The following is a 446577-nucleotide window of genomic DNA, read 5'->3' as shown; positions in this document are numbered from 1 at the left end:
TCGTGCGCACGCCGGGCGCCTCGACGGAGAGGCGCCGCAGGACCGGGGGCAGGACGATCTCGGACACGTAGTCGGCTCCGCACAGATGGAAGGTCCGCTCCAGCCGGGCGGGGTCGAGCAGCTCGGTCCCCGCCAGCACCCGCTCCGCCGCCTCCAGCGCCGCGCGGACCTGCGGGGCGAGGGCGCGGGCGACTTCCGTGGGCTGCAGCCTCTGGCCGGCGCGAACGAAGAGCGGGTCGGCCAGGGCATGGCGCAGCCGCCCCAGGGCGGCGGATACCGCCGGCTGCGACAGGCCCACCCGCTGGCCGGCGCGGACCGTCGATCCCTCGCGCAGGAGCGCGTCGAGCACCTTGAGGAGGTTGAGATCGAATCCGGCCAAATTCATGGGATCGATAGATACCATACAATCAATCGATTTGGTCCGGGGGGCACGTTGCCTTTATATGCCGGCAGCCGCGATCATCGCATCCCGGCATGATTTGAAAAAACGGTTTCAGCAGCATCGCGCGGGGGTGGACGAAAGGTCCGGCCTGCGGCCGCCCCCGCCTTGCCGCTGTCGCATTGGAGACGACCTACATGCTCGACACATTTTCCACCGATCTCGGTCCCGGCACGCTCGACTGGAACGGCACGCTCTACAAGGTGGTGCTCGCCCCCGAGGAATCGGGGGGCGCCATGTCCATCGTGGACAGCGTCTCGCCCGCCCGTTCGGGACCGCCGCGCCATGTCCACCATGCCGAGGACGAATGCTTCGTCGTGCTCTCGGGTCAGGTCGAGTTCTGGCTCGAGGGAGAGAGCTTCGTCCGCGGGCCCGGCGAGACCGCCTTCATTCCCCGCGGGCGGGAACACACCTACCGTGTGGTGAGCGACATCCCCTCGCGGCACCTCGTCATCCTGACGCCCGGCGGGTTCGAGGGCTTCTTCCGCGACATGGCCGAGGGACGGTACCGCATCCCCGAGGACATGGAGGCGGTGATAGAGAGCGCGAAGCGGCACAACCTGGATTTCACCGGGCCGCCGCTCGGCGCGGAATGATGCAGGTCGGGACGGGCGGGCGAGACCCACCCCGCCCGCCCGTCCGCCCCGGGGCGGCCCCGCCGGCCGCGACAGACGAGGGAAGAACCAGATGAAGGACATCGCATTCCGCTTCTTCGCCGCGGGCGCCATATGCGTCACGATCGGCATGGCCTGGGGCATCCAGATGGCCGCCAGCCAGAACCACATGATGGTCGGCGCGCATGCGCATCTCAATCTCGTGGGCTGGGTGACGCTCGGCCTGTTCGGGCTCTACTATCGCACGACGCCCGCGGCGAACGCCTCGCGCCTGGCCGGCATCCATTTCGTCGTCGCCGTGGCGGGCGTCGTCCTCTTGGTGCCCGGCATCGCGCTCGCCACTTCCGGCGGGTCCGAGATCCTGGCCATCGTGGGCAGCTTCGTCACGATCGCCTCCATGCTCACCTTCCTGGTCGTCCTGTTCCGCTACGGGTTCGGCGCGGAGGGCACGGTCCGGCCGCACCGCCACGCGGTCCGGCCCGCGGAGTAGCGCCAAAGGCCCCCGAGGCCGCTTGTCACGGCCCCGGGGGAGCGCTTATGCAGCCTCTCGCCCCAGTTCCGCGAGTGTGACCATGCGCCTGACCCGCTACTTCCTGCCGACCCTGAAGGAGACCCCGCGCGAGGCGCAGATCGTCAGCCACCGGCTCATGCTTCAGGGGGGGATGATCAAGCAGCAGCAGGCGGGAATCTATTCCTGGCTGCCGCTCGGCTGGCGGGTGCTGAAGAACATCGAGCGCATCGTCCACGAGGAGCAGGAGCGCGCGGGCCACATTCCCCTGCTGATGCCGACGCTGCAGCCGGCCGAGCTCTGGCGCGAGAGCGGGCGCTACGACGCCTACGGGCCCGAGATGCTGCGGATCACCGACCGGCAGAACCGGGAGATGCTCTACGGGCCGACCAACGAGGAGATGATCACCGACATCTTCCGGTCCCACGTCAGCAGCTACAGGGACCTGCCGCTGACGCTCTACCACATCCAGTGGAAGTTCCGGGACGAGATGCGCCCCCGCTTCGGCGTGATGCGCGGCCGCGAGTTCCTGATGAAGGACGGCTACAATTTCGACCTCGACAAGGAGGCCGCGCTCCACGCCTACAACCGGCACATGGTCAGCTACCTGCGCACCTACGAGCGGATGGGCCTGACGGCGATCCCGATGCGCGCCGATAGCGGGCCGATCGGCGGCGAGGACACGCACGAATTCCTCGTCCTGGCCGAGACGGGCGAGAGCGAGGTCTTCTACGACGACCGGGTCACCGGGCTGAAGCTGGGCGCGCGCGAGGTCGATTACGACGACCGGGCCGAGATCGCCGCGATCTGCGAGGAGTTCACGACGCTCTACGCGCGCACCGACGAGACGCATGACGCCGCCGTCTACGAGGCCGAGGTGCCGGAGGCGCATCGCCGGGTCGGGCGCGGGATCGAGGTCGGGCAGATCTTCTACTTCGGGACCAAGTATTCCGAACCGATGGGCGCCGTGGTGCAGGGGCCGGACGGCAGGCAGGTGCCGGTCCACATGGGCTCGCACGGGATCGGGGTGTCGCGCCTGCTCGGCGCGATCATCGAGGCCAGCCACGACGACAAGGGCATCGTCTGGCCCGAAGGCGTCACGCCGTTCCACGCGGGGGTGGTGAACCTGCGCGCGGGAGACGGCGATTGCGATGCCGCTTGCGCGGCGATCGAGGCGGGTCTGGCCGCGCGCGGGCTCGAGGCGCTGGTCGACGACCGCGATGCGCGGGCGGGCGAGAAGTTCGGGACGATGGACCTGATCGGCCTGCCCTGGCGCGTCACGGTCGGCCCGCGGGGCCTGAAGGACGGCAAGGTCGAGCTGACCTCCCGCCGCACGGGCGAGGCCGAGGAGATGTCGGTCGAGGCCGTGATCGACCGGATCGCCACGATCTACGGCCGCTGATCCGGCGGAGCGGGACGTTCGGCCCGCACGCTGTCTTTCGGAGCGGGCGGCGGTGCGAGCCCCCTGTCCCGGCGGTGGCGCCGGTGGCGGGTGCGGACGGTATTTGCGACCCTGCGAAGACAGGGGGCGGGCCAGGGCCGGGAGCCGCGGTTCCGGGGGCCCCGCGTCGGCCGCGGAGCCCCTGTTCCCGCGGTGCCTGCGGCGGTGGCCGCAGAAGGTGCTTCCCCCCTGCGAAGGCAGGTGGCGGGGCGAAGCGCCGCGGTCCGACGAGCGCCGCGGGGCCGGTGGGGCCGGAGGCGGGTGCGGACGGGACGTGTCTTTCCGCGAATCCTGTGGCCGGCGGGGGGCAGGGAGCGTCGGCGCTTCCGGGATCGGGCGACGGCGGAGACGGCTCCCGGCGGCCCGGGCCGGGGGCGGCGCGCCCCCCCGGGGGACGGGCGCGCGACGCGGCCTTGCATGTCCACCGTCCCCGGCGCAGGGTCCGCGCCGATCAAGTGGAGGACGAGACGATGGCCAAGGCACTCATCACCTGGGGCGGCTGGGAGGGGCACGAGCCCGAGCAGGTGGCGGGGATCTTCGCCCGCATGCTGGACGGCGAGGGGATGGAGGTGCATCTCACCGACAGCCTCGCCCCGTTCGACGACGGCGAGGCGCTGCGCGGCTACGCGCTGATCGTGCCGGTCTGGACCATGTCCGAGCTGTCGAAGGAGGCCGCGCGCAACGTGAGCGAGGCGGTGGCACGGGGAACCGGCCTCGCCGGGTGCCATGGCGGCATGTGCGACGCCTTCCGGTCGAACGTGCTGTGGCAGTTCGTGACCGGGGCGAACTGGGTCGCGCATCCGGGCGGCGACGGCGTGGATTATACCGTCGACATCGTCTCGGACGATCCGCTGGTCGCGGGGATCGAGTCCTTCCCGGTCTCGTCCGAGCAGTACTACCTGCATGTCGACCCGGCGAACGAGGTGCTGGCCACGACGCGCTTTCCGACGGTCGAATGGTATCACGCCGCGAACGGGCCGGTGGACGTGCCGGTCGCCTGGAAGCGGGTCTGGGGGAACGGCCGGGTCTATTACAACGCGCTGGGCCACAAGGCCTCCGTCATCGCGCAGGGCCCGGCCCACGAGATGCTGCGCCGCGGCCTCGTCTGGGCGGCCGAGGGCAAGGCGGCGGCCGGCGCCGGGGACGTCTCGCGCTGGGCGGCCGAGGGCAACCACTACTGAAGGGGCTGCCTCCGGCCCCGGCGGGGGGGCGGAGCCGCGCGGCGCGGGGTCGAAGCCTCGGGGCCGGGCGAAGGACGGGCAGGGTACGGGCGGCGTCACTTCGCCCCGTCCGGTCTCCCGCCCGGCCCGTCCGGCCCCTCCTCTGCGCCCGGGCCCCGGCAACGGGCCCGTGACTTGACGGCGGGGCCGCGCCGGGCGAAGCCGCGGCCTGCCTCTCCCGGCGCCCGGAGGATCCCATGGCCCGACGCACCGCCCCCTTCGCCCCGTTCGAATGGATGATCGCCTGGCGCTACCTGCGCGCGCGGCGGGCCACCGGCGGTGTCAGCGTCATGACCTGGATCAGCCTCGTCGGGGTGACGCTCGCCGTCTTCGCGCTGATCGCGACGCTGGCCGTGCGGGCGGGGTTCCGGGCGGAATTCGTCGACACGATCGTCGGCGCGAACGCCCATGTCACCGTCTACCCGGTTCCGGAGGTCGTGCCCGGGACCGAGGTGATCGTCCGCCGCCTGACCGATTACGCCCCGCTGGCCGAGGCGCTTGCCGCCGCGCCGGGCGTGGTCCGTGCGGCCCCGATGGTGCGCGGGCAGGTCATGGCGAACAACGGCCAGGCCAATGCCGGGGTCGAGGTCTACGGCATGGCGCTCGAGGACGTGGCGCGGATCCCGCGCATCGCCGATCCCGAGACCGGGATCGGGGATCTCTCGCGCCTGGACGAGGGGATCGCCATCGGCTCGGGCGTCGCGCGCGAGCTGAACCTCGGCGTGGGCGACATGATCCGCATCATCTCGCCCAACGGCGCGCGCACGCCGATGGGCACGAGCCCCCGGGTGAGCGCCTACGAGGTGGTCTACGTCTTCTCGGCCGGACGCTACGACATCGACCGGACGCGGGTCTACCTGCCGCTGGCCGAGGCGCAGAGCTTCTTCAACAAGGACGGCGTCGCCGACGAGATCGAGGTGATGGTCGAGGATCCCGACGAGGTGGAGCGCTACCTGCCCGCCCTCGCGGCGGCCGCAGGGGAGACGGGGGTGCAGCTCTGGACCTGGCGGGACAGCGCGGGCGGCTTCCTGCGGGCGCTGACGGTCGAGGACAACGTGATGTTCGTCATCCTGTCGATCCTCGTCCTCATCGCGAGCCTCAACATCATCTCGGGCCTCATCATGCTGGTGAAGAACAAGGGCCGCGACATCGGGATCCTGCGCACGATGGGCCTGACCGAGGGATCGGTGCTGCGCATCTTCTTCCTCTGCGGGGCGAGCATCGGGACGATCGGCACGATCCTCGGCGTCGCGCTCGGAATCGCCTTCGCCACCTGGATCGACCCCATCTTCAGCCTGGTGAACTACGTCTCGGGCGGCGGCGTCTGGGACCCGTCGATCCGCGGCATCTACGCCCTGCCGGCGGAGCTGCGCGGCGCCGACATCCTCAAGGCGGTATCGCTTTCCCTGCTGCTGTCCTGGGTCGTGACCATCCTTCCCGCGCGCCGCGCCGCGCGAATGAACCCCGTGGAGGCGCTGCGCTATGAATGACCGGACCGCGCCGGCCCTGTCCCTCGCCGGGGTGGGCAAGACCTACAATCCCGGCCGCCCGAACGCGGTGGAGGTGCTGCGCGGCGTCGATCTGGACGTGGCTCCGGGCGAGGTGGTCGCGCTCGTCGCGCCGTCGGGCGCCGGCAAGTCGACCCTGCTGCACATCGCCGGCCTGCTCGACACGGCCGATATTGGCCGGGTCTCGCTGGGCGGGCGCGACATGACGCGGCTCGGCGATCGGCCGCGCACCGCGGCGCGGCGGGACCAGGTGGGCTTCATCTACCAGTTCCATCACCTGCTGCCCGAGTTCAGCGCGATCGAGAACATCGTCCTGCCGCAGCTGGCCAACGGCACCTCCCGGGCGGAGGCGCGCAGCCGGGCCGCCGGTCTGCTGGCGCAGGTGGGGCTGGAGAACCGGGGCAAGCACCGCCCCGCCGCCCTGTCGGGCGGCGAGCAGCAGCGCGTCGCCTTCTGCCGGGCCCTCGCCAACGCGCCCCGCCTGCTGCTGGCGGACGAGCCGACGGGCAATCTCGACCCGGCCACGTCGGACCGGGTCTTCGGCGCGCTGATGGACCTCGTCCGGGGGACGGGCCTCGCAGCGCTGATCGCGACGCACAATCTCGACCTCGCCGCCCGGATGGACCGGCAGGTCCGGCTGGAGGCGGGCCGGATCGTGGCCGCCTGACCATGGCTGACCCGGGGCCCGACCGGCCGGCCCTGACGGTGCCGGCGGGCCGCACCCTACGGAGGCGTGAGTTGCCGTCCCGGCGGGCCGCCCCATCTGGCCCATCCGACCCGAGGAGGAGACGGACGATGCGGCGCATCCTGGCGGCGGCCTTCGCGATACTGGCGCCTTCCGGCCCGGCCCTGGCCGAAGCCGTGCCCTATGACGGGGCCTGGGCGGAGCAGCCGATGCGGCTCTTCTCCTCGAACGAGTTCGAGGTCGAGGGGGACGGGACGCTTTCCGTCGTCTCGGACGCGACGATCTCGATCTACTGGACCCGGCTCGCCGAGGGCTTCGCCGACGCGACGACGGCGGGCTGGTCCTGGGCGGTGACCGAGAGCGTGCCGCCCACCGACCTGGCCGAACGCGGCGCCGACGACAGGAACCTGTCGGTCTACTTCCTCTGGGTGCCGGAGGGGCGGGCCGGGGATTATGCCGAGGCGAGCATCCGCGACCTGACCACCGACGAGGACGTGCGGATCCTGCAATATGTCTGGGGCGGGCTGGACGGGGCCGAGCGGATCGTCGCGAACCCCTATTTCGACGGGCGCGGCTGGACGGTGCAGCTGCAACCCGCCGGGACCGGCATGGCGGAGGAGAGCGTCGATCTTGCTTCCGATTTCCGCGCGGCCTCCGGCGAGGCGCCGGGCGCGCTCATCGGCATGGCGATCTCGGCCGATGCCGACACGACGGGCACCCGGTCCGCCGGCACCATCTCGCCGGTCGACCTGATGTAGCGCGGACCGGGCACTGGCCCCGGGATCACGGCGGCGTTATCACCGGGGGGCACGTCGAAGGAGGCCCCCCATGCGCATCGCCCTCGCTCTCGCCCTCGTCCCGATCGCCCTCGCGGGCTGCATGCCGCAGGAGACGCCGAGCGGCGCCCTCCTCTTTGCCGAGAGCTGCGCCGCCTGTCACGGCCCCGCCGGGCAGGGGGACGGGCCCGCGGCGTCGGGACTCGACCCCGCGCCGGCCGATCTGACGGGGCTGTCGGACCGCAACGGCGGCACTTTCCCGATGGAATATGTCCTCTCCACCATCGACGGCTACGGCCGAACGGTTCCTGCCCATAGCGGGATGCCCGCCTTCGGCGAGGGCGATCTGGGCCCCACCGTGGTCGTGGAATTCGAGGACGGGGTCGGCACCCCGGTCCCGGCGCAGCTGCTCGCGCTGGCCGAGTACCTCCGCTCCCTCCAGGACTGATCGGGACCGGGCGCGGGCGCCTGCGCGCGGCCGCCCGGGCACGCAGGGGCCGTCCGATCCGGGCGGCCTTCGATGATCGGGCCCCCCGCCCCCCGCGCGGTCGCCCCTGCACGCGGGAGCCTTCCGAGCCGGGCGGTCCGCGATGACCGGGCCCATGCCGGATCGGCCGAGCCTTCCGCGATCCATCCTGGGCGCCGGCCCGTCCCGTCCCGCGGACCCCGCGGGGGGGCGGGCCCTGCCTCCGTCGCCTCCGCCGGGGGGGCGACCGGTCTGCCGGGACGGTCCGGTCCCCTTTGCCGGGACCGGGCCGGTTCCCCGCCGGGAGGGAGAGGGCGGGGGCCCCGCCATCGGGGGCGGGCCAGTTCAGGTCTCGGCCGCTTCCGGCAGGGTCAGCCCGCCGATCCGGCGGATGTCGGCGACGATCCCGGCCACCCCGTCCCGCGACTTCAGCCGCGCGAAATGGACCGGCCGCCCGCCCCGCATCCGGGCCGCGTCGCGGCGCATCACCTCGAGGTCGGCGCCGACATGGGGCGCGAGATCGGTCTTGTTCACGACCAGGATGTCCGAGCGCGTCAGCGCCGGCCCGCCCTTGCGGGGGATGTCCTCACCGCTGGCCGTGTCGATGACGTAGATCGTCAGGTCCGCGAGTTCGGGCGAGAAGGTGGCCGACAGGTTGTCTCCGCCGCTCTCGACCATTACCACCTCCAGCCCCGGATGGCGCGCCATCAGCCCGTCGATCGCGGCAAGGTTGATCGAGGCGTCCTCGCGAATCGCCGTATGCGGACAGCCCCCCGTCTCGACGCCGACGATCCGGTCCGAGGGCAGGACCTGCATCCGCACCAGCGCCTCGGCATCCTCCTGCGTGTAGATGTCGTTGGTGACCACGGCGAGCGAATGATGCGGGGCCAGCGCCTCGCACAGGGCCGCCGTCAGCGTCGTCTTGCCGGCGCCGACGGGGCCGCCGATGCCGATGCGGAGCGGGCCGTGGGGGGAGGGGGTCATGTCGCGAAGATCCTCGGCTGGAGCGTCTCGTGCCGCATGGCGGCGATGTCGGACAGGAAGGCGCAGCTGGACAGGGCGGACAACGCGCCGTCCCCGGTCGCCGCGGCGATGCCCGGCAGGCGGGGGGCGAGAGCGGCGACGATGCGCTGCGCCCCGGTCTGGCCCAACGGCATCAGCCGCTGCGCGGCGGCGGCGAGATTGGCCAGCCAGGCCTGCAGGTGCAGCATCTGGACCGGTGCCAGCGGCAGCCCGCGCAGCGCTGCGGCGCGGCCGAGGGCGACGGGGTAGGCGAGGGGGGGCAGGTCCAGATCCCAGACCGCCCCCGTGATCCGGGCGAAGGCCGCGCCCTGCCGCTCGGTCTCGATAAGGCGCTCCCGGCTTCCGGCGAGGGCGCGGGCGGTGGCGTCGATGACGGGGATGACGCCGGGATCGGCATGCCAGGCGGCGGCGATCAGGCGGGCCTCCACCTGGCCGGCGCCGAATTCCAGCAGGTCGGCGAGCCAGTCCTGCAGGCTGTCCGGAGTCACGATCCCCTCCGCCGCCGCGTCCTCGAGCCCGTGGGAATAGGCGAAGGCGCCGACCGGGTAGGCCGGCGAGATCCACTGCGCGAGGGTCAGCAGGTCGAGATCAGTCATCGGCGCGGTGGACGGGCGGGGAGCCGTGGGCATGGCCGTGGACATCCGGATGGCCGTGGGAAAAACCGTGGCTCTGCCCGTGGTCGTGGGGCTGCGCGTGCGCCGTTCCGTGATCGTGCCCGTGCCGGTGATCGCGCCCGTGATCGTGCCCATGTCCATGTCCATGTCCATGCCCCGACCCGTATCCGAACCCGTGATCGTGCCCGTGCGTCCGGCCCATCCCGTAGGCGCCGCCCTCGGGGAGGAAGGGCTCGGACACGGCCGACAGCTCCGCCCCCAGCCGGACCAGCATGTCGCGCATCACCGCATCCTCGCGGATCAGGACGCGGTCCGCCGCGATCTGCGCGGGCGTGTGGCGGTTTCCGATGTGCCAGGCGAGGCGCGGCAGGTCCCCCCGGATCTCCAGCAGTGTCTCGGGCGCGGCGACGATCTCGACGAGCTGCCCGTCCAGGGTCTCGAGCGCGTCGCCCTCGGCGAGGTCCGTCGTGCGGGGCAGGTCGACGAGGATGTCGAGGCCGCCCTCGCTGCGCAGGACGCGCCGCCGCAGGAAGCGGTCCTCGTAGCACAGCACGAGCCGGTCGGCGGCGCCGGACCAGAAGCCCGCGCGGTGATGGAGACGGGCGGGGAGGGACGTCATCGGATCGGTTCCTTCATGCGTCGGCGGGGACCGCGGCCTGCGGGACCGGGGCCCGCGGGACCGGGGCCTGCGGGACTGGCAGGGATGGACCGGGGCGCATCAGAACAGGAAATAGCGCTGCGCCATAGGCAGCACCTCGGCCGGCTCGCAGGTCAGCAGCTCGCCGTCGGCGCGGACCTCGTAGGTCTCGGGGTTCACCTCGACCGTGGGCAGCGCGTCGTTCAGCTTCAGGTCCCGCTTGCCGATGCCGCGGGTGTTGCGCACCGCCACCAGCTCCTTCCCGAGGCCGAGCCGCCCGGCCAGGTCCGAGCCCATCGCCGCCTCGGAGGTGAAGATCACCGAGGAGGCGCGGCGCGCGCCGCCATAGGCGCCGAACATGGGCCGCGAATGGACCGGCTGCGGCGTGGGGATCGAGGCGTTGGGATCGCCCATCTGCGCCATGGCGATGGTGCCGCCCAGCAGCACCATCTCGGGCTTCACGCCGAAGAAGGCGGGGTGCCAGAGCACGAGGTCGGCGCGCTTGCCGACCTCGATCGACCCGATCTCGTGCGCGATCCCGTGGGCGATCGCCGGGTTGATCGTGTATTTCGCGATGTAGCGGCGGACGCGGAAATTGTCGTTCTCGCCGTTCTCCTCGGCCAGTCGCCCCCGCTGGCGCTTCATCTTGTCGGCGGTCTGCCAGGTGCGGATCAGCACCTCGCCCACGCGGCCCATCGCCTGGCTGTCGGAGGCGATGATGCTGAACGCGCCCATGTCGTGCAGGATGTCCTCGGCCGCGATGGTCTCGCGCCGGATGCGGCTCTCGGCGAAGGCCACGTCCTCGGGCACGCGCTTGTCGAGGTGGTGGCAGACCATGAGCATGTCGAGATGCTCGTCGATCGTGTTCACGGTGAAGGGGCGCGTCGGATTGGTGGAGGAGGGGAGCACGAACTCCTCGCCGCAGATCCGGATGATGTCGGGGGCGTGTCCGCCGCCCGCGCCCTCGGTATGGAAGGCGTGGATGGTGCGGCCCTTCATCGCCGCGACGGTCGTCTCGACAAAGCCGCTCTCGTTCAGCGTGTCGGTGTGGATCATCACCTGCACGTCCATCTCGTCGGCAACGCCGAGGCAGCAATCGATGGCGGCGGGGGTGGTGCCCCAATCCTCGTGCAGCTTGAGCGCGCAGGCCCCGGCCGCGATCTGCTCGCGCAGCGCCTCGGGGCGCGAGGCATTGCCCTTGCCCGCGAAGGCGAGGTTCATCGGGAAGGCCTCGGCCGCCTGCATCATCCGCGCGATGTGCCAGGGGCCCGGCGTGCAGGTCGTCGCCAGCGTGCCGTGGGCGGGGCCGGTGCCGCCGCCGAGCATCGTCGTCAGCCCCGAATGGAGCGCGTCGTCGATCTGCTGCGGGCAGATGTAATGGATATGGCTGTCGAAGCCGCCCGCGGTCAGGATCCGCCCCTCGCCGGCGATCGCCTCGGTCCCCGGGCCGATCACGATGTCGACGCCGGGCTGGGTGTCGGGATTGCCGGCCTTGCCGATGGCGGCGATGCGTCCGTCCCGCAGGCCCACATCGGCCTTGTAGATGCCCGTCCAGTCCACGATCAGCGCGTTGGTGATGACGGTATCGACCGCGCCCTCGGCCCGGCTGCGCTGGGACTGGCCCATCCCGTCGCGGATCACCTTGCCGCCGCCGAACTTCACCTCCTCGCCGTAGAGCGCAGGCGCGCCGCCCATCGCCGCCCCGGCGGCGAGCGCGGTCAGGTCACGCTCCACCTCGATCACCAGCTCGGTATCTGCGAGACGGAGCCGGTCGCCCGTGGTGGGGCCGAACATGGCGGCATAATCGCCGCGCGAGATCATGCGGGGCATGGCGCCCTCCCTGTCGTCTGCATCGTCACGCCCGGAACACCTCGTCGGGCGGGATGCCGAGCGCCGTCACCAGTCCGTTGGTCTGCATCGCCATGCCGATGACGGCCATGAGCTCGCCGTGCTGGGCGTCGGTCATGCCCTTGCCGCGCGCGGCGGCGGTGTGGGAATGGACGCAGTAGCTGCAGCCGTTCGCCACGGACACCGCGAGATAGACCATCTCCTTGGTGAGCGGGTCGATCCCGCCCGGTCCCATCACCGATTTCAGCCGCTCCCACGTGGCGCGCAGCAGCGCCGGATCGTGGGCCAGGGCGCGCCAGAAGTCGTTGACGTAGTCGGTCCCGCGGGCGGTGCGGATGTCGTCGAAGACGGCCCGCGCCTCGGGCGCGGCCTCGTCGTCGGCGAGGGGCCGGACGGTCGCCATCAGAGGACCGCCAGGACGCGGGCCGGCCCGCCCGTGCCGCCGCCATGCTTGGGCGCCCCGACGAAGAGGGTCGCGCCGGTCGCGGGCAGCTGGGCGAGGTTGGCGAGGTTCTCGATCCCGTAACGGCCCGCGGGGAGCCAGCCGTAATGCACCGCGAAATCGGCGGAATTGCCGGGATCGAGCGAGAGCGTGTCCACCCCGATCGCCGCGACCCCCATCCCGTCCAGCATGTCGGTCGCCTGGACCGAGAAACCCGGGAAGGCGAAATTGCCGTCGGCATCGGTGCGGAACGCCTCCGTGCCGACCTTGTCGGCCCATCCCGACAGCATGGCGACGCAGGCGCCGGCCGGGATGTCCCCGTTGGCGGAGATCCACGCCTCGATGTCGGCGGGTTCGACCATCGCGTTCGGATCCTCGGCCGCCTTCGCGCTGATATCGACGATGCAGAGCGGGCAGACCAGCGTCGCGGGATCGAGCTCGTCAACGCTGGTCCCGTCCTCGCTGAAATGGAGGGGCGCGTCGATATGGGTGCCCGAATGCTCCTCGAATGTGACGCGGTAGAGCTGGTAGCCGCTCTCCTCGAAATTCACGCTTTCCACCATCTCGATGCCGGGGCGGCCGTCGAATGTCGGGAAGTCGGGCGTCAGCGTGTGGGTGAGGTCGATCACCCGGCCGCCGGACTGGGCGAGAGCGGGGCGCGCGGCAATCAGCCCCGTGGCGGCGGTCGCAAGTCCGGTCGCCGCGACCCCCCGGAACAGGGCGCGCCGCGAGAGCATCCGTTCCTTCACGCTGTCCATCACGCAGGCATGACACATGGCGTCGTCTCCTCGTCTGGGGGCCGGCGGGGCCCCGTGGGTTACATCATCCGCCGGAGATCGTCGTTCCGGCGCAGCGTCGTCTGTTCCATGCAGGTCCAGTAGACGAGCGGGGCCATCGACCCGCCCGCATACCGGTCCCGCTCGCCCTCGCACTGCGCGTCGCGGGCGCGTAGCCAGGTGCGCTGCTCCTCCAGCAGCCGCTGGCCCCACCCCCCGGCATCGGCGCGCGGCTTGAGGATGGCCCAGAGGCGGTTGAGCTCGTCATCGGCGGCCTGCCAGTCTCGCTGGGCGCAGATGTTCAGCGCCATCTGGGTCTGGTCGCGGGCGCAATCGACATCCTGAGCGGCGGCCGGCGCGGCGAAGGGCAGGGCGGCGAGGGCGATGGACAGGGAGAACGCGCGCATTCAGAGATCCCCCATCACGGCGCCGGTGAAGCCCCAGACGGCGCGGCCCCCGGCATAGTCGATCAGCTGCACCTCGCGCCGCTGCCCCGGCTCGAACCGGACGGCGGTGCCGGCGGCGATGTCCAGCCGCTTGCCCCGCGCCGCGGCGCGGTCGAAGTCGAGCGCGGCATTGGCTTCGGCGAAATGGTAATGGCTGCCGACCTGCACCGGGCGGTCGCCGGTATTGGCCACCATCAGCGTGACGGCCTCGCGGCCGGCATTCAGCTCGATCTGGCCGTCGGCGGGGAAGAGCTCTCCGGGGATCATCGGGTCACCTCAGCGGATCGGGGAATGGACGGTGACGAGCTTCGTCCCGTCGGGAAAGGTCGCCTCGACCTGCACCTCGGGGATCATCTCGGGCACCCCGTCCATGCATTGCGCGCGGGTGACGACGTGGCCGCCCGCCTCCATGAGGTCGGCGACGGACCGGCCGTCGCGGGCGCCCTCGACCACCGCCTCGGTGATCAGGGCGATGGCCTCGGGGTGGTTCAGCTTCACCCCCCGGGCGAGGCGCTTGCGCGCCACCTCGGCGGCCATGGCGACGAGGAGCTTGTCCTTCTCGCGCGGGGTCAGGTTCATGTCACAGCCTCCAGGATCTCGGCAGCGTATCACGGGTCAGCCGGTCGAGCACGGGCAGCAATGCCCGGCGCAGCGCGAACCCGTCCTCGGCGAGCAGGCGCAGGACGAGCGTGTCCGCCGCGATCAGGCTCGCCCCCCCGATGGCCGGGCCGGCCTCGGGCAGGCCATCGCGGATCGGCGCCAGCTGCGCCTCGGCATCCGGCGCGACGTAGATGAGCGCGGCATAGGCGCGCAGCCCGGCCAGCGCGGCGGGCCGGTCCAGCGCGGCGGCCGTGAGATCCGTCGCGTCGATCCAGAGCGGCGCGCCGCCGCGCCGCACCGTCACCCGGTCGGATAGGGCGAAGCCACGGAGCACCTCGCCCATGGCGGCCCGGCCGAGGATGACCGGCTCGACCGCGAGCAGCCGCGCGCCGGGGGCGAGGTCGATCTCCAGCCTCCGGTCGAGCCGGGCGCCGTCGTAGAGGATCAGCTCCTGCGGCAGCCAGTCCAGCCGGGACCCCGCGGCGGCGGACAGGGCCGTGCGGACCCGGGCCGGGCCGTCCGGGGCCCGGTAGGCCCGCTCCGCCGCCTGGGTCGTCAGGGTCAGCGCGGCGCCGGGGCCGGCCCCGGCCGTCACGAAGAGGCGGTCGCCCGAGGTGAGACCCCCGGCGGTGTTCACGAGGATCGCCTCCAGAGCCGCCTCGTCGGGCCGGGCGGGGAACAGCGCACGCATCGCGCCCTCGGCCCGGAACCGGGCGACGCGCGAGCGCGCCCCTTCTCCTCGCACGTCGAGACGCACCGCCCCGGCCGCCCGCGGCTGGCGCGGGACCGGCCGAACGGCCGGCTCCGGGCCCGGCGGCGCGGCGGGGGCGAGGGTGAGGGGCAAGGGCGGCTCCTGTTGCGATCCGGCGCCCATCTCGGCCGTCCGCCCGGCCGAGTTCCATCCGCGGCGGGACCGTATCGGGCGCAAGGCCGCGGGCCGGTGCGCCGTATGCCGCCACAAGCGGCGACATGCCTCGGGATTGGGCAGGCCGGAAAGTCGCGGGCGCGGTCCGGCCGCCACCGGATGGCCCGCGGGCCCCCGTGGCGGGGCGGGGCCTGACGCCGGGCGAAGCCTTGGCATCCGGGCGTTCCGTCCATAAGACTTGCACATGCCGTTTCTCGACGACACGCCAGACATCTCGGAAGGCGTCCGGACCTTCTTCGACAAGAGCACCGTGGCGCTGGTGCTGGCCGACGACCGGCGGGAGGATTGCCCGCTGGTCGGCGTCAACGACGGTTTCCTCGGCCTCAGCGGATACGACGCGGACGAGGTGCTGGGCCGGAACTGCCGCTTCATGCAGCCCGAGGGCGGCGCGGGGCCGGTACGCGACCGGATGCGCGCCTTCATCGCGGAGCCGGACCGAATCAACGACAAGTTCGTCGTGCCCAATGTCCGCCGGTCGGGCGAGAGGTTCCTCAGCCTCGTCTACATGACGAAGCTCAGCCGCGACGGGCGCAAATCGCTGATCCTCGGCTCGCAGTTCGACATCACGCGCAGCAATCCGACCGCCGCCCGGGCCTATGACGACGCGCTCTCGCGCGACCTGCGGCGCCTGTCGGAGCTGTTCGGAGAGACCAACTTCGTCCTTCTCGGGACCTACGAATCCCTCGCCTCGAGCCAGTCCCTGATCGTGCAGGCCCGCCTCGATGGCTGACGACGGCGCGCCGACCGAAGGGGGCGCCGAGGACGCGGCGCTCCCCGTCCCCGGGGCGGCCGGGGAGTCCGGGGCCGTCGCCGGGGTGCCCGTCGTCGGGATCGGCGCCTCGGCCGGCGGGCTGGAGGCCCTGCGCGAGTTCTTCGCCGGTCATCCCGAACGGACCGGCATGGCCTTCGTCGTGATCCAGCATCTCGACCCGACGCACGAATCCCTGATGGCGCAGCTGATCGAACGCTATACCCGCATGGGCGTGCGCCAGGCCGAGGGCGGCGAGGCGCTGCAGGCCGACGAGGTCTACGTGATCCCGCCGGGGCACGGCCTTGCCGTGAAGGACCGGGTGCTACACCTCACCGAATTCACCGATCCGCGCGGCATGCGCCGCCCGATCGACGATTTCTTCCACTCGCTGGCCGAGGATTGCGGCGACCGCGCCGCATGCGTGATCCTGTCGGGCACCGGCGCCGACGGCAGCAACGGGCTGCGCGCGATCAAGGAGCATGGCGGGATCTGCGTCGCGCAGGATCCCGAAAGCGCCCGCTACGACGGGATGCCCTATTCGGCCATCGGCACCGGTCTCGTCGACGTCGTCGCCCGCCCGGGCGAGGTCATCGCCTCGCTCGCCCAGTTCTTCGGCCGGGGCAGCGTGCCCGGCGACATCGAGATCGCGGCGGCCGACGGCGACCATATCGACGAGATCTGCGGCATCCTGACCGCCACGCTCGGCCACGACTTCTCGCGCTACAAGCGATCGACCCTCACCCGGCGTATCGCCCGGCGGATGCAGGTGCTGGGGATCGAGGAGACGGGCGAGTACATCGCCCATCTCGGCGACGAGCCGGGCGAGTGCGACGCGCTGTTCCGCGACCTGCTGATCAACGTCACGCGCTTCTTCCGCGACCCCGACGAGTTCCGCACCCTCCGCAGCGAGGTGATCGATCCGCTCGTCCGCGCGGCACGGAACGGGCAGGAGATCCGCGTCTGGGTGCCGGGCTGCTCCAGCGGCGAAGAGGCCTATACCCTCGCCATGCTGTTCCACGCCGCGGCGCGAGAGCAGGACAAGCGGCCCTACATCCAGATCTTCGCGACCGATATCGACGACAAGATGCTGTCGATCGCGCGCGCGGCGAGCTACCCGCTCTCAGCCCAGGCGGACATCCCGACCGAGTATCGCGACGCCTACACGATCGCCGGCACCGACAGCTTCACCCTGTCGCCCAAGATCCGCGACATGGTGCGCTTCTCGCTGCACTCGCTGATCAAGGACCCCCCCTTCAGCCGGGTCGACCTGCTGTCCTGCCGCAACCTCCTGATCTATTTCGACGAGGCACTGCAGAAGCAGGTCGTGCCGCTGTTCCATTTCGCGCTGCGAGAAGGCGGGGCGCTGTTCCTCGGCTCGTCGGAATCGGTCGGCCGGTTCGAGGATCTGTTCGCCGCGACCGACCAGACGGCCAAGATCTTCCGGCGGCGCGACGTCAAGAGCCGCTACCTGCCGCGGCTCGGCCCGCGCACCGCGCCCGGGGCCGCGCGCAGCGTCGCCGCGCCGCGCAGAGCCGCCGACCCGCGCGAGTCCGGGCCCGAGCAGGCCGCGCTGCGACGCATCGCCGAAGGCTATGCGCCCGTCTCGATGCTGGTCGACGGCGAGGGCACCCTCCTCGACCGCTGGGGCCGGGTCGGGCGCTATCTCGACTTTCCCGACCGCGGCGACCGGCAGGTCCTCGTCCCCGTCCTCGCGCGGCCCGGCCTGCGCGGGGCGGTCGCGAGCGTGCTGCACAAGGCGCGCGGTGACCGGCGCCGCGCCGCCAGCCGCGGGGTCGAGGTGCGGACCGATTTCGGCACGCTGGTCTGCGACGTGTTCTGCGAGCCGGTGGATGCCGGCACCTTCCTCCTCGTCATCCGCGAGACCGGCCAGCTCGAACCCTTCGCCGCCGACGAGCTGGACGAGATCGAGGACGACGAGGGCCAGATGCGCTTTCTCGAGGAGGAGCTGCTCTCCACCCGGCAGAAGCTGCGTTCCACCGTCGAGGAGCTGGAGACGACGAACGAGGAGCTCAAATCCTCGAACGAAGAGATGATGTCGATGAACGAGGAGCTCCAGTCGACGAACGAGGAGCTGACCACCGTCAACGACGAGCTGAAATCGAAGGTCGATCAGCTGCTCGTCGCCAATGCCGACCTCGAGAACTTCCTCGCTTCGACGGACATCGCGGTGATCGTCGTCGACCGCGACCTGCGGGTGCGGAACTACACCCGGGCCGTGCAATCCGTCTTTCCCCTGGGCGGGATAGAGCGCGGCCGCGCGCTCTCCAGCCTGGAGAGCCGGTTCGACGGGACGGAACACCTGCGCGCCGTGGCGGATGCGGCCGGCGAGGGGACCGGTTCGGAATGGCGGGCGACGGCGGCGGACGGGCAGCTGCAGCTGATCGTCCGCGCCGTGCCCTATCGCCGCTCCGACGGCGAGGTCGACGGCGCGTCGCTGGTCTTCACCGACGTGACGCACGCCCTGTCGCTGGAACGCGACCTCGACGAGCAGCGCGAGCGGCTGCGCCTCGCCCTCGAAGTGGCGCAGATCGGCGTCTGGGAATACGATCCCGCAACCGACGTCACAACGCTCGACGCGACCGAACGCCGGCTCCTCGACATGGGCGAGGGCGAGAGCGGCGACCGGCTGGATCCGATCCTCTCCCGGCTGGAGCAGGAGGACCGCGACCGCGTCAACGGCGCGCTGCGCCGCGCGATGGACGGCGAGACCGACTTCGACGAGGTGTTCCGTCTCACCCTGCATAGCGGCCGGACCCGCTGGCTGCACGGCCTCGGCAAGCGGATCCGCACCGGCCGCGCGCGCAAGTTCGTGGGCGTGACCTACGACGTCACCGCCGAGCAGGAACAGCTCTCGCAGCGCGAGCTGATGATCCGGGAGATGAATCACCGGATCAAGAACCTCTTCGCGATCATCGCGGCCATGGTCTCGATCTGCCGGCGCGACGCCGAAGGGCTGGACGATTTCGCCGAGACGCTGCGGACCCGGATCCACGCCCTCGGCCGGGCCCATTCGCTGACCAATGACGGTCATCCCTCGGGGCAGATCACGATGCGCGACCTCGTCGCCGCGGTGATCGAGCCGATGAGCGACGGCCAGGACGTCAATCTCGGCGGGACCGACTTGCAGATCGACACGGCCCGGCTGACGCCGCTCGCGCTGATCTTCTACGAATGGGCGACGAACGCCGCGAAGTACGGCGCGCTCTCGACCAGCGGCGGACGGCTGTCGATCGACTGGCAGACCGCACCGGACGGCGCCATGACGATCACCTGGGACGAGGAGGGCGGCCAGGGCGCCGTGACGGACGGAGCGGGCGACGAGGGCGGGAGCGGTTTCGGCACGACGCTCATCGCCGCCACGTCCCGCCAGCTCGGCGCCGAGGTGGAGGGATCCCCGACCGGGACCGGCTACCGCCGGAGCCTGGTCATTCCGGCGCGCTAGCGGCGGTCATGGCCCATGCCCCGGCCAGGGCCGCGTCGATATCGGCGGGGGTGGCCGGCTTGTCGATGAAGGGGCAGCCCCCGAATTCCCCCGACAGCTCGGGATGGGCCGAATTGGCGCTGATGAAGACCGGCACCGCGCCCATATCGACCAGCCGCCGGGCCAGCGGCCAGACCAGCCGGCCGCCGACATCGATGTCCAGCAGCGCGACATCCGGCACCTCCGTCTCGAGAAGCGAGAAACCGGCATCAAGCGAGAAGGCCGGCCCCAGGACGGAATGTCCCGCCATCTCCACGATCCCGACCATGTCCAGCGCGATCAGCGCCTCGTCGTCCACCACGAGTACCTTCATCATCCGTCCGTTTCCTGCCCCGGTCCCGCGCAGATAACCCGCGGCGGGCACGGGGCCAGTCTGCCGGTGCCGCAAGCCGTCATTCCCGCCGGCCCGTATCGATGCCGGGGCGAAAGCCCGAGACGCCGCCCGGAAAGTTTACTAAAAATGAGGCAACCGACGAGTCGGGAGGAGACATCATGACCACGACCCGCTGGGGCATCATCGGCCCCGGATCCATCGCCGCGAATTTCGCCACCGGGCTGGGCGAGGCCGAGAGCGGCACGCTCGCCGCCATCGCGAGCCGTTCGGCCGAGCGCCGCGCCGCCTTCGGCGAGCGCTTCGGCGTCCCGCAGGAGGGACGCCTCGACGATTACGCGGCGCTCGCCGCCTCGGACGCGGTCGACGCGATCCACATCGCCACGCCGCACCCCTTCCATGCCGAGCAGGCCCTGATGGCGATCCGCGCCGGCAAGCCGGTCTCGGTCGAGAAGCCCGCCGGCCTGAACGAGGCCGAGGTGACGGCCCTGGTCGAGGCGGCCCGGCAGGAGGGCGTCCTCTTCGCCGAGGCCTACATGTATCTGCACCACCCGCAGATCGCGAAGATGCTCGAGATCCTGCGGTCCGGCCGGCTGGGCAAGGTGCGCCATGTCCGCGCCGTCTTCGGTTTCGCCGCGCCGGTCAATCCCGAGGGCCGGCTCTATGCGCGCGATCTCGCGGGGGGCGGCATCCTCGACGTGGGCGGCTATCCCGTCAGCGCCGCGCGGCTGATCGCCGGTGCCGCCGAGGGCGCCTGGGCCGACCCGGTCGAGGTGAAGGGCGTGGGCCGGATCGGCACGACCGGCGTGGACGAGAGCGCCCGGGCGGTGCTGCGCTTCGCCGACGGCGTGACCGCCGACGTCGCCTGCGCCGTGGCCGAGGACATGGGCCAGCGCATCGACGTGATGTGCGAGGGCGGCACGCTCACCCTGCCCAATCCCTGGATCCCCGGCCGGGCCGAAGGCCCCTCCGACACGGTGATCCTGGTCGAGCAGGACGGCACGGTCGAGGAGATCCCCGTGCAGGACCCCCGCATGCTCTTCACCTTCGAGGCCGAGGCCCTGTCCCGCGCCGTGGCCGAGGGCCGCACGTCGATGGACTGGCCCGCGATGACGCCCGAGGGCTCGATCGGCAATGCCCGCGTGCTCGACGCCTGGCGCGCGCAGGTCGGTTATCGGACCTTCGCCGAGGAGCCCGGCCTGGTCCGCACCCTGCCGGGCGTCCTCCCCGCCGGCCTGCCGCGCGTCCCGACGACGGATGTCGGGGGCGTGACGCTGAACAAGCTCGTCCTCGGCTGCGACAACCGCGAGACGCCGGCCGAGGGCGCGATCATGTGGGACGCCTGGTGGGAGCTGGGCGGCACCAGCTTCGATACCGGCTTCGTCTACGGCGCCGGCCGGCACGAGGCGGTGCTGGGCCAGTGGCTCAGGTCCCGCGGCGTGGCGCAGGAGGCCACGGTGATCGTGAAGGGGGCCCATTCGCCCTATTGCGTGCCGGACGCGATCGGCGTGCAGCTGGCCATGTCGCTGGACCGGCTCGGGCTCGAGCGCGCGCCGATCTACATCATGCACCGCGACAATCCCGACGTCCCGGTCGGCGAATTCGTCGAGGCGATCGCCGCACTGCAGGGACAGGGCCGGATCGGCAGGGTCTGGGGCGGCTCCAACTGGACCCCCGCCCGCTTCGCCGAGGCGATGGACTACGCGCAGGCGCATGGCCATACGCCGCCGAGCATCCTCAACAACAACCTCTCGCTCGCAGTGATGGAAAAGCCGGTCTGGCCGGGCTGCGTCACCTCGAACACGCCCGAGATGCTGTCCTTCCTGCGGGGGCGCGGCATCGCCCATGTCAGCTGGTCGAGCCAGGCGCGGGGCTACTTCCTCCCCGCCGAGCTGCGCGACCGCCTGCCCGAGGATACGCGGCCCGAGACCTGCTTCGGCTCTACGGCGAATGCCGAGCGCCGCCGCAGGGCAGAGGAGCTGGCGCAGAGAAAGGGCGTCAGCGCCCACAACATCGCCACCGCCTGGGTGCTCGGCCAGAGCTTCCCCTCGGTCGCGCTGATCGGCCCCCGCTCCCCCGGCGAGATCGTCTCGACCCTGCCGGGCCTCTCGGTCGAGCTGACCCCGGACGAGGTGCTCTGGCTCAACCTCGAAGACTGACGCGGCTCCCCCCGGGGCGCGCCGCGCGCCGCCCCGGGGGATGCGCCGCTTCGGGCCGGAAGCAACCCCAGCCGGCCCCGCGCCGCCCCCGCGCCGCCATCACGGGGCCGCGACGCGCTCGGGGGGGCGCCCGACCTCGGAAATGGTCCAGCCTCTATCTTCGCAGGGGAGGAAATACCGCGGGGGTCCGGGGGCAGCGCCCCCGGCCCCCGCCGGCCGCAGGCCGCCCGCCTCAGCGGATCCGCAGGCCCTCGCGATTGAACAGCAGCGCGTCGGAGGGATCGAACCTGGCGGTCATCCGGTCGCCCTGGCGCAGCCCCCGGGCGCCGCCCGTGGCGATGGTCAGCACGTCCGATCCGGCCTGCCGGGCATAGACATAGGTCTCGCCGCCCAGGTTCTCGACGATCTCCACGTCCACTTCCAGCGCGGCCGATCCCTCCTTGCGGAAATGCTCGGGCCGGATGCCCAGCGTCACGCGCTCGCCCTCCTGCGGGGCGCGGCCCAGGGGCGGCAGGGGAACCGTCTGGCCGCCATGCTCTACCAGCGTCAGCGCGCCGCCCGACAGCTCGGCGGGGAGGAAGTTCATCTTGGGCGAGCCGATGAATCCGGCGACGAAGAGGTTGTCGGGATCGTCGTAGAGATCCAGCGGCGTGCCCACCTGCTCGATCCGCCCGTCCCGCAGCACGACGATCTTGTCGGCGAGCGTCATCGCCTCGACCTGGTCGTGGGTGACGTAGACGATGGTCGATTTCAGCTCGGAATGGAGGCGCGCGATCTCGATCCGCATCTGCACGCGCAGCTCGGCATCGAGGTTCGACAGCGGCTCGTCGAAGAGGAACACCTCGGGATGCCGCACGATGGCGCGGCCGATGGCGACGCGCTGGCGCTGGCCGCCGGACAGGTCCTTGGGCCGGCGGTCCATCAGCTGATCGAGGCCGAGGATCCGCGCCGCCTCGTCGACCTGGGCCTTGATCTCGGGCTTCTTCACGCCCGCGTATTTCAGCGCGAAGCCCATGTTCTCGCGCACCGTCATGTGGGGGTAGAGCGCGTAGGACTGGAACACCATCGCGATGCCCCGGCGCGAGGCGTCGGTGTCGTTCATCCGGCGCTCGCCGATATAGAGATCGCCGCCCGTGATCTCCTCCAGCCCCGCGATCATCCGCAGCAGGGTGGACTTGCCGCAGCCCGAGGGGCCGACGAAGACGACGAATTCCTGCGGCTCGATGTCGAGATCGACGCCGCGGATCACCTCCACCGCGCCGTAGGATTTCCGCAAGCCTTCGAGACGGACGCCCGCGCTCATGCCTCTGCCCTCACCCTGATGGTCTCGCCTCCGAAGCGGGGATGGCTCACCCGCAGCGTGATCTCCCCCGGTCCCGTCGCCCGCAGCCACAGGCCCGCGACGCCGCCCCGCAGCGGCAGCGTGGCGGGGCCGATCAGCCGGGCCGGGCCGTCCAGCTCGACCGTCGCGCTCTCCGCGAGGAAGGGCAGCCGGTTGCCCGCCTGGTCGAGCGCGCGGATCATCACCCGCACCTCGTCGTGGACCCGCACCGTCCCGCTGTCCGGCGCCACCTCCAGCGTGGTCGGCAGCGGATCGGCGACGTAGCGGCGCCGCGCCACCTCCTGTCCGCCGGAATAGCCGATCACCTCGGCGCTTTCCCATGTCATGCCCCAGCGGCCCAGCTCCTCGGCCGTGAAGTGCCGGTGATCCACGATCACCGGCGGATGGGGCAGGTGGGGGAAGCGCGCATGGTCGGGGCCGACGCGCTTGGGCGGGTTGTTCCCGTAGCGCAGCTCCACCTCGTCGCAATTCGTCAGGATAACCAGCGGCAGGACGCCCCCGATATTGCGCTCGCCCCGCGCCCAGAAGGTGACGGGCTCCAGCACCGCGCCGCCCGCGATGTCCCCCTGGCTGGCATAGGCATGGGCGGCGAACTTGGGCTCGCGGAACATGTCCATGACGCCGTGATGGCAGATCCGGTCGCCGGAGCCGAAATCCTTGTGCGTGTTGTAGTCGAAGGCGCACCAGCCGATGCAGCCCGAGACGGCATCGTCGCCATGGGCTGCGTCCATCACCTCGAGGTGCCGCAGGACGTGCTCGGCCTGCCGCTGCTCCTGGTCGAAGCTCTTGGTGGGGTACATGTGGCCGTTGTACTCGGTCACGAGGTAGGGGACCTTGCGGTCCAGCCCCGTCACCTCCTGCTGGTCGCGCAGGCCCATGCGGGGGCGGTTGCTGCCCGGGTTCTCGAACTCGCCCAGGACGAAGTCGTTCATCGTGTAGACGTCCTCGAGCATCTCGCTCTCGGTGATGTAGCGCACGCCCCCCGTCTGCCGGGTCGGGTCCAGCTCGCGCGCCACCCGGTTCGTCTCGGCGTAGAAGTCGTGATCGTCCCGGCTCTCATTGATGCGCACGCCCCAGATGACGATGGAGGGGTGGTTCCAGTCGCGCCGGATCATCCGGCGGACGTTCTCGACGCTCTCGGCCTTCCAGCCCTCGCCACCGATATGCTGCCAGCCCGGGATCTCCTCGAAGACAAGCAGCCCGATCTCGTCGCAGCGGTCGAGGAAGGCGGGGTGCTGCGGGTAGTGCGACGTCCGGACGAGGTTGAGGCGCAGCACGTCCTTGAGGATGTCGGCGTCCCGCCGCTGCTGGGCGGCGCCCATCGCGTAGCCCGCATGGGGCCAGGATTGATGCCGGTTGAGGCCGCGGATCTTCAGCGGGCGGCCGTTCAGGCGAAAGCCCTCGGGCGTGAATTCGGCGGTGCGGAAGCCGAACCGCGTCTCCCACACATCGTCGCCCAGAGTCAGGCGCAGGGTGTAGAGGAACGGCGAGTCCGGCTCCCACAGGGAGAGGCCGCGAAGGTCCGCGAAGGCCAGGTCGACGCGGTCCGCAGCGGGTGCCTCGACCGCCGCGATCTCGGCCCCGTCCGCGTCCAGCAGCGTGGCCGTCAGGATGCCCTCGATCCCGGCCCCGGACGGATCCGCGATCTCGGCCCGGACCGTCACGCGCTTCGCCTCCGCCAGCGCGTCCGGGGTCTCGACCTTGGCGTTCGCGACATGGACCTTCGGCGCGACGATCAGCTCGGCCTCGCGGTAGAGGCCGGCATAGGTCAGGTAGTCGATCTGGCCGCCGAAGGGGGGAATCTCTGGGTTCTCGGACCCGTCGATCTCGACCGTCAGGACGTTCTCGCCATCCTTCAGATGCTCCGTCATCCGGGCGAGGATCGGGGTATAGCCGTCGCGGTGCCGCGCGATCTCGCTCCCGTTCAGCGAGACCTTCGCATCCGCCATCGCGGCGCCGAGGCGCAGCGTCACCTCGCGCCCGGCCCAGGCGGGATCGGCGTCGAACCGCTTCTCGTAGGTGAAGGCCCGCTGGTAGGCCGTCTCGTCGAAATAGTTGAACGGCAGCTCGACGGCGGTATGGGGCAGGCGGACCGTCTCGCCCTCGAACGACCAGCCGTCGCAGAAGTCGAGGATCGCGCGGCCCGCCCGGCTTGCGGCGTCTTTCATTGGAAGAAGTCCTATTTGACGGAGCCCAGCATGCCCTGAACGAACAGGCGCTGGAGCAGGAAGAAGATGATGAGCGTCGGCAGCGTCGTGATGACGGTCGCCACCATGATGACGCCGAAATCGGGCGTGTAGGCCGAGTTCAGCGACGAGATCGTCAGGACCATCGTCTTCATGTCGTTGGTCTGCAGGACGATCAGCGGCCAGAGGTAGTTGTTCCAGGTCAGCGTGAAGACGATGATCGTCGCCGCCGCGTAGGTCGACCGCATCACCGGCATGTAGACGCGCAGGAAGATCTGCCATTCCTTCAGCCCGTCGATCTTGGCCGCGTCCCGCAGCTCGTGCGGAAAGGCCTTCGTCGCCTGGCGGAAGTAGAAGATGATGAAGATGTTCGCGATCGTCGGCAGGATGATCGCGCTGTAGGTGTTGATGAGGCCCGCACTCGCCATCATCACGAAGAGCGGCACCATCAGCGCGGCGAATGGGATCGACAGCATCAGCAGCAGCGCCGCGAAGATCCGCTCGCGCCACTTGTGGCGGAAGATCTCGAAGGCGTAGCCGGCGAGCGAGCTGACCAGCAGCGTCGCCACGGTCGAGATGATGGCGATGTAGAACGAGTTGAACAGGACCCGCGGCAGGTCGACCTGCTCGATCAGGTTGCCGAGGTTCACCAAGAGCTGGTCGCCGAACCACGCCTTGCCCCGCACGATGTCGTAGGAGCTGTTCGTGGTGCCGACCAGCATCCAGAAGAAGGGGAAAACCGACACGAAGGCGGCGAGACTCAGGACGATGTATTTCACCGCCGGCCCGATCATGTCGCGGCCGGGGCCGTCCGGCCCCCGCAGCGCGGCGCGGGCCGAGGGTTCGGCCGCCTCGGGGTCGAGGCGATGGGCGGCGACGTCGCTCATTTGCGGTCCCTCGCGATCCAGAACTGGATGACCGACAGCACCGCCACCAGCACGACGATGACGTAGCTGACCGTGGCCGCGTAGCCGTAGCTCGGCATGAAGCGGAAGGTCAGGTTGAAGATGTATTGCGACAGGGTCAGCGTGGCGTTGGACGGCCCGCCCTGCGTGATGTTCTGCACCTCGTCGAAGAGCTGCAGCGTCCCGATGGTCGAGATGATCGTGGTGAACAGGATCACGGGCTTCAGCATCGGGATGGTGATGCGGAAGAACTGCGCCCGGGCGGGAACGCCGTCGATCCGCGCCGCCTCGTAGATCGAGCGGTCGATGTTCTGCAGCGCGGCCAGGTAGAAGATCATGTTGTAGCCGGTCCAGCGCCAGGTGATGGCGAGGATGATCACGACCTTGGCCCAGAAGGGCTCGCCCAGCCACGAGATCTCGGGCCCGCCGAAGAAGGTCACGATGGTCGTCGCGAGCCCGTCATTGGAGAAGATCGACTTGAAGAGGATCGAGTAGGCGACGAGCGAGGTCACCGCCGGCAGGAAGATCGCGGTGCGGAAGAGGCCGCGGAACTTCGTCTTGGGGTCGTTCAGCATCACCGCGAAGACCAGGGCCAGCATGATCATGATCGGCACCTGGATCGCCAGGAAGATCATGGTGTTGCTGAGCGCGGTGAGGAAGATCGGGTCCGCGAAGAGCCGCTGGATGTTGGCCAGCCCCCCGAACGAGGTCGTCATGCCGCGCCCGGTCTGCAGGCTCATCCACAGCGACCAGAGGATCGGGTAGATCATGAAGATGCCGACCAGCACCAGCGCGGGCATGACGAATGCCCAGCCGGCGCGATTCTCGGCCCGTCCCAGTCTCGTCTGCGCCACGGCTCTCCTCCCAGCTCACCGCGGTGGAGGGAAGGGACCTTGCGGCCCCTTCCCGGTAGGCGTCACTGCGTGAGCACTGCCGCTTCGGCCGCGATGGAGGAGATCGCCTCGTCGAGATCGGCCCCGTCCGCGATGGCGGGGATGTTCGACGCGATGGCCGAGCGCACCTCGTAGGTGAAGATGCCGTAATCGACCGCCGGCACCTGGCCGAGCCAGCTGGAGAAGTCCTGCCAGACTTCCTGCCCGCCGAAATACGCGTCGGCCTCCTGATAGGCATCGCCCTCGCGCGAGGCGAGGAGGGAGCCGACGGCGCCCTGGTCGACGAGGATCTGGTTGTAGAACTCCACGTCGCTGCCCCAGACCGAGGTCAGGAAGTCGAAGGCCAGCTCCTTGTCGTCGGAGGAGGCGAGCACGTACCAGCTCGACCCGCCGAGGTTCGAGTAGTTGGTGCCGTTCTCGGCCTCGGCCACGCGCGGGATCGGCGCGACGGCCCATTGCCCGGACATGTCGGCGGCCTTGATCGTGCCGGTGATCCAGACGCCCGACACGGTCGAGGCGACATCGCCCGCGAGGCTGGCCTGATAATCGGCCCAGGAATTGACCTGCGTCCACATGTCGGACTGCAGGATTTCCTGATAGTCGGCCATCGCCGCGCGGAAGTCGGGGTTGCCCTCGATGTTGAGGCTGCCGTCCTCGTTGAAGAACCAGCTGCCCGTCGATTGCAGCATGACGACGAAGAGGCCGGGATCGTTGATGTCGAGCGAGATCATGGGCGTGCCGGTCGCTTCGGTCACGGCCTCGCCGATCTCGATGAACTCGTCCCAGGTGAGATCCTGCATGTCCTCGGCGGTGTAGCCCGCCTCCTCGATCAGGTCGGACCGGTAGAAGAGGCCGGTGACGCCGCTGTCGAAGGGCATCGCGTAGGTCTCGCCGTCGACCGAGGCGAGCGCGACCTTGTAGTCGGCGAAGCCGCTGTAATCGATCACGTCGGTGAGCGGCTCGAAGGCGCCCGGGAAGGACAGCAGGAACTTCTGCGCCGAGTAATCCTCGATCAGGACGATGTCGGGCAGGCCGTCCATCGTGCCGGCGGCGAGCTGGGTCTGCAGCTTCTGCTCGATCTCCTCGCGGGCGAATTCCTGGTAGTCGAGCGTGAAGTCGGGGTTGCCCATCTCCTGGTAGGCGGCGGCCGCCGCTTCCATCGCGGCGCCGTTGAAGTTGGGGTCCCATGCCCAGACGGTCAGCTCCTGCGCCGCTGCGGCCCCGGCGACGAGGCCGAGCGCGGTGGACGCGATGAGGGTACGCCGGAATGCGGTCGTCATGGTGATATCTCCTCCCATTGGACGGGGGTCCGTCTCCCGGTGGGCCCCCTGTCGAATCGGAGCCTAGCGCCGAGGGGGCGAGTCGATCAACGATTTAGTAAAGTTTACCCCGCGCGCCGCGGATGTTTACTCGGCGGCCTGGCCGGCGGCCGGACCGGTAGCGCGGCCCGCCGCCGGTCCGTCGGTCCGGTCGCGCGGCGCCCTTGCCGGGGCGGCCGACCGCGTGCTGGACCGCCACGCGATCTTGGTCTCGATCTTGACCTGGCGGGCCAGGTCGCGCCCGGACATCCGTTCGGCCAGCAGATCCACGGCCTGGACCCCGATCGCCTCGGCCGGCAGGCGGACCGTCGTCAGCGGCGGCGACAGGAAGCGCGCGGCCGAGATGTCGTTGAAGCTGGCCAGCGCGACATCGCCGGGGATCTTCAGCCCGCGCTCCTGAATCGCGCGGTAGGCGCCCATCGCCATCGTGTCGTTGCTGACCACGATCGCGTCGGGCGGGCGGGGCAGGGACAGGAACGCGCCCGTCACGTCGTGCCCGCTCTGCTCGCTGTTGACGCCGATGCGCAGCAGGTCCGGGTCGAAGGCGCCGCGCCCCTCGGCCCAGGCCCGGTAGGCGCGGGCCCGCGCCTCGGGCGTGGTCGCATCGGTGTCCTCGGCCCAGCCGGCAAAGGCGATGCGTCGGTAGCCGAGCCCTTCGAGCCCGGTCAGCAGCTTGGTCGCGGCGAGCTCCAGATCGGAGGCGACGCAGTCGACATCGTCGCCGGGCGGCGCCCAGTCGACGAAGACGAGGTTGGGGTGCCGCGCGCGCAGGACCGCGATCTCCTCGTCCGGGTGCCGGCCGATCACGATCACGCCCTTGGCCTCGCGCGGGATCCGGGCGGGGCTGTCGTCCTCGCCGCGGTAGATCTTGGTCACTTCCAGCTGCAGCGCGGCGCAGCGCGTCTCGATGCCGAGGCGCATGGCGACGAAATAGGGATCGGCGAGTTCCGAGCGCGGGCCCCGGAAATGCAGCAGCGCGATCCGCTTCAGGCCCGTGGGGGCGACGGCGCGCGGCCGCCGCCGGCGCGGCTCGTAGTTCATCGCCTCGGCCGTCTCGATCACGGACTGGCGCGTCGCCTCGCTGACCGAGAGGGCCGGGTCGAAGTTCAGGACACGGCTGACGGTGGCGACGGATACGCCGACCCGGTCCGCGATATTGCGGAGCGTCACCGGGCCGCGTCGGCCCTCCGTATCCTTGCGCGGCGGCATGGGGGACTCTGTGGCATGCGGGGCGCGGACAGCGCAACGCCCATGGGCGCTCAGCCCGGCGCGGCGTGGCCGAGATGCGCGCCGAGGAAGGCGATGGCCCGGTCCATGATCCCGCCGTCCCGGTCGGCCGGAGCCGCCCCCCAGAAGCAGTGATCGGCCCCGGGAACGAGGTCCAGGATCGTGTCGTGCCCGGCTTCCTTCAGCGCCGCGTGCAGCGCCTCCGCCTGGGAATGGGGCACGATGCGGTCGGCATCCCCGTGCTGGTGGAGGAAGGGCGGGGCCGCCGCGCCGACGGTGCGGACCGGCGAGGCGGCCTCCAACGCTGTCCGATTGGCGGCGCGGGGGCCGCCGATCAGCGCCTCCTCCATCCGCGGCGCGCCGTCCGGCGGCGGCTCGCGTCGCTCGCCGATCGACCACAGATCGGTGACGCCGTACCAGTTCACCGCTGCCGCGACGCGGGTCGAGCCGCCGGTCTCGCCCACCGCGCCCTCCATCTCCGGGTCGTCGCCGGTCAGCGCGACCATCGCGGCGAGGTGGCCGCCGGCGCTCTCGCCCATCACCGCCACCCGCCGGGGATCGACGCCGAACGTGTCGGCCCGCGCCCGCAGCCAGCGGATCGCCGCCTTGCAATCGTGGAGGGGGACGGGCCAGGTCGCCTCGCCCGACAGCCGGTACGAGATCCGGGCCACGGCGAAGCCCGCCGCGTGAAGCCGTCCCGGCGCGTCGATGCGGCGGAGCGTCGGGTTGTCGTATTTCGGCGTGCCGATCCGCCAGCCGCCCCCGTGGATGTAGACGACGAGCGGGCGGGCCGCCGCCCCCTCCGGCACCCGCAGATCCAGCATCAGCGGCCGCGCCCCGTCCGGCCGCGCGTAGACGAGATGCGGCCAGTAGGTCCCGCCCCGCGGGTCGGGAAAGCGCTCGTCGATCAGGCGCTCGGGTTCCTGGGCGAGGTCGGTCTCGAACGTGTCCATCGCGGCATCCTCCTGCGCAAACAGGCTGCCCGGAGGGGACGCGGGGGACAAGGGGGGGAGGAAGGGGGGGCAGGCCATCCGGGGCCCGCCGGAGCGGGGGGGCAGGGGGCGGAAAAGCCGCCCCCTTGCCGCGACCGCCGGGACGGGACCGCCCCGGCGGATCCGTCCCGGCCCGCCTCTACTCGGCCGCTTCGCGACGCGGCAGCACCCAGTCGGGGCGGGGGAAGTGGCAGGTATACCCGTTGGGGATCCGCTCGAGGTAATCCTGGTGCTCGGGCTCGGCCTCCCAGAAATCGCCGACAGGCTCCACCTCGGTCACGACCTTGCCCGGCCAGAGGCCCGAGGCGTTCACGTCGGCGATCGTCTCTTCGGCGACGCGCTTCTGTTCGTCGCCCACGTAGTAGATGGCCGAACGGTAGGACATACCCCGGTCGTTGCCCTGCCGGTTCGGCGTGGTCGGGTCATGGATCTGGAAGAAGAATTCCAGCAACCGGCGATAGCTGATCCGCTCGGGATCGTAGAGGATCTCGATCCCCTCGGCATGGGTGCCGTGGTTCCGGTAGGTCGCGTTCGGAACGTCGCCCCCCGTATAGCCGACGCGGGTCCTCTCGACCCCCGGCAGCTTGCGGATCAGGTCCTGCATTCCCCAGAAGCAGCCCCCGGCGAGAACGGCGCGGTCTGTCATGTCTCGTACTCCCTGTAGCAGGCGGGCCGCGTCGCGACCCTTCTCCCCGGATGTAGGGAGAAACGACCCGGGTTTCAAAACCGGCGCGCCTGTCCTCGGGGCATCCGGCGGAGCCAAACCTTCCCGCTGCGCGTTCGGTTTTCCGACTGGGAGCACGGATCCGTTCCGAAGGAATGACATCGATGATGAAGACGCTGATGAAATCGACCGCGGCCCTCGCGTTGGCGGTCACGACACCCATACCGGCCTTCGCGCAGGAAAGCGCCCCTTCCGGCGACGCACCCGTCTGTTCGCTGGAGGTGTTCGAACTGCCCTGCGCGCTTCCGCAGGGCGATGTCCTCGAGGATCTGGACGATGTGCGCGCCCTGCTCCAGGAGGAGGGGATCGCGTCCCCCGACGACGTGATCGCCACGATCGTCGCCAACGAGGGCACCGTCCCGGAGGACATGCGGGACATGCTCGCCGGCATTCTCTCGACAGACGGCGAACCCGGAACCACCGACGAGGTCCCGGCCGATACCGCCGGGACTCCTGCCGAGGACGAGGCGCCGGAACAGACGGCCGATGCGCCGGATGATACGGCCGATGCCCCGGTCGAGGATGTCGCGCCCGCCCCGGAAGAGACGGCCGATGCCCCGGTCGAGGATGTCGCCCCCGCCCCGGAAGAGACGGCTGACGCCCCGGTCGAGGATCCCGCGCCCGCCTCGGAAGAGACGGCTGACGCCCCGGTCGAGGATGTCGCGCCCGCCCCGGAAGAGACGGCCGATGCCCCGGTCGAGGATCCCGCGCCTGCTCCGGAAGAGACGGCCGATGCCCCGGTCGAGGATCCCGCGCCTGCTCCGGAAGAAGCGGCTGACGCTCCGGTCGAGGATGTCGCGCCCGCCCCGGAAGAGACGGCCCAAGCGCCCGCCGAGAACGGCGAGCTGACGGAGGAGGATATCCAGCAGGCTCTCGAGGATCAGGCCGCGGCAGACGATGGGACGACGGCCCCCGAAACGGAAACCCCCGAGGGTGAGACCGCTTCGGCCGAAGATGCGGTGACGGATATCGAAGAGGATACCACGGCCGAGACATCGACCCCGCCGGAAGGGACGGATGTCGCGGAACCCGGAGAAGGCGAACCGGCCGCGGACCTTCCGACCTGCTCGATCGACTCGCCGACGGTGCCTTGTGTGCTCGCCGACGGAACCGTGGTCGAGGACTACCCCGCCTTCCGCGACTTCGCGCGTGCCGAGACCGACGGGCAGGCCGCGGAGGTGCTCGAACAGCTGCGCGAGGAGCTGGGGCTGCCGGCCGAGACCGATACCCCGTCCGCCGCCGCGGCCGCAGGCGCGGCGGATGCCCCGGCCGAGGCCGAGGTCGAGACCGAGACGGTCGAAGCCGAGGACGTGCGCACCGCCGAAGAGGATTTCGACACCGCCGCGAACGAGGACGTCACGGACGACGCAGAGGCCGGAGACGATGACGACGGCGGAATGTCGAACTTCCAGCGCGCGCTGCTGGTCGGCCTCGGCGCGGTCGCCGTCGGCGCGGTACTGAACAACGGCAACCGCGTCGTCTCGAACACCGGCGACCGGGTCGTGCTCGACACCGATCGGGGCCTCCGCGTGCTCAAGAACGACGACGTGCTGCTGCGGCAGGCGGGATCGGACGTGCGGACCGAGACCTTCGACGACGGGTCCACCCGGAGTTTCATCACGCGCGAGGATGGCAGCCAGGTCGTGACGATCCGCGCGGCCGACGGCACGGTGCTGCGCCGGACGCTGATCGCGGTGGACGGGACCGAGTACCAGCTCTTCGACGACACGGTCGAGGTGCAGCCGGTCGAGGTTTCCGCCCTACCCGCCGCGCCCCAGCAGGAGGCGCAGGCCCAGCTGTCCACGTCGGACGAGCAGGCGATCCGCAACGCGCTGCTCGCCCGTCTGGCGGTACAGCCCGACCGGACCTTCAGCCTCGCCCAGATCCGCGAATACAAGCAGGTCCGCGCACTGGCGCCCGACGTCGCGCTCGACAACCTGACCTTCGCGACCGGCTCGGCCGCGATCGATCCGGCGCAGGCCGACGCGCTGGTCGGCCTCGGCCAGGCCATCGCCTCGATCATCGACCAGGATCCGACCCAGGTCTTCCTCGTCGAGGGGCATACCGACACGGTGGGCGACGCGGCCTACAACCTGAACCTGTCCGACCGCCGGGCCGAGACCGTGGCCCTCGCCCTGACCCAGTTCTTCGGCATCCCGCCCGAGAACCTGATCACGCAGGGCTACGGCGAGAGCGATCTGCTCGTTCCGCAAGAGGGCGACATCCGCGAGAACCGGCGCGCTTCGGTCCGCAACATCACCGAGCTCCTGCGCGGCGCCTGACGCTCGGCACGGGCCCGGAATGGAAGGGGGCGGCCCGTCCGCCCCCTTTTGTCTTGCCGGGGGGGGGGACTGGGAGGGACGCAGCCCCGGGCCCGTTCCCCTGGCCGCCGACAGTGGGGAAGCCGGGTCTGCGAGGGACCCCGACGGCGCGCCGGCCATCGGATCCGGCCGGTGCCGTCGGTCGGCATCCCTCGGTGCGAAATGCGGCGCTGCGCGTTGATCATCTCTCGCCCGCGGGCCCGGCCCATCGCGGTGGGGTCGCAGGCGGACCGGTCGATGCCGAGACTCCCGGCGGCAGGTCGGCGAAGCGATGACGGGCCCCGGCATGGGGCGTGATCCTGGATGTATCCGAAGCGCCGCCCTTCCCGGATCCGCATCCGTCCCACGGATCCCGGGACGCCACGACGCAGGGCAGGCGGCGCCAGCGTCGGAGGGGGGCGGATCGACCGCCGCCACACTCCCGGGATCCGCGGACCGGCCCGACCCCTTGAGAACGAAACAGGCCGCCTCGAAGGGCGGCCCGCGGGTCGTGGGGGTGATGGACGCGCGTTACTTCTGCGGGCCGATCATCATCACCATCTGACGCCCTTCCATCTTGGGCATGTTCTCGACCTTGCCGAGCTCGCTCACATCCTCGGCCACGCGCTCCAGCAGGTTGCGGCCCAGATCCTGGTGCGCCATCTCGCGGCCCCGGAAGCGGAGCGTCACCTTCACCTTGTCGCCATTCTCGAGGAACTTGTACACGTTCTTCATCTTGACGTCGTAGTCATGGGTATCGGTGTTCGGCCGGAACTTGACCTCCTTGATCTCCATGACCTTCTGGTTCTTGCGTGCCTCGGCCTCCTTCTTCTGGGTCTCGTACTTGTACTTGCCGTAATCCATGATCTTGCACACGGGCGGCTTCGCGTTGGGCGAGATCTCCACGAGGTCGAGGCCGAGCTGCTCGGCGGCCGCCAGCGCCTTGTCCGGCGACACGACGCCGACATTCTGTCCGTCGGGGCCGATCAGGCGGATTTCGGTGGCGCGAACGCGGTCGTTGACCCGGGGGCCGGTGTCGCGCACCGGCGGGGCGTTGTGAGGTCTGCGGGCTATGGCGTGAATCCTTTCGTGCCATGGATGGTCAGGCGTGAAAAATAGGCGCGATCGGGCTTTTCTTCAAGCGGGATACGACGCATCAGGCGCTGGAAAAGGGGCGCGGGCGGCCGGATCCGGGCCGCACCCTCCCCGGACCGATACCCGGGCCCGCGCCATGCCGGCCCTCCAAGGCAAAGGACATTCCCATGCGTTCCGTCATCCTCGCCCTCGTCGCCGTCCTGATCGCCCTCGCCGGGTGGTGGGTCTGGGCCTCCGGCTCGGCGGATGTCGAACAGGCCGGCACCCAGGCCGCCGAGGATGTCGCCACGGCGGCGGAGGTGGTCGGCGACACCGCCGAAACGACGGGCGAGGCGGTGCTGGACGCAGCAGGGGACGAGGCGGCCGGAGCGGCGGCGGCGGACGGATCCGCCGGGGAGGAAGGACCAGTCGCGGCGAACGTGACCGCCCCCGACGCCCCCTCCGACGTCGACAGCGCGGCGACCGAGGAAGTGGGCGCTGCGCCCGACGCGGCCGAGGTGGGCCCCATCGCCCGCATGACCCCGCAGGAGGCGGTCCGTCCGGGCAATTTCGACGCGGCCGAGCTGATCGCGCTGGTGCGCGAGAGCGATCTCGATGCCGAAGCGCAGGCCGACCTGATCGGCCGCATCGAGGGGGCGGAGCAGAATGCCGCCCTCCAGGAGGCGGTCCAGCAGGATATCCGCGCCGCGCTGGAGATCTGAGTCCACCGGGCGGAGGGACGGGGCGGGGCCGGGGCCCCGCCGCCGGACCGGATCAGACGCCTTCGCCGACGAAGGCCTTCTCGATGACGAATTCCGCCGGCTCGGAATTGGCGCCCTCGCGCAGGCCGGCCCCTTCGAGCAGCGCCTTGATGTCGAGGTTGAAGGCGAGGCTGCCGCAGACCATTCCCCGGTCGACCGCCGGGTCGAGCGGCGGCACGCCGAGATCGGAGAAGACCTCGCCGCTCTCGATCAGATGGGTGATCCGGCCCATCTTCGGGCTCTGCTCGCGGGTGGTGGTCGGGTAGTAGCGCAGCTTGGCGAGGTTGTCCGCGCCCAGCAGCTCGCCCAGCATCTCGTCCGATTTCACCGCCTCGACGATCTCGCGGGAATAGGTCAGCTCGGCCACGTCGCGGCAGGTATGCGTCACGATGATCTCGTCGAACTTCTCGAAGGTCTCGGGATCGCGGATCAGCGAGGCGAAGGGCGCGAACCCCGTCCCGGTCGAGAACAGCCACAGCCGCCTGCCCGGCAGCAGCGCGTCATGGACCAGCGTGCCCACGGGCTTGGGCCGCAGGATGATCTGGTCCCCCGGCTGGACGTGCTGCAGCCGCGAGGTGAGCGGGCCGTCCGGCACCTTGATCGAGTAGAATTCGAGCTCGTCGTCCCAGGAGGGGGACGCGATGGAATAGGCCCGCAGCAGGGGCCGGCCGTTGTCGCCCATCAGCCCGATCATCACGAACTCGCCCGAGCGGAAGCGCAGCGAGGGCGGGCGCGTGCAGCGGAAGGCGAAGAGGCGGTCGGTATAGTGGCGCACCTCGGTGACGGTCTGCGCGTCGGGCAGGATCACCTTCTGGGCGGAAGTCTCGGTCACGGGGCGTTGCTCTGTCATGTCTGGTTGCGCGGCCCCGGCGGGGCCGGCCCTTCTCTAGTCGGTCGGGGGATCGGGCGAAAGGTCGGGCGACTCCGCCCCCGGGGGGCGGAGTGTCGTGCCGGACCGGGCGGGGTCAGGCCGAGGCGCGCAGCCGCGACTGGTAGTCGTGGGCCTGCCAGTCGGCGCGGGCGCGCCATTGCGCCTCGGGCTGGCGGGCGGCGAGGTCGTCCGGGATCTCCACCTCGTCGAAGCCCGACCGCCGCGCCATCGCGTACTGGTCGGCGATGACATGGCCATGGGCGCGCAGCCGTCCGGCGAAGCCGGCGAGCCGCAGGAGGCGGGCCAGGGTGAAGCCGCGCCCGTCGGAGAAGCTCGGAAAGTCGATCCGGACCGCGCCGGCCTCGGTCAGCTCCGCCAGCCGGGCCGGCGGCGTATCGGAGGCGAGGTCGATCCCCATCGCGGCGGGGTCGCCCTCGATCTCGTCCAGCGGGACGAAGCCCGCCTCCCATGTGTCGGGGCCGAAGCCCGCGTCGGTGACGATCACGCTCATCTCGGTCTCCTCGGGGGGGCGGCTTTCGCCCCTTCGCAGGGATTGGGTATATCCGGATCCGGCCGGCTGGGCCGGGACCGGCGGTCGGGTCAGCCGCGCACCATCCGGCCGTTCTCGAAATGGATGCCGCATTCCTGCTTCTCCTCGCCGCGCCAGCGGCCGGCGCGGGCATCCTCGCCGGGCTTCACGCGGCTGGTGCAGGGGGCGCAGCCGATCGAGGGATAGCCCTGCGCGACCAGCGGGTGCCGGGGCAAGCGGTTCTCGGCGATGTAGTCGGCCACGTCGCCGGTCGACCAGTGGGCGAGGGGGTTCACCTTGATCCGCCCGTCCGCCGCCTCGAAGAATTCCAGCGCCGTCCGCTGGCCCCCCTGGTAGCGCTTGCGCCCCGTGATCCATGCGTCGAAGCCGGACAGCGCGCCCGCCAGCGGCTCGACCTTGCGCAGCGTGCAGCAGGCATCCTTGTCGTGCTGGTGCAGCAGGTTCTCGTTGTCGCGCGCGAACAGCGCCTCGCGGCCCGGGCGGATGATCCGCAGGTCGCTCAGGTTGAGGCGCTCGGCGAGCTCCTGCTGGTAGACCAGCGTCTCGGCGAAGAGCATCCGCGTGTCGATGAAGATCACCGGCACCGAACGATCGACCATCGCCACGAGATGCAGCAGCGCGACCGATTCCGCCCCAAAGGACGAGACCAGCGCGATCTGCCCCACATCGGCGTCGCGCAGCGCGTGCTCCAGCACCGCGGTCGCGCCGTGATGCCGGTAGCGCGCGTTCAGCGCGGCGGCCCGGGTCTCGGCCGTTGTGGCGTCAAGCGGCATCGGCCCGGTCCTTCTTGGCGTCCTCGTCGGCCGCGTAGAGCGCGGCCTTGAACGGTGCCGCCCCGACCCGGCGATAGGCGTCGAGGAACGTCTCCTCGCGGCCCTGCCGCAGGTCGAGATAGGCGAAGACGATGCGCTCGATGGCGCCCGTGATCTCTTCCGCGCCGAAACCCCGGCCGGTCTTCTCGCCGATCGTCGCATCCTCGGCCCCCGACCCGCCGAGCGTGATCTGGTAGGTCTCCACCCCGCCGCGGTCGAGGCCGAGGATGCCGATATGGCCGACATGGTGGTGGCCGCAGGCATTGATGCAGCCCGAGATCTTGATCTTGAGCGGGCCCACCTCGTGCTCGATCTTCAGCGCCTCGAACCGCTCGGCGATCTCCTGCGCGATGGGGATCGACCGCGCCGTGGCGAGGGCGCAGTAATCCATGCCCGGGCAGGCGATGATGTCCGAGACGAGGCCGATATTCGCGGTGGCGAGATCGGCCGCCTTCAGCGCGGCATGGACCTGCGGCAGGTCGTCCAGCGCGACATGCGGAAGGATGACGTTCTGCTCGTGGCTGATGCGGATCTCGTCATGGCCGTAGCGCTCGGCCAGCTCCGCGATGACCCGCATCTGCTCGGCGCTGGCATCCCCGGGCGTCGCGCCGTGCTTCTTGAGGCTGATCGACACGATGGCGTGGCCGGCCGCCCGGTGCGGCGTCAGGTTCGTGTCGGCCCAGGCGCGGAAGACCGGGTCGGCGTCCCGCGCCGCGTCGTAGGCGCCGGTGCCGCGGGGGGGCAGGGCGGGGGGCGCGAACTGGGCGCGGATCCCCTCCAGCAGGTCCATCGCGGTGCCGTCGAAGGCGGCCTTCACCGTCTCGAACCGCTCCTCCACGAGGCGCGAGATCTCGTCGACGCCGTGCTCGTGCACGGTGATCTTGATCCGCGCCTTGTACTTGTTGTCGCGCCGGCCGAGCAGGTTCCAGACCGAGACGATGGCCTCGCAATAGGGCAGCAGATCCTCGACGGGGAGGAAGTCCCGCAGCACCTTGCCGATCATCGGTGTCCGGCCGAGGCCGCCGCCCACGATCACCTCGAAGCCCGTCTCGCCCCCGCGCCGCACCATCCGCAGCCCGATATCGTGGGCGCGGGTCACGGCGCGGTCATGCTCGGCACCGGTCACGGCGATCTTGAACTTGCGGGGCAGGAACTGGAACTCGGGATGGTCGGTCGACCATTGCCGCAGCAGCTCGGCATAGGGGCGCGGATCGTCGATCTCGTCCGCCGCGGCGCCGGCGAAATGGTCCGCCGTCACGTTGCGGATCGTGTTCCCGCTGGTCTGGATCGCATGCATCTCGACATCCGCAAGCGCGTCGAGGATGTCGGGGACATGCCGAAGCTCGGGCCAGTTGTACTGGATGTTCTGGCGCGTGGTGAAATGGCCGTAGCCCTTGTCCCAGCGCTCGGCGATCATGGCGAGCTGCCGCATCTGGCGCGCGTTCAGCGTGCCGTAGGGAATGGCGACCCGCAGCATGTAGGCGTGCAGCTGCAGGTAGAGGCCGTTCATCAGCCGCAGCGGCTTGAACTCGTCCTCGGTCAGCGAGCCGTCGATCCGCCGCTCCACCTGGCCGCGGAACTGCGCGACGCGGGTGCGGACGAAGGCCTCGTCGAAGTCGGAATACTGGTACATGGCGTCTCGTGCCTTTCTCTCGCGGGTCGCTCCCGGTGCGCCCCGCCCCGGACCTGATCCGGGGCCCTGCGGCGGCCGTGGCGCGTCGTTCGTCGGGGCCCCGGCGCGGGGCCGGGGCTTGTGTCACTCAGGCGCGTTCGACCTGCTTGCCATGGGCATAGTTGGACGGGCCGCGAGTGCGGAATTCCTCGCGGAAATGGACCGGCTCGGGGCCGTTCTCGCCCTCTCTCGCATCGGCGAGATAGGGGCCGACCACCTCGCCGGCGCGGGCCTGCGCGTCGAGAAGACGGATCTGGGCGTGGGCCTCGTCCTCGATCAGCTCGGCCTCGGCCATGACCTTGGTCCAGCGGTCGTCCTCGGTCAGCCAGACGGCGTCGCCTTCCAGCAGGGAATTGGCGGTGACGACCTTGGGGGTGAAGGCGCGGCTCATCTGGCGATCCTTTCGAGGGGGTGGTCGGCGGCGAGGGCGAGGGCCGCCCGCGGGGCGAGGCCGAGGAGGATGAGGGCGGGGCCGGTCAGGCCCGCCTCGGTCAGGTCCGGCTCCAGCCGGGAGAGCGTGGTCGACAGGATCCGCTGATCGGGGCGCGAGGCGTTCTCGATCACGCTGACCGGGGTCGCGGGATCGGCCCCGTGCATCATCAGCCGGCCCTGGACGTAGCGGGCGGCGCGCTTGCCCATGTAGATGGCCGCGACCTCGCCCGGCCGGGCGAGCGCCTGCCAGTCGTGCTCGGCGAAGCCCTGCACGTCGTGGCCGGTCAGGAAGCGCACGCCCGCGTTCCGGCCGCGCCGGGTAAGGCTCTGCCCGATGCCGGCGACGGCGGCGGAGGCGGCGGTGATGCCGGGGACGATGGTGAAGTCGACGCCGGCCGCCTCGCAGGCCGCGATCTCCTCGTCGAGACGGCCGAAGATCGTGGGATCGCCCGATTTCAGGCGCACGACCTGCCGGCCCTTCCTCGCGTGATCCGCGATCGTGGCGTCGATCTCGGCCTGCGGGACCGAGGGGCCGAATCCCTCCTTCCCGGCATCGATCATCACCGCCTCGCGCCGGGCGAGTTCCAGGATCGGCGGGGCGACCAGCCGGTCGAAGATGACGACATCGGCCTCGTCCAGCGCGCGGCGCGCCTTCATCGTCAGCAGGTCGGGATCGCCCGGACCGGCGCCGACGAACCAGACATGGCCCGGCGCGCGGCCGCCCATCACCACCGCGTCGAGCGTGTCGGACAGCGCGCGCTCCACCGCCGCCTCGCCGCCCCGCGCCAGAGCCTCGGGGCCTGCGCGGTCGTAGTAGCGCGCCCAGAAGTCGCGGCGCTGCGCGCCGTGCGGCAGGGCCTCGGCCGCCTTGCGGAAGGCGCGGCCCATCCGGGCCAGCAGGCCGAGCGACGCGGGCAGGCGGCTTTCGAGATCGGCCTTGATCCGGCGGGCGAGGACCGGGGCCGCGCCCTCGGTCCCGATGGCGACGACGACGGGGTCGCGGTCGACGATGGCCGGGGTGATGAACTGGCTCGCCTCGAGATTGTCGACCACGTTGACCAGCGCCCCCGCGTGCCGTCCGATCCGGGCCGTGCGCGCATCGGCTTCGTCGTCGTCCGCGGCCGCGTAGACCAGCGCGGCGCAGACCGCGTCTCCCTCGTCGATGTCGCGCCGGACGAGGGTCAGTTTCCCCTCGTCCGCGAGTCGCTCCAGCGCAGGGGCGGGATCGGCGGCGAAGACGGTGACGCGGGCCTCGGTCTTGAGGATCAGGCGCAGCTTGGCCAGCGCGGTCTCGCCGCCACCGGCGAGCACCACGCGGCGCCCGCGCAGGTCGAGGAAGAGGGGAAAGTGGCGCATGTCACGGCTCCGCGTCGGTTGGGGCAGATATAGAACGGACGTCCCTTGCCAGTCACCGGGGGGCGGGAGATAAGGAACATGTGTTCGCGCTCGTCGAAACGGCGGGCCGCATGTTCCGGAAAACGGGGAAACGTGGAATGGCCGACCGTATCGACGCGCTGGACCGGAAGATCCTCGTCGAACTGCAGACCGACGCCTCGCGCTCGCTGGACGAGATCGCCAAGGCGGTGGGCTCGTCCAAGACGCCGGTCTGGACCCGGATCCGCAAGATGCGCGAGGCGGGGATCATCGGCCGGCAGATCGTCGAACTCGACGCCGAGAAGCTGGGATTCGAGGCGACCTTCTTCGTCCTGATCCGCACGTCCGAGCACGAGGCCGCCTGGCAGGCCCGCTTCCTCTCGGCGCTGAAATCCCGCCCCGAGGTGCAGGAGGCGCACCGGCTGGCGGGCGACATCGACTACATCCTGAAGGTCCGGGTGGCGAATGCGCGCGCCTACGACGTGTTCTACCAGGCGCTCATCTCGGAGGTGCGGGTGCAGAGCGTGACCGCGCTGCTCTCGATGGAGGAGATCAAGTCGACCGCGGCGCTGCCGCTCTGACCCTCATTCCTCGGCGCAGAGATAGAGCGCCCCGCCCGTGGCCACGACGGTCGTGGCGGCGGCGCCCAGCGCGATCGGGTTGGACATGACCAGCGAGCCCAGCGTGCTGCCCCCCTGGTTGAGGATCGCGCCCAGCAGCCCCGTCTGACCGGAGAGGAGGAGCGCGCCCGACAGCCGGTCCTCGCCCGTCACGCCCTCGACCGGGTCGCCCGCGACGACGGAGCGGGCTGCATCGGTCAGGGCCAGCACGTCCTCGGCGGCGAGGTTGATCCGCTCGCAGACCGTGCGGCGGCAGGTCCCGTCGGAGGACCGCTCGCCCGGGACCAGCTGGTAGCCCTCTCCCCCCGCCGCGTCCGGCGCGAGGCAGAGCGTGGCGGCCTGGTCAGCGCCCAGCCCCTCGACGGCGGCCATGAAGGCGATGGTCGTCTCGCCGTCGCAGGGCGGGGCGCGGCGGTTCAGCGGATCGCGGACGAATTCCCGCGTCGCCGCGCCGAACCGGCCGAGCAGCGAGCTTTCCGGCCGGTCCACCACGTCCTCGGCGATCAGCACCTCGGCGCCGTTGATCATCGCGCGGCAGTCCTGCGCCGCCACGGGGGCGGCGAGCAGGGTGAGGAGGATTGCCGCGCCGATCCGCCTCATTCCGAGCGGCGCTCGGCGAAGCTCTGCGCGATGAAGGCGGGCACGTCGTCGCCCATGCCGACGACCTGCGGCTCGTTCCGGCCCTGCCGGTCGCCGCGGCCCCCGCGATCCCCGCGCGAGCGATCGCCCCGGGCTCCTTCGGTCCGGTCCTTCGCCGGCTGGTCGCGGCCTGCCTGATCGCGGTCTTCCTGATCCCGGGGCGTCCGATCCCGGTTGGCCTGTTCGCGACCGGGCCGGTCGCCGCGTCGATTGCGGCGGGGCCGATCCTCGCGCGGGGCGTCCTGCAGCGCCTCGTCCCGGCGGTCCCGGATGTCGTCGCCCAGATCGTCCTGCGCGTTTTCCTCTTCGGCCGCCACCTGCTGCGGGGTGTCCTCGTCCATGCGGGACCGGCTGCGGCGCGAGCGGGTGCGGCGCGGCCGGTCGCCCTGGCTGTCGTCCCGGCCCGTCTCGGCCGCCTCGGATTCGCCGGACGGCGCAGCTCCGGCATTAGGCAGCTCGATCCGCGGGATCTGCTTCTCGAGCAGCGCCTCGACCTGGTCGAGATACTTCTCGTCGCGCGGCTGGCAGATGGTGAAGGCCTTGCCCGACCGCCCGGCCCGGCCGGTGCGGCCGATCCGGTGGACGTAATCCTCGGCATGGCTCGGCACGTCGAAGTTGATGACGTGGCTCACCGCGGGGATGTCGAGCCCGCGCGCCGCCACGTCCGAGGCGATGAGCAGCCGGATCGTTCCCTCGCGGAACCCGTCGAGCGTGCGCGTCCGCTGCGACTGGTCGAGATCGCCGTGGATCGGGGCCGCGTTGTAGCCGTTCTTCGTCAGGCTCTTGGCGACGATGTCGACCTCGGACTTGCGGTTGCAGAAGATGATGGCGTTGGTCAGCGCCTCGCCCTCGCGGTCGATCAGGGCCCGCAGGAGCGCGCGCTTCTCGCTCGCCTCGCGGTCCTTGCGGCTGCCCTTGAAGATGACCACGCCCTGCGCGATCGTCTCGGACGCGGTGGCCTGCCGGGCCACCTCGATCCGGGCGGGATCCTTGAGGAAGGTGCGGGTGATGCGCTCGATCTCGGGGGCCATCGTGGCCGAGAAGAACAGCGTCTGATAGCTCTTGGTCAGCAGGCCGAAGATGCGCTCGATATCGGGGATGAACCCCATGTCGAGCATCCGGTCGGCCTCGTCCACGACCATGATCTCGATGCCGGTCAGCAGCAGCTTGCCCCGCTCGAAATGGTCGAGCAGGCGGCCCGGCGTCGCGATCAGCACGTCGACGCCCTTGTCGATCAGAGTGTCCTGCTCCTTGAAGCTGACGCCGCCGATCAGCAGCGCCTTCGTCAGCTTCACGTTCTTGGAATAGGTGTCGAAGTTCTCGGCCACCTGCGCGGCCAGTTCGCGCGTGGGGCACAGCACCAGGCTGCGGGGCATCCGGGCCCGGGCGCGGCCGCGCGCGAGCTTGTGGATCATCGGCAGCGTGAAGGACGCGGTCTTGCCGGTGCCGGTCTGGGCGATGCCCAGCACGTCGCGCCCGGCCAGCGCCTCGGGGATCGCGCCCGCCTGGATCGGGGTCGGCGTCTCGTAGCCGGCTTCGGTGACGGCGCGCAGCACCTTGGGGTCGAGGTTCAGGTCGGTAAATTGGGTCATCGGGCCTCTTTCGGCGTCGGATGGGGGATGCGGCATTGCTCTTGGCCGCTTTCACCTTGACGCGGCCCGAGGCGCGCCGGCCGGATTGCGGGCGCACCATCTGGCGTCGCCCTCTATGCCCTTTCTGCCCTTTCGTCAACAAACGGGGACGTCATCGCAGGCGCGGAACCCGCCGCGTGACAGGGGCGTAGTTCCGGCAATGGGGGCCCGGCAGGCCGGCGCCTCCGTCCCGCCTTCCCGGACGATCGGTTTGACCCCCGCGCCTTCGGATGACAGGCGGGCCCGATACGAACGCCTCTATCAAGCAAAGGAGGGCACATCATGGCTATCGAGAAATTCGGCTCGGCGCACTGGTCCGGCGGCATCAAGACGGGCGGCGGCCACGTCACCACCCAGACCAAGTCGATCCTGCAGCACCCCTACGGCTTCAACGCCCGGTTCGAGGGCGGCCCCGGCACCAACCCCGAAGAGCTGGTCGGAACCGCGCATGCCGCCTGCTTCGCGATGGCGCTGTCCGGCAATCTCGAGGGCGAGGACCTGAAGGCGGACAGCATCGACGCCAAGTCCACCATCACGCTCGAGAAGGACGGTGACGGCTTCACCGTCACCAAGGCGCATGTCGAGGTGGAGGCCAAGGTGCCCGGCGCGAGCGAGGAGCAGTTCCAGAAGATCGCGAAGACCACCGAAGAGACCTGCCCGATCTCCAAGCTCCTGAACTGCGAGATCACGATGGACGCCAAGCTGGTCGGCTGACCGGCGCAGGCGATCTGCAAGGAGGGGCGCGTGCCGGGGACGGCCGCGCCCCTTCTGCCGTCCGGGGGCCTGCCCGGACCCATCGCCCGTCGCCGCGCCCTACCGGATCACCTGCGGGACATAGCCCGCGCGCAGGACCCGCACCGCGGGCTCGGGCGTCAGGACCGTGACGCGGCCGGTGGGCCGGGGTTGCGGCGCGGCGTAGCCGCCGGGGGCGAAGGGCAGGGCCGCGCCCTCCCACAGCAGCGCGGGGCCGCCGGGCAGCGACAGGAAGGTCCCGTCCGGCAGATCGGCCGTCTCCGCCTCCCACCGCCGCATGCGGCGGGCGCCGGGATGGGCCCGGGCCGCGTGCAGGATCGCGTCCATGTCGGGCGCGGTGGGCGCGGTGCCAAAGGCATCGGCCCAGGCCGCGCGCCAGGCCAGATGATCCGCGCGCCGGCATTCGGCGCAGGGCCGGTGCCCCGCGGCGAGCGCGACCGCCTCGTCGTGGAAGAAGAGCTCGGTATAGGCCCCCGGCGCCATCAGCCTTCGCCGGCGCCCCCCGAAATCCAGCCGGCAGGCGATCCAGGCCCGGTGCCGCCAGAGCGCTGGCCCCATCCGCCCCTCCGCATCGTGGAGGATGCCGCGATTGCCCATGAGCCCGCCGCGCGCGGGATGCGCGACGATCTCGCCCGTGGGCAGGACGCGGTTGCGGCGGGGCGTGACCCGGCCCTCAGGAGCCCGAGAGGCGCGCGCCTTCCAGCACGGCCGCCTGCCAGGTCTCGGGGTCGGTGACGGCGCGCAGGTCGCCCGTCACGGTGATCCGCGCGCCCTCCTCGATGCCGGTCGCCGCGTCGGCGAGCAGCACCTGCAGGGCGCCGGGATGGTCCGGGCTGCCGCAGAACGGGCAGAGCCCCATGTCCGAGACCAGCATCAGCTCGCGCACCGTGCCGTCCATGTCCGTGTAGGGCATCGCGTAGCCGGTGATCGAGACGTTCTCGACCCCGCCGAGCAGCGCGTCGGGAAAGGTCTTGCGGACCTCGTAGCTCGTGTCGGTGACGATCTCGTCGACGGTCACCCCCTCGATCAGCGCCCAGAGGTCGGTCTCGGCGACGGCCGGCATCGCGGCGGGAACGAGGGCGGAGGCGAGGGCGAGGCGGCTGACGGACGGCATGGGGCGATCTCCGGATGTCGTGGCGTGGCCCCCGTCTTCTGCGGGGGAAACGGGGGGCGCGCAACGCGAAGGACCGCGCCCCGGCGAAGCCCCGCCGATCCGGGGCCCGTCCGGGCAAGCGGCGCGGCCGGGGAAGGGGCCGGCAGCCCCCGCCCGGGCCGGCGGGCCCGCCCTATTCCCAGCAGCTCACCGAGACCGCGAATTCCGCCGCCCGGCGCGTCAGCTGCTCGTGCGTCGCGGTCGCGCCGCCCGTCGCGGTGGCGAGGCTGACGCCCGTGCCCTCCAGGTCGGCGAGGATCGCGTCGGTTTCGTAGACGAAATGCACGCCCTCGGGCATCTGGCGGCCCCCTGCGTCGCTGTCCGCCAGCAGCAGGCCGAGCAGCGCGCCGGTCGGGTCGATCACTGCACCCCCGGCATCGCCCTCGCTGATCGTCGCCTCGATCCGCTTGATGTCCTCCTCGCCCTCGAGGCCGCGGATATCCTCGAGCGTGCCGAAGGTCAGGGCGGGCGCGGCGATCACGCCGCCGAAGGGGAACCCGGCGATCGCCACTTCCGAGCCGATGCGCGGCACGCCGGTCTGGAACGTCGCCGTCCCGCCGGGCGCCATCGAGATCCCGGGCTCCAGCAGGGCGAGCCGGTCGGTCTGCCGGCTGACGCGGGCGGGGATGTCGCCGTCGATCGTGACCGACCCGCAGCCCGCCACCGCCTCGGCGATGGTCAGCACGCGGCCCGCCGCGTCGACGAAGACGCCCGAGCGGGTCCGCAGCGGCTGGCGGATCTCCAGCCCCGACACGAGGTCGATCGCCTGGTCCTCGCCCGCCGACGCGGCCGAGGGGTCGAGCCGGCCGGGCAGGATCTCGAAGCTGGGAATCATGTTCTGAAGGATCCGCGTGCGCCGCTCCTCGTCGCCGGCGGGCCAGACGAGCATCCAGCCCTTGATCGTGTCGCCGTCGAGGACGACTTCGGTCCGGCTGACGATGTCGCGGTTCTGCCCGGTGATGGTGAAGCCGTCGGCGCGGCGCTCGCGCTCGCCCTCCTCGGGCACGATCTCGAGCGATTGCAGGATCTCGTAGAGACCGTAGAGCGTGTCCTGGTTCCCGGGCTGGCTGATCAGCAGCACCATCGCGCCCGGCACGTCGCCCGTGCCGTCGTAGCGGGCGAAGGGAGGGGAGAGCTCGGTATACTCGACCGCGCCCGTCGGCATGGCCAGGGCGATGCCGGCCTGCCGGTTCACCACGCGGGCGATGTCCATGCCGTCGAGCACGGAATTGTAGTCCTCGATCAGCTCGGCCCGCTGGGCCGTCGTGAGCACGCCCGTCGTCTCGTAGCCCCTGGCCTGCTGCCAGGCGGCCATCGAGCCGCGGGTGCCGCGGCCGAAGAGGCCGTCGATCGTGCCCTCGTAGACGCCGGCCCATTGCAGCGCGATCTGCAGGAACTGCTTCTCCTCGCGCGACAGGGCCGCCTCGGCGGCCTGCGCCTCGGCCAGGGTCTCCTGCGGCTCGGGCTCGGGCTCGGGCTCGACCGGGGACTCGGCGGCCGGGGCGGGGGCCGCTGCCGCGGGGGCGGCGGGCTGGGCCGAAGGCACGCCGCCGGCCGGCCAGAACCGGTCGCCATAGGCAGAGGATTCGACGATGAAGGCGTCGCGCGGGATCGCGCCGGACGAGAGCAGCCGGGCCCGCACGCTGCCCGCCTCGGCCTGTTCGAAGGGCCCCAGCGCGACCGCGTACCAGCCGGAGGACAGGGTGAAGCCCGCCACCTCGGGCAGCCGCGCGGCATAGGCGCGGGCGCGGTCCTGCGCCTCGGACAGGGTCGGCTGCGCCTCGACCTGCACCCAGTAATCCTGCGCCCAGGCACCCCCGGCGGCGGCGAGCCAGCCGGTCAGGGCCAGGCCTGTCAATGTCGTCTTCATCTGTCGCCTCTATCCGTCACCGTCGCGCTTCGCGCGACCCCATCCGTTGCTGTCGCCCCCGCGCGGCGCCGCCCCTTGCGCGGCACGGGATCCCGTCGGGGATCGACCTTAGCGACCGGGCCGCCGGGCGCATCCCGAATCGCCGCGCCCCCCGGCGCGTTTCATGCAAAGCGTTGCATGGCTCCGACAGGATGGACGGCCCCGGCCCGCGGGCGGGGCAGGGAGACGGGCCGGAGCATCGGCAGGGGCCGAGGCACCCGGCCTCCCTCCACGCGCGGCAAAGGGCGGTGAGCCGGCCCCGACCGAGCCACACGGGGGACGGGGCCGGGCGCGAGGGGCGGCCCCGGGGTCCTGTGCGCCCACCCCCCGGCAGGGTGGTCCGCGCGGCGGGCGCTGTCGGCCGCCTCCGACCCCGCCCGCGGGCGGGGCAAGGCGCCGCGTTGACCGCCCGGGGGGCGGGGGCTATCGACGCGGCGATGCCGGCAGACCCGCCTGCGCCGACCCGGAGACACGCCATGGCCGACACGCCCCGTTCCTTCCAGGAGATCATCCTGCGGCTGCAGGCCTACTGGGCCGGCCAGGGCTGCGCCGTGCTGCAGCCCTACGACATGGAGGTCGGGGCCGGCACCTTCCATCCGGCGACCACGCTGCGCTCGCTCGGCGCGCGGCCCTGGGCGGCGGCCTATGTCCAGCCCTCGCGCCGCCCCACGGACGGGCGCTACGGCGAGAACCCCAACCGGCTGCAGCATTACTACCAGTACCAGGTCATCATCAAACCGAGCCCGCCGGACCTGCAGGAGCTCTATCTCGGCAGCCTCGCGGCGATCGGCATCGACGCCGCCCTGCACGACATCCGCTTCGTCGAGGACGACTGGGAAAGCCCCACGCTCGGCGCCTGGGGCCTGGGATGGGAGGTCTGGTGCGACGGGATGGAGGTGAGCCAGTTCACCTATTTCCAGCAGGTCGGCGGCCATGACTGCGCCCCGGTCTCGGGTGAGCTCACCTACGGGCTGGAGCGGCTGGCGATGTACGTCCTCGGCGTCGATCACGTCATGGACATGCCGTTCAACGATCCGGATGCGCCGATCCCGCTGACCTATGGCGACGTCTTCCGCCAGACGGAGGAGGAATATTCCCGCCACAACTTCGACGCGGCCAGCACCGACGCGCTGCTGCGCCATTTCGAGGATGCCGAGGCCGAATGCGCGCGCCTCCTGGCCGTTCCGGCGACAGACCCCCGGACGGGCAAGCGCATCGTCATGGCCCATCCCGCCTACGACCAGTGCATCAAGGCCAGTCACCTCTTCAACCTGCTCGACGCGCGCGGCGTGATCTCGGTCACCGAGCGGCAGGCCTATATCGGCCGGGTCCGCGCGCTGGCGAAGATGTGCGCCGACGCCTTCGTGACCACCGCCGCCGCCGGGGCGACGGAGGCGGCATGACCGCCCGCCTCGCCGTCATCATGATCGTCGTCGCCTCGCTCCTCGTCGGGGGCGGGCTCTACTACGCTCAGGTCTACGCCTATTACGACGAGGTGAGCCTCGCGGAGGCGGGCGGCGTGACCGCCCTCGACCGCGTGACGGGCGAGCCGCGCGAGATCGCGGTCTCCGGCTTCCAGGGCATCGACAGCGACAGCTCGCCGATCCGGTTCCGCGCCTGCTTCGACACCGGCATCCGCGCGGACGACCTCGCCTGGGCGGTGCCGGCGGAGGATGCGGTGCCCCTGATCGCGCCGGGCTGGTTCGACTGCTTCGACGCCGAGGAGATCGGCCCCGCGCTCGAGGCAGGGCAGGCCCAGGCCTGGATCGCGCGGCGCAACGCCCCCTACGGGATCGACCGGATCCTGGCCCTGGCGCCGGACGGGCGGGGCTGGATGTGGACCCAGATCAACGAATGCGGCACCGCCGTCTTCGACGGCGAGCTGCCCCCCGAAGGCTGCCCCGAGGCGCCCGAGGAATTCCGCTAGCGGAACGGGGCGCGCCCGCGTCGCGTTGGGCCGGCGAAACCCTCACGACGGAGTGATCGCCGCGATGTCCGATACCCAAGCGCCCGGCTGGGTCGTCCCCATGATGCGGGCGGGCTACAGCGCCCGCGCGGTCGTCTATCTCATCGTCGGCGGCCTCGCCCTGTCGGCCGCCTTCTCGGGGGGCCAGGCCGAGGGGCAGTCCGGCGCGCTGGAGCAGTTGCGCGCCATGCCCTTCGGGATCTTCCTGCTCTGGATCGTCGGGATCGGCCTGTGGATGTACGCCGTCTGGCGCTTCTTCTGCGCGGGCATGGATCTCGAGGACCGGGGCCATGACGGCGAGGGCACGATCGCGCGGATCGGCCAGGTCGTGACCGGCGCCATCCACTTCGCGCTCGGCCTTTCGGCGATCCGGATGGCCCTCGGCGGCTCGGGCGGATCGGGCGGCGACGCGCAGGCCGAGCACTGGACGTCGCGACTGATGTCGCTGCCCTTCGGGGTGTGGCTGGTCGGCGCGGTCGGGCTGATCGTGATCGGCGCGGGACTCTTCTACATCCACAAGGGCTGGAAGGAGAAGTTCCGCAAGTACATGCGCGCGACCCCCCGGATGGAGAAGCTGACCCCGCTGGCCAAGGCCGGGCTGATCTCCTTCGGCGGAGTGCTGGCGCTGGTCGGCCTCTTCGTCCTCTTCGCCGCGATCAACCACGATCCCGAGCAGGCGGGCGGCTTCGGCGAGGCCTTCGCCACGATCCGCTCGCAGCCCTACGGGCAGGTCCTGCTCGGAATCGTCGCGCTCGGCATGGTCTGCTACGCGGTCTACAACATGCTCGAGGCCGCCTACCGGGTGGTGCCGCGGGCCGCCGGCGACGACGTGATGACGATGGCGCAGAAGGCCAAGGCCAAGGCCAAGGCGGAAGGCGCGCTCTGACGGGCTGTCCGCCGAGGCAGTCCCATCCCGGACAGGAGGGAGGGGGGCTCTGCCCCCCGCTGCCTCCGGCAGCTCCCCCCGGAGTACTTGCGGCAAGATAAGGGGGCAGGGCGGTTCGGCTCCCCCGGCCTTGTCGCCCCTCCCGCACTCCACTATCGGTCCCGGCACCTCAAGTCTGACATCCCGGGGGCAGCCATGCCGGACCTTCTGATCGAGCTCTTCTCCGAGGAAATCCCGGCCCGGATGCAGGCGCGGGCGGCCGCCGACCTGAAGAAGATGATAACGGACGGGCTCGTCGAGGCGGGGCTGACCTATGCCTCGGCCGCCGCCTTCGCCACGCCCCGCCGGCTGGCCCTCTCCGTCGAGGGACTGAGCGCGCGGAGCCAGGCCACGCGGGAGGAGCGCAAGGGCCCCGCGACCACGGCCCCGGACAAGGCGGTGGAGGGCTTCCTGCGGTCCACCGGCCTGACGCGGGACCGGCTGGAGATCCGCGCGGCGGGCAAGGGCGAGGCCTATTTCGCGGTGATCGAGACGCCCGGCCGCGACGCCGCCGGGATCGTGGCCGAGGTGCTGGAGGGGACGATCCGCCGCTTCCCCTGGCCGAAATCCATGCGCTGGGGCACCTCGTCGCTGCGCTGGGTGCGGCCGCTGCACTCCATCCTCTGCCTGCTGGTCGGGGACGACGGCGCGGAAATCGTGCCGGTGGAGGTCGAGGGCCTGCGCGCGGGCAACGCCACGCGCGGCCACCGGTTCATGGCGCCGGAGCCGTTTTCCGTCACCTCCTTCGACGATTACGAGGCGAAGCTGAAGCGCGCGAAGGTCATGCTGCGCCCGGGCGAGCGGGAAGAGGCGATCTGGCACGACGCGACCAACATGGCCTTCGCCCGGGGGCTGGAGGTGGTCGAGGACCGGGGCCTCCTGGCCGAGGTGGCGGGGCTGGTCGAATGGCCCGTCGTCCTGATGGGCCCGATCGGCGAGGATTTCCTCTCGCTGCCGCCCGAGGTGCTGCGGACCTCGATGAAGGAGCACCAGAAGTTCTTCTCGGTGCGCAATCCGGGCACCGGGCGGATCGAGGGCTTCGTCACCGTCGCCAATATCGAGACCGCCGACGACGGCGCGACGATCCTCGCCGGGAACGGCAAGGTGCTGGCGGCGCGGCTGTCGGACGCGCGCTTCTTCTGGGAGCGCGATCTGGCGGAGGCGAAGGCCGGCATGGGCGCCTGGGCCGCCGCGAACCGGGACGTCACCTTTCACAACCGGCTGGGCAGCCAGGCGGACAAGGTCGCGCGCGTCGCCGCGCTGGCCGAGACGATCGCGCCGATGGTGGGGGCGGATCCGGGCCTCGCCCGGCAGGCGGCGGAGGTGGCGAAGCTCGACCTGCGCTCCGAGATGGTGGGCGAGTTTCCCGAACTCCAGGGCCTGATGGGCCGCTACTATGCCGGGGCGGCGGGCCTGCCGGCCGAGGTCGCGGCGGCGGCGGAGGAGCATTACGCCCCGCTCGGCCCCTCGGACGAGGTGCCCACCGCCCCGGTCAGCGTCGCCGTGGCGCTGGCGGACAAGATCGACACGCTGGCGGGCTTCTGGGCGGTGGACGAGAAGCCGACCGGGTCGAAGGACCCCTTCGCCCTGCGCCGCGCCGCGCTCGGGGCGATCCGGCTGTTGCTGTCGAACGGGCTGCGGCTGTCGCTGGGCGGGATCTTCACGCTGGCGAACGGCGAGGCGGACGCGGCGGACCTCCTCTCCTTCTTCCACGACCGGCTCAAGGTGCACCTGCGCGAGCGGGGCATCCGGCACGACGTGATCGACGCCTGCCTCGCCATGCCGGGCGCGGACGACCTGACCCTGCTGGTCCGGCGGGCCGAGTCGCTTCAGGCCGTGATGGGGACCGAGGACGGCACGAACCTCGTCCAGGGGTTCAAGCGGGCGAACAACATCCTCGCCCAGGCCGAGGAGAAGGACGGCGTCGAATACAGCTTCGGCCCCGACCTCAAGTTCGCCGAGAGCGACGAGGAGAAGGCCCTTTTCGCCGCGCTCGACGCGGCCGAGGCGCGGATCGCCCCGGCGATGGAGCGCGAGGATTTCGCCGCCGCGATGGAGGCCATGGCCGGGCTGCGCGGGCCGATCGACGCCTTCTTCGAGGCGGTGCAGGTCAATGCCGAGAACGACATCCTGCGCCGCAACCGGCTCAACCTGCTGAACCGGATCCGCATCATCGTCGGCCGGGTCGCGGATCTGACCCGGATCGAGGGCTAGCGCGCGACGACCAGCGCGTTGGCCGCGCCCTCGACCCGGACCTGCCGGATCCCGGCGAGATCGGTCGCGCTCAGCGTCTCGGCCACGCTCAGCCGCTGGGCGGCCCCGCCGACCGGTGCCGGCGGGGGCGCGGCCACCAGATCGAAGACGAGCACGCCGCCTGCCGCGCCGCGCCGGCGCAGTTCGGCATTGTAATACCCGCCCCCCGCGGCCAGACCCTCGGCCCGCAGGATCGCGCCGTCCGGCACGGGCTCAAGCGCCAGCCCGGTCACCTGCGCGACAGGCTGGCGCGGATCGGGGATCGCGGCGCGCCCCTGCGGCAGCAGCGGACGGCGCGGGCCGGTCGGGGCCGCCTCGCTCGCCGCGCCGAACCAGCCGACCGGGTTGAGGAAGGACAGGCGGCCGCAGCCCGCCAGCGCGAGGCCCGCCGCCAGGGCCAGGATCATCGGTTTCACTGCGCTTCCTCCGTCCGTCCGCATCGTCCGCCCATGGCTAGCCCAGCCGGGGGCGCGAGGAAAGCCGGGCTGGACCTCGGCGGGGCCGCTGCCTACATCGCGGACGCACCGACAACGGGGAGACGCGCCATGGCGACCGAGGCCTTCGAGGAGATCGTCGAGACCTTCGACTTCCTGGACGACTGGGAGGACCGCTACCGCCACGTGATCGAGCTAGGCCGCGACTTCCCCGATCTCGACGACGCGCTGAAGGTGCCGGCGACGAAGGTGAACGGCTGCGCGAGCCAGGTCTGGCTGGTGCCCGAGGTGGCGGAGGGGCGGTTCGACTTCGCCGGCACGTCCGACGCGATGATCGTGCGCGGGCTGATCGCCATCCTCCACGCGCTCTATGCCGGTGTGCCGGTCGACCAGGTCCCCGGGATCGACGCGCGGGCCGAACTCGCACGGCTCGGCCTCGACGCGCATCTCTCGGCGCAGCGGTCGAACGGGGTGCGGGCGATGGTCGAGCGGCTGCGCGGCGTGGCCGAGGCCGCCGCCTGACGCTTGCGCGCGCCCCCGCTTTGCGGCAGATCGGGGGAGGCGTGCCCCTATAGCTCAGCTGGTAGAGCACCTGATTTGTAATCAGGGGGTCGGGAGTTCGAGTCTCTCTGGGGGCACCATCTCGGGGTCGGCCTACCGCCCCTCGGGCTGCTTGAGGCCGGTTCCTGTTGGCCTACCGCCCTTCGGGCTGCTTGAGGCCGGTTCCTGTCGAGCTGCCGCCCCTCGGGCTGCTCGAGGCCGGGATGTGATTGTAGCCGCCTCTCGAGGACGCGCGGGATTGGCGGTCCCGACCGGCCGCCTTTCGGCGTTTTCCACTCTGTCGCAATACAGCTCGCAAATCCGAGCCCGCCAGTTCCTGGCGCCAAGTGGAGCGGGCGGGGTTGGCGCGTCCCGCCGCCAGCCGTTGGCGGCGTTCGTGCCACGCGCCTTCATCAGAAGGCCGGTGGGGCGCCCCGAGAAAAAGGAAGTGGCGGGCCCCGCCGCGACCGTGGGGTTGAATTCCCGAGGACCTGTTTGCACAGGTGGGCGCCAGGTTACGAAACCAGGGTCTCGCAAGAGCCGGCTCCCTCGGAGTTGATTAAGGCCACCGGAATTGACCCGTTTCACGCGAAGAGCAGCAGCCCGCCACTGCGCAAGTTAGGGGCGGCACCCCGGGCCGGCAAGGGCCGGAAGGGACGGATCGACGATCACCGGCGCGCGAGGGCGGGCTTGACGCTTGTTCACCTTACGTTCAACCTTGAGCCATGCCCGACGATCGCCACGATCCCTTTGCCCATGACGGCCCGGACGACCGCGCTCCGGCTCCGTCGGATGCCCTGGCCGAGGCCCTCCTCTGCCTCGCCGCCGATCAGCCAGAGCCGCGGCCGGGACAGGTCCTCGCGCGGGGGGTCTGCCGGCACCTGCTGTCGCACGGCTTCGTCACGGTCGAGGAGCTGACGCCCGTGCAGGGCCTGCGGGTCGATGTGATGGCCCTGGGTCCGAAGGGGGAGGTCTGGGTCATCGAGTGCAAGTCGAGCCGCGCCGATTATACCTCGGATCGCAAGTGGCAGGGCTATCTCGAATGGTGCGACCGCTTCTTCTGGGCGGTCGACGAGGCCTTTCCGTCGGAGCTGCTGCCGGCCGAGACGGGGCTGATCGTCGCGGACGGATACGACGCCGAGATCCTGCGCCTGGGTCCGGAGACGAAGCTGGCCGGTGCGCGGCGCAAGACGGTGACGCAGAAATTCGCCCGGCATGCCGCGCTCCGGGCGCAGGCGCTGCGCGATCCGGGGGCGCGGCTGGGCTGGTAGGGCCCTAGCGGCGGCGCTTGCCGCCCTTGCCGCCTTTTCCGCCGGAGGCCATGTCGGCCGCCGCCTCGGCCGCGGCGCGGATCTCCTCGGCGATCTCCAGCGCCTCGTCGGGCTCGAAATCCATCGGGATCTCGATGCCGCTGCCCTCGATGAACAGGCGCACCATGCCCTGATCGGTCGGGCCGATCTGCAGGTTCGCCTCGATGTCGCGCTCGGTGTTGATGCCCATGGCCTCGCCTCTCGTCCGGCCCTCGCGGCCTCGACCGGCGATCTAGCGGCCCGCCGGCGGCGCGTCCAGCATGGCGGCGAAGTCGAGCCGGACGAGGTCGCGGCCGAAGGCCCTCTCCGGCGTCCGGGCCGTGACCGCCATGCCCCGCCGCGCATAGAGCGCGCAGGCCGCCGCGTGGGCGCTGTAGGTCGACACGGCGAGCCGGGCGAAGCCGGCCCCCGCCGCGAACCGCTCCGCCGCATCGAGCAAGTCGCCGGCCAGTCCGGTCCCCCGCGCGGCGGGCGCCACGTAGAAGAGGCGCAGCCGCGCCGTGTCCGGTCCGGCCTCGGTGCAGAACAGGCAGCCGAGCCGCGCGGTGCCTTCCACCGCCAGCCAGGCCGCCTGTCGCGCCGCCTGCGGCGCGGCGCGGAAGTCGGCGAGGGCGGAGGCGACGGCGGCGCCGAATCCCGCGTCGAACCCCTCCACCTCGGCATAGTGGCGGCGATGCTCGGACAGGATCCAGTCGTCGTCCTCGGGGCGGGCGGGGCGCAGGCGCGGGCTCATGCGGCAGGCAGGGCAGGGGGGCGGTCTGACGTCAAGCGCTTTTCCCGCCGCCCGGGTCTTGATCCGTCCCCGGGGAGACGGTAGGAGGCGCGCCAGTGCCGCCTTAGCTCAGTTGGTTAGAGCGCTGGATTGTGGATCCAGAGGTCCCCCGTTCAAGCCGGGGAGGCGGTACCACTTCCCCGAAATGCGTGTGACCCCGAATTGCGCGCGACAGGTCTACCGCTCGAGCGTCACCGTCTGGCGCAGCGCGCCCGTGTCGCGGTCGTAGATCAGGATCTCGTCCCCATCGGTCACCACCGCGACCCAGCCGTCACCTTCCGTATACGCGATCGCCCGCGCACCCTCCGGCAGTGCCAGCGTCTCGGGCGCGAGAGGGGGCGGATCCTCGTTCAGGCGGATGACAAGCGCCGCGATCAGGACTACGAAGCCCGCGATCATCACCAATGTCAGGGTCTGGACGAGGCGCTTCAGCCAGCGCAGCTCGGGCGGGACCCTCAGCTCCTCGGGATCGTCCGTCATGGCACGCGTCACCTATCGCATCGGGGCCGAGCCGCCCGCCCGGCTCGATAAGGCACTCGCCCGCGATGTGCCAGAGGAGGCCGCGCTCTCGCGTTCGCGCCTCGCCCGGCTGCTGGCGGAGGGGGCGGTTCGTGTGGACGGCGTCATCGTCACCGAGGCGAAGGCGCCGGTGGCCGAGGGGGCCGAGATCGCCATCGACGTGCCCGAAGCCGCCGAGAGCCACATGGTGGGCGAGGCGATTCCCCTCTCCGTGATCTGGGAGGATGACGAGCTGATCGTCGTCGACAAGCCGGCCGGGATGGTCGTGCATCCCGCGCCCGGCTCGCCGGACGGCACGCTGGTCAACGCGCTGATCCACCATTGCGGCGACACGCTCTCGGGCGTGGGCGGAGAGCGGCGGCCGGGCATCGTCCACCGGATCGACAAGGACACCTCGGGTCTGCTGGTCGCCGCCAAGACGGATCGCGCCCATGCCAGCCTCGCCGCGCAGTTCAAGGATCACAGCGTCGAACGGCATTACCGCGCGATCTGCCACGGCGTGCCGGATGCGGGCGATCCGCGCCTGCGCGGCGTGCGGGGCGTCGGGTTCGAGGCGGGGGGCGTGATGAAGGTGCAGTCGCTGCTCGGTCGCCACCGGACCGACCGCCAGAGACAGGCGGTCAGCTTCGACGAGGGGCGGCACGCGGTGACGCGGGCACAGGTGGTCGAGGGATACGCGGGCGCCGCCTTGCTGGATTGCTGGCTCGAGACCGGGCGGACGCACCAGATCCGGGTGCACCTCGCCCATGCGGGCCACGCGCTGATCGGCGATCCGGTCTATGGCGGCCGGCGGCGGATGCCGTCGGGGGCGCCGGGGGCCGAAGCGGCCGCCGCCTTTCCCCGGCAGGCCCTGCACGCGGCGACGCTGGGATTCGTCCATCCCGCGACGGGCGAGGCGATGCGCTTCGAGGCGCCGCTGCCGGGGGACCTTTCGGCGTTGCTTGCGGCTCTGCGGGGCGACATCACGCAGTCTTGAATCCGGGCGACGGCGCCTCCATATCGCTCGCAGGGCCCGGCTCCGTTGAGCCACGGGGCGCGGTCCGCCCTGCGCCCGCGCCATGCGCGCCCGCACAGGCAGCGTGCGACGGAACGCGGCTGCACACACGTTCATTTCCTGTCAGAGAAACGTCAACGCGGCGCTGTTATCCAAGCGACGCATCAGCCGACCTTGATGGGCCGTCCGGTCCGTCCCATATGATATGTAACGCCGATTAACATCGGCAACCCGCAAGGAGGGCATCGAATGGCGAGTTACGCGAACCTTCCGGCCCCGTCCCCGGAACAGGGGCTGAACCGCTACATGCAGGAGATCCGCAAGTTCCCCCTGCTGGAGCCGGAAGAGGAATACATGCTGGCCAAGCGCTGGGTCGAGGACGAGGACCGCGAGGCCGCGCACAAGATGGTCACGTCCCACCTGCGCCTCGCGGCCAAGATCGCGATGGGCTATCGCGGCTACGGCCTGCCGCAGGCGGAGGTCATCTCCGAGGCGAATGTCGGCCTGATGCAGGCGGTCAAGCGCTTCGATCCCGAGAAGGGCTTTCGCCTCGCCACCTACGCGATGTGGTGGATCCGCGCCTCGATCCAGGAATACATCCTGCGCTCGTGGAGCCTGGTGAAGCTCGGTACCACCTCGGCGCAGAAGAAGCTCTTCTTCAACCTGCGCAAGGCCAAGGCCCGGATCGGCGCCCTCGAGGAGGGTGACCTGCGCCCCGAGAACGTCGCGCAGATCGCGAACGACCTCGGCGTGACCGAGGACGAGGTGATCTCGATGAACCGCCGTCTCTCGGGCGGCGACGCCTCGCTGAACGCGATGATCGGCGGCGGGGGCGAGGGCGACAGCACGACCCAGTGGCAGGACTGGCTCGAGGACGACAGCGCCAATCAGGCCGAGGATTATGCCGAGCGCGACGAACTCGAGAACCGGCGCGAGATGCTGGCCGAGGCGATGGAGGTCCTGAACGAGCGCGAGAAGGACATCCTCATGCGTCGCCGCCTCTCGGACGAGACGGTGACCCTGGAGGATCTGTCCTCGGTCTACGACGTCAGCCGCGAACGGATCCGCCAGATCGAGGTGCGCGCCTTCGAGAAGCTGCAGAAGCGGATGCAGGATCTCGCGCGCGAGCGGGGCATGACCGAACCCGCCTGAGACCGCGCCGGCCCCGGCAGGGGTCGGCCGCGGCCCGGTGTTCAGCTACTCCCGCACCTCGTATGGCAGCGGCACGCCGAACTTGTAGTCGTTGAAGGCCATGAGGGCGGACATGCAGCCGGTTTCGGCCGGCTGTCCGGTGGCCGGATCCTGCGGGGCCGCGATGCCTTGACCGGCACGGGCGTTCTGCGGGTCCAGATCCGCGCCGCAGGCCTGCGCGACGGCGGCCGCGAGGCGGCGTTCCTCCACGTCCGTGGCGAGTCTCGTAAAGATGTAGGCGCCGGTCACACCCGCGGCGCAGAACAGCGCGATCGCGGATGTCACGCCGGCCATGAAGCCGAAACTGGTCTTCACGTCCGGATTCATAATCATACGTTTACCTCTTAACCCAACCCACGCCCTTTGCTTGCCGGACTTTGTGGCCGAAATGCGGCGGCGTGGGGACGAAAGGCGAGAAACCCGGGCATCGCTGCCCGGGCGCCGATCAGACCCAGCCGTCGGGATCGTAGAGCCGCCCGTTATCGGCGGGGGTGGCCTGCGTCAGGATCTGCAATGTCCGTTCCGCGATCTCTCGCGGTTGCCGGACGCGGCCGTCCCTCAGCATGTCGCCCACTTCCGGGATCCAGCGATGGCCGGACCCGCTGTCGCGCTGCAGGCGGGTCATGTCGGTCTCGTTGAGGCCGGGATTGGCGCAGAGCACCCGCACGCCCTCGACCTTCTCGAACCGCAATTCCTCGGCCAGCGTCTCGGTCAGCTGCACGATCCCGGCCTTCGACGCGGCATAGGCCGAGCCGCCGCGCGGGCGGCCGCCATTCATCGTCACGATGGTGCCGGAGCGGCGGTCGATCATGCCCGGCAGCACGGCCCTGACGATCTGCATCGTGCCGAGCAGGTTGACGGTCACGTCCCGCCACCATTCGCCCGGATCGGCCTCGCGAAGGCCGGCCAGGCTCTCGAACCTGCCGGCATTGGCGAAGAGCAGGTCGATCCGGCCATGTCGCTCCTCGATCCCGGCGACCGCGCCCCGCACCGCATCCCAGTCCGTCAGGTCCGCCGCGACCCAGCTCGCCCGTCGCCCATCCGGGCCCGCCACGTCCGACAGGGCCGACTTCAGGTCCGCCTCGCTGCGCGACAGGCCCACGACCTGCGCCCCGGCGCCCGCGAAGGCCTCGGCCAGGGCGACCCCGATCCCGCGCGAGGCGCCCGTCACCAGCGCGATCTGTCCGTCCAGCTGTCCCATCATTCCTCCTCCGACAGGGTGGGCCGCCGGGCGCAGAGCCGTTCGATCGCCGCGGCGAGGTGTTTCGGCTCGATATGGTCGTCGCCTGCCGCCACCCGAACCTTGTGCGCGACGTGCAGCACGTCGGCATGGCTGTGACCCGCCGGCGGCTCGAACCGGTAGCTCGCCAGTTCGATCAGCATGCCGAGCGGGTCCTTGAAGTAGATCGAATCCATGAAGCCCCGATCCTTCGGCCCCGAATGGCGGATCCCCCTGGCATCCAGCCGTTCCGCCACCTGGCGGAAGGTCACGTTCGACACCGTGAAGGCAAGGTGATGCAGGCAGCCGGGATCGGTGGGGGCGCGGCGGCCCTGCGGCACCGTCTCCTCGTGGCAGAAGACGGTGATCAGCCGGCCGTCGCCGGGATCGAAATAGAGGTGACTCTGATCCGGGGCGTCGAGATTGGGCTGCTCTAAGACGAAGGGCATGCCGAGCGTGCCTTCCCAGAAATCGATGCTCGTCTGCCGGTCGGCGCCGACGATGGTGATGTGGTGCACGCCCTGCACCTGCAGCTTGCTCATGGGGCTCCTCCTGCGCGTGGCCTGCCAGCTAGGGCAGGGCGGCGCCGGACCAAGGCGCGGTTGACCGCGCGCCCGCGCCTTGGTCTGTGGGGGGGCCGGACCATGAGGGGGCGACACGATGACGGATTCCGTCCGCTGGGGCATCCTCGGCGCCAGCGATTTCGCCCGCGGCGCCATGGGCCCCGCCATCCACGGGGCGCGGGGGGCCGAGCTGGTCGCCATCGCCTCCTCCTCCGCCGAAAAGGCCGCGGGCTTCGCCGCCTTCGCCCCCGGCATCGCGCATTTGCCAAGCTACGAGGCGCTGCTTGCCTCGGACGCGGTCGAGGCGGTCTACATCCCCTTGCCGAACCACCTGCATGTCGAATGGGCTGAGCGGGCGCTGCGCGCGGGCAAGCATGTCCTCGTCGAGAAGCCGCTCGCCCAGCGGGCGGAGGAGATCGACCGCCTGATCGGCCTGCGCGACGAGACCGGCCTCTTCGCCGCCGAAGGCTTCATGGTCGTGCACCATCCGCAATGGACAAAGGCGCGGGAGATCGTGGCCGGCGGAATGCTGGGTGAGCTGCGCCAGATCACGGCCGCCTTCTCGTTCAACAATCCCGACCCCGCCAATATCCGCAACCGGGCGGACGCGGCGGGCGGGGCGATGGGGGATATCGGCGTCTACGTCGTCGGGGGCCTGCGCTTCGCCACCGGGGCAGAGCCGGACCGCATCCTTCATGCCGAGGTGCGGCGCGAGGGCGGGATCGACGCGACGGTGCATTTCGCCGCCGCCTTCCCGGGTTTCAGGGCCGATGCCTACGTCTCGATGCGAATGGCCATGCGGCAGGAAATGGTGTTCCACGGGGCCGAAGGCACGCTGCGGCTGACCGCGCCCTTCAATGCCGGTAGCTACGGCGAGGCGCAGCTTCACATGGAGATCGGGCAGGAGGTCACGACCTGGCGCTGGCCGGGCGTGAACCAGTACGTGCTGCAGGTCGAAGCCGCCTGCAAGGCGATCCGCGAGGGGGCGTCCTATGTTTGTCCGCTGGAGTTCAGCCGGGGCTCGCAGGCGATGATCGACGCGGTCTTCGCGGCCGCCGAGGGCAAATAGGCGACAGGCTGCCGCAGCCGGGAACGATGGGGCACCAGCGGCGTTCGCGCATCATGACACAGACAGCCCCCATCGCCCCGCCCGCCCGCATCGTCGTCTTCGGCGCCACAGGAACCACCGGGAAGGAGGTCCTGAAGCAGGGCGTCGCCCGCGGTTACGAGATGGTCGGCGTCGATCTGGGGGGCGACGATGCCCTGCCGGAGGGGGCCGTCCAGGTGGACGCCAACGTGCTTGAGGACGACCTGACCAGAGTCATGTACGGCGCGTCGGCCGTGATCTCGTGTCTGGGGGTCGGCAACGCGATCGCCACCCTCATCGACCCGCCGCCGCTCTACTCGACGGGGACCGAGCGGATCGTTCAGGCGATGCAGGGGGCGGGCGTGTCGCGCATCGTCGTCATCTCGGCGACCTTCGTCGCCGCCAACGACCGCGGCCCGCTGCTCTTCCGCCTCGGCACGGCCCCGGCCCTGCACAACGTCCTCGAGCAGATGGAGGAGATGGAGCGCATGCTGGCCGCCTCTCCGCTCGATTGGACCGCGGTCCGCCCGGGCTGGCTGATGGCGGGCGAGAAGACCGGCGGCCTCGTCGTGCAGGAGGGGGAGATCGCCGAAGGGCTGATCCGCACCCGCCACGCCGACCTTGCCGGCTTCATGCTCGACTGCGTGGAGCAGGGCATCTGGTCCCGCGCCTATCCCGCCCCCGCCCGCAAGGAAGACGAGGAGGCCGAGAGCAATGCCGAGGTGCTGAAGGCGATGATGGCCTAGGCCGACCCGAGCTCCCGCCGGAAGACGTGCTCGGGACCGTCCGTTCCGGCGAAATCCGGCAGGTGCCGCACCCAGCCCGTCCGCTCGTAGAGGCGGCGCGCGCCCGGATTGTCGTGATCCACCGTCAGCCAGACCAGGCGGAGCCCGGGATGGCAGGCGCGCAGATGCGCCGGCAGGCCTTCCATGACGGCCGTTCCGATCCCGGTTCCCTGGCTGGCTGCGTCGATCAGCAGCCCGCGCACCCCGTGCGCCCCCGCCGGCAGTCCCGGCACCCGCGCATCGAAGGCGGGGTCGATCCGGAACAGCCCGACGATACGCCCCTGCCTCTCGATCACGTGCAGGTAGCGGGGGTCGCGGGCCGCCTCTGGCCAGTCGGCGAAGCGGCCCGCGAACCGCTCCTGTCCCGGACCGGACCGGAGCGTCAGCAGCGCCGGGTGATCGGCCTCCGATCCCCGGCGCAGCCGGATCATCCCTCCATCGCCTCGAGCTCGTCGATGAAGCCCTCGATCATGCCGAGGCCCTTCTCCCAGAAGGCGGGATCGGAGGCGTCGAGGCCGAAGGGGGCGAGCAGCTCCTTGTGGTGCTTGGACCCGCCGGCGCGCAGCATCGCGAAGTACTTGTCCTGGAAGTCCCCCGCGCCGGCTTCGCCCGATTCCTCGTAGGCGGCGTAGAGCGCGTTCACGAGGCCGTCGCCGAAGGCATAGGCATAGACGTAGAAGGGCGAGTGGACGAAATGCGGGATATAGGCCCAGAAGGTCTCGTACCCCTCCGCGAAGTCGAAGACGGGACCGAGGCTCTCGCCCTGCACGGACATCCACAGCGCGTTGATGTCCTCGGGCGTGAGCTCGCCGGAGCGGCGCGCATCGTGCAGCTTGCACTCGAAATCGTAGAAGGCGATCTGCCGGACCACCGTGTTGATCATGTCCTCGACCTTGCCGGCCAGCAGCACCTTGCGCTCCCTGGGGTCCGTGGTCTTCGCCAGCAGCGCCTTGAAGGTCAGCATCTCGCCGAAGACGCTCGCCGTCTCGGCCAGCGTCAGCGGGGTCGAGGACAGCAGCTCTCCCTGATCCGCGGCGAGGCGCTGGTGCACCCCGTGGCCCAGCTCGTGGGCCAGCGTCATCACGTCCCGCGGCTTGCCGAGGTAGTTCAGCAGGACGTAGGGATGCACCTCGCTCACCGTGGGATGGGCGAAGGCGCCGGGCGCCTTGCCCGGCTTCACGGCCGCGTCGATCCAGCCGCGATCGAAGAACGGCTCCGCCAGATCCGCCATCTTCGGCGAGAAGCCGGCATAGGCGTCCAGCACCGTGGCCCGCGCCTCGTCCCAGCCGACGATGCGCTTCGTCTCCATCGGCAGGGGAGCGTTGCGGTCCCAGACCTGCATCCGGTCCAGCCCCATCCACTTCGCCTTCAGCGCGTAGTAGCGGTGCGAGAGGCGCGGATAGGCGTTCACCACCGCGTCGCGCAAAGCCTCGACCACCTCGGGCTCGACATGATTGGCGAGGTGCCGTCCGGTCTGCGGGGTGGGCATGCCGCGCCAGCGGTCCTCGATCTCCTTCTCCTTGGCCAGCGTGTTGTGCACGCGGGCGAAGGTGCGGATGTTCTCGCCGAAGACCTTGGACAAGGCATGCACCGCCGCCTCGCGCCGCTCGCGCTCGGGCTCGGTCAGCAGGTCGAGCACGCTCTCGATTCCCAGATCGTCGCCCTCTCCCTCCACCTCGAAGGTGAGGCCCGCGATCGTCTCGTCGAACAGCTTGTTCCAGGCGGTCGCACCGACCGTGGACTGGTCGTGCAGGAACCGCTCCAACTCGTCCGACAGCTGGTAGGGCTTCATCGCGCGCATCCGGTCGAAGACCGGCTTGTAGCGCATCAATTCCTGGCTCTGGTGCAGCAGCCGGTCGAGGTGCTCGTCCTCCAGCCGGTTGAATTCCAGGCTCCAGAAGACGAGGGGCGTGGTGAAGTTGGTGATCCGGTCCTGGCAATCGGACAGGAACTTGGCGCGCGCGGCGTCGGTCGTCGCCTGGTAGTAGCGCAGGCCCGCATAGGACATGATCCGCCCCGCGACCACGTCGATCTTCTCGTAGCGGTGGACGGCGTCGAGCAGCCCCTCGGCGTGGAGCCCGGCCAGCTTGCCCTCGAAGGCCTCGGCGAATTCGCGGCAGGCCTCTTCCAGCCAGTCGAGATCGCGCTTCAGCTCGGCGGCGTCGGGCGAGTCGTAGAGATCCGTCAGGTCCCATTCGGGCAGGTCGCCCAGATCCTTGCCGCCGCCGGTCGCGGCATCGTGGAGCGGGCGGTGGCGGGTGGCGAGGGTCATCTGGCGCTCCTGTCTGCGGTGCCGGCAGACATAGGTCCGCCGGCCGCCCGGCTCAACCGCCGGCGCGCCTCACTCGTCCGCCATCGGTCCGCGTACCGCGTCGTCGGGCATCGGCCGGGCCGCTGCGATCGAGGTTCGCGCCTCCTCGATGTCGTCCTCGCGCGGGGGGACCAGCCGCAGCCCGGTGCCGCCGCCGACGCAGAGATCGGCACGGACCGGGTAGTGATCCGCGCCGATCCCGGGCAGCACCTGGAAGGTGGCGAGGGACAGCCCCTCCTGCCAGAGGATCTGGTCGAGCGGCCACTTGATCCACCAGGAATTGGCGTCGAAGGACAGGAGCGGCCCGCGCCCGACGCGCGGATCCGCCAGCCGGCCGAGGCGCATCGCGCGCTGCGCCGTCCGCTCCCACGGGGTGGCGTTCCAGTCGCCGGCGAGGATGGCGGGCCGGGGATCGTCCGCCGCCTCGATCGCCGCCTCCAGCAGGGTCGCGTCGCGCATCGTCGTCCCCTGGTCGAAGCTCTGCGGGGGGCGGGGATGGATGCCGAAGAGGCGGATGTCCCCCGCCGGGTGCCGCAGCGTGCCGGCGAAGAGCGGCGTGTCGGTGTTGAAGGGGATCCGCATCTCGGCCTCGCTCAACTCGAATCGCGAGAAGACGTGCATCCCGAAATATTCCGCCTGCTCCGGCATCGCCTGCACATGGTGCGCATAGCGGTCGTCGAGCGGGGCGAGGGCCCCGTTCCACCATTCCGACGTCTCGAGCAGGACCAGCACGTCGGAATCCTGCGCGGCCGCCATCTGCAGCACCGCCTCGGCATGCCGGTTCGATTTCTGCACGTTCGCGACCAGCACCGACAGGCGCGCGTCCGGTCCGCAGGCCGCGCCGCCCGGGTCCATCTTGGCCGCGAGCGGGGTGTAGGGCGACAGCACCCGTCCCTGATAGATCACCGCCGCCAGCACCAGCAGGAACAGCCCGAACCCGGCCCGGCGGAACCCGCCGAGCGCGGCGAAGACGATCCCCAGCGCCACCAGCAGGCCGAGCACCTGCATCCGGGGGAAATCGAGCATCCGCGCCCACCAGGCATTGGTCTCGAGCAGCGGCACGAGCGAGGCGATCGACAGGCCCGCCAGCGCGAGGCCGACGATCCAGCGCAGGGCGGTCTTCATGTCTTTCCTTCACGGGTTCGTGATTCTGCCCTGCGACCTAGTCCCCCGGCCGCCGGCGGCCAGCCTCGGCCACAGGCGGGCGGCCTCAGCCATAGGCGGGCAGCCTCAGCCATAGGCGGCCAGCATCTCCTTCAGCTCGTCCATCGTCGCGATCTCGGCCACCGGCTTGTCCTTGCGCCAGCGCAGCATCCGGGGAAAGCGCAGCGCGACGCCCGACTTGTGCCGGGGCGAGGCCTGGATCCCCTCGAACGCGATCTCGAAGACCTGCTGCGCCGGGACGGACCGGACGGGGCCGAAGCGCTGCAGCGTGTTGCGCCGGACCCAGGCGGTGATCTGGCGGAACTCGGCATCAGTAAGGCCGCTATAGGCCTTGGTGAAGGGGACGAACTCCTCGCCGTCCCGCACGGCGAAGGTGAAGTCGGTATAGAGGTTCGCCCGCCGACCCGAGCCGGCCTGCGCGTAGATCATCACCGCGTCGATCGTCAGGGGATCGACCTTCCACTTCCACCAGTCGCCCCGCTTGCGCCCCGCGAGGTAGGGCGAGACCCGCCGCTTCAGCATCAGCCCCTCGGCGCCGAGATCGCGGCTCGCGGCCCGCTCCTCGGCGAGGTGGTCCAGGTCGCGGATCGGCACCTCGGGCGACAGGCGCATCGGGGCCTCGGGGGGCAGGGCCCCCACCAGGGCGGCCAGCCGGGCGCGCCGCTCTGCGAAGGGCAGGTCGCGGATGTCCTGCCCCCCGTCCTCCAGCAGGTCGTAGGCCATCAGGATCACCGGCGCTTCCGCCAGAAGCTTCTTCGGAACCGTCTTGCGCCCGATCCGGGGCTGCAGCCGGGCGAAGGGCAGGGGGGCGTCCGAAGCGAAGGCCAGCACCTCGCCGTCGATCACCGTGCCGGCGGGCAGGTAGTCGCGCAGCCGGGCGAATTCGGGGAAGCGGTCGGTCATCAGCTCCTCTCCCCGCGACCAGAGCCAGTGCTCGCCGTCCCGCAGCACGATCTGGCCGCGGATCCCGTCCCACTTGCGCTCGGCGAACCAGTCCGCCGTGGCGCCGAGGTCGCCGGGCTCGTCGAGTTGGTAGGCGAGGTAGAAGGGGTAGGGGCGCGAGGCGTCGGCGGTCGGGTCGTGCTCCTCGATCAGGCTCTCCCAGGTCACGCTCCCGGGCGTCCACGCCCCCATCAGGCGGTGCTGCAGTTCGGGCTCGGGCGTGCCCGTCGCCTGCGCCAGCGCCCGCGTCACCAGCTTGGCCGAGACGCCGACCCGGAAGCCGCCCGTCAGAAGCTTGGTGAATAGGAGCCGCCCTGTCGGCCCCAGCCGGTCCCAGGCGGCGAGGATGCCGGCCTTGCGCGCCTCCTCGTCCAGCGCCGACAGGCGGCGGATCTCGCCGATCCACCAGGACAGGCTCTCGTCGCTGTCCTCCGCCGCGGGGGGCAGGATGAGGGCGATGGTCTCGGCCAGATCGCCGACGACGGCATAGCTGTCCTCGAACAGCCACAGCGGCAGCCCCGCCCGCTCGGCCGCCCAGTCCCGCAGGCGGGAGGCGGTGATGGTGCGGCGGGGGCGGCGGCCGGTGAACAGCGCCACGGTCCACAGCTTGTCCTCGGGCGGGGCGGCGCGGAAATACTCGGCCAGCGCCGCGACCTTGACGTTGGTCTTCGTCGTCTGGTCCACGGCGGTGAAGAGGGCCTCGAAGCGCTTCATCGCGCCGGCCCCCCGGCGGCCGGCGCGGTCCCGGCCTGCGGGAGCCCCCGGCGGGAGTATGTCCGTCCCATGCGAGTGGCCGCGGCAATCCTCCGGGCGCCGTGGGCGATCCGGGCGCGGTGCGGGCGGCGGGGCCGGTGCCGGGCTGGTGCCACGATCCGCCCGTTCTCCGCCGGCCGAGGCGCGCCGAGACCCCCCGCAGCCGCGCCGGGGGCGCAGGCCGTCGCGGGGCGATCCTGCCCGCCGGTCACGCCGCCTCCTCCTCGCCGCCGCCTTCCAGCCCTTCGCCCTCGTATTCGGTGGCGACGATCTGCGCGTCGTAACCCTCGCCCTCGAGCCAGCGGCGGAACTGGCTCGTGTAGCCGTGGGTGACGAAGATGCGCTCGGCCCCGGTTTCGCGGATCGCGGCGTTGAGGCCGGGCCAGTCGGCGTGGTCCGAGACGATGAAGCCCCGATCCGCCGCCCGCCGCCGCCGCACCCCGCGCAGCGCCATCCAGCCGCTGGCGAAGGCGGTCGAGGCCGCGCCGAAGCGCCGCGCCCAGGGCGTGCCGAGCGCGCTCGGCGTGGCGAGGACGAGCGCGCCGGGATGGGCCTTGGGATCCATGTCGGGCGTGACGCGAATCGTGTCCGGCAGGGCGATGCCCTGTCCGCGCAGTACCTCGTTCACGTTCTCGACCGCGCCGTGGGTCAGGATCGGGCCGATCGGGTCCACCGCCGTAAGCAGCCGCTGCGCCTTGCCCAGCGCATAGGCGCCGAGGATGGAGGCGCGGCCCGCCGCGCGGTTCCCCTCCCACCAGGTCATCATCTGCGCCTTGAGCGTGGCCGGGTCGGTCCAGCGGAAGACCGGAAGCCCGAAGGTGCATTCGGTGATGAAGGCGTGGCAGCGGACAGGTTCGAAAGGCTCGCTCAGACCGTCGGGCACGGTCTTGTAATCGCCCGAGACGACCCAGACCTCGCCGTCCTGCTCGATCCGGATCTGGGCCGAGCCGGGGACATGGCCGGCCGGGTGGAAGCTGACGGTGACGCCGCCGATGCGTCGCCGCTCGCCATAGCGGATCGTGTCGAGCCGGATGTCCTCTCCCAGCCGCTGGCGGATCACCGGGGCGGCGATGTCGGTGGAGAGATAGGCCCCCATCCCGTCCCGCGCATGGTCGGAATGGCCGTGTGTGATGAGGGCGCGGTCGACGGGGCGCCAGGGATCGACGAAGAAGCCCCCGGCCTCGCAGTGGATCCCCCGGTCGGTGAAGGTCAGCACGGGCATGGCGCAAGGATAGGACGGCCGTGGGTCGCGGCGAGGGCCTGCCTGCCGGGCCGGCATCCCGCCTGCGGACCGGTCGCCGCGGTATTTGAGACCCTGCGAAGGAGGGAGTGGGGCGCGCCGTTACGGGCGGGACGCGGCGTGATCCCGGGGGAGTGCCGTGGCGGAGGGTTTCCGGGCGGCCGGTCGCCGCCGTGCACGCGACCCTGCGGGGGCGGGGGCGCGGCGTTCCCGGGGGGGGGGGCAGGAAGGGAAGGCGGCTCGCGGCGGTGGCGGCCGAAGGCGGGCCGGGGGAAACGGCGGGCGGTACGCCCCGGCCCCCCACGATCATCGAGAGCAGCCCGAACGGCGCCCCCGCGCGGTCCTTTCGCCGCGCCGGAAGACGGGGTGCCGGTCCCCCTCGTGCACGGCGACCTTCCCGCCGGGACCCGGCGGGAGGAGACGATGAGGCACCTGCCGCCGGGACCGGGGCCGCGCCGCCGCCCTGCGGGGACGCCCGGGGGCCGCATGACCCCCGTGGTCCCGGACCGGATCGGTCATTCGCTCTTTCCCGAGGCGCCCGGGGCCCTCGATCGCGCGTTTCGCGGGCAGCCTGCGGCTGCCTGCCCGGGGCGCGCGCGCCGCAGGGCGGGTGTGCGGGGGGCGGGCTTTTCGCCGCGGCGGCGGGGGATTATGCTCGTCTCCGGTCCCCCTGCGAGAGGAGCACGCGGCGCATGGCCCGGCCCGTCATCGGCATCATCGGCAATTTCCACCTGATCAACGACCAGTACGAGGCGCAGGCCGCGGGGGCGATGAACTCCGTCGCCGTGGCCGAGGTATCGGGCGGGCTGCCGCTGATCGTGCCGGCCGACCCGGTCTCGGTCCCGCTCGCCGACCTGCTCGATGCCTGCGACGGCTTCCTGCTGCCGGGGGGGCGTCCGAACGTGCATCCCGGCGAATACGGCGAGGAGGAGACGCCGGCCCATGGCACGTTCGACCGGGGGCGCGACGGGCTGGCCCTGCCGCTGATCCGCGCCTGCGTCGAGCGGGGGCAGCCGATCTTCGGGATCTGCCGCGGCTTCCAGGAGGTGGCGGTGGCGATGGGCTCGACCCTCCATCCCGAGATCCGCGACCTGCCGGGGCGGGACAATCACCGCATGCCGCCCGACGGCACGATCGACGAGAAGTTCGCCCTGCGCCATGTCGTGACCTTCGCCGAGGGCGGGCCGTTCCACCGGCTGATGGGGGCGCGCGAGGTGATGACCAACACGCTGCACGGGCAGGGGATCAAGGTGGCGGGGCCGCGGCTGGTGATCGACGGCCACGCGCCCGACGGCACGCCCGAGGCGAGCTATGTCCGCGGCGCGCCGGGCTTCACCCTCTCGGTGCAGTGGCACCCCGAATACAATGCCGGGATGGACCCGGTCAGCCGCGTGCTCTTCGGCGCCTTCGGACGGGCCTGCGCGGCCTGGGCCGAGGGGCGGCGCCCGGTGCCGGTGGCCGAGGTCGCCTGACGCGCCGGCCGGCGGCCCCCGCCGGCGCGCGGGGGGGGGGCGGCCCGGGAGACGGCGGGCGCCGCGGGTCCGGGGCGGGGCCGAGGACCGCGAAGCCCGCCGGGCATTCCGCGCGTGACGCGCCCTTCCTCCGGAACCGGCCGCCGGATCGCCCCGGGGCCGGCGACCCGGCCGCCCGTCAGGCCGTCACCAGCCGGGCCTCGTGCCGCTTGAGCGTGCGCCGCGCGGTATCGCCATAGGCGGCGGGCAGGGCGCGCAGCTCGGGGAAGAGGGCGAAGAGCTCCTCCCGCGCGGCCGGGGCCAGCGAGGCCAGGCCGACATCGCCGGGATGGAAGCTCTCGGTCGCCGCGCCCTCGGCATAGACGATCTCGTGCGCGTCGAAGAGGATGTGGACATAATCCACCTCGCCCCCCGCGACCTGTCGGATGCCGCGCCCGTCGACGAGATGCGTCGCCGCCGCCAGCACCTCGCGCTCGCCGAAGAGCAGCTCGGCCCGGGGGCCGTTGATCAGCATCCGGTGCTGCGGCGAGACCCGGATCCGCCGCTCCAGCCCGGTCAGGCTGCGGGGCGCGAACTCGATCGGGGCGAAGCGACCGGCACCGGAGACGCGGCGGCGCCCGATCCAGCGCACGGGCTGCAGCCCGTGGTCACGGGTGACCACCATGTCGCCGGGGGCGAGATCGGCCACGTCGCGCAGGCCCCGCGCGGTGGCCAGCCGCGTGCCGGGGGTGAAGCAGATGACGGTCTCGATCCCGTCGAAGTCGAGGCGCGTGCCGTCGTCGAGGAAGACGTGGCCCGCAAGGCCCCCGCCCACGTCCGGATCGGCATTGGTGTAGACCAGCGTGCGCAGGTCCGCGAGCGTGCCGAGATCGAGCGTGTCGCCCCCGGTCTCTCCGCCCTCGCCGCCAAAGACGTGGATCGTCCCGCCCGGCGCCTCGCCGAGATCGGCGAGACGGATATGGTCGTCGCCGTCGCCGCCATAGACGGTGTCGCCGGAAGCGACGGTGATGTCGTCGTTGCCGGCCCCGCCGCTCAGCGTGTCGGCGCCCAGCCCGCCCTCCAGCGTATCGTCGCCCAGCCCGCCCTCCAGCCGGTCGGCCCCGGCCCCGCCCTGCATCCGGTCGTTCCCGGCCCCGCCCGCCATGCTGTCGTCGCCCGCCCCGCCCGAGAGCGTGTCGTCGCCGTCCCCGCCGCTCAGCGTGTCGGCACCCGCACCGCCGGCCAGCGCGTCGTCGCCCGCGCCGGCATCGGCGGTGACAGAAGCGGTCGCGGCCGAGGCGTCGAGCGTGTCGTGCTGCGCCGTCAGGATCAGCGCCTCGATCTGGCTGAAGCTGGTCGCCCCGCCGCCGAGCCCGGTCAGGATCCCCGCCTCGTCCCCGGTGAAGACGACCGTGGTGCCCGAGGTCAGGGCGGAGGCGTCGATCGTGTCGACATCGACGCCGAGCTCGCCGCCCTGGATGATGTCGGTGCCGAACCCGTCCGTCAGGGCGAAGGTATCGGAATCGGCCCCGCCGTAGAGCGTGTCGGTCCCGGCCCCGCCGATCAGCGTGTCGGCGCCCGCACCGCCGGTGAGCGTGTCGTTGCCGTCGCCGCCGTCCAGCAGGTCGTCCCCGGACCCGCCGTCGACGCTGTCGTTGCCCCCGCCGCCGAAGACCACATCGGCCCCGGCCCCGGTCTCGATCCGGTCGCCTCCGGACGAGCCCGTCACGGTATCGCCCCCCGAGCCGGTGACGAGCCGCTCCATCGAGGCGAAGGTCAGAAGGTCGCCGCCGCCCGCCAGCGTGCCCGCCCCGGCGGCGGAATAGACCACCGTGAGGGTCCCGGTGACGGACCCGCCGTCGAGCGTGTCGGTGCCCGCGCCCCCGTCGAGGCTGTCGTCGCCGAACCCGTCGCGCAGGACGATCCGGTCGTCGCCCGCCCCGCCGGTGAGCGTGTCGTCGCCGCCGCCCCCGATCAGCGTGTCGTTGCCCGCCCCGGCATCGACCGAGGTGCCGATCGTCGTGACCGAGAAGTCGGCGCTGTCGTTGCCGCCGGTCAGGGTGAAGCGCTCGATCTCGGAATAGCGGCCGCCGTCATAGCCCATGACGCCGCCGGTCCCGGCCTCGTTCCCGGTGGCGACCAGCGTCACCCCGATGCCGGGGCCGTAGGTGGACAGGTCGATTGCGGTCAGGTCGAGATGGTCGTCATCGATCCCGCCCTCGCCGCCGACGACGACGTCGTAGCCGCCGCCCATGTCGATGGCGAAGGTGTCCGCATCGTCGCCGCCGTAGAGCGTATCGCTGCCGGGCCCGCCCGAGAGGGTGTCGTTGCCGGCCCCGCCGAAGAGCACGTCGTCGCCGTCGCCGCCCGTCAGCAGGTCGGCGCCGGCATCGCCCAGCATCCGGTCGGCGCCGGCCCCGCCGAACAGCGTGTCGTCGCCCTCGCCGCCGAAGAGCTCGTCGGCCCCGTCGCCGCCGTAGAGCGTGTCGTCGCCCCCCTCGCCGGAGAGCTGGTCGGCACCCGCCTCTCCGTGCAGGGTGTCGCCGCCGTCGCCCGTCCGGACCCGGTCGTCGCCGCTGCCGGCATGGACGAGGTCGTTGCCGCTCGACCCTGTACCCGCCGCGTCGTCGATGACGTCGTTGCCCGCCCCGCCATAGACGATGTCCGCGCCCGCGCCGGATTCGATCCGGTCGTCGCCGTCGCCGCCATGGATCGTGTCGTTGCCGTCGCCGCCGAAGATCCCGTCTGTCCCGGCCCCCCCGTAGATGAGGTCGTTGCCCGCCCCGCCGTCGATCGAATCGTCCGAGGCGGTCGGCACCATCGAGCTGTAGTGCAGGTCGCTGATCAACAGCGCCTGCTCGCCGCCGCCGCCGTTCGAATAGCTGATCCGCAGGTGGTGGACCGCGCCGGAGACGCTGACGAGGACCGACCCGCCGAGCTCTGCCGCGGTGTTGGCCCCGCCGCCCGCCGTGACCGTCTGGCCCGCGACCGTGTCGTTGACCGGATCCCCGGGCGAGAGGGTCACGGTCAGCGGATTGCCGAACTCGTCCCAGGCCTCGACCGTGACGATGTCCTGCCACGCGTCCACGTCGACGTCGTTCAGGCGGAAGGTCAGACCCGATACGGCGTCGCGCAGGCCCGAGGTCTCGGTCGCCTCGAAGTAGAGGTCGGCGCGCATGTCCGGGCCGGCACCGCCCTGCAACAGCAGCGAGGAGGTCGTGGCAAAGGGCTCGCCCGCGCCGACATATTGCGTGTTGTCCGAGATCGAGACCCCGGTATTGCCGCCCATATCGGTGAAGACGGCATGCATGTAGAGGCCGTCCGCCTCGATCGTGCCGCCCGCGGCGAGGTCGGTTCCGGCCGGCCCGAAATCCAGCCACGACATGTGCGAGGGGCCCGCGGTGGCCCCGGCGGCCGCGTCGCCGTGGATCACGTCGTCGCCATCGCCGCCGAGGATGGTGTCGGCGCCCCCGCCGCCCTCGATCGTGTCGGCGCCGGACCCGCCCTCCAGCCGGTCGGACCCGCCGCCGCCGTAGATCGTGTCGTGATCGGCGCCGCCCTGGATCGTGTCGGATCCGGCGCCGCCGCTGAGCAGGTCGTTGCCCGCCGCGCCGTCGATCGTGTCGTCGCCGCCCATCCCGCCGAGGGAGTTGGAGATCGTGCCCCCGTCATGGGTGCCGTCATAGCCGGTCAGCATGTCGCCGGACTGCGACCCCTGCAGGCTGTCGATGCCGCTGATCGTGTCGCCTTCCGCATCGCCGCCACCGCCCGTCGTGGGGCCGCCATCGCTGAGGCGGACATTCACCCCGGCCTCGGAACTGGCATAGGACAGGGTGTCGCTGCCGAGGCCGCCGTCGATCACGTCCGCGCCGGTCCCGCCCTGCAGCGTGTCGCGCCCGCCCTCGCCGAAGAGGGCATCGTTCCCGGCCCCGCCGTAGAGCGTGTCGTCGTCGTCCCCCGCATGCAGCCGGTCGGCCCCGTCGCCGCCGCTCAGCGTGTCCGCCCCGGTGCCGCCGAAGACCGTGTCGTCCGCGCCCCCGCCATAGAGCCGGTCGTCGTCCGCACCGCCCCAGAGCGTGTCGTTATCGGTGCCGCCATTGAGAGTGTCGGCGCCCGGGCCGGCGGTCAGGCGGTCGGTTCCCGAACCGCCCTGCAGCACGTCGTCCCCGCCGCCCCCATCGAGGCTGTCCGCGCCCGGCCCGCCGAGCAGGACATCGTTGCCGTCGCCGCCGTAGATCGTGTCGTCGTCGCCGCTGCCATCCAGCGTGTCGTTGCCCGCATTGCCCGAGATCGTGTCCCGCCCGGTCGTGCCGACAAGCGTGTCGTTGCTGCTGCCCCCGAAATATTCGGCCATCGGTCCGCCCTGAGGTAATCGGCCGCGCGACCCGGGCCCGGCGGATCCGGCCCTCGGTCGGGCGACCTCGGTCTTCTAGGGCTCATACCCTGACGAAATCCTAAGACGGCCACCGGGCCGAGTTGTGGAGCGGGCGTGGACGATTGCGGCCGTCCCGCCGTGTCGTCGCCGCAATGCGGCGCGCTGGTGGCGAGGCCGGGCAACGGGCGGGACCGGCGGGGCATCGGTGCCGCGCTTGTGCGCCGCCGGGCCCCCCGCTACTCCTCTGCCGCGACATCATGCGAGGGGGGAGGATCGCCCGTGAGGATCGGAGCACCGAAGGAGATCGCGCCGGGCGAGGCGCGGGTCGCGATGACCCCCGCCTCGGTCCGCGACCTGGCCAGGCTGGGCCATCAGAGCCTAATCGAGGCCGGGGCGGGGCGGGCCGCGGGCTTTGCCGACGATGCCTACCGCGAGGCGGGGGCCGAGGTGGTGCCGGACGCCGCCGCGCTGTGGTCGCAGGCCGACATCGTGGTCAAGGTGCGCCCGCCGCAGGACGAGGAGGTCGACCGGCTCGACGCCGACAAGACGCTGATCTCCCTCTTCCATCCGGGCCAGAACGCCGATCTGCTGGACCGGGTGAACGGCACCGGCGCCACGCTCGTGGCGATGGACATGGTCCCCAGGATCAGCCGGGCGCAGAAGATGGACGCCCTCTCGTCCATGGCCAACATCGCCGGCTACCGCGCGGTGATCGAGGCGGGCAGCCATTTCGGCCGCTTCTTCACCGGGCAGGTGACGGCGGCCGGCAAGGTGCCCCCGGCGAAGGTCCTGGTCGTCGGGGCCGGCGTCGCCGGCCTCGCCGCGATCGGCACCGCCACCTCGCTCGGCGCGATCACCTACGCCTTCGACGTGCGCCCCGAAGTGGCCGAGCAGATCGAGAGCATGGGCGCCGAGTTCGTCTATCTCGACTTCGAGGAGGGCGGGCAGGACAGTTCCGCGACGGGCGGCTACGCCGCGCCCTCCAGCCCCGAATTCCGCGAGAAGCAGCTCGAGAAGTTCCGCGCCCTCGCGCCCGAGATGGACATCGTCATCACCACCGCGCTGATCCCGGGCCGGGACGCGCCGGTCCTGTGGACCGCCGACATGGTGGCGGCGATGAAGCCCGGTTCGGTGATCGTGGACCTTGCGGCCGAGCGGGGCGGGAACTGCGAGCTGACGGTCCCGGACGAGAGGATCGTCACCGAGGGCGGCGTGACCATCGTCGGCTACACCGACTTTCCCTCCCGCATGGCGCAGCAGAGCTCGACCCTCTACGCGACCAACATCCGGCACATGATCGCCGACCTCACCCCGGGCAAGGACGGGGTGATCGTCCACGACATGGAGGACGACGTGATCCGCGGCGCCACCGCCGCCAAGGGGCACGAGATCACCTATCCGCCGCCCCGGCCCAGGACCGCCGCCATCGCCGCCGCGCCGAAGCGCGAGAAGCCGAAAGTGCCGACGGCGCAGGAGAAGCGGGCGGCCGAGGCCGCCGCGTTCCGGCGCGAGACGCGTGTGCAGGTCGGCTTGATCGCGGGCGGGGCGGTGCTGCTGCTGCTCGTCGGGCTCGTCGCGCCGCCCAGCTTCATGCAGCACTTCATCGTCTTCGTGCTCAGCTGTTTCGTCGGCTTCCAGGTGATCTGGGGGGTCGCGCACAGCCTGCACACGCCGCTCATGGCGATCACCAACGCGATCTCCTCGATCATCATCCTCGGCGCGCTGCTGCAGATCGGATCGGGGTCGTTCCTCGTGATCCTGCTGGGCGCGCTGGCCGTCTTCATGGCCGGGATCAACATCGTCGGCGGCTTCATGGTGACTCGCCGGATGCTCGCCATGTTCCAGAAGTCGTAAGGGGGCCGCGGGAATGGAAAACGGGTTCACCGTGGCCGCCTATGTCGTGGCGGCCGTCCTCTTCATCCTCTCGCTCGGCGGGCTGTCGGGACAGGAGAGCGCCAAGCGCGCGGTCTGGTACGGCATCGCCGGCATGGCCCTCGCCGTCTTCGCCACGCTGATCGGGCCGGGCTCGGGGCTGTGGCTGCTGTCGCTGCTGCTGATCGCGGGCGGCGGGGCAATCGGCTGGCAGGTCGCGAACCGGGTCCGGATGACGGGCATGCCCGAACTGGTGGCCGCGATGCATTCGCTCGTCGGCCTCGCCGCCGTCTTCGTCGGCTACAACGCCTTCATCGAGCTCGGCCGCGTGGCCGAGGCGCATGCCGCGATGGGCGTGCCGTTCCCGCTGCCGGACGCGCTGAGCGCCGAGGCGCTGGTGGTCGCGGCGACCCTGACCGAGCGGTTCCGCGGCTTTGCCGCCGTCGTCGCGCACAAGAGCGCGGTGGAGGTGTCGATCCTGCGGGTCGAGCTGTTCCTCGGGATCTTCATCGGCGCCGTGACCTTCACCGGATCGGTCGTCGCCTTCCTCAAGCTGTCGGGGCGTGTGACCTCCCGGGCCGAGAAGCTGCCGGGCGGGCACCTGCTGAACGCCGGCGCGGCGATCCTGTCGGTGGTCTTCCTCTTCATGTTCGTCGGCTACGAGGGCGGCGCGGGCGGCTGGCCGCTGGCGCTGATGACGCTGCTCGCGCTGTTCATCGGCTATCACCTGATCATGGGGATCGGCGGCGCCGACATGCCCGTCGTCGTCTCGATGCTGAACTCCTATTCGGGCTGGGCGGCAGCGGCGATCGGCTTCTCGCTGTCGAACGATCTGCTGATCGTGACCGGCGCGCTGGTCGGCTCGTCCGGCGCGATCCTGAGCTACATCATGTGCCGCGCGATGAACCGCAGCTTCGTCTCGGTGATCCTCGGGGGCTTCGGCGGCACGTCCGGCCCCGCGATGGAAGTGTCGGGCGAGCAGGTGGCCATCGACGCCGACGGCGTCGCCGCCCTGCTGGAAGAGGCGGACAGCGTCGTCATCGTGCCGGGCTACGGCATGGCCGTGGCGCAGGCGCAGGGCTCGGTGGCCGAGCTCGTGCGGCGGCTGCGGGGCAGCGGCAAGCAGGTGCGCTTCGGCATCCATCCCGTCGCCGGCCGCCTGCCGGGGCACATGAACGTGCTTCTCGCCGAGGCGAAGGTGCCCTACGACATCGTGCTCGAGATGGACGAGATCAACGACGACTTCCCCGCCACGGACGTGGTCATCGTGATCGGCTCGAACGACATCGTGAACCCAGCCGCGCAGGACGATCCGAACTCCCCCATCGCCGGCATGCCGGTACTGGAGGTCTGGAAGGCCAAGCATGTCATCGTCTCGAAGCGGGGGCAGGGCACCGGCTATTCGGGGATCGAGAACCCGCTCTTCTTCAAGGAGAACACGCGGATGTTCTACGGCGACGCGAAGGCCTCGCTCGACGCGCTCCTGCCCAAGATCGGCTGAGGGGGCCGCCACCCGCTCGCCCCGCCGGGCCCGCAGGGGCGTCGCCCCGAGCGGGGCGCGCCCGCCGGGCCGCAACGGGCCGGGAGACCGAACGGCACGCGCGGTCGCGTCGCCCACGCGCGGTCGCGTCGCCCCGGGGGGACATCGGATCCCGGCGCGGGCCGGGCGGCCGCGCCCCTTCAACCCGGACGAGGCGCCGGTCGGAGGCGACCGCCATGCCGGGGCCCGGCCGCGCGGGCGCGGGCGGGTCCGGACCCGTGTTCGGACCCGGACGGTGACCCGGCCCGCGGCCTCCGCCTCCGCCACCGCCGGGCGGCCGCCTCCTTCGCCCTGGCAGGGAAGCCGCCGCTCAGTCCGGGCGGCGCAGGATCAGGACCTCGGACGTGTCCTCGCCATGCCCCTCGGGGGCCTTCGCGGGATCGGCGTAGTTGCGCTCCACCTCGCGGTGGGGGGGCCCGATCAGGCCGGCCGCGCGCAGGCGGTCCAGCTCCAGGTCGAACGCCCCCTCAAAGACCTCGCTGTTCACCGCGATCACCGCGATCCCGCCCGGCACCAGAAGCCGCAGCAGCGGCCCGAGCGCGCCCGGGCCGACATGGCCGTGGGTGAACATCCCCGAGCTGACGAGGCCGCGATAGCTGCCCTCCGGCAGGTCCGGGCCCGCGCCGAGGTCGCGCTCGTGCAGGGCGCGGTAGATCCCCTTGGCCCGCGCCCGGTCCAGCATCTCGGGCGAGAGGTCCAGCCCGTCGACCACGGCGCCGTCCGGCAGCGCCGCGCCGACCGCGCCGGTGCCGCAGCCGACATCGAGGCAGGGCCACGCCCCGCCGGACCGCATGTAATGCCCCGCGACCGCGAGCGGCAGGCGGTAGCCGTGGCGGTCGGTGAAGTCGCTGTCGTAGGTCGCCGCCCAGTCCCGGTAGAGGCGGCGGTTGTCGTCCGCGCCGCTCAGCCGGTAGGCGCGCTCGAGATCGGGTCCGTCTGTCATGGACCCCAGTCTAGCCGGCCGGGCCCGGCCGGGCAAACGCGGCTTGCCGGCGGGGCGGTGCGGGATAGCTGATCGCTGCAAGAACAAGGAGCCGCCCCATGTCCGCGCCGCGATCCGCCATCGACACCCTCGCCCCCGCGCAGCGCGCGGCGCTTGCCGCGCTGGGCGTGACCACCGACGAGGGCCTCGCCGCGACGCCGGTCGACACGCTCCTGGCCGTGCCGGGCATGGACCGGAGCGCGGCGCGGGCGCTGGTCTCCCGGGCCCGGGGGGAAGTGGAGCCCGAGGACGAGACCTCGCGCGGGACGCTTCCACCGGACCGGCCGGCGGACTGAATCCACCGCCCGGCGGAGCGGTGGAGTGATGGCGGTACGGCCTGCAGGCGCGGACCCCTGGAACGCCGCCGGCGCGACATTGCCCGCTGACGCAGGGGAAAGACCGCTTTCCGGGCAGGGCACGAAAATGAATTCTTGATCGGGGACGGATTCTGCCCCATGTCGGCGCGCACAGACGCCAACGCACGCGCCTCTGGCCACGCCCGGGAGGATCCCCCGACAGGATCCACTGGACCGGCACGCGCACACGCAGCGACGGTAACGTCTCCCCAAGCACTGGTCGGGTCCCGCGGGGCCCGGGTTCTTCAGGAGATGAGATGACCCAGCAGATTCAGCCCACGCCCGAAACGCGCCTGCCCGTGCAGAACCGGCTGGAGGCCTATGCCGCCACCGCGACCTTCGACCGGCCGACGCTGGTCCTCGACGTCGACCGGATGGAGGAGCAGTACCACGCGCTGAAGCGCGGCCTCGGCCGGGCCGATATCCACTACGCCGTGAAGGCCAATCCCCACCGCGCGATCCTCGAGCGGCTGATCGCGCTGGGATCCCATTTCGACGCCGCCTCGCGCGGCGAGATCGAGCTCTGCCTGTCGCTCGGCGCGCGGGCGGAACACGTCTCGTTCGGCAACACGATCAAGCGGGCGGCGGACATCGCCTGGGCCCATTCCGCCGGGATCACCGTCTTCGCCGCCGATTGCACGCAGGAGCTGGACAAGATCGCCGCGAACGCCCCGGGCGCGCAGGTCTATATCCGCCTCATCGTCGAGACATCGAACGCGGACTGGCCGCTGACGCGCAAGTTCGGCTGCGACCGCGCGATGGCGCTGGAGCTTCTGGATTACGCCAGGGAGCTGGGGCTGACGCCGCTCGGCTTCTCGTTCCATGTCGGCAGCCAGACCCGGCGCGCCGAGTTCTGGGAGCCGACGCTGGCCGAGATGGCCGAGGTCTGGGCCGACGCGAAGGCGGCCGGCCATGCGCTGCGGCTGATCAATATCGGCGGCGGCTTCCCCGCCTTCTACGGCGAGGCGATCGAGGCCCCGACCGATTACGCCGCCCATGTCATGCGGCTGGTCGAGGAGGCCTTTCCCGGCGCCGAGAGGATCATGGCCGAGCCGGGCCGCGGCCTCGTCGCGGAAGCCGGCGTGATCGCCTGCGAGGTGATGCTCGCCTCGCGCAAGTCCGAGCGCGACATGCACCGCTGGGTCTACCTGTCGATCGGCCGGTTCTCGGGCCTCGCCGAGACGGAAGGCGAGGCGATCCGCTACGAGTTCGTCACCGAGAAGGATGGCGGCCCGACGGGTCCCTGCATCCTCGCCGGGCCGTCCTGCGACAGCGCCGACGTGCTCTACGAGAAGCGCCCGATGCACCTTCCCCTCGCGCTCGAGGCCGGGGACAGGGTGCTGATCCGCAATACCGGAGCCTATACCTCGACCTATTCCTCGGTCTGCTTCAACGGCTTTCCGCCGCTCGACGTGATCGCGATCTGAGCGGGCCCGCCGTCGGCTGCCGCCGGCGGGGGCCAGGGGGCGCTGCCCCCGCTGCCTTCGGCAGCCCCCCCGGAGTATTTCCGGCAAGATAAGGGGGCAGGCGGTCCCGGCCTTCCGCCGGCCGGCCTGCCCGCGTCATTCGGCGGGCTCGATCGCGTGGCGGAGGCGGTCCGGCGCGGGGGCGGCCTCGGGCCAGAGCCGGGTGCGCCCGAGCGCGGCGAGGGCGAGGATCCCGCCGACGACATTCGCGACGACGGCCGCGCCGACGATGCCGGCGAAGCCGAAGACCGTCACTCCGGCCCAGGCCAGCGGCAGGTAGAGCGCGAGGATCCGCGTCAGGCTGAGCGCCATCGACCAGACCGCCCTGTCCCGGGCGTTCATCGCGGCATTGGCGACGATGACGAAGCCGTAGCCGGCCAGGCTCCATCCCACGACGCGCAGATAGGTGGCGGCGACCTCGCGTTCCGCCTCGGACGGGGCGAGCAGCCCGGCCACGGGACCGGCGGCGAAGGCCAGCAGCAGCCCCGCCGCGAGGCCGTAGACGAGGCAGGTGCCGAGCGCGATCATCGTGCCGCGGCCGGCCCGCTCGCGCTGTCCGGCGCCCCAGGCCTGCCCGACCACCGGGCCGATGCCGGAGGACAGGGCCAGCAGCGGCACGATGGCGAGCGACTGCACCCGCGTCGCGGCGCCGAAGCCGGCGACGGCCTCGGTTCCCAGCGTCGCGACTGCCGCCGTCACCGCCGCCATTCCGGCGGGATTGATGGCGTTGGAGAAGGCGGCGGGCGCGCCGATGCGGAAGAGCTCGTGCATCGAGCGGGCGATATGCCGGAGCGGCGCGCCGCAGGGGGCGAGCAGCCCCTCGCGCCAGGCCCAGGCGGCGATGCCGAGCGCGGCGAGGGTGCGGGCGACGAAGGTGGCCATCGCCGCGCCCCCGGTTCCGAGGCCGGGGATCGGGCCCCAGCCGAAGATCAGGACCGGGTCGAGCGCGATGTTCACGATCGCGGCCCCGACCATCGTCGTCATGGCGACGCCGGCCCGGCCATGCGCCCGGAACACCGCGTTCAGCTGCATCATCAGGACGAGGAAGGGAAAGGAGAGCGCCCACCACGGGACGTAGGCCGCGATCTCCGCCATCGGGCCGTCGCCCGCCCCGATCAGACGGAAGAGCGGGCCGGAGAAGAGCCAGAAGAGCGTCGCCACGATCCCGGCCAGCGCCATGCCGGTGCCGACCGCGTGCAGGCCCCGACGCACGACGTCCTCCCCGTCCTCGCCGCGGCCGATCGCCTGCGAGACCATCGCGTTGGCGGCCGCCGACAGCCCGATGGACAGCGAGGTGATCGCCGTCGTGACGGGATAGATGTAGCCGACCGCGGCGAGCGGCGCGCCGCCCAGCTGGCCGAGGAAGAACGCGTCGGCGAGGCCGACCGACAGCACGCCCGCGATGCCCAGCATCATCGGCCCCGACACGCTGGCGAGCGCGCGCCACACCGGGCCTTCGTTCAGATCGCGACTTCGCCCCGCCATGCGGCCGTTCCCTTCGTCGTCCGGAGGCGAACGGCGGGGCGGGGGACGGGTTCCCCGGTCAGGCGGCGCGGGCCCGCGACACGTCGTCCATCGCCTCGGCGGCGAGGGCGAAGCTGCGGCGCCGCGCCTCGGGATCGTGGATCATGCCGGTCAGCATGATCTCGTCCGGGCGGTAGGCGTCGAGCAGGTCCGCGAGCTGCCGTCGCACCGTCGCGGGCGCGCCGACCGCCGAGACGCTCAGCGCCTCCGCCGCGCCGGCCAGGACCTGCGGCGGCACCTCGGACGCGATGTCGCGGACCGGCGCGGGCAGGCGTCCGGGCTTGCCGGTGCGCAGCCGCGCGAAGGCCAGCATCTGCGACGAACGCAGATACTCCGCCTCGGCGTCGGTGTCGGCGACCACTGCGCCTGCGGCCATCATGACATGCGGCTCGGCCAACCGTTTCGACGGGCGGAAGCCGGCGCGATAGGTCGCGATGGCGTCCCCGAGCATCGCGGGGGCGAAATGCGAGGCGAAGGCGTAGGGCAGGCCCAGATAGGCCGCGAGCTGCGCGCCGAAGAGCGAGGAGCCGAGGATCCAGACCGGCAGGCCGGGGGCGGGGATCGCGGTCACCGGGGCCTCTCCGGCCGCATCGTCGAGATAGCCGATCAGCTCCACCACGTCGTCGGGGAACCTGTCGGCGCTCTGCCCGTAGCGGCGCAGCGCCCGCATCGTCAGCTGGTCGGTGCCGGGCGCGCGGCCGAGGCCGAGCTCGATCCGCCCCGGATGCAGCGCGTTCAGCGTGCCGAACTGCTCGGCCACGACGAGCGGCGGGTGGTTCGGCAGCATGATGCCGCCCGCCCCGACCCTGATCGAATTTGTGGCCTGCGCGACGGCGCCGATCACCACGGCGGTCGCGGCCGAGGCGATGCCGGGCATGTTGTGATGCTCGGCCAGCCAGAAGCGGGCATAGCCGTGCTCCTCGGCCGAGCGGGCGAGGGCGATCGTCGCCTCCAGCGCCTCGGCGGGGGTCTGGGCATCGGTGACGGGGGCGAGGTCGAGGAGGGAATACCGGGTCATGCGGGCGATCTAGGCATCGCGGCCGCCGGGGGGAAGGGGGTCATCCCGGTCCGCCGCGCTCTGCGAGGTCCTTCGGGTCGGGCCAGGCGAGGGAGGGGCCGGGGGGTGCGGCCCGGGGATCGGCGCGTCCGGCCGGCCGCGGAGCCTCGCCCCGGACCGGCGGGGTGCCGTCGGGGCCCGGCGTAGCGGTCCCGGACGCGACGGGCCTAGAGGAGTCGGGCCTGGAGGGGTCGGGCCTGGAGGTCTTGGGCGGGGACGCGTCTCGGGCGGAGGGGGCGGCCATCGCCGGCGTGCCGCGGGACGAAGGGGCGGCGGGCGGGGCCCCGACCGCCGCATCCGGGCCGGGCCGGCCGGACTCCCCGGGGGCGGTGTCCACGGAGGGCGTGGGGGCGGCGGCGGAGGGTCCGGCATCCGGTTCCGCCGGAGCGGAGCGGGTGGTGGCGGAGCGGGTGGTGGCGGTGCGCGGAACCTTCGGACCGTCCGGCTCCGAGGGTGGGCGGGTCTGAAGCGGGGCGGCCGACCGGCCCGGTTCCGTGCGCCCTTCCGGTACGTTCGGCCGCTTGGCGGCGGCGGCGGTGGCCGCTGCGACCGGATCGGCGTCGGCGGCCTGCGCCCCGGGCCCGGTCGGTGGCCCGTCCCCGCTCTCCAGCGGGGGCGCCGCCGGGCCGACAGCGCGGGCGGGCGCCCGGTCCGCAGCGCGGGTGGCCCAGTGCGGCGGCGGGGCGGCGGCCGAGGCGCCGTGGATCTCGACCATGCCGGGATCGGCGAGGAAGCAGGCGGAGAGATGGGCGTCGCCGACCGGATAGGCCTGCGGCGGCATCTCGGCGCAGATCGCCATCCGGTAGCGGCAATCGGGGGCGTGCGGGCAGCCGGGGGCGGGTCGAAGCCGCGGCGCCTCTGCCGGTACGGTGCCGGCGCTCAGGGCACGGGTGAAGGGGTGCGCGGCAGCGCCGGGCAGGGCGGCTGGCGGCGCCTCCTCCATCGCGCGGCCGGCATGCAGCACGACGATCCCGTCCGCGCCCGACAGGTCCTCGAGCCGGTCCGACACGACCAGCGCCCCCGGCCCGCCCGGTCCGAGCAGCCGGCGCAGGTCGCCCGGCAGGCATGTCCCGATCCGCGGCGCCTGCACGACGACGAGATCGGGCGCGCCGGCGACCGCGAGGGCCAGCGCGGCCCGGGCACGGTCCCCGGGCTCCAGCGCGGCCGGCCGTCGGGTCAGCGCCGCGCCCGGCTCTGCGATCCCCGCGCGGCGCAGCAGGTCCAGCGCCGCCGCCTCCCGCGCGCGACGGGGCAGACCGCGCAGGGCCCGCCGCAGCTGCGCGCCGAGCGTGCGGCGTCTCGCGGACGGCTCCGCGCCAGCCAGCGCGATGCGGCCGCGCACGCGCCCCTGCCACCGCGCGGGCTCCTGTCCGACCAGCTCCTCGCCGGCCAGCCGGACCGATCCCGAGATCACGGTCGTGCCGGTCCGGCGCGCCCGGCCGAACAGCGCGAGCACCGCGTCCTCGGCCCCCGCTTCCGGACGGGCGAGGAGTCCGATCACCCTCCCGCGCGGCACGGCCAGGTCGAGCCCGTCCACCAGGTGCCGGACCCGCCGCCAGCGGCGATGCACGACCCGGAGGCCCCGCAGGACCAGCGCCGCTTCCTCTTCGTCCATCCGCTGCCCCTTCCTCAAGGCGCGCCAGCAAGCGGCCCGCCCGGTCAGGCTAGCCCGGCCGGGGGGCGGCGCGCCAGCCGCCCGGGGCCGGTCCGCGGCCGATGGTCTCGCCGGATTCCCCGGGCCCCGGCGAAGCCGGTCGCGGTCTCCGGCCCGGACCGGCGCGCCCGGTCCCCGGACCCCGATCCGTCCCGAGCCGGGCGGCGCGATCTGCCCGCTTGACCCTGCCGGGCGGTCGCCGCAGCCTCGCCCCGCCGGGGCCGGTCGTTCCGGCACCATGCCACGGCCCGGCCGCCCGCCGCGCCGGACCCCATGCCCAGCTTGACGGACGGACCCGCATGAATCTTCCCGGCATTCCCATCACCGGGGCGACGCCCATCGCCCATCCCGGCCCGCCCCCGCGCGAGGCGGATGTCGTCGTCGTCGGCGGCGGGATCGTCGGGGTGATGACCGGCTGGTTCCTGGCCAAGGCGGGGCTGCGGGCGGTCGTGCTCGAGAAGGGCCGCGTCGCGGGGGAGCAGTCGGGCCGCAACTGGGGCTGGGTGCGCCAGCAGGGCCGCGACGCGGCCGAGCTGCCCATCATGATGGAGGCGCACCGCTTCTGGCAGGGCTTGCCGGACGCGGCGAAGGATGCGGTCGGGCTCGGCCAGCCGGGCGTGCTCTACCTCGCCGAGGACGATGCCGCGCTCGCCCGGTACGACAGCTGGCTCGACACGGCGCGGCAGCACCAGCTCGATACCCGCCTCCTCTCGGGGGACGAGGTGGCGCGGCTTCTGCCCGGTGCCTCGCGCCGCTATGCCGGCGGCCTGCACACCCCCTCCGACCTCAAGGCCGAGCCATGGATCGCGCTGCCCGTCCTGGCGCGGATGGCGGCGGAGGAGGGGCTGACCCTCGTCGAGGGCTGCGCCGTGCGGGGGCTGCTGCGCGAGGGCGGCCGGGTCGCGGGCGTGGCGACCGAGGCGGGCGAGATCCGCGCCCCGGAGGTGGTCGTCGCGGGCGGTGCCTGGTCGCGGCTGCTTCTGGGCGCCGAGGGGGTGGCCATTCCCCAGCTCTCGGTCCGCGCCACGGTCGTGGCGACCGCGCCGGGGCCCGAGGTCGCCGGGGTGAGCGGGGTCGAGAGCGGCCTCGCCTTTCGCCGCCGCTCGGATGGCGGCTATACGCTTGCGGGGGGCGGCTTCCACGAGCTCTTCATCGGGCGCGACGCCTTCGCCTCGCTGCGCGCCTTCCTCCCCCAGATCCGGAACGATCCGTTCGGGCATCGCTTCCTGCCGATGGCGCCGAAGGGCTACCCCGACGCCTGGGGCACGCCCCGCCGTTGGTCGCTCGACGCGCCCTCGCCCTTCGAGGCGGTGCGGGTGCTCGACCCGCGGCCGAACGCGGCCAAGGTGCGCCAGCTTCCGGCGGCCTTCGCCAGGCTGTTTCCGCAGGCGGGCGAGGTGCGCGCCCGGGCGGCCTGGGCGGGGATGATCGACACGATGCCGGACGAGGTGCCGGTCGTGGACCGCGTGGCGGCGATCCCCGGCCTGACCGTCGCCACCGGGATGAGCGGGCACGGCTTCGGCATCGGGCCCGGCATGGGCCGCGTCGTCGCGGACCTCGTGCGGGGCCGCGCGCCGGGACACGATCTGCACCGTTTCCGGCTGTCGCGCTTCAACGACGGCTCGCCCCTGGTCATGGGACCGACCTTCTGAGGGCGGGAGGGGGGCGCCCTCTCTGCACTCTTCCCGCCCGAGCGGTTCGGGCGAGATGGGGGGCGGACGGGGCGCCGCGCCCCCGGGACGCGGCGCAGGCGACGGGGCTGCCGCCGGGACGGGGTTGTGACCGGGGCGGGCGCGCCCCATTCTGGGTCCCAAGTCCCGCCAGAAGGAGCCGCCGATGCCCGTCCGCAACCGTTTCGCCGAGATGCTGCCCCAGATCACGGAGTGGCGGCGCGACCTGCACGCCCATCCCGAGATCCTGTTCGACACGCACCGCACCTCCTCCCTCGTGGCGGAGAGGCTCCGCGAGTTCGGATGCGACGAGGTGGAGACCGGGATCGGCCGGACCGGCGTCGTCGGCGTGATCCGCGGACGCGCCGACACGTCCGGTCGGGTCGTCGGCCTGCGCGCCGACATGGACGCGCTGCCGATTACCGAGGCGACGGGTCTGCCCCATGCCAGCACCCACGAGGGCGCGATGCATGCCTGCGGCCATGACGGGCACACCGCCATGCTGCTGGGCGCGGCGCAGTACCTGGCCGAGACGCGCAATTTCGACGGCACGGTCGTCGTGATCTTCCAGCCCGCAGAAGAGGGCGGCGGCGGCGGTCGCGAGATGTGCGCCGACGGAATGATGGACCGCTTCGGCGTGCAGGAGGTCTACGGCATGCACAACTGGCCCGGCATTCCGACCGGGCAGTTCGCGATCCGCCCCGGCCCGTTCTTCGCCGCGACGGACCAGTTCGAGATCGCGATCCACGGGCGCGGCGGCCACGCCGCCAAGCCGCACGAGGCGGTGGACAGCACGCTCACCGCTGCCCACGTCGTGCTGGCCCTGCAGAGCATCGCCGCGCGCAACGTAGATCCGGTCGAGCAGGTCGTGGTCTCGGTCACGTCCTTCGAGACCTCGTCGAAGGCGTTCAACGTCCTGCCCGCGCGGGTCCACATCAAGGGCACGATCCGGACCCTGTCGAACGAGGTGCGCGCCCAGGCCCGGGATCGGCTGCGGGCGATCGCCGAGGGCACCGCCGCCGCCTACGGGGCACGGGCGGAGGTGACGCTGCACGACGGCTATCCGGTGATGGCGAATCACGAGACCGAGACCGGCTACGCCGCCGAGGTGGCGCGGGCCGTGTCCGGCGATTGCGCCGATGCCGCCCTGATCATGGGGGGCGAGGATTTCGCCTACATGCTCGAGGAACGGCCCGGGGCCTACATCCTCGTCGGCAACGGCGACAGCGCGCCGGTCCACCATCCCGAATACGACTTCAACGACGAGGCGATCCCCGCCGGCTGTTCCTGGTGGGCGGGCATCGTCGAGAGCCGGATGCCGCTGGCGGGATAGCCGGGCGGGACCGTCCTGGTCCCGTCACCGGGGGCGGGGCGGCGCCTTCCGGGCCGCGGGTCCGTGGCTCGGTCTCTCGCCCCGGGAAGAGGGCTCACCACCGATAGCCCGGACCCCTTGGGCGCGCGTCGCCGCCAGCCGGCCCGGGGCCCGGACCGGCCCCCATCTTCGCGGGGATCGGGAATACCCGGTCCGCCCGTCGGCGCCCGCGCCCGGCGCGGGCAGGGCCGGGCTCAGGGCAGGTAATCGGTCGGGTCGAGCACTTCCTGCCCGCGATAGACGCGGAAATGCAGGAAGGACGGATCGCCCGCCCGCACCGCGCCGATCTGCTGGCCGCGGCTCACCGTGTCGCCGGTCTCGATGCTCAGCTGGTCGAGATGGGTGTAGATCGTCAGCAGCTCGTTCGCGTGCCGGATCACCACGATCTGGATGCCGTTCGCATCGGTGGTGATCGCGCGCACCGTGCCGGCATCTGCGGCGCGGACCGGGCTGCCCGCGCCCGCGCCGATATCGATCCCCTCGGTCCGTCCGGGGGCGAAGTCGCGGATGATCGACCCCTCGACGGGGCGGGCGAAGGCGGCCGAGGGCGCCTCGCTGGGGGCGAGCTCGGGCGAGGCGACGGGCGGCTCCTCCGCCTCGGCGCTCTCGGACGGGCTCGGCAGGTCCTCTTCCGGCAGCGGCTGTGCGGCGGAGGGCGGGGTCGGCGCGACCGAGCCCTCGCCCGGGCGCGGCTCGGGCGTGGCGGCGGGGGCGGCCGCCGGCGCCGGGGCGGCCGCGGGGGTCGCCGACGGGGCGGTCGAGCGCGGGATCATCAGCTGCTGGCCCTCGCGCACGGCGAGGTCGGGGCCGAGGCCGTTCCATTCGGCGATGGTCCGCACCGGCACGTCGTAGGTCCGGGCGATCGAATAGGCGGTCTCGCCGCGCTGGACCGGGTGGCGGATCGGCTCGGCCCCCGCGGGGATCGCGGGCGCGGGCGCCGGGGTCGAGAGGGGGGCCGGCGCGGCGGCCGGGAGGGGCGCGGGCGCCGCGCCGGCATCGGCCCGGTCGATCGCCGCCGAGGCGAGGTCGGTCACGCTGACGGTGCCGCTGCCGGCGAGCGGGGCCGGGCTGGCGGCGGCGACCGGTGCGCCGGTGGCGGCGCTCGGCTCGGCGACGCGGCCGGGCAGGGCCAGCACCTCGTCCCGCCGAAGGGGCGTGCCCGGCTCGAGCCCGTTGTAGCTGGCGAGCGTCGCGGAGGAGAGGCCGAGCCGCCCGGCGATCGAGTCGACGGTGTCGCCCGGCTGGGCCACGACGACCTGGTAATTGGGGTAGGAGATGACGCCGCGCGCATCGGGCCGCGGCCGGTCGGCGAAGCTCGCCGCCGCCTCGGCGGTCGAGAAACCGTCGCCCCGCCGTCGGAGGTCGGCATCCGGCATCGCGCTGCACCCGGTGAGGATCACCGCCATCAGGACCGGTCCCGCCCCGTTCAGCACCCGTCCCGGGCGCCCGTTGCCGTCGCGTCGCGTCATGTCCCGTATCTCCTGCTCGCTGCCCGGAGGGCCGGTCTTGCCGCCGGTTCCCCGTCTGCCGTGTCCTTGCGGCCCCGGTCCGTCGGCGGGCGGGGGATGCCCTGCCTCGGGCGCGGGGTCAATCCTGCCCCAGCCCCTCGACGAGCGGAACGAAGCGCACCTCGCGCAGCTCCTCGTAGTGGTAGCCGGTCTCGTGCCGGGTGACGCGGATCAGGCTCTGCACGTGGTCCGACTGCCCCACCGGCAGGACCATGATACCGCCCACGCGCAGCTGCGCCAAGAGCGGGGGCGGCGGATCCTCGGCCGCCGCGGTGACAAGGATGCGGTCGAAGGGCGATTGTTCGGGCAGGCCGAAGGATCCGTCGGAGGTGGCTGCGACGATGTTCACGAGGCCCATCGCCTCGAAGGTGGCGCGCGCCTCGGCCACCAGCCGGCGGTAGCGATCCACGGTGTAGACGCGGCGCGCCAGCAGGCTGAGGATCGCGGCCTGGTAACCCGAGCCGGTGCCCACCTCGAGCACCTTGTCCCGCGGCTGCACGTCGAGCGCCTGCGTCATCAGCCCCACGACCGAAGGCTGCGAGATCGTCTGCCCGCAGGCGATCGGCAGCGGCATGTCCTCCCAGGCGCGGTCGGCGAAGAGGCCGCGCACGAAGGCCGAGCGGTCGATCCGTTCCATCGCCTCGAGCGTGCGCCTGTCCGTCACCCCGCGCGAGCGCAGGGTGAAGAGGAACTGCATCAGTTCCTCGGCGCTCGCGCTCACGCCAGCGCCCCGGCCACCGCGTCGAGGGCGGCGTGGTCGGTGAAATCGGCCCGCATCGGCACGACCGAGATCCAGCCGTCGAGATTGGCGGCGGCGTCGGTCCCCGCGGGAGACGCGACCTGCTGGTCGCCGCTGCGGATCCACAGGAACCTGCGGCCGGAGGGCGAATCCTGGGCCGCGATCTCCATCGCGATGCCGGGCCGGCGGCCCTGCGGGGTCGCCATCGCACCCCGCACCTCGGCCGCCGGGACCGGCGGGAAGTTGACGTTGTGGAAGAGACCGTAGCCGGTCCTGTCCGCCGTCATCGTCGGGATCAGTCGGCGGACCAGGTCGGCGCCATGCGCCCGCGCCGCCTCGAACGGGTCGGCGAGGTCGCGGTTGCCGGGACCGTAGAACTGCGACAGCGCGATCGCCGGCACCCCCTGCAGCGCCGCCTCGAGCGCCGCCCCCAGAGTGCCGGAATAGAGCGCGCTCTCGGCGGCGTTGTTGCCGCGGTTGACGCCCGACAGGACGAGATCCGGCGGCGAGCCCGCCATCACCTCGAAGAGGGCCGCCAGCACGCAATCGGCCGGGCTGCCCTCGGCCGCCCAGCGGCGGGGGGCGAGTTCGGCGACGTGGAAGGGGCGCGAATAGCTGATGCAATGGGCGACGCCCGATTGCTCGAAGGCGGGGGCGACGGTCCAGACCTCGCCGCCGTCGCCCGCGACCTGCGCCGCGATCTCCTCCAGCGCGGCAAGGCCCGGCGCGTTGATCCCGTCGTCGTTCGTGATGAGTATCCGCATGGCGCCTTTCTAGGGGCGCCCCCGCGCGGACGGAACCGGGGCGGGGCGCGGCGGCGGGGATGGGGCGCGGGTTGCGCCCGCGCGGCCACAGGGGCGCGGTCCTTCCGCCCCGGGCCGCCCCGGGCCGCCCCGGGGCCGCCACGCGCCGCCACGCGCCGCCACGCGCCGCCGCGGGCCGCCGCGGGCGCGTCCCGGGGCGCGCCGCCCGGGACGCGCCGTCCCCGGCCGGGCGGGGCCCGCGGATCGGCGCCGCCGGCGCGGCGATCGGGGCTCGACACGGGCGCCGCGTCGTCTAGGGTGCGCCCCGCGCGAGGAGGGCCAGCCATGTATATCGGGATCGACCTGGGAACGTCGGGGCTCAAGGCCCTGCTCATCGACGAGCGGCAGAGGGCAGTCGCGGAAGAGACGATCCCCCTGACCGTCCAGCGCCCGCGGGACGGCTGGTCCGAGCAGGACCCCGCCTCGTGGATCGCCGCCTGCGGCGAGGCGATGCGCGCCCTCGCGGCGAAGGCCGATCTCGGCGCCGTCCGCGGCATCGGCCTCAGCGGGCACATGCACGGCGCGACGCTGCTCGGCGCCGACGACCATCCGCTGCGGCCCTGCATCCTGTGGAACGACACCCGCGCCCACGAGGAGGCGGCGGCGCTCGATTCCGATCCGCAGTTCCGGCAGATCACCGGCAACATCGTCTTTCCCGGCTTCACCGCGCCCAAGCTGCTCTGGGTGGCGAAGCACGAGCCGGACATCTTCGCCGCGACCCGCAAGGTGCTGCTGCCCAAGGATTACCTGCGGCTCTGGCTCACCGGCCGCCACGTGGCCGAGATGTCCGACGCCGCCGGCACGGCCTGGTTCGATACCGGCCGCCGCTGCTGGTCCGAGGCGCTGCTCGAGGCCACCACGATGGACCTGTCCTACATGCCCGACCTCGTCGAGGGGTCCGAGGTGTCGGGCACGCTGCGCCCCGACCTGGCGAAGGGCTGGGGCCTGCCCGAGGGCGTGGTGATCGCGGGCGGGGGCGGCGACAACGCGGCCTCCGGCGTGGGCGTGGGCGTGGTCAAGGCCGGGCAGGCCTTCGTCTCTCTCGGCACGTCGGGGGTGCTCTTCGCCGCCTCGGACGCCTACCAGCCCGACTCGGCGAGCGCGGTCCACACCTTCTGCCACGCCCTGCCGGACACCTGGCACCAGATGGGCGTGATCCTCGCCGCCGCGGATGCGCTGAACTGGTGGGGCCGCGTCGCGGGCGCGGACGCCTCCGCGCTGACCGGCGCGCTCGGCCCGGTCCGGGCCCCGGGGCGCGCCGTCTTCCTGCCCTATCTGGGGGGCGAGCGGACGCCGCATAACGACGCCGCGGTGCGCGGCAGCTTCCACGGGCTCGACCACGTCACCGACCGCGACGCGATGACCCGCGCCGTGCTCGAGGGCGTGACCTTCGCGATCCGCGACAGCTACGACGCGCTGACCTCCACCGGCACCCGGATCGACCGGCTGATCGCGGTCGGGGGCGGGTCGAAATCCGACTACTGGGTCGGCGCCATCGCGACGGCCCTGAACATTCCCGTCGAGATCCCGCAGGCCGGCGATTTCGGCGGTGCCTTCGGCGCGGCGCGCCTCGCCATGATGGCCGCGACCGGCGCCGGGGCGGAGATCGCGACCCCGCCCGACATCGCCCGCACCGTCGAGCCGGCCGGCGATCTGACCGAGGCCTTCGCCGAAGGCCACGCGCGGTACCGCGCAGCCTATACCAAACCCCGAAACTGAGGTTCCCGATGACCGATTTCTTCAAGGGCATGTCGCCCGTCAAGTACGAAGGCCCCGAGTCCGAAAACGATTACGCCTTCCGGCACTACAACCCGGACGAGATCGTCATGGGCAAGCGCCTGGAGGATCACCTCCGCTTCTCGGTGGCCTACTGGCATTCCTTCGCCTGGCAGGGCGGCGATCCCTTCGGCGGCCAGACCTTCGAGCGGCCCTGGTTCGGCGACTCGCTCGACCTGGCGAAGATGAAGGCCGACGTCGCCTTCGAGATGTTCGACATCCTGGACGTGCCGTTCTTCTGCTTCCACGACGCGGACATCCGCCCCGAGGGCAAGGACTTCAGGGAGAACACCGACAACCTCAAGGCCGTCGTCGACTACATCGAGGGCAAGATGGAGGGCTCGAAGGCGAAGCTTCTCTGGGGCACGGCCAACCTCTTCACGCATCGCCGCTACATGTCGGGCGCCGCGACCAATCCCGATCCGGAGGTCTTCGCCTTCGCCGCCGCGACGGTGAAGACCTGCATCGACGCGACGAAGCAGCTGAACGGCCAGAACTACGTCCTCTGGGGCGGGCGCGAGGGCTACGAGACGCTGCTGAACACCGACCTCAAGAAGGAGCGCCAGCAGGCCGGCCGCTTCCTGACGATGGTCGTGGACTACGCGAAGAAGATCGGCTTCGACGGCACGATCCTGATCGAGCCCAAGCCGCAGGAGCCGTCCAAGCACCAGTACGATTACGACGTCGCCACGGTCTACGGCTTCCTCAAGGAGTTCGGGCTGGAGAACGACGTGAAGCTGAACCTCGAGCAGGGCCACGCGATCCTCGCCGGGCACAGCTTCGAGCACGAGCTGGCGCTGGCCGGGTCGATGGGGCTGCTCGGCTCGATCGACATGAACCGGAACGACTACCAGTCCGGCTGGGATACCGACCAGTTCCCGAACAACGTCCCCGAGGTCGCGCTGGCCTATTACGAGGTGCTGAAGGCGGGCGGCTTCTCGACCGGCGGCACCAATTTCGACGCCAAGCTGCGGCGCCAGTCGCTCGACCCCGAGGACCTGATCCTCGGCCATGTCGGCGCGATGGATGTCTGCGCGGCGGGCCTCAAGGCGGCGGCCAGGATGCTGGAGGACGGCAAGCTCGAGGCGGCGCGCGATGCCCGCTATGCCGGCTGGGAGGGATCGGACCTGCTGTCCAGCGATCTCGGCGCCATCGCCGACAGGGTACTGGCCGAGGGGATCAATCCCGCGCCCAGATCCGGCCGGCAGGAGCGGCTCGAGAACCTGGTCAACCGCTACCTCTGAGGCGGGGGCCGCGCTTGCCCGGGCGGCGCGCCCGTGGCAGGCCGGTCGCCGGAGTATTTTCGGCAAGATAAGGGGGGCAGGGCACGCCTTGCCCCCCCTTCGTCACGGAGGCGGCGATGAGCGTCTGGGATTTCTGGATCGACCGGGGCGGCACCTTCACCGACGTGGTGGGCCGCGATCCGGACGGCGGGCTCCATCCGCTAAAGCTGCTGAGCGAGAATCCGGGCGTCTACGAGGACGCCGCGATCGAGGGGATCCGCCGGCTGCTGGGCGGGGCCATCGAGCCCGGCCGGATCGGCACCGTGAAGATGGGCACGACCGTCGCCACCAATGCGCTGCTGGAGCGCAAGGGCGACCGGGTGCTGCTGCTGATCACGAAGGGGTTCCGCGACGCGCTGCGGCTCGCCTACCAGGCGCGGCCCGACATCTTCGCCAAGGAGATCTTGCTGCCGGACATGCTCTACGAGCGGGTCGTCGAGGTGGACGAGCGCGTACGCGCGGACGGCACGGTGGAGCGCGCGCTCGACCCCGCCGCCGCGCGCGCGGCGCTGGCGGAGGCGAAGGCGGACGGGATCGACGCGGTGGCCATCGTCCTGATGCATGCCTGGGCCCATCCCGCGCACGAGGCCGCGCTGGCGGCCGCCGCGCGCGAGGCGGGGTTCGGGCAGGTCAGCGTCAGCCACGAGGTCTCGCCGCTGGTCAAGCTGGTGGGCCGCGGCGACACGACGGTGGTCGACGCCTATCTCACGCCGATCCTGTCGCGCTACGTCGCCCGCGTCGCGGAGGCGCTGGGGGCGACCCCGGCGGGCGCGCCGGGGCCGGTACTGCAGTTCATGATGTCCTCGGGCGGGATGACGGCGGCCGAGGCGTTCCAGGGCAAGGACGCGATCCTCTCGGGCCCCGCCGGCGGCGTCGTCGGTATGGTCGAGACGGCCCGCGCGGCGGGCTGGGACCGGGTGATCGGCTTCGACATGGGCGGCACCTCGACCGATGTCGCCCATAGCGCGGGCGAGTACGAGCGGGCCTTCGACACCGAGGTGGCGGGGGTGCGGATCCGGGCGCCGATGATGCGCATCCATACCGTCGCGGCGGGGGGCGGCTCGATCCTGCATGCCGAGCCGGGGCGGTTCCGGGTGGGGCCGGATTCCGCCGGCGCCGATCCCGGGCCCGCCGCCTACCGGCGGGGCGGGCCGCTGACCGTGACGGATGCAAACGTCATGCTCGGCAAGCTGCAGCCCGACCTCTTCCCCTCCATCTTCGGCCCCGGCCAGGACCAGCCGCTGGACCGGGACGCCGTCGCTTCCCGCTTCGCCGGGATCGCGGAGCGCGAGGGGAAATCTGCCGAGGAGGTGGCCGAGGGCTTCGTGCGGATCGCGGTGCAGAACATGGCGAACGCGATCAAGAAGATCAGCGTCCAGCGCGGCTACGACGTGACGCGCTACCTTCTGAATTCCTTCGGCGGGGCGGGCGGGCAGCATGCCTGCCTGGTCGCCGACGCGCTGGGGATGGAGGCGGTGCTGGTGCATCCTCTCTCGGGTCTGCTCAGCGCCTACGGGATCGGGCTGGCGCGGGTCTCGGCCTCGCGCCAGCAGGGGCTGGTGCGCGACCTCTCCTCGGACAGCCGGGACGCGCTGGGCGCCACGATCGACGAGCTGTCGCGCGCCGTCGCCGCCGATCTCGCGGCGCAGGGGGTCACCCGGCACGACCGGGCCGTGCGCCTGCATCTGCGCTACGAGGGGACGGATACCGCGCTGCCGGTCGCCTATGCTGGCGAGATGGACGGGGCGGGGGCGGCCTTCGAGGCAGCCCACCGCGCGCAGTTCGGCTTCCTCTCGCCCGGCCGGGCCATCGTGATCGAGGCGGTCGAGGTCGAGGGGACGGAAACGCGGCCGGACGCGAGCGCCCCGGACGTCGCGCGCGCCGAACCGCGCGACGCCGCCGGGGCCGGGACGCGGCGCCTGTTCTCCAGCGGGGAATGGCACGACGCGCAGATCCATCGCCGCGAGGCGATGGCGCCCGGGATGCGCGCGCGGGGCCCGGCGCTGATCATCGAGGCGAACCAGACCATCGTGGTCGAGCCGGGCTGGACGGCCGAGCTCACCGCCGCCGACCACATCCTGCTGAGCCGGCACGAGGCCGCGCCGCGCCAGCTGGCGGCCGGGACCGAGGCCGACCCGATCCTGCTGGAGGTGTTCAACAACCTCTTCATGAACATCGCCGAGCAGATGGGCGTGGCCCTGCAGAACACGGCGCAGTCGGTCAACATCAAGGAACGGCTCGATTTCTCCTGCGCGGTGTTCGACGCCTCGGGCGCGCTGGTGGCGAACGCGCCGCACATGCCGGTGCATCTGGGCAGCATGGACCGCTCGGTCGAGGCGATCATCCGCCAGAACGAGACGATCCGGCCGGGCGACGTCTTCGCGCTCAACGCGCCCTACAATGGCGGCACGCACCTGCCGGACATCACCGTGGTCTCGCCGGTCTTCGACGAATGCGGGACCGAGATCCTGTTCTGGGTGGCGAGCCGGGGCCATTTCGCCGATGTCGGCGGCACCGCGCCGGGGTCGATGACGCCGCTCGCCACATCCGTCGACGAGGAGGGGGTGCTCATCGACAACTTCCTGCTCTGCGAGGAGGGCGTGTTCCGCGAGGAGGCGACGCTGCATCTGCTGACGGACCATCCCTATCCGTGCCGCAATCCGGCTATGAACATCGCCGACCTCAAGGCACATGTCGCCGCCAACGAGCGCGGCGCGGCCGAGCTGCGGCGCATGGTGGGCGAGTTCGGGCTGGACGTCGTGCAGGCCTATATGGGCCACGTGCAGGACAACGCGGCCGAGGAGGTCGCGCGGCTGATCGGGCGGCTCTCGGATTGCGAGGCGTCCTACGAGACCGATACCGGGCAGACGATCCGGGTGCGGATCACGGTGGACCGCGAGGCGCGCCGCGCGACGGTCGACTTCACCGGCACGTCGGCGGCGATGGAGAACAACTTCAACGCTCCCGAGCCGGTGGCGCGGGCCGCCGTGCTCTACGTCTTCCGGGTGATGGTCGAGAGCCCGATCCCGATGAACGCGGGCTGCCTGCGGCACGTGGACATCGTGATCCCCGACGGGTCCATGCTGCGGCCCGCCTATCCGCGCGCCGTGGTGGCGGGCAATGTCGAGACCTCGCAGCACGTCACGAACACGCTCTTCATGGCGCTGGGGAGCCTCGCCAACGCGCAGGGCACGATGAACAACCTGACCTTCGGCAACGACGCCTACCAGTATTACGAGACGATCTGTTCCGGCTCTCCCGCCGGGGTGATGAACGACGGGCGGGGCTTTGCTGGGACGGCGGGGGTGCATACCCACATGACCAATTCGCGCCTGACCGATCCCGAGGTGCTCGAGATGCGGTTCCCGGTGCTGCTCGAGGAATTCGCGCTGCGGGACGGGTCGGGTGGCGCGGGGGCGTGCCCCGGCGGGGACGGCACGCGCCGGACCATCCGCTTCCTGGCAGAGATGGACTGCGCGATCCTGTCCTCGCACCGTGCCCGCCCGCCGGAGGGGATCGCGGGCGGGGGCCCCGGCGAGGTCGGACGGACCGAGATCCGCCGGGCGGACGGGTCGGTCGAGCGGCTGCCCGCCTGCGCGCAGACAAGGCTGGCCCCGGGCGAGGCGGTCACGGTGGTGACGCCGACACCGGGGGGCTACGGCGCGGCCCAGGGATCGGCGCGCTGACCGGACACGGGGGCGGGGGCGCTGCCCCCGTCGCCTGACGGCGACTCCCCCGGAGTATTTGCGGCAAGATAAGAGCGATGACGCGCGAGGCGCGACTCCGCAAGGCCCGGGGACCGGTATGCTGACGGGATTCGGGGGAGGGGGCGCTGCCCCCGTCGCCTGGCGGCGACTCCCCCGGAGTATTTCGGGCAAGATAAGGGGGCGGGGGCGCGCGGGGGGAGACGGCTCAGAGCCGCGCGAGACGCTCCGTCAGCAGGGCGTAGAAGCCCTCCGCGTCCACGTCCCCGATGAAGGTCGCGTTCGGCGCCCTGTCCGTCACCCGCCACCAATCGGCGACGGTCATTCCGAGGGTGAGATCCGAGCCGGTCTCGATTTCGACATTGATGTGGCGACCGGAGAAGAGGTCGGGCTTCAGCAGCCAGGCGATGACGAGGGGGTCGTGCAGCGGCGCGCCCTCCGAGCCGTATTTCTCCTTGTCGAAGCGCTCGAAGAAATCCGTCCAGGCGGCGACCATGTCGCCGACCCTGGTGCCCATCGCGCGGAAGGCGTCGACGCGGGCCTTCGTGGCCAGCGCCTTGTGCGTGACGTCGAGTGGCAGGACGGTGATCGGCCGGCCGCAGCGGAACACCGCCGCCGCCGCATCGGGATCGACATAGATGTTGAACTCGGCCGCGGGCGTGATGTTGCCCACCTCGAAATAGGCGCCGCCCATCAGGACGATGGCCTGGACCCGCTCCACCACGTCGAGGGCGCGGGCGAAGGCGGTGGCGATGTTCGTCAGCGGCCCGAGCGGGCAGAGGATCACGCTGCCGGCGGGCTCGCGCCGCAGGGTCTCGACGATCCAGTCGACGGCATGGCCCTCCGCCAGGGGCATCGTCGGCTCGGGCAGCTCCGGCCCGTCGAGCCCGGTCTTGCCGTGGACATGCTCGGCCGTGACGAGGGGGCGCGACATCGGCGCGTCGCAGCCGGCGCGGACCCCGATGTCGGGGCGGCCGGCCAGTTCGCAGACGATCCGCGCATTGCGCTCGGTTAGGGCCAGGGGCACGTTGCCGGCCACCGCGGTGATGCCCAGCACGTCCAGCTCGGGCGAGGCGAGGGCGAGCAGGATCGCGACGGCGTCGTCCTGGCCGGGATCGGTGTCGATGATGATCTTCTGAGGCATCGGGCGCGTCTCCGGTCAGGGGCCCCTTCGGGGCGTCGTCTCCCCTTTCAACCAGACGGGGGAGCGGGGCGCCAGAGCGCGACATGATGACGCTCGGCGTCGCCTGGCGCAGGGCAGGGGCGCGGCCCGGCCATCCATGGCCGATGCCGGCGGGGCAGGGAGGACGCCCCCTCGCGGTAAGGGGGCGAGCCGTGGCACGATGATCGCCTGGACGGTCCCCGCAGCCCGGGGGCCAAGGACTCCGGCCCCGCGCCCCTGTCCGGCAGCATTCCTCCCCAGGGGCGCCGGCGAAAGGGGAGCGGGTCCGGTCCTCGGCCGGCCAGTCCTCGGCCGGCCGGTCCGCACGGACGGGGGCGGCGTCGTTCGATACGGGGGCTGCCGGGGCCGGGGAAACTGGAGCCGGTCAGAAGGTCCGCCGGCCCCGCCCCGCGGCGCGCCGACCCGGCACGCCTCGCCCCCGACGACCGGGGCGACGGAAATGCGGGCGGAGTCAGCCGTGGCCGCGCGACAGGGCGGCGACGCCGGTCCGCGCCACCTCCATCAGGCCGAGCGGGCGCATCAGGTCGGCGAAGGCGTCGACCTTCTCGGGCGTGCCCGTCACCTCGAAGACGAAGCTCTCGAGCGTCGAATCCACGACCGAGGCCCGGAAGATGTCGGCGAGGCGCAGCGCCTCGACCCGCTTGTCGCCCGTGCCCTTCACCTTGAAGAGCGCCAGTTCGCGCTCGACGCTGGCCCCCTCGACCGTCAGGTCGTGCACGTCGTGCACGACCACGATCCGGCCGAGCTGCGCCTTGATCTGCTCGATCACCTGCGGCGTGCCGGAGGTGACGATCGTGATCCGGGACCGGTGTCCCTCGTGGTCGATCTCGGCCACGGTCAGGCTCTCGATGTTGTAGCCGCGCCCGGAGAACAGGCCGATCACCCGGGCCAGCACGCCGGGTTCGTTCTCGACCACGACGGCGAGGGTGTGCCGCTCGACCGTCTCGGACCAGTCGGGGCGCAGGTTGTAGGCCGAATGGCTGGTCGAGCCCTTCTCGATGTTGAGGGACATGGGATTTCCTTGCTCGTCAGGCGCCGCAATCGAAGCGCGCATCGTAGGTGTTGACGCCCATCCGCTGGGTCATCTCGGTCACGTCGCAGCCGGTGGCCATCACCACCGCCGCCTCGGCGTTGCGGAAGAGGCGCGCCTGGTTGGCGATCCCGGTCGAGTAGTTGCGCACCATCGCGCGCCGCCCCTCGACCGCGACGTCGAAGACATCGCCGCCGATCTCGATCCGCTCGCCGCGACCGGCGAGGTCGACGACCCCGTCGCCGGAACAGGCGGCGAGCAGCAGCGGCAGGGCGAGGGGGAGGGCGCGCCGCATCAGACCAGCGCGGCCCCCGCCGAATCGATCACGCCCTGCGTGCTCGCCTCGCCCAGCAGCATCTCGTTATGGGCCTTGCCCGAGGGGATCATCGGGAAGCAGTTCTCGTGCTTCTCGACGAGGCAATCGAGGATGACCGGCCCGTCATGGTCCAGCATCTCCCGGATCGCGTCGTCGAGGTCCGCCGGGTCGCTCACCTGGATGCCCTTGGCCCCGAAGGCCTCGGCCAGCTTGACGAAATCCGGCAGCGCCTCGGACCAGCTCGACGAATAGCGCTCGCCGTGCAGCAGCTCCTGCCACTGGCGGACCATGCCGAGCCGTTCGTTGTTGAGGATGAACTGCTTGACCGGCAGGCGGTACTGCATCGCCGTGCCCATCTCCTGCATGTTCATCAGCCAGGACGCCTCGCCCGCGACGTTGATGACCAGCGCGTCCGGATGCGCGAGCTGCACGCCGATCGAGGCGGGGAAGCCGTAGCCCATCGTGCCGAGCCCGCCGGAGGTCATCCAGCGGTTCGGTGCCTCGAAGCCCATGTACTGCGCCGCCCACATCTGGTGCTGGCCGACCTCGGTCGTGATGTAGCGGTCGCGCCCCTTGGTCAGCGCCTCGAGCCGCTGGACGGCATGCTGCGGCTTGATCGTGCGCTCCGACGGCTTGAAGGCGAGGCAGTCGACCGCGCGCCATTCGTCGATCTGCGTCCACCAGCCCTGCAGCGCCTCGCGCTCCAGCCTCCGGCCGCGCGATTTCCAGACGTTCAGGATATCCTCGAGCGCGTGGGCCACGTCGCCGAGGATCGGGATGTCAACATGGATGACCTTGTTGATGGACGAGGCGTCGATGTCGATATGCGCCTTGATCGATTGCGGCGAGAAGCTGTCGGTGCGGCCGGTGATGCGGTCGTCGAACCGGGCGCCGACGCAGATCATCAGGTCGCAGCCATGCATCGTCATGTTGGCCTCGTAGGTGCCGTGCATGCCGAGCATCCCCAGCCAGGCGGGGCCGGAGGCGGGGTAGGCGCCGAGGCCCATCAGCGTCGAGGTGATCGGGATGTTCGTCGCCCCGACCAGTTCGCGCAGCAGCTGGCTGGCGGCGGGGCCCGAATTGATGACGCCGCCCCCGGTATAGAGGACCGGGCGCTCGGCCCGCTCCATCGCCTCGACCAGCGCCTCGATCGGGGCGGGGTCGGCCTTCACCTTCGGCTGGTAATGGGACTTCACCGCCTGCTTCTGCGTGTACTCGGCCGAGGCGAACTGCACGTCCTTGGGGATGTCGACCAGGACCGGGCCGGGCCGGCCGGAGGTGGCGACGTGGAACGCCTCGTGGATCGTGCCGGACAGCTTCGCCGGATCCTTCACCAGCCAGTTGTGCTTGGTGCAGGGGCGGGTGATCCCGACCGTGTCCGCCTCCTGGAACCCGTCCGAACCGATGAGGAAGGTCGGGACCTGGCCCGTCAGCACGACGAGCGGGATGGAATCGAGCAGCGCGTCGGTCAGCCCGGTCACGGCGTTCGTCGCGCCGGGGCCGGAGGTCACGAGCGCGACGCCGGGCTTGCCGGTCGAGCGGGCATAGCCCTCGGCCGCATGGATCGCGCCCTGTTCGTGCCGGACGAGGATGTGGCGGATGTCGTTCTGCTGGAAGATCTCGTCGTAGATCGGCAGCACGGCGCCGCCCGGATAGCCGAACACGACCTCCACGCCCTGATCCTTCAGCGCCTGGACCACCATCTTCGCGCCCGTCATTCCGGGCCGGTTCGCTTGCGCTGGCATCTCTCGCTCCTCGCGTCTCGCCACTCGGGTCTTGCCGACAAAAAAGCCCCCGGAAATCCGAGGGCGCATGGGTCTGGATATGGATCCTGCCGTCACCGGCCCATGCGCATGATCTTCCCTACGATTACAAGGACGGTGCTCATCCCGGCTCTCCTGTCGTGCGGGGCGGACTTATGCATGCGCGGCAGGACGCGTCAACCGGGCGGCGCGGATAAAATGTCGCGCCGGCGCGATCCGGCGCAACAAGATTTCACGATCAGGCCGCCCCGAGGACCCAGATCGCTTCCCAGGGCTCCAGCACGAGGCGTCCCGCCTCGATCCGGTCGCGGGGCTCCACGCTGCCGGCGAGGCCCGCGCCGGTCACGGCGAGCTCGGGGTCGATCTCGGCCTCCGCCCGCTCGGAGGAGAGGTTGGCAACGACCGCCAGGCGCAGCCCCTCATGGGTGCGCGTATAGGCCCAGACCTGCGGATGCTCGGGCAGGAACAGGCGCGTCCGGCCATGGACCAGCACCGGCTGCTCCTTGCGCAGCGCGACGAGGCGGCGGTAGAGCGCGAAGACCCCCTCGGGATCGGCGCGGTCGGCGGCGATGTTCACCTCCTCGGCATTCGACGGAAAGCCGATCCAGGGCGCGCCGGTCGTGAAGCCGTGGCCCGGCCCCGCCTCCCACGCGACGGGGGCGCGGGCATTGTCGCGGCTGTTGCGGCCCGCGCCGCGCAGGAAGTCGGGCTCGTCCATCCCGGCCTCCAGGCTTTCGCGGTGCATGTTGAGCGTCTCGACATCGCGGTATTCGTCGATCGAGGTGAAGCCGGCATTGGTGAAGCCCGCCTCCTCGCCCTGGTAGATGTAGGGCGTGCCCTGAAGCCCGTGCAGCGCCAGCGCCAGCGCCCGGGCCGAGCGGACGCGCCATTCCCCCGCATCGCCGAAGGACGAGACCGCGCGCGGCAGGTCGTGGTTCGACCAGAACAGCGCGCCGGGCCCGAACGGGGCCAGCACGTCCTGCCAGTCCTGGAAGACGCGTTTCAGTGTCGGCAGCTGGAAATCGAGCGGCTTCCACTTGCCGTGCGCTTCGTCCCAATGGGCGCTTATATGGGCGAACTGGAAGAGGGTGTGCAGCTCGTCCCGGTCCGGATCGACATAGAGCGGCGCCGTCTCCGGCGTGACCGACCACGTCTCGCCCACGGTCAGCAGGTCGGACCCGGCCAGCACCTCGCGGTGCATTTCCTGCAGGCGCTCGTGAAGGGTGGGGCCGTCGGTCAGGATGCCCGCGTCGATGTCCTTGCCGATATGGTCGATCACGTCCATGCGGAAGCCGGCGATGCCCCGGTCCCGCCACCAGCGCATCATGTCCCAGATCTCGGCCCGCATCGCGGGATTGTCCCAGTTGAGGTCCGGCTGGCCCGGATCGAAGAGGGCGAGGTAGTACTGCCCAGTCGCCTCGTGCAGGTGCCAGGCGGGGCCGCCGAAATAGGACCGCAGGTCGCTGGGCGGCCCGCCGCCCGGGGCCGGGTCGCGCCAGACGTAGAAGTCGCGGAACTCGGCGCCGCGCCCGGTCAGCGCATTCCGGAACCAGGCGTGCTGGTCGCTCGAATGGTTCACCACGAGGTCCATGACGATGCCGATGCCGCGCGCCTTCGCCTCGGCAATCAGCCTGTCCATGTCCGCCATCGTGCCGAAGCGCGGCTCGATGGCGCGGTAATCGCTGATGTCGTAGCCGTTGTCGGCCAGCGGCGAGGCATAGACGGGCGACAGCCAGATGAACCCGATCCCGAGATCGGACAGGTGGTCGAGACGGGACGTGATGCCGGGAATGTCCCCGATCCCGTCGCCGTTCGAATCCTGGAAGCTCAGCGGATAGACCTGATAGCCGACCTTGTCGGCCCACCAGCGCTCGGACATTGATCTGCCTCCCTCAGGGCTTGAGCCGGCCGGTCCCGGCGGGGTCGTGCTTGGCCTGGCGCTCGATCTCGCTGTCGATCTCGGCGCCCAGCAGGACGATGTAGGCGGAGAGCCAGAGCCAGGTCAGCAGGATGATCACGCCGCCGAGCGTCCCGAACGTCTCGTTGTACGAGCCGAAATTCGACGCGTAGAAGGTGAAGGCCACGGTGCCGATCACCCACAGAAGCGTCGCGAAGGCCGCGCCGGGCGTGATCCAGCGCCACCGCACCGTCCGGTTCGGCCCGAAGCGGTAGAGGATCGACAGCCCGCCCACGACCACGGCCAGCATCAGCGGCCAGCGCAGGATCTGCGCGGCCAGTTCGGCCTGTGCGCCGAAGCGCACCCAGGCCAGCAGGGTCGGCAGCGCCGCGCCGAGGACCGCGATCAGGAGGAAGCCGACGATCACCCCCAGCGTGAGGACGAAGTTCGTCGCGTAGACTGCCACGAATCCACGCGATTCCTTCACGTCGAACGCGACGTTCAGCCCCTCGACGATCGACTGGATCGCCTTGGAGGCGGAGTAGAACGCGACGAGCAGACCGAAGAGCGCGGCGAGCGTCAGCCCCCCCGTCTCGGACCCGGCGACCGCGGTCGCCTGGTCGATGATGATGTCGGCGGCCCCCTCGGGCAGCATGTTCGCCAGCGACGAGAGCTGGTCGACCAGGATCTGCGGGCTGGTCAGCAACCCCGCCAGCGCCAGCGCCGCGACGATGCCGGGAAACAGCGCGAGCAACCCGTAGAAGGCGCAGCCCGCGGCGATCAGGCTGACATGGTCCTCGACCGATTCGGCGTAGGTGCGCTTGAGCACCGCCCACCAGCCCTGCCCTGCGATGTCGGTCGGCTGGGCGGAGGGATCGGACGGGGGCGGGCGGCTGCCGATGTCCTCGGCGTCGGTCTGGGCTTCGGCCTCGCCCCGGGGCAGTGACCGGGGCCGGGGGGCGGGATGGTCCGCGCGGACGACGCGGTCGCCCTCGCGGCGGTAGAATGGTGGGGCCGTGCGCTCCGCCATGGTCGCTCCTCGCAGTGATCCTGCCTCGCCAACGCGACCTTGCCCGCCCTGTTCCCCCCGGTGGGGAAATCGGTTGGAGCGGCGCGGCCGCCGCGCCAGACTGGCCCCGCCCCGCCCCGCCCCGACCCGAGCCGCCCATGCCCGCCCGTCCGATCCCCGCCCGTCCCATCCCCGTCCTTGCCCTGGCCCTGGCCCTGGTTTGCCAGCCGGCGCTCGTCGCCGCGGGCCCGGGCGAGCGCGACGTGACCCTTGGGGGCGGCGCGCTCGCGGGGACGCTCGCGCAGCCGGACAGACCCGCGCGGGGCGCGGTGCTGCTGCTCCACGGGTTCACCGGCACGCGGGACGAGGCGGCGAGCGCCCCGGTCCCGCGCGGCCTGCTGGGTCACACGGCGGACCGGCTGGCGGAGGCGGGCTGGACGAGCCTCCGGATCGACTTCCGGGGGTCCGGCGAGTCCCTCCGCGACCTGACCTTCGCCGAGACCACGATCGAGGGGCAGGTGGGCGACGCCCTTGCCGCATCGGCCTGGCTGGCGGAGCGGACCGACGGTCCGCTCGTCCTGCTCGGCTTCAGCCAGGGGGGGATGGTCGCGGCGCTCGCGGCGGGCCGGTCCGAGGGGATCGACGCCGTGGTCCTGTGGAACGCGGTCGCGGATCCGCAGGCGACCTACGGCGCGCTGTTTCCCCCCGGCACGCTGGCGCGGATGGCGGCGGCGCCGGGTGGCGCAGTCGCTCCGGTGCCCGGAACGGACCTGTCCCTCGGGCGCGACTTCTTCGCCGGTCTCGCCGCCCTCGACCCGCCGGGGGCGCTGGCCGCGTTCGACGGGCCGCTCCTCGTCGCGCAGGGGCAGTCGGATGGCGTGGTCGCGCCCGCCTCGGCGCAGGCCTTCCTCGCGGCGCATGAGGGGCGCGAACTCTTCGTCCCGGTGGAGGCGGGGCACGCGCTGGGGATCGGGGCCGGGGCCGGGGCGCTGGACGCGCTGATCGATGCCACGCTCGCCTTTCTCCCGGCCGGGATCCCGTAGCGCAGCGCGCTTTCCAGATGCAGGAGGTCCGCCGCGCCGGACCAGGCGGCCAGCCGGTTGACGGCCCAGGGGGCGAGCAGGCGCAGCGGGGCGGGGTCGAGCCGTACGATCCGCCGCGTGCCCTCCCGCGCCCGCGCGACCAGACCCGCCCCCTCCAGCACCGTAAGATGGCCCGAGACCGTCGACTGGGCCAGGCCGAGCCACGCGGTCAGCGCGCCCACGTCCCGCGCCCCGAAGGAGAGCCGGTCCAGGATGCGCCGCCGCACCGGATGGGCGAGGGCGGCGAGCAGGGTGTCGAGATCGGGCGCCACCGCAGCACATTCGCACAGGGGATGTGAACGGGGCCTGAACGCGGGCCCTCGCGCTCGCCCGGGGCGGCGCCCGGCCTAGATCGGCCCTGACCCGAGAAGGAACTGACGGAACGATGCTCGACCTCTGGTACAAGAACGCGGTGGTCTATTGTCTCGATGTCGAGACGTTCATGGACAGCAACGGCGACGGGGTGGGCGATTTCCGCGGCCTCACCGACCGGCTCGACTACCTCGAGGGGCTGGGCGTCACCTGCCTCTGGCTCAATCCCTTCTACCCCACGCCGAACAGGGACAACGGCTACGACATCACCGATTTCTACGGCGTCGATCCGCGGCTCGGCACGCTGGGCGACTTCGTCGAGTTCAGCCGCGCGGCACGCGAGCGGGGGATGATGATCCTCGTCGACCTCGTCGTGAACCACACCTCGATCGACCACCCCTGGTTCGAGGAGGCGCGCGACCCGGACAGCCCGCGCCACGACTGGTACGTCTGGTCCGACAAGAAGCCGGACGACCTCAAGAAGGGCATCGTCTTCCCCGGCGTGCAGGAGGCGGTCTGGACCTACTGCAAGAAGGCCCGGAAGTGGTACATGCACCGCTTCTACGAGTTCCAGCCCGACCTCAACATCGCCAATCCCCGTGTCCGCGAGGAGATCATGCGGATCATGGGCTTCTGGCTCGAGATCGGGGTCAGCGGGTTCCGCGTCGACGCGGTGCCCTATCTCGTCGAGTACAAGGGGCTGAAGGAGGAACCCGACCGCGACCCGATGCTCCTCCTGTCCGAGATGCGCGACTTCCTCTCCTGGCGCCGCGCGGGGACGATCCTGCTGGCCGAGACCAACGTCACCCACGACAAGATCCCGGAATATTTCGGCGGCCACGAATTCGGCACCGACGAGCGGATGCACATGTGCTTCGACTTCCCGCTCAACCAGGCGGTCGCGCTGGCGCTGGTGCGCGGCGATGCCGCGCCGATCCGCGAGGCGATCCTCTCGCGCCCCGTGCCGCCGCCGCTGCAGGCGCAATGGGCCAACTTCCTGCGCAACCACGACGAGCTGTCGCTCGACAAGCTGACCGAGGAAGAGCGGCAGGAGGTGTTCGACGCCTGGGCGCCCGAGGACGGGATGCAGATCTACGGGCGCGGCATCCGCCGCCGGCTCGCCCCGATGCTGGGGGGCGATCCGGCGCGGCTGGCGCTGGCCCATTCGCTGCTCTTCGCGCTGCCGGGCACGCCGGTGATGTGGTACGGCGACGAGATCGGCATGGGCGAGAACCTCGACCTCGACGAGCGCAATTCCGTCCGCACGCCGATGGCGTGGAACGCCGGGGACATGGCGGGCTTCTCCTGCACCGAGGGGGAGCTGGTCCGCCCGCTGGCGAGCGAGGGTCCCTACGATCATCGGAGCGTCAACGTCGCGGCGCAGATCGACAAGGAACATTCCCTCATGGCCGAGCTGCGCCGCCTGATCCGCGCCCGCCGCGCCGCACCCGAGATCGGCTGGGGCGCGTGCTCGGTGATCGAGGACCTGCCGGACGGGGTACTCGGCCTGCGCCACGACTGGCGCGGCAACGCGGTCGTCACCTACCACAATCTCGCCGATTGCGCGGTGGAGGTGAAGCCCGACGTGGGCGACGAAGATCTGAAGGGCCTCCTGCGCTGCGACGAGGACGTCCCTGCCGGAAGCGGCTTCACCCTGCGCCCACACGACTGGAAATGGTACCGGGTGGGCGGCGAGCGGCGCTGAACGGGCGCCCGCCACGGCCCCGGGGCCGGGACGCCGCAGGACGACGCCTCCGGCCTGGCGGGATCGCACCGTTCCCCGGGGGTGGCGGGGCTGCGTCCGGAACGGGACGGCTCCCGGTCGTGCGCTTCGAGGAGATCCGACCGGGATCCCGCGCGACAGCGCGCCCCGAGGCGCCGCGTTCCCTTCAGACTCCGGTGCCCTGCAGCACCCCGTTCTCCAGCGCGTAGCGCGTGAGGCCGGCGGTGGACGAGATGCCGAGCTTGCGCTTGATGTTCTTGCGGTGGGTCTCGACCGTGCGGACCGAGATGTCGAGCTCCCACGCCACTTCCTTGTTCGCCTTGCCCTGGGCAAGGCGCAGCAGGATCTCCTGCTCGCGGCTCGTCAGCGCCTCGCGCCCGTCGGTGGTGCGCGGCGCCATCGAGGACCGGGTGCCCGGGCAGAGATAGCGCTCGCCCGCCATCACGGTGTCGATCGCGACCTTGATCTCGTCGGTCGGCACGTCCTTGAGCACGTAGCCCCGCGCCCCGTGGGCGAGGGCGGCGCCGATATATTCGGGGCTGTCATGCATCGACAGGATCAGCACGCGCGTGCCGGGCCGCCGCTCGAGGATCATCTCGGTCGCGCTGAGCCCGCCCAGCACGGGCATGTTGAGGTCGAGCAGGATCACGTCGGGGGCCAGCGCCTCGACCTGCTCCACCGCCTCGCGGCCGTTGGTGAGGGCGCCGGCCACCTCGATGTCGTCGTAGGTCTCGAGGATCGACTGGATCCCCTCGGCCACCATCGGGTGATCGTCGACGATCAGGACGCGGGTCGGGGTCATGCGGGTTCCTTCCGGGTATCGGCCGGGGGCGGCGGTCCTTCGCCGGGCGCGGGCCTGGCCCCCGGACCTGCGCCGTGCCGGACCGGAACGGGCGCCTCCGCCGGCGGGGCGGCGGGGGGACCCGGCAGTCGGGCGAGGGTCGGGCGGATCCCGGCCCCGGCCGCCTCTCCCGGGCGGGTCTCGCCGGTGCGGCTGCCCGGGGGGAGCATGTGGCTCAGCGGCACCTGCGCCTCGATCACCGTGCCGCGCGCGGTCGAGATCAGGCGCAGCGAGCCGCCGAGCTGCTCCATCCGCTCCTGCATGTTCCGCAGGCCGAGGCCGCCGGATCGCCGGTCCTCGCGCGTCAGGCCCCGCCCGTCGTCGCTGATCCGCAGCAGGGCGCCGCGGCGATGGCCGCGCAGGTGGATGGCGACGGCGGTCGCCCCGGCATGGCGCTCCACGTTGGTCAGCGCCTCCTGCGCGACGCGGTAGAAGGCGATCCGGGCATCGGCGCTGATCCGGTTGCGGAAGACCACCGTCTCGAGATCGGTCTCGATCCCGGTCCGGGCCGAGAAATCCTCGGCCAGCTGCTTCAGCGCCGGCCCGAGGCCGAGATCGTCGAGCAGCCCGGGGCGCAGGTCGCGGCTGATCCGCCGCACCTCCTGCGTGGCCTGTCCGATCCCGGCGATGCCCTTCTCCAGGCTCTCGGCCGCGCGGGCATCGCCCCCGGCCAGCCGCCGCCGCGCCAGTTCCAGCGCGTAGCGCGTCCCGACGAGGATCTGGCTGATCGAATCGTGTAGCTCGCGCGCGACGCGGCCGCGCTCCTCCTCCTGGGTGTCGATCACGCGCTCGGTCAGGGCGCGCAGCTTGGCGTCGGCCAGCCGGCGCTCGCGCAGGTTCAGCACCATGCCGGTGGCGAAGACGCCGATCAGCGCGACGAGGGCGATGGCGACGATCTGCGCCGAGGTCCGGGCGATCCGCGCCTCCACCTCGGCCCGGGCCGCGGCGACCGAGGCCAGTGCGTCGTCGATGAAGACGCCCGTGCCGACGACCCAGCGCCAGTCCTGCAGGCCGTTGACATAGGCGATCATGCGCCCCGTCTCGCCGGTCGAGGGGCGCGGCCAGTCGAATTCGAGAAACCCGCCCCCGGCGCGGGCGATGGCGATCAGCTCGTCCACCACGGCGACGCCGTTCGGATCGGTCAGCCCCGACCAGTCGCGCTCGATCAGCCATGTCTGGCGCGGCGCGACGAGGTTCACCCCGTCATAGTCGAAGACGAAGAAGTAGCCGTCCTGACCGTAGATCATCGAGGCGAGGATCTGCGTCGTCTCCAGCTTCGCCGCCGCATCGTCCGGCGCGGCCCGGCCGTAGACGTTGAGGAAGGCGGTCCGGGCAATGGCGACGTAGTTGCGCAGCTCCTCGCGCGTCGCCTCCAGCATCTGCGCCTCCAGCGCCGCGATCTCGCGGTCGGCGAGCTGCCGGGTCTGGCGGGCATTGACCGCGACGATGAGGGCCGAGGCGAGGACGAGCGGGACCGCCGCCAGAAGGAACACCTTCTGGCCGGTGGACAGCGCCGGAAGCGACCGGCGAGGCAGGGCGGAACGCCACGTCATCGGGCGACATTCATAGCCGCTCGGACGTACCAAGGGAACGGTTCCCTCCCCGCACCGGGTCGTGGCGTTGCGTCGCGGCGGGCGGGGAGGGACCAAGCCGGGAGGGGGCGGCCTGCGCCGGCCCTGGCCCTCCACCCGTCGGGGTCCCGGGGCAGGCAAGGGACAGGGTCGGCGTCACCCTTCCATGCCCGGGGGCGGGTCAGGCCCGGGACGGGTCCGGTTACGCCCTGCGACCGTCAGACCACCCGCGCCGGGCCGTGCCCCCGGGCCTCGCCGGCGGGATCGGACCGGCACGACCCGGCGCGGCGCCGCGCGAGGATCGCAGCGATCCCGCCCTGCCGTCCCCCGCCCCTGGCGCAAGAAACCTGTCCGGGCGGGCCGTCCTACGCACTATCCGGTATTTGCGTTCCGGTAATCCGTACCTAAGGTGCCCGGATCGATAACAGGGACCTGCGGCGCCGGCGAGGAGACGGCGGCGCGCGTGTCGTACAGGGTCCGATCTTGGGAGGAACATCATGGATCGTCGTTCATTCATCCGCGCGACCACCGTCGGCGCGACCGCCGCGGCGGCGTCCGGCCTCGCCGCTCCGGCGATCGCGCAGGGCAACCGCACGCTGACGCTCGTCACCACCTGGGGCCGCGGCCTCGCGGGCGTGCATGACAGCGCCCAGTACTGCGCCGACATGATTACAGCGATGACCGACGGCCAGCTGACGGTCGACCTGCGCGCCGCGGGCGAGCTCGTCGGCGCCTTCGAGGTGTTCGACGCGGTCTCGTCCGGCCAGGCCGACATGTATCACGGGGTCGACTACTACTTCCTCGGCCAGCACCCGGCCCTGTCGTTCTTCAGCCAGATCCCGTTCGGCATGACCTTCATGGAGTACAACAACTGGTGGTACCACGAGGGCGGGATGGAGCTGGGCGACGAGCTCTACTCGATCTTCGGCCTCAAGGCCTTTGCCGCGGGCAATACCGGGCCCCAGTCCGGCGGCTGGTTCGCCTCCGAGATCAACGGCCCCGAGGACTTCCAGGGCCTGCGCTTCCGGATGCCGGGGCAGGGCGGCCAGGTGCTCAGCGCGCTCGGCGCGTCGGTGCAGAACCTGCCCGGCGCCGAGGTCTATCAGGCGCTCGCCTCGAACTCGATCGACGGGACCGAGTGGATCGGCCCCTGGGCGGACGAGAAGGCCGGCTTCCAGGAACTGACGAACTTCTACTACACCGCCGGTTTCCACGAGCCGGGCCCGAACCTGAACCTGACGCTGAACCTCGACGTCTACGAGAGCCTGACGCCCACGCAGCAGCAGATCATCGCCCAGGCCACGACCGCCAGCAACCTGTGGACCATGTCGCTGTTCATGGCGAACAACTCGGCCGCGCTGCAGCGTCTGCAGCAGGGCGGCGTGCAGCTGCTCGAGTTCAACGACGCCGTCTGGGACGCCTTCGGCACCGCCGCGCAGGACGTCATCCAGGAGCCGATGGGCGACGAGCTCTATGCCCGCGTCTACGACAGCTACATGGCCTCGATGCAGAGCTCGGCGCAGTGGATCTCGCGCTCCGAGGGCACGTTCACGCGGCAGCGCGACCGCATCATGGGCTTCTGAACGCCCGGGCGGGGCGGGCCATCCCGGCCCGCCCCCGACCGCCGCGCGCCCGGTCCCGCCCCGCGGGGGCGGGCCGCGTCGCCTGACAGGGACCGGCCGGAGGGCCGGCCCGCCATTCCCGAGGGACAGCACCGATGGAAGACGAGGTCGCGGCGGCCGGCTTCTGGCCGACATACGAGAACGCCTTCACGCGCTTCACCGACCGGCTGATGGGCGCCACGGCGGAGTCCGTGGACGGTAGCGTCGAGGTGACGGGCGGCGCGCTCGTGGCGATCTGGAACGCGATCCTCTACGTGATCGGCGGCCTGATCGAGGTGCCCTACAACGTCGCCTACGCGATCTTCCATCCCGGCGACTGGCTCGCCTGGGTGCCGAATGTCACCTTCTCGGGTTCGATGCCCGACCAGGCCATCGCTGAATCGCTCATGCGCTTCGTCTACTTCGCGGCCTCGAAGGAGCTGTTCTTCTTCCTGCTCTTCGTCTTCCTCGTCATCACGATCGTCGGCTACGTCCGCACCGGTTTCCTCTGGGGGATGGTGCGCGGGCTCGAGGGCTTCGGCAACGCGATCGGGCGGGTCGCGGCCTGGGCGGGCCTGCTCATGGTGCTGCAGCAGATCGTCGTGATCTTCATGCAGCGCGTCTTCGCGGTGTCCGAGATCTCGCTCGGCTTCGGCAGCGTCTTCACCAAGGACGTGAGCTGGTGGTCGGAGGAGCTCAAGCTCTACAATGCCGCCGTCGTCGCGCTCTGCGTGGCCTACACCTTCGTCCAGGGCGGCCATGTGCGGGTCGACCTCGTCTATTCGCCGATCAGCTTCCGCGCCAAGAAGGTGGTGGACATGGTCGGCTCGCTTCTCTTCATGGTTCCGGCCGCGATGCTGATCTGGCTCTACGCCTGGTTCTTCCTCTGGCGGCATCTCGTCGTGCCGAACCCCTCGGCTTCCGAATCGCTCGACCGCCTGCTGAACAAGGCCCGCGCCCTGCGCTGGAACATCGAGACGATCAGCTTCAGCCCCAACGGCTTCAACGGCTACTTCCTGTTCAAGGTCCTGCTCTGCCTCTTCGTCGTGCTGGTCTTCCTGCAGGCCTGCGCCTTCTTCTGGCGGTCCTGGCTGGAATACCGCGAGGGCGAGACGAGCGCCGACCGCTACCGCGACTTCGACCGCGAGCCCGAGCATTCCGCCGACCTTGCCGCGCCGCAGCGCACCCACTGATCAGCACGACCGGGATTCCATACCATGCTCTTCGGACTCGACGGCATCGAGATCGGCCTACTGATCGTCTTCCTGGTGCTCTTCGGGGCGATCCTGTCGGGCTTTCCGGTGGCCTTCGCCATCGCGGGGGCCGGGGTCATCTCCTTCGCGATCATCGCCGCGCTCGACAGCGCGGGGCTGCTGGTCCACCAGGCGATCGACACCTCCTCGCAGGCCTATCGAGACCTGACCGCCAGCGGGGTCCGGCCCGACGCCATATCCGTCTTCCGCTATCCCGAACTGCCACGCGTGGGCGAGCACCTCTTCGCCGGCGGCTGGGAACTCGCGCTCGACCGGAACCTCGGCTTCATCGTCAACCGCATCAATGAGCGCGTGCTGGCGGGGGCCAGCATCGAGACGCTGCTCGCCGTCCTGATGTTCGTGATGATGGGCATCGTGCTGGAACGCAGCCGCATCGCGGACGACCTGCTGACCACGATGGCGCGCGTCTTCGGCCCGCTGCCGGGCGGCCTCGCCGTGTCGATCGTCGTCGTCGGCGCCTTCCTCGCCGCCTCGACCGGGATCGTCGGCGCGACGGTCGTGACGATGGGCCTGCTCGCCCTGCCGACGATGCTCAAGAACGGCTATTCGCCCGAGCTCGCGACCGGCGTCATCGCCGCCTCCGGCACGCTGGGGCAGATCATCCCGCCCTCGATCGTGATCGTTCTGCTCGGCACGCTGGCGGGGGACATCTATTCGACCGCGCAGGAGACGCGCGCCCAGCTCGCCGGTTGCACCGACGCGCTGACCTATCTGGGCGAGCCCGCGGTCGTCTCGGTCGGAACGCTGTTCCAGGCGGCGCTGCTGCCGGGGATCCTGCTCGCGGTGCTCTACGGGGCCTATGCCTTCGGCTACGCGATGCTGAACCCGTCCAAGGCGCCGGCCATGCCCTCGACCGGCACGATGGGACAGCCCGCGCCCCGGTCCGAGAAGCTGGCCTTCTATCTCGGCGTGCCGCTGCTGCTGATCGCGCTCTTCGTCGGGCTGCAATCGGTGAACGTCGTCGGCAGCCAGTCGGTCGTCGTCGACAGCTATTCCCAGGCCGGAACGGGCGCCGCACTGCGCACCAACGTCTCGCCCGATTGCCAGGAGGCGATGATCGAGCTGCACGGCCAGCGCGCCTGGGACGCGGCCGTCGCCCAGCAGGCGGAGATCGACGCCGGCGGCGGCGTGGCGCAGGCCACGCTGCGCACCGAGGAGGAGCGGGCCCAATTGCGGCAGGCGCTCATCGCCTCCGCCGCGCCGATCGGCATAGGCATGGCCATGATCGCGGTCCTCTTCGGGATCCTCTTCTCGCTCGCCCGGGCGGTGGCGCCGCTCGACAGCCCGCGGCCGCTCGTGATCGGCAGCGCCGGGATCGGCCTGCTGCTGCTTGCCGACATCCTGTTCATCGGGCCAACGACCTCGCCGGGGCTGACCGTCGCGTTCATGCTGATCCCGCTCGCGGTGATCCTGTGGGGCGCGCGCGGCGCCGTCGCGATGCTGGCCGAGAACGAGCTTCTGCGCGTCGTCTTCCCGCCGCTGGTGCTGATCGTGGCCGTGCTCGGCTCGATCCTCGGCGGGGTGACCAACCCGACGCCGGCCGCCGCGCTCGGCGCGGGCGGCGCGCTGCTTCTGGCCGCCTACCGCAAGCGGCGCGAGCAGGGCAAAGGGGCGGCGCTGATCCTCTGGGGCTCGGCCGCGATCGTCGTGATGCTGCTGATCGGCTTCAACTTCGACCTGCGGCTGGGCGCCGAGACGGCGACCGGCTGGACGATCATCGCCTATCTCGCGGCCTTCGCCGCCTTCCTCACGGCGATGGCGGGTCTGCTCTATGCCTGCTGGGTGCTCTTCGCGGGAGGGGTGCTGACGCCCGTCGTGCGCGAGACGGCCAAGGTCACGAGCATGGTCTTCACCATCCTCATCGGCTCGCAGCTGCTGAACCTCGTCGTCATCTCCTTCGGGGGAGAGCACTACATCCAGCAGTTCCTGCGCAGCTTCGACAGCGAGTGGACGGTGTTCCTGCTGGTGATGCTGGTGCTGTTCATCCTCGGCTTCGTGCTCGACTTCCTCGAGATCATCTACATCGTCGTGCCCATCGTCGGCCCGGTGATCTACGGGGGCACGCTGGACCCGTCCTGGGTGACGATCATGATCGCGGTGAACCTGCAGACCAGCTTCCTGACCCCGCCCTTCGGCTTCGCGCTGTTCTACCTGCGCGGCGTCGCCCCGCCCTCGGTCACGACGGGACACATTTACCGCGGCGTGATCCCCTTCGTCCTGATCCAGATCGGCGCGCTGCTGATGCTGGCGCTGGTGCCGGGGGTGGTGACCATCGTGCCGAACCTGCTGGGCGGCTAGGGTCTCGGTACCGAGGTACGGGGGGCAAGCGCGCCTGCCGGATGACCCCGTCCGGAATGCGGGGGGCAGCTCGAGCACCGACGACTTCGGGGCGCGGCGGGAGCGGCCGGGGCACCTGGACGCCCTCGCCCGGACCCTTGCCCCTCGCCCCGCTGGACCGCCGGGGTGTCCCGCCTCGCCTGTCCTACCCTCCGGCCTTCCGGGCGCTCGGGGCCATCGGCCTCGGACCGGGGACATTTCTCGCCCGCCCCGGCGCTCGTCGTCTTCGCCGGGGCCTTTCGTCATCGCGACCATGGGGGGCACGGCACTGGTCCGCCTCCGGGCAGGTTTCGTCCCGTTCCACGTGCGGGGAATGGCGGACCCGCGGGTCCTTGCCGCGATCACCTTCGGCATGGCGGTCTGCTTCACGCTTCACTACCGGGTGTCGGCGGCACGGCTGAACCTGCCCCGCCGGCGCGACCCCTGAGGCCGTCTCAGCGTCCGACCGGCCTCACGCCCGGGAGGGTGATCCGCCCCACCTGCTCGGCGATCGGATCGACCGAGAGCGGATGGGTGTCGGCCGAGTAGGCGAAGGGGTCGGTCACGGTCTGCCACTGTCCGCCGCGATAGACCTGCAGCCCCGAGAAATTCGCCTTGTAGCCCATCTTGGGCGATCCCGGCACCCAGTAGCCGAGATAGACGTAAGGCAGCCCCTGTTCGCGGGCGAGGGCGATGTGGTCGAGGATCATGTAGGTTCCCGGCGATTGCGGCTGCAGCGCGGGATCGAAGAACGAGTAGACCATGCTCAGCCCGTCATCGAGCACGTCCGTCAGGCTCGCGGCTGCCAGAGGCGCCTCTCGGCCCGGGGCGGGGGCCTCTCCGGTGCGGTACTCGATCACGCGGGTGCGGATCGGCGTCTCCTCGACCATGGCGGCGAACTCGAACATGTCCATGTCCGCCATCCCCCCGTCGCCATGCCGGCCGTCGAGATAGGTGCGGAAGAGATCGTACTGCTCGTCCGAGGCCCAGGGGCTGGTCGCGGTGCGGGAGAGGGCGGCGTTGCGCCGCATCACCCGCCGCTGCGACTTCGTCGGACGAAAGGCGGCGACGTCGATCCGGGCCGACAGGCACGCCGCGCAATCGGCGCAGGACGGACGGTAGAGCACGTTCTGCGAGCGGCGGAATCCCTGCTTGCTGAGCGCGTCGTTCAACTCGCCCGCCTGCTCGCCCTGCAGCGCGGTGAACAGCTTCCGCTCCATCCGGCCCGCGAGGTAGGGGCAGGGCTGGGGGGCCGTCACGTAGAATTGCGGGGCGAGGGGAAGCGAGTGGCGCATGCGGTCCCTGTCGGCGGAGCGAGGGCAAGGGTAGCGTCCCGCCCCGCCCTCGCCAACCCGGCGATTGCGGTGTCGGCCCTATCGTGAATGGGGCCGGTTGATGGCCGCGGTGCCGAGGACGTGGTCCGTCAGCCCCTGCCCGCGCGGAGTGGCCGCCATCAGCGCCATCGAGACGAGCTGGGCCGGGAAGACCGCCACCGAGAGGGCGTAGCCGCCGGTATGGGCCAGCGCCTCGCCGCCCGACAGGCGCCCGCCGTCATGGCCGCGCAGCTCGATCCCGGTCAGCCGCATGCCCCAGGTGGCCGAGCCGGAGGCGATGGTCCCCCAGCGATAGAGAAAGCCCACGACCGGCACGATGACCGGCAGCAGGAACAGCCCCAGGAACAGAGTGAAGGGCATCAGCGCCAGCGTCGCCAGCCAGATGAGGGCCACGTCGATCACCCAGGCGACCGCGCGCTTGCCCTGCGTGCCGCGATAGAATTCGGGGCGCCCGGCGGGATCGGGCAGGCCGCTGGCGGCGGGGGCGAAGGGGGCGGCGAAGGACATCCTGGTTCTCTCGGTCTGCATGGGGGGTGAGATGGGGGCCGGAACGCGGCCGGTGAAGGGGGAGAGTGGGCGCGGGGGGCGGGGCCTGCGCCCCTCCGTCCGCGCGCCGGGGCCGGACGGGCCGTCCCCCCGATAGGGAACGGCCCTTGCCCGTCAGGCCGCGTCGCGCTCGGGATCGTCGCCGCCGGTGGGGCGGCCCGCCCGCTTGGCACGCTCGTCCATGAACTCGTCGAACTCCGCCTTGTCGCGGGCCTCGCGCAGCCGGGCGAGGAAGGCCTCGAACTCGGCCTGCTCGTCCTCGAGACGGCGCAGGGTGTCGCTGCGGTAGGCGTCGAACGCGGCGTTGCCGGTGCCGCGGAAGCTGCGGGCGGATCGCCGGGACCGGCGGGACGAACAATTCGAGGAGAACATGCGCTTGCTCCAGATCATGTAGGCGAGAAGGGCGAGGCCGATCGGCCAGAAGGCGATGAAGCCGAGGACCATGGCGGCGATCCACGCGCCCTTGCCGCGGTCGTCGAGCCAGGCTTCGGTCTTGCCCAGCCAGGTCTTCGCCTGCACCGTCAGGTCGTCCGCGCGGTGCCGCGGGGGGTGGGTATCGTAGGAACTCATCGTCGTCTGACCTCCCGGTCTGTCGTGGCCCGCTCGGATGTGAACGGCCTTCACATGACGGGATATCGGCAGGGCGGCCGGCGCCTTCAAGAGTGGATGTGAAGGTTTTTCACATGCCCGGTCGGCCTTGGTTTCCAACCGCCTGATGACGCTGGGGAAGTTTTCGCGCTATTCGGTGAAGTCGCCGGGCGCCGCGCCGGTGATCCGCTGCAGATCGGCGGGAGAGATCGGGAAGACGTGGCGCGGCGTGCCCGCCGCCGCCCAGACGATGTCGAACCCCGTCAGGCGCGGGTCGAGCAGGATCGTCATCGGCCCCGTCGCGCCCACCGGCGAGACGCCCCCGATCGCGAAACCCGTCCTCTCGCGCACCTCGGCCCCGTTCGCGGCGGCCAGCGGCTCGCCTACCAGATCGGCCGCCTTCTCGGGCGAGACGCGATTCCCCCCGGCGGTGAGGAAGAGGTAGGTCCTCCGGCTGCGCGCGCCGACGAAGACGATGGACTTGGCGATCTGGTCGAGCTCGCAGCCCACGGCCCGGGCGGCCTGCAGCGCCATCCGGCTTTCGCCGACCTCGCGCGGGCCCTCGGTCAGCCCCGCCTCCTGCAGGGCGGCGGCCACGCGGGCGAGGCTTTTGCTCATGGTCGTCCCTCTCGGCTCTGTGCTGGTCCCGGGATTGACCATACCGCGGGGCCGGGCGCCAGTGTGGCCCGTCCTGCGGGCCGCCGGGGGAAGGCCGCGACCGCCTCGACGGCCCGGGGCCCCGCGACGGCCGCCCCGCCGCGGTTGCCCGCCCCGGCCGCGGGCCCTAGCCTGCCCCCGACCCGCCCCGAGAGGTGCCATGCCCCCCCCGATCCGCAGCCTCGCCGCCCGGCAGACCCGCGCGCCGCGCCCCTTCGATGCCGACAGGGGGCGCGAGGCGCTGGACTGCTTCGATCCCGGCGGGGAGGGGCTGCGCGACCTGATCGCCGGCACCGCCGGGTGCAGCCCCTATCTCGCCGGGCTGATCGCGCGCGAGGCGGAATGGCTGGGCCCCGCCCTCGACGACCCCGAGGGGGCGGTGGACGGCGTGCTGGCCGGGATCGAGGCGCTCGACCTCGGCGAGCTCGACGCCGGGCTGCGGCAGGCGAAGCGGCGGGTCGCGCTGATCGCCGCTCTCGCCGACCTCTCCGGCGCCTGGCCGCTGGAGGAGGTGACGGGCGCGCTGACCCGCCTCGCCGACACGGCCCTTCACCGGGCCGCGACGCTGCTGGTCGGGCAGCGCATCGCGCGCGGCCGGATGCCGGGGCTGGGAGAGGAGGACGTGGCCGATGCCGGGGGCCTCGCCATCTTCGCCATGGGCAAGATGGGCGCCTTCGAGCTGAACTATTCCTCGGACATCGACCTGATCTGCCTCTTCGACGAGAGCCGCATCAGCCGCGAGGACTATCCCGAGACGCGGGCGGGCTTCGTCGCCGTGGTCCGCAAGCTGGCCCAGACGATGAGCGATGTCACGGCCGAGGGCTACGTCTTCCGCACCGACCTGCGGCTGCGCCCCGATGCCAGCGTCACGCCCGTCGCCATGGCGATGGCGGGGGCCGAGACCTATTACGAAAGCGTCGGCCGCACGTGGGAGAGGGCGGCGTGGATCAAGGCGCGGTCCGCGGCCGGCGCGGTCGCGGCGGGGGAGCGGTTCCAGGACACGCTGACCCCCTTCGTCTGGCGGCGGCATCTCGACTTCGCCGCGATCCAGGACGCGCACGACATGCGGCTGCGGATCCGCGATCACAAGGGCCTCGGCGGGCCGCTCTCCCTGCCCGGCCACGACATGAAGCTGGGGCGCGGCGGCATCCGCGAGATCGAGTTCTTCGCCCAGACGCGGCAGCTGATCGCGGGCGGGCGCGACCGCTCCCTGCGGGTGCGCGGCACGGTCCCGGCGCTCGACCGGCTGGCCGCGGCGGGGTGGATCCCCGCGGACGTGGCCGGAGCCCTGACCGGGCATTACCGCTTTCACCGCGAGATCGAGCATCGCCTGCAGATGATCGCCGACACCCAGACGCAGGAGCTGCCCGAGACGGCCGAGGGGTGGGACCGGCTTGCTGCCTTCTGCGGGCAGGAGCGCGCCGCGCTCGAGGCCGCGCTGAAGGACAGGCTCGAGGCGGTCCACGCCACGACCGAGGAGTTCTTCGCCCCGAACGGCGGTGACGGCGCGGCGCCGCGTCCCGCCTTCGGGACCGAGATCGTCGCGCGCTGGCCGTCCTATCCCGCCCTCCGCTCGCCCCGTGCGGGCGAGATCTTCCGCCGAGTGGAGCCCGAGATCCTCGCCCGGCTGGAACAGGCCGCCCGCCCGGAAGAGGCGCTGGCCGCCTTCGACGCCTTCCTCGCCGGGCTGCCGGCGGGCGTGCAGCTCTTCTCGCTGTTCGAGGCGAACCCGAACCTGATCGCCCTCCTGGCCGAGATCTGCGCCACCGCCCCCGCGCTGGCCCGCTACCTGTCGTCGAACGCGCGGGTGCTGGACGCGGTGATCGCGGGCCATTTCTTCGCCCCCTGGCCGGGGGCCGCGGCCCTGACCGAGGAACTGGCACGCACGCTCGCCCTCGTGCCGGACTACGAGGCCCGCCTCGACCGCGCGCGGGCCTGGATGAAGGAATGGCATTTCCGCACCGGCGTGCACCAGGTGCGCGGCCTGATCCCGGCCACCGAGGCGGGCGCGCAATATGCCGACCTCGCCGAGGCGGTGATCGCCGCGCTCTGGCCGGTCGTCGGCGCCGAGTTCGCCCGCCGGCACGGCCCCGCGCCGGGCCGCGGCGCGATGGTCCTCGGCATGGGCTCTCTCGGCGCGGGGCGGCTCAATGCGGCCAGCGATCTCGATCTCATCGTGATCTACGACGCGGCCGGGCAGGAGGCGTCCGAGGGCCGCCGCCCGCTCCCCGCCCGCACCTATTTCGCGCGGCTCACCCAGTCGCTCGTCACCGCGCTTTCCGCCCCGATGGCCGAGGGGCGGCTCTACGAGGTCGACATGCGCCTGCGTCCGTCGGGCCGGCAGGGGCCCGTCGCCACCTCGCTCGCGGGGTTCGAGAGCTACCAGCGCGGCGAGGCCTGGACCTGGGAGCATCTCGCCCTGACCCGCGCGCGCGGCATCGCCGGCGATCCCGGCCTCTGCGCCGAGGTCGAGGAGATCCGCCGTGCCGTGCTGATCGAGAAGGCGAAGGGGGCGAGCCTGCGCGAGGACGTGGCCGCGATGCGCGCGCGGCTGAGGGAGGCCAAGCCGCCGCAAGGCCGATGGGACGCCAAGTTCGGCCCCGGCCGCCTGATGGAGGTGGAGCTCGCCGCCCAGACCGTCGCGCTGCTGGCCGGCGCGCCGGTGCGGGACGTGCCGGGCCAGATCGCCGTTGGCCGGACCGATCCGGGCTCGGCCAGGAAGGGGCAGGGCGGGACGGGGCAGGGCGGGGCGGAACAGGGCGGGATGGCGCAGGGGCTCGCGGCGGCGGACCGGGCTGCCCTGTCGCGCGCGGACGATCTCTTCTGGTCGCTGCAATCGGCGGCGCGGCTCCTGACCGGCGGCGCGCTCCACCCCGAGGAGCTGGGAACGGGCGGTTGCCGGTTCGTCCTGCGCAGCACGGGTCTCGACAGCACCGAGGCGCTGGGGCTAGCGATGGAGGAGGCGGGCGCCGCGGCCTCCGCCGCGTTCGACCGGCTGCTGGAGAGCCCGCCATGAAGGATCCCCTCGACCCGCGCGACCTGATCGCCGAATCCTACCGGATCGAGGGCATCACCGCCCCCGAATGCCGGTCGATCTTCCTCGACTGGGCGATGGGGCTGCCCGACGGGCAGGACGCGCCCCGCGCCATCGCCGAGATGCTGGCCCGTCACCGGGGCGCCCATCCCGCCCACCCGATGACCGAGGTGCTGTCCCGCGGCCTCGACGAGGCGGCGCCGCCCCGCCGCCGCGGCGGGCGGGCCGGGCGCACGGGCTGAGGGGGGCGGCACCCGCGCGCAGCGGGACGCGCCGCGCCGGGCCCGCGGGGGCGACCGGCCCCGAACCCGGCCTTGCCCCGATCCCGGCCGGGCCCTAAAGCCCGCCCCCATGAGCACCGACGCCCCCCGGGCCCCGACCCGCCCCGCCTTCGTCCTGATCCGCCCGCAGATGGCCGAGAACATCGGCGCGGCGGCGCGGGGGATGTGGAATTTCGGTCTCGACCGGATGCGCCTCGTCGCGCCGCGCGACGGCTGGCCCAATCCCGCCTCGGTCGCGATGGCCAGCGGGGCGGGGCGGGTGCTGGACGATGCGCAGCTCTTCGACGGGACGGACGGCGCGGTCGCCGACTGCGCCTTCGTCTACGCCACGACCGCCCGGCCGCGCGGCCTCACCAAGACTGTGATGACGCCTGAGGCCGCGATGCGCGACGCCGCCGCCCGCACGGCCCGGGGCGAGAGGGTCGCCATCCTCTTCGGTCCCGAGCGCGCGGGGATGGAGAACGACGACATCGCCCGTGCCAACGTGATCGTCAGCGTGCCCGTGAATCCCGAATTCCCCTCGCTCAACCTGGCGCAATGCGTCCTGCTGATGGCCTACGAGTGGCGCCGCGCCAGCGCCGAGGTGCCGCAGATCCGCGAGGAGATGGCCGGGACCGAGCGCGCGACCCAGACCGAGATCGCCGCCCTCGCCAACCATTACGAGGACACGCTGGACCGCGCCGGCTTCTTCTTTCCCGAGGCCAAGGCCCCGTCGATGAAGATGGCGCTCCGCAACCTGTGGAGCCGGATGCCGCTGACCCGCGCGGACGCCCAGATCCTCCACGGCGTGCTGCGCCAGATGGTCCGCTGGAAGGAGAAGGGCTGACGCCCGCGGCCCTCCCCCGGCAGGGGCGGGGCCGCCACCCCCGAGGATCCGGGTTCCCGTTCCGCGCCGCCCCCGCGCCCGATCGTCCCGCGGGCGCGGCAGGCGCGCCGCTCCGCCACGGAAACGCCCCGGGGTGGAACGCATCGCCGTGCCCGAGGTTGTGCCTCGCGTAGCGGCCCTGTCGCCCGGCAGCCGCGGTCCAACAATCCGGAGACACCCATGCAGACCAGCCTGACGGTCAACGGGCAGACGCGCGAGGTCGACCACGACGCGCGCCAGACCCTTCTCGACACCCTGCGCGACGGCCTCGGCCTGACCGGCACCAAGAAGGGCTGCGATCACGGTCAGTGCGGCGCCTGCACGGTCCTGCTGAACGGCGAGCGTGTCAATTCCTGCCTCTGCCTCACCGCGATGCATGACGGCGACGAGGTCACCACGATCGAGGGGATCGGCACGCCCGAGACCTTGAACGCCCTGCAGAAGGCCTTCGTCGAAAGCGACGGCTACCAGTGCGGCTACTGCACGCCGGGCCAGATCATGTCGGCCACCGCCCTCTTCGAGGAAGTGAAGAAGGGCGCGCCTTCCTACGTCTCGGCCGATCTCGAGGCCCCGACCTTCGACGATGCCGAGATCGCCGAGCGAATGAGCGGCAATCTCTGCCGCTGCTCGGCCTACCCGATGATCCGCGAGGCGATCGCCATGTCGCGGGAGGTGAAGTGATGCGCAGCTTCGACTTCCATCAATCCGGCGAGATCGGCGATGCCGCTGGCGCGCTTGGGCGCGAGGCGGCGATCATCGCGGGCGGCACCAACCTGCTCGACCTGATGAAGATCCAGGTGATGACGCCCGAGCGCCTCGTCGACATCACCCGGCTGGACGGGCTGTCCGCCATCGAGGCCGACGGCGAAAATCTGCGGATCGGCGCGCTGGTGACGAACACGCATCTTGCGGGCGATTCCCGCATCCGCGCCGGCTGGCCGCTGCTGAGCCGGGCGATCCTCGCCGGCGCCTCTGCCCAGATCCGCAACAAGGCGACCACGGGCGGCAACCTGCTGCAGCGCACGCGCTGCCCCTATTTCTACGACACCTCGCAGGCCTGCAACAAGCGCGCGCCCGGCACCGGCTGCGCCGCGCAGGGCGGGGCGGGGCGGATGCTCGCGCTCTTCGGCACGTCGCCGGACTGCCTCGCCGCGCATCCCTCGGACATGGCGACGGCGCTGACGGCGCTGCAGGCCTCGGTCGAGATCCGCGCCGCCTCGGGCGAGATCCGGACGGTTCCGATGCACGAATTCTACCGGGGCCCCGGCGACAGCCCCGACATCGAGACGGTGCTGGCCCCCGACGACATCGTCACCGCTGTCCTTCTGCCCGCGCCCCGGGCCGGGACGAAGCAGACCTACCGCAAGGTGCGCGACCGCGCCTCCTACGCCTTCGCGCTCGTCTCCGTCGCGGCCATCGTCAAGGTCGAGGACGGCCGGATCGCGGAAGCGAGCCTCGCCTACGGCAGTATCGCACCGCATCCCTGGATGAACCACGCGGTCGAGGAGATGCTGGTCGGCCAGGCGCCGTCGGACGATCTCTTCGCCCGGGCGGGCGAGGCGCTGACCGCCGCGCCGGCCCCCCATCCCGATACCGAGTACAAGCGCCCGCTGCTGCGGCGCACCCTGATCGCCGCGCTGCGCGAGGCCACGGGCCTCAGCGAGAGCGCCCACGGCGTCGACACCGCGAGGATTCCGGCATGAAGGACTTTACCATGGACGAGGCGCAGCCGCGCCTCCTCGACCAGACCGGCATGGGCATCATCGGCAAGCCGCTTCCCCGGCGGGACGGCAAGCTGAAGGTTTCGGGCACCGCGCCCTATGCCGCCGACACGCCGCATCCCGCCCGGATGGCGCATGGCGTGCTCGTCCGGGCCACGATCCCGCGCGGCCGGGTCGCCGGCTTCGACCGCGCCGGCATCGCGGACATCGACGGCGTGATCGAGATCGTCACCGATGCGCGCCTCAGCCGCAATCCGACGCAGGGCATGGCCGGCGAGGCGACGGTCCAGCCGGGCGACGAGGTCCATTACCACGGCCAGCCCATCGCGCTCGTCGTGGCCGAGACCTTCGAGGCCGCGCGCGACGCCGCGCAGCGGCTGACGGTGCGCTACGAGACGACGGATCCGGGCGGCGTGTCTCCGGACAAGCCGAAGGACACCGAGATCGCCGATCCCGAGACGGCGGGCGATTTCGACGCCGCCTGGGGCGCGGCCGAGGTGAAGGTGGATCTCGAGTTCACCACGCCCTCCCACGTCTCTGCCGCGATGGAGCCTCATGCCGCCCTCGCCGAATGGGACGGGGACCGCGTCACGCTCAAGGGCTCGCAGCAGATGCTGCGCTTCAACAGGAACGAGCTGGCCGACAGCCTGGGGATCGACCCCTCGAAGGTCCGGATCCTGTCGCCCTATATCGGCGGCGGCTTCGGCTCGAAGCTGGGCATCGGCCCCGAGGCGGTCGCCGCCTGCGTCGCGGCAGAGAAGCTGGGCCGCCCGGTGCGCGTGGTCATGCCGCGCCAGACCGTCTTCGACAGCGTGCTGCGGCGGTCCGAGACCAGGCAGCGCGTCCGGTTCGGCGCGACGCGGGACGGTCGCATCACCGCGATCAGCCATGACGACACCGTCTCCAATCTCGACGGCGAGAGCTTCGCCGAGCCGACCACGCAGGCCTCGCAGTTCCTCTACGGGGCGGACGGCCTCAGCTTCACCCAGACGGTCGCGCGGATCAGCGCCACGCCTGCAGGTTCGGTCCGGGCCCCCGGCGAGGCTGTGGGCATGCTCGCCTTCGAGGCGGCGCTCGACGAGCTGGCGGACAAGCTGGGCATGGACCCGGTCGACTTGCGGCTGAAGAACCTGCCCGAGAAGAATCCGATGACGGGTCAGCCCTATTCGGCCCGCCGGCTCGCCGATTGCCTGACCGAGGGCGCGGCCGCCTTCGGCTGGGCGGATCGCGGCGCGCCGGGCTCGCGGCGCGAGGGCGACTGGCTGATCGGGATGGGCGTCGCTTCGGCCGCGCGGTCGAACATGCTGGTGAAGTCCGCCTCCCGCGTGCGGCTGCACGGCGCCCACGCCGTGGTCGAGACCGACATGACGGATATCGGCACCGGCTCCTACACGATCCTCGGCCAGATCGCGGCCGAGATGCTGGGCCTGCCCGTCGACGCGGTCGAGGTGCGCCTCGGCGATACCGACCTGCCCGGCGCCTCCGGCTCGGGCGGGTCGTTCGGCGCCTCGTCCGCGGGATCGTCGACCTTCCTCGCCGCCAAGGAGATCCGCGAGCGGATCGCCGAGAAGCTGGGCTGCGCGGCGGACGACCTGACGCTGAATGACGGGATCGCGCGCGGCGGCAACATCGAGAAGCCGCTGGCCGAACTCGTGGACACCGAGATCGTGGCCGAGGCCAGCATCGAGGGCGGCAAGACGGCGGAGAGCCATTTCTCCGCCGGGTTCGGCGCGCATTTCGCGGAGGTCGCGGTCAACGAATGGACCGGCGAGGTCCGGGTGCGCCGGATGCTGGGGGTGATGGCGATGGGCCGGATCCTCAACGAGAAGACGGCCCGCTCCCAGGCGATCGGCGGCATGGTCTGGGGGCTCGGCTCGGCCCTGACCGAGGACATGCAGATGGACCGCCGCGACGGCCATGTCGTCACGCGCGATCTCGCCAACTACCACGTGGCGAGCCATCTCGACGTGCCCTCGGACATGGTCGTCACCTTCCTCGAGGAACGTGACGACATGGCGAACCCGATCCAGTCCAAGGGGATCGGCGAGCTCGGGATCTCGGGGGCGGGAGCGGCGATCTTCAACGCGATCGCCCACGCGACCGGGGCGAGACTGCACGACTACCCGGCCACGCCGGACAAGGTGATCGCCGCGCTCGAGGCCAGGGGCTGAGCGAGTCCCCCTCGGTCCGGTGCATCCGGTCGACGGGCCCGGGGGCGTTCCCCCGGGCCCTTCGCGCATCCGACCCCGGGGGGCGGGTGCGACCTTCCGCGAGCCGATCCGGCCCCGGCCGGCCCCGGTGGCGCCGGGACACCGACGGGCTTCGATCGCAGAAGGGCCCTTCAGAACAGCGACAGCTGGTCGCCCGGCCGGGGCGGCGGGGCGAAGAGATCGCAGCGCAGCGGCGGCAGGTCCTTCCTGAGGCCGAGCCGCTTGCGGGCGAGGTCGAAGCGCTGCCCGAAGAGCCGCGCCCATTCGCCCGACCCGGTCATCCGCTTGCCCCATTCGGGATCGTAGTCCCGGCCGCCATGCAGCTCGCGCACGCGGTTCATCACCCGCCGCGCCCGGTCCGGATACCGCTCCTCCAGCCAGTCGCGGAACAGGCCCGACACTTCCTGCGGCAGGCGCAGGACGATGCAGGAGGCGGCGACGGCGCCCGCCGCCTTCGCCTGCGCCAGGATCGCCTCCGCCTCGTGGTCGGTCAGGGCGGGCACGACGGGCGAGACCATGACCCGCACCTCGATCCCCGCCTCGGACAGGCGCCGGATCGCGGCGAGGCGCCGTGCCGGGGAAGGCACGCGCGGCTCCATCGCGCGCGAGGTGGCGGGATCGAGCGTCGTGACCGAGATGCCCACCCGCGCCAGCCCCTTCGCCGCCATCGGCGCGAGGATGTCGATGTCGCGTTCGACCAGCGTGCCCTTCGTCACGATCGAGACGGGGTGGTCGTAGGCGGCCAGAACCTCGAGCAGGCCGCGCATGATCCGCCGCTCCTTCTCGATCGGCTGGTAGGGATCGGTATTCGTGCCGATCGCGATGACCTGCGGGACATAGGCCTTGGCCCGCAGCTCCTTCTCCAGGAGGGCGGGCGCGTCCGGGCGTGCGATCAGCTTCGTCTCGAAATCGAGGCCGGGCGACAGGCCGAGAAAGGCGTGAGACGGCCGGGCGAAGCAGTAGATGCAGCCATGCTCGCAGCCCCGGTAGGGATTGATCGACCGATCGAACGAGATGTCGGGCGAGGTGTTGCGGCTGATCACCCGGCGCGGCCGTTCGTCGCTGACCTCGGTGCGCAGCGGCGGCAGGTCCTCGTCCGGGCCCCATCCGTCGTCGATCCGCTCGCGCGTCAGCGACTCGTAGCGGATGGCCGGGTTGTCGGTGGCCGCGCGGCCCGGCCGGCGCGCGCGCGAGAAGGGAATCGGGGCCTCGTCCATGGCTCAAGACTAGAACAAATGCGGAACATATGAAAGCGGCGCAGCATCATCCTCCGCATTTCTCATTTGCCAGCGCGTCGCCGCCGGTGCAGGTGTTGTCGCAATCCGCTCAGACGGTTGCGGCCTATCCGCGCACAGGCTGGGGACAGTTCAACTTCCGGGGTCCGCCATGGCCGACGACGACGACGAGATCATCCTGTCCGAACTCGACGACGAGGAACTCGTCGCGCAGATGTTCGACGACCTCTACGACGGGATGAAGGAAGAGATCGAGGAAGGCACGCGCATCCTCCTCGATCGCGGCTGGCAGCCCTACGACGTGCTGACCCAGGCGCTGGTGGGCGGCATGACCGTGGTCGGCCGCGACTTCCGCGACGGGATCCTCTTCGTGCCCGAGGTGCTGCTCGCCGCGAACGCGATGAAGGGCGGGATGGCGATCCTCAAGCCCCTGCTGGCCGAGACCGGCGCGCCCCGCATGGGCAAGATGGTGATCGGGACGGTCAAGGGCGACATCCACGACATCGGCAAGAACCTCGTCTCGATGATGATGGAGGGCGCCGGCTTCGAGGTGGTCGATCTCGGGATCAACAACGCGGTCGAGAAGTATCTCGAGGCGCTGGAGACCGAGAAGCCGGACATCCTCGGCATGTCGGCGCTGCTGACCACGACCATGCCCTACATGAAGGTCGTGATCGACACGATGAAGGAGCAGGGCATCCGCGACGACTACATCGTCCTCGTCGGCGGGGCCCCCCTCAACGAGGAATTCGGCAAGGCGATCGGCGCCGACGCCTATTGCCGCGACGCGGCCGTGGCGGTCGAGACGGCGAAACAGTTCGTGGCCCGCCGCCACAACCAGCCGAACGCCTGATCCGGGCGGGCCCGGCCCCTTTCGCGGGGGCCGGGCGATCCCCACCTCTGCCGGCGGGGCGCCCCGCCCCCCGGAGACCGCGTCATGCCCTCCCACCCGATCAAGCGCGTCCTCGCCCTTCTCCTCGGGGGGCTCGCGGCGACGCTGATCGCGATGGCCCTGGCCGAGCCGCTGCTGGGCGGCCCGCCGCCGACCTTCGCGATGCCGGCGGCGCTGGCGCTCGCCCTCGTCGCGCGGGTCCTGTGGGAGCGGGCCTCGCGCTGAGGGGGTTCCGGCCCGGCCGCTGCGGGCCCATATTGACCGCAGGAGGTACCGCCGATGCCGCTCGAGAAACTGATGCTGATCCTCGTCGCCGCGATGGTGGCGGCCGGCCTGACGATCTGGGCCGCCGCGACCCTCGTCGCCGCCTTCGCCTGGCCGATGGAGGCCGCGCTTCTCTCCGGCATTCCGCTGGCGCTGGTCCTCTACGTGCTCTGGCGCCTCGTGGCCGAGCGGCGGTCCGATCCCGAGGACGACCGGTACGACGGGATGAGGCACTGATGATCATCGTCACGACCGAAGGCGTGCCGGGCCGCGAGATCGTCGAGGTGATGGGCCTCGTCCGGGGCGCCACGGTCCGGGCCAAGCATGTCGGGACCGACATCGTGGCGGGGCTCAGGGGTCTGGTCGGAGGCGAGGTCAGATCCTATTCCTCGCTCCTCGCCGGGGCGCGCGAGCAGGCGATCGACCGCATGAGCCAGGAGGCGAGCCGCCTCGGCGCGAACGCGGTCGTGGCCGTGCGGCTCGAGACGTCGAGCGTGATGAGCGGCGCCTCCGAGATCGTCGCCTACGGCACCGCGGTGCGGCTGGCGTGAGACGGGGCAGGACGCCTTCGGCGGGGGCCGGCCGGCTGGTAAGGCCCGTGTCCGGACCGGCCGAGGACGGCGCGCCGGGGCCGCAGCGGCAGGCGGCCGACGAGCCCCGCGCCCGCGGGGGAGGGGCGCCCTCCGATCGCGCCCTGACCCGCGAGGGGCTGGAGGCGAGGGGGACCGGCCGGATCCTGATCCTCGCCTGCGGGGCGCTGGCGCGCGAGATCCTCGCGATCCGCGACGCGTCCGGCCTGGCCCATATCGACCTGCACTGCCTTCCCGCCATCCTGCACAACCGGCCCGAACGCATCGCCCCGGCGGTCGAGGCGGCGGTGCGGGCGCGCCGGGCCGATTACGACCGCGTCTTCGTCGCCTATGCCGATTGCGGCACCGGCGGCGCGCTGGCCCGCACCTGCGAGGGCCTTGGGGTGGAGATGATCGCCGGCCCCCATTGCTACGCCTTCTACGAGGGGCTGGAGACCTTTGCCGCGCGGGACGAGATCGACGCCTTCTACCTGACCGACTTCCTCTGCAGGCAGTTCGACGCCTTCGTCTGGGAGCCGCTCGGCCTCGACCGCCATCCCGAGCTGCGGGACATGTATTTCGGCCAGTACCGGACGCTGGTCTACCAGGCGCAGGCCGACGATCCGGACCTGACCGCCCGGGCCGAGGACTGCGCGCGGCGGATGGGCCTCGCCTTCGAGCGGCGTTTCACCGGGTTCGGGGCGCTGGAGGGGGCGGTCCGGGGGGCGTGATCCGGGGCCGGCCGCGCGCGGGCGGGGAGGCCGGGGGCGCTGCCCCCGGACCCCCGGAGTACTTTGAGCAAGATAAGAGCGGGGCGGGGCGGGCTTTGTGGTCCGGGCCCGGCCGTGCGCGGACGGGGAGGCCGGGGGCGCTGCCCCCGGACCCCCGGAGTACTTGGAGCAAGATAAGAGGGGGGCGTGACGGGCGTCCGGGGCCGGGCTCGGGCCCGGGTTTGGGTACAGGTCCGGGTAGGTGTCCTGGGTGCGGCGGCTGACGTGAGGCAGCGTGACGCCGGGGGGGCGGCGGCGCGCGGCCCGGGACAGCGTGGGGCGCTGGTCCGGCCCCCCTGAGGGTCCGGTGCACGACAAGGGCGGGGCGGGGCGGCGGGGCCCCCGCGCCGGGGGCGTCAGAGGCCGCCGTGGACGCCGAGCGCCTCCTGCAGTTCGGTCTCTTCGTAGCCGAAATGCGAGCGGACCACCTCGGTCAGGCGGGCATAGGTGGCGCGGACGGCCTGCATCGCCGTCTCGGTCGGGGCCTCGGCCAGCGTCGCGGCCTCGCCCTGCAGGCGCAGGAGAAGGGCGTGGACGACCTCGTGCTCGTCCTTGAGGCGCTGCACGACGGCGCTGATCCCCGGATCCCCGACGCGGTCGAGATGGGGGAACATGCTCGTCTCCTCGATGTCGTGATGCATCGTCAGCACCGCGCATTCCCGGCCGCAGAGCGTGCCGGTCAGGGCCATGTTCTCGGTCAGCTCCATGTCCTGCAGCGCCTTCGGCAGATGCTGCGCGCCCGCCTCGCCCGCCGCGACCAGCTCGACCAGCTGGCCGATGCCGAGAAGGTCGCGAAGATGGTGGGCGTGGATCATGGCCAGGTGCCGCCCGGCCCGGCGCTGCCCCTCGGTCGCGCCGGGGATCGGCGGCGCCTTCGGCCGGGTCGGCTCGTCGAGGACGAGGCTGTCGAGCGGGGCGTCGGGGGCAAGGGGCATGGGCGTCTCCGGTCGGTCGGGGGCACGAGGTAGGCGCCCGGCGCGGGCCGGGCAAGCCGCGCCTCTCAGCGATTGGCGCGCGCCAGCAGTGCGACGGCGCAGAGGCCCACCGCGGTGATCGTCAGCGCGGCGGGCGCGGCCTCGGCGATCTTCTCCAGGCTCGCCTTGGCATGGGTACGCGTGGCGAGCGTGTCGTAGTTGAACGGGCGCAGCAGCAGCGTGGCGGGCAGCTCCTTCACGCAATCGACGAAGACCAGCAGCAGCGCCGAGAGCGCGCTGCCCCGGATCAGCGGCAGGTGCACCGCGCGCAGCGTGCCCCCGGCCGAGCGGCCGAGCGAGCGGGCCGCCATCGGCAGCGAGGGCGAGATCCGCCCCAGCGCCGCATCCGCCGTGCCCTGCCCGATGGCGAAGAACCGCACGACATAGGCCAGCGTGAGCGCCGCCGCGCTGCCGGTCAGGATCAGGCCCGGATCGGTCCCGGTCAGCGCCGTCCAGGCATCGGCCACCCGGTTGTCGAGCGCGGCCAGCGGAAAGAGCAGCCCGACCCCCAGGACCGCGCCGGGCACCGCGTAGCCGATCGCGCTGACCGGCAGCAGCAGCACCGGCAGGCGCGACCGCGAGAGCCGCGCGCCGTAGACCATGAAGAGCCCGAGCGCGACCGTGATCACCGCCGCGGCGCCCCCCGTCGCCAGCGTGTGGACCAGCGCGCGCAGGAGGCCCGGCTCCTGCCATTCGGCGGCGTCGAAGGCGTGGCTGGTCAGCACCGCGACCGGCAGCACGAATCCGGCGAGGACCGGCAGCGCGCAGGCGGTGGTGGCGAGCGCGCCGGGCCAGCCGGCCAGCGGCTGCGCGGTGGCGGGGCGGGCGCCCCGCGCCGGGGCGTGGGTCCGCGCGCGCCGTCGCGACAGCTTCTCGACCGTGACGAGCGCCACGATCAGCGCCAGCGACAGCGTCGCCAGCTGCGCCGCGCCGCCGAGATTGCCGGCCTGCAGCCAGATTGTGAAGATGCCCGTGGTCAGGGTCTGGACGGCGAAGAAGTCCACGGTCCCGAAATCGTTCACCGTCTCCATCATCACGACCGCCGTGCCGGCGGCGATGGCGGGGCGCGCCATCGGCAGCCCGACCCGCCAGAACCGCCCGAACGGGCCGACGCCGAGCGCGCGCGCGACCTCGTAGCCGGCGCCCGATTGCTCGCGGAACGCCGCCCGGGCGAGGAGGTAGACGTAAGGGTAGAGGGCGGCGCCGAGGACGAGGATCGCCGCGCCCCGCGTCCGGATCGCGGGGAACCAGTAATCCGAGGCGGTCTGCCAGCCGAAGGCCGCGCGCAGGGCCCGCTGCACGGGGCCGGCATATTCGAGGAAGTCCACCAGCGCGTAGGCCCCGACATAGGCCGGCACGGCGAGCGGGGCGAGCAGCGCCCATTGCAGCCAGGCGCGGCCCGGGAACCGGTACATCGTCACCAGCCAGGCCGCGCCGGTCCCCACCGAGGCGGCGAGCAGCCCGACCCCGGCCATCAGGAGCGCGGTGTTGCCGAGATAGCGGGGCAGGGTCGTCGAGAGGAGATGCGGCCAGATGTTCTCGGCCGGATTGAGCGCGAACCAGATCACCCCGGCCACGGGTCCGAGCATCGCCGCCGCGATCAGCGCCGCGCCGATCGCCCAGCCGCTCGGCCCGCGGCGCCGCCCGCGCGCCGCACCCCCTGCCGTGCGGGGCGCGGCGGCGGGTCCGGGGGGCGGGGCGCCCGGTCTCTGAGTCAATGGCTCGGACATCGGCCGCCGCCTAGCCGAAAGCGGTTTCTCTGTCCAGATTTGGGCCCTATGGTGCGCGCCGGCGGGGCAGGGCGACAGCGGCGGCCCGGTCCGGGACAAGGGGCCGCGTTCCGGTCCGCGCCGGAGAGACGAGCGAGGCGGCAATGCAGGTGGCACTCCATATCGGCGCGCATGCGACCGAGGGCGAGCGGCTCCTCCGCTCGGTCCAGAAGAACGCCGAGGCGCTGGCCGCCGCGGGCATCCTCGTGCCGCCCCATGTCCAGTATCGCCGGACGCTGCGCGAACTGATGCAGGCCTATGCCGGCGGCACGCTCGACCCCTCCACCGCGCGGGAGGGGGCGCTGGACGCGATCCTCGGTGCCGCGCGGCCCGACCGTCTGGTGATGGCGAACCCGGCCTTCCTCTGCACGCCCAACCGGGTCTTCGAGGGGCGCGAGCTCTACCCGATGCTGGGGCTCAAGCTCCGCGCGCTGAGCGCGGTCTTCGCCCCCGACCGGCTGGAGCTGTTCCTGGCGCTGCGCAACCCGGCGACCTTCGTCCCCGCCGTCCTCTCCCGGGCCAAGGCCACGAGCGAGACGGCGCTGCTCGACGGTCTGGCCCCCGCCGCGATCCGCTGGAGCGGCGCGATCGCGCGGGCCCGCGAGGCGGCGCCGGGCGCACGGCTGGTCGTCTGGGCCCACGAGGACGCCCCGCTGATCTGGGGCCGGCTCGTGCGGCGCCTCGCGGGCCGCGCCGGGGCGGCCGGGGCCGCCGAGGGAGGACCGGCGGGCAGCGGCGCGCTGCTGGGCGAGCACGACCTGCTGGCGCAGATCATGACCGAGGAGGGGCTGCGCCGCTACGTCGCCTACCTGCGGACCCATCCGCCGCAATCGGCCGCCCAGTCGGCGCGGATCATCGCCGCCTTCCTCGACAAGTACGTCCGCCCCGAGGAGATCGAGGAGGAGGATCTGCCGGACTGGCCCGAGGCGGTGATCGCCGAGGTGACGGCCGGCTACGAGGCCGACCTCGACGCGATCGCCGCGATGGACGGGGTGGAGATGATCCGCCCCTGACCGTGTGCCCCGTCCCGGCCCTCGCGCGGGGGCCGACAGGCAGAGGGCATGCGCGTCCCTGCGAAGGAGGGGGCCGCGCGCCGGAGAAGGCCGCGAGTCGGGGTCCGCTCCGGGAGACGTGTCTCGGGACATGGCCCCGGGCGTCGGGGAACGGGCGGCGGGGGACCGGGCGCGCCTCGATCGGCCCGCCCGACGCGGCCCCCGGCCGGCGGGGCGGGGACGGCGGCGAAGGGCGACGTACCCCCCGGGAGCCGCCGACCGGCGCCGTGCCCGGTGGCGCCGACCGCGCCGTGCCCGGTGGCGCCGACCGCGCCGTGCCCGGTGGCGCCGACCGCGCCGTGCCCGGTGGCGCTCAGTTCATGCCGAGTGCCTGCATGTACATTTCCATGATCGCCTCTTCCTCGGCGATGTCGTCGCGGTCGCGCTTGCGCAGGGCGATGACCTTGCGCATCACCTTGGTGTCGTAGCCGCGCCCCTTCGCCTCGGCCATCACCTCCTTCTGCGCGTCGGCGATGTCCTTCTTCTCGGCCTCGAGCCGCTCGTACCGCTCGATGAACTGGCGCAGCTCCTCGCCGGCGACGGAGGAGGGGGTGTCGGTGATGCTCATCGGGCGCTCCTTGGGGCGGCTGTGGCGGAAGGGCCCCCGGTTAGCCGCTGCCCGCCCCCCTCGCAAGGCTTGCGGGGCGGCCGCCCCGGCGCTAGGGCGGCGGGGTCACGCCGAGGGGGACCGCACGGGATGGAAGCGCTCGTCTGGATCGGGGCCGCGATCACCGTCGCGGGATTTGCCGGGATCGTCTGGACCATCATCGCCGTCTCGCGCGCGCGCCGCGCGGGGCTGGACGACGCCGCGCTGCGGGCGCGGCTGCAGCGGATCATGCCGATGAACGTGGGCGCGCTGTTCCTGTCCTTCCTGGGGCTGATGCTGGTGGTTGTCGGGATCATCCTCGCCTGACCGTCGCCGCAGGTCGCGGCCTCCCTCTTATCTTGCTGCAAATACTCCGGGGGAGCTGCCGCAGGCAGCGGGGGCGGAGCCCCCGTGCCGCCGTCTCGCCATCAGCGATACCACAGCGCGATCTCCGGGAACGTGATCACGAGGGCGAGGGCCAGGATCTGCAATCCGATGAACGGCAGCAGCGAGGCGAAGATCGTTCCGAGGGAGATGTCCGGCGGGGCCACGCTCTTCAGATAGAAGGCGGCGGGACCGAAGGGCGGCGACAGGAACGAGATCTGCATGTTCAGCGAGAAGAGCACGCCGAACCAGATCGGATCGTAGCCGAGCTCGATGACGATGGGCGTGAAGATCGGCACCGTCAGCAGCGCGATCCCGACCCAGTCGAGGAACATGCCGAGGACGACGAGGATCAGCATCATCACCAGCAGGACCACCATGGGGTTCTCGGACACGCCGAGGAGGAGCTGCTCGATGAAGTCGATCCCGCCCATCAGGTTGTAGACCCCGATGAGGGCCGTCGCGCCTACGCCGATCCAGACGATCATCCCGCAGGTCCGCAGCGTCTGCAGCGCGGCGTCGGACATCATCCGCAGGGTGAATTCCCCCCGCAGGACGGTCGAGAGGATCACCCCGACCACACCGATCGCCGAGGCCTCGGTCACCGAGGCGATCCCGCCGTAGATCGAGCCGAGCACGAAGACCACGACCAGCAGCGGCAGGACGAGGCCGCGCAGCAGCTTCAGCCGCTCGGCGAGGGGCCGGGTATCCAGCTCGGTCGGGACGGGGGCCTTGTGCGGCTGGAGCCAGCCGATCAGCAGGACATAGCCGGCATAGAAGCCCGCGAGCATGACGCCCGGCACGAACGAGGCGGTGAAGAGCTCGCCGATGGAGACGTTGGCCGACAGGCCGAAGATGATGAGCACGATGGAGGGCGGGATCATCGTGCCGAGCGCGCCGCCCGCGCAGACGATGCCGATGGCGAGCTTCCGGTCGTAGCCGAGCCGCAGCATCTGCGGCAGGGCGAGGAGGCCGAGGAGCACGATCTCGCCGCCGATGATGCCGGACATGGCGGCCAGGACGACGGCGACCAGCAGCGTCTGCACGCCGACGCCGCCGCGGATCCGCCCGGCGACGAGACGCATCGCGTCGAAGAGGTCCCGCGCGATCCCCGACCGGTCCAGGATCGACGCCATCAGCACGAACATCGGGACCGAGACGAAGACGTACTGCATGATGAAGGAGTAGATGCGCGTCGTCACGATCGGCACCGCCATCGGGCCGAACCAGCCGAGCGCGAAGATCAGGGCCACCAGGATGGTGACGAAGGCGAGCGGCATGCCGGTCACGAGCAGGACCAGCAGCATGCCGAACATCATCAGGCTGCCGCCGCCGATTCCCAGCGCGGAGAGATCAAACATCTTCGACGTTTCCTGCGCTCGCGACGGGGCGCGGCGGTTCCGCATGGGGATCGCGCCGCAGATGGCGGATCGCCTGGAGGGTGAACTGGGCGCACATCACCACGAGGGTCACGAAGAGCACGGCCTTCACGATGGCCGGAGTCGGCGGGTTCCAGGCGCTGCCGCTGGTCTCCAGCCGGAACTGGCCGCCGGCGGAGACGAAGCCCCTGTAGGCGAGGCTCCAGGCGGCCCAGGCCATCAGCGCGCAGGCCATCGCCCCGACGATCGAGATGGCCACGTCGAACCACCTGCGCATCGCGGGCGAGAGGGCGTCGTAGATCAGGACGACGCGGATGTGCCGGTCGAGCGCGAGGCAGTAGGCCCCCCCGAACGCGAAACAGATGGCGGTCAGCGCGATCGTCGTCTCGTGGACCCATTGCGTCGGCGAGTTGAAGCCGTAGCGCAGCACCACCTCGAGGAAGGTGATGGCGGTGATGAACAGGAAGGCGAGGCTGACGACCCGGCCCAGGGGGACGAGCCACGCGGACAACGCGTCCTGGGGCACGAGGACCGGATCGCGGGCATTGTGTTCTTCGGGATCCAAGGCGGCCTCCGGAATGGGCCGGGCGGAGGATCCGCCCGGCCGGTCGACGGGAGCGGTCGGCTCCCGACCGTGCGATCAGAGCAGGCCCTGGTCCGTGAGGTAGGTGGTGAGCGCCTCGTAGACGCGCTGCGCGTTCTCGGACCGCTCGGCGAAGGGGGCCCACTGTTCCTGCGCGATCTGCCGGAACTCGCGCTTGGCCTCTTCCGACCAGGTGTGGATGGTGACGCCTTCGGTGGCGCGCAGCTCCTCGGCGACCTCCTCGTCACGCTGCCCGATCCGCTCGGCCAGGGTCTCGGCATACCAGGCGACCGACTCGGTCAGCATCTGCTGATCCTCCTCGGACATCGAGTCCCAGGTGGCCGCGTTGATCGAGACCTCGTTCAGCGGCAGCGAATGGAAGCCCGGCCAGATCGGATGCAGGGCCACGTCGTGCAGGCCCATCGAATGGTTCGTCGCCAGGGTGGTCGCGTCGGCGGCCGAGATCACGCCCTTGTCGAGCGAGGTGAACACCTCGGACTGGGGCAGGTTCACCGGTGCGGCGCCGGCGGCGGCGAAGACCGACTGCACCATGCCCTCGGGGGCGCGCATCTTCACGCCCTGCAGGTCCGCGACGGAGTCGATCGGGATCGTGGAGGGGATCGCCTCGGCGGGCTGGGCGGCCGGGCCGATGAAATGGACGCCGTAGGGCTCCAGGATCTCGTTGTAGAGCTCCGTGCCGCCGCCGTCGTTGAAGAAGCCGCGCAACTCCTCGGGCGACGAATAGGCGCCGACCGGGTTGCCGATCAGCGCGAAGGCGGCGTCCTTGCCGGTGAAGTAGGAGCTGTCGGTGATATGGCCGTCGAGGATGCCGGCACCGACGGCATCGAGCGTCTCGTTGTATTCGACGATCGAGCCCACGGGCAGCATCTCGACGGTGATCCGGCCCTCGGACATCTCGCCGACGCGCGCGGCCCATTCCTGCTGGATCTCGAAGGCGGCGGTGCCCGAATTGTCGCTGCTCTGGAACTGCAGCTCCATGCTGTCCTGTGCGGCCGCCGCCGAGACGAGGGCCATGGCTGCGACCGAAGTCGCAAGGATTCGCTTCATCATGTATCTTCCTCCCTTGGGCGTTTCCGGCTCCGCGGAACGACGGCGAAGCGCGTCGTATCGGCCCGCGTCCAGTCTGCGGAAAGCGCCATAGCGATGCAAGGGGGCCGCCCGGGACGACCGCGTCCTGCAGGATCGCCCCGGGGCGCCGCCGGGGACAAGGCGCGCGCGGGGCTGGCGCCTTCGAAGGGGGGTCAGGCGCCGCCGGGGGCCCCGCCCCGCCGGCTGGCAGGCCCCGCCGGGCGAGGATCGGCGGCCTCCGTCTGCGCCGAGAGGCCGTCGAGGATCGGGCAATCGGGGCGGTCGTCGCCGGCGCAGGAGGCGACGAGATGCTCCAGCGTCCTCCGCATCTCGGCCAGTTCCTCGATCTTCGCCTGCAGCTCGTCGATATGGCCCCTGGCGATCGCCTTCACCTCGGCGCTCGACCGGCGCTTGTCGCGCCAGAGCGCCATCAGCGCCTGGATCCGCTCGATCGGGAAGCCGAGGCGGCGGGCGCGGCGGATGAAGGCGAGCGTGTGGACGTCGCTTTCGGTATAGGTGCGGTAGCCGTTGGCGCTGCGCGCCACGTACCCGATCAGGCCGATGCTCTCGTAGTAGCGGATCATCTTCTGGTTCACCCCGGAAGCCTTGGCCGCGTCTCCGATGTTCATCGGGTCCTCCCTTCCCGGGCGGCGGTGTGGACCGCCCTGTATCCGTCGGTCGTGGCGGCGCGGGGCGGGGCGAACCGCCTGAGGCGCAGCGCATTGGCGAGCACGCTGACGCTGGACAGCGCCATGGCGAGCGCGGCGAAGACCGGCGAGAGCAGGATGCCGAAGGCCGGCCACAGCGCGCCCGCGGCGACCGGGATCAGCGCGGCGTTGTAGACGAAGGCCCAGCCGAGGTTCTGCGTGATGTTCGCCATCGTCGCCCGGCTGAGCGCGAGCGCGTCGACCACCCCGCGCAGGTCGCCGGACATCAGCACGACCTCCGCCGCCTCGATGGCGATGTCGGTGCCGGTCCCGATCGCGATACCGATATCGGCCTGCGCGAGGGCGGGCGCGTCGTTGATGCCGTCGCCGACGAAGGCGACGCGGGTGCCGCCCTGCTGCAGCGCCCTGATCGCGTCGACCTTGCCGCCGGGCAGAACCTCGGCCACGATCTCGTCGATGCCGAGCCGGGCGGCGATGGCGCGTGCGGTGCGGGCATTGTCGCCGGTGATCATCGCGACCTTCAGGCCCTGCGCGTGCAGGGCGCGGATCGCCTGCGGCGTCGTCTCCTTGACCGGGTCCGCGACGGCGAGGATCGCGGCCAGCCGCCCGTCGATGGCGGCATAGAGCGGGGTCTTGCCGTCGTCGCCAAGCCGCTCGGCCACCGCCGAGAAGGCTGCGACGTCGAGCCCCATCTCCCGCATGAGCCGGTCGGCGCCCGCGGCGACGCTCTTGCCCTCCACCGTGGCGGTCACGCCGAAGCCGGGCCGCGCCTCGAAGCCCTGCGCCTGCGGCAGGGCACCGGCGGCGCGGGCGGCGGCGACGATCGCCTCGGCGATCGGGTGCTCGGAGGCGGCTTCCACGGCGCCGACGAGCCGGAGCACCGCGTCGCGGTCGAAACCGTCCGCTACCTCGAGGTCCGTCAGCTCCGGCCGGCCGCGGGTCAGGGTGCCGGTCTTGTCGAGCGCGATCACCTCGGCGCCCCGCAGCGTCTGCAAGGCCTCGCCGCGGCGGAACAGGATGCCGAGCTCGGCCGCCTTGCCGGTGCCCACCATGATCGAGGTCGGCGTGGCGAGGCCCATCGCGCAGGGGCAGGCGATGATGAGGACCGCGACCGCGTTGACGAGGGCGAAGGTCAGCGCCGGATCGGGCCCGAAGACCAGCCAGACGAGACAGGTCAGCGCCGCCGCCGCCATGACGGCCGGCACGAACCACAGCGTCACCTTGTCGACCAGCGCCTGGATCGGCAGCTTGTCGCCCTGCGCCTCCTCGACCATGCGGACGATCCGGGCGAGCAGCGTGTCGGCGCCGACCCTTGTGGCGCGGAACGTGAAGGTACCGGTGCGGTTGATCGTGCCGCCGATCACCTCGTCGCCCTCGCCCTTCTGCACCGGCACCGGCTCGCCGCTGATCATCGCCTCGTCGACGAAGCTCGACCCGTCCAGCACGAGCCCGTCGACCGGGATCCTCTCGCCGGGGCGGACCCGCACCCGGTCACCCACGACGACCTCCTCGATGGGCACGTCGCGCGCGTCGCCGTCCCGCAGGACGCGCGCCGTCCGGGCCTGCAGCTTCAGCAGGCCGGTGATCGCGGCCGAGGTCCGGCCGCGGGCCAGCGCTTCCAGCCAGCGGCCGAGGAGGATCAGTGTGACGATCACCGCCGCCGCCTCGAAGTAGACGCCGCTCGTGCCGGCGGGCAGAAGGCCCGGCGCGAAGGTCGCGACGACCGAATAGCCCCACGCCGCCGAGGTGCCGAGCGCTACGAGGCTGTTCATGTCGGGGCCCCCGCGCAGCAGCGCCGGCCAGCCCCTTGCGTGGAACTGCCAGCCCGGCCCGAACAGCACGGACGTGGCGAGCGCGAAGAGGATCAGGTGGATGTTCTGCTGGCTCGTCCACCCCAGCAGCCAGTGGTGGAAGCCGGGCACGAGGTGGCTGCCCATGTCGAGCACCACGACCGGCAGCGTCAGCGCGCCCGCGAGGATCAGCTGCCGGCGCAGGTGCCGCGCATCCTCGTCGCGGGCCGCCTGGCGCTCCGCCCGCTCCTCTCCACTGCCGCTGGCGGGCTTCGCCTCGTATCCGACCCGCCCCACGGCGGCGACGAGGTCGGCCGCGCTGACGGCGCCCGCCGGTATCCGCACGACCGCCGTTCCCGCAGCGAGGTTCACCGACGCGTCGAGGACGCCCGGCACCGCCTTCAGCGCCCGGTCGACCCGCCCCACACACGAGGCGCAGGTCATTCCCTCGACGGCGAGCGTCACCTGCTCGAGCCGCGGCTGGTATCCCGTCGCCTCCACCGTCTCGACGAGGGCGCCGATCCCGGTGCCGGCCGCCGCGCGGACCCGCGCGCGCCCGGTGGCGAGGTTGACGCTCGCCTCGCTCACACCCGGCACCTTGCCGAGCGCGCGCTCGACGCGCCCCACGCAGGAGGCGCAGGTCATCCCGTCGATGCCGATGTCGAAGACGCGGCCCGCGCCGCCCTCGTCGATGCTCCGCTGTCCGTCCGGCATGAAGGCCCCCCGAGTCTCGCAATCGACGACCCAGATAGGGCTTCCCATGGTGGGAGGGTCAAGCCCCGTGAAATTCCTTTCCGCTCCCGTCTTGACCTTCCCATGTGGGAAGACCCGACATCCGTTCCGGGAGATCCGACAAGGAGAAACAAGATGCTGAATCTGCACGTGACGGGCATGACCTGCGGCCATTGCGAGGCCGCCGTGACCCGGGCGATCCACTCGGTCGATCCGCTGGCGGAGGTGACGGTCAACCGGGCGGCCGAGCGCGTGACGGTCGACTCCCCCGCCGATCCCGAGGCCGTCCGACGCGCCATCGAGGACGAAGGCTACGGGGCCTCACAGGCCGCCTGACCGGCGGAGTCCATCGAACCAGGAGGAATGACGACATGACACGCGGACGATGGATTGCGGGCGGCCTCTCGGTCGCTCTCGCGGTGCCGGGGGCGGGACTCGCCCAGATGGCCGACCACGGGGCGCATGGGGACGACCCCATGCCGATGATGCAGCAGGGCGCGATGTCCGAGGACATGCGCGCCGGGATGGAGGCGATGATGCGCCCCATGATGCAGGAGATGATGCGCGGGATGATGGCGCAGGACGGCGCTGTTCCCTCGGGCGGGCACGGCGGTCACATGGCGACGGACGCACCCCGGCCGGCGGGGTCGCCCTCGACCGAGGCTTACCGCGCGGCCAACATGGCGATGCATTCCGCGATGGACATCGAATTCACCGACGACGCCGACATCGACTTCGCGCGCGGCATGATCGGGCACCACCAGGGCGCCATCGACATGGCGCGGATCGTCCTCGAGCACGGCGAGGATCCGGACCTGCGGCAGCTCGCCGAGGAGATCATCGCGGCGCAGGAAGCCGAGATCGCCTTCCTGCGGAACTGGATCGCCGAGACCGCGGAATGAGGGCAGGGGCCAGGGCGCTGCTTCTGGGCGGCGGCCTCCTGTCCGGTGCCGTCCTGCTGACGGCATCGGGCGGGGCGAGCGACACCCACCCGCCCGATGCCGCACTCCTCGCCGAGGGGCGCGCCCTCTACGAGGCGCATTGCGCGTCCTGCCACGGGGCGCAGCTGGAGGGGCAACCGGACTGGCGCAGGCCGCTCCCCTCCGGCCGGCTTCCGGCGCCGCCCCACGACGCGTGCGGCCATACCTGGCACCATCCGGACCGGATCCTGTTCCGCATCGTGCGGGAGGGGACGGCCGCCATCGTCGGCGGCGGCTACGAGAGCGACATGCCGGGCTTCGGCGGCATCCTCTCGGACGCCGAGATCGAGGCGGTCCTCGCCTACATCAAGAGCACCTGGCCGGAGCGCGAACGGGCCCACCAGGAGAACCTCGGCCCCTGACCCCGTCCCGCCGGCGGCGCCGGGACGGCCCGTCTGCCGGAACCCTCCAGGGCGGGAAGGTCGTTCCGCCCGCACAAGGTCGTCCGGCCCGGGGCAGGGGGACCGGGTCCAGACGGAAGGAGACACCGCATGTCCTACTGGCGTTTCGCCGCGATGATCGCGACCTCCACGATCGTCATGTTCGGGCTGATGTATCTGAACACCTACGAGATCGAGCACGTCTATTGGTCCGAGACGCGGGCCTGGATGGCGCTGCTGATGGGGGCGGTGATGGCCTTCATCATGCTGGCCTTCATGCTGTCGATGTATTCGAGCCGGGCGGTCAACGCGGCCATCTTCGCCGGATCGGTCCTCGTCTTCGCCGGGGCGCTGTGGCTGGTGCGCAGCCAGGTCACCGTGCAGGACCGCAGCTACATGTCCGCGATGATCCCGCACCATTCCATCGCGATCATGACCTCCACCCGGGCCGAGATCACCGACCCGCGCGTCCGCCGCCTCGCCGACGACATCATCTACGCGCAGGACAAGGAGATCGCCGAGATGCGCTGGCTGACCGCCGAGCTGTCCACCGGCGCGGAGGCGGCGGCGCCTATCCAGGGCGGCGCCTCCGTCGAGCTGGTCCCGGCGGAGGAGGCGCTGTCGACGGAATCGCTCGCCGGAATCGATCCCGAATTCCTGACCGGGGAGGAGATCGACCGCGTCTTTCCGGACGGCCGGGCCTGCGCCTTTTCCTATACCGTGGGCAGCCCGCCCGTCCTCGTGACAGGCGAAATCGACGGCGCCCCCGCGGCGCTGCTGCGGATCAGCGGCGACCTCGTGCGGCTGGACGGGACCGCGGATGCATCGGGCGGCACCCTGACCGCCGGCCCCCTGTCGGCCGAGCTGCGCCCCACGGGCGACGGCGATTATACCGACCTGCTCATGTCCGCCGGCGAGACCTACGGCGCCGGCTTCCGCGGGCATTACGGCTGTCCGGGCTAGGCCATGGGTCGGCGGGCGCCCCGCCGGCGAAGGGGACGGTCCCCGGCAAGGTACGGGCGAACGCAGCGGAAGGCGCCCCGCAATCGCGCGCGAAGTCCTGAGACCGCCCGCGCGGCCGGCCGCCCAGCGCCACGCAGCTATCCGGCCCGCGGCGCGGCGAGAATGAGCACGGTTCCGATCAGGCACAGTCCCGCGCCGCCGAGATCCCAGAGATCCGGCCGCTGCCCTTCCGCCCCCCACATCCAGAGGAGCGACGCCACGATGTAGATGCCGCCATAGGCGGCGAAGGCGCGTCCGGCGAAGCCCGCCCCGACCTGCGCGAGGAGCCAGCCGAACAGCGCGAGCGCCACGAGCCCCGGACCCAGCCAGAGGCTCGAGGCGCCGCGCCACCAGTGCCATATTGCGAAGCATCCGGCGATCTCTGCCAAGGCGGCCAGCGGGTAGGCGAGGGCCGCCGGCATCAGGCGCCGGCCCGGTCGTGATCGCTGAGACATTGCTCGTGGTCGCGCAGAACCTCGAGGATGCGGCAATCGGCGACCCGGTCCGCATCGCAGTCGCGGAGCATCCGTCGCAGCTCGACCCGCAGCGCCTCGAGCCGGGCGATGCGTGCCTCGACCTCGCGAAGCTGCCTCTGCGCGACGGCGTCGACCTCGGCGCAGGACCGTTCCGGGCTGTCGGACAGATCGAGCAGCTCGCGGATGGCCTCCAGCGAAAAGCCGAGCTGCCGGGAATGCCGGATGAAGGACAGGCGGTCCAGCTCGACATTCCCGTAGCGCCGCTGCCCGCCCTCCGTCCGACCGGGTTCGGGCATCAGGCCGATCTGTTCGTAGTACCGGATCGTCTGGACCTTCGTGCCGGTCCGTCTGGCGAGCGTGCCGATCGAAAGCATGCGGGTGTCCCTCCGGGCTCTGGTGTCTGGACCACGGGGCCCCGCGACCTCGCGGGCGATGCGGATGTCTTCCCGTGGCGTCTTGAACCTACAGTTGCTGTAGACCCTATATCGCGGTTCGAGTGGAGAATCACGACGGAGAAACAGCATGGCGGGCGGGATTGCGGCCAGGCGCGAATGGCGCGTCACCGGCATGGATTGCGGCGCCTGCGCCGCCAAGGTGCGCGGCGCGGTCGAGCGTCTGCCCGGCGTCGCGGATGTGGACGTGGCGCTGATGGCCGAGCGGCTGCGGCTGACCCTCGACGAGGGCCGGACGCCGCCCGAGCGGATCGAGACGGCCGTCCGCGGCGTCGGGTTCGGCATCGCGCCCGCGGGCGCACCGCCGGAGAGGCCGACGGGCGGCTTCGTGCTGCCGGACGGGGCGTTTCCGGATGCGGCGAAGGCCGGGGGCGACACCGATCCGGCAGAGAGCGACGAGCCGGCCGGCGGCGCATCGCCCTCGTGGATGTCGTCCGCCCGGGGGCGGCTGGTGATCGCGACCGGCGCGCTGCTGGCCGTGGCCTGGGCCTCGCGGCTCGTCCTGCCGGCCGGGATCGCGCATTGGGCCTTCGTGCTGGCGACGCTGATCGGGATCCTGCCCGTGGCGCGGCGCGCCGCCCTGATGGCGCGGGCCCGCATGCCCTTCACCATCGAGATGCTGATGACCATCGCCGCCGGCGGCGCCCTCGTGATCGGCGAGCCGGAGGAGGCGGCGCTGGTCGTCTTTCTCTTCGCCGTGGGCGAACTCCTGGAAGGCGTCTCGGCCGGCAAGGCGCGCGACAGCATCCGGGCGCTCTCGAAGCTCGTGCCGAAGACGGCGCGGCTCGAGGTGGGCGGCACGACGCGGGAGGTCCGGGCCGGGACGCTCCTTGTGGGCCAGGTCGTCCGGGTCCGCCCCGGCGACCGCGTGCCCTGCGACGGCGAGGTGATCGAGGGGACGTCCGGCGTCGACGAAAGCCCCGTGACCGGCGAGAGCGTTCCGCGCCTCAAGGAGCCGGGTGCGGCGGTCTTCGCCGGGTCGATCAACGCCGAGGCGCTGCTGCGCGTGCGGGTGACAAAGTCTGCCGAGGACAACACCATCGCCCGCATCGTCCGGCTCGTGGAAGAGGCCGAGAGCGCGCGCGCCCCGACCGAGCGCTTCATCGACCGGTTCAGCCGGGTCTACATGCCGGCCGTGGTCGGGGCGGCAGCCTTCGTCGCCGTGGTCCCGCCGCTGGCCTTCGGACTGGACTGGGGCGAATGGGTCTATCGTGCGCTGGCGCTGCTGCTGATCGGGTGCCCCTGCGCGCTGGTCATCTCGGTGCCCGCCTCGATCGCCTCGGCGCTGTCGACCGGGGCGCGCCACGGCCTCTTGATGAAGGGCGGCGCGGTGATCGAGGCGGCGGCCCGAACGACGCATGTCGCCTTCGACAAGACCGGGACGCTCACGCAGGGCCATCCGCGCGTGACGGACGTCACGGTGCTGAGCGGCCGCGAGGATGACCTCATGGCACTCGCCGCCGGGGTCGAAGTCGGGGCGAGTCATCCGCTGGCCCTCGCCATCACGGCCGAGGCCGAAAGGCGGGGCGTGGACGCCGCCCCCGCGACCCGGTCCCGCGCGCTGCCCGGCAAGGGGGCGGAGGCGGTGATCGACGGCGCGACCGTCCGCGTCGGCTCCCCCCGCCTGGCGGAGGAGCGCGGCGCCCTCACGGACGGTCTGCGCGCCCGCGTGGCGGCGCTGGAGGCCGAGGGCAGGACGGTGGTCGTCGTGCTGCGCGACGACGCTCCCCTGGGCCTCGTCGCGTTGCGGGACGAGCCGCGCGCGGATGCGGCCGAGGCCGTCGCGCAGCTTCGCGACCTCGGCCTCTCGTCGATCATGCTGACCGGGGACAATGCCCGCACCGCCCGGGCCATCGCGGCGGGGCTGGGGATCGAGCATCGCTCGGACCTGATGCCGGAGGACAAGGTGGCGGCGATCCGCGACCTGGCGGCGGAGGGCCGCGTGATGATGATCGGCGACGGCATCAACGACGCGCCCGCGCTCGCCGCCGCGCATGTGGGCGTCGCCATGGGATCGGGCACCGATGTCGCGCTCGAGACGGCCGACGCGGCGATCCTGCGCGACCGCGTGACCGACGTCGCCGGCACGATCCGGCTCGCCCGGACCGCGATGTCGAACATCCGCCAGAACATCGCCATCGCTCTGGGGCTGAAGGCGGTCTTCCTCGCGACCACGATCCTCGGGATCACCGGCCTCTGGATCGCGATCCTCGCCGATACCGGCGCCACCGTGCTCGTGACGATGAACGCCCTCCGTCTGCTGGCCTTCCGGCCCACGGGCGCGCCCGGCCGCGCCGGCCGCGCGGCCCGGGCCACCGGGCCGGTCCGCCCCGGTCCCGCCTCCGCAACCACCTGAACAGGAGAGACCGATGATCCTCACCCGACGTGCCATGATGGCCTCCGCCGCGAGTTTCGCCGCCAGCTTCGCCGCGACGGCGCCGACCGACGGCCCGGCCCAGGCCCCGCTCTCGATCCATGTCCTCAAGGATCCGAATTGCGGGTGCTGCACCGCCTGGATCGGGATCCTCGAGGCGGAGGGCTTCACCGTCACCACCGAGCGCAGCTTCGGCACGCTCCTGATCCGGCACAAGCTCGAGAACGGAATCCCCCCGGACATGACCTCCTGCCATACCGGCGAGATCGAGGGCTACATGATCGAGGGACACGTGCCGGTGGCCGACATCCGGAGGCTGCTCGCCGAGCGCCCCGATGCCGTCGGTCTCGCCGTGCCCGGCATGCCCTACGGATCGCCGGGAATGGGGCCTCAGGACGCGCGCGAGGCCTACGATGTCTACCTGATCGGCAGGGATGGCAGCACCGGGATCTTCTCCAGCTACGACGCCGCCTGAGCGCACGGCATTCGCGGCGGCCGGGGCGGCGCGATGGCCGCCCGCATCGCCGGGATCGAGGGGGTCCGAAGGGCCGCCACAGCCGGAACCGCGAGATGACCGCTCCCGCACGGGCCCGGCGGTCGTTCTCGGGGCCCGGGAGCGAGGCTCCGAGACGGGCCGCTGGCGGGGCCCCCCGTGGCGGCCGGGCGGGGGCAGGCGCCGGGCACGGCGACCGTCCGGCCCGAAAGCGGCCGACTTGCCGGGCGGTCCGACAGGGCCAGATTGCCCGCCGAACACGGCGCTCTCTTCTCGCGGATCCTCAGGCGCCGGAAGGGCGTCGATCCATCGCGATCGGAGATCCCATGTGCCGCGTCCTCGCCTATATCGGGCCCGACCTTCCGCTCGAGAACCTGTTGACGAATCCCGAGAACAGCCTCCTGAACCAGAGCCTCGATCCCGAGCTGCATCCGGACCTCCAGCTCGCCGGCTGGGGTTTCGGCGCCTGGAGCGAGCACCTGCTCAAGCCCGCAGAACCGCTCCTCTACCACCGCCCGAAGGCCGCCTTCTACGACGACAACGTGAGGGGGATCATCCCGAGCCTGCAGGCGAGCACGCTTCTCGCCCATGTCCGGGCATCGGGTTACGATGCGGGCGTCGTCCAGGCCGACGAGAACTGCCATCCCTTCGCCTTCGACGGCACGCCCTGGATCATCGCCCAGAACGGCGCCCTGCCGAACTGGCGGCGTCTCCAGAAGGAACTCCTCCGGCATTGCGAGGACCGTTACCTCGAACAGATGCGCGGCACGACCGACACGGAATTCCTCTACGTCCTGCTGTTGTCGCTGCTCGAGGGGAACAGCGATGCCGAGGTGAAGGCGGCGTTCGAACGGATGCTGGCCCTGATCCTGCAGGCGATGCGCAGGCTCGACCTGGCGGCGCTGACCAAGCTCAAGATCGCGCTCGTGACGTCCGACCGGATCATCGGCGTGAACTACGGCTGCGGCCATGCGGGCGAAACGGACGTGACGGGCGACTGGGAAGCGCTGCGGAAGACCGATCTGCCGCTCTCGATGCTGCTGGAGCCGATGTATGTCCTGCTGGGCCGGAACTTCGAGGATTACGAGGATTCGTACGACGTCGATGTCTGCCCGGAAGGGGAGGCCACCTCGGCCATCCTCGCTTCCGAGCCGCTGACCGAGAACGGCGAGGACTGGATGCGGGTCGAGTTCGGCACGATCGTCTTTCTTCGCCGCGAGGGGAGCACCATCTCGAAAACCGTCAGCCGGCTCGACCCGTGATCGGGAGGGGTGTCCGATGACGGATCGCTACGGCCGCTTCGCCGATCTCGAGGCCGCCTCCCGCAGCGGGGTCGATTATCGCATCCGGGTGGAGGATCGCGGCTCGCCGGTCGTCGTGATCGCGCCGCATGGCGGGACCATCGAGCCCGGGACCGCGCGGATCGCCGGGGCCCTGGCCGGCGCCGACGTCTCCTTCTACGCCTTCGAGGCGCTCGAGCCCGGAGCGCACGGGGACTTCCATATCACGTCCCACCGCTTCGACGAGCCGCGGGCACTCGATCTCGTCGGGCGGTCCCGCTTCGCCCTCGCCATCCACGGACGCAAGGATGACGGGACCGATACCGTCTGGCTGGGGGGCCGCGCCGCCGAGCTGCGCGACGCGATCGGCGATGCGCTGCGCCGCGCGGGGTTCGCGGCGGAACCCGGCACGCGCCTGCCCGGCCTGCACGAGACGAACATCTGCAACAGGACCCGATCCGGAGCCGGCGTGCAGATGGAACTTCCGATGTCGCTGCGGCGCAGGCTGGCGACCGACCGGGCCGGCCTCGAGACTTTCGTACAGGCGGTCCGCTCCGCCATGCAGTCGCTCGGCCTGACGGGGCGCGAGGAGGGCAACCCGGCCTCCGCCCCGCGGAGCGGGAAGCGCTGAACCGCAGCCGCGCGTTCCCCGGTGGCCGGGTTTCCCCCGGTGCCCGGTTCCGGCCGGGCGCGGCGACGGGGCCGGATCCGGTGCGGCAGGCGTGCCGGTGCAGGAGGCGAGCCGGCACGAGGAATTTCCGCGTCGCCCGGCATAACCCGACCTGCCTCCCCGGGTCGGCCGACCGGCGGCGCCGGGGGGCGGGGCGATCCGCCGGGGTGCGGGGCAGGGCGCGATGGAGGGCGCCGGGTTTCGCACCTGCAGGGCAATGCGCCCGGTCGAAGTTCCGACCGGGCGCGGTAGTGTCAGACGCGGCATTCGGGATGTTCGAGGATGTCCCGTGCGTCGTCGCAGCCCGAGCCGCCCGGAACGCGGGGCCGCCGCCGCCCGCGATCGTCCGAGCGGTCGTCCCGGCGACGATCCTCCACGTGGGTATCGTCGCGCCCCCGGCCGCGCCCCCGGCGGTCGAACTCGGCGACGGGGCCGTCGATGGCGAAGGCCGGACCGTGGATGGCGGCGTGGGCCGGGGCGAGCGGGGCGGCGGCGCCGAGGGCGAGAAGGGCGAGGGTGGTAAGGGTCTTCATGTCGGGTCTCCCTTTGTTGACTGGACCGTGACAGCACCATGCCCTTCCGCCCCGTCCCGCGGCACCGACCGGGGTCCGGCGATCTCGCTCCGGTCGCGGGACCATGGGCGGGACGGATCGTCGGACCTTGGTCGGTGGTCCGGACCGCGCCGCCCGGTAGTGTGGACCGGCCCCTCTGCCCCCCGCGTCCGAGATCCGGTTGCCCGATGCCCGCCCCATCCGCCTCGCCTCACCCGCTTTCCCGCCGCGCGCTGCTGTTGGGGGGCGCCCTCGGCCTGCTGCCGGTCCGGGCCCTGGCGCGGGACGGCGAGGACGACGACGGACACGACGGCGGACATGACGACGGGGACGACAGCGGGCGGGGCCGCGGACGCGGACGGGGGGGAGACGGGGACGGGCGCGAATCCGACAGGGAGGACGGCCCCGGCCGCGACGACGACCGGAGCGGTCCGGGAGGCGGAGAGGACGGCGCCGGCCACGACGACCGCCGGGCCGGCGATGACGAAAGCGCCGACCGGCGCAGCGGCGACGATGGCGGGCCGGCGGGGATCCCCGATCTCGCGCTGCTCTATCCCGACGGCTGGGTCGAACGGATCCGGGCCGGTCGGTACGAGCTGATCGACGATCGCGGACGGCGCGTGAACGAGCGCGCGGCGACGCGCGGCGATTACGACCGGATGAGCGCCCTGATCCGCTGAGGGCTCAGGACCAGCGGTCCCGTGCCAAGAGGGCCGCCTCGGTGCGGTTGCGGACCTGCAGCTTCTGCAGGATCGCGGTCATGTAGTGCTTCACCGTCTTCTCCTGCAGGCCGAGCGCCGCCGCGACCTCGCGGTTCGACTGGCCCCTGGCCACGCGCCTCAGGATGTCCTCCTCGCGGCGGGTCAGCTCGTCGAGCGGAGAGGTCTCGGCCCGCGCGGCGGGGCGGGGGGCGCTGAGTGCGCGCAGCACCTCGCCCGCGACGTTCGGGGCGACATAGGTGCGCCCCGCCGCCAGTTCCCGCGCGATGGCCGCGAGGTCCGCGCCGCCCACGCCCTTCAGCACGTAGCCGATCGCTCCCCCCTTGAGCGCGCGGACCACGTCGTCGCCTTCCTCGGACACGGTGAGCATGGCGATCCGCGGCGGGTCCGGCAGCGCGGCGATCCGGCCGGCGGCGGCGATGCCGCCACCCGGCATCGAGATGTCGAGGAGGACGAGGTCCGGCCGCAGCGCCGCCGCCATCGCGACAGCCTCGTCCGCGGTCGCGGCCTCTCCCGCGATGTCGAACCCGGCCTCGGCCAGGGTCCGCGCGACCCCGTCGCGGTAGAGCGGATGGTCGTCCGCGATCAGCACCCGGATCGGGGTCATGTCTCTTCCTCCAGTTCCATCTCCAGCGCCGTGCCGCCGCCCGGCCGGGGGGTAAGCGCGAAGCGCCCGCCGAGGCTCTCGACCCGGTCGCGCAGGCCGTTCAGCCCGAGGCCCGGCCCAGCGGCGAAGGGAGGGCCCGGTCCCCGGTCGCGGACGGCCAGGGCGTAGCCCGCCGGGCGCTGCGCCAGGGCGACATCGACTCCCGCGCCGCCGGCATGGCGCGCGGCGTTGGTCAGGCCCTCCTGCACGAAACGGTAGGCGCAGAGCCGCGCGCCCTCGGACAGCACGGCGGGCGGCTCTCCCTCCACCGCCAGGGACACGTCGGTTCCGTGATGCGCGCGGTGGGCGGCGATGGCGCTCTCGACGATGCCGCGCAGACCGCGCCCGGCGAGGTCGGGCAGGGCGAGGCCGCGTGACAGGGCGCGCACCTCGTCCATTGCCCGGCCCACGGCCAGGGCGACGGCATCCACCTCGCGGCGCGGCGCGCCTTCCGCCAGCGCCCCGCGCACGGCGTCGAGACGGAGCGCGGCGAAGGCGAGGTTCTGCGCCGGCCCGTCATGCAGGTCGGCGCCCAGCCGCCGCAGCTGCCGGTCGCTCTCGGTCGTGGCGCGGCTGGCGGCGGCCTGCACGCGCAGGCGCAGGTCGCGGTTGCGCGCCGACAGCGCGGCCAGTTCGGCCACCTGCGCGTCGAGCCGCGCGCGCTGCGCCTCGATCGTGCGGCTGCCGCCCCGGACGATCCCCCACAGCAGCAGCCCCAGCGCCCCGAGCGTGCCCGCGACCGCCGCCCAGGCCCGCCCCCGCGCGCGGGCGAGATCGCCGGCCAGCTCGGTCCCGATCTCGTAGAATTCCGCCACCGCGACGACCTCGCCGCTCCATGTCCCGCGCACCGGCGAATAGATCTCGAGCAGCGGCAGGCCGAGCGCCGCCTCTCCCGCGCTCTCGGCATCGCCGAGCTCGTCGAACTCCGCCACGATGGCCCCGTCGAAGGCCCGGAGCAGTCCGTCGGTCAGCGCGAATCCCTGTCCCGCGAGGGCGGGGTCGCGGGCGGACAGGATCGTGCCGTCCGGGGCCCAGAGCTTGAACGAGACGACCCGCTGACCGAGCGGCGTGTTCTCGAAGAGCTCGTCCAGGGCCCGCAGCGCGCCGGCCGACAGCGCGCCGTCCGCCGCGAGCTGGTCGCCGATGGGAGAGACGAAGCTCTCCATGTAGAGCGCGGTCGCGTTGGCGCTGTTGCGCACCACCCCGTCCTCGATCACCCGCACGACCACCCAGCCCACGGCGAGCGCGGCGAGCCCCAGGACGAGGCCGGACGCGACGGCATAGCGCGACGCCAGCGACAGGCGGTGCCACGGTCCCTCGCTACTTGTGGTTTCGGCAGGCCGGACGTCCATCGCGGCATCTGGCACGGCGCCCGCCGCCCCGGCAACGGACCTTGGTCGGATGAAGAGAGGGCCGCCGGCCGCCCGGTGCGCGGGAGGGGGCGGCCGGGACCCCGTTCAACGGGCGCCCCGGGCCGGGAGCCCGTCACCGGTCCGGTCCGATGGAAGCCGATCCGGAGGGCGAGGGCGCCTGTTCCGACCGGGCGGCACGCCCGGGTCCGGGCCGTGATCCGGTCGTCCGTCACGGCCGGGGACGCGAGGTCATGGGCGGGGAAGAGGCCGCCGCCGGTCGACCGGCAGATGCACGTCCTCACCTTAATATGGACCGGATTCGCCTAAAAGGTTAACGGACGATCTCCGGCCCCGGCGGTCGGGCCGGCCCTCCGCGCGGGGGCACGCTCAGGGAGGACCGACAGTGACCAGGCTCGACAGGATTTCTCCGCCCGACCGCTCCGCGGCGAGGGCCCTCGGGATGCCGGATAGCTTTCCCTGCATGTTCCATGTCACCGACACGAGCGGGCGGATCGTCCAGGTCAGCGACCAGTGGCTCGCCACGCTCGGCTACGACCGGGAGGAGGTCGTCGGCAGCCGGAACGCCGCCTTTCTCGCCGAGGATTGCGCGGCGAGCGCGCAGGCGCGCATGTCCGACATCCTGCGAGAGGGACGGAAGGACGACCTCGTCTGCGAGTTCGTCAGCAAGGCCGGAAAGGTCGTCCCCTTCCGCCTGTCGGTGGAGCCGGTGGCGGAGGAGGGCGGCCAGCCGCTCGGGGTGGTCGCGGTCCTGACGCCCGTCGAGGTGGGAAGCGACGTGGTCGAGGAGCTCGGCCGCAAGTCCTATCGCCTCCAATCCTGCCTTGAGGCCACCGAGGCGGGGATCTGGGAATGGAACGTCCAGACGGGCGAATCCAGCGTCAACGAACGGTGGGCGGCGATGCTGGGCTACCGGCTGGAGGATCTCCAGCCGATCTCGGCCGAGACGTGGAGGGCCTTTGCCCATCCCGACGATCTGCAGCGATCGATGGACGCGCTGCAGCGGCATTGGGACGGCGAGACGGAGTCCTACGATGTCGAGGCGCGGATGCGGCACCGAGACGGACACTGGGTCTGGGTGCATGACCGCGGCCGCGTCTTCACGCGGACCCCGGACGGCGAGCCGGAATGGATGTTCGGGACCCATTTCTCGCTCGACGAGCAGCGGCAGCGGGCACGCAATGCCGAGCGGATGGAGCGGCTGCTCAACCGCACCGGTCTCGCGGCGGGGATCGGGGGGTGGGAGCTGGATCTCGAGACGAACGAGCTGCTGTGGACCGACGAGACCCGGCGCATCCACGGTGTGGACAGGGCGTATCGGCCCGATGTCGCGAAGGCCCTCGACTTCTACGCCCCCGAAGCGCGGGAGCAGGTGGGCCAGGCCGTCGACCGGGCGCTGTCCCACGGCACCCCCTGGGATCTGGAGCTCCCCTTCGTTCGCGCGACTGGCGAGCGGATCTGGGTCCGGGCCATCGGCGAAGTCGAGCTTCGCGACGGCCGGGCCCGCAGCCTGTTCGGGGCATTCCAGGACATCACCGATCGCCGCCGGGAGCACGAGGAGCTCCGCCGGGCCCGCGAGACCGCCCAGCAGGCGGAGCAGCGCCTCTGGGCCGCCGTCGAGGCGGTGCCGGATGCCTTCGCCCTCTTCGATTCCGAAGATCGGGCCGTCATGTTCAACCAGAAGTATCGCGACCTCTACGCGGCCTCCGGCGACGTGGTCGCGGTCGGGCAGACTTTCGAGGCCATCCTGCGGGAAGGGTTGCGCCACGGGCAGTATCCCGAAGCGATCGGCCGGGAGCAGGCCTGGCTCGAGGAGCGGCTCGAGCGGCACCGCAACCCGTCCGGGCCCGTCGCGCAGGAGCTGCCCGGCGACCGCCACGTCATGGTCCACGAGGCGCGCCTGCCGAACGGGGACACGGTCGGCTTCAGGGTCGACGTCACGGAACTCCGGAGGCAGGAACGCGAGCTGAAGGTCCGGGCCGAGGCGCTGGAGGCGGCCGCCCTGACCGATCCTCTCACGGGCCTGCTGAACCGCCGCGGCCTCGAATCCTACCGGCAGGGCTTCGCGTCCGTCCCGGACGAGAGCTTCGGCGTCATCCATCTCGACCTCGATCGCTTCAAGCCGATCAACGACGTCTTCGGGCACGCCGCCGGCGACCATCTGCTACGGCATGTGGCCGACATCCTGCGCTCGAGCGTGCGCGGGGGGGATGGCGTCGCCCGGGTCGGGGGCGACGAGTTCGTCGTCGTGCTGAGGGGGCCCTGCACCGAGACCCTGGCCCGGCGGATCGCCTCGCGCATCATCGCCCGGTGCCAGGATGCCGTCCTCTGGCAGGACCGGATTCTGCATTACGGCGTGAGCGCGGGGATCGCCGTCGGGCCCGCGGCGGAGCTGGCGCGCCTGCAGGAGGACGCGGACATCGCCCTCTACGAGGCCAAGCGCTCCGGGCGAAACCGGTCCCACGTCTTCGGCGAACCCCTGCGCGAGCGGATCGAGGCGCGCAAGACGCTGTCCGACGACCTGCTCGAGGGGCTCGAACGGGGCGAGATCATCGCCCATTACCAGCCGCAGGTCTGCGCGCGCACGGGGGACATCGTCGGGGCCGAGGCGCTGGCCCGGTGGGAGCATCCGACGAGGGGTCTGCTCGGCCCCCGGGATTTCCTCGCCCTGGCGGACGATCTGGGCCAGACCGGCAGGATCGACCGGACGGTCTACCTGCACGCGATCGAGACCGGGCGGGCCTTCAGCCAGGGCGGAACGCCGCTCCCCGGGATCTCGATCAACTTCAGCCTCAAGAGGCTCGCCGAGGCCGGCGACCTTCCCTGGTTCGAGAACGCGTCCGCCCTGCCGTTCCGGATGAATCTCGAGATCCTCGAAACGCTCGACGTCGACGGGGATTTCGACGGCATCGAGGGCCTCATGGCCCATGTCCGCAAGAAGGGAATCGCGATCGTGATCGACGATTTCGGAAGCGGGCGGGCATCGCTCACCTCGCTCCTGAGGTTCCGGCCCGAACGGGTCAAGCTCGACGGCGAGATCACGCGCGCCGCCGTCAGCGAAAGCACGGGCGCCCGCGCGATGGTGCTCGCCATCGGGGACATGTGCCGCAGACTGGGCATCGCCATGACCGCGGAGGGGGTGGAGACCCGGGAACAGGCGGACCTGATGCGCGAGCTGGGATGCGACAGGCTGCAGGGGTTCCATTTCGGACCCCCGATGTCGCGGGACGATCTTCGCGCCGTCCTGGCCGTCAGGAAAGCTGCATCTGCTCGAGAGGCGCCGTGAATTCCGCCCGCAGACCGTCGTCCCGGTAGCGAAGGTCGCTGCCCCCCGTTCCTACCAGTCCCATGCCGATCAGCCGGGATCCGAAGCCCTGGCGCCGCTCGTCCGGAAGGCGGGGCGGTGGGCCCCCGGTCTCGGTCCAGGACAGGCGCAGTTCGGCGGCCGTGCCGGTGTCCTCCAGCCGCCAGTCGACGGCGACGCGGCCCATCTCGGAGGCCAGCGCGCCATGCTTGAGCGCGTTGGTCGCCAGTTCGTGCAGCAGCAGCGACAGCGACAGGGTCGCGCGCGATCCCAGCGGCACCGAGGGGCCGGAGATGTCGAACCTCTCGTCCATGCCGAAATTGCCCAGGACGGATCGCACTACCTCCTCCATCTCGGCGGCCGTCCATTGCCGTTTCAGCAGGACGTCGTGCGCCGACGAGATCGCCTGCAGCCGCTGGCGGAACGCGGTGAGGGCCGAGGGATCCGTCGTGCTGCGGAGGGTCTGGGACGCGATCGCCTGCACCATCGCCAGCGTGTTCTTCATCCGGTGCGAGAGTTCCTCGTTCAGCACCTGCTGCTGCGCCTCCGCCCGCCTCCGGACGCGGATGTCGCGGGTGACGGTCGCATAGGCCGTCGCCGCGCCGCGGTCGTCGCGCAGCGCGATCACGTCCCACATCACCGGGATCGGCTCGCCCGTCCCGAAGTGCCGGAAGTTGACCTCGCCGCGCCATTGGCCGGACGCCTCCATGGCGGGGAAAGCGGTGGCCGCGATCGCATCCCAGTCGGCGGGGTCGAAATAGTCCCGGATCGTCGTCGCCCGCGCCGCCGCCTCGTCCGGAAGCCCGACCAGGGCCCGTCCCGCCTCGTTCAGCCAGGACACGCGGCCGTCCAGCCCGGCGACGCCGATGAAATCGCCCGATTGCTCGACGATGGCGGCGAGGCGGCGCGTCTCGGCCTCCGCCTCCTTCCGGTCCGTGACGTCGACGGCAGAGCCGGAGAACCGCTCCGCCCGGCCCTCCGCGTCGTGGACCATCCGGCCCTTGCACTCGATCCATCGCAGGTCCCTGCCCGGAAGGGCCAGCCGGTATTCCACCTCGAACGGGCAACCGGTCTCGAAGGTCGCCCGGATGCGCCAGCGCAGGTCCGGCAGGTCGGCGGGCACGACGAAGTGCTGATACTGCTCCATGGTCAGGCCCTGCGCCGTCCGGTCCGGATCGAGCCCGTAGAGGCGCGCGAAATTGGCATCGCCGTGCAGCAGGTCGGTATCCACCATCCAGTCCCAGAGCCCGACGACGCCCGAGGCGTCGAGCGCGATCTCGAGGCGCTCGGCCGCTTCCCGCAGCTGCCGGTCGATCTCGCGCTGGCGGGTGCGGTCCCGCAGGATCTTGAGATAGCCCACCTGCGCGCCCTCCGCCGAGGTGAGCTGCATCATCTCGCCCAGCGCGTAGAACCGTTCCCCGCCCTTGCGGATGTGCCAGCGCTCGTCCCTGGCCCGGCCATGATCGCGCGCGCTGCGCATCTCGGCCTCGGGAATCCCGGCCGTCACGTCCTCGGGGGTGAAGAAGACGTCGGCCGGGCGGCCGACGATCTCCGCCGCGCACCAGCCGAGGATCCGCTCCGCGCCGGTGTTCCAGCTCGTGATGTTCCCTCGCAGGTCGAGGGTGATGATCCCGTAATCGATCGCGCTGTCGAGGATCTGGCGGTGCCGCGTCTCGGCGTCGCGGCTCTGCAGCGTGATCGCGCGGCTGTCCGAGACGGCCCGCCGGAGTTCCAGCTGTCCCATCACCAGCCGGGCGAGCCTTTCGAGGCTCGTCCTCCGCCGCGGATCCAGCCCCTCCCGGCGCGCCGCGCGATCCATCACGCAGAGCGTGCCGAGGATCGTGCCGCCGGGGGTCCGAAGCGGGGCGCCCGCGTAGAAGCGCAGGAACGGCGCGCCGGTGACGAGCGGATTGCCGCGCGTCCGCGGGTCCGCGGTCAGATCCGGGATGACGAGCGTCGCGCCCTCGTTGAGCGTATGGACGCAGAGCGCCTGCTCGATCGGGGTCTCCGACCTGTCGGCCCCGACCTGCGCCTTGAACCACTGGCGGCGGCCGTCCAGCAGCGTGATGAGCGCGATCTCGGTCCCGCAGATCTCGCCGGCGAGCTGGACGATATCGTCGAATTCCGCCTCGGGCGGCGTGTCCAGGATCCCGTATCCGGCCAGCGCGGCCCGCCGGTCCGCGGCGCCGGGCAGTTGCGCAGGTGCAAGGTCACTCATGTCGGCAATCGGCGCCCCGCCGCTGGCCCTCTGGCGGCAATGGAAGGAGATCGTCTTCAGGGCGCCCGGACCCTACGCGAAGTGCCTGTCCGAGGCAACTGGCAGCAGGCCCCGGACCCGAGCCGCTCCCGCCCCTCCTTCGCCCGATGCGGGTCCTGCATGCCGACCCGGATGGTCGCGCCGTCCCCCGCGGCCCGCACCTGCCTCAGGCAGGCGAGGGACGGGACGGCGAAGCGGACGATCCCCGACGGGAGAGGCGTCCCGCAGGGCCGCGGCCCCATTGCTTCGTCGAAAGCGCGGGGCGAGCGGACCGGAATGCCGGGCGCCGCCGGGTCCGGGCGCGGTCTCTTCGGCTGGGCGACCCGACACCGAACCGCGACGCGGCCCTCCCCGAGTCACGAGATTTCCGCCTGGGGTGGCGCCCGTTGCGCGGCCGGGATGATCCACGGATCTCCGGCGGGTGCTCTACCGCGCGACGGCGTCGGGATCGTCCTGTCCGGCCGGACGGTCGCCGGCGCCCGCCGCGTCCTCGGTCGGCTTCAGCGTCGCCCAGCCCCGCGCGCCGGGGGGCTTCGGCGGCGGGTCGCAGTCGCGGCGATGGATGTTCACCTTGGCGATGAAATTGGCCGAGACCGGCGCCGTGACGAAGAGGAACGCCATGATCAGCACCTCGTGGAACGACGGCTCCCCCAGCGCGGCGGCGTTCGTCATCGAGGCGAGCAGCAGCATCCCGATCCCGATCGTGCCGACCTTGGTGGGCGCGTGGAGGCGGGTCATCGGGCCGTCGAACTTCAGCAGTCCCGCGACGCCGATCAGGACGAAGGCCGATCCGATCAGCAGGAACAGGGCGGTGAGAAGCATGGCGAGATCGGCGAGCGTCATTCGATGATGTCCCCCCGCAGCAGGAACCGGGCCAGCGCCACGGTCGAGACGAAGCCGAGCATCGCGATCAGCAGGGCCACCTCGAAATAGACCTGGACGCCCTGGTAGATGCCGAGCACCACGACGAGGCCGAGCGCGTTGATGACCATCGTGTCCAGCGCCAGGATCCGGTCGCCGGTGGTCGGCCCGAGGGCCAGCCGCAGCATGGAGAGGACCGATCCGATGAGCAGGGCGACCATCGACACGACGATCATGATGTCGAGCAGGGCGGCGGCGCTCATGCGAAGATCTCCATCAGGCGGCGTTCGTATCTCGACTTGATGTCGTCGCGGACCTTGTCCGGATCGTCGGTGTGCAGGACATGGACGAGCAGGAAGTGCCCGTCCTCCGACAGGTCGGCCGAGACGGTGCCGGGCGTCAACGTGATCGTCCCGGCGAGCAGGGTGATCGCCTCGGGCTCCTTCAGGTCCAGCGGCACGCTGATCCAGGCGGGCTTCAGCCGGTCGTTGGGGACGGTGAGCACGATCCACGCGACTTCGAGGTTGGCCACGATGATGTCGCCGAGGACGATGATCGCGTAGCGCGCCATCCGGCCGATGCGGAAATCCTGCGGCTGGTCGGGCCACCAGATCGCCGTCGCCCGGGGGATCAGGATGCCGAGGATGAGGCCGAACACAGCCATCCCCGCCGTGAGGTCGTTCTGCAGCAGGATCCAGACGATGGCGAGGACCAGCGTCAGGAAGGGGTGGGGAAGGATCCAGTGCCAGGCCCTGCTCATCTCAGCCCTCCTCGTCCGGCACGATCATCTTGCCGATCCCGTCCAGCACGGTCTCGCGGTAGGCCTCTGCCCCGAAGAGATCGGCGGAGAGGTCGGTCATGTAGCCGTGGATCGGACCGGCGAAGGCGGTGTGGAGGACCAGCGCGGCGATCAGGCCGCCGACGGCGACGAAGGCCAGCGGCGCCGGGGCGACCGGGTTCTCCTCCTCCGGGACCGGCACCGTCTCGTCATGGGCCTTCCAGAACAGCATGCTGCCCGCGCGGGCGAAGCCCAGGACGGCGACCAGGCTCGAGGACAGGATCACCGCCCAGATCCAGACGGCCCAGGGGCTGGACCGGGAGGCGTCGAGGACGAGGAGCTTGCCCAGGAAGCCCGAGAGCGGCGGCAGGCCGGTCATGGCGACGGCGCCGGCGAAGAACAGGGCGGCGGTCAGCGCCCCCCCGGCCATCGGCGGCGCGGCATCCAGCCGGACGCCGCCCCGGCCCGTCCGCACCAGGTCCGAGATCAGGAACAGGATTGCGGCGGCGAAGGTGGAATGGACCATGTAGTAGAGCGCTGCGGCGATCCCCTCGGGCGAGAAGAGCGAGATCGCGATCATCACCGTCCCCATGGATCCCACGACGGAATAGGCGACCAGCCGGTCGACCCGCCGCGCCGCCAGCACGCCGATCATCCCGACGGCGAGCGAGATCACCGCCAGCGGCGGCAGCCAGAGGGTGTGCAGCCCCGCGGTCGCCTCCAGCCCGGGCGGAAAGATCATCGTGTAGACCCGGATGATTGCGTAGGCGCCGACCTTCGTCATGACCGCGAAGAGCGCGGCGACCGGGCCGGGGGCCTCGGCATAGCTCGCCGGGAGCCAGAAATGCAGCGGTGCCAGCGCCGCCTTGATCGCGAAGACGAGGATGAGGAGGACCGCGGCGACGCGGATGCCCACGGTCCCCTCGGGGCCGATCAGCGCGACGCGATCGGCCAGGTCGGCCATGTTGAGCGTCCCGGTCTCGGCGTAGATCGACCCCAGGGCGAAGAGGAAGAGGGTCGAGCCGATGAGGTTGTAGAGCACGTACTGCGTGCCCGCCTTCAGACGTGCGTCCCCGCCGCCATGGATCATCAGCCCGTAGGAGGCGATGAGCAGGATCTCGAAGAACACGAAGAGGTTGAAGAGATCGCCGGTAAGGAAGGCGCCGAGGATGCCCATCAGCTGGAACTGGAAGAGCGCGTGGAAATGCTTTCCCCGCGCGTCCCAACCCGATCCCACGGCATAGAGCAGGACGAACAGGGCGAGGGTCGAGGTCAGCAGGATCATCAGCGTCGACAGCCGGTCGCCGACGATCACGATCCCGAAGGGGGCGGCCCAGTCGCCCAGCCGGTAGTTCAGCACCGATCCGTCCGAGACCTGCCAGGCCAGCCCGGCCGACAGCGCCACCAGCGTCAGCACGCTCGCAAGCGAGAGCACCCGCTGGATCGGGACGTGATGCCGCGCCGCCAGCACGATGAAGGGCGCGACGAAGGCCGGCAGGACGATCGGCAGGATGATCCAGTGGCTCAAGACGTGCCCTCTCGGTCCTGCGGGGTGTCGTCGATGCGGTCGTCGTCGGAGCCGAGATAGGCGCCGAGCGCGATCATCACCGCCACGGCCGTCATCCCGAAGGAGATCACGATGGCCGTCAGCACCAGGGCCTGGGGCAGGGGGTCGGTGTAGAGCGTGACGTCGTCGGACAGGATCGGAGGGGCGCCGATCGTCAGCCGGCCCGAGGAGAACAGGAAGACGTTCACGGCATAGGTCAGCAGCGACATGCCGAGGATCACCGGAAAGGTGCGGAACCTCAGCACCAGGTAGATGCCGCCCGCAGTCAGCACGCCGACGATGAGCGCGACCAGGAGTTCCATCTCAGGCGGTCCCCCCCTGCTGCCCGGCATCCTCTCCGCGGGACGGGTCGATATCCATCGGGTGATCGGAGTCCTGCGTGTCCGCCCGCCGCGCGAGGCGGGAGAAGCTCTCGAGCGACAGCATCACCGCCCCCACGACGCAGAGCAGGACGCCGAGGTCGAAGCCCATGGCCGTGGCGATCTCGAATTCGGCGAAGGGCGGGATGCGGACATAGGTGAAGGCCGTCGACAGGAACGGCTTGCCGACGAACCAGGCGCCGATCCCGGTGAAGCCCGCGATCAGGACGCCCGCGCCGATGATCCCGTGATAGGGATAGCGCAGCCGCGCCGAGGTCCAGGCGAAGCCCGAGGCCATGTACTGCATCACGACCCCGATGGAGACGATGAGTCCGGCGATGAAGCCGCCGCCCGGCTCGTTGTGGCCGCGCAGGAAGATGTAGAAGCCCACCAGCAGGACCACCGGCATGATGACGCGGGTCAGCACGACCATCATCATCGGATGCATGTCGCCGGACCGCCGCTGGTCGGGGATGCGGTTGAGCAGCCGCCGCCGGACCGGACCGTCGAGCAAGGCCTCGGTCAGGGCGTAGATCAGCAGCGCGGCGATGCCGAGGACGATGATCTCGCCGTAGGTGTCGAAGCCCCGGAAATCGACGAGGATGACGTTCACGACGTTCGTGCCGCCGCCGCCCTTGTAGGAATTGGCGAGATGGAACTCCGAGATCGGCGTCGCGACCGCGTCGCGCAGCATGTAGTGATAGGCCAGCGTGAAGGTGGCCACGCCGCCCGCCACCGCCAGCACGCCGTCCCTGACCCGGCGCAGGACGCCGCTCTCCACCGGGCTGCGGTTCGGCAGGAAGTTCAGCGCCAGCAGGAGCAGGATGATCGTCACCACCTCGACCGTGAACTGGGTCATGGCGAGGTCGGGGGCCGAGAGGTAGACGAACCCGATCGAGACCATCAGCCCAACGATCCCGATGAGGATGAGGGCGAGGAAGCGGTTGCGGTGCAGGATCACGAGGCCGGCCGTCGCGGCGGCGAGGATCAGCGTCCCGATCACCGGGATCGGCCCGGCCGACTGGACCGACCGCGTCACCGCCCCGACCGTGCCGGTGACCCAGGCATGGGCTCCGAAGACGAGGATGGCGAGGATCGCGATGGCCGCGTAGCGGGTGAAGGCACCGTTGTGCAGACCGTGGGTCAGCGCCGACGCCCCCCGCACCGACGCGGCGATCACCCGGTCGAAGATCGACTTGGCCTCGGGCCGGGGCGCGGTCTCCCACAGGCGGGACAGAGGGGCATAGGCGAGGAACAGGATCATGCCCCCGACGAGCGCCGTGATCGAGAGGAAGAGCGCCGGCACCAGCCCGTGCCAGATCGCGAGATAGGCGTAGGGCACCTCGGCCGCGTCGCCCAGCAGCGCCGCCGTGACCAGCTTGACGAAGGGTTCGGCGAGGAAGGGGGCGCAGCCGATCACGATGAACAGCGTCACCAGGATCGCGGGCGGCACCCACAGGCCCGGGCCGGGATCGTGCGGCCGGGCCGGGTAATCGTCGCGCACCGGGCCGAGGAAGGTGTGCCCGATGAACCGGAAGGAATAGGCCGCCGAGAGGAGCGCGCCGAAGGTCGCCAGCGCCGGGGCCAGCCAGTCGAGCCCGAACAGTACCGTGTGCGTCGTCTCCTCCAGCATCATCTCCTTGGACAGGAAGCCGTTGAGGAACGGGATCCCGGCCATGGACAGCGCCGCGAGCGTCGCGATGACGAAGGTCACCGGCATCAGCCGCCGGAGCCCGCCCAGACGCCGGATGTCCCGCGTATGCGCCTCGTGATCGACGATGCCGGCCGACATGAAGAGCGCGGCCTTGAATGTCGCGTGGTTCAGGATGTGGAACACCGCCGCCATCGCGCCGAAGGCCGTCCCGGTGCCCAGAAGCATGGTGATGAGGCCGAGATGGCTGACGGTGGAGAAGGCGAGCAGAGCCTTGAGGTCGTTCTTGAAGAGCGCGATCAGCGCCCCCAGCACCATCGTCACCAGCCCCGCCGTGGTGACGATCACGAACCATTCCGGCGTCCCGGCCAGCACCGGCCAGAGCCGCGCCATCAGGAAGATCCCGGCCTTCACCATCGTCGCCGAGTGCAGGTAGGCCGAGACCGGCGTCGGCGCGGCCATGGCGTGCGGCAGCCAGAAATGGAACGGGAACTGGGCCGACTTGGTGAAGCAGCCCAGCAGGATCAGCAGAAGCGCCGGCAGGTAGAGCGGCGAGGCCTGGATCGCCTCGCGCTCGGACAGGATGACGCTGAGGTCGTAGCTGCCCGCGATGTTGCCGAGGATCAGCATCCCCCCGATCAGCGCCAGCCCGCCGCCCCCGGTCACCGTCAGCGCCATCCGCGCGCCCTGCCGTCCCTCGGGCAGGTGCTTCCAGAACCCGATCAGCAGGAACGAGGACAGCGAGGTCATCTCCCAGAAGATCAGCAGCAGCAGGATGTTGTCGCTGAGGACGATGCCGACCATCGCGCCCTGGAACAGCAGCAGGTAGGTGAAGAACTGCCCCGCATTGTCGTCGCGCGACAGGTAGTGCCGTGCATAGGCGATGATGAGCAGGCCGATGCCGAGGATCAGCAGTGCGAAGAAGAAGCCCAGCCCGTCGAGCATGAAGTTGGCGTCGAGCCCCAGGAGGGGCATCCAGCTCAGCCGGGCGGTCACCACCTCGCCCGCCCAGATCGCCGGCAGGTTCGACAGCAGGCCGATGAAGGCCGCGAGCGTGACGATGAACGTGACGGCGGCAGTGGCCGCACGCCCGGCCCCGTTCATGACGCCCGGAAGGAGCGCGCCGAGGAACGGCAGCGCGACGATCAGAAAAAGGGTCAAGTCGTCGGTTTCCTGATCACGTCAAGGTCGTGGGGCGGCGTCGGGCTGCTTCAGCTGATCCGGGTCGAAGTTGCCCGACATCATACACTTCTCTCGCCCTCGGGAAAGTGCATCAGGCGCCACGTCACCGAAATTTGGGCAGGTCGGCCCCCCGGGCGCGTCCCGGTGCCCGTCACCCGGACCCCCGGGCCGGCTCGGCGCGCCCGGCCCCTCACCGCGCCCGGGCGAAGCGATCCATTCCCTGCAGCATCGTCTCGGTCCGCCATTCGGCCAGCGCGTCCGACAGGCGGCGCTTCTGGTCCTGCGCGGATTCGTCCGCCCAGAGGTTCGTCCGCTCGTCCGGGTCGGTCTCGAGGTCGAACAGCTGCCCGTCCGAGGCGCCGTGGATGAAGACCGCCTTCCAGCGCCTGTCGCGGATCATCGTGACGAGCCGCGCGCCGGTCATCGACACGTCCCCCGCCTGTTCGCAGACGACGATGTCGCGCCCCCCGCCGTCGTCGCCCTCGAGCGCGGGCAGCAGCGTCCGGGCATGGCAGGGATCGGGCCGCGCCGCCCCGGCGAGGTCGAGGATCGTGGGGCCGATGTCGAAGAGCTGGCAGAGCCGGTCGTCGCGTCGCGGCGCGAACCGCCCCGGCGACCAGACGATCAGCGGCACGCGGGTCACCGGCTCGTACATCGACCACTTCTGGCTCAGCCCGTGATCGCCGAGCGCGTCGCCATGATCCGAGCAGAAGACGACGACGGCGTTCTCGAGGTAGCCCTGCGCCTCGAGCACCTCCATCAGCCGGCCGATCTCGCGGTCGATCAGGGTGACGTTCGCGGCGTAATGGGCGCGCAGGCGCTGCAGCTCCGCCCGCGTCGGCGCGGCCTTCCAGGCGACGGCGTCGTGATCCACCTCGACGTCGTGGCGGCGCTTCTCCTGCAGGTAGGCGGGCAGGGCGGCCAGCTCCTCTTCCGTGACCTCGGGCAGGGGAAGGTCCGATCCGGCATATCGCGCGGTGTCGGCGGGCGGCGGATCGTAGGGCGGGTGCGGCCCGGGCAGGCCGATCTGCAGGAACAGGCGCTCGGGCTTCGGCCGTGTCTCGAGCCACCAGCGCGCGGTGCCGGCGACGAAGCTGTCGGGGTGCAGATGCTCCGGCAGGGTCCAGTCCACCGCGCCCAGCCGGTCGCGGTAATCGGGCAGGGCGCGGTAGCCGGCGCGCGAGGGCTTCGTCAGGCCGTGGGCCGCGATCGCCTTGTCCAGCTCGTCGGCGAACCAGCGCCCCTCGTAGAAGCGGTCCTTGTTCTCGACCACGAACCGCTCGTGGAAGCCGGCGGGCGCGTCGTAGGGGATGGTGTGCATCTTGCCGACGCTGACGCAGTGGTAGCCCGCTGCGGCGAGGTTGCCGACCCAGGTCTCCTGCCAGGCCTGCCCGTTGCGCAGCACGCCCGAGACATGCGGCTCCACCCCCGAGAAGAGCGCGGCGCGGGACGGCACGCAGGACGGCGCGTTGACGAAGCAGCGGTCGAAGACCACGCCCTCGGTGGCCAGCCGGTCGAGGTTCGGCGTGTGCATCCAGTCCGCGCCCGTCGCGCGGATCGTGTCGAACCGCTGCTGGTCGGTCATGATCAGGATGATGTGCGGCGGCTCGCCGGCGGGGCCGGGCGGGGTTCGGGTCGTCTGGCTCATCCGATGGCCTCCTGTGCCGCGTGCTCGCCGAAATGCGCCTCGCAGAGCGCCATGAGGGTCCGCAATGGCGGCCAGTCCGCCATCTCGTCGCGGAAGATCATGCCGGAGGGCGCCCGGCGCCGCCCCATCGCGACGGGAACCGGGACGAGGGCGGGATCGCGCGTCTCGACCAGCGCGCCGTCGGGCAGGATCGAGATGCAATCGCTCTGCTGCAGGACCCGCATCGCGGAATTGAGCGATTCGCAGGTGATCCGGATGTCCGGCTCGCGGCCCAGCCGTTCGGTCGCGGCATGGGCGATCTCCAGCTCGTAGACGGGGTCGCCCGAATAGACCAGCCAGGGATAATCGAGCAGCGCCTCGGGCGGCAGCTCGCCCCCCTGGGCCCGGTCGAAGAGCGGATGGTCCTCGCGCGCGATCACCCTGTCGTGGAACACGGTGAAGGAGCGGTGGGACAGGCGCGGCGGCAGGTCCGAGGCGAATTGCAGGCCGCCGCACATCACGTCGACCCGGCCCTCCAGGATGCCCTCGACCGTCGATCCGCTCTTGAGGTTGGCGAGCTCCACCTTCAGGTCGGGATGCGCCTCCTTCAGCGGGCCGAGCAGGGCGGGCAGCACGACGACCCGCCAGAGCGGGCCCGCCTCGATCCGCAGCACCTTCTTGGCCGGGCCGGCGGAGGTCAGCAGTTCCTGCTCCTCCAGTTCCCATTGCCGCGACAGGCGCAGGACCGAGGACAGCACCTCGCGGCCGAAGGCGGTCGGCTCCACCCCCCTTGCGTGCCGCTCCAGCAGGGGCTGGCCGAGCCGCTCCTCGATCTGCGCGATGGAGCGCGAGAGGGCGGGCTGCGTGACGCCGAGCTTCACCGCGGCGCGGCGGAGCGACCCCTCCTCCACGATGGCCTGAAGGCGGAACAGATGGGTCATCAGGTCGATCAAAGCGATAAAGTCCTTGCATCGGTCAGGAGATTAATTGCACTTTCCTTATCGCCCGGCAATGCCTAACGTCCGGGAGACGCCAGCGCCGTCCTTGAGGAGGGGCGGACCGGCAAGGGAGGAAAACCAATGATCTACCGCAGAACCCCGATGTCCCGGCGCGGCTTCCTGGCGGGGGCGAGCGCCCTCGGAATCGCCGCGGCGGCCCGCCCGGCCTTTGCCCAGGACGCCGCCTTCGACTTCGGCGAGCCGATGATGGACATGCCGGCGCCGAACGGCCCGCTGCGCTGGCTCGACAGCGGCGACCAGAAGGGCGTCTTCTTCGAACCCTTCCTCGCCGAATACGGTCAGGCCCGCGGGATCGAGACGGTCTATGACGGCCTGCCCTGGTCCGAGATCGCGACCGTCGTCCCGCTCGGCGTGCGCAACGGCTCGGCCCCCGACGCCTTCACGCTGCCGCTCGACATGCCGCCCGCCGTGGCGATCGACCAGGGCTGGGTGCAGCCGCTCGACCCCTACATCCCCGACATCGCCGAGTGGCGCGCGGGCTTCCCCGCAGGGTCCTTCGTGGAGGGGATCAACATGCGGGACGGGCAGACCTACGGCCTGCCCTTCACCTCCGACCGCCGGTCGTCCTGCCTGCTGCTCTTCGGGCGCGAGGCGATGGCCCTGACCGAATTCGAGCCCAGCCCCGAGAACCCGCTGACCTGGGACCAGTTCCGCGCGGCGGCCCGCCAGATCACCGAGAATTCGGGCGGCCAGATCCCCGGCTTCATCATCGGCGGCGCGCAGGTGAACCGCTGGCGCGACGTGACTCTGCAGATGGCCTCGCGCGCCGGGGCGCATTTCGGCATGGCCGGCTTCGTCACCGGGTTCGACTACACGGACGGCGAGTACAAGCTGAACTCGCCCGAGGTGGTCGGCGCGGTCGAGCTGCTCCTGGCGATGCGCGACGACGGATCGGTCTTCCCGGGCGTGCTGTCGCTGAACGCCCCGCAGGCCCGCGCCTTCACCGCGCAGGGCAATGCGGGCATGATCCTGCAGGGGCCCTGGAACGTGCCGATCTGGGAGGCGGAGAACCCGGATTTCGACTTCGGCTTCACCTGGACCCCGGCGCCCGAGGGCGCGGACGGCAGGACCTACACCAACTCGCTGCCCGCCACCGCGAACATGATGTTCCTCAACGCCGACGCGCAGAACCCCGCCCATGCGGCCGAGGTCTTCCGCCTGATGGGTACGCTCGAGGGGCAGACCGCCTGGGCCAACGTGGTCGGCCCGTCCGACCCGGCGATCTTCCCGGCCGCGAACGAGCAGGCGCAGATGTCCGACCGGTCCCGCGCCGTCATCGCCTTGCAGGAGCAGCAGGTTCGCGCGACGCCGGTGCCCTATTCAGCCAATACCGGCTTCGTCGAGGTGGCGCGGCTCTTCCAGATGCCGACCCCGGACATCGCGCAGACCGTGCAGGGCCTCTTCGCGGGCCAGCTGACGGACGTGCAGGGCAGCCTCGATACGCTGAACCAGGCGATGAGCGACGCGCTCGACGCCGCCATCGAGGAGGCGAACGCGGGCGGCGCGAACGTCACCCGCGACGAGCTGGTCTTCGCGGACTGGGATCCGATGACCGACTATTCGGGCTGACCCTGCCCGGACCCGACCACCGGGGCGGCCCGCCGTCGCCCCGGTCCCCGACCCCGAAGGGCTGCCCATGAGCACCGCCGATCACGACATCCCCGCCGCCGGGCCGAGGACCGGCCTCGGCACGCGCCTCTGGGCGCACCGGGTCGATTACCTGTTCCTCGTGCCGGGACTGGTGATCTTCGGCGCGTTCATCCTGTGGCCGATGCTGGCCTCGCAATACTACTCTCTGCTGGACTGGTCGGGCTTCGACAGCCGCCGCATCTTCGTCGGCCTGCGGAACTACCGCGAGCTGCTGGCGGACGAGTTCTTCGTCGCCGCCTTCTGGCGGTCGGTCTGGTTCACGCTCGCCACCGTGCCGCTGCAGATGCTGCTGGGACTGGTGCTGGCGGTGATCCTGAACAACCGCCTGCTGAAGCTGTCGGCCGTCTTCCGCACGCTGATCTTCCTTCCCGTGGTCACGCCCGTGGCGGTGATCGCCATCGTCATGGCGCTGATGCTCTCGCCCTTCAACGGGCCGATCAACGACCTGATTACCGGGGCGGGGCTCGTCCAGCGCGCCGTCGACTTCCTCGGCTCGCCGCAGCTGGTGATGTGGTCGCTGGCCGGCATCTACGTCTGGAAATGGACCGGCGTGACGATGATCTACTGGCTCGCCGCGCTGCAGACCGTGCCGGACGAGCTCTACGAGGCGGCGCGGCTCGACGGGGTCACGGGCCGTCAGGTGACGATGTACGTCGTGATGCCGATCATCGCCCCCTTCGCCGTCGTCATCGGGCTGATCTCCGCGATCTCGGCGCTCAACGTCTTTCCGCTGATCCAGGCGACGACGCAGGGCGGGCCGTTCTTCGCCTCCGAGGTGATGGAGGTGTTCATCTTCCGCACCGCCTTCGCCCCGCCCTCGGGCACCTTTCCCCAGCTGGGCTATGCCAGCGCCGCCGGCGTGCTGTTCGGGCTGGCGATCATGGGGCTGACCATCCTGCAGGTGCTGGCGGTGCGCCGGACCCGCCGAAAGGAGCCGGGCCATGGCTGACGCGACGATGGGCCGGACGGCCCGCGCCCCGGCGCGGCGCGAGGCGATGGTCTCGCCCCGCGCGCGGCGCACGATCACCAGCGTCGTGCTGGCGGTGCTCTGCGCGGTCTGGGTCTACCCGATCGTCTGGATGATCTCGGCCAGCTTCAAGACCAACAACGAGATCTTCGGCGATACCGGGCTGATCCCCGACGCCCCGACGGTCGAGAACTACGCCCGCGCCTGGAGCGAGGCGAATATCGGCCGCTACTTCTTCAACACGATGTTCGTGACCGTCGGCTCGGTCGTCGTCACCGTGATCGCCACCGCGCTGATGGGCTACGTCCTCGGCCGGCGGCGCTTTCCGGGCCGGGGGCTGCTGATGGGGCTGATGGTCTTCACCCTGTTCATCCCGCAGGGCTACACGATCATCCCGGTCTTCGAGCTGCTGACCACGGCCGGCCTCGGCCAGTCGCTCTGGGGGCTGATGCTGGCCACCTGCGGCCATTCCGTCGTCATCTTCACCCTGCTCTTCGCCGGCTATTTCGCGCAGATGCCGAAGGAGCTGGAAGAGGCGAGCCGGATGGACGGCGTGGGACCGGTCAAGACCTTCTGGTACGTCATGCTGCCCCTGTCCAAGCCGATCGTGGTCACGGTCGTGGTGCTGCAGACGCTTCAGGCCTGGAACGACTTCCTGCTGCCGCTGGTCATCACGCTGGCGAACCCGGACCTGCGGACCCTGTCGGTCGGCGTCTATTCCTTCCGGGGAGAGCACTTCATCGACTGGGGCGGCATGAACGCCGCCTCGGCCATCACGATCATCCCGATCGTCATCCTCTTCCTCTTCCTGCAACGCTACTTCATCGACGGCCTCGCCGGCGCGGTGAAGGGCTGATCGGAGGTCCCCCATGTCGGGCGTCACCCTCAGAAACGTCACCAAGACCTTCGGCGCCGTGAAGGTCATCAAGGGCGTGGACATCGAGATCGGCGAGGGCGAGTTCTGCGTCTTCGTCGGCCCCTCGGGCTGCGGCAAGTCCACGCTGCTGCGGATGATCGCGGGGCTGGAGGAGACGACCGGCGGCGACATCGAGATCGGCGGGCGCCGGGTCAACGACCTCGACCCCAAGGACCGGGGCGCGGCGATGGTCTTCCAGACCTACGCGCTCTATCCCCACATGGACGTGGCGCGGAACATGGGCTTCGGCCTGCGGATGAACGGCTGGCCGAAGGACGAGGTCGACCGCCGCGTGCAGGAGGCCGCGCGGATCCTGCAGCTGGAGCCGTATCTCGACCGCAAGCCCAAGGCCCTGTCCGGCGGCCAGCGTCAGCGCGTCGCCATCGGCCGCGCCATCGTGCGCGACCCCGAGGTCTTCCTCTTCGACGAGCCGCTCTCGAACCTCGATGCCGAGCTGCGCGTCGCGACCCGGCTGGAGATCGCCAAGCTGCACGGCACGCTCGGCAATTCCACGATGGTCTACGTCACGCACGACCAGGTCGAGGCGATGACGCTGGCCGACAAGATCGTCGTCCTGCGCGACGGGCGGGTGGAGCAGGTGGGCCCGCCGATGGAGCTCTACCGCAACCCCGCCAACCTGTTCGTCGCCGGGTTCATCGGCTCGCCGAAGATGAACTTCGTCGAATTGTCGAGCGGCGCGATGCCTGACGGCACGCCGGTGGCGCAGACCGGGACGGCGCGCACCCTGGGGTTCCGGGCCGACGCGCTGCGCCGCTCGGCCGACGGCCCGCTCGCCGGCACCGTCTCCGTCGTCGAGCAGCTGGGCGATGCCGTCTTCGCCCATTTCCGCACGCCCTGGGGGCAGGAACTGGTCGCCCGCTTCGATCCGGGCACCGAGATCCGCGCGGGCGAGGAGCTGCGCTTCGACATCGCCGGTCCGCGCCACCTGTTCGACGCCGACGGGCAGGCGATGGACGCCGCGCTCCGTCCCGCCGCCTGACCCCGACACGCGAAAGGCCAGATGCATGCGCCCCAACATCATCTTCATCATGTCCGACGACCACGCGGCGCAGGCGATCAGCGCCTATGGCCACGGGCTGAACCACACGCCCAACCTCGACCGGCTGGCGGAGGAGGGGGTGCGCCACGACGCGACCTACGTCACCAACTCGATCTGCACGCCGTCCCGCGCGACGATCCTGACCGGCACCCATAATCACGTGAACTGCGTCACGACGCTCGATACCCATATCGACAACCTCTGGCCGAACGTGGCCAAGCACCTCAAGGCGGGCGGTTACGCCACCGCGATCTTCGGCAAGTGGCACCTCGGCGAGGGGCCGGCGCACGAGCCGACGGGCTTCGACGAATGGTCCGTCGTGCCGGGGCAGGGCGATTACTGGGATCCGGCCTTCATCGGCCCCGGCGGGCGCGAGCGCATCCCGGGCTATGCCACCGACATCATCACCGACAAGTCGGTGGACTTCATCGAGCGCCACGCCGACCCCAGCGGTGAGCGGCCGTTCTTCCTGATGTGCCACCACAAGGCGCCGCACCGGAACTGGCAGTACCACCCGCGCTACCGCGACATCCACGCGCCGGGCACGATCCCGCTGCCGGAGACGTTCCGCGACGATTACGCGAACCGCGCCGCCGCTGCCGCGGCCGCGAAGATGCGGGTGAAGTCCGACATGCTCTACGAGGACCTTGCCCTCGTGCAGCCGGAGGCTGGCGCGGACCGGGCCGGGCCGCAGATGGTCGACGGCTGGCCGCCCCGCAAGGTGCCGGACCTCGCCCCCGGCGAGAGCATCACCGTCATCTGCTCCGAGACCGGCGAGACCTTCACCTTCGACGATTCTGCCGCCTTTGCCGAGTTCAAGTACCAGCGCTACATGTCCCGCTACCTGCGCACCGTGCAGGCCATCGACGATGGCGTGGGGCGGATGCTGGACACTCTGGAGGCGAAGGGCATCGCCGAGAACACGGTGGTGATCTACACCTCGGACCAGGGCTTCTTCCTGGGCGAGCATGGCTGGTTCGACAAGCGCTTCATGTACGAGGAGAGCTACCGGATGCCCTTCCTCTGCCGCTACCCGGCGGGAATCGCCTCCGGCACGACCAGCCGCGACATCGCGCAGAACGTCGACTTCGCGCCGACCTTCCTCGACTGGGCGGGCCTGCCGGTGCCGTCCTACATGCAGGGCCGCTCGATGCGCCCCGTACTGGAGGGAAAGACGCCGGACGACTGGGACCAGCTCGCCTATCACCGCTACTGGATGCACAACGACGTCATCCACGAGGCCTGGGCGCATTACGGGGTCCGCGATCCCCGCTACAAGCTGATCTACTGGTACAACGAGGCGCTCGGCCAGCTCGGCGCGCGCGAGAACGGCGCGCCCCCCGAATGGGAGCTGTTCGACTGCGAGGCCGACCCGATGGAGCTGCGGAACGTCGCGCACGACCCCGCCTACGCGCAGGTCTTCGAGGAGATGCTGGGCAAGCTCGACGCCAGGATGGCCGCCATCGGCGACGTGCCCTGCCACGACAGCCGCGCGGTGCTGGCCGAGCGGGCGAAGGCGGCGTGACGGATCGGCCGAACATCCTGCTCATCACCACCGACCAGCAGCATTTCAGCGCGCTGGGGGCGGTGAACGACCGGATCTCGACGCCGAACCTGGACAGGCTCTGCGCGATGGGAACCCGCTTCGACCGGGCCTATTGCCCGAACCCGGTCTGCACGCCGTCGCGGGCGTCGATCATCACCGGCGAGTACCCCTCGCAGCACGGCGCCTGGACCATCGGCGTCGACCTGGCCGAGGATCGGGACTTCCTCGGCGACCACCTCGCCCGCGCGGGCTACCGCACCGGCCTGATCGGCAAGGCGCATTTCCAGTCCCTCGCGCCCCCGTCGAAGGAGAGCCAGCCGACGCTGCGCGACCTCGACTTCTGGCGCGGCTTCAACGGCCCCTGGTACGGCTTCCGGCATGTCGAGCTGGCCCGCAACCACGCGGACGAGAGCCATGTCGGCCAGCACTACGCGCTCTGGCTCGAGGAGAAGGGCCTGACCGACTGGGCCGACTACTTCCAGCCGCTCCTTGGCGACGCCGCGCCCCATGCGCCGGCCCGGCATCCGTCGGGCCATTACTGGGCGCGCGAGGGCCGCGCCTGGGACCTGCCGGAGGACCTGCATTACACCCGCTGGACGGGCGAGCGCTCCGCCGCCTTCATCGAGGAGGGGGAGGGGCCGTTCTTCCTCTGGGCCAGCTTCCACGACCCGCATCCGCCCTACACGGTGCCGGAGCCCTGGGCGTCGATCTACGACCCCGCCGACATGGTCCCGGGCCGCCTGACCCCCGGCGAGCACGACGCAAACCCGCCCCATTTCGCGATGACGCAGGAGGAGGCCCCCGATTTCGGCGACTGGCACCGCCCCTGGAACGCCCATGGCTGCGAGAGCCACCTCTACCCCGAGGACGAACTGAAGAAGGACATGGCCGTCTATTACGGGATGGTCGGCTTCATCGACGCCGAGGTCGGCCGGCTGCTCGACATGCTGGAGGCGCGGGGGCAGCTGCAGGACACGCTCGTCGTCTTCACCACCGATCACGGCCATTTCCTCGGCCAGCACGGGCTGGTCGCGAAGGGTCCGTTCCATTACGAGGACCTGATCCGGCTGCCCTTCGTCGCCGCCTGGCCGGGGCGGATCCCGGCGGGGGAGGTGTCGGACGCGATGGTGAGCCTCGTGGACCTGATGCCGACCTTCCTCGACGCGGCCGGGGTCGACTGCCCGGGCAGGGTGCAGGGCGTCTCGCAGCTGGCCGCCTGGTCCGGCGGGCCGCCGGCCCGCGACCACGTGATCGTCGAGAACCGCCACAACCCGGTCATGCCGCATCTGCGGACCTACGTGGAACGGGACGCCAAGATCACGGTCTACCGGCAGGGCGGGGCGGGCGAGCTCTTCGACCTGGCCGCCGATCCGGGGGAGCTGCGCAACCTCTGGGACGAGGCAGGGGCCGCGCCGCTGAAATCCCGGATGCTGCACGCCTTCCTGCAGGCCACGATGGCGGCGGAGCCGACGCCCGCGCCCCGGCGCGCCGGGGCCTGAGATGGGCTGCTGCGCCACCCGCTCGGACCGCCCCGGCCGGATCGAGGGCCGCCGCCTCGCCTCGGCCGAGATCGTCGAGATCGCGGACGCCGCGCCGCCGCCACGGGCGGAGTTCGCGGGCGGGCGCAGCCATGTCGGCACGAGATCCCCGGCGATCCCCGAGGACGGCGAGGGCCCCCCGCGCGAGGTCCGGCTGAAGCCCTTCGCCTGCGACACGGTACCCGTGACCAATGCCCGCTTCGCCGCCTTCGTCGCCGCCACCGGCTACGTGACCGAGGCGGAGCGGCTGGGCTGGGGGCAGGTCTTCGCCCCGCTGATGGCCGATCCCTCGCTCGCCACCGCCGCCTTTCCCGGCACGCCCTGGTGGGTCGCCGTGCCGGGCGCGAGCTGGCACGCGCCCGAAGGGCCGGGCAGCGGCCTCGCCGCCCGGGCGGATCACCCTGTGGTCCACGTTTCGGCCGCCGATGCCGCCGCCTTCGCCGCCTGGGCCGGCGGGCGTCTGCCGGGCGAGGCCGAATGGGAGCACGCGGCGCGCGGCGGCCTGCCCGGCGATCCCCGCTTTCCCTGGGGCGCGAGAGAGCCGGACGACGCCGACTTCCTGCCGGCGAACATCTGGCAGGGCCGTTTCCCGGTGGAGGATACCGGCGCGGACGGACATCGCGGCACCTCGCCCGTCGGAGCCTATCCGCCGAACGGCGCCGGTCTTCACGACATGGCCGGCAATGTCTGGGAATGGACCGCCGACGCCTTCCGCGTCCGGTCCCGCAAGAAGGCGGCCGAGGCGCGCAACGCCCGCGCCCGATCCGAGAACATGCGAGTCATGAAGGGCGGCAGCTTCCTGTGCCATGCCAGCTATTGCTACCGCTACCGGATCGCCGCCCGCTCCGCCGTCGCCGCGGATAGCGGCGCGAGCAATACCGGCTTCCGCGTGTTCTACGATTGCCGCGCCTCCGCCGAGGCGCCCTGATCGCCGCGTGACCCCGGGCATCGAGGCGCCGGAAGGGGCCGGCTTGCGGCAGCCGGACCCGGGCAGGGGCCTACGCTCCGGGCGCCATTGCTCCCCGGAAGCGGTGAGATGCCGAAGGGGCCGCGACGGATGGCGGGCAGCCGGGCAGTGGCGAGGGGGGGACGGGCGCCCCCCCCGGGGGCCGTCAGCCGCCCCGCCAGGCCGGCAGGGTCAGCGCGACATAGGCGCGCCCCTCCTCGAAGCCGGAGGACAATTCCCCGCCGTGATTCTCCATCAACTTCCTGGCCAGCGGCAATCCCAGACCGAGGCCGCCCCGCATCCTGGTATTGAGCCTCTCGCCGACGACGAAGGGTCGGTCGGCGCCGTCGAGCACTCCCCGCGGCAATCCGGGTCCGTCGTCGAGGATCGTCACCCGGAGCCCGCGATCCGTCGAGCGGTCGATCCTCACGTCGACATCGCCCGCTCCATGCACAGCGGCGTTGGAGATGATCGACGAGACAGCGAGGCCGTACTGGTCCCGATCGACGAGGACGCTCGCCTCCCCCGAAGCGCCGGAGACCGTCAGCCTTCTGCGGGTGTCGCCCAGGATCGCTGCCGCCGGCGCGGCCGCCGAACCGATCAGCTCCGCCACCGGATGGCGATCCTCGACGAGAAGCGGTCGCTCGCTCCCGAGGCCGCTGAAATAGATGACCCGCTCGATCATCTCGTGCAGGTGTCGACCGGATGCCGCGATGGCGTCGATCATCCGCCTTTCCTGTTCTCCCGCCAGCCTGCGGCGCAGGAGCAGGGCGTTCCCCTGCATCACCGTCAGGGGCGTGCGCAGCTCGTGGCCGACGAGGGCGAGGAACTCGTTTCGCGGATCGTCGGCCATCGGGCCGGGCGCATCCGGGGATGCCGACATCCGCTCGTGCCGGGCGTCCAGATGTCGCGCGATCTCGGCGGCAAGTCCGACGAGTTCGGCGACCGCCTCGGGCGAGGGGGCCTCGCGCGGGCGCATGTCGATCCCGCACAGGCTTCCCACCGCGGATCCCGATCTCAGGATGATCGGGGCGCCGGCATAGAACCTGACATGGGGATCGTCGGTGACTGCCGGGTGCGTCGAGAAATCCTCGTGCGATAGCGTGTCGGTCAGGATCAGGGGGCGATCCGACAGGATCGTGCGCGAGCAGAGGGAATGGGACCGGGGCGTCGAGCCGACATTTATGCCGGTGCTCGCGAGGAACCACTGGTGATCGATCTCGACGACCGAGGCGAGCGCGGCCGGGCTGCCCAGCAGATCCCGCGTGCGTTCGACGATCCCGGCTATGACGGGGTCATGGAAGGGCTTCGGCCCGAGGACCGGCCGGATCGCCTGCAGGCGCGCGACCTCGTCGGGGGGAAAGGGAAATCGGATGACGGCCTGATTCAATGCTTCCTCCGCATCTGGACAGGTGGATCGTCGAGTGGATTGCCCGGCCGTGCGCTCGACCGGGGGCGGGCTCGGATGACGCGGCCCGAAGGTCCGGGCCACATGCCGGTCTGACGCCCCGGCCCTCCGAATTTGTGGCAGGACCTTACGGATCGTGTACGGGGGGTGGCGGATCGCCCGGCCGCTCCGCGGTGTGGGCCGGCGCCGCAGGGGCCGGAGTGCCGGGGCGATCCTGCCGGAGGCGCCCGGGACGCGTCCTACCCGCGATCGTTCCCGGCGACCCGATCGGGGGCAGCCGAGGCGTAGACGTAGCCGACCTTCTTGATCGTCCGGATCGCGCGTCCCGCCTCGCCGAGCTTCCGGCGGAGGCGCGAGATGACGCCGTCCATGAAACGGTCGTTCGCCGACCATTCCGTGCCCTTCAGGAGTTCGATCAGCCTGTCCCGCGAGAGCGGAATGCCGGCATGGGTCCGCAGGATCCGCAGGACGTCGTATTCGGTGGGGGTGAGGCCCGCATCGGCGCCGTCCCTGTCCAGGACCCGTCGGAGCGCCGGGTCCATCGTCCAGCCGCCCGGCAGGGGAACGCCTCGATTGTCGTCCGAGCCGGCGAGGTCCGGCGACGGGCCGAGCCGCCGCAGCAGGCTGCGCACCCGCGCCAGCAGTTCGCGGCCCCGGAAAGGCTTGGGAACGTAATCGTCGGCCCCGAGTTCGAGGCCGAGGACGGTATCGACCTCGGCGGCCTTCCCCGAAAGCATGATGATCCCGGCACGGGGATCCGACCTGCGCACGTCCCGGGCGACATCGAACCCGCTTCCATCGGGGAGGAGGATGTCGAGGATGTAGAGGTCGAACATCCGATCCTCGACGCAGGACTGGAAATCGGCGCAGTTGCCGGCGACCATAACGGTCAGGCCGTCGGCCTCGAGCGTCTCGGTGACGAGATCGGCCACGCCTTCTTCGTCTTCGAGGAGAAGTATGTCGGCGTCCGGCATCGGGGGCGTTCCAGGGCGGCGTCGGGATCGGCGAGACGGTCATCCCCGGGGGGCGCGCTCCGCGCCGGCTCCATCGCCGAGGGCGCTGGATGCCGCAAGAACCGAACCGCGCCCGCCCGGGAACATTGACGCGAGGTCGCCGTTCGGTGGGATCGGTATCCGGAGATGGAATGGTACGGCAGCACGCAAGGACCCCGTCGGGATCCGGTCCGGAGTCCGACGGGACGGGCGAGGTTCTGATCGTCCTTCATCTGGAGCGGACGTCCGGCGCGGTCGGCTGGACCTTTTGCCTGCCGGGACCGTGGCCTCTCTCCGGCAGGCCGCAGACCCTGGCAGGACTGCTGCGCCTGGTTCATCCCGCGGACCGCGGCACCGCCCTCGTAGCCGCGGGCGAGGCTGCGAACGGGCGGGCCGTCGAGTTCTCGGTGCGGGCCCGGACGGCGACCGCCACGGGTGCGGGCGATTTCGCGGACGTTGCCGTCACGGGCGGCCCCCATCCCGAGGACCCGGACCGGACCTATCGGCTGGTCGGACGCATCGCGTCGCCCGCCGGCGCGCCGGTCGGCGGCCTTGCGGAGATGGCGGTCGAGTCGCTGGACGAGATGGTCCTCGTGACGGAAGCGTCCTCCCTGGACGGGCCGGACGGGCCGCGGATCGTCTTCGTCAATCCCGCGTTCGAGCGGGCCACGGGATACGGCCTGGCGGAGGTGCTGGGCTGCACGCCGCGGATCCTGCAGGGGCCCCTGACACGGCGTGAGTCGCTGGAGCGCATAAGGGGGGCCCTCGAGAGGGGAGAGCAGGTCACCGAGGAGCTCCTGAACTACCGCAAGGACGGCAGCACCTTCTACAACGAGGTCACCATATCGCCAGCCGGGCCCCGCGGCGGCGGTCCCGCCTGTTTCGTGGCGGTCCAGCGCGACGTGACCGAACGCCGGGCATGGCAGCGGCAGCTCGAGAACCTGGAGGAGCGCTACCGCCTCGTCGTCCACGGAACCCGCGACATCATCTGGGACTGGCACGTCGGGACCGAGACGTTGTGGTGGAGCGAGAACGCGAACGATGTCGTCGGAACCCGTCCCGGCACCATCGGGGACTGGCTGTCGCTCGTCCATCCCGGGGATCGGGACCGTGTCGGCGCAGGCGTCGAGGAGCTGCGGTCGGGCGGCGCCGAGATCGTCAGCGACGATTACCGCCTGCGTCGCGCCGACGGCGTCTATATCGACGTCGAGGACCGCGCCGTGGCGATCCGCGACCGGACCGGTGCCGTGGTCCGTCTGGTCGGCACTATGAAGGACGTGACCGAGATCCGCCGCCTCGACCGGCAGCTGCGGCGCAAGCAGAGACTCGAGGCGATCGGCGAGCTGACCGGGGGCGTCGCGCATGACTTCAACAACCTGCTGACGATCGTCCTCGGCAATGCCGATGCCCTCGAGCTTCAGCTCGGCGCGGCGCCGGGAGGCGATCGCGCCCGGACGATCATCGCCGCCGCCGAGCGCGGAGCCGAGCTCACCAGCCGGATGCTCGCCTTCGCGCGGGCCGAGGAATTGCGCCCCGTTCCCACCGATGTCGCCGCGCTCATCGACGAGTTCCGGCCGATCCTCGAAGGCGGGCTGGGTCAGCGGATCTCGCTGGTCGTCGAGTCGCTCCCGAGCCTGCGCCCCGCTCTGGTCGACCCCGGCAAGCTCGAGATCGCGCTCCTCAACATCGTCATCAATTCCCGGGATGCCATGCCGGAGGGCGGTCAGGTGACGATCCGGCTGGGCGACGACGGGAAGGCCCTCGCCCGGCAGCTCGACGACGAACGATCCGAACTGCGGGATTTCATCGCCATCCGGATCGCCGACGACGGGGCCGGGATGTCGCGAGAAGTGGCGGAGCGCGCCTTCGATCCCTTCTTCTCGACCAAGGGGGGCAGGGGCACCGGCCTGGGACTGTCGATGGTCTATGGCTTCGCCAAGCAATCGGGAGGTCATGTCCAGATCGAGAGCGAGCCCGGAGCCGGCACGATCGTCCACCTGTTCCTGCCCGCCTCCTCGGGCGCGGCGCCGCGTCGTGGCCCTGTCGATGGCGCCCGGTTCGAGGGACGGGATCGCCACGTCCTGCTGGTCGAGGACGATCCGGACGTCCGGGCCAATGCCGAGGAGCTCCTGCTGTCCTTCGGACTCGGCGTCACCTCCGCCGGTTCGGGGGCGGAAGCCTTGACCGCCTCGCGCGATGCCGGTCACATCGATCTGCTCTTCACCGACATCGTCCTGCCGGACATCGACGGCAGGGCGCTGGCCGAACGGCTGGTCGCGGAACGCCCGGGCCTGAAGGTCCTGTTCGCGACGGGCTATGCGGCGGAGGAGGGCGCCGCGCCGCAGCCACAGCGCCCCGAGCAGCGGATCCTGCGCAAACCCTACCGGCGGAGCGATCTGGCCCGGCAGCTGCTCGACCTCCTCGACGGCGACGGGAAATGACCGTCCTGCCTGCGACGGAGGGGCATCGCCCCCAGCGATGACGGGGAACTGGTCGTCCGAGTGCCGTCTCGCGCGCGCGGGAGGGCCGCTGCCGGACGGCCTCGGCCCTGGGCCGTCCCGTCTCAGCCGTGGCGGCGGGCCGCCAGCCAGCGGCGCCAGAGCGTCTCGCCGCCGCCATAGACGTTGAGGTCGCAATCGCCCTCGATCCCCGGCACGATCCCCGTTGCCGAGTATTGCCAGAACGTCCAGGAGCCGTCGGGGAACGCCTCGTCGGGGTGTCTTGCGACGCTGCGCAGCCAGTAATCGGCCGGCAATCGGCTCACGTCGCGGTCGCGCCAGAACTCGATCGGCACGTAGACGATGGGGCGCTGCTGGTAATGCTGCGTGACGATGGAGAGCCACGTCTCCACGACGCGCCGCACCTCTGCCTGGGGCGGGCGCGTCACGCAGGTCGGCGAGAAGGGGTTCCACTCCAGATCGAGGACGGGGGGCAGGGCGCCGGGGGTGCGGGGCACGTTCCGGATGAACCAGCGCGCCTGATCCTCGGGGCTGCGGCAGAAATAGTAGAAGTGATATCCCCCCACCGGCACCCCCGCCGCCGCGGCGCCCGCGAAATTTTCGGCGAAGCGCTCGTCTAGGCGGTCGCCGCCCTCGGTCGCCTTGAGGAAGGCGAAGTTGACCCCCGCCGCTGCCGCGCTCCGCCAGTCGATGGCGCCCTGGAATCTCGAGGCATCGATGCCGTGCACGGCGTAGGTCGAGGGGGCGGGCCCGCCGCTCCAGTTCGTGACCGGGTCGCGGTCGCCGAAACGGGGCGGGCGCACGGCCGTCGGAAGGGGCACGCGGCCGGGCAGGCCGGCCGGGACGGCGCCCCCGCGCGGGCCGCAGGCGGCAAGCGACGCCAGGCCCAGGCAGGCGGCGCGGCGGGTCAGTCTCATCGAAACCTCGCAGGACGGGAGTCGGGGGCGGCCCCCGGAGCGGGGGCGGCCGGCGTCCCGCGATCATGGGGGCAGCCGCCTGTCGTGGGCAAGCGCCATGTCCATCCCCTCCGCGAGGGCAACCTGCGGCGCGGCCGCATCGCCCGGGACCGTCACGACGGGGAGGCCGGCCCCGGATCCGTCACCGGTCCCGGAGGCCGGGATCCAAGCGTCCCTTTCCCGGGTTTCGACGGTTTTCCCGGGTATTTCCGGCCTCCGGCCCCACGCCCGAACGGTCGGGGCCGGGCCGGAGGCCTGGGCCTGGGAAGGTCGGCAGGTATCCCGCCACGTTCCCCGCACCGGGGCCGGGACAGGCCGTCCCCGGTGCGCCAGGGGCGCGGCGGCTTTCGGCATCGGCCGCCGCGCATGGCTTCGGCGCCGCAGGCGGAGGGGCGACCGGCCGCGCAGGGGGGCGGGAACGGCCGGCGGGCCTTCGCCCGGCATCGATCACCGGGCGTGGTTCAAGCGGCTCTCCGCCAGTTCGGTCAGCTTGGCGTCGGTCGCCTTTTCCTCGGCGAGGGTCTGTCCGAGCAGGTCCGCGATGTCGGGATGACCCAGTTCCCTGGCCCAGGCGATCAGGGATCCGTAGCGGCTGATCTCGTAATGCTCGACGGCCTGTGCCGCCGCCGCCAGCGCCGCGTCGAGGACCGAGGCGTCCGCGACATCTCCGGCGATCTCGTTCGCCTCCTTCACGATGCCGTCGATGGCCGGGCAGGTCACGCCCTTGGGGCTGTGGCCGAGACGGCCGAAGACCTCCTCCAGCCGCCCGACATGTCCGCTCGTCTCTTCGAGATGGGTCCGGAAGCCGTCGCGAAGGGCGCCCTCGCTCGCCTTCTCGATCATGTCGGGGAGCGATTGCTCGATCTTCTGCTCGGCGTAGTACACGTCCTGAAGCGTGTGGAGAAAGAGATCGTCCATGGTTTCGATGTCTTTCGAGAACAGTGCCATGTGCTGCGTCTCCGTTTCGATGGGACCTGGCGAACAAATGCCCGGGGGCAATGTTCCAGCGCAGCGCCGCGACTGCCGGGGCGCGCGGAGGACCCTCCGCGATGTCTGCCGGATCCGTGCCCGCCCGGCGATCCGCGGATTCCCGCACCGGTGGATCGGGGACCGGGGGATGGACACGGGGGGCCGGTCCGTCTTGCGCGTCGCCCGATCCGACCCGCCACCGGCGATCGCGGGCCGGGCGCCCCCGGGGATCGCCTGGTTTCCGGGCGCCCGCTCCGGCTTGCCGTAACGGCATCGCCCCTTTTTGAGATTAGCCGCCGATGGGCCCGTCCGAACACAACCCGGGGCGGAACCGTGCCAAGCCGGCCCGTGTTGATCCCGAACACCCCAAAGGAGTGATCGCATGACGGGACGGAACAGCCGTCAGGCCCCCAGCGACGATGTCACCGACTGGATCCCGGCCCTGCGTGCCTTTGCCTGGACATTGTGCCGGAACGACCAGGAGGTCGACGACCTCGTGCAGGAGACGCTGATGAAGGCGATCGCCGCCTTCGACCGCTACCAGAAGGGGACCAACCTCAAGTCGTGGCTGTTCACCATCATGCGCAACAGCTTCTACAACAACGCCAGGAAGAGTGCGCGCGAGCGGCCCGCCGCCGCGGACTGCGCGTCGATCGGCGTTTCGGTGCCCGCGACGCAGGACTGGTCGATGACCGGGGTCGAGGTCTGGGCGGCGATCGGACGCCTGCCGCCGCATTACCGCGAGGTGCTGATCCTCATCGGCATGGTCGGGGAATCCTACGACAACGTCGCCCGGATCTGCGATATCCCGATGGGCACGGTGAAAAGCCGGCTCAACCGGGCGCGCACGATGCTGGCCGCCGAACTCGGCCAGGCGCCGGAGAGCTATCCCGGCGAAACGCTGGCCCTGGCGGGGTGAGCGCGATCCGCCCCGGGGGCCGGCGGGCGGGATCCGCGGCCTGTCCCGGTCCGGAGCGATCCCCCCGCGCGGCGATGCCGCCGGCCGATCTCATTCGGTCAGCACCTTGCGAAGCCGCCTCCGGCGCCGCCCCGAGCGGATCTGCCGGGTCAGCAGGTCGGGCGAGCTGAAGATCGCCTGTCCGTCCTCCCAGGCGATGCCGAACCGCTTGAAGCCGCCCTGCAGGCTGCTGCTCGCCTCGCGTGTCGCGACCACGGCGGTCAGCGTCATCGCCTCGCAGCCGTCGAACGGCAGGTCATGGCCGAGCCGGATCGCCGCCCGGTCGACAAGATCGCGGAAGCTGCCGATGTCGCGGGCCTCGCCGGGGCCGAGCGTTCCCTGCGTGGTGCGCTGGCGCGGATCGGCCAGATCCTGGTCCTGCAGCTCCAGCCGATCGGTGAGGAGGACCGGCTGGATCGTGCCTGCGCAGTCCATGTCGGCCGCGACGCCGAGCAGGTAGACCGGCGCCGACCCGACATTGGCGATGACGCAGCGCGCATCGGCCCGGGCGCCCGTCACCATCCCGATATGGATCGCGGTGCGGTTCGAGCGCAGGTAGCTGATCACGAAGACATGCAGGTAGGTCAGCCAGATCAGCACCATCGCGACATCGGCGATGGCCGATATCTGGGCGGCGTAAGAGGAGAGCCAGGTCCACATCGCCCGCTGCCACCGGCGGAAGCCGGCAATGCTCCCGGGATCGCTTCGGCCCGGCGGGTCGCGGGCGCTCCACGGCGCCGGCCGCCGTCGAGTGCCGTCGACGCCCGAGGCTGAGCGGGGGGGGCCTGCCGGCCGGATGATCCGGGTCGGCCGGGCCGGCATCGGGGCCGGGCATTGGGGACGGGCATCGGGGCCGGGCATCGGGGCCGGCATCGGACCGGGATGACGTGCGGCGGCAGGCAGGGCGCGCCCGCACCGGGCGATCTAGGCCGGCAGCTGCCCGTCGATCCTGAACCGGAGGCCGTCGCTCTCGAGCGCGATGCCCGAGCGTCCCCCGAAATAGCTGCCCGCGACCCGCTCGAGGAGATTGGAGCCGAAGCCCTGCCTGTCGGCCTCGGCGACGGGCGGGCCGCCCCTCTCCTTCCACTCGAGCTCGAACCGACCGGAGGGGTCGCGGGACCAGGCGATCCGGATCCGGCCCGTCGCCCGCGTCAGCGCGCCGTGCTTGGCCGCGTTTGTCGCAAGCTCGTGGAGCGACAGGGTCAGTCCCGTGACCTGCTGCGCATCCAGCATCACGGGGGGTCCCGATAGCTCGAACGGGTCGCTGGCAGCGTCGTGGGAGGCGCGGTGCGGCGCGAGCGTGGCTTCGAGCACCGCCCTTATGTCGAGCGGACCCTGATGCGCGGCGGTCAGCGCATCCTGGGCGGCGGCGAGGGCATGCAGGCGGCCCGAGATGGCGCGCTGCCGGTCCTCGATGCCCGGAACGCCGCGAAGGCTCTGCGTCACGACGACCTGGGCCAGCGTCAGGACGTTCTTCATGCGGTGGGCGAGTTCGCCGGCGAGGACGTCCCGCTCCCGTTCCGAGCGCACCTGTTCGATCGCGGCATCCGCCCGGTCGAGCATCGAGCGCAGGAACGCGACCTCGCCGTCGGTCCAGCCCCGGGGCCGGTCGTCGGCCACGAAGAGGAGGGCCGCGACGCGGCCCCGCTTCAGCATCGGCACCCCCAGGCTGGCGCGGATCCCGAGGGCATCGAGCCGCGCCCGGTCCTGCGCCCGGCGGTCCTGCCGCGTATCCGAGATCGCCACGTGACGGTTCCCGAGCAGGATCTCTCCGAAGGAATCGAAGTCGCTCGCATCGCGGGGTCCCGCGATGCTCCGGCCACCGGGCGGAATCCACTCGGCGCGGATGTCGATCATGTTCTGGCCGGGTCCCACGTCACCCAGGCCGGCGCGAGAGGCGTAGAGGGTCTCGGCGACGGTGCGGACGACGAGGCGCGCGATCCCGTCGATGTCGTCGAGGTCGCGCACCGCCTCGCCGAACCGCAGCCGCGCCTCCTGCATCCGCGCCTGCTCCTCGCGCTCGGTCACGTCGACGACCAGTCCGGACAGGCGGGCGGGCCGGCCGTCCCCGTCGCGGTGCACCGCGCCCTGCGAATGGATCCATCGCGGCGGCCCGCCATCGGATCTGATCCGGTAGACCACGTCGAGGTCGCGCCCCTCGCGCAGCGCCGCATCGGTGGCGGACCGGACCGCCGCCTCGTCCTCGGGATCGATGCGGGCATAGAACGGATCGGGCGGCGCGCCCTTGGCGGCCCGATCCGCCGGGACGCCGTGCAGCCGGGCGGCGACGCCGTCCGCAATGAGCCTGTTCTCCAGCATGTCGAAGTCGAAGGCGCCGACGGTTCCGGTCCGGCGAGGCTCCGACCAGGACCGCCCGAAGGCAGCGCGCCCGTCATCCGGCCCCTCCCGGACCATGGTCCGGTCGCGGAACACCTTCACGAAGCCGCCGACGCCGCCATCGGCCTGCACGGCGTCGCCGGCCGAATCCGTCCCGGCGAGCAGCGGCATCATCAGCCCCGATCCCCAGAACCGGCTGCCGTCCTTGCGCCTGTGCCAGCGCTCGTCCTCCGCCCGGCCCTCCTCGACCGCCTGTCGCATCTCGACCTCGGGCCGGCCGCGCTGCGCGTCCTCGGGGGTGAAGAAGAAGTCGGCGTGACGGCCGACCGCCTCCTCGGAGGTCCAGCCCATCATGTCCTCGGCGCCCCTGTTCCAGCTGGTCACGACGCCGTCCGCATCCAGCGTGACGATGGCGTGATCGACGATGGACCTCAGGATGAGCTTGTTGAGGGCCGCGGACCGGTCGGTGCCCCGTGCCGCACCGGCTTCCTGATCGGCCCTGGCCTGGAGGCCGTCGTCGTCGGCCGAACCGGGCCGGGTCGGATTGGTCTTGCTCATCGGTCGCTCCGCCGTCGGACCGCGCGACGATCCTCCGCCACCGCGCAGGAGCCGCTCGCCCGCGGTCCGTCATGTCGCATCGTGGCAGGGCGGGTTCCCCTGCCGCAGGACGCATCGCAATACTGCGTTCGTTTCCGAAGCCGCACAACAGGATCCGGACCTGCGGACCCCGAGGGCAGCCGAGCGCGCGCGCTCGCCTCTCATCGGGCGCGAAGCCGGGCGATCCCCGGCCGCGTCGTCCAGTCGGCACGGGGCAGGGGAGCCGCAGGCGGCGGGACGCGCCCCGAACTTCATGCGCGGCGTGCCCGTTCCTCCGGACCGGGCAGCGGGTCGATACCGGATGAAACGGTCGTCGCGGAACGACGGACCCGGCATGTGCGATACCGCGGGGGCGTCGTGGCGCCGGCCCCGACGTTGCGGGAGGCGGGCGCTGGGATCGGTCCACGGGGTCCGGAACCCGTCAGGTACCCGTCCGGCACCGCTCCCCGCCGGACGGGCGCGACCGCCGCGCCGGTGCCTCGCCCGCGATCTCGGGACGCCACTGTCGCGGGGCCGCCGAAAGACGATCCCGCGCGCGAACAAAAGCGGGGTCCGGGGTGTTGGTCGTGGCACGTTCCACACCGCTCAGGAGGTCAGGATGACCGATCGCCACAGGATGCAGGACCCGAGGAACCAGTACCCTGCGCCCCCTTTCCCGCGCCAGCCGCAACCCGCGCCGGGCCTGGCGAAGCGCCTCGACCCGCCGGCGGATCATGGCGAGACGAGCTATGCGGGGTCCGGCCGACTGGAAGGGCGCCGCGCGCTGGTCACCGGCGGGGATTCGGGGATCGGGCGCGCCGTCGCCATCGCCTTTGCGCGCGAGGGGGCCGACGTGGCGATCAACTACCTGCCGGACGAGCAGCCGGATGCGGACGAGGTCGGCGCCCTCATCCGCGAGGCGGGGCGCGAGGCCGTCCTCCTGCCGGGGGACGTGAAGGACGAGGATTTCGCGCGCGGCCTGCCGCACGAGGCGGCCAGGGCGCTGGGCGGCCTCGACATCCTCGTGGTCAACGCCGCGCACCAGAAGTCCTTTCCGTCCTTCGACGACCTGACGAGCGACGATTTCGACGCCACGATGCGGACCAATCTCCACGCCCTCTTCTGGACGACACAGGAGGCGGCCCGGATCCTGCCGCCGGGCGCCAGCATCATCGCGACGGGATCGGTCCAGGCCTACGACCCCTCGGCCGCCATCCTGCAATACGCGACGACCAAGGCCGGAATCACCGCCTTCGCCAAGGCCCTCTCCTCGGAGCTGATCTCGCGCGGCATCCGGGTGAACGTGGTCGCACCGGGCCCGATCTGGACGCCGCTCAATCCCAGCGGCGGCGCCCCGCAGGAAAAAGTGGAATCCTTCGGCGGAGGCAGCACCTTCGGTCGGCCCGGCCAGCCGGTCGAGCTGTCCCCGGTCTACGTCCTGCTGGCCTCGCAGGAGGCCAGCTACATCACGGGCGAGGTCTACGGTGTGACCGGAGGGGCCGGGATCGCCTGAGGCCGGTCCGGCCGGTCCGGCCGGACGCCGATTGCCCGGAACCCCCCGCCGGGCCGCCGCGCGGCCGATCCGGCGCCCGCCCGGCTTCCGCGACTTGATCGGCGCCCGGCCCGCTCGAACGCCGCGCGCAGGGACGGCCCGGCAGCCGGTGTCGGGGGCCCTCACCCGGGGCCGGCCCCGGACCCGCCGGGCGCGCCGGGGTCACGGCCCCCCCATGAACTGCACGGCGACGGCCGCGGCGTAGATTCCCAGCAGCAGCAGGCTCTCCGCGCCGATCCGGCCCGGGCCCTGCCGCTGCCGCAGGATCAGGCCGCCGATCAGCACGCCCGTCATGACGAGCGCGGTCGCGATCCAGTAGAAATCCGCCGCGCCGACGGCATGGTAGAGCGACCCGTCCCGGTAGGACATGTCCGAGGCCATGAGGAACAGCGTGTCGAAGGTGTTGCCGCCGATGATGCCGCCCACGGCGAGCTGCAGGGCGCCCCGTCGCACCGCCGCGACCGTGGTGACGAGTTCGGGCATCGAGGTCACCAGGGCGGTCGCGAGCGCCCCGACGAGGGAGTCCGACAGGCCCGTCCGGTCCGCGAGCTGCGAGGCGGTCTTCGCGATCACGTAGCCCGCCACGCCCATCAGCAGCATCAATCCGCCGAAGGTCACGAACATCCGGCCGGTGCTCTGCGCGCGCCCCCCCTCGTCCTCCTCCTCGGGCTCGTCCTCCTTGGTGTCCCGGGTCGCGACCGGCTCCCACATCGGGTGATCCCGCACCGTCTTCTGCGCGACCAGCCCGCCGGCATAGACGAGCGGGATCACGAACGAGATCGGATGCACCGCCCAGATGGTGAATTCGGGCGAGGACATCGCCAGGAACGGCAGCGTCAGCAGCACCATCAGGACGATGCCCTGGAAGACGTTGCCGAGATCGGCCGCGGCATGTTCGAGATTGATCCTGCGGTAGAACATGTCCGCGACGGCGAGGAACAGGGTCTGCGCCGCGATCCCGCCCACGCTGTTCGAGAAGGCGAGCGAGGGGTGGCCGTCCAGCGCCGCGGTGACCGAGACGATGATGCCGCCCAGCGACGTCGCCGCCCCCAGCAGGACGCCCCCGATCAGCGCCTCGCCGAGGCCGGTCCGATCCGCCAGGCGGTCGGCGAGCCCCGTCATGTTCAACCCCGAGACGAAGATGACGGCGCTCGCGACGACGAACGCCCCGACCAGGATCAGCGTCGGAAGGTCGGCCCACATGTCTCGCTCCGTCGGTCGGTCGGGACGAGCGTCGTCATCCGGCCCGGTCGCGTCCCGAGCCGCCCTGACGCTCCACGATGCCGGGCGAACGCGGGGCAGGCGCAGCGGGTTCAGCATTTTCCGCGATCCGGCCGCGGCTTCGCGCCGTGCCACTGCCCGACGAGACGGGGGGCGGGACGTCCGGATCGTCCTTCCGGGCGGGTCGCCGCCGGCGCCGACCGGCCGCTGCCGGTCCGTCGCCTCCCTCTTGATCCGGCCCCCGGTCGGCGCGCGGCCGGGGCAGGTCGCGCGTTGACCGGGGACGGATCCCGTTCCGTCGGGTCCGGCCCGGCCGGCCGCTGCTCCATCACCCCGCGATGCTGCCTGCGGGCGATCAAGGGCCATCCCGGAACGGTCGCGCCGGGCGCCGGACTGTTCGCGCCGGACCGCACCTTCACCGACCTGACAGCCGTGCCCGGCCGCGACGGCGGCACCGACGACGCGACCCGGCTGCCCGCGTCCTGCGGGGGCGAGGAGCTTCTGCAACTCGACCGTCCGGAGGGGCCCGTGGGGCTGACGAACGAGGCGAGGGGCTACCGGGTGACGATCGCCTGGGACCGGACCCGACTGCCGAGCGTGGTGCTGTGGTATTCCAACCGGGGCCGGACCCACGCGCCCTGGAACGCGCGGAACCTGGTTCTCGGGATCGAGCCCGCCTGCACGGCCTTCGGTCTGTCGCCGGAGACCTCCCGCGTTCCCGCGCCGAGAATCGGGTCGACCGCGACGGAACGCCGACGGCGCTGGAGCTGCACCCGGGCGACTCGACGACGATCCGCTACCGCATCGCGGTGGCCGGGCTCGACGATCGAGCCTGATCGGCAGGGGGGGCGAGGGCGGTGGCGGCGCCGCCGACCTGCGGGACCGGGGATCGGCCGGTCCCGACCTGCGTCCAAGTGACACGCCCACGTCGATCCGGCCTTGCGGGGCGGGGTGCGGGCCCGCCCGGCGCGCGCGACGGCTCTGGGCAAGGCGGCATTTCTGGCGTAGTCGCGCCCGCTCACCCGCCCGGGGGAGCGGGACGAAGGGCAGATCCGCGGGAAAGCCGCGCTCCCGCGGGCCCCCGACCGCCATGACGGCAACGCCCCCGCCGGCGGCGTTTCCACCCAGCGAACGCTTTTGGAACATACATTCGACCATTTCGGGAAACAGGTTAATAGCATGTTCGGAGCTCGCAGGCCCGTCATCTGCCGAATCCTCTCACGAGGACCTGTTTGCTCCGCCCGGTGAATGGTTCAGGTTGTCACCCGATGAAACGAGAAGGCTGAAATGAAAATTCTCCTCGTCGACGACGATCCCATCTTCATCTCGCTGCTCACGGTGTCGCTGAGCGAGCTCGGCTACGACGACGTCTGCGTCTCGACCTCCGCCGCCGAGGCGCTCGAGCGGCTGAAGGAGCCCGACCAGTTCGACGTCTTCCTGCTCGACGTCGACATGGACGGGATGAACGGCATCGAGCTCGGCCAGAACATCCGTGCCCTGCGCCGCTACCGCGACGCCGTCATCATCATGGTCACCGCCCGGCGGGACCAGCCGACGATCCATTCGGCCTTCCGCATCGGGGCCAGCGGCTACCTGTCCAAGCCGGTCAACCTCGACGCGCTCGGCTCGTGCCTCGTCGATGCCGCGATGATCCGCAACCGGAACATCATCCTGTCGGAAGCCCGCAAGGAGGCCGACGCGCCGGTCGGCCACCGGGGGCTGCTGACGGCCGAGTTCCGCACGATCCAGAACGTCATCACCCTTCCCGCGATGATGAACTATCTCAGCAGCATCTCGCAGCGGATGATCCTCGACAGCATGTCGCTGCGGTTCCAGATCCCCGAGTTCCGGCAGCTGAAGGCGGCGATGAAGGCCGAGGAATACCATCCGATCCTCGCCGACGCCGCCGAAGCCATCTCGCTGGCGCTGCGCGCGGTGGATCCGATGATCACCTATACCGGCGGGGGGCAGTTCATCGCGGTGATGGCGCGCAACGGCGCGCGCAACGTGCTCGAGAAGGCCCGGCTCGCCAACGAGATCCTGCAGAAGATGCAGTCCGATGTCGGGGTGGAGCCGTCGAAGCGCGCCTCCCTCGTCTATGCCGAGCCTTTCGTCCCGCGCAGCCGCTCGATCGACGAACGCAATTGCCTGCTGTCCGGCGCCTCCGCGCAGGATATCATCGGCTGAGGAGCGGGGCGTGCGCGGACGCCAGGCGGTGGTCCCGCGCAGTCCGTCCGGGGAGGGGCGACACGATGTCTGAGCTGAGACGCGTTCTCCATGTCGACGACGACGAGGACATAAGGGTCATCGCGGGGATGGCCCTCGAGACGATCGGCGAGCTCGAGGTGTGCTATTGCGACAGCGGCCCCGACGCCCTCGACAAGGCCGTCGGTTTCGCGCCCGATCTGTTCCTGCTCGACTACATGATGCCGGGCATGGACGGAGAGGAGACGGCCCGCCGTCTCCACGAGCTCCCGGGTCTCGAGACCGTCCCCGTCATCTACATGACCGCGCGGGTGCAGGGCGACGTGACGCGTGCCCTTCTCGAAAACGGCGCGATCGGCGTCATCTCCAAGCCCTTCGATCCGATCACCCTGTCCGAGCAGCTGATCCGGATCTGGGAGGATCATCGCGGCTGATCCCGCGGGCGCCTTCGCGCGGGGCGGCCCGACGGCGCGCCCGCTCGGCCCGTTCCCTGGTTCCCGGTAGATGGTGAGACATCCATGACGTTTCCTGCGACACCCGCACGCGCGAGCTTCTCGGACCGGCTCGAGCCGATCCGCCAGCGCTTCCTCGACGACCTTCCCCAGCGGCGGGACGGCCTCCTGGCCGCGATTGCGGGGCAGGGCGGGGAAGCCGCCGACCTCCGATCGGCCGAGCGGATCGCGCACCGGATCTCCGGCGTGGCGGGCTCGCTGGGCCTCGCGGAACTCGGGCGGCTGGCCTCGGACGTGGAGGTCGAGATCGCGGCCGCGATCGCCCGGCCGGAAGATTCCGCCGCGACCGACGCCGCCGGAACCGTGATCGGCCGCCTGGCCGAAGCGATCGGTCAGGTGATCGACACGCGGCAGGACTGGGCGCCGGACAGGCGCTGACGCATCCCGCTATCCGGACCTGCGGGGTTCCGCCACCTCCGAGCCGTCAGATGCGAACGCACCGCTACCGAACGGAGCGTCAGACCGAATCGGTCAGGGCCGGCGAGGCCGGCCCGGCTGCGATTCCCTCGGAACGAGGGGGCGAGGTTCAGCGCGCCCGGTTCGACCGCGTCGTGTCGTCCGCGACACGATATGCCCGTTCGCGCAGCAGCGTCACCCGGGCGCTTCCCGCGCGCAGCGACACGGTGCCCGTCGGCGGCCCGTCGATGTTGTCGTGCGTCGCGATCCCCAGGAAATGGGGCAGGATGTCCAGGAAGACGGGATCGTTCAGGATTTCGACGCGCTTCATGACTGTTTCCAAAGGTCGGCCCCCACCAGACCTCGCCCTTGTCACGCCCAATTGCGGCGAACTTTGGTCGAGAATGTGGAGCCTATCATCCAACTTCGACGCTGGCTTCCTGACCTTTCGGGGTAATCGGGCGACAAACTCTCGTAATGGTTGTAAAAATCGCTTGACGCGATGTTGCCACATTCTCGATAATTTGAAGCAGAAGGCACCACGGCCTCGGCCCCGCAGCTGCGGGGGGGACCTCGCGTCGTGGCCATAACCCGGTCCAGGCGGAGACGCGACGCGCCCATGAACTCGAATACCCAGGCACAACCTTCCCCCGCGTCACTTAACAACGGTCCGATGTCCGGTCAATCCGCCCGGACCGATTGGACGGCCTACGCCACCTCCTACGACCTCCTCTCCGACCACAATCCGGCCTATCGCGCGCTGATGGAGGATTTCGAGAGGTTCGTCGGCTCCATCGAGCGGCCGGAGGTCGTCTACGATATCGGCGGGGGGACCGGGAACTACACCCGCATCGCCGCCCGCGCCTTTCCGGACAGCCGGGTCCGGCTCGTCGAGCCCGACAGCGGCATGATCGCCCGGGCGAAGGAGAAGATGTCGGACCTTCCCAATGTCGGCTACGACCAGCGCCCCCTGGAACAGGTCGCCGCGACGGAGGAGGCCGACCTCGTCGTCTGCGTCCACGCGCTCTACACGATGCCCGACCAGGAGGAACGTCTGCGCGATCTCGCCCGGCTGCTCCGGGCGGGCGGAATCCTCTACCTCGTCGACATCGGCCGTTACCTCGATCTCAAGGACTGGCGCGGCTACCTCTTCCGCCAGGTCGCCGCGAAGGAGGGCCTCCTCGGGGCGCTGCGCATCTTCTGGCGCGGCCGCGAGATCACGCGGGCGAATACCGAGATCGGGCGCTCGCAGCAGGCCGGCACCTACTGGACCTACGAGGCCGGCGCGCTTGCCCGCAAGGCGCGGGAAGCGGGGCTGGAAGTGCTTCGGCAGGACATCGTCTATCGTGGCTACAGCGACCTCGTCGTCTGCCGGAAATCGTAGTGAGTGCAATGAACTGGGGGCATCAGTGAACGAACAGGTCCTGGCAGCGCTGAAACGCGCCAGATATCGCGTCGTGACCGGCGGAACGGAACTGGAGGAGATCCATCGCCTCCGCTACAAGTGCTATCTCGCCGAGCGCTCGATCTCGGCGAACGAGCACGGGCTCATGGCGGACGCGTTCGACGAGCTCGAGAACTGCGTCAACGTCGCCATCGACGTCGACGGCAAGCTGCTCGCCGCGGTGCGACTGCATCTGGTCACGAAGAGGGCGCCCGTCTCGCCGACGCTCCGCGTCTTTCCCGAGGTCGCGGAGGGACTGGACCGGGGTCTCACGATCCTCGATCCGACCCGGTTCGTCGTCGATCCGTCGGCGCGCCAGCAGAAGCTGCCGCTCCACTTCCTGGGGGTGCGCGTGCCACTGCTCGGCACGATGTTCTACGACACGGATCTCTGCCTGATCCCCGTCCGCCCGGAGCATGCCCCGTTCTACCGCCGGTATCTGAACTCCGAGCTGGCGATCGGCCCGCGCGACTACCTGGGGTTGAAGAAGAAGCTGCAGCTGATGGTGACCGACGTCCGGGTCGAACGCGACGCGATCCTGCAGCGGGCGCCCGTCTTCGGGCCCATCCCCGGACTGCCGGAGGCGGACGTGCCGTTCCCGAGCCTGTCCCGGCTGCGGGTCGTCGCCGCCCGGCCGAACGAGTCGGACGCGGCCTGAATGCCGGCCGCCCCGTCCGACCCCGGGCCCGAAGGGGCGCCGGGGTCGGACGGGGCGGCCGGTATCCTCCGATTCTGGCATCGGTCGCCGAACCTCGCCTGATCCGGGGCAGGTTTTCACCATATTGGGGGGCTAGGTTCCGAAGGAACGGGCCCGGCAGGCCCAATGACCGAGGTGTGGAAATGTCGCTGACGACTTGGCTCAGGGCAGGATGGCAGGGCTGGTTCGACCCGGTCGGCCGCGAGCAGGAGATCCGCGAATACTCGGTCCTGCTGACGGACCTGACCTGGAAACGGCTGGCGACGTTCGTGTCCAGTTTCCTGCTGTCGGCGATCTATTTCGATCCCTTCATCGCCTTCGTCTTCATCGTTCCCGTCCTGGTTTCCGAGTTCTTCGACCAGAGGCTGGGCGTGCAGGCCCGGAAGTGGGATGGCGGGGACGTGGCGTTCGGGCGCAGGATCCTCAGGCGCATCACGCTGAACACGATCCTCAGCGCGACCTCGATCAGCTGTTTCCTGATCAGCATCGCCGTCCAGCAGCATACGGGCGGTCACTTCACGCCGTTGTTCTTCCTGTTCTCCGGGGCGATCTTCGCCGCGATGTATACCAGCCAGCTCCTCGGTATCCTGATCCTGCGCCTGTCGATCTACGCCGTGGCGTTCATCGTCATCGCCTCTCTCGACGTGATTCGGTACTACCCGCCCCTGAGTTCGCCGGTCTGGCTGGAGTTCTTCACCATCGTGCTGGTGATGTACTTCGTCGCCGACATCTCGTGGCAGTTCTACCAGAGCTACCGCCGGGGGCTGGAACAGATGAAGATGATCGAGAAGGAGGCCGAGGCCGCGAAGGCCGCGCTCGTCGTGAAGTCGCAATTCGTCTCGATCGTCAGCCATGAGCTGCGGACTCCGCTCACCTCGATCAAGGGCTCGATCGACCTGATCAATTCGGGCCGCACGGGCGAGCTGTCGCCCAAGACGCGCTCGCTCCTCGACATCGCGGGGCGCAACAGCCAGCGGCTCGCCCTGCTGATCGACGACCTTCTCGACCTGCAGAAGATGGAGAGCGGCGAGATGTCCTTCCGGCTCGAGCCGCTCGACCTGCACGAGACGGTGCGCGATGCCATCGAATCGACCACCGGCTTCGCCTCGAAGTTCGGCATCCATGTCGAGACCCGGCTCGAGGCGCCGGGCTGCCGGATCATGGGCGACCACGACCGGCTGGTGCAGGCGCTGCAGAACCTGCTCTCCAACGCGATGAAGTTCTCGCGCGAGGGGGGGACCGTCACCGTGACGGCCCGGACCGACGGATCGCGGGCCCGGGTCTCGGTCCGCGATACCGGCGTCGGCATTCCGGACGGGGCCGAGGACCGCGTCTTCGGCAAGTTCACGCAGGTGGATTCCTCCGAGAAGCGCAAGGTCGGGGGCACCGGGCTCGGCCTCAACATCACCAAGCAGATCGCCGAGCGGCACAACGCCACGATCCGCTACGAGAGCAAGCTCGGCGTCGGGACCGTCTTCTTCCTGGAATTCGAGAGCATCGCCGACTCGCGGCCGGTCGATGACGGGGCGGCCCCGTCCCGCCCCGTGAACGCGCAGTCTGGCGTCGACGGTGTGCTTGCCCCACAATGATCGCGCAATATCTTCGCCCCTCCACCCGGTCCCGCATCCGTGAAGGTCGCGGGGCCGTCCCGACTCCCCCCGTTTCGCCAGCATCCCTTCCCAGACGAATGGCCGCGCAGGACCCCTGACCGTGAGCAATGGACTCGACAATCGACGTCTGCAGGCCGAACTCGCCCGGCTGGATCCGTTCGCGGAGGCCGGCTACTTCCTCGCGCTGCATTTCCGGTTCACATCGCCGCTGATGCTGTTCCAGACCTTCGACGAGGCCTGGATCGAGCATTACGCCGAGCAGGGCTACGTTCTGCGCGACCCGATGATCGCATGGTCCTACGCCCAGTCCGGGGCCACCCGCTGGAGCGACGGCAAGCTCGTCGATCCCTACGGCATGGTCGAGGAGGCGCGGGGCTTCGGCCTGCGCTACGGGGTCACGATCTCGGTCGGGCCGGTCAAGTCCCGCACCGTCTGTTCGGTCGCCCATTCGAGCCGGGACTTCGAGGATGACGAGATCGAGGCGATCCAGGCGATCGTCACCCGGCTGCACGGCCTGACCGAACCCAAGGGCCAGATGACGAAGGCCCAGGTCGAGGCCCTGTCCCTGATCGCCGAGGGGCATCGCCACGCGGCGGCGGCCCATCTGCTCGGCATCTCGGAATCGGCGCTCAAGCTGCGTCTCGCCTCCGCCCGGGAACGGCTGATGGCGCGCACGACGCCCGAGGCGATCCAGCGGGCGCGCAGCCTCAACCTGCTCTAGATCCCGGCCTGCGGGCGCGATGTCGAGGGTGAACCCGGTTCCGGGCCGGCGACCGGACGGGGGATCGTCGATTGCCGGCACTGGCGTCCTCTCGTCCGGCCTTCCGCGCGGCGGGCCCGTGCGGGCGACGGAATCACGTCAGGGCTCCTCGATGTCCAGCACCCAGTCCCCCGGCGCGATCCGGTTCGTGATCGCCGCCACGATGTCCGCCCGAAGGTCGGGATCGTCCGGGCGGTAGAGGCCGGTCTGCCGCAGGCCCCGCCGGATGTCGATGTCGGGCCCGAGATACTCCAGCGCCACCCGCGACGCGCCGGGCTTGCGCCCGCGCCGGGTCGGTCCCCCGGTCTGGATCCCGACGAGGTAGTCGATCCGCTTGCGGTAATCGGGGTAGAGCGTCATCTGCGTGACCGAGTTCATCGCCGTCGTCTCGTATTCGAAGGCCTGCAGCCGGTCGGCCAGCTGGAACAGCACCCCCTCGTACTTGTTCGTCCGCGTCCACCGCCCCGATACGGGGTCGTGCAGCACCTCGACATTCTTGAAATGCCCGCGCCCGTCCTCGACCACGACGCGCAGGAGAGAGCGGATCACGTAGCCGACATTCCCGAAGGAGAAGAAGTAGCGGAAATACCAGCCCGCGTAGCGGTCGACCGGGTGGCTCACCGCGAGCAGCCTCTCGACATGGCGCATCGGCGCCTCGAGCCGCGCGGGGCCGGCCGGCGCCCGGCGCAGCCCGATCAGCCGGGCGAAGCGCGCCTCGTCCAGCAGCATCTCGGATTCCGTCACCCCGAAGAAGTCGGCGATCCGGCGCATGTTGTGCCGCGAGGGAAAGGTCTGGCCGCTGAGATACTTGTTGAACTGCTGCCGGTTGATCCCGATCCGGCGGCACACGTCCGAGATCGACCGGTGGTAGCTGCAGGCGATGGAGAGATTGTCGCTGAAATCGGACATGGCGCCTATCGCATACTGACGCTGTTTCGCTGTCAAGTGGCGCATATCCGCGAAATTGTGCGCGCAGGCGGCGCAGGTCATCCTGCGACCAACGAACGCGCGGCCCGGCCGACCGGCACGGGGCGCCCCCAGCAGGAGCGACAATCGTGACACGGATCATGACGACCAGGCGGACCTTCCTCGCCACCGGGGCCGCGCTCGGCGCGGCGGGCTTCCTTCCCGGCGGCCCCGGGATGGCGCGCGCGCAGGAGGGCAGGGTGCTCAACCTGCGGCTCGACGGCGACAACTCGATCCTCGATCCCGGTTACATGGTCGGCGGGACCGAGGTCGAGGCGCAGAAGCAGTGCCTGCCCTTCCTCGCCGAATACGTTCGCGACGGCGACACGTTCAGCTGGCAGCCCACGGCCTATGTCACGCGGCTCGAATATGCCGACGACACCCATCTGGAATTCGAGCTGGCCGAGGGCCTCGTCTGGTCCGGCGGGAACGGCACGGTCAGCGCCTCCGACGTGGCATACAGCTATGCCCGGATGAAGGAGAGCGAGTGGTCGGGCTATTTCGACGCGCTCGAGACGGTCGAGGTCACGGGCGAGCGGACCGGCGTGCTGGTCCTCAACAAGCCCTTCGCGCCCTTCATCATGGTCACGCTCTGCCACGGGCCGGGCGCCATCGTCTGCGAGGCCGCGACCGAGGCGGCGGGCGGGCGCTTCACCACCGAGTTCCCTGCGATCTGCGGGCCCTACACCTACAGCCAGACCCCGGGCCAGCGCGCCGTGTTCGAGCGCAACCCCGAATGGACCGGCCCCGCGCCGGGCTTCGACCGGGTCGTCTGCCACGTCATCACCGAGGTGCAGGCCGCCGAGCTGGCCTTCGAGGCGGGCGAGATCGACTGCACCGAGCTCGGCCCCGACAGCCTCGCCCGCTACGCCGAGGCGATGCCCGAGGGCACCGTCCTGACCACGGCGGGCGAGCTGCAGTACATGTGGATGGGGATGAACACCCAGCACGAGAAGCTGTCGGACATCCGTGTGCGCCAGGCGATCCAGCACGCGGTCGACGTCGATTCGATCCTCGCCGGCGCCTATTCCGGCACCTCGACGAAATCCCACGGCATCGTCTGCCCCGGCCTGCTCGGCCAGCGGATGGAGACGTCCTACAGCTACGATCCGGCCCGCGCGCGCGAACTGCTGGACGAGGCCGGCGTCTCGGGGCTGGAGCTGACGCTGCGCACCCTGAACTGGCAGGAGCGGCTGCTGACCGCGCAGATCATCCAGGCCAATCTCGCCGCCGTCGGCATCACCCTCAACATCCTGCCGATGGAGAGCGGCCCGTTCTGGGAGATGGGCATGGAGGAGGCCGGCGAGACCTGGCAGGAGCTGGAACTCTGGCTGATGCGCTTCGCCACCGTGCCCGATCCCTACGAGGCGACCCAGTGGTTCGTCTCGGAACAGGTCGGCATCTGGAACTGGGAGCGCTGGACCGATCCGGAATTCGACCGCCTCTACGAGGAGGGCCTGTCCGAGGGCGACGAGGCGCGCCGCGCCGAGATCTACCTGCGGATGCAGCAGATCATGGAGGATACGGGCGCCTATGTCTGGATCAACCACGAGCCCGAGGTCTACGCCCACCGCGCCGACATCGATGTCGTGGCCGCGCCCTCGGGCGAGCTGAACTACCACCGCTTCCAGCCGCTCTGACACGCCGCCCGCCTCCCGGCCCGGGGGGCGGGCGTCCGATACCGGACCGTTCCCGATTCCATGATCGCCTATCTCGTCAAACGGCTGGGACTCGCCGCGCTCGTCGTCGTGGCGGTGCTGCTGGCGCTGTTCTCGCTGCTGCACATGATCCCGGGCAACCCGGCCATCCTGGCGCTCGGCACGCGCGCCTCGCCCGAGGCGATCGCGGAATACTCCGCCCGGATGCGGCTGGACGAGCCGGTCTGGGTGCAGTTCGCCTATTTCATCGGCAACGCGCTGCAGGGGGACCTCGGCGCCGACGTCTTCTCCAACCGGCCGGTGACGGCGGTGATCGCCGAGCGGATCGGCTTCTCGCTGGCGCTGATCTGCGCCGGGATGGGATGGGCGGTGCTGCTCGGCATCCCGCTGGGCTGCCTCGCCGCCGTCCGGCCGGGCAGCTGGCTGGACCGGGTGACCGGCATCCTCTCCGTCGGCACGATCGCGGTGCCGTCCTTCCTCGTCTCGATCTGGGCGCTGCTGCTCTTCTCGATCCAGCTGCGCTGGCTGCCCGCCATCGGGGCGGGGGAGCCGGGGGACCTGCCCGACCAGCTGAGCCACCTCGTCCTGCCGGCCTTCGCCATCGGCCTCGGCTGGGTCGGCTACCTCGCCCGGATGGTCCGCGCCTCGATGCTGGAGGTGCTGGGCGAACCCTACATCCGCTCGGCCCGGGCCTTCGGCCTCACCCCGCGCCGGGTCGTGCTGGGCTATGCCCTGCGGGTCGCGATCCTGCCGACGATCACGCTGATCGGGATGGGGTTCGGCGGGCTCATCTCCTCGGCCGTCTTCGCCGAGATCATCTTCGCCCGGCCCGGCGTCGGGAAACTGATCTTCGACGCGGTCTCGGACCGCAACTTCCCCCTCGTGCAGGGCGGCGTGCTGGTGGCGACGGGATTCTACATCCTCGTCGTCCTGCTCTCCGACCTCGTCATCGCCTGGCTGGATCCCCGTGTCCGTTCCTCCCTCTGAGACCGCCATTCCCGAGATGCCGCCCGGCCCGGCCGACGGCCCGGGGCGCGAGAGCGCCGGCCGCGAGCGGCGGGACAAGCTGCGCCGCTTCCTGTCGGACTGGCAGGGCGTGACCGGGCTGGCGCTGGTGGTGCTGTTCTTCGCCAGCGCGATCCTCGCGCCCTGGCTCGCGCCCTACGACCCCAACGCGATGGACATTCCCGCGCGGATGTCCGGCCCCTCGCTCGCCCATCTCGCCGGGACCGACCAGCTCGGGCGCGACACCTTCTCGCGCGTGCTGCATGGCGGGCGCGTCGCGCTCTACATCGCCTCGATCGGGGTATCGGTCTCGCTGGTCCTCGGCCTCGTCCTCGGCATGGTGGCGGGGTTCGGGCCGCGCTGGCTGGACAGCCTGCTGCTGCTGGTCTTCGACGCCGTGCGCTCGTTCCCGGCGATCATCCTCGCGCTCGCCACCGTGGCGCTGACCGGGCCCTCGCTGGGCGTGGTGCTGGCCATCGTCATCGTCACGACGATTCCCAGCTATGCCCGCGTCGCCCGCACCGCGACGATGGCGCTGCGCCATACCGAGTTCATCCTGGCCGAGCGCTCGCTCGGCGCCTCCACTCCCCGGATCCTGCTGCACCACGTCATGCCGAACGTGATCGGCCCGCTGCTGATCCTCGCCGCGATGGAGGTGCCGGTCGTGGTGTCGATCGAGGCGGGGCTGTCCTTCCTCGGCATCGGCGTCCTGCCCCCCCGGTCGAGCTGGGGGACGATCCTGAACGAGGGGTACCTCGTCATCCGCGACGCGCCGTGGATGGTGGTGGCCGGGGGCATCCCGCTGATCCTGACGACTCTCGGCTTCACCTTCCTCGGCGAGGCGCTGCGCGACATCTTCGACCCCCGCATGGGACGGGAGCGCTAGGATGGCGGAGAACCTGCTGACCGTCGATGGCCTCTCGCTCGACTTCCGCACCGGGCGGGGCCGGGTCCGGGCGCTGCGCGACGTCTCCTTCCCGGTGCGGCGGGGCCGCATCCTCGGCATCGTGGGCGAGAGCGGCTCGGGCAAGAGCACGGTCCTGTGGTCGATCCTGGGCCTGCTCGCCCGCAACGCCGAGGTGACGGCGGGGCGGATCGACTTCGAGGGGCGCGATCTGCTGACGCTCGGCGGCGCCGATCTGCGTGCGGTGCGGGGCGAGAAGATCAGCGTCGTCTTCCAGGATCCGATGACCTCGCAGATACCCGTCCTGCCCTATGCCCGCCAGATGGAGGACATCCTCTATCGCCGGCCCCTGTCCCGCGCGGCCAAGCGGGACGCGGCGGTCGACCTGCTGCGCCGCGTCGGCATCCCCGATCCGGACAGCCGGATCGACGCCTACCCGCACCAGTTCTCGGGCGGGATGCGCCAGCGCGCCGCCATCGCCATGTCGATGCTCACCGGCCCGAACCTGCTGCTCGCGGACGAGCCCACGACCGCGCTCGACGTCACGACCGAGGCGCAGATCGTCGCCCTGATGCGCGACCTGCAGACCGAGTTCGAGACGACCATCGTCGTCGTTTCGCACGATCTGGGCCTGATCGCCGAACTCTGCGACGACGTCGTGGTGATGTATGCCGGCGAGGTGGTCGAGACGGGGGAGGTGCGCGACATCTTCCACCATGCGCGTCACCCCTACACGCGGGCCCTGCTCGAATGCGACCCCGCCCGGATCGCCGAGGTCAGCCGCCGGCTGCCGGTGATCCGGGGCGACCTGCCGGACCTGACGCGCCCCTTGCAGGGCTGCATCTTCGCCCCGCGCTGCCAGCGCGCCATGCCGGGCTGCGCCACGATCCCGCCGCCCGTCGTGCCGCGCGGCACCGGGGCGGCGAAATGCCACCTGCTGGACGGCCCGCTCGCCGATCCGGACTGGCCCCCGCCGGCCGGCACCGCCACCGTGCCGCGGCAGGAGGCGGCCGCGCCGCCCGCCCGGCCGGATGGCGGGACGCTGCTCGAGCTGCGCGACGTCAACGTCCGGTTCCGCACGATGGGCCCGATCCGGGCCCGGCTGCGCGGCGTCGCCGACCCCCATGTGGATGCGGTCCTCGATGCCGGCCTGACGATCCGCGCGGGCGAGACGCTGGCCCTCGTCGGCGAGAGCGGGTCGGGCAAGACCACGCTCGGCCGCGCGATCCTGAACCTGCAGCCCGTCGATGGCGGGTCCGTCCGCTTCGACGGGGCCGAGATCGCCAATGCCCCCGAACGCCGGTTCAAGCCGCTGCGCCGCGACATGGCGATGATGTTCCAGGACCCTGTCGGCTCGCTCAGCCCGCGCAAGTCGGTCCGCGCCCTCATCACCGAGCCGCTGCTGATCCACGGCGTCGCCGGGCGCGACCTCGACGCCGAGGCGGAGCGGCTGGCCGACATGGTGCGCCTGCCGCGCGGCTTTCTCTCCCGCTACCCGCACGAGCTGTCGGGCGGGCAGGCGCGGCGCGTCGGCGTGGCGCGGGCGCTGGCGCTGAACCCCCGGCTCATCGTCGCGGACGAGCCGACGGCGGGGCTCGACGTGTCGGTCCAGGGCGAGATCCTGAACCTGATGTCGGACCTGCAGGCCGAGCACGGGCTGAGCTACCTCTTCATCACCCACAACCTGCCGGTGGTGCGGCACGTCGCGGACCGCATCGCGATCATGTATCTCGGCCGCATCGTCGAGGCGGGCCCGGCGGCCGAGATCTTCGCCGCGCCGGCCCATCCCTACACCGCCGCGCTGGTCGGCGGCGTCCCCCATCCCGATCCGGACCGGCGGCGCCCGCCCGGATCCGCGATCGGGGGCGAGGTGCCGAGCCTGCTGCGTCGCCCGCGGGGCTGCGACTTCGCCGCGCGCTGCCCCCATGCGCGCGAGGCCTGCCGCGAGGCCAAGCCGCCGCACGCCCGGATCGCCCCCGGCCATACCCATGCCTGCCTGTTCCCGCTGCGCGGCGCCAACGACACGACGAGGATTCGATGAGCTACGGCATCTATATCGGCCGCAACCTGACCGAGACCGGCCATGCCTGGCTCGCCGGTTACGGCGACGAGCCGTCGAGCCACTGGCTCGAGATCGTGCCGGCGGCCGACCACGAGGAGGGGGCGACGGTCACCGTCGGCGTGGGCCCCGAGAGCGACATGCCCGGCCGCCGGACCGAGATCCCGCAGGCCGCGCGGACGGCCCGGCACATGCGGGTCAGCTACAGCTACTACCTCGGCGTGCCGGCCCCGATCACCAATGGCGGGCTGAACGAGCACGGCGTCGCCGTGCGCGACATCTGGTCCACCTCGCGCGATGCGCTGATCGCGATGACCCCGGCCGACCAGACCGGCCCCAACTATTCCGACCTCGCCCGGATCGTGATGGAGCGCGCCCGCACCGCGCGCGAGGGGGTGGACCTCATCGCCGCGCTGATCGCCGAGCACGGCTATTCCGACTACGGCGGCAATTCCCACATCATCGCCGACCCGGACGAGGCCTGGGTGGTGATCCAGTTCTCCGGCGGCAAGGGGCTGTGGGTGGCAGAGCGGCTGGGCGCGGACGACATCCGCGCCTCGCGTCCCGGCTATGTCGGCGTGGTGCCGACCCAGCCGGACGAGCGATTCCTCTACCCCGCGCATTTCATCTCGACCGCCGTCGAGCTCGGCTGGTTCGACCCCGCCTCCGGCGCGCCCTTCGACGTCAACGCGATCTACGGCGACGGCAAGGGCCGGTGGGAGGGGATGGCCTGGGTCGAGGCCGAGATGCGCCGGCGCGCCGAGGCGGGGCCGATCACCTTCGCCGATGTCTGCTGGGCCATCCAGACCGAGGTGCTGACGGGCGATACCGCCGGCTACGGCCAGGTCGTGCCGCTGGTCCATCCCGCCGACCCGGCGCTGCGGGTGATGTGGCACGCACCGGTCGGCCCGGTCACGGCGCCGCTCGTCCCGGTCTTCCTCGGCCAGGCGGGCGTGCCGGACGAATACGCCCAGCACCGGTACCTGACGACGGGCGAGGCGCACCGCTTCCTCGACCGCCGGAAGGAGGTGAAGGATCCCGAGACGGTCAGCCATGTCCCCCAGGGGATCGAGGTGTCGACCTGTGCGGTGGCCGAATTCAAGCGCCTGATGCACCTGGCCTTCCAGGACGAGGGGCTGCGGGTCGAGGCCTGGGACCATTTCCGCGCGATGGAGGCGGAGATCGCCGCCGACCTGCCGAGGGTGCTGCGCAGCGCAGAGCTGCTGATCGCGGCCGGCGAGCCGGTTCTCGCGGCGCGGCTGCTGACGCGCGAGAATGCCGCCTGGCTGGGCCGGGGGCTTGACGATTGCCGGGCGCTGGCCGCCTCGGGCCATGCCCGGCTCCGCCAGCGCGGCGTCCTCAACCGCACGCGCCGCCCCCTCGCGCCCGCGCAGCGCTGGTAGGCCTTCGGGCGGCCCCCCGGCCCCCGCGCGGGGGCTCGGCCGGGGTCGCTGCGGTCCCCCGTCGGGGCGGGGGCGGACCGCCCGCGCAGGGCGACATCCTCCCGCGCGCTTGCCTTGCCCGGTCGCAGCACCGATCCGCGCGGCGCGGGCCTCGACACGGCGATCAGGCGCAGCCCCGGGGGCAGGGAGCGGAACCGCCGCCCCGGGGCGCCCCTACCTGTGCCCGACCCAGCCGCGATCGTCGGTGAAGGCGCGGGCGGGCGTGATCCCCACGGGGGCGAATCCCTCCGGCAGGCCGTCGAGCGGTTCCAGGGGGGCGGGTGCGGCGGCGAGCAGGACGTTCGCGCGGCCCCGCCCGCTGACCGGGCCCTGCACCGCCGTCACATGCGGCCACAGCTCGCGCAGGATCGCCGCGACGCCCCGGGCGAGCGGACCGTCCGGGCGGTCGATCAGGTTCACGTAGACCGGCCCGTCCGTGATGGCGCGCAGCCGGGCAAAGGCCTCGCGCGTGACCAGATGCGCCGGCACCGAGCCGGAGGAGAAGGCGTCCATCACCGCCGCGTCGAACCGGCCTTCCGCCTCGTTCAGGTAGACCCGGCCGTCCGCGTGCACGATCTGCAGCCGGTCCTCCGCCCCGGCCATCACGGCCGAGGCGCGGGGCAGGCCGGCGCGCACCACCTCGGTGATCAGGGGATCGATCTCCACCGCGACGGCCCGGGCTTCGGGGCGGGCGGCCAGCAGCGCGGTCGGCAGCGTGTAGCCGCCGCCCCCGACGAAGAGCACGCGCGCCTCGGGCCCGGTATCGCGGTCCAGCCGGTCGCGGATCCAGCGGGTATAGGCGATCGCCAGGTCCCCCTCCTCCGCCACCGGCTCCGCCGCCTGCAGCGTGCGGTCCGAGAACAGCCGGATCTCGCCGCCGCGGCGTTCGACATGCAGGCAGGACAGGCCCGACTCGAACTCGCAGACCGGATTGCCCGCGACCCCGGCCAGCCCGGTGAAGCCGATCGCCGCGACGATGGCGAGCGGCTGCGTCCCCGGCCCGCCCCGGAGGAAGGGCAGACAGGCCAGGACGAGCGCCCCGCAACCGGCGAAGGTCGCGACCGACCCGATCAGCGGCAGCGTGACGAACCCGGCGAGTACCGCGCCCCCGATCGCCCCGGCCGAGCCGGCCGCGAGGGCGAGGCCGAGGGCCGATCCCTCGCGTCCCGGCCGCGCCTCGATCGCCAGCTTCGTCAGCAGCGGCGAGGGCAGGGTGACCCCGACCGAGGCCGGGAAGAAGGCGAGGACGGCGCTCAGCACCATCCCCCCGGTCCCCCGCGCGCCCCAGCCCGCCAGGGCGCCCAGCAGGGCCGGCGACAGCGCCATCAGCACGGCGGTCGCGACCAGGCCGGTGCGGATCGCGGACAGCGCGGCGGGGCGCGGCCTGTCGGCGATGATCCCGCCCCAGGCGCTGCCCGTCGCGAATCCGGCCAGGACGACGGCGATCACCGTCGTCCAGGTCAGCAGCGAGGTGCCGTGATAGGGGGCGAGGACGCGCCCTGCCGCGATCTCGTAGGTCAGTCCGACCGCGGACAGCAGCAGGATCAGGCCGATCGCGATCCAGAACCTCATGACGTCTCTCCGTTTCCCGGGCCGCGCGACCATGGGGGAGGCGGGCGGGCGAGGGAAGGGGCCGCCGGACGATGCGGCGGGCCCCGCCCTCAGGCGGTCCGGTCCGCCGCCATCTCGACCGCCGCGCCGCCGCGGCCCTCTGCCCCGCTGCGCAGCGGAGCCCGCCCGACGCGGCGCCGCAGCGCGCGCGACAGCGCGTCAACCGCGCTGGTCATCAGCCCGGTCGCCACCAGCAGGACCAGGACCCGGTCCATCCGCAGCTCGGCCACCGCCATGTCGACGAAGAAGCCCAGCGTCGCGACCCCGAGCAGGCCCATCACCGCCGTCTCGCGCAGGATGATCTCCCACCGGTAGAGGCAGAGCGCGAGGAACGGGCCGAAGAGGCGCGGCGCCAGCTCGTAGCCCCAGAGCGACAGCCCGCGCGGCGCGTCCCGGCGCAGCCCCGGCACCAGCGCGGCCCCCTCGCGCCCCGTCAGGTGGCCGATGATCGCCCCGTTATGCAGCGCGAGCGCCAGGATCGCGGGCAGCATCGAGGGGCCGAAGACCTGCAGGAACAGGTAGGCCAGCATGTATTCCGGCAGGCTCCGCAGGATCACGAGCACCAGATGCGTCGCCGCCGCCCCGATGCGGCCCGAGACGCGCGGAACCAGCGGCCCCGAGGCGGCGAAGGCCAGCGCCCCGGTCAGGACCAGCGCGATCTGCCCGACGATCAACGTGGCGATCAGTCCCGGCAGCGCCTGTCCCGTCAGCAGCGGCTGCAGCCAGTCCCAGACCGCGCCCGCGCCCTCGCCCCGGCGCAGCGGGGCGGGCACGATGTCCTGGCTCAGGAACCGCCATAGCGCCCCCGACCCCATCGGCGGGCTGCGCACCATCAGCACCGAGACCAGGGCCGCCGCGATCCAGGGCAGGACGAGCCGCGGCCGCATCCAGTGCCGCAGGCTCGCGATCAGCAGCACGTAGAGGATCAGGATCGCGCTCGCCGCGCCGTAATCCCCCAGCTTGAAGAACCCGTCGAGCTGGAAGCCCAGCGTCGGCAGCCCGACGAAGCCCAGAACCGCCGAGGACCGCATGCCGCATTCCAGCCGGTAGATCGTGTAGGTCCACATCTGCCCCCGGATCACCGGCAGGCGGGCATAGAGGAACCGCGACAGCGCATCCGTCCCCGGCGGCAGCGCGGCGAGCGGGGCGGGATCGGCCTCGTCCATCTGCTCGGAGAAGACCTTGGCGAAGATCCCGGCATAGGGCAGGGCGATGGCCAGCACCCCCGTCGCGGCGCTGATCCCCAGGACCTGCATCAGCAGCAGCGCCCAGAACAGCTCGTGCACGCTGCGCAGCGCAATGCAGAGCGCGCGGACCGGCCGCGCGCCGTAGAACGGGGCGAGGACGAAACCGGCGGCCGCGCCCGCCGCCACCCCCGCGATGGCGAAGGTGACGGTCAGCCACAGCGCCCGGCCGATCCGGTCCACCGCGCCGAAATCGGGCGAGAGCGCCCCCCGCGCCATCCGGCCGAGCACGGCCCAGGGATCGTGCCCGGCCGGGGCGATGTCGGCGAAGGGCAGGGCGAGCGCGGCCGCCGCGACGAAGAGCAGGACGACCGACCGGCGGGACAGCGTCTCAGGCAGCATAGAGCCGCTCCAGTTCGCCCGCCCCGATCTCTCCGGGCGCCGCGTCGAAGGCGATCCGCCCGCCCCGCAGCCCGATCAGCCGGGTGGCGAAGGCGCGGGCCTGGCCGACATCGTGCAGCGCCAGGATCGCGGTGCCGAACGCCGCCGACATCTCGTCCAGCAACCGGCCCGCCTGGCCCTCGTCCACCGCCGAGACGGGCTCGTCCGCGATCAGCGCCGCGCCCCCGCGATAGAGCGCACGGGCCAGCGCGGTGCGCTGCTTCTGCCCGCCGGACAGGCCCTCGACCGCGCGCGGCGCCTCCTCGCCCAGCCCGACCCGGTCGAGAATCGCGTCGATCTCTGCCCGGTCGCGCGACCGGACACGCAGCAGCGACGTCAGGTTGTAGGCGGCCGAACGGTCGTCCAGCCGCCCCATCAGCACGTTGTGCCGGACCGAGAGTTGCGGGACGAGCGCATGGTCCTGCGGCACCAGCGCGACCCGGTGGCCGCCCCCCACGATCCGGTCGTGCAGGGCGCCGAGCAGGGTCGACTTGCCCGCGCCGCTGCGGCCGAGCAGGACCACCCGCTCGCCGGGCGCGACGGAGAGCGTGATCTGCCGCAGGACCGCGCCGGCGCCGTAGCCCAGCGCCTCGTCCCGCAGCGCGACGAGGGGCACCGCGCTCACTCGATCAGGTCGAGCGCGCGCGCGGTATCCTCGATCGGGGCGTAATCCGCGTTGGAGGCGGGCACGAAGCCGCTGCGGGGAAAGGCGGCGAGGATCGCGGGATCGTCCATCCCCAGGATCGCATCGGTCAGCCGCTGCGAGAATCCCGCGCCGAAGCGGTCGTCGAGATCGCCCCGGATCGTCCAGTTGTAATCGGGATAGGGCGGCGTCTGCCAGATCACCGTGGTCGTGTCGATCTCGGGCGCGCCTTCGGCCACCGCACTGTCGTAGACCGCGTAGTTGAGCGCGCCGACATCCCACGCGCCGGAGGCGACGAGCCGCAGCGTCTGGCTGTGATCGCCCGAATAGCCGACCCGGTCGAACAGCGCGTCGGGGGCCTGGCCCGTCTCCTCTCGGATCCAGAACTCGGGCATCAGCCGCCCGGAGGTCGAGGTCTGCGCCCCGAAGGTGAAGGTGAGCCCCGCGAGGGAATCGGCGGGGAACTCCTCGCCCGGCTCGATCCCGGTCTCGGTATTGGCGATGAAATAGGTGACGAAGGCGCCGTCCTCGGTGCCCTGGGCGATCGCCTCTGCGCCCGGGGTGGCGAGCCGCGCCTGCACGCCCGACAGCCCGCCGAACCAGGCGAGCTGGACCTGGTCGTTGCGGAAGGCGGTGACAGCGGCGGGATAGCTCTTGACCGGCACGAAGGCGACGTCGACGTCCAGCTCCTCGGCCAGGTAGTCGGCGACGGCCGAGAAGCGGGCGATCAGCGCCGTCTCGTCCTCGTCGGGGATCGCCGAGAAATAGAGGGTCTGCGCCTGCGCGGCAGAGCCGAGCAGCAGGGCGGCGAGGGCGGGAAGCATGCGTTTTCGGATCATCGTCGGGTCTTTCCTGCGGTCCTTGGTCGTCGGGGCGGCGTCGCGGCCGGTCGGCTGACGGGCCGTCGCCGGGGCATCGTCAGCGGGACGGTCGCGCCCGTGCCCGTCTCATAGGGCGTCTCGTCGGGCGGCGCGACCACCTTCGGGGGCGGGGGCGGGGGCGGCCCCCGGTGGGCGGCGGCCGCGAGAGGGGTCCGGAGGGCGCCTCTGCGGCTGGAAGGGCCGGGCGCGGCGCGCCGCCGGAACCCCGGTCAGTCCTCCTCTGCCTCCAGGGCCCGCAGCGCGGCGTCGAGGCCCTGATAGCCGGCGGCCCCCAGCCGCGCTTCGATCCGCGCCTGGTAGGCCTGCGCCAGCGGCAGCAATTCGGCCAGCAGGGCGCGCCCCGCGGGCGTCAGGCGCAGCACGACGAGGCGCCGGTCGGCGGGCGAGGCGGTCTTCTCCAGCAATCCCTTCGCGGCGAGCCGCGCGGCCGTGCGGCTGACCTCGTAGCGCTCCAGCTGGATCCCGGCCTCGACATCGCGGACCGAGATGTCGGGACCGGCCCCCGCCAGATGGGCCAGCACCCGCCATTCGGGCACGGTCAGCCCGAACCGGTCGCGGTAGAGCCGCGCGAGATCCTCGCTCGACCGCTTTGCCGCGACCGCCAGCCGGTAGGGAAGGAACGTGCCGAGGTCGAACGGGGGCAGATCGTCCGGTCCGTCGTCCATCGCGCCCCTCCACCCTCGCCCGTTTGACATCGTAGCAATTGCAACGAATACTGCAACCGCCCGTTTCCGGGCAGGGAGGATCGCCATGACATCAACCGATCTGCCGCCCGGCCTGACCCGCGCGCCCGGCCCGGGCGGCCCCCATGACGGCTACATGCCGGGCTTCGGCAACGATTTCGAGACCGAGGCGCTGCCGGGCGCGCTGCCGCAGGGGATGAACTCGCCCCAGCGCTGCGCCTACGGCCTCTATGGCGAACAGCTTTCCGGCACCGCCTTCACCGCGCCGGGGCACCAGAACGAGCGGACCTGGTGCTACCGGATCCGCCCCAGCGTGAAGCATACCGGCCGCTTCGCTCCTCTCGACCTGCCCTATTGGAAGACCGCGCCGCACATCCTGCGGGGCGTGACCAGCCTCGGCCAGTATCGCTGGGACCCGGTGCCGCATACGGAGGCGCCGCTGACCTGGCTGACGGGCATGCGGACGATGACGACGGCCGGCGACGTCAACATCCAGGTCGGCATGGCCGCGCATGTCTACCTCGTCACCCGGTCGATGGAGGACCAGTATTTCTACAGCGCGGACAGCGAATTGCTGGTCGTTCCTCAGGCAGGGCGGCTGCGGTTCCTGACCGAGCTCGGGGTGATCGACCTCGCCCCGCAGGAGATCGCGATCCTGCCCCGCGGCCTCGTCTACCGGGTGGACCTGCTGGAGGGGCCGGCGCGCGGCTTCGTCTGCGAGAATTACGGCCAGACCTTCGAGCTGCCGCAACGCGGGCCCATCGGTGCGAACTGCATGGCGAACCGGCGGGACTTCAAGACGCCCGTGGCCGCCTTCGAGGACCGCGAGGGGCCGGCCCGCCTGACGATCAAGTGGTGCGGCGGCTTCCACGAATGCGAGATCGGGCACAGCCCGCTCGACGTGGTCGCCTGGCACGGCAATTACGCACCGGTGAAGTACGATCTGACGACATATTGTCCGGTCGGGGCCGTGCTGTTCGACCACCCCGACCCGTCGATCTTCACGGTCCTCACCGCCCCCTCCGGCGTGGCGGGCACGGCCAATATCGACTTCGTCCTGTTCCGCGACCGCTGGATGGTCGCCGAGGACACGTTCCGCCCGCCCTGGTACCACAAGAACGTCATGTCCGAGCTGATGGGCAACATCCACGGACAGTACGACGCCAAGCCGCAGGGATTCGTCCCCGGGGGGATGAGCCTGCACAACATGATGCTGCCCCATGGCCCCGACCGCGAGGCCTTCGAGAAGGCGTCGCGGGCCGAGCTGAAGCCGGTCAAGCTGGAGGACACGATGTCCTTCATGTTCGAGACAAGGTTCCCGCAGCATCTGACAGAATTCGCCGGGAAAGAGGCGCCGCTGCAGGACGATTACGTCACCTGCTGGGAGGGGATCGAGAAGCGGTTCGACGGGCGCCGGGACCCGTGGTGAGGGTCGCCACCCTGCGCGACGGGTCGCCGGACGGGCGGCTCGTCCTCGTGGCGGAGGATGGCGCGACCTGCCGGCCGGCCGCCGCCCGCACCCTGCAGGCGGCCCTCGACGACGGCTCCGGCGCGGGGTTCGAGGCGGCCGGGGAGGCGCGCCCCTTCGATCCCGCCGCGGCGATGGCCCCGCTGCCGCGCGCCTTCCTCTTCCTCGACGGGTCCGCCTACGTGAACCATGTCGACCTCGTCCGCCGGGCGCGGGGTGCCGAGATGCCGGCGCGGTTCTGGCATGACCCGCTCATGTACCAGGGACATTCGGTCTTCGACGGCCCGCGCGCGCCGATCCGGGGGGCGCCCGAATGGGGCATCGACTTCGAGGCGGAGGTGGCGGTCATGACCCGGGCCGTCCCGCGCGGGACGTCCCCCGGGGAGGCGCGCGCCCTCGTCGCCTTCGTCACGCTGCTGAACGACGTCTCGCTGCGCGCGCTGATCCCGGAGGAGCTGTCGAAGGGGTTCGGCTTCGTCCAGTCCAAGCCCGCCTCGTCCTGCGCGCCGCTGGCCGTGGCGCCGGACGACCTGCCGGGCTGGGATGGCGGGCGGCTGCACGGCGCGCTGCGGGTCGACCTGAACGGGCGCCCCTTCGGCCGGGCCGAGGCGGGCGAGGACATGACCTTCGACTTCCCGCGCCTGATCGCCCATGCGGCCCGCACGCGCGATCTGTCGGCGGGGACGGTGATCGGGTCGGGCACGGTGTCGAACCGTGACGCGGGCGGAGGCCCGGGCCGCCCGGTGGCCGAGGGCGGTCGCGGCTATTCCTGCCTCGCCGAGCAGCGGATGGTCGAGACGCTGCAAACCGGCGCCCCGGTCACGCCGTTCCTCGCGGGGGGCGACCGGGTGACCATCCGGATGGAGGACGGGTCCGGCCGCGACCTCTTCGGCACGATCGAGCAGGTAGTCGACACCGCGCCGGCCTGAGCCCGGCGCCGGCCCGGCCCACCGGAACGCGAACCGCCCGCCCCCGGCGGCGGGGACGGGCGGCAGCGCGGCCCGCCGCGGGGGCGGGCCGCCGGTCGGGCCGGATCAGGCCGCGCGCAGGTCGAAGCGGTCGGCCTCCATCACCTTGGTCCAGGCGGCGACGAAGTCGCGGACGAACTTGTCGCCCGCATCCTCGGCCGCGTAGATCTCGGCGATGTGCCGCAGCTCGGAATTCGAGCCGAAGACGAGATCGACGCGCGTCGCCGTCCACTTCTCCTCGCCGGTGGCGCGGTTCGTGCCGACATAGGTGTGCGGATGGCTGTCCGACGCCGCCCAGGCCGTCTCCATGTCCAGCAGGTTGACGAAGACGTCGTTCGTCAGCTGGCCGGGCCGGTCGGTCAGCACGCCGTGCGACGTGCCGCCGTGGTTCAGGCCCATCGCCCGCATCCCGCCCACGAGGACGGTCATCTCGGGCCCCGTCAGCGTCAGCAGGTTCGCCCGGTCGAGCAGCAGCTGCTCGGCCGGCACGGTGAACTCGGCGTCGACATAGTTGCGGAAGCCGTCGGCGCGGACCTTCATCGGCTCGAAGGCCTCGGCGTCGGTCATCTCGTCGGTGGCGTCGGTCCGGCCCGGGGTGAAGGGCACCTCGATCTCGTGGCCGGCCTCCTTCGCCATTCGCTCGACCGCGGCGGCGCCGCCGAGGACGATGAGATCGGCGAGCGAGACCTTCTTGCCGCCTTCGGTGTCGAAACCGGCCTTCACGCCTTCCAGCGCGCCCAGCACCCGGGCGAGGGTCTCGGGCTCGTTCGCCTCCCAGTCCTTCTGCGGGGCGAGGCGGATGCGCGCGCCGTTGGCGCCGCCCCGCCGGTCCGACCCGCGATAGGTCGAGGCCGAGGCCCAGGCGACGAAGGCGAGGTCACGCGGGGAGACGCCCGCATCCAGCACCTTCGCCTTCAGCGCCGCGATGTCGGCGGCGTCGACCAGGGGGTGATCCACCTCGGGCACCGGATCCTGCCAGATCAGCACCTCGGACGGGACCTCGGGGCCGTGGTAGCAGGCGCGCGGGCCCATGTCGCGATGGGTCAGCTTGAACCAGGCGCGGGCGAAGGCGTCGGCGAACTCGTCGGGGTTCTCGTAGAAGCGGCGCGAGATCTTCTCGTAGGCCGGGTCCGCGATCATCGACAGGTCGGTGGTCAGCATCGAGGGATGGGTCGTCCCCGTCCCGTGCGCCTCGGGCACCGTGCCCTCGCCGGCGCCGTCCTTGGGCTTCCACTGCCAGGCGCCGGCGGGGCTCTTCGTCAGCTCCCATTCGTATTCGAACAGGTTCTTGAAGTAGCCCATGCCCCACTTGGTCGGGGTCGTCGTCCAGACGACCTCGAGCCCGGAGGTGAAGGTGTCGGCGCCGTGCAACCCGTGCTTGTGCTTCCAGCCGAAGCCCTGCTCGGTGATGTCCGCGCCTTCCGGCTCGACGTCGATGTCGTCCGGGTTGCCCTTGCCGTGCGTCTTGCCGAAGGTGTGGCCGCCCGCGATCAGCGCGACCGTCTCCTCGTCGTTCATCGCCATCCGGCCGAAGGTCTCGCGGATGTCGTGCGCGGCGGCGACCGGGTCGGGCTTGCCGTCCGGTCCCTCGGGATTGACGTAGATCAGGCCCATCTGCACCGCGGCGAGCGGGTTCTCGAGGACGCGGTCACCCGAATAGCGGCTGTTCGGCTTGTCCGACGTCGAGAGCCATTCCTCTTCCGAGCCCCAGTAGATGTCCTCGGTCGGCTCGAAGATGTCGGCGCGGCCACCGGCGAAGCCGAAGGTCCGGAGCCCCATGTCCTCGAGCGCGCAGTTCCCGGCCAGGATGATGAGGTCGGCCCAGGACAGGGCGGCGCCGTACTTCTTCTTGACCGGCCAGAGCAGGCGGCGGGCCTTGTCGAGATTGGCGTTGTCCGGCCAGGAGTTCAGCGGCGCGAAGCGCTGCGCGCCCGAGCGCGCGCCCCCGCGGCCGTCGCCGGTGCGGTAGGATCCGGCCGAGTGCCAGGCCATGCGGATGAAGAACGGCCCGTAATGGCCCCAATCGGCGGGCCACCACTCCTTCGAATCCTTCATCAGGGCGTAGATGTCCTGCTTGACCGCGGCGAGGTCGAGCCCCTTGAACGCGCGGACATAGTCGAAGTCCTTGTCCATCGGGTCGCCGCTGAGACCGTTCTGGTGCAGGATCTTCAGAGAGAGCTGGCTCGGCCACCAGTCCTTGTTCTTCCGGCCCCGGAAGGTGTGGTGCATCACCGGGCAGCCGCCCGACCCCGTACCCGTATCGTTGCCATCCATGACGACGCTCCTCATGCGGTGGTGTTTGGAAGCGTTCTAAAAAGTCGAGGGGCAGGGGGCAAGGGGCGGGGCGCCGCGTCGGCTCTTCCGGCCCGGCCGCCCGATCAGGCCGCCGCCTCCAGAAGGCGGCGGGTGAAGGCGTTGGCGAACTTCCCCTCGGGATCGAAATCGCGGACGATCTCGCGGAAATCGCGCAGCCGGGGAAACAGCGCCGCGATCCGCTCGGGCGGCATCGCCGTGACCTTGCCCCAATGCGGCACGGCGCCCAGCGGGGCGAGCGCGTCCTCGATCCGGGGCAGCAGCCGCGCGACCGCCGCGGCGTCGCGGCGGAAGGTGAAATGCGCGCAGGTCCGGTCGCCGCGCGCGGCGGGGCTGAGCCACGGTTCGTCGGCGGCGACGGTGCGGATCTCGGACGAGACGAGCGCGTCCCGCATCTCGTGGCCGAGCGGGCGGAGCGCGGCGATCATCGCCGCCGAATCCTCGCGGGCGACGAAGTACTCGGCCTGGATCTCCTCGCCGCTGCTGGGGGCGAATCCCATCCGGAAATGCGGCAGCCGCTCGTGCCAGGGGCCGGGCACGCCCATCTGCGGCGTCGCGTTGACGGCGGGCGCGCCGGGGACGGGGTTCGTGTCGCACCTGGCCGGGCGGGCGCCGTGGAACGGGCCGCGCGGGGCAAGCTCGCCCCTGGTGCGGGATTTCACCCAGACCTGCCTTGCGCTCTCGCCCGCCCATTCGGTGAAGACGCTGACGCTGTGGCCCGCACCCATGATCGCGTCGAACTCCGCTTCCAGCCGGGCGAAGGGCAGGTCCTCGAACACGTCCTGCCGGATGTCGTAGGTCGGCTCGGTGTCGAGCGTCACCTGCGTCACGATGCCGAGCGCGCCGATCCCCACGACGATCGCGTCGAGCAGGTCCGAATCGCCCGCGCGGGTGATCTCGCGCAGCCGGCCGGTCCCGTCCACGATCTGCAGGCCCGCCACCTGGGCGGCGAGGCCGCCGATCCGCGAGCCCGAGCCATGCGTCGCCGTCGCCGCCGCGCCGACCACCGAGATATGGGGCAGCGAGGCCAGGTTCGAGAGGGCGCGCCCCTCGCGCTGCAGCGCCTCGGCCAGCGTGGCGTGCAGGATGCCGCCCCCGGCCGTCACGCGCCCGGTCGCCGCGTCGAAGCCGGTCACCCGGTCCATCGCGGCGAGCGAGACCTGCGTGCCTGAGGTATCGGCCACGCCGTTGAAGCTGTGGCGCGAGCCCAGCGCCTTCAGCCGGGCCGTCCCGCGCACGAGGTCCTGCACCTCCTCGACCGAGCGGGGGGCGGCGAGCGCCTCGGCCCCGTAGGTCAGATTCCCGGCCCAGTTCGTCCGTCCCATCGCGCGCTCCCTTCGTCCGCTGGCAAGGGGTCTAGCAGGCGCAGTTGACGAAGGGCAGGGGCGGAGGGCAGGGGCCGCGCGCCGCGATCTACCCCGCGGGGTGGTCGGTCCAGTCCATCGTGGTGAAGTCCTCGCGATGGGCGAAGCGGGCAAGGTGATCGTCGACGATCGCCTTGGCCCGGGCCAGCCCCTCGGCATCGGGGGCGGTGACGCCGATGGTCAGCAGATCGTCGCCCGCGGCCATGATGCAGGGGCCGGTCGGCAGCGCCGCCTCGGCGCTGGTCGGGTCGTAGCGGACCTCGATCTTGTGGGCGAAGTGCTTGCAGAGCTGCTGGAGATACTGACTCGCCTTCCCCGTGGGGAAGGTTCCTGTCGCGGCGAAGGGGGGTTGCACGTCCGTCGTTTCCTACTATTGCTGTCGGATATTACCTGACCGAATAAGTCGGGACTGTCCAGCGGCGCCGACGCCGCGCAACACCGCCAGCGGCCGGCAGGCCGTGCATCACCGCCAGCGGCCCGGGGCCGCGCAACACCGGAACTCGACATGATCCTTCGCACCTCTCTCCTTGCCGCGACGCTCCTGCCCGGGGCCGCCCTCGCCCAGGCCACCACGATCGAGACGGCGACCGGCCCGGTCGAGCTGGACGGCGTGCCCGGCACCGTCGTCGCGCTCGACCTCGCCGCCATCGACACGCTGAGCGCGCTCGGCGTCACGGTCGCCGGCGTGCCCGACATCACTCCGCCCGCCTATCTGGCCGATACGCTGGCGCAGGCCGAGATCGTCGGCACCCTGTTCGAGCCCGATTTCGAGACGATCGCCGCGATGGGCCCGGACCTGATCGTCGCGGGCGGCCGTTCGCAGAGCCAGGTGGAGCCGCTGTCGCAGATCGCGCCGACGCTCGACATGACCATCGGCGAGGACGTGGTCCAGCAGGGCCTCGCCCGGCTGGAGGCCTACGGCGCGCTGTTCGGCCACGAGGCCGAGGCCGAGGCGCTGCGCGAGGAGTTCGCCGCGGTGCAGGCCGACGTGCAGGACGCCGCGGCTGATGAGGGCGAGGTGCTGATCCTGCTCGCCAATGGCGGCACCCTCTCGGCCTACGGCGCGGGCAGCCGCTTCGGCTGGATTCACACCGATCTCGGCCTCGCCGAGGCGGTGCCGGACCTCGACGCCGAGACGCATGGCGAGGCGGTGTCCTTCGAGTTCGTGGCCGAGACCGATCCCGACTGGATCTTCGTCGTCGATCGCGGCGCCGCCATCGGGCAGGAGGGCGAGGCCGCCGCGGCGACGCTGGACAATCCGCTGATCGCCGGGACCACGGCCGCGCAGGAAGGGCAGATCGTCTATCTCGATCCCGCGCCGCTCTACCTCGCGGGGGGCGGCATCCGCTCGCTCATCGCGACCACGACCGAGATCGCCGAAGCCCTCGGCGCGGATGCGTCGGGCAGCTGATCCAGTGCCCGCGATGACGGCCCCCCGGGCGCACCTCGCCCTCGGGCTTCTCGCGCTCGCCCTCCTCTCGGGGGCGAGCGTTCTCGTCGGGGCGGCCTCGCTGTTCGGCGGCGATCTCGACGCCGGGCTTCTGGTCGCCGTCAGCCGCGTGCCGCGCACGCTGGCCGCGTTGCTGGCCGGCGCGGCGCTGGCCGTGGCGGGGGCGGTGGTGCAGCTCGCCGTGCAGAACCGGCTGGTGGAGCCGGGCCTGGTCGGCACGCCCGAGGCGGCGACGCTGGGCCTGCTCGGCATCACCCTGATGGCGCCGGGCGCGCCGCTGATCGTCAAGATGGCGGTGGCGGGCCTCGCGGCGCTGGCCGGCACGTTCGGCTTCCTCGCGCTCGCCCGGGCGGTGCCGCGGCGCGACCCGGTCCTGCTGCCGCTGGTCGGGCTGATCTACGGCGGGATCCTCGGCGCGGCCGCGCTCTGGCTCGGCTGGATCACCGACCTCGTGCAATATGTCGGCACCTGGATGTCGGGGGAGTTCTCGGGCGTGCTGCGCGGCCGCTACGAGCTGCTCTGGATCGGCGCCGCCGCGACCGCCGCGCTCTACGCCGCCGCCGACCGGCTGACGCTGCTGGGACTGGGCGAGGACACCGCCCGCGCGCTCGGCCTCGACGCGCGGGGCACGCTGCTGGCGGGGCTGGCGCTGGTCTCGGTCTGCGTCGCGGCGGTGGTGGTGACGGTGGGGTCGATTCCCTTCGTCGGGCTGGTCGTGCCGAACCTCGTCAGCCGCTGGCGCGGCGACAACCTGCGACGCAACCTGCCGCTCATCGCGATGGGCGGGGCCGGGGCGGTGCTGGCCTGCGACATCCTCGGCCGGGTGATCCGCTGGCCCTACGAGATCCCGGCCGGCACGATCTTCGCCGTGCTGGGGGCGGGGCTGTTCCTGTGGCTGCTGCATGCCGCCCCGCGCGGGGGGCATCATGGCTGAGCGGCGGCGCATCCTGTTCCTCCTGCTCGGACTCGCCGTGCTGGCCGCTCTCTTCATGGCGTGGCGGCTGGGGGCGCCCTACGGCTACATCATCCGGATCCGGGGCATCCGCCTCGGCGCGCTGATCGCGACGGGCGCGGCGGTCGGGGCGGCGACGGTGCTGTTCCAGGCGGTGACGCGCAACCGGCTGCTGACCCCCGGCATCGTCGGTTTCGACGCGCTCTTCGTCTTCGTCCAGACCGGGCTGGTCTTCGCGCTCGGCGCCACTTCCGTCGCCGGGCTGCCGCCGATGGCGAAGTTCCTGGCGGAGGCGGCGGTGATGGCCGCCGCCGCGACCGGCCTCTTCGGCCTGCTGCTGCGGCGGGGGGCGGAGGACCTGCTGCGGATGGTGCTGACCGGCGTCATCCTCGGCGTGTTCCTGCGCGGGCTGTCCGGCCTCGCCGCGCGGATGCTCGAGCCGTCGGAATACGCCGTCGTCCAGCAGGCGAGCGCCGCGTCCTTCGGGGCGGTCGATCCCGCGCAGCTGGCCATCGCCGGGATCGTGCTGCTGCCGGTGCTGGGGATCGCGCTGCGCCTGGCCCCCGCGCTCGACGCCGCCGCCCTGGGGCGGACAGGCGCCCGGGCGGTGGGGATGGATTACGACCGGCTGGTCCTCGGCACGCTGCTGCTGGTCGCGGCGCTGGTCGCCGTCTCGACCGCGCTGGTCGGCCCCGTCACCTTCCTCGGCCTGATCGCGGCCAGCCTCGCCCAGGCCGTGCTGCCCGCGCAGCGCCATGCCGCGCTGATCCCGGCCGCGGCGCTGATCGGCGCCGCGATCCTGGTCGCCGGGCAGTTCGTCTTCGAGCGGGTGCTGGGCCTGCAATCCACGCTGGCCGTGATCGTCGAGTTCGTCGGCGGCCTGCTCTTCCTCTTCCTCGTCCTGCGGAGGTCCCGCCCGTGATCGAACTGAGCGACCTGATCGTCGAGCGGGACCATGCCCGGATCCTCGACCGGATCGACCTGCGCTTCGGGCAGGGGGGGCTGACGGCGATGATCGGCCCGAACGGCGCCGGCAAGTCGACGCTGCTGCACGCGATGGCGGGGCTGCTGCCGCTCGCCGCCGGGCGCGTGACGGTCGAGGGGCTGGACATGCCGAATGCCCGCCCGCGCGAGCGGGCGCGGGTGGTCGCGCTGATGACCCAGACCGACCGGGTGACGGCGCGGCTGAATGTGGAAGACCTCGTTTCCTTCGGGCGCTGGACCCATCACGGGGGACGCCCCGGCCCTGACGATCGCGCCGCGGTGGACGAGGCGCTGGAGCTGTTCGACCTCGGCCCGCTGCGGGACCGGCTGCTCGACACGCTGTCGGGCGGGCAGCGCCAGCGGGCCTTCGTCGCCATGGCCCATGCCCAGGGCACGCCCTGGATGCTGCTGGACGAGCCGCTGGCCGCGCTCGACCCGCGCTATGTCCGCGACCTGATGGAGCGGCTGCACGCGATCTCGCGCCCCGGGCCGGGGCAGCGCAGCGTCGTCGTCGTGATGCACGACCTCGCCACCGCGGCGCGCTACGCCGACCGGATCGTCGCCTTGAAGGACGGGCGGCTGGTCACCGCGGGCCCGGCCCAGCTGCGGCTGACGGGGGCGCTGCTGAGCGATCTCTTCGACACGCCGCTCGCGGTCGAGACCGTGGCCGGCCGGCGGCTGGTCGTGCCGGCCTGAGCCTAGCCCGCCGGCGCGGGGCCGACCGAGGGGGCGGGCACCCAGTCCATTCCCCAGACCACCCCGTCCGCCGGGCCGCCCGGCTCGGACAGGGCCAGCGCCGCCCGGCCGACCGCCTCGCCCAGCGCGCGCAGGTCGAGCGCGAAGCCCGCGAGGCCTGGCCGCAGGAAGCCGAGCTGGGGATTGCGGCGGAAGCCGATGACCGAGAGATCGCGCCCCACCTCGAGCCCCGCTTCTGCGAGGCGGCCGTAGAGGCCGGTGGCCAGCATCTCGCTCACCAGGAGGATCGCGGTCGGGCGGGGCTTCATGCCCAGCACCGCCTCGGCCGCCTGCCGCCCGCCGTTCTCGCTGACCGAGAGACGCAGGATCAGCCCCTCGTCCGCGACCAGCCCCGCCTCGCGGATCGCGGCGCGGTAGCCGTCCGTCCAGAGGCGGGCGAGGTTCACGTCCCGGCGCGGCGCGACCAGCGCGATCCGGCGGTGGCCGAGCGCGGCCAGCTCGGTCACCGCGCGCCGCACGACGCCGTCGAAGTCGAGGTCGATCCACGGCCAGTCGCCCGGCGTCTCGCTGCGGCCGAGCGCGAGGAAGGGCATTCCCTCCTCGAGCAGCATCGCGATCCGGGGATCCTGCCGGCGGGTGGCGGTGATGACGAGCGCGTCGACCATGCGCCGCGCGACCTGCCGGCGCAGGAACTCGATCGGGTCGTCCGCGCTGCGGCAGGGCAGCAGGACGAGATCGGTCCCCGCGCCGGCCAGCACCTCCTGCATCGCGTCGGTGAGCTGCATGAAGAAGGCGTCCCCCGCGAGCGAGGTCGGGCTGCCCGTCTCGACCACGAGGCCGACCGTGCCCGTCCGCCCGTGCCGCAGGGCGCGGCCCGAATGGTTGGGCCGGTAGCCCAGCTCGCGCGCGGCGGCGAGGACGCGGTCGCGGGTCGCCGCGCTGACATCGGGCTTGGCGTTCAGCGCGCGGCTGACCGTGCCGATGGAGAGGTCGAGATGGCGGGCCAGGGCCTTGATGCCGGTCACGCGGATCCTTCCGGTTCGGAAACGTTTCCGAGAAATCCTTTGACACGTCCGGCGGGCCGTGGGTAGCGTCGTAAACGTTTCCGGCGAGTCGAGGAGGGCCGCCGGATGTGGGAGGATACCATCATGACGCGCGCCGTTATGGCGGGCTGCGGGCAGATGTCCGCGGGGTGGCTTCGTGCCATCCGCGAGACGCCTGCGCTTGCCGACCGGATCGAGATCGCCGGGTTCGTCGACCTCTCGGCCGCCGCCGCCGAGGCGCGCGCGGCGGACTGGGGGCAGGGCGCCCGGGCCGGGACCGACCTCGCCGCGATGCTGGACGAGACCGGCGCCGAGCTCGTCTTCGACATCGTCGTGCCGCCGGCCCGCCGGTCCGTCGTCGAGACCGCCTTCGCCCATGGCTGCGACGTGCTGTCCGAGAAGCCGATGGCCAACGGCCTGGACGAGGCGCGCTGGCTGCTGTCGCTGGCGCGCGAGCAGGGCCGCCTGCACGCGATCGTCCAGAACCGCCGCCACCTGCCCGGCATCCGCCAGGTCCGCGCCCTGATCGAGGGCGGCGAGCTGGGCGAGATCACCGGCCTTCACGCCGATTTCTTCCTCGGCCCGCATTTCGGCGGCTTCCGCGAGGAGATGGAGCACGTCCTGCTGCTGGACATGGCGATCCACACCTTCGACGCGGCCCGCTTCCTCGCCCCGTCCGAGCCGGTGCGGGTCTACGCGCAGGAGACGAACCCCAAGGGGTCGTGGTTCGCCCACGGCGCCAGCGCGAACGTGCTGTTCGACTGCGCCGACGGATCCTGCATCACCTATCGCGGATCCTGGGTGGCCGAGGGCGCGCCGACGAGCTGGGAATCCGCCTGGCGGATCACCGGGACGAAGGGCTCGATCCTGTGGGACGGCAATCTGGGGATCGAGGGGGCCGTGCGCGACGGGACGGAGGGCTTCTTCCGCGAGACGCGGCCCGTGGCGCTGCCGCCCGTGCCCGACGTGCCGGCCGAGGGCCATGCCGGCGTCATCCTCGATTTCCTGACCGCGCGGGACGAGGGGCGCGATCCCCTTTCCGTCAATCACGACAACATCCGCAGCCTCGCCATGACCTTCGCCGCGATCGAGAGCGCGGAGAGCGGGGCGCGCGTCACCATCGGAGAGACCCCATGACCGACCCCGCCAGATCCATCCGCATCGGCACCATGATCAGCGCCAGCGGCGGCGAGGCCGCGGACCGGATCGCAGAGATAGCGGATCTCGGCTTCGAGAGCTTCGAGCCGTTCTTCTGGCAGACGACGAACGGGCAGGACCTTGCCGAACTCGGCAAGCGGTGCCGCGAGGCGATCGGGGACCGGGACATCACGATCTCGACCCTGGGGATGTTCGGCAACCCGCTCGAGGATCAGCCGCTCGACCGCGACACGCTGCAGGGCTGGAAGGACTGCATCGACAACGCCCACCATTTCGGCGCGACCTGCGTCGCCGGCTTCACCGGCCGGGTGCGGGGCAAGCCGCTGACCGACAGCCTGCCGCGCTACCGCGAGGTGTGGAGCGAGCTGGCGAAACGCGCCGCCGACAGGGGCGTGCGGATCGCCTTCGAGAACTGCGCGATGGAGGGCAACTGGCAGACCGGCGACTGGAACATCGCCCACAATCCCGACGCGTGGGAGCTGATCTTCAACGAGACGCCGGACGAGAATATCGGCCTCGAATGGGAGCCGTGCCATCAGCTCGTCTACCTCATCGACCCGCTCCCGCAGATCCGCAAATGGGCGCCGAAGATCTTTCACGTCCACGGCAAGGACGCGACCGTGCGGTGGGAGGTGATCCGCGAGCACGGCATCTTCGGGAAGGAGCCCTTCGTCTGGATGCGGACCCCCGGCTTCGGGGACAGCAACTGGACCGACATCATCAGCGAGCTGCGCCTCGCGGGCTACGAAGGCGCCATCGACATCGAGGGTTGGCACGACCCGGTCTACAGGGACGCGCTCGAGATGACCGGGCAGATCCACGCGCTCGAGCATCTCAAGCGCTGCCGGGGCGGGTCCTTCGTCGACATCGCCGCGCAATATGGCGGCGGCGATCCGTCGCTGGCCTGATCGGGAGCCGGGCATGTCGTTCCACTGGCCGTTGACACGAATCGAGAAAACGGTTTCCCATAACGGGAAATCGGTTTCCCAAGAGTGTGCGATGGCCTCCGCCCCGACCCGTATCCGCCTCTCCGACGTCGCCGCGGCGGCCGAGGTCAGCGTGGCGACGGCGTCCAAGGCGCTGAACGGCACGGGCCGGATGACCGAGGAGACGCGCCGCCGTGTGCGCGACGTGGCCGACGCGCTCGGCTTCCGCCCCAACGCGATGGCCCGCGCGCTCAGCTCGCAGCGCAGCCTGACGGTGGGGCTGATCACGAACGACAGTTACGGGCGCTTCACGCTGCCGGTGATGTCGGGGCTGTCCAACGCGCTGGTGGACGACGGGATCTCCGTCCTGATGTCCAATGTCGAGGACGATCCCGTTGCCGCCCGGCGCCACCTGGACACGATGCTCGACCGGCAGGTGGACGGGCTGGTGGTGACGGGGCGGCGGATCGACACCGCGCTGCCGCTCGACCTGGCGGAGGTGCCGATCCCGGTCGTCTACGCCTTCACCGCCGCGCCGGAGAATGCGGTCTCGCTGACGGCCGACGACGCGCAGGGCGCGCGACTTGCGACCGACTGGCTCTCGGGTCTGGGCCGGGGCCGGCTGGCCCACGTCACCGGGCCGGAGGAATTCGCCGCCGCCCGGATCCGCGCCGCGGCGTTCCGCGATGTCGCGGGGCCGGGCGCGCCGGTCCTGCACGGCGACTGGTCCGAGGCCTGGGGCCACGCGGCGATCGGCCGGCTGTGGGGCCAGGGCGCGCGCCCCGACGGTATCTTCTGCGGCAGCGACCAGATCGCCCGCGGCGTCGTGGACGCGCTGCGCGAGCGCGGCGTGGACGTGCCGGGCGACGTGTCGATCGTCGGCTTCGACAACTGGTCGATCGTCGCAGCGGCGACGCGCCCGCCCCTGACCACCGTGGACATGGGCCTGGGCGGGATCGGCCGCGAGGCGGGTCGGCTGGTCCGCGCCCTGATCGAGGGCGGGGACGTGGCCCCCGGGCCGCGCCGCCTGCCATGCCGCCTTGTCGTGCGCGACAGCTGCGGCGGCTCCGCCCCGGCTGCGGGGTGAAGGGGTTTCCCCGACATCCGGGGGCAACCGGATGCGGGATCAATCGCCGGGGAACGGGGAAGAGGAGCCCCGCCCGGCATCATCGGAAAGCGGCCCGAGGGGGCCGCGATTGGGAGGACGACATGACACGCAACCTGAGGATCCTGCTCGGAGCGGCCTCGGCCATCGCCATCGCCGGCGCGGCCGCCGCGCAGGAGGACGTGACGATCACCGTCTGGTCGATCGACGGCGACGACCGGCCCGGCCCGTCCGACACCTTCTCGGCCGAGTTCAGCGAGATGGACAACGGCATCACCGTCGATTACCGCGTGGTGCCCTTCGACGAGATCGTCAACGAGACGCTGCGCGCCTATGCCACCGGCAACGCGCCCGACATCGTCAGCCTCGACAATCCCGACTTCGCCCTCTTCTCCAGCCGGGGCGCGTTCCTCGACATCACCGACATGGTGGCCGAGAGCGACGTGATCGACCAGGACGCCTATTTCGAGGGGCCGCTCAACTCGGTCATGTGGGACGGCCGGCTCTACGGGGTGGGCAAGTACACCGACACGATCGGCCTGTTCTACAACGCCGACATGCTCGAGGAGGCCGGGATCGAGCCGCCGCAGACCTGGGCCGAGTTCGAGGAGGCCGCCCGCGCCCTCGCCGATCCCGAGGCGGGCGTCTACGGCGCGACGCTCTCGGCGCGCGGCAACGAGGAAGGCACCTTCCAGTTCCTGCCGGTGATCCAGATGTCCGGCGGGTCCTACGAGAACGTGAACACCGAGGGCGCCCGCGAGTGGCTGACCATGGTCAAGGGCATGATCGACGACGGGATCATGAGCCAGGACGTACTCTCGCTCGGCCAGTGGGATTCGACGGGCACCTTCAACAACGGCAACGCCGCGATGGCCATTTCCGGCCCGTGGGAGATCGACCGCATGGTCGAGGATGCCGAGTTCGACTGGGGCGTGACGCTGCTGCCGACCTTCGAGGAGGGCGCGGAGCGGTCCTCGGCGCTGGGCGGCTTCAACCTCGGCATCATGTCGACGACCGAGCATCCCGAGGAGGCGTTCGAGGTCCTCGAATACTTCGTCAGCCAGGACGACCGGCTGTTCCCCGAATTCGGCTACCTGCCGACGCGGGGCGATGTCGAGCTGCCCGAGAGCGGCGTGCCGCTGAAGGACGCGGCGCTGACCCTGTTCCAGGAGCAGCTGCAATACGCGCAGCCGCGCGGTCCGCACCCGGACTGGCAGCAGATCTCCAAGGCGATCTACGATGCCGAGCAGGCGGCCCTGACCGGCCAGATGACCCCCGACGAGGCCCTGTCGCAGGCGCAGAGCACCATCGACGGCATCCTCAACTGATCGGTCCCCCCGGGGGGCGGGCGCGCGGGTCTCTCCCGGACCGCGCGGCCCGGCCCCCGGCGGCCGAGACCCCCCGGACCGCTGGCCGGTCCGGGGACCCGTTCCCGTGCGACCCGAACAAGGGGGAAGGGCCATGCGCCGCATCCTGTCCAGCCTCACCGACGGCAAGGGGTTCGATCTCCTGCTCGTCGGGATCACGCTGATCTTCCTGATCCTCCTGGCGGGTCTGCCGCTGGTCTACAACGTCCTGCTCTCCTTCCAGGAGGTGGACATGTTCAACCTCGCCGCCTTCTCGCGGCCCTGGGCGGGGCTCGACAATTACCGCGAGATCGTCTCGCAGCCCGAATTCGGGCTGGTGATGCGCAATACGGGCATCTTCGTCTTCGGCTCGATCGCCGGGCAGTTCGCCTTCGGCTTCGCGCTCGCGATCTTCTTCATGGCGAAGTTCCCCTTCGCCTCGACCATCCGGGGCCTGTTCCTCGTCTCGTGGGTGATGCCCGGCCTCGTCGTCGGCGCGATCTGGGGCTGGATCCTCGCCGGCGATTTCGGCGTGCTGAACGCGGTGCTGCAGGGCCTCGGGATCATCGACGAGACGATGTTCTGGAAATCCGACCCCGCGCTCTCGATCTGGGCGGTCACGATGGCGAACATCTGGCTCGGCCTCGCCTTCAACATGATGCTGCTCAGCGTCGGCCTCGCCGCGATCCCGCGCGACCTCTACGAGGCGGCCGAGCTCGACGGGGCGAACGGCTTCCAGCGCTTCACCACGATCACCGTGCCGATGATGCGCTCGACCATCGGGGCCGTCCTCGCGCTCGGCCTGATCTACACGCTCCAGCAGTTCGACCTCTTCCCCGCGATCACCGAGGGCGGCCCGGCCAACAGCTCGAACGTGGCGCAGTACTGGGCCTGGCAATGGTCCTTCCGGATCTTCGACTTCGCCAAGGGCGCGACCGTCAGCGTGATGATGCTGGCCTTCGTCCTCATCGCCTCGGCCGTCTATGTCTGGTCGACCCGGGCGGAGGTGCGCGGATGACCCGGGCCCCCGTTCCCTATCTCCTGCTCGTCCTCGCGCTGGGACTGGCGGCGCTCTACCTCTTCCCCCTCTACTGGATGTACGTCACCTCGCTGAAGGGCGGGTCCGAGATCTTCGCCTCGCCCCCGACCTTCTGGCCGCGCGACCCGGACCCCTCGATCTACCCCGAGACCTGGGCGCGGCGGGACATGTCCGTCTACCTCTGGAACAGCTTCGTCATCGGCTCGGGCGTGACGGCGCTGACGGTGCTGCTGGGGACGGGCTGCGCCTACGTGCTGGCCCGCTACCGCTCGGCCTGGATCGACGTCGCGCTCTTCGTGATCCTGATGCTGCAGGTGCTGCCGGCGAGCGTGATGATCACGCCGATCTATGTCGGCTTCAACCAGCTGGGACTGCTCGACTACCCGCGCTTCGCGGTGATCCTGGCGACGGCCGCCAAGGCGATGCCGTTCTACATCGTACTCGTCCGCGCGACCTTCATGAACGTGCCGCGAGAGCTGGAGGAAGCGGCCCTCGTCGACGGCAATTCCCGCTGGGGGGCGTTCTTCTTCATCGTGCTGCCGCTGGCGCGGAACGGCATCCTCGTCCTCGCCATCCTGACCTTCATGCAGGCCTTCGGCGAGTACATCTATTCCAAGTCGATCATCACCACCCCGGCCTACCAGCCGGCCTCGGTCGGGCTGTCGGGCTTCCTCGGTCCCAACTCGACCGACTGGAACGGGATCATGGCCTATGCCGCGATCTACGTGACCCCCATCGTGGCGATCTTCGTCCTCCTGCAACGCCGGATCGTCGCCGGCCTGACCTCGGGTGCCCTGAAATGACCCCCCAGATCGAGATCTCCAACGTCGACAAGCATTACGGCGCCTTCCATGCGCTGAAGGACATCGACCTCACCATTCCGAAGGGGTCCTTCGTCGCCCTGGTCGGCCCGTCGGGCTGCGGCAAGTCCACGCTGCTGCGGTCCATCGCGGGGCTGGAGAGCATCAGTTCGGGCGATCTGCGCATCGCGGGCGAGCGGATGAACGACATGCCGCCCCGCAAGCGGGACGTGGCGATGGTGTTCCAGTCCTACGCGCTCTACCCGCACATGAACGTGCTGGGAAACCTCACCTATTCACTGCGCTTCAAGGGCGTGGCCAGGGCCGACGCGCGCGAGAAGGCGAACCAGGTCGCCAGCACGATCGGGCTGGAGAAGCTGCTCGACCGCTACCCGCGCGAGCTCTCGGGCGGCCAGCGCCAGCGCGTCGCGATGGGCCGGGCCATCATCCGCGAGCCCAAGGCCTTTCTCTTCGACGAGCCGCTCTCGAACCTCGACGCGGCGCTGCGCGTGCACATGCGGATGGAGGTGCGCGCCCTGCACGACCGGCTGGGGGCCACGAGCGTCTACGTCACCCATGACCAGATCGAGGCGATGACGATGGCCGACCACGTCGTCGTCATGCGCGAGGGCCGGATCGAGCAGCAGGGCAGCCCGCTGGACCTCTACGACAGGCCGGCGAACCGCTTCGTCGCGGGCTTCATCGGCTCGCCGGCGATGAACTTCGTCGACGGCACGGGCGGCGAGGACGGATCCTCGGTCCGGCTGGACGCGCTGCCCGGTGCGCCGGTGCTGCGGCTGGATCGCCGCATCGAGCCGGGTCGCCCGGTCACCGCCGGTCTGAGGCCCGAGCACCTGTTCTCGGGCGGCGAGACGCAGATCACGGTGCCGATCCGCGTGGTCGAGAGCACCGGCTCGGTCGCCTACTACACCACCGACACCGATCCCGAGCTGATGCTGGTGGAGCAGGGCCGCGGCAAGCTGCGCCCCGGCGACGCCGCCCCGCTCTCGATCGCGCCGGGCGACATCCACCTCTTCGATCCGAAGACCGGCCTCGCGCTCTGACGCGTCCGGCAGAAAGGCAGACATGCGCACCTACCATTCCGTCCCCTTCTCGGACGTCACCATCACCGGCGAGTTCTGGCGCGAGCGGCTGGACACCGTCCTCGAGAGGACGATCCCGTCCCAGCTGAGGAAGCTGGAGGAGAGCGGCATCCGCGGCTCGATCAGGCTGCCGAAGCCCGTGCCGCCGCTCACGATCCCGCGCCAGCCCAACGGCTTCACCGTCCAGTATTTCTGGGACAGCGACATCGGCAAGTGGATCGAGGCGGCGGCCTATGCGCTCTCGCACCGGCACGACGCGACGATCGAGGCCGAGGTCGAGGCGATGATCGACGATCTCGAGGCGGCGCAGCAGCCCGACGGCTACCTCAACTGCTTCTACACCGAGCGCGAGCCCCAGAACCGCTGGACCAACCTGCGCGACAACCACGAGATGTACAATGCCGGCCACCTGCTGGAGGGGGCGGTCGCCTATTACCACGCCACCGGCAAGGACCGCTTCCTGGGCATCATGGAACGCTACATGGACCACATCGCCGCGACCTTCGGGCGGGGCGAGGGCCAGCGGCGCGGCTATCCCGGCCACCAGGAGATCGAGCTGGCGCTGATCCGCGCCTTCCACGCGACGGGCAAGGAGAAGTACCGCGACCTCGCCACCTACTTCATCGACGAGCGCGGCAATACCGACGGGGTCGAGCACTACTTCACGAAGGAGGCGAAGGAACGCGGCGCGGACCCGGCGACGTACCATTTCGCCTCGTCGGGCATGTACGAATATTCCCAGGCCCACATCCCCGTCCGCGAGCAGACCAAGGTCGTCGGCCACGCCGTGCGCGCGATGTACATGTACGCCGCGATGGCCGACCTCGCCGCCGAGCACGGCGATGCGGGCCTCAAGGCGGCCTGCGAGGCGCTCTGGAAGGACGCGACCGAGAAGCGGATGTACGTCACCGGCGGCTTCGGCCCCTCGGCCCATAACGAGGGCTTCACCCGCGATTACGACCTGCCCAACGACACCGCCTATGCCGAGACCTGCGCGAGCGTGGCGATGGTCTTCTGGGCGGCGCGGATGCTGAACCTCGACCTCGACGGGCAGTATGCCGACATGCTCGAGCTCGCGCTCTACAACACCTGCCTCGCGGGCCTCGGCTGCGACGGGGAGCATTACTTCTACGACAACAAGCTCGAGAGCGACGGGACGCACCATCGCTGGGCCTGGCACATGTGCCCCTGCTGCACGATGAACGTCTCCCGCCTTGTCGCCTCGGTCGCCGGCTATTTCTACGGGCGCAGCGAGGACGGGATCGCCGTGCATCTCTACGGCGGCGCGACGACGACGCTGCCCGTCGCGGGCGGCCACGTCACGCTGGAGGAGACGAGCGACTATCCCCGGGACGGCCGGATCCGCATCGCCGTCACCCCGGACGGGACGGGCCCGTTCACCCTGTCGCTGCGCATCCCCGCCTGGTGCGAGGGGGCGCGCGCCGCGGTCAACGGCGCGGACGTGGAGGTGACGCTCGAGCGCGGCTACCTCAAGCTGACGCGCGACTGGGCGGCGGGCGACGTGGTCGAGCTCGACCTGCCGCTCGTGCCCGGCCGGCTCTACGCCCATCCCGACGTGGTCCGCGATGCCGGCCGGGTCGCGCTGCGCCGCGGGCCGCTCGTCTACTGCGCCGAGCAGGCCGACAACGACGCCCCCGTCCTGCGCCTGCGCCTGCCGGCGGACGCCCCCCTGAGCGACCGCCCCGCGCCCGACCTGCTGGGCGGCACGGTCCTGATCGACGCCCCCGCCCGGGCCGAGGAGGACGCCCCCTGGGAGCACGCGCTCTACCGCCCGACGCGGGCGGCGGAGAAGGACGTCCGCCTCACCGCCTTGCCCTACTACCTGTGGTGCAATCGCGGTCCGAACCCGATGCAGGTCTGGCTGCTGGAATAGGCCGCGGGGGGCGCGGGCGGGGCGGCGCCCCCACGGGCCGCCCCGCCGCCGCCACGGGCCGCCCTGCCGCCGCCCCGGCTTGTCTCGCGCCCGGGGGGGCGGAAGGCGGCTCCCGGCCTCGCGCCCGAACGCCCGCCGGGCAAGGACCGCCGGGGCACGCTCCGGCCGCCGCGGGGGCGGGGGGGATAGAGCGTCCGCCCCTCCTTCGCAGGGTGTCAAATACCGCGGGGTCCGGGGCGGAGCCCCGGCTCCGGCGGCCGCAGGCCGAACGGTCGCCCGCGGCGACCGCCCCGGCGCCTTCGGCCGCTCCCCGCCGCCGGCCGCCTCAGACCGAGACGGCCCCCAGCAGCCGCTCGCGGTCCAGCTCGGCGCGGCCTGCGCTGTAGGTCACCGCGCCGCGCGTCAGCACCTCCACCCGGTCGGCGAGGCCGACGGCGAAGTCGAAGCGCTGCTCGACCAGCACGATCGCCATCTCTGCCTCCTCGCGCAGCTGGCCGATCACCTTGCCGATCTGGGCGATGATGTTGGGCTGGATTCCTTCCGTCGGCTCGTCCAGCAGCAGCACCTTGGGCCGGGTCACCAGCGCCCGCGCGATGGCGAGCTGCTGCTGCTGCCCGCCCGAGAGGTCGCCCCCGCGCCGGTGGCGCATCTCGGCCAGCACGGGGAAGAGCTCGAAGATCCGGCCCGGCACCTCGCGCGGCAGGCCCTTGGCGCGCAGCACGGCGAAGCCGGTCTCCAGGTTCTCGGCCACGCTCATCAGGGGAAAGATCTCGCGGCCCTGCGGCACGTAGGCGATTCCCGCCCGCGCGGCGGCGAAGGCGGTCGGGTGGCCGAGATCGGTCCCGTCCACCGCGAGGCGCCCGTCCACGAAGGGGTGCCGCCCCGCGATCGCCTTCAGGAGCGATGTCTTGCCCACCCCGTTCGTGCCCATCACCGCCGTCACCGCGCCCGGCCGCGCCGCGAGGTCGATGCCGTGGAGGATGCGGCTCTGCCCGTAGCGCAGCGTCAGTCCCGTCACGTCCAGCATGTCCTAGCGCCCCAGATAGACGTCGATGACGTCGGGATTGGAGGTGACGAAGTCGAGCGAGCCCTCGGCCAGTACCGACCCCTCGTGCAGCACCGTCACCCGGCAGTCGAGGCGGCGGACGAAGTCCATGTCGTGCTCGACCACCACCACGGCCCGGTCCCGGGCGAGGCGCCGGAGCAGGTCGGTCGTGTGCTCGCGCTCGGCCGGCGTCATCCCGGCCGCCGGTTCGTCCACCAGCAGGAGCCGCGGATCCTGCGCCAGCAGCATCCCGATCTCGAGCCATTGCTTCTGTCCGTGGCTGAGCTCGCCCGAGCGGCGCGACAGCTGGCCGGCCAGCCCGACCTCGTCGGCGATCCCGCGGATCCGCCCCTCCTCCGCGCGGCGGGCGAAGAGGACGGCGAAGGGCCCGCGCGGCGCCTTCAGCGACATGGCGAGGTTCTCGCGCACGGTCTGGTCCTCGAACACGGTCGGGCGCTGGAACTTGCGGCCGATCCCGGCCTGGGCGATGCGGCTCTCGCGCAGCTTCAGCAGGTTCGCGTTCTCCTCGCCCCAGACGACGCGGCCCTCGTCGGGGCGGGTCTTGCCCGTGACGATGTCCATGAAGGTCGTCTTGCCCGCCCCGTTCGGGCCGATCACCGCACGCAGGCCGCGATCCTCGACCGCGAGCGAGAGGTTGTCGATGGCGCGGAACCCGTCGAAGGTGACGGACACGCCGGAGACCTCGAGCAGCCTCATTCCCCGGCCTCCCGGGCGATGCCCTCCTCGCGGCGGAGCGATCCCTTGTCGGGGCCGTAATCGCCGGTGCGGTCCGGGGCCCGCCGGTCGGTCCACAGATCGACCAGCCCGCCGATCCCCTTCGGCGCGAGGAGCGTGACGGCGACGAAGCTGAGACCGAGCAGGACCAGCCACCAATCCGTCCAGACCAGGGTGTAGATCCCCAGATCGAGATCCGGCACGAGCCCGCCGGTGAACCAGCTCGACATCAGCGAGACGAGGGCCGCGCCGATCACCGCGCCGTAGAGCCGGCCCCGCCCGCCGATCGCGACCCAGACGGCGAGGTAGATCGACGCGATGGGCGCGATCTCGGCCGGGTTGATGATGCCCGCCTGCGGATAGTAGAGCGCGCCCGCGATGCCGGTGACCACGGCCGTGAGCGTGAAGACGAAGAGCTTGAAGCTCTCGACATGGTAGCCGAGGAAGCGGACCCGCGCCTCGTCGTCGCGGATCGCGCGCAGGACGCTGCCCATCTTGCCCGAGACCACCCAGGCGAGCAGCACGTAGCCGAGCCCGAGCGCCAGCGCCGAGCCCCAGAAGAAGGCGAGGCTGACCGCCGCCTGTCCCGCCGCCTCGAAGCCGGGGATGTTCTGCAGGCCCGACAGCCCGTTGTTGCCGCGCAGACCGCTGTCGTTCTGGAAGAGGTAGAGCGACAGGGCCAGTGTCATCGCCTGCGTCAGGATCGACAGGTAGACGCCGGTGACCCGGCTGCGGAAGGCCAGCCAACCGAAGACCAGCGCCAGCAGGCCCGGCACCAGCACGACCAGCGCCAGCTGCAGCGGAAGCGAATGGGCGAAGGCCCATACGAGGGGAATGTCGGAGGTGCCGACCACGCCGAAGATCTGCGTGCCGATCGCCGCCTCGACCTCGGCCGGGGTGGGGGGGATCGGCGCCGAGGCGAGGCTGGCGGCCACGATGACCTCGGTGCGGGCCCACATCAGCCACATGCCGATCGCGTAGCCGCCCAGTCCGAAGAAGGCCATGTGGCCGAGGCTGAGGATGCCGGTATAGCCCCAGACCACGTCCATCGCGATGGCGGCGAGGCAGAGACAGAGTGTCCGTCCCAGCAGCTTGACCATCGAGACCGAGACCAGCCCGGCCGAGGCGAGCAGCGTGACCGCGATCACCAGCGCGGCCAGCAGGGCGAGGAAGACGAGGGTCGAGCCGGGCAGCGCCCGGCGGCGGGGCGGGGCGAGGACGGCGTCGCTCATCGCGCCGCCCCCCGTCCCGCCGCGGTCACCAGATCCGCTGCGCGGCCCGCGACAGCAGGAAGCCCCGTCCGTCCGCGTTCCGGCACTCGAACCCGGTCCGCTGCGAGACGCAGCTGATCCGGCCGAAGGCGGCCGTGGCGCCGTATTCCGCGACATCCGTGTAGGCGGAGGGCCGGCCCGAGGGCCCGCCGCAGCCGGCCCGGACGGCCCCGGTCTGCAGCATGTCGACGTGCAGCTCGTTCCCCGCCGGGCAGGCGATCCCCGCCGGGGCGGATCCCGTATCGCGTGAGACGATCGTGCAGGACAGGTCGCCGCCGTCGACCGAGCCGTTGCAGTAGATGTTGCCCGACGGGGTGCGGAATCCGAACCCGTCCGCCATCGCGGGCGGGGCGGCGAGCGCGAGCAGCGCGGCGAGGCAGGGCAGTCGGCGTCGGGTCATCGGAGCGATCTCCATCCATCCGTGCGGCCGTTTGCTGCCGCAGCGTCATCATAACGGTCCCACGGGTGTCTGTCATGGACTCACGCCTCCGCCGCGCGGCCCTTGAGGGCGACGATGCCCCTCGGCCGGACCTGGATGAACAGGATGATGAAGAGGATCATGTAGGTCTGCGCCGCCAGCGTGTTGGACGGGTTCAGCCATTCGATCCCCTTCTGCAGCACGCCGATCAGGCCGGCGCCCGCCAGCGTGCCCCAGATGTTGCCGACGCCGCCGACGACCACGGTCATGAAGCTCTGCACGATGTAGTTGGCGCCCATCTCGGAGGTGACCTGCGCGTAGAGGCCGATGGCCACCCCCGCGATCCCCGCGATGCCCGAGCCGAGCGCGAAGGTCAGCATGTTGATCCGGCCCGGATCGATCCCCATGGAGCCGGCCATGCCGGGATTCTGCGTCACCGCCCGCACCTCCAGCCCCAGCCGGGTGCGCCTGAGGATGAAGAGGAGCAGACCGAAGAAGATCAGCGCCAGGACGAAGATCGCGACGCGGATGTAGCTGATCGCCACGATCTCGTTGAAGGCGAGCTGACCGTTCAGCCAGGCGGGCGAGGTCAGCGGCCGCGCCTGCGTGCCGAAGATCACCTTGGCCAGCTGCTGCAGCGCGATCGAGACGCCGAAGGTCGCGAGAAGCGTCTCCAGCGGGCGCTTGTAGAGGTGGCGGATCACCAGCCGCTCCATCGCGATCCCGGCGGCGGCCCCCACCACGAAGGCGAGAGGGACGGCGACGATCAGCGACAGCGTGTAGTCGGGAATGACGGTCTGGACGAGGTAGCCGGTATAGGCCCCCATCATGATGAACTCGCCATGGGCCATGTTGATGACGCCCATCACGCCGAAGGTGATCGCGAGCCCGATCGCGGCGAGGAAGTAGATCGAGGCGAGCGAGATCGCGTCGAGCGCGAGGTCCGCCGCCTGGTTCACGCCGACCTTCCTCTCGATCCCCGTCAGCACCGCGCGGGCGGCGTCCGTGACGGCCGGGTCGTCCTCGTCGTGGACCTCGGCGAAGACATGGGCCGCGACCGCCGCCTGCAGCTCCTCCTCGGTGACGAAGGGCTCGGCGAGGCCCTGCGCGGCGAGCGCCTCGTAGGCGCGGATGCGGGCGGCGTCGGAGGACAGGGCGGAGACGGGCTCGCCGCCCACCGAGCCGTCCGCGATGTTGGCGATCAGCGCCGCCCGGACCTGCTCGGGCGAGATGCGGGGCGGCGCGAGGCCCGCGTTGACGAGCCGGGCATAGGCCTCGTCCATCGTCATGTCTGTGCCGGGACGCAGCAGGCGCGCGACGTTTCCCGTGGGTTCGGCCGTGTCGATGTAGGCGGAGGTGGCGAGGATCTGCGACAGCGCGCCCCGGACGGTGGTGGACATGTCGCCCGCCATCCCCTCGATCGCGGCGACGCGCGTCTCGGTATCGTCGCCGAACCGGGCGCGCAGGATGTCGACGAGCCGCGCCTTCTCGGCCCGGATCGCGTCGTCCTCCTCGCCGGCGAGCGAGTCAAGCAGCGGCTCGATCTGGCTCTCGTCGGGGCTGCGGGCGATCTCGGCCAGGGCGGCGCGGCGGGCGCGAATGTCAGGATCGGACAGCTGGAACGCGACGAGGGCGCCCGCGATCTCGCGCCGGACGCCGCCATTGGGGCGGATCTCCTCGACCGCGTCGGCCGGGGCCTCTCCCGCCGCCTCGCCAGTGGCGATGTCGAGCAGGGTGACGGTGCCGCCCTCGGTCCCGCCCGCGTAGTAGAACAGCCCGTCCCCGGTATTGCGGACCACCTCGCGGTCCTGCCAGCGGGCAAGGAAGGTGGCGACGGCCGGCAGGCCGCTCTCGACCAGCGGGTCGAGCACGGTGTCGACGCTGGAGCGCGAGGGATCGGCGACCTCCTCGGCATGGGCCTGGAGCAGCGATTGCAGCTCCTGCGCGGGAAGCGCCAGGGGAAGAGCCATCAGCACGAGGAGAAGGAGCGCACGGGCCATGACGGTCTGCCTGTTGCGTGAGGGGGGGGGAAGGTTCCCCGCGCCGCGAGGGATCGGCGGCGCGGGGGGTGTCCGCGTCAGCTCAGTAGTTGGAGGTGAGCTGGACGCAGGTCTCGGTCTCGGTGTTGTACATCCCGCATTCCAGCGTCTCCCAGTCGGATTCCAGGACCGCCGAGTCGGGCAGGTAGTCGGTCCAGGCATCCCCGGGGACGGGATCGGTCTGCGAGATGATGTCGAACTGGCCGTCGGCGCGGATCTCGCCGATCAGGACGGGCTTCGACAGGTGATGGTTGGTGCCCATCACGGCCGTCCCGCCGGTCAGGTTCGGGAATTCCTGGCCCCACATCGCCTCGCGCACGGCGTCGACATCGGTGGTGCCCGCTTCCTCGACCGCGTTCACCCACATGTTGAAGCCGATGTAGTGAGCCTCCATCGGGTCGTTGGTGACGCGGGCCTCGTCGCCGATGAATTCGTGCCAGGCGGCGATGAACTCGGCGTTCTCGGGGGTGTCGGCGCTCATGAAGTAGTTCCAGGCCGCGAGATGCCCCTCGAGGTTCGACGTGTCGAGGCCCGACAGCTCCTCCTCGCCGACCGAGAAGGCGACGACGGGAATGTCGTCCGCGCTCACGCCCTGCGCCGCCAGCTCGGTGTAGAAGCCGATATTGGCGTCGCCGTTGATGGTCGAGATCACGCCGACCTGGCTGCCATCGGCGCCCAGCTCGATCACGTCGGCGACGATGGTCGACCAGTCGGAATGGCTGAAGGGGGTGTAGTTGACGAAGATGTCCTCGCTCGCGATGCCCTGCTCCTGCAGGTAGCTCTCGAGGATGTTGTTCGTCGTGCGGGGATAGACGTAGTCGGTGCCGAGCAGGGCGAACTTCTCGACGCCCAGCTCCTCGAGGAAGTAGTCGACCGCCGGAATCGCCTGCTGGTTCGGCGCGGCGCCGGTGTAGAACACGTTGCGCGAGCTTTCCTCGCCCTCGTACTGGACGGGGTAGAAGAGCAGGCCGTTCAGCTCTTCCAGCACCGGCAGGACCGACTTGCGGCTGACGCTCGTCCAGTTGCCGAAGATCACGTCGACCTCGTCGACCTCGATCAGCTGCCGGGCGAGTTCGGCGAAGCGGGGCCAGTCCGAGGCGGGGTCGACCACGACCGCCTCGATCTCGCAGCCGAGCAGCCCGCCGGCCTCGTTCTGCTGCGCGATCAGCATCTCCATCGCGTCCTTGAGCGTCGTCTCCGAGATCGCCATCGTTCCCGAGAGCGAGTGCAGCACGCCAACCCGGATCGGGTCCTCGCAGCTCTCCTGCGCGAGCGCGGCGCCGCCCACGAGCGCCGCCGCCGCGGCGAGAGCGGATGTCAGATGCGTAGTCTTCACGGGTATCGTCCCCATCGTTGTGCCGGTCGGGTCCGGGATGGCGGCGCGTGACCGCGCCCGCTCGCCCGCTATATCCCCCGTCGCAGCGGTTCCTCGTTGCAGCCCGGGCGGCCCTCGCATGATCCATGACAGTGGCGCGGGGGTCGTCCGGCACCGGTCTCTCCGTCCCGGCGGTCGGATGAGGCGCCGGGCCCGCTCCGGTGACCAGCGGCGGCGCGGCGCGGCGGCGGGGCCCGCCGCGAAACGCCCACGTTTTACGCGGCGGCAGGGGCGATTGGCGCCCGCTTGGGCAGGGCGCGCGCGCCGGCGGGGCCGGGGCCGGGGCGGCGTGCCGCTGCTCCGGGCGGTGGACCTTTCCTGCGGCGCAGGTCACGGTGCGGATCGCCGAGGGAGGATGCGACGATGACCGAGACCGGGACCGGGGGCGCGGAGCCATTCCGCCTGGCAGCCTGCGCGGAGATGCTCTGGCCCGATCGGCCGCTGCCCTGGCGCGTGGCGCGGCTGGCGGAGATGGGGTTCGGCATCGGCCTGTGGCAGATCCCCGACGGGATCGAGGAGCTGAGGCGCACCGGCGCCTGGTTCACGATCATGAACGCCGCCGCGGACGGCGACATCGCGACGGAGGACGGGGCGACGCGGCTGCTGGCCAGCGCCCGGACCCATGCCGAGGCGGGTCTGCGGCTGGGGGTGGAGCGGCTCTGCATCACCGGCTCGGCCCTGGGCGAGGGCGGGCGGCCGCTGACCGCGATCGAGGCGCCGACGGGCGCGACCTGGATGCGGGCGCGGGACACGCTGGAGCGGCTCGCCGATCTCGGCGCCGACCTCGGCGTGACCTTCGCGCTGGAGAACCTCAACCCGCTCGACCATCCGGGCGTGCCGCTCGCCCGGACGGCCGATGTGCTCGCGCTGGTCGCCTCGGTGGACCGGCCGGAGCTGCGGATGAACCTCGACCTCTACCACACGCAGCTGGGCGAGGGGGACCTGCTGCGCTGGGCGGAGAAATGCCTGCCCTTCATCGGCGAGGTGCAGGTGGCGGACAATCCCGGCCGCTACGAGCCGGGCACGGGCGAGGTGGCCTGGCCCGCCGTGGCGCGGGGCCTCGCCGCGATGGGCTATGCCGGTCCCGTCACGCTGGAGGCCTGGGCATCGGGCGAGTCCGAGGCCGCGCTGGAGGCGTTCCGCGCCGCCTTCACCCCCTGATCGCCGCTGGCCATCCCGGCCCGGCCCGCTAGGGTGCCGCCGTCACGCGCAGGAGAGACCGTCATGAGCCGCAGATTCTCGCTCGAGGGGCGCCGCGCCCTCGTCACCGGGGCCAATACCGGGATCGGGCAGGCGATCGCGCTGGCCCTCGCCGAGGAGGGCGCGCAAGTGACCGCCGCGGGCCGGCGGTCCTGCGACGAGACGGTGGAGAGGATCGCGGCGGCGGGCGGGCAGGGGGACCAGATCCGCCTCGATCTCGCCGACCCGATGGCGGCGACGGGCCTGTTCGCGGGGGCGGGCTACGACCTGCTCGTCAACAATGCCGGCATCATCCGCCGCGCCGACAGCGTCGATTTCACCGAGGCCGACTGGGACGACGTGATCGACGTGAACCTCAAGGCGGTGTTCTTCACCGCGCAGGCCTTCGGCCGCGAGCTGATCGCGCGGGGAGCGTCCGGCAAGGTCGTCAACGTCGCCTCGCTGCTGTCCTTCCAGGGGGGAATCCGCGTGCCGTCCTACACCGCCTCGAAGCACGGCGTGGCGGGGCTGACCAAGGTGCTGGCCAACGAATGGGCGGGCAAGGGGATCACCGTCAACGCAATCGCGCCCGGCTACATCGCGACGAACAATACCGAGGCGCTGCGTGCCGATCCCGAGCGGTCGAAGGCCATACTCGAGCGCATCCCCGCCGGGCGCTGGGGCGATCCGGCCGACATCGCCGGCGCCACGGCCTTCCTCTGCTCGCCGGCGGCCGACTACGTCACCGGCGCGGTGCTGAACGTCGACGGCGGCTGGCTGGCCCGCTAGGGGAGGCGGTTCGGCGGGCGCGCCTGTCGTCCCGTCGAGGGATGCGAACGCCGGGTCGGCACCCGGTCCGCACCGCCGGGGCCGCCCTCACCGGCAGGCCTGCCGGTGGGGGGGCGGCTTTGCCCGGGGGCCCGCCTCCCTCCGGATCACGGCGTGCCCGGTCGGATCGTGTCCCGCCGACCTTCCGGTCGGACCGTAGCCCGCCGACCTTCCGGTCCGATCGTGGCCCGCCGACTTTCCGGTCGGACCGTGGCCCGCCGACCTTCCGGTCCGATCGTGGCCCGCCGACTTTCCGGTCGGACCGTGGCCCGCCGACCTTCCGGTCCGATCGTGGCCCGCCGACTTCCCCGGCGGCGCTGGCCCGCCCGGACGCACCGGAAGCGTGGTAGGGAGGTCGCCCCGCGGGGTCAGAGGCGGGCCGGGCCCGCCGCGCGGAGCGTCACGCAGAAGGACGTGCCGCGACCCGGCACCGAGCGCAGGTCGAGCGGATGGCCCAGCATCGCGCAGGCGCGGTCGACGATGGCGAGGCCGAGGCCCAGCCCCTCGCTCGCCGAGGCGCGGGGACCGATGCGGTGGAACTCGCGGAAGACGTTCTGCTGCTCCTCCACCGGGATGCCGGGACCGGTATCGGCCACGACGACCCGCCAGCCGCCGGGGGCGCGCCGCAGACCCACCAGCACCCGGCCGGTCTCGGTGTAGCGCACCGCGTTGGAGATGAGGTTCTGCAGGATCCGCCGCAGATAGGCCGGATCGCTCCGCACCCGCGCCGCGGTCGGGCGGACGGTCAGCCGCAGCCCCTTGGCCGCCGCGACCGGCGCGAACTCGTCGGCCAGCCGCGCGAGCAAGGGGCCGAGCGCGATCTCGCCCACCTGTACGCTGGCCCGCCCCGATTCCAGCCGCGAGATATCGAGCAGTGCGGCGATGATCTCCTCCACCGAGGCGAGCGCGCCGAGCGCCTTGGCCGCGACGGACCTCTCCTCGTCCTGCGGGGAGTCCTCGATCAGCGAGCCGATGTAGAGCTTCGCCGCCGAGAGCGGCTGCAGCAGGTCGTGCGAGGCGGCGGCCACGAACCGCGAGCGGGCGGCATTGGCGCGCTCGGCGGCGGCGAGCGCGTCGCCGAGTTCCAGCGTCCGGGCCGCGACCCGTTCCTCCAGCCGGTCGCGGGCCTCGCGCAGGGCGAGGGCCGCCGCCCGCTCGGCGCTGACATCGGTGATCGACAGAACGAAGCCGCCATCGGGCATCGCGTCGCCCAGCCCGTCGAAGAACTGTCCCGCGCCGCGGCGGAAGCCGAACTCGATCCGCCCCCGCGCGCCGGGGCGGGCGATCCACCGGGCCAGCGCGTCGGCATCCATCGGCGGGTCCATCCGCACCTGCGCCCGCAGCCGCCCCACCAGGACCGCCGCGTCGAGGCCGGGGCGCAGGGCGGTGCGGGGGATCGACAGCATCTCGCCCAGACGGTCGTTGAACACGGCGAGCCGCCCCCGCGCGTCGAACACCGCGACCCCCTGGGCGAGATGCCCGAGCGTCGCGCGCACCAGCCGCGCCTGGTCGTCGAGCACCTTGTCCCGGTCCTCGCGCTCGGCGCGCAGGATGTCGGAGACGTCGGTCTGCACCACGACCGTCTCGCCGCCGGCCATCCGGTGCTCGCCGACCTGCAGCCAGCGGTCGCCGCGCAGCCGCACGGTGAAGAGCGTATGCTCCTGCCCGTGCCGGGCCAGCCGCTCCACCGCCCAGTCGGCGGGGCCGGTCCCGGCGGGCAGGTCGAGCCCGGGCGAGACCGAGATGGCGGCGACATAGTCCGAGAACGCCATCCCGGGGCGCAGCCGCGCCCGCACGTCCGGCAGGTGCATCCCGAACCGGGAATTGCACAGGACCATGCGGTCCTCGCCGTCGAACAGGCCGAACCCGTCCTGGATGGTCTCGATCGCGCCGGCGAGATGGGCATGCGCCGCCTCGGCCGCGCGGGTCGCGTCGGCGAGGCGGGCATTTGACAGGTTGAGCAGGTCGAGCGTGCGTTCGAGGTCGCGGGTGCGCTCGCGGACCTGCTCCTCCAGCAGGACGGCGCGCTCGAACTGGGCGTAGGCCGCGCCGCGCCCGTCGTCGAGCTGTTCGGCCCGGCGCATCAGCGCGCCGCAGATCTCGGCCAGCTTGGCGACCTGCCGTTCGGGCGGATCGGCGGGATCGAGCAGGTCGCGGGCGGGATCGCTCATGCCCCGGCCCCCGGCGGGGGGTAGATCGCGACGCCGGTCATCGTCTGGTTCACGTGCAGCCCGTTGATCTGTTCGCCATAGGTCGAGAAGCCGCGCACCCGGTGCCGCGCGAGCACCCGGCCGAGGGCGGGCAGGGCCTGCGATTCCCGCGCCTCGACCCGGCGCAGGATGCAGTCGCAGGCCCAGATCGCGGCGGGCGCGCCGCCCTCGCCCAGCCGCGCGAGGGACCGGTCGAGATGGGCGACCATGTCCTCGGCCTCGGCCAGCGTCAGGACGAGGCCCTCGTCGATGGCCGAGAAGAAGACCAGCTCCCCCTCCGGGGTGACGCGCTGGATCGCCCGCACGTGATGCGCCCCGCCGAGACGGACCACGACCGGGTGCGCGGCGAAGGTGAAGGTGGAGAGCTGGCCCGGATCCTTGCCCAGCAGGCGGGCATATTCGCGCGCCGCCGGCTCTCCGTTGATCCGCCGCACGAGACGCCGCGCGGGATCGGCATCGGTCACGACCATCCGCCGCGTCGAGGGGCGCAGGTGGTCGAGCGAGAAGACCCGGACCGGGCAATCGGTGCGGATCACGGCGAGGACCGCGCCGCCGGGGATCGTCTCGGCCCCCGCGGCGACCAGCGTCCGCTCGAACCGGGTGCCGTCCCCGGCCGAGCCCCCGAAGAGCGGCACCGGCCCCAGCGCGGGGGCGAGGGCGGCGACCAGCGCGTCCTCGCGCCGCGACAGGCCGTCGACGACGAGGAAGGCGAAGGCATGGGGCCGGGCGGGATCGGCGGCGGAGCGGGCGCGCACCACCTCGGCCAGGGTCCTGGGCGGGATCGGGGCGGCGAGGTCGGGCAGCGGGATCGTCCTGGCCGCGAAATGCGCCGCCGGCAGGGCGAGGGCGAGGATCGTGTCCTCGACATAGCCCCCCGCGCCGATCTCGCCCGCCGTGGTGCAGCCGATCAGCGGCGCGCCGGGCAGGGCGGCGGCGAGCCCGGTCATGAGGGCGGCGAAGTCCGCGGCGGGGGGCGCGAAGACCGCGACGAGGCCGAAGGGCCCGGGGCCGAGCGCTGCGGCCAGCCGGGCGGCCGCGCGGGAATCCCGCGCCGGCATCTCGGCCGAGCGGACGAGTCCGCCATCCTCCACCGCCTGCCGCATCGCGCCTCCGCCGCTTCCCCGTCCGGCAGCGTAGCGGGGCTGCGCGGCCGCGCACAAGCCGGGGTCAGGCCGGCGGCCAGGACGCGGGACAGGCAGGGGGGACGGGCCGCAGCGGGGCCGGCGGGAGGGCGACGGGCGGGCGCGCTCAGCCAGCGGCGAAGGCGTCGAAGCTGACCTGCCGCGCGAGCAGGACCGCCTGGGTGCGGCTCTGCACGCCGAGCTTGCGCAGGATCGAGGTGACATGCGCCTTCACCGTCGCCTCGGCGATGTCGAGGTCGAAGGCGATCTGCTTGTTCAGCTTGCCCTCGCAGATCAGCTCGAGGATCCGCGCCTGCTGCCGGGTGAGCGAGGCCATCCGGCCCATCGCCTCCTCCTGCGCGCCGGGGGCGGCGTCGTCGATGTCGACCCCCTCGGGCACCCAGCGCCCCCCCGCCGCGATGGCGGCAAGGGCGGCGCGGAAGGTCTCGCGCGGGGAATGCTTGGGCACGAAGCCCCGCGCCCCGGCGCGGATGGCGGCTGCGACGAGCTGCGGTTCGGTCATCGAGGAGACGACGATCAGCGGCACGAGCGGCGCCGCGCCGCGCATCCGCGCCAGCCCCTCCAGCCCGGTCACGTCGGGCAGGTCGAGATCCAGCACGATCAGGTCGAGCGCCGGTCCCGGCCCCTCGATCCGGGCGAGGGCCGCGCCGAGGGTCGGCGCGCTCTCGCTCGCGCCGAGACCGGCGACGGATTTCAGCGTGAGCGCCAGCGCGTCGCAGAAGAGCGGGTGATCGTCGACGATCAGGGCGCGGGCGAAACGGGCGGGATCGGGCATGGCGGTGCGGGCTCCGGCAGGCACGCCGCAGGCCGGCGCGCCTGCCAGACTAGGGGAGGAGGGCGCGCGCGCCCAGCGGCACCAATGTCGGAGGCGGGGCGCGCGTCGCCCGCCGGACCACCCCGCGCCCGTCCCGGGGCGAGCCCGGGCGCCGGCCCTGCAACCGGGACACGGCGGCGGGTCCCCGTGGCGGGCCCCTGCAACCGGGGCGCGGCGGCGGGTCCCCGTGGCGGGCCGGTGCGGCGTCGGCCGGGCCGGCCGCGCCGGCCCCGGCGCGGGCCGCCGGCTTCCGTCGGGTCCGGCGGGGCGGCCCCGGCCGGGAGGTGCGCCGGGGCGTGGCCATGCCGACCTTGGTCGCGTATCCTGCGCCCGGCGGCCCGCGCTAGCGTGGCGCCGAGGATTGCCCCCTCGTCGGGGGCGCGAGGGAACGACAGGAAAGGCGGGCCGCCTGCAGGGCCCCGCCCGGGGAGGAACGCGATGCCACAGGTCTCGATGAAGGTGAACGGCACAGAGCGCAGCGGCGAGATCGAGGGGCGCACCCTGCTCGTCGAGTTCCTGCGCGAGGGGCTGAAGCTCACCGGAACCCATGTCGGCTGCGACACGTCGCAATGCGGCGCCTGCGTGGTCCACGTGAACGGGAAGGCGGTGAAGGCCTGCACCATGTTCGCCGCCGAGGCCGAGGGCGCCGAGGTCACGACGATCGAGGGGATCGCCGGCAAGGACGGCACGCTCAGCGCCGTGCAGCAGGCCTTCCGCGATTATCACGGCCTGCAATGCGGCTTCTGCACGCCCGGCATGGTGATGAGCGCGACCGCGCTGCTGGAGGAGAACCCCAAGCCCACCGAGAGCGAGGTCCGCCATTACCTCGAGGGCAATCTCTGCCGCTGCACGGGCTACCAGAACATCGTCAAGGCGGTGATGGCGGCGTCGGGGCAGGAGGTCGCCCCGGTCGCGGCCGAGTAGCGAACCGACCGGAATCGGCTCCGCCCGGGTCCGGGCGGACCCGGCGGGGGGCTCCGCCCCCCACGCCTCCGGCTCCCCCCGGGAGTATTTGAGGCAAGATAAGAGCGGGAACGGGGGCCTCGGAGGCTGGGTGCCGTCCCGGTGGAACGTCACAGGGAGGAGGGGCGCATGCCCAAGGATCACGGGATCGGTGCGAGTTCGAAGCGGCGGGAAGACGTCCGCTTCCTGACCGGCCAGGGCCAGTATACCGACGACATCAACCTGGCGGGCCAGGCGCATGTGCATTTCCTGCGCTCGGACGTGGCGCATGGGCGGATCAGGGGGATCGACACCGCGGCGGCGGAGGCGATGCCGGGAGTGGTCCGGATCTTCACCGGCAAGGATTTCGAGGGGATCGGCTCGATCCCCTGCGGCTGGCAGATCACCGACCGGCAGGGCAACCCGATGCAGGAGCCGGCGCATCCGGTCCTGGCGCAGGGCAAGGTCCGTCACGTGGGCGATCCGATCTGCGCGGTGGTGGCGGAGAGCCGGGCCCAGGCCCGCGACGCGGCCGAGGCGATCGAGCTCGACATCGAGGCGCTGCCGGCGGTGATCGACATGAAGGCGGCGCTGCAGGAGGGCGCGCCGAAGGTCCATGACGATCTGAAGGACAATCTCTGCTACGACTGGGGCTTCGTCGAGGACAACCGCGAGGCGGTCGACAAGGCGATCCGCGAGGCGGCGCATGTCACCACGCTGGAGCTGGTGAACAACCGCCTGGTGGCGAACCCGATGGAGCCGCGCGTGGCGGTGGGGGATTACGCCTCGCATTCGGGGGAATCGACGCTCTACACCACCAGCCAGAACCCGCACGTGATCCGGCTGCTGATGGGGGCCTTCGTCCTCGGCATTCCCGAGCACAAGCTGCGGGTCGTGGCGCCCGATGTGGGCGGCGGCTTCGGGACGAAGATCTTCCACTATGCCGAGGAGGCGTTCTGCACCTTCGCGGCGAAGGAGCTGCGGCGGCCGGTCAAGTGGACCTCGACCCGGTCCGAGGCCTTCATGTCCGATGCCCACGGGCGCGACCACGTGACGAAGATCGAGCTGGCCCTGGATGCGGAGAACAACTTCACCGCGCTGCGGACCGAGACCCACGCGAACATGGGGGCCTATCTGTCGACCTTCGCGCCGAGCGTGCCGACATGGCTCCACGGGACGCTGATGGCGGGGAACTACCGGACGCCGCTGATCTACGTGAACGTGAAGGCCGTCTTCACCAACACCGTGCCGGTGGACGCCTATCGCGGGGCGGGGCGGCCGGAGGCGACCTACCAGCTGGAGCGCGTCATCGACAAGGCGGCGCGCGAGCTCGGCGTGGATCCGATGGAGCTGCGCCGGCAGAACTTCATCACCGAATTTCCCTATGCCACGCCGGTCGCGGTGGAATACGATACCGGCGATTACAACGCGACGCTGGACCGCCTGAAGGAACTGGCCGACGTGGCCGGATTCGAGGCGCGGCGCGTGGCGTCCAAGGCGAAGGGCAGGCTGCGCGGCTTCGGCATGAACTGCTACATCGAGGCCTGCGGCATCGCGCCGAGCAACCTCGTCGGGCAGCTCGGCGCGCGGGCGGGCCTCTACGAGAGCGCGACCGTCCGGGTGAACGCGACCGGCGGCCTCGTCGTGATGACCGGCTCGCATTCGCACGGGCAGGGGCACGAGACCACCTTCGCGCAGGTGATCGCCGAGATGATCGGCATCGGCGAGGACCAGGTGGAGATCGTGCATGGCGACACCGCCCGGACCCCGATGGGCATGGGCACCTACGGCTCGCGGTCGGAGGCTCGGCCATGGTCCGTGCGGCCGAGAAGGTCATCAACAAGGCGAGGAAGATCGCGGCCCACCTGATGGAGGCTTCGGACGGGGACATCGAGCTGAAGGACGGAAAGTTCAGCGTCGCCGGCACCGACAAGTCGGTGGCCTGGGGGGATGTCTGCCTCGCCGCCTACGTGCCGCACAACTACCCGCTCGAGGATATCGAGCCGGGGCTGGAGGAGACGGCCTTCTACGATCCGGCGAACTTTACCTATCCCTCCGGCGCCTATGCCTGCGAGGTGGAGGTCGATCCCGAGACCGGCGCGGTCACGATCGAGCGGTTCACCGCCGTGGACGATTTCGGCAACGTGGTGAACCCGATGATCGTGGAGGGGCAGGTGCATGGCGGCCTCGCGCAGGGGATCGGGCAGGCGCTGATGGAGAACTGCGCCTACGATGCCGAGGGCCAGCTGATCTCGGCCAGCTACATGGACTACGCCATGCCGCGGGCCGATGCCCTGCCGAACTTCACCGTGGACAGCGCGTCGTGCCAGACGCCCTGCACGCACAATCCCCTGGGAGTGAAGGGCTGCGGCGAGGCGGGGGCCATCGGCTCGCCCCCGGCCGTGGTGAACGCGGTTCTGGACGCGCTGAACGCGGCGGGGCACGATGTGGCGCATATCGACATGCCGCTGTCGCCGTCGCGGGTCTGGGCGGCGATGGCGGGGGCCCGCCCGAACGAGGGGGCGGCGCAACCGGCGGCGGGATCGTCCGAAAGCGCGGAGGGGCGGTCGCTCTGAGCGGGCAAGGCCGGGGGCTCCCGCCCCCGGACCTCCGGGAGTATTTGAGGCAAGATAAGGGGAGGGCCGCGGGCGCGGTCCGGGCCCCGGGGGGATGGCCCCCCAAGGAGGGACGAGATGTACGCATTCGAGATCGAGCGGCCGACCGAGCTGAGCGCGGCGGTCGCGGCGCTGAAGGACGAGGGCGCGCAGGCGCTGGGGGGCGGGCAGACGCTGATCCCCTCGCTCAAGCAGCGGCTCGCCATGCCGGAGAAGCTGGTGAGCCTGTCCGCGATCGACGAGATCAAGGGCGTCACCCGCGAGGGCGACGCGCTGGTCGTGGGCGGCGGCGCCACGCATGGCGAGATCGCGGCCGCGGCGGAGGAGGCGGGCTTTCGCGGCCTCGCCATGATGGCGCGGCAGATCGGCGATCCGGCGGTGCGCAACCGCGGCACGATGGGCGGCAGCCTCGCCAACAACGACCCCTCGGCCTGCTATCCGTCGATGGCGTTGGCGACCGGGGCGACGATCGTCACCGACCGGCGCGAGATCGCGGCCGCCGATTTCTTCCAGGGGCTGTTCGCCACGGCGCTGGAGGAGGGGGAGATCATCGTCCGGATCCGGATCCCGGTCCCGGCGGCCTCGAGCTACCAGAAGTTCGCGCAGCCGGCCTCGCGCTTCCCCCTCGTCGGCGTCTTCGTCGCGCGGACCGGGGAGGGCGCGCGCGTCGCGGTGACCGGGGCGGGCGAGGACGGGGTGTTCCGCTGGAGCGAGGCCGAGGAGGCGCTGTCGGCCGGATGGTCGGCCGAGGCGGTCGCGGGGCTGTCGCATCCGTCCGAGGGGCTGATCTCGGACCTGCACGGCACGCCGGCCTACCGGGCGCATCTCATCGGGGTGATGACGAGGCGCGGCGTCGCCGACGCCGCCTGAGGATCGTGGGGGCGGGGCGAAGATGCCCCGACCCTGCGCCCAACCGGGTACGGGCAGCCGTCAGACGCCGAGCCACGTGCGGATGATCAGGGCGACCACCGTCAGCAGACCGACCCCGCCCAGCCAGATCAGGACGAACCAGCCCAGCCGCTTCCACAGCGGGGTCAATGATAGCCCTCCTCGGGGTCGATCTTGCCGCGGAAGACCCAGTAGGCATAGGCCGTGTAGGCCAGGATGATCGGGATCAGGATCGCGGCGCCGACCAGCGCGAACCAGAGCGAGGATTCGGGCGCGGCCGCCTGCCAGATCGTGATGTCCGGCGGCACCATCATCGGGTAGAACGACACCCCGATCCCCGCATAGGCCACGACGAAGAGGCCAAGCGCGGCGAGGAAGGGCGTGCGGTCATGCCCCGAGCGCAGCCCGTGGACGAAGAGGGCGGCGAGCCCCGCGACCAGCAGCGGCACCAGCACCGTGAAGACCGAGAAAGGCAGCGAGAACCAGCGCTCGAAATAGGCCCCTTCGAGGAACGGGGTCCAGAGGCTGACGAGGCCCACGAAGCCCACCGTGGCGAGGCCGAGCGGCCAGGCGAAGCCGCGCATCCGGGCGTTCAGCGGCCCTTCCGTCTTCATCACCAGCCAGGTCGCGCCGAGCAGGGCGTAGCCGGTGAGCACGGCGAGGCCGGTCATCGCCGAGAAGGGCGTCAGCCAGTCGAACCAGCCGCCCGCATAGGCGCGACCCTCGACCTCGATCCCCTGGACCAGCGCGCCGAGCGCGATCCCCTGGCAGAGCGCGGCGATCACCGATCCGCCGAAGAAGGCGGCGTCCCAGACGCCCCGCCAGCGCACCGTGCGCCAGCGGTACTCGAAGGCGACGCCGCGGAAGACGAGGCCGAGCAGCATGAGCAGGATCGGCATGTAGAGCGCCGGCATCACCACCGCATAGGCCAGCGGGAAGACGGCGAAGAGACCGCCGCCGCCCAGGATCAGCCAGGTCTCGTTCCCGTCCCAGACCGGGGCGACGGAATTCATCATCACGTCGCGGTTCCGGTGGCTGCCGCCGAAGGGGAACAGGATCCCGAGGCCGAGGTCGAACCCGTCGAGGATGACGTAGACCAGGACGGCGAAGGCGATCAGGCCGGCCCAGGTGAAGGCGAGGATCTCGAATTCGGCGCCCATGATCATTCCCCCGGGATCGCGTCGGGCCGGATCTCGGTCGGCCCGGGCGTGATGCCGGCCGTCCGGATCGGGCCGTCGCGCAGGCCCAGATCCTTCGTGCCCGGCGGTTTCGACATCATGCGCAGGATGTACCAGGTGCCCGCGCCGAAGACGAAGAAGTAGACGATGACGAAGGCGACGAGCGAGGTCGCGACGGCGGGCGCGTCGATGGGCGAGAGCGACTCGGAGGTCCGCATCAGCCCGTAGACGGTGTAGGGCTGGCGTCCCACCTCGGTCGTGATCCATCCGGCGAGGACGGCGACGAAGCCGGCCGGGCCGAAGGCGACGCAGGTCCGGTGCAGCCAGGGACTGTCGTAGAGCATCCCGCGCCAGCGGGCGAGGGCGGACCACAGGCCGATCCCCAGCATCGCGAAGCCGAGGCCCACCATGACCCGGAAGGTCCAGAAGACGATGGAGACCGGGGGCTGCTCGTCCCGGGGGATCGTGTCGAGCCCGGCCATCGGCGCGTTCAGGTCGTGCTCGAGGATCAGCGAGGACAGCTTGGGGATGCCGACGGCGTAGCGCAGCTCCTGCGCCTCCTGGTCGGGAATGCCGAAGAGGTAGAGCGGCGCGCCCTCCGGGTGGCTCTCGAAATGGCCCTCCATCGCCATGACCTTGGCCGGCTGATGCTCGAGCGTGTTGAGGCCGTGCATGTCGCCGGCGACGATCTGGAGCGGGGTGACGATGACGGCCATCCACATCGCCATCGAGAACATGCGCCGCGCCCGGAGATCCGTGCGGTTGCGCAGCAGGTGCCAGGCGGCGACGCCGCCGACGACGAAGGCGGTCGTGAGGTAGGCGGCCAGCACCATGTGCGTCAGCCGGTAGGGAAAGGAGGGGTTGAAGACGATCGCCAGCCAGTCCTCGGGCACGAACTGCCCGTTCTCGGCGATGGAATAGCCGGCGGGCGTGTGCATCCAGGAATTGACCGACAGGATCCATGTGGCGGAGGCGAGCGTGCCGAGCGCGACCATGGCGGTCGCGAACATGTGCAGCCCGTCGCCGACGCGGTGGCGGCCGAACAGCATGATCCCGAGGAAGCCCGCCTCGAGGAAGAAGGCGCTGAGCACCTCGTAGGCCATCAGCGGGCCGAGGATCGGCCCCGTCCGGTCCGAGAAGACCGACCAGTTGGTGCCGAACTGGTAGGACATGACGATGCCCGAGACGACGCCCATGCCGAAGGCCACGGCGAAAATCTTCTTCCAGTAGTCGAAGAGGTCGCGGTAGACCTGATCGCGCGTCTTCAGCCACAGCCCGTTCAGCACCGCGAGGTAGCTCGCCAGCCCGATCGAGAAGGCCGGGAAGATGATGTGGAACGACACGGTGAACGCGAACTGGATGCGAGCGAGGGTCTCGGCCGTGGCGCTGGCGAGCATCTTCGGGCTCCGTCTGCTGTATCCGGTACCGGGCATATAATCCGGTGGGCGGGGGCGGAAGGGGAGTGCGGCAACCGGACGCGACCCCGGTGCGGGGCCCGGGCTGCGCAGGTCGGCGCGCTTGACCGGTTTGCGTATGGCTTATACCGATCGAGGGGCGGGGGCTGCGCGCCCCCCCCCGGGGGGGAACGACAGCCATGGCCTCACCGCCCGAGGAGGAGGCGCCCGGCCCGGTCGGGTCCGGGCCCGGCGCGGCCGGAGACGGCCGCGGGGAGGAGGCGTTCGACGCCGCGCTCTGGCGCTATACCGGCTACCGGATGCGGCGCGCCTGGGGCGTGGTCCAGGCGGACATGGCCGAGGCGCTGCGCCCGGTGGGGCTGCGGAACTCGACCTTCTCGGCCCTCGCCATGGTCTGCACGCGGCCCGGTCTCACCCAGACCGAGCTCGCGCAGGCGATCGCGGTCGAGCGGCCCAACCTGGTGGTCCTGCTCGACGAGCTGGCCGCCCGCGACCTGATCCGGCGCGAGCGGCGCGAGAGCGACCGCCGGTCCTTCGCCCTGCTGCCGACCGCGGCGGGACAGAAGCTGTTCCGGCGGGCGCAGGCGCTGAACGACGCTCACGAGGCGCGGCTCTTCGCCGGTTTCGACGCCGAAGAGCGTGCGGCGCTGAACCGGCTGCTCGCCAGAGTGGAGGGGCGGGAGTGACCCGGCGGCGCACGCAGGTCTGCGTGATCGGCGGCGGGCCGTCGGGGCTGCTGCTGTCGCACCGGCTGCACCGGGCCGGGATCGACACGATCGTGATCGAGCGGCGGACGAAGGCGCATGTCCTGTCCCGGATCCGGGCCGGCGTGCTCGAGGCCGGGCTGGTGGCGCAGCTGCGCGAGATCGGCTGCGCCGGGCGCCTCGACGCCGAGGGGCAGGTCCACGGGGGCTGCGTGCTGTCGGTGGACAGCGAGGCGTTCCGCGTGGACTTCGCCGGGCTGACCGGTCAGGGCGTGGTCGTCTACGGCCAGACCGAGGTGACGCGCGATCTCTTCGCCGCCAAGGAGCGCGCGGGCGAGACGATCCTCTTCGGGGTCGAGGATGTCGCGCTGCACGATCCGGACGGCGCGGCCCCCTTCGTCACCTTCCGGCAGGACGGCATCGCGCACCGCGTCGACTGCGACTGGATCGCCGGTTGCGACGGGTTCCACGGCCCCTCTCGGCAGGCGATCCCGCGGGACCGGCGGCGCGAGGTCGAGAAGGTCTATCCCTTCGGCTGGCTGGGCATCCTGTCCGAGACGCCGCCCGTCCATGACGAGCTGATCTATGCCAGCTCGGACCGGGGCTTCGCGCTCTGCTCGATGCGCAGCGCGCATCTGTCGCGTTACTACGTGCAGGTGCCGACGGGAACCGATCCCGCCTCGTGGTCCGACGAGAGGTTCTGGGACGAGCTGCGCGCCCGGATCCCGCCCGAACGGGCCGAGGCGCTGGTGACCGGCCCCGCGATCGAGAAGAGCGTGGCGCCGCTGCGCTCCTTCGTCTGCGAGACGATGCGCTGGGGCCGTCTGCTGCTGCTGGGGGACGCGGCGCATATCGTCCCGCCGACCGGGGCGAAGGGGCTGAACACCGCCGCGTCGGACGTGCATTACGCCTTCGAGGCGCTGCACGGGCATTACGGCGGGTCGCAGTCCGAGGCGGATCACTACGCCGCGCGGGCTCTCGCCCGGGTCTGGAAGGCGGAGCGGTTCTCGTGGTGGATGACCACGCTGCTGCACCGGTTTCCGGGACGGTCGGACTTCGACCGCCGCATGCAGGAGGCCGAGATCGCCCTCCTGCGGGACGATGACAGCTATCGCCGCGCGATGGCGCGCAACTACGTGGGGCTGCCGTATTCATGAGCGACCGGAGCCTTCCCCTCATTCCCCGGGACCGGGCGGCGCATCCGCCGGCCTACGATCCCGACTACAAGACCAGCGTCGCCCGCGCGCCGCGACAGGCGCTGATCTCGATGGACAGCACCCCGACCGAGGAACACGGCCCCCGCTTCGGCCACGACCTGCTCGGCCCGCTGGACAACGACCTCGTCCTGAACTGGACGAAGGGCGCCGCCCCAGCGCTGGGGGAGCGGATCCTGGTCCACGGGCGGGTGCGGGACGAGACCGGCCGCCCCGTCCCGGGAACCCTGGTCGAGATCTGGCAGGCCAATGCGGGTGGTCGCTACCGGCACGCGAAGGACGGCTACCTCGCCCCGCTCGATCCGAATTTCGGCGGCTGCGGGCGGACGATCACCGACGATCGCGGCGACTACCAGTTCCTCACCATCCGCCCGGGCGCCTATCCCTGGCCGAACCGGGGCAACGAATGGCGGCCGGCGCATATCCATGTGTCGATCTTCGGCTCTGGCTTCGGCCAGCGCCTGATCACCCAGATGTATTTCGAGGGCGATCCGCTGATCGCGCACTGCCCGATCGCCGCCACCGTGCGCGATCGCGGCCAGCTGGAGGCGCTGGTGGCGCCGCTCGACATGGCGATGGCGAAGCCGATGGACTTTCTCGCCTACCGGTTCGACATCGTGCTGCGCGGCCGGCGCCAGACGATGTTCGAGAACCGGCCGGAGGGGCTCTGACATGGCGGGCGGACGGGACAATCTGCGCGAGAGCGCCTCGCAGACCGCCGGGCCCTACGTGCATATCGGGCTCGCCCCGGGCCATGCCGGCCTCGGCGGGATCTACGGGGTCGAGCCAGGGCGATCGACCTTCGAGGCGGGCGCCGCGGGCGAGGTCGTCACGATCACGGGCCGGGTGCTCGACGGCACCGGCTGGGCGCTGCGCGACGCGCTGATCGAGGCCTGGCAAGCCGATGCGGGCGGCCTCTATGCCGGCCAGGCGGGCGCCGATCCCCGCGTCGGCGGATTCGCCCGGATCTGCGCGGACGCGGCGACGGGGGAATGGACGCTGCGCACGATCAAGCCGGGGCGGGTGCCGCATCCCGCCGGCGGCACGATGGCGCCGCATGTCGCGCTGTGGATCGTGGCGCGCGGGATCAATGTCGGGCTGCAGACCCGGCTCTACTTCGAGGACGAGCGGAACGAGGGCGACCCCGTCCTCGCCCGCATCGAGCACAAACACCGCGTGCCGACCCTGATCGCGACCCGCACCGGGCCGGGGGCCTACCGATTCGACATCCGCCTGCAGGGCGAGGGAGAGACGGTGTTCTTCGACATGTGAGGCCGCCAGACTGGCCAGGCCCGACAGGCCGCGCTCGAGGCCGCGCTCGACAGGCCGCTCGGGGCGGGGTAGCCCGGGCGCATGGAACTCATCGACTGGACCGACGCCTTCGAGAACGGCGCCTACATCCCCGGGGCCGAGGAAATCGCCGCCGGCTGGGGGCGGGACGCCGCCGCGTTCCGCGCCGCGACCCCGCCCCGCACGCTGCGCTACGGCGATGGGGCGCGGCAGATCGTCGACCTCTACCTGCCGGAGGGGGCGCCGCGCGGTCTCGCCGTGTTCGTGCATGGCGGCTACTGGCATTCGCGCGCGCCGCAGGACTTCGCCCATCTCGCCGCCGGCGCGCTGGCGCGCGGCTGGGCGGTGGCGCAGCCGGGCTACACGCTCGCCCCCGAGGCGCGGATCGCCGGGATCGGCCGCGAGGTGGCCCGCGCGGTCGAGCTGGCCGCCTCGGCCGTCGCCGGCCCGATCCGCCTCTCCGGGCATTCCGCGGGCGGCCACCTCGTCGCCCGCCTCGCCTGCGCCGGCGCGCTGGATCCGGGCGTCGCGGCGCGGATCGCGCATGTCCTGCCGATCAGCGGGATCTTCGACCTCGCGCCCCTGACGGCGTCGGCGATGAATGCGAAGCTGCAGCTGGACGCGGCCGAGGCGGCGGCCGAGAGCCCGGCCCTGCTGGAGCCTTCGGACGCGCCGATGACCCTCTGGGTCGGCGCGGCGGAGCGGCCCGAATTCCTTCGCCAGACCCGGTTGATGGGCGAGGCGCGGAGCCGGTCCGGGCGCCCGGCGGCCGAGATCTACGCCCCGGGCCTGAACCATTTCACGGTGATCGCAGGGCTGGCCGATCCCGCCTCGGACATCGTGACGACCTGGCTGGAGACGAATCCGTGAGCCTGCCGCGACGCGACCTCTTCGAGATCCCCGAAGGGGTGATCTATCTCGACGGCAATTCGCTCGGCCCGCTGCCGAAGGCGGCGCGCGCCGCGATGGACCGCGTCGTGGCCGAGGAATGGGGCGGGATGCTCATCCGCGGCTGGAACGCCGCCGGCTGGATGGCCCAGCCCGCGCGGCTGGGCGACCGGATCGGCCGGATGATCGGCGCGCCCGCAGGGTCGGTGGTCGTCGGCGACACGCTGTCGATCAAGGTCTACCAGGCGCTCGCCTCCGCCCTCGAGATGCGGCCGGACCGCCGCGTGATCCTCAGCGATTCCGGCAACTTCCCGACCGATCTCTACATGGCGGAGGGGCTGGTCCGGACGCTGGGGCGGGGGCACGAGCTTCGCACGCCCGCGCCGGAGGACGTGCTCGGCGCCATCGACGGGACCGTGGCGGCGGTGATGCTGACGGAGGTCGATTACCGCACGGGGCGCCGTCACGACGTGGCCGCCCTGTCGGCCCGCGCGGCCGAGGCGGGGGCGGTAATGATCTGGGATCTGGCCCATTCCGCCGGCGCGATCGAGGTCGACGTCACCGCGAGCGGCTGCGATTTCGCGGTCGGCTGCACCTACAAGTATCTGAATGCCGGACCCGGGGCGCCCGCCTTCATCTATGTCCGGCCGGACCTGGCGGGGCGGGTGCGCCCCGCGCTGCAGGGCTGGCTCGGCCATGCCGCCCCCTTCGACTTCGATCCCGGCTACCGGGCTGGCGCCGGGATCGAGCGGATGCGCGTCGGCACCCCGCCCGTCCTGCAGATGGCCGCGCTCGGGGCCGCGCTCGACGCCTGGGAGGGCGTCGACATGGCGGAAATCCGGGCGGCCTCGATCGCGCTGTCCGAGCGGTTCGTCGCCGGAATGCGCGCCGCCTGTCCCGACCTGCGGCTCGCCTCGCCGGCCGACCCCGCGCTGCGCGGCAGCCAGGTCTCCTTCGCCCATCCGGAGGGCTACGCGATCATGCAGGCCCTGATCGGCCGGGGCGTGATCGGGGATTTCCGGGCGCCGGACCTGCTGCGCTTCGGCTTCGCCCCGCTCTATCTCGGGACGGAGGAGATCGACCGCGCGGTCGATGTGCTGGCCGGGATCATGCGCGACGGCCTCTGGGACCGGCCCGCCTACAGGGCGCGCGCCGCGGTGACGTAGGGCGGTCTGCGCTCGCCGGGCAGGCGCACGATCCGGGTGTAGGCGCCCAGCATCTCCATCGCCCGGCGCATGGACTCGAACGTGTTGTCCTTGACGATGTAGCCGGCGACCATGTGCTCGTAGGCCTTGGCGATGTCGGCCGGCGCGTAGGAGGTCGTCTGGACGAAGACGACCGAATTGCGCAGTTCGACGTCCTGGCGGACATTGGACAGGAATTCGAGTCCCCCCATGCGCGGCATGTGGAGATCGAGGAGGATGATGTAGGGACGCAGGTCCCGCGGCCCCTCGCGAAGCCTGTCCAGCGCCTCGAGCCCGTCGCCCGCGACCTCGATCGGGTTGTCGAGCCGAAGTTTCCGGATCGCCCGTTCGATCGCCATGACGGAGACCCGGTCGTCGTCGACTATGAGGAAGGTCACGTCATGGCTCATCGGTGCATTCCCGTCGCGTGAGGGGCGGGCCGGCTGCCGCCGGGGCCCGGGGGGCCGGTCGCCGTGAAATGAGGGATCGTCGGGCCTGGGCGGCGCCGGCCGGTTGAGGGGCGCGCGGGGGTCCGTGCCCCCCGGGCGGGGCGCCGGGTCGCCCGGTCGGAGCGGGACCGGGCTGGGCCGGGCCGGGATCCGGCAGGCTGTCGATCGTTCCGTCGGGGGCCATGGCGTCGCGCCTTCGTTGCATCTCGACCGGACCCGTCTAGCGGGTGAACGTTCACCGATGGTTAAAGCGAATCGGCTTATTCCCGGCCCGACGCGACACAGTCGAAGGTACGGCGATGGTTCCAGAAAACGTCCCGCTGCGTGATCCTCCCCCGCAGGCCCCGCCGATCGGTGCCCTCGCCGGGGCGGGGCCGCCCGTCGCGCCGGAGGACGAGGTCGACGAGCTCGTCTACCGGATCTCACACGATCTGCGGGCGTCGATCCGCGCCCTGCAGGAGCTGCCCTCCTGGATCATCGAGGATCTCGGCGACAGTGGGACGGCCTCTCCCCGGTCGCACCTGTCGCACATCGCCTCTCACGCGCGGCGGCTCGACCAGATGCTGAACGGCCTGCTCGAATATGCCCGGGTCGGACGGTTGCAGACGGTGGCGCGCCTGTCCCCGGGCGACGTGCTCGATGACGTGATCGACGATCTGGGGCCGCCCGGCGGCGTCACGATCGAGAACGGGCTGCCCGCCGGCGTCCTGTGCTTCGGCGCGACGGATCTGCGGCGCGTCTTCATGATCCTCCTGACGAACGCGATCCGGCACAATCCCGCCCGCCCGGCGCGGATCGCGGTCACGGGCGGCGTCGTCGACGGCGCGTGGGAGATCACGGTGACCGACGACGGACCCGGCATCCCCGCCGAGGCGCGGGCCGCCGTGATCCGCCCGCTGGTCAAGCTTTCCTCCCGCGACGTGGACGAGGGGCCGGGAATGGGGCTGGCCATCCTGCACAAGATCGCCGATCGGGCCGGGGGCGATCTCCGCATCGACGACGGACCCGGGGGCGGCACGGCCGTGACGATCCGCCTCGGCCGGTAGCTCGCGCTGCCGCGGCTGCCGGTGGCCGCGGACGACCCCGGTCGCAGCCGGCCGGAGATGATCCGCAGCCGGCGCGTCGCGCGGGGCCGCGGGGCGTGGTCATCCGGCCGACGCATGATGCGGGTGCGGCGGGCTGCGATCCGGTCCCGCATCGCGCGGGGCCCGGAGGGAGTGCCGGTCGGCCCGCGCATCGCGCGGGTGCGGACCGACCGCCGTCCGGTCGCCGCGTCGTGCCGGCCCTTGGCCGACCGCCGGTCGGCCACCGCCGTCGTGCCGGCCCTTGGCCGACCGCCGGTCGGCCACCGCATTGTGCGGGGCCTGGCCCTTGGCCGACCGCCGGTCGGCCGCCGCATCGCGCGGGGCCCGGAGGGAGTGCCGGTCGGCCCGCGCATCGTGCGGGTGCGGAACGACCGCCGTCCGGTCGCCGCGTCGCGCAGGCCCCGGGTCGAGACCGCCGGTCGGCCGCCGCATCGTGCGGGGCCCGCGCCGCCGCGATTCTGCAACGGCCCGCAACCGCCCGTCCGGACGGGAAAGCTTTGCCTTGACGCCGCGGTCACCCGTGCCTTTCCTGCCGCACGGGGGCGCGTCCGGGGGACGGCGCGCGGCCTCCGCGAACGGGAATGGGCGGGACGGCGGACTTTCGGGCCGGGCCGTGCCGGAAGGGCGTCCGGGGGCGGCGCGGATGGAGGGTGTCTTGACCATGCGGAGCTTTTTCCGGGCGGCGCTGTCAATCGCGCCGAGGGGCGCCGCCATGGCCCCGCTTCTGGGCGCCGCCCTTCTGGCCGGCGCGGCCGCGGCGCAGGAGGACGGCCCGTCCGGGGCCGCCGCGCCCGGCGCGGCGCAGGCGGCGGGGGCGACCGGCCCCGGTCGCCTGATCTTCGTCGCCTCCGACCCGGCCGAGGGCCGTCCGGGCACGGTCCAGGGCGAACTCAGCGTGCTGCAGCTGCCGGCGCTGCCCGACGGGGCGACCGCCGGGCTCGACGTGCTGTCCGCGTTGCTGCGGGCCAACCCGGTCTCGACCTTCGTCTCGGCGCCGGGCAGCGCCGGCCTCGTCTCGGGCGACCTGTCGCTGGTGATCGATCTCGCGCTCGGCGCGGCGAGCGAAGGGGCGCAGACCAGCGTGACGATCGGCGGCGAGACCATGCCGGTCTCCGCGCTCGAGGATCGGCTGGGCGCCCTGATGTCCGCCTTCGATCCGGAGGCGGCGCAGATGGCCTTCCTGCGGATCGAGGATCCGGACGACCGCTTTCCCGGCGCCCTGACCGAGCTGCAATCGGCGTTCCAGTCGGCGGGCTTCGCGATGTCGGTCGCCATGATCGGCGCCGGCGGCACCTGCGAGGCCGCGCGTCCGGCGCTGCATTACGAGGCTTTGGCCGGGCTGCCCGACCGCACGCCGTTCGGCGACGCCGACGGGACGGTCACGGTGGCGGAGGCCGAGGGCTACATCCGCGCCGCGCTCGAGCGGCAGGTGCATCGCGGCGCCGGATGCGCGGCGCGCTACTCGCTGATCCTCAGCCGCGGCGACGGCCCGGACCAGGCGCTCGTCTCGGTGCCCCAGGCGCCGCTGCTGCCCGAGATGGAAAGCGCGGTCTATCTGGAGGAGTTCGAGGCGCTGTTCCTCGCCTCTTCCGAGGATGCCGCGGCGATCGAGGAATACCTGCAGACCTGCGCCTACTGCCCGGGCGAGGCCTCGCTGGCCGCGCGCCTGACCGTGATCGAGGAGCGCGCGATGGCGCTGCGCCTCGAGACCGGCGTGTGGGAGACGATCCGCGCGGACGAGACGCCCGGCCGGCTGGAGATCTACCTCGCCAATTGCCAGCTCTGCGCCTTCGAGGACGAGGCCGGGGCGCGCATCGCCGCCCTGCGTGAGGCCGCCGCCGCCCGCGCGGACGAGAACGCGGCGTTCGAACGGCTGGTCGCGGCGCGCGACCTGCCGGGGCTGCAGGCCTGGCTGGCCAGCTGCATCGCCTGCGACAACGCCGCCGCGGCCGAGGCCGAGATCGAGGCGCTGCAGACCGACAGCGTCTTCCAGGAGGAGCAGGCGCGGCTCGAAGAGGCGCTTGCCAGGCGCAACGCCAGCATGATCGGCGACTGGCTGGAGACCTGCGAGATCTGCGGCGGCCGCGAAGGGGCCGAGGCGACCCTAGCCCGCCTGTCCGAGGAGGCGACGGCCGCCGGTCCGTGCCTCGCGCTGGCCGGTCTGCCGCAGCAGGGCGGTCCGCGCCTTCTGGCCGATATCGACCAGGCGGCGGCGGAGCGGACCTGCCGCGCCGCGCTGACCAGCTATCCCGGCTCTCCCGTCGTGGCGACCGCGCTCGGGCGCGTGGCGCAGGCGGCGGAGGATCTCGACGCCGCGCGCAACGCCTACCGCGCCGGCGTCGAGGCCGGCCTGCCGGAGGCGCATGGCCTGCTCGCCCACCTGACCTACGCGCCCGGCCCCGGCGAGGCGGCCGATTACGCCGCGGCCGAGGAGCTGGCCCTGGCCGGGCTCGATCTCGGCGACTGGCTCTCGGGCGAGGTGCTGACGGTGCTCTATTCGCGCGGCCTGATCGACGGGCGCACGGCCGAGGACGCCTATGCCATCGCCCGCGCCCAGGCCGAGGCGGGCAATCCCGCGGCGCAGTTCTTCGCCGGCTACTTCCACCGGACGGGGCAGGGCGCCGAGCAGTCGGACAGGCTGGCCGAGGAGTGGTTCGCCCGCGCGGTCGAGCAGGGCTACACCCATGCCAATTCCTTCCTCGCCGAGCTCTACGAGCGCGGCGGAGAGGGGATCGAGCCGGATCCGGCGCGGGCGGCGGACCTCTACTGGTCGGCGCTCGAACTCGGGGACGAGACCGCCCGGGGGCGGCTGACCGACGGGCTCGACGGGCGCACCAACGCCGTCGTGGCCGAGATCCAGACCCGCCTGCGCGATGCCGGCGTCTTTGCCGGCCGGATCGACGGGATCGGCGGCACCAACACGGCGCGCTCCGTCGACGCCTTCTTCGAGCTGCAGGAGGCCGGCTGATGCGCCACGCCCTTTCCGCGGCCGGGCTCTGCCTCGGCCTGACCTTCGCCGCGCCGGCCCTCGCCTATGACGGACCGCTTCTCGATTCCGCCGGCTGCCCGCAGGACGACGTGTCCATCGTCGTGCTGGGCGACAGCCTGGCCGACGGATTGTGGGGCTCGTTCTTCCGCGCCTTCGCCCGCTGCGGCACCGTCGAGGTGCATCGCGGCACGACCGTCTCGGACGGGCTGACCCGCACCGCGCCCGAGGAATGGGTCGGCCGGATCGCGGGTCCGGCCGAGGGGGCCGACCTGATCGTGGTGCAGATGGGCGCGAACGACATCCAGAACATCCGCGAGGGCACGACCCGCGCCGTCTTCGGCTCGCCCGAATGGGACGCGGCCTATGCGGCCCGGGCCGAGAGCCTGGGCGCCGCCCTGGCCGCGACGGGGGCCGACGTGGTCTGGCTCGGCCTGCCGATCGTGGGCGAGGCCCGGTTCGAGGACAGCTACCGCGCGATCACCGCGCTGCAGGCCGCCGCGGCCGAGAAGGCGGGCATCCTCTTCGTCGACACGCACGAGCCCACGACCTTCGGCCTCGGCGGGTTCGTCATGTCGGCCGAGGTGGGCGGCACGCTCCGCCAGGTCCGCGTGACCGACCAGGTCCATTTCACCGAGATCGGCTACGACGTGGTGGCGGGCCTGCTGTCGCGCGAGGTCGAGCGGATCTTCCTCTCCGCCGGGCGCGAGGCGGCGATCGACGGCCTGGCGCTGCAATGATGCGCCCGCTCATGCTGCTGACCGCCGCGGCGACGCTGGTCGCCGCCTGCGCGTCGGACGGGCGCCGCGCCAATGCCCAGGACATGGGGCTGGACCTCGTGAGCGCCGAGGCCGCCCCGCCCCAGACAGCCGCGACGCTGCGCCCCGGCATCTCGGCCGCGGACCCGGCGCGGCTGCTGGTCATCGGCGACAGCCTCGCCGACGGGTTCGGGCAGCTGCTCGTCCAGCAGGCCGCCGCGCGCGACCTGCCGATCGACGTGACCAATCGCGGGCGCGTCTCGACCGGCCTTGCAAGGGCGGATTACTACGACTGGCCCGAGAACTTCGCCGCGCAGGCGGCGCAGCTGCAGCCGGACATCGTGGTCGCGCATTTCGGCGCGAACGACATGCAGACCATCCTCGCCCCCGAGGGCCGCACCGGCTACGGGACCGAGGCGTGGGAGGGCGCCTATCGGGACCAGATCCGCAAGATCCTCGCCGTCGCGGCCGAGGCCGGCGCCGTGATCTACTGGATCGGGCCGGGGCCGGACAGCCATACCAACCTCAACGCGCATCTGGCCCGGCTGAATCCGGTCTACGAGGACGAGATCCTGGCCGCGGGGGGCACGTTCTTTCCGCTGACCTGGACGGCGCCGAACGGCGTGTTCGAGCGCAACGTGACGATCGACGGTCAGAGCGTGGCCATGCGGACCGCCGACGGCTCGCATTTCACCGGGACCGGCTACCGGATGGTGGCCGACCGGGTCTTCGACGCGCTGATCGAGCGCTTTCCCCAGCTGGCCCCGGTACCGGGGGGCGGCGTCTCGCCGGTGCTGGCCTCGGTCCCCGGGGGCGGGGTCGACCTGCCGCTGCAATAGGTCGGCGCGCCTTCCTTGGTATTTCCGACGCTCCAGTTCGTCCTGTTCTTCGCCGTCGTCTACGGCCTGAACCTCGCCGTGGCGGGGGCGGCCGCGTGGCGCAAGGCGCTGCTGATCGCCGCCTCCTACGTGTTCTACGCGGCCTGGGACTGGCGGTTCTGCCTACTCATGGCGGGGGTCTCGGCCATCGCCTGGGCGGGCGGCCTCGGCGCGCGGCGGCATCGCTGGGCCAGGGGGCTGTCGATCGTCCTGCTGATCGGCACGCTGGCCCTCTTCAAGTACTTCAACTTCTTCACGCTCTCGCTGGCGCAGCTGCTGCAGGACAGCGTACTGGCGCGGGACCTGTCGCTGCTGCGGGTGATCCTGCCGGTCGGGATCTCGTTCTACACCTTCCAGGCGATCTCCTACGTGATGGACTGCGCGCGGGGAGAGATCGCGCCGCGGCGGAACCCGTTCGACGTCGCTCTCTACATCTCGTTCTTTCCGCAACTCGTTGCGGGGCCGATCGTCCGGGCGGCGGATTTCCTGCCGCAGATCGACCGGCCCTTCGCGGTCGACGCCGCGATGCGCGGCGCGGCGGTGGTGCTGATCCTGTCGGGCCTGTTCAAGAAGATGGTGGTCGCCAACTACCTGTCGGTCCTGCTGGTCGACCCCGTCTTCGCCTATCCCGAGGGGCAGGACGCGGCCGTGACCGCGCTGGCCGTGCTGGGCTACGGGATCCAGATCTACTGCGACTTCTCGGGCTATTCCGACATCGCCATCGGCATCGCGCTGCTGCTGGGCTACCGCTTCATGCGGAACTTCGACCAGCCCTACCGGGCGCGGGGCCTCAGCGATTTCTGGCGCCGCTGGCACATCTCGCTGTCGTCCTGGATCCGCGACTACCTCTACATCCCGCTGGGCGGCAACCGCGGCACGCCCGCGCGGGTGACGGTCAACCTTCTCCTGACGATGACGCTGGCGGGGCTGTGGCACGGGGCGGGGTGGAACTTCCTCGCGTGGGGGTTCCTGCACGGGCTCGCCCTCGCGGCGGAGCGGGCGATCCGGGGGCGGACCGGCGCGCTCTCGGTGCTGTCGATCCCGGTGACGCTGCTGATCGTGCTGGCGCTCTGGATCCCGTTCCGCGCCTCGGACTGGGACGGAACGCTCGCCATCCTGTCCGCGCTGACGCGGGCCGAGGGCTTTGCCGCGACCGCGATCACCGGTCCGGCGCTGGCGCTGATCGCCCTGGGGCTGGCGATGAACTGGCTGCCGATGCGCTGGCGCGACCGGGTCGAGGGCGGGGTGATCCGCCTGCCGGCCTGGGCGCAGGCCGCGCTCCTCGCGGCGGGGACGGTCACGCTCTTCGCCGCGGCGCAGGACGGTGTCGCGCCCTTCATCTACTTCCAGTTCTAGGGGGGCTCGGATGGGCACGCGCGGAAATCCGACCTTTCTCGCGACGCTCTGGGCGGCGCTGATCCTGGCCTGGATCTTCTCGGGCGAACAATTCCTTGACCTGATGTTCGCCATGCCTGACGCTGGGGCAGTGGACGATTGGTTGCTGGGGATCGTCGTCCGGGCAGAGGACATGCGGGCCGCCTGGGGGGCGCCCGATCTCTTCGCGTCGTGGCGCGGCCTGCTGCACCGGACCTTCGGCCTCGGCTAGGGAAGAAGGGCTGCCGTCATGACAGAGAACCCGCGCCCGACGCGGCGCGCCGTCCTGGCGGGCGGGGCGGCGGGGCTGGCCGCGGTGGCGGCGCCCCTGCGCGCGATGGCCGCGCCCGATTTCGGCATCGACTACCTCGAGGGGCTGGACCTCGCGGGCTATCTGCGCCCCTCGGACATTCCCGGGGCCTTCACCCACGCCTTCTACGTCAACACCGCCTTTTCGGGCGGCGGCATGCAGAAGATGTGGGTGCTGGGCCGCGCGGGGTCCGGCTGGGACCTGGCCCTGCGCGAGCCCGGCCTGCCGGAGGAGGCGGGCTGGTCCTGGCCGGTCTCGACCGGCACGTTCTGGCCCGGGAACGACCGGGCCGGGCCGACGCCGACGGGGGTCTACAACCTCGACGAGCGCAGCCACCGCTTCCGCACCGGCTGGGGCTCGCCCGGCATGTACCGCGCCGTCTACATCGACCTTCACTACACGTCGGGACGGCAATCCGGCGTCGCGATGCACGGCACGACCCACGGGCAGTACGTCCGGCTGGGACGGCCCGCCTCGCATGGCTGCGTGCGGATGCGCTGCGAGAACATGGACATGGCGTGGGAGATGCTGCACCCCGGCGGCGCGCGGGGCGAGGGGACGCCGCTGTGGGGCGAGGTGCCGCGCCTCTTCGCCAGCACGCCCGAGGACAGCCCCGCGGCCCGGACCGGATACAGCCGCGACGGGACCTGGCTCCGGGACCAGGACGGGGCCCTGCTGACCAAGCGGGGCTATACCGCGCTCTTCGTGTTCTTCCGCGACGACCTGTGAGGGCGGCGGCCCTCGTTCGGGCCCTGGGCCTCGGCCTCGCCCTCGCGGGCGGGGCGGCGACCGCGCAGACCTGCCGGGCCGCCTATGACCGCGCGCCGCCGGCCGTGAATGCCTGCGGCGACGACAGGCGCGTCACCCTCGCCTTCGTCGGGGACGTGCTGCTGCATTCCCCGCTGCAGCGGCAGGCCTACGCGGCGGGCTTCGGGACGCTCTGGTCCGCGGCGGCGCCCTTCCTGCGCGAGGCCGATCTCGCGGTGGCCAATCTGGAAGGGCCGGTCGCCACGGGCCTTGCGCTGTCCGGCTTCCGGGGCGATCCCGGCGCGGTGTTCGACGGGACGGTCCACAGCTCGTACCCGCTCTTCAACTACCATGCCTCGCTGCTGCCGGCCCTGCGCGATCTGGGGATCGACGCGGTGAGCACGGCGAACAACCACGCGCTCGACCGGTTCTCGGCCGGGGCGGACGCCACGATCGACGCGCTGGAGGCGGCGGGCCTGCCGCATAGCGGCACGATCCGGACGGGGGCGCCGCGGGATTTCGTCCTGCACCTGCCCTCGGCGCTGGGGCGCATCGCGCTGCTGTCCTGCACATTCTCGACCAACGGCGTGCCGGATCCGGGGCGGCAGGCGCTGAACTGCTTTGCCGACCGGGACGAGGTCATGGCCGCGATCCGGGCCGAGGCGGCGCGGCCCGGCGTGGCGGGGGTGATCGTGCTGCCGCATTGGGGGGTGGAATACACCCACGTTCCCGGCCAGGCCGAGCGCGCGCTCGCCGCCGAGATGGCGGCGGCCGGGGCGATGGCGGTGATCGCCACCCATCCCCATGTCGTCCAGCCGGTCGAGACGGTACCGGGCCCGTCCGGCGCGGTGCCGGTCGCCTATTCGACCGGCAATTTCGTCTCGGGCCAGGTCGGGCTTGCCCGGCAGACGGGGATGCTGCTGCGGATCGGGATCTGCCTCGCCGCGCCGGAGGGGGACCTCGCCCTCGGCCTGGGGGCGCGGGCGGCGGTCGCGGAACTGGGCTGGGTCGCGCTCGCCATGGTCCGGGGCGCGGGGCGCGAACTGGCGGTCGCGGACGAGGGCGGGGTGGCCCCCGCGGCCCGGGCCGCGCACGACCTGGTCGAGCGCATCGTTCCGGGCCGTGCGCTGATGCCGCGCCTCGTCTGCGACGGGGACGGGCCGTTCGCGGCCGGATCCGCCGACCTGCCGGCGCTGCTGCAATGATCCGCGCGCTGCTGCTCTGCCTCGCGCTCGCCGGTCCCGCCGCGGCGCAGGAATTCGTCGTCACCTTCGGCGGCGACGTCAACTTCGCGCAGAGCCGGACCGCGCCGCGCCCCGGGACGGTGTCGAAGTTCGGGACCTTCCCGCTCGGCCACACGACGGACTTCCTCGCGACCGAGCTGACGGGCGACCTCGTCTTCGTCAATGTCGAGACGGTGGTGAGCGAGACGGACGGCGTGGCCCAGCCCAAGAGCTTCGTCTTCCGCTCGCACCCGGCGCAGATCGACCACCTGCGCGAGATCGGCGTCAACGCCTTCTCGCTGGCCAACAACCACGCCTACGACCACGGCTGGCCGGGCCTCGCCGCGACGCTGGAGCATTTCGAGCGCGCGGCGCAGGGCGGGGGCCCGATCCTCTTCGCCGGGATCGGCCGGGGAGAGGAGGCGCTGCGCCCCGCCATTGCCGAGATCGGCGGCGTGCGGGTCGCGATGTCGGCGATCGGGATCGGCTCGGCCAGCTTCGCCGCCGCGGACGGCGTGACCGGCATGGCGATGTGGCGCGTGCCGGGCCAGTACGACGCCGTGCTGCGGCATCTGGCCGAGGCCGAGGCGGAGCTGAAGATCCTGTCGATCCATGCCGGGATCGAGAACGAGATCGCGCTCGACCGGGGTCAGGCCGAGGCGTTCCGGCGCGCCGTCGACGAGGCGGGCGTGAACCTGGTGATCGGCCATCATCCGCATGTCCCCCGCGCGGTCGAGGCGGGGCCGGACCACGCGATCTTCTACTCGCTCGGAAACCTGCTCTTCGTGGGCGGGGCGATCCGCGACGGGCTGCCGGTGGGCCACGATTACGGGCTGCTGGGCCGGGCCTATTTCGAGCTCGGTTCGGCGGAGGGCCCGCGCCTGACCGCGCTCGAGGCAGTGCCCCTGACCGGCGTCCATCTCGCGCCGCAGCCGATGGATGCCTGGCGCGGGGCCGCGACGATCGAGCATCTGAACCGCCTGTCGCGCACCAGCGTGGGCGCGGCGGCGGCGGCCTTCACCCCGGTGCCGGGCGCGGTACCGCGGGGGGCGATGTGCCTGGGCGGACCCTACGGCCCCGCGGCCCGGGCGCTGTGCTGCCGGCTGGAATGGAGCATGTCCTGCGACCTGCCGGACCTGATGTGAGTCCCGCCCCCGAAGGCGGCGCGCCCGCGGCGGGCCGGTCGCCGAGGTGGTCTCGATCCCTGCGAAGTGACGGGACGGACGCCTAGCCTTCGGGGGGCGAGCCGCCTTCGAGCGCGGCGAAGGTCCCGTAGGCGCCGTGCTGGAAGACGAGCGGCTGTCCGCGTTCGAGCCGCGCCGCGATCACCCGGCCGACGACGATGTCGTGATCCCCGGCCGGGTGCCGCGCCTCGGCCACGGCCTCGAACACGGCCAGCGCCTCGGGCAGGAGCGGCAGTCCGTCGATCCCCTCGTCCCAGTCGATGCCGGGATCGGCGTCGCGGGTGAAGGCGGTGGAGAGCGGGTGCTGGTCGTGACGCAGCACGTGGATGGCGAACCGGGGCGCCGCGGCGAAGAGCTCGAACCGGCTGGAGGCGCGGGCGGGCGACCACAGCACCAGCGGCGGATCGAGCGAGACCGAGGCGAAGCTGTTGGCGGTGATGCCGACCGGCGCGCCCTCCGGCGAGCGGGTGGTCACGATGCACACGCCGGTGGCGAAGGCGCCGAGCGCGCCGCGGAAGGCGCGGGGATCCGTGGCGGGGTCGAAGCGGGTCACGGAACCTCGTGGCCGAGCGCGGCGGTATAGAGACGGAACCAGGTGGGGCGGTCGATCTCGATCCGGGTCGCCTCGGAGAGGCGGCGGATCCGGTCCAGGTTGTTGGTGCCCATCACGGGCAGGATGCGGGCGGGATGGGCCAGCAGCCAGGCGACCGCCACCGCCGCCGGATCCCCGCCCTGTTCCGCGGCCACGGCGCGCAACGCGTCGCCGAGCGCCGGTGCCGCCCCGGCCAGGAGCGAGCCGCCGCCGAGCGGGGACCAGGCCATGATCGGGCGGCGCAGCGCCTGCAGATGCGCCACGTCGCCATTCGTGAACCCCTCGTGCATCGCGAGGGAGAGCTCGATCTGGTTGGTGACCAGCGTGGTCTCCATCGCGCCCTGCAGCAGCGCCCAGTCCCAGGGGCGGAAGTTCGACACGCCGACCGCGCGGACCTTGCCCGAGGCGACCAGCCCGTCGAGCGCGGCCCCCGTTTCCTCGGGATCCATCATCGGGTCGGGGCGATGGATCAGCAGCAGGTCGATCCGATCGATCCCCATCAGCCGCAGCGATTGCGCGACCGACGCCTCGATATGGGCGCGCGAGGTGTCGTAATGCTTCACCGGGGCGCCGGCATGGCGGCCCATCGGAGCGACGATGTCGCATTTCGTGACGATCTCGATCCGGTCGCGCAGGTCGGTGCCCTTCAGCGCCTGGCCGAGGATCTCCTCGGCCATGTAGCCGCCGTAGATGTCGGCCTGGTCCATCGTCGTGATGCCCTGGTCGAGACAGGCCTCGACCTTGGCCCGGACATGGGCGGGCGAGGTATCGGCATCGTCGCCGAGCCGCCACATCCCGTAGACGAGGCGCGAGAAGTCCAGCCCCTCCGCGATCTCGATCCGCTCCATTCTCAGCGCCTCTCTCCGGTGCCGAGTGGGGTCGGCGGTGTAGTGTCGGGAACCCGGCCGTAGATATGCGGCAGAGAGCAGGTGTCCAGCGCCGGCAGGCAGAGACGGCCGAAATGTTGCGCCTCGTCCAGATGCGGGTAGCCCGACAGGATGAAGGCGCGGATGCCCATCCGGCGATAGGCCTCCAGCTCCGACAGGACCTGGTCGGCGCTGCCGACGATTGCGGCGCCGCAGCCCGACCGGGCGCGGCCGATCCCGGTCCACAGATGCGGCTCGACATAACCGAACTGGTCGGCAAGTTCGCGGGCGCGCGCCTGGTGGGACACGCCGAGCGAGGACGCGTCATGCGCCCGCTCGCGGATCAGCCTGCCGTACTCGTCGTCGAGCCGGGCCGTCAGATGCTCGGCGTAGTCGCGCGCCTCGGCTTCCGTGTCGCGGACGATGACGTGGACGCGCAGCCCGTAATCGAGCGTGCGGCCATGCGCCTCTGCGCGCGCATGGACGGCGCGCATCCGCTCGGCCAGCTGGTCCTTCGCCTCGGGCCACATCAGGTAGACGTCGCACTGGGCCCCGCAGAGCTCGAGCGCGTCGGGGGAATAGCCACCGAAATAGAGCAGCGGGCCGCCGCCCTGCTGGTAGGGCCGCGCCGGGTCGGTGGGCACGTCCGTGAAACCGTAGATCTCGCCGTGATAGTCGATGCGGTCGCGCGTCCAGGCCTGGCGCAGGATCTCGACCACCTCGTGACTGCGGCGGTAGCGGAAGGGCGAGGGCTCCTTCTGGCCGGGGAAGTCCGAGGAGATGACGTTGAGCGTCAGCCGCCCCTGCAGCATGTGATCGAGCGTGGCGATCGTGCGGGCCAGCATGATCGGCTGCATCTCGCCGCAGCGGATCGCGGCGAGCATGTTGATCCGGCTCGTCAGCGGCGCCATCGCGGCGACGAAGCTGAGCGTGTCCTGCCCGACCTGGTAAGAGGAGGGGCACAGGATGTTGCGGAAGCCCTGCCGCTCGGCCTCGAGCGTGATGTCGCGGCAATGGGCGAAGGACGAGCGCAGCGCGCCCTCCGGCACGCCGAGCTGGGCGTAATCGTCGCTGCACAGGGCCGAGAACCACGAGATCTCGGCCGCATCCAGATCCGGCGAGGTGATTGGAACGACGGTCATTTTCCGTGGTCTCCTGCGCGATGCCGCCCCTTGCATAGCAGCGGGGAATGAGTGCATCAATCGTGGATCAATTGTCCGAGGACGCCATGGACGGACCCGCCCCCCTGCAACGTGCCGGCCTGCCGCGCTGGCTTCAGGTCAGCGAGGCGCTGATCCGCGAGATCCTCGCCGGTCGGCTGCCCGACGGGGCGCGCCTGCCGCCGGAACGCGAGATGGCGGCCTCGCACGGGATCAGCGTCGGCACGCTGCGCAAGGCGCTGGCCGAACTGGAGGGCAAGGGCCTGCTGAGGCGGATCCAGGGCTCGGGCAATTACGTGCGGCACAAGGGCGAGGTGGCGTCGGTCTATTCGCTGTTCCGGCTGGAGGGGCCGGGCGGGGGCGGCCTGCCGACCGCCGAGATCCTGGAGGTGCGGCGGCTGAGCAAGCCGGCGGCGCTGCCGCCCTTCGGCACGTCGCCCGAGGCGCACCGGATCCGGCGCCTGCGGCGGCTCGACGGGGTGGCCGTCGCGGTGGAGGAGATCTGGCTCGATGCCGGGGCGGTGCCGCGGCTGACCGTCGCGGAACTGGGGGAATCCCTCTACCGCGCCTGGCGCGAGCGCTTCGGGCTCATCATCGGCCGGGTGGAGGACCGGGTCGGGATCGGCGCGGCGCCGGACTGGGCGCCGGCGGGATTCGCGCCCGCGCCGGGGAGTGTGGTCGGCCGGGTCGACCGCCGGGGCTGGGCGGCCGGCGCGCCGGCGGTGGAGGGGCCGGTCGAGGTGTCGCGCACCTGGTTCGATCCGGACCGCGCGGCCTATGTCTCGCGCATGGGGAAGGGCTGACGCCATGATCCGGGAGCTGCGCTACGGCCTCATCGGGGCCGGGATGATGGGGCGCGAGCATATCCGCAACATCGCCCTGGTGGAGGGCGCGCGCGTCGCCGCGCTGCACGATCCGGTGCCCGAGAACGCGGCCGCCGCCGCCGTGCTGGCGGGCGGCGCCGCGGTGGAGGAGAGCGTCGCGGCGCTGGTCGCGCGCGAGGATCTCGACGCCTTCGTCATCGTCTCGCCCAACCATCACCACCTGGACCAGATCCGCATGATCGCGGCGGCGGGACCGCCCCGGCCGATCCTGGTCGAGAAGCCGCTCTTCACCCGCGCGGACGAGGCCGAGACCGTCCGGCGCTTTGCCGACAGCTACCCGGCGCCGGTCTGGGTGGCGATGGAATACCGCTACATGCCGCCCATCGCCGCGCTGGTGCGGGACGTGGACGCGGCGACCGGCGGGCCGCGGATGCTGACGATCCGCGAGCACCGCTTTCCCTTCCTGCCCAAGGTCGGCGACTGGAACCGCTTCAACGCGCAGACCGGCGGCACGCTGGTCGAGAAATGCTGCCACTTCTTCGACCTGATGCGGCTGATCCTGCGCGCCGACCCGGTGCGCGTGATGGCGAGCGGCGGGCAGGCGGTGAACCATCTCGACGAGAGCTATGGCGGCCGCGCCCCCGACATCTGGGACCATGCCTACGCGATCGTCGATTTCGAGGGCGGCGCCCGGGCGATGCTTGAGCTGTGCATGTTCGCCGAGGGCGCTCGCTACCAGGAGGAGGTCTGGGCGTTGGGCCCGGCGGGCAAGATCGAGGCGCATGTTCCCGGCCCCTCACGGTTCTGGCCGGTGGAGGCGGGGCCGCTGCCGATGCCGCGGGTGATCCGCTCGCCCCGGTCCCCCAAGGGGCCGGCGATTGAGGATTTCCCGATCGATCCCGCGCTTCTGGCGGCGGGGGACCATAACGGGTCGACCTATTTTCAGCACCTGCGCTTCGCCCAGGCCGTGCGGGGCGGCGGACCGGTCGAGGTCACGCTGGCGGACGGCGCCTGGGCGGTGCGGATGGGCCTCGCCGCGCAGGAAAGCGCGGCGACGGGACAGGCGGTGACCTTCTGAGCCCTTAAATCAGCTGGTGACCTTCTGTCCCTCTGGACTCAGTGCGCGTGGGCGGGGTCCCGTCCGGGGTCCTCTTCCCGATCGCGCTCGGCATCGTGGCCGATCGTTTCGGCCTCGCCGCAGGCATCGCCCGGCCTCTCGAGTTCCAGCGTCGCGTGGCCGATGCCGAAGCGTTCGGCCAGCATCGCCTTGACCCGCGCCTTGACCGCATCCGCGCGGTCCATCCCGGCCCCGGGATCGACCACGAGATGCGCCTCGAGCGCCAGCTTCGATTCGTCGATCTGCCACAGATGGACGTGGTGCAGGTCGCGCACCCCGTCGGCCGCGCGCAGGGCGTCGACGACCTCGCCGGTCTCGACCCCTTCGGGGGCGCCCAGCATCAGGATGCGGATCGCACCGCCGATCTCGGAGATCGCGTGCCACAGGATGTAGGCCGAGATCATCGCGGTGACGATCGGGTCGACGATCCACCAGCCGTAGAGGATCACCAGCACCCCGGCCACGATCACCCCGACCGATCCCAGCGCGTCGGCGACGTTGTGCAGGAAGGCGGCGCGGATGTTCATGCTTTCCTTCGACAGGGCGAAGGTGAGCCAGGCGGTGACCACGTCGACCAGCAGGGCCAGCGCGGCGATCCAGACCACCGTCCAGCCCTCGATCGGCTGCGGGTCGAGGAAGCGCGCCCACGCCTCCCACAGCAGGTAGAGGCCGATCAGGATCAGCGTCGTGTAGTTGACCAGCGCCGCGACAACCTCGGCCCGAACATAGCCGAAGGTCATCCCCGCATCCGAGGGGCGCCGCGCGATCCGCCGCGCGGCGAAGGCGATGACGAGCGAGACCGCGTCCGAGAGGTTGTGCAGCGCGTCCGCGATCAGCGCGAGGCTGCCCGACAGGATCCCGCCGACGATCTGCGCGACGGTCAGCGCGAGATTGACGAGGACGGCGCCCAGCACCCGGCGGTCGCCGAGATCGGCCGGATGGTGGTGGTGATGGTGCCCGTGCGCCTGTGCCATGCCCCGGACCTAGAGCCGCCCGCGCAGGATGGCGAGGGGCAGGGGCGGCGATGTCGGGGAAACTGGTGCTGCCGGAGAGATTTGAACTCTCGACCTCTCCCTTACCAAGGGAGTGCTCTACCCCTGAGCTACGGCAGCGACCGTGGGCGGCCTTTTACCCGGCCCGGCGCGGGGTGCAAGCCGTTTTCTGCACCGGGCGCGCGGGGGTGACGCGCGGGCGGGTCGCGCGCTTTACGGGCCGGGGGCGCGGCGTTATGTCCGGGCGGATGAAAGAGCCGCGCGCCCCCAGGACCAGCGACCCGGAGCGGACGTCGCCGAAGGGCGGCACGGCCCGGGAAGACCGTCTGAAGGCGGCGCTCAAGGCCAATATCGCGCGGCGCAAGGCGCAGGCAAAGGCCCGGTCCCAGGACCCGGGCGAGCAGGAGCAGGACGGATAATGGATTCGATCGTCGTCACCGGCGGGCAGGAACTGTCCGGCGAGATTCCCATCGCGGGGGCCAAGAACGCCTGCCTCGCCCTCATGCCCGCGACGCTGCTGAGCGAGGAGCCGCTGACGCTGACCAACGCGCCGCGCCTCAGCGACATCCGCACGATGACCCAGCTGCTGCAATCGCTGGGCGCCGAGGTGTCGTCGATGAACGACGGCAGGACCATCGTGATGTCCTCGCACGGGCTGAACGGCCAACGGGCGGATTACGACATCGTGCGCAAGATGCGCGCCTCGAACCTGGTCCTCGGCCCGCTTCTGGCGCGGCACGGGCGGGCGGTCGTCTCGCTGCCCGGCGGCTGCGCGATCGGCGCGCGGCCGATGGACATCCATATCGACGCGCTGACCGCGATGGGCGCCGAGATCGAGCTGAAGGACGGCTATCTCCACGCCGAGGCGCCGGGCGGGCTCAAGGGCGGGACGGTGACGCTCAAGTTCCCCTCCGTCGGCGCGACCGAGAACGTGCTGATGGCCGCCACCCTGGCCGGGGGCACGACGATCATCGAGAACGCCGCGCGCGAGCCCGAGATCGTGGACCTCGCCACCTGCCTGCGCCGGATGGGCGCCCAGATCGAGGGCGACGGCACGAGCCGGATCGAGGTGCAGGGCGTGGACCGGCTGGGCGGCGCGACGCATCCGGTCGTGACCGACCGGATCGAGCTCGGCACCTACATGCTCGCCCCCGTCATCGCGGGCGGGTCGGTCGAATGCCTCGGCGGGCGGATGGACCTCGTCGCCGCCTTCGCCGAGAAGCTGGACGCGGCCGGGATCTCGGTCGAGGAGACGGGGCGCGGGCTGAAGGTGGCGCGCCGCAACGGCCGGCCGCACGCCGTCGACGTCACGACCGAGCCCTTTCCCGGCTTTCCCACCGACCTGCAGGCGCAGATGATGGCGATGCTCTGCACCGCCGAGGGGACCAGCGTGCTGGAGGAGAGGATCTTCGAGAACCGCTTCATGCACGCGCCCGAGCTGATCCGCATGGGCGCCAGCATCGACGTGCAGGGAGGGCATGCCACCGTGCGCGGGGTCGAGCGGCTGAAGGGGGCGCCGGTCATGGCGACCGACCTGCGGGCCAGCGTGTCGCTGATCCTGGCCGGGCTCGCCGCCGAGGGCGAGACCGTGGTGAGCCGGGTCTACCATCTCGACCGGGGTTACGAACGGCTGGAGCAGAAGCTGGGCGCGGTCGGCGCCCGCGTCGAGCGGGTGGCCGGGCAATGAGCGATCAGGGCCCCCGGGATGCCAGCTTCGCCGACGGGGCGGAGCGGCCGCTGCGCCTGAAGGCGCTCGACGCCGAGGATCTGGGCGTGATCTCGGCCCTCGTGCAGGATGCCGTATTCAACGGGTCCGACATGGTGTTCAAGCCGCGCGAGCGGCGCTTCGCGCTGCTGCTGGGCCGCTTCCGCTGGGAGGACAAGGACCGGGCAGAGGCGCGCCGCCGCGACTACGAGCGGGTGCGCACCATGCTGGTCGTCGAGGACGTGCAGGCGGTCCGCAGCCAAGGCGTGCCGCGCGGCGATTCCGAGACCGTGCTGTCGCTGCTCTCGCTGGGGTGGGAGCCGGGCGAGGACGGGACGGGCACGCTGCGGCTCGTCCTCGCCGGCGACGGCGAGATCGAGGTGGCGGTCGAGGCGCTGGAGGTCGTGCTGCGAGACGTGACCCGGCCCTATGCCGCCCCGTCGGGCAAGGCGCCGGGGCACGAAGAAAACTGATGGATCAGGCGCTTGCGGGGCGCTCCTCAGGTTCCGCAGAAAGTCCGCGTCACCCTCTCGTCCATTGCTGGCGGGGTCGTCCAGTCGGCGCCCGGATCGGCGAACGGATCCGTCGCGCGGGCCAGCAGGGTGTGGAACGGCGCCTCGTCCCCCGCGACGGCCGCCGTGATCACCCGTTCCACCAGGTGCAGGCGCGGAACGATCCGGGGATTGGCGCCCGCCATGCGCGCCGCCTCGGGCCCCCGGCCGCGCCACTCGGCGAGCCACGCCTCCAGCCCCGCGCGGTCGGCGACCTGGTCGCGCAGCGGCGCGATGGAGCCCCGCGTTCCGGCAAGATCGTCCTCCAACGCCGCGAAGGTGTTGGTGAAATCCGATCCGCCCGCCGCCATCAGACCAAGCAGGTTCTCGACCAGCTCTCGGTCGGCCCGGTCCGCCGGCAGGCCCAGCTTCGCGGCGAAGAGGCGCAGCCATTCCGCCTGGTAGGTGCCCGCAAAGCCGTCGAGGATGGCGGTGAAGCGCTCGATCGCGGCCTCCTCGCTGTCCATCAGCGGGACCAGCGACGAGGCCAGCTGGGCGAGGTTCCACAGCGCGATCTGCGGCTGCGCGTTCCAGGCGTAGCGGCCGTGGACGTCGATCGAGGAATAGACCGCGTCCGGGCGGTAGGCGTCGATGAAGGCGCAGGGGCCGTAATCGATGGTCTCGCCCGAGATCGCCATGTTGTCGGTGTTCATCACCCCGTGGACGAAGCCGAGCGCCATCCATTGCGCGACCAGGCGGGCCTGCGCCTCGACCACGGCGGCGAGCAGCCCCTCGGTCCCGTCGGCCTCCGGGTAGTGCCGGGCGAGGACGTGATCGCGAAGCGCCTCCAGCGCCGCGACATCGCCGGCGGCGGCGAAGCGCTCGAACGTGCCGACGCGCACGTGGCTTGCGGCGACCCGGGCGAGGATCGCGCCGGGCAGGGGCGCCTCGCGCAGCACCGTCTCGCCGGTCGCCACGGCGGCGAGGGCGCGCGTCGTCGGCACGCCCATCGCGGCCATCGCCTCGGACGTGAGGTATTCGCGCAGGACCGGGCCGAGCCAGGCCCGCCCGTCGCCGCCGCGTGAATACGGCGTGCGGCCCGATCCCTTGAGCTGCAGGTCGCGCCGGACCCCGTCCGGGCCCACGATCTCGCCCAAGAGCAGCGCGCGCCCGTCGCCGAGGCCGGGATTCCAGTTGCCGAACTGGTGCCCGGCATAGGCCTGCGCCAGCGGCGCGGCGCCCTCCGGCGCGGCGTTCCCCGCGAGCATCGCGACACCCTCCGCCCCGCGGAGGGAGGCGGGGTCCAGCCCCATCCGGCGGGCGAGCCCCTCGTTGAGGGCGATCAGGCGCGGGGCGGCGACGGGCGTGGCGCCGTGGCGGGTGAACAGCCGATCCGGCAGGCGGGCATAGCTGTTGTCGAAGGCGATCTGCAGGCTCATGCCCCGCAACCTAGTCACGCGGCGCCGTCGCACCAGAGGGGATGGCCCGGGCGGCACCGGCCGGCGCGAGGCGATGTGATCGGTCGCGGGGCCGTCCCGCCCCTTGCGGTCATTGCAACCGCCTGTGGCACATATAGACTGCCCCCGTCGCGGCGGCCCGGTTCGGCGCCGTCCACGGGGGACCAGATGACCGATCAGACCGACCTGCATGCGGCCGAGCCGGCCGAGCTGATCGCCTGTCCGATCTGCGACGCCCTCTACCGCGTGGAGGAGCCGGCGCATGGCGAGCGGGCGGTCTGCGCGCGCTGCGGGCACGTCCTGATCGCGCCGCGCCGCCGGGCGGGGATGTCGATCATCATGCTCGCCCTCGCCACTGTGATCCTGACCTGCGGGGCGGTGTTCTTTCCCTTCCTGCGGATCTCGACGGCGGGGTTCGGCAACAGCGCCACGATCCTCGACACGGCGCTGGCCTTCACCGATGGCCCGCTGCTGGTGCTGTCGCTGGCCGTGCTGGCGCTGATCGTGCTGGTCCCGGTCGCGCGGGCGGCCCTGACGATCTACGTCCTGTCCCCGCTCGTCTTCGACCGGCCCGCCTGGCCGGGCGCGATCCAGGCCTTCCGCATGTCCGAGGCGCTGCAGCCCTGGTCGATGGCCGAGATCTTCGCCATCGGCTGCGCCGTCGCGCTGGTGAAGGTCGCCGACCTCGCCACGCTGGAATTCGGGCCGGCCTTCTGGATGTTCGCGGTCCTGACGGTGGTGATCGTGCTGCAGGACCGCTGGCTGGACCGCTGGTTGGTTTGGAACACGCTCGACCGCGAGGTCGCCCGGGCGGCACGGACCGCGCGCGCATGAGTGGGGAAGAGGCGCTGACGGCGCGCGATGCCGGCCTCGTCGCCTGCCGGCGCTGCACCCGCGTCTGGCCCCGCGGGCGCGAGCGGTGCGGGCGCTGCGGCGCGCGGCTGGTCAGCCGCGATCCCGGCAGCCTCAGCCGCGTCTGGGCCTGGTGGGTGGCCGGGCTGATGGCCTACGTGCCCGCCAACATCTATCCGATGCTGATCACCGACACGCTGGTCTCGCGGTCCGAGGCGACGATCGTCGGCGGTGCGATCGAGCTGATCCAGCACGACGCGCTGGGGATCGCGATCATCATCCTGATCGCCTCGGTCGGGATCCCGATCGGCAAGTTCGTGGCCGTCGCCTATCTCGCCCTATCGGTGCAGAACCCGGCGCGGCTGAACGCGCATCGCCGTCACCATCTACTGGAAGTGGTGGAATATATTGGCCGCTGGTCGATGATCGACGTCTTCGTCGTGGCGATCCTGTCGGCATTGGTGCAACTGTCCGTCGTCGCCCGCATCGATCCCGGGCCTGCGGCGCTGGCCTTCGCGCTGTCGGTGGTGTTCACGATGCTGGCCGCACAGGCCTTCGACCCGCGTCTGATCTGGGACCGGATCGAGGCCGATGCGGAGGCGGATGGCCCCGAGGGCCGGTCCGCGGACGAGGCAGGACCGACCCCACGCGGTGAGCAAGCATGAGCGACGAGACGACCCTTCCCCCGCGCGCCACGGTGGAGCCGCGTCGCCGCTCTCTCTGGCAGCGGATCTCGATCGTTTGGCTGGTGCCGCTCGCCGCGCTGGTCATCGCGCTCGGCGTGGCGTGGCAGAACTACGCGGATCGCGGCCCGCTCATCACCGTCTATTTCGACGAGGCGGCGGGCGTGCATGCGCGCGAGACCGAGCTGCGCTACCGCGACGTCGCGGTGGGCGAGGTGGAGGGCGTGGCCTTCACTGCCGATCTCGACCGCGTCGCGGTGGAGATCCGCCTCGACAAGGACGTGGCGCCCTATGTCGACGAGGGGGCCGAGTTCTGGGTGGTGCAGCCCGAGGTCACGACGCAGGGGATCACCGGCCTCGATACCGTGCTGACGGGCGTCTACATCCAGGGCGAATGGGACGGCCAGCCGGGCGAGCAGACCTACGAGTTCGACGGACTCTTCAGCGCGCCGCTGCTGACCGGCAGCCAGGCGGGCCTGCGGATCGAGCTGTCCTCGACCGGGGACGCGCTGACGGGGAACACGCCGCTGCTCTACAAGGGGGTCGAGGTCGGCTGGGTCGGCGCGGCCGAGGTGTCGGTCGACGGCTTCCGGGTCGAGGCGCCGGCGGTGATCTACGCGCCCTACGACGCGCTCGTGACCGAGGAGACGCGCTTCTGGGACACGTCGGGCTTCTCCTTCTCGGTCGGGACCGGCGGCGCCTCTGTCAATTTCGAGAGCCTGTCCTCGCTGATCGTCGGCGGCGTCACCTTCGAGACCTTCGTCTCGGGCGCGCCGCTGGCCGAGGATTCGGCCGAGTTCACGATCTATCCCGATGCCGAGACCGCCCGCGCCTCGGTCTTCTCGCGCAATGCCGGCCCGCCGCTGGAGCTGGTCGCGATTTTCGACGGCAACGTCTCGGGCCTGTCGGTCGGGGCCGCGGTCGAGCTGGAGGGGCTGCGGATCGGCCAGATCTCGGCGATCAACGGCGTCGTCGAGGAGGGCGAGAACGCGGCCGAGCAGGTGAAGCTGCAGGCGGTCCTGTCCATCCAGCCCGCGCGGCTGGGCTTCGACGGGATCGGCGGGCGCGAGGACGCGCTGGATTACATTGCCGCGCAGGTGGAGCAGGGGCTGCGGGCCCGGCTTGCGACCGGCAACATCCTGACGGGGGGGCTGAAGGTCCAGCTGGTGGAGGACGCCCCGGCCGGCGAGGCGGCGCTCGACCTGACCGCCGCGCCCTATCCCGAGCTTCCCACGACCGATTCCGACATCGTCGATGTCTCGAACAGCGCGCAGGACACGCTGGACCGGATCAACAACCTGCCGATCGAGGAGATCCTCGCCTCGGCCCGGTCGCTGCTCGACAACACCGCGCGGCTGGTCGGCAACGACGCGACGCAGGCCCTGCCGGGTGAGCTCGCGGCGATCCTCGCCGATCTGCGGGCCGTGACCTCGGCCGACGGCATCCAGGCCGCGCCCGACCGCGTTGCCGAGATCCTCGGCTCGCTGTCCGAGGCGACGGGTGAGGTGGCGGGCCTGCTGGCGCAGATCGACGCCGCGGGCCTCGTCGGGTCGGCGAGCGAGACGGTGGAGGCCGCGCGCGGCACCCTCACCGAGCTGCAGACCGCGCTGACCGGCGTGCCGGCCCTGATCGAGGAGGCGACGGGCGTCGCCGCGACCGCCAACGGGCTGGAACTGCAGGCGGTGGTGGATTCCGCGCAGGACGCGCTCGACAACCTCTCGGCGCTGCTGGGATCCGAGGCGATCCAGGGCGTGCCGGGGCAGGTGCAGGGGATCCTCGCCAATGTCGACGCCCTCGCCGGCGATCCGGCGCTGCAGGACGCGCCCGAACAGGTGGCGGCGATCCTCTCCGACCTCGCCGGATCGACCGCCGAGGTCGAGCGCATTCTCGGCGAGATAGAGGCCCGGGCGATCACCGCGCAGGTCGGCGAGGTGCTGACCGCCGCCGAGACCACGCTCGCCAGCATCGACGCCGCCGTCGCGGACGTGCCCGGGCTGATCGGGGACGTGCGGGCCCTGCCGCTGGGCAGCGCCGTGTCCGAGATCGAGGCCGCGGTGGCCAATCTCAATGCCGTGCTCGGCTCCGAGGCGATCCAGGGCGTGCCCGGGCAGGTGCAGGGGATCCTCGCCGACGTGCGGGGGATCACCGGGGACGCGGCGCTGCAGGGCGCGCCCGAACAGGTCTCGGCCATCCTCGCCGACCTGCAGGGGTCGGCGGCGGAGGTCTCGGACATCCTTGCCGCGGTCGAGGAGCAGGCCCTGGTCGAGCGGATCGGCACCGCGGTCGACGGCGTCAGCGCCGCGGTCGCCAATGTCGATACCGCGCTGGCCGGGCTGCCCGGCCTGCTGGACGAGACCGAGGGACTGGTGGCCGAGGCCCGCGCCCTGCCGCTCGACGTGCTGGTGGCGCGCGTCTCGACCCTCGCCGGGTCGGCCGACGCGCTGCTCTCCTCCGAGGGGACGCAGGCGCTGCCGGGGCAGCTGAACGCGACGCTGGCGACGCTCGATACCGCGCTGAGCGAGGTGCAGCGAGCGGTCGCGACGGTGAACGAGGGGCAGGGGGCCGAGCGCCTGCTGGCCGCGATCGACGATGCCGGAGCGGCCGCCGAGGCGGCCCGCAGCGCCGTCGAGGGCGTGCCGGGGGTGATCGAGCGGATCGACGCGGTGGCGGCGAACGCCCAGGCCGCCGATCTGGCGGGCGTGACCGCGCAGGCGCAGGCGACGCTCGCCTCGGCGCAGGCACTGCTGTCGAACCAGGGCACGCAGGACCTGCCGGGCGAACTCGGCGCGGCCGTGACCGAGCTGCGCGGCGTCCTCGCCGACCTGCGCGAGGGCGGCGCGGTCGACAACGTCAACGCCGCGCTCGTCTCGGCCCGCAACGCCGCCGACCAGCTGTCGGTGGCGGTGCAGGGGCTGCCCGGCCTGATCGACCGCACCGGGTCCTTCGTCGTCTCGACCGGCGACACGGTCGCCGCCTACGGCGAGAACGGCACGCTCGCCCGCGAGCTCCGCCAGACCCTGCGCGAGGTCGCGCAGGCCGCCGAAACCCTCTCCAGCCTCGCGCGCGAGATCGAGCGCCGGCCCAATTCCCTCATTCTCGGACGGTGATGATGACGCGTCTCCTGGCCCCCGGCCTCCTCCTCCTGCTCGCCGCCTGCGGCGATCCTGCCCTGCGCTACGCCGTGCCGCAGGTCACCCCGGCCGAGCGGGTCTCGATCGGCTTCTCCTCGGTCGAGGTGCGTGACGTGGAGCTGCCGCTCTACGCCCAGTCCGAGGAGATCTACGTCGAGGACGAGACGGGGGCGCTGGTCTCGTCCACCGACCTGCTCTGGGCGGACGATCCCTCGCGCGCCTCGACGCTGGAACTGGCGCGGGCCCTGTCCTCGCTGACCGGGGTCGTGGTGGCGCCGGAGCCCTGGCCCTTCGACCTCTTCCCCGCGGCGCGGGTCGAGGTGCGGGTGGAGGAATTCGTGGCCTCGCGCGCCGGCGCCTTCCGCCTGTCGGGGCAGTACTTCATCGCCGCGCTGGACGAGAGCGGCCGGGACCGGGCGCGGCTCTTCGAGCTGTCGGCCCCGCTGCCGGCAGAGGCGGGCCCCGCCGAGATCGCCGCGGCGCGGGCGGCGGCGATGGCGCAGCTGGCCGAGACGATCGCACGCGACGGGCTGCGCTGAGCGGCCCTGCCGCGCCACCGGGTCCGCCGGATCCGGCGGTGCGGCCTCGCGGCCGCGTTCCCCTTTCCGGAGCCGGCGGGGAGGCGAGCCCTCGGCGGCTCGGCGCTCGTGCCCGTGGCGGGGGCGGACGGTATTTGCAGACCCTGCGAAGGAGGCGGGCGCGGCGCGCCGGACCGGGCCGGGCGCGGGCGGGGAGCCGGGATCAGGCGCGCCGCCACGCGCCGGGCGCGAGGCCGTCGAGCGTGTACTCGCCGACCGACCAGCGGACCAGCCGCAGGACCGGGTGGCCGACATGGGCGCACATCCGGCGGACCTGCCGGTTGCGCCCCTCGCGCAGGGTGAGGCGCAGCCAGCAATCGGGCACGGACTTGCGGTAGCGCACCGGCGGCTCGCGCGGCCAGAGCCAGTCCGGCGCCTCGACGCGCGCGACCTCGGCCGGCCGGGTCGGGCCGTCCTTCAGCGTGACGCCCTGTCGCAGCGCCTGCAGCGCGTCCGCGTCCGGGATGCGCTCGACCTGGGCGAAATAGACCTTGCCGCGCTTGTGGCGGGGATCGGCGAGCCGGGCCTGCAGCCGGCCGTCATCTGTCAGGACGAGGAGCCCCTCGCTGTCGCGGTCGAGCCGGCCCGCCGGATAGACGCCCGGCACGTCCACCACGTCCTTCAGCGTCGCGCGTCCCGACCCGTCGGGCGAGAACTGGCTGAGCATGTCGAAGGGCTTGTTGAGCAGGATCACGGTCATGGCGGCCTCTCTAGCGGGCCCGGCGCGGGCTGTCGCCCGTCTTCGCCGGGGCGTGGGGCCCGGTCGTCGCCCGGTCGTCGCCCCGGGGGGGCCTGCCGCGCGGGCGATCTGTCGCGCCTCCGGGCGCCGGCGCGCGGGTTGCTGCCGGCGCCCCGCTGGCATAGCGTCCGCCCGCCCGTTTCCACAGTCCGAAGGTGCCCCATGGCCCGCTCTCCCGACGCCCCGCGCCGCGCCCTGTTCGAGGAGGTCGGCACAACCGAGCGCTCTGCCGCGACGCCGGGGCAGATCGACCGGGGGCGGCGCGGGGCGCGCGGCGCGATCCGGGTCTGGCTGATGGTCCTCTTCGCGCTGGTCGCGGTGATGATCGCGGTGGGCGGGGCGACGCGGCTGACGGATTCGGGCCTGTCGATCACCGAATGGGCGCCGATCTCGGGGGCGCTGCCGCCGCTGTCGCAGGCCGAATGGCAGGCGCAGTTCGACGCCTATCGCCAGACCGACGAGTACCGCCTGCAGAACGAGGGCATGAGCCTCGCCGAGTTCGAGAGCATCTTCTGGTGGGAATGGGGGCACCGGCAGCTCGGCCGGGTGATCGGCCTCGTCTGGGGGATCGGATTCCTCTTCTTCCTGCTGACGAAGCGGATCCCCGCCGGCTGGACCGGGCGGTTGCTGGGCGTCGGCGCGCTCGGCGGGCTGCAGGGGGCCGTGGGCTGGTGGATGGTCTCGTCCGGGTTGCGGCCGGGCATGCTCGACGTCGCCTCCTATCGTCTCGCCATTCATCTCGGCCTCGCCTTCGCGATCTTCGGGTTGATCGCCTGGTACGTCTTCAGGCTGGGGCGGAGCGAGGCGGAGCTGCTGCAGGCGCGCCGCTCGGGCGAGCGCCGTCTCTGGGGCGGGGCGACAGGGCTGATGCATCTGGGATTCGTGCAGATCCTGCTGGGGGCGCTGGTGGCGGGAATCGATGCCGGGCGGTCCTTCCCGTCCTGGCCGCTGATGGGCGGCTCGTTCGTGCCGCCCGACCCGTTCTACGTGCCGAGCGGCGGCGCGGCCTGGCGGGCCTTCTTCGAGAATCCGGGCCTCGTGCAGTTCGTCCATCGGATCGTCGCCTACCTGCTGACCGCCCTCGTCGTCGTGGTCTGGCTGCGGGCCCGCAGGTCGCCCCATCCGCAGACGCGGCTCGCCTTCAACGCGGTGCTGGCCATGACCGCGCTGCAGGTGGCGATCGGGATCATGACGGCGCTCTACGCGGCCCCGCTCGGCATTGCGCTGCTGCACCAGATCGGGGCGGTCGTGCTGTGGGTGCTGATCCTGCGCGGCCGGTTCCTCGCGCGGTATCCGCGCGTCACCTCGATCCGCGGGACGATCCGATGACCGCCTATGACGACCTCATGGCCTTCCAGCGCGAGACCGAGGCGCTGGCGCAGGTGGCGGGCCGCCTGGGCTGGGACCAGGAGACGGTGATGCCGCGCGGCGCCGGCCCCCAGCGGGCCGAGGAGCATGCGGCGATGGCGGGCATCCTGCACGCCCGCCGGACCGATCCGCGGATCGGGGACTGGCTGGCGGCTTCCGTGCCGGCGGACGCGGTGGCCGAACGGCAGCTCGCCCTGATCCGGCGGGATTTCGACCGGGCGGCCAGGGTCCCGGCGCGGCTCGCCTCTGAGATCGCGCGCACGACATCCACCGCGCATGGCATCTGGGCCGAAGCGCGGGCGCGCGAGGACGTGGCCTCCTTCCTGCCGATCCTCGAGCGGGTCCTGCAACTGCGCCGCGAGGAGGCCGATTGCCTGCGGGGCGAGGGCAGCCGCTACGACGCGATGCTGAACGATTACGAGGACGGCGCGTCCGCCGCGCGCATGGGCGAGATGTTCGACGGTCTGCGCCCGCGGCTGGTCGCGCTGCGCGACGCGATCCGCCAGGCGGGCCCGGCCCCGGCGCTGGAGGGGACCTTTCCCGAGGAGGGGCAGCTGAAGCTCTCGACCGAGCTGGCGAAGGCCTTCGGCTACGACATGACGCGCGGGCGGATCGACAGGGCGGTGCACCCGTTCTCGTCCGGCTCCGGCCTCGACGTGCGGATCACGACGCGGAGCGATCCGCTCGATCCGTTCAACTGCTTCTACTCGACGATCCACGAGGTCGGTCACGCCGCCTACGAGCAGGGGATCGACGAGACCCATCTGCTGACGCCGCTGGGACAGGGCGTGTCGATGGGGGTCCACGAGAGCCAGAGCCGGATCTACGAGAACCAGCTCGGCCGGTCCCGCGCCTTCACGGGCTGGCTCTACGGGCGGATGATCGAGACGTTCGGCGATCTGGGCCTGGACGGGCCGGACGCGTTCTTCGCCGCGGTGAACCGGGTCGGGGAGGGCCATATCCGGACCGAGAGCGACGAGGTGCAATACAACCTGCACGTCCTTCTGCGCTTCGATCTCGAACGGGCGCTCTTCGCGGACGATCTGCGGGTCGGGGACCTGGAGGCGGCGTGGAACGACCGCTTCGCGGCCGATTTCGGGTATCCCGTCGACCGGCCCTCGCACGGACTGCTGCAGGACGTGCACTGGTCCGAGGGGCTGTTCGGCTATTTCCCGACCTACACGCTGGGCAACGTCTATGCCGGCTGCCTGCACGCGGCGCTGCGGGCCGACCTGCCGGATCTGGACGCCGCGCTGGCGCGCGGCGACACCGCGCCCGCGACGGGCTGGCTGCGCGAGAAGGTGCAGCGGCACGGCGGGCTGCGCCCCCCGCGCGAGACGATCGTGCATGCGACCGGGGCGGCGCCGAGCGAGGGGCCGCTGCTCGATTATCTCGAGGCGAAGTTCGGGGCGATCTACGGGCTCTGAGCACGGCGCGCCGGGTCCGGGCGGGGGCGGGGCGGCGTCGCCCTGCGCCGGACGTCCCGGCGGCCGGGGCGACGGGATCGGGTCTCTGTCCTCCCTGCGACGCGGGGGAGCGGCGCGCCCGGCGGCGGGGAGCGGATCGCGCGGGGCGGTCCCGCGCCTAGCTCCGGGACGCCTTGTCGGCGGCGCGCGCCTCGTTCCAGATCGCGTCCATCTCGGCCAGGTCGCTGTCCTCGGGGCGCTTGCCGCGGCGGGCCAGCTCGGCCTCGATATGCGCGAAGCGGCGGGTGAACTTGGCGTTCGCGGCGCGCAGCGCGGTCTCGGGCTCCACGCCGAGATGCCGGGCGAGGTTGGCCATGACGAAGAGGAGGTCGCCCATCTCCTCCTCGATCTCGGCCGGGGTCAGGCTGTCGCGCGCCTCGGTCAGCTCGCGCGCCTCCTCCTGCAGCTTGTCCAGCACCTGCGCCGTCCGGGGCCAGTCGAAGCCGACGCGGGCGGCGCGCTTCTGCAGCTTGGCCGCGCGCATCAGGGCGGGAAGGCCGAGCGCCACGTCGTCGAGCACGCCGGCCGCGCCCTTCGCCGCGCGTTCCGCGGCCTTCACGCTCTCCCAGTCCTCGGTCTGCTGGTCCGCGCTCTTGTCCCGGCTCTGGTCGCCGAAGACATGCGGGTGCCGGGCGACCATCTTGTCCGCGATGGCCCGGGCCACGTCCGTGAGGTCGAAATGCCCCGCCTCCTCGGCCATCCGCGCATGATAGACCGCCTGGAAGAGCAGGTCGCCGAGTTCGCCCTTCAGCTCGCCCCAGGCCCCCCGCTCGATCGCGTCGGCGACCTCGTAGGCCTCCTCGATCGTGTAGGGGGCGATGGTCGCGAAATCCTGCTCGAGATCCCAGGGACAGCCGCGGTCCGGATCGCGCAGGGCCGCCATGATGAGGCGCAGCCGCTCGACCTGCGCGGCGGAATCGCCGGAGGCATCGAAGATCGCGTCGTCGAACGGCGCGTCCGGATGGTCTGGCCCCGGATGATCTTGCCCCGGATTGTCTGGCCCCGGATTGTCTGGCATCGTCCGTCCCCGTGGTGTCAGGTGAGGCGCGCGACCCTAGCCGCGCCAGTCCCGGAGTCCAGTCATGCCCGTCCTCAACCGGATCGCCGAGTTCGCGCCCGAGCTCGCAGAGTGGCGCCGTGCGCTGCACCGGCGGCCCGAGCTGCGATTCGACTGCCACGCCACCGCCGCCTTCGTGGTCGAGCGTCTGCGCGCGATGGGGGTGGACGAGATCCACGAGGGGATCGCGACGAGCGGCGTGGTGGCCCTGATCCGGGGACGGGGCGAGGGAGGCGTGATCGGGTTGCGCGCCGACATGGACGCCCTCCCCATGGACGAGAAGACGGGCGCCCCCCATGCCAGCGAGGTGCCGGGCGCGATGCATGCCTGCGGCCATGACGGGCATACCGTGATGCTGCTGGGCGCGGCACGCTACCTGGCCGAGACGCGCAACTTCGCCGGGACCGTCGCGCTGATCTTCCAGCCGGCCGAGGAGAAGGGGGGCGGCGCGGACGTGATGGTGCGCGAGGGCGTGCTGGACCGCTTCGACATCGAAGAGGTCTACGCGCTGCACAACGCGCCGGGGCGGCCGATCGGGGCCTTCGCCACCGCGCCGGGCCCCATCATGGCGGCCGAGGACGTGTTCGACATCCATGTCCGGGGGACGGGCGGGCACGCGGCGATGCCGCATCTCGCCCGCGATCCGCTGATCGCCGCGACCGCCATCGTCCAGGCCCTGCAGACCATTCCCAGCCGCAATCACCGTGCGCACGAGTCGCTCGTCCTGTCGGTGACGCAGATCCATGCCGGCAGCGCCGACAACGTGATCCCCGATACCGCCTGGATCAACGGGACCGTCCGCACCTTCGCGCCCTCCGTTCAGGCCATGGCGCGCCGCCGGATGGAGGAGATCGTCGCCGGCACCGCCGCCGCCCACGGGGTCGAGGCCGAATTGGTCTACCATGTCGAGTACCCGGCCACGATCAACGACCCCGCCCGCGCCGTCTTCGCGGCCGAGGTGGCGAGCGAGATCGGCCTCTCGGTCGAGCCGGCGATGGATCCCGAGATGGGGGCCGAGGATTTCGCCTACATGCTTCAGGCACGGCCCGGAGCCTATCTCTTCCTCGGCAACGGCGATTCGGCGGGTCTGCACGATCCGCGCTACGATTTCGACGATGCGGCCGCGCCCTACGGCGCCAGTTTCTTCGCCCGGCTGGTCGAGCGCGCCCTGCCGCGGGGGGAGGGATGATCGGAGGCCCGTGCGGGCTGGAACTCCGGCCCCGCCTCGTGGGATAGGAGGGCGGCGCTGCGGCGCCCGACCAGCAGACAGGGCCCTACCCCCCGTGACGAACCAACCCCTCGGCGGCAACGACCTCGCCCGGTTCTCGGGCCCGCAGACCTTCATGCGGCTGCCCGAGGCGACCTCGCCCGAGGGGCTGGACGCCGCGATCATCGGCGTGCCGATGGATATCGGCACCTCGTGGCGGTCGGGCGCGCGGATGGGGCCGAAGCAGATCCGCGAGCAATCGGCGATGCTGCGTCCCTTCAATCTGCAGACCGGGGCGGCGCCCTTCGACGGGCTGAACGTGGCCGATCTGGGCGACGTCGCGATCAACACCTTCTCGCTGGCCGAGACGATCCGCACCGTCTCGCGCAGCTACGACCGGATCCTGCGCCAGCCGCTGGTCCCGCTGACGCTGGGGGGCGACCATACGCTGTCGCTGCCCGTCCTGCGCTCGATCGCGCGGGTTCACGGGCCGGTCGCGCTGGTCCATGTCGATGCCCATGCCGACGTCAACGACACGATGTTCGGCGTGCGCGAATGCCACGGCACCTGGGTCCGCCGCGCGCGGGAGGAGGGGCTGCTGCGCCCGTCGAAGGTCTGGCAGATCGGCCTGCGCGGCACCGGCTACACGGCGGAGGATTTCCGCGAGGCGGCCGGCTGGGGCTTTCACATCCGGCAGGCCCAGCAACTGTGGCACCAGCCGCTCAAGGCGCTGGCGCGCGAGATCGCGGACCAGATCGGCGACGCGCCGGTCTATGTCTCGTTCGACATCGACGCGCTCGACCCCGCCTTCGCGCCCGGCACCGGCACGCCCGAGATCGCGGGCCTGACCACGCCGCAGGCGCTGGAGCTGATCCGGGGGCTGCACGGGCTGCGGATCGTCGGCGCCGACCTCGTCGAGGTGTCGCCCCCCTACGACATGGCCGGGACGACCGCGCTCACCGCGGCGAATATCGTCTACGAAATGCTCTGCGTCCTTCCGGGAGTGCCCTACAGATGAAATGGCTGGTCCTGATCGTCCTCGCGATCGCGGCGGCGCAGCTCTACGTGCGCCTCGCCCCGACCTCGCTCGAGACGTGGAACGTCGCCGGCCCCGCGAAGCCGCCGGGCGATTATTCGGGCCGCAACTGGTTCGAGGCGCGGCGCGCCGTGGCGCCCGACGTGCTCGGCCGGCTCGACGTCGTCGCCGAGGAGACCGCCCGCACCCGCCGGCTCGGCGGCGACCTGACCCGCGGGCCGGTGACCTGGGAGACGCGTTCGCTGCTCTGGGGATTTCCCGATTACACGACCGCCTGGCTCGACGAGCAGGGCAATCTCGCCGTCCTCGGACGCTCGCGCTTCGGCTACGGCGACGGGGGCGTGAACCGGCGCCGGGTGCAGGGCTGGCTGTCCCAGCTGGGGCTGACCGGATGATCGCGCCCGAGCGTCTCGACCAGATCCGCGAGCGGTTCGAGTATCTCGAGGCGCGGCTCAATGCCGGGCCCGCGGCCGACGAGATCGCCGCCCTGTCGCGCGATTATGCCGCGCTCCGGCCCGTGGCCGAGACGGTCGCGGGCTACCGCGCCCTGCTGGCCGAGATCGCCGAGGCCGAGGCGATGCGCGCCGATCCCGAGATGAAGGCCCTGGCCGAGGAGGAGCTGCCCGCCCTCCGCGCCCGTCTGGAAGAGACGGAGGCGGCGGTACGCGTGGCGCTGCTGCCCAAGGACGCGGCCGATGCCCGCCCCGCGATCCTCGAGATCCGGCCCGGGACGGGCGGCGAGGAGGCGGCGCTGTTCGCCGCGGACCTGATGCGGATGTACCAGCGCTACGCCGAGGGGCGCGGCTGGACCTTCGACGTGATCGAGGAGCAGGGGACCGAGATCGGCGGGATCAAGGAAGCGACCGTGCGGATCGAGGGCGAGAACGTCTTCGCCCGGCTCAAGTTCGAGAGCGGCGTCCACCGCGTGCAGCGCGTGCCCGAGACCGAATCGGGGGGGCGCATCCACACGTCGGCCGCGACCGTCGCCGTCCTGCCCGAGGCGGAGGCGGTGGACATCGCGATCGACCCGAACGATCTGCGGATCGACACGATGCGGTCCTCCGGCGCGGGGGGGCAGCACGTCAACACGACCGATTCGGCCGTTCGGATCACCCATGTCCCGACGGGGATCGTCGTCACCTCCAGCCAGAAGTCCCAGCACCGGAACCGCGATCTCGCGATGGAGGTGCTGCGCTCGCGGCTCTACGACATGGAGCGCAGCCGCGTGGAGGGCGACCGTGCGGCCGACCGGCGGGCCCAGGTGGGCAGCGGCGACCGCTCGGAACGGATACGGACCTACAACTTCCCGCAGGGCCGCCTGACGGACCACCGCATCAACCTGACGCTCTATTCGCTCGACAAGGTGATCGCGGGCGAGCTCGACGAGGTGATCGACGCCCTGACCGAGGAGGCGCAGGCCCGCGCGCTGGCGGAGGCGGAGGAATGACCCGCCGCGCCGCACCGGTCCGTGCCGGTGGAGATCCGGGGGCGCGCAGGCCGGGGATCGCCCGATGAGCGCCGCCGCGCTCCTGCGCGACGCGACGCACCGCCTGGCCGAGGCCGGGGTGCCCGATCCCGGGCGCGACGCGCGGCGGCTTCTGGCCCATGCGCTCGGCGTGGATCCGGGGCGGCTCACCCTGCACCTGTCGGACGTGATGAGCCCCGAGGCCGCGCGGGACTACACCGCCTATGTCGCCCGCCGCGCCCGGCGCGAGCCGGTCAGCCAGATCACCGGCAGCCGGATGTTCTACGGCCGCCGCTTCCGCGTGACCGCCGCGACGCTCGACCCCCGCCCCGAGAGCGAGACGCTGATCGAGGCGGCGCTGGCCGAGCCGTTCGAGCGGGTGCTCGACCTCGGGACCGGGACGGGCTGCCTGCTGCTGACGCTGCTGGCCGAGGCGACGGGCACGACGGGGCAGGGCGTCGACGTCTCGCCCGCCGCCCTCGCCGTCGCGCGCGCCAATGCCGAGGCGCTGGGGCTGTCCGATCGCGCCGCGATGATCGAGGGCGACTGGCTCGCCCCGGTCGACGGCGCCTTCGACCTGATCGTGTCGAACCCGCCCTACATCGCCCATCACGAGATGGCCGGCCTCGAACCCGAGGTGCGCGACTGGGAGCCGGCCCTCGCCCTCACCGACGGGGCGGACGGGCTCGGCGCCTACCGGGCGATCCTCTCCGCCGCGCCGTCCCATCTCGTGCCCGGCGGGCGCCTGCTGCTCGAGATCGGGCCGGAGCAGGGGGACGAGGTCGCGGCCATGGCGCTCGCCGCCGGGCTGGACGACGTCTCGATCGTCCCCGACATGGACGGGCGCGACCGGGTGGTGGCGGCGCGCGACGGCAGGAGCCTGCCGTTCTAGGGCGAAAGCCGGGGAAAACCCGCCGAAACCGCGCCGAACCCGGCCGGTTTGGCCTTGTAATGCGGCGGCCGGCATGTTTAGTCGGGTGCAGTCAGCGCGGCGAGGGCGGCGACCGCCCTCCACGCATGACCGGTCGTCAGATCAGTCGTGGGATCGTCCGCCTCCTCCGTTGGACCGGGGGTCGTCGGTCCCGGCCAACGAGCATCCTTCCTGACCCAGGCCGACCAGAGCGGCCCCGAGCAAGAGCCACATGAGATCTTCCAAATCCCGTTCGCGCGGCAACAAGAACCGCAACAACCGGCCCTCGGGCGGCAACGTCGTCAACCGGGTCTTCGACAGCTCCGGGCCCGAGGGCAAGGTGCGCGGCACGCCGCAGCAGATCATCGACAAGTACAACCAGCTCCACCGCGACGCCCAGCTCTCCGGCGACCGGGTCGCGGCCGAGAATTTCGCCCAGCATGCCGAGCATTACCTGCGCATGCTCGCCGAGGCCCAGCGCGAGATCGACAAGCAGCGCGAGGACCAGGAAGAGCAGAACCGCCAGCGCCAGGCCGAGCGCGACCGCGAACGCGCCGCGCGCCTGAAGGCGCAGGAAGAGGCGTCGGGCGGTGACGGCACCGAACCGCAGGGCGGCGGAGAGGATGCCGAGACCGCGTCCGGTTCGGGCGGCGGATCGGGGCGGAGCCGGCGCCGCCGGGCCGACCGGTCGGACGACGAGTCCCAGTCCGCCAACCAGGCCGATTCCTCCGACAGCGGTCTCGTCGACACGCCCGAGAACCAGGGCGGCGCGTCCGAGGGCGAGCCCGAGAAGAAGCCGCGCCGCGCCCGGCGCCCCCGCAAGGCCGCCGGCGACGGCGAGGGGCAGGTAGACGGCAGCCAGGATGGCGGCGATCCGCAGGCCGCGACCGGCTGACCGGACCACCATCGATCCCCTTGCGAAGGCCCCGCCCCGGCGGGGCCTTCTGCCGTTCCGGGGGCGCGCTTTGCCGGCCCCATGTCGCAAACCGGCGGGGCTATGGCGCAATTGCCCGCCTTGCAGTCTCCGCCTTCGGTAATGCACGGGAGAGAGGACCTGACCCCCAGGCGAGCGAGGACGCCCCGATGACCGATTCCGCGACCACCGAGAGCAGCGTCCCCGCCGGCTCCGCCGCCTCCGGTCGCCGCGCGCGCGGCGGCGGCGGCGCCGCCCGCCGGGCCGAGCGCACCTCCGTCAGCTACGAGAGCGCGCGCTTCATCGAGCGCAACGTACCCAATCTCGACGTCCTGAACGAGGAGGCGCTGAAGATCATCGAGCGCAACGCCGAGACCGTGCTCGAGGAGATCGGCGTCAACTTCGTCGAGAATCCCGCCGCGCTGGAGCTCTGGCGCGAGGCCGGCGCCGACGTGCGGGGCGAGCGGGTCCACATTCCCCGCGGTCTCGCCCGGCAGCTCTGCGCGACGGCGCCGTCCAGTTTCGTCCAGCACGCCCGCAACCCCGAGCGCAACGTCGAGATCGGCGGTCGCAACCTCGTCCTCGCGCCAGTCTACGGCCCGCCCTTCGTCCGGGACGAGGCGGGCGGCCGCCGCTACGCCACGATCGAGGATTTCCGCAACTTCGTCCGGCTCGGCTACATGTCGAAATGGCTGCACCATTCGGGCGGCACGGTCTGCGAGCCGACGGACATCGCGGTGAACAAGCGGCATCTCGACATGCTGCACGCCCACATGACCCTGTCGGACAAGCCCTTCATGGGCTCGGTTACCGAGCCCAGCCGGGCGCAGGACAGCGTCGATATGGCCGGGATCCTGTTCGGCAAGGACTTCGTGCAGGCCAACACGGTGATGACGAGCCTGATCAACATCAACTCGCCGCTCACCTTCGACGGCGTGATGATGGGCGCGCTCGAGGTCTATGCCCGCAACAACCAGGCCAGCATCGTCTCGCCCTTCATCGTCGGCGGGGCGATGGCCCCCACCACGGTGGCCGGCACGCTGACCCAGGTCCTGGCCGAGATCCTGGCCGGGGTCGCCTATTCTCAGCTCGTCCGGCAGGGCGCCCCCGTGATCGCGGGCGCCTTCGTCACCTCGATCGACATGAATTCCGGCGCGCCGACCTTCGGCACTCCCGAGGCGAGCCTCGTCACCTACGGCATGGGCCAGCTCGTGCGGCGGCTGGGGCTGCCCTACCGCTCTGCCGGGGCGTTCTGCGGCTCGAAGCTGCCCGACGCGCAGGCGGCCTACGAGACGGCGAACTCGCTGAACATGGGCCTGCTCTCGGGCGTGAATTTCATGCTCCATGCCTGCGGCTGGCTCGAAGGGGGCCTCGTCGCCTCGTTCGAGAAGTTCGTGATGGATGCCGACCAGCTCGGCATGCTGCACCAGCTGGCCCGCGGCGTCGACATGACCGAGAACGGCCAGGCGATGGACGCGATCCGCGAGGTCGGCCCGGGCGGGCACTATCTGGGCTGCGCCCATACCCAGGCCAACTTCAAGAGCGCCTTCTGGCGGACCGAGCTGCTCGACTACAAGCCGTTCGAGACCTGGGACGAGGAAGGCGCGCGCGACACGCGGCAGCTCGCCTCGGCGCGGGTCCGCAAGCTGCTCGACAGCTACCGCGAGCCGATTCTCGATCCCGCCGTGCGGCAGGCCCTGGACGCCTATGTCGCCGAGAAGAAGGCCGGGATGCCCGACGCCTTCGGCTGATCCGGCGCCGCCGGGCCGGGGCCGCGCAGCAGCGCGGCCTCGCCCATCAGCGCGGCCTCGCCCATCAGCGCGATCAGCACCTCGACATGACGGGCATAGGTATACTCCGCCGCCCGCGCGAGGCGGGCCGCTTCCAGCTCTGACTCCAGCTCGAGCAGCTGCACGATCGCGGCCCCCGGCCGCGCCGGCGTCCGGCCGTGCAGCAGGCGCGGCAGCGTCACGCCCCTGTCGTAGCGATCGAGCCCGAACCGGGCGGCGGTGACCAGCAGGCGCGGGCGCCGAAGACCGGCGATCCGAGTGGCGAGATCCAGCATGTGCGTCCCCTATGGCAATGCCCCGATTCCGCCACAATTGCACAAATGCGACCGACGTTGCGGGATCGGGCCGACAGGGCGATGCGGCAAACTCTCCGTAACCAATTGATAACGGGTGCCAAACGCTGGAGGCGGCGCGTTAACCTTGGGGTAATAGATACAACTTAAAGGATATTGGCGCGATTTTCGGGATGGGGAACGGGTGACGCGCATGATGACCAGACACGCCTTCGACGACCGCTACCGGCCCGCCATGCTGCCAGGCTGGGTTCCGGACGCGGTGCGGAACTACCTGCTGCATACCGATGCGGGCCAATCCATCCGCGCCATCGCGCGGGAGGCGGGGGTCCATCCCTCGACCATCCTGCGGCAGGTCCGCCGGATCGAGGGGCGGCGGGACGATCCGCTGGTGGACGAGGGGCTGCGCGATCTGGGCGCGCCGCCCGGAGGCCCCGACGACATCCTCTTTGCCGAGGCGCCGCGACTCGAGGCGGCCGCGCTGCCCATCCTGTCGGAACTCGACAATGGCGAGTCGATGCTCGCGCTTGCCCGCGGCTTGGATCGCGGCGTCGTCGTGCGCGACAGCGCGGGCGGAGAGCCCGAGCGGGTCGCCATCGTCGACCGGGCGCTCGCCCGGGCGATGGCCCTCGCCGAATGGATCGCCGCCTCCGATCCGGGGGCCCGGGTCCTGCGCTACCGCCTTACCGGGGCCGGGCGGTCGCTGCTGGGGGCCGCCCGGCCGGAGGCCGGCCTCGCCGAGGCGCCCGCGCCGTTCCGCCGCTCCGGCACGGGCGATCCGGAGGGCATGCTGCGGCACGCCCGGTCCGCGCTGGCCGAGAGCCCGCTCGTCTCGCTCGCGCGGCGGAGGGACAGGGACGGCCGGCCGTTCCTGTCGCGATCGCTCGTCGCGGTGGGCGAGCGGCTGCGCGAGGATTTCGAACTCGCCCGGCTGGAGGGCGATCCCGGGATCGACTGGCACGCGGCCATCGACGGCAGGGGGCCGGCCGACCGGCCCGACACCCCGTCCGGCCGCGCGGCGGACCGTCTGTGGCGCGCGCTGCGCGACCTCGGGCCCGGCCTCGCCGACGTGGCGCTGCGCTGCTGCTGCGAGCTCGAGGGGCTGGAGACTCTGGAACGCTCGCTCGGCTGGTCCTCCCGCTCGGCCAAGGTCGTGCTGCGGATCGCCCTGCAGCGGCTCAAGGCGCATTATGACGCCCAGGGGGCCTACGGCCCGGTCATCGGTTGAGCGGGCTTCCCCGCCGTGGCCCGAATCGGGTCGATCGGCGCCGCCTCGATCCTTCGCCCGGTAATAGGCCGGATAGGTTGACGATTTCTTGCCGGCGCAGCGCGGCGCGAACGATGGGGCGCGGCCGGCCCGCACAGGCGCGGGGGGTGGGACGATGCCACGCGATCACCCCGATCATGTCGGAAATCCGGCGCGATCGGTGCGCCAGCATGGAGACATCGCGTCAACACCGGGGCAGCGCCGTGACGGGGCCCCGACAGCTCAGGAGAGATCCCATGTTCCAGCCCGATCCCCGCCTCTTCGATGCCGCCGGTTGTGCCCTCGACCTCGCGCCCTGCGCGCTCGACCCCGCGCTGCGGGTCGAGACGGAGGACGGCTGGCGGCCCCTCGGCGCGCTGCGGCCCGGCGAGCGCCTGCACACCGTCGATGGCGGCCTCGCGCCGCTGCTGGACCTGCGCGCGATCCCCGGCCCGCAGGACGCGATCCGCGTGCCCGCGGGCGTGCTCGGCGCGGATGCCGAGACGCTGCTCTCGCCGGGCCAGGCGGTCCTCGTCGGCACCGGGGCGGCGATGGAATGGCTGAACGTGCCCGTCGCGCTCGCCCGGGCAGAGCATCTGGTCGGTCATCGCGGCATCGCCCTCCGCCGCGCGCGGACCACCGCGCTGGTCCGGCCCGTCTTCGCCGAGGAGGAATGCCTCTGGGCGGCGGGGGGGCTGCGGCTCTACGCGCCCGGGCGCGCGACGCTGCTCGGCCCCGACTTCTATCCCCTGCTCGACCGGGCCGAGGTCGCGGACATCCTGGGGTGAGCCATGCGGGAAGGGCAGGGCCGCCGCCCGGTTGGCAGCGGCCCGGGCGAGGTATAGATCAGGGGCGACCCCCCAGAAGAGGGACCGCGATGCCCCGCGACCTGAAGATCCCCGACCAGCGCCATCCCGAGAAGGCGCATCGCGCCGACAGCGCGGCGCAGCCCAAGAAGCCCGACTGGATCCGCGTGAAGGCGCCGACCTCGAAGGGCTACAAGGACACGCGCGAGATCATCCGCGAACACGGGCTCGTCACCGTCTGCGAGGAGGCGGGCTGCCCGAACGTGGGCGAATGCTGGAGCCAGGGCCACGCGACCATGATGATCATGGGCGACATCTGCACGCGGGGCTGCACCTTCTGCAACGTCGCCACCGGCCGTCCCGACGCGCTCGACGTGTTCGAGCCGGGGCGGGTCGCGGACGCGGTCAAGAAGCTGGGCCTCAACCACGTCGTCATCACCTCGGTCGACCGCGACGACGTGGACGATGGCGGGGCGGAGCATTTCGCCCAGACCATCCGCGCGATCCGCCGCCAGGCCCCCGGCACGACGATCGAGATCCTGACGCCGGATTTCCTGCGCTGCGGCCCCGAGGCGCTGGAGGTGGTCGTCGCCGCCAAGCCGGACGTCTTCAACCACAACCTCGAGACGGTGCCCGGGCTCTATCCCTCTGTCCGGCCCGGGGCGCGCTACTTCCATTCGCTGCGCCTGCTGCAGCGGGTGAAGGAGCTGGACCCTTCGATGTTCACCAAGTCCGGCATCATGGTCGGCCTCGGCGAGGAGGCGGCGCAGGTCCGGCAGGTGATGGACGACATGCGCTCGGCCGATGTGGATTTCCTGACCATCGGCCAGTACCTGCAGCCGACGCCCAAGCATCACGCGGTGGAACGGTTCGTGACGCCCGAGGAATTCGCCGGCTACGAGAAGGCGGCGCTCGGCAAGGGGTTCCTCATGGTCTCCGCCACGCCGCTGACGCGGTCCTCGTATCATGCGGGCGACGATTTCGCGCGGCTGCGCGCGGCGCGGCTGGCGAAACTCGCGCGCGCTTAACCCCGTCTTCAGGCGCGCGATGCCAACCTGTCCCCGTTCGAGAGGAAGGGGACGCAAGATGATGCGATGGCTGCTGGGTCTGACACCCGCAATCCTGTGCGCGGGCGCCACCCTCGCGGCGCCGGACCCGTCGGTCGGGGACGCGTTGCCCGCATCCGGGCTGTGCTGGGCGCTGCTGGGCGCGATCGTCGGGGCATTCTGGATGACCCGGCCCGACCTGCCGCGCCCGCCCGGGCGCCGGGCCCCGCCGACGCGCGACTACTCGCCCGCCGTCACCGCGGTTTCGACATCCGGCAGCGCGACGAGGTAGGCCGCGATCGCCGCGCGATCCTCGTCCGGCAGGCGCGCGGTATTGGCGATGACCTCGGCCATCTCGCCGCCGACGGAGTCGAAGTCCGGGGTCAGCCCGCTCTGCAGGAAGGCGGCGATGTCCCCCTCGGACCAGCCGAGCTGGCCGGGCGTGAGGCCGGGGATCCGTCCCTCTCCCGCCGGGTTCGGCCCGCCCGCCATCCAGCGCGACAGGTCCGGCCCGCCCAGCGCGGTGCGCGGGGTGTGGCATTCGCCGCAGTGGCCGAGCGCCTCAACGAGATGGCGCCCGTCCTCCGCCGCACCGGTCAGGCCGCCGACGACCGGATCGGGATCGAGGTAGAGCCGCTTCCACAGCCCCAGCCCGCGCCGGATGTTGAACGGAAAGCCGACCTCGTTGGCTTCCGACGGCGTCGCATCGGCGGGCAGGGTCCGCAGGAAGGCGACGAGGTCGACGATCTCGGCCGGCCGCGCCCGGATGTAGGACGCATAGGGAAAGGCGGGGTAGAGATGCGCCCCGTCCCGCCCGATGCCCCGCTGGATCGCGTTGGCGAGGCCCAGATCGCTCCACGCGCCGATCCCGTGCGTCTCGTCGGTCGAGATGTTGGGCGCGACGAAGGTGCCGAAGGGCGTGTCGAACCTCTGCCCGCCCGCCAGGACCGGGGAATCGCCCGGCTCGGCCTCCGGCGCGGTGTGGCAGCCGGCGCAGCCGGCCGCCCAGAAGATGCGTTCGCCCCGCGCCGGGTCCCCGTCCAGCCCCTCGTAGAGCGCGGCCGAGGCGGGGCGCGGCGCGCTGATCCACCAGAAGGCCGCGACGCCCAGAAGCCCGGCAAGGACCAACGCGAGGAGAGCGCGCATCAATCGTCCGCGGCGCGGTAGGTTTCGTGGCAGGACCCGCAGGCGCCGCCGAGCGCGCCCATCTGGGCCTGAACAGCCTCGACGCCGTCGCCCGCGACCTCTGCCATCGCGACGGCGGCCTCGTGCAGCGCGTCCGACTTGGCCATGAAGTCGTCCATGTTCTCCCAGATGGCGGGCAGGGCGCGGGTGTCGTCGATCTCCTCGCTGGAGGAGCCCTCGACCCAGTAGAACCGCTCGTCCAGATCCGAAAGACTGGCGAGGTTGTCCGCCGCGGCCTGCGCCGCCTCTGCATCGTAGTCCATGTTGCCGCGCGCCATGCCGCCCAGCACGCCGAGATTGGTCTGGTAGAGATGCATGTGGGATTCGCGGGCCTCGGCCGCGGCCTCCAGCGGGTCGCTCTGGGCGGCGGCGATGGTGGCGAGGCCGGCAAGGCCGAGGGCGACGAAAGCGGTGCGCATGGAAGTCTCTCCGGAATTGGGGCCGTCAGGCCATCGCGGCAAGACTAGCCCGGCGCCGCCGCATTCCCAGCCCCCGCATTTGCGCACAGCGACTCTCTCGAAATCAGCGGATGACGCGGCCCGGCAGGCGCTCGGACTGCATCCAGTCCGGAAGGAGCCCCCATCGCTCCGCTCCCCAGAGCGCGGCGCAGGCCGCGACGACGGCGAGCACCAGCAGCACCCGCGAGAGCGGCGGCGGGTGGCGCGCCCAGCGCGAGGCGCGCAGCAGCCAGTGGAACCCCATCATTCGAGCGCCCCCACGCGGGGCCCCGTCAATCCGACGTGAACCGCACCTTGCCGATATAGGGCAGGTTGCGGTCGCGCTGCGCGTAGTCGATCCCGTAGCCCACGACGAACTCGTCGGGGATCTCGAAGCCCGTCCAGTCCGCGCGCACGTCCACCTCGCGCCGTGTCGGCTTGTCGAGAAGGGCGATGGTCTTGAGCCGGCGGGGCGCGCGGTTCCGCAGCAGCCGTTCGACATGCGAGAGGGTGAAGCCGGTATCGACGATGTCCTCGACGACCAGCACGTCGCGGTTCTCGATCCCCGAGCGCAGGTCCTTGAGGATCCGCACCTCGCGCGAGCTCTCCATCCCGTCGCCGTAGGAGCTGGCCTCGATGAAATCGACCTCGACCGGCAGGTCGAGCTCGCGGACCAGATCGGCGATGAAGACGAAGCTTCCCCGCAGCAGGCCGACAACGACGAGCTGCTCGGATCCGTCGAACTCGGCGCGGATCTCCTTGGCCAGCGCCTCGATCCGGGCCGCGATCGACTTGGCGGAGATCATCTCGTCGATGACGTAGGGCGTCGTGTCGGGCATCGGGATCCTCGGCTGGCTGCGGCCCCGTTTCTGCGCCGGGCGGCCGGGGTTTGACAAGCGGTCCGACCCCCCCCCCGGGCAACGGGTCGCGGAAGGGGCGCCTTGAATCCCGGCGCGGCGCGGTCATCTTCGGACGAGAGACCGACCGCACGACAGACGAGCGACATGCCGACCCATTCCGAGACCCGCGTCCTGCCCTACACGGCGGACCAGATGTACGATCTCGTCGCCGACGTGCCGAGCTACCCGCGCTTCCTGCCCTGGACCGCCGCGGCCCGGATCCGGTCGCGCGAAGAGAAGGCCGACCACGAGGAGATGCTGGCCGACCTCGTCATCTCCTTTAAGGTGTTCCGCGAGAGCTTCGGGTCCAAGGTCCTTCTCTATCCTCAAGAAAAGCGGATCGACACGTCCTATATCGACGGCCCATTCCGCTACATGGACAGCCGTTGGCAGTTCCGCGACGTCGAGGGTGGCTGCGAGGTCCAGTTCCATGTCGATTTCGAGTTCAAGAGCCGCCTTCTACAGGGCGCGGCCAACATGTTCTTCATGGAGGCGATGAGCCGCATCGTCCGCGCCTTCGAACGGCGGGCGGCCGAGCTCTACGGCTGAGACAGCGCGCCGAGAAGCAGCCGCAGGGCGTGGTCCCGCGCCGCGGCACGCACCTCGGACCGGCCGATCGCGCCGAATTCCACGGTTTCCGTGCGCGTCCCGCCGGCCGTGGCGAGGCCGAAGCAGACGCGCCCCTCCGGCTTGTGCTCGGACCCGCCCGGCCCGGCGATGCCCGTCGTGGACACGGCGAGCGTCGCCCCCGCAGCCCGGCGGGCGCCTTCGGCCATCGCCCGCGCCACCTCCTCCGACACCGCGCCGTGGGCGGCGATCATCGCCTCCGGCACGCCCAGATGCGTGGTCTTGGCGGCATTGGAATAGGTGACGAAGCCCCGGTCGAACGCGGCCGAGGATCCCGCGATGTCGGTCAGCGCCGCCGCGACCAGGCCGCCCGTGCAACTCTCGGCGCAGGCAAGCGTCGCGCCTTGATCCGAAGCGAGAGCAATGACTTCCGCGGCGAGGTTCATGTCATCAGGACCCCGTGGGCGAGGGCGGCCAGCAGGACGACCCCGAGCGCCGCGAAGGCGCCTGCGATGAGGTCGTCGCCCATCACGCCCCAGCCGTCGCCGCGCCGGTCGGCCCATCCGACGGGCCCCGGCTTCCAGATGTCGAAGAGGCGGAACAGCGCGAAGGCCGCGATCCAGCCGGGCCAGAGCGCCAGGAGCGGTGCGCCGACATGCCAGGCGCCGAAGCCGACGGGCATCAGCGCGATCCACATCCCCGCCACCTCGTCGATCACGACATGGGACGGATCCTCCGCGCCGCTGGCCGCTACCTCGGCCCGGATCGCGGGCAGGCCGATCGCGACGACACCCAGCGTCGCGGCGACCAGCAGGACCGGTCCGCCGAGCCAGAGGATCGGCCAGGCAACGACCATCGCCGCAAGCGATCCCCAGGTGCCGGGGCCGGGCCGGAGGAGCCCCGCGCCGAAGAAGGTGGCGAGCGCCCTCACGGCCGCACCAGCGTGGCTGTGGCGAGCGCCGCGATCCCTTCCTCGCGGCCGGTGAAGCCCAGCCGCTCCGACGTGGTGGCCTTGACGCTCACCCGGTCCGGGTCCAGCCCCATGATCCCTGCCATGGTCGCCCTCATGTCATCGGCATGCGGGCCGATCTTGGGATGTTCGCAGACCAGCGTGACGTCGACATTCCCGATCCGCCAGCCGGCCGACCGCGCCAGGTCGCAGGCATGGCGCAGGAAGACATGGCTCTCCGCGCCCTTCCATCGCGGATCGCTGGGCGGAAAGTGCCGTCCGATATCCCCCGCGGCCAGGGCGCCGTAGAGCGCATCTGTCGCCGCATGCATCCCGACATCGGCATCGGAATGGCCCTGCAGGCCGCGCCCATGCGGCACCTTCACCCCGCAGAGCCAGACATGGTCGCCGGGGCCGAAGCGGTGCACGTCGTAGCCATTGCCGAGCCTTACATCCATGTCGCCTGACATCCCGTTGTTTCGACTTAGATTCTCTGCCGCGCGCGAGAGGTCGGCGGCGGTCGTGATCTTGAAGTTCGCGGCGTCGCCCGGTGTGACGGCGACCCGCAGGCCTGCAACACGGGCGATCTCGACATCGTCGGCCGCCTCTCCCTCCCAGGCGAGATGCGCCGCGAGGATCGCGGCAAGGTGGAAGCCCTGCGGCGTCTGCGCCCGCACCAGGCCGTCGCGGGGATGGCTTCCGGCGACCGCGCCGTCCGCGGCCTTCCAGAGCGCGTCGACCACCGGCAGCCCCGGCGCGGCGGCGGGGCCGTCCTCCAGCGCCGCGAGGACGCCGTCGATCACGGCTCGCGACACGAGGGGCCGCGCCGCGTCGTGGATCAGCACCCGCTCCGCCCGTCCCTCCAGCGCGCGCAGCCCGGCGAGCACCGAGTCGCGGCGCGTCGGCCCGCCGGCGACGATCTCGACGGCACCGGGATCTGCACCGAGAATGGCGCCGAGAGCGGCGTGGGCCGCGTCTGCATCCGCGACGACGACGACGAGGTCGATGCCCGGGTGCCCCGCGAAGGCCCGCAGGGCATGCGCCGCCACGGGCTGTCCGCCGAGGTCGCGCCATTGCTTCGGCACGCCGCCCCCGGCGCGGAGGCCGCGACCGGCGGCGACGATCAGCGCGGCTGTTCTCATCTGGCGGGACTTCCGGTAGCGGCCTCTCGCGCGTTACCTAGACCTGCGCGGCATCCGCTGCAAATCGCCGCCGGGCGGGACGAATCCCGCCCAAAATCTAGGCACCGCACGAAGACGAGGTGTCGCGGCACTGCCGCCATGTTGTGCCACACCCGGCGCTCGCTTACCTGACCAGAGAAACGCCCAAGGCCTGTGCACTTGACCACTTATTCCGCAGCATTCCGTCCGGACCTGCCGGCCCCCTTCGCCGGACGCGTGCCGGTCGCGCTCGCCCCGATGGCGGGAATCACCGACCTGCCGTTCCGCAACCTCGTCGCCGGATTCGGGGCGGGCTGGGTCGTGTCCGAGATGGTCGCGAGCCAGGAGCTGGTGCAGGGCCATCTCGGCATCCGCGCGAAGGCCGAGCTGGGCTTCGGCGCGGGCGGGACGGCCGTGCAGATCGCCGGCCGCGAGGCGCACTGGATGGCCGAGGCGGCCCGCATCGCCGAGGGGCAGGGCGCCGAGGTGATCGACGTCAACATGGGCTGCCCGGCCAAGAAGGTGACGAACGGCTGGTCCGGCTCGGCCCTGATGCGCGACCTCGACCATGCCGAGGGGCTGATCGCCGCCGTGACCGGCGCCGTGTCGGTGCCGGTCACGCTGAAGACCCGGCTGGGCTGGGACGACGGGCAGCGCAACGCCGCCGAGCTGGCCCGCCGGGCCGAGGGGGCGGGGGTCGCGATGGTCACGATCCACGGCCGGACCCGTTGCCAGTTCTACAAGGGGTCAGCCGACTGGGCCGCGATCCGCGACGTGGTCGAGGCGGTCCGCATTCCGGTCATCGCCAACGGCGACATCATCGACGCCGCGACCGCGCGCACCGCGCTGGCCCGGTCGGGGGCGGCCGGAATCATGGTCGGGCGCGGGGCGCAGGGGGCGCCGTGGCGGCTGGCCGAAATCGGCGCCGCGTTGAGCGGCGGGCGCCCGCCCGCGATCCCGCGCGGCGGCGATCTCGCCCGGCTGGTCGGGGACCATCACGAGGCGATCCTGTCCTTCTACGGGCGCGCGCTCGGCGTCCGCGTCGCGCGCAAGCACCTGGGCTGGTACATGGACGCGGCCGGCACGCCGGGCGAGCTGCGGCGCCGCGTGCTGACCGGCGGGGCGGAAGAGGTGCAGGCGCTGCTGCCCGACGCGCTCGCCGCGCAGGAGCGTGCCGCGTGAGTCCCGCCGCGATGCCCGGCGGGATCCCGGACCAGGCGCTGTGGAACGCGCTTCCGGTCCCGGCGCTGCTCATCGCCGAGGGCGAGGTGATCGCCGACCTCAACCCGGCGGCGGAACTCTTCCTGAACCTGTCCTCCCGCGCGGTGGTCGGGCACCCGCTGTGGGAGCGGGTCACGATCGGCGGCCCCCTGCAGGAGCCGCTGATGCGCGCCCGGGCGAGGGGCACCTCGCTGATCGTGAACGACATCGACATCGGTTCGGTCGAGCGGGCGCCCGTGCAGTGCAACATCCAGGTCGCGCCGCTGCAGGGCACCGACACGATGCTGATGATGATCTCGCCCCGCGACGTGGCCAGCCGGATGAGCCAGAACGCGGTCACGCTGAAGGCCGCGCGCTCGGCCATCGGCATGTCCGAGATGCTGGCCCACGAGATCAAGAACCCGCTGGCCGGGATCACCGGGGCGGCGCAGCTGCTGAGCATGAACCTCGAGGGGGGCGACCGCGAGCTGACCGACCTCATCGTCGACGAATGCCGGCGCATCGTGAAGCTGCTCGAGCAGGTGGAGGAGTTCGGCAACCTCTCGCCGCCGGTGCTGCGGCCGGTGAACCTGCACGACGTGCTCGACCGGGCGCGGGCCTCGGCCTCGGTCGGGTTCGCGCGGCACATGATGATCGTCGAGGATTACGACCCCTCGCTGCCCCAGACGCTCGCCGATGCGGACCAGCTGACGCAGGTCTTCCTCAACCTCGTCAAGAACGCGGCCGAGGCCGGCGCGAAGGGCGGGTCGATCCGGCTGCGGACCTTCTACGACAGCTCGCTCCAGGTGGTGCGCGCGGACGGCACGCGCGCCCAGCTGCCGCTGCAGGTCGAGGTGATCGACAACGGCCCCGGCCTGCCGCCCGACATCGCGGGGGACGTGTTCGAGCCCTTCGTCTCGGGCCGCGAGAACGGCACCGGGCTCGGCCTCGCGCTGGTGGCCAAGCTGATCGGCGGCATGGGCGGCTGGATCGGCGTCGACAGCGCGCCGGGCCGCACCGTCTTCCGGATTTCCCTGCCGCGCGCGCCGAAAGAGGCGCCCGGCGAGGGCGACATGACAACAGGAGAGACCTGATGGACGGCACGATCCTCGTCGCCGACGACGACCGCACGATCCGCACCGTTCTGACGCAGGCGCTGACGCGCGCCGGCTGCAAGGTGCATGCCACGTCCAGCCTGGTGACGCTGATGCGCTGGGTGGACGAGGGGAAGGGCGACCTCGTGATCTCGGACGTGGTCATGCCCGACGGCAACGGACTGGACCAGCTGCCCAAGATCGCCGAGGCGCGGCCGGGCCTGCCGGTCATCGTCATCAGCGCGCAGAACACGATCATGACGGCGATCCAGGCGGCCGAGAAGGAGGCCTACGACTACCTGCCCAAGCCCTTCGACCTGCCCGACCTGATGAAGCGGGCGGCCCGCGCGCTGGAGGTGAAGCGCCGCCCGGTCCAGCCGGGCGCCAAGCCCGAGCCGGCGGCCGAGGCGGGCGATCTGCCGCTGGTCGGGCGCACCCCGGCGATGCAGCAGCTCTACCGGCTGGTCGCGCGCGTGATGAACACGCCGCTGCCCGTGCTGATCACCGGCGAGAGCGGGACCGGCAAGTCGCTGATCGCGCGCGCGATCCACGATTTCTCGGACCGGCGGGCGATGCCTTTCGTCACCGTCTCGGCCGCGGACCTCGCCGGGGCGGACGGCCCGTCCGGCGTCGTCGGGCGGGCGCGGGGCGGGTCGATCCTGTTCGACGAGGTGGGCGATCTGGGCGCCGAGGCGCAGGCCCGCGTGGTGCGGATGCTCGACGCGCTCGGCGACGGTGGGCCGCGCGTCATGGCCACCTCGCAGGGCGACCTGAACGCCCTGATCGAGGAGGGCAGCTTCCGGCAGGACCTGTTCTACCGCCTGTCGGGCGTCACCCTGTCGGTTCCGTCGCTGCGCGAACGGGTGGACGACATCCCGCTGCTGGCGGACCATTTCCTCGCCCGGGCCGAGCGCGACGGCTTTCCGCTGCGCCGCTTCTCGCGGCCCGCGCTCGACCTCGTGCGGGCCTATTCCTGGCCCGGCAACGTGCGCCAGCTGGAGCATACGGTCCGCCGTCTCGTCGCGACGGCCCCGGAGGAGGAGATCACCCGGCCCGAGATCGAGGCCGTGCTCGGCTCGCAGCCCGCGATGGAGCCGCTGAAGGGCGGCCAGCCGGGCGAGAAGCTCTCGGCCTCTGTCGCCAAGCACCTCAAACGGTATTTCGACCTGCATGGCGGCGCGCTGCCGCCGCCCGGCCTCTACCAGCGAATCCTGAAGGAGATCGAGATGCCTCTGATCGAGATCGCGCTCGACGCGACGGGGGGCAACCAGGCCAAATGCGCGGACCTGCTGGGCATCAACCGCAATACGCTCAGAAAAAAGATCACCGACCTCGATATTCAGGTGACACGCCGCCGCAAGTTGATGTAAAACCGCAACAGAGCCGTGGCGCGGGGGGCATAGTCCGCCCGCACCGACAAGAAACGGCCGCCGGGGCAACCCGGCACGAAGAGCGGTAGATCATCCAGGCGGGAAGCTCGCATGCGGCCCCGAACACCCACCAGCGGTGGGCTGTCGTCCTATATCCGGCCGGGTCACACCCTGACCCGGATCGACCGCTGGCGCCGCCAGCGGCGGACGCAGACCTTCTTCACCCTCGCCCTCGTGGTGTTGGGCCCGATACTCGCGGCCGCGACCTGGTTCGTGTTGGGCCCGCTCGACCAGGGCTCGACGGCGCCGATGCTGCGGATCGTCCTCCTCGGGGATTTCGTCTACGTCTCGGTCGTCGCCGCGATGGTGCTGCGCCGGGTGGCGCAGATGATCGCGGCCCGCCGTGCCCGCTCGGCCGGCTCGCGCCTGCACCTGCGGCTGACCGGCGCCTTCGCGCTGCTGGCGCTGATCCCGACCGTCACCGTCGCCGTCTTCTCGGTCCTGACGATCAATGTCGGGCTCGAGGGCTGGTTCTCGGACCGGGTCCGCAACGTCGTCGGCAGCTCGCTCGCCGCCGCGCAGGCCTACGAGGAGGAGCACCGTGTCGAGCTGACCCGCGATGCCCGCGCGCTGGCCCAGCAGCTGGACGAGGCGCGGCGCGAGAACTTCTTCATGTCCGAGGGCGAGCTGCGGCAGGCGCTCGGCCGGATGGAGGGGCAGATCCAGCGCGACCTGTCCGAGGTCTTCGTCATCGACGGGACCGGCGCGATCCGCGTCCGCGGCGCCCGGTCCTACGAGTTCGATTACGAGCGCCCGCCGGAGGGGCTGTTCGCCGAGGTCGAGGGCGGCGGCCTCGCCATCGTCGAGGACTGGGACAACAACGAGTTCCGCGCCCTCCTGCCGCTGGACAGCTTCGTCGACCGCTATCTCTGGGTCAGCCGCGAGGTCGACGGCGAGATCCTCGGCCTGCTGGACGACACGCAGGAGACGGTCGCCCTCTACGAGCAGCTCGAGGCGGACCGGGGCCGGCTGCTTTTCGAGTTCGGCCTGCTCTACATGGGGTTCGCGGCGCTGCTGATCCTCGCCGCGACCTGGCTGGGCCTGTGGTTCGCCGAACGGCTGTCGCGCCCCGTCGGGCGGCTCGTCAGCGCCAGCCAGCGGGTCGGGGCCGGGGATCTGGACGTGCGCGTGATCGAGGAGGAGGGCGACGACGAGATCGCCCAGCTCGGCCGCGACTTCAACGCGATGACCGCCCAGATCCGCGCCCAGCGCCAGACCCTGATCGACAGCGCCGCCCAGATCGAGCGGCGCCGGCGGCTCTTCGACAGCGTGCTGTCCTCGGTGACCTCGGGCGTGGTCGGACTCGACGAGAGCGGGCGCGTGACCTTCGCCAACCGCTCGGCCCGGCGGCTGCTCTATGTGGGCGAGGCGCAGGAGGACATGGCCCTTTCCGTCGCCGTCCCCGAATTCGCCGCCCTGTTCGAGCAGCTGCGGACCGAGGCGCGGGAGGTGGTGCAGGAGCAGGTGAACCTCGTCCGCGGCGGCAAGCAGGAGAGCCTGCTGGTGCGGATGAGCCAGCGCATGGCCGAGGATGGCGAGCTCGAGGGCTACGTTGTGGCCTTCGACGACGTGACCGACCTCGTGAGCGCGCAGCGCATGGCCGCATGGGGCGACGTGGCGCGCCGCATCGCGCACGAGATCAAGAACCCCCTCACCCCGATCCAGCTGAGCGCCGAACGGATCAAGCGCAAGTTCCGCCCCGAGGTGAGTGAGGCCGACAAGCTCGACCAGATGACCGACGTGATCGTGCGCCAGACCAACGACCTGCGCCGCATCGTCGACGAGTTCAGCAAGTTCGCCCGGATGCCCGAGCCCGACCGGATGCGCGGCGACCTGGCCGAGATCCTGCGGGACGCGGTCGCGCTGCAGGAGGCCGGCCAGCCCGAGGTGGCCTTCGACAGCCGCGTGCCCGAGGGTCCGGCCTGGGCCGATCTCGACAGCGGCATGATCAGCCAGGCGCTGACCAACCTCATCAAGAACGCGGGCGAGGCGACCGAGAGCCGGATCGAGGCCGGCGCGCCCGAGGGCTACGTCCCCCGCATCCGCGTCACCATGAGCACGGGACCGAGCGAGGCCGAGATCGCGATCGAGGACAACGGCATCGGCCTGCCCGAGGACCGGGCGCGGCTCTTCGAGCCCTACGTGACGACCCGCGCCAAGGGCACCGGCCTCGGCCTGCCCATCGTGAAGAAGATCATCGAGGAACACGGCGGCACGCTCGTCCTCGAGGATGCCGAGGCCTTCGGGGCGGAAGGCGGCGACATGCACCGGGGGGCGCGGGCGGTGATCCGCCTGCCGCTGGCGCAGGTCCTCGCACCCGAGGCCGAGACGAGCGCCGCATAAGCCATAATAACGAGAGGTAGTGACGACATGGGCGACATCCTGATCACCGACGACGAGCGGGACATCCGCGAGCTGATCTCGGACATCCTGAAGGACGAGGGCTACACGACGCGCCTCGCCGGCACGTCGGATCAATGCATGAACGAGATCGCGGCCGAGAAGCCCTCGCTCATGATCCTCGATGTCTGGCTCAAGGACAGCCGGATGGACGGGATCGACATCCTCAAGGCGGTCAAGCGCGACCATCCCGAGATCCCGATCGTCATCATCTCGGGCCATGGCTCGATCGAGGCGGCCGTCGCGGCGATCAAGCTCGGCGCCTACGACTACATCGAGAAGCCGTTCAACATAGACCAGCTGATGGTGGTGATCCGCCGCGCGATGGAGACGTCGAACCTGCGGCGCGAGAACCAGGAGCTGCGGCGCGGCGATACCGGCCCGACCGAGTTCCTGGGCGAGAGCGTGTCGTTCAAGTCGCTGCGCGGACAGCTCGACAAGGTGGCCAAGACCAACAGCCGGATCCTGCTGACCGGCGGCCCCGGCGCAGGCAAGGAGACGGCGGCCCGCTACATCCACCGCAACTCGACCCGCGCCGGCGGGCCCTTCGTCACCGTCTCGTCCGCGACGATCGAGCCCGACCGGATGGAGGAGGTGCTGTTCGGCCGCGAGAGCGCCGGCAAGGGCGTCGAGAAGGGCCTGCTGGAGCAGGCGGATGGCGGCGTCCTCTATTTCGACGAGATCGCGGACATGCCGCTCGGCACCCAGTCCAAGATCCTGCGGGTCCTCGTCGACCAGCGCTTCCAGCGCCTCGGCGGGACCGAGAAGGTGCAGGTCGACCTGCGCGTCATCTCCTCGACCATCCGCGACCTGCCGTCCGAGATCGAGGCGGGCCGGTTCCGGCACGAACTCTATCACCGCCTGAACGTGGTCCCGGTCGCGGTCCCCGGCCTCGACGACCGGCGCGAGGACATTCCGCTGCTGGCCGAGCACTTCCTCGGCGAGTTCAACCGTGGACAGGGCCTGCCGCTGCGCCGGCTGGCCGACGATGCCCGCGCGCTGCTGCAGACGATGGTCTGGCCCGGCAACGTGCGCCAGCTGCGCAACGTGATCGAGCGGGTGCTGATCCTGGGCGAGGGGGGCGGCGACATCACCGCGCGCGAGCTGCCCTCGATGGAGGAGACGGCGGGCGAGGAGGGGCGCGTGGTGCTGTCCGGCTCGCTCGCCACGATGCCGCTGCGAGAGGCGCGCGAGGCGTTCGAGCGGGAATACCTCCTCAGCCAGATCAACCGGTTCGGGGGCAACATCTCGCGCACCGCGGCCTTCGTCGGGATGGAGCGGTCGGCGCTGCACCGCAAGCTCAAGTCGCTGGGCGTGGTGACCGGCGCCAAGGGCGGCACGCGGATGGCCTATCTCGACGAGGAGGCGGTCTGAGGCCGCGCCGGAGGGCGACGGTCGGGGGCCGCGCCGCCGCCTGGGTCGAGGCGGGGCCGGAGGGCGCGGGCCCGCCGCTGGTGCTGCTGCATGGCGGCGGCTTCGACCGCGCCGACCTCAGCTGGGGGGCGGTGATCGACCGCCTCGCCGCCGAAAGGCGGCTGATCGCGCCCGATCTGCCGGGCTATGGCGGCACGGACGGGTTCGGCCGGCCGCACGATCTGGGCGACCTGACGGACTGGCTTCGGAAGTTCCTCGATCATCTGGGCCTGCCCCGCATCGACGTCGCGGGCCTGTCGATGGGCGGCGGCATGGCGCTGCGCCTCGCCCTCGACGCGCCGGAGCGGGTGCGGCGCCTCGTTCCCGTCGCCTCCTACGGGCTGACCGGGCGGCTGCCCTTCGACGCCGCCGCCCGGCGTCTCGCTCGGTCCGAGACGCGGCTCGCCTTCTACCACGCGGCCGCCGGCAGCGCGCTGGCGGTGCGGGCGGGCCTCTTCATGGCCGTCAGCCGCCCCTGGACCGTGCCGCGGGACGTGGTCGCCGAGATCCGCGAGGTCGCCGCCGAGCAGGCGGAGCGCCGCAGCTTCGGTGCCTTCCTCGCCGGCGAGCTGGCCGGGCAGGGACGCGGGCTGCGGGGCGACTTGACCGCGCGCCTGCCGGGCCTGACGCGGCCCGCGCTGTTCATCCACGGGGCCCGCGACCCGCTGGTCCCGCTGCGCCACGCCCGCGCGGCAACGGCCGCCATCCCGGGCGCCCGGCTGGTCGTCCTGCGTTCGGGCCACTGGCCGCCGCGCGACTGTCCCGGGCGCGTCTCGCGCGAGATCCGCGACTTCCTCGATGCGCCCGTGACGGGGTCCGACGCTGCGGCGCCGGGGGCAGGCGCGCGTTGACCGCCCCGCGGGGCTCTGCCACACCGGCCGGACGCGAAACCACGGAAGAGCGGCGATGAAGGTCATCATCTGCGGCGCGGGGCAGGTCGGCTGGCAGATCGCCCGGCACCTGTCGGGCGAGCGCAACGACGTCACGGTCGTGGACAACAATCCCGACCTCGTGCGCCGCGCCACCGACAGCCTCGACGTGAGCGGGATCACCGGCCATGCGAGCTATCCCGACGTGCTGGAACGCGCGGGGGCGCGCGACGCCGACATGATCATCGCGGCCACCCATTCGGACGAGGTGAACATGGTCACCTGCCAGGTGGCCCATTCCGTCTTCTCGATCCGGCGCAAGATCGCGCGGCTTCGGGCGAAATCCTATCTCGAGGCGATCTATTCCGACCTCTTCCGCGCCGATCACCTGCCGATCGACGTCGTCATCTCGCCCGAGACCGAGGTGGCCGAGGCCGCGCTGCAGCGCCTCGCCGCGCCCGCGACCTTCGACACAGAGAGTTTCTTCGACGGCAAGGCGCAGCTCCTCGGCATCGCGATCGACGCGGATTGCCCGATCGTGAACACGCCGCTGCGCCAGCTGACCGACCTGTTCTCGACGCTGCGCGCCATCGTCGTCGGCGTGCGGCGCGAGGGCCAGCTCTTCGCCCCGGAATCGAACGACCAGATCTTCGTGGGCGACGAGGTCTACGTCTTCTGCGTGACCGAGGACATGGGCCGCACGATCGAGATCTTCGGCAAGCGGCAGAAGCGGCCCGAACGGGTCGTCATCATCGGCGGCGGCAATGTCGGCCTCGGCGTCGCCCGCCAGCTGGAGAGCCGGACCGAACGCGTGCGGGTCAAGGTGATCGAGAAGTCCCGCGCCTTTGCCGAGCGGGCGGCCGACGCGCTGGACCGCACCATCGTGCTGAACGGCGACGGGCTCGACGCCGACGTGCTGGAGGAGGCGGGGATCGGCAATGCCGACGCGGTCCTGACGCTGACCGACGACGACAAGACGAACCTGCTCGCCGCCGTCCGGGCCAAGGGGATGGGCGCGCGGATGTCGATCGCGCTGACCAACGATCCCACGCTGGTCTCGCTGATGGGGCAGCTCGACATCGACGCCTATATCAACCCCCGCGCGGTGACGGTGTCCTCGATCCTGCGCCATGTCCGGCACGGCCGGGTACGCGGCGTCTATTCCATCGGCGACGCCGAGGCCGAACTGATCGAGGCGCAGGTCCTCGGCACCTCGCCCATCGCGGGCAAGACGGTGCGCGACATCGCCTTCCCCGAGGGCGTGCTGGTGGGCGGCATCCTCAAGGGCGACAAGGTGGTCAAGCCCGAGGGCGCCACGCGGATCGAGGAGGGCGACGTGATCGCGCTCTTCGCCCTCAGCGGCGATGTGAACGAGGTCGAGCGCCTGCTTCAGGTCTCGATCGACTACTTCTGACGCCATGCTGGAGCCGACCGGCCTCGACTCCTCCGCCCCGCCGCCCGCGGTCCGGCCCCGGACGCGGCAGCGCGTTCGGCATCTGACGCGTTTCGCGCGGCTGCCCTTCTACGTCCAGCTGCTCGCCCTCGCCTCGCTCGCGGCGGCCCTGCCGGCTGTCCATGCCCTGACCGGCGGGCGGGGGGGCACCGCGGCCGTGTTCGGCGCCGCGGCCCTGCTCGGCCTCGGCCTCTCGGTCCTGATCGGCCTCGCCTCCGTCACCGCGCCGACCTCGCGCAGCGCCCGCGGCCAGCTCGGCACGCTGGTCTTCGCCTTCGGCGCGCTGCCGGTGCTGATGGCGGTGCCCTTCGCCATAGCGCACGGGGCGACGACGATGCCGAAGGCCTGGTTCGAGATGGTCAGCGCCTTCACCACGACCGGAGCGACGGTCTACGACCATCCCGGCCGGCTCGATCCCTCGCTCCATCTGTGGCGGGCGACGGTCGGCTGGCTGGGCGGGCTGCTGATGTGGGTCACCGCGCTCGCCGTGATGCAGCCGATGAACATCGGCGGCTTCGAGGTGCGCTATGCCCGCGGCATCCGCGAGACCGATGCCGGTCTCGACCGGTTCCTGCGCGCCGCCGATCCGCGCGAGCGTCTGTCGCGCTACACGATCCGCCTCGCCCCGATCTATGCCGGGCTGACGGCCGTGCTCTGGCTCGGCCTCCTGATCACGGGCGAGGTGCCGATCGTCGCGATCTGCCACGCGATGAGCACCATCGCCACCTCCGGCATCTCGCCTATCGGGGGGACGACCTACGGCGCCTCCGGCCTGGCGGGAGAGGGTCTGATCGCGCTCTTCCTGCTCTTTGCCCTGTCGCGGGCGACCTATTCGCGCGGCCTGCTGCCCGACGACAAGACGCGGCTGATCGAGGATCCCGAGATCCGGCTCGCCCTCACCCTCGTCGGCGCGGTCACCGCCTTCCTCTTCCTGCGCCATTTCCTCGGCGCGGGCGAACCGATGGGTCAGAACGACGTGCGCTCCGCGCTCGCCGCGCTGTGGGGCGCGCTCTTCACCACGCTCTCCTTCCTCACGACGACGGGGTTCGAGAGCTTCTGGTGGTTCGGCGCGACGGAATGGTCCGGCCTGCCGACGCCCGGCCTGATCCTCGTGGGGCTCGCCCTTGTCGGCGGGGGCGTCGCCACGACGGCGGGCGGGGTGAAGCTGCTGCGCGTCTACGCGCTGTCGCGCCACGGCCAGCGCGAGCTCGAGCGGCTGATCCACCCCCATTCGATCGGCGGCTCGTCCCGCGAATCGCGCCGCATCCGCAAGCAGGGCGCGCGGATCGCATGGATCTTCTTCATGCTCTTCGCGATCTCGATCATGGTCGTGATGGGCCTGCTCGCCCTGACCGGCGTCCAGTTCGAGACGGCGATGGTCCTGTCGGTCGCGGCCCTCTCCACCACCGGGCCGCTGGCCGAGGTGGCGGGCGAGTTCCCGATCTCCTATGCCGGCATTCCCGACAGCGCCCGCGCCGTGCTGGCCGGGGCGATGGTCCTCGGCCGATTGGAGCTGCTGGCCCTGATCGCGCTGCTCGACCCGCAGATCTGGCGGTCCTGACCGCCGGCCCGGCTACGGGCAATGGTGGAAATCTGGGGCTGGAAACCCCCCCGATGGTCCGACATAGTGTCACCGGACAATCCGTGAACGATCCGGCGGCCGCCGAACGGACAAGGCGGCCCGGCAAGAAGAACGAGGGGGGGCGATGGCCTCGGACAAGCAGAACCTGCAGGACGCGTTTCTCAACCACGTCCGCAAGATCAAGGTGCCCGTCACCATCTTCCTGATCAACGGCGTGAAGCTGCAGGGCGTGATCACCTGGTTCGACAGCTTCTGCGTGCTGCTGCGCCGGGACGGCCAGTCGCAGCTCGTCTACAAGTCGGCGATCTCGACGGTGATGCCGTCGCAGCCGATCAACCTCTACGACAGCGAAGAGTAGCGGCTTGGAGGAACATGCCCCGCCCGAGACCCGGGCCTGGGTGATCCACCCCGAGATCAAGAACGACCAGGACCGGCGCGAGCCGGCCCCGGCGCTCGACGAGGCGGTCGCGCTCGCCGCCGCTCTTCCCGGCCTCACCGTGGCGGGGTCCGAGATCGTGCGCCTGCCGCGCGTCCATCCCGGCGCGCTGTTCGGCTCCGGCAAGATCGAGGAGCTGGGCGCCCGGATGAAGGCCGAGGAGGTCGACCTCGTCCTCGTCGACGGCCCGGTGACGCCGGTGCAGCAGCGCAATCTCGAGAAGGAATGGAAGGTCAAGCTGCTCGACCGGACGGGGCTGATCCTCGAGATCTTCTCCGACCGCGCCCGCACCCGCGAGGGCGTGCTGCAGGTCGAGATGGCGGCCCTCAGTTACCAGCGCACGCGGCTCGTCCGCGCCTGGACCCACCTCGAACGCCAGCGCGGGGGCCTCGGCTTCGTCGGCGGCCCCGGCGAGACCCAGATCGAGGCGGACCGGCGCGCCATCGACGAGCAGCTGGTCCGGCTGCGCCGCCAGCTCGACAAGGTCGCGCGCACCCGCACCCTCCACCGCGAGGCGCGGGCCAAGGTGCCGTTCCCCATCGTGGCGCTGGTCGGCTACACCAATGCGGGCAAGTCCACGCTCTTCAACCGCCTGACCGGGGCGGAGGTGATGGCCAAGGACATGCTCTTCGCCACGCTCGACCCGACCATGCGCCGGATCGAGATCGCGGGCGGGCAGACGATCATCCTCTCGGACACGGTGGGCTTCATCTCGGACCTGCCCACGGAACTGGTCGCGGCCTTCCGTGCGACGCTGGAAGAGGTGCTGGACGCCGACCTGATCCTCCATGTCCGCGACATCTCGCATCCCCAGTCGGCCGAGCAGGCGGCCGAGGTCGAGACGATCCTGGCCGGACTCGGCGTCGCCGAGGACACGCCGAAGATCGAGGTCTGGAACAAGATCGACCGGATCCCCGCCCAGGACCGCGAGGCGGCCCTGACCACGGCCGGCCGCAAGGAGGAGATTCACGCCATCTCCGCCTGGACGGGCGAGGGGGTCGAGGAGCTGACCCGCGCCGTGGCCGAGCGCCTGCGCCCGCCCACCACGCGCGAGACGCTGCACCTCGCCCATGCCGAGGGCCGCGCCCGCGCCTGGCTCCACGAGGAGGGCGTGATCGAGGCCGAGCGCCCGACCGAGGCAGGGACCGAGATCGACGTCCGCTGGACCGCCCGCCAGAAGGAGCGGTTCGCCCGGCTCTAGGACGGCGCCGGCGCCGGGGACCGCGGAACGGACGCGGTCCGCCCTCCTTTCCCGCTCTTATCTTGCCGGAAATACTTCGGGGGAGTCGCCGCAAGGCGACGGGGGCAGCGCCCCCCGGCCGCACGCGGGAGTCCGGCCTAGCCCTCCGGCAGAAGGCGGATCGTCCCGATCCCGGCGGCCCGGGCGAGGGCGGGATCGAGCGACATCGGCAGGTATTCCCCGCGCCGCCACAGCTCGCCGATATCGTCGTAATGGCGCGACAGGAAATGGCCCGACTGGCCGGTCGAGATCACGAAGACCGAGCTGTCGGGATCGGCGAAATCGTAGACGCCCCGGTAGCCCGCCGCATGGACGTTCCGGAACGGATGCGCCGGATCGCCGGAGGTGCGGCCCCGCATCAGCGTGTTGTCCCCGCCGGAGGTCGATTGCCGGATGTTCACGAACCAGTTCAGCACCGGCACCGCGCCGAGGGTCTGGTGGTCCTGCGCCGCCTCGTGCGCGTCGCCCCAGCGCAGGCTTTCCAGCTGGGGTCCGTATTTCTCGCCGATCCAGACGAGCGCGTCGTCCAGCGCCATCCGTGCGATGTCCGAGCAGCTTTCCTCGGGGGCGGACTGCGTCACGTCGCACCAGGCCGACGCGCCGCCCGCATCGCGGAACACCCGCTCGATGAAGAGCGGCTCGACATGGGTGAACTCCTCGGCCAGCGGGCCGAGCTCGTCGCGGATCAGCCGGTCCTGCAGGGCGCGCATCCAGGCGGCGTAGATCAGGGGCTCGGGCATGTGCTCGTTCATCTCGCCGTTCCACTCGGCCAGGAGGGCGAGCGCGCGTTGCCGCTGCCGTTCGGCCGTGCCCTCCGGCGCGCTCTCGCCGGTGAACCACAGATCCGCCCCGACCAGCGGCAGCAGCGCGCGGGCGGTGTAGCTGACCGTGTCGAGCTGCGCCTCGATCATGGAATCGCGGGTATGGACCTCGCGCTCCTGCATCAGGAAGCGCCAGCGCTCGATTCGCTGGCTGTCGCCCCAGCGGAAGCTGACATGGCGCGGGAAGGGGGCGTCGATGACCTTGTTGTTCGTGTTGCCGACGAGGCCGCCCGCCGGCTCGACCCATTCGGGATTGTCGGCGTAGTCGTAGAACCCCTGCCATCGGTTCTCGGGCAGGTAGCCGTAGGTCGGGATCCGGCCGAGCGACTGGTGGGCCGGATCGCGGACCGGCATCCGCCCCATCAGCTTCATGCCCACGCGGTTGCGGTCGGCGACGGTCAGCATCTGCGAGGGGGCGACGAACATCTCGCCCGCCGCGATCGCCTCGCGTACGTTGTGCGCCTGCATGAGGGCGAGGCCCGCGCTCATCGTCGTGTCGTCGGTGGCGAGCGCGGTCCACGAGATCGAGGTGACGTGCCCCGGCGGGCGGATCGTGCCGAGATCGAACTGCTCGGGCGGCAGGACCACGCCGGTCTCGGTCCGCTGGACCTGCACCGTCACCGGCTCGCCCTCGGCCACGAAGACGATCCGCTCCTCGGTCTCGAAATCGGCCCAGCCGCCCGGGGTGCGGTACTGGCCGGCATCGGCCGGGTTCACCTCCTCGATATGCACGTCGGTATCGTCGAGATAGGACGAGGTGATGCCCCAGCCGACATCCTCGGACCGGCCGGTGAGGATCAGCGGCATGCCGGGAATCGTGCCGCCGATGACGCCGCCGCTCTCCAGCTCCACCCGGGCGAGGTACCAGATCGAGGGTGCGGTCAGCCCCAGATGGGGGTCGTTCGCCAGAAGGGTCGAGCCGGTGGCCGAGCGCGAGGGCCCCGCCGCCCAGCCGTTCGAGGCGCCCGCCAGCTCGCGCCCCCAGAGCGGCGAGAGAGGGTCGCGCGGCGCGGGCGTCGCGGCCGCGTAGCGCGGCACGTCCTCGACGAGGGCGGCGTAGCGGGGCAGGGCGGCGGTTCCGGGGCCGGGAATGTCGGGCAGGATGTCGGCCAGTCGCTCGGGCTCGACCAGCAGCGAGGTGCGGGCGCGCAGCACCTCGTCCGCGAGATGGGCGTTCAGCTGCAGCGCCATCAGCTTGAGGATGGCGAGGCAGTCGACCTCGGTCCATTGCGCGACGGGATGGTTGAAGATCCACATCTCGGGCGCGCCGCGGCCGCGCGCCCCCTCGTTCACCTCGCCGATCCAGGCGTTCACTCCGTCGGCATAGGCGGCGAGCATGGCCCGCGTCTCGTCGGTCTGGTCGTCCAGTGAGGCACGCGCCGCCTCGTAGAGGCCGAGATGCTTCAGCAGCATGTCGGTCCGCAGGGTGCGGGCGCCGAAGAGCTCGCTCAGGCGGCCCTGCACCGTGCGGCGCAGCATCGTCATCTGCCAGAACCGGTCCTGCGCATGGGCGTAGCCGAGGCCGAAGAAGACGTCCGCGTCGGAGGCGCCGAAGACATGCGGCACGCCCGCATGGTCGCGCACGATCTCGACCGGGGCCGAGATGCCGGCCACTTCCTCGACCCCGTCGTAATCGACCAGCGAGCGCGAGGCGAACCAGTAGACCAGCAGCACCCCTCCCGCGATCAGCACCACCAGCCCGGTGGCGAGACGCAGGAGCCAGCGGAAGAGGACGGCCATGGGCGGGGCTTTCTTGACGGTCGGCAGCGTGCGGTTAGCTACCTGCCCGATGGACGAAAGGGAAGCGCGCCACCCGCGCCGGCCCTGTCACGACGAGGGGAGATCGCCATGGCGAAGATCGCGTTCCTGGGGCTTGGGGTCATGGGCTACCCGATGGCCGGACATCTGGCGAAGGCCGGACACGAGGTGACGGTCTACAACCGCACCGCGGCGAAGGCCGAGCGGTGGGCCGACGCGTTCGGCGGCCGCGCCGCCGCGAATCCGGCCGAGGCCGCTGCGGGGCAGGATTTCGTCATGGCCTGCGTCGGCAACGACGACGACCTGCGCGCGATCTGCACCGGCGCGGACGGCGCGCTCGGCGCGATGTCCGAGGGGGCGGTCTTCGTCGATCACACGACGGTCTCGGCGGGCGTGACCCGCGAGATGGCCGAGGCGGCGGGCCAGCGCGGAATCGCCTTCGTGGACGCGCCGATCTCGGGCGGGCAGGCCGGCGCCGAGAGCGGCCAGCTCGTCGTGATGTGCGGCGGCGATCAGGAGGCCTTCGACCGCGCCGCGCCGGTGATCGAGGCCTATGCCAAGCTCTGCCGCCGGCTCGGCGGATCCGGGGCGGGTCAGATGACCAAAATGGTCAACCAGATCTGCATCGCGGGGCTCGTCCAGGCCCTGTCCGAGGGGCTGTCCTTCGCGCAGAAGGCCGGGCTCGACGGACGCGCGGTGGTCGAGGTGATCCAGGGCGGCGCGGCCGGGTCCTGGCAGATGGTGAACCGGCACGAGACGATGCTGGACGGGCGGTTCGACCACGGCTTCGCGGTCGACTGGATGCGCAAGGACCTTGCCATCTGCCTCGCCGCCGCGGACGAGGTCGGGGCGAGCCTGCCGGTCACCGCCCTGGTCGACCAGTTCTACAAGGACGTGCAGAAGATGGGCGGCGGGCGCTGGGACACCTCCTCGCTGCTCGAGCGGCTGGACTGACGCGGCTGGATCGACGGCGCCCATGCCCGGGGACGTGGCCCCCGGGCGGGCCGGCGGCCGGAGTATTTGCGGCAAGATAATGGAGGGGGCGACGGTCCGGTCCGCCCCGGATGTCCGGGATACCGTCGCGCTGCTCTCGCAGCTGGACTGAAGGCCCTCCTGCCCGGCGACGGGGCCCCCGGGCGGGCCGGCGGCCGGAGTATTTGCGGCAAGATAATGGAGGGGGCGACGGTCCGGTCCGCCCCGGATGTCCGGGATACCGTCGCGCTGCTCTCGCAGCTGGACTGAAGGCCCTCCTGCCCGGCGACGGGGCCCCCGGGCGGGCCGGCGGCCGGAGTATTTGAGGCAAGATAAGGGAGGGGGCCGCGCTTCACGCCTTCCCCGGTCGCCGGGATACCGCCGCGCTGCTCTCGCGGCTGGACTGACGCTCCTGCCCGGATGTGGGATCCCCGGGCGGGCCGGCGGCCGGAGTAGTTGGGGCAAGATAAGGGACGGGGTGGCGGATCAGTCCGCCCCCGATCGTTCCGGGTCGATCCGGACCGAGGCCCGCATCAGGACGAAGGCCAGGACCGAGCAGACCAGCACGCCCCAGAGCAGCGGGGTGGGCGTGCCGTCGAACATCAGCCCGATCGGGGCGGCGATGGCGACGGCCAGCACGGTCGAGACCGCGCCGATCACCGAGCTCGCGAGGCCCGCGATATGGCCCAGCGGCTCGAGCGCGAGGGCGTTGAGATTGCCGAAGGTCAGGCCCGCCGCGGCCAGCACGATCACCTGCCAGGCGAAGAACAGGCCGAAGGGCGGCAGCTCTCCGACGACGCCCGTCCATTCGAGGGCGAGGAGCGCGAGGCTGGCGAGGGAAAGCATGGCATAGGCGAAGATCGCGATCCGGCGCATGCCCAGCCGCATGACGAGGCCCGCATTCGACACCGTCCCGACGCCCGAGAGCAGGCCGCCGATCAGGAACCAGACGGGGAAGCTCGCCTCCATGTCGTAGCCGGTGACGTAGATCTGCGCGATCGAGGAGAGGAGCGCGAACATCTGCCCGAAGCCGAGCGTCAGCACGGCGAGATAGATCACGACCACCCGCTGCGAGAACACCTCCTTCAGCGCCGATCTCATCGTGCCGATCCGCACCGGACGCCGGCGCCCGGGCGGCAGCGTCTCGGGCTGGCGCAGGTTGAACCAGGACGAGGCGACGACGGCGAAGATGCAGTAGGCGATGAAGAGCGCACGCCAGCCGAAGCCGTCGGTGATCAGCACCCCGACCGAGGGGGCCGCCGCCGGGATCAGGATGAAGACCATCATCACGAAGGACATGATCTGCGCCATCCGCCGCCCGCCGTAGAGGTCGCGCACCATGGCGAGGATCGCGATCCGCGGCCCCGCGGCGCCGAGGCCCTGGAGGACGCGCGCCGCCAGCAGCGTCTCGAGCGAGGTCGCGACCGAGGCGAGCAGCGCGCCGACGATGTAGAGCGCGATGCCCCCGTTGATGATCGCCTTGCGCCCCAGCGCGTCCGAGAGCGGGCCGGCCGCGAAAGTGCCCAGCCCCATGCCGAAGACGAAGGCGGTCAGGATCAGCTGCGCGCGGTTGGGATCGTCCGGCGTCAGCTCGGCCGCCATGTCGGGCAGGGCGGGGAGCATCGAATCGATCGAGAAGGCGACGATGGCGAAGAGCAGCGCCGTCATGCCCACGAATTCAGGGCGCGACAGGCGGCGACCGGGCGGGGCGGGCCGGTCGAGATCGGTCTCGGTCGCGTCGGTCATTGCGGATCCTCCCCGGCGCCCTCGGCCATCATCTCGTCCAGGACCTTGATCCACAGGTCGGTCGGCTGCGCCCCCGGCACAGCGTGGCGCTGGCCGACGATGAAGGTGGGCACCCCCGTGATCCCCATCTCGCGCGAATGGGCGTCGCGGGCCCGGATGTCCGCCTCGTCGGCGTCGCTGTCCAGCAGGCGCGCGATCATCGCCGCGTCGAGGTCCAGCCCGTCGGCGATGTCGCACAGGACCTCGCGGTTCCCGATGTCGCGGTGGTCGACGAAATAGGCGCGGAACAGGGCCGAAACGGCGGCAGTCTGGCGCTGCTCGATTCCCGCCCAGTGGATCAGCCGGTGCGCGTCGAGCGTGTTCGGCACGCGCGGGATCGCGTCGAAATCGATCTCGATCCCGGTCTCGGCCGCAGCGTCGCGGACCGCCCGGTAGGCCTGCGCCGCGCCCTCCGCCCCGCCGAACTTGGCGGCGAGATACGCGGCGCGGTCCATCCCCTCTCGCGGCATGTCGGGATTGAGCTGGAACGGGTGCCACTCGATGGCGAGCGGATGGGTCGGGCGCGCCTCGAGCGCGCGGTCGAGCCGGAGCTTGCCGATGTAGCACCAGGGGCAGATCGGATCGGACAGGATGTCGAGACGGACCATGGCGGCCTCCCTTGCGCGGGTGCGGGCCGGCGGCGATGGTCGGCGCTGTGGAAAGTGGAACGCCCCGGACCTAGGGCCGGGGCGCGCGGAGGGCAAGGCGGGGCAGCGCCCGGATGTCAGTCCTCGCGGCCGACGGGCGGCTGGGGCGTCTCCTCGTCGCCGAACTTGGAATCGTCGGAATAGGCGTCCTCGTCGGGCGACATCTCGCGCCGGCTGGCCATGATGCGCTCGTTGTCGTTGGTCTCGTCCGTCATCACGTCGGCGGGCACCTCGCCGCGCGCCCAGTCGGCGATCTCGTCGCGGGCGATCTTCTGGTCGCGCCCTTCCGTGGCGGCGAGCAGGTCGCGGAAGGCATCGAAATTGCCGTCCGTATCCGCGACCTCGTCGCGGTCGAGCTCGGGCCAACGGGTCTCGATCCGGTCGAGGAAGGACACCCAGTGGGTCTCGATGGTGCTCCAGTTCATGGCACGGCTCCTTTGGTCGTTGTCAGGCGCAACGGGAAGCGGGCGCGAGGGGTTCCGGCGTCGTGGAGGCAAAACGGGGGCCGCGCGGGCCCCCGTCGTCGTGATGGATCGCCGTCCTCACTCGGCGGCGGTTTCCTCCCACCACCAGACGTCGGGCTGCCAGCCCGGCCAGTCGCCGAAGAGCGGCAGCTCCTCGGGGTAGTGCAGGTTCGCCGAATGGGCGAGACGGCTGATGTTCCACTGGTAGATCGGGATGACGTAGCGCCCCGTCGTCAGCACCCGGTCGAGGGCCTGCGCCGCGGCGTAGAAATCCTCGGTACTGGCGGCGGCGAGCAGCTCGCCAATCAGCCCGTCGATGGCGGCGGAGCGCACGCCCATCAGGTTCCGCCCGCCGGGCTCGTCCGCCATCTCCGACCCCCAGTAGAGATACTGCTCGTTGCCGGGCGACAGCGACAGGCCGCGCTGGAAGTAGGTCATGCCGAAATCGTAGGCGTCCGTGCGCTCCTTGTACTGGGCGCTGTCGACCACCGTCACCTCGGGCACGATGCCGAGCCGCTCGAGCGACTGGGTGTACATGTCGATGATCGAGGCGTTCTCCGAGCTGCCCGATTGCAGCAGGATCTCGAAGGCGAAGGGCTCGCCGCCCTCGTTGCGCAGCGTGCCGTCCTGCACGCTCCAGCCGGCCTCGTTCAGAAGCTCGAGCGCGGTGCCGATATTGGCGCGGTTGCGCTCGGTCCCGTCCGAGACGGGCAGGGCGTAGCCCTCCATCGCGCCGGGCAGCAGGTCGGCCTCGTACTCGGCCAGCAGCTCGGCCACGCGGCCCTCGGCCGGCCCCTCGGTCATCCCGAGCGGCGAGTTCGAGAAGTAGGACGTGATCCGGGGCTGGGCGCCGCCCGTCACCGCGTCGTTGATGAACTCGAAGTTGAAGGCCTGGATCATCGCCTCGCGCACGCGCCAGTCGTCGAACGGCGCCTCGCGCGTGTTCATCACGAAGCCGGTCATGCCCGTGGGCCGCGCATGGGGCAGGACCGACAGCACGACGTCGCCCTCCTGCACGGCGGGGAAGTCGTACTGGCTCTCCCAGCGCGCGACGTTGAACTCGCGGTTGGAATTGACCTCGCCGGTCTTGAACGCCTCGAAGGCCGCCGTCTCGTCGCCGAAGAACTCCATCCGGATCGTTTCCAGATTGTAGAGCCCCTGGTTGAACGGCACGTCCCAGCCCCAGTAATCGGGGTTGCGGGTCAGCTCGACGAATCGGCCGTATTCGTAATCGCTGATGATGTAGGGCGACGAGACGATCGGCACGACCTGCCCGTCCGATTCGGCGAAGTCGATCCCCTCCCACTGCGACTTCTTGAGAATCGGTCGCATCCCGGCCAGCAGCGCCAGCTCGGCATTGTCCTCGGCGAAGGTGAAGCGGATGCCCCGTTCGCCCACCTGTTCCATGCTCTCGACCTGGGCCCAGAAGCCGGCATAGCGCGGGTTTCCCTCGGTCCCGAGCGTCTCGTAGGACCACATCACGTCCTCGACCGTCACCGGAGAGCCGTCCGAGAACTCGGCCTCCGGCCGCAGGGTGAACTCGACCCAGGACCGGTCCTCGGCGACCTCGATCGTCTCGGCCAGCAGCCCGTAGAGCGTGAAGGGCTCGTCCAGGGTCCGCGCCATCAGCGTCTCGCCCTGCAGCGAGCGCAGCTGCCATGGCACGGATCCCCTGCGGATGAAGGGGTTGAGGCTGTCGAAGGACCCGATCTCGGCGGTCACGATCTCGCCCGTGCCGGCGGGGGCGTCGGGATTGGCATAGGGCAGGTGGTCGAAGTCCGGGCCGAGCGCCGGCTCTCCGTACATGGCGATGCCGTGGCTGTCGGCGAAGGCCGGCCCGGCGGCGAGGCCGAGGGCCAGCGCGGAGGCGGCGAGCGCCCTCCGCAGCGGACGGCCCCGCCCGGTTGGTTGCGATGTCGGCATTGCGACGGACTCCCTGCTCCGGTGTTCTGGTTGGGACGGAGCGTAGACGGCCCGAATTGCGCTGGCAAACTTTAAGCTTGGCCAACGGCTTGTCATCGCTTATAGAGAGAGCACTGCTCGATAGGTTTCTTGCCTGTATGAAACCTGCCTCAATAACTCAACGCCCGCCTCGTGCGGGCGTTTTTTTATGCACGGCGCGGTTTTCGCGCCGGCGACTCGCCCCCGGCGAATCCCGCGGGGGGCCGGCAGCGATCCCGCCCGCTGCCCGGCGATTGTTTCCATATCGCGGCCCGAACGTGTCGAAATTGAGGCAGGTTCGGGACGCCGCCGTGACCCTTGCGACGGGCGCGTCTTCTGCACTGCAGCGCTTCACAGGCGCCGCGGGAGGGCTATGATCGGCGCGACCGACCCAAGGAGCGCTCCCATGTCCCGTCTGACCGGCAAGACCGCCATCGTCACAGGCTCCAATTCCGGCATCGGCCTCGGCGCCGCCCGGGCGCTGGCCGCGGCGGGGGCGGACGTCGTTCTCAACTCCTTCACCGACCGGGACGAGGATCACGCGCTGGCCGCCGACATGGCGGCCGAGTTCGGCACCGCGGTGCGCTACATCAGGGCCGATCTGTCGAAGGGCAAGGAGGCGCGCGCCCTGGTCGAGCAGGCGGGCCGCTGCGACATCCTCGTCAACAATGCCGGCATCCAGCACGTCGCGCCGGTCGACCAGTTCCCGGTCGAGAAATGGGACGCGATCATCGCGATCAACATGTCCTCGGCCTTTCACACGATCGCGGTCGCGCTGCCGATGATGCGGCAGGCCGGCTGGGGACGGATCGTCAACATCGCCTCGGCCCACGGGCTGCGCGCCTCGCCCTACAAGTCCGCCTATGTCACGGCCAAGCACGGGATCCTCGGCCTGACCAAGACCGTCGGACTGGAGACCGCGAAGGAGCCGATCACCTGCAACGCGATCTGCCCCGGCTACGTCCTGACCCCGCTGGTCGAGGCGCAGATCCCCGACACGGCGAAGGAATACGACATGGGCGAGGACGAGGTGATCGAGAAGGTCATCCTCGCCAAGCAGCCGTCGAAGGACTTCGTCACGGTCGAGCAGATCGGCGAGGCGGTGCTGTTCCTCTGCTCCGCCGCGGGGGACCAGATCACCGGCACCTCGCTCGCCATGGATGGCGGCTGGACGGCGGCGTGACGCCGTGGCGAATCCGGTCCGCCTGACCCTCGCCCTGCAGGGCGGCGGCGCCCATGGCGCCTTCACCTGGGGCGTGCTCGACCGGCTGCTGCAGGAGGACGGGATCGAGATCGCGGCCGTCTCCGGCACTTCGGCCGGGGCGCTCAACGCCGTCGCGCTCAAGGCCGGGATGGTCGCGGGCGGGGCCGAGGGGGCGCGGGCCGCGCTGGCGCATCTCTGGGGCCGTGTCGGCGCGGTCGAGGATCACTGGGCCTCGGACTGGCTGGCCGCCCTGGCGCCGTCGGTGCCGATGATCGCCGAGGCGACCCAGTATTCGCCCGCCTGGCTCGGCCTCGACGCGCTGTCGCGCATGAGCTCGCCCTACGTGTTCGGCGAGATGATGAAGAACCCGCTGGCCCGGATCCTCTCGGATCTCGATTTCGACGCGATGGACCACGCCTCGGCCCCCGCGGTGTTCCTGGGGGCGACGAACGTGCGCAGCGGCAAGTCCCGCGTCTTCTCGGGGGACGAGATCACGATGCAGGCGGTCATGGCCTCGGCCTGCCTGCCAACGCTGTTCCGCGCGGTCGAGATCGAGGATCCCGCAACTGGAGAGGTGGAGGCCTACTGGGACGGCGGCTATACCGGCAATCCGCCGCTCCATCCGCTCTACGCGCCCGACCTGCCCGACGATCTCGTCGTGGTGCAGATCAACCCGATCCGCCGCGACGAGCTGCCAAGGGACAGCCAGCAGATCGCGAACCGGATCAACGAGATCAGCTTCAACTCGGCGCTCCTGCGCGACCTGCGCGCGATCGCCTTCGTCCAGCGCCTGATCGAGAGCGGCGCCGTGGCCCGGGGCGCGATGAAGCATGTGCGTGTCCACGTCATCGCCAACGACGTGCTGATGAACGAGCTGAACGTGGCGACCAAGACGATCCCGAACCCGGTCCTGCTCGCCCGGCTCAAGGCGGCCGGGGAGGAGGCGGCCGGGGGTTTCCTCGCCGCGCATCGCGGCGATCTCGGCCACCGGGGCACCTGCGACCTGCGGGCGATGTTCGGCTGACCCGACCTTGCGCCCGGGATCAGGAGGCGCGCGCCCGCCCGCGATCCGCCACCGGCAGGGCCTGCGCGCCGGGGGCCGGCGCCTCGCGGTCGGCGGGATAGACGAGCCCGGCGGAGATGACGAGCTTCGCCGCGTCCTCGACCGTCATGTCGAGCACGATCACCTCGGACCGCGGCACGAAGAGCAGGAAGCCCGAGGTGGGGTTCGGCGTCGTCGGCAGGAAGACCGTGAGCAGGTCCTCGGCATCGACGCGCCGCCGCACCTCGCCCTTTGCGGAGGTCGAGATGAAGGCCACGGCCCAGACCCCGCGCCGGGGATACTCGACGAGGCAGGCATTGTCGAAGCTGCTCTCCTGCTGGGCGAAGACCGTCTCGGCGATCTGCTTCGCCCCCGAATAGATCGACCGCACGACCGGCATCCGCCCGACCAGGCTCTCGCCGGTGCGCAGCAGCGACCGGCCGAAGAAGCCCTTGGCCAGCCAGCCGATGATGACGGTGAAGATGAGGAAGACGACGACGCCGACGCCGCGGATGTTCACCGTGATCCAGTCGTCCGGTCCCCGCCCGAGGATGGAGTTCACCAGCTGCTCGGGATGCCATTGCCGCGGAACGAAGGGCATGACGAAACCGTCGACCCAGCCGACCACGGTCCAGATCAGCCAGACGGTCAGTCCGATCGGGGCGATCACGACCACCCCGGCGAGGAAGTTGTTGCGCAGGCCCCCGAACAGGCCACGGCGGCGGGGCGGCGGCGGCGGCGGCAGGGGCTCGGTCAGGTCTGGGCGTGTCACGGGAGGGGGCGGCTCTGGCCGGGGCGGGATCGACCTACAGATATGCCGCCTTCGGGGGGCTCACAATGGCCGGCGGCCGCCAGGCCATCCCGCCCTCCCGCGAAGCCGCGCGACCGGCGCGAAACCGGGCAGAGAGGGCGGATGCCGGGCGATCCCCGCCCGCCCGGCCTCTCGGCCCCGGGGCTGGCGCCCGGCCTGCCGCTTCGCAGGGAATGCAGATACCTCGGCCCCGGGCCGCAACCGGCCCGGACGTCCGAGAATGGAGCGTCTAGTCCGCCAGCCCCTTCGCGATCTCCGCCCCGAGGCGCGCATTGTTCAGCACCAGCGCGATGTTCGCGGTCAGGCTGCGCCCCTCCGTCAGGTGGAAGATCCGGTCGAGCAGGTAGGGCGTGACGGCCTTGGCCGCGATCCCGTCCCGCGCCGCATCCTCGAGCGCCTGCTCGACGATCGGACCGATCACGTCGCGGCCGATCTCGTCCTCCGGCGGGATCGGGTTCACGACGAGCTGCCCGCCCGGCAGGCCGAGCGCGCCGCGCATCCGGTGCGCGGCCGCGATCTCGGCCCCGGTCTCCATCCGCAGCGGGGCGGGCAGGTCCGAATCGCGCGACCAGAAGGCGGGGATGGCGTCCTGGCCATAGGCGATCACCGGCACGCCCAGCGTCTCCAGCACCTCGAAGGTCTTGGGCAGGTCGAGGATCGCCTTCGCCCCGGCCGCCACAACGGTGACGGGGGTCTGCGCCAGCTCCTGCAGGTCGGCGCTGACGTCCCAGCTCTGCTCCGCGCCCCGATGGACCCCGCCGATCCCGCCGGTGGCGAAGACGCCGATCCCCGCGAGACGGGCGGCGATCATCGTCGCGGCCACGGTCGTCGCCCCGGTCCCGCCGCGCGCCATGCAGGCGGCGAGGTCGGCGCGCGAGAGTTTCGCCACGCCCTGCGCCTCGCCCAGCCGGTCCAGCTCGGCTTCCGTCAGCCCGACATGGAGCGTGCCGTCCAGCACCGCGATGGTGGCCGGTATTGCGCCGCCCGCGCGGATCGTCGCCTCGACCCGGCGGGCCGTCTCGACGTTCTGAGGAAAGGGCATGCCGTGGGTGATGATCGTCGATTCGAGCGCGACGAGGGGGCGGCCGGCGGCGCGGGCCTCGGCGACCTCGGGCGAATGGGAGAGGGGCAGGGTCATGAGGCGGGATCTCCGGAAACGTAGTCGGCGGCGGCCTTCAGCGCCCGGGCGAGGGCGGCGTCGGGATCGCGCCCCTCCCGTTCGCTGGCGATATGGGCGGCCATGAAGGTGTCGCCCGCGCCGGTCACGCGGGTGACGAGGACCTCGGGCGGCTGGGCGGTGAGGCATCGCTCGGGCGTCGCCTCGGCGGCCATCGCGCCGCCATTCGTGACGAGCGCCCGCGCGGCGCCCCGCGCGACGAGGGCGCGGGCGGCATCCTCGGCCCCGTCGAAGCTCTCGTGGCAGAGCAGGCCCGCCTCCTCGAGATTGACGTAGAGCGTCGCGCCCGGATGGCCGAGCAGGGCGAGCAGCCGCTCGGCCTTGCCGGGGCTGGCGGGGGCCACGCGCAGGTCGGCGGCGGCGAAGAGCGGCGAGCGCGCGATCTCGTGCAGCAGCGCCTCGGTCAGGTTGCCGTCCAGCGCGACCGGCCCGTCCCAGGGGGTCGCGGCGGTGCCGAGGCGGCCGTCCTCGAGCGGGGCGAGGATGCGCGCGCCCGCCCGCTCCAGCGAATGGGCATCGGCCACGGCGGCGATCAGGCCGTTGCCCCCCTCGATCGCCATGTAGCGATCGGTGGGCAGGTCGTCCGAGCGGTAGACATGGGCGGTCTCCAGCCCCATCGCCCCGGCCCGGGCCAGCAGCTCGTCCCCTTCGGCGTCGCGGCCGACGACGGTCAGCAGGGCCGGGCTCATCGCGTAGCGCACCAGGGTCATCGCGATGTTCATCGCGACCCCGCCGGGCAGGCGGACGATGCGCCCGGGCACGTCCGAGCCGACGCGCATATGGGCGGGCGTGCGCCCGATGATGTCCCACAGGACGGCGCCGATGCAAAGGATGTCGGGACGGTCTGTCATGGGGGGGCAATGGGCGAGGCGGGAGAGACGGTCAAGGCGTCGGCGACCGCGATGTCGGAGATAGGCAGGCCCGCCCCGGGACGTTAACAATTTCTTAACCTTGATCCGACGGGGACCGAAGCATGATTCGCGCGTTCTGCCTCGCCCTTTCCCTGTCGCTTCCGGCAGTGGCGTCTTCCGCCGACGAGGGGCCGGGCCGGGAGGTCGTGCCGGCGACGCTCGATCACCCGCTTCTTGCGCCCTTTCTGACAGCGCAAGCCTTCGACTGCCGCAACCTCACCTGCGGCCAGATCTCGAGTTGCGCCGAAGCGTGCTACAAGCTGATACAATGCGGCCATACGGCACGCGATGGAGATGGAGACGGAATCCCCTGCGAAAGCCTCTGCTCCCGCCGCTGCGAGTGAGGCGGCGGCGGAGCGGGGATCACCGCTCCGGCAGCAGGCCCCTCGGCGAGAACCGCAGCACCAGCAGCAGCACCAGTCCCATCGTCAGGAGGCGCATGTGGGCGGCGGCGTCCTGCAGGTGGTCCTTCAGCCACAGCCCGTCCGGCATCGGGGCGGTGATCGCGCCCATCAGCCACAGGCCCATCGGCTCGACCATGACCCAGAGCCACCAGATCAGCATGCCGCCCAGGACCGCGCCGAAATTGTTGCCCGACCCGCCGACGATGACCATGACCCAGATCAGGAAGGTGAAGCGCAGCGGCTGGTAGGTGCCCGGCGTCAGCTGCCCGTCCAGCGTCGTCATCATCGCCCCCGCGATGCCGAGGATCGCGCTGCCGAGGATGAAGATCTGCAGGTGGCGGCGGGTCACGTCCTTGCCCATCGCCTCGGCCGCGACCTCGTTGTCGCGGATCGCGCGCATCATCCGCCCCCAGGGCGAGTTCAGCGCCATCTGCGCCAGCCACAGCAGGATCAGCAGGACGGCCGCGAAGAGCAGCCCGTAGAGCCCCTTCACCCAGAGGGTGGAGGCCGTGACGGGGTCGAGGCCGAGGCTCGCGGCGCGGTCCACGAAGCCCTGAGAGGCCTGCAGGTCGACCTCCAGCGGCACCGGCCGGGGCAGGCCCGAGACGTTCTTCACGCCGCGCGCCAGCCAGTCCTCGTTCTTGAGGATCGCGATTATGATCTCGGCGATGCCGAGCGTGGCGATGGCGAGGTAGTCCGAGCGCAGGCCGGGGGCGATCTTGCCGATGATCCAGGCCCCGCCCGCCGCGACCAGCCCGCCCACGGGCCAGGCCAGCAGGATCGGCAGGCCGAGGCCGCCGAGATACCCCGTCGAGGCCGAATCGACCGATTCCACCGCCGCGACGGCCGGGTCGAGGACCGCGCGGTAGAGGAAGAACCCGCCCACCAGCACGGCCAGCATCGCGAGCGTGCGCGCCCGCCCGGGCGACATCCGTCCCCAGAGCAGCACCGCCGCGACCACGGTTCCCGCCCCGAGCGCCAGGCCCGCCATCAGGCGCAGCCCGCCCGCCGCCCAGGCCTCGCCCGTAGGGGGCATGGCGACCAGCACGCAGGCCAGGCCGCCGAGCGCGAGGAACCCCATCACCCCGATGTTGAAGAGCCCCGCGAAGCCCCATTGCAGGTTGACGCCGAGCGCCATGATCCCGCTCACCAGCCCCATGTTCAGGACCGTGAGCGCGACGTTCCAGCTCATCGTGGCGCCGGTGATCGCCAGCAGCGCGGCCATCCCCGCGAAGAGAATGGCGCCGCGCGCCCAGCCGCGCTCCACGCCCTCGTGTCTCGTGTCGGTGACGGCGCTCATACGCTTTGCCCCTTGAAGAGGCCCGTGGGCCGGAACAGCAGGACGAGGATCAGGATCGCGAAGGAGACCGCGAACTTGTAGTCGGTGGAGAGCAGCTGGACGAGGCCGGACGGCTCCAGCGCCTCGGTCGGGGCGAGGTATTCCAGCACCTTCTTCCAGGCATAGGTGATCCCGACCTCGGAGAAGGCGATGACGAAGCCGCCGACCACCGCGCCGACCGGGTTGCCGAGCCCGCCGACGATGGCGGAGGCGAAGATCGGCAGCAGGAGCTGGAAGTAGACGAAGGGCTTGAACGACTTCTCCAGCCCGTAGAGCACGCCCGCCGTGGTGGCGAGGGCGGCGACGATGATCCAGGTCACCATGACCACCCGCTCGGGATTGATGCCGGAGAGCAGCGCCAGATCCTCGTTGTCCGAGAAGGCGCGCATCGACTTGCCGGTGCGGGTGCGGTTCAGGAACCAGAACAGCAGCGCGACCGCGATGGCCGCCGTGACCAGCGTGATGAGCGTCGGCAGGCGCAGGACCAGGGGCTCGTCGAGGCCCGTCGCGTCGCGGAAGCTGCGCGCGTCGATGACGAAGCGCGCCCCGTCCGCGAAGTTCTGGTCGTCCACCCCGATCATGAACCGCACGACGCCGTTCATCACGAACATCACGCCCATCGAGACGATCACCAGGATCACCGGCGCGGCCCGCTGCCGTCGATAGAAGCGGTAGATCACCTTGTCGGTGCCCAGGACGAAGAGCGCGCAGCCCGCGATGCCGAGGGGCAGGGCGAGCAGGGCCGTCGGCAGCGGCCCGAGCGTCACGCCCAGCCCCTGGAAGGCCCAGGTGAAGAAGATCGCGATGGTCGTCCCGAAGGCCATCGTGTCGCCATGCGCGAAGTTCGAGAAGCGCAGGATGCCGTAGACCAGCGTGACCCCCAGCGCGCCGAGGGCGAGCTGCGAGCCGTAGGCCACGGCGGGGATCACCACGTAATTGGCAAGCGCCACGAGCGCGTTCAGAAGTTCCATCAGGCGCGGGCCCCGGATCGGATGGTCATGCGCGTCAGCCCTCCTCGCAGGACAGGTATTCGGTCGTGGTGGACAGCTCGTCCCCGGCGATCCTCTGGCGGACCAGCATCATCGAGGAGGGGCCCGACGGAAAGAGCCAGGCGCTGTCCTGCGCGCTCTCCTCCCACTGCCAGGGGCCGAGCGCGGTGGAGGTCATCGCCGGAAAGGTGCGCCCGTCGATCGTGACATCCCAGTAGGAGGCAGAATCCGACGTGCCGGTGGGGGCGAGCGTGACCTCGCGGTCGCCCGCGCCTGCCCTGCAGGTGCCCGTTTCCGCCTCGCAGGCCGTGGTGACGGCGCATCGCAGCTCCACCACCGCGCCCTCCGCCTGCGCGGGCCCCGCCGCGAGCGCAGCCAGGACACCCGGCCAGGCCGGAGGGCGAGCGGCTCTTATCTTGCGCCAAATACTCCCGCCGGAGGCTCCCCCCGCCTCCGCCCGCGCCCCGCCCGGACGTCGCCGCATCCTCATCCCCCCAGGAAGGTCCGGCGCACGACCGGATCGGCCAGCAGCTCCGCGCCGGTCCCGGTATGGGCGTTCGCGCCCTGGACCAGCACGTAGCCGATATCGGCGATCTCCAGCGCCTGCCGGGCGTTCTGCTCGACCATCAGGATGGTCACGCCGGTGCGCGCGACCTCGATGATCCGGTCGAAGAGCTCGTCCATCACGATGGGCGACACGCCCGCCGTCGGCTCGTCCAGCATCAGGACCTTCGGCTGCGTCATCAGCGCCCGGCCCACGGCGACCTGCTGTCGCTGCCCGCCCGAGAGTTCGCCCGCATTCTGGCGGCGCTTCTCCTTGAGGATGGGGAACAGGTCGTAGACCTGCGCCATCGTGCCCCGGATGTCGTCGCGCCGCAGGAAGGCGCCCATCTCGAGATTCTCCTCCACGCTCATCGAGGGGAAGATGTTCGATGTCTGCGGCACGAAGGCCATGCCCTTCGCCACCCGGTCCTGCGGGGACAGGTGGGTGATGTCCTCGCCGTCGATCACCACGCGGCCCGCGCGCAGGGTCAGCATGCCGAAGACGGCCTTCATCGCCGTGGACTTGCCCGCCCCGTTGGGGCCGACGATCACGGCGATCCGGCCCCTGTCGACGGCGACGGTGCAGCCGTGGAGGATGTCCGCGCCGCGTCCGTAGCCGCCGGTCATCCCCTCGCCGGCGAGGAAGGCGGTGCCGGCGGCACTCGCCGCCGCGCCGCCATCGGCCGCGGGCCCCGTCCCGGCGATGTCGCCGGACACGCCGCCGAGCGGTTCGTTCGACTTGGTGATCGACCGGTCGTTGTTGCCGCGGCTGCCATAGGGATCGCTCATGCCGTCGCCCCCGCCGCTGCGTCCTTGTTCTTCAGCCCCGTGCCCAGATAGGCCTCGATCACGCGCTCGTCGGCCATGATCTGGTCGGCCGACCCTTCCGCCAGCACGCGGCCCTCGGCCATGACGATGACGGGATCGCAGAGGCGCTTGATGAAATCCATGTCGTGTTCGATCACGCAGAACGTGTAGCCCCGCTCGCGGTTAAGGCGCACGATGGCGTCGCCGATCGTGTTGAGCAGGGTGCGGTTCACGCCCGCGCCGACCTCGTCGAGGAAGACGATGCGGGCATCGACCATCATCGTGCGGCCGAGTTCCAGCAGCTTCTTCTGTCCGCCGGACAGGTTGCCGGCCTTCTCGTCCTTCAGATGCGAGATCGTGAGGAAGTCGAGCACCTCGTCGGCCTTGCGCAGCAACGCCTCCTCCTCCCGCGCGATGCGCGATCGGGCGAACCAGGCGTTCCACAGCGTCTCGCCGGCCTGGCCGGGCGGCACCATCATCAGGTTCTCGCGCACGCTCATCGAGCCGAACTCGTGCGCGATCTGGAAGGTGCGGAGCAGCCCCTTTCCGAAGAGAGCGTGCGGCGGCAGGCCGGTGATGTCCTCGCCCGCCATGGTCACGCGGCCCGACGTGGGCGACAGCCGGCCGGCGATCACGTTGAACAGCGTGGTCTTGCCGGCGCCGTTCGGCCCGATCAGGCCCGTGATCGTGCCCGCGCGGATCTCGAGGCTCGCGCCGTCGACCGCGTGGAATCCGCCGAAATGCTTGTGGAGGTTCTCGACCCGGATCAAGGACTTGTCCTTCGCACCTAAAGCCACGGGCGACCCCGGGAGGGGGCCGCCCGCGCCTGTTTCTCAGCCGATCAGCGGAAGTTCACGGTCTCGATCGAGCCGTCCGTGAACTCGACCTCGCGGAAATTGCCCGCGCTCTCGCCGCCCTCGATCAGCTCGACCGCCGTCGCGCCGACATAGTCGATGTCCTCGCCGGCGGCGATCAGCTCGAGCGCGCGGCCGAGCTGGCCGGGCAGGATCTCTTCGCCGGGGGCGTTGGCGAGATCCATGATCGTGGCCGAGACGGCGGCGCTGTCGGTCGACCCGGCGGCGGCCATGCCAAGCATCATCAGCGCGGCGGCGTCGTAGCTCTCCCCGGCATAGGCGCCGGTGCCGTCGAACCCGGCCTCGGTGGCGAGGCCCTGGAACGTCTCGGCGCCCGCGCTGTCGGTGCCGGGCAGGGTGCCGACGGAGGTCTCGAGGCCCGAGCCGAGCTCGTCCACGATCACCTGTCCGACCATGCCGTCGGGCAGGAAGAAGGCGTCGAAGGCGCCGACATCGAGGGCGTTCTGGATGATGCCCTTGCCGCCCTGGTCGGTATAGCCGGCCACGACCAGCATCTCGCCGCCCGCGGAGGCGAGCGCGCCCACCTCGGCCGAATAGTCGGCCTTGCCGTCCTCGTGGCTGGCCGAGATCGTGACGGTGCCGCCGGTCTCCTCGAAGGCCGCGGTGAAGGCGTCGGCGAGGCCCTGGCCGTAATCGTTGTTGGTGTAGGTCAGGGCGACCTCGGTGATCCCGCGCTCCTGCAGGACCTCGGCCATCACAACGCCCTGCCGGGCGTCGGACGGGGCGGTCCGGAAGAACAGGTTGTCGTCCTCGGCATCGGTCAGGCCCGGCGAGGTGGCGGAGGGGGAGATCATCAGCACGCCGTTCGGCCGCGCGACGTTCTGCAAAATCGCGCCGGTCACGCCCGAGCAGTCCGCGCCCATGATCGCGGCGACGCCATCGGTGGTCACCAGGCGCTCGGCCGCGGCGGTGGCGGCGGCGCTGTCGATGCAGGTGCTGTCGGCGCGCACGGGCTCGACCATGCGGCCCTCCAGCAGGCCGCCGGCCTCGTTCACCTCGGCGATGGCCAGCTCGGCGCCGGCCGCCATGGCGGGCGTGATCGATTCCAGCGGGCCGGTGAAGCCGAGGATGATTCCGATCCGGACCGGATCGGCATCCTGCGCGGACACGGCCCCGGCGACGAGCGCGGTCGCGGCGGAAGCGAGAAGGATCTTCTTCATGGGGTCTCTCCCTGATGTCTGTCGACGACGCCTTGGGCGGCGTTCTGCGCGGGACGCTATGCAATGGCCCAAACGGGGGCAAGCGGCTTCATGCCGAAGGGCGCGCGACGTTGCGGCCGGCGCCTTCGCCGAGGCCGCGCAACGCCCTAGAGACCCGCCGCTGCGTCCTTCGACGCGTGGCTGCCCCGCTCGCGGTAGGGGGTGGTCGCGTAATGCGCCCGGTAGCATTTCGAGAAATGCGACGGCGAGGTGAAGCCGCAGGCGAGCGCGACGTTGATCACGCTCATGTCGGTCTGCATCAGCAGGTTGCGGGCCCGGGCGAGGCGCAGCTCCATGTAGTAGCGCTTGGGGCTGCGGCTGAGATAGCGGCGGAACAGCCGCTCGAGCTGGCGGGTCGACATGTCGACCTCCTGCGCCAGGACGGCGGGCGAGATCGGGTCCTCGATCGCCTGCTCCATCCGCTGGATGACGCGGCTGAGCTTGGGGTGGCGCACGCCGATCCGGGTCGGGGTGGAGAGGCGCTGCGTGTCCTGGTCGGTGCGGATCGAGGAGTAGATCAGCTGGTCGGCCACCGCGTTGGCCAGATCCTCGCCCCAGTCGTCGGCGATGATCTTCAGCATCATGTCGATCGAGGCGGTGCCGCCGGCCGTCGTGATCCGGTTGCCGTCGACCGCGAAGACGGCCTTGGTCAGGAGCACGTCCTCGAACTCCTCGGCGAAGCTGTCCTGGTTCTCCCAGTGGATCGTCGCGCGCTTGCCGTCGAGCAGGCCGGCCTTCGCCAGCGTGTAGCCGGCGGTGCAGAGACCCGCGATCGGCAGGCCGCGCCGCGCCTCGCGCCGCAGCCAGCTGACGACGCGCTTCGTCGTCGCCTCCTGCACGTCGATGCCGCCGCAGACCATCACCGTGTCGTCGCGTCCAAGTTCGTCGAGATCGCCCTGCAGGCGGAACGAGATCCCGGCCGAGCAGGCCATCTCGGTCCCGCCCTCGCCGATCAGCCGCCAGGTGTAGAGCTCGCGCCCCGCCATCCGGTTGGCGATCCGCAGCGCCTCCACCGCGCTGGCGAAGCAGAGCATCGTGAACCGCGGCAGCAGCACGAAGACGAAGCGCCGGGTGCGCGAGGGGTCGGCGGTCAGGGCGACGGGATCGGGAAGCTGGTCCATGGGCACATCGGGTCATTGGCCGCGGGCGGCGCCCCGGACTGACGCGGAGAGCAACAGGTTTGCCGCGCGCCCGCAAGGGCCGACCGCGCCGCCTTTTGCCATTGGCCCCGCGACGGGGCCGCCCTATAAGGCGGGTTCCGCGCGGCCGGCCGGGGAGGGCCGGGCGCGCAGACCCTGGGAGCGAACGACAGAGCCGGAGCGAGACCGATGAGCGAGTGGCAGAAATCCGATTGGCGCACCAAGCCGCGGGTGCAGATGCCCGACTATACCGATGCCGAACGGCTCGGCGCGGTTGAGCGCAAGCTCGCCTCCTATCCGCCGCTCGTCTTCGCCGGAGAGGCGCGCAAGCTGCGGGCCGAGCTGGCGAAATGTGCGAGGGGCGAGGCGTTCCTCCTGCAGGGCGGCGACTGCGCCGAGAGCTTCGCCGAGTTCGGCGCCGACGGCATCCGCGACACGTTCAAGGTCATGCTGCAGATGGCGATGGTGCTGACCTTCGGCGCCAAGGTGCCGGTGGTGAAGGTCGGCCGGATGGCGGGCCAGATGGCCAAGCCGCGCTCGGCCCCGACCGAGGTGATCGACGGGCAGGAGCTGCCCTCCTACCGGGGCGACATCGTCAACGGCTTCGACTTCACGCCCGAGGCGCGCATCCCCGATCCGGACCGCATGCTGCAGGCCTATACGCAGGCCGCCGCGACGCTGAACCTGCTGCGCGCCTTCTCGACGGGCGGTTTCGCCGACGTGCACCGGGTGCATGCCTGGACGCTCGGCTTCACCGACAGCGACGAGGCTGAGAAATATCGCGACATGGCCGGCAAGATCGGCGATGCGCTCGATTTCATGACCGCCGCCGGCCTGACGGGCGAGCGCAATCACGAGCTTCAGACCGTCGACTTCTACACCAGCCACGAGGCGTTGCTGCTCGAATACGAGGAGGCGCTGGCCCGCGTCGATTCGACCTCCGGCAGATGGCTGGCCGGGTCGGGCCACATGATCTGGATCGGCGACCGCACCCGCCAGCCCGACGGCGCGCATGTCGAGTTCTGCAAGGGCGTGCAGAACCCGATCGGCCTGAAATGCGGCCCCTCGATGACCAGCGGGCATCTCAAGGCGCTGATGAACACGCTCAATCCCGGCAACGAGGCCGGCCGCCTGACGCTGATCGCCCGTTTCGGCGCGGGCTCGGTGGGCGAGCATCTGCCGCGCCTGATCCGCGCCGTGCAGGAGGAGGGGGCCAACGTCGTGTGGTCCTGCGACCCGATGCACGGCAACACGATCAAGTCCTCGTCGGGCTACAAGACGCGGCCCTTCGACAGCGTCCTGCGCGAAGTGCGCGAGTTCTTCGCGGTCCACGCGGCCGAGGGGACGATCCCGGGCGGCGTGCATTTCGAGATGACGGGCAAGGACGTGACCGAATGCACCGGCGGCGTCCGGGCGGTCACGGACGAGGACCTGTCCGACCGCTACCACACCGCCTGCGATCCCCGGCTCAACGCCTCGCAATCGCTGGAGCTGGCCTTCCTCGTGGCCGAGGAGCTGTCCGCCCGGCGTACCGAACTTGCGGCGGCCGCCCTGGCTTAACGCCCTGTCAGGATTCGTCTGCGAAAATGGGCCCCGGAGCGATCCTCCGGGGCCCTTCTTCCGTCGCGCCCCCGCCGCCGGGCTCAGGAATTGTCCACCACCAGCCGCAGATGGCCGCGGCCGGGTGGGGTGGCGGGCCGCGCCGGGACGGCATCCTCCCGCGGGGTGTCGAAGGTCAGGGGCTGGATCACCGGCGACAGCGCGGGGTCGCGGCGGATCGGTGCGGCGGGGTCGATGGTGAAGCGGCGGCCACCGCGGCCGATCTCGCCCTCGGTGATCATCGCGCCGAGCGCGCGGGTCACGCCGCCGTCGCGGTCGGTCAGCGGCAGCAGGAGCAGGCGCCCGGTCATCAGCGGCCGGCCCAGGCCGCGGGGCGAGGTGATGGCGAATTCCATGATCGCGGGATCGTCGAAGACCGCGTCGACATGCGCGCCCAGCACCTCGCGCCCCTCGGGCAGGAACAGAGCGGAGAGCGGCATGCCCCGCACCTCCATCCCCAGCGCGTCGGACAGGCGCGATCCGGCCACCCGCAGCCGCAGGATGCCGGGGCCCACGCGCTCCACGATGAAAGAGTGCGGCAGGCAAGCGTCGATCCGGGCGGGGTCGACATCGGTCCGCGCCGGCAGCCGGTCCGCGGCGCGGATCTGCTGCCAGTAGCGCTCCATCTGGACCAGGATCGCCCGCATCCGCGCCGCTGCCTCGGCGCGTGTCTCGGCATCCGTGCCCCTCCGTATCCCACCAATCATTGGCCCTGTCCTCTTCAGTTCTGCTCGCCCGTTCACCCCCGATTCACCTAGCGCCATATTCCTGCCATTTCCCGGCTCGATTTTACTGAGGGTTAACGCCTCGGGCGCATTCCCGGGGGGCAGGGCGCAGGAAACGAAAGATCCCGGGGCCTTGTCCGGCCCGACGCGCGTCACGGCGGGACGGCGGAATTCCGCTGCCTGACGGGCCATGCCCCGGAAACGCCGCGATCGGGGCCGCCCCTTCTCCCGGCCGGCGCGCCTCGCGACCCTGCCGCGTGACGCGCCGGCCGCCGGGCTGCGGCCTTGACCCCGGGCCCGTCCTGCCCGAGACCGGCGCCACCGAACCCAGCGGGAGACCGACCCTTGAGCGCACGGCGGGGCCTACTCATCATCCTGTCCTCGCCCTCCGGCGCGGGGAAATCGACTCTCGCCCGCGGCCTGCGGGACTGGGATCCGACGATCCGCTTCTCGGTCTCCGCCACGACCCGGCCGCCCCGCACGGGCGAGGTCGACGGCCAGGACTACTACTTCGTCACCGACGAGACCTTCCGCCGGCAGGTCAAGGACGGCGAGATGCTCGAGCATGCCCGCGTCTTCGGCAATTACTACGGCTCCCCGCGCGAGCCCGTCGCCCGCTCGGTCGAGATCGGGCAGGACGTGCTCTTCGACATCGACTGGCAGGGCGCCGACCAGATCGCGCGCTCCAGCCTGCGCGAGCAGGTGCTGTCGATCTTCATCCTGCCGCCCTCGATCCACGAGTTGCGGCGCCGCCTGATCCAGCGTGGCCAGGACAGCGACGAGGTGATCGAGGCCCGGATGCGCAAGTCCTGGGACGAGATCAGCCATTGGCAGGGCTACGATTACGTTCTGGTCAACGACGACGTGACCGAGACGCAGGACCGCCTGCGCGCGATCATCACGGCCGAGCGTCTGCGCCTGCCGCGCCAGCCCGGAATCGGCCGGCACGTCACCAAGCTGCAGGACGAGTTCGAGGAGACGGCGGGATGATGTACGACCTGGACGGCGCGCGGCCCCATCTCGACCCGACCGCCTGGGTCGCGCCGGGCGCGCACGTGATCGGCAAGGTGATCCTCTCCGCCCATGCCTCGGTCTGGTTCGGCGCGACGATCCGCGGCGACAACGAGCCGATCACCGTGGGCGAGGGGTCGAACGTGCAGGAGAACTGCGTCTTCCACACCGATATGGGGTATCCGCTGACGATCGGCGCCGATTGCACGATCGGCCACAAGGCGATGCTGCACGGCTGCACGATCGGCGACGGCACGCTGATCGGCATGGGGGCCACGGTGCTGAACGGGGCGGTGATCGGGCAGGGCTGCCTGATCGGCGCTGGGGCATTGGTGACCGAGGGCAAGCGCATCCCCGACGGCTCGCTCGTGCTGGGCGCGCCGGGCCGTGTCGTGCGCCCGCTCGACGACGAGGCGATCGCCGCCCTTCGCGCCTCGGCCGCGCATTACCGCGAGAATGCCCGCCGGTTCCGGGCGGGCCTGCGGCCGCTGGACTGATCGGGGATCAGCGGCCGGCCTTCAGGATCTCGAAGGCGAAACCGGGATGCCGCGCGCGGATCTCGTCCGCGATCATCCCGGCATGGCCGATGCCGGTGGCGACGGCGAAGAACTGTCCCGTGAAGCCCGCCGCCTCGAGCAGCGCCGCGATCTCGGCGGCGTCGAGCGCGTCGCCCGACAGCCGCGCCAGTACGACCCGGGGCGCCAGCTTCTGCAGGGTGGCGACGTCGAGGGACCGGGCGGACCGCACGGCGAAGGGGCCGGCCCCGAGGGACGCCTCCAGGCCCCGCACCGCTCGTGTCAGGCCCGGCGCCGAGACGCCGGGACGATCCGCGATCAGAAGGATGGGCGGGCCGGTCGGAGAGGCCGCCGGAACCCCGCGACACGGCGTCGACATGGGTCAGGACTTCGGTTGGCGTCCGTTCATTCTACCAGAGGATGTGGGCGCGCGATAGCCTCGGCGTTCCACTCCGTTCAGGGCCCGGCCGCAGCGGGGACCGCGCCCGTCCTGCGGTCTTGAGCCCCGCGCCGTTCGACGGCTAAGCATCGGCCATGACCACGCCGGCGCACCTTCTCTCGGCCCTTCCGATCCCCGCGCTGCTCATCGGCGCGGACGAACGCGTCGCGGCGCTCAACCCGGCCGCGGCGGCGCTGCTGCCCAATGCGGGGGAGGGCCGGCACTACATCACCGCCCTGCGTCAGCCCCCGGTCCTCGACGGGATCGAGGCGGCCCTGCGCGGGGGGGACTCGGCCCGGGGCCGCTATCTCGGCCATGGGCCGGGCGGGGACACGGTCTGGGCCTTCACCGCCGCGCGGGTGGGGCCAGGGCCGGCCGCGCCGGTGCTGGTCTCGTTCGAGGACACGACCGAGCTCGAGAATGCAGGCCGGATGCGCCGCGATTTCGTCGCCAATGTCAGTCACGAGCTGCGCACCCCCCTGACGGCGCTGCTCGGCTTCGTCGAGACGCTAAAGGGCGCGGCGAAGCGCGATCCAGCGGCGACCGAGCGCTTCCTCGGGCTGATGGAGCGCGAGGCGACACGGATGTCGCGTCTCGTCGCGGACCTGCTCTCGCTCTCGCGGCTGGAGAAGGACGAGCGTGTCCGCCCCGTGGCCCCCGTGGCGCTGCGCGGGCTGATCCGGGCGACGCTCGAATCGCTCGATCACGTCGCGGGGGCCGAGGCGGTGACCCTTGTCACCGACCTGCCGGAGGAGGAGATCCGGATCCCCGGCGACGAGGGCCAGCTCGGCCAGGTGATCGCCAACCTCGTCGAGAACGCGATCAAGTATGGCGGGCGGGGCGGCACGGTCACGGTGCGCCTGACCGCGCCCGCGCCCGAGCCGGCGCTGCGGGTGCCCGGCGTGCGGCTGGAAGTGTCGGATACCGGGCCCGGCATCGCCGCCCACCACATCCCGCGGCTGACAGAGCGGTTCTACCGCGTCGACAACCACCGCTCGCGCGAGGTGGGGGGAACCGGGCTCGGCCTCGCCATCGTCAAGCATATCGTCTCGCGCCATCGCGGGCGGCTGCGGGTCGAGAGCGCGCCGGGGCAGGGCACGACCTTCACCGCGATCCTGCCCGCCTCCTGACGCGCGGGGGGCAGACGGGCGGCGCCGCCGGTGCCAGGACGGCGGCAGGACCGGATCGCAAGGAGCTGCCCCGATGACCGACGACGCCGCCACGGCCGTCACCCTGCCGGAGCCTGAGCGGCGCCACTTCGCCGGGCTCACGCTGCGAGGCTATTCCCTCGACCTGGCGCAGGCGGGGGCCGCCGCGATCCCCGCGCTCTAGGCGCGGCTGACATCGGCGCTGCCCGCCGCGTCGGGCGACGGCTATGGGGTGTGTTACCAGTCGGGCCCGCTGCGCTACCTCGCCGCGATGGAGCATCCGGGCGAGGGCGCGCCCGCCGACCTGGAGCCCGTCGTGATCCCGGCCGGGGATTACGCGGTCTGGACCTTCGACGGGCATGTCTCGGGGATCCGGCCCTTCGTGATGGCGATCTGGCACCACGGGATTCGCGAGGCCGGGTTCACCCCGCGCCCGGCACCGGAATTCGAGCGCTACGGGGCCGATCACGACGCCGAAACGGGGACCGGGCGGGTGGGGATCTGGATCCCCGTCGCCTGATCCGGCCGCCTTACGGGCTACAAGTCCCTGGCAGGAATAGCCTTTGAGAAAAGAACTGGCCGCACCGGCCCACTGTCATAAAACCCTTACAAAAACGTCACAAAAGCTTGGGGCAGGGCGCCTAGACGGGCGGCGACGGTCACGCCAGGGGGGCGGGCCGCTGACAGACAATCCCGACGGGAGACTTCCATGTCCTTCACCAAGATCTCGGTGTCCGCGCTCGCGCTGGCCGCTGTCGCCACCGGCGCCGCCGCCCAGGACCGCGACAACGTCCAGATCGCCGGTTCCTCGACCGTGCTGCCCTACGCCTCCATCGTCGCCGAGGCCTTCGGCGAGAACTTCGACTTCCCGACGCCGGTCGTCGAATCGGGCGGCTCCTCCGCCGGTCTCGCCCGCTTCTGCGAGGGTGTCGGCCCGAACCAGATCGACATCGCCAACGCCTCGCGCCCGATCCGCGAGAACGAGATCGAGACCTGCGCCGCCAACGGCGTGGAAGAGATCATCGAGGTCCGCATCGGCTACGACGGCATCGTCTTCGCCAGCCAGATCGACGGGCCGGCCTTCGATGCCTTCGTTCCCGCCCAGTGGTGGGCCGCGCTGGCCGCCGAGCACCCGATGGACGGCGGGATGACCGCCAACGGCCTGTCGAACTGGTCCGAGGTGAACGCCGCGCTCGAGGGCATGGGCATGACCGACCTGCCCGAACTGCCCGAGGCAGAGATCCTGGCCTTCATTCCCGGCACCCGCCACGGCACCCGCGAAGTCTTCGAGGAGAACGTCCTGCTGCAGGGCTGCGAGGATGCCGGCGCCTATGACGCGATGATCGAGGCCGGCCTGTCCGAGGACGACGCCGAAGCCGCCTGCATGTCGGTCCGCACCGACGGCGCCTCGGTCGACATCGACGGCGACTACACCGAGACCCTGGCCCGCATCTCGTCCAACCCGAACGGCGTCGGCGTCTTCGGCCTGGCGTTCTACGAGAACAACACCGACAGCCTGAAGGTCGCGACGATGTCCGGCGTCGAGCCGAACACCGACACCATCGCCTCCGGCGAGTACCCGGTCTCGCGTCCGCTGTTCTTCTACATCAAGAACGCGCATATCGGCGTCATCCCCGGCCTGCAGGAATACGCGTCCTTCTTCGTGTCCGACCAGCTGGCCGGCCCGAACGGCCCGCTCGCGAATTACGGCCTCGTCTCCGACCCCGAGCTGGCGGCGACGCAGGCGGCTGTGGCCAACCGGACGCTGATGGGCCACTAACGACCTGACCTCAATGCGGCCGGCGGGGGCGAAGGGCCCCCGCCGGTCCATTCACGAAAGAAGGGGTGGGGGCCTCATGCCGATCTTCTGGCTCATCCTGGCGGTCCTCGCCATCGCGGTCGCAGGGTTCCTAGGGGCGCGTCACCGGGCGCTGTCGCTCGCCGGGGCCGACCGCCGCTCGCTCCACTCGCTGCCGAACTATTACGGCTGGTCCGCCGCCATCGCGGCGATGCTGCCGGCCTTCGCCATGCTCGCGCTTTGGGTGGTGCTGCAGCCGATCTTCCTCAACATGCGGGCCGCGCCGCTGCTGGAGATGGATGCCGGCGGCGCCGCCGCCCTCGCCATGGCCGATGTGCGCCGCGTGGCGAACGGCCTCGCCCTCGGCCTGTCGAGCGGGGTGCTGACCCCGGACCAGGTCGCCTCCATCACCCCCGAGGAGGTCCGCTCCACCCTCGGCGCGATCGGGGTCGCGCTCGGCTCGGAGGTGTCGCCGCAGACGCTGGCCGCCGCAGAGGTCTACCGCGCGGGGCAGAGCGCCGGCACCGCCGCCATGTCGGTCGTGGTCCTCGCGCTCGCCGTCGCGGGCGCCGCCTGGATCTGGCTGCGGACCCGGCCCGAGACGCGGGCCCGCAACGGGGTCGAGCGCGTGATGCGCTACGCGCTCCTCTCCGCCGCGCTGATCGCGATCCTCACGACGCTCGGCATCGTGCTGTCGCTGATCTTCAACACCGTGAAGTTCTTCGGTCTCTACCCGGCGGACGAGTTCCTCTTCGGCCTGACCTGGAGCCCGTCCTTCGGCGGAGGTTCCACCCTCGGCTTCGTGCCGCTGCTCTGGGGTACGCTCTACATCAGCTTCGTGGCGCTGATCGTGGCGGTGCCGATCGGCCTGCTGGCCGCCATATACCTGTCCGAATACGCGACGAGCCGCGTCCGCTCGATCGCCAAGCCCGCGCTCGAGATCCTGGCCGGCATCCCGACCATCGTCTACGGCCTCTTCGCGCTGGTGACGGTGGGCCCGTTCCTGCTCGACATCTTCGGGGCGGGGGGCGTGCTGGGGGTGAGCTGGATGCGCGGCGCCACGGCCGTCATGACCGCGGGCCTGGTGATGGGGATCATGCTGATCCCCTTCGTCTCCTCGCTGTCGGACGACATCATCAACGCGGTCCCCCAGGCGATGCGCGACGGGTCCTACGGCCTCGGCGCCACCCAGTCCGAGACGATCCGCCAGGTGATCCTGCCGGCGGCGCTGCCGGGGATCGTCGGCGCGATCCTGCTGGCCGCCAGCCGCGCCATCGGCGAGACGATGATCGTCGTGCTGGGGGCAGGGGCCGCGGCGCAGCTGTCGATGAATCCCTTCGACGCGATGACGACCGTCACGGCCAAGATCGTCAGCCAGCTGACCGGGGATGCCGACTTCTCGTCGCCCGAGGCGCTGGTCGCCTTCGCGCTCGGCATGACGCTCTTCGTCATCACGCTGGCGCTCAACGTCTTCGCGCTCTGGATCGTGCGCCGCTACAGGGAGCAGTACGAATGACCGATTTCGGCGCCACCGGCAGCCACCCGCACGAGTTGCGGCGGGGCCGCTCGCTCTTCGATCTCGACGACCGCACCCGCCGCCGCAACCGCTCGGAAGGGGCGTTCCGCTGGCTGGGGATCGGGGCCATCGCGCTCTCGATGGTGTTCATCGTGATCCTGCTCGGGACGATCGTCGCCCGCGGCCTCCCGGCCTTCACCCAGACGACGATCACCATCGAGGTGCCGCTCGACGCCGCCGTGCTCGACCCGAACGGGACCGGCGATCCCGAGGTGATCCGGTCGGTCCTGACCTTCGGCTACGCGCCGCTGATCGAGCGGGGCCTCGCCGGCACTGTGGCCGCGACGGGAGTCGAGACCGAGCTGACGTCGAGCCAGCTGCCGCAGCTGCTCTCGCCCGGGGTCGCCGCCACGCTGCGCGACATGGTCGCGGCGGACCCCTCCCTCGTCGGTCAGACCGTGCAGGTCGAGGCGCTCGCCTCCGGCCGGGCGGACGGCTACCTCAAGGGGCGCGTGACGCGCGAGAGCCTCGCCCGCGACACCAATCTCTCGCCCGCCCATCTCGACGTGCTCGACGCGCTGGTCGAGCAGGACCTGGCACGGCGCGCCTTCAACTGGGACTTCATCCTCGGCGCCGACGCCTCCGAGAGCCGACCGGAGGAGGCGGGAATCGGCGTGGCGATGATCGGCTCGTTCTACATGATGCTGACCGTGCTGCTGCTGGCGCTGCCGATCGGCGTCGCGGCCTCGATCTATCTCGAGGAATTCGCCCCGCAGAACCGGCTGACGGACCTGATCGAGGTGAACATCTCGAACCTCGCCGCCGTGCCGTCGATCGTCTTCGGCATCCTCGGCCTCGCCGCCTTCATCCAGTTCGCGCACCTGCCGCAATCGGCGCCGCTGGTCGGGGGCCTGGTGCTGACGCTGATGACGCTGCCGACGATCATCATCTCGACCCGCGCGGCGCTGAAGGCGGTGCCGCCCTCGATCCGGGACGCCGCGCTCGGGGTAGGGGCCTCGAAGATGCAGTCGGTCTTCCACCACGTCCTGCCGCTCGCCATGCCGGGGATCCTCACGGGTCTCATCATCGGGCTCGCGCAGGCCCTGGGAGAGACGGCGCCGCTGCTGCTGATCGGGATGGTCGGCTTCATCGCCTCGAACCCGCCGGACGGTTTCATCGACGGCTTCGTCTCGCCCAACTCGGCGATGCCGGCGCAGATCTACGAATGGGCGAAACGCGCCGACCCGGCCTATTACGAGCGGGCCTGGGGTGGCATCATCGTGCTGCTGCTGTTCCTGCTGGTGATGAACGTGCTGGCGGTGCTGCTGCGGCGGCGCTTCGAGCGGCGCTGGTAGGAAAGGGCAGGGACGCCATGTTCGACAACAGGATCAGCGAAAGACGCACGATGACGAACGAGATCAAGATCCGGGCCGAGGGCGTGGACGTCTATTACGGCGACAACCACGCCATCAAGGACGTGTCCGTCGACATCTCCGACAAGATGGTCACCGCCTTCATCGGGCCGTCCGGCTGCGGCAAGTCGACCTTCCTGCGCTGCATCAACCGGATGAACGACACCGTGGCCAGCGCGCGGGTCGACGGGACCATCCTGCTCGACGGCGAGGACATCTATGACAAACGGGTCGATCCCGTGCAGCTGCGCGCCCGTGTCGGCATGGTCTTCCAGAAGCCGAACCCGTTCCCGAAATCCATCTATGACAACGTGGCCTACGGGCCCAAGATCCACGGCATGGCGAAGAACAGGGCCGAACTCGACGAGATCGTCGAGAAGGCGCTGAAGCGCGCCGCGCTCTGGGGCGAGGTCAAGGACCGGCTGGCCGCCCCGGGCACCGGCCTGTCGGGCGGGCAGCAGCAGCGCCTGTGCATCGCCCGCGCCGTCGCCACCGAGCCAGAGGTGCTGCTGATGGACGAGCCGTGCTCGGCGCTCGATCCCATCGCGACCGCGCAGGTCGAGGAGCTGATCGACGAGCTGCGGCAGGATTACTCGGTCGTGATCGTCACCCATTCGATGCAGCAGGCCGCGCGGGTCAGCCAACGCACCGCCTTCTTCCATCTCGGCCACCTCGTCGAGTTCGACGAGACCGACCGCATCTTCACCAACCCGACCGATCCCCGGACGGAAAGCTACATTTCCGGCCGGATCGGCTGAGGAGGGCCCCATGAACGACCAGCACATCGCCTCCGCCTACGACCGCGACCTGGAATCGCTGCAGGCGCTGATCCTCAAGATGGGCGGCCTCGTCGAGGCGGCGATCCACGACGCGTCGAACGCGCTCGAGGCGCGCGACGTCGAGAAGGCCGAGGCGGTGCGCCGCGGCGACAAGGCGGTCGACGCGCTCGAGGACCAGGTCAACGACGAGGGTGCCCGCGTGATCGCGCTGCGCGCCCCGGTCTCGAAGGATCTGCGCATGATCCTCGCCATCATCCGCTTCGCCGGCGCGCTGGAGCGGGTCGGCGACTACGCGAAGAACATGGCAAAACGCGTTGGAACCCTTAGCGAATTGCGCCCCGTCGAGGGGACCGAGGTGATGATCCGCCGGATGTCGCGCGAGGTCGAGGGCATGCTGCGCGACCTGCTCGACGCCTTCGTCCGGCGCGACGCGGAACTGGCCCGCGACGTGATCCACCGAGACGGCGATGTCGACCAGATGTACAACGCGCTGTTCCGCGAGATCCTGACCTACATGATGGAGGATCCGCGCCACATCACCGCCTGCATGCACCTGCATTTCATCGCCAAGAACACCGAGCGGATGGGCGATCTCGTCACCAACATGGCCGAGCAGGTCGTTTATCTCGTCACCGGCGAGCGGCCGGACGACGAGCGGGTCAAGAAGGACCAGACGCCCTACATGACGGCGCCGGAGTGAGATCATGGCCGGCCCTCAGCCCCATATCCTCGTCGTCGAGGACGAACCCTCGCAGCGCGAGGTCCTGACCTACAACCTCGGCGCCGAGGGCTTCCGCATCACCGCCGCCGAGACCGGGGACGAGGCGCTGCTCGCGGTGGCCGAGGACGTGCCCGACGTGATCGTTCTGGACTGGATGCTGCCCGAACTGTCCGGGATCGAGGTCTGCCGCCGGCTCAAGGCACGGGCCGAGACGCGGGACGTGCCGATCATCATGCTCTCGGCCCGGTCCGAGGAGGTCGACCGCGTGCGCGGGCTCGAGACAGGGGCCGACGATTACGTGGTGAAGCCGTATTCGCTGGGCGAGCTGATGGCCCGGGTCAAGACGCAGCTGCGCCGCTCCCGGCCCGCCAGCGTCGGCCAGGTCCTCGGCCACGACGACATCGAGCTCGACGGCGAGACGCATCGCGTGCGCCGCGCGGGCCGCGACGTGAAGCTGGGCCCGACCGAGTTCCGGCTGCTGGCCACCTTCCTCGAACGGCCCGGCCGGGTCTGGAGCCGCGAGCAGTTGCTCGACCGGGTCTGGGGGCGCGAGGTCTATGTCGACACGCGCACCGTCGACGTCCATGTCGGGCGGCTGCGCAAGGCGCTGATGGCGAACGGCGAGACCGACCCGGTTCGGACCGTGCGCGGCGCGGGCTACGGCATCGGCTGACCGCTCTGGCGGCGCGGGGACGATCATCCTATCTGCCGGGGACCGCGTTCCCGGCAATCGGATCCATTTCCGTGGCGAAGGTCCAGTCACCCTGCATCGGCATCTGCAAGTTCCGCCGCCCGGGGCCGGCCGGCGCGCATTGCATCGGCTGCTCGATGACGAAGCCGCAGAAGAAGATCGCGAAGTCGCTGAAGAAGCGGGACCGGGCCGAAGGCTTCGTCGCGCTGGTGATGGCGCAGCAGGCGGCGATGGGGCGCTATCTGCACTGGGCGCCCGAATATCGCCGCCGGGCGATGAAGAAAGGGCGCGACGTGCCTGATTTCGTTCTGGAATAAGCATTGATGGATCGGCGGGCGGCGATCCGTCGATCTCCGAATATTACATAATACTGATTATGAGACTCAGAGTGGGACGGGGGTCCGGCGCCCTAGTCTAGCAGGAACAGCGTGATCGACGGGAACGCGACGAGGATCGCGACGCGCACGATGTCCGACCCCACGAAATACGCCACCGCCCGGTAGGTCCGGGTCATCGGCGTCTCCCGGTCCATCGCGTTGATGATGAAGAGGTTCATGCCCACGGGCGGCGTGATCAGCCCGACCTCGACCACGATCAGCACCAGGATGCCGAACCAGATCGCCGTCTGGTCCGGCGTCAGGCCGAAATCCATCGTCCGGATCGTCGGGAAGAAGATCGGGATCGTCAGGAGGATCATGCTGAGGCTGTCCATCAGGCAGCCGAAGACGAGGTAGAAGGCCAGGATGATGATCAGGATCGTCATCGGCGAGAAACCCTGCCCCGTCACCCATTCGCTGATCTCCTGCGGGACGCGCACCATGGCGAGGAATCCGTTGTAGAACGCGGCCCCCAGCACGATGAAGAAGATCATCGCGGTCGATCTCGCGGTGGAGGTCAGGCTCTCGGCGAAGCTGGCGCGGGTCAGCCCCCCGGCGGCCCAGGCGATGATCGCCGTGCCGAGCGCGCCGACCGCCGCCCCCTCGGTCGGGGTGAAGATCCCGCCGTGGATGCCGCCCACCACGGCGACGAAGACGATCAGCACCGGCCAGACGGCGCCGAGCGCGCGGAACCTGTCGGCCATCGGCACCGGCGGGCGCGTGCCGGCCGAGCCGGGATTCACGCGGACATGGATCGCGATCGCGATCATGTAGCCGATCGCGGCAAGGATTCCCGGCACCACGGCGGCGAGGAACAGGTTCGCGATGTTCTGCTCGGTCAGGATGGCATAGATCACCAGGATGACCGAAGGCGGAATCAGGATGCCGAGCGTGCCGCCCGCCGCGAGCGTCGCGGTGGCGAAGCCGCCGGCATAGCCGTAGCTGCGCAGCTCGGGCAGCGCGACGCGCCCCATCGTGGCGGCCGTCGCGAGGGACGAGCCGCAGATCGCGCCGAATCCCGCGCAGGCCCCGATCGCCGCCATCGCCACGCCGCCCCGGCGGTGGCCGAGGAACCCTTCGGCCGCGCGGAACAGCGCCTGGCTCATCCCGCCGAGGGTCGCGAAATGCCCCATCAGCAGGAACATCGGCACGATCGACAGCGAATAGCTGGAAAAGGCCGTGTAGGGCTCGGATTTCAGCTTCGCCAGCGGAATGGTCGGCGCGCCCTGGGTGATCCAGAGGCCGAGGAACCCGGCGAGGAACATGGCCAGACCGATGGGCACCCGCAGGAAGATCGCGAGCAGCAGCGCCGGAAAGGACAGAAGCCCGATCGCAAGGTCGGACATCAGGCCGGCCCCCCGACCAGCGCCCTGCCTCGCAGCGCCTCTGCCACGCGAACCAGCGCCATCCAGGTCGCGACCCCGGCGGCGATGCCTGCCGCGGCGAGGCTTGCGGCATAGCTCCACCAGACCGGGTATTGCAGCAGGAGGGTGGTCTGACCCGAGCGGATCTTGCCGTCCATCCCCTCCTTCAGCTGCACGGCGATGACGATCAGCGCGGCGGCGAAGACGACCTCGATCGCCGCGCTCAGCCAGCGCTGCGCCCGTTCCGGCAGCGGCCCGGTGAAGATGTCCACCGTGGCGTGGGCCCGGCTCACCTGCGCCAGTGGCAGGAAGGCGAAGACGGCGAAGGCCATGCCCGCCTCGACCAGCTCGTACGCGCCCCGGATCGGCCCGATCCCCGCGGCGATCAGGGCGTCGGCGGCGCCGGGCGCCAGCGACTGGAGGAATGCGTGATGCAGCGCGCCGTTCAGGCTGCGGCCGAGGATCGAGAGGCAGACGACCGCAATCAGCAGGCACAGCACGGCGCCGCCGAGCAGCGCCATCAGGCGGGACAGGACGAGGACGGCGCGGTGCATCGAAAGGCCCTTTCCTGAGCCTGAGGCGGAGGTGCGGGGCCGGTGGGCCGGCCCCTGCCCCCGGTTCGGGTCTCGCCGGGCCCTATTCGGCCGGGCAGGTCTCCATCAGGGCGCGGGCCTCGTCGATCATCGCCTGCCCGTCCAGGCCGCGGCCGTCCATGTCGGCCACCCATTCGTCGTAGATCGGCTGGGCGAGGTCGCGCCATTCCTGCGTCTGCGCCTCGTCCAGGACGATGACGTTGTTGCCCGCCGCGATGGCCGCCTCGCGCGGCGCGGCGTCCAGCGATTGCTGGATGCGTCCGGCCTCCATCGAGAAGTCGAGCCCGGAATTGGCGTCGACGATCGCGCGCAGGTCCTCCGGCATGCTCTCGTAGGTATCGCGGTTCATGGCGAGGACGAAGGTCAGGTTGTAGAGCGCGGGGCCCGTGAACTCGGTGTGGTTGGTCACCAGCTCGGTCAGCCGGATCGAAGGCGTCACCTCCCAGGGGACGGTCGTGCCGTCGATCACCCCCTGGCTCAGCGCCTCGGGCACGCCGGGGACCGGCAGGCCGACGGGGGTCGCGCCCAGCACCTCGAGCAGGCGATTGACCAGGCGCGAGCCGCCGCGGATCTGCAGCCCCTGCATGTCGGCAGGCGTGCTGACCGGAGTGTTGGTGTGCAGCAGGCCCGGCCCGTGCACCCAGGTGCCCAGCACCTTGACCTCGGCGAACTCGGTCCCGGCCATGCGCTCCTCGAACATGGTCCAGTAGGCGCAGGACGCGGCCTCGGCGCTTTCGACGAAGAAGGGCAACTCGAAGACCTCGGTCGAGGGGAACCGGCCGGGCGTGTAGCCGACCACGGTCCAGATCACGTCCGCGATGCCGTCGATCGCCTGGTCGATCAGCTCGGGCGGGGCGCCGCCCAGCGACATGGCCGGGAACATCTCGACGGCGATGCGGCCGCTCGACTGCTCCTCCAGCCGGTCGGCCCAGGGTTGCAGGATGTTGGCCGGCACGCCCGATTGCTGCGGCAGGAACTGGTGCAGCCGCAGGGTGACGTCCTGCGCGAGGGCGCCGGTGGCGGCCAGCGCGGACAGCGCGACACCGCCGATCGCGGCGCGAATGGTCTTCGTCATCGTATCCTCCCTGTGCGACGGCCTCATTGCGCGGGCGCGTCCGGGGGCGAGTGTCTCGCAGGGGCCGGCCCGCGAGAAGTCCCGCAACCGCTTATTTGACGTAAATGTTTCCCGGTGTGCCGGTCAATCGTTCGCACCCCGTCCCGGTCACCAGGACGGGCTCGGTGATCTCGATCCCGCCATCCTCGAGCCAGAGCGCCGGCATGAAGTGGAAGGCCATTCCCGGCTCGAGCACCGTGCGGTCGCCGGCGCGCAGGCTCATCGTGCGCTCGCCCCAGTCGGGCGGGTAGCTGAGGCCGATCGAGTAGCCGGCGCGGCTGTCCTTCTCGAACCCCGCCTTGCGCAGCGCGGCGTTGAAGGCGCGGGCCACGTCCTCGCAGAGCGCGCCGGGCCGGATCGCCGCCAGCGCCGCCTCCGTCGCCTCGCCCACGGCCGCCTCGGCGGCGCGGTAGTGATCGGGCGGCCGGCCGAAGAACAGGGTGCGCGATTGCGGGCAATGGTAGCGCCGGTGCGCGCCCGCGATCTCGAAGAAGGTCGCCTCGTTCGGCCGCAGCGGCGTGTCGTCCCAGGTCAGGTGCGGCGCGGTGGCGTCGAGGCCGGACGGCGCCATCGGCACGATGGCCGGGTAGTCGCCCCAATGCCCGTCCGCCCCGCGGATCCCGGTGGCGAAGATCTCGGCCACAAGCTCGTTCTTCGCCATGCCGGGTTCCGCCAGCTCGAGGATGCGGGCGTGCATCGCCTCGACGATCGCGGCGGCCCGGCGCATGTACACGATCTCCAGCTCGGATTTCACCGCTCGCTGCCAGTTGACCAGTCCCGTCGCATCCTCCCAGCGCGCCTCTGGCAGGGCCTTGCGCAGGACGGCGTCGGCCTTGGCGCTGTAGTAGTAATTGTCGAGTTCCACCCCGATGCGCGCCCGCTCGAGCCCGTGAGAGGCGAGCAGCCGGGCGAGATCCTCCATCGGATGGGCGTCCGGGTTCTGAACGTAGCTGTCGGCATAGCCGAAGAGCCGGTCCTCCTCCATGAAGGCGGTCCGCAGCGCGCCGGCCCGGTCCATCCCCCTGCCCCACCAGAGCGGCTCGCCCTCCATCGTCAGGACGGCAGCCTGGTGCACGTAGAAGGACCATCCGTCGTAGCCGGTCAGCCAGCCCATGTTCGAGGGATCCGAGACCACGATCGCGTCGAGCCCGGCCTCGGCCATCGCGGCGCGGGTGCGCGCGATCCGCACGAGGTATTCGGGCGTCTCGAAGGACGGGGATGTGCGGGCGCTGGGCATCGGGGACCTTCCTGGTTCGGCCGCGGCCCCTTGGGGCATCGCGGCGACTACGACTTGGGGCGAATTGCAAAATCCGCCGCGTTCCCCCAGCTTGCACCCTCATGCGGGTCGGGCGCCAGCCGGGTCCGCGTGGTTCGCGGGGCCTTTCCTTCGCCGCCGCGCCGGAGCCGACACAATGCCCGACCTTCTTTCCCGCCTCGAGCGGATCACCAACGCGACCAGCGATTCCGAATTGTGGGACGCCTATTGCGCGCGGCTGGCCCGGCTGGGCTTCGACCGCCTGATCTACGGCCTGACCCGCTATCGCAGCGACAGGGGTCTCGGCAATGCGCGGGACTGGGTGCTGCTGACCAACCATTCCGACGCCTATGTCAGGGGCTATATCGGCGAGGGGCTGGTGCGGGATTCGCCGATGCTGCGCTGGGCGCTCGAGAACGATGGCGCGCAGTCATGGACCTGGCTGGCCGACCCCGCCCGGCGCGTCGAGCTGAGCGAGGGCGAGCGAAGGGTCATCGCCTTCAACCAGGTCCACGAGGTGACCGCCGGCTACACGATCAGCTTCCGCTCGATCTCGCCCCGCGCGAAGGGCGCGATGGCGCTGACAGCCGCGCCGGGCCTGAGCCAGGACGAGGTCGACGCGATCTGGCAGGCGCATGGCCGCGAGATCGTCGCGCTGAGCAACGTGCTGCACCTCAAGCTGGCGAGCCTGCCGCAATCCTGGGCCCGGCGACTGACCCCGCGCCAGGTCGAGGTGCTGCAATGGGTCGGTGACGGCAAGACGACGGCCGATATCGCCCTGCTGCTGGGCGTGACGCCCGCCACGGTCGAGAAGCACCTGCGCCTCGCCCGCGAGGCGATGGAGGTCGAGACGACGGCGCAGGCGGTGCTCAAGGCCGCGTTCTACAACCGGCTCTTCCCGGTCCCCGAGTAGCGCGCACGAAAAGGGGCCGCCGGTTCCCCGGCGGCCCCCTGTCCCTGTCCCGCTCGCGCGGGCGGCGGCTCAGCGGCCGGCGGTCTTGGCGACCTCGGCGGCGAAATCCTCCTTCTCGACCTCGATGCCCTCGCCCACGGCCAGCCGGACGAAGCCGGTGATCGTGGCGCCCGCCTGTTCGGCGGCCTGGGCGACGGTCAGGTCGGGATTGATGACGAAGGCCTGGCCGAGCAGGGTGGATTCGGCCATGAACTTCTTCATCCGGCCCTCGATCATCTTCTCGATGACCTGCTCGGGCTTGCCGCTCTCGCGGGCGATGTCCATCTGGACCTGCTTCTCCTTCTCGACCAGCGCCGGGTCGAGATCGGCCTCGCCCAGCGCGGCGGGGCTGGCGGCGGCGATGTGCATCGCGACTTGGCGGCCGAAGGCCTCGTCCCCGCCGGTCATCGCGACCAGCACGCCGATCTTGCCCATGTCGGGCGCGGCGGCGTTGTGCACGTAGGTCACGACCCGGTCGCCGGTGACGGATTCCATCCGGCGCAGCGTCATGTTCTCGCCGATCTTGGCGATGGCGTCGGTCACGTGGCTCTCGACCGGCTTGCCGTCGACATCCGTGGTCTTCAGCGCCTCCAGATCGGACGCGCCGAGCCCAGCCTGCGCGATCTTCTTCACCAGCGCCTGGAACTCGGAGTTCTTGGCGACGAAGTCGGTCTCGGAGTTCAGCTCGACGGCCACGCCCTTGCCGCCCTCGACGGCGACGGCGACGAGGCCCTCGGCCGCGGTGCGGCCCGACTTCTTGGCGGCCTTGGCGAGGCCCTTGGTCCGCAGCCAGTCGATCGCGGCGGTCATGTCGCCGTCGGTCTCGGTCAGCGCCTTCTTGGCGTCCATCATGCCGGCGCCGGTCTGCTCGCGCAGGTCTTTCACCATGCTCGCGGTGATCGCCATGTCATGTCTCCTTCGTCAAATGGGGGAACGGCCGAGACGCCCTGCCCCGGCCGCGCAACACGCTTATGACGACGTCAGGCGTCGTTCTTCATCTCGACGGGCGCATCCTCGGGGATGGTCGTCGTGGCGTGGCCGGTCTCGACGCCGGTGGACTCGCCCTCGGCCGATTCGCCGGCCAGCTCCTGCTCGGCCAGCTGCTCCATCTCGCCCATGTCGACGCCGGCGGCGCCGAGCTGAGCCGACATGCCGTCGAGCGCGGCGCGGGCGGCCAGGTCGCAGTAGAGCGCGATGGCGCGGGCGGCGTCGTCGTTGCCGGGGATGATGTAGTCCACGCCGTCGGGCGAGCAGTTGGTGTCGACCACGGCCACGACCGGGATGCCGAGCTTCTTGGCTTCCTTGATGGCGAGGTCTTCCTTGCCGACGTCGATAACGAAGAGCAGGTCCGGAACGCCGCCCATCTCGCGGATGCCGCCGAGCGAGGCCGTCAGCTTGGCCTGCTCGCGCTCCATGCCGAGACGCTCCTTCTTGGTCAGGCCGGCAAAACCGTTCTCGGCCGCCTCGTCGATGGCGCGCAGGCGGTTGATCGACTGGCTGACGGTCTGCCAGTTGGTCAGCGTGCCGCCGAGCCAGCGGTGGTTCATGAAGAACTGGGCCGACTTCTCGGCAGCGTCCGCGATCGGCTTCTGCGCCTGCCGCTTGGTGCCGACGAAGAGCACGCGGCCGCCGCGGGCCACGGTCTCGCGGATGACGTTCAGAGCGGCGTCCAGCATCGGGACGGTCTGCGTCAGGTCCATGATGTGGATGCCGTTGCGCGCGCCGTAGATGAACTCGCCCATGCGGGGGTTCCAGCGCTGCGTCTGGTGGCCGAAGTGAACGCCGGCCTCGAGAAGCTGGCGCATGGTGAACTCGGGAAGAGCCATGCCTTTTCCTTTCCGGTTTTTCCCTTGGACGGAGGATCAGGGTTTCCCCAACCGGTGGACCCTTCCGGATGTCTCCCCGAAAAGGCCCGCCTCCGCCTGTGAAGTGCGCGCCACATAGGCCATGGGCGCCGCGTTAGCAAGTCGCGGCGCGCGCCGTCCCGCGGGGGCAGCCGGCCGGGCCGGCATGCCCTAGAAGTCGGAATATATCTGGTACTCGGCCTCGCTGATGAAGCTGATCGAATTCCGCACGCCGTTGGCCTCGTCGAGCGTCAGCCCGACGAACAGGATCTCCAGATCATAGTCACGTCCGACCCCCCGTCGCCCGTGATCAGGTTCGCCTGACGGATCACGTCGTTGCCCGCGCCGCCGAGCACGGTGCCGAAATCCAGCCGTTGCACCTCGATCACGTCGTCGTTCCAGTCGCCGTCGAACTCGCCGGAGACCGAGTCGATGTAGAGATAGTCGTCGCCAAACCCGCCATCGACGCTGATGGTGCTGAAGGTTCCACTGTAGATCCGGTCCTCGCCGTCACCGCCGTAGACGGCCTCGCTGTCGGCGTTGACCGTATCGAAGGTGTCGTTGCCGGCACCGCCATAGACCGTGTCGCGTCCGGAGCCGCCATAGACATAGTCGTTGCCGTCGTCGTCGTAGAGCGTGTCGTCATCCGTCCCGCCGTAGAGCGTGTCCCGCCCGGTTCCACCATAGGCGATGTCGTCACCGCCATAGCCGTAGACGGTATCGTTCCCGCCCCGCATCTCGGCATGATCGTCGGAGGCGAACCCGTAGAACGTATTGTCGTTGTCGTCCCCGACATAAGAGACGAAGTCGACGCCCTTGCGCTCGTCCTCCGACTCCTCGCCCAGCAATTGCGAGCGGGTCAGCTGCTTGATCGGTACGAGGTCCATGAGAGACGCTCCGGCAGGGGATCCCACCGACGGGGATCGTGAATGGGCATCCCTATCATGCTCCTCCCCGCATGTTTACGCCACGTAAACTGACTTGTGCTCGTAGATCGGAGGCTGGTCGGGAGTGAACCGACCCCGCCTTCGCGGAAGCGCTTCCCTTCAACGCATCGAGATCGGGTCGCGGCCCAGCCTCAGAGGAAGACCCGCTCGACGAACCACCAGGCCCCGATCAGGGCGATCGCGGCCGAGGCCGGCACGGCCACGATCCGGCGGTAGCTGTCCACCAGGTCCCGCCGCTCGACCGACAGCCAGCACAGCAGCGACAGGAAAGCGGCGGGGATCGCGAAGACCATCGGCCCCACCTCGGGCTGCCCCCAGGCCATCCAGAGGAAGGCCGCCCCGACGAAGATCCCCGGCAGCAGGATGTAGAGATCCCTGGCCAGACGCACCTCGTCATGGCCGCGGTCGATGCGGATCGCCTCGCGCACGATGAGGAAGGCGATCAGGATCACGAAGAGCTGGCCGACCTCGACGCCGACGTTGAAGCCCAGAAGCGCGGGGACGAAGGCGCCCTCCGGCAGCCCGAACTCCGCCAGCACGCTCGCGAAGCCCATCCCGTGCAGCAGGCCGAAGACGAAGACCACGGCCGGCCGCCAAGGCGAGAGGCCGCGGGTGAAGATGTTCTCGACGGCCACGAACACGATCGAGGCGGCGATGATCGGCTCCACCACGCTGCCCGGCAGCGAGATCACCCCCAAGGCCGTCAGCGCCAGCGTGATCGTATGCGCGGCGGTGAAGGCCGTGACCTGCCAGAGCAGGGGGCGCAGATGCGTCGAGAGGAAGAACAGCGCCAGCACGAAGAGGATATGGTCGAGCCCCAGCGGCACGATGTGATCGAACCCCACGGGAATGTAGGCGGCGAAGGTCGCCCAGGGGCCCAGTGCGCTGCCACCCCCCAGCGCGATCCCGGGGCTGGACTGCCCCGGTTCGAGATAGCCGTCATAGGGCGCCTCGACCCCGTTCTGGCGCAGCACCAGCGAGCCGAGGCGGCTGTCCCAGCGAACGGTCACCTTCGCCGTGCCGGCGGGCGGATCCACGGCGAAGGAGAAGGTGGAGGGGCGGGGCGCGTCCACCTCGCCCACGGGGCCCGCGGCGACGCCCGTCAGCTCCGGCTCCAGCCGCGTCTGCCCGGCACGGATGTCGATCAGGGGCGCGATTCGCGGCCAGGCCGTCTCGAACGCGGCCGCAAGCTCGGCCGGATCCATCGCGCGCAGCGTGTCGTGGCGCCCGGCCTGCGGCGCATCGTCCGTGTCGGCGACCGCGCCGAGGTCGATCCCGGCGACGAAGCCCTCGATATCGGCCTGCACGTCGAAGACCAGCCGGCCCTCGGCCAGCTCCATGTCCCCGATGGCCGGCAGCACCTCGTGCGCCGCCGCTGACGAGGCGGTGAACGCCGCCGCCATTGACAGGATGACCGCGCGGACGAGTGTTGCCGCAACCGAAAGGACCCTCGACATGCCGTTTCCCGCTTTTCGCCTCTGCGCCGTCGTGCTTCTCGTCCCCCTTCCCGCGCAGGCGCACGAGTTCTGGATCGAGGCGCGGGACTGGCAACCGCCCGCGGAGGGTATGCTCGAGGCCGACCTTGTCAACGGAGAGGGCTTCGCCGGCACCCGGCTTCCCTTCCTGCCCCGGAATACCGAGCGGCTGGACATGATCCGGGGCGAGGCCGGCGCGCCCGCCCCGCTCCGGGCGCGGATCGGCGACATTCCCGCCATCGCCAGCGCCGAGGCGGGGGACGGTCTGATCGTGCTGGCCTACGTCTCCACCCCCACCGCCCTGACCTACAGCGAGCACGCGGTGTTCGACCGCTTTGTGGCCCACAAGGACCTGCTCGGCGGGCCGGAGGCCATCGCGGCGCTGGAGGAGGAGCGCGGCCTGCCGGACGAGCCGGTGACCGAGCTCTACACCCGCTACTCCAAGGCGCTGATCGGTGCCGGCGACGCGGCCGGAACCGACACGCGGCTGGGGCTCGAGACCGAGATCGTCGCGCTCGAGAACCCTTATACCGGCGACATGGCCGACGGGATCGACGTGCAGCTCTGGTATGCGGGCAAGGTCCGCGCGGATGCCCGGATCGAGGTCTTCGCCAGGACCGGCGACGAGACGGCCGAGCCGGTCTACCTGCGCACCGACGCGGACGGGATCGCGACGGTCCCGGTGGAGCGGGGCACGACCTACATGCTCGACGCCGTGGTGCTGCGCGTCCCGGCCGAGGGGATCGCGCAGGACTGGGAGAGCCTCTGGGCCAACCTCACCTTCGCCGTCCCCGCCGACTGACCCCGAGGGCCGAGGCTGGCGATCGACTCCTGGCGCTGCTTCCCGCCGGTCGCCCCGGACACCCCTCCTGACGTGAACGGCCCGGGGTCCGGATATCCCCCCTTCCCCGGCCGGGGCCCGCGCCTGCGGCGAAGGCTCAGGCCTTCTCCTTCGCGCCCTTCGCGCCCTTCGCCGCGTCGGTCGCCTTGCGCTTCTCGGCCAGCTTCTCGGCGAGGTCGCGGGCGATGGCGAAGGCGCCGCGGATCTTGTCCTTGTCCTTCGACCAGTCCCGGCGGACGACGATGCGGTTGTCCTTGACCTTGGCCAGCCCGTCCTGCGCCTGGATGAACTCCACCAGCCCCTCGGGGGAGGCGAACTTGTCGTTGTGGAAGCGGATCGTCGCGCCCTTGGGTCCTGCATCGAGCTGGGCGATCCCCGCACGTTTGCACATCGCCTTGATCCGCACGATCGTCAGCAGCGAATTGACCTCCTTCGGCAGCTCGCCGAACCGGTCGATCAGCTCGGCGGCGAAGCCCTCGAGCTCGACCTTCGTGGTCAGGTCGGACAGGCGCCGGTAGAGGCCGAGCCGCACGTCCAGATCCGGCACGTAGTCCTCGGGGATCAGCACCGGCACACCGAGATTGATCTGCGGCGCCCATTGCCCGTCGCTCTCCGGCACGCCCTCGCCGCCGCCGGCCTTGAGCTTGGCGATCTCGTCCTCGAGCATCTGCTGGTAGAGCTCGTAGCCCACCTCGCGCACCTGTCCCGACTGCTCCTCGCCGAGGAGGTTGCCCGCGCCGCGGATGTCGAGATCCTGGCTGGCGAGCGTGAACCCCGCTCCGAGCGAATCGAGGCTGCCGAGCACCCGCAGCCGCTTCTCGGCCTGTGGGGTCAGCCTGCCGCGCGGCTTCGTCGTGAGATAGGCATAGGCGCGCGTCTTGGACCGGCCGACCCGCCCCCGGATCTGGTAGAGCTGGGCAAGGCCGAACATGTCGGCGCGGTGCACGATCATCGTGTTGGCGGTGGGGATGTCGAGACCGCTCTCCACGATCGTCGTGGCCAGCAGCACGTCGTACTTGCCGTCGTAGAAGGCGTTCATCCGCTCGTCGAGCTCGCCCGCCGCCATCTGGCCGTTGGCGACGACGTAGGAGACTTCCGGCACCTCGCGTTTCAGCCAGTCCTCCATCTCGGCCAGGTCGCTGACCCGCGGCACGACGAAGAAGCTCTGCCCGCCCCTGTAATGCTCGCGCAGCAGCGCCTCGCGGATCGTGACGGTGTCGAACTCGGACACGTAGGTGCGGATCGCGAGACGGTCGATCGGGGGCGTGCCGATGATCGACAGCTCCCGCACGCCCGACAGCGCCATCTGCAGCGTGCGCGGGATCGGCGTCGCGGTCAGCGTCAGGACGTGCACATCCGTGCGCAGCGCCTTCAGCCGCTCCTTGTGGGCGACGCCGAAATGCTGCTCCTCGTCGATGATGAGAAGGCCCAGGTTGCGGAACTTCACGCCCTTGGCCAGCAGCGCGTGGGTCCCGATGACGATGTCCACGTCGCCGCTCGCCATGCCTTCCCGCGTCTTTGCCGCCTCGGTGGTCGAGACGAAGCGCGACAGCTGCCGGACATTGATGGGGAAGCCCCGGAACCGTTCGGCGAAGCTCTTGTAGTGCTGCCGCGCCAGCAGCGTCGTCGGCGCGATCACCACGACCTGCGCCCCCGACATCGCGGCAACGAAGGCGGCGCGGATCGCCACCTCGGTCTTGCCGAAGCCCACATCGCCGCAGACCAGCCGGTCCATCGGCGTGCCGCTGTCGAGATCGTTCAGCACGTCCTCGATCGCGTTCAGCTGGTCGTCCGTCTCGTCGTAGGGAAAGCGCGCGAGGAACTGCTCCCACATGCCCTCGGGCGGATCGAAGAGCGGCGCCTTGCGCAGCGCGCGCTCCGCCGCGACCCGGATCAGCCGCTCCGCCATCTGGCGGATGCGCTCCTTCAGGCGGGCCTTCTTGGCCTGCCAGGCGCCGCCGCCCAACTTGTCAAGCAGCCCCTCCTCGTGACCGTACCGGCTGAGCAGCTCGATGTTCTCGACCGGAAGGAAGAGCGTCGAGCCTTCGGCATATTCGATCTTCAGGCATTCATGCGCCGCGCCGGCGGCGGTCACCACCTCCAGCCCGTGATAGCGCCCGACCCCGTGATCGACATGCACGACGAGATCGCCGGGCGTGATCTGCTGCGCCTCGGTAAGGACGTTCTCCGCCCGCTTGCGCTTGCGGCCCTGCCGGATCAGCCGGTCGCCGAGCACGTCCTGCTCGGAGATGACGGTGACCTTGCGGCCGTCCACCTCGCCGGTGAAGCCGTGCTCCAGCGCCCAGACGACCAGATGGACGCCCGTTTTCCCGACGCGGCCGAAATCGGGGACGGGGATCGTCTCCTCGATGCCCTCGTCCTCGATCAGCCCTTCGAGGCGCTCGCGCGCGCCGTTCGAGTACGAGGCGATGACGACCGGCCCGTCCTTCAGCCGCGCCCGGATATGGCCGGCCAGCGATTCGAAGAGGTTCACCTTCTCCTGCTGCCGCTCGGGGGCGAAGTCGCGGCCGATCCGCCCGCCGGCATCGGTCACCCCCGGGCCGGTCGACCGGGGCAACGCCGCGAAGGACAGCCGGCGGTGCGATGCCAGCGCCGCGTCCCAGGCGTCCGGCATGACGTAGAGCGCGTCCGGCGGGCTCGGCTTGTAGACGCTGTCGATCCGTCCCTTGGCGGACATCGCGATCCTGCGGGTCTCGTAGGCGTCCTCGATCAGCGTCCAGCGCGCGTCGCGCGCGGCGTCCATCTGGTCGTCGGTCGTGACCGTCGCCTTGGGCAGGTAGTCGAACAGCGTCTCGAGCCGCTCGTGGAAGAACGGCAGCCAGTGCTCGATCCCCTGGTGCTTGCGCCCCGCGCTCACCGCCTCGTAGAGCGGATCGTCGGTGCCGGCGGCCCCGAACTCCACCCGGTAGTTCTGGCGGAAGCGGGTGATCGACGGCTCGTCGAGGATCACCTCGCTGACCGGCGCCAGCTCGATCCGGTCCAGCTTCTCGGTGGTGCGCTGCGTCGCGGGATCGAAGCGACGCGCCCCGTCCAGCACGTCCCCGAACAGGTCGAGCCGGATCGGCCCGCTCTCGCCCGGCGGGTAGACGTCGATGATCCCGCCGCGCACCGCGTAATCCCCGGGCTCGGTCACCGTGGGCGCCTGGGTGAAGCCCATCCGGACGAGGAAGTCCCGCAGCGCCTTCTCGTCGACCCGCCTGCCGACCTCAGCGGCGAAGGCCGCGTCCTTCAGCACCTCGCGCGCCGGGATCCTCTGTGTCGCGGCGTTCAGCGTCGTCAGCAGCACGAACCGGTCCGGCATGCCGTGGACCAGCGCCGCCAGCGTCGCCATCCGCGTGGCGGTGATGTCGGCATTGGGCGAGACGCGGTCGTAGGGCAGGCAATCCCAGGCCGGGAAGGTCACGACCGGCATGGAGGGGTCCCAGAAGGCGAGCGCGGCGCGCATCGCCTCCATCCGCCGGTCGTCGCGGGCGACGTGGAGGACGGCGGACCCGGACCTCGCGATCTCGTCGAGGATCAGGCGGGCGTCGAACCCTTCGGGCGCGCCCGAAACGGTGACGTGGGAAGGGCTCTTTGACATGGCGGCTGACCTACGCGCGGGGGCGACCATGTCAATGGGGCCGCGGCGGCGGAATCGCGCGCGGCGATCACCAGCCCGGGATCGGCGACATCGTCAGGTTCTGGTACATCCCGAACATCGCGGTGACGAAGAGCGCGACCATCCCGATCAGCTGGGTCCAGAACCGGTGCCGCATCAGCTTGCGGACCAGCTCGGGCCCCTCCAGCCCGCGCTCGCGCACCTCCCGCGCCAGCCGCAGCGTCAGCTCGAAGACCAGCGTCATCGGCAGCGCGATCAACTCGATCGCCTGCGCGAACTCGACCCAGTACCAGAAGGCGATCACCAGCATCGCGCTGTGGAAGAAGGTGACGAACCCGACCAGCCAGAGCCCGGCCGTGTCCGCCATGTGGAGGAACCGGTTGCACGAGATGCGGGCCGCGTCCTGCAGGTCCTGCATCGCCTGCCCGCCCTGCCGCTTCGCCCGCTGGATCAGGTCGAAGGGCACGCCCATGACGAAGTAGCTGGCCGAGGACCACGTCACCGCGACCACGATCCAGAACCACAGGTTCGAGAAGGATCGCGTGTCGATGACTTCCGTGAGGGTCTCGGTCCAGGTCACGCGGGGGGCAGTCTTGTAGGGTGGTCTCGGGAGGAACGGCAGGCGGACGGGCCCGGCGCGGGGCCCGGATCCGCGCCGGACCCTAGGGGGCCGGGCCGAGAATGGCGAGGCTTGAGGGCGCGAGGAACATGTGCGAACGCGGGCGGTGTGACATGAAAGGCAGCACGGCCATGAAAACGCCCCTCGTCGCCCCCTTCCCCGCCGCCCGCCTGCGCCGCACCCGGGCCACCCCCGCCCTGCGCGCCCTCGTGCGCCAGACGCATCTGGCGCCGTCGGATCTCATCTGGCCGGTCTTCCTGACCGAGGGAACGGATCTCGAGGTGCCCGTCCCCTCGATGCCCGGCGTGGTGCGGCGCAGCGTCGACCGGATCGGCGCCGCCGCGCGCGAGGCGCAGGGCCTCGGCATCCCCGCGATCTGCCTCTTTCCCTATACCGGGCCGGACGCGCGGACGGCCGATTGCGCGATGGCCTGGGACCCGGACAACCTCACCAACCGCGCGATCCGCGAGATCAAGTCCGCCTGCCCGGACATTGCCGTCATGACCGACATCGCGCTCGATCCCTACAATGCCAGCGGCCATGACGGCTTCGTCGTGGACGGCGAGATCGTCAACGACGAGACGGTCGAGGCGCTGGTGCGGATGGCGCTCGCCCAGGCCGAGGCGGGGGCCGACATCCTCGGCCCCTCCGACATGATGGACGGGCGGATCGGCGCGATCCGCGCCGCGCTCGAGGGGGCCGGCCACCGGAACGTGACGATCCTGTCCTACGCCGCCAAGTATGCGAGCGCCTTCTACGGCCCCTTCCGCGACGCGGTGGGCGCCTCCGCCGCGCTGACGGGCGACAAGAAGACCTACCAGATGGACCCGGCCAACCGGGACGAGGCGCTGCGCCTCGTCGCCCGCGACCTCTCCGAAGGCGCGGACATGGTGATGGTGAAGCCCGGAATGCCCTATCTCGACATCTGCCGCGACGTGAAGGACGCCTTCGGCGTGCCGACCTTCGCCTACCAGGTCTCGGGCGAATACGCGATGCTGCGGGCGGCGGCGGCCAATGGCTGGCTCGACGGACCGAAGGTGATGATGGAGAGCCTGATGGCCTTCAAGCGCGCGGGCTGCGACGGCGTCCTGACCTATTTCGCCCCCGAGGCGGCGCGCATCCTGAACGGCTGATCCGCCCCCGGGGCGCGCCGCGGCACCGCCCCCGTCGCGCCGCCCATGCTCTTATCTTGCCCGAAATACTCCGGGGGGCTGCCGCAGGCAGCGGGGGCAGCGCCCCCTCCGCCGATCCGGATCGCCGCCATCCGCCGGGGCGGCGCGCCTTCCCCTCCCCGGACGGGCCGGATCAGCCCGCCTCGGCCTTTTCCTCGAGGGCCAGCCATTCCTCCTCGGCCGCGGCGAGGGCCTGCTGCCGCGCCGCCAGCGCCTCCGAGGCCTTGGCGAACTTGACCGGCTCGCGGGCATACATCTGGGGATCGGCCATCGCGGCCTCCAGCTTGCCGATCTCCGCCCCGAGGCGGTCGATCAGGGCGGGCAGCTCCTCCAGCCGGTGCCGCTCGGCATAGCTGAGCCCCCGGCCGGCGGGTTTCGCGGGCCCGCCGGGGGCCGGCCCCGGCTTCGGCGCCGCCTCGGCGGCGGGGCGGGCCGGCGCCTTCGGCTCGCCCTTCGCCGGCGCCGCCGCCCCTTCCCCGCGCTGGGCGCGATAATCCGACCAGCCGCCGGCATAGACGACCGCCCGGCCGCCCCCCTCCATCGCCACGGTGGTGGTCGCCACCCGGTCGAGGAAATCGCGGTCGTGGCTGACCAGCAGCACCGTGCCGTCGTAGCCGTCCAGCACCTCCTGCAGCAGGTCCAGCGTCTCGAGATCGAGATCGTTGGTCGGCTCGTCGAGCACCAGCAGGTTGCTCTCCCGCGCCATCAGCTTGGCAAGCAGCAGCCGCGCCTTCTCGCCGCCCGAGAGTGCGCGGACCGGCCCGCGCGCCTGCTCCTCGGTGAAGAGGAAGTCCTTGAGATAGCCCATGACGTGCCGCGGCTCGCCGCGCACCATCACCTGGTCGGCCTTGCCCGAGACCCGCATCCCCGGCTCGCCGGTCAGCGTGTCCCAGAGCGAGAGGTCGGGGTCGAGCACGGCCCGCGCCTGGTCGAAGACTGCCGGGGCGAGGTTGGTGCCGTGCTGCACGCGGCCCGCATCCGGGGCGACCTCGCCCAGCAGCATCCGGATCAGCGTCGTCTTTCCGACCCCGTTCGGCCCGACGAAGGCGATCCGGTCGCCCCGCTGCACGGTGAGCGAGAGATCCCGCACGACCGGCTTGCCGTCATAGGTCTTGGCCAGCCCCTCGGCGACGATCACCTTCTTGCCGCTGGTCGGCCCGTCCGCGAAATCGAAGGCCGCCGCGCCCTGTCTCCGGATCTGGCCGGATCGTTCGGCCCTGAGGTCCTGCAGCGCCCGCACGCGTCCCATGTTGCGCTTGCGCCGGGCCGAGATCCCCTCGACCGCCCAGCGGGCCTCGGCCTTGATCTTGCGGTCGAGCTTGTGGCGCTGCTGGTCCTCTTCCTCCCAGGTCTTGTCGCGCCATTCCTCGAACCGCTCGAAGCCGCGCTCCTGCCGGCGCACCTCGCCCCGGTCGATCCACAGCGTCTGGCCCGTCAGGGCGCGCAGGAAGGTCCGGTCGTGCGAGATCAGGACGAAGGCGGTCTTCGACCCCTTCAGCTCGGCCTCCAGCCATTCCACCGCCTCGATGTCGAGATGGTTGGTCGGCTCGTCCAGCAGCATCAGTTCCGGCGCCTCGGCCAGCAGCTTGGCCAGCGCGGCGCGCCGCCGCTCCCCGCCCGAGGCGGTGTCCGGAGACCGCGACAGGTCCAGCTTCAGCCCCTCGGCGGCGGCGTCGACGCGCCAGTCCTCGCCCGGCTCCAGCCCCGAGGCGGCGAAGTCGCGCAAGGTAGGATACCCGTCCATCCGGGGATCCTGCTCCATGTAGCCGGTCGAGGTGCCGGGGGCGAGCGTGCGGGCCCCGGCATCGGGCTCCACCAGCCCCGCCATCACCTTCATCAGCGTGGATTTTCCCGACCCGTTCCGGCCCACCAGGGCGACGCGGTCGCCCGGCTGCACGGTGAGAGAGACGCCGTCGAAGACGGGATCCCCCCCGAAGGTGAGCGAGATGTCGGAGAGCTGGAGAAGGGGTGCGCGGGCCATGGCGCGCCAGCTAGACCCGCCCCGCCCCCGCTGCAAGAGGTGCGCAGTCCACAGTGGCGCTCCCGTCCCCCGTCTCCGGCCCCGTTTCCGGCCCCAGCCCGGCCGCGGCGGCGAGGCCGGCCAGCGCGCGGGCCCGGGCCGGCGGGATCCGAGCGATCTCGATCGCGCAGAACAGGTGGAGCGTGCCGAGGTCGCGGTCGATGACCGCGTGGTCCGACACCCACCCGCCGAGCGTAAGGTAGAAGCGCAGCAGCGGCGGCAGGGTCGCGGGACTGCCTGCCCCGGGGGGCGGCAGGTCGCAGGTCTCGGCAGCGCGCCGCCCGGGACGCATCCCCTCCGGCCCCACATGCCCCGCCAGCACGGACAGGGCCGGCCCGTACCGCGCCGGATCGGCCCCGGGCAGCGAGGCGCAGCCGATCAGCAGGTCCGGCCGCCGCGCCGTGACCAGCGCCGCGACCGCCCCCCAGGCGAGGCGCATCGGCGCGGGATCGTCCAGGCCCGGCGCCACGCAGAAGCGCCCCAGCTCCAGCGCCGTCAGACCCCGCGCCGCCAGGGGGGACAGGTCGTAGGCGGCGCCGCAATAGCTGCCCGCCATGTCGCCGGGACCGAGGAGGCGGTGCCGGAAGGTCGCGACGCAGCGGCCGTCCTCCGCCGCCTCGACCATCAGGTGCTCGAAGTCCGGATCGTGGGGACAGGCGTCGAGTTCCTGCCCGCGCCCCGGGCCCGGTCCGGGCCTGCCCGGTTCGTTCGGCCCGGCGCCCGCCCCCCCGCCTGCGCCCGCGCGGGATCCGGGTCCCGCACCCGGGACGGGGCCCCGCACAGCATCCGGAACAGGCCCCGAGACCGGCCCGCCTTCCGCCCCCGCGTCCGGCCTCGCGGCGCCCCCGGCCGCCGCCCCGGTTCCGGCCCGGAACGCGGCGTGCCGCAGGCGCCGGACGGCCGCGAGGTCCGCCGCGTCCCCCGCACGCCGGACCCGCCAACCTGCCACCGATACGTCGAAGGGCATCGCCCGCTCCCCGCCTCTCTGCCTTGCCTGCGCGCCGGGCCCACGGGGGGCCCGACCCCCGTCCCCGCCTTGGAAGCGGGGGGGCCGCTGCCTAGATAGCGGAGGAACATGACACGGGAGACAAGCCCTGATGGACAAGATCGAGAAGACCGATGCCGAATGGAAGGCCCAGCTCTCGGACCTCGCCTACAAGGTGACGCGCCAGCACGGGACCGAGCGGGCCTTCACCCATGACGACTTCCCCAAGGAGAGCGGCACCTTCACCTGCACCTGCTGCGGGGCCGAGCTCTTCTCGCAGGAGGACAAGTTCGACAGCGGCACCGGCTGGCCCTCCTTCACCCGGCCGATCGACGGCGTGAAGGGCGAGAAGGTCGGCGAGAGCGAGGACAGGTCCTGGTTCATGCGCCGCACCGAGGTGCATTGCGCCCGCTGCGCGGCGCATCTGGGGCATGTCTTCCCCGACGGACCGCAGCCGACGGGCCTGCGCTACTGCATCAACGGCGTGGCGCTCGACTTCCAGCCTGCCGAGGCAGCGGCGGGCGCGCCCGCGAAAACCACGACCGGGGCCTGAGCCCGCCCCCGGCTCCGGCGCCCGGGTATCCGCCGCCGCGCCCCTCTCGGCGCGGCGCGACCCCGCCGGCCGGGGATCGGCCTCCGCGCCTCGTCGCGCGCCTGCCTTCGCGGTCCTGCCGATACCGTGCTCCCGACCGCGCCGCCCCTTCCGCCACCCGGGACGGGCCGCGCCCTCAGCCCTCGCCCAGCAGCTGGCCGGCCTGCACGTTGCCGATGTTGTTCAGCAGCTGCCGGATGAAGGTGTTGTCGGGGATGTTGTCGTCGGTCACGCGCTGCTCCAGCACGATGACGTTCCCGTCCTCGAGGCCGAATCGCTGGATGTTCCGCACCACGCCCGCCTCGGTGAAGGTGATCGCCAGCACCTGCCGGTCGATCTCGACCGGCGCGTAGAAGGCGTAATGCTCGAACTGGGACCGGACGTAGTAATAGCCGTCCTCGTCCAGCACGCCGCCCGCCGTGGGCGTGCCCGCGATCTCGGCCACGCTCTCGCGCGTGTCGCGCCCGATCTCGATCCGGGCCAGGTCCTCGGCCAGCGGGACGTAGCCGTGATAGCGGTAGCGGGTCGAACAGGCGGCCAGGAGCCCGAGGGCGAGCAGGGCGGCCAGTCGGACGGCGCGGTGCGTCGTTGTCATCTGCGTCTCTCCCCGCTCGATCCCGGCGTGTCCGGGTCGGTCCCGCCCGCCGCATCCGTCGATTCCCGGGCCCCGGGCGGCTTGCCTTGCCGCCGCTTGCGGCCCACATCGCGGATTACCCGCGAACGCCCGGTGCTTCAAGCGACGGGGCCCGGCCGACGCGACGCCCGCCTGCCGCGCGCCTGCCCCGGACGCGGCGCCGGGCCCCGAGACGCGCCGGTCCGGACCCTGGTCCCGGCCCGGATCCGCCCCCAGACCGAAGGGAGACGCCCCATGCCCCGCCCTGCCCCGACCGGCCCCAGGCCCGCCGCCGCCAAACCCTCCGCCCGGCGACGGCTGCGCCTTGCCGAGCTGCCGCGCCGGTCCGAGACCGCGATCGACTGGGAACCGACGCCCGAGGAGCGGGTCGAGATGGCCCGGCGGATCGACGTGCCCTCGGTGCGCAAGCTGCGCCTTCAGGGCACGCTGCATCCGCGCGGCAAGGGCGACTGGCACCTGGCGGCGACGCTGGGCGCCACCGCGATGCAGGAATGCGTCGTCACGCTCGAGCCCGTCACCAGCCGCGTCGACGCCCCCGTCGCGCGCACCTATCTCGCCGACTGGCACGAGCCCGAGGAGGCCGAGGCCGAGATGCCCGAGGACGACAGCCTCGAGCCGCTGCCCGACACGCTCGACCTCTTCGAGCTCGCCGCCGAGGCGCTGGCCCTCGCCCTTCCCGACTATCCCCGCGCGCCGGGGACCGAGGAGGTGGAGCTGAGCGTGACCGAACCCGGCAAGACCCCGCTCAGCGACGACGACGTGAAACCCTTCGCGGGGCTCAGGGAGCTGAAGGACCGCATGGGGGAATGACGGGTCCGGGCGCCGCTGCGGCGCGGCGGCGCGGCGGCGCGACCCTGCGCGTCCTTCCCCCTCCGCCTTCCCGCCACTCCCCCGAGCGGGACGGCCGGTCGCGGGGCGTCCCGGTCCCCGCGACGGGGGGCGGCGGCCCAGCCGCCGGGATGCGGGCGCGGCCCGCCCGGCCTGCCCCCCCCCGGGGGCTTGCGCGGGCGCGCAGGATCGCTATAGGGACGCTCTCTCTCTTCCGGGGACGGGGCGACGGGCGGACCGGGGCGATGGCTCGACAGGGTCCGGGCCGGTCTGTAAGCAGCGCCCCCATCGGAACAGCGAATCCCCGCGGACGGTGCGATCCCGTCCGGACCACGCGCCCCGAGGGGGCAAGGACGAAGCCGGGGCCCGCCGATGCGCGGCCCCGCCAACCGGATAGGAGCGAGACATGGCCGTCCCGCAGAACAAGGTTTCCAAGTCCCGCCGCAACATGCGCCGGGCGCACGATTCGCTCTCGGGTTCGAACCCGAACGAATGCCCGTCCTGCGGCGAGCTGAAGCGCCCGCACCACGTCTGCCCGTCCTGCGGCCATTACGCCGACCGCGAGGTCGTGGCGGCCGCGAACGAGATCGACCTGGACGACGACGCGGCCTGATCGGCCCGGCGTCCCGGCATCCGGTGAGCGTGGCCTCCCAGACCGGCAGCACCACCTCCGGCAGGGCGGCCGCCCGGGCCGGGCGCGTGCTGTCGATCGACGCGATGGGCGGCGACAAGGGGCCCGCGGCGGTGGTCGCGGGCCTGAAGCGATTCCGGGGGGACGAACCCGACGCCCGGTTCCTGCTGCATGGCGATGAAGCCGTGCTCGCCCCGCTGGTGCGGGATGCGGGCCTGTCCGATGTCGTGACGATCCGCCACGCCGCGGATGTCGTCTCGATGGACGACAAGCCGGCGCAGGTCATGCGCTCGGGCAAGGGAACCTCGATGTGGTCCGCCATCGCCGCGCTCAAGGCGGGCGAGGCCGAGGCCTGCGTCTCCTGCGGGAATACCGGCGCGCTGATGGCGGTGTCGATGCTGCAGCTGCGCAAGGCCGAGGGCGTGACCCGCCCGGCCATCGCCGCGCTCTGGCCCTCGCGCAACCCGTCCGGGTTCAACGTGATGCTCGACATGGGCGCGGATGTGCGCGCGGACGAGCGCGACCTCGTCGTCTACGCGCTGATGGGCACCTCCTATGCCCGCAACGGGTTGGGGGTGGACCGGCCGCGCGTCGGCCTGCTGAACGTCGGCACCGAGGAGCACAAGGGCCGGGCCGAGCTGAAGGCCGCGCACGAGATGCTGACCGGCCTCGCCGCGCGCGACCAGTTCGACTTCGTCGGCTTCGTCGAGGGCTCGGACCTGCCCTCCGACCGGGTCGACGTGATCGTGACCGACGGATTCACCGGCAATATCGCGCTCAAGACCGGCGAGGGGACGGCCACCTTCATCGCCGAGACGATGCGCGCCTCGTTCCGGTCGGGCCCCCTGGCCATGGTGGCCGGACTGCTCGGGCGCGGCGCCTTCGGCGAGCTGCGCAAGCGGATCGACCCCCGCCGGGTCAATGGCGGCGTCTTCCTCGGGCTGAACGGGACGGTGATCAAGAGCCACGGCTCGTCGGACGAGACCGGCGTGCGGGCGGCGGTCGGCCTGGCCTATCGGCTGGCGCGCACCGGCTTTGCAGAGCGCGTCGCGGCGCGGGTTGCGTCCGCCGGACCGCTCGACCAATCTGCGCGGACCGACCGGGACGCGGACCAGGACGCCGGCCGGGGCGGGCCGCGGCAGGACGCGCCGGGCGCCGAGACGGACCAAGCGGGACGGACCTGAATCATGACGACGAGAGCGGTGGTGACCGGCGTGGGACATTACCTGCCGGAGCGGGTGGTGCCGAACGCCCATTTCGAGGAGAGCCTCGACACGACCGACGAATGGATCCGGTCCCGTTCGGGGATCGAGCGTCGGCATTTCGCCGCCGAGGGCGAGATGACCTCGGACCTCGCGACGCGGGCGGCCGAGGCGGCGCTGGCCGATGCGGGGCTGACGGGGGCCGATGTGGACGCGATCGTCCTCGCCACGTCGACGGCCGACAACACCTTCCCGTCCGCCGCGACGATGGTGCAGAACGCGATCGGCATGACGGGCGGCTTCGCCTTCGACGTCCAGGCGGTCTGCGCCGGCTTCGTCTATGCCCTGACCAATGCCCATGCCCTGATCCTGTCGGGCCAGGCGCGGCGGGTGCTCGTCATCGGGGCCGAGACCTTCTCGCGCCTGATGGACTGGAGCGACCGCTCGACCTGCGTGCTCTTCGGCGACGGCGCGGGCGCGCTGCTGCTCGAGGCGCAGGAGGGGGACGGGACCAACGACGATCGCGGCATCCTCGCCACCGATCTCCATTCCGACGGGCGCTACCGGGACCTGCTCTATGTCGACGGGGGCGTATCGACCGGCAGCACCGGCGTGCTGCGGATGGAGGGGCGCGAGGTGTTCCGGCACGCGGTCGAGAAGCTTGCCGCGACGGCCCATGCCGCGCTCGGCAAGGTCGGCCTGACGGGGGACGATGTCGACTGGATCGTGCCGCACCAGGCGAACCTGCGGATCATCACCGCCACGGCGCGGGCGATGAACGTGCCGATGGACCGGGTCGTCGTGACGGTGCAGGATCACGGCAACACCTCGGCGGCGTCGATCCCGCTCGCCCTGTCGGTCGGGGTGCAGCGCGGCCAGGTGAAGCGCGGCGACCTCGTCGTGACCGAGGCGATCGGCGGCGGCCTCGCCTGGGGATCGGTTGTCCTGCGCTGGTAGGCGAAAATCCGGTCATTCCGGCCCCTTGCCGCCCGGTCCTCATTGACACGAAACCGTGACCTCCCCTAGCGTTCGACCCCGGATCATCCGGGGACCAGTATGGCCGATAGCACGTTGACCCGCATGGACCTCGCCGAGGCCGTTCACGCCGAGGTGGGTCTGTCGCGGAACGAGAGCGCGGAACTGGTCGAGGCCGTCCTGCAGCACATCTCGGACGCCCTCGTGCAGGGGGAGCAGGTGAAGATCTCGTCCTTCGGCACCTTCTCGACGCGCGAGAAGTCGGCTCGGGTCGGCCGCAACCCCAAGACCGGGGAAGAGGTGCCGATCTCGCCCCGGCGGGTCCTGACCTTCCGCCCCTCGCACCTGACCAAGGAACGCGTGGCCACGGGCAACGCGGGCCGCTGAGGCGATGGCGAAATCCCCGGACGCGTTCCGCACGATCACCGAGGTCGCGGAGTGGCTCGACACGCCGGCCCACGTCCTGCGCTTCTGGGAGAGCAAGTTCACGCAGGTGCGGCCGGTCAAGCGCGCCGGCGGGCGCCGCTACTACCGCCCCGAGGACATGCGCCTTCTCGGCGGCATCAAGGCGCTTCTCCATGACGAGGGGCTGACGATCAAGGGCGTGCAGAAGCTCCTGCGCGAGAAGGGCGTGCGCCATGTCGCCGATCTTGCCCCGCCGCTCGACGACGCGCCCCCCGCCCACCCGGCGGAGGCCCCGTCCGCGCGCATCCGCGACGATGTCGAGGAGGCCGAGCTCATCGAGGTCGAACCGGAAGAGGCGCCGGACGCCACCATCCTCGCCTTTCCCGGCCCCGCCGCCGAGGGCGAGCCCGCTGCCGGGGAGGTGCCGCCCGCGACGGACGAACCGGCGCGCGCCCCTGTCGATACGATGGGAACGGCGCCCGAACCGGACGACGGCGCCCCGCGCGAGCCGGGCGACGCGCCCGACCCTGTCGACCACGACACGGGCGAGACGATCCTCGCGGACCCGCAGGAGGACGGCCCCGGCGCCCCGCTGGCCGGAGCCGGGTCCGAGGCGGTCCATGCCACGGACGAGGGGGCCGGTGCGGACCCGGCGCCTCCGATCGGGGAGGAGGAGGCAGCCCCCCTGCCCCCGGCCATGCCGGTGGAGGACTTTCCGGCGGATCCCTCGGCGCTCCCGCCCGCGGCGGGGGACGAGACCGCGCCCGGCCCGGAACCGTCCGACGCCGAGGTCGCGGCGGCCCGAACGGATGGGGACGATCCGTCCGCGATCGACCGGGCGCGGGACGAGACCGCGGAGCAGGACGACGCCGACCCACGCGGCGACGACCCCGCCAGTGCCTATTCCGCCTTTGCCGATGCCGCCGGTGCCGATCCTGCCTTTGGCGATGCCGCCAGTGCGGGGGCCGCCAGTGCCGATGCCGCGGGATCGGGCGCCATGCCCGAGGATGCCGCCGCGCAGGCCGCCGCCGCCGTTTCCCCGGCCGGGGCGCCGGCCGGGCCTGCGCCGGACGAACAGGCGCCGGACGAACAGGCGCCGGACGAACCGGCGCCGGACGAGCCGGTGGCTCTGGACGATGCCGCTCCCCATCAGGGCGTCCCCGACCCGATCCCCCCGCGGGAACGGGCGCGGCGCGCCGATCCGGTCTCGCGCCTGCCCGCCGGGCCGGGCCCGCTTCTGGGGCCGCTGCTGCGGGCCGATCCGGCCGCGCTGCGGTCGCGGGCGGACCTTCTGGGCCCGCTTCTCGACCGGCTCGACGCCGCGCTCGCCCGCGGCGCCTGATCCCTGCCGCGCTCGCCCGCGGCGCCTGATCCCTGCCGCGCTCGCCTGCGGCGTCCGATCCCTGCCGCGTTCGTTCGCCCCAACCCTTGATCCCTGCGGCGCCTCAAGCCTGCCGCCGGGTGCGGCGGAAAACCCTGTTCCAGCCCCTTGCGCCCCCCGGCCCTTTGCGGCAGAAGGCCGCCAAGTCGGGCTATAGCGCAGCCTGGTAGCGCGTCCGTCTGGGGGACGGAAGGTCGCAGGTTCAAGTCCTGCTAGCCCGACCATTTCACACCATCGCCGACTTGCCCGCCGCCCCGTGCAAGGGACGGGCGCCGATCCCGGGTCGCCCGGCGCCGGCGTTTGCCCTCGTCCCGCCGCGCCGCTACATCGCGGGACCAAGGAGGATCGCCCATGGCCACCACGCCCCCCGTCTGCGACTTCGGCTGGATCGCCCCCGATTTCACCCTGCCCGGCACCGACGGCCGGGACTGGAGCCTGCAGGACATCCGCGGCCCGAACGGGACGCTGGTCATGTTCATCTGCAACCACTGCCCCTACGTCCTTGCGGTGATCGACCGGATCGTGCGCGACGCGCGCGCGCTGCAGACCCTGGGGATCGGAGTCGCGGCGATCTGTTCCAACGACGCGCGGACCCATCCCGACGACGATTTCGAGCACATGAAGGTCAGGGCCGCCGAATGGGGCCTGCCCTTCCCCTATCTGCGGGACGAGGACCAGTCCGTCGCCCGCGCCTGGGTCGCCGCCTGCACGCCCGACTTCTTCGGCTTCGACGCGGATCTCGGCCTGCAATATCGCGGCCGGCTGGACGAGAGCCGCAACGCGCCCGCCGCCCCCGGCGCCCGGCGCGAGCTCTTCGAGGCGATGCGGCAGGTCGCCGAGACCGGCGAGGGACCGCGCGCGCAGGTACCGTCCATGGGCTGCTCGATCAAGTGGAAGGCGGCATGACCGGCAAGGCGGTGATCGGCTTCGACCTCGACGGGACGCTGATCGACAGCGCGCCGTCGATCGCCGCGAGCGTCAACGCGGTGCTGATGGAACACGGCGCCGACCCGCTGGAGGAGGACCGCATCGCCGGCATGGTCGGCTCCGGCGCGGCCGTCCTGATCGAGCGGGTGCGCGCCGCCCGCGAGATCGGGGCGCAGCACCAGGCGGATCTGCTCGACCGCTACCTCGCCATCGACGGGGCCAAGACCGACCAGCCGCTCTATGACGGGGCGCGCGCCGCGCTGGAGGTCCTGGCAGAGGAGGCCGCACTGGTCCTGTGCACTAACAAGGTGCAGCGGCACGCCGCGGCGATCCTCGAGGCGGCCGGCCTCGCCCCGCTCTTCGCCAACGTGATCGGGGGCGACAGCCTGCCCGCCCGCAAACCCGACCCGGCGCCGCTTCTGGCCGCGTTCGACGGGCTCGGCGACGGGCCGCGGCTCTTCGTCGGCGACAGCGGCATCGACGCCGAGACCGCGCGGGCCGCGGGCGTGCCGTTCCTGTTCTATTCGAGCGGTTACGGCCAGGCGCCCGAGGCCGCCCTGCCCCATGCCGCGTCCTTCGCCGCGTTCGACGATCTCCCCGCACTGGTGCGGGACACGCTCTCCGAAAGGCCCCCCGCATGACCGACACCCCCGAGGATCTCGCCGCCGCCCTGTCCCTTGCCGAGCAGGTCGCCCTGATGTCGGGCGAGGATTTCTGGTCCCTGCCCGCCCTGCCGGACCACGGGATCGGCAAGCTGCGCGTCACCGACGGGCCGAACGGTGCCCGTGGCTCCGGCAGCCTGGTCGGCGGTGTGAGATCGGCCGCCTTCCCGGTCGGCATCTGCCTCGGCGCGAGCTGGAATCCCGACCTCGTGGCCGAGATCGGCGCGGCGCTGGCGGACGAGGTCAGGGACAAGGGCGCGCATGTCCTGCTCGCCCCGACGATCAACCTGCAGCGCGGCCCGCTGAACGGGCGCAACTTCGAGTGCTATTCCGAGGATCCCTGGCTGACCTCGCGGCTCGCCGTCGCCTACGTGCAGGGTCTGCAATCGCAGGGCATCGCCGCGACGCCGAAGCATTTCGTCGGCAACGAGAGCGAGATCCGCCGCACCGTCGCCTCGTCCAACGTCGACGAGCGCACGCTGCGCGAGCTCTACCTCGTGCCCTTCGAGGCCGCCGTGAGGGAAGGCGGCGCCTGGGCGATCATGACCTCGTACAACAAGCTCAACGGCACCTACACGGCCGAGACGGGCTGGCTGCTGACCGACGTGCTGCGCGACGAATGGGGCTTCGACGGGGTGGTGATGTCGGACTGGTACGGCAGCCGCACGACCGCGCCGACGGTCGAGGCCGGGCTCGACCTCGAGATGCCGGGCCCGTCTCGCGACCGGGGCGAGACGCTGGTCGCGGCGGTCGAGAGCGGCGAGGTCGAGGCGAGCAAGGTCGCCGCCGCCGCGACCAACGTGCTGCGGCTGGCGCAGCGGACCGGCGCGCTGCGCGAGACCCGTCCCTTCGAGGAGAAGGCGGTGGAACGCGACGCCACCCGCGCCCTGATCCGCCGCGCCGGGGCCGAGGGGATGGTCCTGCTCAAGAACGACGGCGTGCTGCCGCTTGCGGGCGTCTCGCCCGTCGCGATGGTCGGCCCCAATGCCGAGACCGCGCGCGCCATGGGCGGCGGCTCGGCGCAGCTCAACGCCCACCGCCTCGTCTCGCCCGCCGAGGGGATGCGCGCCGCGCTGTCGGGCAACGCGATCATCGCCGCGAAGGGGGTGGACAATCACCGGTTCGAGCCGTCGCTCACCGGCGAGTTCGAGGCGGACTGGTTCGACAATGCCGACCTGTCGGGCGAGCCGGTCCATCGCGGGACGATCGAGGAGACGAACCAGTTCGTCATGCCCGAGATGACGGGCGGGGCGGTGACGGGGGCCCCCTTCTCGGTCCGGGTGCGCGGCACCTACACGGCCGAACGGGGCGGCACGCACCGGATCGGCTTCCACGTCGCGGGACGCGGGCGCGTCCTGCTCGCCGGGGAGACGGCGATCGACCTCTGGGAGGATGCCGACTGGAGCCGGGGCCGCACCTTCTTCGAGGAAGGCTCGGACCCCGTGACGGTCGAACGCGAGCTGGCCGCCGGCGAGACGGTCGAATGGACGGTCGAGTTCCGCTCCGCGCAGACCCACGATCTCGGCGTCTGGGGCTGGTATCTCGGCATCGGCCGTCCGGCGGACGCGCAATCGCTGGAGGAGGCGCTGACGGCGGCGGCCGAGGCCGAGGTGGCGGTGGTCTGCGTCGGGCGCTCGGCCGAGTGGGATACCGAGGGCTGGGACCTGCCGGGGATGAGGCTGCCCGGCGATCAGGACGAGCTGGTCCGCCGGGTGGCGAAGGTGGCGAAGAGGACGATCGTCCTGCTCCAGACCGGCGGTCCCGTCGAGATGCCCTGGGCGGGAGAGGTCGATGCGATCCTGCAGGCCTGGTATCCCGGGCAGGAGGCGGGCCACGCCATCGCCGACGTGCTGACCGGCGCGGTCGAGCCCACGGGCCGCCTGCCGCAGAGCTTCCCCGCCCGACTGGAGGACAGCCCGACCATGACGGGCGGAGAGCGGACCTATCCCGGCACCGACCTGCAGGTCCATTACGACGAGGGGCTGCATATCGGCTACCGTCACCATGCCCGGGCCGGGATTCCCGCGCTGTTCCCGTTCGGCCACGGCCTCGGCTACGGACGGGTGGAATACGGCGCGCCCGAACTGGCCGATGCGGGGTTCGAGGGCGAGGGAAAGGTGCGCGTCCGCGTGCCGCTGTCCAACCCGTCGGATCGCGACACGACCGAGGTGGTGCAGCTCTACGTCGCGCCGGAGGGCGCGCCTGTCGACCGCCCGGCGATGGAGCTGAAGGCCTTTGCCAAGCTGCGCGTTCCCGCCGGGGGCGAGGCCCTGGCCGAGCTGGAGCTCGGGCCGCGCGCCTTCGCCTATTACGACGTCGACCGCGGCGACTGGGTCGTGGCGCCCGGACGCTATACCTTGCGGATCGGACGCAGCGCCGAGGGGATCGAGCACGAGCTGGGCGTCACCCGCGCGGGCGAGCTGCGCCTGCCGCGCTGACCGGACGGGGGTCCGGGGCGCCTTGCCCCGGACCCGGGCCCGCCCGGGCGGCGTTGGGCCGGGGACCAGAGAAAAGGACGTCCCATGCCTGTCAGACCCATCGGCCCCGCCGGCATCCCCAATCTCGGCCTCGGCACCTTCGGCCTGCGCGGCGACGAAGGCGCCCGCATCGTCGCCGAGGCGCTGCGGACCGGCTACACCCATATCGATACCGCCCGGATGTACGAGAACGAGGGGGCGGTGGGCCGGGGCATGCGCGACAGCGGCGTGGCGCGCGACCGGATCTTCCTCACCACCAAGATCCCGCAGCAGGACCACGGCGCCGAGGCCTTCCGCCGCGCGACCGAGGATTCGCTCCGGACGCTCGGCACCGATCACGTGGACCTGCTGCTGCTGCACTGGCCGTCCCGCGACGTGCCGCTCTCCGAGACGCTGCCGGTGCTCGACGCGCTGATCGACGAGGGCAAGGTCCGCTTCGGCGGCATCTCGAACCACCCGATCGCGCTGGTGGACGAGGCGCGGGGCATCCTCTCGCATCCGATCGCCGCCAACCAGATCGAGATGCACCCGTTCCTCGACCAGACGAAGCTGCTGTCGCACCTCGAATCCGTCCAGATCCCGTTCGAGGCCTACTCCCCCCTCGCCCAGGGCAGGGTGAAGGACGATCCCGTCCTGACCGCGATCGCCGAGGCCCACGGGACCCAGGCCGGAACCGTCGCGCTGGCCTGGATCCTGTCCAAGCCCGGCGGCATCGCGATCCCCAAGACGGCGACGCCCGAGCGGCTGGCGCAGAACCTCGCGGCCGCGGACCTGACTTTGACGGCGGACGAGCTGGCGCGGATCGACGGGCTGGCCCGGCCGGACGGCCGGCTGATCGACCCCGCCGACGGCCCCGACTGGGACTGAGGGCTGCGGGGGCTCCGGCCCCCGCGGCCCCGGCCGTCCCGCGAAACCACCCCTTCCGAGACGGGGTGCCTTGACGGTACGCCGCCCGGTGACAGTTTGCCCCGAGACACCACCTGTCGGATGACATCCGGATGCGCCTGATCCCCTGCCTGCCCGTCCTGCTCGCCGCCTCCCTCGCGGGACCGGCGGTGGCGGAGACGGGGACGCAGGCGGGGTTCCTCTGGGCCGCGGGCCCGATCGCCGAGGCGCAGCGGGCCCATTTCCTCTCGATCATCGGGTGGATGAGCGTGGTCATCGTCCCGCTCTTCGTCGCCCTGCCCGTCGTCCTGTGGCGCTACCGGGCGGGCGGGCCCGGCGCCTTCCGGCCGGACTGGGGCAACTCGCCGCTGGGCGAGGCCGTGCTCTGGGGGGTGCCGGCCCTGCTCGTCGCGGTGCTGGGCTGGAACCTCTGGACCGAGACGCTCCGGATGGATCCCTACGCCCCGCTCGGCCCCGATCCGCTGGTGATCGACGTCGTCACCTGGAACTGGGGCTTTGTCTTCGTGCACGGCGCCGCCGGTGTCGCGGAGGTCGACCGGCTGACGATCCCGGCCGGCCGGCCGGTGACGCTGCGCATGACGTCGGACAGCGTGATGCAGAGCGTCTTCATCCCCCGCCTGGCAGGCCAGCTCTACGCGATGCCCGGCATGGTGACCGAGCTCAACCTCGCCGCGGACGGACCCGGAACCTTCACCGGGCGCAACAGCCAGTACAACGGCCCGGGATTCGCGACACAGAGCTTCGACGTGATCGCCCTGCCCGCCGGGGAATACGACGCGCGCATCGCGCAGCTTGCGGCCATGGAAGGCACTCTCGACGCGGCCGGCTTCGACGCGCTCAAGGGGGATGACGCGGCACGCCCCCAGGGGTTCGGCGCGGTGTCCGATGGGTTCCTGGCCGAGATCGTCGGCCGCTACGCCGATCCCCGGATGGCGGGGATGGTGCATTGACCCCTTTCGGCCTGCTGGACTGGTCGGATCTCGTCTTCGCCGGCTTCCTGCGCGACCCTTCCGTGAACGAGGCGGTCGCCTCCGCCGCCGGGGCCTTCGCCGTGCTGGGGGCCGTGGCGGCGCTGGTCGTCCTGACCGTGAAGGGGTGGTGGCGCCCGCTCTGGTCGGGCTGGTTGACCAGCCTCGATCACAAGAGGATCGGGATCATGTACGTGGTGCTCGGCCTCGTCATGTTCGCCCGCGCCATCGCCGAGGCGAGCGTGATGCGGGCGCAGCAGATGGCCGCCCTCGGAGAGCCGGGATTCCTGAGCGCCGAGCATTTCGGCCAGCTCTTCACCACCCACGGCACGATCATGATCTTCTTCGTCGCGATGCCGCTGCTGACGGGGATCATCAATTTCGTCATGCCGCTGCAGATCGGCGCCCGCGACGTGACCTTCCCGCTCGTCAACGCGGTCTCGCTGGCGCTGACGGCGGCGGGCGCGGCGCTGCTGATGGTGTCCCTCGTGGTCGGCCGGTTCTCCACCGGCGGCTGGTCGGGCTACCCGCCCTTCACCGGGGCCGCCTTCTCGCCCGGCGAGGGCGTGGATTACTGGATCTGGGCGGTGACCCTGTCCTCGCTCGGCTCGACGCTGACGGGGATGAACTTCGCCGTGACGATCTACAAGGAGCGCTGCCCGGGGATGCATCTGTTCCGGATGCCGCTCTTCACCTGGACGGCGCTCTGCACCTCGATCCTGATGATCTTCGCCATGGCGCCCCTGACGGTCGCGACGCTGATGCTCGCGCTCGACCGCTATGCGGGCTTCCACTTCTTCACCGCCGGGTCGGGCGGCGACATGATGAACTACGCCAACCTCTTCTGGCTGTTCGGGCATCCGGAGGTCTACATCCTGATCCTGCCGGCCTTCGGGGTCTGGTCCGAGGTGTTCTCGACCTTCTCGGGCAAGACGCTCTACGGCTACACCTCCCTCGTGATCGCGACGATGTGCATCGCGGTGCTGAGCTTCACCGTCTGGCTGCACCACTTCTTCACCATGGGACAGGCGGCCAGCATCAACGCGGTCTTCGGCGTGGCGACGATGCTGATCGGCGTGCCGACGGGGGTGAAGGTCTATGACTGGCTGCTGACGATGGTGCGCGGGCGGATCCGGTTCCGCGTGCCGCTGATCCTCGGCTGCTACTTCCTCGCCACCTTCGTCATCGGCGGGCTGACGGGCGTGCTGCTGGCCAATCCGACGGTGGATTACGGCACCCACAACTCGCTGTTCCTCGTCGCGCATTTCCACAACATGCTGATCCCCGGCCTGCTCTTCGGGATGTTCGCGGCGATCCATTTCTGGTTTCCCAAGGCCTTCGGGTTCCGCCTGCACGAAGGGCTCGGCGTGCTCTCGGCCTTTCTCTGGATGGGCGGGTTCCTCTGTGCCTTCATGCCGCTCTACGCGCTGGGGCTGATGGGGGGGATGCGCCGGATGGCGCAGTTGCCGGAGGGACCGTTCGGCCCCCTCCTCGCCGTCGCGCTGCTGGGCGCGCTGATGATCGCGGCGGGCTTCGCCGTCTTCGTCCTGCAGCTCTGGTGGTCGGTCCGGCACCGCGACCGGCTGGCCGTGCCGCATGGCGATCCCTGGGACGGCCGGACGCTGGAATGGGCCCTGCCCGCCCCCCCGCCCGAATGGAACTTCGCCGTGCTGCCCGAGGTCGATCGCCGCGATCCCTTCGACGCGGCGAAGCTGGCCGGCATCGCCTACGCCCTGCCGGACCGCTACGAGGATATCGAGATGCCCGCCAACAGCGCGGTCGCCCCGGCGCTCGGCGCCGCCGCCTTCGCCGTCGCCTTCGGTCTCGTCTGGCATATCTGGTGGCTGGTCGCCTTCGGCCTCGCCGCGGCGCTGGCCGCGATCGTCGCCCGCAGTTTCGTGACGGAGACGACGCGCACGATCCCCGCAGCCCATGTCCGCCAGGTGACCGAAGGCTGGCGCAGCATCGCCCGCGTCGCCACCCCCTGCCCCCGGCGCGCCGAGGCGACGGGCGCGAACCGCGGTCGCGCGAGGCCGCAGCAATGAGCGACGTCACCGCCACCCGGCATCCGGGGCTCAACCTCAACCACACCGACCGCGAGACCCACGATCGCGCCGAATCCGTCATGTTCGGCTTCTGGGTCTTCATGATGAGCGATCTCGTCCTCTTCGCCGTCCTGTTCGCCACCTATGCGGCGCAGAGCGTGCACGGCATCGCCGGCGGGCCGGCCCCGGCCGAGATCTTCGAGCTGAAGAGCACGCTGTGGCAGACGCTGGTCCTGCTGACCTCGTCCTTCACCATGGGCCTCGCCGCGCTGGCGTTGAAATACCGCGACGACCGGCGCCGGCTCGTCCTGTGGCTGCTGGTGACGGCGGCGCTGGGCGGGACGTTCCTCTACCTGGAGGGTGCGGACTGGCTGCGGATGGCGCGGGATCATGGCGCGGTGCCGCAGGTCTCGGGCTTCCTGTCGATCTTCTACGCGCTGACCGGCACCCATTTCCTGCACGTTTCGGCGGCGATGGTGTGGATCGGCGTGATGCTGGTGCAGATCGGCCGGTTCGGCCTGAAACCGGAGGTGAAGCTGCGGGTGATGCGGCTGGCGATCCTGTGGCACCTGCTCGACGTGGTCTGGATCGGGATCTTCACCTTCGTCTTCCTGTTCGGAGTCGTGCAATGACCAAGGGCATCCCGGTCTCCGAGGACGAGGGCCTGCGGGCGGAGCTGCGGTCCTACGCCATCGGCGGCATCCTCTCGCTCGCCCTGACCGGCGCGGCGTTCTGGCTGGTGGCCTCGCGCGCCCTGTCGCTGCGGACCACGCTGCTCGTCCTCGGCGGGCTCGCGATCGTGCAGATCGCGGCGCAGCTCCGCTTCTTCCTGCATATCGACCTGCGCAAGTCGCATCGCGACGACCTGCAGCTGATCCTGTTCACCGCCCTCATCATCGGCCTGATGATCGGCGGAACGATCTGGATCCTCTTCAACCAGCACGCCCGGATGTGACGTGCGTTCCCCAGCCCCCGAGGTGACGCCATGACCAAGACCGACGACCTGCCCAAGGATCACGGCCCCTCGGGCGGCTGGGGATCGCTGAAGGGCATCAGCCGCATTTTCGGCGAGAGCGTGCCCAGCCCCGCCGTGCTCGACACGCTCCGGCGCCAGAACAAGCCCGGCGGCTTCATGTGCTCGTCCTGCGCCTGGCCCAAGCCCGCGAACTACCACCCGTTCGAATTCTGCGAGAACGGCGCCAAGATGACGCTGTGGGAGAGCACGTCCGCCCGCTGCACGCCGAATGACCTGGGCAAGCACAGCCTGGAGGAGCTGCGCGGCTGGTCCGACCACGAACTCGAGAAGACCGGCCGGCTGACGGCGCCCATGCGCTTCGACCACGGGACCGGCCGCTATGTCGAGACCGGCTGGGACGAGGCCATCGCCGGCATCGCCGAGGTGCTGGCGACCCTGCCGAAGGAGGAGGTCGTCTTCTACTCCTCCGGCCATGCGGGACTCGAGGCCTCGTATCTCTGGGCGCTGGTCGCCCGGCTCTACGGCAACAACAACCTGCCCCAATCGTCGAACATGTGCCACGAGACGACGAGCGTGGGGCTGACGCAGGTCATCGGCTCGCCCGTCGGGACGGTGGTGTGGGAGGATCTGGAGGAGACGGACTGCTTCTTCTTCTTCGGACAGAACCCGGGCACCAATTCCCCCCGCTTCCTGCATCCGCTGAAATACGCCAAGCAGCGCGGCGCCCGGATCGTGACCTTCAACCCGGTCCGCGAGCAGGGCCTGGTCTCCTTCGTCGATCCGCAGGACCCGGTGGAGATGGCGACGGGGCGCGAGACGATCATCTCGGACCAGTACCACCAGCTGAAGGCGGGATCGGACATCGCGGCGATCCTCGGCCTGTGCAAGGCCGTGATCGAGGCCGACGATGCCGGGCGGGACGTGATCGACCACGCCTTCCTCGCCGAGCATTGCAACGGGTTCGACGGCTTCATGGATTTCGCGCGCGAAACGACCTGGGCGGCGATCTGCGCCGAGACGGGGCTGAGCGAGGTGGCGCTGCGCGACGCGGCCGAGATCTACATGACGTCCGAGAAGGTGATCGGCGTCTACGGGATGGGCCTGACGCAGCACGCGCACGGATCCTGGAACATCGGCATGCTGACGAACCTGCTGCTGCTGCGCGGCAACATCGGCAAGACGGGCGCCGGCATGTGCCCGGTGCGCGGCCATTCCAACGTGCAGGGCCAGCGCACCGTCGGCATCGCCGAGAAGACGAAGCTGGTGCCGATGGACCGCCTGCGCGACCTCTTCGGCTTCGAGCCGCCGGAAAAGGACGGGATGCACGTCGTCGACGCCGCTGAGGCGATGACCGAGGGGCGGCTCTCGGCCATGCTCTGCCTCGGCGGCAATCTCGTCCGCGCCCTGCCCGAGCGCGACCGGATCGAGGCGGCCTGGGAGAAACTGCCGCTGACGGTGATGATCTCGACCAAGCTCAACCGCTCGCACCTGTTTCCGGGGCGGAACGCCTGGATCCTGCCCTGCCTCGCCCGGTCGGAGGAGGACATGCAGGAGAGCGGCAACCAGTGGATCACGATCGAGGACAGCTTCTCCTGCATCCACGGCAGCCAGGGGCGCCGCACGCCCGCCTCCAGGCAGCTCCGGTCCGAGCTGGAGATCACCGCCCTGCTCGGCAAGGCGATCGCGGGACTCACGGACAGGCTGCGCTGGGACGAGTGGATCGCCGATTACGGCCGGGTCCGCGACCTGATCGAGGCGACCTATCCCGAGGATTTCCGCGACTTCAACGCGCGGATGAACGAGCCCGGCGGCTTCTGGCGCGGCAACCCGGCCCATGACCGGGTCTGGAAGACCGAGAGCGGCAAGGCCGAGTTCACAATCCCGGACAAGCTCAACGCGATGGATTTCGACGACGAGCCCGGGCGGTACCGGCTGCTGACCATGCGCTCGAACGACCAGTTCAACACCACGATCTACGGCTATTCCGACCGGTTCCGGGGGATCGAGGGCACGCGTGACGTCCTCCTGATGAACGCCGCCGACATGGAGGAGGCGGGGCTGTCCCACGGGGACCGCGTCGCGCTCGTCGCCGATGGCGGGATCGCGGCCCGGCTCGGCGGGCTGGAGGTGGTGACGTTCGAGCTGCCGCGCGGCACCGTCGGGTCCTACTATCCCGAATGCAACGTGCTGGTGCCGATCGGGCATCACGACAGGCTCTCGAAGACGCCGGCCTCGAAGAGTGTCGCCGTGCGGATCGAGCGGGAGGTCTAGGGTTCCGGGCGGGGCAAGGGGGGCGCTGCCCCCCTCGGCCTGCGGCCTCACCCCCCGGAGTATTTCGGGCAAGATAAGGGGGCGGGACGGATCGCCCTCCCGGGGCCGGCAGGCCGGCGGCGGCCGGGCCCTTGCGGGGACCGGGCGAACGGCTGGCCTGGAGCCGGGCGGGGCGGATGCGGCAGGCGGCGCGGGCGTCGGTGCGCGGGCGGGGCGCCGGCCGGGGCGTCGGCATCATCCGAAGTCGCGCGGCCAAGTCTTCGTGGACCAACCTTCGCGGCCCAGTCTCCTCAGCCCTCTCTTCGCGATCTTGTCTTCGCGGTCGTGGCGCGCGACGACAGGAGAATGATCGGAGGTACCATGCTGCGTTCCCTGACCCTGTCGCTGTGCCTTGCCGCGCTGCCCGCCTCGGCGGAGATCACGGTCTTCGCCGCCGCCTCGCTCGGCGGGGTGCTGGACGAGGTGGCGGCGGAGTACACCGCCGGGACCGGCGAGGCGGTCGCGATCTCCTATGCCGGATCCTCGCTCCTCGCCCGGCAGATCGAGGCGGGGGCGCCGGCCGACGTCTTCGTCTCGGCCAATCCCGACTGGATGGACGTGCTGGAGGAGGCCGGACTGGTGGCGGCGCGGACGGAGCTGCTCGGCAACGCGCTGGTGCTGGTCGGGCCGGCGGGCGCCCCGGCGCTGGAGATCGCGGACCTGCCGGCGGAACTGGGGGACGGGCGGCTGGCCGTGGCGCTGACCGAGGCGGTGCCGGCGGGCATCTACGGGCGCGCGGCGCTGACCTCGCTGGGTCTGTGGGACGCGCTGTCGGGGCGCCTCGCCGAGACCGACAACGTGCGCGCGGCCCTCGCGCTCGTGGCGACGGGAGCCGCGCCCTACGGGATCGTCTACGCCACCGACGCGGCGCTGGAGCCGCGGGTGGCGATCCTCGACCGGTTCCCGCCGGAGAGCCACGCGCCGATCACCTATCCGGCGGCGGCGCTGACCCAGGCGGGCGCTCCCTTCCTGGCCTGGCTTCGGGGCGAGGCGGCGGGGGCGCGCTTCGCCGCGGCGGGCTTCACCCTGCTGCCGGGGGAGTGATGCGGCGGATGGGCCGATGACCTTTCTCGGCCCCGAGGAATGGGCGGCCGTGGCGCTGTCGCTGCGGGTGGCGGCGGTCGCGACGCTGGCCAGCCTGCCGCTCGGGCTGCTGGTGGCCCATGCCCTCGCCCGGTGGCGCTTTCCGGGGCGCGCGGCGCTGAACGCGCTGGTCCACCTGCCGCTGATCCTGCCGCCCGTCGTGACCGGCTACCTGCTGCTGCTGGCCTTCGGGCCCCGCGCGCCGCTCGGGGCGGGGCTGGAGGCGCTGGGCCTGCCGCTCGCCTTTCGCTGGACGGGGGCGGCGCTGGCGTCGGCGATCATGGCCTTTCCGCTGATGGTGCGGGCGATGCGGCTGTCGATCGAGGCGGTCGATCCGGGGCTGGAGGCGGCGGCGGCGACGCTGGGGGCCTCTCGTGCCCGCGTCTTCCTGACGGTCACGCTGCCGCTGGCGCTGCCGGGCGTGCTGGCCGGCGCTGTCCTCGCCTTCGCCAAGGCGATGGGCGAGTTCGGGGCGACGATCACCTTCGTCTCGAACATCCCGGGTGAGACGCGGACCATCCCCTCGGCGATCTGGGCCTTCCTGCAGAGCCCGGGCGGGGACGGCGCGGCGCTGCGGCTGGTGGCGGTGTCGATCGGCGTCGCGGTGGCCGCGCTGGCCCTGTCGGAATGGCTCGCGCAGCGCCTGGCCCGGCGGGGATCGGCGTGAGCGGGGCCGCGATCGAGGTCGCGCTGCGCCTGAGGCGGGGCGACTTCCTGCTCGACGCGGCCTTCGCGGCGCCGCCGGGGCTGACCGTGCTCTTCGGCCGGTCGGGCTCGGGCAAGACGAGCGTCGTGCAGGCGGTTGCGGGCCTCCTCCGGGCGGAGGGGCGCGTCGCGGTGGGCGGCGAGGACTGGCAGGGCGGGGGCGCCTGGCGGCCCCCGCACCGGCGCGGCGTCGGCTACGTCTTCCAGGATGCGCGGCTCTTTCCGCATATGAGCGTCCGGCGGAACCTCTTCTACGGCGCGCGCGACGGGCGGCCCGGCGGGGCCGGCCGGGTGATCGAGATGCTGGGGATCGGGCATCTCATGGACCGGCGCCCCGCGGGCCTGTCGGGGGGCGAGCGCAGCCGCGTCGCGCTGGGCCGGGCGCTGCTGTCGTCGCCGCGGGTGATCCTCGCCGACGAGCCGCTGGCCGCCCTGGACGAGGCGCGCAAGGCCGAGATCCTGCCCTTCTTCGAACGGATCCGCGACGAGGGCGAGGTGCCGATCCTCTACGTCTCGCACAACCCCGCGGAGGTGGCGCGCCTCGCCACGACCATCGTGGCGATGGAGGACGGGCGGGTCACGCGCGTGGGCCCGGCGGAGGAGGTGCTGGCCGACCCGGCGGTGACCCCGCTCGGCGTGCGGGCGGCGGGCGCCTTCGTCACCGCGCGGCTCGCGGCGCACGAGGCGGACGGGCTGAGCCGGCTGGAGGCGGGGGGCTGCCCGCTCTGGCTGCCGCGCGTCGCCGGGGATCCCGGCGCCATGCTGCGGGTGCGGATCGACGCGCAGGACGTGATGATCGCGCTGACGCGGCCCGAGGGGATCTCGGCGCTGAACGTGCTGCCCGCCGCGGTGGAGAGCGTGCGCGCGGGCGACGGGCCGGGCGCGCTGGTGCGCCTCGCCACACCGGCGGGGCCGATCCTCGCCCGGATCACCCGCCGCTCGCTCGACGCGCTGGGACTGGCGCCGGGGCGCGAGGTCTTCGCCGTGCTGAAGGCGGTCTCGGTCGCGCGCGAGGCGGTCTCGGGCTTCTAGCGCGCGATCCGCCCGCCCTGCAGCGGCCGGGGGGCCCCGGTCGTGCCGGGAAAGCTGATCGGCAGGCCGCGCAGGGTGCGCGCGGCGAGGAAGGCGAAGCATTCCGCCTCGACGAAATCGCCGCGCCAGCCGACCTCCTCGGCCGGCACGGGCTCGACCCCCGCCCGGATCCGCAGCGCGTCCATCAGCGCCGGATTGCGGCGGCCGCCACCGCAGACGATCAGGCGGACCGGCCGCTCCCGCAGCAGGTCCAGCCCCCGACCGACGGCGGCAGCGGTGAAGGCGGTCAGCGTCGCGGCCCCGTCCTCGTCCGAGAGGCCGTCCGCGAGGGCGGGGCCGAAGTCGAACCGGTCGAGCGATTTGGGATAGGGCCGCGCGAGGTAGGGATGACCCAGCGCGGCCGCCAGCCTATCCTCGTCCACCCGGCCCGCACGGGCGAGCGCGCCGCCGCGGTCCATCTCGCCCCGGCCGCGCGCGCGGACGAAATCGTTGATCGGCGCGTTCGCGGGGCCGGTATCGAAGGCGGCGAGCGTCCCGTCCGGGGCGCGATACGTCACGTTGGCGACCCCGCCGAGATTGAGCACCGCCGTCCCGTCCGGCGCGTCCAGCCTGTCCAGGAGCGCCGCGTGGTAGACCGGGGCCAGCGGCGCCCCCTGCCCGCCCGCCGCGACATCGGCGCTGCGGAAGTCGTAGGCGACCGGCACGCCCAGACGGGCCGCCATCGCCGCCCCGTCGCCGAGCTGGCGGGTGCGGCCCGGCACGCCCGGCGCGGCGGTGCGATGCAGCACGCTCTGCCCGTGGAAGCCGACGAGGTCGATGCCGGGGGGATGCGCGTCCGCCACGAGGGATGCGACCGCCTCGGCCTGCGCCTCGGTCAGCCGGGCCTCGGCTTCGGCGAAGATCGCGGGCTCGGGCCCCTCGAAGGCCCAGTCGCGGGCGGCGGCGAGCGTGTCCTGCAGCAGCTCGAGCAGGCCCGGCGGATAGGGGGCGAGGCGCGCGGGCCCGAATTCCGTCACGCGCTCCCCGTCGGTCCGCAGGAGCGCGACGTCGATATTGCCGTCCAGCACCGTGCCGGTCATCAGGCCGGCCACCCAGATCGGATCCATCCGCTCTCTCCCCTCAGGCGTCGTTGAGGGCGTCGCCGACGGCGCGCCGCAGCTCCACGATGCCGCTCTCGGCATGGCGGGTGGGATGCACGCGGTTGGTCAGCAGCGTCCAGGCATGGCCGTGCGCGAAATCGACCCAGAGGCCGGTCCCGGTGAAGCCGGTATGGCCGATTGCGCCCTCGCCGGCCGCGTCGCCGCCGGACCATCCGTCATGGCGCAGCTCCCATCCATGGGTCCGCGTGACGGGCGCCGCCCGGCCGGATGTCAGGCGGTCGGCCTGCGTCTCGTGCCCCGCCACGGGGGTCCGGACGGGATGGTCGGCGGGCCGGTCCAGCACGCGCGCGGCGAAATCCAGCAGCGCGCCGGCCGTACCGAAGAGGCCCGCATGCCCCGCCCCCCGCAGGGCGAAGGCGTTCTCGTCATGGACTTCGCCGCGCAGGACGCGGCCGCGCCAGGCGCAGGCTTCGGTCGCCGCGCAGGCGCCCGGATCGGGGGAGAAGGTGAACCCGGGGGGCGGCGTCATCTCGCGCAGGGGGCGACCGTGATGCCGCTCGAGCGCGATGCCGAGCAGGATGAAGTTGAGGTCGGAATAGACCGCCGGCCCCCGCCTCCAGTCCCGTTGCAGCACGAAGGCGCGCAGCGTGGCGGGGTCGGAGCCGTAGGTGTAGACCGGGTGGACGTTCGGAAAGGCGGTGCGGTGCGCAAGGCAGTCGCGGAAGGTCACGTCCCGCTGCCAGCCGCCGCCGTGATACTGGCACAGGTCCGGGATCAGCGTGGTCAGCGGATCGTCGAGCGCGATCGCCCCCTCCTCGACGAGGGCGAGGATCGCCTCCGCCGTGAAGACCGGCTTGGTGAGCGAGGCGAGGTCGAAGACGGTGTCGTCGCGCATCGGCGCGGGGTCGGGGATCGTCGCGGCCCGACCGGCATGGACGATCTGCCGGGTGCCGTCGGCCGCGATCACGCCGAGCACGGCGCCGGGGATCCGGCCGGCCACGACCGCGCGCTCGACGAGGGCGAAGGCCCGGTCGATCCTGGGGGGGCCGGAAGGGGGGGCGTCGGTCATCTGGGTCTCGATCCTGGCGGAATGGGGCGGGTCGCTGGCGGTATCGACAGAAGCCGGGCGGTCACGATGCGACCGGGTGCAGGTAGCAGGCCACCTGCCCCGCCCGGCCGGTATCCGCCGGCCGGCCGAGCGGCGGCACGGCGCCGCGGCAGACCTCCATCGCCCGCGGGCAGCGCGTGTGGAAGGCGCAGCCGGCGGGCGGATGCGCGGGATCCGGCACCTCGCCCTCCAGCCGGATGCGATCCGCCTGCCGCGCGCCGACCTGCGGGATCGCCGAGATCAGTGCCTGCGTGTAGGGATGCAGCGGACGCTCCATCACCTCCTGCGCAGGCCCGATCTCGACCACGCGGCCCAGATACATGACCGCGATCCGGTCGCTGACATGGCGGATGACGCTGAGGTCGTGGCTGATGAACAGGATGGCGAGGCCGAGCCGCGCCCGCAGGTCCGAGATCAGGTTCAGGATCTGGGACTGGATCGACACGTCGAGGGCGCTCACCGCCTCGTCCATCACGATCATCTTTGGATCGAGGGCGAGGGCCCGGGCGATGGCGATCCGCTGGCGCTGCCCGCCCGAGAATTCGTGCGGGTAGCGCGACGGCGCCGTTTCGGGCAGGCCGACCAGCGCGCACAGCTCGGCCACGCGGGCGCGCCGGCTGGCGCGGGTCCCGATGCCCTGCACGATCAGCGGCTCGGCGATGACATGGCCGACCGAATGGCGCGGGTTGAGCGCGCCGAAGGGATCCTGGAACACGACCTGCAGGTCGCGCCGCACGGCCCGCATCTCGCGCGGGGACGCAGCGGCGAGGTCGCGGCCGCCGAACAGGATCCGCCCCGAACTCGGCTCGATCAGGCGCAGCAGCGTGCGCCCCAGCGTGGACTTGCCGCAGCCGCTCTCGCCCACCAGCCCCAGCACCTCGCCCTCGGCGATGTCGAGGCTGACCTCAGTCACCGCCTTCACGCTGCCGCCCTCGCGGGTGGGAAAGGTCTTGGACAGCCGGTCGAGCGAAAGGAGGGTCATGCGGGGTTCCAGCAGCGGGCCTTGTGGGCGTCGCCGTCCAGCGGGGGCATCTCGGTCCGGCAGCGCTCGATCACGTGGCGGCAGCGCGGCGCGAAGGCGCAGCCGGGCGGGCGCTGGCCCGGCGGCGGGACGAGGCCGGGGATCGCGGGCAGTTTCGCCCCCGGCGCATTGGCGGCGGGGATCGTGGCGAGCAGCGCCTCGGTATAGCGGTGCCGCGGCGCGGCGAAGAGCGTCTCGGCGGCCGCCTCCTCGACGATGCGGCCGCCATACATGACCGCGACCCGGTCGCAATATTGCGAGACCACGCCGAGATCGTGGGTGATCAGCAGCACCGCCATCCCGGTCTCACGCCGCAGCCCGTCGAGAAGGTCGAGGATCTGCGCCTGCACGGTGACGTCGAGCGCCGTCGTCGGCTCGTCCGCGACGAGCAGGCGCGGCCCGCAGGCGAGCGCGATGGCGATCATCGCGCGCTGGCGCTGGCCGCCCGACATCTCGTGCGGGTAGCGGTCGAGCGCGGCCTGCGGCGCCGGGATGCCGACCCGGGCCAGCAGCGCCCCGGCCTCGTCCCGCGCGGCGCGGGCCGAGAGGCGGCGATGCAGGCGCAGCGATTCCGCCATCTGCGCGCCGATGGTGAAGACCGGGTTGAGCGAGGTCATCGGCTCCTGGAAGATCATCGCGATCTCGTCGCCGCGGATCGCCTCCATCCGCTTCTCGGGCAGGGTCCGCAGGTCGGTCCCGTCATAGATCAGCCGCCCGCCGGTGACGCCGATCTGCGGCTCGGCCAGCAGGCGCAGGACCGACAGCGCCGTCACCGACTTCCCGCAGCCCGATTCGCCGACGAGGCCGACCATCTCGCCCGGCGCGATCGAGAGGTTCACCTCCTCTACCACGGCCTTGCCGCCGGCAGAGATCTGCAGGTCCTCGATGGACAGGAGCGGGTCGGACAAAGGGGGGCCTCGGGACAGGGCAGCGGTCTCGCTGGACAGGTCATTGGTAATGCCATAGCGTGACCACTGTCCAGCGTTGGTCCGGTATTGGTATCAGACGCGGGATGGAAGAGGCCGCCGGGAGAGCGGCCCCGCGCCAGCAGAGGATGCCGCCATGATCCGCACCACCCTTCTTGCCTCCACCGCCTGCCTGATCGGCGCCGCCGCGGCCGCCCAGACGCTCGACGTCGCGCTCGACGTGCCGCCGGCGGGGCTCGACCCGCATCTGGTCACCGCGTTCAACTCGGTCCTCATCGCCTCGCCCGCGATCTACGAGGGGCTGACGAGCATCGACAATGACCTGAACGTGCAGCCCGGCCTCGCGACCGACTGGACGATCTCGGAGGACGGGCTGACCTACACCTTCACCATCGTGGAGGGCGCGACCTTCCACGACGGCTCGGCCCTGACGGCCGAGGACGTGGCCGCCTCGCTCCGCCGGGTGCAGTCCGAGGACATCGCCTCGCCGCTGGCCAGCCGGATCGACCTCGTGACGGGGATCGAGGCGGTGGACGACACGACGGTCGAGCTGACGCTTTCCGCCCCCTTCGCGCCGCTCCTCGCCTCGCTCGCGGGCATCGCGATCGTCCCCGCCGAGTTCGAGACCGATCCCGAGGCGCTGCAGCAGACACCGGTCGGCACCGGCCCGTTCCGCTTCGAGGAATGGCAGCCCAACGGATACATCTCCCTCACCGCCTTCGACGGATACCGGGTGGAGGGGCAGCCGGCGCTGGACGAGGTGCGCTTCCACTTCGTGCCCGAAAGCGCGACCGCGCAGGCGGGCCTGCTCTCGGGCGATTACGACCTTCTTCCCACCATCGACCCCGCCACCGCGTTGATGCTGGAGGGCCAGCCGGACCTGAACATCCAGACCACCCGCGATCTCGCCTACACGCTGATCGGCATGAACGCCTCCGTTCCCCCCTTCGACCAGCCGGAGGTGCGCCGCGCGGTGAACCTGCTGCTCAACCGGCAGGAGATCATCGACGCCGCGCTGTTCGGCGCCGGGGTGCCGGCCGGGCCGCTCTCGCCCGCGCTGACCTCCTGGGCGCTCGATGTGTCGGAATTCGACTGCTACACGACCGATGTCGACGCGGCGACGGCCCTGCTGGAGGAGGCGGGTGTCGAGACGCCGGTCCAGGTCCGCATGATCGTCCTGCCCCGGCAGGACGCGCGCGACATCGCGCAGGTCGCCCAGCAGCAGCTCGCCGCCGGCGGGTTCGAGCTGACGCTCGAGAACCAGGAGATCGGCACCTTCGTGCAGGACTGGCGCAACGGCAATTTCGACATGTTCGTCAGCGCCAACGGCGGTAACGTGGACCCCGACCTCTACTTCTACCGCACCTTTTTCGGCGGCGGCTCGACCAACGTCTTCCAGTATGCCGACGACGAGCTCGACGCGATGCTGGACGAGGCGCGCAGCCTGACGGGCACGGAGGCGCGTAAGGAGATCTACGACGAGATCCAGCGCAAGCTCGCCTGCGAGGGGCCGGTCGCGCATATCGCCTATGCCGACCTGTCGGCCGCCGTGGCCGAGGGGGTGAGCGGCTACACGATCAGCCCGATCGGCCGTATCGCCGACATCGCGACGATCGACGTCGCCGAGTGACGACAGGGGCGTCGCGGGCCCTGCCCCGCGCCGCCCGGGACTTCCCCGATGCGCACGCGTTTCCTCCTCGGCCGGGTCCTCGACCTCGCGCTCGTCCTTCTGGGCGTCAGCTTCATCGTATTCTCGATGATCCGGCTGGTGCCCGGGGACGCGGTGCAGATCATGCTCGGCGCCAATACCGAGATCACGCCGGAGCGGGTGGCCGAGCTGCGGGCCCGCGTCGGCCTCGATCAGCCGCTGCTGGTGCAGTACTGGGACTGGCTTTCGGGCGCCGCCCGGCTCGATTTCGGCACCTCGATCTGGACCGGGCGCCCGGTCTCGGCCGAGATCGCCGCCGCGATGTGGCCGACGCTCGAGCTGACGCTGCTCGCCACGCTGGTCGGGGCGGGCCTGTCGATCCCAATCGGCGCCTTCATGGCCCGCGCGCGCGGGTCGGGGGCGGAGGTGGCGGTCCGGGTGGGCGCCATCGCCGGGCTGACGATCCCGTCCTTCTGGCTGGGGATCCTGTCGATCCTCGTCGTCACCTCCGCCTTTCCGGGCCTGTCCGTCCTCGGCTACGTCCCCTTCACCGAGGATCCGCTCGGCAACCTGCAGCGCATGGTCCTGCCGGTGATCGCGCTGTCGCTGCCGATGCTGGCGAACCTGTCGCGCCTCGTCCGTTCGGCCATGCTCGACGCGATGGGGCAGGATTACGTCCGGACCGCCCGCGCCAAGGGGGCGAGCGCGCGGCGCGTGACCTATGTCCACGCCCTGCGCAACGCGCTCATCCCCTATGTCACCTCGGTCGGCGTGGCGGTCGGCTACATGCTGGGGGGCGCCATCGTGGTCGAGCAGGTCTTCGCCATTCCCGGCCTCGGCCGGCTGGTGCTCGGCGCGATCAGCGAGCGGAACTACCCGCTCGTCCAGGCCACCATACTCGTGATGACCGCCAGCTTCGTCTTCGTGAACTTTGCGGTCGACCTGCTCTACGCGGTGCTCGACCCCCGGGTGCGGCGATGAGCGCGGCCGTCGCCACGCTCCGCCGCAGCCCCCTGCTGGCCGTCGCCTGCGGGATCGTCGTGTTCCAGGTCGCGGTCGCGCTGCTGGCGCCGTGGCTCGGCTTCCAGGATCCGTTCGCGCAGGTCGTGGCGAACCGCCTGAAGGGGCCGAACGCCACGAACCTTCTCGGCACCGACCAGCTGGGACGCGACGTGCTGGCCCGGATCGTCTGGGGCTACCGCACCTCTCTCTTCACCTGCACGATCTCGGTCGGGATCGCGCTGGTGATCGGCGGCACGATCGGGATCCTGTCCGCCTATCTGGGGGGATGGTGGGACCGGATCACCATGCGCCTGATGGACGTGGTCTTCGCCTTCCCGATCCTGCTGCTCGCCATCGGCGTGATCGCGGTCCTCGGCCCGAATGCGTGGAGCGCGGCCATCGCCATCGCGGTGGTCTACACCCCGATCTTCGCGCGGCTGCTTCGCGGCCCGGCGCTGGTGATCTGCGAGAGCGAATACGTCGCCGGCGCGCGGGCCGTGGGCGCGGGGGGCGCGCGGATCGTGCTCTCCCACATCCTGCCCAACCTCGTCTCGATCGTGCTGGTGCAGACCTCGCTGCTGCTCTCGGCCGCGATCCTGGTCGAGGCCTCGCTCTCCTTCCTCGGCCTGGGGGCGCAGCCGCCGACCCCCTCGCTCGGCCTCATGCTGTCCGAGGGGCGCAACTTCCTGCGACTCGCGCCCTGGCCCGGCATCTTCGCCGGGCTCGCGATCCTGTTCCTGTCCTTCGGGTTCAACCTGCTGGGCGATGCGCTGCGCGACACGCTCGACCCCCGGCTGAGGGCGGCCTCGTGAGCGGCGGGGCGCTGGACCGCCTGACCGAGGCGATGGGCAAGGGCGATGCGGCGCAGGGGCCGCTCTACCTGCAGCTCGCCTCGGCGATGCGCGGGCTGATCGAGCTGGGCGAATGGCGGGGCGGCCTCGCCCTTCCGCCGGAGCGGGCGATGACGCAGGCCACCGGCCTGTCGCGCGTCACGATCCGCAAGGCGCTCGACACGCTGGAGGAGGAGGGCCTCGTCCAGCGCAAGCGTGGCGCGGGCAATTTCGTGGCGGCCCAGATCGACCAACCGCTCTCGATCCTGCTCGGCTTCACCGAGGACATGAAGCGGCGCGGCGCGGACACGACCAGCCAGGAGCTGCGCCGCGAGATCGCCTTCCCGACCCCGTCCGAGGTGCTCAAGCTCGGCCTCGCGCCGGGCGAGAAGGTCTTCCGCCTCGACCGGGTCAGGATGGCCGAGGGCGAGCCGCTCGCCATCGAGCATGCCGTGGTCCCCGCCGCCGCCCTGGGCGCGGTGGAGGTCGGCGCCTCTCTCTACGACGCGCTGCGCGCGGCCGGGCAGGCCCCGGCGCGGGCGCTGCAGCGCCTGCATGCCGGGATCGCGACACCCGGCGAGGCGCGCCTGCTGGTCGGGGGCGACGCCGCCCCCCTGCCCGTCCTGCGGATCGAGCGGCGGTCCTTCCTCGACAGCGGGCGCGCCATCGAGGTGACCACCTCGGCCTATCGCGGCGACCGCTACGATTTCATGGCCGAGCTGACGCTGGGCGGCTGAGGCGCGGAGTCCGGGCCCCCGGACCGGTCGGAGGCGATCGGTCCGGGCCGGCGGGGCGGGTGTGCTACGGTGCCTGCCAGGCGCTTCAGTCTGCGTCGTCGGCCCGCCGTGGTCCCGGGGCGGATGGGCTGCGGGGCGGCGCGGTGGCCCCCTTCTTGGCGGTCCGCCCGTGAGGCGCGGCCGCCACGGTATTTGCAGACCCTGCAAAGGGGGGAAGACGCGCCCGGCCCCCGCCGCCGCGCCGCGCGGGGATCGCGGATCAGGCGCCGAGGACGCTGGGCAGGCGCCCCCCGGCTTCGTCGAGCAGGCGCTGCGCCTCGGCGGGATCGCAGCCCTTCTCCAGCGTGACGAGCGCCACCTTGATCGAGCCGTGGGCCCGGGCCAGCGCCTCGCGCGCCTCCTCGGGGTGGACGTCCGCGAGGTCGGCGACCATGCGCTCGGCCCGTTCGCGCAGCTTGTCGTTGGTCGGGCCCATCTCGACCATCCGGCCGCGCCAGACATAGCCGAGCCGGACGAAGATCCCGGTCGAGAGGCAGGTCAGCGCGGCCTTCTGCGCGGTGCCCGCCTTCATCCGGGTGGAGCCGGCGACGATCTCGGCTCCGGTCGCGGCAACGATCGGGATCTCCGCCGCCTCGGCCAGCGCGCCGGCGGGATTGTTCAGGACCGCGACGGTGAGCACGCCCGCCGCCCGGGCATGGCGGACCGCCTCGACCACGAAGGGGGTCCGGCCCGAGGCGGCGACGCCGATCACCACGTCGTCCGGGCCCATCCCGGCCCCGGTCAGCGCCGCGATTCCGGCGGCGCCGTCATCCTCGGCCCCCTCGACCGCATGGGTGATGGCGCGCGCGCCCCCCGCGATGAAGGCGCGGGCGCGCTCGGCCGGGAAGCCGTAGGTCGGGGGCAGCTCGGCCGCGTCGAGCGTGGCGAGACGGCCCGACGTGCCGGCGCCGAGATAGAGCAGCCGCCCGCCCCGCCCGATCCGCTCGGCCGCCGCGTCGACGGCGCGCGCCAGCGCGCCGGAGGCGGGGCCGAGCGCCGCGACGGCGGCCATCTGCGCCTCGACCATGGCGCCGACCAGATCCTCGGTCGGCCAGCCCTCGATGCCCCGGTAGCGGCGTGCGGCGGATTCGGTGGAAGTCATGGCGTCCTCGTCTGTGTCAGCGTGAGAGCGCGCCGCGCGGCAGTGGCGGCGGCGTCGATCCCCGGTCTGGTGATGGTATGGCCCGGCAGCGCCGCGTCGAAGGCGGCGCCGATGGCGGGGTGCAGCGCTAGCGCGCCGCCGATCAGGGCGACCGGCGCGGGCCCCGCGCAGGCATCGAGCGCACGCACGAGGCGGGCCAGCTCCTCCCCCGCGCGGGTCAGCAGATCGCGCGCGCGGGCGTCCCCCGCCGCGGCCGCCTCCGCCACCGCGGGGGCGAGGCGGGCCACCTCGCCCCGCTCGCCGCCATAGATCGCGGCCGTGACCGCTCCGCGCTCCAGCGAGCCGATCCGGGCGGCAAAGGCGTGGTGGAGCGGCGTCTCCGCCCGGCCCTCGTCCACGTCCCGCAGGACGAGGTCGAGCGCGCGCAGCGCCAGCCAGGCGCCGGAGCCCGCATCGTCGATCAGCGTGCCCCGCCCGCCGACGACGACCGGCCCTTTGGCGGTGATCGCCACCCCGACCGAGCCGGTCCCGCTGGAGATCAGGTGCCCCGGCCCGCCCTGCGGAAAGGCGCCGTGCCAGGCAAGGACGATGTCGTTGGCGATCCAGAGCGCAGTCTCGGGCAGGCCGAGGAGTTCCGCCAGGATCGGCGTCAGCGCAGGATCGGGCGGGATCCCCGCCCCGGTGATGCCGAACCCCGCCGCGTCCGGCGCCGCGGGGAGCGCTCCCCGGATGAGGCGCAGGCTCTCGGCGAGCCGGGCGCGGGCGGCCGCGGAGGGATGCCCCGTCGCCCCCGGCGCCGCGCCGCGCGCAACCTCGCGATCCCCGTCCAGCAGCACCCAGCGCGCGGCGGTGCCGCCCACGTCGACGCCGAGGGCGCGCGTCACGCCAGCGCCCGGACGAAGCCGCGCGTGATCTCGCGCGGATTGGTGATCGCGGTGCCGACGACGACGGCATGGGCGCCGCGCGCCATCGCCTCCGCCGCCAGGGCCGGCGTGTCGAACCCGCCTTCCGCCACGACCCTGACGCCCGCCCGGGCCAGCCGCTCCACGAGGGCGAGGTCGGGGCTGCGGCCCCGCGTCGCCTCGGTATGACCGGCAAGCGTGGTGCCGACATAGGCTGCCCCCGCCTCGGCCGCCGCCATGCCCTCGTCGAAGGTGGAAATGTCGGCGAAGCTTTCGCATCCGGCGGCATGTATCGCCCCCAGCACCTCCCGCCACGGAGTCGCGCGGGGCCGGTCCGTCGCGTCGAGGCCGATGACCTGCGCGCCGGCCGAGGCCGCCTCCTCCACCGCCGCGAGGTCGGGCGTGATGTAGACGGGATCGCCGCTGTCCAGCCGCTTGACGATGCCGAGGACCGGCAGGCCGACCGCGTCCCGGATCGCGGCGATGTCGGCCCCTCCGTTCGCACGGATCGCGACCGCGCCCGCCTGTTCCGCCGCGCGGGCCATCGCCGCCATGTGGACCGGCCCGTGCAGCGGGTTGTCGGCCCGCGCCTGGGCCGAGACGATCAGGCCGGACCGCAGGATCACTTCACCGCGCCCGAGGTCATGCCGTTGATGAACTGCCGGCTGAGCGCGATGTAGAGCAGCGTGATCGGCGCCGCCGCCAGGGTCAGCCCCGCGAACATCGCGCCATAATCGGTCGAGTATTCCCCGATGAAGGTGGTCAGCCCCTGCGGCAGCGTCTTGAGCGCGTCGGTCTGGATGAAGACCAGCGGGAAGAAGAAGTCGTTCCAGATCGGCACGAGGTTGTAGATCCCCGCGATGACCAGCGCCGGCCGGCAGAGCGGCAGCATGATCTGCCACAGGATCCGCGCCTCCGAGGCCCCGTCCATCCGCGCCGCGTCCTCGAGCTCGCTCGGCAGGGTGCGGATGAAGCCGGTCAGGATGAAGACCGTCGAGGGCAGGCCCATCGCGGTGTAGATCGCGATCAGCGCCCAGTAGCTGTCTAGGATGCCGAGGTCGCGGAACAGGATGAAGAGCGGGATCACGGCGAGCTTCAGCGGCAGCATCAGCCCCGACATGAAGAAGAGCAGGATGAAGGAGGCGCCGGCGAAGGTGTAGCGGGCCAGCGCGTAGGCCGCCATGATGCCGAGGATCCCCGTCGCCAGCAGCGCCGTGCCCGTGACCAAGAGCGAGTTGAGCAGGTAGCGCAGGAAGTTGGTCTGCGTCGCCATGGTGACGAAATTGCCGATATCGGTGAAGTCGGGGATCCGGAACGGCGCCTGGAAGATCTCCATGTTCGTCTTGAACCCGGAGAAGACCATGATGACGACCGGGAACAGCATGATGACGCTGTTGGCGATCAGCACGATCTGGATCAGCCCGTCGCGCCCGTAGGTCGAGAGGATCCCCCTGCCCCCCCGGTCCCCGTGCCGTTCGTCCGCCGCCACGCTCATACGTCGAGCTCCCTCTTTCGCAGGTAGAGCGTCCAGCCGGTGGCGAAGACGGCGATGAAGAGGAACATCAGCACCGCCAGCGCCGAGCCGAGGCCGAAATCCTGGACCCCGGCCGAGACGTTGCCGAAGGCGGTCCGGTAGAAGACGAGGCCGAGCACGTCGGTCGACCCGAAGGGAGAGCCGTCGAGGCCGACCATGATGTAGGGCAGCTCGAACCAGTTGAACGAGCCGATGAAGAGCAGGATGAACACGACCGTGGTCGAGGGGGCGACCAGCGGCCAGACGATCCTGCGGGTGATGGTCCACTCGCTGTCCGTCTCCATCCGCGCGGCCTCCAGTACCTCGGTCGGGATGCGCTGCAGACCGGCGAGGAAGACCAGCGTCGGAAAACCGACCCAGGCCCAGGCGTTGACGAGGATCAGCGCGCCGAGCGCGGTGTCCGACTGCCCCAGCCAGGGCTGGGCCAGCGCGCCGAGGCCGACGAGCTCCAGAAGCTGGTTCACCACGCCGAAGATCGGGTGGAAGAAGAGCTTCCACATGTAGCCGATGATGACGGTCGACAGCACGACCGGCAGGAAGACCGCGACGCGGTGGAACCGCGCGCCCGGCAGCTCGCGCCAGAGGCACCAGGCCAGGAGGAAGCCGACGCCGTTCTGCACGACCATCAGCACGAAGAATACGATCACGTTGTGCTGGAAGGCGTTCCAGGTGATCGCGGCATAGGGCGGCTCGAACAGGACGCGGCGGAAGTTCTCGAGCCCGACGAAGCCTTCGCGCCGCAGGCCCGTCCAGTCGTAGAAGGCATAGGCCAGCGCCGAGAGAATCGGGTAGACGACGAACAGCGCCATCACCGCGATGGGCGGGATCAGCAGGAACGAGATCCACGCCCCCCGCCGGGTGAAGCGGCGGCGGGTGGGCGGCAGGGCTTCCCCCTCCACGGCTTCGGAATCGTAGTGAACGACGGGCATTGGGCGCTTTCGTCTCAAAGGGGATGGCGGCGCGAGGGGGCCCGCGCCGCCGGACCGTGGATCAGTCCTGGAAGGGTTCGTAGTAGGACGCGATCCCGTCGTTGATCGTCTGCGCGGCGGTCTGCGGGTCGCTCTCGCCCGCCAGCATCCGCTGCACCTCGGTCTGGAGCAGGACCGAGCCCGACGGCTCCTCGAAGCGGAAGTTCGTCAGCATCACGTAGGGCACGCTGGTCTCGTTCAGCGTGGCTACCGATTGCAGCAGGTCGTTCTCGAAGGTCACGCCCGGGATCGGAGAGACGTTGCCGAGCTCGTTGGCGAAGGTCTGGCCGAATTCCTGGCTGGCGAGGAAGTTGAGAAAGGTCTTCACCGCCTCGGGATGCTCGGTCGCGGCATTGCCCGCGTACCCGCCGTCGTAGAACAGGCCGACCAGCGCCGGATCCTCGGCGCTCTGGCCGGGGGCGGCGAAGACGCCGAGATTGAGGTCGGGGTTCTGCGCCGCGAAGTTCGCCAGCTCGAACGAGCCGCCCGCGAACATCCCCGCGAGGCCGGAGGTGAAGAGCTGCTGCGCCGAGGCGTAGTCGAGGCCCTGGTAGCCATCGGGGAAGTATTCCGCCGCCTGCTGCACGGCTTCCAGCCCAGCGACGAAGCGCTCGTCGGTGAAGTCGGTGTCGCCGGCCACGACCTCGGCGAAGAAGTCCTGCCCCATGGTGGAGGCGCCGAGGGCCGAGACGATCGTCTCGTTCTGCCAGGCGGTGGCGGTGCCGTTGGCGAAGCCGAACATGCCGGCCTCCTCGATGGCCTGGGCATTCGACATCAGCTCGTCCCAGGTGGTCGGGACGGACAGGCCGAGCTGGTCGTAGATGTCCTGGTTGTAGATCACCAGCATGGTCTGCGAGGCGAAGGGCACGGCGTAGAGCGTGTCGTCCTCGCGCAGCGTCTCGGCCTGCAGCGCGGCCTCGGGGAAATCGGCCAGGGCCGGGATGTCCTCCTCGCTCAGCGGCATCAGGTAGCCGGCGGCGGCCACGACCTCGAAGCTGCCATAGGCGCGGACCATCATCACGTCGGGTCCCGTCTCGCCAGCGAGCGCGGTCGAGAGGATCGTGTTGTAGTTCGTGGCCTCGTAGGGCTCGAAGGTGACGGTGATGCCCTCGTTGGCGGCCTCGAATTCCTCGATCAGCTGCTCGTAGACGGCGCGGTCCTCCTGCCGCCAGGACCAGAAGGACAGGTCCTGGGCGAAGGCGGGCGCGGCGGTGAGCAGCGCGAGGATGGATGCGGTTGCGGTTCTGGTCATGGGTCTCTCCCTGTGGGTTGTCCTGGTCGGTCGTCTCCGGGTTCTCTCAGGCGGCGAGCCTGTGCCCGGTATCCTGGTCGAAATAGTGCAGCCCCCCCGCGCGCGGGCGCAGGGCGATACGGCTGCCGGTCGCGTGTTCGGGGGCGGCGGGGTCGGTGCGCACGCTCAGCAGCGTGCCGTCGCCGAGCCGGGCATAGAGGAAGGCGTCGGTGCCGAGATACTCGGTATAGACGACATCGGCCCCCCAGCCCTGCCCCTCGGGCACGACCTCGAAGGCGTCGGGCCGCACGCCCAGCGTCAGGGCCCGCGCGCCGCCGGGCGCATCCGGCAGCGCGACGTCGCCCGATCCCTCGATCCCGAAGCGGCCGCCCTCGGCCCTGGCCTTCAGCAGCGCCATCCGGGGCGAGCCGATGAACGTCCCGACGAAGGTGTTGGCCGGCGTCTCGAACAGCTCGCGCGGAGTGCCGACCTGCTCGATCCGGCCGTCGCGCATGACGACGATCCGGGTGGCCAGCGTCATCGCCTCCACCTGGTCGTGGGTGACGTAAATCGTCGTGCCGCCGATCGTCTCGTGCAGCTTGGCGATCTCGAGCCGCACCTCGGACCGCAGCGCGGCATCGAGGTTCGACAGCGGCTCGTCCAGCAGGAAGACCTCGGGCTGGCGCACCAGCGCCCGGCCGATGGCGACGCGCTGGCGCTGGCCGCCAGACAGCTCGCGCGGCTTGCGGTCCAGGAGCGGCGTCAGCTGCAGCATCCGCGCCGCCTCGGCGATGCGCGCCTCGACCTCGTCCGAGGAAAGGCCCATCAGCTTCAGCCCGAACGCCATGTTCCCCCGCACGTCCATGTGCGGGTAAAGCGCGTAGGACTGGAACACCATCGCCATGCCCCGCCGCGAGGGCGCGACCCCGGCCAGCGACCGGTCGCCAAGCGCGATGTCCCCGCCGGTGATCTCCTCCAGCCCCGCGATGCAGCGCAGGAGCGTGGACTTGCCGCAGCCGGACGGCCCGACGAAGACGATCAGCTCGCCCGGCGCGATTTCCAGATCGATACCGCGCAGGACTTCCGTCTGCTTGAAGGACTTGCGGACCTGGCGGAGCGTGAGTCGGGACATCGAGGTCTCCCCTGTTCTGGCCAGCGTAGAGGCGGGCGCGGGGGAGGTCAAACCAAATAGATACCAATTTTCTCTTCTGGTCTGCACTGGCCTTTCGGACAGAACGGGTCTACTCACTCGGTCCATCCCCGTTGCCGATCCGGGCTGGCCCCGCGCCGGCACCGCCCTAGGTCGGCGCGAGGATGCAGGCCGCTCCGGGGATCGCCCCGCCCCGGCCCGCACGGGAGGAGGGCCGCAGGGAGCGGCCTTCGACACAACGAGACACCGCAAGACCGCCGGTCCGCATGTCGGGCCTACGGCCGACAGAACGAGGCGCCGCCGGGCAAGGGCCCCGCGGCGATACGGGCATGACGAATACCGCCGTCGCGAATGGATCCGGCGCCACGGATCCCAAACGCATTTTCCGCCGCACCGAATCCACGGCCGCCGGCGAGGGGGTCAACGCGGTCAGCCGCATCACCCGGATGTGCCTGGCCTATCCCGGCCGGGTCGCCGTCGCGATGATCGCCACCGTGCTGGCCGCCGCCGCGCAGCTGTCGATCCCCGTCCTGCTGGGGCGGGCGGTCGACGCCACGCAGGCCATCGGCAGCGCCACCGCCGACGAGGCCGCCCTGCGGACCATCGCGCTGACGCTGCTCGCCGTCTCGGTCCTCCGCGGGCTCTTCACCCTGGCGCAGAACTACAGCGCCGAGAGCGTCGGCCACGCCCTCGCCCACGATCTGCGGCTGGCCGTCTACGACAAGATCCAGCGCCTGCCCTTCAGCTTCCACGACCGGACCCATTCGGGCGACCTCATCACCGTGGGGATGCTCGATCTGGAAGGCGTGCGGATGTACTTCTCGACCGCGCTCGTCCGCACCGTGCTGCTGACGCTGCTGCTGGGGATCGGGGCCTACCTGCTGATCTCGACCCACGCGCTTCTCGGCATCCTCGCCCTCAGCTTCGCGCCCTTCGCCGCCTGGCGCTCGACCGCGATGCAGCTGACGCTGCGCAAGACCTGGCTGATCCTGCAGGAGAAGCTCGCCATCCTGTCCCGCGTGATGGAGGAGAACCTCGCCGGGATCCGCGTCGTCCGGGCCTTCTCCTCGGCCCCGCACGAGATGAAGAAGTTCGACGCCGCGAGCGAGGAGGCGCTGGCCCTCTCGCATCGCCGGATCGACGTGCGGGTGAAGTCGACCAGCGCCATGACGCTCGCCTTCTTCGCCGCGATGGGGGCGGTGCTGCTCTATGGCGGCACGCTGGTGGCGGAGGGCGAGATGAGCGTCGGCACGCTCGCCACCTTCCTCACCTTCATGACGATCCTGCAGATGCCGGTCCGGCAGCTGGGGCTGATGGTCAACGCCTATGCCCGCGCCTCGACCTGCGGCGCCCGCCTCTTCGCCCTTCTCGACATGCCGGTGGAGGTGGACGACGCCGAGGGCGCCCCGGACCTGAAGGTGACCGAAGGCACGCTGAGGCTCGACAACGTCGCCTTCGCCTATCAGGGGGCCGAGGGGCACCGGGCGGTGACCGGCATCTCGTTCGAGGCGCGCAAGGGCGAGACCGTCGGCATCGTCGGCCCGCCGGGATCGGGCAAGACGACGCTGATGCACCTGATCCCGCGCTTCTACGATGTCGATGCCGGGTCCATCACCATCGACGGGCAGGACATCCGCGACGTGACGCTCTCCTCCGTCCGGCAGGCCGTGGCGGTGGTGCAGCAGGACAGCTTCCTCTTCACCACCTCCATCGAGAACAACATCGCCTACGGCGATCCCCGCGCGACCGACAGCCGGATCGAACGCTCGGCCGGCTCGGCCCAGTTGCACGACTGGGTCGTCGGCCTGCCCGAACGCTACGGGACCGTCGTGGGCGAACGGGGCGTCTCGCTCTCGGGCGGGCAGCGGCAGCGCCTGTCCATCGCGCGCACGCTGATGCTGGAGCCGGCGGTGCTGATCTTCGACGACAGCACGGCCGCCATCGACGCGGGCACCGAGAGCCGCATCCGCAAGGGCCTGCGCGACTACGCGGCGGACCGCGTGACGCTGATCGTCGCGCACCGGCTCTCCTCCCTCTCGCATGCCGACCGGATCCTCTTCCTCGAGGACGGCCGCATCGTCGAGCAGGGCACCCATGACGAGCTGATCGCGCTGGGGGGCCGCTACGCCGCGCTGCACGAGCTGCAGATGCGCCCCGAGGCCGACATGATGGAGGCGCAGCCATGAGCCCCAGCCGCACCGCCGAGCCCGCAGACGATCACCGCGACGACGGCCGCCCGCGCCTGCGCGCCGTGGTCGGCAGCCACCGCGTCGACGAGGAGATCTTCGGTCGCGCCTTCGACGGCCGCGTGATCTCGCGCATCTGGGACTTCGTGGGCCCCTATCGCCGGCAGGTCGTGATCTCGGTCGTCGCGGTCGCCATCTTCACCCTCAGCCAGCTGGCGATCCCCCTGCTGATCCGCCACGCCATCGACAACGGCATGGTGGGCGGGGTGAATCTGCCCGTCCTCTACTGGACCGTCGCGGGCTTCGCCCTCGTCATCGCGGTCAACTTCGCCGCCTCCTGGGTGCAGGAGGGCGTGACGGGGCGGATGGCCGAGAACGTGCTCTTCGACATCCGCCGCAAGATGTTCTCGCACCTGCAGCGGGTCAGCCTGTCCTTCATGGACAAGACCGAGGTCGGCCGCCTGATGAGCCGCCTGCAGGGCGACGTGAACTCGATGCAGGAATTCCTCGAGACCTCGGTCCTGTCGGTGGGGGACATCCTGCTGCTGATCGGGATCGTCGTCGCGATGCTCTGGCTCGACTGGCAGCTCGGCCTGCTGGTCCTGTCCGTCCTGCCGATCCTGCTGATCGTGCGCCTCTTCTGGCTGCAGCGCGCCCGCGCCGCCTTCATGGCCGCCCACGAGGCGAACTCGATCACCAACGGCGCGCTGGCCGAGGCGATCCACGGCGTGCGCGCGGTGCAGGGGATGGACCGGGGCCGCGTCAACCACGGGCTCTATACCGGCCTCGTCGACGACAATTACCGGGCGCATCTGCGCGCCTCGCGGCTGGCGCAGATCATGATCCCCATCGTGGATTCGCTGACCGGCATCGCGATGGCCGTCGTGATCCTGGTCGGCGGCTACATGGTGGTCGAGGGCCGGATCGAGGTGGGCGTGATGGTCGCCTTCCTCTTCTACATCCAGCGCTTCTTCGACCCGATCCGTTCGCTCACCATGCAGTATTCGGTGATGCAGCGGGCCATGGCCTCGGGCCACCGCCTGACCGAGGTGCTGGACGTCGATGTCGACGTGACCGACGCGCCGGACGCCGTCCCGCTGGAGCGCGAGGACGACGGCTCGGTCGAGTTCGACCACGTGACCTTCGGCTACGACCCGAAGCATCCGGTGCTGAAGGACGTCTCCTTCCGCGTGAATTCGGGCGAGACGGTCGCCCTGGTCGGCCCGACAGGCTCGGGCAAGTCCTCGTCCATGGCGCTCATCCACCGCTTCTACGACGTGCAGGGCGGCGCGGTCCGCGTCGGCGGGCGCGACGTGCGCGACGTGACGCAGGCCAGCCTCGGCCGGCACATCGCGATGGTCCTGCAGGAGCCGTTCCTGTTCACCGGGACGGTGCGCGAGAACATCCGCTATTCCTCGCACTGGGCCTCCGACGCGGACGTGGAGGAGGCGACACGCGCGGTCGGCGCCCACGACTTCGTCACCGCACTGCCGCAGGGCTACGACACGATGCTGGACGAGCGCGGCGGCAACCTCTCGCTCGGGCAGCGGCAGCTGCTGTCCTTCGCGCGGGCGCTGGTGGCGGATGCGCGGATCCTCGTCCTCGACGAGGCGACGGCGAACATCGACAGCTACACCGAGATGCAGATCCAGCGCGCGCTCGAGACGCTGCTGGAGGGACGCACCGGCCTCGTCATCGCGCACCGGCTGGCGACGATCCGCAACGCGGACCGCATCGTCGTGCTCCAGCAGGGGGTGAAGATCGAGGAAGGCAGCCACGACCAGCTGATGGCGGCGAAGGGCCTCTATTCCCGGCTCTACTCGATGAACTATGCCAGCTTCGACGACATCCCTGAGGAGCTGACCGGAGAGGACCGCGCGCGGGCGACCTGAGGGTTGGCCGGGCGCCGGACGGGCACCGGCGCGGCACCGACGGGAAGCGGGTGGGTGCAACCCACCCTGCATGGGCGCGGTACCGGGACGGATGGCCCTTGCCGCGTAGGGTGGGTTGCACCCACCCGGCTCGCAACACGGCACCTTTTACCGGCGAGGTGGATGCGACCCACCCCGCATCGGCGCGGCGTCGAGGCGGATGACACTAATCCTGCCACCAATCTTTAGGGTGGGTTGCACCCACCCCCCCTGGCGACACGCCCCCCCGACATCCGGAGCGGCGGCGCCCCGACGCGACCTCAATCGGGGTGGTTCTCGATCACGATGCGGGACCGGTCGACGCCGCGCTCCATCAGCGCCTTCTTCAGCGCCTCCTCCATCGGGATCGGGCCGCAGATGTAGAAGTGCTGCCGCCAGTCGCGGATCTGTCTGTCGAGGAAGTCGCCGTCGATCTGCCCGTGCTCGAACCCGGCCTTGTCCTCCTCCGTCAGGACCCAGGTCGTCTCGAGCCCCGGCATCCGCTCCCATTCGTCGCGCAGGATGATGTCCTCCTCCGCCGCGTTCGAGAAGATCAGCCGGCAGCCGTCCAGCGCGCCGTCCTTCTCGCGCTGGCGCAGGATCGAGATGAAGGGCGTGAGGCCGGCCCCGCCGGCGAGGAAGGTGCCCGGCCCCTTGTCCTCGATCGCGCCCCAGATGCTGCCCATCCGCAGCGTGTCGCCGGGCGTCAGCTGGCGGATCTGGTTCGTCGTGCCGTCATGGTCCGGATAGGTCTTGATGACGAATTCCAGGTGATCGGCCTGCGGGTCGCCCGTCATCGTGAAGGGCCGCCCCTCGTCGCGCCAGCCGTCCTTGTCGACGGCCAGTTTCGTCGCTTGCCCGAGCGTCCACGAGATGCCCTCGGGCCGGGTCAGGACGAGGTGGAACGTGTCGTGGGTGACGGGCGCGATCTCTTGCAGTTCGATGATGTGCGTCATGGGGCCTCCTGAAGTCGAGGGGGGAACGAGGCCCCGCCCCCCCGGTTCCGCCGGCCGGGTCCAACCGCTGCCCCCGCATGCCCGCCGGTGCGTCCGCCCCCGGTCGCAGCGGCGGCTCGGGCCGTCCGCATCCTCCGCATCGCGCCGCGGCCGGGGGGCCGGAACGGAAACGGGCCGCCCGAGGGCGGCCCGCGATATCGCGATTCAGGATGCGGCGATCAGCGCTTGGAGAACTGGAAGCTGCGGCGCGCCTTGCGCTTGCCGTACTTCTTGCGCTCCACCACGCGGCTGTCGCGGGTCAGGAAGCCGGCGGCCTTGAGCGCCGAGCGCAGCTCGGGATCGTAGAGCTGCAGCGCCTTGGAGATGCCGTGCTTGACCGCGCCGGCCTGCCCCGAGAGGCCGCCGCCCTTGACGGTCGCCATCACGTCGAACTGGCCCTCGACGCCGGCCACCTGGAAGGGCTGGCGCAGGATCATCTGCAGCACCGGGCGCGCGAAGTACTTCGTGTAGTCGATGTACTCGCCCTTGTGGTCGCGGATCTTGAAGGTGCCGTTGCCCGGCTTGATCCAGACGCGGGCGACCGCGTCCTTGCGCTTGCCGGTGGCGTAGGAGCGGCCGTGCTCGTCGCGGACGGGCTCGCGCGGGGCGAAATCCTCGGCCGCGGTGCCCTGCACGCCGCCGACCTCGTTCGTCACGGCCTGGCCGAGCTCTTCGAGGGAATTGATCTGGTCGGCCATGATTACGCGGTCCTCGTGTTCTTCTTGTTCATCCCGGCGACGTCGAGCGTCTCGGGCTGCTGGGCGTCCATGCCGTGCTCGGCGCCGGCGAAGACGCGCAGATGCGTCATCTGCTTGCGGCTGAGGCGGTTGCCGGGGAGCATCCGCTTGACGGCCTGCATGACGACGCGCTCGGGATGCGCGCCCTCGAGGATCTGGCCCGTGGTGCGGGACTTGATGCCGCCCGGATAGCCGGTGTGCCAGTAGTTCGGCTTGTCGCGCTTCCTGCCGGTCAGCTGGACCTTGTCGGCGTTGATCACGATCACGTTGTCGCCCATGTCCATGTGCGGCGTGAAGGTGGCCTTGTGCTTGCCGCGCAGGCGCATGGCGATGATCGAGGCGAGGCGGCCGAGAACGACGCCCTCGGCGTCGATGACCACCCACTTCTTCTCGATATCCGCCGGGGTCGCGGTATAGGTTTTCATGTTCTCTCTCACGGTCTTGGGGGGATGGACCTGCGTCGCGTCAGCGAGCGGCCCGGCCCCCGGTCGTTCGGGCAATGGCGGCGTTATAGACATCGCGCGCGCCGGGTCAAGCCGCAGTTCGTCCGCAAACACAAGCCAAAACAACGACTTGCAATTATGGTATCCAGATACCTCATACTTGTCTGGCCCGTTTCCCCCGCCGCGCCATCTTGCCCGCCATGACCGATCCCCTGATCCTGACGCTCCGCCTCGACGCGGCCACCTTCGCCCGGCTCGACGCCGCGCGGCAGCGGCACTTCCCCGATCGCGGCTACACCCTGCCCGCGCATCTGACGCTCTTCCACAAGCTGCCCGGAGAGGCGCTGCCCGAAATCCACGCGCATCTGGCGAAGGTCGCGGCCGCCACCCGGGCCCTGCCCCTGCGGGCGGCGGAGCTGCTGGATTTCCGGCCCGGCGCCGCCGTCCGGTTCGAGGCCCCCGCCGCCGGGGCGCTGCGCGCCCGCCTCGCCCGCGACTGGCAGGGCTGGCTCACCGCCCAGGACCGGCAGGGCTGGCGCGCGCATGTCACCCTGCAGAACAAGGTCGCGAAGGAGGACAGCGCCTATCCGCAGCTCTCCGCCGGCTTCGCCCCTTTCGACGCCCGGGCGACGGGCCTTCTGCTCTGGCACTACCGGGGCGGCCCGTGGGCGCGGGCGGGCACCTACCCGTTCGCGGGCGAAGACGAGGGCGAGGAGGCGGACTCGGGCGGCAGCGAGTAGGTCAGCGACGCGCGCGCCACAGGTGCCTCCAGCCCGTCCTGGAAGATCAGGCAATCCCCGACCGCCAGGATCCGCCCGAGCTTGAGGATCCGGCACGCGCCGATCAGGTCGACCCCCGAAGCGGGGCGGCGCATGAAGTCGATCGCGCAGCTCGTGGTGACCGCCAGCGCCCGCGGCCCGACCTGCGCGAGGATGGCGAGGTAGACCGCGACATCGGCCAGCGCGAACATGGCGGGACCCGAGACGGTGCCGCCCGGGCGCAGGTGCTGTTCTGCCACCTTCAGCCGGATCCGGGCGGTCATCTCGCCCACCGCCTCGACCGCGAACTGGTCGGCCACCTGCGCGAAATCCCGCGCGAGAAAGGCCGTCAGCGCGGCCTCGTCCATCATCGGCATGCCTGTTCCTCCGGCGGGCGCCCCCCTAGGCTGGCCGATGAGGACAGGAGGAGACAAGCCATGACCGACCTCGTGGGACGCGACGACAGCGGCGGGGTCGCGACGCTGACCCTGAACGCGCCGGACAGGCTGAACGCCCTTTCGGACGCCATGCTCGCCGCGCTGCGGGCCCGGCTGGCGGAGCTGGCGGCCGACGATGCCGTGCGCTGCGTGATCCTCGCCGGGGCCGGGCGCGCCTTCTGCGCGGGCCACGACCTGCGGGAGATGCAGGACCGGCGGCGGCAGGCCGATGCCGGCGCCGCCGCCTTCCGCGACCTGTTCGAGCGCTGCGCCGGGGTGATGCTGGCGATCCGCGCCCTGCCCCAGCCGGTGATCGCCCGCGTCCACGGCGCCGCGGTCGCCGCGGGCTGCCAGCTGGTGGCGAGCTGCGACATGGCCGTCGCGGCCGAGGAGGCGCGATTCGGCGTGACGGGGGTGAATATCGGCCTCTTCTGTTCGACCCCGATGGTCGCCCTCACTCGCGCGATCCCCCCCAAGGCCGCGTTCGAGATGCTGACCACGGGCCGTCTGATCGCGGCGGAGGAGGCACGGGCGCTCGGCCTGATCAACCGCGTGGTCCCGGCCGAGGCGCTGGAGGCCGAGACCGCCGCGCTCGCCGCGCGTGTCGCGGGCAAGCTCGGCGCGGCCGTGCGGATCGGCAAGCGGCTGTTCCACGACCAGGCGGCGCTGCCGGAGGCCGAGGCCTATGCCCGCGCCGGGGCGGCGATGACCGAGAACATGCTTCTGCGCGATACGGACGAGGGCATCGACGCCTTCCTCGGCAAGCGGATGCCGGACTGGGCGACCTCGCCCGAGTGACCCGAGCAAAAAAGTCGGAAACGGATTGACCCGAGCGATAGCGTCGGACATAGAGCCTCCAACCGATCCCACGGAGACCCCGACGATGTCCCTGCGTACCGTCCTCGCCGCCTCGGCCGCGACCCTCGCCGCCGCCCCGGCCCTCGCCGACGTCAACATCTACACCACCCGCCAGCCCGAGCTGATCGAGCCGGTGATGGACGCCTTCACCGAGGAGACGGGCATCGCCGTCAACCTCGCCTTCGTGGACGAGGGCATCGTGGAGCGTCTGCGGGCCGAAGGCGCGCGCTCGCCCGCCGATCTCGTGATGACCGTCGACATCGCCAACCTGCAGCAGATCGTCGATGCCGGCGTCGTCCAGCCGGTCGACAGCCAGGTGCTGCGCGACGCGATCCCGGCCGAGCTGCGCTCGCCCGACGACCTGTGGTTCGCCCTGACCGAGCGCGCCCGCATCGTCTATGCCAGCCGCGAGCGCGTGGCCGACGGCGAGGTGACCACCTACGAGGCGCTGTCGGATCCCGAATGGGACGGGCGCATCTGCACCCGCTCGGGCCTGCACGATTACAACCTCGCCCTCACCGGCGCGATGATCGCCCATCACGGCGAGGACTATACCCGGGACTGGGCCGAGGGCGTGAAGTCCAACCTCGCCCGCGCGCCCGAGGGCAACGACCGCGCCCAGGTCCGCGCCATCTGGGCCGGGGAATGCGACATCTCGCTCGGCAATACCTATTACATGGGCCTGATGGTGAACGACCCCGAACAGCAGGAATGGGCGGACAGCGTGCGCATCGTCTTCCCGACCTTCGAGGATGGCGGCACGCATATCAACGTCTCGGGCATCGCGATGACGCAGGCCGCGCCGAACCGCGACGAGGCGCTGCAGCTGATGGAATGGCTGGTCTCGCCGCAGGCGCAGGAGATCTACGCCGAGGTCAACAACGAGTATCCCGTGATCGAGGGCGCCGCCCCGTCCGAGCTCGTCGCCTCCTGGGGCACGTTCGAGGGCGACCGCACCGACCTGAGCGAGATCGCCAGCCACCGGGCCGAGGCGCTGCGGATCATGGAAGAGGTCGATTTCGACGGCTGATACCGGCCGCGTCCGAGGGTCGCGGAGGACGGGCGGCCTCCCGGGCGGGGGCCGCTCGTTCGCATTTCGGGGGCGGCGGTGCGCCACGTCCGCCGCCACGCGCCCCGTTGCGCGGCGGCCCCATCATCCCGGGACCGCCGTCCTGTTCCAGGGCGACGCCAGGGTCGCCACCCTCGACCTCGCTGCCGTGGAGATCGCCCCGAGCGACGACCGAAAGGGGGGCGGACAATGCCCTTTCGCCTGCCTTTCGGGGCGGGCGGAGGGCCGGCGGCCGGCCATTCCCGCGCCCGGCGGCCCGGAACGGATGACAAGCCGCCCCTTTTGCGCCTAGGATGGGGGCGAGAGCCGTCCGCGACCCCGGGATCAACCGGGGCGGCAAGGGCGGCCCCACAGGCATCGAGAGCGGGACAATGACAGATTTCACACGGCGGGGCTTCGGCCTCGCGCTGGCGGGCGCGGCGACCGGGCTCGCCGCATGCGGCAATCCGATCGGCGGCGACGGGCCGGCGATCATCGACGCGCGCGTCGCGCAGACGCTGCAATACATGTACCGCGAGTTTCCCGGCACGCAGGATCTCGCCACGCGGGCCTCGGGCCTGCTGGTGATGCCGCTGGTGACCGAGGCGGGGATCGGCCTCGGCGGCGCCTACGGGCGCGGCGCCCTGGTGATCGGCCAGACCACGGTCGACTACTATTCGCAGGGCTCGGTCTCGGGCGGTCTGCAGATCGGGGCGCAGCAATACAGCCACGTCCTGTTCTTCATGACCCCCGAGGCGCTGATGGAATTCCGCACCTCCGACGGCTGGGCGGTGGGCGGCGACATCGAGTTCGCCTATCTCGACCGGGGAGAGACCCTGCGGGCCGAGACGACGACCTCGCTCTCGCCGGTGATCGCGGTGATCTTCGCCCAGACCGGGCTGCGCGTCGGCGCCACGCTCGAGGGGACGAAATACACCCGGATCATTCCGTAGCACCGGCCCCCCGGCCCCGGCCGGGACGTGCGGCGCGGTCCTCGATCCAGCCGCAGGCCGCCTCGAGCCGGCCCATGTCGCGCGCGCTGGACAGCGCGCCGCGCGCCTGCCGCGCGACATGCGCGGCCATCTCGCGCGCGGCCGCCTGCATGCCGGGATCGCCCGATCCGGCGAGCGCCCGCAGCCGGCCCAGCACGAAGAGCTGCACCTCGATCAGGTGCGCGCCGTCCCGCGCGATCGCGGCGAAGCCGTCGTCCAGCACGTCCTCGGCCCGCAGCGCCGGGATCGTCACGCGCGCGCCCTCGCGCGGCGGGGCGGGCGGCCAGGCGAGCTGCAGCACCCGGGCGATCCGTCCGGTCACGTCGATCGCGGTGCCGAGGTCGTTGACCCCGGGGCTGAGCGCCTTGGAGCCGAGCTCGCTCAGCTCGACGAGGGCGAAACGGGGATCCTGCTCCTCGGTCCGCGTGGCCCCCAGGTGCAGCGCCTTGCGCAGCCGCGCCTCGGTCCGCTCCGTCCCGCCCTCGATCCGGGCCAGCACCGCGCCCGCATCGAGAAAGGCGCCCGGGCCCGCGGCCAGGTGGATCCGCGCCCCGTCCGCCGCGGCGAGGCGCAGCAGGTCGGCGGGGTTGACCTGCTGCAGGTAGACCGGTTCCTCCACCCGGATCTCGCGGCCCGGGGGCGTGCCGGGCCCGGCCCGACCGAACTCGGCCCAGGCGCCGTCCTGACGGTCGCGCAGGGCCATCAGCCCCTCGCGCTCCACCCGCGCACCGAGATGGAGGAGCGAGCCCACCCCCTGCAGGTGGACCATCCAGCGCAGCATCTCGATCACGATGACCGCCGCCACGAGCAGCGTGGCGAGGAACAGGGCCGCGCGGTCGTCCTCGGTGAAGGTCGGCTGCTCGATCGCGACCAGCGCGGCCAGGGCGAAGATCCACGCCCCGATGAAGGTGGCGAGCGCGGTCTGGGTCGGCCGGTCGGTCATCAGGTCGCGGTGCATGCGCGGTGTGAACTGCTGGCTGGCCGAGCGGAACACGGTGACCACCGCCGTCAGCGAGAAGGTGGTGACGGTCAGCATCGAGGTTGCGAGGATCTCGAGCAGGCCCGGCAGCGCGCTCAGACCCAGCGCCTCGGCCACCCCGACGGGCACCAGCCCGCCGATCAGCCGCGACAGGCCGACGAGCGAGAGGCCGAGCACGGCCACCAGCACCGCCCGCACCCAGAGCCGCCGCCACAAGCGGCCGATCGCGCGCCTCAACCGTTCCGTCATCCGCCGCCCCCCTGGCCTTCCCGGGGCAAGCCGCCGCGACCCGCGCGGGTTCCCTTGGCGGGCGCCCCGGGGGACCTTAGGCTGCGCGCATGACCCCGATCCTGATCCTCGCGGCGGGCCGCTCGTCCCGGATGGCGCCGCGGGACAAGCTGGCCGAACCCGTGGGCGGCGTGCCGCTGCTGCGCCGGCAGGCCGCGGCCGCCGCCGCGACGGGCGAGCCCGTCTTCGTCGCCCTGCCCGGTCCCGATCATCCCCGCGCCGCGCTGCTGGAGGGCCTGGATGTCACCGCCCTCGTCATCCCGCGCGCGGCCGAGGGGATGGGCGCGACCCTGCGGGACGGCGTGGCCCGGCTGCCCGCGGCGCCGCGCTTCCTCGTCCTTCTGGCCGACCTGCCGGGAATCGGAACCGAGGAGATGGCGTCCGTCATCGCCGCCGGCGCGGCGGATCCCGGCGCCCGGATCTGGCAGGGCACGGACGCGGACGGCGCGCTCGGCCACCCGATCCTGTTCGACGCCGCGCTGCGCCCCGCCTTCGCGGATCTTGCGGGCGACGAGGGGGCCAGATCGATCGTCAGGAACCGCGGCGGCCGGCTCGTCCCGGTCCCCCTGCCCGGCCGCGCCGCCACGCGCGATCTCGACACGCCGAAGGCCTGGGCCGCCTTCCGCGCCGAGACCGGGCTCTGACGCCCCCGCGCGAGCGCGCCCCGGTTCGGGCCCGTCGCGTCCGCATCCATCTCCGGTTTGCCCGCGCGACCCGGCGCCGAACTTCAGGGCAGGCCGGCCGCCCCGCCCGATCCCCGCCGCGGCGACGGAGCACCCCTCCAGCATCTCCCATCCCGCCGGATCGGTGGCCCCGGGGGCGGAGTCGCCCGTGCCTCTCGTTCCGGATCGGTCCGCGACCGGCTCCCGCCGGCCGGTCTTCCGGCTGGCGCCTGCCCCCTCGACGGAAACGGGGACGGCGCCCCCCGGCAGCCGTCCCCGTCCCGCGCGACCGCCGCCCCTCAGCCCGGGGGCGGCGGAGCGAGCCGTATCAGTTTCCCGCGACCAGCAGCCTGGCCTCGTACTTCTTCAGCGAGCGGCGCGCCGAGGCGTAGCCCTCGATCCCGGAGGTGGTGGCCAGTTCGGGAAACAGCTCGAGGATCTCGGCCCGCTGGGCGCCGCCGATGCCCTTGAGGCTGTAATCGCCGGGCTGGAAGCTCTCGGTCCAGGCGCCGTTCGACAGGACGACCTCGTGCCGGTCGAACATGAAGTGGATGTAGCTGACGCTCATCGCCTCGACCTGGTGGATGCCCGGCAGGCCGACGAGATGCTTCGCCGCGGCGAGGACCTCGCTCTCCTCGAAATAGAGCTGGGTCTTGTCCCCCGAGACGAGGAGCCGGTGGTTCGGCGAGACGGTGATGTCCCGCTCGGGCAGACCGTTGCCGAGGGCGCCGGCCTTGATCAGCACCGGCTGCAGGTGCCGCGCCTTCTGCAGAGCCGCGCCCGACATCTCCTTGCGGCCGGCCCAGCGGATCTCCTGGATGCCGTTGTCCCGGGTGATGATCCGGTCGCCCTCGCGCAGGTCCTCGACCCGCCGCTCGCCCCGCGGGGTGGCGATCAGGGTCCCGGGGGTGAAGCAGGGCACGACGTTCTCGATCTCCTCGAAGGTCATGGTCGAGCCGTCGAGGAAGGTGACGATCCCGTCCTCGCGGTCGGCGGAGGTGTAGGTGATGAAGTCGACGCCGGACCCGGTCAGGTCGAGCGTGTCGAAATCGTCGCCGCCCGCGCCGCCATCGACGTGGTCGCCGCCATTGCCGCCGAAGAACATGTCGCGATCGTTGCCGCCGAAGAGCTGGTCGTTGCCCTGCCCGCCGATGACCGTGTCGTCGCCCTGGCCCCCGTAGATCGTGTCGTCGTCGATCTGCCCGTCGAGATGATCGTTGCCGCCGCCGCCGTAGATGACGTCGTCGTCGTCCTCGCCATAGACGGTGTCGTCGCCGGCGCCGCCGTAGATCGTGTCCATCCCGTTATCGGTGACGAGGTCGCCCTCGTCGTCGCGGATGTTCAGCTCGTCGGGGAAGCGCGGGTCGAGACCGCCGTAGATGAGGTCGTTGCCGGCGCCGCCGTAGATCTCGTCGTTGCCTTCGCCGCCCACGATGGTGTCGTCGCCCTGGTCGCCATGGACCAGGTCGTCGTCGATCCCGGCGTCGAGCGTGTCGTCGCCGAGGCCGCCGTAGATCGTGTCGCGGTCGTCGCCGGTGCGGACGATGTCGTCGCCGTCGCTGGCATAGACCACGTCGCGGTCGTCATAGGGGTCGGGATCACCCGGCACGCCCGGGTAGGGATTGTCGAACCGGCCGAGTCCGCCGGCAGAGCCGTCGATCACGTCGTTGCCGATCCCGCCGTAGATCGTGTCGCTGCCGCTGCCGCCGAGGATGCTGTCATCGCCGGGGCCGGAGAGGCGGATCGTGTCGTCGCCGCTGCCGCCGTAGACGGTGTCCGAGCCCGAGCTGTCCTGGATGTAGTCGTTGCCCGCGGCGCCATTCATGATGTCGTCGCCGGTATTGCCGAAGATCGTGTCGTCGCCGGCCCCGCCCGAGATCGAATCGTTGCCCGCGCCGCCGTAGATCTCGTCGTTGCCGTCGAGGCCGCGGATCGTGTCGTCGCCGCCATAGCCGTAGACGAGGTCGTCGTTGCCCACCTCGCCCGGCAGCAGCGCGTCGTTGTTGTCGATGCGGTCGCCCTCGGGATCGCCGTCATAGCCCAGGTCGATGACGTCGTTGCCCGACGTGCCCTCGACCGTTCCGTCCGGGCCGGCCGGCGGCACCGGCGGGTCGGTCTTGATGTGCTCGATCTCCTCGAAGCGGAAGCTCTCGCCCGTCGGCTTGCCGTCTTGGCCGAGGAACTCGACCGTGCCGTTGTAGCCGTTGCCGTTCGCGTCGGTCACGAGGTCGACGACGCGGTAGCTGCCTTCTGCCAGGCCGGACAGGTCGAGCGTGTCGTTGTCGTCGCCTTCCTCGCCGCCGTAGATCAGGTCCCCCGCGGTGCCGCCCACGATCACGTCGGCATCGGCGCCGCCGCCGATGAAGTCGACGCCCTCGCCGCCATAGATCGTGTCGGCCCCGTCATCGCCCTTCAGCGTGTCGTTGCCGGTGCCGCCGTAGAGCACGTCGTCGCCCTCGCCGCCGCGCAGGAAGTCGTCGCCCTCGTTGCCGTAGACCGTGTCGTTGCCCGCGCCCGCATAGGCGAAATCGGCATCCGCGCCCATCTCGATCGTGTCGTCGCCAGCGCCCGCGGTCACGGTGTCCTCGCCGTTGCCCGCGATGATGCGGTTCGTCGCGCCCGGCGCAGTGTCGATGCGGTTGCCGCTCGCATCGATGAAATCGACGTCGATCTGGTCGTCTCCGGTCGTGCCATTCACGGTCGGCATGGTCGAAACTCCTCTCCCCCCAGGGGGCGGCGGCTGGGCCGCGGGTGACATCTCCGGCCCGGCGCACAAAGCCGGGCCGTGCGGCCGGAGGGTGTCCGGCCGGCTGATTTGTTCCGCTAGAGATGGACCCGACCGGGCCCGCTCGCAGACACTGGACAGTTCCGCGTTCCGACGTCCGGTCCGCGCGGCCACCCCCATGGCCGGTGCCCCGATCGGGGCCTGCGGTCAGAGATAGAGACCCGTTCACGGCAAACAAAGCGAAAAGTGTTCGGAACGCGGCCGCCACGGGGCGCCGCGTCGTCCAGACGGCCTTAGGGCGGCCGTCATTCCGCCGAGACGGGGCGGGGATTGTTTCTCGATCCTGATGCAAACCGCGCGGGCCGTCCGGGCAGGACCCGAGGAATCCGCAGGATTGAATGAGATCCGCTTCAGTTCCGCATCGACATCGTCTTCGTATGGGAAACTATCGCCATACAGAGGGATCGCCGGTCAAGCGCCTCATTTCCGCCATCTTCGACCGGATCGGCCGTCGAATCGAGCGAACCAATTCGGCCGGTCGGAATAGATTGGCGCGGCACCGGCAACGCGGTTGCCGGAATCGCGGCGAAAGTAAGGCAACCTGAGGATGAACGCCCGAACAACCGAAAGGCGAACGAGTCGGCCGCCCGACAGGATGTCCGGGGATCGCGTCGCTGGTACCGGTGGTCGGACTCGAACCGACATGCCCTTTCGGACGGGGGATTTTGAATCCCCTGCGTCTACCATTCCGCCACACCGGCCCGAGGGCCGCGCCTATCGCGCCCGGCCGCCCCGCCCGGCAATAGCCGCGCCCCCGTGAGCCGTCAATGAAGGGGGCGGCGGCGTCCCGAGCGATCCGGGCTCAGAGCCCGGTATCGCAGGCGGCGAGCTCGCCGCTGGCATAGCCGCGGTCGAACCAGCCGCGACGCTGCTCGGACGTGCCGTGGGTGAAGGTCTCGGGCCGGACCACGCCGCCCGATTGCCGCTGCAGCGCGTCGTCCCCGATCCGCGCCGCGGCGTTCAGCGCCTCGTCGATGTCGCCGGGATCGAGCACGCCGAGATCCGCCTCGGCGTAGCGCGCCCAGATGCCGGAATAGCAGTCCGCCTGCAGCTCGATCCGGACGCTGATCTCGTTCGACCGCGCCTGCCCGACCTGCTGGCGCAGCGCGTTCGCCTCGCCCAGCGTGCCGAGGACGTCCTGCACGTAATGGCCGACCTCGTGCGCCACGACATAGGCGGCGGCGAAATCGCCCTGCGCGCCCAGCTGGTTCTGGAGGACAGCGAAGAAGTCCGTGTCGAGATAGACCTTGCCGTCGGCCGGGCAGTAGAACGGGCCGGTCGCCGCGCTGGCCTGGCCGCAGGGCGAGCGCGTCGAGCCGGAGAAGAGCACGAGCGTCGGCTCGGAATAGTCGGCGCCCAGCTGCTCGGCGAAGATCGTGGTCCAGACCTCCTCGGTATCGGCGAGGACGACGGACACGAAATCCCCCGCAGCCCGGTCCGCCTGCGTGACCTCGCGCGGGGCGGCGACCTGTCCGCCTCCCTCGTCCAGCAGTCCGGTGACGTCGATGCCGAGGGCCCAGCCGATGACCAGCACCGCCACGAGGCCCAGCCCGCCGAGGCCGCCGACAGCCGCGCCGCCCCCCCCGCCGCGCCGGGTGATGCGGCCCCGCGGCACGCGGAACGCGCCGCCGCCGGGGGCGCCGCGCCGATCCTCGATGTTGCTGCTGCCCCTGCGTCCGCGCCACTTCATCGGCTTTCTCCGTCCGGTTCCGGTCCACACGCGGAGTTGACCCCGCCCGACCCTCATGCGCTAAGGCCGCGATCCGCCCTGGAGTTCCCCGACCCGATGCTGCGCACCCTCTACGACCGGACCCTGGCGCTTGCCGGGCATCGCCATGCGCTGTGGTTCCTCGCCGCGATCGCCTTCGTCGAGAGTTCGGTCTTTCCGATCCCGCCGGACGTGCTCATCATTCCGATGGTGCTGGCCCGGCCGCGCCGGGCCTGGCTGATCGCCGCCGTGGCGACACTGTCCTCCGTCGCGGGGGCGCTGCTCGGCTACTACATCGGCTGGGGACTGTTCGAGAGCGTGGGCCGCCCGGTCCTCGACTTCTATCACAAGGCCGAGGATTTCGACGCCTTCGCGCTGCGCTACAACGAATGGGGCGCCTGGGCGGTGCTGGTCGCGGGCGTCACCCCCTTCCCGTTCAAGGTCATCACCATCGCCTCGGGCGCGACCGGGCTGTCGCTGCCGGTCTTCGTCCTCGCCAGTCTCGTGGCGCGGGGCCTGCGCTTCTTTCTCGTCGCGGGCCTGCTGCGCGTGATCGGCGCGCCGGCCAAGGCCTTCATCGAGGAGCGGCTGGGCCTCGTCTTCACAATCTTCTGCGTCTGTCTCTTCGGCGGCTTCGCCCTCGTCCGCTACATGTGACCGCACCGTGCCGGCGGGGGCCGGCGGGGGCCGGTCCGCCGTTGACGCGGGCGCCTCCTGCGGGCAGGACATCGCCATGACACGCACCGCCCTCGTCGCCCTCGCCACGATCGGATCCGCCCTGCTGCTCGGCGGGGCCTTCCTGTTCCAGTCCTTCGGCTGGCAGCCCTGCCAGATGTGTCTGTGGCAGCGCTGGCCCCACGCGGCGGCGATCGTGATCGGTGTGGCCGCCCTCGCCTCCGGAATGCGGGCCCTGTCGCTGGCCGGCACGCTGGCCGCGATCGTCGCGGCCGGCCTCGCGATCTTCCACACCGGGGTGGAACGCGACTGGTGGCAGGGACCGGCCACCTGCGCCTCGTCCGGGCCGGGAGTCGGCGGGCTGTCGACGGGCGACCTCCTGGCGGTGGACGGGCCGGGCCTCGTCCAGTGCGACGCGTTCAACGCCTTCTTCCTCGGCCTGTCGATGGCGAACTGGAACGCGATCTTCTCGCTGATCCTGGTCGGCATCTGGCTCGCCGCCTGGCGCGCGCCGGAATAGCGGGCCGATAACGCCGCGTGACGGTGCATCCGGGCTGGCCGTGGCGCGCCGGCCCGGGCAGGATCGGGCCATGACGCACGACATCCACCTGATCGGGATCCCGATGGATTCCGGCAAGCGGCGCCGGGGCTGCCTGATGGGACCCGACGCCTACCGCACCGCCGGCCTCGCCGAGGCGCTGTCGGGGCTCGGCCATGCCGTGACCGACCACGGCAACCTCGCCCCCGACCCGGTCGAGGCCGCGCCCCCCGCCCCGCATGTCCACGCCTGGGCCGAGACGATCGGCTGGACCCGCGCGATCCGCCGCGCGGCGGAAGGGACGGCGCCGGCCGGCATCCCGGTCTTCATGGGGGGCGACCACGCGCTCTCGCTCGGCTCGGTCACCGGGATGGCCGCCGTCGCCGATGCGGAGGGTGCGCCGCTCTTCGTCCTCTGGATCGACGCGCATACCGACTTCCACACGCCCCTCACCTCGGACAGCGGCAACCTCCACGGCACCCCGATGGGTTATGCGGCGGGCCGCGAGGGGTTCGACGGCTTTCCGGACCTCGCCGCCCCGATCCCGCTCGAACGGGTCGGGATGATCGGCCTGCGCAGCGTCGATCCGCCCGAACGCGAGGCGCTGGAGGCCGGTCAGGCCTGGCTCGCCGACATGCGCGCCATCGACGAGGACGGAATCCGCGCGCCGCTCGCCGCCTTTCTCGACCGGGTGGCCGAGGCGGGCGGGCGGCTGCACGTCTCGCTCGACGTGGATTTCCTCGACCCCTCCGTCGCGCCGGCCGTGGGCACCACCGTCCCCGGCGGCGGCACGGTCCGAGAGGGGCATCTCATCATGGAGATGATCTCGGACAGCGGCCTGCTGCGCTCGCTCGACCTGGTCGAGCTCAATCCCTTCCTCGACGAGCGAGGGCGCACAGCCTCGCTCATGGTCGATCTCGCCGCCTCGCTCTTCGGGCGACGCGTCTTCGACCGGCCGACACGCAGCTACACGGGCAGGACACAATGACCACGATTCCCGGCCCCAAGGCCCTCGTTCCCTTCGTCAGCGTCGATCACATGATGCAGCTCGTCCACCGGATCGGGATCCGCCAGATGTTCCGCGGCATCGCGGCCGAGATCGAGCGCGATTTCCAGCGGTGGGAGAAGTTCGACAAGACGGCGCGCATTCCCGCCCATCACGAGCACGGCGTGATCGAGCTGATGCCGACCGCGGACGGCGAGATCTACGGCTTCAAGTACGTGAACGGCCATCCCCGCAACGCGCGCGACGGCCTGCAGACGGTGACCGCCTTCGGCGTGCTGTCGGATCTCGCGACCGGCTACCCGATCCTGCTGTCCGAGATGACGATCCTCACCGCCCTGCGGACCGCCGCGATGTCCGCGCTGACCGCGAGCTACCTCGCCCCGAAGGGGTCGAAGGTCATGGCGATGATCGGAAACGGCGCGCAATCGGAGTTCCAGTCCCTCGCCATGCAGGAGATCGTCGGGATCGACACGGTCCGCCTGTGGGACGCCGATCCGAGGGCGACCGAGAAGGCCGCCCGCAACCTCGCCGGCCAGGGGCTGACCATCGTGTCCTGCGCCACGGCGGAGGAGGCGATCCAGGGCGCCCAGATCATCACGACGGCGACGGCGGACAAGCGGAACAACACGATCCTCACCGACAACATGGTCGGCCAGGGCGTGCACCTCAACGCGGTCGGCGGCGACAGCCCCGGCAAGACCGAGCTGGCGCGCGGCATCGTCGAGAAGAGCACGATCTTCGTCGAGTTCCCGCCGCAGAGCCGGATCGAGGGCGAGGTTCAGCAGATGCCGCCCGACCATCCGGTGACCGAGCTCTGGCAGGTGATGTCGGGCACCGCGCCGGGCCGGATTTCGGCCGAACAGGTCACGCTCTTCGACAGCGTCGGCTTCGCGGTCGAGGATTTCGCCGCGCTCCGTTTCGTGCGGGGCAAGGCGCTGGAGACGGGGCTTCACGCCGATCTCGACATGATCGCCGACCCCGACGATCCGCGCGACCTCTACGGCATGCTGATGCGGGCCGCGCCATGACGATCACCCACGAGGACGAGCTCGAGGCGCTGAAGGCGATCGGCCGGATCGTCGCCGACACGCTGCAGGCGATGGGGCGGGCCATCGAGCCGGGGATCACCACGGCCGAGCTCGACGCGATCGGGCGCGACCTGCTGGAGCGCGAGGGCGCCGTCCCCGCGCCCGAGGCGGTCTACGGCTTTCCCGGCGCGACCTGCATCAGCGTCGGGACCGAGATCGCCCACGGCATCCCGGGCGCGCGCGCGCTCCGGTCCGGCGAGCTGGTGAACATCGACGTCTCCGCCAGCAGGGACGGGTATTTCGCCGATACCGGCGCGACCTTCCGCTGCGGTCCCGTCGCCCCCTCGCTCGACCGGCTCTGCCGGGACGGGCGGCATGCGACGCGGATCGGGATGGCCGAGGCGCGGGCGGGCCGGCCGCTCGGCGGCATCGGCGCGGCCATCGGCCGCTTCGCAGACCGCCGGGGCTACACTCTGATCCGCAATCTCGCCTCGCACGGGATCGGCCGGTCGCTGCACGAGGAGCCGGGCGAGATCCCGACCTGGCCCAGCCGCGACCGCCGGCGGATCGGGCACGGCCTCGTCCTCACGGTGGAACCCTTCCTCTCCGCCGGCGGACTCTGGGCCGAGGAGACGGGCGACGGATGGACCCTGCGGGCGCATCCCCCCGCGCCGGCGGTCCAGTACGAGCACACGATCGTCGCCACGAAGGGCCGGCCGATCGTCCTCACCCTGCCCGGCGCGGCCGCCGCCTAGTGGTAGCGGAACTCGCCGGTGACGTTCCGCCACTCGCCACTCGACATCCGCTTGCGATGGACGAACCGGACCGAATGGAGCGGCCCCTCGATCTCGTCCTGCCAGAACTCGATGAATCGGAAGAGCCGGGGATGATCGGGGGCGAGATCGTAGTCCTGCCAGACGAAGCTGTTGAGGACGCTGCGGTAATCCGGCATCCGGTAGAACAGCTCGGCCGTCGTCATGCCGTAGCCCCTGAGCATCAGCTCGGTCTCGCTCCTTTCTTCGCGGGGCCCCGCAGCGGTGCCCTCGGACGGGGTGGGTGTCGCCATGCCGTTCTCCTGCTCCGGTCGATTTTCTCCCAGCCAAGCACAGGACGGTTAAAAGTCAATCATCACAGGATGTTGGCACCCCACCCCGGCGGCTGCCAAAGTTCCGCGCCCCGGACGATTGCACCCCACCTCTGGGCTCTGATATAGTGACCTACAACAAGATATTGTGGCTGCAAGACGAGGCCCGGCGATGAGCGACACGCCCGAACCGCCCGAAAACGATGACGAAACGGGCGCGCAGCCCGAAAAGCCGTCCTATGACGGGCCGACGGTCTCGATCAGCCACGAGATGAGGACCGCCTATCTCGATTACGCGATGAGCGTGATCGTGAGCCGCGCGATCCCCGACCTGCGCGACGGCCTGAAGCCGGTGCACCGCCGGATCCTCTTCGCGATGCACGAGACGGGGAACACCCACGACAAGCCCTACCGCAAGTCCGCCCGCCCCGTCGGCGACGTGATGGGCCAGTACCACCCGCATGGCGACAGCGCGATCTACGACGCGCTCGTGCGGATGGCGCAGGATTTCTCGATGTCGCTGCCGCTGCTCGACGGGCAGGGCAATTTCGGCTCGATGGACGGCGACAATGCCGCCGCCATGCGCTACACCGAGGTGCGGATGGACAAGCCGGCCGCCTACCTGCTGGCCGACATCGACAAGGACACCGTCGACTTCCAGGACAATTACGACGGCAAGCAGGAAGAGCCGACGGTCCTGCCCGCCCGGTTCCCGAACATGCTGGTCAACGGCGCGGGCGGCATCGCCGTCGGCATGGCGACCAACATCCCGCCCCACAATCTGGGTGAAGTCGTCGACGCCTGCCTCGCTCTGATCGACGATCCGGACCTGTCGAGCGAGGCGCTGATCGACTACGTCCCCGGCCCCGACTTCCCCACGGGGGGAATCATGGTCGGCCGCTCCGGCGCGCGGAAGGCCTATCTCGAAGGGCGCGGCTCCGTCCTCATCCGGTCGAAGACCCATGTGGAGGAGATCCGCCGCGACCGGTGGGCCATCGTGATCGACGAGATCCCCTACCAGGTTAACAAGGCCACCATGATCGAGCGCATCGCCGAGGCGGCGCGCGACAAGCGGATCGAGGGGATCGCCCACGTCCAGGACGAGAGCGACCGCTCCGGCGTCCGCGTCGTGGTCGAGCTCAAGCGCGACGCGACCGCGGACGTGGTGCTGAACCAGCTCTTCCGCTTCACCCCGATGCAGACATCGTTCGGCTGCAACATGCTGGCACTCAACGGCGGCAAGCCCGAGACGCTGACGCTGCGCCGCTTCCTCACCGCCTTCCTCGAGTTCCGGGAGGAGGTGATCGCCCGCCGCACCGCCTACCTGCTGCGCAAGGCGCGCGAGCGGTCCCACATCCTGTGCGGCCTCGCCGTGGCCGTCAGCAACGTGGACGAGGTGGTCGCCACCATCCGCGCCTCCGCCGATGCCGCCGAGGCGCGCGAGAGGCTGATGGAGCGGCGCTGGCCGGCCGAGGAGATCGCGCCCTTCATCCGGCTGATCGACGATCCGACCCACACGATGAACGAGGACGGGACCTACAACCTTTCCGACGCGCAGGCCCGCGCGATCCTGGAGCTGCGGCTGCAGCGCCTCACGCAGCTGGGCGTCAAGGAGGTGACGGACGAGCTCGCCGACCTCGCCGCGAAGATCAGGGACTACCTCGACATCCTGCGCTCGCGCGACCGCATCCTCGGCATCATCCGCGACGAGCTGAACGAGGTGAAGAGCCTCTTCGCCGTGCCCCGCCGGACCGAGATCGTGGACTGGGCGGGCGACCTCGACGACGAGGACCTGATCGAGCGCGAGGACATGGTCGTGACCGTCACGCAGGGCGGCTACATCAAGCGCACCCCGCTGGCCGATTTCCGGGCCCAGCGGCGCGGCGGCAAGGGCCTGTCGGGCGGGGGCCTGAAGGAGGACGACGTCGTCACGACGCTGTTCGTGGCGAACACGCACACGCAGCTGCTCTTCTTCACCACCGACGGCATGGCCTACAAGCTGAAGTGCTGGCGCCTGCCCGCCGGCTCGCGCGCCTCGCGCGGCAAGGCGATCGTCAATATCCTGCCGATCCCCACGGGCGTCTCGATCGCGGCGATCATGCCGGTCGACCGCCCCGAGGAGGAATGGGACGAGTTGCAGATCGTCTTCGCCACCGACCGCGGGACCGTGCGGCGCAACGCGCTGAGCGACTTCACCAACGTGAACCGCGCCGGCAAGATCGCGATGAAGTTCGAGGACGAGAACGAGGGCATGCGCCTGATGGGCGCGCGCATCGCCTCGCCCGAGGACGACGTGATGCTGGTCACCGCGCTCGGCCGGGCGATCCGCTTTCCCTCGACCGACGTGCGGGTCTTCAACTCGCGCGCCTCGGTCGGCGTGCGCGGCATCCGCCTGCAGGAGGGGGACAGCGTCGTGTCGATGTCGGTGCTGCGCCATTTCGAGGCGGACCCGGCGGAGCGCGCGGCCTATCTCAAGATGCGCCGCGCCATGGCCGGCCTGACCGACGATGCCGAGATCGAGGCCGACGAGGACGAGGAGGCGGCGGCCCCCGGCACGATCAGCCAGGACCGCTATGCCGAGATGTCGGCGGCCGAGCACCTGATCCTGACCATCACCACCGGCGGGTCGGGCAAGATCTCGTCCTCGATGGACTATCCCGTCCGCGGGCGCGGCGGCCAGGGCGTCGGCGCGATGGACCGCGCGATGCGCGGCGGGCCGATCGTCACCTCCTTCCCGGTCGAGATGGGCGACCAGATCATGCTGGTCACCTCGACCGGCCAGTCGATCCGCGTCCCGGTCGAGGGGATCTCGTTCCGTTCGCGCACGGCCGGCGGGGTCAAGGTCTTCGACACCCGCAAGGGAGAGGAGGTCGTGGGCGTCGCCTGGATCGCCGAGAGCGAGGCCGAGGAGATCGGCGAGGCTCCGGGCGATGCGGATGGCGGGGCCCCGTCCGAGGGGCCCGAGGGGATGCCGGGCGACGAATGACGCCGTGCCGACGGCCCCCCGCGCCCTCGTCGTGATCGCGATGGCGCGGGGGCCCTTTGCGCCCCCGTCGCCCGGATAACGGCCTGCCGGCCGCGTTCATCCGGCCTTAGCTTTTCGATGCGATCACCGGTCGACATTTCCGGGATCGCGCCGATGAACCTCTATCACAGTCAGATCGAGCTGAAGGACGGCGAGAAGGCCCTCGCCTTCGCCCAGGCGGCGGAGGCGTGGTTCGGCGCGCTCGTCGCGCGCGGCCTGATCGCAGACTGGCGGCTGTTCCGGCGCAAGTTCGGCCTGGCCTCCGGGGCGCACAGCGATTTCATCCTCGAGGTCATGGTCGAGGACCTGGCCCAGCTCGACACCGCCTTCGCCACGCTCGGCCGGGCCGAGGACGACGAGACCCAGCGGCTCTACGACCGGATGCACGACATGATCGCGACGGCGCGCCACGGCCTCTACCGTCCCTATCCCGATCCCGCGCAGAGAGAGCGTGTCGCGCTGGTGTGACCGGGCGCGGGACTTCACCGCCCGCGCGATCTGCGCTAGGCCGCGTCCATGACAGAGACACTCCACATCGTCGGCGGCGGCATGGCCGGGTCCGAAGCCGCCTGGCAGGCCGCAGAGGCGGGCGTCCCCGTCGTCATCCACGAGATGCGGCCGCGCGTCGGCACCTTCGCCCACCGCACCGGCGATCTCGCCGAGATGGTCTGCTCGAATTCCTTCCGCTCGGACGACGACGAACAGAACGCGGTCGGCCTTCTCCACTGGGAGATGCGGGAGGCGGGCGGCCTCATCATGCGGACCGCCGATGCCCATCGCCTGCCGGCGGGCGGCGCGCTGGCCGTCGACCGCGACCCCTTCGCCGCCGCGGTCACCGCCGCCCTGCGCGCCCATCCCCGGATCACGATCACCGACGAGGAGGTGACCGAGCTGCCGCGCGAGGGGCACTGGATCCTCGCCACGGGCCCGCTCACCTCGGCCGCGCTCGGACAGGCCATCGCGGCGGAAACGGGGGCCGAGGCGCTCGCCTTCTTCGACGCGATCGCGCCGATCGTCCATGCCGAGACGATCGACATGTCCGTCGCCTGGCGCCAGTCCCGCTACGACAAGGGCGAGACCGAGGAGGAGCGCACGGCCTACATCAACTGCCCGATGGACAAGGCGCAGTACGAGGCCTTCATCGACGCGCTGCTCGAGGCCGAGAAGACGGAGTTCCGCGTGGGCGAGGCATCCTCCGCCCCCGACCCCACTCCTTATTTCGACGGCTGCCTGCCGATCGAGGTCATGGCCGAGCGCGGGCGCGAGACGCTGCGCTTCGGCCCGATGAAGCCGATCGGCCTGACCAATCCCCACGCCCCGGAGACCAAGCCCTATGCCGTGGTGCAGCTGCGCCGCGACAACGCGCTCGGCACGCTCTACAATATCGTCGGGTTCCAGACCAAGATGAAGTATGGCGCGCAAACCCGTGTATTCCGTATGATTCCCGGGCTGGAGGAGGCGTCCTTCGCGCGCCTCGGGGGGATCCACCGCAACACCTTCCTCAACTCGCCCACCCTGCTGGATTCGCAGATGCGGCTGAAGAGCCGGCCGAACATCCGCTTCGCGGGGCAGGTCACGGGTGTCGAGGGCTATGTCGAATCCGCCGCGATGGGCCTGCTCGCCGGGCGTCTCGCCGCGGCCGAGATCGCGGGCCGCACACTCGCCCCGGTCCCGCGCACGACCGCCATCGGCGCGCTGGTCGCGCATATCACCGGCGGCGCGGATGCCAGGACCTTCCAGCCGATGAACGTCAATTTCGGCCTCTTCCCGCCGTTGGACGGGGTGCGGGGCGGCCGGCGCGGGCGCAAGGACCGCTACAGGGGCTATACCGACCGGGCCAAGGCCGACTGGACCGACTGGCTCGCCGGAGCCGGCGCGCCGGCGGCCACGACGGATCCCGCCCACAGCGCCGCATAGCGGCGAAGATCGCCCACAGCGCCGCCTGGTGGGCGCGGATCGCCCACAGCGCCGCCTGGTGGGCGCGGATCGCCCACAATGTCGCCTGGTGGGCGGAGACCGCCCACAGCGCCGCCTCGTGGGCGGAGATCGCCCACAACGCCGCTTAGGGCGCGGAGATCATTGACCGGACCGTCCTCCGCCGCATTCTGGTTCCGGGAGGGCGTGACCGGGAGGGGACGGACGATGAAGGACTGGGACGACCTGCGCTACCTCCTCGCGATGTCGCGCTGCGCCACGATGACCGAGGCGGCGAAATCCCTGCGGACCAACGTCGCCACCGTCTCGCGCCGGATGGAGCGGCTGACCGAGCGTCTGGGCTACCCGCCCTTCGTCCGTCAGCAGAACGGCTGGCAGCCGGCGGACCGGATCCTGCCCCTCATCGACATCGCCGAGCAGGTCGAGGGCAGGCTCGCGCTCGAGATGTCGCGCGTCCGCAGCCGCAGCGGGGAGGCGCGGGTGCCGATCCAGATCGGCTGCCTGCCCTTCGTGTCCGCCGGCATCCTGCTGCCGGACGTGGCCCGCCTGCCCCCGCAGGTGAACCTGACCTTCATCGACCGCCTCACGGGCGAGGGACTGGGCGATTGCGACATCGTCATCCGCCTCGGCGTGCCGGAAAGCGGCCGGCTGCTGACCCGCCGCGTCGGGCGGGTGACCTTCCGCCTGTTCTCGCGCAGCGGCGGCGTGCCGCCGCAGGACTGGGCGGCCCTGTCCGAGGAATGGGACAGCCACCCTGCCATGCAGCTCGGATTCGCGCGGTTCGGACAGCCGCCCTCGCTCAGGGTGACGACCTTCGGCGCCCTTGCCGAGATCGTGAAGCGCACCGCGCTGGCCGCGCCGCTGCCCTATTGCGACGCCGTGGACCATCCCGACATCGCCCCCCTGCCCGCGCAGGACGACGACTGGACCGGCGAGTTCTGGGCCTTCTGGCACGAGACGCGGCGCGGCGATCCGGTGATCGAGAAGATGATCGACTGGATCGTCGACGGGTTCCGCCGGGCCGACACGATCTACCGCCGGTCCGGGATCGGTGCGGTTTCGCAAAGCGGTTCTCAGGCAATTCCGGGTTGAGCGCCGGGCGCCGAGGGCGCAGTATCGGGGCAAGGGCCAAAGAGCCCACCGATCGAGGCACGAGATGACCAGCGCAATCCCGACAGCGAGCCGCATTGCGGTCGCCATCGCCTCCGGCGTGGCTGCGACCTTCTGCGTGGATTCCCACCTTTCCGGCGCGCCGGGTCCCGCCGACATCGCCGTCGGCGCGATGCTGGCGGTCGCGGCCGTGTGGCTGTGCATCGGGGTCAATACCCGCCGCATGGCCTGCATCGCCGCCGCCCTGATGACCGCGCATGTGCTGCTCGTGCCCGGCTCGGTCATTCCCGGCGTTCTGGCGGTGCTGACGACCGTACTGACGCTGCCCCTGCTGCTGCTGGGCGGTGGCGGGGCGGTCCTGCTGCCGCGCGCCTGGCGCGAGACCCACTGATCGCCGCCCCCTCGCCGGGACAGGACCGCCGGGGTGCCGCGCCCCGGCGGGGTGCCTGCGCGGCGGGCCCGGGTGGAAGGGGCCAGGTGGGAGGGGCCGGAACTTGCCGGTGCCGGGACCGGACCCCATATCGGGGGGGACAGACATCCAGCCCACCGGACCCCTGCCCATGCTCTACCTCCTCGCCCTGATCCTGCCGCCGCTCGCGATCCTGCTGGCGGGGCGGCCGATCCTCGGGATCGTGATCTTCTTCATCTGGCTTCCGGCCATCATCATCTCGGGCGGTCTCGGCCACCCGGCCTTCATCATCCTGGCCTGGCTCGTGATCCACGAACGCAAGACGCGCTGGCTGTCGAACTGACTTGACCCTCGTCACCCGGTTCGCGCCCTCTCCGACCGGGCCGCTGCATCTCGGCCATGCCTTCTCGGCGATGACCGCGCATGATTTCGCGCGGTCGCAGGGTGGCGCCTTCCTCCTGCGGATCGAGGATATCGACCGTCAGCGCTCGAAGCCCGGCTGGGAGGCGGCGTTGCTGGACGACCTCGCCTGGCTGGGCCTGACCTGGGACGGACCCGTCCTGCGGCAATCGGACCGGCTCGGCGCCTATCGCGACTGCCTGCAGCGGCTCTGGGGCGAGGGGGCGATCTATGCCTGCAACTGCCGCCGCCGCGACGTGATCGAGGCCGCCTCCGCCCCGAACGAGGGCGAGCCGGTGATGGGGCCGGACGGTATCGTCTATCCCGGCACCTGCCGCCCCGCCGATCCCGGCCCGCGCAGCGCGCCGATGCCCCCGGATTCCGCGCTCCGCCTCGACATCGGCCGCGCCTTCGACCTGGTCGCCCCGGACGGGGTCCTGACCTTCACCGAGGACGGGGCCGGGCCGGCGGGCGAGACAGGCGCGGTCGCCACCACCAGGGGACAGGTGGTCCGGGGGATCGGCGACGTCGTCCTCGCCCGCCGGGAGTTCGGCACGTCCTACCATCTGTCCGTCGTGCTCGACGACGCGGCGCAGGGCGTCACCCATGTCGTGCGCGGTCGGGACCTGTTCGAGGCGACGCGGATCCACGCGATCCTGCAGCGCCTTCTGGGGCTGCCCCGGCCGGTCTACCGCCATCACCGCCTGATCCGCGATGAGACCGGCCGCCGCCTGGCCAAGCGCGACGACGCCCGCGCCCTGTCGCGCTACCGGGCAGAGGGGGCGACGCCGCAGGACATCCGCCGGATGGTCGGTCTCTAGGCGATCGGCGCCATGATCTCGGTCTCAGCCCCGTCCCGGATCGCGGTGTAGAAGCACGAGCGGCGCCCGGTATGGCAGGCCGGCCCGGTCTGGCGCACCAGCACCAACAGGCAGTCGCGGTCGCAGTCGAGCCGCATCTCCACCAGCTCCTGCACGTGGCCCGAGGTCTCGCCCTTGACCCAGAAGGCCCGGCGCGAGCGCGACCAGTAGGTGACGCGCCCCGTCTCCAGCGTGCGGGCGACGGACTCGGCATTCATCCAGGCCAGCATCAGCACCTCGCCGCTCTCCGCGTCCTGGGCGATGGCGGGCAGCAAGCCCGCGGCGTCGAAGCGCAGGGTGGCGGGGTCGAACATCGGGCGGATCCTCTGGCCGTGGGCGGTTGGCGCGCCTATCTAAGGGGCCGTCGCCGCCGCGACAACGCCAATCCCCGGGGGGACGCCATGACCGCCGAGACCGATCTCATCAAGCTCTATTCCGGGCGCATCCTCGCCCTGACCGCCGAGATCCCGCATCTCGGCCGGCTGGACGCGCCGGATGGCTCGGCGCGCAAGCGCTCGCCCCTCTGCGGCTCGACCGTCACGGCGGATGTGCGGATCGAGGACGGCCGCGTGGCGGAATTCGCGCAGGACGTGAAGGCCTGCGCCCTCGGCCAGGCCTCGGCCGCGATCCTGGGCGCAGAGGCGATCGGCCTCGACGAGGCGACGCTGGCCCGCGGGCGCGACCAGCTGAAGGCGATGCTGAAGGAGGGCGGCCCGGTCCCGGACGCGCCTTTCGCCGAGCTCGAGGTGCTGGAGCCGGCGCGAGACTACAAGAACCGTCACCCCTCCATCCTTCTTGCCTTCGAGGCGATTCTCGCCGCGATGGAAGAGGCGCGGGCCGCCCGCTCCGCCTGACCCGCCGGCCACCCGAACGAAAAGAACCGCCGCGCCCCGGGATGGGGACGCGGCGGCAGGATGTGCGACCTCGCGTGGGACACCGCGCCGTCCTGGTCGGGGCGACGGGGGGAGGCAGAGCCCCCCTCGCCCGCGGTGATGCGCCTGTTGGGGACGGGCGCTGGGAACAGGTGGACGGCAGCGGCGCGAGATCGCCGGGCAGAACGGGTCAGATCAGGTGCGGCAGGCCGAGCCCCCCGACGAGGAGGATCGCCAGCGCCGCGGCGCCGACGGCATCGGCCAGAAGGGTGTCGCGGCTGCGGGACAGGGCGGCCTTGATGTCCTCGGTCATGTCGTTCCTCCGTCGTATCGTCTCCGTTGATGCTTTGTTCTCATATCGTTCCGCCCCTGTAAAGAACTTTGTGAGAACATCTGCGGCGTCGATCATGCACGAACGGCCAAGTCCCTGATCCGGAACGAAAGGATCCTACCCGATGTCGATCAGCCGGATCGCCCGGTCCTGTTCCATCAGCCACAGAAGGACGCGGGCCGCCTGCCCCCGCGGCCCGTCCAGCGCCGGATCCTCGGCCAGAAGGCGGCGGGCATCGCTCTGCGCGACCTGCATGAGCCCGGCCTGCCGTTCCAGATCCGCGATGCGGAACCGCGGCAGGCCCGATTGCGCCGTGCCGATCACGTCGCCCGCGCCGCGCAGCGCCAGATCCTCCTCGGCGATGCGGAACCCGTCCTCGCTGTCGCGCAGGATGGCGAGGCGCCGTTGCCCCGCATCGGAGAGCGGCGGCTGGTAGAGCAGCAGGCAGGAGGATTTCGCCGAGCCGCGCCCGACCCGACCCCGCAGCTGGTGCAGCTGGGCGAGGCCGAAGGTCTCGGCCCGCTCGATCACCATGATCGACGCGTTCGGCACGTCCACGCCGACCTCGATCACCGTGGTGGCGACCAGCACCTTCGTCTCGCCCGACTGGAAGCGGGCCATGGCCGCGTCCTTCTCGGCCGGGGGCAGCTGACCGTGGACCAGCCCCACCTCGCAGTCCAGCGCGGCGCGCAGCCGCTTGAACCGCTCGGTCGCGGCGGTCAGCTCGCTGACCTCGCTCTCCTCGACCAGCGGGCAGACCCAGTAGACCTGCCGCCCCTCGGCCACGGCGCGGCGCAGGCTCTCGACCACCTCGTCCAGCCGGCCGAGCGAGACGAGCGCGGTCGAGATCGGGCTGCGTCCCGGCGGCTTCTCGTCGAGGACGGACACGTCCATGTCGCCGTACTGCGAGAGCGCGAGGCTGCGGGGGATCGGCGTCGCGGTCATCACCAGCACGTCGACCCGCTCGCCCTTCGCCCCCAGCTCCATCCGCTGCGAGACGCCGAACCGGTGCTGCTCGTCCACCACGGCGAGGCGCAGGTCCGCGAAGACGACATCCTTCTGGAACACGGCATGGGTGCCCACGAGGACATGGATGTCGCCCGCCGCGAGCGCGGCCAGCTTGCGCGCCCGCTCGGCCCCCTTGTGGCGGCCCGTCAAGATCTCGACCACGACGCCCGCGCTCTCGGCCAGCGGACGCAGCCCGGCGAGGTGCTGCCGGGCGAGGATCTCGGTCGGGGCCATCATCGCGCCCTGCCCGCCCGCCTCGACCGCGACGAGCAGCGACAGGAAGGCGACCAGCGTCTTGCCGGCCCCCACATCGCCCTGCAGCAGCCGGTTCATCCGACGGGGCGCGGCGAGGTCGGCCGCGATCTCGGCCACCGCGCGGGTCTGCGCCCCGGTCGGGGCATAGGGAAGCGCGGCGAGCACCCGGTTCCGCAGCCGCCCGTCCCCCGAACTCGCCCGACCCGGCCGGGCGCGCGCGCGGGCCCGGGCCAGCGCGAGCGTCAGCTGATGCGCCATCAGCTCGTCATAGGCGAGCCGCGCCCGGGCGGGGGCGGTCGCCGCGATGTCGGCCGGACTCTCCGGCGCATGGGCCGACCGGATGGCGGCCTGCCAGCTCGGCCAACCCTCGCGCTCCAGCAGGGCGCGGTCGGCCCATTCCGGCAGATCGGGGGCCAGCGCCAGCGCGCCGCGGATCGCCTTGGCCATCACCTTCTGCGTGACCTGGCCGGTGAGCGGATAGACCGGCTCCACCGCCGGGATCTCCTCCGCCTCCTCGAGCGGCAGGACGTGATCGGGATGGACCATCTGCGCCATGCCGTCGAACAGCTCCACCCGGCCCGAGACGAGGCGGCGCACGCCGACCGGCAGCAGCTTCTCCAGCCAGTCGCGCCGCGCGTGGAAGAAGACGAGCTGGAAGGTCGTCCCCGAATCCTCGACCGTGACGCGGTAGGGGCGCCCCTTCGCCGCGTTGGGCTGGTGGCCGCGCACCGTGATTTCGACCGTGGCGACGGCGGGCGGCACGATCTCGGTCACGCTGGCGCGGCGGCGACGGTCCACCGCCTGGGACGGCAGGGTGAAGAGCAGGTCGCGCGGCGTGGCGAGGCCGCCGGCGGCCAGCGCCTTCTCGGTCTTGGGGCCCACGCCCTTCAGCTCCGACAGGCCGCCGAAGAGCGGCCAGAGGATCTCGGGCCGGCCGGCCATCAGATCCCGCCGATCAGGGCGATCCAGCCGTCCTCGTCGATCGTCTCGACACCCAGCTCGGCCGCCCGCGCCGCCTTGGACCCCGCGCCCGGCCCCGCCACGACGAGGTCCGTCTTCGCGCTGACGCTGCCCGACACCTTCGCCCCCAGCGCCTCGGCCCGCGCCTTGGCCTCGGCCCGGGTCATCTTCTCGAGCGTGCCGGTGAAGACGATCGTCTTGCCCGTCACCGGGCTGTCCTTGGCCTGCCCCTCCGGCGGATCGATCCGTTCCAGCTGGTCCACCAGCCGGTCGATGGCCGCCCGCTCCTCCGGCGAGGCGAGCGCGGCGACGAGAGAGGTGGCGAGCGTGAGTCCCACGCCGTCGATGCCGGTGATCTCGCCCCAGGCGGGGCTGGCTCTCAGGCTCTCGCGGTCCGGCTCGGGATAGGCGGGCTCCTGCGCGGCGCGGTCCGCCGCGCCGGCCAGCGCCTCCCAGCTCTGGAAATGACGGGCGAGATCCTGCGCGGCCACCTCGCCCAGATGCCGGATGCCCAGCGAGAAGAGCAGCCGCGCCAGCGGGATCCGCCGCTTCGCCTCGATCGCGGCGAAGAGATTGCGGGCCGAGACCTCGCCGTAGCCCTCGCGCTGTGCCAGCGGAATGTCCGCCGCCGCGTCGCGGGCCGGCAGGGTGAAGATGTCGGCCGGCTCGCGGACCCGCAGCACGTCGTCGTGGAAGAACATCTCGACCTGTTTCGCGCCCAGCCCCTCGATGTCGAAGGCGGCGCGCGAGACGAAATGCTTCAGCTTCTCCAGCGCCTGGGCGGGACAGACCAGGCCGCCGGTGCAGCGACGGACCGAATCGCCCGCCTCGCGCACCGCGTCCGAGCCGCATTCGGGGCAGGTCCGGGGAAAGGCGAAGGGCTCGGCCCCGTCCGGGCGGCGGGCGATGTCGACATCCGCGACCTTGGGAATCACGTCGCCCGCGCGGTAGATCTGCACCCAGTCGCCGACGCGGATGTCCTTGCCGCCCCGGATCTCGCTGCCGTCGGCGGCGCGCCCCGCGATGTAATCCTCGTTGTGGAGCGTGGCGTTGCTGACGACGACCCCGCCGACCGTGACCGGGGCGAGCCGCGCGACGGGCGAGAGCGCGCCGGTGCGGCCGACCTGGATGTCGATCGCCTCGAGCCGGGTCCAGGCGAGCTCGGCCGGGAACTTGTGCGCCGTCGCCCAGCGGGGCGTGGTCGAGCGCAGGCCGAGCCGGCGCTGGTAGTCCAGGCTGTCGACCTTGTAGACGACGCCGTCGATGTCGTAGCCGAGCATCGCCCGCGCCGCCTCGATCTCCTCCCAGGCGGCGATCAGAGCGCCGGGTCCGTCGCAGCGGCGGGTCAGCGGGTTCGTGCGGAACCCCAGATCCGCGAGCCGCCCGATCGCGCCGGATTGCGTGTCGGCCAGCGGCTCCGACACCTCGCCCCAGGCATAGGCGAAGAACTTCAGCGGCCGGTCGCGGGTGATCCCGGCATCGAGCTGCCGCAACGAGCCGGCGGCGGCGTTGCGCGGATTGGCGAAGGTCCGCCCCCCCGGCGCCCGCGCGTTGAGCGCCGCGAAATCCTCGTGCGACATGTAGACCTCGCCCCGCACTTCCAGCACGTCCGGCGCGCCGTCCAGCGCCTGCGGGATGTCGTCGATGGTGCGGGCATTGGCGGTGACGTTCTCGCCCACCGCGCCGTTGCCACGCGTCGCCGCCTGCACCAGCCGCCCGCCCTCGTAGCGCAGCGACAGCGAGAGGCCGTCGATCTTGGGCTCGGCCGTGTAGGCGAGCGGATCCTCGGGGCCGAGGCCCAGATAGCGGCGGATCCGCGCGTCGAATTCCGTCACTTCCTCGCGGTCGAAGACGTTGTCGAGGCTCAGCATCCGCTGGGCATGGGTGACCTTGGCGAAGGGCGCGGCGGGGTCGGCGCCCACCTTCTCGGAAGGGCTGTCGACGCGCTTCAGCTCGGGGAACCGCGCCTCGATCGCGGCATTGCGGCGCTTCAGCCGGTCGTATTCGGCATCGTCCAGGAAGGGCGCGTCCTCCCCGTGATAGGCGACGTTCGCCTGTTCGAGCATCGCGGCCAGGGCGGCGAGCTCTCGCGTCGCGGATTCGGGATCGAGATCCTCGACCGGGCGGTCCCGCAGACCGGATGTCTCGCTCGTGTCGCTGGTCACCGCCGCCCCCTGATCGCGCTGCCGACCCGTTATCGGCCCGGGCCGGACGATCGTAAAGGCCGGCCGCGGCAGGCGCGTTCAGGCGCCGAGGGCGATCCGCGAATTGCTGTCGTCCGAGTGTTCGGGATCGCGCAGGACGTAGCCGCGGCCCCAGACCGTCTCGATATGGTTGTCGCCGCCCGTCGCCTGGCTGAGCTTCTTGCGCAGCTTGCAGATGAAGACGTCGATGATCTTGAGCTCGGGTTCGTCCATCCCGCCGTAGAGATGGTTGAGGAACATCTCCTTGGTCAGGGTCGTGCCCTTGCGCAGCGAGAGCAGCTCGAGCATCTGGTATTCCTTGCCCGTCAGGTGGACCGGGGTTCCGTCCACCTCGACCGTCTTGGCGTCGAGATTGACCGTGATGCGCCCGGTCTGGATCACCGACTGGGCATGCCCCTTCGACCGGCGGATGATCGCGTGGATCCGGGCGACCAGTTCCTCGCGGTGGAAGGGCTTGGTCAGGTAATCGTCCGCGCCGAAGCCGAAGCCCCGCAACTTGCTCTCCGTGCCGTCATCGCCCGACAGGATCAGGATCGGGGTGTCGATCCGGCTGAGCCGCAGCTGCCGCAGCACCTCGTGGCCGTTCATGTCGGGCAGGTTGAGGTCGAGGAGGATCAGATCGTAATCGTAGAGTTTCGCGAGATCGATCCCCTCCTCTCCCAGGTCGGTGGCATAGACGTTGAGATTGGCATGGGTGAGCATCAGTTCGATGCTCCGGGACGTCGCAGGGTCGTCTTCGACCAGAAGGATACGCATGAACCTCACCTCCGCTTGATGTCGACGCAGACTAGGCGGTCGCTGGTTAACCTTGCGTTACTCTGGCGGAGGATCGTGGCGCGATCAAGTTCACGGATGCCGGTACTTCTGCAGCGCAGTGGTTCGCAAGGCCGCCTCCCCGTGGGTCTCGACCGCGTTGGCCCATTCGTCGAACTCCTCCTCCGACAGGGCGTAGGTCTGCAGCGCGCTCTCGCGCGAGATGAGGCCCGCCGTCACCGCGCGGACCACGGCCGCCTTGCGCGAGGCGACCCAGCGCTGCGTCTTGGCCGGCGGCAGGTCGGCCCGCGTCATGATCCGGCCGTCCGGCAACGTCACCGATCGCGGCCCGTCGACTTTCTTCAGGTACATCTTCCCCTCACCCCAAAGGCCCAGTTCCGGACCCCTTGGATGGGCGCGCGCGCTTAAGGGAGCATGAAGCGGGGCCTTGAGAATATGGGGCATTTTCCTATATTCGCCGCCTTGCACCCCAGCCGGAGATCCCCCATGCCGCTCGATCGCACGTCCGGGCTGAATTCGCTCGGTTTCGCCAAGCCGCCGGCCGAAACGCGCGTCGTGGTGGCGATGTCGGGCGGGGTCGACAGCTCCGTCGTCGCGGCCGAGCTCGCGGCCGAGGGCTACGACGTCGTCGGGGTCACGCTGCAGCTCTACGATCACGGCGCGGCGCTGGCGAAGAAGGGGGCCTGCTGCGCCGGCCGCGACATCCACGATGCCCGCCGCGTGGCCGAGGCGATGGGCTTTCCCCATTACGTGCTGGATTACGAAAACACCTTCCGCGAATCCGTGATCGACGAATTCGCCGACAGCTACCTCGCCGGGGCGACCCCCGTGCCCTGCATCCGCTGCAACGAGCGGGTGAAGTTCCGCGACCTGCTGGAGACGGCGAAGGATCTCGAGGCCGATTGCATGGCGACGGGCCACTACATCCAGCGCCGCGAGGGCGCGGCGGGGCCCGAACTGCATCGCGCCGCCGATCCGAACCGCGACCAGTCCTACTTCCTCTTCTCCACCACGCCCGAGCAGCTCTCCTACCTGCGCTTCCCGCTGGGCCACCTGGCGTCGAAGGCCGAGACGCGGGCGCTGGCGGCGAAGCACGGCCTGTCGATCGCCGACAAGCCCGACAGCCAGGACATCTGCTTCGTGCCGAACGGGAACTACGCCGCGGTGATCGAGAAGCTGCGCCCCGGTGCCGCCGATCCGGGCCGGATCGTCCATGTCGACGGACGCGACCTCGGGGACCATCGCGGCGTCATCCACTACACGATCGGCCAGCGCCGCGGCCTCGGCATCGGCGGCCTGACCGAGCCGCTCTACGTGGTGAAGCTCGACGTGGACGCGCGGCAGGTCGTCGTCGGCCCCAAGGAGATGCTCGCCACCCGCACCGTGCCGGTGAAGGAGATCAACTGGCTGGGCGACGGCCCCTTCGCGGCCGGCCGCCGCGAGATCAGCGTCAAGGTCCGCTCGACCAAGCCGCCGGTCGAGGCGGTGCTGCGCCCCACCGGCGCGACGACCGGCGAGGTCGAGCTGGCCATCGCCGAGGAGGGCGTCTCTCCCGGCCAGGCCTGCGTCTTCTACGAGACCGGCGGCAGCCGCGTCCTCGGCGGCGGCTGGATCACCCGCTAGAGCCGCGACAGGATCGCCCGGGCGGCGCGCAGTCCCGGATCCTCGCCGTCCCGGCCGAGCTGCCGCATCGTGTCGTCCAGCGCCCGGCGCTGCGGCCCGGGTGCCTCCAGCACGGCGCAGAGGGCGTCGGCCATGGGGCCGGGGCGGCAGGCCTCGCCGATGAACTCGGGGACGACATGGCTGTCGGTGACCAGGTTCACGAGGCAGACCCGGTCGATCAGCAGCATCCGCTTGGCGATCTGGCGCGTCGTCCACGAGCTGTCGTAGCCGATCACCATCGGCGTACCCGCCGCCGCCAGCTCGAGCGAGACCGTGCCGGAGGCGGCGAGCGCGACATCGGCCGCGGCGAGGGCCGCCCGCTTGCGGGCGCCGTCCGGGTCGTTCCGCGGCAGCAGGACGAGCGGCGGCGGCACCCAGTCCGCAATCTTCTCGCGGACGAGATCCGCCACCGCACCGCCCGCCGGCAGGACCACCCGCGCCCCCGGATGCCGCGCGCAGACCCGAGAGAGCGTCTCGCCGAAGCGGTCCGCCAGTCGCGCGACCTCGCCGGCGCGGCTGCCCGGCAGGGCCAGGATCATCGGCCCCGCCCCGATCCCCAGCTCCTCGCGCAGCGCGGCCTCCTCCTCCGCCGTGGCCTGCGGATCGGACACGACGGGGTGGCCGACGAAGTCGCAGGGGATGCCGGCGGCCTCCATGTAGGGCGGCTCGAACGGCAGCAGCGCGAGAACCTGGTCGACATGCGGCGCCATCCTCGCGGCCCGTCCCGGCCGCCAGGCCCAGACCGACGGGGCGACGTAATGGACGATCCGCACCCCGGCCCGCGCCCGCACCGCCTTCGCCACCCGCAGGCAGAAATCCGGGCTGTCGATGGTCAGCAGCACGTCCGGCGGATCGGCGAGGATCGCCTCCACCGTCTGGTCGCGGCGCCGGAAGAGGTGCCGCAGGCGCGGCAGCACCTCGGTCAGGCCCATCACCGAGAGGTCGGACATCGCAAAGAGCGAGGTCAGCCCCTGCCGCGCCATCTCGTCCCCCCCGATGCCGGAGAAGCGCACCTCCGGCACGAGCCGGCGCAGGCCCCGCATCGCCGCAGCGCCCAGCCGGTCGCCCGACGGCTCGCCCGCGATCAGGAAGACGTGCAGGCTCATGGCTCCTGCGCGACCAGCCAGAGGCCCGATGCGTCGAGGACGGCCAGCGCCTCCTCGCGCCGAAGGAGCATCGTGCCGCCCGCGACGACCGCGATCCCGGCGAGCCGGGCGCGCACCGCGCCCCGGGCGGTGCCTGGACCGATGACGGGCAGGTCGACGCGGCGGTCCTGCCCCGGCTTCGGCCCCTTGACGAGCACGGCGCCCGGCACCTCGCCGGCGGCGGCGAGCATCGCGTCGGTCCCGGCCGCGTCCTCGCGCGCGATCACCGTCCCGTCCCGCACGAGACAGGCCTGCCCGCTATCGGCCGCCCCCATCTCGACGAGACAGGCGAGGCCCGCCTCTATATCCGCCTCGGCCTCCGGCCCGGGCATGGCGGCGCCCTGGCGGCCGGGCGACACGAGCAGGTCCGGCGCGATCTCGTGCGCGGCGAGGATTGTCAGGCCCGCCTCCTCGAAGACGGCGATCACGGCGCGCAGCGCCCCGTCATCCCCCGCGCCGAGCGCTCCGGCGAGACGCGGGACCAGCGGGGCGGTCGCCGCGTCGATCCGTGCCGGGTCGAGGGCCGGCCGATCGATCGCCCCCGCCATGCAGAGCCGGTCCACCCCCGCCGCCCGGAGCTCTTCGATCAGGGTGCCCAGGGTCTCGAGCCGGAAGGATCGCACGGGCACGTCCGGGGGCAGGTCCGGCGCATTGCCTTCCAGCGCCCGGACCAGCGGCACCTGCCCGCGCGCGGCCAGACGCTCCAGCAGCGCCGATGGCAGATCGCCCCGCCCCGCGATCAGCGCGATCATCCGCGGGCGGTCAGGTAATGCCGGTCGGTTTCGGCCAGGACGAAGGCGCGGAGCGCGTCGAGCAGCGCGCCCTGCCCCTCCGGCAGTGCGGCGGCACGTTCGCCGAAGGCGCCTTCGCCCCTGGCGAGCGTCTCGAAGGCCTCGCGCAGGGCCGCGATCTCGGCCCGGCTCGCGCCGCGGCGGCGCAGCCCGACGAGGTTCATCCCCTCGAGCGTCGCGCCGGGACCGTCGACCAGGCCGAAGGGCAGCACGTCGCGGCTGACCTTGGCCAGCGCGCCGATCATCGCGCCCTGCCCGATCCGCACCCATTGGTGGATCCCGGCCATGCCGCCGACGATGGCGTCGTCGCCGACCTGCACGTGCCCGGCCAGCCCGGCATGGTTCACCAGCACGACCCGGTCGCCGACGATGCAGTCATGGGCGACGTGGCTGCCGGCCATGAACAGCCCGTCATCGCCGATGCGCGTGACCCCGCCCCCGCCGGCCGTGCCGACATGCATCGTCGCATGCTCGCGGATCCGGTTGCGGGCGCCGATCCGCAGGCTCGTCCGCTCGCCCCCGAACTTGAGGTCCTGCGGCACCTCTCCGATCACGGCGAAGGGGAACACCACGCTCCCCTCGCCGATATGGGTGTCGCCGGTGACATGGGCCTGCGGGCGCAGCTCGACCCCTGCGCCCAGCACCACCTCCGGCCCGACATAGGCGAAGGCCCCGATCCGGGCGCCGGGGCCCACGGTGGCGCCGTCCTCGACGCAGGCGGCCGGATGGATCACGGCAGAGGCGTCGATCCGCGCGGTCATGCGGCGGGGACGTCCATCATGGCGGTGAACTCCGCCTCGGCGGCCAGCTCGCCCTCGACCGTGGCGCGGCCGGCAAAGCGCCAGACCTTGCCGCCCGCCTTGCCGCGCAGGGTCGTGATCTCCATCCGTAGCTGGTCGCCGGGCACGACCTTGCGGCGGAACTTGCAACCGTCGATCGCCATGAAATAGACCGCCAGGTTCCCGTCGGTCTTGTCCATCGTGACGCCGCACATGACGGCGGCCGTCTGCGCCATCGCCTCGACGATCGTGACGCCGGGCATGATCGGATTGCCGGGGAAATGCCCCTGGAAATAGGGCTCGTTCATCGTGACGTTCTTGAGCCCGACGCAGCTCTTGAGCCCGTCGATCCCGGTCACACGGTCGACCAGGAGGAACGGATAGCGATGCGGCAGGATACGCTGGATCAGGCCGATATCGGCACTGCGGGTCGGGGCCTCGGCGGGCCCCCCTTCGGTCGCATCGGTCATGGGCGGCGCCTTCCGTCTGGGTGCCCCCGCCCCATATCAAGCGCGCCGGCCCGAGGGCAAGCGCGCGGCCCCCGCATGCGGCCCGCGCGCCGTCACTCCGCCGGCATCGCCCCGTCACCCGGCGCCGCCGGGGCGGGATCTGTGCCCGGCTCCTCCCCCGGATCCGTGCCCGCTTCGTCCGGGCCGGGACCGTCGGGGACCGCGGCGGCACCGTCGCCGATCTCCTCGTCGATCCGCAGGATCGCCGCGTCGGTCACGTCGACAAGGCTGACGCCGAGGATGACGTTGCGCCGGTCCAGGAGGACGGCGGCCCCGCTCTCGATCATCAGGCGACCGAGGACGGGGGTCGCCACGGCGAGGAAGTCCTCGCGTTCTTCCGACAGGCGGGACTGGAGGGCGGCCTCCTTGGCGTCCTGCTCGGCCCGGATGCGCTGCACGCGCGCGTCGAAGGCGTCGGCCGCCTCGCGGAAGGCGGCGGGGTCCATGCCGGGGCGCCGCTCGGTCAGGTCGACCTCCTCGGCCGTCAGCTGCGCCTCGAAGGCCCGGTTCTCGGCCGCGAGCGCCTCGGTCTCCTGCCGGATCTCGGCCGCGATCCGCTGGCCGAAGGCGCTCTCGGCGAAGAGCCGCTCGATGTCGATGGTCAGCACGGCGCTGCGGACCGGCCCGGCCGCGGGGGCCGCGCCGTCCGGCGTCGCGGCCGGCCCCGGGGCAGGCGCCGGACCGGGCGCCGGACCGGGCGACACCGGCCCGCCACCCGTCCCCTGCGCCACCAGCGCGCCGCCCGGCCCCAGCGCGAGCGCGGCGGCGATCAGCGCCGCGCGTCGCATCAGAACCGCGTGGCGACGGACACGTCGAAGTTGCGCGCCCGGTCCTCGTCCTCGATCTGGATGGGTTCGGAGAAGTCGAAGCGCAGCGGCCCGATCGGCGTGTCCCAGAAGACCGTGAGGCCGGCCGTCGCCCGCGCCGTGAAGTCGTTGTAGAGGATGTCGTCCTCGGTGAGCGAGCGGGTGTCGCCCACGTCCCAGACCGACCCGTAATTGACGAAGGCGCCGCCCGAGATGCCGTATTCCTCGGGCAGGCCGAGCGGGAACTCGGTCTCGAGCCGCAGCACGGCGTAGGATTCGCCCCCCAGCGCGTCGAGCGTGTCGGCGTCGCGCGGCCCGATGCCCGCGAACTCGAAGCCGCGGAACCGCGTCCCGTTCAGGAAGTAGCGGTCCGTCACCCGGCTCCGCCCGTCCTGGTAGGACAGCAGCCCCCCCTCGAGCGTGGCGCGCAGCACGACATCCTCCTGCAGGACGCGGGTCTGGGCCATCGCCATGCCCGTCGTCTCGATGAAGGTGCGGTCGCCGAAGCCGAATTCCTGGCCGAAGCGGACCGCGAAATCCGACCGGCTGTCGAAGCCCGAGCGGCGCGTGTCCCAGCTGTAAGAATAGCCGACGGACTGCGTCCAGAGGCCCCCTTCCGCCGCCTCGGCCTGGATCAGCGGGCTCGCGCTGTCCGAGACGTTGACGATCTCGGTGAAGTCGGCGGCGTAGTAGACGCCGAGCCGGCCGTAATCGCTGATCGGGAACTGGAACGAGGGCGAGAGGCGGAATTCGCGCGTGTCGTAGAGCGATTCCTCGTTATCCGTGTTCGTGTAGCTCGCCTCGAAGCCGAAGCGCAGGTCGCGGTTCAGGAAGTTCGGCTCGCTGAAGTCGAAGGAAAGCACCTGGCTCTCGCGCCCCGCCTGCAACGAGAAGGACAGCCCCTGCCCCCGCCCGAGGAAGTTCGCCTCGGCGAAGGACGCGACCAGCGAGACGCCGTTATCGGAATTGAAGTTCGCCCCGAAGGAGAGAGAGCCGGTCGGCTGCTCGACAACGTTCACGTCGACGATCGCCTGGTCGGGCGCCGATCCGGGCCGGGTATCGACCGCCACGTCGGCGAAGTAGCCGAGCGCCCGGATCCGCTCCGCGCTGTCCTGGATCTCGCGCCGGTTCAGCGGGTCGCCCTCGACCGTGCGGAACT

408 protein-coding genes, 5 tRNA genes and 2 pseudogenes (2 of these 415 cut by a window edge) are annotated in these 446577 nt (G+C 71.5%); 218 read left to right on the top strand and 197 right to left on the bottom strand.

What is annotated here, in order from left to right:
* On the bottom strand, positions 1-385 hold the start of the coding sequence (locus BUE30_RS02560; protein WP_073326269.1) for a LysR family transcriptional regulator. The gene continues 611 nt to the left of window position 1, outside the view; the window shows 385 of its 996 coding nt (coding positions 1-385); its start codon is at positions 383-385; its stop codon lies off the left edge, out of view.
* 191 nt (positions 386-576) lie between these two features.
* Here BUE30_RS02560 and BUE30_RS02555 point away from each other — a divergent pair, with 191 nt between their 5' ends.
* From BUE30_RS02555 to BUE30_RS02520, 8 genes are all read left to right on the top strand, one after another.
* Positions 577-1035 carry a cupin domain-containing protein gene (locus BUE30_RS02555; RefSeq protein ID WP_073326268.1) on the top strand — a complete coding sequence of 153 codons (459 nt, stop codon included), beginning with the start codon at positions 577-579 and terminating at the stop codon, positions 1033-1035.
* Positions 1036-1126: 91 nt separating this feature from the next.
* On the top strand, positions 1127-1543 hold the full coding sequence (locus BUE30_RS02550) for a hypothetical protein (RefSeq protein WP_073326267.1): 417 nt from the start codon (positions 1127-1129) through the stop codon (positions 1541-1543).
* A gap of 82 nt (positions 1544-1625) precedes the next feature.
* Positions 1626-2963, top strand: coding sequence for a proline--tRNA ligase (gene proS / locus BUE30_RS02545; RefSeq protein ID WP_073326266.1), 1338 nt, complete (start codon positions 1626-1628; stop codon positions 2961-2963).
* A gap of 509 nt (positions 2964-3472) precedes the next feature.
* On the top strand, positions 3473-4183 hold the full coding sequence (locus tag BUE30_RS02540; RefSeq protein ID WP_073326265.1) for a ThuA domain-containing protein: 711 nt from the start codon (positions 3473-3475) through the stop codon (positions 4181-4183).
* A gap of 236 nt (positions 4184-4419) precedes the next feature.
* On the top strand, positions 4420-5712 hold the full coding sequence (locus BUE30_RS02535; protein ID WP_073326264.1) for an ABC transporter permease: 1293 nt from the start codon (positions 4420-4422) through the stop codon (positions 5710-5712).
* Positions 5705-6397 (top strand): ABC transporter ATP-binding protein, encoded by a 693-nt coding sequence (locus BUE30_RS02530; RefSeq protein ID WP_073326263.1) that lies wholly within the window; start codon positions 5705-5707, stop codon positions 6395-6397. The genes BUE30_RS02535 and BUE30_RS02530 overlap by 8 nt, the downstream gene beginning before the upstream one ends.
* 128 nt (positions 6398-6525) lie before the next feature.
* Positions 6526-7173, top strand: a complete 648-nt coding sequence (locus tag BUE30_RS02525) for a DUF3047 domain-containing protein (RefSeq protein WP_073326262.1) — start codon at positions 6526-6528, stop codon at positions 7171-7173.
* 70 nt (positions 7174-7243) lie between these two features.
* Positions 7244-7639 (top strand): c-type cytochrome, encoded by a 396-nt coding sequence (locus BUE30_RS02520; protein WP_073326261.1) that lies wholly within the window; start codon positions 7244-7246, stop codon positions 7637-7639.
* A gap of 363 nt (positions 7640-8002) precedes the next feature.
* Here BUE30_RS02520 and ureG read toward each other — a convergent pair whose 3' ends face one another.
* The 10 genes from ureG to BUE30_RS02470 form a co-directional block, all read right to left on the bottom strand.
* A complete protein-coding gene (gene ureG, locus BUE30_RS02515) occupies positions 8003-8641 on the bottom strand; it encodes an urease accessory protein UreG (RefSeq protein WP_073326260.1) in 639 nt (212 codons plus the stop codon).
* The gene (locus BUE30_RS02510; RefSeq protein WP_244526250.1) at positions 8638-9309 is read right to left on the bottom strand and encodes an urease accessory protein UreF; all 672 of its coding nucleotides are present in this window, start codon (positions 9307-9309) and stop codon (positions 8638-8640) included. Before BUE30_RS02510 ends, ureG begins: the two co-directional genes overlap by 4 nt.
* Positions 9269-9913: an urease accessory protein UreE gene (locus tag BUE30_RS18150; protein WP_073326258.1), complete on the bottom strand. Its 645-nt coding sequence runs from the start codon at positions 9911-9913 to the stop codon at positions 9269-9271. Before BUE30_RS18150 ends, BUE30_RS02510 begins: the two co-directional genes overlap by 41 nt.
* Positions 9914-10012: 99 nt before the next feature.
* Positions 10013-11761, bottom strand: coding sequence for an urease subunit alpha (ureC, locus tag BUE30_RS02500; protein ID WP_073326257.1), 1749 nt, complete (start codon positions 11759-11761; stop codon positions 10013-10015).
* A gap of 25 nt (positions 11762-11786) precedes the next feature.
* The gene (locus tag BUE30_RS02495) at positions 11787-12182 is read right to left on the bottom strand and encodes a carboxymuconolactone decarboxylase family protein (RefSeq protein WP_073326256.1); all 396 of its coding nucleotides are present in this window, start codon (positions 12180-12182) and stop codon (positions 11787-11789) included.
* Positions 12182-12997 (bottom strand): cyclase family protein, encoded by an 816-nt coding sequence (locus BUE30_RS02490; RefSeq protein ID WP_073326255.1) that lies wholly within the window; start codon positions 12995-12997, stop codon positions 12182-12184. Before BUE30_RS02490 ends, BUE30_RS02495 begins: the two co-directional genes overlap by 1 nt.
* Positions 12998-13038: 41 nt before the next feature.
* Positions 13039-13404 (bottom strand): lysozyme inhibitor LprI family protein, encoded by a 366-nt coding sequence (locus BUE30_RS02485; RefSeq protein WP_073326254.1) that lies wholly within the window; start codon positions 13402-13404, stop codon positions 13039-13041.
* Entirely contained in the window at positions 13405-13710 is a 306-nt protein-coding gene (locus BUE30_RS02480; RefSeq protein WP_073326253.1) for an urease subunit beta, read from the bottom strand. It lies immediately after the preceding gene.
* A 9-nt stretch (positions 13711-13719) separates the two neighbouring features.
* The gene (locus tag BUE30_RS02475; RefSeq protein ID WP_073326252.1) at positions 13720-14022 is read right to left on the bottom strand and encodes an urease subunit gamma; all 303 of its coding nucleotides are present in this window, start codon (positions 14020-14022) and stop codon (positions 13720-13722) included.
* Between the two features lies 1 nt (position 14023).
* Entirely contained in the window at positions 14024-14887 is an 864-nt protein-coding gene (locus BUE30_RS02470) for an urease accessory protein UreD (protein WP_073326523.1), read from the bottom strand.
* Between the two features lie 265 nt (positions 14888-15152).
* Between BUE30_RS02470 and BUE30_RS02465 the strand changes: the two genes are divergently transcribed.
* Both BUE30_RS02465 and BUE30_RS02460 read left to right on the top strand, forming a co-directional pair.
* Positions 15153-15698: a PAS domain-containing protein gene (locus BUE30_RS02465; protein WP_073326251.1), complete on the top strand. Its 546-nt coding sequence runs from the start codon at positions 15153-15155 to the stop codon at positions 15696-15698.
* Positions 15691-19182: a chemotaxis protein CheB gene (locus tag BUE30_RS02460; RefSeq protein ID WP_083601028.1), complete on the top strand. Its 3492-nt coding sequence runs from the start codon at positions 15691-15693 to the stop codon at positions 19180-19182. Before BUE30_RS02465 ends, BUE30_RS02460 begins: the two co-directional genes overlap by 8 nt.
* Here BUE30_RS02460 and BUE30_RS02455 read toward each other — a convergent pair.
* Positions 19166-19537: a response regulator gene (locus BUE30_RS02455; protein ID WP_073326250.1), complete on the bottom strand. Its 372-nt coding sequence runs from the start codon at positions 19535-19537 to the stop codon at positions 19166-19168. The two genes, BUE30_RS02460 and BUE30_RS02455, sit on opposite strands and share 17 nt — an antisense overlap.
* Before the next feature lie 176 nt (positions 19538-19713).
* Between BUE30_RS02455 and BUE30_RS02450 the strand changes: the two genes are divergently transcribed.
* On the top strand, positions 19714-21711 hold the full coding sequence (locus BUE30_RS02450; RefSeq protein ID WP_073326249.1) for an aldo/keto reductase: 1998 nt from the start codon (positions 19714-19716) through the stop codon (positions 21709-21711).
* A gap of 232 nt (positions 21712-21943) precedes the next feature.
* On the opposite strand, the gene BUE30_RS02445 is transcribed toward BUE30_RS02450, so the two are convergent.
* The 8 genes from BUE30_RS02445 to msrA form a co-directional block, all read right to left on the bottom strand.
* Positions 21944-23014, bottom strand: a complete 1071-nt coding sequence (locus BUE30_RS02445) for an ABC transporter ATP-binding protein (protein WP_073326248.1) — start codon at positions 23012-23014, stop codon at positions 21944-21946.
* Positions 23011-25221 (bottom strand): glycoside hydrolase family 2 protein, encoded by a 2211-nt coding sequence (locus BUE30_RS02440; protein WP_073326247.1) that lies wholly within the window; start codon positions 25219-25221, stop codon positions 23011-23013. Before BUE30_RS02440 ends, BUE30_RS02445 begins: the two co-directional genes overlap by 4 nt.
* A gap of 11 nt (positions 25222-25232) precedes the next feature.
* Entirely contained in the window at positions 25233-26126 is an 894-nt protein-coding gene (locus BUE30_RS02435; protein ID WP_139300448.1) for a carbohydrate ABC transporter permease, read from the bottom strand.
* Positions 26123-26998, bottom strand: coding sequence for a carbohydrate ABC transporter permease (locus BUE30_RS02430; protein ID WP_139300447.1), 876 nt, complete (start codon positions 26996-26998; stop codon positions 26123-26125). Before BUE30_RS02430 ends, BUE30_RS02435 begins: the two co-directional genes overlap by 4 nt.
* 62 nt (positions 26999-27060) lie before the next feature.
* Complete coding sequence (locus BUE30_RS02425) at positions 27061-28317, bottom strand: ABC transporter substrate-binding protein (protein ID WP_073326246.1); 1257 nt, start codon at positions 28315-28317, stop codon at positions 27061-27063.
* A gap of 126 nt (positions 28318-28443) precedes the next feature.
* On the bottom strand, positions 28444-29565 hold the full coding sequence (locus BUE30_RS02420; protein WP_073326245.1) for a LacI family DNA-binding transcriptional regulator: 1122 nt from the start codon (positions 29563-29565) through the stop codon (positions 28444-28446).
* A 50-nt stretch (positions 29566-29615) separates the two neighbouring features.
* Positions 29616-30536: an alpha/beta hydrolase gene (locus BUE30_RS02415; protein WP_073326244.1), complete on the bottom strand. Its 921-nt coding sequence runs from the start codon at positions 30534-30536 to the stop codon at positions 29616-29618.
* A gap of 178 nt (positions 30537-30714) precedes the next feature.
* Positions 30715-31221, bottom strand: a complete 507-nt coding sequence (gene msrA / locus BUE30_RS02410) for a peptide-methionine (S)-S-oxide reductase MsrA (RefSeq protein WP_073326243.1) — start codon at positions 31219-31221, stop codon at positions 30715-30717.
* A 182-nt stretch (positions 31222-31403) separates the two neighbouring features.
* Between msrA and BUE30_RS18145 the strand changes: the two genes are divergently transcribed.
* Entirely contained in the window at positions 31404-33581 is a 2178-nt protein-coding gene (locus tag BUE30_RS18145) for an OmpA family protein (protein ID WP_073326242.1), read from the top strand.
* A 549-nt stretch (positions 33582-34130) separates the two neighbouring features.
* Here BUE30_RS18145 and infC read toward each other — a convergent pair.
* A complete protein-coding gene (gene infC, locus BUE30_RS02400; RefSeq protein ID WP_244526249.1) occupies positions 34131-34643 on the bottom strand; it encodes a translation initiation factor IF-3 in 513 nt (170 codons plus the stop codon).
* A gap of 218 nt (positions 34644-34861) precedes the next feature.
* On the opposite strand from infC, the gene BUE30_RS02395 reads away from it, so the two are divergent.
* Entirely contained in the window at positions 34862-35395 is a 534-nt protein-coding gene (locus BUE30_RS02395; RefSeq protein ID WP_073326240.1) for a hypothetical protein, read from the top strand.
* 52 nt (positions 35396-35447) lie between these two features.
* On the opposite strand, the gene BUE30_RS02390 is transcribed toward BUE30_RS02395, so the two are convergent.
* The 6 genes from BUE30_RS02390 to cysG form a co-directional block, all read right to left on the bottom strand.
* Positions 35448-36284: a ferredoxin--NADP reductase gene (locus BUE30_RS02390; RefSeq protein ID WP_073326239.1), complete on the bottom strand. Its 837-nt coding sequence runs from the start codon at positions 36282-36284 to the stop codon at positions 35448-35450.
* Positions 36285-36399: 115 nt separating this feature from the next.
* A complete protein-coding gene (locus BUE30_RS02385) occupies positions 36400-36816 on the bottom strand; it encodes a DUF934 domain-containing protein (RefSeq protein ID WP_073326238.1) in 417 nt (138 codons plus the stop codon).
* Positions 36817-36905: 89 nt separating this feature from the next.
* Positions 36906-37628 carry a phosphoadenylyl-sulfate reductase gene (locus BUE30_RS02380; protein WP_073326237.1) on the bottom strand — a complete coding sequence of 241 codons (723 nt, stop codon included), beginning with the start codon at positions 37626-37628 and terminating at the stop codon, positions 36906-36908.
* Positions 37618-39300 carry a nitrite/sulfite reductase gene (locus BUE30_RS02375; protein WP_073326236.1) on the bottom strand — a complete coding sequence of 561 codons (1683 nt, stop codon included), beginning with the start codon at positions 39298-39300 and terminating at the stop codon, positions 37618-37620. The genes BUE30_RS02380 and BUE30_RS02375 overlap by 11 nt, the downstream gene beginning before the upstream one ends.
* A 127-nt stretch (positions 39301-39427) precedes the next feature.
* Positions 39428-39730 (bottom strand): DUF2849 domain-containing protein, encoded by a 303-nt coding sequence (locus tag BUE30_RS02370; RefSeq protein ID WP_073326235.1) that lies wholly within the window; start codon positions 39728-39730, stop codon positions 39428-39430.
* The gene (cysG, locus tag BUE30_RS02365; RefSeq protein WP_073326234.1) at positions 39727-41127 is read right to left on the bottom strand and encodes a siroheme synthase CysG; all 1401 of its coding nucleotides are present in this window, start codon (positions 41125-41127) and stop codon (positions 39727-39729) included. Before cysG ends, BUE30_RS02370 begins: the two co-directional genes overlap by 4 nt.
* Before the next feature lie 137 nt (positions 41128-41264).
* Here cysG and BUE30_RS02360 point away from each other — a divergent pair, with 137 nt between their 5' ends.
* Positions 41265-41726, top strand: a complete 462-nt coding sequence (locus BUE30_RS02360) for an Lrp/AsnC family transcriptional regulator (protein WP_073326233.1) — start codon at positions 41265-41267, stop codon at positions 41724-41726.
* A gap of 3 nt (positions 41727-41729) precedes the next feature.
* Here BUE30_RS02360 and BUE30_RS02355 read toward each other — a convergent pair whose 3' ends face one another.
* Together BUE30_RS02355 and BUE30_RS02350 are read right to left on the bottom strand one after the other, a co-directional pair.
* The gene (locus BUE30_RS02355; RefSeq protein WP_073326232.1) at positions 41730-42365 is read right to left on the bottom strand and encodes a hypothetical protein; all 636 of its coding nucleotides are present in this window, start codon (positions 42363-42365) and stop codon (positions 41730-41732) included.
* Positions 42362-43996 carry a DEAD/DEAH box helicase gene (locus BUE30_RS02350; protein ID WP_073326231.1) on the bottom strand — a complete coding sequence of 545 codons (1635 nt, stop codon included), beginning with the start codon at positions 43994-43996 and terminating at the stop codon, positions 42362-42364. The genes BUE30_RS02355 and BUE30_RS02350 overlap by 4 nt, the downstream gene beginning before the upstream one ends.
* A gap of 321 nt (positions 43997-44317) precedes the next feature.
* On the opposite strand from BUE30_RS02350, the gene BUE30_RS02345 reads away from it, so the two are divergent.
* Positions 44318-44749: an OsmC family protein gene (locus tag BUE30_RS02345; protein ID WP_073326230.1), complete on the top strand. Its 432-nt coding sequence runs from the start codon at positions 44318-44320 to the stop codon at positions 44747-44749.
* Between the two features lie 99 nt (positions 44750-44848).
* Here BUE30_RS02345 and BUE30_RS02340 read toward each other — a convergent pair whose 3' ends face one another.
* The 3 genes from BUE30_RS02340 to BUE30_RS02330 form a co-directional block, all read right to left on the bottom strand.
* The gene (locus BUE30_RS02340; RefSeq protein WP_244526248.1) at positions 44849-45385 is read right to left on the bottom strand and encodes a hypothetical protein; all 537 of its coding nucleotides are present in this window, start codon (positions 45383-45385) and stop codon (positions 44849-44851) included.
* A 76-nt stretch (positions 45386-45461) separates the two neighbouring features.
* Positions 45462-45902: a hypothetical protein gene (locus BUE30_RS02335; protein WP_073326228.1), complete on the bottom strand. Its 441-nt coding sequence runs from the start codon at positions 45900-45902 to the stop codon at positions 45462-45464.
* A gap of 172 nt (positions 45903-46074) precedes the next feature.
* Positions 46075-47811, bottom strand: coding sequence for a trypsin-like peptidase domain-containing protein (locus tag BUE30_RS02330; protein ID WP_073326227.1), 1737 nt, complete (start codon positions 47809-47811; stop codon positions 46075-46077).
* A gap of 515 nt (positions 47812-48326) precedes the next feature.
* On the opposite strand from BUE30_RS02330, the gene BUE30_RS02325 reads away from it, so the two are divergent.
* The 4 genes from BUE30_RS02325 (at position 48327) to glyS (ending at position 52955) form a co-directional block, all read left to right on the top strand.
* Positions 48327-49253 (top strand): glycine--tRNA ligase subunit alpha, encoded by a 927-nt coding sequence (locus BUE30_RS02325; protein ID WP_073326226.1) that lies wholly within the window; start codon positions 48327-48329, stop codon positions 49251-49253.
* Positions 49250-49777 carry a DUF6446 family protein gene (locus BUE30_RS02320; RefSeq protein ID WP_073326225.1) on the top strand — a complete coding sequence of 176 codons (528 nt, stop codon included), beginning with the start codon at positions 49250-49252 and terminating at the stop codon, positions 49775-49777. Before BUE30_RS02325 ends, BUE30_RS02320 begins: the two co-directional genes overlap by 4 nt.
* 64 nt (positions 49778-49841) lie before the next feature.
* A complete protein-coding gene (locus BUE30_RS02315; RefSeq protein ID WP_073326519.1) occupies positions 49842-50702 on the top strand; it encodes a DUF1206 domain-containing protein in 861 nt (286 codons plus the stop codon).
* 195 nt (positions 50703-50897) lie between these two features.
* The gene (gene glyS, locus BUE30_RS02310; protein WP_073326224.1) at positions 50898-52955 is read left to right on the top strand and encodes a glycine--tRNA ligase subunit beta; all 2058 of its coding nucleotides are present in this window, start codon (positions 50898-50900) and stop codon (positions 52953-52955) included.
* On the opposite strand, the gene BUE30_RS02305 is transcribed toward glyS, so the two are convergent.
* Positions 52952-53410 carry a hypothetical protein gene (locus BUE30_RS02305; protein ID WP_139300446.1) on the bottom strand — a complete coding sequence of 153 codons (459 nt, stop codon included), beginning with the start codon at positions 53408-53410 and terminating at the stop codon, positions 52952-52954. The genes glyS and BUE30_RS02305 overlap by 4 nt on opposite strands.
* A 129-nt stretch (positions 53411-53539) precedes the next feature.
* On the opposite strand from BUE30_RS02305, the gene BUE30_RS02300 reads away from it, so the two are divergent.
* From BUE30_RS02300 to BUE30_RS02290, 3 genes are all read left to right on the top strand, one after another.
* Positions 53540-53950 carry a SufE family protein gene (locus tag BUE30_RS02300; RefSeq protein ID WP_073326222.1) on the top strand — a complete coding sequence of 137 codons (411 nt, stop codon included), beginning with the start codon at positions 53540-53542 and terminating at the stop codon, positions 53948-53950.
* Positions 53951-53993: 43 nt separating this feature from the next.
* Positions 53994-54069: transfer RNA gene (locus BUE30_RS02295), tRNA-Thr, on the top strand.
* A 624-nt stretch (positions 54070-54693) separates the two neighbouring features.
* Positions 54694-55239 carry an MmcB family DNA repair protein gene (locus BUE30_RS02290; RefSeq protein WP_083601024.1) on the top strand — a complete coding sequence of 182 codons (546 nt, stop codon included), beginning with the start codon at positions 54694-54696 and terminating at the stop codon, positions 55237-55239.
* Positions 55240-55243: 4 nt separating this feature from the next.
* On the opposite strand, the gene BUE30_RS02285 is transcribed toward BUE30_RS02290, so the two are convergent.
* Together BUE30_RS02285 and BUE30_RS02280 are read right to left on the bottom strand one after the other, a co-directional pair.
* Positions 55244-55468 (bottom strand): DUF6324 family protein, encoded by a 225-nt coding sequence (locus tag BUE30_RS02285; protein ID WP_073326221.1) that lies wholly within the window; start codon positions 55466-55468, stop codon positions 55244-55246.
* Positions 55469-55510: 42 nt separating this feature from the next.
* Positions 55511-56011: a GNAT family N-acetyltransferase gene (locus tag BUE30_RS02280; protein ID WP_073326220.1), complete on the bottom strand. Its 501-nt coding sequence runs from the start codon at positions 56009-56011 to the stop codon at positions 55511-55513.
* A gap of 97 nt (positions 56012-56108) precedes the next feature.
* Here BUE30_RS02280 and BUE30_RS02275 point away from each other — a divergent pair.
* Positions 56109-56185, top strand: a tRNA-His gene (locus BUE30_RS02275).
* Between the two features lie 42 nt (positions 56186-56227).
* On the opposite strand, the gene BUE30_RS02270 is transcribed toward BUE30_RS02275, so the two are convergent.
* The gene (locus BUE30_RS02270; RefSeq protein WP_073326219.1) at positions 56228-56530 is read right to left on the bottom strand and encodes a DUF6476 family protein; all 303 of its coding nucleotides are present in this window, start codon (positions 56528-56530) and stop codon (positions 56228-56230) included.
* Here BUE30_RS02270 and BUE30_RS02265 point away from each other — a divergent pair.
* Both BUE30_RS02265 and rpoH read left to right on the top strand, forming a co-directional pair.
* Positions 56529-57545 carry an RluA family pseudouridine synthase gene (locus BUE30_RS02265; RefSeq protein ID WP_073326218.1) on the top strand — a complete coding sequence of 339 codons (1017 nt, stop codon included), beginning with the start codon at positions 56529-56531 and terminating at the stop codon, positions 57543-57545. The two genes, BUE30_RS02270 and BUE30_RS02265, sit on opposite strands and share 2 nt — an antisense overlap.
* 267 nt (positions 57546-57812) lie before the next feature.
* Entirely contained in the window at positions 57813-58715 is a 903-nt protein-coding gene (gene rpoH / locus BUE30_RS02260; RefSeq protein ID WP_073326217.1) for an RNA polymerase sigma factor RpoH, read from the top strand.
* A gap of 45 nt (positions 58716-58760) precedes the next feature.
* On the opposite strand, the gene BUE30_RS02255 is transcribed toward rpoH, so the two are convergent.
* From BUE30_RS02255 to BUE30_RS02245, 3 genes are all read right to left on the bottom strand, one after another.
* Positions 58761-59087, bottom strand: coding sequence for a hypothetical protein (locus tag BUE30_RS02255; protein ID WP_139300445.1), 327 nt, complete (start codon positions 59085-59087; stop codon positions 58761-58763).
* Positions 59088-59199: 112 nt separating this feature from the next.
* On the bottom strand, positions 59200-59955 hold the full coding sequence (locus BUE30_RS02250) for an SDR family NAD(P)-dependent oxidoreductase (RefSeq protein ID WP_073326215.1): 756 nt from the start codon (positions 59953-59955) through the stop codon (positions 59200-59202).
* A complete protein-coding gene (locus tag BUE30_RS02245; RefSeq protein WP_073326214.1) occupies positions 59955-60515 on the bottom strand; it encodes a VOC family protein in 561 nt (186 codons plus the stop codon). The genes BUE30_RS02250 and BUE30_RS02245 overlap by 1 nt, the downstream gene beginning before the upstream one ends.
* A 118-nt stretch (positions 60516-60633) precedes the next feature.
* Between BUE30_RS02245 and BUE30_RS02240 the strand changes: the two genes are divergently transcribed.
* On the top strand, positions 60634-61605 hold the full coding sequence (locus BUE30_RS02240; RefSeq protein ID WP_073326213.1) for a Gfo/Idh/MocA family protein: 972 nt from the start codon (positions 60634-60636) through the stop codon (positions 61603-61605).
* A 53-nt stretch (positions 61606-61658) separates the two neighbouring features.
* A complete protein-coding gene (locus BUE30_RS02235) occupies positions 61659-62369 on the top strand; it encodes an NAD(P)-dependent oxidoreductase (RefSeq protein WP_073326212.1) in 711 nt (236 codons plus the stop codon).
* On the opposite strand, the gene BUE30_RS02230 is transcribed toward BUE30_RS02235, so the two are convergent.
* From BUE30_RS02230 to BUE30_RS02210, 5 genes are all read right to left on the bottom strand, one after another.
* Positions 62366-62839: a GNAT family N-acetyltransferase gene (locus BUE30_RS02230; protein ID WP_073326211.1), complete on the bottom strand. Its 474-nt coding sequence runs from the start codon at positions 62837-62839 to the stop codon at positions 62366-62368. The genes BUE30_RS02235 and BUE30_RS02230 overlap by 4 nt on opposite strands.
* Positions 62836-64680, bottom strand: coding sequence for a M3 family oligoendopeptidase (locus tag BUE30_RS02225; RefSeq protein WP_073326210.1), 1845 nt, complete (start codon positions 64678-64680; stop codon positions 62836-62838). The genes BUE30_RS02230 and BUE30_RS02225 overlap by 4 nt, the downstream gene beginning before the upstream one ends.
* A 69-nt stretch (positions 64681-64749) precedes the next feature.
* The gene (locus BUE30_RS02220) at positions 64750-65844 is read right to left on the bottom strand and encodes an endonuclease/exonuclease/phosphatase family protein (RefSeq protein ID WP_073326209.1); all 1095 of its coding nucleotides are present in this window, start codon (positions 65842-65844) and stop codon (positions 64750-64752) included.
* A gap of 105 nt (positions 65845-65949) precedes the next feature.
* On the bottom strand, positions 65950-67539 hold the full coding sequence (locus tag BUE30_RS02215) for an ATP-dependent DNA ligase (RefSeq protein ID WP_073326208.1): 1590 nt from the start codon (positions 67537-67539) through the stop codon (positions 65950-65952).
* Positions 67540-67786: 247 nt separating this feature from the next.
* Positions 67787-68800 (bottom strand): ligase-associated DNA damage response exonuclease, encoded by a 1014-nt coding sequence (locus BUE30_RS02210; RefSeq protein ID WP_073326207.1) that lies wholly within the window; start codon positions 68798-68800, stop codon positions 67787-67789.
* Positions 68801-69510: 710 nt separating this feature from the next.
* Here BUE30_RS02210 and BUE30_RS02205 point away from each other — a divergent pair.
* Complete coding sequence (locus tag BUE30_RS02205) at positions 69511-70290, top strand: gamma-glutamyl-gamma-aminobutyrate hydrolase family protein (protein ID WP_073326206.1); 780 nt, start codon at positions 69511-69513, stop codon at positions 70288-70290.
* Positions 70291-70468: 178 nt separating this feature from the next.
* Here the strand turns inward: BUE30_RS02205 and BUE30_RS17440 are convergent, their stop codons facing one another.
* A complete protein-coding gene (locus tag BUE30_RS17440) occupies positions 70469-74623 on the bottom strand; it encodes a Hint domain-containing protein (RefSeq protein ID WP_073326205.1) in 4155 nt (1384 codons plus the stop codon).
* A 300-nt stretch (positions 74624-74923) separates the two neighbouring features.
* Here BUE30_RS17440 and BUE30_RS02195 point away from each other — a divergent pair, with 300 nt between their 5' ends.
* Together BUE30_RS02195 and BUE30_RS02190 are read left to right on the top strand one after the other, a co-directional pair.
* Complete coding sequence (locus BUE30_RS02195; protein ID WP_073326203.1) at positions 74924-76498, top strand: Re/Si-specific NAD(P)(+) transhydrogenase subunit alpha; 1575 nt, start codon at positions 74924-74926, stop codon at positions 76496-76498.
* A 13-nt stretch (positions 76499-76511) separates the two neighbouring features.
* On the top strand, positions 76512-78017 hold the full coding sequence (locus BUE30_RS02190) for an NAD(P)(+) transhydrogenase (Re/Si-specific) subunit beta (RefSeq protein WP_073326201.1): 1506 nt from the start codon (positions 76512-76514) through the stop codon (positions 78015-78017).
* Between the two features lie 349 nt (positions 78018-78366).
* On the opposite strand, the gene BUE30_RS02185 is transcribed toward BUE30_RS02190, so the two are convergent.
* The gene (locus tag BUE30_RS02185; protein ID WP_073326200.1) at positions 78367-78999 is read right to left on the bottom strand and encodes a class I SAM-dependent DNA methyltransferase; all 633 of its coding nucleotides are present in this window, start codon (positions 78997-78999) and stop codon (positions 78367-78369) included.
* A 98-nt stretch (positions 79000-79097) separates the two neighbouring features.
* Here BUE30_RS02185 and BUE30_RS02180 point away from each other — a divergent pair, with 98 nt between their 5' ends.
* Positions 79098-79334, top strand: coding sequence for a helix-hairpin-helix domain-containing protein (locus BUE30_RS02180; RefSeq protein ID WP_073326198.1), 237 nt, complete (start codon positions 79098-79100; stop codon positions 79332-79334).
* Between the two features lie 317 nt (positions 79335-79651).
* Complete coding sequence (locus BUE30_RS02175) at positions 79652-80821, top strand: type III PLP-dependent enzyme (protein WP_073326196.1); 1170 nt, start codon at positions 79652-79654, stop codon at positions 80819-80821.
* Between the two features lie 135 nt (positions 80822-80956).
* Here BUE30_RS02175 and BUE30_RS02170 read toward each other — a convergent pair whose 3' ends face one another.
* Genes BUE30_RS02170 through BUE30_RS17435 form a run of 3 tightly spaced genes read right to left on the bottom strand, consistent with a single transcriptional unit; the run spans position 80957 to position 85056 of the window.
* Complete coding sequence (locus BUE30_RS02170) at positions 80957-82345, bottom strand: MATE family efflux transporter (RefSeq protein WP_073326194.1); 1389 nt, start codon at positions 82343-82345, stop codon at positions 80957-80959.
* A 58-nt stretch (positions 82346-82403) separates the two neighbouring features.
* Entirely contained in the window at positions 82404-83402 is a 999-nt protein-coding gene (locus tag BUE30_RS02165) for an LLM class flavin-dependent oxidoreductase (RefSeq protein ID WP_073326192.1), read from the bottom strand.
* Between the two features lie 40 nt (positions 83403-83442).
* On the bottom strand, positions 83443-85056 hold the full coding sequence (locus BUE30_RS17435; RefSeq protein ID WP_073326190.1) for an ABC transporter ATP-binding protein: 1614 nt from the start codon (positions 85054-85056) through the stop codon (positions 83443-83445).
* Between the two features lie 338 nt (positions 85057-85394).
* On the opposite strand from BUE30_RS17435, the gene BUE30_RS02155 reads away from it, so the two are divergent.
* Positions 85395-86747 (top strand): NAD(P)/FAD-dependent oxidoreductase, encoded by a 1353-nt coding sequence (locus tag BUE30_RS02155; RefSeq protein ID WP_073326188.1) that lies wholly within the window; start codon positions 85395-85397, stop codon positions 86745-86747.
* A gap of 184 nt (positions 86748-86931) precedes the next feature.
* Positions 86932-88098 (top strand): M20 aminoacylase family protein, encoded by a 1167-nt coding sequence (locus BUE30_RS02150; RefSeq protein ID WP_073326186.1) that lies wholly within the window; start codon positions 86932-86934, stop codon positions 88096-88098.
* 233 nt (positions 88099-88331) lie between these two features.
* Here the strand turns inward: BUE30_RS02150 and BUE30_RS02145 are convergent, their stop codons facing one another.
* The 3 genes from BUE30_RS02145 to surE form a co-directional block, all read right to left on the bottom strand.
* Entirely contained in the window at positions 88332-89606 is a 1275-nt protein-coding gene (locus BUE30_RS02145; RefSeq protein ID WP_073326184.1) for a LysM peptidoglycan-binding domain-containing M23 family metallopeptidase, read from the bottom strand.
* A 118-nt stretch (positions 89607-89724) separates the two neighbouring features.
* A complete protein-coding gene (locus BUE30_RS02140; protein WP_073326182.1) occupies positions 89725-90366 on the bottom strand; it encodes a protein-L-isoaspartate(D-aspartate) O-methyltransferase in 642 nt (213 codons plus the stop codon).
* Positions 90363-91148 (bottom strand): 5'/3'-nucleotidase SurE, encoded by a 786-nt coding sequence (gene surE, locus BUE30_RS02135; RefSeq protein ID WP_073326180.1) that lies wholly within the window; start codon positions 91146-91148, stop codon positions 90363-90365. The genes BUE30_RS02140 and surE overlap by 4 nt, the downstream gene beginning before the upstream one ends.
* A gap of 324 nt (positions 91149-91472) precedes the next feature.
* Between surE and xylB the strand changes: the two genes are divergently transcribed.
* The 3 genes from xylB (at position 91473) to BUE30_RS02120 (ending at position 97932) form a co-directional block, all read left to right on the top strand.
* A complete protein-coding gene (xylB, locus tag BUE30_RS02130; protein WP_073326178.1) occupies positions 91473-92906 on the top strand; it encodes a xylulokinase in 1434 nt (477 codons plus the stop codon).
* An 8-nt stretch (positions 92907-92914) separates the two neighbouring features.
* On the top strand, positions 92915-94207 hold the full coding sequence (gene xylA / locus BUE30_RS02125) for a xylose isomerase (RefSeq protein ID WP_073326176.1): 1293 nt from the start codon (positions 92915-92917) through the stop codon (positions 94205-94207).
* A 116-nt stretch (positions 94208-94323) separates the two neighbouring features.
* Complete coding sequence (locus BUE30_RS02120; RefSeq protein WP_073326174.1) at positions 94324-97932, top strand: hydantoinase B/oxoprolinase family protein; 3609 nt, start codon at positions 94324-94326, stop codon at positions 97930-97932.
* A gap of 226 nt (positions 97933-98158) precedes the next feature.
* On the opposite strand, the gene BUE30_RS02115 is transcribed toward BUE30_RS02120, so the two are convergent.
* The 6 genes from BUE30_RS02115 to BUE30_RS02090 form a co-directional block, all read right to left on the bottom strand.
* Positions 98159-99094 carry a nucleoside hydrolase gene (locus tag BUE30_RS02115; RefSeq protein ID WP_073326172.1) on the bottom strand — a complete coding sequence of 312 codons (936 nt, stop codon included), beginning with the start codon at positions 99092-99094 and terminating at the stop codon, positions 98159-98161.
* Between the two features lie 490 nt (positions 99095-99584).
* The gene (gene ilvN, locus BUE30_RS02110) at positions 99585-100145 is read right to left on the bottom strand and encodes an acetolactate synthase small subunit (protein WP_073326170.1); all 561 of its coding nucleotides are present in this window, start codon (positions 100143-100145) and stop codon (positions 99585-99587) included.
* Positions 100146-100161: 16 nt separating this feature from the next.
* Entirely contained in the window at positions 100162-100458 is a 297-nt protein-coding gene (locus BUE30_RS02105; RefSeq protein ID WP_073326168.1) for a hypothetical protein, read from the bottom strand.
* Positions 100458-102293, bottom strand: a complete 1836-nt coding sequence (locus BUE30_RS02100; protein WP_280157089.1) for an acetolactate synthase 3 large subunit — start codon at positions 102291-102293, stop codon at positions 100458-100460. Before BUE30_RS02100 ends, BUE30_RS02105 begins: the two co-directional genes overlap by 1 nt.
* Positions 102294-102480: 187 nt before the next feature.
* The gene (locus BUE30_RS02095) at positions 102481-104121 is read right to left on the bottom strand and encodes an alpha-glucosidase (protein WP_073326163.1); all 1641 of its coding nucleotides are present in this window, start codon (positions 104119-104121) and stop codon (positions 102481-102483) included.
* A gap of 13 nt (positions 104122-104134) precedes the next feature.
* Positions 104135-105169, bottom strand: a complete 1035-nt coding sequence (locus BUE30_RS02090; RefSeq protein WP_083601016.1) for a YihY/virulence factor BrkB family protein — start codon at positions 105167-105169, stop codon at positions 104135-104137.
* Between the two features lie 137 nt (positions 105170-105306).
* Here BUE30_RS02090 and BUE30_RS02085 point away from each other — a divergent pair, with 137 nt between their 5' ends.
* Entirely contained in the window at positions 105307-106191 is an 885-nt protein-coding gene (locus BUE30_RS02085) for an alpha/beta hydrolase (protein WP_073326160.1), read from the top strand.
* Positions 106192-106280: 89 nt separating this feature from the next.
* Here BUE30_RS02085 and BUE30_RS18235 read toward each other — a convergent pair.
* Positions 106281-106502: pseudogene (locus tag BUE30_RS18235) on the bottom strand (ArsR/SmtB family transcription factor); the annotation flags it as partial.
* 113 nt (positions 106503-106615) lie between these two features.
* Here BUE30_RS18235 and BUE30_RS02075 point away from each other — a divergent pair.
* A complete protein-coding gene (locus BUE30_RS02075) occupies positions 106616-108247 on the top strand; it encodes an alpha-amylase family protein (protein WP_073326158.1) in 1632 nt (543 codons plus the stop codon).
* A gap of 184 nt (positions 108248-108431) precedes the next feature.
* On the opposite strand, the gene BUE30_RS02070 is transcribed toward BUE30_RS02075, so the two are convergent.
* Complete coding sequence (locus BUE30_RS02070) at positions 108432-109067, bottom strand: response regulator transcription factor (RefSeq protein ID WP_073326156.1); 636 nt, start codon at positions 109065-109067, stop codon at positions 108432-108434.
* Positions 109064-110659, bottom strand: a complete 1596-nt coding sequence (locus BUE30_RS02065) for a cache domain-containing protein (RefSeq protein ID WP_212590697.1) — start codon at positions 110657-110659, stop codon at positions 109064-109066. The genes BUE30_RS02070 and BUE30_RS02065 overlap by 4 nt, the downstream gene beginning before the upstream one ends.
* Positions 110660-111174: 515 nt before the next feature.
* Between BUE30_RS02065 and BUE30_RS02060 the strand changes: the two genes are divergently transcribed.
* From BUE30_RS02060 to BUE30_RS02050, 3 genes are all read left to right on the top strand, one after another.
* On the top strand, positions 111175-112260 hold the full coding sequence (locus tag BUE30_RS02060; RefSeq protein WP_073326154.1) for a TRAP transporter substrate-binding protein: 1086 nt from the start codon (positions 111175-111177) through the stop codon (positions 112258-112260).
* A 134-nt stretch (positions 112261-112394) separates the two neighbouring features.
* Entirely contained in the window at positions 112395-113471 is a 1077-nt protein-coding gene (locus BUE30_RS02055) for a TRAP transporter small permease subunit (protein WP_073326153.1), read from the top strand.
* Between the two features lie 24 nt (positions 113472-113495).
* Complete coding sequence (locus tag BUE30_RS02050) at positions 113496-115850, top strand: TRAP transporter large permease (RefSeq protein ID WP_073326151.1); 2355 nt, start codon at positions 113496-113498, stop codon at positions 115848-115850.
* 473 nt (positions 115851-116323) lie between these two features.
* Here the strand turns inward: BUE30_RS02050 and BUE30_RS02045 are convergent, their stop codons facing one another.
* The 4 genes from BUE30_RS02045 to BUE30_RS02030 all read right to left on the bottom strand — a co-directional run bounded on the left by BUE30_RS02045 (position 116324) and on the right by BUE30_RS02030 (position 118954).
* Positions 116324-117163, bottom strand: a complete 840-nt coding sequence (locus tag BUE30_RS02045; protein ID WP_073326149.1) for an arginyltransferase — start codon at positions 117161-117163, stop codon at positions 116324-116326.
* A 78-nt stretch (positions 117164-117241) separates the two neighbouring features.
* Positions 117242-117709: an RDD family protein gene (locus tag BUE30_RS02040; RefSeq protein WP_073326147.1), complete on the bottom strand. Its 468-nt coding sequence runs from the start codon at positions 117707-117709 to the stop codon at positions 117242-117244.
* Positions 117710-117862: 153 nt separating this feature from the next.
* Positions 117863-118318, bottom strand: a complete 456-nt coding sequence (locus BUE30_RS02035) for a DUF2852 domain-containing protein (protein WP_073326145.1) — start codon at positions 118316-118318, stop codon at positions 117863-117865.
* Positions 118319-118486: 168 nt separating this feature from the next.
* The gene (locus BUE30_RS02030; protein WP_073326143.1) at positions 118487-118954 is read right to left on the bottom strand and encodes a YbaK/EbsC family protein; all 468 of its coding nucleotides are present in this window, start codon (positions 118952-118954) and stop codon (positions 118487-118489) included.
* 199 nt (positions 118955-119153) lie between these two features.
* Between BUE30_RS02030 and BUE30_RS02025 the strand changes: the two genes are divergently transcribed.
* The 6 genes from BUE30_RS02025 to BUE30_RS02000 all read left to right on the top strand — a co-directional run bounded on the left by BUE30_RS02025 (position 119154) and on the right by BUE30_RS02000 (position 127065).
* A complete protein-coding gene (locus tag BUE30_RS02025) occupies positions 119154-122009 on the top strand; it encodes a [protein-PII] uridylyltransferase family protein (RefSeq protein WP_073326142.1) in 2856 nt (951 codons plus the stop codon).
* Positions 122006-122269, top strand: a complete 264-nt coding sequence (locus BUE30_RS02020; RefSeq protein WP_073326140.1) for a hypothetical protein — start codon at positions 122006-122008, stop codon at positions 122267-122269. The genes BUE30_RS02025 and BUE30_RS02020 overlap by 4 nt, the downstream gene beginning before the upstream one ends.
* Positions 122270-122378: 109 nt before the next feature.
* A complete protein-coding gene (locus tag BUE30_RS02015; RefSeq protein WP_073326138.1) occupies positions 122379-123134 on the top strand; it encodes an RNA methyltransferase in 756 nt (251 codons plus the stop codon).
* A 219-nt stretch (positions 123135-123353) separates the two neighbouring features.
* On the top strand, positions 123354-123854 hold the full coding sequence (locus tag BUE30_RS02010; protein ID WP_073326136.1) for a 2Fe-2S iron-sulfur cluster-binding protein: 501 nt from the start codon (positions 123354-123356) through the stop codon (positions 123852-123854).
* Entirely contained in the window at positions 123854-124876 is a 1023-nt protein-coding gene (locus BUE30_RS02005) for an FAD binding domain-containing protein (protein ID WP_073326134.1), read from the top strand. Before BUE30_RS02010 ends, BUE30_RS02005 begins: the two co-directional genes overlap by 1 nt.
* Positions 124873-127065 carry a xanthine dehydrogenase family protein molybdopterin-binding subunit gene (locus BUE30_RS02000; protein WP_073326132.1) on the top strand — a complete coding sequence of 731 codons (2193 nt, stop codon included), beginning with the start codon at positions 124873-124875 and terminating at the stop codon, positions 127063-127065. Before BUE30_RS02005 ends, BUE30_RS02000 begins: the two co-directional genes overlap by 4 nt.
* 170 nt (positions 127066-127235) lie before the next feature.
* Here the strand turns inward: BUE30_RS02000 and BUE30_RS01995 are convergent, their stop codons facing one another.
* Positions 127236-128321 carry a PA0069 family radical SAM protein gene (locus BUE30_RS01995; RefSeq protein WP_073326130.1) on the bottom strand — a complete coding sequence of 362 codons (1086 nt, stop codon included), beginning with the start codon at positions 128319-128321 and terminating at the stop codon, positions 127236-127238.
* A gap of 169 nt (positions 128322-128490) precedes the next feature.
* Here BUE30_RS01995 and BUE30_RS01990 point away from each other — a divergent pair, with 169 nt between their 5' ends.
* The 5 genes from BUE30_RS01990 (at position 128491) to BUE30_RS01970 (ending at position 130795) form a co-directional block, all read left to right on the top strand.
* Positions 128491-129192 carry a corrinoid protein gene (locus BUE30_RS01990; RefSeq protein ID WP_073326128.1) on the top strand — a complete coding sequence of 234 codons (702 nt, stop codon included), beginning with the start codon at positions 128491-128493 and terminating at the stop codon, positions 129190-129192.
* Between the two features lie 84 nt (positions 129193-129276).
* Positions 129277-129456 carry a hypothetical protein gene (locus tag BUE30_RS01985; RefSeq protein ID WP_073326127.1) on the top strand — a complete coding sequence of 60 codons (180 nt, stop codon included), beginning with the start codon at positions 129277-129279 and terminating at the stop codon, positions 129454-129456.
* Between the two features lie 54 nt (positions 129457-129510).
* Positions 129511-129732 (top strand): hypothetical protein, encoded by a 222-nt coding sequence (locus BUE30_RS01980; protein WP_073326124.1) that lies wholly within the window; start codon positions 129511-129513, stop codon positions 129730-129732.
* Positions 129732-130046: a YbjQ family protein gene (locus BUE30_RS01975; protein ID WP_073326122.1), complete on the top strand. Its 315-nt coding sequence runs from the start codon at positions 129732-129734 to the stop codon at positions 130044-130046. The genes BUE30_RS01980 and BUE30_RS01975 overlap by 1 nt, the downstream gene beginning before the upstream one ends.
* Positions 130047-130189: 143 nt before the next feature.
* Entirely contained in the window at positions 130190-130795 is a 606-nt protein-coding gene (locus BUE30_RS01970) for a DUF1638 domain-containing protein (protein WP_073326516.1), read from the top strand.
* Between the two features lie 395 nt (positions 130796-131190).
* On the opposite strand, the gene BUE30_RS01965 is transcribed toward BUE30_RS01970, so the two are convergent.
* Complete coding sequence (locus BUE30_RS01965; protein ID WP_073326120.1) at positions 131191-131769, bottom strand: hemerythrin domain-containing protein; 579 nt, start codon at positions 131767-131769, stop codon at positions 131191-131193.
* Positions 131770-131834: 65 nt separating this feature from the next.
* Complete coding sequence (locus tag BUE30_RS01960; RefSeq protein WP_073326118.1) at positions 131835-133538, bottom strand: ABC transporter permease; 1704 nt, start codon at positions 133536-133538, stop codon at positions 131835-131837.
* Positions 133539-133681: 143 nt separating this feature from the next.
* Here BUE30_RS01960 and BUE30_RS01955 point away from each other — a divergent pair, with 143 nt between their 5' ends.
* Complete coding sequence (locus BUE30_RS01955) at positions 133682-134590, top strand: hypothetical protein (RefSeq protein ID WP_073326116.1); 909 nt, start codon at positions 133682-133684, stop codon at positions 134588-134590.
* A 352-nt stretch (positions 134591-134942) separates the two neighbouring features.
* Here BUE30_RS01955 and BUE30_RS01950 read toward each other — a convergent pair whose 3' ends face one another.
* Positions 134943-135197: a DUF2312 domain-containing protein gene (locus tag BUE30_RS01950; protein WP_073326114.1), complete on the bottom strand. Its 255-nt coding sequence runs from the start codon at positions 135195-135197 to the stop codon at positions 134943-134945.
* A 129-nt stretch (positions 135198-135326) separates the two neighbouring features.
* Here BUE30_RS01950 and BUE30_RS01945 point away from each other — a divergent pair, with 129 nt between their 5' ends.
* Positions 135327-135542, top strand: a complete 216-nt coding sequence (locus tag BUE30_RS01945) for a hypothetical protein (RefSeq protein WP_073326112.1) — start codon at positions 135327-135329, stop codon at positions 135540-135542.
* 101 nt (positions 135543-135643) lie between these two features.
* Here BUE30_RS01945 and BUE30_RS01940 read toward each other — a convergent pair whose 3' ends face one another.
* The 5 genes from BUE30_RS01940 to BUE30_RS01920 form a co-directional block, all read right to left on the bottom strand.
* Positions 135644-136960, bottom strand: a complete 1317-nt coding sequence (locus tag BUE30_RS01940; RefSeq protein ID WP_073326111.1) for a TRAP transporter large permease — start codon at positions 136958-136960, stop codon at positions 135644-135646.
* Entirely contained in the window at positions 136953-137543 is a 591-nt protein-coding gene (locus tag BUE30_RS01935) for a TRAP transporter small permease subunit (protein WP_083601010.1), read from the bottom strand. The genes BUE30_RS01940 and BUE30_RS01935 overlap by 8 nt, the downstream gene beginning before the upstream one ends.
* Positions 137544-137618: 75 nt before the next feature.
* A complete protein-coding gene (locus tag BUE30_RS01930; protein WP_073326108.1) occupies positions 137619-138632 on the bottom strand; it encodes a TRAP transporter substrate-binding protein in 1014 nt (337 codons plus the stop codon).
* A gap of 191 nt (positions 138633-138823) precedes the next feature.
* The gene (gene cueR / locus BUE30_RS01925) at positions 138824-139279 is read right to left on the bottom strand and encodes a Cu(I)-responsive transcriptional regulator (RefSeq protein WP_073326106.1); all 456 of its coding nucleotides are present in this window, start codon (positions 139277-139279) and stop codon (positions 138824-138826) included.
* Entirely contained in the window at positions 139276-141822 is a 2547-nt protein-coding gene (locus BUE30_RS01920; protein WP_073326515.1) for a heavy metal translocating P-type ATPase, read from the bottom strand. Before BUE30_RS01920 ends, cueR begins: the two co-directional genes overlap by 4 nt.
* 153 nt (positions 141823-141975) lie before the next feature.
* Here BUE30_RS01920 and BUE30_RS01915 point away from each other — a divergent pair, with 153 nt between their 5' ends.
* The 4 genes from BUE30_RS01915 (at position 141976) to BUE30_RS01900 (ending at position 144163) form a co-directional block, all read left to right on the top strand.
* Positions 141976-142176: a heavy-metal-associated domain-containing protein gene (locus BUE30_RS01915; RefSeq protein ID WP_073326104.1), complete on the top strand. Its 201-nt coding sequence runs from the start codon at positions 141976-141978 to the stop codon at positions 142174-142176.
* A gap of 35 nt (positions 142177-142211) precedes the next feature.
* Positions 142212-142742, top strand: a complete 531-nt coding sequence (copM, locus tag BUE30_RS18200; RefSeq protein ID WP_342068321.1) for a CopM family metallochaperone — start codon at positions 142212-142214, stop codon at positions 142740-142742.
* Positions 142739-143182, top strand: a complete 444-nt coding sequence (locus BUE30_RS01905; RefSeq protein WP_073326102.1) for a c-type cytochrome — start codon at positions 142739-142741, stop codon at positions 143180-143182. Before copM ends, BUE30_RS01905 begins: the two co-directional genes overlap by 4 nt.
* A 129-nt stretch (positions 143183-143311) precedes the next feature.
* Entirely contained in the window at positions 143312-144163 is an 852-nt protein-coding gene (locus BUE30_RS01900; protein ID WP_073326101.1) for a DUF305 domain-containing protein, read from the top strand.
* A 137-nt stretch (positions 144164-144300) separates the two neighbouring features.
* On the opposite strand, the gene BUE30_RS01895 is transcribed toward BUE30_RS01900, so the two are convergent.
* Together BUE30_RS01895 and BUE30_RS01890 are read right to left on the bottom strand one after the other, a co-directional pair.
* Positions 144301-144624 carry a YnfA family protein gene (locus BUE30_RS01895; RefSeq protein ID WP_073326099.1) on the bottom strand — a complete coding sequence of 108 codons (324 nt, stop codon included), beginning with the start codon at positions 144622-144624 and terminating at the stop codon, positions 144301-144303.
* Positions 144624-145052, bottom strand: coding sequence for a MerR family transcriptional regulator (locus BUE30_RS01890; RefSeq protein WP_073326097.1), 429 nt, complete (start codon positions 145050-145052; stop codon positions 144624-144626). Before BUE30_RS01890 ends, BUE30_RS01895 begins: the two co-directional genes overlap by 1 nt.
* Before the next feature lie 148 nt (positions 145053-145200).
* Here BUE30_RS01890 and BUE30_RS01885 point away from each other — a divergent pair, with 148 nt between their 5' ends.
* The 4 genes from BUE30_RS01885 to BUE30_RS01870 all read left to right on the top strand — a co-directional run bounded on the left by BUE30_RS01885 (position 145201) and on the right by BUE30_RS01870 (position 149908).
* Positions 145201-147486: a heavy metal translocating P-type ATPase gene (locus tag BUE30_RS01885; RefSeq protein ID WP_073326095.1), complete on the top strand. Its 2286-nt coding sequence runs from the start codon at positions 145201-145203 to the stop codon at positions 147484-147486.
* A gap of 13 nt (positions 147487-147499) precedes the next feature.
* Positions 147500-147979: a DUF411 domain-containing protein gene (locus BUE30_RS01880; protein ID WP_073326093.1), complete on the top strand. Its 480-nt coding sequence runs from the start codon at positions 147500-147502 to the stop codon at positions 147977-147979.
* A 344-nt stretch (positions 147980-148323) separates the two neighbouring features.
* Complete coding sequence (locus BUE30_RS01875; protein WP_073326091.1) at positions 148324-149259, top strand: class II glutamine amidotransferase; 936 nt, start codon at positions 148324-148326, stop codon at positions 149257-149259.
* Positions 149260-149275: 16 nt separating this feature from the next.
* Complete coding sequence (locus tag BUE30_RS01870; protein WP_073326089.1) at positions 149276-149908, top strand: poly-gamma-glutamate hydrolase family protein; 633 nt, start codon at positions 149276-149278, stop codon at positions 149906-149908.
* Between the two features lie 293 nt (positions 149909-150201).
* On the opposite strand, the gene BUE30_RS01865 is transcribed toward BUE30_RS01870, so the two are convergent.
* A complete protein-coding gene (locus BUE30_RS01865; RefSeq protein ID WP_073326088.1) occupies positions 150202-150480 on the bottom strand; it encodes a hypothetical protein in 279 nt (92 codons plus the stop codon).
* A gap of 206 nt (positions 150481-150686) precedes the next feature.
* On the opposite strand from BUE30_RS01865, the gene BUE30_RS01860 reads away from it, so the two are divergent.
* A complete protein-coding gene (locus tag BUE30_RS01860) occupies positions 150687-151178 on the top strand; it encodes a hypothetical protein (RefSeq protein ID WP_073326086.1) in 492 nt (163 codons plus the stop codon).
* A 4-nt stretch (positions 151179-151182) separates the two neighbouring features.
* Here BUE30_RS01860 and BUE30_RS01855 read toward each other — a convergent pair whose 3' ends face one another.
* Positions 151183-151824, bottom strand: coding sequence for a response regulator (locus BUE30_RS01855; RefSeq protein ID WP_073326084.1), 642 nt, complete (start codon positions 151822-151824; stop codon positions 151183-151185).
* Positions 151821-153215: a sensor histidine kinase gene (locus BUE30_RS01850; protein ID WP_073326082.1), complete on the bottom strand. Its 1395-nt coding sequence runs from the start codon at positions 153213-153215 to the stop codon at positions 151821-151823. Before BUE30_RS01850 ends, BUE30_RS01855 begins: the two co-directional genes overlap by 4 nt.
* Positions 153216-153675: 460 nt before the next feature.
* On the opposite strand from BUE30_RS01850, the gene BUE30_RS01845 reads away from it, so the two are divergent.
* Positions 153676-156519, top strand: a complete 2844-nt coding sequence (locus BUE30_RS01845) for a sensor domain-containing protein (RefSeq protein ID WP_083601004.1) — start codon at positions 153676-153678, stop codon at positions 156517-156519.
* Here the strand turns inward: BUE30_RS01845 and BUE30_RS01840 are convergent.
* The 9 genes from BUE30_RS01840 to BUE30_RS01795 form a co-directional block, all read right to left on the bottom strand.
* The gene (locus BUE30_RS01840) at positions 156485-158755 is read right to left on the bottom strand and encodes a PAS domain S-box protein (protein WP_073326078.1); all 2271 of its coding nucleotides are present in this window, start codon (positions 158753-158755) and stop codon (positions 156485-156487) included. The two genes, BUE30_RS01845 and BUE30_RS01840, sit on opposite strands and share 35 nt — an antisense overlap.
* Before the next feature lie 465 nt (positions 158756-159220).
* Positions 159221-159637, bottom strand: a complete 417-nt coding sequence (locus tag BUE30_RS01830; RefSeq protein WP_073326072.1) for a cation:proton antiporter — start codon at positions 159635-159637, stop codon at positions 159221-159223.
* Positions 159634-159891, bottom strand: a complete 258-nt coding sequence (locus tag BUE30_RS01825; protein WP_073326513.1) for a K+/H+ antiporter subunit F — start codon at positions 159889-159891, stop codon at positions 159634-159636. Before BUE30_RS01825 ends, BUE30_RS01830 begins: the two co-directional genes overlap by 4 nt.
* A gap of 23 nt (positions 159892-159914) precedes the next feature.
* Entirely contained in the window at positions 159915-160415 is a 501-nt protein-coding gene (locus BUE30_RS01820) for a Na+/H+ antiporter subunit E (protein WP_073326070.1), read from the bottom strand.
* A gap of 1 nt (position 160416) precedes the next feature.
* Positions 160417-161961, bottom strand: a complete 1545-nt coding sequence (locus tag BUE30_RS01815; RefSeq protein WP_073326068.1) for a monovalent cation/H+ antiporter subunit D — start codon at positions 161959-161961, stop codon at positions 160417-160419.
* Positions 161958-162302 carry a Na+/H+ antiporter subunit C gene (locus BUE30_RS01810; RefSeq protein ID WP_073326066.1) on the bottom strand — a complete coding sequence of 115 codons (345 nt, stop codon included), beginning with the start codon at positions 162300-162302 and terminating at the stop codon, positions 161958-161960. Before BUE30_RS01810 ends, BUE30_RS01815 begins: the two co-directional genes overlap by 4 nt.
* A gap of 1 nt (position 162303) precedes the next feature.
* Positions 162304-165171, bottom strand: coding sequence for a monovalent cation/H+ antiporter subunit A (locus tag BUE30_RS01805; RefSeq protein ID WP_073326064.1), 2868 nt, complete (start codon positions 165169-165171; stop codon positions 162304-162306).
* Positions 165172-165382: 211 nt separating this feature from the next.
* Positions 165383-166840, bottom strand: a complete 1458-nt coding sequence (locus BUE30_RS01800; RefSeq protein ID WP_073326062.1) for a sulfatase family protein — start codon at positions 166838-166840, stop codon at positions 165383-165385.
* Positions 166837-167772 carry a LysR family transcriptional regulator gene (locus BUE30_RS01795; RefSeq protein WP_073326060.1) on the bottom strand — a complete coding sequence of 312 codons (936 nt, stop codon included), beginning with the start codon at positions 167770-167772 and terminating at the stop codon, positions 166837-166839. The genes BUE30_RS01800 and BUE30_RS01795 overlap by 4 nt, the downstream gene beginning before the upstream one ends.
* A gap of 126 nt (positions 167773-167898) precedes the next feature.
* On the opposite strand from BUE30_RS01795, the gene BUE30_RS01790 reads away from it, so the two are divergent.
* The 7 genes from BUE30_RS01790 (at position 167899) to BUE30_RS01760 (ending at position 176443) form a co-directional block, all read left to right on the top strand.
* Positions 167899-169407: an ABC transporter substrate-binding protein gene (locus tag BUE30_RS01790; RefSeq protein WP_073326058.1), complete on the top strand. Its 1509-nt coding sequence runs from the start codon at positions 167899-167901 to the stop codon at positions 169405-169407.
* Positions 169408-169474: 67 nt separating this feature from the next.
* A complete protein-coding gene (locus tag BUE30_RS01785; protein ID WP_073326056.1) occupies positions 169475-170437 on the top strand; it encodes a carbohydrate ABC transporter permease in 963 nt (320 codons plus the stop codon).
* A complete protein-coding gene (locus BUE30_RS01780) occupies positions 170430-171311 on the top strand; it encodes a carbohydrate ABC transporter permease (RefSeq protein ID WP_083601002.1) in 882 nt (293 codons plus the stop codon). Before BUE30_RS01785 ends, BUE30_RS01780 begins: the two co-directional genes overlap by 8 nt.
* A 13-nt stretch (positions 171312-171324) precedes the next feature.
* Positions 171325-172371 carry an ABC transporter ATP-binding protein gene (locus tag BUE30_RS01775; protein ID WP_073326055.1) on the top strand — a complete coding sequence of 349 codons (1047 nt, stop codon included), beginning with the start codon at positions 171325-171327 and terminating at the stop codon, positions 172369-172371.
* 25 nt (positions 172372-172396) lie between these two features.
* Positions 172397-173956 carry a sulfatase family protein gene (locus tag BUE30_RS01770; RefSeq protein WP_073326054.1) on the top strand — a complete coding sequence of 520 codons (1560 nt, stop codon included), beginning with the start codon at positions 172397-172399 and terminating at the stop codon, positions 173954-173956.
* Complete coding sequence (locus BUE30_RS01765) at positions 173953-175476, top strand: sulfatase family protein (protein ID WP_073326052.1); 1524 nt, start codon at positions 173953-173955, stop codon at positions 175474-175476. The genes BUE30_RS01770 and BUE30_RS01765 overlap by 4 nt, the downstream gene beginning before the upstream one ends.
* A gap of 1 nt (position 175477) precedes the next feature.
* Positions 175478-176443, top strand: a complete 966-nt coding sequence (locus tag BUE30_RS01760) for a formylglycine-generating enzyme family protein (RefSeq protein ID WP_073326051.1) — start codon at positions 175478-175480, stop codon at positions 176441-176443.
* 184 nt (positions 176444-176627) lie between these two features.
* On the opposite strand, the gene BUE30_RS01755 is transcribed toward BUE30_RS01760, so the two are convergent.
* Complete coding sequence (locus BUE30_RS01755) at positions 176628-177851, bottom strand: GAF domain-containing sensor histidine kinase (RefSeq protein ID WP_073326049.1); 1224 nt, start codon at positions 177849-177851, stop codon at positions 176628-176630.
* Positions 177852-178108: 257 nt separating this feature from the next.
* Positions 178109-178843 carry a response regulator transcription factor gene (locus BUE30_RS01750; protein WP_073326047.1) on the bottom strand — a complete coding sequence of 245 codons (735 nt, stop codon included), beginning with the start codon at positions 178841-178843 and terminating at the stop codon, positions 178109-178111.
* A 170-nt stretch (positions 178844-179013) separates the two neighbouring features.
* Here BUE30_RS01750 and BUE30_RS01745 point away from each other — a divergent pair, with 170 nt between their 5' ends.
* The gene (locus BUE30_RS01745; protein ID WP_073326045.1) at positions 179014-181302 is read left to right on the top strand and encodes a PAS domain S-box protein; all 2289 of its coding nucleotides are present in this window, start codon (positions 179014-179016) and stop codon (positions 181300-181302) included.
* A gap of 122 nt (positions 181303-181424) precedes the next feature.
* Here the strand turns inward: BUE30_RS01745 and BUE30_RS01740 are convergent, their stop codons facing one another.
* Positions 181425-182237, bottom strand: a complete 813-nt coding sequence (locus BUE30_RS01740; protein ID WP_073326043.1) for a GH25 family lysozyme — start codon at positions 182235-182237, stop codon at positions 181425-181427.
* Positions 182238-182723: 486 nt separating this feature from the next.
* Positions 182724-183224: a YciE/YciF ferroxidase family protein gene (locus tag BUE30_RS01735; protein WP_073326041.1), complete on the bottom strand. Its 501-nt coding sequence runs from the start codon at positions 183222-183224 to the stop codon at positions 182724-182726.
* Between the two features lie 403 nt (positions 183225-183627).
* On the opposite strand from BUE30_RS01735, the gene BUE30_RS01730 reads away from it, so the two are divergent.
* The gene (locus tag BUE30_RS01730) at positions 183628-184164 is read left to right on the top strand and encodes a sigma-70 family RNA polymerase sigma factor (protein ID WP_073326039.1); all 537 of its coding nucleotides are present in this window, start codon (positions 183628-183630) and stop codon (positions 184162-184164) included.
* A 90-nt stretch (positions 184165-184254) separates the two neighbouring features.
* Here the strand turns inward: BUE30_RS01730 and BUE30_RS01725 are convergent, their stop codons facing one another.
* Entirely contained in the window at positions 184255-184863 is a 609-nt protein-coding gene (locus BUE30_RS01725; RefSeq protein ID WP_073326037.1) for a hypothetical protein, read from the bottom strand.
* Positions 184864-185127: 264 nt separating this feature from the next.
* On the bottom strand, positions 185128-187098 hold the full coding sequence (locus BUE30_RS01720; RefSeq protein WP_073326035.1) for a PAS domain-containing sensor histidine kinase: 1971 nt from the start codon (positions 187096-187098) through the stop codon (positions 185128-185130).
* Positions 187099-187735: 637 nt separating this feature from the next.
* On the opposite strand from BUE30_RS01720, the gene BUE30_RS01715 reads away from it, so the two are divergent.
* On the top strand, positions 187736-188629 hold the full coding sequence (locus tag BUE30_RS01715; protein WP_073326032.1) for an SDR family oxidoreductase: 894 nt from the start codon (positions 187736-187738) through the stop codon (positions 188627-188629).
* Positions 188630-188830: 201 nt separating this feature from the next.
* Here the strand turns inward: BUE30_RS01715 and BUE30_RS01710 are convergent, their stop codons facing one another.
* Entirely contained in the window at positions 188831-189871 is a 1041-nt protein-coding gene (locus BUE30_RS01710) for a sodium:calcium antiporter (RefSeq protein ID WP_073326029.1), read from the bottom strand.
* Positions 189872-191176: 1305 nt separating this feature from the next.
* Here BUE30_RS01710 and BUE30_RS01700 point away from each other — a divergent pair.
* From BUE30_RS01700 to BUE30_RS01690, 3 genes are all read left to right on the top strand, one after another.
* Complete coding sequence (locus BUE30_RS01700; protein WP_073326025.1) at positions 191177-192076, top strand: response regulator; 900 nt, start codon at positions 191177-191179, stop codon at positions 192074-192076.
* A 65-nt stretch (positions 192077-192141) separates the two neighbouring features.
* Positions 192142-192528, top strand: a complete 387-nt coding sequence (locus tag BUE30_RS01695) for a response regulator (RefSeq protein ID WP_073326023.1) — start codon at positions 192142-192144, stop codon at positions 192526-192528.
* 84 nt (positions 192529-192612) lie between these two features.
* The gene (locus tag BUE30_RS01690; protein WP_073326021.1) at positions 192613-192984 is read left to right on the top strand and encodes an Hpt domain-containing protein; all 372 of its coding nucleotides are present in this window, start codon (positions 192613-192615) and stop codon (positions 192982-192984) included.
* Between the two features lie 148 nt (positions 192985-193132).
* Here BUE30_RS01690 and BUE30_RS01685 read toward each other — a convergent pair whose 3' ends face one another.
* A complete protein-coding gene (locus BUE30_RS01685; protein WP_073326020.1) occupies positions 193133-193333 on the bottom strand; it encodes a hypothetical protein in 201 nt (66 codons plus the stop codon).
* 342 nt (positions 193334-193675) lie between these two features.
* Between BUE30_RS01685 and BUE30_RS01680 the strand changes: the two genes are divergently transcribed.
* The 4 genes from BUE30_RS01680 (at position 193676) to BUE30_RS01665 (ending at position 197474) form a co-directional block, all read left to right on the top strand.
* Complete coding sequence (locus BUE30_RS01680; protein ID WP_244526246.1) at positions 193676-194386, top strand: class I SAM-dependent methyltransferase; 711 nt, start codon at positions 193676-193678, stop codon at positions 194384-194386.
* 25 nt (positions 194387-194411) lie between these two features.
* Positions 194412-195104: an N-acyl amino acid synthase FeeM domain-containing protein gene (locus BUE30_RS01675; RefSeq protein WP_073326016.1), complete on the top strand. Its 693-nt coding sequence runs from the start codon at positions 194412-194414 to the stop codon at positions 195102-195104.
* 182 nt (positions 195105-195286) lie between these two features.
* On the top strand, positions 195287-196732 hold the full coding sequence (locus BUE30_RS01670) for a sensor histidine kinase (protein WP_073326015.1): 1446 nt from the start codon (positions 195287-195289) through the stop codon (positions 196730-196732).
* 121 nt (positions 196733-196853) lie between these two features.
* Entirely contained in the window at positions 196854-197474 is a 621-nt protein-coding gene (locus BUE30_RS01665) for an autoinducer binding domain-containing protein (RefSeq protein ID WP_073326014.1), read from the top strand.
* A gap of 138 nt (positions 197475-197612) precedes the next feature.
* Here BUE30_RS01665 and BUE30_RS01660 read toward each other — a convergent pair whose 3' ends face one another.
* Positions 197613-198422 (bottom strand): helix-turn-helix domain-containing protein, encoded by an 810-nt coding sequence (locus BUE30_RS01660; protein ID WP_073326012.1) that lies wholly within the window; start codon positions 198420-198422, stop codon positions 197613-197615.
* Between the two features lie 146 nt (positions 198423-198568).
* Between BUE30_RS01660 and BUE30_RS01655 the strand changes: the two genes are divergently transcribed.
* The 5 genes from BUE30_RS01655 to BUE30_RS01635 are packed head-to-tail and all read left to right on the top strand — an operon-like array spanning position 198569 to position 205508.
* Positions 198569-200119, top strand: a complete 1551-nt coding sequence (locus tag BUE30_RS01655; protein ID WP_139300443.1) for an ABC transporter substrate-binding protein — start codon at positions 198569-198571, stop codon at positions 200117-200119.
* A 60-nt stretch (positions 200120-200179) separates the two neighbouring features.
* Positions 200180-201124, top strand: coding sequence for an ABC transporter permease (locus BUE30_RS01650; protein WP_073326008.1), 945 nt, complete (start codon positions 200180-200182; stop codon positions 201122-201124).
* Positions 201105-202028 carry an ABC transporter permease gene (locus tag BUE30_RS01645; RefSeq protein WP_244526245.1) on the top strand — a complete coding sequence of 308 codons (924 nt, stop codon included), beginning with the start codon at positions 201105-201107 and terminating at the stop codon, positions 202026-202028. Before BUE30_RS01650 ends, BUE30_RS01645 begins: the two co-directional genes overlap by 20 nt.
* Position 202029: 1 nt before the next feature.
* Positions 202030-204087 (top strand): ABC transporter ATP-binding protein, encoded by a 2058-nt coding sequence (locus BUE30_RS01640; protein WP_073326006.1) that lies wholly within the window; start codon positions 202030-202032, stop codon positions 204085-204087.
* Positions 204084-205508, top strand: coding sequence for a C69 family dipeptidase (locus BUE30_RS01635; protein ID WP_073326004.1), 1425 nt, complete (start codon positions 204084-204086; stop codon positions 205506-205508). Before BUE30_RS01640 ends, BUE30_RS01635 begins: the two co-directional genes overlap by 4 nt.
* 213 nt (positions 205509-205721) lie before the next feature.
* On the opposite strand, the gene BUE30_RS01630 is transcribed toward BUE30_RS01635, so the two are convergent.
* The 5 genes from BUE30_RS01630 to BUE30_RS01610 all read right to left on the bottom strand — a co-directional run bounded on the left by BUE30_RS01630 (position 205722) and on the right by BUE30_RS01610 (position 210972).
* Positions 205722-207119 carry a fused MFS/spermidine synthase gene (locus BUE30_RS01630; protein WP_073326002.1) on the bottom strand — a complete coding sequence of 466 codons (1398 nt, stop codon included), beginning with the start codon at positions 207117-207119 and terminating at the stop codon, positions 205722-205724.
* 89 nt (positions 207120-207208) lie between these two features.
* Positions 207209-208744 carry a PhnE/PtxC family ABC transporter permease gene (locus BUE30_RS01625; protein ID WP_073326000.1) on the bottom strand — a complete coding sequence of 512 codons (1536 nt, stop codon included), beginning with the start codon at positions 208742-208744 and terminating at the stop codon, positions 207209-207211.
* The gene (locus BUE30_RS01620; protein WP_342068320.1) at positions 208734-209408 is read right to left on the bottom strand and encodes an ATP-binding cassette domain-containing protein; all 675 of its coding nucleotides are present in this window, start codon (positions 209406-209408) and stop codon (positions 208734-208736) included. Before BUE30_RS01620 ends, BUE30_RS01625 begins: the two co-directional genes overlap by 11 nt.
* Complete coding sequence (locus BUE30_RS01615) at positions 209405-210265, bottom strand: putative selenate ABC transporter substrate-binding protein (RefSeq protein WP_073325999.1); 861 nt, start codon at positions 210263-210265, stop codon at positions 209405-209407. Before BUE30_RS01615 ends, BUE30_RS01620 begins: the two co-directional genes overlap by 4 nt.
* 251 nt (positions 210266-210516) lie before the next feature.
* A complete protein-coding gene (locus BUE30_RS01610) occupies positions 210517-210972 on the bottom strand; it encodes a MarR family winged helix-turn-helix transcriptional regulator (protein ID WP_073325997.1) in 456 nt (151 codons plus the stop codon).
* Positions 210973-211057: 85 nt separating this feature from the next.
* Between BUE30_RS01610 and hmgA the strand changes: the two genes are divergently transcribed.
* Complete coding sequence (gene hmgA / locus BUE30_RS01605) at positions 211058-212419, top strand: homogentisate 1,2-dioxygenase (protein ID WP_073325995.1); 1362 nt, start codon at positions 211058-211060, stop codon at positions 212417-212419.
* Positions 212416-213387, top strand: coding sequence for a fumarylacetoacetate hydrolase family protein (locus BUE30_RS01600; protein ID WP_073326509.1), 972 nt, complete (start codon positions 212416-212418; stop codon positions 213385-213387). The genes hmgA and BUE30_RS01600 overlap by 4 nt, the downstream gene beginning before the upstream one ends.
* A gap of 105 nt (positions 213388-213492) precedes the next feature.
* On the opposite strand, the gene katG is transcribed toward BUE30_RS01600, so the two are convergent.
* The 3 genes from katG to BUE30_RS01585 form a co-directional block, all read right to left on the bottom strand.
* Complete coding sequence (katG, locus tag BUE30_RS01595) at positions 213493-215700, bottom strand: catalase/peroxidase HPI (protein ID WP_073325993.1); 2208 nt, start codon at positions 215698-215700, stop codon at positions 213493-213495.
* Positions 215701-215804: 104 nt separating this feature from the next.
* A complete protein-coding gene (locus BUE30_RS01590) occupies positions 215805-217064 on the bottom strand; it encodes an FAD-binding protein (protein ID WP_073325991.1) in 1260 nt (419 codons plus the stop codon).
* Between the two features lie 88 nt (positions 217065-217152).
* Positions 217153-217458 carry a DUF2218 domain-containing protein gene (locus BUE30_RS01585; protein ID WP_073325989.1) on the bottom strand — a complete coding sequence of 102 codons (306 nt, stop codon included), beginning with the start codon at positions 217456-217458 and terminating at the stop codon, positions 217153-217155.
* Between the two features lie 150 nt (positions 217459-217608).
* Between BUE30_RS01585 and BUE30_RS01580 the strand changes: the two genes are divergently transcribed.
* Genes BUE30_RS01580 through BUE30_RS01565 form a run of 4 tightly spaced genes read left to right on the top strand, consistent with a single transcriptional unit; the run spans position 217609 to position 221185 of the window.
* The gene (locus BUE30_RS01580) at positions 217609-218514 is read left to right on the top strand and encodes a siderophore ABC transporter substrate-binding protein (RefSeq protein ID WP_073325987.1); all 906 of its coding nucleotides are present in this window, start codon (positions 217609-217611) and stop codon (positions 218512-218514) included.
* Between the two features lie 13 nt (positions 218515-218527).
* Complete coding sequence (locus tag BUE30_RS01575) at positions 218528-219487, top strand: iron chelate uptake ABC transporter family permease subunit (protein ID WP_073325985.1); 960 nt, start codon at positions 218528-218530, stop codon at positions 219485-219487.
* A complete protein-coding gene (locus tag BUE30_RS01570) occupies positions 219480-220427 on the top strand; it encodes an iron chelate uptake ABC transporter family permease subunit (RefSeq protein WP_073326508.1) in 948 nt (315 codons plus the stop codon). Before BUE30_RS01575 ends, BUE30_RS01570 begins: the two co-directional genes overlap by 8 nt.
* Positions 220424-221185 carry an ATP-binding cassette domain-containing protein gene (locus BUE30_RS01565; protein ID WP_073325983.1) on the top strand — a complete coding sequence of 254 codons (762 nt, stop codon included), beginning with the start codon at positions 220424-220426 and terminating at the stop codon, positions 221183-221185. The genes BUE30_RS01570 and BUE30_RS01565 overlap by 4 nt, the downstream gene beginning before the upstream one ends.
* A gap of 2 nt (positions 221186-221187) precedes the next feature.
* Here the strand turns inward: BUE30_RS01565 and BUE30_RS01560 are convergent, their stop codons facing one another.
* A complete protein-coding gene (locus BUE30_RS01560) occupies positions 221188-222210 on the bottom strand; it encodes a substrate-binding domain-containing protein (RefSeq protein ID WP_073325982.1) in 1023 nt (340 codons plus the stop codon).
* Positions 222211-222333: 123 nt separating this feature from the next.
* Here BUE30_RS01560 and BUE30_RS01555 point away from each other — a divergent pair, with 123 nt between their 5' ends.
* The 8 genes from BUE30_RS01555 (at position 222334) to BUE30_RS01520 (ending at position 231599) form a co-directional block, all read left to right on the top strand.
* Entirely contained in the window at positions 222334-223365 is a 1032-nt protein-coding gene (locus BUE30_RS01555) for a Gfo/Idh/MocA family protein (protein ID WP_083601085.1), read from the top strand.
* Positions 223362-224294 carry a sugar phosphate isomerase/epimerase family protein gene (locus BUE30_RS01550; protein ID WP_073325980.1) on the top strand — a complete coding sequence of 311 codons (933 nt, stop codon included), beginning with the start codon at positions 223362-223364 and terminating at the stop codon, positions 224292-224294. The genes BUE30_RS01555 and BUE30_RS01550 overlap by 4 nt, the downstream gene beginning before the upstream one ends.
* Positions 224295-224385: 91 nt before the next feature.
* Positions 224386-225399, top strand: coding sequence for a LacI family DNA-binding transcriptional regulator (locus tag BUE30_RS01545; RefSeq protein WP_073325978.1), 1014 nt, complete (start codon positions 224386-224388; stop codon positions 225397-225399).
* 122 nt (positions 225400-225521) lie between these two features.
* Complete coding sequence (locus BUE30_RS01540) at positions 225522-226745, top strand: ABC transporter substrate-binding protein (protein WP_073325976.1); 1224 nt, start codon at positions 225522-225524, stop codon at positions 226743-226745.
* Positions 226746-226878: 133 nt separating this feature from the next.
* Positions 226879-227781, top strand: a complete 903-nt coding sequence (locus BUE30_RS01535; protein WP_073325974.1) for a carbohydrate ABC transporter permease — start codon at positions 226879-226881, stop codon at positions 227779-227781.
* Positions 227778-228605: a carbohydrate ABC transporter permease gene (locus tag BUE30_RS01530; RefSeq protein ID WP_073325973.1), complete on the top strand. Its 828-nt coding sequence runs from the start codon at positions 227778-227780 to the stop codon at positions 228603-228605. The genes BUE30_RS01535 and BUE30_RS01530 overlap by 4 nt, the downstream gene beginning before the upstream one ends.
* Positions 228602-229666 (top strand): ABC transporter ATP-binding protein, encoded by a 1065-nt coding sequence (locus BUE30_RS01525; protein WP_073325971.1) that lies wholly within the window; start codon positions 228602-228604, stop codon positions 229664-229666. The genes BUE30_RS01530 and BUE30_RS01525 overlap by 4 nt, the downstream gene beginning before the upstream one ends.
* A gap of 22 nt (positions 229667-229688) precedes the next feature.
* Positions 229689-231599 (top strand): glycoside hydrolase family 127 protein, encoded by a 1911-nt coding sequence (locus tag BUE30_RS01520; protein WP_073325969.1) that lies wholly within the window; start codon positions 229689-229691, stop codon positions 231597-231599.
* Between the two features lie 325 nt (positions 231600-231924).
* Here the strand turns inward: BUE30_RS01520 and urtE are convergent, their stop codons facing one another.
* The 6 genes from urtE to urtA form a co-directional block, all read right to left on the bottom strand.
* A complete protein-coding gene (gene urtE, locus BUE30_RS01515; protein ID WP_073325967.1) occupies positions 231925-232626 on the bottom strand; it encodes an urea ABC transporter ATP-binding subunit UrtE in 702 nt (233 codons plus the stop codon).
* Between the two features lie 3 nt (positions 232627-232629).
* A complete protein-coding gene (gene urtD, locus BUE30_RS01510; RefSeq protein ID WP_073325966.1) occupies positions 232630-233361 on the bottom strand; it encodes an urea ABC transporter ATP-binding protein UrtD in 732 nt (243 codons plus the stop codon).
* Positions 233358-234611, bottom strand: coding sequence for an urea ABC transporter permease subunit UrtC (gene urtC, locus BUE30_RS01505; protein WP_073325965.1), 1254 nt, complete (start codon positions 234609-234611; stop codon positions 233358-233360). The genes urtD and urtC overlap by 4 nt, the downstream gene beginning before the upstream one ends.
* 25 nt (positions 234612-234636) lie before the next feature.
* Entirely contained in the window at positions 234637-235050 is a 414-nt protein-coding gene (locus BUE30_RS17710; RefSeq protein ID WP_073326506.1) for a DUF6636 domain-containing protein, read from the bottom strand.
* A gap of 80 nt (positions 235051-235130) precedes the next feature.
* A complete protein-coding gene (urtB, locus tag BUE30_RS01495; protein WP_073325964.1) occupies positions 235131-237068 on the bottom strand; it encodes an urea ABC transporter permease subunit UrtB in 1938 nt (645 codons plus the stop codon).
* Positions 237069-237150: 82 nt separating this feature from the next.
* On the bottom strand, positions 237151-238458 hold the full coding sequence (gene urtA, locus BUE30_RS01490; RefSeq protein WP_073325962.1) for an urea ABC transporter substrate-binding protein: 1308 nt from the start codon (positions 238456-238458) through the stop codon (positions 237151-237153).
* A gap of 387 nt (positions 238459-238845) precedes the next feature.
* On the opposite strand from urtA, the gene BUE30_RS01485 reads away from it, so the two are divergent.
* On the top strand, positions 238846-239643 hold the full coding sequence (locus BUE30_RS01485; RefSeq protein ID WP_073325960.1) for a TIM barrel protein: 798 nt from the start codon (positions 238846-238848) through the stop codon (positions 239641-239643).
* A gap of 63 nt (positions 239644-239706) precedes the next feature.
* The gene (kduD, locus tag BUE30_RS01480) at positions 239707-240450 is read left to right on the top strand and encodes a 2-dehydro-3-deoxy-D-gluconate 5-dehydrogenase KduD (RefSeq protein WP_073325958.1); all 744 of its coding nucleotides are present in this window, start codon (positions 239707-239709) and stop codon (positions 240448-240450) included.
* Positions 240451-240857: 407 nt separating this feature from the next.
* Here kduD and BUE30_RS01475 read toward each other — a convergent pair whose 3' ends face one another.
* The 3 genes from BUE30_RS01475 to BUE30_RS01465 form a co-directional block, all read right to left on the bottom strand.
* Entirely contained in the window at positions 240858-242660 is a 1803-nt protein-coding gene (locus BUE30_RS01475; protein WP_073325956.1) for a sensor histidine kinase, read from the bottom strand.
* Positions 242657-243802 carry an FIST N-terminal domain-containing protein gene (locus BUE30_RS01470; RefSeq protein WP_073325954.1) on the bottom strand — a complete coding sequence of 382 codons (1146 nt, stop codon included), beginning with the start codon at positions 243800-243802 and terminating at the stop codon, positions 242657-242659. The genes BUE30_RS01475 and BUE30_RS01470 overlap by 4 nt, the downstream gene beginning before the upstream one ends.
* A gap of 145 nt (positions 243803-243947) precedes the next feature.
* A complete protein-coding gene (locus BUE30_RS01465; protein WP_073325952.1) occupies positions 243948-244616 on the bottom strand; it encodes a response regulator transcription factor in 669 nt (222 codons plus the stop codon).
* Positions 244617-245093: 477 nt separating this feature from the next.
* Between BUE30_RS01465 and BUE30_RS01460 the strand changes: the two genes are divergently transcribed.
* The 3 genes and pseudogenes from BUE30_RS01460 to BUE30_RS01450 all read left to right on the top strand — a co-directional run bounded on the left by BUE30_RS01460 (position 245094) and on the right by BUE30_RS01450 (position 249082).
* On the top strand, positions 245094-245579 hold the full coding sequence (locus BUE30_RS01460) for a (2Fe-2S)-binding protein (protein ID WP_073325950.1): 486 nt from the start codon (positions 245094-245096) through the stop codon (positions 245577-245579).
* Positions 245580-245747: 168 nt separating this feature from the next.
* A pseudogene (locus BUE30_RS01455) lies at positions 245748-248173 on the top strand (xanthine dehydrogenase family protein molybdopterin-binding subunit).
* A 117-nt stretch (positions 248174-248290) separates the two neighbouring features.
* Positions 248291-249082, top strand: coding sequence for an FAD binding domain-containing protein (locus BUE30_RS01450; protein WP_073325948.1), 792 nt, complete (start codon positions 248291-248293; stop codon positions 249080-249082).
* Between the two features lie 60 nt (positions 249083-249142).
* Here the strand turns inward: BUE30_RS01450 and BUE30_RS17420 are convergent, their stop codons facing one another.
* The 3 genes from BUE30_RS17420 to BUE30_RS01435 are packed head-to-tail and all read right to left on the bottom strand — an operon-like array spanning position 249143 to position 251675.
* A complete protein-coding gene (locus tag BUE30_RS17420) occupies positions 249143-249250 on the bottom strand; it encodes a DUF2474 family protein (protein WP_073325946.1) in 108 nt (35 codons plus the stop codon).
* Positions 249247-250266, bottom strand: coding sequence for a cytochrome d ubiquinol oxidase subunit II (cydB, locus tag BUE30_RS01440; protein WP_425303915.1), 1020 nt, complete (start codon positions 250264-250266; stop codon positions 249247-249249). The genes BUE30_RS17420 and cydB overlap by 4 nt, the downstream gene beginning before the upstream one ends.
* Positions 250263-251675 carry a cytochrome ubiquinol oxidase subunit I gene (locus BUE30_RS01435; RefSeq protein ID WP_073325941.1) on the bottom strand — a complete coding sequence of 471 codons (1413 nt, stop codon included), beginning with the start codon at positions 251673-251675 and terminating at the stop codon, positions 250263-250265. Before BUE30_RS01435 ends, cydB begins: the two co-directional genes overlap by 4 nt.
* Before the next feature lie 197 nt (positions 251676-251872).
* Between BUE30_RS01435 and BUE30_RS01430 the strand changes: the two genes are divergently transcribed.
* The 6 genes from BUE30_RS01430 (at position 251873) to kynU (ending at position 256955) form a co-directional block, all read left to right on the top strand.
* Positions 251873-252379 carry a MarR family winged helix-turn-helix transcriptional regulator gene (locus BUE30_RS01430; protein WP_083600994.1) on the top strand — a complete coding sequence of 169 codons (507 nt, stop codon included), beginning with the start codon at positions 251873-251875 and terminating at the stop codon, positions 252377-252379.
* Positions 252376-253554: a 4-hydroxybenzoate 3-monooxygenase gene (gene pobA / locus BUE30_RS01425; RefSeq protein WP_073325939.1), complete on the top strand. Its 1179-nt coding sequence runs from the start codon at positions 252376-252378 to the stop codon at positions 253552-253554. The genes BUE30_RS01430 and pobA overlap by 4 nt, the downstream gene beginning before the upstream one ends.
* Complete coding sequence (pcaH, locus tag BUE30_RS01420) at positions 253551-254282, top strand: protocatechuate 3,4-dioxygenase subunit beta (protein WP_073325938.1); 732 nt, start codon at positions 253551-253553, stop codon at positions 254280-254282. Before pobA ends, pcaH begins: the two co-directional genes overlap by 4 nt.
* 1 nt (position 254283) lies before the next feature.
* Positions 254284-254883, top strand: a complete 600-nt coding sequence (gene pcaG, locus BUE30_RS01415; RefSeq protein ID WP_073325936.1) for a protocatechuate 3,4-dioxygenase subunit alpha — start codon at positions 254284-254286, stop codon at positions 254881-254883.
* Positions 254884-254964: 81 nt separating this feature from the next.
* Complete coding sequence (locus tag BUE30_RS01410; protein WP_073325934.1) at positions 254965-255771, top strand: alpha/beta hydrolase; 807 nt, start codon at positions 254965-254967, stop codon at positions 255769-255771.
* A complete protein-coding gene (gene kynU / locus BUE30_RS01405) occupies positions 255768-256955 on the top strand; it encodes a kynureninase (RefSeq protein WP_073325928.1) in 1188 nt (395 codons plus the stop codon). The genes BUE30_RS01410 and kynU overlap by 4 nt, the downstream gene beginning before the upstream one ends.
* On the opposite strand, the gene BUE30_RS01400 is transcribed toward kynU, so the two are convergent.
* Positions 256928-257383, bottom strand: coding sequence for a response regulator (locus BUE30_RS01400; protein ID WP_073325926.1), 456 nt, complete (start codon positions 257381-257383; stop codon positions 256928-256930). The two genes, kynU and BUE30_RS01400, sit on opposite strands and share 28 nt — an antisense overlap.
* A gap of 338 nt (positions 257384-257721) precedes the next feature.
* On the opposite strand from BUE30_RS01400, the gene BUE30_RS01395 reads away from it, so the two are divergent.
* The 9 genes from BUE30_RS01395 to BUE30_RS01355 all read left to right on the top strand — a co-directional run bounded on the left by BUE30_RS01395 (position 257722) and on the right by BUE30_RS01355 (position 267928).
* Positions 257722-258468, top strand: coding sequence for a sensor histidine kinase (locus BUE30_RS01395; RefSeq protein WP_073325925.1), 747 nt, complete (start codon positions 257722-257724; stop codon positions 258466-258468).
* A gap of 751 nt (positions 258469-259219) precedes the next feature.
* A complete protein-coding gene (locus BUE30_RS01390; protein ID WP_073325923.1) occupies positions 259220-261475 on the top strand; it encodes an SEL1-like repeat protein in 2256 nt (751 codons plus the stop codon).
* The gene (locus BUE30_RS01385; RefSeq protein ID WP_073325921.1) at positions 261475-262233 is read left to right on the top strand and encodes a DUF459 domain-containing protein; all 759 of its coding nucleotides are present in this window, start codon (positions 261475-261477) and stop codon (positions 262231-262233) included. Before BUE30_RS01390 ends, BUE30_RS01385 begins: the two co-directional genes overlap by 1 nt.
* Positions 262230-263090, top strand: coding sequence for an SGNH/GDSL hydrolase family protein (locus BUE30_RS01380; RefSeq protein WP_073325919.1), 861 nt, complete (start codon positions 262230-262232; stop codon positions 263088-263090). Before BUE30_RS01385 ends, BUE30_RS01380 begins: the two co-directional genes overlap by 4 nt.
* 15 nt (positions 263091-263105) lie before the next feature.
* The gene (locus tag BUE30_RS01375; protein ID WP_073325917.1) at positions 263106-264485 is read left to right on the top strand and encodes an MBOAT family O-acyltransferase; all 1380 of its coding nucleotides are present in this window, start codon (positions 263106-263108) and stop codon (positions 264483-264485) included.
* A gap of 10 nt (positions 264486-264495) precedes the next feature.
* Entirely contained in the window at positions 264496-264735 is a 240-nt protein-coding gene (locus tag BUE30_RS01370; RefSeq protein WP_073325915.1) for a hypothetical protein, read from the top strand.
* An 18-nt stretch (positions 264736-264753) separates the two neighbouring features.
* Positions 264754-265542, top strand: a complete 789-nt coding sequence (locus tag BUE30_RS01365) for a L,D-transpeptidase (protein WP_073325913.1) — start codon at positions 264754-264756, stop codon at positions 265540-265542.
* Positions 265539-266765: a CapA family protein gene (locus tag BUE30_RS01360; protein ID WP_073325911.1), complete on the top strand. Its 1227-nt coding sequence runs from the start codon at positions 265539-265541 to the stop codon at positions 266763-266765. Before BUE30_RS01365 ends, BUE30_RS01360 begins: the two co-directional genes overlap by 4 nt.
* A complete protein-coding gene (locus BUE30_RS01355) occupies positions 266762-267928 on the top strand; it encodes a CapA family protein (protein ID WP_073325910.1) in 1167 nt (388 codons plus the stop codon). The genes BUE30_RS01360 and BUE30_RS01355 overlap by 4 nt, the downstream gene beginning before the upstream one ends.
* Before the next feature lie 82 nt (positions 267929-268010).
* On the opposite strand, the gene BUE30_RS01350 is transcribed toward BUE30_RS01355, so the two are convergent.
* From BUE30_RS01350 to BUE30_RS01340, 3 genes are read right to left on the bottom strand one after another with little or no spacing between them, the layout of a single operon-like run.
* A complete protein-coding gene (locus BUE30_RS01350; RefSeq protein ID WP_073325909.1) occupies positions 268011-268520 on the bottom strand; it encodes a flavin reductase family protein in 510 nt (169 codons plus the stop codon).
* Positions 268517-269407, bottom strand: coding sequence for an aldo/keto reductase (locus BUE30_RS01345; RefSeq protein ID WP_073325908.1), 891 nt, complete (start codon positions 269405-269407; stop codon positions 268517-268519). The genes BUE30_RS01350 and BUE30_RS01345 overlap by 4 nt, the downstream gene beginning before the upstream one ends.
* 2 nt (positions 269408-269409) lie before the next feature.
* Complete coding sequence (locus BUE30_RS01340) at positions 269410-270567, bottom strand: LLM class flavin-dependent oxidoreductase (protein ID WP_073325906.1); 1158 nt, start codon at positions 270565-270567, stop codon at positions 269410-269412.
* 86 nt (positions 270568-270653) lie between these two features.
* Between BUE30_RS01340 and BUE30_RS01335 the strand changes: the two genes are divergently transcribed.
* Positions 270654-271388, top strand: a complete 735-nt coding sequence (locus BUE30_RS01335) for a GntR family transcriptional regulator (protein ID WP_073325905.1) — start codon at positions 270654-270656, stop codon at positions 271386-271388.
* A 4-nt stretch (positions 271389-271392) separates the two neighbouring features.
* Entirely contained in the window at positions 271393-272487 is a 1095-nt protein-coding gene (locus BUE30_RS01330) for a Gfo/Idh/MocA family protein (protein WP_073325903.1), read from the top strand.
* 38 nt (positions 272488-272525) lie between these two features.
* Here the strand turns inward: BUE30_RS01330 and BUE30_RS01325 are convergent, their stop codons facing one another.
* Together BUE30_RS01325 and BUE30_RS01320 are read right to left on the bottom strand one after the other, a co-directional pair.
* Positions 272526-273500 (bottom strand): cation diffusion facilitator family transporter, encoded by a 975-nt coding sequence (locus BUE30_RS01325; RefSeq protein ID WP_073325902.1) that lies wholly within the window; start codon positions 273498-273500, stop codon positions 272526-272528.
* A 63-nt stretch (positions 273501-273563) separates the two neighbouring features.
* A tRNA-Thr gene (locus tag BUE30_RS01320) sits at positions 273564-273638 on the bottom strand.
* A gap of 116 nt (positions 273639-273754) precedes the next feature.
* On the opposite strand from BUE30_RS01320, the gene BUE30_RS17705 reads away from it, so the two are divergent.
* Genes BUE30_RS17705 through BUE30_RS01305 form a run of 3 tightly spaced genes read left to right on the top strand, consistent with a single transcriptional unit; the run spans position 273755 to position 275696 of the window.
* On the top strand, positions 273755-273937 hold the full coding sequence (locus tag BUE30_RS17705) for a hypothetical protein (protein ID WP_073325900.1): 183 nt from the start codon (positions 273755-273757) through the stop codon (positions 273935-273937).
* Positions 273937-275205, top strand: coding sequence for a UDP-N-acetylglucosamine 1-carboxyvinyltransferase (murA, locus tag BUE30_RS01310; protein WP_073325899.1), 1269 nt, complete (start codon positions 273937-273939; stop codon positions 275203-275205). Before BUE30_RS17705 ends, murA begins: the two co-directional genes overlap by 1 nt.
* Entirely contained in the window at positions 275202-275696 is a 495-nt protein-coding gene (locus tag BUE30_RS01305) for a DUF2948 family protein (RefSeq protein ID WP_073325897.1), read from the top strand. Before murA ends, BUE30_RS01305 begins: the two co-directional genes overlap by 4 nt.
* Before the next feature lie 26 nt (positions 275697-275722).
* Here BUE30_RS01305 and BUE30_RS01300 read toward each other — a convergent pair whose 3' ends face one another.
* On the bottom strand, positions 275723-277153 hold the full coding sequence (locus tag BUE30_RS01300; protein WP_073325895.1) for a protein adenylyltransferase SelO: 1431 nt from the start codon (positions 277151-277153) through the stop codon (positions 275723-275725).
* A 186-nt stretch (positions 277154-277339) separates the two neighbouring features.
* Between BUE30_RS01300 and BUE30_RS01295 the strand changes: the two genes are divergently transcribed.
* Genes BUE30_RS01295 through BUE30_RS01280 form a run of 4 tightly spaced genes read left to right on the top strand, consistent with a single transcriptional unit; the run spans position 277340 to position 282376 of the window.
* Positions 277340-278005 carry a paraquat-inducible protein A gene (locus BUE30_RS01295; RefSeq protein WP_073325893.1) on the top strand — a complete coding sequence of 222 codons (666 nt, stop codon included), beginning with the start codon at positions 277340-277342 and terminating at the stop codon, positions 278003-278005.
* On the top strand, positions 278002-278688 hold the full coding sequence (locus BUE30_RS01290) for a paraquat-inducible protein A (protein ID WP_073325891.1): 687 nt from the start codon (positions 278002-278004) through the stop codon (positions 278686-278688). The genes BUE30_RS01295 and BUE30_RS01290 overlap by 4 nt, the downstream gene beginning before the upstream one ends.
* Positions 278685-281813: an MlaD family protein gene (locus BUE30_RS01285; RefSeq protein WP_073325890.1), complete on the top strand. Its 3129-nt coding sequence runs from the start codon at positions 278685-278687 to the stop codon at positions 281811-281813. The genes BUE30_RS01290 and BUE30_RS01285 overlap by 4 nt, the downstream gene beginning before the upstream one ends.
* Positions 281813-282376, top strand: a complete 564-nt coding sequence (locus BUE30_RS01280) for a PqiC family protein (protein ID WP_073325888.1) — start codon at positions 281813-281815, stop codon at positions 282374-282376. The genes BUE30_RS01285 and BUE30_RS01280 overlap by 1 nt, the downstream gene beginning before the upstream one ends.
* 202 nt (positions 282377-282578) lie before the next feature.
* On the opposite strand, the gene BUE30_RS01275 is transcribed toward BUE30_RS01280, so the two are convergent.
* Positions 282579-283115: a pseudouridine synthase gene (locus tag BUE30_RS01275; RefSeq protein WP_083600992.1), complete on the bottom strand. Its 537-nt coding sequence runs from the start codon at positions 283113-283115 to the stop codon at positions 282579-282581.
* Positions 283116-283316: 201 nt separating this feature from the next.
* On the opposite strand from BUE30_RS01275, the gene ctaA reads away from it, so the two are divergent.
* Both ctaA and BUE30_RS01265 read left to right on the top strand, forming a co-directional pair.
* Positions 283317-284483, top strand: a complete 1167-nt coding sequence (gene ctaA, locus BUE30_RS01270; RefSeq protein WP_073325886.1) for a heme A synthase — start codon at positions 283317-283319, stop codon at positions 284481-284483.
* Positions 284480-285949, top strand: coding sequence for a carboxypeptidase M32 (locus tag BUE30_RS01265; RefSeq protein WP_073325885.1), 1470 nt, complete (start codon positions 284480-284482; stop codon positions 285947-285949). Before ctaA ends, BUE30_RS01265 begins: the two co-directional genes overlap by 4 nt.
* 157 nt (positions 285950-286106) lie before the next feature.
* On the opposite strand, the gene mazG is transcribed toward BUE30_RS01265, so the two are convergent.
* Entirely contained in the window at positions 286107-287006 is a 900-nt protein-coding gene (gene mazG / locus BUE30_RS01260) for a nucleoside triphosphate pyrophosphohydrolase (protein ID WP_083600990.1), read from the bottom strand.
* 64 nt (positions 287007-287070) lie between these two features.
* Here mazG and BUE30_RS01255 point away from each other — a divergent pair, with 64 nt between their 5' ends.
* From BUE30_RS01255 to BUE30_RS01225, 7 genes are all read left to right on the top strand, one after another.
* The gene (locus tag BUE30_RS01255) at positions 287071-288234 is read left to right on the top strand and encodes a M20 aminoacylase family protein (RefSeq protein WP_073325883.1); all 1164 of its coding nucleotides are present in this window, start codon (positions 287071-287073) and stop codon (positions 288232-288234) included.
* 94 nt (positions 288235-288328) lie between these two features.
* Complete coding sequence (gene speB, locus BUE30_RS01250; RefSeq protein WP_073325882.1) at positions 288329-289270, top strand: agmatinase; 942 nt, start codon at positions 288329-288331, stop codon at positions 289268-289270.
* Positions 289267-289683: a DUF1499 domain-containing protein gene (locus tag BUE30_RS01245; RefSeq protein ID WP_073325880.1), complete on the top strand. Its 417-nt coding sequence runs from the start codon at positions 289267-289269 to the stop codon at positions 289681-289683. The genes speB and BUE30_RS01245 overlap by 4 nt, the downstream gene beginning before the upstream one ends.
* Entirely contained in the window at positions 289680-290735 is a 1056-nt protein-coding gene (gene prfA, locus BUE30_RS01240; protein ID WP_073325879.1) for a peptide chain release factor 1, read from the top strand. Before BUE30_RS01245 ends, prfA begins: the two co-directional genes overlap by 4 nt.
* Positions 290736-290799: 64 nt before the next feature.
* On the top strand, positions 290800-291645 hold the full coding sequence (prmC, locus tag BUE30_RS01235; protein WP_073325877.1) for a peptide chain release factor N(5)-glutamine methyltransferase: 846 nt from the start codon (positions 290800-290802) through the stop codon (positions 291643-291645).
* A gap of 250 nt (positions 291646-291895) precedes the next feature.
* Positions 291896-292558, top strand: a complete 663-nt coding sequence (locus BUE30_RS01230) for a DUF4167 domain-containing protein (protein ID WP_073325876.1) — start codon at positions 291896-291898, stop codon at positions 292556-292558.
* Positions 292559-292746: 188 nt separating this feature from the next.
* Entirely contained in the window at positions 292747-294327 is a 1581-nt protein-coding gene (locus BUE30_RS01225; protein ID WP_073325874.1) for a trimethylamine methyltransferase family protein, read from the top strand.
* Here the strand turns inward: BUE30_RS01225 and BUE30_RS01220 are convergent.
* Positions 294282-294641: a DUF6477 family protein gene (locus tag BUE30_RS01220; RefSeq protein ID WP_073325873.1), complete on the bottom strand. Its 360-nt coding sequence runs from the start codon at positions 294639-294641 to the stop codon at positions 294282-294284. The two genes, BUE30_RS01225 and BUE30_RS01220, sit on opposite strands and share 46 nt — an antisense overlap.
* A 211-nt stretch (positions 294642-294852) precedes the next feature.
* Here BUE30_RS01220 and BUE30_RS01215 point away from each other — a divergent pair, with 211 nt between their 5' ends.
* From BUE30_RS01215 to lipA, 3 genes are all read left to right on the top strand, one after another.
* On the top strand, positions 294853-295887 hold the full coding sequence (locus BUE30_RS01215; protein ID WP_244526244.1) for a DUF6456 domain-containing protein: 1035 nt from the start codon (positions 294853-294855) through the stop codon (positions 295885-295887).
* Positions 295888-296162: 275 nt separating this feature from the next.
* Positions 296163-296693, top strand: coding sequence for a Hint domain-containing protein (locus BUE30_RS01210; RefSeq protein ID WP_073325871.1), 531 nt, complete (start codon positions 296163-296165; stop codon positions 296691-296693).
* 89 nt (positions 296694-296782) lie between these two features.
* Positions 296783-297739 carry a lipoyl synthase gene (gene lipA / locus BUE30_RS01205; RefSeq protein ID WP_073325869.1) on the top strand — a complete coding sequence of 319 codons (957 nt, stop codon included), beginning with the start codon at positions 296783-296785 and terminating at the stop codon, positions 297737-297739.
* A gap of 258 nt (positions 297740-297997) precedes the next feature.
* On the opposite strand, the gene BUE30_RS01200 is transcribed toward lipA, so the two are convergent.
* The 4 genes from BUE30_RS01200 to hpt all read right to left on the bottom strand — a co-directional run bounded on the left by BUE30_RS01200 (position 297998) and on the right by hpt (position 300218).
* Entirely contained in the window at positions 297998-298903 is a 906-nt protein-coding gene (locus tag BUE30_RS01200; protein WP_073325867.1) for a cytochrome c, read from the bottom strand.
* Complete coding sequence (locus BUE30_RS01195; RefSeq protein ID WP_073325865.1) at positions 298903-299361, bottom strand: c-type cytochrome; 459 nt, start codon at positions 299359-299361, stop codon at positions 298903-298905. Before BUE30_RS01195 ends, BUE30_RS01200 begins: the two co-directional genes overlap by 1 nt.
* Positions 299362-299464: 103 nt before the next feature.
* On the bottom strand, positions 299465-299647 hold the full coding sequence (locus BUE30_RS01190; RefSeq protein ID WP_073325863.1) for a hypothetical protein: 183 nt from the start codon (positions 299645-299647) through the stop codon (positions 299465-299467).
* Between the two features lie 25 nt (positions 299648-299672).
* Positions 299673-300218: a hypoxanthine phosphoribosyltransferase gene (gene hpt / locus BUE30_RS01185; protein ID WP_073325861.1), complete on the bottom strand. Its 546-nt coding sequence runs from the start codon at positions 300216-300218 to the stop codon at positions 299673-299675.
* Between the two features lie 165 nt (positions 300219-300383).
* On the opposite strand from hpt, the gene BUE30_RS01180 reads away from it, so the two are divergent.
* The gene (locus BUE30_RS01180) at positions 300384-300827 is read left to right on the top strand and encodes a type II toxin-antitoxin system RatA family toxin (RefSeq protein ID WP_073325860.1); all 444 of its coding nucleotides are present in this window, start codon (positions 300384-300386) and stop codon (positions 300825-300827) included.
* On the opposite strand, the gene BUE30_RS01175 is transcribed toward BUE30_RS01180, so the two are convergent.
* Genes BUE30_RS01175 through BUE30_RS01165 form a run of 3 tightly spaced genes read right to left on the bottom strand, consistent with a single transcriptional unit; the run spans position 300818 to position 302936 of the window.
* Complete coding sequence (locus BUE30_RS01175; RefSeq protein WP_073325858.1) at positions 300818-301291, bottom strand: CinA family protein; 474 nt, start codon at positions 301289-301291, stop codon at positions 300818-300820. The genes BUE30_RS01180 and BUE30_RS01175 overlap by 10 nt on opposite strands.
* Complete coding sequence (locus tag BUE30_RS01170; protein ID WP_073325856.1) at positions 301288-301776, bottom strand: phosphatidylglycerophosphatase A family protein; 489 nt, start codon at positions 301774-301776, stop codon at positions 301288-301290. The genes BUE30_RS01175 and BUE30_RS01170 overlap by 4 nt, the downstream gene beginning before the upstream one ends.
* A complete protein-coding gene (locus BUE30_RS01165; protein ID WP_073325855.1) occupies positions 301773-302936 on the bottom strand; it encodes a bifunctional 2-C-methyl-D-erythritol 4-phosphate cytidylyltransferase/2-C-methyl-D-erythritol 2,4-cyclodiphosphate synthase in 1164 nt (387 codons plus the stop codon). The genes BUE30_RS01170 and BUE30_RS01165 overlap by 4 nt, the downstream gene beginning before the upstream one ends.
* A 198-nt stretch (positions 302937-303134) precedes the next feature.
* On the opposite strand from BUE30_RS01165, the gene dusB reads away from it, so the two are divergent.
* The 10 genes from dusB (at position 303135) to hflX (ending at position 316032) form a co-directional block, all read left to right on the top strand.
* Positions 303135-304136: a tRNA dihydrouridine synthase DusB gene (dusB, locus tag BUE30_RS01160; RefSeq protein WP_280157051.1), complete on the top strand. Its 1002-nt coding sequence runs from the start codon at positions 303135-303137 to the stop codon at positions 304134-304136.
* An 11-nt stretch (positions 304137-304147) separates the two neighbouring features.
* Entirely contained in the window at positions 304148-305248 is a 1101-nt protein-coding gene (locus BUE30_RS01155) for a two-component system sensor histidine kinase NtrB (RefSeq protein WP_073325853.1), read from the top strand.
* Positions 305248-306618 (top strand): sigma 54-interacting transcriptional regulator, encoded by a 1371-nt coding sequence (locus BUE30_RS01150; protein ID WP_073325851.1) that lies wholly within the window; start codon positions 305248-305250, stop codon positions 306616-306618. Before BUE30_RS01155 ends, BUE30_RS01150 begins: the two co-directional genes overlap by 1 nt.
* A gap of 111 nt (positions 306619-306729) precedes the next feature.
* Complete coding sequence (locus tag BUE30_RS01145; RefSeq protein WP_073325849.1) at positions 306730-309021, top strand: sensor histidine kinase NtrY-like; 2292 nt, start codon at positions 306730-306732, stop codon at positions 309019-309021.
* Between the two features lie 27 nt (positions 309022-309048).
* On the top strand, positions 309049-310452 hold the full coding sequence (gene ntrX, locus BUE30_RS01140) for a nitrogen assimilation response regulator NtrX (RefSeq protein WP_073325847.1): 1404 nt from the start codon (positions 309049-309051) through the stop codon (positions 310450-310452).
* A gap of 80 nt (positions 310453-310532) precedes the next feature.
* The gene (locus BUE30_RS01135; RefSeq protein ID WP_170865602.1) at positions 310533-311342 is read left to right on the top strand and encodes an alpha/beta fold hydrolase; all 810 of its coding nucleotides are present in this window, start codon (positions 310533-310535) and stop codon (positions 311340-311342) included.
* A 55-nt stretch (positions 311343-311397) separates the two neighbouring features.
* A complete protein-coding gene (gene trkA / locus BUE30_RS01130) occupies positions 311398-312774 on the top strand; it encodes a Trk system potassium transporter TrkA (RefSeq protein WP_073325845.1) in 1377 nt (458 codons plus the stop codon).
* A gap of 4 nt (positions 312775-312778) precedes the next feature.
* Entirely contained in the window at positions 312779-314374 is a 1596-nt protein-coding gene (locus tag BUE30_RS01125; protein ID WP_083600987.1) for a potassium transporter TrkG, read from the top strand.
* A 145-nt stretch (positions 314375-314519) separates the two neighbouring features.
* Positions 314520-314753, top strand: a complete 234-nt coding sequence (gene hfq / locus BUE30_RS01120; RefSeq protein WP_073325843.1) for an RNA chaperone Hfq — start codon at positions 314520-314522, stop codon at positions 314751-314753.
* Between the two features lie 4 nt (positions 314754-314757).
* Entirely contained in the window at positions 314758-316032 is a 1275-nt protein-coding gene (hflX, locus tag BUE30_RS01115) for a GTPase HflX (RefSeq protein WP_073325841.1), read from the top strand.
* A 137-nt stretch (positions 316033-316169) separates the two neighbouring features.
* On the opposite strand, the gene BUE30_RS01110 is transcribed toward hflX, so the two are convergent.
* Positions 316170-318632 (bottom strand): penicillin acylase family protein, encoded by a 2463-nt coding sequence (locus BUE30_RS01110; RefSeq protein WP_073325839.1) that lies wholly within the window; start codon positions 318630-318632, stop codon positions 316170-316172.
* A gap of 108 nt (positions 318633-318740) precedes the next feature.
* On the opposite strand from BUE30_RS01110, the gene BUE30_RS01105 reads away from it, so the two are divergent.
* On the top strand, positions 318741-319604 hold the full coding sequence (locus BUE30_RS01105; RefSeq protein WP_073325838.1) for an NAD(P)-dependent oxidoreductase: 864 nt from the start codon (positions 318741-318743) through the stop codon (positions 319602-319604).
* A gap of 504 nt (positions 319605-320108) precedes the next feature.
* Here BUE30_RS01105 and BUE30_RS01100 read toward each other — a convergent pair.
* The 4 genes from BUE30_RS01100 to BUE30_RS01085 all read right to left on the bottom strand — a co-directional run bounded on the left by BUE30_RS01100 (position 320109) and on the right by BUE30_RS01085 (position 324441).
* Positions 320109-321368 (bottom strand): multidrug effflux MFS transporter, encoded by a 1260-nt coding sequence (locus BUE30_RS01100; RefSeq protein ID WP_073325837.1) that lies wholly within the window; start codon positions 321366-321368, stop codon positions 320109-320111.
* Complete coding sequence (locus tag BUE30_RS01095; protein ID WP_073325836.1) at positions 321365-322015, bottom strand: DsbA family oxidoreductase; 651 nt, start codon at positions 322013-322015, stop codon at positions 321365-321367. Before BUE30_RS01095 ends, BUE30_RS01100 begins: the two co-directional genes overlap by 4 nt.
* A gap of 116 nt (positions 322016-322131) precedes the next feature.
* Positions 322132-322479: a hypothetical protein gene (locus tag BUE30_RS01090; RefSeq protein ID WP_073325834.1), complete on the bottom strand. Its 348-nt coding sequence runs from the start codon at positions 322477-322479 to the stop codon at positions 322132-322134.
* A gap of 117 nt (positions 322480-322596) precedes the next feature.
* On the bottom strand, positions 322597-324441 hold the full coding sequence (locus tag BUE30_RS01085; RefSeq protein ID WP_073325832.1) for an extracellular solute-binding protein: 1845 nt from the start codon (positions 324439-324441) through the stop codon (positions 322597-322599).
* 424 nt (positions 324442-324865) lie between these two features.
* Here BUE30_RS01085 and BUE30_RS01080 point away from each other — a divergent pair, with 424 nt between their 5' ends.
* Together BUE30_RS01080 and BUE30_RS01075 are read left to right on the top strand one after the other, a co-directional pair.
* Positions 324866-325642 carry a 3-hydroxybutyrate dehydrogenase gene (locus BUE30_RS01080; protein WP_073325830.1) on the top strand — a complete coding sequence of 259 codons (777 nt, stop codon included), beginning with the start codon at positions 324866-324868 and terminating at the stop codon, positions 325640-325642.
* 4 nt (positions 325643-325646) lie between these two features.
* Positions 325647-326687 carry a patatin-like phospholipase family protein gene (locus BUE30_RS01075; protein WP_244526243.1) on the top strand — a complete coding sequence of 347 codons (1041 nt, stop codon included), beginning with the start codon at positions 325647-325649 and terminating at the stop codon, positions 326685-326687.
* 19 nt (positions 326688-326706) lie between these two features.
* On the opposite strand, the gene BUE30_RS01070 is transcribed toward BUE30_RS01075, so the two are convergent.
* The 3 genes from BUE30_RS01070 to BUE30_RS01060 all read right to left on the bottom strand — a co-directional run bounded on the left by BUE30_RS01070 (position 326707) and on the right by BUE30_RS01060 (position 329544).
* Entirely contained in the window at positions 326707-327477 is a 771-nt protein-coding gene (locus BUE30_RS01070; protein WP_073325826.1) for a DUF502 domain-containing protein, read from the bottom strand.
* Positions 327478-327745: 268 nt separating this feature from the next.
* Entirely contained in the window at positions 327746-328654 is a 909-nt protein-coding gene (locus BUE30_RS01065; protein ID WP_073325824.1) for a pseudouridine-5'-phosphate glycosidase, read from the bottom strand.
* Positions 328651-329544: a PfkB family carbohydrate kinase gene (locus BUE30_RS01060; protein ID WP_073325822.1), complete on the bottom strand. Its 894-nt coding sequence runs from the start codon at positions 329542-329544 to the stop codon at positions 328651-328653. Before BUE30_RS01060 ends, BUE30_RS01065 begins: the two co-directional genes overlap by 4 nt.
* Before the next feature lie 122 nt (positions 329545-329666).
* On the opposite strand from BUE30_RS01060, the gene BUE30_RS01055 reads away from it, so the two are divergent.
* Positions 329667-329948 carry an excalibur calcium-binding domain-containing protein gene (locus tag BUE30_RS01055; RefSeq protein ID WP_083600984.1) on the top strand — a complete coding sequence of 94 codons (282 nt, stop codon included), beginning with the start codon at positions 329667-329669 and terminating at the stop codon, positions 329946-329948.
* A gap of 19 nt (positions 329949-329967) precedes the next feature.
* Here the strand turns inward: BUE30_RS01055 and BUE30_RS01050 are convergent, their stop codons facing one another.
* The 7 genes from BUE30_RS01050 to BUE30_RS01020 form a co-directional block, all read right to left on the bottom strand.
* The gene (locus tag BUE30_RS01050; RefSeq protein WP_083600982.1) at positions 329968-331308 is read right to left on the bottom strand and encodes a branched-chain amino acid ABC transporter permease; all 1341 of its coding nucleotides are present in this window, start codon (positions 331306-331308) and stop codon (positions 329968-329970) included.
* Entirely contained in the window at positions 331305-332318 is a 1014-nt protein-coding gene (locus BUE30_RS01045; RefSeq protein ID WP_073325819.1) for a branched-chain amino acid ABC transporter permease, read from the bottom strand. Before BUE30_RS01045 ends, BUE30_RS01050 begins: the two co-directional genes overlap by 4 nt.
* Before the next feature lie 34 nt (positions 332319-332352).
* Positions 332353-332673: a hypothetical protein gene (locus BUE30_RS01040; RefSeq protein ID WP_073325817.1), complete on the bottom strand. Its 321-nt coding sequence runs from the start codon at positions 332671-332673 to the stop codon at positions 332353-332355.
* 149 nt (positions 332674-332822) lie between these two features.
* Positions 332823-333668, bottom strand: coding sequence for an ABC transporter ATP-binding protein (locus tag BUE30_RS01035; protein ID WP_073325815.1), 846 nt, complete (start codon positions 333666-333668; stop codon positions 332823-332825).
* Positions 333665-334456 carry an ABC transporter ATP-binding protein gene (locus tag BUE30_RS01030; RefSeq protein ID WP_073325813.1) on the bottom strand — a complete coding sequence of 264 codons (792 nt, stop codon included), beginning with the start codon at positions 334454-334456 and terminating at the stop codon, positions 333665-333667. The genes BUE30_RS01035 and BUE30_RS01030 overlap by 4 nt, the downstream gene beginning before the upstream one ends.
* Before the next feature lie 71 nt (positions 334457-334527).
* Positions 334528-335721, bottom strand: a complete 1194-nt coding sequence (locus tag BUE30_RS01025) for an ABC transporter substrate-binding protein (protein ID WP_073325811.1) — start codon at positions 335719-335721, stop codon at positions 334528-334530.
* 146 nt (positions 335722-335867) lie between these two features.
* Positions 335868-336881, bottom strand: a complete 1014-nt coding sequence (locus tag BUE30_RS01020; RefSeq protein WP_073325809.1) for a GlxA family transcriptional regulator — start codon at positions 336879-336881, stop codon at positions 335868-335870.
* Positions 336882-337088: 207 nt separating this feature from the next.
* Here BUE30_RS01020 and BUE30_RS01015 point away from each other — a divergent pair, with 207 nt between their 5' ends.
* A complete protein-coding gene (locus BUE30_RS01015) occupies positions 337089-338459 on the top strand; it encodes a class II 3-deoxy-7-phosphoheptulonate synthase (protein ID WP_073325808.1) in 1371 nt (456 codons plus the stop codon).
* 83 nt (positions 338460-338542) lie between these two features.
* Here BUE30_RS01015 and BUE30_RS01010 read toward each other — a convergent pair whose 3' ends face one another.
* A complete protein-coding gene (locus tag BUE30_RS01010; RefSeq protein ID WP_170865601.1) occupies positions 338543-339205 on the bottom strand; it encodes a PAS domain-containing protein in 663 nt (220 codons plus the stop codon).
* A gap of 363 nt (positions 339206-339568) precedes the next feature.
* Between BUE30_RS01010 and gmk the strand changes: the two genes are divergently transcribed.
* Together gmk and BUE30_RS01000 are read left to right on the top strand one after the other, a co-directional pair.
* Positions 339569-340213, top strand: coding sequence for a guanylate kinase (gene gmk / locus BUE30_RS01005; protein ID WP_073325804.1), 645 nt, complete (start codon positions 339569-339571; stop codon positions 340211-340213).
* Positions 340210-340731, top strand: a complete 522-nt coding sequence (locus BUE30_RS01000) for a gamma carbonic anhydrase family protein (RefSeq protein ID WP_073325802.1) — start codon at positions 340210-340212, stop codon at positions 340729-340731. Before gmk ends, BUE30_RS01000 begins: the two co-directional genes overlap by 4 nt.
* Positions 340732-340738: 7 nt before the next feature.
* Here BUE30_RS01000 and BUE30_RS00995 read toward each other — a convergent pair whose 3' ends face one another.
* Entirely contained in the window at positions 340739-341128 is a 390-nt protein-coding gene (locus BUE30_RS00995; protein WP_139300438.1) for a hypothetical protein, read from the bottom strand.
* 155 nt (positions 341129-341283) lie between these two features.
* On the opposite strand from BUE30_RS00995, the gene BUE30_RS00990 reads away from it, so the two are divergent.
* The 10 genes from BUE30_RS00990 to BUE30_RS00950 all read left to right on the top strand — a co-directional run bounded on the left by BUE30_RS00990 (position 341284) and on the right by BUE30_RS00950 (position 349570).
* The gene (locus tag BUE30_RS00990; protein ID WP_073325799.1) at positions 341284-342318 is read left to right on the top strand and encodes a sensor histidine kinase; all 1035 of its coding nucleotides are present in this window, start codon (positions 341284-341286) and stop codon (positions 342316-342318) included.
* Between the two features lie 73 nt (positions 342319-342391).
* A complete protein-coding gene (locus tag BUE30_RS18140; RefSeq protein WP_280157044.1) occupies positions 342392-342520 on the top strand; it encodes a hypothetical protein in 129 nt (42 codons plus the stop codon).
* Between the two features lie 6 nt (positions 342521-342526).
* Positions 342527-342856 (top strand): GyrI-like domain-containing protein, encoded by a 330-nt coding sequence (locus BUE30_RS00985; protein ID WP_083600978.1) that lies wholly within the window; start codon positions 342527-342529, stop codon positions 342854-342856.
* 189 nt (positions 342857-343045) lie between these two features.
* Complete coding sequence (locus BUE30_RS00980; RefSeq protein WP_073325796.1) at positions 343046-344116, top strand: substrate-binding domain-containing protein; 1071 nt, start codon at positions 343046-343048, stop codon at positions 344114-344116.
* 76 nt (positions 344117-344192) lie between these two features.
* Positions 344193-345650: a phosphate ABC transporter permease subunit PstC gene (gene pstC / locus BUE30_RS00975; RefSeq protein ID WP_073325794.1), complete on the top strand. Its 1458-nt coding sequence runs from the start codon at positions 344193-344195 to the stop codon at positions 345648-345650.
* The gene (pstA, locus tag BUE30_RS00970) at positions 345647-347005 is read left to right on the top strand and encodes a phosphate ABC transporter permease PstA (RefSeq protein WP_073325792.1); all 1359 of its coding nucleotides are present in this window, start codon (positions 345647-345649) and stop codon (positions 347003-347005) included. Before pstC ends, pstA begins: the two co-directional genes overlap by 4 nt.
* 17 nt (positions 347006-347022) lie before the next feature.
* Positions 347023-347820, top strand: a complete 798-nt coding sequence (gene pstB, locus BUE30_RS00965) for a phosphate ABC transporter ATP-binding protein PstB (RefSeq protein ID WP_073325791.1) — start codon at positions 347023-347025, stop codon at positions 347818-347820.
* Between the two features lie 10 nt (positions 347821-347830).
* The gene (phoU, locus tag BUE30_RS00960; RefSeq protein WP_073325789.1) at positions 347831-348541 is read left to right on the top strand and encodes a phosphate signaling complex protein PhoU; all 711 of its coding nucleotides are present in this window, start codon (positions 347831-347833) and stop codon (positions 348539-348541) included.
* Positions 348542-348545: 4 nt separating this feature from the next.
* The gene (gene phoB, locus BUE30_RS00955) at positions 348546-349235 is read left to right on the top strand and encodes a phosphate regulon transcriptional regulator PhoB (protein ID WP_073325787.1); all 690 of its coding nucleotides are present in this window, start codon (positions 348546-348548) and stop codon (positions 349233-349235) included.
* Between the two features lie 71 nt (positions 349236-349306).
* Positions 349307-349570, top strand: a complete 264-nt coding sequence (locus BUE30_RS00950; protein ID WP_073325785.1) for a DUF1289 domain-containing protein — start codon at positions 349307-349309, stop codon at positions 349568-349570.
* A 92-nt stretch (positions 349571-349662) separates the two neighbouring features.
* Here the strand turns inward: BUE30_RS00950 and BUE30_RS00945 are convergent, their stop codons facing one another.
* The 4 genes from BUE30_RS00945 to BUE30_RS00930 form a co-directional block, all read right to left on the bottom strand.
* Positions 349663-350976 (bottom strand): TRAP transporter large permease, encoded by a 1314-nt coding sequence (locus BUE30_RS00945; protein WP_073325783.1) that lies wholly within the window; start codon positions 350974-350976, stop codon positions 349663-349665.
* A complete protein-coding gene (locus BUE30_RS00940) occupies positions 350976-351548 on the bottom strand; it encodes a TRAP transporter small permease (protein ID WP_073325781.1) in 573 nt (190 codons plus the stop codon). The genes BUE30_RS00945 and BUE30_RS00940 overlap by 1 nt, the downstream gene beginning before the upstream one ends.
* 82 nt (positions 351549-351630) lie before the next feature.
* Positions 351631-352662 (bottom strand): TRAP transporter substrate-binding protein, encoded by a 1032-nt coding sequence (locus BUE30_RS00935; protein WP_073325780.1) that lies wholly within the window; start codon positions 352660-352662, stop codon positions 351631-351633.
* A 91-nt stretch (positions 352663-352753) separates the two neighbouring features.
* Positions 352754-353938, bottom strand: a complete 1185-nt coding sequence (locus BUE30_RS00930; protein WP_073325778.1) for a M24 family metallopeptidase — start codon at positions 353936-353938, stop codon at positions 352754-352756.
* A gap of 175 nt (positions 353939-354113) precedes the next feature.
* Here BUE30_RS00930 and BUE30_RS00925 point away from each other — a divergent pair, with 175 nt between their 5' ends.
* On the top strand, positions 354114-354869 hold the full coding sequence (locus tag BUE30_RS00925) for a LuxR family transcriptional regulator (RefSeq protein WP_073325776.1): 756 nt from the start codon (positions 354114-354116) through the stop codon (positions 354867-354869).
* Between the two features lie 69 nt (positions 354870-354938).
* On the opposite strand, the gene tsf is transcribed toward BUE30_RS00925, so the two are convergent.
* The 4 genes from tsf to BUE30_RS00905 all read right to left on the bottom strand — a co-directional run bounded on the left by tsf (position 354939) and on the right by BUE30_RS00905 (position 359156).
* On the bottom strand, positions 354939-355814 hold the full coding sequence (gene tsf, locus BUE30_RS00920; protein WP_073325774.1) for a translation elongation factor Ts: 876 nt from the start codon (positions 355812-355814) through the stop codon (positions 354939-354941).
* Positions 355815-355888: 74 nt separating this feature from the next.
* Complete coding sequence (gene rpsB, locus BUE30_RS00915) at positions 355889-356734, bottom strand: 30S ribosomal protein S2 (RefSeq protein WP_073325772.1); 846 nt, start codon at positions 356732-356734, stop codon at positions 355889-355891.
* Positions 356735-357003: 269 nt separating this feature from the next.
* The gene (locus BUE30_RS00910) at positions 357004-357639 is read right to left on the bottom strand and encodes a calcium-binding protein (protein WP_073325770.1); all 636 of its coding nucleotides are present in this window, start codon (positions 357637-357639) and stop codon (positions 357004-357006) included.
* Positions 357640-357830: 191 nt separating this feature from the next.
* Positions 357831-359156, bottom strand: a complete 1326-nt coding sequence (locus BUE30_RS00905) for a HupE/UreJ family protein (RefSeq protein ID WP_073325768.1) — start codon at positions 359154-359156, stop codon at positions 357831-357833.
* Between BUE30_RS00905 and BUE30_RS00900 the strand changes: the two genes are divergently transcribed.
* Positions 359155-359976 carry a DUF4198 domain-containing protein gene (locus BUE30_RS00900; RefSeq protein WP_073325766.1) on the top strand — a complete coding sequence of 274 codons (822 nt, stop codon included), beginning with the start codon at positions 359155-359157 and terminating at the stop codon, positions 359974-359976. The two genes, BUE30_RS00905 and BUE30_RS00900, sit on opposite strands and share 2 nt — an antisense overlap.
* A gap of 136 nt (positions 359977-360112) precedes the next feature.
* Here BUE30_RS00900 and mfd read toward each other — a convergent pair whose 3' ends face one another.
* Both mfd and BUE30_RS00890 read right to left on the bottom strand, forming a co-directional pair.
* Positions 360113-363616, bottom strand: a complete 3504-nt coding sequence (gene mfd / locus BUE30_RS00895) for a transcription-repair coupling factor (RefSeq protein WP_073325765.1) — start codon at positions 363614-363616, stop codon at positions 360113-360115.
* A gap of 67 nt (positions 363617-363683) precedes the next feature.
* Complete coding sequence (locus BUE30_RS00890) at positions 363684-364214, bottom strand: component of SufBCD complex (RefSeq protein WP_073325763.1); 531 nt, start codon at positions 364212-364214, stop codon at positions 363684-363686.
* A 170-nt stretch (positions 364215-364384) separates the two neighbouring features.
* Here BUE30_RS00890 and hemB point away from each other — a divergent pair, with 170 nt between their 5' ends.
* Positions 364385-365386: a porphobilinogen synthase gene (gene hemB / locus BUE30_RS00885; RefSeq protein ID WP_073326497.1), complete on the top strand. Its 1002-nt coding sequence runs from the start codon at positions 364385-364387 to the stop codon at positions 365384-365386.
* Positions 365387-365558: 172 nt separating this feature from the next.
* On the opposite strand, the gene BUE30_RS00880 is transcribed toward hemB, so the two are convergent.
* Both BUE30_RS00880 and BUE30_RS00875 read right to left on the bottom strand, forming a co-directional pair.
* Positions 365559-367406 carry an ABC-F family ATP-binding cassette domain-containing protein gene (locus BUE30_RS00880; RefSeq protein ID WP_073325762.1) on the bottom strand — a complete coding sequence of 616 codons (1848 nt, stop codon included), beginning with the start codon at positions 367404-367406 and terminating at the stop codon, positions 365559-365561.
* Positions 367407-367416: 10 nt separating this feature from the next.
* On the bottom strand, positions 367417-368412 hold the full coding sequence (locus BUE30_RS00875; protein ID WP_073325760.1) for a GNAT family N-acetyltransferase: 996 nt from the start codon (positions 368410-368412) through the stop codon (positions 367417-367419).
* A 130-nt stretch (positions 368413-368542) separates the two neighbouring features.
* Between BUE30_RS00875 and msrB the strand changes: the two genes are divergently transcribed.
* Positions 368543-368983: a peptide-methionine (R)-S-oxide reductase MsrB gene (msrB, locus tag BUE30_RS00870; RefSeq protein WP_073325758.1), complete on the top strand. Its 441-nt coding sequence runs from the start codon at positions 368543-368545 to the stop codon at positions 368981-368983.
* A gap of 175 nt (positions 368984-369158) precedes the next feature.
* Here msrB and BUE30_RS00865 read toward each other — a convergent pair whose 3' ends face one another.
* Positions 369159-369617, bottom strand: a complete 459-nt coding sequence (locus tag BUE30_RS00865; RefSeq protein WP_073325757.1) for an outer membrane protein assembly factor BamE — start codon at positions 369615-369617, stop codon at positions 369159-369161.
* A gap of 273 nt (positions 369618-369890) precedes the next feature.
* Between BUE30_RS00865 and BUE30_RS00860 the strand changes: the two genes are divergently transcribed.
* The 19 genes from BUE30_RS00860 to modC all read left to right on the top strand — a co-directional run bounded on the left by BUE30_RS00860 (position 369891) and on the right by modC (position 389169).
* A complete protein-coding gene (locus tag BUE30_RS00860; RefSeq protein ID WP_073325755.1) occupies positions 369891-370466 on the top strand; it encodes a YceD family protein in 576 nt (191 codons plus the stop codon).
* A 424-nt stretch (positions 370467-370890) separates the two neighbouring features.
* Complete coding sequence (gene rpmF, locus BUE30_RS00855; RefSeq protein WP_073325753.1) at positions 370891-371097, top strand: 50S ribosomal protein L32; 207 nt, start codon at positions 370891-370893, stop codon at positions 371095-371097.
* A 29-nt stretch (positions 371098-371126) separates the two neighbouring features.
* A complete protein-coding gene (gene plsX, locus BUE30_RS00850; protein ID WP_280157156.1) occupies positions 371127-372299 on the top strand; it encodes a phosphate acyltransferase PlsX in 1173 nt (390 codons plus the stop codon).
* A 3-nt stretch (positions 372300-372302) separates the two neighbouring features.
* Positions 372303-373274, top strand: coding sequence for a beta-ketoacyl-ACP synthase III (locus BUE30_RS00845; RefSeq protein ID WP_073325751.1), 972 nt, complete (start codon positions 372303-372305; stop codon positions 373272-373274).
* 99 nt (positions 373275-373373) lie between these two features.
* On the top strand, positions 373374-373679 hold the full coding sequence (gene ihfA, locus BUE30_RS00840; protein ID WP_073325749.1) for an integration host factor subunit alpha: 306 nt from the start codon (positions 373374-373376) through the stop codon (positions 373677-373679).
* A 4-nt stretch (positions 373680-373683) separates the two neighbouring features.
* Positions 373684-375039, top strand: coding sequence for a MerR family transcriptional regulator (locus tag BUE30_RS18230; protein ID WP_212590696.1), 1356 nt, complete (start codon positions 373684-373686; stop codon positions 375037-375039).
* Positions 375040-375225: 186 nt separating this feature from the next.
* Positions 375226-375302: transfer RNA gene (locus BUE30_RS00830), tRNA-Pro, on the top strand.
* A 127-nt stretch (positions 375303-375429) separates the two neighbouring features.
* Entirely contained in the window at positions 375430-375984 is a 555-nt protein-coding gene (locus BUE30_RS00825) for a thioredoxin family protein (protein WP_073325747.1), read from the top strand.
* Entirely contained in the window at positions 375981-376646 is a 666-nt protein-coding gene (locus BUE30_RS00820; protein WP_073325746.1) for an HAD-IA family hydrolase, read from the top strand. Before BUE30_RS00825 ends, BUE30_RS00820 begins: the two co-directional genes overlap by 4 nt.
* Positions 376643-379105: a beta-glucosidase gene (locus BUE30_RS00815; protein ID WP_073325744.1), complete on the top strand. Its 2463-nt coding sequence runs from the start codon at positions 376643-376645 to the stop codon at positions 379103-379105. The genes BUE30_RS00820 and BUE30_RS00815 overlap by 4 nt, the downstream gene beginning before the upstream one ends.
* Positions 379106-379189: 84 nt before the next feature.
* Positions 379190-380011 (top strand): aldo/keto reductase, encoded by an 822-nt coding sequence (locus BUE30_RS00810; RefSeq protein WP_073325742.1) that lies wholly within the window; start codon positions 379190-379192, stop codon positions 380009-380011.
* 131 nt (positions 380012-380142) lie between these two features.
* Positions 380143-381000, top strand: coding sequence for a cytochrome c oxidase subunit II (locus BUE30_RS00805; RefSeq protein ID WP_073325740.1), 858 nt, complete (start codon positions 380143-380145; stop codon positions 380998-381000).
* A complete protein-coding gene (locus tag BUE30_RS00800) occupies positions 380997-383063 on the top strand; it encodes a cbb3-type cytochrome c oxidase subunit I (RefSeq protein WP_073325738.1) in 2067 nt (688 codons plus the stop codon). Before BUE30_RS00805 ends, BUE30_RS00800 begins: the two co-directional genes overlap by 4 nt.
* Positions 383060-383695 carry a cytochrome c oxidase subunit 3 gene (locus BUE30_RS00795; protein WP_073325736.1) on the top strand — a complete coding sequence of 212 codons (636 nt, stop codon included), beginning with the start codon at positions 383060-383062 and terminating at the stop codon, positions 383693-383695. Before BUE30_RS00800 ends, BUE30_RS00795 begins: the two co-directional genes overlap by 4 nt.
* On the top strand, positions 383692-384018 hold the full coding sequence (gene cyoD, locus BUE30_RS00790; RefSeq protein ID WP_073325734.1) for a cytochrome o ubiquinol oxidase subunit IV: 327 nt from the start codon (positions 383692-383694) through the stop codon (positions 384016-384018). Before BUE30_RS00795 ends, cyoD begins: the two co-directional genes overlap by 4 nt.
* A 30-nt stretch (positions 384019-384048) precedes the next feature.
* Entirely contained in the window at positions 384049-386310 is a 2262-nt protein-coding gene (locus tag BUE30_RS00785; protein ID WP_073325733.1) for an FdhF/YdeP family oxidoreductase, read from the top strand.
* Positions 386311-386670: 360 nt separating this feature from the next.
* Positions 386671-387393: a molybdate ABC transporter substrate-binding protein gene (gene modA, locus BUE30_RS00780; RefSeq protein WP_073325731.1), complete on the top strand. Its 723-nt coding sequence runs from the start codon at positions 386671-386673 to the stop codon at positions 387391-387393.
* A gap of 16 nt (positions 387394-387409) precedes the next feature.
* Positions 387410-388099 carry a molybdate ABC transporter permease subunit gene (modB, locus tag BUE30_RS00775; RefSeq protein ID WP_073325729.1) on the top strand — a complete coding sequence of 230 codons (690 nt, stop codon included), beginning with the start codon at positions 387410-387412 and terminating at the stop codon, positions 388097-388099.
* Entirely contained in the window at positions 388096-389169 is a 1074-nt protein-coding gene (gene modC / locus BUE30_RS00770; protein ID WP_244526241.1) for a molybdenum ABC transporter ATP-binding protein, read from the top strand. Before modB ends, modC begins: the two co-directional genes overlap by 4 nt.
* Here modC and BUE30_RS00765 read toward each other — a convergent pair.
* The 4 genes from BUE30_RS00765 to BUE30_RS00750 all read right to left on the bottom strand — a co-directional run bounded on the left by BUE30_RS00765 (position 389166) and on the right by BUE30_RS00750 (position 393306).
* Positions 389166-390275 carry an anhydro-N-acetylmuramic acid kinase gene (locus BUE30_RS00765; protein WP_073325725.1) on the bottom strand — a complete coding sequence of 370 codons (1110 nt, stop codon included), beginning with the start codon at positions 390273-390275 and terminating at the stop codon, positions 389166-389168. The genes modC and BUE30_RS00765 overlap by 4 nt on opposite strands.
* Positions 390276-390288: 13 nt before the next feature.
* Positions 390289-391338, bottom strand: a complete 1050-nt coding sequence (locus BUE30_RS00760; RefSeq protein WP_073325724.1) for a serine hydrolase domain-containing protein — start codon at positions 391336-391338, stop codon at positions 390289-390291.
* Between the two features lie 61 nt (positions 391339-391399).
* The gene (locus BUE30_RS00755) at positions 391400-392359 is read right to left on the bottom strand and encodes an ABC transporter ATP-binding protein (protein WP_073325722.1); all 960 of its coding nucleotides are present in this window, start codon (positions 392357-392359) and stop codon (positions 391400-391402) included.
* Positions 392356-393306, bottom strand: coding sequence for an ABC transporter ATP-binding protein (locus BUE30_RS00750; protein WP_073325720.1), 951 nt, complete (start codon positions 393304-393306; stop codon positions 392356-392358). The genes BUE30_RS00755 and BUE30_RS00750 overlap by 4 nt, the downstream gene beginning before the upstream one ends.
* A 154-nt stretch (positions 393307-393460) precedes the next feature.
* On the opposite strand from BUE30_RS00750, the gene BUE30_RS00745 reads away from it, so the two are divergent.
* Genes BUE30_RS00745 through BUE30_RS00730 form a run of 4 tightly spaced genes read left to right on the top strand, consistent with a single transcriptional unit; the run spans position 393461 to position 397541 of the window.
* Positions 393461-394954 (top strand): ABC transporter substrate-binding protein, encoded by a 1494-nt coding sequence (locus tag BUE30_RS00745; RefSeq protein WP_073325718.1) that lies wholly within the window; start codon positions 393461-393463, stop codon positions 394952-394954.
* Positions 394955-395002: 48 nt separating this feature from the next.
* Positions 395003-395953, top strand: a complete 951-nt coding sequence (locus BUE30_RS00740; protein WP_073325717.1) for an ABC transporter permease — start codon at positions 395003-395005, stop codon at positions 395951-395953.
* Entirely contained in the window at positions 395950-396786 is an 837-nt protein-coding gene (locus BUE30_RS00735) for an ABC transporter permease (RefSeq protein WP_073325716.1), read from the top strand. Before BUE30_RS00740 ends, BUE30_RS00735 begins: the two co-directional genes overlap by 4 nt.
* On the top strand, positions 396783-397541 hold the full coding sequence (locus BUE30_RS00730) for a GntR family transcriptional regulator (protein WP_212590695.1): 759 nt from the start codon (positions 396783-396785) through the stop codon (positions 397539-397541). Before BUE30_RS00735 ends, BUE30_RS00730 begins: the two co-directional genes overlap by 4 nt.
* A gap of 259 nt (positions 397542-397800) precedes the next feature.
* On the opposite strand, the gene BUE30_RS00725 is transcribed toward BUE30_RS00730, so the two are convergent.
* The 7 genes from BUE30_RS00725 to BUE30_RS00695 form a co-directional block, all read right to left on the bottom strand.
* The gene (locus BUE30_RS00725) at positions 397801-398682 is read right to left on the bottom strand and encodes an N-acetylmuramic acid 6-phosphate etherase (protein WP_073325715.1); all 882 of its coding nucleotides are present in this window, start codon (positions 398680-398682) and stop codon (positions 397801-397803) included.
* Positions 398679-399566 (bottom strand): N-acetylglucosamine kinase, encoded by an 888-nt coding sequence (locus BUE30_RS00720; protein WP_073325714.1) that lies wholly within the window; start codon positions 399564-399566, stop codon positions 398679-398681. The genes BUE30_RS00725 and BUE30_RS00720 overlap by 4 nt, the downstream gene beginning before the upstream one ends.
* Positions 399563-400210: an N-acetylmannosamine-6-phosphate 2-epimerase gene (locus tag BUE30_RS00715; protein ID WP_073325712.1), complete on the bottom strand. Its 648-nt coding sequence runs from the start codon at positions 400208-400210 to the stop codon at positions 399563-399565. Before BUE30_RS00715 ends, BUE30_RS00720 begins: the two co-directional genes overlap by 4 nt.
* Positions 400207-401079, bottom strand: a complete 873-nt coding sequence (locus BUE30_RS00710) for a carbohydrate ABC transporter permease (protein ID WP_073325710.1) — start codon at positions 401077-401079, stop codon at positions 400207-400209. Before BUE30_RS00710 ends, BUE30_RS00715 begins: the two co-directional genes overlap by 4 nt.
* Entirely contained in the window at positions 401076-402047 is a 972-nt protein-coding gene (locus BUE30_RS00705) for a carbohydrate ABC transporter permease (protein ID WP_083600974.1), read from the bottom strand. Before BUE30_RS00705 ends, BUE30_RS00710 begins: the two co-directional genes overlap by 4 nt.
* A gap of 61 nt (positions 402048-402108) precedes the next feature.
* Positions 402109-403338, bottom strand: coding sequence for an ABC transporter substrate-binding protein (locus BUE30_RS00700; RefSeq protein ID WP_073325709.1), 1230 nt, complete (start codon positions 403336-403338; stop codon positions 402109-402111).
* Positions 403339-403384: 46 nt separating this feature from the next.
* Positions 403385-404449 (bottom strand): ABC transporter ATP-binding protein, encoded by a 1065-nt coding sequence (locus BUE30_RS00695; protein ID WP_073325707.1) that lies wholly within the window; start codon positions 404447-404449, stop codon positions 403385-403387.
* A gap of 347 nt (positions 404450-404796) precedes the next feature.
* Here BUE30_RS00695 and BUE30_RS00690 point away from each other — a divergent pair, with 347 nt between their 5' ends.
* Positions 404797-406653 carry an ABC transporter ATP-binding protein gene (locus BUE30_RS00690; RefSeq protein ID WP_073325705.1) on the top strand — a complete coding sequence of 619 codons (1857 nt, stop codon included), beginning with the start codon at positions 404797-404799 and terminating at the stop codon, positions 406651-406653.
* Positions 406650-408545, top strand: coding sequence for an ABC transporter ATP-binding protein (locus BUE30_RS00685; RefSeq protein ID WP_073325703.1), 1896 nt, complete (start codon positions 406650-406652; stop codon positions 408543-408545). The genes BUE30_RS00690 and BUE30_RS00685 overlap by 4 nt, the downstream gene beginning before the upstream one ends.
* A 299-nt stretch (positions 408546-408844) precedes the next feature.
* Here the strand turns inward: BUE30_RS00685 and BUE30_RS00680 are convergent, their stop codons facing one another.
* From BUE30_RS00680 to rplM, 3 genes are all read right to left on the bottom strand, one after another.
* On the bottom strand, positions 408845-409519 hold the full coding sequence (locus BUE30_RS00680) for a ferredoxin reductase domain-containing protein (protein ID WP_073325701.1): 675 nt from the start codon (positions 409517-409519) through the stop codon (positions 408845-408847).
* Positions 409520-409737: 218 nt separating this feature from the next.
* Positions 409738-410256, bottom strand: a complete 519-nt coding sequence (rpsI, locus tag BUE30_RS00675) for a 30S ribosomal protein S9 (RefSeq protein ID WP_073325699.1) — start codon at positions 410254-410256, stop codon at positions 409738-409740.
* 2 nt (positions 410257-410258) lie between these two features.
* Positions 410259-410720, bottom strand: a complete 462-nt coding sequence (gene rplM / locus BUE30_RS00670; protein ID WP_073325697.1) for a 50S ribosomal protein L13 — start codon at positions 410718-410720, stop codon at positions 410259-410261.
* Between the two features lie 218 nt (positions 410721-410938).
* Between rplM and BUE30_RS00665 the strand changes: the two genes are divergently transcribed.
* The gene (locus tag BUE30_RS00665) at positions 410939-411478 is read left to right on the top strand and encodes a 2'-5' RNA ligase family protein (protein WP_073325696.1); all 540 of its coding nucleotides are present in this window, start codon (positions 410939-410941) and stop codon (positions 411476-411478) included.
* Here BUE30_RS00665 and BUE30_RS00660 read toward each other — a convergent pair.
* Positions 411421-411873, bottom strand: a complete 453-nt coding sequence (locus BUE30_RS00660; protein ID WP_073325694.1) for a PaaI family thioesterase — start codon at positions 411871-411873, stop codon at positions 411421-411423. The two genes, BUE30_RS00665 and BUE30_RS00660, sit on opposite strands and share 58 nt — an antisense overlap.
* A gap of 60 nt (positions 411874-411933) precedes the next feature.
* Here BUE30_RS00660 and BUE30_RS00655 point away from each other — a divergent pair, with 60 nt between their 5' ends.
* From BUE30_RS00655 to BUE30_RS00645, 3 genes are all read left to right on the top strand, one after another.
* On the top strand, positions 411934-412731 hold the full coding sequence (locus tag BUE30_RS00655; protein ID WP_073325692.1) for an enoyl-CoA hydratase: 798 nt from the start codon (positions 411934-411936) through the stop codon (positions 412729-412731).
* Positions 412732-412816: 85 nt separating this feature from the next.
* Positions 412817-413821, top strand: a complete 1005-nt coding sequence (locus BUE30_RS00650; protein WP_073325690.1) for a Fe(3+) ABC transporter substrate-binding protein — start codon at positions 412817-412819, stop codon at positions 413819-413821.
* Positions 413822-414231: 410 nt separating this feature from the next.
* On the top strand, positions 414232-414792 hold the full coding sequence (locus BUE30_RS00645; RefSeq protein ID WP_073326494.1) for a lipid-binding SYLF domain-containing protein: 561 nt from the start codon (positions 414232-414234) through the stop codon (positions 414790-414792).
* On the opposite strand, the gene BUE30_RS00640 is transcribed toward BUE30_RS00645, so the two are convergent.
* Entirely contained in the window at positions 414782-416047 is a 1266-nt protein-coding gene (locus BUE30_RS00640; RefSeq protein ID WP_170865600.1) for a DUF2254 domain-containing protein, read from the bottom strand. The two genes, BUE30_RS00645 and BUE30_RS00640, sit on opposite strands and share 11 nt — an antisense overlap.
* Positions 416048-416148: 101 nt before the next feature.
* Between BUE30_RS00640 and BUE30_RS00635 the strand changes: the two genes are divergently transcribed.
* Positions 416149-416742, top strand: a complete 594-nt coding sequence (locus tag BUE30_RS00635) for a nucleotidyltransferase family protein (protein WP_073325686.1) — start codon at positions 416149-416151, stop codon at positions 416740-416742.
* Positions 416743-417088: 346 nt separating this feature from the next.
* Here the strand turns inward: BUE30_RS00635 and BUE30_RS00630 are convergent, their stop codons facing one another.
* The 3 genes from BUE30_RS00630 to ypfJ all read right to left on the bottom strand — a co-directional run bounded on the left by BUE30_RS00630 (position 417089) and on the right by ypfJ (position 421235).
* Positions 417089-419467: a Hint domain-containing protein gene (locus BUE30_RS00630; protein ID WP_073325684.1), complete on the bottom strand. Its 2379-nt coding sequence runs from the start codon at positions 419465-419467 to the stop codon at positions 417089-417091.
* A gap of 693 nt (positions 419468-420160) precedes the next feature.
* Positions 420161-420246, bottom strand: a tRNA-Leu gene (locus BUE30_RS00625).
* Between the two features lie 101 nt (positions 420247-420347).
* Positions 420348-421235, bottom strand: a complete 888-nt coding sequence (gene ypfJ / locus BUE30_RS00620) for a KPN_02809 family neutral zinc metallopeptidase (protein ID WP_073325683.1) — start codon at positions 421233-421235, stop codon at positions 420348-420350.
* 96 nt (positions 421236-421331) lie between these two features.
* Here ypfJ and BUE30_RS00615 point away from each other — a divergent pair, with 96 nt between their 5' ends.
* The 5 genes from BUE30_RS00615 (at position 421332) to map (ending at position 425255) form a co-directional block, all read left to right on the top strand.
* Entirely contained in the window at positions 421332-421910 is a 579-nt protein-coding gene (locus BUE30_RS00615; RefSeq protein WP_073325681.1) for a YqaA family protein, read from the top strand.
* Positions 421911-421986: 76 nt separating this feature from the next.
* On the top strand, positions 421987-422448 hold the full coding sequence (locus BUE30_RS00610; protein WP_073325679.1) for a disulfide bond formation protein B: 462 nt from the start codon (positions 421987-421989) through the stop codon (positions 422446-422448).
* A 70-nt stretch (positions 422449-422518) separates the two neighbouring features.
* Positions 422519-423454, top strand: a complete 936-nt coding sequence (rocF, locus tag BUE30_RS00605; protein WP_073325678.1) for an arginase — start codon at positions 422519-422521, stop codon at positions 423452-423454.
* Positions 423451-424500: an ornithine cyclodeaminase gene (locus BUE30_RS00600; protein ID WP_073325676.1), complete on the top strand. Its 1050-nt coding sequence runs from the start codon at positions 423451-423453 to the stop codon at positions 424498-424500. Before rocF ends, BUE30_RS00600 begins: the two co-directional genes overlap by 4 nt.
* Positions 424497-425255, top strand: a complete 759-nt coding sequence (gene map, locus BUE30_RS00595) for a type I methionyl aminopeptidase (RefSeq protein ID WP_073325675.1) — start codon at positions 424497-424499, stop codon at positions 425253-425255. Before BUE30_RS00600 ends, map begins: the two co-directional genes overlap by 4 nt.
* Here the strand turns inward: map and BUE30_RS00590 are convergent.
* Positions 425252-425566, bottom strand: a complete 315-nt coding sequence (locus BUE30_RS00590) for an usg protein (RefSeq protein ID WP_073325673.1) — start codon at positions 425564-425566, stop codon at positions 425252-425254. The genes map and BUE30_RS00590 overlap by 4 nt on opposite strands.
* A 190-nt stretch (positions 425567-425756) precedes the next feature.
* Here BUE30_RS00590 and gyrA point away from each other — a divergent pair, with 190 nt between their 5' ends.
* From gyrA to gluQRS, 7 genes are all read left to right on the top strand, one after another.
* Entirely contained in the window at positions 425757-428570 is a 2814-nt protein-coding gene (gene gyrA / locus BUE30_RS00585; protein ID WP_073325671.1) for a DNA gyrase subunit A, read from the top strand.
* A 153-nt stretch (positions 428571-428723) separates the two neighbouring features.
* Entirely contained in the window at positions 428724-429077 is a 354-nt protein-coding gene (locus BUE30_RS00580) for a DUF6614 family protein (RefSeq protein ID WP_073325669.1), read from the top strand.
* 48 nt (positions 429078-429125) lie between these two features.
* On the top strand, positions 429126-430526 hold the full coding sequence (gene trmFO / locus BUE30_RS00575; RefSeq protein WP_073325668.1) for a methylenetetrahydrofolate--tRNA-(uracil(54)-C(5))-methyltransferase (FADH(2)-oxidizing) TrmFO: 1401 nt from the start codon (positions 429126-429128) through the stop codon (positions 430524-430526).
* Between the two features lie 225 nt (positions 430527-430751).
* The gene (locus tag BUE30_RS00570; RefSeq protein ID WP_073325666.1) at positions 430752-431636 is read left to right on the top strand and encodes a LysR family transcriptional regulator; all 885 of its coding nucleotides are present in this window, start codon (positions 430752-430754) and stop codon (positions 431634-431636) included.
* Positions 431637-431700: 64 nt separating this feature from the next.
* Positions 431701-432045, top strand: a complete 345-nt coding sequence (locus BUE30_RS00565) for a hypothetical protein (RefSeq protein WP_073325664.1) — start codon at positions 431701-431703, stop codon at positions 432043-432045.
* Positions 432046-432214: 169 nt separating this feature from the next.
* Positions 432215-432406, top strand: coding sequence for a hypothetical protein (locus BUE30_RS00560; RefSeq protein WP_073325663.1), 192 nt, complete (start codon positions 432215-432217; stop codon positions 432404-432406).
* Between the two features lies 1 nt (position 432407).
* Complete coding sequence (gene gluQRS / locus BUE30_RS00555) at positions 432408-433283, top strand: tRNA glutamyl-Q(34) synthetase GluQRS (RefSeq protein ID WP_073325661.1); 876 nt, start codon at positions 432408-432410, stop codon at positions 433281-433283.
* Here gluQRS and hisI read toward each other — a convergent pair.
* Complete coding sequence (gene hisI, locus BUE30_RS00550; protein ID WP_073325659.1) at positions 433280-433636, bottom strand: phosphoribosyl-AMP cyclohydrolase; 357 nt, start codon at positions 433634-433636, stop codon at positions 433280-433282. The two genes, gluQRS and hisI, sit on opposite strands and share 4 nt — an antisense overlap.
* Before the next feature lie 87 nt (positions 433637-433723).
* On the opposite strand from hisI, the gene BUE30_RS00545 reads away from it, so the two are divergent.
* Complete coding sequence (locus BUE30_RS00545) at positions 433724-434176, top strand: iron-sulfur cluster assembly scaffold protein (protein WP_073325657.1); 453 nt, start codon at positions 433724-433726, stop codon at positions 434174-434176.
* 208 nt (positions 434177-434384) lie between these two features.
* On the opposite strand, the gene BUE30_RS18135 is transcribed toward BUE30_RS00545, so the two are convergent.
* From BUE30_RS18135 to sciP, 5 genes are all read right to left on the bottom strand, one after another.
* A complete protein-coding gene (locus BUE30_RS18135; RefSeq protein ID WP_280157012.1) occupies positions 434385-434507 on the bottom strand; it encodes a hypothetical protein in 123 nt (40 codons plus the stop codon).
* 135 nt (positions 434508-434642) lie between these two features.
* Positions 434643-436730, bottom strand: coding sequence for an ATP-dependent DNA helicase RecG (gene recG / locus BUE30_RS00540; protein WP_073325655.1), 2088 nt, complete (start codon positions 436728-436730; stop codon positions 434643-434645).
* A complete protein-coding gene (gene ligA / locus BUE30_RS00535) occupies positions 436730-438913 on the bottom strand; it encodes an NAD-dependent DNA ligase LigA (RefSeq protein ID WP_073325653.1) in 2184 nt (727 codons plus the stop codon). The genes recG and ligA overlap by 1 nt, the downstream gene beginning before the upstream one ends.
* Positions 438914-438991: 78 nt before the next feature.
* On the bottom strand, positions 438992-439708 hold the full coding sequence (gene ctrA / locus BUE30_RS00530) for a response regulator transcription factor CtrA (RefSeq protein ID WP_073325651.1): 717 nt from the start codon (positions 439706-439708) through the stop codon (positions 438992-438994).
* A 90-nt stretch (positions 439709-439798) separates the two neighbouring features.
* A complete protein-coding gene (gene sciP, locus BUE30_RS00525; protein WP_073325649.1) occupies positions 439799-440077 on the bottom strand; it encodes a CtrA inhibitor SciP in 279 nt (92 codons plus the stop codon).
* Between the two features lie 135 nt (positions 440078-440212).
* On the opposite strand from sciP, the gene mnmA reads away from it, so the two are divergent.
* On the top strand, positions 440213-441349 hold the full coding sequence (gene mnmA / locus BUE30_RS00520) for a tRNA 2-thiouridine(34) synthase MnmA (protein ID WP_073325647.1): 1137 nt from the start codon (positions 440213-440215) through the stop codon (positions 441347-441349).
* Here the strand turns inward: mnmA and lpxB are convergent.
* The 6 genes from lpxB to bamA all read right to left on the bottom strand — a co-directional run.
* Positions 441346-442488 (bottom strand): lipid-A-disaccharide synthase, encoded by a 1143-nt coding sequence (gene lpxB, locus BUE30_RS00515; RefSeq protein WP_073326493.1) that lies wholly within the window; start codon positions 442486-442488, stop codon positions 441346-441348. The two genes, mnmA and lpxB, sit on opposite strands and share 4 nt — an antisense overlap.
* A gap of 2 nt (positions 442489-442490) precedes the next feature.
* Positions 442491-443285: an LpxI family protein gene (locus BUE30_RS00510; protein ID WP_073325646.1), complete on the bottom strand. Its 795-nt coding sequence runs from the start codon at positions 443283-443285 to the stop codon at positions 442491-442493.
* Complete coding sequence (gene lpxA, locus BUE30_RS00505) at positions 443282-444085, bottom strand: acyl-ACP--UDP-N-acetylglucosamine O-acyltransferase (protein WP_073325644.1); 804 nt, start codon at positions 444083-444085, stop codon at positions 443282-443284. The genes BUE30_RS00510 and lpxA overlap by 4 nt, the downstream gene beginning before the upstream one ends.
* Entirely contained in the window at positions 444082-444573 is a 492-nt protein-coding gene (gene fabZ, locus BUE30_RS00500) for a 3-hydroxyacyl-ACP dehydratase FabZ (protein ID WP_073325642.1), read from the bottom strand. Before fabZ ends, lpxA begins: the two co-directional genes overlap by 4 nt.
* A 92-nt stretch (positions 444574-444665) precedes the next feature.
* Positions 444666-445400 (bottom strand): OmpH/Skp family outer membrane protein, encoded by a 735-nt coding sequence (locus tag BUE30_RS00495; protein ID WP_073325640.1) that lies wholly within the window; start codon positions 445398-445400, stop codon positions 444666-444668.
* On the bottom strand, positions 445400-446577 hold the 3' portion of the coding sequence (gene bamA / locus BUE30_RS00490) for an outer membrane protein assembly factor BamA (protein ID WP_083600968.1). The gene runs 1114 nt beyond the window's last position; only the last 1178 of its 2292 coding nucleotides appear in the window; its start codon lies off the right edge, out of view — the gene reads right to left on this strand; it ends in the stop codon at positions 445400-445402. Before bamA ends, BUE30_RS00495 begins: the two co-directional genes overlap by 1 nt.

This window comes from Wenxinia saemankumensis (genome assembly GCF_900141735.1).
Taxonomy (GTDB): domain Bacteria; phylum Pseudomonadota; class Alphaproteobacteria; order Rhodobacterales; family Rhodobacteraceae; genus Wenxinia; species Wenxinia saemankumensis.
The sequence above is the reverse complement of the archived record's forward strand: the minus strand, read 5'-3'. Positions and strand labels throughout refer to the sequence as shown.

What these genes read in the sequence shown, in the direction of transcription:
- BUE30_RS02555 (WP_073326268.1), top strand. Translation starts at nt 577, where the DNA reads ATGCTCGACACATTTTCCACCGATCTCGGTCCCGGCACGCTCGACTGG.
- BUE30_RS02550 (WP_073326267.1), top strand. Translation starts at nt 1,127, where the DNA reads ATGAAGGACATCGCATTCCGCTTCTTCGCCGCGGGCGCCATATGCGTC.
- proS (WP_073326266.1), top strand. Translation starts at nt 1,626, where the DNA reads ATGCGCCTGACCCGCTACTTCCTGCCGACCCTGAAGGAGACCCCGCGC.
- BUE30_RS02540 (WP_073326265.1), top strand. Translation starts at nt 3,473, where the DNA reads ATGGCCAAGGCACTCATCACCTGGGGCGGCTGGGAGGGGCACGAGCCC.
- BUE30_RS02535 (WP_073326264.1), top strand. Translation starts at nt 4,420, where the DNA reads ATGGCCCGACGCACCGCCCCCTTCGCCCCGTTCGAATGGATGATCGCC.
- BUE30_RS02530 (WP_073326263.1), top strand. Translation starts at nt 5,705, where the DNA reads ATGAATGACCGGACCGCGCCGGCCCTGTCCCTCGCCGGGGTGGGCAAG.
- BUE30_RS02525 (WP_073326262.1), top strand. Translation starts at nt 6,526, where the DNA reads ATGCGGCGCATCCTGGCGGCGGCCTTCGCGATACTGGCGCCTTCCGGC.
- BUE30_RS02520 (WP_073326261.1), top strand. Translation starts at nt 7,244, where the DNA reads ATGCGCATCGCCCTCGCTCTCGCCCTCGTCCCGATCGCCCTCGCGGGC.
- ureG (WP_073326260.1), bottom strand. Translation starts at nt 8,641, where the DNA reads ATGACCCCCTCCCCCCACGGCCCGCTCCGCATCGGCATCGGCGGCCCC.
- BUE30_RS02510 (WP_244526250.1), bottom strand. Translation starts at nt 9,309, where the DNA reads ATGCCCACGGCTCCCCGCCCGTCCACCGCGCCGATGACTGATCTCGAC.
- BUE30_RS18150 (WP_073326258.1), bottom strand. Translation starts at nt 9,913, where the DNA reads ATGACGTCCCTCCCCGCCCGTCTCCATCACCGCGCGGGCTTCTGGTCC.
- ureC (WP_073326257.1), bottom strand. Translation starts at nt 11,761, where the DNA reads ATGCCCCGCATGATCTCGCGCGGCGATTATGCCGCCATGTTCGGCCCC.
- BUE30_RS02495 (WP_073326256.1), bottom strand. Translation starts at nt 12,182, where the DNA reads ATGGCGACCGTCCGGCCCCTCGCCGACGACGAGGCCGCGCCCGAGGCG.
- BUE30_RS02490 (WP_073326255.1), bottom strand. Translation starts at nt 12,997, where the DNA reads ATGTGTCATGCCTGCGTGATGGACAGCGTGAAGGAACGGATGCTCTCG.
- BUE30_RS02485 (WP_073326254.1), bottom strand. Translation starts at nt 13,404, where the DNA reads ATGCGCGCGTTCTCCCTGTCCATCGCCCTCGCCGCCCTGCCCTTCGCC.
- BUE30_RS02480 (WP_073326253.1), bottom strand. Translation starts at nt 13,710, where the DNA reads ATGATCCCCGGAGAGCTCTTCCCCGCCGACGGCCAGATCGAGCTGAAT.
- BUE30_RS02475 (WP_073326252.1), bottom strand. Translation starts at nt 14,022, where the DNA reads ATGAACCTGACCCCGCGCGAGAAGGACAAGCTCCTCGTCGCCATGGCC.
- BUE30_RS02465 (WP_073326251.1), top strand. Translation starts at nt 15,153, where the DNA reads ATGCCGTTTCTCGACGACACGCCAGACATCTCGGAAGGCGTCCGGACC.
- BUE30_RS02460 (WP_083601028.1), top strand. Translation starts at nt 15,691, where the DNA reads ATGGCTGACGACGGCGCGCCGACCGAAGGGGGCGCCGAGGACGCGGCG.
- BUE30_RS02455 (WP_073326250.1), bottom strand. Translation starts at nt 19,537, where the DNA reads ATGATGAAGGTACTCGTGGTGGACGACGAGGCGCTGATCGCGCTGGAC.
- BUE30_RS02450 (WP_073326249.1), top strand. Translation starts at nt 19,714, where the DNA reads ATGACCACGACCCGCTGGGGCATCATCGGCCCCGGATCCATCGCCGCG.
- BUE30_RS02445 (WP_073326248.1), bottom strand. Translation starts at nt 23,014, where the DNA reads ATGAGCGCGGGCGTCCGTCTCGAAGGCTTGCGGAAATCCTACGGCGCG.
- BUE30_RS02440 (WP_073326247.1), bottom strand. Translation starts at nt 25,221, where the DNA reads ATGAAAGACGCCGCAAGCCGGGCGGGCCGCGCGATCCTCGACTTCTGC.
- BUE30_RS02435 (WP_139300448.1), bottom strand. Translation starts at nt 26,126, where the DNA reads ATGAGCGACGTCGCCGCCCATCGCCTCGACCCCGAGGCGGCCGAACCC.
- BUE30_RS02425 (WP_073326246.1), bottom strand. Translation starts at nt 28,317, where the DNA reads ATGACGACCGCATTCCGGCGTACCCTCATCGCGTCCACCGCGCTCGGC.
- BUE30_RS02420 (WP_073326245.1), bottom strand. Translation starts at nt 29,565, where the DNA reads ATGCCGCCGCGCAAGGATACGGAGGGCCGACGCGGCCCGGTGACGCTC.
- BUE30_RS02415 (WP_073326244.1), bottom strand. Translation starts at nt 30,536, where the DNA reads ATGGACACGTTCGAGACCGACCTCGCCCAGGAACCCGAGCGCCTGATC.
- msrA (WP_073326243.1), bottom strand. Translation starts at nt 31,221, where the DNA reads ATGACAGACCGCGCCGTTCTCGCCGGGGGCTGCTTCTGGGGAATGCAG.
- BUE30_RS18145 (WP_073326242.1), top strand. Translation starts at nt 31,404, where the DNA reads ATGATGAAGACGCTGATGAAATCGACCGCGGCCCTCGCGTTGGCGGTC.
- BUE30_RS02395 (WP_073326240.1), top strand. Translation starts at nt 34,862, where the DNA reads ATGCGTTCCGTCATCCTCGCCCTCGTCGCCGTCCTGATCGCCCTCGCC.
- BUE30_RS02390 (WP_073326239.1), bottom strand. Translation starts at nt 36,284, where the DNA reads ATGACAGAGCAACGCCCCGTGACCGAGACTTCCGCCCAGAAGGTGATC.
- BUE30_RS02385 (WP_073326238.1), bottom strand. Translation starts at nt 36,816, where the DNA reads ATGAGCGTGATCGTCACCGACGCGGGCTTCGGCCCCGACACATGGGAG.
- BUE30_RS02380 (WP_073326237.1), bottom strand. Translation starts at nt 37,628, where the DNA reads ATGCCGCTTGACGCCACAACGGCCGAGACCCGGGCCGCCGCGCTGAAC.
- BUE30_RS02375 (WP_073326236.1), bottom strand. Translation starts at nt 39,300, where the DNA reads ATGTACCAGTATTCCGACTTCGACGAGGCCTTCGTCCGCACCCGCGTC.
- BUE30_RS02370 (WP_073326235.1), bottom strand. Translation starts at nt 39,730, where the DNA reads ATGAGCCGCGCCTTCACCCCCAAGGTCGTCACCGCCAATTCCCTGCTG.
- cysG (WP_073326234.1), bottom strand. Translation starts at nt 41,127, where the DNA reads ATGCGCCACTTTCCCCTCTTCCTCGACCTGCGCGGGCGCCGCGTGGTG.
- BUE30_RS02360 (WP_073326233.1), top strand. Translation starts at nt 41,265, where the DNA reads ATGGCCGACCGTATCGACGCGCTGGACCGGAAGATCCTCGTCGAACTG.
- BUE30_RS02355 (WP_073326232.1), bottom strand. Translation starts at nt 42,365, where the DNA reads ATGAGGCGGATCGGCGCGGCAATCCTCCTCACCCTGCTCGCCGCCCCC.
- BUE30_RS02350 (WP_073326231.1), bottom strand. Translation starts at nt 43,996, where the DNA reads ATGACCCAATTTACCGACCTGAACCTCGACCCCAAGGTGCTGCGCGCC.
- BUE30_RS02345 (WP_073326230.1), top strand. Translation starts at nt 44,318, where the DNA reads ATGGCTATCGAGAAATTCGGCTCGGCGCACTGGTCCGGCGGCATCAAG.
- BUE30_RS02340 (WP_244526248.1), bottom strand. Translation starts at nt 45,385, where the DNA reads ATGGGCAATCGCGGCATCCTCCACGATGCGGAGGGGCGGATGGGGCCA.
- BUE30_RS02335 (WP_073326228.1), bottom strand. Translation starts at nt 45,902, where the DNA reads ATGCCGTCCGTCAGCCGCCTCGCCCTCGCCTCCGCCCTCGTTCCCGCC.
- BUE30_RS02330 (WP_073326227.1), bottom strand. Translation starts at nt 47,811, where the DNA reads ATGAAGACGACATTGACAGGCCTGGCCCTGACCGGCTGGCTCGCCGCC.
- BUE30_RS02325 (WP_073326226.1), top strand. Translation starts at nt 48,327, where the DNA reads ATGGCCGACACGCCCCGTTCCTTCCAGGAGATCATCCTGCGGCTGCAG.
- BUE30_RS02320 (WP_073326225.1), top strand. Translation starts at nt 49,250, where the DNA reads ATGACCGCCCGCCTCGCCGTCATCATGATCGTCGTCGCCTCGCTCCTC.
- BUE30_RS02315 (WP_073326519.1), top strand. Translation starts at nt 49,842, where the DNA reads ATGTCCGATACCCAAGCGCCCGGCTGGGTCGTCCCCATGATGCGGGCG.
- glyS (WP_073326224.1), top strand. Translation starts at nt 50,898, where the DNA reads ATGCCGGACCTTCTGATCGAGCTCTTCTCCGAGGAAATCCCGGCCCGG.
- BUE30_RS02300 (WP_073326222.1), top strand. Translation starts at nt 53,540, where the DNA reads ATGGCGACCGAGGCCTTCGAGGAGATCGTCGAGACCTTCGACTTCCTG.
- BUE30_RS02290 (WP_083601024.1), top strand. Translation starts at nt 54,694, where the DNA reads ATGCCCGACGATCGCCACGATCCCTTTGCCCATGACGGCCCGGACGAC.
- BUE30_RS02285 (WP_073326221.1), bottom strand. Translation starts at nt 55,468, where the DNA reads ATGGGCATCAACACCGAGCGCGACATCGAGGCGAACCTGCAGATCGGC.
- BUE30_RS02280 (WP_073326220.1), bottom strand. Translation starts at nt 56,011, where the DNA reads ATGAGCCCGCGCCTGCGCCCCGCCCGCCCCGAGGACGACGACTGGATC.
- BUE30_RS02265 (WP_073326218.1), top strand. Translation starts at nt 56,529, where the DNA reads ATGGCACGCGTCACCTATCGCATCGGGGCCGAGCCGCCCGCCCGGCTC.
- BUE30_RS02270 (WP_073326219.1), bottom strand. Translation starts at nt 56,530, where the DNA reads ATGACGGACGATCCCGAGGAGCTGAGGGTCCCGCCCGAGCTGCGCTGG.
- rpoH (WP_073326217.1), top strand. Translation starts at nt 57,813, where the DNA reads ATGGCGAGTTACGCGAACCTTCCGGCCCCGTCCCCGGAACAGGGGCTG.
- BUE30_RS02255 (WP_139300445.1), bottom strand. Translation starts at nt 59,087, where the DNA reads ATGATTATGAATCCGGACGTGAAGACCAGTTTCGGCTTCATGGCCGGC.
- BUE30_RS02250 (WP_073326215.1), bottom strand. Translation starts at nt 59,955, where the DNA reads ATGGGACAGCTGGACGGACAGATCGCGCTGGTGACGGGCGCCTCGCGC.
- BUE30_RS02245 (WP_073326214.1), bottom strand. Translation starts at nt 60,515, where the DNA reads ATGAGCAAGCTGCAGGTGCAGGGCGTGCACCACATCACCATCGTCGGC.
- BUE30_RS02240 (WP_073326213.1), top strand. Translation starts at nt 60,634, where the DNA reads ATGACGGATTCCGTCCGCTGGGGCATCCTCGGCGCCAGCGATTTCGCC.
- BUE30_RS02235 (WP_073326212.1), top strand. Translation starts at nt 61,659, where the DNA reads ATGACACAGACAGCCCCCATCGCCCCGCCCGCCCGCATCGTCGTCTTC.
- BUE30_RS02230 (WP_073326211.1), bottom strand. Translation starts at nt 62,839, where the DNA reads ATGATCCGGCTGCGCCGGGGATCGGAGGCCGATCACCCGGCGCTGCTG.
- BUE30_RS02225 (WP_073326210.1), bottom strand. Translation starts at nt 64,680, where the DNA reads ATGACCCTCGCCACCCGCCACCGCCCGCTCCACGATGCCGCGACCGGC.
- BUE30_RS02220 (WP_073326209.1), bottom strand. Translation starts at nt 65,844, where the DNA reads ATGAAGACCGCCCTGCGCTGGATCGTCGGCCTCGCGCTGGCGGGCCTG.
- BUE30_RS02215 (WP_073326208.1), bottom strand. Translation starts at nt 67,539, where the DNA reads ATGAAGCGCTTCGAGGCCCTCTTCACCGCCGTGGACCAGACGACGAAG.
- BUE30_RS02210 (WP_073326207.1), bottom strand. Translation starts at nt 68,800, where the DNA reads ATGCCCGTGCTGACCTTCACCGACCGGGGGATCCACTGCGAGGCCGGG.
- BUE30_RS02205 (WP_073326206.1), top strand. Translation starts at nt 69,511, where the DNA reads ATGGCCCGGCCCGTCATCGGCATCATCGGCAATTTCCACCTGATCAAC.
- BUE30_RS17440 (WP_073326205.1), bottom strand. Translation starts at nt 74,623, where the DNA reads ATGGCCGAATATTTCGGGGGCAGCAGCAACGACACGCTTGTCGGCACG.
- BUE30_RS02190 (WP_073326201.1), top strand. Translation starts at nt 76,512, where the DNA reads ATGGAAAACGGGTTCACCGTGGCCGCCTATGTCGTGGCGGCCGTCCTC.
- BUE30_RS02185 (WP_073326200.1), bottom strand. Translation starts at nt 78,999, where the DNA reads ATGACAGACGGACCCGATCTCGAGCGCGCCTACCGGCTGAGCGGCGCG.
- BUE30_RS02180 (WP_073326198.1), top strand. Translation starts at nt 79,098, where the DNA reads ATGTCCGCGCCGCGATCCGCCATCGACACCCTCGCCCCCGCGCAGCGC.
- BUE30_RS02175 (WP_073326196.1), top strand. Translation starts at nt 79,652, where the DNA reads ATGACCCAGCAGATTCAGCCCACGCCCGAAACGCGCCTGCCCGTGCAG.
- BUE30_RS02170 (WP_073326194.1), bottom strand. Translation starts at nt 82,345, where the DNA reads ATGGCGGGGCGAAGTCGCGATCTGAACGAAGGCCCGGTGTGGCGCGCG.
- BUE30_RS02165 (WP_073326192.1), bottom strand. Translation starts at nt 83,402, where the DNA reads ATGACCCGGTATTCCCTCCTCGACCTCGCCCCCGTCACCGATGCCCAG.
- BUE30_RS17435 (WP_073326190.1), bottom strand. Translation starts at nt 85,056, where the DNA reads ATGGACGAAGAGGAAGCGGCGCTGGTCCTGCGGGGCCTCCGGGTCGTG.
- BUE30_RS02155 (WP_073326188.1), top strand. Translation starts at nt 85,395, where the DNA reads ATGAATCTTCCCGGCATTCCCATCACCGGGGCGACGCCCATCGCCCAT.
- BUE30_RS02150 (WP_073326186.1), top strand. Translation starts at nt 86,932, where the DNA reads ATGCCCGTCCGCAACCGTTTCGCCGAGATGCTGCCCCAGATCACGGAG.
- BUE30_RS02145 (WP_073326184.1), bottom strand. Translation starts at nt 89,606, where the DNA reads ATGACGCGACGCGACGGCAACGGGCGCCCGGGACGGGTGCTGAACGGG.
- surE (WP_073326180.1), bottom strand. Translation starts at nt 91,148, where the DNA reads ATGCGGATACTCATCACGAACGACGACGGGATCAACGCGCCGGGCCTT.
- xylB (WP_073326178.1), top strand. Translation starts at nt 91,473, where the DNA reads ATGTATATCGGGATCGACCTGGGAACGTCGGGGCTCAAGGCCCTGCTC.
- xylA (WP_073326176.1), top strand. Translation starts at nt 92,915, where the DNA reads ATGACCGATTTCTTCAAGGGCATGTCGCCCGTCAAGTACGAAGGCCCC.
- BUE30_RS02120 (WP_073326174.1), top strand. Translation starts at nt 94,324, where the DNA reads ATGAGCGTCTGGGATTTCTGGATCGACCGGGGCGGCACCTTCACCGAC.
- BUE30_RS02115 (WP_073326172.1), bottom strand. Translation starts at nt 99,094, where the DNA reads ATGCCTCAGAAGATCATCATCGACACCGATCCCGGCCAGGACGACGCC.
- ilvN (WP_073326170.1), bottom strand. Translation starts at nt 100,145, where the DNA reads ATGTCCCTCAACATCGAGAAGGGCTCGACCAGCCATTCGGCCTACAAC.
- BUE30_RS02105 (WP_073326168.1), bottom strand. Translation starts at nt 100,458, where the DNA reads ATGCGGCGCGCCCTCCCCCTCGCCCTGCCGCTGCTGCTCGCCGCCTGT.
- BUE30_RS02100 (WP_280157089.1), bottom strand. Translation starts at nt 102,293, where the DNA reads ATGCGCCCTCGGATTTCCGGGGGCTTTTTTGTCGGCAAGACCCGAGTG.
- BUE30_RS02095 (WP_073326163.1), bottom strand. Translation starts at nt 104,121, where the DNA reads ATGTCCGAGCGCTGGTGGGCCGACAAGGTCGGCTATCAGGTCTATCCG.
- BUE30_RS02090 (WP_083601016.1), bottom strand. Translation starts at nt 105,169, where the DNA reads ATGGCGGAGCGCACGGCCCCACCATTCTACCGCCGCGAGGGCGACCGC.
- BUE30_RS02085 (WP_073326160.1), top strand. Translation starts at nt 105,307, where the DNA reads ATGCCCGCCCGTCCGATCCCCGCCCGTCCCATCCCCGTCCTTGCCCTG.
- BUE30_RS02075 (WP_073326158.1), top strand. Translation starts at nt 106,616, where the DNA reads ATGCTCGACCTCTGGTACAAGAACGCGGTGGTCTATTGTCTCGATGTC.
- BUE30_RS02070 (WP_073326156.1), bottom strand. Translation starts at nt 109,067, where the DNA reads ATGACCCCGACCCGCGTCCTGATCGTCGACGATCACCCGATGGTGGCC.
- BUE30_RS02065 (WP_212590697.1), bottom strand. Translation starts at nt 110,659, where the DNA reads ATGACGTGGCGTTCCGCCCTGCCTCGCCGGTCGCTTCCGGCGCTGTCC.
- BUE30_RS02060 (WP_073326154.1), top strand. Translation starts at nt 111,175, where the DNA reads ATGGATCGTCGTTCATTCATCCGCGCGACCACCGTCGGCGCGACCGCC.
- BUE30_RS02055 (WP_073326153.1), top strand. Translation starts at nt 112,395, where the DNA reads ATGGAAGACGAGGTCGCGGCGGCCGGCTTCTGGCCGACATACGAGAAC.
- BUE30_RS02050 (WP_073326151.1), top strand. Translation starts at nt 113,496, where the DNA reads ATGCTCTTCGGACTCGACGGCATCGAGATCGGCCTACTGATCGTCTTC.
- BUE30_RS02045 (WP_073326149.1), bottom strand. Translation starts at nt 117,163, where the DNA reads ATGCGCCACTCGCTTCCCCTCGCCCCGCAATTCTACGTGACGGCCCCC.
- BUE30_RS02040 (WP_073326147.1), bottom strand. Translation starts at nt 117,709, where the DNA reads ATGTCCTTCGCCGCCCCCTTCGCCCCCGCCGCCAGCGGCCTGCCCGAT.
- BUE30_RS02035 (WP_073326145.1), bottom strand. Translation starts at nt 118,318, where the DNA reads ATGAGTTCCTACGATACCCACCCCCCGCGGCACCGCGCGGACGACCTG.
- BUE30_RS02030 (WP_073326143.1), bottom strand. Translation starts at nt 118,954, where the DNA reads ATGAGCAAAAGCCTCGCCCGCGTGGCCGCCGCCCTGCAGGAGGCGGGG.
- BUE30_RS02025 (WP_073326142.1), top strand. Translation starts at nt 119,154, where the DNA reads ATGCCCCCCCCGATCCGCAGCCTCGCCGCCCGGCAGACCCGCGCGCCG.
- BUE30_RS02020 (WP_073326140.1), top strand. Translation starts at nt 122,006, where the DNA reads ATGAAGGATCCCCTCGACCCGCGCGACCTGATCGCCGAATCCTACCGG.
- BUE30_RS02015 (WP_073326138.1), top strand. Translation starts at nt 122,379, where the DNA reads ATGAGCACCGACGCCCCCCGGGCCCCGACCCGCCCCGCCTTCGTCCTG.
- BUE30_RS02010 (WP_073326136.1), top strand. Translation starts at nt 123,354, where the DNA reads ATGCAGACCAGCCTGACGGTCAACGGGCAGACGCGCGAGGTCGACCAC.
- BUE30_RS02005 (WP_073326134.1), top strand. Translation starts at nt 123,854, where the DNA reads ATGCGCAGCTTCGACTTCCATCAATCCGGCGAGATCGGCGATGCCGCT.
- BUE30_RS02000 (WP_073326132.1), top strand. Translation starts at nt 124,873, where the DNA reads ATGAAGGACTTTACCATGGACGAGGCGCAGCCGCGCCTCCTCGACCAG.
- BUE30_RS01995 (WP_073326130.1), bottom strand. Translation starts at nt 128,321, where the DNA reads ATGGACGAGGCCCCGATTCCCTTCTCGCGCGCGCGCCGGCCGGGCCGC.
- BUE30_RS01990 (WP_073326128.1), top strand. Translation starts at nt 128,491, where the DNA reads ATGGCCGACGACGACGACGAGATCATCCTGTCCGAACTCGACGACGAG.
- BUE30_RS01985 (WP_073326127.1), top strand. Translation starts at nt 129,277, where the DNA reads ATGCCCTCCCACCCGATCAAGCGCGTCCTCGCCCTTCTCCTCGGGGGG.
- BUE30_RS01980 (WP_073326124.1), top strand. Translation starts at nt 129,511, where the DNA reads ATGCCGCTCGAGAAACTGATGCTGATCCTCGTCGCCGCGATGGTGGCG.
- BUE30_RS01975 (WP_073326122.1), top strand. Translation starts at nt 129,732, where the DNA reads ATGATCATCGTCACGACCGAAGGCGTGCCGGGCCGCGAGATCGTCGAG.
- BUE30_RS01965 (WP_073326120.1), bottom strand. Translation starts at nt 131,769, where the DNA reads ATGCCCCTTGCCCCCGACGCCCCGCTCGACAGCCTCGTCCTCGACGAG.
- BUE30_RS01960 (WP_073326118.1), bottom strand. Translation starts at nt 133,538, where the DNA reads ATGTCCGAGCCATTGACTCAGAGACCGGGCGCCCCGCCCCCCGGACCC.
- BUE30_RS01955 (WP_073326116.1), top strand. Translation starts at nt 133,682, where the DNA reads ATGCAGGTGGCACTCCATATCGGCGCGCATGCGACCGAGGGCGAGCGG.
- BUE30_RS01950 (WP_073326114.1), bottom strand. Translation starts at nt 135,197, where the DNA reads ATGAGCATCACCGACACCCCCTCCTCCGTCGCCGGCGAGGAGCTGCGC.
- BUE30_RS01945 (WP_073326112.1), top strand. Translation starts at nt 135,327, where the DNA reads ATGGAAGCGCTCGTCTGGATCGGGGCCGCGATCACCGTCGCGGGATTT.
- BUE30_RS01940 (WP_073326111.1), bottom strand. Translation starts at nt 136,960, where the DNA reads ATGTTTGATCTCTCCGCGCTGGGAATCGGCGGCGGCAGCCTGATGATG.
- BUE30_RS01930 (WP_073326108.1), bottom strand. Translation starts at nt 138,632, where the DNA reads ATGATGAAGCGAATCCTTGCGACTTCGGTCGCAGCCATGGCCCTCGTC.
- cueR (WP_073326106.1), bottom strand. Translation starts at nt 139,279, where the DNA reads ATGAACATCGGAGACGCGGCCAAGGCTTCCGGGGTGAACCAGAAGATG.
- BUE30_RS01920 (WP_073326515.1), bottom strand. Translation starts at nt 141,822, where the DNA reads ATGCCGGACGGACAGCGGAGCATCGACGAGGGCGGCGCGGGCCGCGTC.
- BUE30_RS01915 (WP_073326104.1), top strand. Translation starts at nt 141,976, where the DNA reads ATGCTGAATCTGCACGTGACGGGCATGACCTGCGGCCATTGCGAGGCC.
- copM (WP_342068321.1), top strand. Translation starts at nt 142,212, where the DNA reads ATGACACGCGGACGATGGATTGCGGGCGGCCTCTCGGTCGCTCTCGCG.
- BUE30_RS01905 (WP_073326102.1), top strand. Translation starts at nt 142,739, where the DNA reads ATGAGGGCAGGGGCCAGGGCGCTGCTTCTGGGCGGCGGCCTCCTGTCC.
- BUE30_RS01900 (WP_073326101.1), top strand. Translation starts at nt 143,312, where the DNA reads ATGTCCTACTGGCGTTTCGCCGCGATGATCGCGACCTCCACGATCGTC.
- BUE30_RS01895 (WP_073326099.1), bottom strand. Translation starts at nt 144,624, where the DNA reads ATGCCGGCGGCCCTCGCCTACCCGCTGGCCGCCTTGGCAGAGATCGCC.
- BUE30_RS01890 (WP_073326097.1), bottom strand. Translation starts at nt 145,052, where the DNA reads ATGCTTTCGATCGGCACGCTCGCCAGACGGACCGGCACGAAGGTCCAG.
- BUE30_RS01885 (WP_073326095.1), top strand. Translation starts at nt 145,201, where the DNA reads ATGGCGGGCGGGATTGCGGCCAGGCGCGAATGGCGCGTCACCGGCATG.
- BUE30_RS01880 (WP_073326093.1), top strand. Translation starts at nt 147,500, where the DNA reads ATGATCCTCACCCGACGTGCCATGATGGCCTCCGCCGCGAGTTTCGCC.
- BUE30_RS01875 (WP_073326091.1), top strand. Translation starts at nt 148,324, where the DNA reads ATGTGCCGCGTCCTCGCCTATATCGGGCCCGACCTTCCGCTCGAGAAC.
- BUE30_RS01870 (WP_073326089.1), top strand. Translation starts at nt 149,276, where the DNA reads ATGACGGATCGCTACGGCCGCTTCGCCGATCTCGAGGCCGCCTCCCGC.
- BUE30_RS01865 (WP_073326088.1), bottom strand. Translation starts at nt 150,480, where the DNA reads ATGAAGACCCTTACCACCCTCGCCCTTCTCGCCCTCGGCGCCGCCGCC.
- BUE30_RS01860 (WP_073326086.1), top strand. Translation starts at nt 150,687, where the DNA reads ATGCCCGCCCCATCCGCCTCGCCTCACCCGCTTTCCCGCCGCGCGCTG.
- BUE30_RS01855 (WP_073326084.1), bottom strand. Translation starts at nt 151,824, where the DNA reads ATGACCCCGATCCGGGTGCTGATCGCGGACGACCATCCGCTCTACCGC.
- BUE30_RS01850 (WP_073326082.1), bottom strand. Translation starts at nt 153,215, where the DNA reads ATGGACGTCCGGCCTGCCGAAACCACAAGTAGCGAGGGACCGTGGCAC.
- BUE30_RS01845 (WP_083601004.1), top strand. Translation starts at nt 153,676, where the DNA reads ATGCCGGATAGCTTTCCCTGCATGTTCCATGTCACCGACACGAGCGGG.
- BUE30_RS01840 (WP_073326078.1), bottom strand. Translation starts at nt 158,755, where the DNA reads ATGAGTGACCTTGCACCTGCGCAACTGCCCGGCGCCGCGGACCGGCGG.
- BUE30_RS01830 (WP_073326072.1), bottom strand. Translation starts at nt 159,637, where the DNA reads ATGACGCTCGCCGATCTCGCCATGCTTCTCACCGCCCTGTTCCTGCTG.
- BUE30_RS01825 (WP_073326513.1), bottom strand. Translation starts at nt 159,891, where the DNA reads ATGATCGTCGTGTCGATGGTCGCCCTGCTCATCGGATCGGTCCTCTCC.
- BUE30_RS01820 (WP_073326070.1), bottom strand. Translation starts at nt 160,415, where the DNA reads ATGAGCAGGGCCTGGCACTGGATCCTTCCCCACCCCTTCCTGACGCTG.
- BUE30_RS01810 (WP_073326066.1), bottom strand. Translation starts at nt 162,302, where the DNA reads ATGGAACTCCTGGTCGCGCTCATCGTCGGCGTGCTGACTGCGGGCGGC.
- BUE30_RS01800 (WP_073326062.1), bottom strand. Translation starts at nt 166,840, where the DNA reads ATGAGCCAGACGACCCGAACCCCGCCCGGCCCCGCCGGCGAGCCGCCG.
- BUE30_RS01790 (WP_073326058.1), top strand. Translation starts at nt 167,899, where the DNA reads ATGATCTACCGCAGAACCCCGATGTCCCGGCGCGGCTTCCTGGCGGGG.
- BUE30_RS01785 (WP_073326056.1), top strand. Translation starts at nt 169,475, where the DNA reads ATGAGCACCGCCGATCACGACATCCCCGCCGCCGGGCCGAGGACCGGC.
- BUE30_RS01780 (WP_083601002.1), top strand. Translation starts at nt 170,430, where the DNA reads ATGGCTGACGCGACGATGGGCCGGACGGCCCGCGCCCCGGCGCGGCGC.
- BUE30_RS01775 (WP_073326055.1), top strand. Translation starts at nt 171,325, where the DNA reads ATGTCGGGCGTCACCCTCAGAAACGTCACCAAGACCTTCGGCGCCGTG.
- BUE30_RS01770 (WP_073326054.1), top strand. Translation starts at nt 172,397, where the DNA reads ATGCGCCCCAACATCATCTTCATCATGTCCGACGACCACGCGGCGCAG.
- BUE30_RS01760 (WP_073326051.1), top strand. Translation starts at nt 175,478, where the DNA reads ATGGGCTGCTGCGCCACCCGCTCGGACCGCCCCGGCCGGATCGAGGGC.
- BUE30_RS01750 (WP_073326047.1), bottom strand. Translation starts at nt 178,843, where the DNA reads ATGCCGGACGCCGACATACTTCTCCTCGAAGACGAAGAAGGCGTGGCC.
- BUE30_RS01745 (WP_073326045.1), top strand. Translation starts at nt 179,014, where the DNA reads ATGGTACGGCAGCACGCAAGGACCCCGTCGGGATCCGGTCCGGAGTCC.
- BUE30_RS01740 (WP_073326043.1), bottom strand. Translation starts at nt 182,237, where the DNA reads ATGAGACTGACCCGCCGCGCCGCCTGCCTGGGCCTGGCGTCGCTTGCC.
- BUE30_RS01735 (WP_073326041.1), bottom strand. Translation starts at nt 183,224, where the DNA reads ATGGCACTGTTCTCGAAAGACATCGAAACCATGGACGATCTCTTTCTC.
- BUE30_RS01730 (WP_073326039.1), top strand. Translation starts at nt 183,628, where the DNA reads ATGACGGGACGGAACAGCCGTCAGGCCCCCAGCGACGATGTCACCGAC.
- BUE30_RS01725 (WP_073326037.1), bottom strand. Translation starts at nt 184,863, where the DNA reads ATGTGGACCTGGCTCTCCTCTTACGCCGCCCAGATATCGGCCATCGCC.
- BUE30_RS01720 (WP_073326035.1), bottom strand. Translation starts at nt 187,098, where the DNA reads ATGAGCAAGACCAATCCGACCCGGCCCGGTTCGGCCGACGACGACGGC.
- BUE30_RS01715 (WP_073326032.1), top strand. Translation starts at nt 187,736, where the DNA reads ATGACCGATCGCCACAGGATGCAGGACCCGAGGAACCAGTACCCTGCG.
- BUE30_RS01710 (WP_073326029.1), bottom strand. Translation starts at nt 189,871, where the DNA reads ATGTGGGCCGACCTTCCGACGCTGATCCTGGTCGGGGCGTTCGTCGTC.
- BUE30_RS01700 (WP_073326025.1), top strand. Translation starts at nt 191,177, where the DNA reads ATGAAAATTCTCCTCGTCGACGACGATCCCATCTTCATCTCGCTGCTC.
- BUE30_RS01695 (WP_073326023.1), top strand. Translation starts at nt 192,142, where the DNA reads ATGTCTGAGCTGAGACGCGTTCTCCATGTCGACGACGACGAGGACATA.
- BUE30_RS01690 (WP_073326021.1), top strand. Translation starts at nt 192,613, where the DNA reads ATGACGTTTCCTGCGACACCCGCACGCGCGAGCTTCTCGGACCGGCTC.
- BUE30_RS01685 (WP_073326020.1), bottom strand. Translation starts at nt 193,333, where the DNA reads ATGAAGCGCGTCGAAATCCTGAACGATCCCGTCTTCCTGGACATCCTG.
- BUE30_RS01680 (WP_244526246.1), top strand. Translation starts at nt 193,676, where the DNA reads ATGTCCGGTCAATCCGCCCGGACCGATTGGACGGCCTACGCCACCTCC.
- BUE30_RS01670 (WP_073326015.1), top strand. Translation starts at nt 195,287, where the DNA reads ATGTCGCTGACGACTTGGCTCAGGGCAGGATGGCAGGGCTGGTTCGAC.
- BUE30_RS01660 (WP_073326012.1), bottom strand. Translation starts at nt 198,422, where the DNA reads ATGTCCGATTTCAGCGACAATCTCTCCATCGCCTGCAGCTACCACCGG.
- BUE30_RS01650 (WP_073326008.1), top strand. Translation starts at nt 200,180, where the DNA reads ATGATCGCCTATCTCGTCAAACGGCTGGGACTCGCCGCGCTCGTCGTC.
- BUE30_RS01640 (WP_073326006.1), top strand. Translation starts at nt 202,030, where the DNA reads ATGGCGGAGAACCTGCTGACCGTCGATGGCCTCTCGCTCGACTTCCGC.
- BUE30_RS01635 (WP_073326004.1), top strand. Translation starts at nt 204,084, where the DNA reads ATGAGCTACGGCATCTATATCGGCCGCAACCTGACCGAGACCGGCCAT.
- BUE30_RS01630 (WP_073326002.1), bottom strand. Translation starts at nt 207,119, where the DNA reads ATGAGGTTCTGGATCGCGATCGGCCTGATCCTGCTGCTGTCCGCGGTC.
- BUE30_RS01625 (WP_073326000.1), bottom strand. Translation starts at nt 208,744, where the DNA reads ATGCTGCCTGAGACGCTGTCCCGCCGGTCGGTCGTCCTGCTCTTCGTC.
- BUE30_RS01615 (WP_073325999.1), bottom strand. Translation starts at nt 210,265, where the DNA reads ATGATCCGAAAACGCATGCTTCCCGCCCTCGCCGCCCTGCTGCTCGGC.
- BUE30_RS01610 (WP_073325997.1), bottom strand. Translation starts at nt 210,972, where the DNA reads ATGGACGACGGACCGGACGATCTGCCCCCGTTCGACCTCGGCACGTTC.
- hmgA (WP_073325995.1), top strand. Translation starts at nt 211,058, where the DNA reads ATGACATCAACCGATCTGCCGCCCGGCCTGACCCGCGCGCCCGGCCCG.
- katG (WP_073325993.1), bottom strand. Translation starts at nt 215,700, where the DNA reads ATGGATGGCAACGATACGGGTACGGGGTCGGGCGGCTGCCCGGTGATG.
- BUE30_RS01590 (WP_073325991.1), bottom strand. Translation starts at nt 217,064, where the DNA reads ATGGGACGGACGAACTGGGCCGGGAATCTGACCTACGGGGCCGAGGCG.
- BUE30_RS01580 (WP_073325987.1), top strand. Translation starts at nt 217,609, where the DNA reads ATGATCCTTCGCACCTCTCTCCTTGCCGCGACGCTCCTGCCCGGGGCC.
- BUE30_RS01575 (WP_073325985.1), top strand. Translation starts at nt 218,528, where the DNA reads ATGACGGCCCCCCGGGCGCACCTCGCCCTCGGGCTTCTCGCGCTCGCC.
- BUE30_RS01570 (WP_073326508.1), top strand. Translation starts at nt 219,480, where the DNA reads ATGGCTGAGCGGCGGCGCATCCTGTTCCTCCTGCTCGGACTCGCCGTG.
- BUE30_RS01555 (WP_083601085.1), top strand. Translation starts at nt 222,334, where the DNA reads ATGACGCGCGCCGTTATGGCGGGCTGCGGGCAGATGTCCGCGGGGTGG.
- BUE30_RS01550 (WP_073325980.1), top strand. Translation starts at nt 223,362, where the DNA reads ATGACCGACCCCGCCAGATCCATCCGCATCGGCACCATGATCAGCGCC.
- BUE30_RS01545 (WP_073325978.1), top strand. Translation starts at nt 224,386, where the DNA reads ATGGCCTCCGCCCCGACCCGTATCCGCCTCTCCGACGTCGCCGCGGCG.
- BUE30_RS01540 (WP_073325976.1), top strand. Translation starts at nt 225,522, where the DNA reads ATGACACGCAACCTGAGGATCCTGCTCGGAGCGGCCTCGGCCATCGCC.
- BUE30_RS01535 (WP_073325974.1), top strand. Translation starts at nt 226,879, where the DNA reads ATGCGCCGCATCCTGTCCAGCCTCACCGACGGCAAGGGGTTCGATCTC.
- BUE30_RS01530 (WP_073325973.1), top strand. Translation starts at nt 227,778, where the DNA reads ATGACCCGGGCCCCCGTTCCCTATCTCCTGCTCGTCCTCGCGCTGGGA.
- BUE30_RS01525 (WP_073325971.1), top strand. Translation starts at nt 228,602, where the DNA reads ATGACCCCCCAGATCGAGATCTCCAACGTCGACAAGCATTACGGCGCC.
- BUE30_RS01520 (WP_073325969.1), top strand. Translation starts at nt 229,689, where the DNA reads ATGCGCACCTACCATTCCGTCCCCTTCTCGGACGTCACCATCACCGGC.
- urtE (WP_073325967.1), bottom strand. Translation starts at nt 232,626, where the DNA reads ATGCTGGACGTGACGGGACTGACGCTGCGCTACGGGCAGAGCCGCATC.
- urtD (WP_073325966.1), bottom strand. Translation starts at nt 233,361, where the DNA reads ATGAGGCTGCTCGAGGTCTCCGGCGTGTCCGTCACCTTCGACGGGTTC.
- urtC (WP_073325965.1), bottom strand. Translation starts at nt 234,611, where the DNA reads ATGAGCGACGCCGTCCTCGCCCCGCCCCGCCGCCGGGCGCTGCCCGGC.
- BUE30_RS17710 (WP_073326506.1), bottom strand. Translation starts at nt 235,050, where the DNA reads ATGACCCGACGCCGACTGCCCTGCCTCGCCGCGCTGCTCGCGCTCGCC.
- urtB (WP_073325964.1), bottom strand. Translation starts at nt 237,068, where the DNA reads ATGGCCCGTGCGCTCCTTCTCCTCGTGCTGATGGCTCTTCCCCTGGCG.
- urtA (WP_073325962.1), bottom strand. Translation starts at nt 238,458, where the DNA reads ATGGGGACGATACCCGTGAAGACTACGCATCTGACATCCGCTCTCGCC.
- BUE30_RS01485 (WP_073325960.1), top strand. Translation starts at nt 238,846, where the DNA reads ATGACCGAGACCGGGACCGGGGGCGCGGAGCCATTCCGCCTGGCAGCC.
- kduD (WP_073325958.1), top strand. Translation starts at nt 239,707, where the DNA reads ATGAGCCGCAGATTCTCGCTCGAGGGGCGCCGCGCCCTCGTCACCGGG.
- BUE30_RS01475 (WP_073325956.1), bottom strand. Translation starts at nt 242,660, where the DNA reads ATGAGCGATCCCGCCCGCGACCTGCTCGATCCCGCCGATCCGCCCGAA.
- BUE30_RS01470 (WP_073325954.1), bottom strand. Translation starts at nt 243,802, where the DNA reads ATGCGGCAGGCGGTGGAGGATGGCGGACTCGTCCGCTCGGCCGAGATG.
- BUE30_RS01465 (WP_073325952.1), bottom strand. Translation starts at nt 244,616, where the DNA reads ATGCCCGATCCCGCCCGTTTCGCCCGCGCCCTGATCGTCGACGATCAC.
- BUE30_RS01460 (WP_073325950.1), top strand. Translation starts at nt 245,094, where the DNA reads ATGCCACAGGTCTCGATGAAGGTGAACGGCACAGAGCGCAGCGGCGAG.
- BUE30_RS01450 (WP_073325948.1), top strand. Translation starts at nt 248,291, where the DNA reads ATGTACGCATTCGAGATCGAGCGGCCGACCGAGCTGAGCGCGGCGGTC.
- cydB (WP_425303915.1), bottom strand. Translation starts at nt 250,266, where the DNA reads ATGATCATGGGCGCCGAATTCGAGATCCTCGCCTTCACCTGGGCCGGC.
- BUE30_RS01435 (WP_073325941.1), bottom strand. Translation starts at nt 251,675, where the DNA reads ATGCTCGCCAGCGCCACGGCCGAGACCCTCGCTCGCATCCAGTTCGCG.
- BUE30_RS01430 (WP_083600994.1), top strand. Translation starts at nt 251,873, where the DNA reads ATGGCCTCACCGCCCGAGGAGGAGGCGCCCGGCCCGGTCGGGTCCGGG.
- pcaH (WP_073325938.1), top strand. Translation starts at nt 253,551, where the DNA reads ATGAGCGACCGGAGCCTTCCCCTCATTCCCCGGGACCGGGCGGCGCAT.
- pcaG (WP_073325936.1), top strand. Translation starts at nt 254,284, where the DNA reads ATGGCGGGCGGACGGGACAATCTGCGCGAGAGCGCCTCGCAGACCGCC.
- BUE30_RS01410 (WP_073325934.1), top strand. Translation starts at nt 254,965, where the DNA reads ATGGAACTCATCGACTGGACCGACGCCTTCGAGAACGGCGCCTACATC.
- BUE30_RS01400 (WP_073325926.1), bottom strand. Translation starts at nt 257,383, where the DNA reads ATGAGCCATGACGTGACCTTCCTCATAGTCGACGACGACCGGGTCTCC.
- BUE30_RS01395 (WP_073325925.1), top strand. Translation starts at nt 257,722, where the DNA reads ATGGTTCCAGAAAACGTCCCGCTGCGTGATCCTCCCCCGCAGGCCCCG.
- BUE30_RS01390 (WP_073325923.1), top strand. Translation starts at nt 259,220, where the DNA reads ATGGCCCCGCTTCTGGGCGCCGCCCTTCTGGCCGGCGCGGCCGCGGCG.
- BUE30_RS01385 (WP_073325921.1), top strand. Translation starts at nt 261,475, where the DNA reads ATGCGCCACGCCCTTTCCGCGGCCGGGCTCTGCCTCGGCCTGACCTTC.
- BUE30_RS01380 (WP_073325919.1), top strand. Translation starts at nt 262,230, where the DNA reads ATGATGCGCCCGCTCATGCTGCTGACCGCCGCGGCGACGCTGGTCGCC.
- BUE30_RS01370 (WP_073325915.1), top strand. Translation starts at nt 264,496, where the DNA reads ATGGGCACGCGCGGAAATCCGACCTTTCTCGCGACGCTCTGGGCGGCG.
- BUE30_RS01365 (WP_073325913.1), top strand. Translation starts at nt 264,754, where the DNA reads ATGACAGAGAACCCGCGCCCGACGCGGCGCGCCGTCCTGGCGGGCGGG.
- BUE30_RS01355 (WP_073325910.1), top strand. Translation starts at nt 266,762, where the DNA reads ATGATCCGCGCGCTGCTGCTCTGCCTCGCGCTCGCCGGTCCCGCCGCG.
- BUE30_RS01345 (WP_073325908.1), bottom strand. Translation starts at nt 269,407, where the DNA reads ATGGAGCGGATCGAGATCGCGGAGGGGCTGGACTTCTCGCGCCTCGTC.
- BUE30_RS01340 (WP_073325906.1), bottom strand. Translation starts at nt 270,567, where the DNA reads ATGACCGTCGTTCCAATCACCTCGCCGGATCTGGATGCGGCCGAGATC.
- BUE30_RS01335 (WP_073325905.1), top strand. Translation starts at nt 270,654, where the DNA reads ATGGACGGACCCGCCCCCCTGCAACGTGCCGGCCTGCCGCGCTGGCTT.
- BUE30_RS01330 (WP_073325903.1), top strand. Translation starts at nt 271,393, where the DNA reads ATGATCCGGGAGCTGCGCTACGGCCTCATCGGGGCCGGGATGATGGGG.
- BUE30_RS01325 (WP_073325902.1), bottom strand. Translation starts at nt 273,500, where the DNA reads ATGGCACAGGCGCACGGGCACCATCACCACCACCATCCGGCCGATCTC.
- BUE30_RS17705 (WP_073325900.1), top strand. Translation starts at nt 273,755, where the DNA reads ATGTCCGGGCGGATGAAAGAGCCGCGCGCCCCCAGGACCAGCGACCCG.
- murA (WP_073325899.1), top strand. Translation starts at nt 273,937, where the DNA reads ATGGATTCGATCGTCGTCACCGGCGGGCAGGAACTGTCCGGCGAGATT.
- BUE30_RS01305 (WP_073325897.1), top strand. Translation starts at nt 275,202, where the DNA reads ATGAGCGATCAGGGCCCCCGGGATGCCAGCTTCGCCGACGGGGCGGAG.
- BUE30_RS01300 (WP_073325895.1), bottom strand. Translation starts at nt 277,153, where the DNA reads ATGAGCCTGCAGATCGCCTTCGACAACAGCTATGCCCGCCTGCCGGAT.
- BUE30_RS01295 (WP_073325893.1), top strand. Translation starts at nt 277,340, where the DNA reads ATGACCGATCAGACCGACCTGCATGCGGCCGAGCCGGCCGAGCTGATC.
- BUE30_RS01290 (WP_073325891.1), top strand. Translation starts at nt 278,002, where the DNA reads ATGAGTGGGGAAGAGGCGCTGACGGCGCGCGATGCCGGCCTCGTCGCC.
- BUE30_RS01285 (WP_073325890.1), top strand. Translation starts at nt 278,685, where the DNA reads ATGAGCGACGAGACGACCCTTCCCCCGCGCGCCACGGTGGAGCCGCGT.
- BUE30_RS01280 (WP_073325888.1), top strand. Translation starts at nt 281,813, where the DNA reads ATGATGACGCGTCTCCTGGCCCCCGGCCTCCTCCTCCTGCTCGCCGCC.
- BUE30_RS01275 (WP_083600992.1), bottom strand. Translation starts at nt 283,115, where the DNA reads ATGACCGTGATCCTGCTCAACAAGCCCTTCGACATGCTCAGCCAGTTC.
- ctaA (WP_073325886.1), top strand. Translation starts at nt 283,317, where the DNA reads ATGGCCCGCTCTCCCGACGCCCCGCGCCGCGCCCTGTTCGAGGAGGTC.
- BUE30_RS01265 (WP_073325885.1), top strand. Translation starts at nt 284,480, where the DNA reads ATGACCGCCTATGACGACCTCATGGCCTTCCAGCGCGAGACCGAGGCG.
- mazG (WP_083600990.1), bottom strand. Translation starts at nt 287,006, where the DNA reads ATGCCAGACAATCCGGGGCCAGACAATCCGGGGCAAGATCATCCGGGG.
- BUE30_RS01255 (WP_073325883.1), top strand. Translation starts at nt 287,071, where the DNA reads ATGCCCGTCCTCAACCGGATCGCCGAGTTCGCGCCCGAGCTCGCAGAG.
- BUE30_RS01245 (WP_073325880.1), top strand. Translation starts at nt 289,267, where the DNA reads ATGAAATGGCTGGTCCTGATCGTCCTCGCGATCGCGGCGGCGCAGCTC.
- prfA (WP_073325879.1), top strand. Translation starts at nt 289,680, where the DNA reads ATGATCGCGCCCGAGCGTCTCGACCAGATCCGCGAGCGGTTCGAGTAT.
- prmC (WP_073325877.1), top strand. Translation starts at nt 290,800, where the DNA reads ATGAGCGCCGCCGCGCTCCTGCGCGACGCGACGCACCGCCTGGCCGAG.
- BUE30_RS01230 (WP_073325876.1), top strand. Translation starts at nt 291,896, where the DNA reads ATGAGATCTTCCAAATCCCGTTCGCGCGGCAACAAGAACCGCAACAAC.
- BUE30_RS01225 (WP_073325874.1), top strand. Translation starts at nt 292,747, where the DNA reads ATGACCGATTCCGCGACCACCGAGAGCAGCGTCCCCGCCGGCTCCGCC.
- BUE30_RS01220 (WP_073325873.1), bottom strand. Translation starts at nt 294,641, where the DNA reads ATGCTGGATCTCGCCACTCGGATCGCCGGTCTTCGGCGCCCGCGCCTG.
- BUE30_RS01215 (WP_244526244.1), top strand. Translation starts at nt 294,853, where the DNA reads ATGATGACCAGACACGCCTTCGACGACCGCTACCGGCCCGCCATGCTG.
- BUE30_RS01210 (WP_073325871.1), top strand. Translation starts at nt 296,163, where the DNA reads ATGTTCCAGCCCGATCCCCGCCTCTTCGATGCCGCCGGTTGTGCCCTC.
- lipA (WP_073325869.1), top strand. Translation starts at nt 296,783, where the DNA reads ATGCCCCGCGACCTGAAGATCCCCGACCAGCGCCATCCCGAGAAGGCG.
- BUE30_RS01200 (WP_073325867.1), bottom strand. Translation starts at nt 298,903, where the DNA reads ATGCGCGCTCTCCTCGCGTTGGTCCTTGCCGGGCTTCTGGGCGTCGCG.
- BUE30_RS01195 (WP_073325865.1), bottom strand. Translation starts at nt 299,361, where the DNA reads ATGCGCACCGCTTTCGTCGCCCTCGGCCTTGCCGGCCTCGCCACCATC.
- BUE30_RS01190 (WP_073325863.1), bottom strand. Translation starts at nt 299,647, where the DNA reads ATGATGGGGTTCCACTGGCTGCTGCGCGCCTCGCGCTGGGCGCGCCAC.
- hpt (WP_073325861.1), bottom strand. Translation starts at nt 300,218, where the DNA reads ATGCCCGACACGACGCCCTACGTCATCGACGAGATGATCTCCGCCAAG.
- BUE30_RS01180 (WP_073325860.1), top strand. Translation starts at nt 300,384, where the DNA reads ATGCCGACCCATTCCGAGACCCGCGTCCTGCCCTACACGGCGGACCAG.
- BUE30_RS01175 (WP_073325858.1), bottom strand. Translation starts at nt 301,291, where the DNA reads ATGAACCTCGCCGCGGAAGTCATTGCTCTCGCTTCGGATCAAGGCGCG.
- BUE30_RS01165 (WP_073325855.1), bottom strand. Translation starts at nt 302,936, where the DNA reads ATGAGAACAGCCGCGCTGATCGTCGCCGCCGGTCGCGGCCTCCGCGCC.
- BUE30_RS01155 (WP_073325853.1), top strand. Translation starts at nt 304,148, where the DNA reads ATGCCCGGCGGGATCCCGGACCAGGCGCTGTGGAACGCGCTTCCGGTC.
- BUE30_RS01150 (WP_073325851.1), top strand. Translation starts at nt 305,248, where the DNA reads ATGGACGGCACGATCCTCGTCGCCGACGACGACCGCACGATCCGCACC.
- BUE30_RS01145 (WP_073325849.1), top strand. Translation starts at nt 306,730, where the DNA reads ATGCGGCCCCGAACACCCACCAGCGGTGGGCTGTCGTCCTATATCCGG.
- ntrX (WP_073325847.1), top strand. Translation starts at nt 309,049, where the DNA reads ATGGGCGACATCCTGATCACCGACGACGAGCGGGACATCCGCGAGCTG.
- trkA (WP_073325845.1), top strand. Translation starts at nt 311,398, where the DNA reads ATGAAGGTCATCATCTGCGGCGCGGGGCAGGTCGGCTGGCAGATCGCC.
- BUE30_RS01125 (WP_083600987.1), top strand. Translation starts at nt 312,779, where the DNA reads ATGCTGGAGCCGACCGGCCTCGACTCCTCCGCCCCGCCGCCCGCGGTC.
- hfq (WP_073325843.1), top strand. Translation starts at nt 314,520, where the DNA reads ATGGCCTCGGACAAGCAGAACCTGCAGGACGCGTTTCTCAACCACGTC.
- BUE30_RS01110 (WP_073325839.1), bottom strand. Translation starts at nt 318,632, where the DNA reads ATGGCCGTCCTCTTCCGCTGGCTCCTGCGTCTCGCCACCGGGCTGGTG.
- BUE30_RS01105 (WP_073325838.1), top strand. Translation starts at nt 318,741, where the DNA reads ATGGCGAAGATCGCGTTCCTGGGGCTTGGGGTCATGGGCTACCCGATG.
- BUE30_RS01100 (WP_073325837.1), bottom strand. Translation starts at nt 321,368, where the DNA reads ATGACCGACGCGACCGAGACCGATCTCGACCGGCCCGCCCCGCCCGGT.
- BUE30_RS01095 (WP_073325836.1), bottom strand. Translation starts at nt 322,015, where the DNA reads ATGGTCCGTCTCGACATCCTGTCCGATCCGATCTGCCCCTGGTGCTAC.
- BUE30_RS01090 (WP_073325834.1), bottom strand. Translation starts at nt 322,479, where the DNA reads ATGAACTGGAGCACCATCGAGACCCACTGGGTGTCCTTCCTCGACCGG.
- BUE30_RS01085 (WP_073325832.1), bottom strand. Translation starts at nt 324,441, where the DNA reads ATGCCGACATCGCAACCAACCGGGCGGGGCCGTCCGCTGCGGAGGGCG.
- BUE30_RS01080 (WP_073325830.1), top strand. Translation starts at nt 324,866, where the DNA reads ATGTCCCGTCTGACCGGCAAGACCGCCATCGTCACAGGCTCCAATTCC.
- BUE30_RS01065 (WP_073325824.1), bottom strand. Translation starts at nt 328,654, where the DNA reads ATGACCCTGCCCCTCTCCCATTCGCCCGAGGTCGCCGAGGCCCGCGCC.
- BUE30_RS01060 (WP_073325822.1), bottom strand. Translation starts at nt 329,544, where the DNA reads ATGACAGACCGTCCCGACATCCTTTGCATCGGCGCCGTCCTGTGGGAC.
- BUE30_RS01055 (WP_083600984.1), top strand. Translation starts at nt 329,667, where the DNA reads ATGATTCGCGCGTTCTGCCTCGCCCTTTCCCTGTCGCTTCCGGCAGTG.
- BUE30_RS01050 (WP_083600982.1), bottom strand. Translation starts at nt 331,308, where the DNA reads ATGAGCGCCGTCACCGACACGAGACACGAGGGCGTGGAGCGCGGCTGG.
- BUE30_RS01045 (WP_073325819.1), bottom strand. Translation starts at nt 332,318, where the DNA reads ATGGAACTTCTGAACGCGCTCGTGGCGCTTGCCAATTACGTGGTGATC.
- BUE30_RS01035 (WP_073325815.1), bottom strand. Translation starts at nt 333,668, where the DNA reads ATGAGCGATCCCTATGGCAGCCGCGGCAACAACGACCGGTCGATCACC.
- BUE30_RS01025 (WP_073325811.1), bottom strand. Translation starts at nt 335,721, where the DNA reads ATGAAGAAGATCCTTCTCGCTTCCGCCGCGACCGCGCTCGTCGCCGGG.
- BUE30_RS01020 (WP_073325809.1), bottom strand. Translation starts at nt 336,881, where the DNA reads ATGGACCAGCTTCCCGATCCCGTCGCCCTGACCGCCGACCCCTCGCGC.
- BUE30_RS01015 (WP_073325808.1), top strand. Translation starts at nt 337,089, where the DNA reads ATGAGCGAGTGGCAGAAATCCGATTGGCGCACCAAGCCGCGGGTGCAG.
- BUE30_RS01010 (WP_170865601.1), bottom strand. Translation starts at nt 339,205, where the DNA reads ATGATTGGTGGGATACGGAGGGGCACGGATGCCGAGACACGCGCCGAG.
- BUE30_RS01000 (WP_073325802.1), top strand. Translation starts at nt 340,210, where the DNA reads ATGATGTACGACCTGGACGGCGCGCGGCCCCATCTCGACCCGACCGCC.
- BUE30_RS00995 (WP_139300438.1), bottom strand. Translation starts at nt 341,128, where the DNA reads ATGTCGACGCCGTGTCGCGGGGTTCCGGCGGCCTCTCCGACCGGCCCG.
- BUE30_RS00990 (WP_073325799.1), top strand. Translation starts at nt 341,284, where the DNA reads ATGACCACGCCGGCGCACCTTCTCTCGGCCCTTCCGATCCCCGCGCTG.
- BUE30_RS18140 (WP_280157044.1), top strand. Translation starts at nt 342,392, where the DNA reads ATGACCGACGACGCCGCCACGGCCGTCACCCTGCCGGAGCCTGAGCGG.
- BUE30_RS00980 (WP_073325796.1), top strand. Translation starts at nt 343,046, where the DNA reads ATGTCCTTCACCAAGATCTCGGTGTCCGCGCTCGCGCTGGCCGCTGTC.
- pstC (WP_073325794.1), top strand. Translation starts at nt 344,193, where the DNA reads ATGCCGATCTTCTGGCTCATCCTGGCGGTCCTCGCCATCGCGGTCGCA.
- pstA (WP_073325792.1), top strand. Translation starts at nt 345,647, where the DNA reads ATGACCGATTTCGGCGCCACCGGCAGCCACCCGCACGAGTTGCGGCGG.
- pstB (WP_073325791.1), top strand. Translation starts at nt 347,023, where the DNA reads ATGTTCGACAACAGGATCAGCGAAAGACGCACGATGACGAACGAGATC.
- phoU (WP_073325789.1), top strand. Translation starts at nt 347,831, where the DNA reads ATGAACGACCAGCACATCGCCTCCGCCTACGACCGCGACCTGGAATCG.
- phoB (WP_073325787.1), top strand. Translation starts at nt 348,546, where the DNA reads ATGGCCGGCCCTCAGCCCCATATCCTCGTCGTCGAGGACGAACCCTCG.
- BUE30_RS00945 (WP_073325783.1), bottom strand. Translation starts at nt 350,976, where the DNA reads ATGTCCGACCTTGCGATCGGGCTTCTGTCCTTTCCGGCGCTGCTGCTC.
- BUE30_RS00940 (WP_073325781.1), bottom strand. Translation starts at nt 351,548, where the DNA reads ATGCACCGCGCCGTCCTCGTCCTGTCCCGCCTGATGGCGCTGCTCGGC.
- BUE30_RS00935 (WP_073325780.1), bottom strand. Translation starts at nt 352,662, where the DNA reads ATGACGAAGACCATTCGCGCCGCGATCGGCGGTGTCGCGCTGTCCGCG.
- BUE30_RS00930 (WP_073325778.1), bottom strand. Translation starts at nt 353,938, where the DNA reads ATGCCCAGCGCCCGCACATCCCCGTCCTTCGAGACGCCCGAATACCTC.
- BUE30_RS00925 (WP_073325776.1), top strand. Translation starts at nt 354,114, where the DNA reads ATGCCCGACCTTCTTTCCCGCCTCGAGCGGATCACCAACGCGACCAGC.
- tsf (WP_073325774.1), bottom strand. Translation starts at nt 355,814, where the DNA reads ATGGCGATCACCGCGAGCATGGTGAAAGACCTGCGCGAGCAGACCGGC.
- rpsB (WP_073325772.1), bottom strand. Translation starts at nt 356,734, where the DNA reads ATGGCTCTTCCCGAGTTCACCATGCGCCAGCTTCTCGAGGCCGGCGTT.
- BUE30_RS00910 (WP_073325770.1), bottom strand. Translation starts at nt 357,639, where the DNA reads ATGGACCTCGTACCGATCAAGCAGCTGACCCGCTCGCAATTGCTGGGC.
- BUE30_RS00900 (WP_073325766.1), top strand. Translation starts at nt 359,155, where the DNA reads ATGCCGTTTCCCGCTTTTCGCCTCTGCGCCGTCGTGCTTCTCGTCCCC.
- BUE30_RS00905 (WP_073325768.1), bottom strand. Translation starts at nt 359,156, where the DNA reads ATGTCGAGGGTCCTTTCGGTTGCGGCAACACTCGTCCGCGCGGTCATC.
- mfd (WP_073325765.1), bottom strand. Translation starts at nt 363,616, where the DNA reads ATGTCAAAGAGCCCTTCCCACGTCACCGTTTCGGGCGCGCCCGAAGGG.
- hemB (WP_073326497.1), top strand. Translation starts at nt 364,385, where the DNA reads ATGAAAACGCCCCTCGTCGCCCCCTTCCCCGCCGCCCGCCTGCGCCGC.
- BUE30_RS00880 (WP_073325762.1), bottom strand. Translation starts at nt 367,406, where the DNA reads ATGGCCCGCGCACCCCTTCTCCAGCTCTCCGACATCTCGCTCACCTTC.
- BUE30_RS00875 (WP_073325760.1), bottom strand. Translation starts at nt 368,412, where the DNA reads ATGCCCTTCGACGTATCGGTGGCAGGTTGGCGGGTCCGGCGTGCGGGG.
- msrB (WP_073325758.1), top strand. Translation starts at nt 368,543, where the DNA reads ATGGACAAGATCGAGAAGACCGATGCCGAATGGAAGGCCCAGCTCTCG.
- BUE30_RS00865 (WP_073325757.1), bottom strand. Translation starts at nt 369,617, where the DNA reads ATGACAACGACGCACCGCGCCGTCCGACTGGCCGCCCTGCTCGCCCTC.
- BUE30_RS00860 (WP_073325755.1), top strand. Translation starts at nt 369,891, where the DNA reads ATGCCCCGCCCTGCCCCGACCGGCCCCAGGCCCGCCGCCGCCAAACCC.
- rpmF (WP_073325753.1), top strand. Translation starts at nt 370,891, where the DNA reads ATGGCCGTCCCGCAGAACAAGGTTTCCAAGTCCCGCCGCAACATGCGC.
- BUE30_RS00845 (WP_073325751.1), top strand. Translation starts at nt 372,303, where the DNA reads ATGACGACGAGAGCGGTGGTGACCGGCGTGGGACATTACCTGCCGGAG.
- ihfA (WP_073325749.1), top strand. Translation starts at nt 373,374, where the DNA reads ATGGCCGATAGCACGTTGACCCGCATGGACCTCGCCGAGGCCGTTCAC.
- BUE30_RS18230 (WP_212590696.1), top strand. Translation starts at nt 373,684, where the DNA reads ATGGCGAAATCCCCGGACGCGTTCCGCACGATCACCGAGGTCGCGGAG.
- BUE30_RS00825 (WP_073325747.1), top strand. Translation starts at nt 375,430, where the DNA reads ATGGCCACCACGCCCCCCGTCTGCGACTTCGGCTGGATCGCCCCCGAT.
- BUE30_RS00820 (WP_073325746.1), top strand. Translation starts at nt 375,981, where the DNA reads ATGACCGGCAAGGCGGTGATCGGCTTCGACCTCGACGGGACGCTGATC.
- BUE30_RS00815 (WP_073325744.1), top strand. Translation starts at nt 376,643, where the DNA reads ATGACCGACACCCCCGAGGATCTCGCCGCCGCCCTGTCCCTTGCCGAG.
- BUE30_RS00810 (WP_073325742.1), top strand. Translation starts at nt 379,190, where the DNA reads ATGCCTGTCAGACCCATCGGCCCCGCCGGCATCCCCAATCTCGGCCTC.
- BUE30_RS00805 (WP_073325740.1), top strand. Translation starts at nt 380,143, where the DNA reads ATGCGCCTGATCCCCTGCCTGCCCGTCCTGCTCGCCGCCTCCCTCGCG.
- BUE30_RS00795 (WP_073325736.1), top strand. Translation starts at nt 383,060, where the DNA reads ATGAGCGACGTCACCGCCACCCGGCATCCGGGGCTCAACCTCAACCAC.
- cyoD (WP_073325734.1), top strand. Translation starts at nt 383,692, where the DNA reads ATGACCAAGGGCATCCCGGTCTCCGAGGACGAGGGCCTGCGGGCGGAG.
- BUE30_RS00785 (WP_073325733.1), top strand. Translation starts at nt 384,049, where the DNA reads ATGACCAAGACCGACGACCTGCCCAAGGATCACGGCCCCTCGGGCGGC.
- modA (WP_073325731.1), top strand. Translation starts at nt 386,671, where the DNA reads ATGCTGCGTTCCCTGACCCTGTCGCTGTGCCTTGCCGCGCTGCCCGCC.
- modB (WP_073325729.1), top strand. Translation starts at nt 387,410, where the DNA reads ATGACCTTTCTCGGCCCCGAGGAATGGGCGGCCGTGGCGCTGTCGCTG.
- BUE30_RS00765 (WP_073325725.1), bottom strand. Translation starts at nt 390,275, where the DNA reads ATGGATCCGATCTGGGTGGCCGGCCTGATGACCGGCACGGTGCTGGAC.
- BUE30_RS00760 (WP_073325724.1), bottom strand. Translation starts at nt 391,338, where the DNA reads ATGACCGACGCCCCCCCTTCCGGCCCCCCCAGGATCGACCGGGCCTTC.
- BUE30_RS00755 (WP_073325722.1), bottom strand. Translation starts at nt 392,359, where the DNA reads ATGACCCTCCTTTCGCTCGACCGGCTGTCCAAGACCTTTCCCACCCGC.
- BUE30_RS00745 (WP_073325718.1), top strand. Translation starts at nt 393,461, where the DNA reads ATGATCCGCACCACCCTTCTTGCCTCCACCGCCTGCCTGATCGGCGCC.
- BUE30_RS00740 (WP_073325717.1), top strand. Translation starts at nt 395,003, where the DNA reads ATGCGCACGCGTTTCCTCCTCGGCCGGGTCCTCGACCTCGCGCTCGTC.
- BUE30_RS00735 (WP_073325716.1), top strand. Translation starts at nt 395,950, where the DNA reads ATGAGCGCGGCCGTCGCCACGCTCCGCCGCAGCCCCCTGCTGGCCGTC.
- BUE30_RS00725 (WP_073325715.1), bottom strand. Translation starts at nt 398,682, where the DNA reads ATGACTTCCACCGAATCCGCCGCACGCCGCTACCGGGGCATCGAGGGC.
- BUE30_RS00710 (WP_073325710.1), bottom strand. Translation starts at nt 401,079, where the DNA reads ATGAGCGTGGCGGCGGACGAACGGCACGGGGACCGGGGGGGCAGGGGG.
- BUE30_RS00705 (WP_083600974.1), bottom strand. Translation starts at nt 402,047, where the DNA reads ATGCCCGTCGTTCACTACGATTCCGAAGCCGTGGAGGGGGAAGCCCTG.
- BUE30_RS00700 (WP_073325709.1), bottom strand. Translation starts at nt 403,338, where the DNA reads ATGACCAGAACCGCAACCGCATCCATCCTCGCGCTGCTCACCGCCGCG.
- BUE30_RS00695 (WP_073325707.1), bottom strand. Translation starts at nt 404,449, where the DNA reads ATGTCCCGACTCACGCTCCGCCAGGTCCGCAAGTCCTTCAAGCAGACG.
- BUE30_RS00690 (WP_073325705.1), top strand. Translation starts at nt 404,797, where the DNA reads ATGACGAATACCGCCGTCGCGAATGGATCCGGCGCCACGGATCCCAAA.
- BUE30_RS00685 (WP_073325703.1), top strand. Translation starts at nt 406,650, where the DNA reads ATGAGCCCCAGCCGCACCGCCGAGCCCGCAGACGATCACCGCGACGAC.
- BUE30_RS00680 (WP_073325701.1), bottom strand. Translation starts at nt 409,519, where the DNA reads ATGACGCACATCATCGAACTGCAAGAGATCGCGCCCGTCACCCACGAC.
- rpsI (WP_073325699.1), bottom strand. Translation starts at nt 410,256, where the DNA reads ATGGCCGACCAGATCAATTCCCTCGAAGAGCTCGGCCAGGCCGTGACG.
- rplM (WP_073325697.1), bottom strand. Translation starts at nt 410,720, where the DNA reads ATGAAAACCTATACCGCGACCCCGGCGGATATCGAGAAGAAGTGGGTG.
- BUE30_RS00665 (WP_073325696.1), top strand. Translation starts at nt 410,939, where the DNA reads ATGACCGATCCCCTGATCCTGACGCTCCGCCTCGACGCGGCCACCTTC.
- BUE30_RS00660 (WP_073325694.1), bottom strand. Translation starts at nt 411,873, where the DNA reads ATGCCGATGATGGACGAGGCCGCGCTGACGGCCTTTCTCGCGCGGGAT.
- BUE30_RS00655 (WP_073325692.1), top strand. Translation starts at nt 411,934, where the DNA reads ATGACCGACCTCGTGGGACGCGACGACAGCGGCGGGGTCGCGACGCTG.
- BUE30_RS00650 (WP_073325690.1), top strand. Translation starts at nt 412,817, where the DNA reads ATGTCCCTGCGTACCGTCCTCGCCGCCTCGGCCGCGACCCTCGCCGCC.
- BUE30_RS00645 (WP_073326494.1), top strand. Translation starts at nt 414,232, where the DNA reads ATGACAGATTTCACACGGCGGGGCTTCGGCCTCGCGCTGGCGGGCGCG.
- BUE30_RS00635 (WP_073325686.1), top strand. Translation starts at nt 416,149, where the DNA reads ATGACCCCGATCCTGATCCTCGCGGCGGGCCGCTCGTCCCGGATGGCG.
- BUE30_RS00630 (WP_073325684.1), bottom strand. Translation starts at nt 419,467, where the DNA reads ATGCCGACCGTGAATGGCACGACCGGAGACGACCAGATCGACGTCGAT.
- ypfJ (WP_073325683.1), bottom strand. Translation starts at nt 421,235, where the DNA reads ATGAAGTGGCGCGGACGCAGGGGCAGCAGCAACATCGAGGATCGGCGC.
- BUE30_RS00615 (WP_073325681.1), top strand. Translation starts at nt 421,332, where the DNA reads ATGCTGCGCACCCTCTACGACCGGACCCTGGCGCTTGCCGGGCATCGC.
- BUE30_RS00610 (WP_073325679.1), top strand. Translation starts at nt 421,987, where the DNA reads ATGACACGCACCGCCCTCGTCGCCCTCGCCACGATCGGATCCGCCCTG.
- rocF (WP_073325678.1), top strand. Translation starts at nt 422,519, where the DNA reads ATGACGCACGACATCCACCTGATCGGGATCCCGATGGATTCCGGCAAG.
- BUE30_RS00600 (WP_073325676.1), top strand. Translation starts at nt 423,451, where the DNA reads ATGACCACGATTCCCGGCCCCAAGGCCCTCGTTCCCTTCGTCAGCGTC.
- map (WP_073325675.1), top strand. Translation starts at nt 424,497, where the DNA reads ATGACGATCACCCACGAGGACGAGCTCGAGGCGCTGAAGGCGATCGGC.
- BUE30_RS00590 (WP_073325673.1), bottom strand. Translation starts at nt 425,566, where the DNA reads ATGGCGACACCCACCCCGTCCGAGGGCACCGCTGCGGGGCCCCGCGAA.
- gyrA (WP_073325671.1), top strand. Translation starts at nt 425,757, where the DNA reads ATGAGCGACACGCCCGAACCGCCCGAAAACGATGACGAAACGGGCGCG.
- BUE30_RS00580 (WP_073325669.1), top strand. Translation starts at nt 428,724, where the DNA reads ATGAACCTCTATCACAGTCAGATCGAGCTGAAGGACGGCGAGAAGGCC.
- trmFO (WP_073325668.1), top strand. Translation starts at nt 429,126, where the DNA reads ATGACAGAGACACTCCACATCGTCGGCGGCGGCATGGCCGGGTCCGAA.
- BUE30_RS00570 (WP_073325666.1), top strand. Translation starts at nt 430,752, where the DNA reads ATGAAGGACTGGGACGACCTGCGCTACCTCCTCGCGATGTCGCGCTGC.
- BUE30_RS00565 (WP_073325664.1), top strand. Translation starts at nt 431,701, where the DNA reads ATGACCAGCGCAATCCCGACAGCGAGCCGCATTGCGGTCGCCATCGCC.
- BUE30_RS00560 (WP_073325663.1), top strand. Translation starts at nt 432,215, where the DNA reads ATGCTCTACCTCCTCGCCCTGATCCTGCCGCCGCTCGCGATCCTGCTG.
- hisI (WP_073325659.1), bottom strand. Translation starts at nt 433,636, where the DNA reads ATGTTCGACCCCGCCACCCTGCGCTTCGACGCCGCGGGCTTGCTGCCC.
- BUE30_RS00545 (WP_073325657.1), top strand. Translation starts at nt 433,724, where the DNA reads ATGACCGCCGAGACCGATCTCATCAAGCTCTATTCCGGGCGCATCCTC.
- BUE30_RS18135 (WP_280157012.1), bottom strand. Translation starts at nt 434,507, where the DNA reads ATGACCGAGGACATCAAGGCCGCCCTGTCCCGCAGCCGCGACACCCTT.
- recG (WP_073325655.1), bottom strand. Translation starts at nt 436,730, where the DNA reads ATGGCCGGCCGGCCCGAGATCCTCTGGCCGCTCTTCGGCGGCCTGTCG.
- ctrA (WP_073325651.1), bottom strand. Translation starts at nt 439,708, where the DNA reads ATGCGTATCCTTCTGGTCGAAGACGACCCTGCGACGTCCCGGAGCATC.
- sciP (WP_073325649.1), bottom strand. Translation starts at nt 440,077, where the DNA reads ATGTACCTGAAGAAAGTCGACGGGCCGCGATCGGTGACGTTGCCGGAC.
- mnmA (WP_073325647.1), top strand. Translation starts at nt 440,213, where the DNA reads ATGCCGCTCGATCGCACGTCCGGGCTGAATTCGCTCGGTTTCGCCAAG.
- BUE30_RS00510 (WP_073325646.1), bottom strand. Translation starts at nt 443,285, where the DNA reads ATGATCGCGCTGATCGCGGGGCGGGGCGATCTGCCATCGGCGCTGCTG.
- lpxA (WP_073325644.1), bottom strand. Translation starts at nt 444,085, where the DNA reads ATGACCGCGCGGATCGACGCCTCTGCCGTGATCCATCCGGCCGCCTGC.
- fabZ (WP_073325642.1), bottom strand. Translation starts at nt 444,573, where the DNA reads ATGACCGATGCGACCGAAGGGGGGCCCGCCGAGGCCCCGACCCGCAGT.
- BUE30_RS00495 (WP_073325640.1), bottom strand. Translation starts at nt 445,400, where the DNA reads ATGCGACGCGCGGCGCTGATCGCCGCCGCGCTCGCGCTGGGGCCGGGC.